Consider the following 395,067-nt stretch of genomic DNA (forward strand, 5'->3'; position numbering starts at 1 on the left):
AGGCTAGTGGCTCGAATTCAGGTCTTGGTCCTGAGATCGCCGGCCTTATAGGCGCGAAGAGGCACCCGAGTCAATCGAAGTGGCCAAGGCCCGGTTTCTGCGCGGACCTGCCTAACCTTGGGTTAACTTCTTCTGGTCCCGTTCATGCTATTGAACAGGCTGCAGTTTTCACTCGAGGCTTCCCGATTGTCTCTCTCCTCGCTCCGCCCACGCGCGCTCGGTGTTCCGGAAGGCTCCGCCCCGGTCGTCGTCCACGGCAGCCTCGCCGAGGCGGAAGCGGATTGGCGTGCCCTCGAAGCGACTGGCATCCTGACGCCCTATCAGCGCTACGACTGGGTCAGGGCCGTGCTCGCTTCCGACCTCGAGCGTGCAGACGGGGTCGCCATCGTCGTGGTGCGCAGCCAGGGCCGTCCGGTCGCGCTGCTGCCGCTGATCATCGAGCGCCGCTCGGGCTTTTCAATCGCTCGCCTCATCGGCTCCGATATTTCCAACAGCGACTGGCTTGCCTTCCTGCCCGGCACCGACATCTCGCCCGAATGGCTGGGCCTGGTCCTCGATGAAGTCCGCGAACTGGTCGGAGCGCTCGATCTCGTCTGCTTCTTCAACCAGCCCCGTCAATGGGCCGGCCACGCCAACCCCGTCCTCGCGGTCGGTGCCGATCCCGGTCCCAACAATCTCTATACCGCCATTATCGGCCCGACGCCGGCGCCTTACATCGAGCACCGCCTCACCCACAAGCGCCGCGGCAACATCAAGCGCGGCGAGCGGCGGCTCGAAGAAATGCTGGGCAGGGTGGAACTGCGCCGCGTCACCACGATCGACGAACTCGACCGCGTCCATGCCGCCTTCCTCGCCCAGCGCGGCGAACGCTTTGACCAGATGGGGGTGGGCAATCTCTTCGCGCAGCAGAGCTTCGTCCGCTTCTTCAGGAACCTCGCCGTCGAGGGTTTCTCGGACCGACACCCTGCCCTTTGCTTCCATGCCCTCTATGCGGGCGAGGAGATCGTCGCCACAACCTGCGGCGCCTTCGCCGGCAAGCATTATTCCCAGTACATCAACTCGACCGCGAGCGGCCCAGCCGCCAAATACAGCCTGATGGGCATCCTGGTCGCGAAGCTCATGGACGAGCTGAACGCCTCGGGAATCGACACCTTCGACATGGGCATCGGCGATTTCGACTACAAACAGGATTGGACGGCGCCCGAGCCGCTGTTCGACACACTTATCCCCCTGACTCCCGCTGGCCACCTCGCCGCTCTGGGCCTCAGGACCAGCCAGGGGGCCAAGCGCGCCATCAAGCAGAACCCCCGGCTCTGGGGTCTCGCCCAGTCTATCCGCAAGACGCTGCACAACCTTCGCAAACGCTAACGAAAAAGGCGGCCAGTTGGCCGCCCGCTGCGTTCTCGATTCACCGCGTGGTTCCCCCCAACCACCGCACTTCCCCTACCCCGAGCGTGGACTTCTCCACTCAGGTGGCGTGATGCAATAGGCCCTGGGTCTTTGTCCGCGAAGGTTGCGGGGGTGAGGGAAACTTTGTGTTCGCCAGTTCGAAGAAGCTGCGCCCCTTAGGAGCGCCCTCACATCCCAGTCTTCTTCTTGTCCTGATAGTAGTAGTTCGCGTCCTTGCCCAGTACCAGCGATCGGATCACCTTGCGCAGGGACTCGCTCTTGCGCAACGGAGCGGCGATCCCCGCCATCACGCGGAACGCGCCGAGCTTGACCGCGTCCCAGCCTGGCGAGGTGCCCGGCGCCTTCTGCGGGAAGCCGCGGTCGCGCAGCATGGAATTGGCCACGTAAAGATCGTTGCGGCGCTTCACCTCCGCGGTCTTCCAGGTGATCGCCACCGAGATCGAATAGGTATCGGACGTGCGCACCCAGTGCGGCCAGATATAGGGCACGAAGACGCCTTCGCCCGGCAGCAGCCGGTTGTGCATGCCGCGCGCCTCGAAGCTCTCCTCGAACTTGAGGTTACGGTGTTTGGTGATCGCGTGCTCGATCTGATCTTCCGAGGCGATCGAACGATCCTCGTTGTCGTAGACGTTGAAGAACTTTTCGCCGTGCACCTGAATGAAGAAGTTGTCTTCGCTGTCGAGGTGGAAGGGTGTAGTCGAGCCTGGCGAGGACACGAAAAGGAAGCCCTGGATATCGGTAAAGCCGGCCTCGGCGAGGCTGCGATGCCCCTGCGCCCGTGCCACCGACATCAGCGCCTCTTCGAGGAGCGCCCTATAGGCGGGGTGCGCTTCGACGCGCTTTAGCACCATCCAGGCGCCCGCCGTCTCGATCTTCTGCACCACATCCTCGGGCGAAAGGTCGACCAGCGGCGTGCTGGAGGGGTCCTGGCTCACCGCGGCCTTGCCCGAATTATATTCGATCCGGTCGCGCGGCAGGTGTTTGACCAGATCGAGGATGGCGGGAAGCGTCAGGCGTGGATCGTCGACGAAGCCGTGGCGGATCCGGAAGGGCTTTAGCGGAAAGAGATTGGCGAACGCGGAGTCGTCCGCGCTCAGGACCTCGGCGGTCATGACCTTGTTCACAGGCGTTTCTCCTTGAAAGACTTAAAGAAATTTCTCAGGCGCTTGGCGCCTTCGCGCAGGGTGCGGCGAAGCCGCAGGATTTCGATCACTGTTGCCGCCACCGGATCGCCGGCCCGCAGAGGAATGACCATGTCCGCCACCCGGATGCGTTCGCGCCACACATGGTCGATCATCGGGTGCCCTGCATCGGCCGTGGAATCGGCAAAGGCGATCGCCGGGTCTTCGCTAAGCCGGCGGGTCAGTTCGACCGTCAGTTGCACCCCCGGCGAATAGCGCGAAAGCGTTTCGTCATAGGCGATCTTGAAGAAGAACGCCGAGCCGCCCTGGCGCAGCACGAGCCCGGAGGCGATCACTCGTCCGTCCAGCGTCAATTCGAGAACTTCGAGGGCGTCGCGCGCCGAAAGGTTGCCGGCCATGGCCTGAACGAAGGCGCGGTCGCCCTCATCCTGGCCCAGCCCGGTTCCGTCGCGACCTTTCCAGCCGGAGGCTTCGAGCAAGAGGAAGCGCTCCAGCGCTGCCGCGACATCTTCGCGGGTCTGCGCCGACGCGAAGTGCACCACGCCTTCCTCGTCCAGCCGATGGCGCTGGCGCCGCAGCTCCTTGAGCTTCTTGGCGCCCATGCCGCCGCGGAGATAGGTTTCGGCATCGACGCCCGCATCGAGCACCGCGCGCTCGTGTATTTCAAGATGAACCGGTGCCACCCCGCGCTTGGCCATCGCGGCCGCCAGGGCCTGCCCCGCCGCGCCATCCAAAGGCATGACCGGGAGCGAGAGCACGCGCGCCCCGCTCGCCGCCGCCCGATCGAGCAGGGCCTCGGCGGCGCCTATGGGGTCATCAGCCGAGAGCAGCGGCGCGGTAAGGGGCGCATAGGGTTGCCGCGCCAACAGTACCGGCAGGGGAAGGCGCAAGGCGCGACGCGCCCGGACCACCGGCAGCAGGGCCAGCAAGCGGCCCTCGGCCCGCACGGCGATCACCTGTGCCCCGCCACCCTTCGCCGCAAATGCGAAGGCCGGCTGGCAATAGTCCGGATCGAAGAAGGGATTGGGCTCGGCAGCATTGTCCGCCAGGTTCCGCCATTCGGCGGCGGACACAGTCTCGAGGCGCGAAAGCGGCGCAGCGCCACCCGCGCCGGCCGACGCCGTCACCACCAGATGCTCGGCGATCCCGGTACTCACGATACCGCCCCTTCGCCGATGCCGGGGAAATTTGCTGGAACCCAAACCATTGGCGCACCTTACCTGTTCGTGGTCCGGTTCGCTCGTTTGCCTCGTGAACTGGTTAAGCTGCGGCTAAGTCCCCGCGCCATCTGCACGCCACCCATGCCGGTGCCAAGACTGGCAATTGCGCGATGTTTCCGCCATATAGAGGCTCAACCCAATTCAATGAGGCCAAAGTGAGCGGCACTCCGTTTTTAAAGATGAACGGGCTGGGCAATGAGATCCTGGTCGTGGACATGCGCGATGGCGCCTCCACCATGACCGGTGAGCTTGCGCGCACCGTCGCCGCCGGCGAACGCACCGCCTTCGAGCAGATGATGGTCGTCTACCCGCCGCGCGCCGACGGCACCGAGGCCTATGTCAAGATTTACAACAATGACGGCTCGGTCGCCGGGGCCTGCGGCAACGGCACGCGCTGCGTCGCCCATTTCCTCAACCGCGCCACCGGCAAGGACCGGATGACCATCGAGACCGATGGCGGCCTGCTCGAGATCTTCAACGCCGGCGAGGAGCTCATCACCGTCGACATGGGCAAGCCCCGCTTCGACTGGAACCAGATCCCCCTGGCCGAGGAATTCGCCGATACTACGGGAATCGAACTCCAGATCGGTCCCATCGACGCCCCGGTGCTGCACACCCCGTCCGTCGTCAATGTCGGCAATCCGCACGCGATCTTCTGGGTGAAGGACGACCCGGACAACTACGACCTCGGCCGCTTCGGCCCGCTGCTCGAGAACCACCCGATCTTCCCCGAGCGCGCCAATATCTCGCTGGCCCAGGTGCTGGCGCCCGATTGCATCAAGGTGCGCGTCTGGGAGCGCGGCGCCGGGCTGACGCTCGCCTGCGGCACCGCCGCCTGCGCGGTCGGCGTCGCGGCCGCCCGCAAGGGCCTCACCGACCGGCGTGTCGGCATCCAGCTGCCCGGCGGTCCGCTCGAGATCGAATGGCGCGCTGACGACCATATTCTCATGACCGGCCCCTGGACGCTCGAATGGGAAGGCACCCTGCCCGCTGATCTCTCCCCGGACCGGGCCGCATGAGCATCGAGACCCTCACCTTCGGCTGCCGCCTCAACGCCTATGAATCCGAGGTCATGAAGGCCGAGGCAGAAAAGGCCGGGCTTTCCGACGCCATCATCATCAATACCTGCGCGGTCACGTCCGAAGCGGTGCGCCAGGCCAAGCAGGCCGTGCGCAAGGCCCGCCGGGACAATCCCGACGCCAAGATCATCGTCACCGGCTGCGCCGCCCAGACCGAGGCGCGTTCCTTCGGCGACATGGCCGAAGTCGACCTCGTCATCGGCAATGCCGACAAGATGAAGGCCGAAAGCTACAAGCCCATGGTCTTCGGGCTCCAGCTCAACGACAAGGTGCAGGTCAACGACATCATGAGTGTCCGCGAGACCGCCGGGCACCTCATCGAGGGCATGGATGGGCGCGCCCGCGCCTTCGTGCAGGTCCAGAACGGGTGCGACCACCGCTGCACCTTCTGCATCATCCCCTTTGGCCGCGGTCCTTCGCGCTCGGTACCGATGGGCCTGGTCGTCGACCAGCTCAAGCGGCTCGTCCAGAACGGCTATGGCGAGATCGTGCTGACCGGGGTCGACATCACCTCCTATGGCCCCGACCTTCCGGGCACGCCCACGCTCGGCAAACTGGTGCAGTCGATCCTGCGCCACGTCCCGGACCTGCCGCGCCTCAGGATTTCCTCGATCGATTCCATCGAGGCGGACGACGCGCTCTATGATGCCATAGCATCGGACCGGCGCCTGATGCCGCACCTCCATCTCTCGCTCCAGTCGGGCGACGACATGATCCTCAAGCGCATGAAGCGCCGCCACCTGCGCGCCGACGCGCTCCATATCGTGGAAAAGCTGCGCTCGCTGCGCCCCGACATGGTCTTCGGCGCCGACATCATCGCCGGCTTCCCCACCGAGACCGACGAGATGTTCGAGAACACCCTGCGCATCGTTTCTGAAGCCGACCTCACCTATCTCCACGTCTTCCCCTATAGCCCGCGCCCGGGCACCCCTGCCGCGCGCATGCCGCAGGTGGACAAGCGCATCGCCCGCGACCGCGCCGCCCTGTTGCGCGCGGAGGGTGACAAGCAGTTCGCCAAACTCGCTGCCTCCCGCGCCGGCAAGCTCGAAAGCGTCCTCGTCGAGCGCGAGGGGTTGGGGCGCACCGAGCAGTTCATGCCCGTCGCCGTGCCCGGCACCGAACCCGGCCAGATTGTCCCGGTCCGGATCACCAGGGTCTCCGCCGATGGCCTCGTCGGGGAAGCCGTGAGGTCCGCAGCATGAGCGAGGGCAAGAAACCCGGCTTCTTCGGCCGTCTTTTCGGACGCGGCAACCAGCAGCAACCGCAGGCCGACGCAGAAACCGAGGAGGCGCTCAAGCGCGCCACCCACGAGGTCGCGACCTCGACCGAGGAGCTCGAGGCATTCAAGGAGCGCCGCGCCGCCGAAGAGACCCAGGCCGAGATCGACCGGATTGCGGCCGAGGCAGTGCCGCCCGAACCTGCGCCCGAGCCGCCGGCCCCGCCTGAAGAGGCTCCGCCTCCGCCCCCCGCCGAGGTCGAGACGCCTGCCCACGAGGCGCCTCCGACTCCCGAAGAGATCGCCGAGGGCGTTCCGCCGGCTCCAGCCGAACCCGAGCCGGAGCACCGGCGTGAACCGGTCGACGACGCCAGCTACCCCCCCGGCCCGCCCGAGACCACCCTCGATTATGTCGAGGACGTCCAGGAAGCGGCCGAGGAATCCGCTGCCACCCCGTCCGCCGAAGCGCCGGCGCCCAAGCAGGGCTGGTTCCAGCGCCTGGCCTCCGGGCTCAAGCGCTCCTCCGACCAGATTACGGGCGGCATCACCTCCGTCTTCACCAAGCGCAAGCTCGATGCCGCGACCCTCGATGAACTCGAGGACGTGCTGCTTCAGGCCGACCTGGGCATGGACACCACCAGTGCCATCGTCGAGACGCTGCGCCGCGACCGCTTCAACCGCGACATTTCCGGCGAGGACGTGCGTGCGGTCCTTTCCGATGAAGTCGGCAAGGCGCTGACCCCGGTGGCACGCCCGCTGGTGATCGACACGGCCCATAAGCCTTTCGTCATCCTCATGGTCGGGGTCAACGGCTCAGGCAAGACCACTACCATCGGCAAGCTCGCCCAGAAATTCGCCGCCGAGGGCCGCACCGTCATGCTGGCCGCAGGCGACACCTTCCGCGCCGCCGCCATCGAGCAGCTCGAGATCTGGGGCCGCCGCACCGGTGCGCCGGTGGTCGCCAAGCCGGCAGGCTCGGATGCCTCGGGCCTCGCCTTCGACGCGGTGACCCGCGCCCGGGCCGAGGGCAAGGACGTTCTCATCATCGATACGGCGGGGCGCCTGCAAAACCGCGACGAGTTGATGAGCGAACTCGAAAAGATCATCCGCGTCATCCGGAAGGTCGACCCGACCGCTCCTCACGCGGTTTTGCTCACGCTCGACGCCACTACCGGCCAGAACGCCCTTAATCAGGTCGAAATCTTCGGCAAACGTGCCGGTGTCACGGGTCTGGTCATGACCAAGCTTGACGGCACCGCACGCGGGGGCATTCTTGTCGCCATTGCGCGGCGCTTTGGCTTGCCCGTGCATTTCATCGGCGTGGGCGAGGGCGTGGACGATCTCCAGCCGTTCCAGGCTTCCGATTTCGCCGCGGCCATCGCCGGCAAGGAACAATAATATGACGAGCGAGAATACCAAGCCCCAGGAAGCCAACTGGGAGGAGCTGCGCCCCCAGTTGATCAAGCTCGCCCTCGAGCTCGGCCCCCTGGTGGTGTTCTTCGTGGCCAACGCGCGCGCCGATATCTTCACGGCAACCGGCTGGTTCATGGGCGCCATGGTGGCGTCGCTCGCGCTCTCCTGGCTCATCCTGCGCAAGGTTGCGATCATGCCGCTGGTGACCGGCGTCGTCGTGGTCATTTTCGGCGGACTGACGCTCTGGCTCAAGGACGACACCTTTATCAAGATGAAGCCGACCATCGTCGACACGCTCTTTGCGGTCGTGCTGCTGGGCGGGCTGCTGTTCAAGCAGTCGCTGCTCAAATACGTCTTTGGCGAAGTCTATAAGCTCAAGCCGGAGGGCTGGACGGTAATGACGCTGCGCTGGGGCCTGTTCTTCCTGGCGCTCGCCATCCTCAACGAGCTGATCTGGCGCAATTTCTCCACCGATCTCTGGGTGGCCTTCAAGGTATGGGCGGTGATGCCGATCACCGTGGTCTTCACCATGTTCCAGCTGCCGCTGCTGCAGAAATACGCCCTCGAGCCGGAAGAAGAGCCCAGCCCGGCCCAGTGACGAAAAAAAGCCCCGGGCGCAGGTACCGGGGCTTTTCTTTTTGCCGGCGAACCAGGGTCAGACGCGCTTGATCAGCTCGTCCTTGCTGTCCACCGTCAGCGTGATCTCGTCATCGCCGACCGAGGCGATCTGCTCGGGCAGGATGTAGCGGTCCGCCGCGAACAGTCCATCCGCATCGAGCCGCACATAGCCTTCGTTGAGCAGCCGCTCGCGGATTTCTTCGGGCAGCTCGTTAGGGTGGAATGCCTCGGCGAGATTGTTGATGATCGAATCCCGGCCCTTCATGTCGCCCGGGTTGATACCGGCCGTTTCCGGCCCGGGACGGCTGGGGTCCTCGTCGCTGTATTTGAAGTCGTCGACCACCCCGATATGGCGGTGGTGATTGTCGAAAACACGCATCCCGACATGAATGCCTTGCGGAAGTCCTTCCATCCGTTCCTCCTGTGGTTGCCGATTGGTCTCGGCGAGGTAACGGACTTGGCGCGGCGATTGTTCCCCTCAGCTCTGGGACGACGCCTTCTCGATGGCCGGGATGATCTCGCGCGTCAGCGTTTCCGGCGACATCGGGCCCACATGCTTGAAAGTGATGACCCCGTTCTTGTCCACGATGAACGTCTCGGGCACGCCATAGACGCCCCAGTCGATCGAAACGCGATTGTCCCGGTCGGCACCGATGCGGTCATAGGGATTGCCCAGGTCCTTGAGGAACGCCGCCGCGTTCTCGGGCGCGTCCTTCTGGTTGATGCCGAACAGGCGCACGCCCGTGGCCGCCTTGAGCTGGGTCAGCACCGGATGCTCGGCGCGGCACGGAATGCACCAGGAGGCGAAAACGTTGACCACCGTCACCTCGCCCTTGAGCGCCTCGGTATCGAAACCGGGGACGCCCACGCCATCGACGGCCGCCAGGGTGAACTGCGGCGCTGGCTTGTTGATGAGGACCGACTGGACAAGGCTCGGGTCGCGGTTGAGGCTGGTCGCGAACACGGCAACCAGCGCCACGAGCGCGATCAGCGGCAGCGCGAGCAGGGCGATACGGGTCAAGTAGTCTTCTCCGCGCGGCGCCGGACGCCCTGCGCCTCAAGCTCTGCGATGCGCTTCTCGACGCGGCGGCCCGAAAGCACGATCCAGGCGATGAGCGCGACGACCGCCGCGGTCACCCCGACATAAGCCCAGATGATGAAGACGGCGTGGGGTCCAAGATCCATTTACTTGGCTCCTTCGGCCGCTGCCGCCCGCTGCCGCTCGAGCGTGGCAAGGCGCCGGCGGCGGATTTCGGTATGCATGGATTTGATCTGGAGCGTGATGAACAGCAGCGTGAACGCGCCCATCATCACCAGCAACGGGGTGAGGATCGAGCCCGGCATGCGCGGCCCGTCGGGCGTGATGACGCTCGAGGGCTGGTGCAGGGTCTGCCACCAGTCGACCGAAAACTTGACGATCGGGATATTGATCGCACCGATGAGGGTGAAGACCGCCACCACGCGCCCGGCGCGCAACTGGTCCTCGAAGGCGCGCCAGAGTGCGATGAGGCCCAGGTAGATGAGCAGCAGCACGAGCGTGGAGGTCATGCGCCCGTCCCACTCCCAAAACGTGCCCCAGGTCGGGCGGCCCCAAAGCGAACCGGTATAGAGCGCCAAGGCCGTAAAAACCGCCCCCAGCGGCGCGGCAGCCTTCATCGAGACGTCGGCCATCGGGTGGCGCCAGATCAGGCTGCCGAGCGCCGAGACCGCCATCACGCCGTAGACGAACTGGCTCAACCACGCATTGGGTACGTGGATGTACATGATCCGCACCGTATTCCCCATCTGGTAGTCGGGCGGGGAATCGAGGAACGCGAAATAAAGGCCGGCGGCGAAGAGGATCGCCGTCAGGATCGTCAGCGGCCACAGCAGCGGACGCGACCAGCCGAGGAACTGGCTGGGATTGGCGATCCGCGCGAACCAATTGGGTTTGGGAGCTACATCCAAGGTCATGGAGAGGTTGTCTATTCCTCGCTCACGCGCAGTGCAAGCGCTCCGGCGAAGGGAGCGATGGCCAGAAGCACGAGGCTTATTGCCGCAAGAAACAGCATCGCGGCGCCGGACTGCTGTCCCGAAATGGCCGAGCTGCCGAAGATCAGGAGTGGTATGGCGAGCGGCAGGATCAGCACGGGCGCTATGAGCCCGCCACGCGGCAAGGACACCGTGACTGCTGCGCCCATGGCGCCGAGCGCCACGAGCCCAGGCGTGCCGAGCAGCAGCGAGAGCACCGTACGGAGCCAGCTCTCCATGTCCATGTTGAGCAGAACCGCCAGGACGGGGGTTGCCGCGATCAGAGGCAGCGCCGTCAGCAGCCAATGCGCAATCACTTTTGCGGCAACGATGGCTTCGAGCGGCGTACGCGAGAAGCGGAAGAGCTGGAGCGAGCCGTCTTCGGCGTCGTTGCGGAAAAGCCGGTCGAGCCCTAGCAGCAACGAGAGAAATGCCGCGATCCAGGTGAGGCCGGGGGCGAGCTTGGCCAGCATCGCCTTGTCCGGCCCGATGGCGAACGGCACGATCGCGCCGACCATGACGAAGAACAGGACGAGCGTGAGCGCGTCGCCCCCGATGCGGGTCGCCAGCTTTAGGTCGCGCCCGATGATGGCCAGGAAACCCTTCACGCGCCCAGCTCCAGGGTCCGTACGCGCGTGCCGTCGGCGATCCTGAGTTCAAGATGGGTGGCGGCAACCGCCAGCCCCCCCGCCGCCAGATGTGCGTCGATCAACTCGCCCACCAGCCGGTCACCGTCCTTGTCGAGTGCAGAAGTCGGCTCGTCCAGCAGCCAGATGGGGCGCGGCGACACCAGCAGCCGCGCCAGCGCCAGCCGTCGCGTCTGCCCGGCCGAAAGATAACCCGCATCGAGACCGGCGATGGATGCCAGCCCGACCCGGCGCAACGCGGCCATGACGTCACCCTCCCCGCCATTGAGCGCGGCCCAGGCCTCGAGATTTTCGGCGACCTTGAGCCGGCCCTTGACCGCCGAGAGGTGCCCCAGGAAATGCACGTCCTCTTCCCAGCGCTCCTCGCCATCCTGTCCGGAAAAAACCACGCTCCCCGCATCGGGACGCAGGAACCCCGCCAGGCACTTCATCAGGCTGGTCTTGCCCGCGCCGTTGGGGCCGCGAAGCAGCAGGATCTCGCCCGGTGCCACGGCAAAACCCACGTCCGCGAACAGCAGCCGCTCCCCGCGCCGCAGGGCAAGGCCGGTTACGCTCAGCGTGCGGGCGGGCAAAGAGTTCGTTAGGGACATGGCTTTCATGTCCTATTGAACTCATAGAGGCACTGGCAAGCTGGAAATGATTTGACTATAAGCCCCTCTAGATTGGACTGGTTCCAATCTCCGAGACGCCCCAACTGGTCCGAGGGACCCCTTCTGGGTCCTATTGTCGCAGGCCTTTTCGGGGTGGAGCGGCCAACCCAAAGCGAAGGCGGTCTCCCGTGACTCAATCCCTCAACAGCTTCAATTCAAAGACGACGCTCACGGTCGGAGGGAAGACCTATACCTACTTCTCGATTCCCGAAGCCGAGAAGAACGGCCTGCCCGGGGTTTCCAAGCTCCCTCATTCGCTCAAGGTCGTCCTTGAAAACCTGCTGCGCTTCGAAGACGGGCGCACGGTCACCAAGGAAGACATCAAGGCCTTTGTGACCTGGCTGACGGAAAAGACTTCCGAGCACGAAATCTCCTACCGCCCCGCGCGCGTGCTGATGCAGGACTTCACCGGCGTCCCCGCCGTGGTCGACCTCGCCGCCATGCGCGACGCCACCGCCAAGCTCGGCGCCGATCCCCAGAAGATCAATCCGCTCGTCCCCGTCGACCTCGTCATCGACCACTCGGTGATGGTCGACAGCTTCGGCACCCCGCTCGCCTTCAACCAGAACGTCGAGCTCGAATATGAGCGTAATGGCGAGCGCTACGAGTTCCTGCGCTGGGGCCAGCAGGCGTTCGACAATTTCCGCGTCGTGCCCCCCGGCACCGGCATCTGCCACCAAGTGAACCTGGAATACCTGGCCCAGACCGTCTGGACCAAGGACGAGAACGGCGAGACCGTCGCCTACCCCGATACGCTCGTGGGCACCGACAGCCACACCACCATGGTCAACGGCCTCTCGGTCCTGGGCTGGGGCGTGGGCGGCATCGAGGCCGAGGCCGCCATGCTCGGCCAGCCCATCACCATGCTGATCCCGGAAGTCATCGGCTTCAAGCTCACCGGCAAGATCAACGAAGGCATCACCGCCACGGACCTCGTGCTCACCGTCACCGAGATGCTCCGCAAGAAGGGCGTCGTCGGCAAGTTCGTCGAGTTCTACGGCCCGGGCCTTGACCACCTCTCCCTCGAGGACCAGGCGACCATCGCCAACATGGCTCCCGAATACGGCGCCACCTGCGGCTTCTTCCCGGTCGATACCGACACCCTTTCCTACCTCACCACCTCCGGCCGCACCGCCGACCGCGTCGCGCTCGTGGAAGCCTATTCGAAGGCCCAGGGCATGTTCCGCGAGACCGCCTCGCCCGATCCGGTCTTCACCGACACGCTCGAGCTCGACCTTTCGACGGTCGTGCCCTCGATCTCCGGCCCCAAGCGCCCGCAGGACCGTCTCGTCCTCGCCGAGGCCAAGGACAAGTTCGCCGCTTCGCTGGTCAAGGATTTCGCCAAGACCGATGATCCCAAGGTCGCCGTGGACGGCGAGGATTTCTCCATCGGTCACGGCGACGTCGTCATCGCCGCCATTACCTCGTGCACCAATACCTCCAACCCTTCGGTGCTGGTCGCCGCCGGCCTCGTCGCCCGCAAAGCGCGCGAGCTCGGCCTCAATTCCAAGCCGTGGGTCAAAACCTCGCTGGCCCCCGGCTCGCAGGTGGTCACCGACTACCTCACCGCCTCGGGCCTGCAGGCCGATCTCGACGCCATCGGCTTCAACCTCGTCGGCTATGGCTGCACCACCTGCATCGGCAATTCCGGCCCGCTGCCGCCGGCCATTTCCAAGGCCGTGCAGGCCGGCGACCTCGTCGCAGCCTCGGTGCTCTCGGGCAACCGTAACTTCGAAGGGCGCGTGAACCCCGACGTCAAGGCGAACTTCCTCGCCTCCCCACCGCTGGTCGTCGCCTATGCGCTGGCCGGCTCGCTCAAGATCGACATCACCAAGGACGCGATCGGCACGGGCAAGGATGGACAGCCCGTCTATCTCAAGGACATCTGGCCGACCAACAAGGAAATTGCCGACATCGTGCGCGCCAACGTCACGCCGCAGATGTTCACCAAGCGCTATTCGGACGTCTTCAAGGGCGACGAGCATTGGCAGGGCATCACCATCGATGGCGGCGAGACCTATGGCTGGAACTCGTCCTCGACCTATGTGCAGAACCCGCCCTATTTCGACGATCTCAAGATGACCCCGGCGCCGGTCACCGACATCAAGGATGCCCGCGTCCTCGGTCTCTTCCTCGATTCGATCACCACCGACCACATTTCCCCGGCCGGTTCGTTCAAGCCCTCGACCCCCGCCGGCATCTACCTCACCGAGCACCAGGTCGCGCCCAAGGACTTCAACTCCTATGGCGCCCGTCGCGGCAACCACGAAGTCATGATGCGCGGCACCTTCGCCAACATTCGCATCAAGAACCAGATGGTGCCGGGCGTGGAAGGCGGCTTCACCCTGGGGCCGAACGGCCAGCAGATGCCGATCTACGACGCCGCCATGGCCTACGAGAAGTCCGAGACGCCGCTGGTGATCTTCGCCGGCAAGGAATACGGCACCGGCTCCTCGCGCGACTGGGCGGCCAAGGGCACCCGCCTGCTGGGCGTTCGCGCCGTCGTGGCGCAGAGCTTCGAGCGCATCCACCGCTCCAACCTCATCGGCATGGGTGTGCTGCCGCTCCAGTTCGCCGATGGCGAAAGCTGGCAGACGCTTGGCCTTAACGGCACCGAAACCGTGACCATCGAGGGCCTCACCACCCTCACGCCGCGTTCGGACGTCGTCGTCAAGATCGTCCACTCGGATGGCCGCATCTCGGAGGTGAAGACCCGCTGCCGCATCGATACCGAGAACGAGCTCGACTACTACAATAACGGCGGCATCCTGCACTACGTGCTGCGCAACCTCGTCGCGGCCTGATTTCGATCCCTCCGAGGGGCGGAAAACCTCCGCCTCTCGGGGACCCCGGCGCGGCCTCCCGGCAACGTGTAGAGGTCGACGTCCTGCCTCTCACCGATTTGACTGGCAGTCAGAAAAATCCGTGCCTAGAACTTTGCCCATGATTTTCAGACCGCTCCTGGGCACATTCCTCGGTTTGCTTCTCGCGCTTCCCGCCGACGCGCTCGAAGTGCGCGTCCAGCCCAAGGCGGTTCTCGAGCTCTTCACCTCCCAGGGCTGCGCCTCTTGTCCGCCGGCGGACGCCCTGCTCACCAAGCTCGCCCAGCGCCCCGATGTCATCGCGCTTTCATACCACGTGGACTATTGGGACTATATCGGCTGGCCCGACACGTTCGGTGCCAAGGCCAATACCGCCCGGCAGAAGGACTACGCGACCCGCTGGGGCAGCAACCGCATCTATACCCCGCAAATGGTCGTCAACGGCGTCAAGGGCGTGGTCGGCTCGCGCCAGCAGGAAATCGACGGCGTCGTACGCTCCACCAAGCTGACCCTGCCCGTCGCGCTCAACACCTCGGACGGCATGCTCGCCATCGACATCGAGGGACAGGCCGGCCTTGCCGATGCAGTGGTCTGGCTCGTGACCTATCTCGATCGCGCCGATGTCGCCATCGAGCGCGGCGAGAACGAAGGCAAGCATGTGACCTACACCAACGTCGTGACCTCCCGGCAGGCGATCGGCATGTGGGAACCGGGCGCCGGCGCCCATCTCAAGCTGCCGCTCTCCGAAGTCATGACCGGCGACAGTAACGGCGCGGTCATCATCGTGCAGGAGGAAGCCGGGGGCCTGCCCGGAAATATTCTGGGCGCTGCGGCATTTCAGCAATAGTGGAGCCCCAATAACAAAACTCCCGCCTGGGCAAGGCGGGAGGAAATCAGTCTGACTGGTCTTTAGGGGCGGCCGGTGTCTGGGCATCGTGGTTTGGGGGCTCGGTCAGCCCGGACACCGGCCACTGGAGGCAATGACGATGTTATGCCGACGCTTTCGGGCGCCAGCGCGGACACATTGTGTTCGAAATTGGGTAATTTCGCGTAGAGCGAGACATAATCCGCTATATCGGACACAGGATGGAAACCGGTGTACAGCAGGCGCTTGCTTCCGCCGGCAAACAACGCGATCATGACGGATCGATGACGTAGCCGACGATGGGAGTATGCAGTTGGCCGAAGGGCAGCAGGGTGCACCCAAGGGATTGAGCCTCGTGCATGTCAACGAGCACCCCTCGCCCCATGCTCCCAACCGTCCGGCGCCCTACGTAGCTTTCGACCGCACCGAATTGAGCCTCATCCTGGCCGTCTACGGCCGCAAGGTCGCCAAGGGCGAGTGGCGCGACTACGCCATGGATTTCCTGCGCGAGCGTGCGGTGTTTTCCGCCTTCGCCCGCAATTCCGAGCGCCCTCTCTATTCCATCGAGAAGCAGCCCAAGCTGCGCAATCGCCAGGGTCAGTACCTTGTAATCAACCAGCAGGGCCGCATCCTCAAGCGCGGCCATGACCTGCGGCTGGTCCTCAACGTGCTCGAACCGCATTTCGCGGTCGTGACGTGACGGCGCCCACCGTAAGGGCGGCAACCGCCGCGGACATCCCCGCGATGAGCGTGGTGCTCACCGCCTCCATCCGCGAGCTCTGCCAGGCCGATCACCAGAACCGGTCCGAGGTTCTGTCCGGCTGGCTGCGCAACAAGTCCGAAGCCGGCGTGCGCGATATGCTGGAAAGCGAGCCAACGACGCTTTACGTGGCCGAGATCGAGGGCCAGATCGCCGGCGTCGGCGCCACCATGAACGACGGCTCGATCCGCCTCAACTACGTCTCGCCCGATTTCCGCTTCCGGGGGGTGAGCCGGGCCTTGATGGCGCATATGGAAGACGCGCTTCGGACGGCCGGCTTCGAATTTGCCACTCTCAACAGCAGCACCACCGCCCACCGCTTCTACCAGGAAGGCGGCTGGGTGGACGTGGGCGAGCCCCAAACCGGGCTCACCCTCGTGGCCTACCCCATGCGCAAGGCGCTCTGAGGACACCGCGTCCTTCTTCTCCAGAGCCGCCTGAATATCTCCGCTCGCGAGGCGCCGTGCATTAGCGCCGGCTCAGGGCGTTGAGGACGCCGAGCGCGCGAAAGAAGCCTAGAGCGCCCTCTGCATGTGGACGATATCGAGCCAGCGGTCGAACTTGTAGCCGAGTTGGGGGAACTCGCCGAGCACCTCGAACCCGAACTTGCGGTGGAGCGCGATCGAGGCCTCCGTCCCGCCGGTGATGATGGCGATCATCTGCTTGAAGCCGAAGGCCTGCGACTGCGCGATGAGCTCAGTCATGAGCTTTGCGCCCAATCCCTTCCCCACCGCATCCGGAGCGAGATAGAGCGTATCCTCGCAGGTGAACCGGTAAGCCGGCCGGGGACGGAAGGTGGACGCATAGGCATATCCGCGGACGCGGCCCTCTTCCTCGGCCACGATGAGGGGGTGCCCCAGATCCACCATATGGCCGAACTTTTCGGCCATGGCCGTTTCGCTGGGCACCTCCAGGTCGAACGTCACCACCGCGTTTTTCACGTAGTGCGCATAGATCGCAGTGATGGGAGCAACGTCCGACCAGTTGAAGGGACGCAGGATGGGTTCGGGCTGGGACACGAGGAAAGCTTCCAAAGCAAAAGGGCCACGGTCGTTTTAGACCGTGGCCCCGATAGCTTCCAACGAGAAATCTTGATCGCTGGAGCGTGTTTTCTTGATGTTAGTTGCGGTTGCCGAACAGGCGCAGCAGCATCAGGAACAGGTTGATGAAGTCCAGGTAGAGCGAGAGAGCGCCCATGATGGCGTTCTTGTGCAGCACGTCGGCGCCATAGGCTTCCGAATAGCTTTCCTTGATCTTCTGCGTGTCATAGGCGGTCAGGCCCACGAAGACCAGCACGCCCACGATCGAGATGCCGAACGAGAGGGCGCCCGAGTTGAAGAAGATGTTCACGATCGAGGCGATCACGATGCCGATCAGGCCCATGAACAGGAACGAGCCCATTCCGGTCAGGTCGCGCTTGGTGGTGTAGCCCCAAAGGCTCATCGCGCCGAACATGGCGGCGGTGATGAAGAACACCTTGGCGATCGAAGCGCCGGTATAGACCAGGAAGATCGAGGACAGCGACAAGCCCATGACGGCCGCGAACGCCCAGAAGGTGATCTGTGCGGCGCCCGTGGAGAGCTTGTTGATCCCGAAGCTGAGCACCAGCACGAAGGCCAGCGGCGCCAGCGCCACCACCCACATCAGCGGGCTGGTGAAGAGCAGGACGCCCCAGTTCGTCAGGTAGGTGCCATCGGCCATCTGGGCGGCGGCGTTTGTGGCATTGGTGGTGATCGCAGCGGCGCTGGCGAAGTAAGCCACCAGGCCGGTCACGACCAGGCCGAGACCCATGTAATTGTAAACGCGCAGCATGTAGCTGCGCAGACCCTCGTCAATGGCGGCGGCGGAGCCGGCCCGCGCAGAGATGGTCGGTCTGTCAAATTGTGCCATTGGTTTCCCTTTCACATAACCAAGTGTGGCTTAGGATCCCAAGGACTTGAGCCACCTGCCGCACAATATGGCGGTGGCGTGTTCCAACTTCAAGGTCAAACCCCTGTGGCACTTGGGCTTTGCGGACTTGTCCGGTCAAACTGATGTGAAGGCAGGCAGCCCCTAACTTGTTGAGTGGCCGCCCCGAGGTCTTTTCCCGCGTCATATTCGTGTTACCGTTCAAGGGCGAGTGTGCCGAATCGGGATGCGTAAACGGGGAGAAAACTCATGCCTCGTCTCTTCACCGGCTTGGAGGTCCCCAAGGAGGTGGCCTTCGCCCTCTCGCTCAAGCGTGGCGGCCTGCATGGCGCTCGCTGGATCGATGCCGACAATTACCACATCACCCTGCGCTTCATCGGCGATGTCGACTACGCGACCGCCAACGAGGTGAGCGCAAGCCTGGAGCGCCTTGCCAACGGGCTGTCTTTCTCCGTCCGGCTTACTCAGCTCGGGGCGTTCGGTGGCAACAAACCCCACGCCCTCTATGCCGGGGTCGAGCTCAACGAGACCCTCAGCCGCCTTCAGGCCGCCCAGGAGCGGGTGCTGCAACGGATCGGGCTCGAGCCCGAGAGCCGCAAGTACACTCCGCACGTGACCCTGGCGCGCCTGCGGGGCACCGCACCCGAGGAACTGGCGCGCTATCTTGCCATGTCCGGCCGGTTCGAGCCGCTGCAATTCCCGGTCGGACGGTTCGTGCTGTTTTCGAGCCGGGACTCGGTAGGGGGCGGTCCCTACGTGGTCGAGCAGAGCTATCCACTGGCTGCCTGACCGGGACGCGCACGCGCGTTCAGAATTCATTCATCCTGAACGCGTTAACACCCAACTGCGTGATCGGCAGCGCCAAATTGCGGTCAAATTTGACCCTCAATGAAAGCGAATTCGTTCAAAAACGCCGCGTTTTGAGACCTTGGTAACCATGTTTACCGCATCCTACGCACTGTCGGTCTCTGTCGGCCCCAAATGAAATCAAGGATGGTTTGGCGATGAAATCCTCGACCCGTGGCATGCTGTTCGGAATTTTGGCAGGCGCCATTGCGGTCAGCGGGCTCACCCCTGCAATGGCCCAGAGCGCCGGCGCCAAGAGCCTCGGTACCTTTAAGGCCTGGACGGCCTGGCAGGGCACCGATGCGAACGGCATGATCTGCTACATTTCGGCCCAGCCCAGTTCCAGCGAGCCCAAGGGCGCCAATCGCGACCCCATTCATTTCCTGGTGATCCACCGCAAGGGCCTGGGAACCAAGAACGAGGTCCAGACCCTGATCGGCTACCCCTATAATGCCCAGTCGCCCAATGCGAGCGCGGCCGTGGATGGCAAGACCTATCCGATGGTCACTGAAGGTTCGGCCGCCTGGCTGGCGAGCGCCGGCGACGAAGGCGGCTTCGTGGGCGCCATGAAGGCGGGCTCGAACCTTGTGGTCAAGGGTACCAGCCAGCGCGGCACCGACACTGTCGACACCTATTCGCTCAGCGGCGTCACCGCCGCCATGGCCGCCATCGACAAGGCCTGCAGCTAAACCCGGCGCAAAGGCTGGAATCGCGACGGGCGGTCCGCTATGGTCCGCCCGCTATCGCACGACCCTGAGGCCCTTATGATCTTCGCTCCCAAGCCCTGCGCCGCCCTCGTTCTTGTTGGGCTCGCCCTGGCGAGCACCGGTGCGCAGGCCCAGAACGTTCGCCTCCTCGGAGACTTCCGCGACTGGTCGTCCTACGCCACCACCGAGGGATCGGGGGCGCTCTGCTTCGCCCTTTCCAAGCCCAAGACCGTCGACCCCACGCCCGATGGTTATTCGCAGGCCTATCTCTACGTGACCCATCGGCCGGCCGAGAACATCACCAACGAGGTGAACCTGGTCGCCGGCTTCACCTTCGCGCCCGATAGCCCCGCGACGCTGAGCGTCGGCAGCCAGGCCTTCCAGCTCTTTACCGAGAACGACGCCGCCTGGCTCCAGGACCCGGGCCAGAGCGACGCCCTCGCGAGCGCCATTCGCGCCGGCTCGACCCTGGTCGTGGAGGCGACGACCGACAAGGGCATCCGCGTGACCGAGACCTTCTCGCTTTCGGGCGCCACCGCCGCCTCCCGGGCCATCGACACCGGATGCTAGATTGGCGCGGGCTCTTGTGCTAAGGGACCGGCCAAACCAGATTGTAAAAGGCGCGCGAGCCTGACGACCCCGGCCAAGTCCGGGGTTAAGTGTTTTGGACGCGCCCTGATGGAACCCTTCGAGTCCGCTGATGAGCATCGCTCTTAATCTCGACCACGCAACTGCGCCGCGTCCGGCGCGCCAGAGCCGCAAGCCCCTGATCGGCCTCGGCCGCGCCGCGCTTGCCCAGACCTTGGTCGAAGGCGGCATCTCCGAGCGCGAAAGCCGCATGCGCGCCAGCCAGCTCTGGAACTGGATGTATGTGAACGGGGTCACCGACTTCGAGCGCATGACCAATATCGGCAAAGGCGTGCGCCAGCAGCTCGCTGACAGCTTCATGCTGGACCGGCCCGAGATCGTCACCGAGCAGGTGTCCTCGGACGGCACCCGCAAGTGGCTGTTCCGCTTCCGCGACCCGGCCAATCCCAACATGCCCCCGGTCGAGGTGGAGACCGTCTATATCCCCGAGGAGGATCGCGGCACGCTCTGCGTTTCCTCCCAGGTCGGTTGCACCCTCACCTGCTCGTTCTGCCACACCGGCACCCAGAAGCTCGTTCGTAACCTCACGGCTGGGGAAATCCTGGGCCAGGTGCTCATGGCCCGCGAACGGCTCGGCGACTTTCCCGGCGGCTCGCGTCCCACCGACGGCCTTGTCCCCTCGGGCGAGACCCGCGCCATCACCAATATCGTGATGATGGGCATGGGCGAGCCCCTCTACAATTACGACAACGTCAAGCAGGCACTGTTGATCGCCTCGGACGAAGCCGGCATCTCCCTTTCCAAGCGCCGCATCACCCTCTCCACCTCCGGCGTCGTTCCCCAGATCGGCCCGACCGGCAGCGAGATCGGCGTGATGCTGGCCATTTCGCTCCATGCCGTGCGCGACGACCTGCGCGACATCCTGGTGCCGATCAACAAGAAGTGGCCACTAAAGGAGCTGCTGCAGGCCTGCCGCGACTATCCGGGCCTTTCCAATGCCCGGCGCATCACCTTCGAATACGTGATGCTGCGCGACATCAACGATTCCGACGCCGATGCGCGCGAACTGGTGCGGTTGCTGGCCGGCATCCCCGCCAAGATCAACCTCATCCCGTTCAATCCCTGGCCCGGCAGCAACTACGAATGCTCGACCTCCTCGCGCATCGAAAAGTTCGCCGATATCGTCAACCGGGCCGGCTACGCCTCCCCGGTGCGCACGCCGCGCGGCCGCGATATCTTCGCGGCCTGCGGCCAGTTGAAGAGCGAAACCGAGCGGCTTTCGAAGAAAGACCGGGAAGCCCTGGCGGGATGACCCACACGCGGAGGCGCCATGGATATCCGGATAGTTCGCCTCGCGGAGGGTGAGGAATACCGGCTCTCCGCAGTAGCGCCCGACGTCTTTGACGAGCCGATCGATCCGACACGCCTCACCGCCTACCTGGCGATACCGAGTCACCTCATGGTACTGGCGTTCGATGGCGACCAGGTCGTCGGCCAATGCGCCGCCGTCGTGCACCGGCACCCGGACAAGGCGAGCGAACTCTACGTCGATGAGGTCGGCACCGCATCGAGCCACCTGCGTCTCGGGATCGCCACGAGGATGGTGCGCGAGATGTTCGCCTGGGGCCGCGAACTCGGCTGCACCGAGGCGTGGCTGGGGACCGAGCACGACAACGTGGCTGCCAATGCGCTTTATCGGGCCCTGGGCGGAAAGGCTGCCTCCATTGCCTATTACGAGTTCAGTCTCTAGGCGCTCCCGGCCCTCTCCCCGCAAAGTTACCTATTCGTAAGCGGTGCGTTTACGCTTCGTTTGCTATGGTGCCGCCGTGATTCGCTCGCGGGAGACGTAATGTCGGTGCCTTCCGGCGCTAGGGTTAAAATCGCGGTCGGCAGCCTGGTGCTCGCCACCGCCCTTGCTCTTGCCCCCTCACTCCATGCCCAGACCCAGGATCCGTCCGCCCCTGCCCAGACAGAGGCGCCGGAGCAGCCGAGCACGCCGGTAACCCCCGACGCGGGCCTTCCCGCCACCGTCGATCCGCTCGATGTCTCGCCGCCCGCCGGCACCCCGGTCAACGCCGCGCCCGACCAGACCCAGCAATCCGGACAGGCCGCTCTCGATGAAATCGAGAAATCCATCACCGTCTCCAAGGATCGCGCCGACGAGCTGCGCCGCGAGATCGAGGAGATGTCGGGCGACCGCACCAAGCAAAACGCCGCGCTCATCGCCGCCGCCCAGCGCGTCAAGATGGCCGAAATCGAGGTTGCCTCGATGGAGGACAAGATCGGCGAGCTGATCGTAAAGGAACTGGAAGTGCGCGGACGGCTGGACGGCGCCGACACCGAGATGGCCAACGTCCTGGCCGCGCTCGAGCGCGTATCGCGCAATCCGCCTCCGGCCCTGTTGGTCGACCCCAACAACGCGCTCAACTCGGCCCGTAGCGCCCTGCTGATGTCGGCGATCTTCCCGCAACTGCACGCCAAGGCCGAGGCAGTCAGCACCGACCTCAAGCGTCTGGGAGAGATCAAGGCCGAAGCCATCGAAGAGGAAAAGCAGCTCAAGGCGAACTATGCCGTGCTCGAGGAAGAGCAATTGCGTATCGCCACCCTCATCGCGGCGCGCAAGAAGGGCATCGACCAGATGACGGCCCAGCTCGCCCAGGAGGAGCAGGAAGCGCTGTCACTGGCCGCGCGCGCCACCGATCTCAAACAACTTGTCGCGAGCTTGCAGGCCAAGGCGACCGGCGTCGCCGGCACCGGCCATCAACCGGAAGCGGCATCCTCCAGCACCTCTTCGCTGACGCCGGAAGCCATAAGGCTGGCCCTGGCCAACACGTCCCGGACCGAGCCAGCATTTCCGTTCGATGCGGCAAAGGGTTACCTGGCCATGCCCTCGACGGGCACCAACGCCGTCGAGTTTGGCGGCAGCGATGGCTTCGGGGGTATCTCGCAGGGCCTCTCGGTCCTCACGCGCCCCGACGCGCAGGTCGTCGCCCCGGCGGACGGATGGGTCATGTATAAGGGCCCCTACCTCAATTATGGCCAAATCGTCATTCTCAATCCGGGCAATGACTATACGATCCTTCTCGCCGGCCTTGCCGCGACCTCAGTCAACATCGGCCAGTTCGTCATGATGGGCGAACCCGTTGGTACGATGGGATCACACACAATTGGCCGGACCGTGACCACCAGCGCTGGCGGATCACGACCGACCCTTTATATTGAACTGAGAAAAGACAACGCGCCCATCGACCCGACGGGATGGTGGGCCCCGAACCCGACGCAAAGTGGATAATTCCTGATGAACCTGTCGCCAGTCCGCGCCGCCGCTATCGCGTTCGCGCTCATGCTGCCAACACTGCCTGCGGCGACTTTCGCGCAGGAAGAGCCCACCCCGCCGACCGAGGTCACCAAGGACGCCGATGCCGCCGCCCAGGCGCGCGATCCGTCCGAACTCTACTCGGACCTTAACCTGTTCGGCGAAGTGCTCGACCGGATCCGCGCCGAATATGTCGACGTGCCCGACGAGAAGGAACTGATCCGCGCCGCCATTCGCGGCATGCTGACCTCGCTCGATCCGCATTCGGACTATCTCGCCCCCAAGGACTACGCCGACACCCAGCAGGACGTTTCCGGCCAGTTCGGCGGCCTGGGCATCGAGGTGACCATGGAGAACGACGTTCTCAAGGTCGTTTCCCCCATCGATGATACGCCGGCCGCCCGCGCCGGCATCCTGCCCAACGACTTCATCATCCAGATCGACGGGACCGACGTCCAGGGCATGGCGCTCGATGACGCGGTGGCCAAGATGCGCGGCACCGTCGGCTCAAAGGTCAAGCTCACCATCATGCGCGAAGGCCAGGACAAGCCGCTCGATTTCGACCTGACCCGCGACATCATCGCCATGCGCGCCGTGCGCATGAGCATGGAAGGCGACGTGGCGGTGCTGCGTCTCTCGCGCTTCTCCGAACAGGCGTTCGTGGGCATCAAGAAGGCGATCGACGACGTCTACAAGGAACGCAACGGCGTTGCGCCCAAGGGCATCATCCTCGACCTGCGCAACAACCCGGGTGGCCTCGTTGACCAGGCCGTCTTCGTTGCCGACGCTTTCCTCAAGCAGGGATCGGTCGTGCTGACGCGCGGCCGCTCCGACCAGGAAAGCGCCCGGTACGACGCCAAGCCCGACGCCCTCGATTCCAAGATCGCCGACGTCCCGCTGATCGTGCTGATCAATGGCGGCTCGGCCTCGGCTGCCGAGATCGTCGCCGGGGCGCTTCAGGACCACAAGCGCGCCACCCTCATCGGCACGCGCTCGTTCGGCAAGGGTTCCGTGCAGTCGATCATCTCGCTGGGCGAAAACGGCGCAATGCGCCTGACCACGGCCCGCTACTACACGCCCAACAACCGCTCCATCCAGGCCGCCGGCATCCAACCGGACATCACCATTACCGAGAACGTGCCCGAAGAGTTCAAGGGCCGCGACGAGATCATCGGCGAAGCGGCGCTTCCCGGCCAGATCGGCGGCGGCACCGAGGAGAAGGCGACCACGGGCTCGTCGGTCTACGTGCCGGCCAAGAAGGAAGACGACACCCAGCTTCAGTACGCCCTCAAGCTGATCAACGGGGAAGAGCACAACGACGCCTACCCGCCCAAGTCCGATCAGCAGACCATCGCAAAGGTTAACTGATTCCGTGTTAGAAACTGCAGGCCGGGGCGGGTGCTGATTCGGCACCCGCCCCGCTTGTTTTTTGACCTATTGGACGGATTGGCATGGCCGACGAGCTGAGCGCTCCCCTCAGTCGCAAGACCGACAGGAACCGCAAGGCGCGCGCCTTGCGCGGCAATCCCCTCCACCTGCCCCTGGCACGGCTGGGTTTCGCGGTTATCCTGGCGATCCTGGGCGCCGTCGCGGTAAGGGTCCTGGTGGTGAACGATCCCCAGGGCGGAAGGCCGCAGACCACCGCCGATATCAATGCCAGCCGCACGGGCAATTCTGTTGCCAGCCAGGTCTCCTCGCCCAGCGTCGTCACCATCACGGCCGATCCCGAAGAGACCCCGGCCGGAGCCGGCGGCGCCAGGATCATCTCCGTCGATCCGGGCCTGCCCGCCTCGGGCTCTTCCGACCCGGCCAACACTCCCAATGAGTTCGGCGTCATTCCCGATCTCGCCGAGGAAACCCAGAACGGACCGATCCCGCGGGTTTCCGCCGACGGCCGCACCCCTTTCGCCGCCTATTCGCGCGCCTCGGTGACCCCCGAAACCGCCGGCGGCAAGCCGCTCGTGGCGCTCATCATCACCGGCCTGGGTCTGAACCAGGCGGGCACGCTCGAAGCCATCGACAAACTGCCCAGCGCGGTGACCATGGCCTTCGCGCCCTATGGCAAGACCCTCGACGTCACGACCGCCGCGGCCCGCAATTCGGGCCATGAGTTGCTGCTTCAGCTGCCCCTCGAACCCTTCGACTATCCCGATAACGACCCCGGTCCGCAGACCCTGCTCACCGGGCAGCAGCCCCGCGCCAATATCGACAAGCTCTATTGGCTGATGGCTCGGCTCGGCGGCTATGTCGGGGTAATGAACTACATGGGCGCCCGCTTCACTTCGACCGGCGCCGACTTCGCCCCCATCATGGAGGAGGTCGGCACGCGCGGTCTGGGCTATCTGGACGACGGTTCGTCCAATCGCTCCCTGGCCAGCCAGCTCGCCAATGCCAACAAGGTTCCCTTCGCCAAGGCGGGCATGGTGCTCGACAACAACCCTGCACGCGAACCGATCATGGCGGCCCTCGATGCCCTCAAGGCGCAGGCCGTCGAAAAGGGCTCGGCGATCGGCATCATTTCGGCTCTTCCCGTTTCCGTCGCAACCGTCGCAGAATGGGCCAAGACTGCCGAGGACAATGGTGTCATTCTGGTGCCCGTTAGCGCCTTGATGAAACGGTAAGACAATGCCCAAGCCCATCCGTGAAGACATGCCCTATCGCGACTGCGTGGGGATCGCCCTTTTCAACGACAAGGGACAGGTCTTCATCGGCCGCCGGCGACCGGAGGACGATCCCGAGGATTCGGCCGAAGCGGGCGCTCCCTGGCAGATGCCGCAGGGCGGCATCGACAAGGGCGAGGCTCCGATCGAGGCGGCGACGCGCGAGCTCTTCGAGGAGACCAGCGTGCGCTCGGCCCGTCTGATCGCCGAAGCTCCTGAATGGATCTACTATGACCTGCCCGACGAGGCCCTGGGCATCGCTCTCAAAGGCAAGTACCGCGGCCAGCGCCAGCGCTGGTTCGCTTTCGCCTTCACCGGCGAGGAAGCCGAGATCAATGTGATCGAGCCCGGCGACGGACACCCGTCCGAGTTCGACGCCTGGCGCTGGGAAGAGCTGACGCGCACGCCCGATCTCATCGTGCCCTTCAAGCATGACGCCTATCTCAAGGTAGTGGCCGCCTTCGCCGACATTCCCCTACCGGTGAGCGATGGCTGACATCCGGCGCCTCACCCAGGACGATCGAGCCGCCTGGTGCGCGCAGCGGCTCCTGCTGTGGCCGGGCCATAGCGAGGCTGAACTCGACGCCGAGGTTGGCCAGATGCTCGCCAGCCCGGATACGCCCGCGTTCGGCGCCTTCGAGGGCAAGGAACTCATCGGCTTCGCCGAGGCCTCCGTCAGGCCCTATGGCGATGGCTGCGAGACCGCGCCCGTCGCCTGGCTCGAAGGCATCTACATCGCCCCGGCCTATCGCCGTCACGGCCTCGGCCGCGCTCTGGTCGAAGCCGTTGCCGACTGGGCCCGCGAGCGCAAGCTCTTCGAACTCGGCTCGGACGCGGCGATCTACAACACCACCTCCCATCTCAGCCATGCCGGCTGGGGTTTCGAGGAGACCGAGCGGATCGTGCTCTTCCGGCGGAAGTTGACGTGAAAACTATCGGCCTGATCGGTGGCATGAGCTGGGAATCGACCGCCCACTATTATGCAGTCCTCAATCGCGAGACCGCCCGGCTGCGCGGCGGCCTGCATTCGGCGCCCGTCCTGCTCCATTCGGTCGATTTCGCCCCGATCGAGGCCATGCAGCGCGCCGACAACTGGGAAGAGGCCGGCGCCAGTCTCGCTGCGGTCGCGGCCGGCCTGGAAGCGCAGGGCGCCGGGTTGATCGGGCTGGCGACCAACACCATGCACATCGTCGCGCCCGCCATTGCGGCCAGCCTGCATATTCCGTTCATCCACATCGCCGACCCCACCGCCGACGCTCTGCTGGCGGATGGCTACGACACCGTTGGACTGCTGGGAACCCGCTTCACCATGGAGATGCCCTTCTACCGCCAGCGGCTGGAAGCACGTGGGCTTAAGGTGCTCGTTCCCGAAGTCGGCAGGACCAATCTCAACGGCATCATCTACGAAGAGCTTTGCCTCGGCATAGTGCGCGAGGAAAGCCGCCTGACCTATGTGAGCGCCATCGAGCAACTGGCTGCGCGAGGAGCCCAGGCGGTGATCCTGGGCTGCACCGAGATCGACATGCTGATCGACGACTCCAATTCGCCGCTGCCGGTATTCGACACCACCGAGTTACACGCCAAGGCCCTGGTGGCCGCCGCGCTCGCCTGACCGCGACGGCCCCGGAGCGCTAGAACTCGGACCAATCCTGGCCGACGGCAACCTTCTCCTTGCCCAGATAGCTCCTGGCAGCCGCCTTGACGCGATCCTGGAGCGCCCGGACCGGCGCCTGCGGCGGCTCCCGTTCCTCAGCATTGAAGACGTCGACGATCTTGTCGAGTTCGCTGGCCTGGGCCTCCGTCTGCTCGATCGCGGCATTGGTCTGTTCGACCAGCGCGGCGTTGTGCTGGGTCATCTCGTCGAGTTGCCGGACAGCCGTCGACACCTCCTCGATGGCGCCCGCCTGCTCCCGGCTGGCCGTGGCGATGCCTTCGATGAGCGCCGAGTTCTCCTTGACCGAATCCAGCATGGCCACGAGCTTGCTGGCCGCATCCGCCACGAGTCGTGAGCCGCCATCGACCTCGGTTGCGCTCTGCTCGATCAGCGCCTTGACCTCGGACGAGGCCCCCGCCGCGCTTTGCGCCAGGCGTCGCACCTCCACCGCCACGACGGCAAAGCCCTTGCCCGCGTCCCCGGCCCGCGCCGCTTCCACCGACGCGTTGAGAGCGAGGAGGTTCGTCTGGAAGGCGATGTCGTCGATCATGCCGATAATGTTGGAAATCTTGGACGAGGAGGCGGTGATCTTCTCCATGGCCTCGTTGGCCCGGCGCATCACCTCCCCTCCCTCGCTTGCCGTGGTGCTGACCGTGCGCGCCTTGGCACTGGCCGACTCGGCCCGCTTGGCGTTCTCGACCACCGTTGAGGCCAATTGTTCCATGGTCGCCGAGGTCTCCTCGATCGTGGCGGCCTGCTTGGTGGTGCGTTCGGAAAGGTCGTTGGCCCCGGAGAGGATTTCGCCGGTCGCGGTCTTGAGCGCCCGCGAGGTCGTCCGCAGGCGGCTCACGATCAGCGTCATCTGCTCGAGCGACTGGTTGAACGCCACGCGCAATTCCTCGTACTGACCGGTGAACTGCGTGTCGATCCGCCCGCTGAGATCCCCCTCGGCCATCCGCGCCAGGCTTGTCTTCAGTCGGTCGATGATGCCTTCGGCCCGTTTGCGTTCGGTAATGTCGGTGGCGAACTTGACCACCTTGACCGGCTTGCCCGCCGCATCGAAGACGGGGTTGTAGGAGGCCTGTATCCAGACTTCGTTGCCTCCTTTTCCGAACCGTTTGAACTCGGCGGCGATGAACTCCCCGGACCGCAGCTTCGCCCAGAAATCCTCGTATTCGCGGCTGGCGCCGTAGGACGGCTCCACGAACATGCGGTGGTGCTTGCCTACGATTTCGTCGAGGCGATAGCCAAGGGTGGAAAGGAAGTTCTCGTTCGCGGTGAGGATCGTTCCGTCCATGCCGAATTCGATCACGGCCTGTGCGCGCGAGATCGCTGCGATCTTGCCCGCCTGGTCGGCCGAGAGATTCTTCTGCTCGGTGATGTCGGTAGCAAACTTGATGACCTTGACCGGTTTGCCATGCCGGTCAAGAAGCGGACTATAGCTCGCCTGCAGCCAGATCTCGCGCCCGCCCTTGGCGACCCGCCGATACTGGGCGGACTGATATTCGCCCCGGGCCAGGCCCTGCCAGAAGGCGGCATAAGTCGGCGAGGCGGCTTCGGTCGGATCAACGAACATGCGGTGGTGCTGGCCTACCACCTCATCGAGCGTATAGCCCACGGTATCGAGGAAGTTCTTGTTGGCCGTCAGAATGACGCCATCGAGCGAGAACTCGATAACCGCTTGCGAACGCATGATCGCGTCCACCTTGCTGCGTTCTTCGTTTTGAATGGAATGACGTGAGATAAACGGAAGCGATGTCAATTTGTCCCCCAGACCAAATGCTGACGTCGGCGCTACTCCTGGCTTCCCCTCAGTATCGAGCCCGAAGCGAACGGCTGCGTTTATGAGCCCATCTGTAGTTCTGCCAATGGGGCGGCATGGCGGGTTCCGCAAATGACAGAGGGCGCCCGCGGGCGCCCTCGATCACTCAGCCAGATTGGACGGCCGCCCTTTCAGAGGCGCCCGCAACTGTCACCAATGCGATCCGCGCAAGATACATTCGCCTGCCCAAAGGCTACTACATAACCGAGCATGCTCTCCGCTCCTTAACGAATGCTTGCACAGGAACTTGCCTGTTGCCGTCAAAAGCTCTCCCACGACGTGTCGAGTGCAGCATTGCCCTCGCTGCGATAGCTCTTGTTCCTCGGCGGAGCCCGCAGGGTAGCGAGATTTTCCGCCTCGCCGGCACCGGATTCCGGCGCGCGGCCGAGCGTAAAGACGTCCACTACCCGATCAAGTTCGCGGGCCTGCGCCTCGGTCTTTTCGATGGCAGCGTTCGTCTCCTCGACCAGCGCGGCATTGTGCTGGGTCATCTCGTCCATCTGGCGAACCGAGGCGTTGACTTCGTCGATCGCAGCAGCCTGCTCGCGGCTTTCGTGGGCGATGCTGTCCATGAGCGCATTACTCGAACGGGCCGAGGCGAGCATGGCCTCGAGCTTGGCGGCGGCCTCCGCCACCAGCCTCGTGCCGTCCTTGACCTCGAGCGCGCTCTGCTCGATGAGCGTCTTGACCTCGGCCGAGGCCTGCGCCGCCGATTGCGCCAGGCGCCGCACTTCGACGGCCACGACCGCAAAGCCCTTGCCTGCCTCGCCGGCCCGCGCCGCTTCCACCGAAGCGTTGAGGGCCAAGAGATTGGTCTGAAAGGCGATGTCGTCGATCATGCCGATGATGTTGGAGATCTTGGAGGACGATGTCTCGATGCGCTCCATGGCATTGTTGGCCGCACCCATGACCTGCCCGCCTTCCTCGGCGGTGCGGGTTACGGTGCCCGCGGTTTGCGAGGCCTCGCGGGCACGATCGGCATTCTGGAGCACGGTGGCCGCCAGCTGCTCCATGGCCGCCGAAGTCTCCTCGATCGTCGCCGCCTGCCGGCTGGTTCGCTCGGAAAGATCGTTGGCGCCCGAGAGAATTTCACCCGTCGCCGTCTTGAGGCTCGAGGAGGTCGACTTGAGCTGCCCGATGACCTCGGTCAGCTTTTCGGCCACGCGGTTGGCGTTCTGCTTGAGGTCGAGGAAAGCCCCCTCGTAGTCCCCCTCCATGCGGATGGAAAGGTTGGCGTCGGCGAGCGCTGCCAGGACGACACCGGTCTCGCTGACGCCCCGGTCCACGGTCGCGACCAGGTTGTTGACGCTGTCGGCGAGAACGTTCAGCTCGGCATCCTCGAACTGTACTTCGATCCGGCGCGAGAAATCGCCGGCCACCGCCGCATCGACCACCTGGCCGAAGGCGCGCTGGAGCGCCTGCATCATCTCGGCGCGATCGCTGCGCCGCTGGAGCGAAGCGGCGCGCTCCTCCTCGGTCATGTCGACCATGCGATGGGCATTCTGGCGGAAGACTTCGAGGGCGCGCGCCATGGCGCCCAGTTCGTCGCCACGCTTGCCACCCTCGATTTCGACCGAAAGGTTGCCCGAGGCAAGCTCGTCCATTGCGCCCGCCATGCCCGTCAGGGGACGCGAGATCGAGCGCGAGAACAGCCACCCGCCCAGCGCCGCCACCGCCAGCAGCGCGCCGCCGATGGCCAGCATCGTATTGCGCATGCCGGCCACGGGCGCGAAGACCTCATCCTGACCCATCGTGGTGACGAAGGCCCAGTTGGTGCCGTTGAAGGCGAGCGGGATCGCCGCCGCCAGCATCGGCATGCCGCGATAGTCGTTGGTCTCGGCAAAGGCCGGATTGCCGGCCAGTGCCGCATCGACGACCGGTTCGCGGTATTCGGTCACCAGGGTGTCGTCCTGGGTGCTGAAGGTGGAATCATTGCGCAGCCGGTAATCGGTGCCGACGATGAAGCTCTCACCCGTTTCTCCCAGCCCGTTGCGCTCGCTCATGACCGCGTTGACGTTCGCCTCCGAAAGCCGCACCGCCATGACCCCGATGGTCTTGCCGCGCAAGTCGAAGACAGGCGACGCCAGAAAGGCCGCCGGCGCGCCGTGGCTGGGCTCATAGGTGGAGAAGTCGGAAAATGCCACCTGCCCCGGTTCGGTCATGGCCATGGCCTGGGCGTAGACCTGCCCGAGCCCGGTCGAGGCCCACTGGCCGCCCGCGGCGAAGTTGGCGGCGAAATCGGGCTGCTTCATCACCGAATAGATGAGGTTGCCCGTCGCATCGAGGAGGAAGAGGTCCGCATAGCCGCGCAGCTCGAGCTGGCGACGATAGGTGGGGTGGATCTTGGAATGGGTGAAGTCGTAATTGGTCTTCGTGGTGCCGGCGGACGTGTCCAGCAACTGCCGCTCGGCCTCCTTGTTCGGATTCTGCGTGATGTAGGCTTCCTGCAGCGCCTCGGTGGGATCGCGTTCGACCGGAGCCTTGGCGAACTGTCCCCAGGCGATGGAGAAGTCGCGCAACGTCGTGCGCGCCACCTCGCTGGAAGCAGTCGCCATCACATCGCTCTGGATGTCGGTAAGATAGGTGCTGAACGCATCGGCCCGTGCCTGGGCGATGGTCTGCATCTGCTGGCGCGCCAACCCGCTCACGGTCTGGGAGCCGATATAGGAACTCACCAGCCCGACGCCACTGGCGACGAGCAATGCCGAGCCAACCATGGCCAGCGGGAGTTTATGCGCAATACGAAGTCGGTCTAACAGTCCCATGATTCCCCTCTCCTGGGTCGTCAGAAGGGAGCATGACCGTCGACCGCACCCGCTCTTCTGCAGGCACTGCGCAACACACGACGGCCCTTTCCTCCCAGTCAGGCCTCAATGGAAACGTTACAGATTGCGATTTAAGAAGTTCTTACGCAGTTTTACGCGCCGCGCCCGTCTCGCCTCGGAAACCCGGAAAAGCAAAATGCCGGCACGAGGGCCGGCATGGTGCATGATGCTTGCGATCGCGGTGTCGCGTCAGGTGAGGGCGCCGATCACGGCCTCGATGCGCTTCTTCATCGTGCCGGCATCGAACGGCTTGATGATGTAGTTGTTGACGCCCGCCGAGATGGCTTCCTTGACCTGCTCCTTGTCGGAACGGCCCGTTGCCATAATGAACGGCATCGCCTGTGTCTTGGGGTGCTTGCGGATCACCTTGAGCAGGGTCAGACCGTCGATGTCATCCATGTTCCAGTCGGAAATGATGAGGTCGACATTGGTCTTTTCCAGCTTGCCCAGGGCATCGCGGCCGCTCTTGGCCTCGTGGATGTCTTTAAAACCGAGCTGGGTCAGGATGTACTTGCAGATACCCCGCATGGACTGCTGGTCATCCACCACCAAAACGCTCACTGCACTTGCTTTTGGCATTTACGCAAATCGCCTTCTGTGCGCCCCAAGAAAGTCCGCTTCTGGACAGGGCTTCGCTTGGAAAACCCTAGGGCAAAAACTGTTACAAATCTCTCAATCCGGCCGCTTGCATTACGCTGCGCTGCGCAGTTTCACCAATGCATTGGCCAGTTTCCCCGCGATGGCCTCGAGGGGAGCCTGTTCGACCACCGCGCCTTCCTCGAAGGCGACCCGGGGCATGCCGTAAACCAGCGCCGAAGCCTGGCTCTGCCCGACCGTGTAGGCCCCGGCATCGCGCATGAGCTTGAGCCCCCGGGCCCCGTCGCGCCCCATGCCCGTCAGGATCGCTGCGACGGCCATGTGGCCCACCGACTTGGCGACCGATTCGAAGAGCACATCGACGCTCGGACGGTGGCCGGAAGCCAGCTCGTCCTGGGAAAGCCGGCACTTGAGCTGGCCCGAGGATCGTTCGACGCGCAGATGGAAATCGCCCTTGGCGACATAGGCATGGCCCGGCAGGAGCGGCATGCGGTCTTCGGCCTCGACAACGGTCAGTTCCGTGACCTCGTCGAGGCGGGCCGCAAAGCGTCCGGTGAAGCCGGGCGGCATGTGCTGGGCGATGACGATGGGCGGGCAATCGGGCGGCAACTGGCTCAGGACCGCGCGGATGGCCTCGACCCCACCGGTCGAGGCGCCGATGGCGATGACCGAACCGGTCGGCGCCGAAGCAGTGCGGATGCCGACCTTGGGTGGGGTGGCGCGCATGGCCCGGCCGCGCACGTCACTATGGGCCGCCGCGCGCACCTTGTCGCGCAGCACCGCCCCGAAAGCATCCAGTCCGCCTGAAAGGTCCGCCCCTGGCTTGGCGGCGAAATCGACGGCGCCCAGCTCGAGCGCCAGGAGCGTCTCGCTTGCGCCCTTCTTGGTGAGGGTCGAAACCATCACCACCGGCAGGGGATGCAGCCGCATGAGCTTTTCGAGGAAAGCCAGCCCGTTCATGTTGGGCATTTCGATATCGAGCGTCAGCACGTCCGGGCTGAGCGTCTTGACCTTCTCGCGCGCCTCGATCGGATCCTGGGCGGTGCCGACCACTACGATGTCGCCGTCCTTGGCCAGGGTGCGCGAGAGCAGTTCGCGGATGAGAGCCGAATCATCGACAATAAGAACCCGGATGCTCATGCCGCTTCTCGCTTCTGTCCTTGCTTGTTCTGGTAGATGGTCTTGCCGACCAGCCGGAAGCCTTCCGAGCCCGAGCCCAGGTTTTCCGAGTGTCCGATATAGAGGAAACCCTCGGGCGCCAGCATCTGGCCCAATCGGCCGAAGAGCCGCCCCTGGGTGGGTTTGTCGAAATAGATGGCCACGTTCCGGCAGAAGATGGCGTCGAACGGCCCGCGCATCGGCCAGTCGCCGATGAGGTTGAGCGGCTTGAACGCCACCAGCGAGCGGGCGGCAGCCGGCACGCGGATGGTTCCGCCCCCGGCCTTCTCGAAAAGCGCGGCGCGCTGGGGCGTCAGCCCGGCCAGCTCGGCCTCCGGGTAGATGCCCGTCGCCGCCTTGGCGATGACGTTGGTGTCGATATCGGTGGCGAGGATCCGGAAATCCCAGCGCTTGAGATCGGGGAACTGGTCGAGCAGGCTCACCGCAATCGTATAGGGCTCCTGCCCCGTCGAGCAGCCGGCCGACCAGATGCGCAGGCGCGGCTTGCCGTCCGGCCCGACGCGCGGGCGGCGCCCGACCAGGTCTCGGACATAGTCGGAAAGGTGCGCAAAGTGATGGTCCTCGCGATAGAACCGCGTGAGGTTCGTCGTCAGCGCATTGACGAATTCCTGGCTGTCCTGCGCCGATCCGGAATGCTCGAGATAATCGACGTAATCGTCAAAGCTCGCCATGCCCATGGCACGCAGGATCTTTGAGAGACGCGACACGACAAGCGTGCGCTTGGCGTCCGAAAGCGATATGCCGGCGACCTGATAGACGCGGGCCTTGATACGCGAAAACTCGCGATCGGAAAGAGGGTACTCGCCCTGTTCCATGTCATCCCCTGGCTTCTGCCCGGCGGAATTAAGCGTGCATCGCCTCGACCCTAGCCACCCCGGTTGCGCGTGGCGCCAAGCGTTCTGCCTGCCGCATCCCCGACCTGGGCAACCTGATCCTCGAGCCGCAGCAATGCGCTGCTTCCTTCGTCCAGTACTCGGGCGATAGTGTCCGTCTCATTGCCAAGATTGCGTAAATGCAGGTCGATCTCGGCGATCATTTTTTGCAGCGCCTCGGTTTCGGCCACGCTCTGGCCCGATTGCGCCTTGCCGCGACCGACGAGGGTACGGATCTCCTTGGCCGAGCGGTTGGCGACCTGGGCCAGGGTGCGCACTTCCTCGGCGACCACCGCAAAACCCGCGCCCTTCTCGCCGGCCCGTGCCGCCTCGACGGCGGCATTGAGCGCCAGGAGATTGGTCCGGAAGCTGACGTCCTCGATCGAGGCGACCATCTTGGCGATCTCGCCGGTCACGGCATCGACCCCGCCAATGGCGGCAAAGGTCCGCCGGGCCGCCTCGTCGGCATTGCCGGCCAGGGCTCGGACATCGTTGCCCCTCGCCTGCGCCCGCTGCGCCGCCTCCCGGCTCGAAGCGACGCTGGCGGTGGCTTTGCCGGCATCCTCGCGAGCCTCGGCCGCGACCCCCGCCAGGCGCTGCGCCTGGCTGTGATAGACCTCGATCAGCTCGCCCACTTTTTGCAGTTTGCGTTCGGCGGCCTCGCGGGCCTGAGCTTCCTCCTCGCGCGCGCCATCGAGCAGGAGGATGGCATCGCGGACCCCGTTCGCCAGGGCATCGAGCCCGCCATTGCCACGCTGCGCGCCGATATCCTCGCCCTCGAGCAGCCGGCCGATGCCGGCCACGCCGCGGTCGATTGCCTCGAGCCCCTCGTTGAGGGCGTTGAGCGCTACCGAGCGGCGGGCAGCCGACGCCTCGAAACGAAAGCCGGTCTGTCCGCCGATGAGTGCCTGACTGAAAGCATCGAGGTCGTCGTCGGCAATGAAGTGGCCGGCCGGCAGCAGCTCGATCACCTGCGCGCGGCCCCCTTCGCCCGTACGCGCTTCGAAGCGCTGGCCGCCGACGGTCACCAGCCCTCGGGCGCCCGCAAGCGCCCCCGCCCGCGTGCCCGGCACCAGCGTCGGCTCGAGCCTGGCAAGCCCACCCGTGACGGCCACGACCAGTCCATCGGGAGAGGCGATCATGAGCGGCTGGCTGATGGCGGCCAACCCGGCCTCGATATCGGCGAGACGTTTCTGGGCGGCCTGGGCCTGGGCCGCGATGAGGGCGTGGCGCGTATCGTCCGCCGCGCCGGCGCGCTGCCAGACCGATCGCACCGCCACGCCAGCAGCCGCGCACAGCACCAGGGCAACACCGGCACCCCAGATCGGACCCAATGCGTAAAGGGCCGCCATCGCCAGGATGACTGCCCCCAACCAGATCGCATTGGCTGCAACCAGCCCCGTGCGCGAAAATCCCTGCAAGGTGAATCGTGAGCCCCAATAACGGGCCCACACTAGGTCGGTTATGGTTAACCAAACCTTTGCTAGAAGAGTTCGATGTCGTCCGCCGGCGGCCGCACCGCGGGACGCCGCTTGACCAGCGCCAGTTCGTCATTGGCGATGCGCGCGTTGTCGGTGCTGTCGAGGCGCTTGACGAAAGCCCGGCCCGAATGCGGCTTGAACAGCACCCGCCGCGCGAACGTGCCGCCCACATCGGCGCCCGAAAGCACGTAGCCTTCGTTCCTGAGGAAATCGTAGACAAACTCGACGTTGCGCGCCCCGACATCGTTGAGGGCAGAATTGATGTTGCCGCCGCCGAACACCTTGATCTCGAGGTTGCTCTTGCGTCCGGTGCCGCGCGTCAGAACCATGTTGATGAGCTGTTCCATGGCAAAGGCGCCATAGCGGGCCGACGCGCCGAATTTCTCGCTCGTCGCATTGGGCTGCTCGGCCAGCAGGAAGTGATTCATGCCGCCGACGCCCGCTTCACGATCGCGGATGCAGGCCGACACGCACGATCCCAGGACCGTCGAATAGGTCAGATCCAGATCCTTGGAAACGTGGCAGTCGCCCTGGTGGACCGTGGTGACCACCCCGCGATCGAATTCCGGGGGCAGTGAATTTGTAGCGACCATTTTGTACCTGACCCCTCCTGGGCTTGAGGCGATCCTTGCGGAAAATCGTTATGGAACCGCTAACCACGCCGGGGACGGGGAGAATGCGCAACGGCATGGAAACGCGTGGTTTAGAAATGCGGGTATATGGTCCAGGTGTCGTATGGGGCCTAGTTATGTCTTTGCTTAAACTTGCTGCCGAGCTGGAAGAAACCGCTCGTCAGACCGCCGAAATGGTCGATGGCGTGTTCCACGCCCTGGCCACACTCTCCGATACCGGCATCACCAGCGAAAAAGCGCGTTCGGAAGCCATCTCGCAGATTGTCCAGGCCCTGCAGGCCCAGGATCGCATCGAGCAGCGTTGCCGCAACATGGCGATCGCCACCCGCCATTTCGCCCAGATGCCGCCTACCGCCTCCGAAGAGGCGCTCGACGCGGTGTGGCACTCCCTGGAAATGGACGAGCTGCGCATCAACTCGCTCTCGGGCGTTGCCAGGCACGTTTCGGGCGGAGACGCCGAGCTGTTCTAGGCAGGACGGGCGCGCCCCAGCGTGCCCGCGTCCGGCCGCTTGCCGTCCAGACATGATCCCCAAAGAAAAAGGGCGCCTTGCGGGCGCCCTTGTCGTTTCTTCGCGCTGGGGACGTCAGCCGTCCAGGCGGGCGCCCGAAACCACCTGGTGCAGGTCGATGAGCCCCACCATGCGGCTTTCGTGGGTAACGATGCCGTTGAGCAGTTCGGTATCGACCGAATGGCCCTCGGGAACCGGATGGATGTCCTCGCGCGAGACGGTGAGGATGTCGCTCACCGCATCCACGAGAATACCGACCCACTTCTCGCCCACCGACATCACCACCACCACGTGGTTCTTGGTGGCGGCGGTCTGGCCATCCCCGAAGCGGGCGCGCAGATCGAAGATCGGCACGATGGTGCCGCGCATGTTGATCACGCCACGCACGAACGGGCGGGTGTTGGGAAGCGGCGTCGCTCCGTTCCAGGCGCGGATCTCGCGCACCGTGGTGATTTCAACGCCATAGGTCTGCTCGCCGATAGAGAAGGCGATGAACTGGATGGTGTTGGCGGCGCCCGATGCGGAATTCCCGGTCAGGTCGTCTCTGAGATCAAATGCTTCCATGGTGTTTTGCCTTCTGGCTCTAAGCTGCGTTCTTGTGGATGGCGGCGGTCTTGAGGCCCTGTACGTCCACGATCAGGGCGACGTTGCCATCACCGAGGATCGTGCCGCCGGCAATACCCTCAATGCGTTCGAAGTTCTCTTCCAGGCTCTTGATGACGACCTGCTGCTGGCCGATGATTTCATCGACGATCAGCGCGACCTTGACCGAACCTTCCGCTTCGCAAAGCACCACGAAGCGGTTCTTCTCGTCGGCCTCGGTCTGCATTTCGAAGCGTGCTGCGAGATCCACGACCTGCACATATTCGCCGCGCACCTGGAGCACGCGGGCCCCGCTGGGCACGCGGCCGAAATCGGCGCGGCTGCACTGCATCGTCTCCACGATCGAGGAGAGCGGAATGACGTAGGGATTGTTAGCCACCTTGACCAGCATGACGTCGAGCACCGCCAGCGTCAGCGGCAGGCGCAGCGTCATGCGCGTGCCCAACCCGGTGCGCGAGCGCACATGGACCGAACCGCCGATCTTCTTGATGTTGGAGAGGACCACGTCCATGCCCACGCCGCGCCCCGAAATGTCGGACACTGCGGAGGCCGTCGAGAACCCGGGAGCGAAGATGAGCTGGTCGATCTGCTCTTCGGTGAGCTGCTGCTCGGGTGCGACCACGCCACGTTCGCGGGCTACGTCGAGCACGCGCTCGCGGTTGATGCCGGCGCCGTCGTCCTCGACGATGATGAGGATGTTGCCGCCCGCCTGCTCGGCCGAGAGCGTGATCGTGCCGTGTTCGGACTTGCCGGCGGCAGCGCGCTTTTCGGGAGTCTCCACGCCATGGTCCGCCGAGTTGCGGATCATGTGGGTCAGCGGATCGGAAAGCTGCTCGATGATGGTCTTGTCGATTTCGGTGTTCTCACCGATCATCTCGAGACGGATCTTCTTGTTGGTCTTGCCGGCCAGTTCGCGCACCAGGCGCGGCATGCGCGAGAACACCGATTTGACCGGCTGCGCGCGGATCGCCATGACGGCGTCCTGGAGACCGCGCGTCGTCTGCGCCAGCACTTCGAGACCGCGCACCAGTTCCTGGTAACGGGCCCGCAGGTTGTCGTCGAGCTGCTGGGTGAGCATGGACTGGGTGATGACCAGTTCGCCCACCATGTTGACGACGCGATCGACCTTGTCGAGGTCGACGCGGATCGACTGCACGCCCGCAGGGCGATGGCCGCCCTCTTCGCCGCCGCCGGATTCGGCCAGCGGCTGGATGACCTTTTCGGGCTGCGCGGCCACGGCCGCGCGTGCCGCCGCCGTCGGCTTGATGGTTTCGGCAAGCTCGGAGAACGAGAGCACCTCGGCCTCCGGTTCCGCCGGCTTGGCGGCCTCGGCCACCATGTCAGCGTCGAAATCGTTCTCGTCCAGATCGGTGATGTGACTTGCGACGACGGGCGCACCGGCCTCATCGAGCACGGCGGTCGGACCGCACTGGGCAATGGTGATGTCGCAATCGCCTTCGACGAACTCGAAGACCTCGCGGATCATGCCCTCGTTGATGCCCTTGGCATTGAGGGTGATTTCCCAGGTGCAATAGACCCCGAACGGCTCGAAATCGGCGAGAGGCGGCACGAAGCCGGGGACGGCCTTGACCGAGATTTCCCCGAGCACGGCCAGTTCGCGGAACAGCAGCAGCGGGTCGTTGGCCCGCGCGTAAAGCGCGCTGTGGGGCGCGAAGTGGATTTCCCAGTGTCCGTCGGCGGGCTCGAACGGAATGGCGTCGAACGTGTCGGTCGCCAGTTCCGGCTCCGGTTCGTCCTGGCCCAGGTTGACCATCACCGGCACGAACTCGATGTCGAACTCTTCCATGGGCTCGCCCGACATGTCGTCGTCCTCGCCGCGGCAGAGCGCGTCGAAGCGGGCCTTTTCCTCGGCGCCGTGATCGGGATCGAGCGGGGTGCCCTCGCGAGCCGCGGCCACGAAATCGGCGACGATGTCATTGGCGCGGATGCATAGCGCCACCACTTCGTCGGTGAGATCGACGCGTCCGTCGCGGACATAGTCGAGCAGGGTCTCGAAGGCGTGGGCGAAGCCCACCAAGCCCGAGAAGCCGAAAGCGCCCGCTCCGCCCTTTATCGAATGGATGGCGCGGAAAACCGCATTGAGCCGGTCCGCACCGCGTTCACCGTCCTCGATTGCCGAGAACTGCTCCTCCAGGTCGTTGAGAAGCTCGGAACATTCGTCGAAATAGGTAGCCTTGAAATCGTCGAGGTCGCTCATAGTCGCTCTGTTGAACCCTTCTGGGTTGGAGCTTTAGTAGGTCGTCAGTCGGGCACGGTTCAGTGCACGACCTTCTGGATTACGCTGATCAGCTTGTCCGGATCGAAGGGTTTGACGATCCAGCCGGTGCCGCCCGCCTGCTTGCCCTGGTCGCGCTTTTCCTGGCTCGTCTCGGTGGTGAGGATCAGGATCGGCAGGCTCTGGTGCTGGCCGGACGCACGCACGTGCTTGATGAACTCGATGCCGTCCATCACCGGCATGTTGATGTCGGTGATCACCACGTCGACATCTTCGGTCTTGAGAACGTCCAGCCCCTGCTTGCCGTCCTCGGCCTGCAGCACCTCAAAGCCGGCATTGACCAGCGTGTGGCGGAGCATCGCCAGGATCGTGCGGCTGTCATCAACAGTCAAAACACGCATCAACTTATCCTTTCAGGAGCCCGGCGAAGGACTCGCCCAGGCCCAGTCTTTCGATAGCCGCCAGCATGCTGGGGCTCGCATCGGTAACGGCAAACTCTGTGCTGTTGCGGCGCGCGCTTTCCGCGGCGCTCATGAGCAGGAACAGCGCATTGGTCGAAATGCGCTCGACATCTGCACCTGACACGGAGGTGACACCCTGCTCGATGGCATCGGCAAGCGTGTCGCGAACGCCTTCCAGGGCGTCCAGATCGAGGATTGCCGGCAACGCGACGTTCTTGGCTTTGGCTGTGGCCATATCCTTTGCCCCCAAGGCTGACCGAGAATTTTCCCCGGCAGTGTCCATGGGAACAGTTTAGGAAGTGCTAAAAGCGGCGCCCCGCGATCACGCGATCTGGCCCGTCACGGCGGGCATCGTTGTCGCAGCGACGAGCTCGCGGATCGCCTCGACGCGCACGCCGCCGAAATCGGCGGGCGACCAGCGCGGGCGCTGGTCCTTGTCGACCAGCACCGCCCGCACGCCCTCGGCGAAATCGGGCTGCCGGACGAGATAGCAGGCCAGGGCGAAATCGATCGCCAGCACCTGCCCCACGTCGCGCGCCCGCCGCGCCGCGCGGTGGCTCTGGAGGATGGCTTCAAGGCTGGTCGGCGAGCGCGCGGCAAGGGTGGCCCCCAGCCGCTCCTCTGTGCCGCTGCCCAGGGCGGCATGCACGACCTGACCGGCCGTAGCCTCCTCGAAGACCAGCGCGAGCGCATCGGCAGCTTCGCAGAATTCCGGCTCGCCCGCCTCGACACCCTCCGACTGCATCAGAGCCACGATGGTGGTCTCGATGTCGCCCGCTTCGCTGGCGGCCACGAGTTCAGTCTTGATCGCTTCCATCGCCTGCGGCTGGACGGTGCAATCGGCCAGGCCCAGCGCCAGCGCGTCGGCCGGCCCGACGGTCTGCCCGCTCATCAGGAATGCCAAAGCCCGGTGTTCGGGCGCCTTGGCGAGAATGGCGTTGACCCCGGTATCGACCACGAAGCCGATTGCCGCCTCGGGCATGGCGAAGCGCGACTGCATGCTGGTGAAGCGGAACCGGGCATGGCCGGCGATGCCGACGCCGCCGCCCATGACCACGCCATGGGTGAGGGCGACGATCGGCTTTTCATAGCCGGCAATGAGAGCATTCATGGCGTATTCGGCGCTGAAATAGGCATCGGCATCCGCCGGGCGACCGGCCAGCACCAGCTCCCGCGCCGCCCGGACGTCGCCGCCCGCGCAGAACCCGCGCTCGCCCCGGCCTTCGAACAGCACCGCGCGCACCGCCTCGTCGCTCCGCCAGCGCTGCAGCGTCTGGGAAATGGCCGCGATCATTTCGCCGGAAAGCGCGTTGATTGCCTCGGGCCGGTTGAGGGTGATCACCCCCAGGCGCCCTTCGGTCGTGGTCTCGATCATGCCGGTCAACTCCGCCTCCGCCGCATCGGGCCTTGCACCCATTTCAAACATGGACATTTGAGCCCGCAACGGCTAGGCCCTCATTCGTGTTCCAGGGCTCCCCCAAGAAGCGCCCGAAACGATAAAATTTTGGGAAATTTCGATGCCCTCAAACGTCGCTCTGACCGGACTTGCCCGCGATCTGAAAGCACGCGCCGACGCTGGAAATCCCATCCGGGTCGGCGTGATCGGCTCGGGCGAGATGGGCACGGACCTGGTGACGCAGGGCATGCTGATGGACGGCATCCAGATTGCCGCCATCTCGACCCGCCGCCCCCACACCGCGCTCGATGCCGCCCGCCTCGCCTATGGGGAGGACGGCCATGCCCGCGAGGCGACCACCCCTTCCGGGGTGACCGAGACCATCGAGGCCGGCAGGATCGCCGTTACCTCCAATGACATGCTGGTCACCAATCCCCTGATCGACGTGGTGATCGACGCCACCGGAAAGCCCGGCGTCGCCGCCGACTTCTGCCTCTCGGCCATGGAGCACGGCAAGCACCTGGTGATGATGAACGTGGAGGCCGACGTCACCATCGGGCCCTACCTCAAGCGCGAGGCCGACCGGCTGGGCGTCGTCTATTCGGTGGGCGCGGGCGACGAGCCGTCATCATGCATGGAGCTGATCGAATTCGCCTCGGCCCTGGGCTACAGGATCGTCTCGGCCGGCAAGGGCAAGAACAACCCGCTCAACCACGACGCGGTGCCCGACGATTACCGCGAGGAAGCGATCCGCCGGAACATGAACCCGCGCATGCTGGTCGAGTTCGTGGATGGCTCGAAAACCATGGTCGAGATGTGCGCCATCGCCAACGCCACGGGCCTGGTGCCGGACGTGCCGGGCATGCACGGGCCCAAGGTCGACCGCGATGACCTTGCCAAGGTGCTGATCCCCGAAAGTGCCGGCGGCATTCTCAAGAAGAAGGGCGTGGTCGACTATACGATCGGCAAGGGCGTGGCGCCCGGCGTGTTCGTCGTGGTCGAAGCCGAGCATCCGCGCATCATCGAGCGCATGGACGACCTCCATATCGGGCACGGGCCCTATTATTCGTTCTTCCGCCCCTATCACCTGACGAGCCTGGAAGTGCCGCTGACCTGCGCGCGCATCATGCTCTACGGCAAGCCGGACATGGTACCCCTGCCCCAGCCGGTTGCCGAGGTCTGCGCCGTCGCCAAGCGCGATCTCGCCGTGGGCGAGACGTTCGATGCCATCGGGGAAACCTGCTACCGCAGCTATACGATGACAGTCGAGGAAGCCCGCGCCGCCCACGCCGTGCCGGTGGGACTGCTCGAAGGCGGCAAGGTGCTGGCGCCGGTGAGGAAAGGCGAGTTGCTCACCACGCACAACGCCACCCCCGATACCTCGACCAATCTCTTCCGCCTGCGTCAGCGCCAGGATCAGATGTTCGGGATCACCAACTAGCCGGGCTGCTTGGCGTCAAGACGCCGGGGATAGGGAATGCGCGGCGGCAGGCGGTGATGAACCACCGCAACCGCCACGAGGCAGGCCGCGCCCGCAAGCACGGCGCCGGCCAGCGTGCCCGGCGCGATGGGACCGGCAACCGCCACCAGCGGCACCGCCCCGGCGGGCGGATGGGTCACCCGAAACACCAGCATCGCCGCGATCACCACCCCGACGCAGATCGTTGCCACCCACCAGTGGTGCTCGGGCCAGAGCAGCACCGCGACAGCCGCAAACGCCACCGCCAGCCCATAGCCGCCAAAGACATTGGCCGGCTGCGCCAGGGGGCTAGCCGGCTGGGCGAAGAGCAATACTGCGGTGGCCCCGAGCGGGGCCATGAGCATGGGATAGCCCGTGAGCGCCGCCACCGCGCCCACCAGCGTCATGGCAACGACCGCGCCCAGCCCCGACTTGGCGTGCATCAGCCGCGAGCCTTTCGGTTCGTGCCGGGCGAAGAAATCGAGGAGGGGGCGCATCGGGAAAGCGGAGTTTGGTAATGGGGCCGATCTGATAGCAAACCGGCCGCCTTCCCGTCAGGACCGTGGCGGAGAATATTTTGGATGCCCCGCCACGATAGCGTGGCAAGACGTTCTAGGGCTTGATGGCGATCTTGCCGGGCCGGCCGGGCACCGCGCTCGCGGCGGCCGCTTCGCCCGCATGCTCGAAGTCGAAAGCCTGGGCGATAGGGAGCTGCAGCCCGCCGCTTGCCGCCAGGGCGATGAGTTCGCCCACCATCTCGACGCGGCGCTCGGGCGTCAGCAGCGGAGCGCGCTTCTGGCCCCAGAAACCGCGCACCGTCGCCTGCTTGAAGAGCAGGTTGGCCGGGCTGATGACCAGCGGCTTGCCCGACATGGCGCCGAACGAGACCAGCACCCCGCCTTCGGCCAGGGTCGACATGATCTGGTCGGCCGCTTCCCCGGCAACCGAATCGACGGCGCGCACGATCGGGGCACCCCCGGTAATGGCCTTGACTCGTTCCTGCCAGCCTTCGCTTTCGGTCGAAACGCCGTTGGCGATGCCGAGGGCTTCGAGTTCGGCCACGCCCGCATCGCGCCGCACGAGGTTGACCACGTTGACGCCGCGCGCCCTGGCGAGCCCGGCCAGGGTCTTGCCCACCGCCCCGTTAGCCGTGTTCTGAATGATCCAGTCGCCCGGCCCGACGTCAAGATCGTCGAGCAGCATAACCGCGCTCATCGGCATGGACAGCAACTGGCAGCCGATCTCGTCCGAAACGCTATCGGGCAGCGGCACGGCCCGCTGTGCGTCGACCACCGCATACTCGGCCCAGAGGCCCAGCCCGTTGAAGGCGACGCGCTGGCCGACCGCAAGATGGCTGACGCCTTCGCCCAGGGCATCCACGACCCCCAGAGCCTCGGTGCCCGGCACCGCAGGCAAGGGGGGCTTGTAGCCATAGGTGCCGGCAATGGTCGAGAGGTCGTGGTTGTGGATGGGAGACAGGATCAGCCGGATGCGGACCTGGCCGGGACCCGGCTCGGGCCTGTCCATTTCGCCCAGGTGCAGAACCTCGGCCGGGTTGCCGAACCGTTCGTAGATGACCGCGCGCATGTCTTGATCCTTGCTCAATTGGAAGAGGCGGCAAGCCAAACGCCTCAATCGTGGAGAAATCGTGAGCCCGTGATAGAGTTTTCCATCCTTACAGGGAGACATGAGAATGGTTGCCTTCGACAGAATGGTTGCATCTCTTCCCGGCAAGGAGCGCGTCGCACGCTCCTTCGGTATTCCTATCAGGATCCATGCGACCGGCGCCGAGACGGGCGGCGCCATCGGTATCTGGGACAGCTATCTGGAACCGGGCGGCGGGCCGCACTGGCACACCCATACCCTCGAGACCGAAGCCTTCCGCGTCATTTCGGGCGATTTCCGCTTCTGGTGCGGCGACCTGGTGCTCGAAGGGGGACCCGGCACGACCGTGACCCTGCCGCCCCACGTCCCGCACCGCTGGGAGAACATCGGGACAACTCCCGGTCAGATGATCGGCATCGTTTCCCCGGGCGGCTTTGAAGCCTTCTTCATCGAGATGGAGCGCACCGGGGCCAATACGCCGGCCGAGGTGCTGGCCATCGAAACCGCGTTCGGAATCATCAACAGCGGCCTGGCCGATGTCGTCGCCGGGCGCGGAGACGGCCGCTCCTAGTCCAGCGTCTGGCGATAGCGCAGCATCGCGGCCGCCGACACCACGACCAGGATGACGATCAGCGCCAGGTATTCCCCGCCGACGTCGGCGACGCCGGCGCCCTTGAGCATGACCTTTCGCACCACGCGCAGGAAATGCGTGGCCGGCACGGCCGTGCCCAGCCATTGCGCCCATTGCGGCATGCCGGCGAACGGGAACATGAAGCCCGAGAGCAGGATCGAGGGCAGGATGGTGAAGAAGGAAAGCTGCATGGCCTGCATCTGGCTGCGCGCCGCCGTCGAGATGAGGAAACCCAGCGCCAGGTTGACGAGGATGAAGAGGTTGAAGCCGAGGAAGAATGCCAGGATGGAGCCGTCGAACGGAACGCGGAAGATGACGGCCGCCGCGCTGACGAAGACGATGGTCTGCACATAGCCCACCACCACATAGGGCAGGATCTTGCCCAGCATGACCTCGAGGGGACGCACCGGGGTGGCGATGAGCATTTCCATGGTGCCGCGCTCGGTCTCCTTGACGATGGCGACGGCGGTGATCATCACCATGGTCATCGAGAGGATGATGGCCAGCAGCCCCGGCACGATATTGGTCGAGGTGCGCCCTTCCGGATTGTATTCGCGGTGAACCACGATCGAGAATGGCGGCGCGCCGCCCGCGAGCCCGCGCAACGCCCCCTGGAAGGTCTCGGCCACCGCCACCTGGACGATGCCGCTGAGCGCTGCGGCCGCCCCGCTCACCGCCGAGGGATCGGAAGCATCGGCCGAAACGAGGATCTGCGGGTTGCGCCCGCGTATGGTGTCGCGCTCGAAATCGGGCGGAATGACCACCACGAAATTGGCTTCGCCCGTACGCAGCGCCGCCTCGCCGGCGGCGGTGCCGCCGACCGGCCCGATGAAATCGAAATAGCCAGAATTCTGCATCCCCGAGAGGATGGCACGGCTCAGCGGCCCCTCGTCGGCGACATCGATGAGCGTGGGCAGGTGCCGCGGATCGGCATTGATGGCGAAGCCGAAGAGAAAGAGCTGGATGATCGGCAGGCCGATCATCATGGCGAAGGTGATGCGGTCGCGCCGCATCTGGATGAATTCCTTGATGAGTACGGCGCCGAACCGGGCGAAGGAAAAGGCCGAGCTCATGCGCTTGCTCCATCCGGCTGGTCGCGGGCGAAATTGTCGCGCGCGCCGGCCATCAGGTAGATGAAGGCCTCCTCGAGACCGGCAACCTGCCGGCTCCAGTGATGGGTACCCTCGGCCTTGAGGCGTTCGACCGTGGCGTCCAGCTTCGGCTTGTCGGTGCCCGAAACGTGGAGCACCGCCCCGAACCGAGCCACCTGCTCGACGCCCGGCTCGTGCTTGAGACGCTCTTCGAGCGCGGCAAGGTCCGGACCGTCCACGCGCCAGGTTTCGAGCCCCACCTGTTCGGGGATCCTGGCGGACGGCCCGTCGATCAGCTTCTTGCCATAGGCGATATAGGCGATGAAATCGCACTGCACCGCTTCGTCCATGTAGTGGGTCGAGACCAGCACGGTGACGCCTGCCGCCGAGAGGCGCCGGATCTCGTCCCAGAAGTCGCGCCGCGCCTTGGGATCGACGCCCGCCGTCGGTTCGTCGAGCAGCAGCAGCTTGGGATCGTGGATGAGACAGGCCGCCAGCGCCAGGCGCTGCTTCCAGCCCCCCGAAAGCGTACCCGCCAGCTGCCCGGCGCGGTCGGCGAGCCCCAGGTCCTTGAGCGACTGGTCCACGCGCCGACGGCGATCGGTGATCTGGTACATGCGGCCGACGAAATCGAGATTCTCGCGGATCGACAGGTCCTCGTAGAGCGAGAACTTCTGGGTCATGTAGCCGACCTGCTCCTTGATGCGCTCGGCCTGCTTTCGGATATCAAAGCCCAGGCACTCCCCTTCCCCGCCATCGGGCGTGAGCAGGCCGCAGAGCATGCGAATGGTCGTGGTCTTGCCCGATCCGTTCGGGCCCAGGAACCCGTAGATGGCGCCGCGCGGCACCGTGATGTCGAAATCGTCCACCACCTTGCGCTCGCCGAAGATCTTGGTGAGACCCTTGACCTCGATGACCGGAACGCCGTTGCCCGGAGCCGTGCTCATTTGAGCCGCCTGACGCTTACCGGCTGCCCCGGCAGCAGGTTCCCCGGCTCGGCCATCTGCGCCTCGGCCAGGAACACCAGGCGCGAGCGCTCGTCGCGCGAATAGATGATGGGCGGGGTGGTCTGGGGGTCCGAAGCGAGGAAGGTGACGCTGGCGCGCAGCCCGGCGGGGCACCCGTCGCAGGACACCTCGACTTCGTCGCCCAGGGCGAAGAGGGCGCGATCGGCCTCCCCGATATAGAACCGGGCCTTGAGCTTGCCGGGCGGTAGGAGCGAGAGCAGCGGCGTGCCGGTAGGCGCGGTTTCCCCTTGCGAGAAGAACAGCCGTTCGATGCGGCCGTCGACCGGCGCCTTGACGGTACGGTCGGCGAGGTCGGCCCGCGCCTTGTCGGCATTGGCCTGCGCCGCCTTGAGATTGGCCTCGGCGGCGACCTGCTGGTCGTCGCGCGCCGGCAGCTTGGCGACCTGGAGCTGGGCCTGCATCTGGTTGACCGCCGCCTGGGCGCTATCCAGGCTCGTGCGATCCTGGTCGACCTGCGCCTGGGCAATGACCCCGCGCTCGAAAAGGCTTCTGGAGCGATCGAAATTGGCCTGCGCCAGGGCGAGATCGGCCTGCGCCTTCTCGAGCGAGGCGCGGGTGACGTCGAGTTCCTGGGCCCGGCTGCCGGTGATGAGGTTACGCCAGGTGGCATCGGCAGCCGAAACCTGAGCCTCGGCGCTACGCAACAGGGCCTGCTGCTGGTCGCTGGCGAGCACCGCCAGCACGTCGCCGGCCTTGACCGTCTGCGCCTCCGAGACCGGCAGCGAAACGATCTGGCCGCCGCTCACCGGCGCGACATAGACATAGTCGGCCTCCAGATACCCCGAATAGACCGGTTCGGCCGGCGCCCCCACGCCCGGGATGAAGGAGAGAAGGCCCAGCAGGAAAGCGAAGAACTCGTTCATTTTGCACGCTCCGGCAGGCTCAGGCCGTCAAAGAGAATGGCGAGGTGGTTGTCCATGAGCCGGTCCATGGCCAGCCCGTCGGCGGGCGTCATGCGGAAGACCTCGGCCAGGATGAGATGCAGGGCGATCGGCCCGACGATCGAACGGACCGTGAGCTCGGGATCGACCGGGCGGAGATAGCCCTCGGCTATGCCGCGATTGATGAGCCCGATGGCCACCGGAATGATCTGCTCGAGCACTTCCTTGCGGTACATCTCGGCCAGCTCGGGGAACTGCACCACTTCGCGCATGATGAGGCGCGGAATGGCGATGAGGCGGGGGTCGGCGAGCTTGCCGGCCACCATGCGCAGCGTCGCCGAAATGGCGAGGCGCGGATCGCCCTCGACGCCCTCCAGCTGATGGAGCGCCAGCGAGGCGATGGGGGCTACCGCGCGGCGCACCAGCCCTTCCATCAGCGCTTCCTTGGATGGGAAATAGAGATAGACCGCGCCCTTGGAAAGACCGGCCTGGCGCGCGATGTCCTCGACGCGCGTGGCCGCGAACCCCTTGGTGATGAAGAGGTCGAGGGCGGCATCGAGCACCTCGTCCGGCCGCGCCTCGGCACGGCGACGGAATTTCGGCCCGCGTTGGTTGTCCTGCTCGCTCATGGCACATTCTCCTTGCGTCACTAATAACTGACTGGTCAGTTAGTTGCAAGGGGGATATCGATATTGCTGCCCGCGGGCGCGCCGGTTAAGCCTTTGAGGGCAAGAGGGAGGATGAGGAAAATGGCACGCAAGGTTCGCTGGGGCATCATTTCGACGGCCAATATCGGGATGCGCAAGGTCATCCCGGGAATACAGAAATCGCCGCATTCGGAGGTCGTCGCCATCGCCTCGCGCGATCCGGCGCGGGCACAGCGAGCCGCCGAGGAGCTCGGAATCCCCAAGGCCTATGGCTCCTATGCCGAGATGCTCGCCGATCCAGAGATCGACGCGGTCTACAATCCCCTGCCCAACCACCTGCACGTACCCTTGACGCTCGAGGCGGCGCGGGCGGGCAAGCACGTGCTGTGCGAAAAGCCCATCGCGCTCGATGCCGCCGACGCCGAGCGGCTGCTTCAGGCCCCGAAAGACCGGCTGATCGCCGAGGCCTTCATGGTACGCTTCCACCCGCAATGGCACCGCGCCCGCGATATCGTGCGCTCGGGCGAACTGGGCGAGATCCGCGCCGTGCGGGCGGTGTTCTCCTATTTCCTCGACGATCCGGGCAATGTCCGCAACATCGCCGATATCGGCGGCGGTGGCCTGCTCGACATCGGCTGCTACCCGATCGTGGGCACGCGCTTCCTCCTGAGCGAGGAACCCCGGCGCGTCGTCGCCCTGGTCGACCGCGACCCCAATTTCGGCACAGACCGCACCGCCAGCGTCATCGCCGATTTCGGCGGCGGGCGGCAATTGAGCTTCATCTGCTCCACCCAGGCGGTGGGGCATCAATCCATCGAGGTCATCGGCAGCAACGCGCGGCTCGAGATCGTCATTCCGTTCAACGCCCCACCCGACCAGGCGACCGCCATCCTTGTCGATCATGGCCATACGTTCGACGGGAGCCTAGCGCGCCGCGAGATCATCGCCCCCTGCGACCAGTACACCGAAGAGGCCGAAGCCTTTGCCCTGGCGGTGCTGGGCGAAACCACGCTGCCCTACGGCATCGACGACGCCATCACCCAGATGCGCATTCTCGACGCCATCTTCGAGAGCGAGCGGCGCGGCACCTGGGTCGACCTCTAGGCTTCAGGCAAGCTCGGGCCGCACCAGCCGCTCGGTCACCAGCCGGATGGCCGGACCGATTTCGGCGACATTGCGCGCCTTGCGCCCCACCCCGTAGGTGGCGGCCAGGACGAGCTGGGCCAGGGGACGCGGACGGGCGACACCCGCCCCCTGGAGCGCCCGCTCCACCTCGGTTTCCACATGCGCCTCGAGCCGCCGGAACTGCTCGGCCGCCAGCCGGCTGTGCTCGTCATAGAGCTCGTCGGCATGCGGTGAGCCCTCGAGCACGCGCACGATGGTCTTGTGCTTGTCGGCGAGGGCGCCGGCCACGCGCTCGACGACATCCCCGGGTTGGGCCAGCGCCGTGTCGAAGGCGGCGCGGAACTGCACGACCAGTTCCTCCATCACCGCTTCGTAGACCGCGGTTTTGTCCGGGAAATAGCCATAGAGCGTCGGCTTGGCCACATGCGCCTCGCGCGCGATCGCCTCCATGGTGACCGCCCGCAGGCCATGCCGAAGCGCCAGGAACCGGGCCGCTTCCAGAATGCTCTGCCGTCGTTCGGGCGCCTGGCGGCGCGCTTTTTCGATCAACACGGATCTCCTATTGAACTAATTGAACGATTATCATACATTTCGTTCAACACAAAGGAGACGATGAATGGCTGATCTGGTTCTGTTGACGGGCATATCCGGCTTCCTGGGCGGCCACGTGGCGCTCGACCTGCTGGAGGCTGGTTACCACGTTCGCGGCAGTGTGCGCGACCTACGCAAGGCCGACAAGGTGCGCCAGACCCTGGCCCGTCACGGCGCCGACGTCACCCGTCTCGAATTCGTCGCCCTCGACCTCCTGTCGGACGGCGGCTGGGCCGAGGCCATGGCGGGCGTGCGCTACCTCCAGCACACCGCTTCGCCCTTCGTCACCACCATGCCGCGCGACCGCATGGAGCTCATCCGCCCGGCCGTGGAGGGCACCGAGCGCGCGCTCGAGGCGGCGCTGGCCGCCAATGTCGAGCGTGTGGTGCTCACCTCCTCGATGGCTGCGATCGCCTATGGCCACCCCACCTCCCAGCGCGACTTTACCGCCAGGGACTGGACCGAACTGGGCGGACGCGACATCACCGCCTATACCGAATCCAAGACCCGCGCCGAGCGGCGCGCCTGGGAGATCGTGGACGCCGCCGGCCGCCACGACCTTCTCGTCACCGTCAATCCGAGCGCCATACTGGGGCCGCTTCTCGATGACGATCCGGGCACTTCGGCAGCGCTGGTCGGCCGCCTGCTCAACGGCTCGGTACCCGCCGCCCCGCGCATCGCCTTCGGCGTCGTCGACGTGCGCGATGTCGCCGCGCTCCATGTGGCGGCCATGACCGATCCGGAAGCCGCCGGCCATCGCCTGCCCATCAGCGTCGATACCCTCACCCTCATGGAAATGTCCCGCACCCTCGCGAAGGCCATTCCCGAGCGGCGCGGCAAGCTGCCGCGTTTCGAGATGCCGAACTGGATGGTGCGGCTCTATGCGATCTTCGATGGCGACGTGCGCTCCAACCTCAACGAACTCGGCGTCTACAAGCGTCTCGACGCCACCGAAGCCAGGACGGTCCTGGGCCGCCCGCTGCTCAGCGCCGACGACGCCGTCATCGCCTCGGCCCGCAGCCTCCTCGCCGAAAACCTCGTGTGACAAAATTCGTGCGAAAGGGGCTAGGACTCGCCTCAGACTTTCGCTAAAAGCATCGCGCAAATCGGAGCGGGGCTGTAGCTCAGTTGGGAGAGCGCATCGTTCGCAATGATGAGGTCAGGGGTTCGATTCCCCTCAGCTCCACCATCTCCGTTTGCCTCCCGGTCAGTTTCGCCAAGTGCTTCCCTTGAGGAGAGCAGTGCCTTTGCGCGCTGCTTCGATCGGCCGGCCGGTCTCCTGAGGAGCTATCCCCCTAACCCGCCAACCACACGAACAGCAGCGCGATGGCGGCAGGGACGGCCTGGACGAAGAGGATCGAGCGCTTGGCGGTGATGGAGCCGTAGATCCCCGCCACGATCACGCAGGCCAGGAAGAAGACCTGAATCTGGAAGCCCACGGCGTGGTCGGGATGGACGAGACCCCAGATGAGGCCGGCGGCGAGGAAGCCGTTGTAGAGCCCCTGGTTCGCGGCAAGGTTCTTCGTGGCTTGCGCAAACTCGGCGGTGGTGCCGAAACGGCGGCGGGTGGAGGGCGCGGTCCACAGCGCCATTTCGAGGACCACGATATAGATATGGACCGCCGCAATGAGCGCGACGAGCAGTTTGGCGACGATATCCATCAATCCCCCCGGGGCTTTGCGGCCGGCTGGCCGCCAATGGCCTTGACCGCCTCCGAACCTGCGAGAATCCCTGCCTCAAGGCAAGCCCGCTCGTCTCCGCCGCGCAGGCGGGTCGCGATGAAGCCAGCGGCGAACGCATCCCCCGCCCCGGTCGAATCGAGCACCTCCACCTGCGGCGCCGGCAGGCTGAGGGCGATCCCCGCGCGATTCCCCGTCGCTGCGCCCAAGGCGCCACGCTTGATCACCACGCGCTCGTAGCGCTGGCCGAGCATGGCCATCTGGGCGGCACATTCGTTGTAGCCGGACAGCGCCAGCGCCTCGGCATCGTTGGCAAAGAGCAGCGACGCCCCCTCGGTCCAGTCGAGGAAATTGCCCACCCCCACTTCCTGGAGGAAGCCGACCGAGGCCGGATCGACGGCAACGGGAATGCCCCTCGAGCGCGCCATGGCGAAAAGCGACTGGACGGCGGCGCGCGGTCCCGGCGCGAAGAAGGAATAGCCCGAGACCACCACGATCCCGACGCCATCGAGCAGGGTTTCGGGGAGATCATCGACTGCCAGCTCGAGATTGGCGCCGCGATCGGTGAGGAAGCTGCGCTCGCCATCCGGATCGACGATGGTGACGAGGACGCCCGAGGGCAGGGCCGGATCGCCCACGAGGAGCGGCTCGATGCCGAACCCTTCGAAATAGGTGCGCAGGCTCGCCACGTCCGCCGCGCCCACCCGGGCGAGGAAACGCACGTCCGCCCCCATCGCCCCCAGCCAGACCGCCTGGTTCGCCCCTGATCCGCCCGGGCGCGAACGGATGGCCGCGCGCCGGTCCGAGCCGCGGTTGAGCGGCCCTTCCGGCTTGACGATGATGTCGGTCATGACGTCGCCGACGACGAGGACCTTGCCCCCGGCGGCTGGCGTCATGCGCGGCGGACCTGGGGAGAGGCCTTGGGCGCCTGGCCGGCGAGCGCCACCGCGATCTGGGCGGCAACGGCGGCGTTGTTCTCGACCAGCGCGATATTGGCGGCCAGGCTCTTGCCTTCGGTCAATTCGAAGATGCGCTTGAGCAGGAACGGCGTCAGGTCCTTGCGCGACACCCCTTCGGCCTCCGCGCCCCTGATGGCCTCGGCAATGCGCGCCTCGATGGCGGAAGCCTCGAGCGCATCCTTGGCGGGAATGGGATTGGCGACCAGCACCCCGCCCATTCCCAGTTCGGCCTGGAGCGCTACCACCCGGGCGATGTCCCTGACGTCATCGAACCGGTGATCGACCTTGTGCCCGCTCTCGCGCGCCCAGAAGGCGGGGAAGGCATCGGTGCCGTAGCCGAGCACCGGCACGCCATTGGTCTCGAGCACTTCGAGCGTCTTGCCGATATCGAGGATCGACTTGGCTCCGGCGCACACCACCGCCACCGGGGTGCGCGACAACTCCTCGAGGTCCGCCGAGATATCGAAGGTTTCCTCGGCCCCGCGATGCACCCCGCCGATGCCGCCGGTGGCAAAGACATGAATGCCGGCGAGCGCGGCGATCTGCATGGTGGTGGCCACCGTCGTGCCGGCCAGCCCGCCGGTGACGAGGAGCGTGGCGACGTCGCGGCGCGAGGCCTTGGCGGCCTTGCCGCCTTCGAGGGCCAGCCGCTCGAGGTGCTCGCTCGTCAGGCCCACCGCGAAACGCCCGTCCATGATGGCGATCGTGGCCGGCACTGCCCCGTTCTGGCGGATCACTGCTTCCACGTTCTGGGCCATGGACAGGTTCTGCGGATAAGGCATCCCGTGGGTGATGATGGTGGATTCAAGCGCCACCACCGGCTTGCCGGCGGCGAGGGCCGCTTTCACTTCGGGGCTGATCGAGAGATAGGACTTGGCGGTCACGTGAAAAATCCTTCGAAATCGGGGGCGGCCCGCCCGCCGGCGGGCCCGGTTTTGCGCTTATAGAGGCCGGGGCGGCACAATGGTCAAGCCCCCCACAAGATTCGCCGCCCCACGCCCTTGTCCCGGGGAAAAATCCGCTCTAACGTGCGCCCGTTCTAGAGAAAAGGTCTACTTCGCTGAACCAGACTTTCATTGATCCAGACGCTCCTTTGGATCGATATGCGCCCGCGAGCGGGTCCATTGCCAGCGAGAGTTTTCACGGCGCGATTCTGCGCCGCTTTTCATTGCATACATTTGCCCAGCGTAGCGCCGCATCGAGCGGGCGCACCGGCAAGGCTTTGACCTTTTGGCAGATCTTGAGCGCGCGCCTCGGGAGGGGCGCAGCGCCAAGAGCCTCGTGATCGCGGGCGCCGACCCCGCGGACTAACCGGGTGTCTCTCAACCCGGCAAGCAACGAGAGAACAAGACCGCAGGGAAAAACCCTGCGCAACGTGCCCCAGACTTAGGAGCTGTCCGAATGAAAAATTCGCTCATTCTGGCTCTCGGCGCCCTCATGGTCGCCGCGCCAGCCCTCAATGCGCCGGTTCTGGCCCAGGAAAACGTGGTCAACGTCTACAACTGGTCCGACTACATTGCCGAAGACACCATCGCCAAGTTCGAGGCGGAGACCGGCATCAAGGTCAATTACGACGTCTACGACAATAACGAGATCGTCGACGCCAAGCTGCTGGCGGGCAATTCGGGCTACGACATCGTGGTCCCCTCGGGCAGCTTCCTGCAGCGCCAGGTCAAGGCCGGCCTGCTGCTGCCGCTGGACAAGTCCAAGCTGCCCAACCTGGTGAACATGGACCCCGCCATCATGCAGGCGGCCACCCAGTTCGACCCGGACAACGCCCATTCCGTGCCCTACATGATCAACACGATCGGCCTGGGCTATAACGTCGCCAAGGCCACCGCCGCCCTGGGTGAAGGCGCTGCGCTCGACAGCTGGGACCTGCTCTTCAAGCCCGAGAACGCCGAAAAGCTCGCCTCGTGCGGCATCGCCGTGCTCGACAGCCCTTCCGAAGTCATGGGCATCGCGCTCCACTATCTGGGCCTCGACCCCAATTCGGAAAACGAGGAGGACCTGGCCAAGGCCGAGGCGCTCATGACCTCGATCAAGCCCTATATCCGCTACTTCCACTCGTCCCAGTACATCGACGACCTGGGCAATGGCGAAATCTGCCTGGCGCTGGGCTACTCCGGTGACGTGTTCATCGCCGCCGATGCCGCCAAGCAGGCCGGCCAGGGCGTCGAGATCAACTACATCATCCCCAAGGAAGGCGCCGCCACGCTCTTTGACTTCCTGGCCGTCCCCGCCGACGCGCCGCATCCGGAAAACGCCATGAAGTTCATCAACTTCATCATGGAGCCGGAAATCGTGGCCGCGATCACCAACTACGTGTTCTACGCCAACCCGAACGTGAAATCGCTGCCGTTCGTGGATGACGAGGTCAAGAACAACCCGGGCATCTATCCCTCGCCCGAAGTTCTGGCCAAGGCTTTCGTGATGACGGCGCACTCGCCCGATTACGAAGAGCTGCTGACCCGTACCTGGACCCGCATCAAGACTGGCCAGTAACAGCCCTAAGAGGGGCGGCCGCCGCGCCGCCCCTTCAGCCTATCCAGAGTTTTCGAGAAATGGCCAAGAAGCCCCAGCTCGCCGTCGACACGCGCCCCTGGCGCGATCCGAATGCCAAGCCGTTCGTGCGCATCAAGAACGTCACCAAGAAGTTCGGTGACGTCGCCGCTGTCGCCGACGTTTCGCTCGACATCTACAAGTCCGAGCTCTTCTGCCTCCTGGGCGGGTCCGGCTCGGGCAAGTCGACGCTGCTGCGCATGCTGGCCGGCTTTGAGGAACCCACCTCGGGCACCATCGAGATCGACGGCCAGGACATGACGGGCGTGCCGCCCTACCAGCGCCCGGTCAACATGATGTTCCAGTCCTATGCGCTCTTCCCGCATATGAGCGTGGAAAAGAACATCGCCTATGGCTTGAAGCGCGAGGGCATGCCCAAGGACGAGATCGCCGCGCGCGTCGAGGAATTGCTGCGCCTGGTCAAGCTCGAGCCCTATGCCCAGCGCCGACCCCACCAGCTGTCCGGCGGCCAGCGCCAGCGCGTGGCGCTCGCCCGCGCCCTCGCCAAGCGCCCCAAGCTGCTGCTGCTCGACGAACCGCTCGGCGCGCTCGACAAGAAGCTGCGCGAGGAAACCCAGTTCGAGCTGGTCAAGATTCAGGAGACGCTGGGCGTCACCTTCATCGTGGTGACCCACGACCAGGAAGAGGCGATGAGCCTGGCCACCCGCATCGGGGTGATGAACCAGGGCGAGATCGCCATGATCGGCGAACCCGCCGACGTCTACGAATTCCCCAACTCGCGCTTCGTTGCCGGCTTCATCGGCTCGGTCAACATGTTCGAGGGCGTCGTCACCGAGGACGAGGCCGACCACGTGCGCATCCGCTCGGCCGAGGCCGGCTGCGACATCTATGTCGACCACGGCGTCGACTGCGCGCCCGACCAGATCCTCTGGTATGCCATCCGCCCCGAAAAGATCACCCTGACGCGCGAACGCCCCGAGGGCGACGCCAACATCGCCAAGGGGATCGTGGAGGACATCGCCTATCTCGGCGACATGAGCGTCTTCCAGGTCAAGCTCGACAGTGGCCAGTACATGCGCGTCACCAAGGCCAATTCCGAGCGCGGCGACCCCAACGCCATCAAATGGGACGAGGAAGTCTACGCCCAGTGGAGCGGAGGCGCGGGCTCCGTGTTGACGGTATGAGCGTCCACGGCTCGCTCCCTGCCGTCCGCCCGTGGAAGAGCATCGAGCGCCGGCTCAAGGAGCACGGCGTCACCGGGCGCTGGGCAGTCATCCTGCCGCCCATGCTGTGGCTGACCATCTTCTTTCTCATCCCGCTCGGGGTGGTCTTCGGCATTTCGCTCTCGACCAAGCAGTTCGGCCGCCCGCCCTATTCGAGCCTGCTCAGCGTCGGCGAGAACGGCACGGTGCAACTGACGCTGCACCTGTCCAACTACCTCAAGCTCTTCCAGGACGGCCTCTACATCGCCGCCTATCTCAACTCGATCAAGATCGCCGCGATCTCGACCGCCATCGCGCTCGTCATCGGCTACCCGATGGCCTATTTCATCGCGCGCTCGCCCGACCGCTGGCGCAATATCCTGCTGATGCTGGTCATCCTGCCGTTCTGGACCTCGTTCCTGCTGCGCGTCTATGCGCTTACCGGCTTCATGCGCGGCAATGGCGTCATCAACAATTTCCTCGGCCTCTTCGGCATCCAGCCCATCGTGATGCTGCAGACCGATTTCGCCGTCTATGTCGGCATCGTCTATTCCTACCTGCCCTTCATGATCCTGCCGCTCTATACGACCCTGGTGAAGCTCGACGGCGCCTTGCTCGAGGCCTCGGCGGACCTGGGTGCCCGGCCCTACCGCACGTTCCTCTCGATCACGCTGCCGCTCTCGCTGCCCGGCATCATCGCGGGTTCGATGCTGGTGTTCATTCCCGCCATCGGCGAGTTCGTCATCCCCTCGCTGCTGGGCGGACCGAGCACGCTCATGATCGGCCGGGTGCTCTGGGACGAGTTCTTCTCCAACACCAACTGGCCCCGCGCCTCGGCCGTCGCCATCGCCATGCTGATCGTGGTGGTGGTGCCGATCATGCTGCTGCAGCGCGCCCAGAACGCCGTCGTGGAGCGCAAGTGATGCGGCGCGGCTGGCTTCTCCCCCTCTTCGCCGTCCTCGGCTTCGCCTTCCTCTACCTGCCGATCATCTCGCTGGTGGTGTTCTCCTTCAACGAGAGCCGGCTGGTGACCGTGTGGTCGCGCTTCTCGCTCAAATGGTATGGCGAACTCTTCGCCGATCCGCAGATGCTGGGCGCCGCGCTGCTGTCGCTGCGCATCGCCGCCATCTCCTCGACCATCGCCCTGGTGCTGGGTACGCTCTGTGCCGTGGCTCTCGTGCGCTTCCGCCGCTTCCGCGGCCGGACGGCCCTCACCGGCATGGTCTCGGCGCCCCTGGTGATGCCCGACGTCATCACCGGTCTCTCCCTGTTGCTGCTCTTTGTGGCCATGGAGACCTTCTTCGGCTGGCCGGCCGGACGTGGCGAACTCACCATCATCCTCGCTCACACCACCTTCTGCATGGCCTATATCACCGTGGTCGTGCAGTCGCGCCTGTCGGACATGGACCTGAGCCTGGAAGAAGCGGCGATGGACCTGGGGGCGACGCCGGCGCGCGTCTTCTTCGACATCACCCTTCCCATCATCGCCCCGGCGCTGATCTCGGGCTGGCTGCTCGGATTCACGCTCTCGCTCGATGACCTGGTCATCGCCAGCTTCGTCTCCGGTCCCGGTTCTTCCACGCTTCCCATGGTTATCTTCTCCAAGATCCGCCTGGGCGTCTCCCCGGACGTCAACGCCCTGGCCACCATCATCATCGGCATCGTCTCGGTCGGCGTCCTGGGCGCGACGATCCTCCAGATGACCCGGCCCAAGGTCAACAGGACCTAGAGGTCGATAAGACCCGCGGTGCCGTAGGTTCGTTCCGTCGGCGCCTTAGGATCGGCCTCGTCCCAGACCGGCTGCAATGCCGCGGGCAAATGCGCCCTGACGATCCCGGCCTCGTGCGGATCGAGACGATGCTTGAGGGTGGCGAAGACGTCGCTGACCGTCGTCGTCGGCCCGATGACATGGGGCGAAAGGCGCTCGGCCACCCTCTCGGCGAAGCTCTGCGCATCGGGTACAGGCCGTGCCAGCTCGAACGGCGCGAAATCCTGGTAATAGATGCCCCTTGGCAGCGCCGGCAGGGCATTGCCGGTCTGCGCGATGGCGTCGAGTTCCTGGCTGTCGCGCAGTTCGAGCAGCACCGCGCGCAGGATGGCAAAGCTCTGGTTGTGCGTGGCCAGCATCGCGCGATCCTTGATCTCGCCCAGCCATTCGGCGATCTGCTCGGTTGCGTATTTGACGTCGCGCGGATTGGTCATCGCTTCACCTCCTCAGGATCGTGTTCGTGAGCATAACGCGCCAGCGAGACAATCGTGAACGCACCCGCTCTTGCGCGACGCGGCGAATGCCGCCATGTTGCTTGCATGTTCAACCAATCGCAAAGGAGGTGATCCAATGTCTAATGAGATGACGGCTCTTGAAGGCTTTGGAGTGATGGTGGTCGTGTCGGGGCAGACCTCGGCCTGATCCTTCCCTCCTTCGGACCGCTCGCGGTCCGGGCCAGATGAGGGCCTGAAAACTCATGGGGGCCGTCCCGCAAAGGGGCGGCCCTTTGCATTCGGGCGTTCGCAAATCCGTTCCCGGTTGTTCAATCAATGCGCAACAAGTCGAACTTGCAGCTTTGCGCCCCTTCCCCTACCTTTAAGGCTGTCGTCAGTTTGAGGCGGCATGAACATAACGTTCTCAGGGCGGGGTGAAATTCCCCACCGGCGGTAATCGGGCGCAAGGCCCGTAGAGCCCGCGAGCGCCGCGCCGCAAGGCACGGGTCAGCAGATTCGGTGAGATTCCGAAGCCGACGGTCACAGTCCGGATGAAAGAGAACGGGTGAGACTTGGGCTATCCGGCCCTCCTGCGCCCATGCGCGGGAGCGCCGTCATCGCTTCGATCCCCCGTAAACCCTGAGGAAACTGGTTTACGAAAGGATCGAAATTGAGCCAGCTTTCCTCCCAGACCAACCAGCCCGTTCAGGGCGCGGTCTACATGCTCGGCGCGGGCCTGACCTTCGCCATCACCAACCTTCTGACCCCCCACATCACCTATACCCTCGGCGTCCCGTCCACGGCCGTGGTGTTCTGGCAATATGTGATCGCGACGATCTTCGCGTTGCCGCTGATCTTCCGCATCGGTTTCGGCGCGCTGCGCACCAAGCACCCCTTCGCCCACGAAATGCGTGCCTTCCTCTCCGCGCTCGGCGTCCAGGTCTTCGCCTTCGGTTTCGCCTCGGGCGTGCCGCTCTGGCAGATGGTGGCGCTTTCCATGACCGGACCCTTCTTCATCATCGGCGGGGCCACCCTGTTCCTGGGCGAAAAGGTGACCATCCAGCGCCTGGGCGCGGCGCTTGTCGGCTTCCTGGGGGCTATCCTGGTTTCGGGCATCGGCACCGAGAGCTTCACCTGGGCGGCGCTCCTACCGGTGATCGCGGCGGCTCTCTGGGGTACCGTCTCGGTCATGACCAAGTACCTGGCCAAGGAAGAGGCGCCCGAGTCGCTGACCCTCTACATGCTGGTGCTCATCACCCCCAATCACCTGCTGATCGGGCTGATCCTGGGCGCCCTGGTCACGCTGTTCCCGGGCTCGCTGCCGGGCAGCCTTGCCAACGGCTTCGACTTCGTGCCGCCGGGCGGCGATGCGCTCTGGCTGATCGTGCTGCTCGGCCTGGTGACAGCCGGCGCGCAATACTTCCTCTCGCTCGCCTACAAGGTCGCCGACGCCACCTATCTCCAGCCGTTCGATGACCTCAAGCTCCCGCTCAACACGCTTCTCGGCTGGATCGTGCTGAGCCAGGTGCCCAGCCCGCTCTTCTGGCCGGGCGCCCTGCTGATCCTGGGCGCCTCGCTCTTCATCCTGCGCCAGGAAAGCGCCCGCCAGCCGCGCCTGCAGGCGGCATAGGGCTCAAGCATATGAAGGCCGGCGCCTTGGCGCGCCGGCCTTCTCATTGCGACGCGACAGTCACCCAGCGCCCTTCATGATGCGAACGGGCCATGGCATGGACGGTGCGCTCGATCTCGAGGCCCGCCTCGAAATCGATGATCCGTGCCGGCTTGCCCTCGATGGCCTTGAGCAGTTCGTGGCATTCGATGATCTTGAGATCGTTGAACCCCAGCCCGTGGCCGGGCGCCGGCACGAAGCGGTCATAGGGCGGGTGCAGCCCGCCGGTGAGGATGGTGCGGAAACCCTGCTCGGCCGGTGCGTCCCCGGTGCTGTAGAGCTGCACCTCGTTGAGCCGCTCCTGATCATAGACGATGGTGCCGCGCGCCCCGAAGATCTGCACCGCGATGCGGCCCTTGCGCCCCCAGGCCGTGCGGCTGAGCGCGATCACGCCCGAGGCGCCACCCGCCAGCTCGATCAGCACCGAAGCGATATCGTAGGTTTCCACCGTCCGGCGGCCGCCGTCGCGCAGCGGGCGGTCTGGATAAGGCTTTGACATATTGGCCATCACCCGCTCCACGGGCCCGAGGAGGGTGGTAATCAGCGAAAGCGGATGCACGCCGAAATCGTCGAGCGCCCCGTAGCCCGAGGAAGCCTCGCTCTTCCAGTAGAAGAGCACATCGGGATCGGCCATGAAATCCTCGTCCATCTCGAGGCGCACATGGTTCACCTCCCCGATGGCGCCCTGCCTGAGCAGCGCTTCGATATGCCGGATGGCCGGGTTCTGGATGTAGTTGTAGCCGAGGACGGCGGTCCTGCCCGAAGCCCGGGCCGCCGCGCGCATGCGTTCGGCATCGGCGAAGGACACCGCCATCGGCTTCTCGCACCAGACATGCTTGCCCGCCTCGAGCGCGGCCACCGCCATCTCGGCATGGAACTGGTTGGGCGTGGTCACCGAGACCACCTCGACCTCCGGGTCGGCAACGACCTCGCGCCAGTCCCCGGTCGCCCGCTCGAAGCCGAACTCCTCGGCCTTCTGCAGCGCCAGCTCGGCGGTGACCTCGCCCAGGTGCACCAGGCGCGGCCTCGGGCCGGAGCCGAAGACTGCCTTGACCGAATTCCAGGCCAGCGCGTGGCACTTGCCCATATAGCCCGTGCCGATAAGGCCGACGCCGATCTGCTGCATGTTCGATGATCTCCAACAATGATGCGCCCGGGCCGGGGTCCGGGCGCTGGGGTGCGGGGAGGGAAAGACGGGACGGCTTACTTGTACTTGTCGGCGTTTTCTTTGGTGACCAGCACCGTGCCGGTATCGATCACCGGCTCGATGGTCTTGCCCGCCTTGAGGTCGACCAGCGCCTGGACGCCGAAGCCGCCGATATTGGCAGGCGCCTGGGCGACCGAGGCGGTCATTTCGCCGGCAAGGATCGATGCGGCCGCATCCGGATTGGCGTCGAACCCGACCACCATCACGTCCTGAAGCTTTGCCGCCGCCTTGAGCGCCTCGACCGCGCCCAGCGCCATGTTGTCATTGGAGGCGAAGACGCCCTTGATATTGGGATTGCCGGTCAGGATGTTCTCCATCACCGACTGCCCCTTGGCGCGGTCCCATTCGGCGGTCTGCTCGGCCACGACCTTGAGCCCGCACGCTTCGAGCCCCTTCTTGGAGCCCTCGGCGCGCGCCTGGCCCGTGGACTGGGAGATGAGGCCCTGCAGGATCGCCACTTCCGAGCCCTGCGGCAGGTTCTTGCACATGAAGTCGGCGGCGAGCGCCGCGCCCACCGCGTTGTCGGTGCCGATGAAGGTCACGCCTTCGTTGACGCCCTTGGTATCCACGAACACCACTGGAATGCCGGCGGCCTTGGCGGCATCGACCACAGGAGCCAGGGCGTTGGGGTCGGTCGGGGCCAGGGCAATGCCCGAGACCTTCTGGGCGATGAGGTCCTCGATCTGGGTGATCTGGGCCTGGACGTCGGATTCGGCCGGGGGGGCGACGACCACGACATCGACGCCCAGCTCGGCGCCCTTGTCCTTGGCTCCCTTCTCGACGGCGGCCCAGAAGGGATTGCCGGCGCCCGGGCCCTTCATGCCGACCACATAGGTATCGGCCGCATATGAAACGGCAGTCATGGCGGCAAGCGCGACGCCTGCCAGCAGAAGCTTCTTCATTTGGTCCTCCCTAAGAACCTTCTGTCTCCGCTCGTCTCCTGCGCCGCCCGTCCGGAGACGGTCACGGACGGCGATCGGTAACTCCCTTAACTGCGCAGCGCCGCGCGGCGCCGCAGCACGTCGATATAGACGGCGATGATGATGACGAGCCCGATCAGGATCATCTGCCAGAAAGCCGAGACATTGTTGATGTTGAGCCCGTTCCTCAGGATCCCCATGATGAGGACGCCGGCCAGCACCCCCAGCACCGTGCCGCGCCCGCCGAAGAAGGAGGCGCCCCCGATGATGACTGCGGCGATCGCATCGAGCTCGATGCCGATGCCGGCATTGGGAAAGCCGCTATCGGTGCGTCCGGCCAGCAGCAAGCCAGCGAGCCCGGCGAAGAAGCCGCAGAGCACATAGACCAGCACCAGCACCGCATCGACGTTGATGCCCGAGACCCGCGCCGCGTGCGGGTTGCCGCCGATGGCGAAGATGTGCCGGCCTGTCGAGGTCTTGGCCAGGAACCACCAGAGCGCGATGGCGCAGACGAGGACGAGGATGAGGCTGGCCGGAATGCCGGCGGGCGGAGCGAAGATCCCCAGGTCGAAATAGGCCTGGCCGAGGAAGCGCACTTCGGGCTGCAGGCCCGAGACCGGCGCGCCATTGGTCACGAGATAGGTGAGCCCGCGCGCGATGTTGAGCGTGCCCAGCGTCATGATGAAAGGATGGGGCAAGCGCAGCAACGTCAGCCCCAGCCCGTTGACGAGGCCCACGATTATGCCGATGCCCGGCCCGATCAGCAGCACCAGCGGCCAGGGCACGCCGGCCTTGGAGGCGATGGCGAGCGTCACCATGGCCAGCGCCATGGTCGAGCCGACCGACAGATCGATGCCGGCAGTGACGATGACCACGAACATGCCCAGGGCCAGGAGCGCCAGCGAAGCGTTCTGCTTGAGGATATTGGTGAGGTTTTCCGCCGACAGGAACACGCCCGGCTTGATGGCGGCCAGGATCGCCATCATCACCACCACCACGATGATGATGCCGTAGGTATCCAGGAACTTGGCGAGGCGCGGGTTGTGGAACATCACGTCAACCTGTCGTGTGCGAGGCCTTCGGTGTGCCCCTTGGTGCCCATGATCCAGCCGATCACTTCGTTGCGGTGCGTCTTGTCAAGCGGCGCGTCGGCGAAGTTGGTGCCCTGGTAGAGCGCCATGACCCGGTCGCAGCAGTAGAAGATGTCGTCCATGCGGTGCGAGATGATGATGACGGCGACGCCGTGATCCTTGAGGCTGCGGATGAGGTCGAGCACCTTGCCGACTTCCTTGATGGCAAGGGCGGCGGTCGGCTCGTCCATGATGACAAGCTTGGCCGAAAACGCCGTGGCGCGCGCGATGGCGACGGCCTGGCGCTGCCCGCCGGAGAGTTCCTCGGTGTTCTGGTCGATGGACTTGACGTGGATCTTGAGGTTGTCGAGATGGTGGCTGGCCATCTCTCGCGCCTGGGCGTGGTTGATCAGCGTGATCGGCCCGAGCTTCCGCCCCGGCTCGCGGCCCAGGTAGATGTTCTCGTAGATCGGCATGTTCCCGGCCAGCGCGAAGTCCTGGTAGACCATCTCGATGCCCAGTTCGCGCGCATGCTTGGGGCTGGAGAACTGCACCGGCTGGCCATCGAAGAAGATCTGGCCCTCGCTGGGCACATAGAGGCCCGAGAGGATCTTCATCAGCGTCGACTTGCCCGCGCCATTGTCCCCGACGACGCCGAGCACCTCGCCATGGGCGACGTGGAAATTGACGTTATGCAGGGCCGTGATCGCGCCGAAATACTTGGAGATGCCCTTGGCCTCCAATAGCGGCGTCGCTGACGTTTCCGCCATCCGCTTCCTCCCGTCCGCTTTCACTGTACCTTATGGAACAAATGATGCTTTTTATCTTGTATTGGAACAAGTATTCCACGTATCGTCGAAAGGTCAAGGGACAATATTGGCCCCCCTTATGACGTTTTCGGGAAATAGCCCGTTTGGCCGCGACCGGGGTTGAGGCGGGCGGACATGCTGTCCTGGAACAGGCATTCCGGGGATAAGTGCGCGGTGCCGTTGACGGGGGATCGCGCCGGAGGGAGGAGTGGGCATGAGCACGCCGTCCAACGACACCCAGACCCCTGAGGAAAGCGCCGCCCCGCGCGATTTCGGAGCGTTGCGCACGCTGATTGCGGCACGCTGGCAGAGCCTGCCCCGGCGCCTGACACAGGTGGCGACCTACGCGCTCGACAACCCCGACGAGATCGCCTTCGGCACGGCGGCGGGGATAGCGGCCAAGGCCGAAGTGCAGCCTTCGACCCTCGTGCGTTTCTCCCAGGCCCTCGGCTACCAGGGATTTTCCGACCTGCAGGACGTTTTCCGCTCGCGCCTGCGCGACAAGGTGCCCAGCTATGACGAAAGGCTGGCCCAATTGCGCGAGCATGGACTGGCGGGCAGCAAGGCCGGGCTGGTCATGGCCGGCTTCCTCGACGCCGCCGAGCGCAGCGTCGCGGACTATCGCGCCAAGCTCGACCCCGAGGCGCTCGATCGCGCCGTGGAGGTGCTGGCCCGGGCCGAAACCATCTACCTCATCGGGCTGCGGCGCTCGTTCCCCATCACGTCCTACATGGCCTATGCCATGGGCAAGCTCGGCATCCGCCACATCCTGGTGGACGGCATTGCCGGGCTCGGCTCGGAACAGGCCAGCTTCATCGGCGCACGCGACGCGGTGCTCGCCATCAGCTTCACCCCCTATGCCAGCGACACGGTGGCGCTCGCCAACGCGGCCCTGGCCCAGGGCGCCAGCATGGTCTCGATCACCGACAGCCCCTTCTCTCCCATCGCCGGCAACGCCCAGGTCTGCCTCGAGATCGTCGAAGCCAATTTCGAGGGCTTTCGCTCGATGACCGCAACCATGGCGCTGGCCATGGCGCTGAGCGTGGCGGTGGCGGGCAGGCGCGGGGAATAGGGTTTACCCGACATTGTGATCACCCCCTCACCGCCCTGCCGGGCACCCTCTCCCCGACGGGGCGAGGGTTTTCGCTGGGGTTGGGCGAGAAGAAATCGAGCGGCATCGGACACTTGGCCTGCCCTTAGGTCCCTCCCTGCAAGGGGGATGGGAGGTTTGGCTGCACCGCCGGCCCATCGGTACACATCGCGCGATGCCCTTGATCTTCCGCGGGCGAAGACCCGGGGCTTATTGCATCGTGCTATCCGAGTGGAGGCGTCCGTGGTCCCCGGCCCTGCGGCCGGGGAAGATCGGTGGTGGGGCGTGGCAGGTGAGGAGGCGCGGGCTCTCAGGTCACCCTACCTCCCCACGAGAAGAGGGAGCCGATGAAGGGGAATCTTGCCGGCAGGTCTCCCTCCCCCTTGTGGGGAGGGAACAAGGGTGGGGGTGGGCCGGATAACGCGGATCGAGGACTTAGCCTCCCCTCTCGCTGCCCTCCCCCGCAAGGGGAAGGCCCCTGCCCTTATTTGACCTTCACGGCCTGGCCGGTCTTGAGCGATTCCGTGGCGGCTTCGGCCAGTTTCTGGGCCATTAGGCCATCGTAGCCCGAAGCGGTCGGCTTCTCGCCTTTTTCGAGGAAGGTGAGGAAGGCGTTGATTTCGATGCGGTAGGCCTGCTCGTAGCGCTCGATGAACGAGAACGGGATCTTGTCCTCGGTCCAGCCGGATTCGTCGGCCTTCTCGACCGTGGTCAGATGCACGTTGCCGGCGCGCAGAAGGCCCTTGGAGCCATGCACCTCGATGCGCTGGTCGTGGCCATAGGTGGCACGGCGCGAATTGGTGATGACGGCGATCTTGCCCGAGGCGGTCTGCATGTGGACGGCGGCGGTGTCGATGTCGCCGGCCTTGCCGATCGCCGGATCGACGAGGTTCCCGCCCAGGGCGTGAACCACGACCGGCTCTTCGCCGAGCAGGAACCGCGCCATATCGAAATCATGGATCATCATGTCGCGATAAAGGCCGCCAGAGCGCTCGATATAGGAGACCGGGGGAGCGGAAGGGTCGCGGCAGGCGATGGTGACGATTTCGACATCGCCGATCTCGCCGTTGCGGATGCGCTTTTCGAGCACGGAATAGTTCGGATCGTAGCGGCGATGGAAGCCGATCATCAGCGGCACGCCGGCCTGTTCGACCACCGGCAGGCACTTTTCGATGCGTTCAACCGAGAGCGACACCGGCTTTTCGCACAGGATCGCCTTGCCGGCGCGCGCCGCCTGCTCGATGAGATCGGCATGCGTGTCGGTCGGCGTGGCGATGAGGATGGCATCGACGTCCCTGGCCGCGATCACCTCCTCGACCGAGGCGACTTTGGCGCCGACGCCGTCGGCCAGCGCGCGTGCCGCCTCGGGCATTGCATCGGCCACATAGGCCACGCTCGCCCGGCCCGAATCCGCCAGCGAATGGGCATGGACCTTCCCGATCCGACCTGCCCCAAGAACACCAAACCGCACCATGTCCATGCCTCCTCAAAGCCGGAAATCTGTATGGATTCCGAGCGAAGATGACCGGCCCTTCCGGCCGCCGCCCTCTCCGCCCCGAAAACAGAACAAACATTCTGAATTGACGTAATTTCAGAATTGATGTTTCATTTCGGCCTAGGCATATAGCGACCGCAAAAGCCTGTCCAATACTTTTATAGGGGGATGCAAGCATGGCCGGTGAGGAACGCACAAGCCTGGGATCGGGCGAGCCCGGGCTCGACGTGATCACCATCGGCCGGTCCTCGGTCGACCTCTACGGCCAGCAGATCGGCACGCGGCTCGAAGACGTGGGCAGCTTCGCCAAATCGGTGGGCGGCTGCCCCACCAATATCGCGGTGGGCACGGCCCGGCTGGGCCTGAAATCCGGGCTGGTCACGCGGGTCGGCAACGAACAGATGGGCCGGTTCATCCGCGAGCAGCTCGAGCGCGAGGGCGTGGACGTCAAGGGCGTGGCGACCGACCCGGCGCGCCTCACCGCCCTGGTGCTGCTCTCGGTCGAGGCCGAGGGCGTTTCGCCCATGATCTTCGTGCGCACCGATTGCGCCGACATGGCGCTCGATGAGGGCGACATCGATGAGGCCCATATCGCCAGTGCCCGCGCCATCGTGGTGACCGGCACGCATTTCTCCAAGCCCAACAGCGAAGCGGCCCAGAAGAAGGCCATCCGCATCGCCAGGGCCAATGGCCGCAAGGTGGTGTTCGACATCGACTACCGGCCGAACCTCTGGGGGCTGGCGGGGCACGAGGCCGGCTTTGAGCGCTACGTCGCCTCCGACGTCGTTTCGCAGAAGTACAAATCCGTGCTGGCCGATTGCGACCTCATCGTGGGGACGGAAGAGGAAGTGCTGATCGCTTCGGGCGAAAGCACCCTCCTGGCGGCGCTCAAGACCATCCGCGCGTTGAGCCAGGCGGTGATCGTGCTCAAGCGCGGGCCGATGGGCTGCATCGTCTATGACGGCGCCATCCCCGACGATCTCGAAAAGGGCATCGTCGGCAAGGGCTTTCCCATCGAGGTCTATAACGTGCTGGGGGCCGGCGACGCCTTCATGTCGGGTTTCCTGCGCGGCTGGCTGCGCGGGGAGCCCCATGCCGTTTCGGCAACCTGGGCCAATGCCTGCGGCGCCTTTGCCGTATCGCGCCTGCTTTGCGCGCCGGAATATCCGAGCTGGGAGGAGCTCTCCTACTTCCTGGCCAATGGGTCCAAGGAAAAAGCGCTGCGTAGGGACGCGGCGCTCAATCACCTGCATTGGGCGACCAACCGGCGGCGGCACTATCCGCGGCTGATGGCGCTGGCCATCGACCACCGCTCCCAGCTCGAGGCGATTGCGGGCGACAAGGCCGATCGCATTCCCGCCTTCAAGGCCCTGGCGGTGGAAGCGGCGGGGAGGGTCGCGGGCGATCGCGAGGGTTTCGGCATGCTGCTCGACGACAAATACGGCCGCGATGCCCTCTTCGCGTCGACCAAGTACCAGAAATTCTGGATTGGCAAGCCGATCGAGCTGCCGGGCAGCCGGCCGCTGCAGTTCGAGTTCTCCCAGGACGTGGGAAGCAGGCTGGTGGAATGGCCGGTGGACCACTGCATCAAGTGCCTGTGCTTCTATCACCCCGATGACGAGCCGGAGCTGAAGCGCGTGCAGACCGAAAAGCTGCGCACCGCGTACGAGGCGGCGCGAAAGATCGGGCGCGACATCCTGGTCGAGATCATTGCCGGCAAGAACGGGGAACTGCGCGAGGACACAATCGCCCGGGCGCTGACCGAGCTTTACGCCGCCGGCATCAAGCCGGACTGGTGGAAGCTCGAGCCGCAAAAGAGCGAAGCGGCCTGGACGGCGCTCGACGCCGTGATTGCGGCCAACGACCCCTGGTGCCGTGGCGTGGTGCTGCTGGGGCTGGACGCGCCCCAGGACGAACTCGAGAAGGGCTTTGAGGCGGCGCAGGCGGCGAAAGCCGTGAAGGGTTTTGCTGTGGGGCGTACGATCTTTGCCGATGCCGCCAAGGCGTGGTTTGCTGGTACGATGAACGACGAGGACGCGGTGGCGGACATGGCCGCGCGGTTCGGGGCGCTCGTGGGAATCTGGGAGCGGGTTGCGGGGCCGGTGAAGGCCTGAGGCCGGGCCGGTGACCGCGGCTCCCCCTCACCCGGCCTTCGGCCGACCTCTCCCCGAGGGGGCGAGGTGAGCTGGGGCGCGATGGGACCACGGGGCCTTCGCCCCGTCGGGGAGAAGGTGCCCGAAGGGCGGATGAGGGGTTTCTGCCCCGAGAAATGAGTTTGGGGCTCCCTCCTCCCGGCCGCCCCCGCAAGGGGAGGTGAAGAGGTGGGTGGGGCTCGATGGAAGAGGATACACCGGCCGGAACACCCTCCCCTGCGGAGGGCCGGGGAAGCGGTGAGCCAGAAGCGCTGGCAGGGAGGAAAACGGCCATGAGCCAGAAAACTGTACGTCTCACCATGGCCCAGGCCCTGGCGCGGTTCATGACGCGGCAGATGACGGTGATCGAAGGCGAGAAGGTGCCGATCTTCGGCGGCGTCTTCGCCATTTTCGGGCACGGCAATGTCGCCGGCGTCGGCGAGGCACTCTATGCGGTGCGCGAGGAACTGCCGACCTATCGCGCCCAGAACGAGCAGGGCATGGCCCACGCCGCCATCGCCTTCGCCAAGGCAAGCTTCCGGCGCCGTTTCATGGCCGCGACCACCTCCATCGGACCGGGCGCGCTCAACATGGTAACAGCCGCCGCCCTCGCCCATGTCAACCGCCTACCTGTTCTCTTGCTGCCGGGCGATGTCTTTGCCAATCGCGGGCCTGACCCGGTGCTCCAGCAGGTCGAGGATTTCGGCGACGGCACGGTCTCGGCCAATGACTGTTTCCGCCCCGTCTCGCGCTATTTCGACCGCATCACCCGGCCCGAGCAGATCATGCCGGCCCTGCGCCGGGCCATGGAAGTGCTTACCGACCCCGCCGAATGCGGACCGGTGACCCTGAGCCTCTGCCAGGACGTCCAGGCCGAGGCCTATGATTATCCCGAGAGCTTCTTTGCCGAACGGGTATGGAAGACGCGCCGTGTCCTGCCGGACGCCGACGAGTTCGCTTCGGCGGCCGTGGCGCTGCAGAAGGCCAGGAAGCCCGTGATCATTGCGGGCGGCGGCGTGCTCTATTCTGAGGCCTCCGAGGCCCTGCGCGCCTTTGCGGAAAACCACGGCCTGCCCGTCATGGAAACCCAGGCCGGCAAGTCCAGCCTGCCGCACGACCACTACCTCAACATGGGCTCGGTCGGCGTGACCGGCACTTCGGCGGCCAATGCGCTGGCCGAGGAGGCCGACCTGGTGCTGGCCGTGGGCACGCGCCTTCAGGATTTCACCACCGGCAGCTGGGCGCTGTTCCGGGATGAGGACGTCCGGCTCGTCGGGCTCAACGTGCAGCCCTTCGACGCCGGCAAACACGGGGCGTTGCCGCTGGTGGGCGATGCGCAGGTGACGCTCGAGGCGCTGGACGCCTCGCTGGGCGCCTGGCAGGTCGACCAGGACTGGACCGAAAAGGCGCTCAAGGGCAAATCCACCTGGCTCGAAGCCGCAGGCACCGCCACCGCCCCCACCAACGAGCTGCCCTCGGACGCGCAGGTCATCGGCGCCGTGCAGCGGGCCCGCGAGAACGCGGTGCTGGTCTGCGCCGCCGGCGGGTTGCCGGGCGAGTTGCACAAGCTCTGGCAGGCGCAAGGGCCGGGGAGCTACCACCTCGAATACGGCTTTTCGACCATGGGCTACGAGATCGCCGGGGGCCTGGGCGTCAAGCTGGCGCGGCCCTATGACGATGTCGTGGTGATGGTCGGCGACGGCTCCTATATGATGCTGAACTCGGAGATCGCCTCCTCGATCATGCTCGGGGCCAAGCTTACCATCGTGCTGCTCGACAATGCCGGCTATGGCTGCATCAACCGCCTGCAGATGGCCACCGGCGGCGCCAACTTCAACAATCTGCTCAAGGACACCTATCACGAGGTGCTGCCCCAGATCGATTTCGCGGCCCATGCCGCCTCGATGGGCGCGGTGGCCAGGAAAGTGGCCTCCATCGCCGAACTCGAAGCGGCGCTCAAGGAAACCGCCCGGGAAACGCGCACCACCGTGCTGGTGATCGATACCGACCCGCTGATCACCACCGAGGCGGGCGGCGCCTGGTGGGACGTGGCGGTGCCCGAAGTCTCGGACCGCAAGCAGGTGAACGCGGCGCGCAAGGACTATGAGCAAGCGCTCAAGGATCAAAGACAGGCTTAGGACCCAAGAAGATGAAAGCCAAACTGGGGATGTCCCCGATCGCCTGGTGGAATGACGACCTGGTGGAGCTGAGCGACGACGTTTCGCTCGAGGAATGCCTGCGCCAATCGCGCTCGGCCGGGTTCACCGGCATGGAGAAGGGCCGCCGCTTCCCGGACGATCCGGAGGTCATGCTGCCGATTCTGCGTGCCGCCGACGTGACGCTCTGCGGCGGCTGGTTCTCGGGCACGCTGGTCGATGAGGACCTGGCCGCCAACAAGGACCGCATCCTCCCCATGATCGAGCTCTTCAAGGCCGTCGACGCGCCCTGCATCGTCTATGGCGAAGTGGGCCGCTCGATCCAGGGGGATCGCTCCAAGCCGCTGGCGACCAAGCCGAAACTCTCGGACGACGAGATGAAGGCCTATGCCAGGAAGGTCACCGCATTCGGGGAATGGTGCGCCGATCAGGGCATGCCACTCTCCTACCACCACCACATGGCGGCCGTGGTCGAGACCGAGGCGGAGCTCGACGCCTTCATGGCGGCGTCGGGGCCCGGCATCCCGCTGCTGCTCGATGCCGGACACCTGGCCTTTGCGGGCGGAGACGTGCTGCGGGCGATCGACAACCACCATGCCCGCATCAACCACGTGCATGTGAAGGACATCCGCCGCGCCGTGGTGGACGGGCTCGATCGGACCAGGCAGAGCTTCCTGGATGCGGTGGCGCTCGGCGCCTTTACCGTGCCCGGCGATGGCTCGCTCGATTTCGGCGCCATCGTCCAGCGCTTCGCCGATTACGGCTATGAGGGCTGGTTCGTGGTCGAGGCCGAGCAGGACCCGAGGAAGAACCCGCCGCTGCGGATGGCCCAGGTCGGTCACGCCGAACTGATGCGCGTGATGAACGCGGCCGGCTATACGGTCGAGACGCAGGGCTTTCCGACCCGTTGAGGGGGCGCTAGAAACGCCCTGCCAACGAAAGGATCGCAACGATGAGCGAAGACAAGAAGCCCGAAAAGCCCGAAAAGCCCGGTTTCATGACCCTGGGCTGGTTCGCCCCGCTCTATCGCCGGGTGATCCTTGTTGCGGCCATCGCCTGCTGGACGCTCTGGGAATGGTTCTACAACCACGACCAGTTCTGGGGCGTCCTGTCGCTGGTAATGCTGGCCTACGGCATCTGGACCTTCTTTATCACATTCGACAAGACGCTGGAGGAGGTCCGCAAGAATGCCAAACCTAAAAGTTAAGCCGCAGGGCACGTCCGGCCGCGTGGTTTCGGTGACGCCACAAAGCGCGGGCTGGACCTATGTCGGGTTCGAGCTTTGGAAGCTCAGGCCCGGCGAAACGGCGGCCGAGAAGACCGGCGAGCGCGAGGTCTGCCTGGTGCTGGTCTCGGGCCGCGCGAAAGTCTTAGGGGGCGGCGAAGATTTTGGCGAGATCGGCGAGCGCATGTCGCCCTTCGAAGGCGCGCCCTATGCGGTCTATATGCCGGCGGGGGCCGAGTGGAGCGTCGAGGCGACGACGGAGCTGGAGCTTGCGGTGTGCTCGGCGCCGGGCACGGGCGGCAAGCTGCCGGCCCGCCTCATCGCACCCGGGACCAATCCGCAGATCACCCGCGGCACCGGCACCAATACCCGCTACGTGACCAACATCCTGCCCGAAACCGATCCGGCGGACTCTTTGCTCGTGGTGGAAGTGATCACGCCGGGCGGGCATACGTCGAGCTATCCGCCGCACAAGCACGACACCGACAACCTGCCGCATGAGAGCCTGCTGGAAGAGACGTACTACCATCGCCTCAACCCGCCGCAGGGATTTGGCTTCCAGCGCGTCTATACCGACGACCGCAGCCTCGACGAGGCCATGGTGGTGGAGGATGGCGACGTGACGCTCGTGCCCAGGGGCTATCACCCGGTGGCGGCCACGCATGGCTACGACCTCTATTACCTCAACGTCATGGCCGGACCGAAGCGCACGTGGAAGTTCTACAACGCACCTGAGCACGAGTGGCTGGTGAAGGCCTAGGCGACGCCGGAACCTGGGGCTCCCCCTCACACGCCGCTGCGCGGCGACCTCTCCCCGAGGGGGCAAGGTGTCGCTGGGGCGCGATCGTGCATCATCGCCTTCGCCCCGCCGGGGAGAAGGTGGCCGAAGGCCGGATGAGGGGTTCTTCTAGAAGTCGGTGGCGTCCACGAAGATCGCCGCGGCCTTCTCCAGTCCGGCTCGATCCTCTTCATCGAAACGGCCCGGACTGGGGCTGTCCAGGTCGAGGACGCCGATGACCTTACCGTCCCGCAGTAGCGGCACCACCAGTTCGGAGCGCGAGGCGGCATCGCAGGCGATGTGGCCGGGGAAGGCGTGGACGTCGGGAACGACGATCGAGCGCGCTTCGGCCACCGACGTCCCGCAGACGCCGCGGCCGACCGCGATGCGCACGCAGGCCGGCTTGCCCTGGAAGGGGCCGACAACCAGTTCGTCGCCCTCCGCGTTGAGGAAATAGACCCCGGCCCAGTTGAGATCAGGCAGCATGCCGAAGATCAGCGCCGACATGTTGGCCGCATTGGCGATCCTGTCGCGCTCGCCGGTGAAGAGGCCGGAAAGCTGCAAGGCGAGTTCGGCGTGCAGCTCGGACTTGCTGGCAAAGGAAGCGGCGGCGGGAGCGGTCTGGAACATTCTTTTGGGACTTGGGGTCGGTGATGGTGGGGAAGATATAGGCCCCGAGCGAGGGGAGTGTAAGGCGGCATGTGGGCGCGGTCAGGGAGCAAGGTCGGCGACTGGGGCTCCCCCTCACCCGCCGCTGCGCGGCGACCTCTCCCCGAGGGGGCGAGGTGAAGATGGGGCGCGATCGTGCATCATCGCCTTCGCCCCGTCGGGGAGAAGGTGGCCGAAGGCCGGATGGGGGCTGGCACCCGCTACCTCTCCCCTGCTTCCCCTTGACTGTTGGCGCGCTTGGCTCGCATATCGCCGCCGACGAAAAACCATCGGGGGATCGCGCACATGCCGGCCAGCAATTTCATCCTCACCCTCTCCTGCGAGGACCGGCCGGGTATCGTGGCGGCGGTGACCACCGAGCTCGCCGCCCTCAATGCCAATATCGCCGAATCCAACCAGTTCTGGGACCGTGAGACCGGGCGCTTTTTCATGCGCCTGGCCTTTACGGCGCCGGAAGGCGTCGAGCGCGACGCGATCGAAAAGGCGCTCAAGCCTGCCATCGAGCGCTTCGGCATGCGCACCGCGCTGATCGACCAGAGCCAGAAGAAAAAGATCCTGGTCATGGTCTCAAAATTCGACCATGCGCTCCTGCACCTGCTCTACCAGATCCGGGTCGGCTGGCTCGATGCCGAGGTGGTGGCGATCGTTTCCAACCACGAGGATTCGCGCAAGACCGCCGAATACGAAGGCATCCCCTACCACGTGCTGCCGGTCAGCAAGGACAACAAGGCCGAGCAGGAAGAGCAGGTTCTAAAACTCTTCAAGGAGACGGGGGCGGACCTGGTGGTGCTGGCGCGCTACATGCAGATCCTCTCCGACAAGCTCTCGACGCGGCTTTACGGGCAGGTGATCAACATCCACCACTCGTTCCTGCCCAGCTTCAAGGGCGCAAAGCCCTATCACCAGGCCCACGAGCGCGGGGTCAAGATCATCGGGGCGACGGCGCACTACGTGACGCCGGACCTCGACGAGGGCCCGATCATCGAGCAGGAAATCGAGCGCGTGAACCACGCCATGAGCCCGGACGACCTGATCGCTACGGGGCGCGACGTGGAAAGCCGCGTCCTGGCGCGGGCGGTGAAGCTGCACCTCGAAAGCCGGGTGATGCTCAACGGGCGCAAGACAGTGGTGTTCGGGTAGGCGCCAGGCTGGGGCGCCTCAAGCCCTTGCTCCCTCCCCACCGGGGAGGGATTGAGGGTGGGGATCCGGAAGATAGATCGGGACCCTGGCCTTCCCCTCATCGGGCGCTTGAGCGCCGCCTTCTCTCAGAGTGGGCGAAGAAAGCGCGGGCGCGGCCCGCGCCCTAATTCCAAAAGACCAAGAGAATCAGGCGACGCCTGTGTGGCGGTAGCCGGCGGGCATGCGGCGGACGGCGCGGTTGATGCCGGTGGCGTAGGCGCCCACCGCTTCCCCGACTGGCGCGCGGCGCTTGTCGCGCTGCTGGGGCAGGCGCTGACGCTCGGCGATCATCTGGCTGAGGAAGCTGACATCGGAGCTGGTGCGCGCCAAGGAGGGGCGCTCCGCGCGGGCCTGGGTGGCCACGGGCAGGTAGCGGGTGAAATCCTGGCTCTTGTCTGTCTCATTATCGGACATTTTCGGCCGTCCCTGTATCGGTTTGGGCCACCTGTCTCTTCCCGGAACACCCGGAACAGGGGCCTACCCGCTACGTTGCAGCCAACGTGCCAAACGTAAAGGTCTTGTTAACGCTTTGCCCCAGCTTTGGAATAGCTTTGCGTATGGTTGCCGAATAGTTAGCGGGTCATGCTCAAACGCATGACGTGGCGGCGCGTTCCGGCCATGCCGGCCGGCGAGAAGCCCGCCGCCTCGAAGGCGGGGACGAAGCCCATGAACCGGTAGCTGGGCGCATCGGGGGCGACGGGATAGGCCTCGACGACATCGGCGCCCTCGGCGCGGGCATGGGCGACAGCGGCGGCGATGAGTTGATGGGCAAGGCCACGCCCGCGCCACTTGCGCAGCACGAACATGCAGGCCAGCGACCAGACGTTTTCGCCCGGCGCCGGTTCGGGGCCCTTGAGGCGCCGATAGGTCGGCTTGGGCGCGATCGAAACCCAGGCCACGGGCTTTTCCCCGTCATAGCCCAGGAGGCCCACCGGCACCCCGCGCGCGATCCGGCCCAGCATCTGGCCGCGCCGCACCTCGCCGGGCGTACCGCGCCCTTCCTCGGCGGTGGCGCGCCAAACCATGCACCAGCAGAATTTCGGCCCGCCGGGCCCGGCGAACAGCGCCTCGAAATCGGCGAGGTTGGCGGCGGTGACGGGTTTGAAGGCGAGCTGGCTCACGGGCAGTTTCTCTCCGGGACGGAGACGAAACTAGCCCCGGGGAGGCGAAGGGACGACCCGGATTTGCCGAAGACTATTCCCCGGCCAGCCACTCGGTGCGATGGCCGCCCCTGCCCTCGTCGGCCAGCAGCGCCGCCAGCGGCGGCAGTAGCACGGCCAGTTCGCCCTCGAGCACATAGGGCGGGTTGATGAGGATCATGCCGGTGCCATGGAGGCGCGGCGGGGTCGAGGCGGGGCGGATGGTGAGCTCGGTCCGCAGCATCCTGCGGATCCCGGTGGCCTTGAGGGCGCCCACGAACCGCTCGACCTCGCGCGGGTCCTTGACCGGATACCAGAGCGCGTAGGTGCCGGTGGGAAAGCGCTTGTGGGCCTTCTCGAGAGCCCTGACCATACGACCGAACTCGTCGTTCTCCTCGAAGGGCGGATCGATGAGCACCAACCCGCGCTTCTCCTTGGGCGGCAGGTGCGTGCCCAGCGCCGCCCAGGCGTCGAGTTCGGTAACGCGCACCTGGATGTCGCCGGCGAAATTCTCCTTGAGCGCCATGACATCGCGCGGATGCAGCTCGAGCGCGAAGAGCCGGTCCTGTTCGCGCAGCAGGTGCCGGGTGACGAAGGGCGACCCCGGATAGTAACGCAGCCCACCCTTGGGGTTGACCGCCGCGACCGCCTCCAGATAGGGCGCGGCCAGCCGGGCCGCCTCGCCGGTGAGGGGCCTGTCGAACAGCCGCCTGATGCCCTCTTCCCACTCCCCGGTCTTGGAGGCCTTTTCCCCGCGCAGGTCATAGAGGCCGACCCCGGCATGGGTATCGAGCACGCGGAAGGCGGCGGGCTTGAGTTTGAAATACTCGATGATGCGGGTGAGGATGAGGTGCTTGACCACATCGGCGAAATTCCCCGCATGGAAGGCGTGGCGGTAGTTCATCAGTGGCGCGCCTGGGCGGAGAGAATGGTGGCGGCGAAGGCCGCGAAGATGCCGGCAAAGCTCCAGTTGAGCGTGCGCTCGACCCATTTGGTGCGCCTGAACGCGGCCGCGAGCCAGTCGGCCGCCATCACCGTGGCCAGCCCCAGGGGAATGGAAAGCAGCACGAACTCGCCGCCCAGGAAGAAGAGCTTGCCGGTGGCCGCCGGATCGTGGGCATCCACGAACTGGGGCAGGAAGGTCACGAAGAACAGCACCACCTTGGGGTTGAGCAGGTTGATGCCCACCCCGGTAAGCTGCCAGACGGTGGGCGGACGCTTGGCCGCCTCTGCGATACGCAGCCCCCCGCCATGGACGATGGCCTGGTAGGCGAGCCAGAGCAGATAGAGAGCGCCGACGATCTTGAGCGCCAGGAAGAGCGGCGGGGCGGCGATGATGAGCACCGAAATACCCAGCGCCACAAGCGTGGTGTGGACCAGCACGCCCGCCATCGCCCCGAGCATGGCCGCCACCCCGTGCCCGCGCCCGTAGTTGAGGGCGCGGCTGAGCTGGAGCGCCATGTCCGGGCCGGGCGTTATGGCAAGGATGACCGAGGCCAGCGCGAAGGCGAGGACCACGGAAAGGTCGGGGAAGAAAAACGGCATATCCTGGCTCCGCCGGACCCTTACCTTACGGCAGGGGCAGCTCGTAGCTGCGCTTGATGGTTTCCATGGGCACGTCGGTCTTGACGCTCTGCACGCTCGGAATGCGGGTCAGATGGTCGGCCTGGAAGCGCCAGTAGGCATGGAGGTCTGCCGTCACCACTCGCATGATTGCGTCGCATTCGCCAGTGGTGAGGTAGCATTCGACCACTTCGGGAAAGTTGCGCACCGTCTCGGCGAACTGCTCGGTGATGGTCGAATCCTGGGTCTTGAACCAGACGCGCACGAAGACGGTGAGCCCGATGCCGACCTTAGGGCCGTTCAGCACGGCGACATAGCGGTCGATCACCCCCGATTCCTCGAGCAGGCGCACCCGGCGCAGGCACGGGGACGGCGACAGGCCCACCTCGTTGGCCAGCTCGACATTGGACATGCGCCCGTTCCGCTGCAATGCTTTGAGGATGCGCCGATCGACGGCGTCGAGCATTTCTGGCACTGTCTGCTCCCGTGCGCATATGTGTTGGCATTTTATGCCGCAACGTGGTGCAAGCGTGAACTTTTCGCAAGAACATTGCTCGCGCGCTGGTCTATCGTGTCAAAATCAGAACCGGGAACAGACCATAGTCATGGCCAAAGACATCAAGAAAGTCGTGCTCGCCTATTCGGGGGGCCTGGATACCTCGATCATCCTCAAGTGGCTGCAGGAGACCTATAATTGCGAGGTGGTGACCTTCACCGCCGATCTCGGCCAGGGCGAGGAACTCGAGCCGGCCCGCAAGAAGGCCGAAATGTTCGGCATCAAGGACATCCGCATCGAGGACCTGCGCGAGGAATTCGTGCGCGACTTCGTCTTCCCGATGTTCCGCGCCAACACGGTCTATGAAGGCCAGTACATGCTCGGCACCTCGATCGCCCGCCCGCTCATCGCCAAGCGCCTGGTCGAGATCGCCCAGGAAACCGGCGCCGACGCCATTTCCCACGGCGCCACCGGCAAGGGCAACGACCAGGTGCGGTTCGAATTGACCGCCAACGCGCTCGATCCCTCCATCCAGGTCATTGCGCCCTGGCGCGAATGGGACCTGCGCAGCCGCACCGCGCTCCTCAGCTATGCCGAGAAGAACCAGATCCCCATCGCCAAGGACAAGCGCGGCGAGGCCCCGTTCTCGGTGGATGCCAACCTGCTCCATACCTCCTCGGAGGGCATGGTGCTCGAGGATCCGGCCGTGCCGGCGCCCGACTACGTGGCCCAGCGCACCGTCGATCCGGAAAAGGCCCCCAACGAGCCCGAGATCATCACCATCGGCTACGAGAAGGGCGACCCGGTCTCGGTCAATGGCGAAAAGCTCTCGCCCGCAGCGCTCCTCACCAGGCTCAACGAACTGGGCGGCAAGCATGGCGTGGGCCGTCTCGACCTCGTCGAGAACCGCTTCGTGGGCATGAAGTCGCGTGGCCTTTACGAAACCCCGGGCGGGACCATCATGCTGGTGGCGCACCGCGGCATCGAATCCATCACGCTCGACCGCGGCGAAGCCCATCTTAAGGATGAGCTGATGCCGAAATATGCCGAGCTCATCTACAACGGCTTCTGGTTCGCCCCCGAGCGCGAAATGCTCCAGGCGGCCATCGACCACACGCAGCGCTATGTGAGCGGCGAAGTGACGGTCAAGCTCTACAAGGGCTCGGCCACCGTCATCGCCCGTACCTCGCCCTATTCGCTCTATTCGATGGACCTGGTGACCTTCGAGGAAGGCGCTGTGGCCTACGACCACAAGGACGCCGCCGGCTTCATCCGCCTCAACGGCTTGCGGCTCAAGACCTACGCCGCCCGCAACAAGAAGGCCGGCAAGTAAAGCCTGTCACAATCGGCTAAAGGCCCGCCCCCTGAGGCGGGCCTTTTTTCCCGACCGATTTAACCGCCCGCATCCGGTTAAGTACCCATTAATCCGAAGAGGATTAGCGTGCTCGGATATTTGGAGAAATTCTTACATCAAGGGTGGACGCATGCAGGCGGGTTTGGGGGACCAGCAGGCAGACGAAGCCGGTGAGCTGCTGCTCAACGCGGCGCTCGAGAGCATTCCTTACGGCTTTTGCGTATGGAGTCCGAAGTTCCGCCTCGTCATGTGGAACCGGCACTATCTGGATATCTACAACTTTCCGTCCAGGAGCATCCGCAAGGGCATGACGCTCGAGGAGGTCGTCGAGCTTTCGTCCCAGATGGGCAACCATCCGGACCAGACGGTTTCCGAATTCTACGAAGCCTATACCCATCAGCTGCTGGCCAATCGCGGCGGGGCGCGCGCCAAGGAGCGCGAGGTGCTGGCCGGCGACCGCACCATCGAGAGCGCCCATGTCTATGCGCCGGGCCTGGGTTGGGTGGTGACCCACGAGGACGTGACCGAGGAAATCGCCGAGAGCGAGATCATCCAGCGCCGCAAGCACGAGCTCGAGCGTCAGAACATTCGCCTGGAAGCTGCGGTCAACAACATCTCCCAGGGCCTTTGCATGTACGACGCCAAGGGGCGCCTGGTCATCTGCAACGAGCCCTATCAGCGCATCTACAACCTGCCCGAGGACTATCTGGCGCCCGGCACCCAGCTCGAGGCCATCCTGGGCTGGCTGTTCGACCAGGGCATGAGCTCGAACGAGAACCGCGAGGACTATATCCGCTGGCGGCGCGAGGTCATCGCCAATGGCGAATACGGCAAGAACACCCACGAGCTCAACGGGCGCACCATCATGATGCAGCACCATCCCATGAAGGATGGCGGCTGGGTGTCGACCCACGAGGACATTACCGAGCAGCGCCAGCACGAGGCCCGCATCCGGCACCTGGCGCGCCATGACGGCCTGACGGACCTGCCCAACCGCATCCAGTTCCTGGAGGAAATGGCCCAGCTCGAAACCGGCCTCAAGCGCGGCGAGCAGGCAGCGGTTCTCTGCATCGACCTCGACCACTTCAAGGCGGTCAACGACACCCTGGGCCACGCCATCGGCGACGAGGTGCTAAAGCAGGTGTCCGCCCGCCTCTGGGGCACGACCCGCGAGACCGATATCCTGGCACGCCTGGGCGGGGACGAGTTCTCGCTCCTGCTCCGGCCCGTCGAGCACCCGGCCGACGCCGCCAAGGTGGCCGAGCGCATCGTCAAGGCCATCGCCGCGCCCTTCCAGATCCAGGGCCATCATATTCTCATCGGCGCCAGCGTCGGCATCGCCATGGCGCCGAGCGACGGCAAGGCCACCGACACGCTCATGAAGAACGCCGACCTCGCCTGCTACAAGGCCAAGAGCGAAGGCCGCTCGGCCTTCCACTTCTTCGAGGCCGGCATGGATGCCGACCTCCAGAAGCGGCGGGTCATCGAGCAGGGACTGCGCCTGGCCATTTCGCGCGACGAGCTGCGTCTGGTCTTCCAGCCCCTGGTTGGCCTCGAGGAGAACCGGGTCACCTGCTTTGAGGCGCTGCTGCGCTGGGACCATGCCGAGATGGGCACGGTCTCGCCTGCCGAGTTCATCCCCATCGCCGAGGAAACCGGGCTCATCGTCCAGATCGGGGAATGGGTGCTGCGCCAGGCCTGCCGCACCGCCGCCACCTGGCCGGCCGATGTGCGCGTGGCCGTCAACCTCTCGCCCATCCAGTTCAAGAACCGCAAGCTGGGCGAACTGGTGCGGGCCGTCCTGGCCGAAACCGGCCTGCCCGCCACCCGGCTCGAGCTCGAGATCACCGAGTCCCTGCTGCTGGCCGACAACGAGCAGACCCTGCAGACCCTGCACAGCCTGCGCGCCCTGGGCGTGCGCATCTCCATGGACGATTTCGGCACCGGCTACTCGTCCCTGAGCTATCTGCGCTCCTTCCCCTTCGACAAGATCAAGATCGACCGCTCCTTCATGGCCGACCTCGACAGCAAGGGCGATAGCCTGGCCATCATCAAGGCGGTGATCGGGCTGGGCCATTCGCTGGGCATGTCGACCACCGCCGAGGGCGTCGAGACCGAGGAACAGCTCCAGGCCGTGCGCGACCAGGGCTGCAACGAGGTCCAGGGGTTCCTGTTCAGCCCGCCCATCGGCGCGGACGCCGTCCACGCCCTGCTCCATCGGGAAGCTGCCCGCGCCAACCAGGTCCGCAAGGCCTCCTAAAAACGCGCGTGCAGGTCTGCCTTGCGCCGAATTGTCTTGTTTCGGACACTTCGGTGCGCTAAGGCCACCAGCGAAAAATGCGCCACTGTGTCCCGAAGGACCTTGGCGCTTTGTTGTTCCAGCACGAGCCGACCGGACGTTCCGCTTCCCGATTGGGAATCGTGCCAAGACTGGTGACCCTTTCGATGTCCCTGCGCAATATCGCCATTATCGCCCACGTCGACCATGGCAAGACCACCCTCATCGACGTGCTGCTCAAGCAGTCCGGCTCGTTCCGCGAAAACCAGCGCGTCGAAGAGCGCGCCATGGACTCCAACGACCTGGAGCGCGAGCGCGGCATTACCATCCTCGCCAAGGTGACCTCCCTCGTCTGGAAGGATACCCGCATCAATATCGTGGACACGCCCGGCCACGCCGACTTCGGCGGTGAAGTCGAGCGCATCCTCTCGATGGTGGACGGCGTGGTGATCCTGGTGGACGCGGCCGAAGGCCCCATGCCCCAGACCAAGTTCGTGCTCGGCAAGGCGCTGGCCCAGGGCCTGCGGCCCATCGTGGCGATCAACAAGATCGACCGCACCGACGAGCGGCACCTGGAAGTCCTCGAAGAAATCTTCGACCTCTTCATTGCCCTGGACGCCACCCCCGAGCAGCTCGACTTCCCGGTGCTTTACGGTTCGGGCCGCAATGGCTGGATGGCCTACGAGCCCGATGGCAAGCGCGAATCCATGGCCCCGCTCCTCGACAAGGTCGTCGAATACGTGCCCGAGCCCAAGGTGGAAGAAGGCCCTTTCCGCATGCTCGTGACCACCATCGAGCGCAACCCGTTCCTGGGCCGCGTCCTGACCGGCCGCATCACCTCGGGCACCGTCAAGGCGGGCGACCCCGTCCACACCCTCGACCGCTCGGGCAAGGAAGTGGAAAAGGGCCGCGTCTCCAAGGTCCTGGCCTTCCGCGGCCTCGAGCGCACCCCGATCGACCTGGGCGAAGCCGGCGACATCGTCGCCATTGCCGGCCTTGAGGATTCCACCGTCGCCAACACCATCTGCGCGCCGGCCGTTTCCGAGCCGCTGGTGACCAAGCCGATCGACCCGCCGACCCTGTCGGTCACCTTCCGCATCAATGACGGCCCGCTGGCCGGCCGCGAAGGCGACAAGGTGCAGTCCCGCGTCATCCGCGAGCGCCTGCTGCGCGAAGCGGAGGGCAACGTGGCCATCCGCGTCACCGAAGGCGACGACAACGATTCCTTCGACGTCGCCGGCCGCGGCGAACTCCAGCTCGCCGTGCTCATCGAGAACATGCGCCGCGAAGGGTTCGAACTCACCATCGGCCGCCCGAAGGTGGTGCTGCGCGAGGAAGACGGCGTCAAGCTCGAGCCCATCGAGGAAGTCATCATCGACGTCGATGACGAGCATTCGGGCGTCGTGGTCCAGAAGCTCACCGAGCGCAAGGGCGAGCTGGTGGACATGCGTCCGTCCGGCGTCAACCGCACGCGCCTGCGCTTCTTCGTGCCGACCCGTTCGCTCATCGGCTACCAGCCCGAACTGCTCTCGGACACCCGCGGCACGGCGATCTTCAACCGCCTCTTCCACGAATACGCCCCCTTCAAGGGCGCGCTGCCGGGCCGCCGCACGGGCGTCCTGATCTCGAACGCCACCGGCGTTTCGGTGACCTATGCGCTCTGGAACCTGGAAGACCGCGGCCCGATGATGATCGAAGGCGGCGTGGACGTCTACGAAGGCATGATCATCGGCGAGCACAACCGGGAAAACGACCTGGAAGTGAACCCGCTCAAGGGCAAGCAGCTCACCAACATCCGCACCACCTCGAAAGACGAGGCGGTCAAACTTACGACACCCAAGAAGCTCACGCTCGAACAGTCGCTCGGCTATATCGCCGACGACGAGTATGTCGAGGTCACGCCCAAGTCGATTCGGCTGCGCAAGATCGCCCTCGACCCCAATGAGCGCAAGAAGCTGATGCGCGCCAAGGCCGCCAGCTAACCAAGGGTATCAGGACGTATGAGCGATTGGATTATCGGGTTCATCACCGAGCAGGGTTATCTCGGCATCTTTCTGCTGATGGTTCTCGAAAATCTCTTCCCGCCCATCCCGTCCGAACTGATCATGCCCTTCGCCGGCTTTGCGGCGGCGGAGGGCAACCTGGGCTTCGCGGGCGTGGTGATCGCCGGCGTGCTGGGCTCGCTGGTGGGCACGCTCCCCTGGTATCTGGTGGCCCGCTGGCTGGGGCTTGAGCGCCTCAAGAAACTGGCCGACCGCTTCGGTCGCATCGCCACCATCTCGGCCGCCGACATCGACGACGCCAACCGCTGGTTCGCCCGGTATGGGCGGCTGACCGTGCTCTTCGGCCGGCTGGTCCCGGCCATTCGCACGCTGATCTCCATTCCCGCCGGCCTCGCCGCCATGCCCTTCGCCCCGTTCGTGGCCTGCACGGCCCTGGGCAGCTTCGTCTGGACCCTGTTCCTGACCGGCGCCGGCTACGTGCTCCACGAGGGCTACCACCTGGTCGAAGCCTGGGTGGATCCGGCCACGAAAGTCATCGTGGTGCTGCTGGTGGCGGTCTACCTCTATCGCTTCGTCACCTGGAAGCGTTCTGACGCCAGCTAGATTGATGCGATGGCAGATAACTACCTGATATTAAAGGGTATTTCAGCTATCGACGCTGGGTGAATCGATAAAATTTGACTCAATTTCGGGGCTTTGAATCGGTGCTGCGCGGTGGAACCGTCTGCGCGCCGCTGGATGCCCCACCCCGATCTTCCCCGGGCGGAGACCCGGGGTCCATTGCGGAAGACCGAGCAGGGGACGGAGCTAGCCCTTGAACTCGTCCTTGGCTTTGCGCAGGGCGGCGAAGACTTGCCAGGGAGCGGCGCCGACCAGGTTCGTGGCTGCCGCGAGAGCCGGCATGTCGGCGCGCAGGAAGGGGTTGGCGGCCTTTTCGTCGCCCAGCCGCGTCGGGACCGTGAAGCGGCCGGCCTGGCGCAGGGTGCGCACCTGCTCGGCCTTGAGCTTGAGATCGAGATTGTCCGGATCGACCGAGAGCGCGAAGCGCGCATTGGCCTCGCTGTATTCATGCCCGCAATAGACCAGGGTATCGTCGGGCAGCACCCGCAGGCGCTCCAGCCCCTCCCACATCGGCTCGGGCGTACCTTCGAACATGCGCCCGCATCCGAGCGAGAACAGCGCGTCCCCGGTGAAAAGATGCAGGCCCGGCCGATCGAAATAGCACACGTGCCCGAGCGTATGGCCGGGCGTGAAGATCACCTCGAACGCGGTCTTGCCCAGCATGACCGTCTCGCCCGGCTGCACCAGCACGTCGAGCCCCTCGATCTTGTCGGCCTCGGCGCGCGGCCCCGTGACGGTGACGCCGAACTCGGCCTTGAGCGCGCCGATGCCTTCCACGTGGTCGCGGTGGTGATGGGTGACCAGGATATCGGACAGCATCCAGCCGCGATGCAGCAGCGCCGTCTTGATCGCTTCGACTTCCGGGGCGTCGATGGCGGCGGTCCTGCCGGACTGGGTATCGTGGGCAAGGTAGCCGTAATTGTCGGTGCGGGCCTGGAAGACGTCGACGATCAAAGTCACGGGATGGACTCTCCGATTGTGGATGACGGGCTGGAAGTTAGGATCAGCCCACCTAGATGACAAGCATCACCGCATCACGCAAACTGGAGCCATGGCCCAGGACGTCCAACGACTCATCGACTTCTACAAGTCCCCCCTCGGGCGCATAGCCCGGGCGCTTGTGCGCGAGCAGATCATGACGCTGGCCGGCAATATCGCCGGCTCGCGCGTGCTCGGCCTCGGCTTCGCCAGCCCCTACCTGCGCTTCGCGCTCGAACCCGCCGAGCGCGTGCTGGCCTTCATGCCGGCCCGGCAGGGCGCCTCCTCCTGGCCGCGCGAGGGCCCCTCGCGCACCGTGCTCTGCGATCCGCTCGAAATGCCGCTGACGGACGCCGCCATCGACCTCACTATCGCCGTCCACGCCTTCGAGCACATTGCCGATGCTGAGGAACTGATGCGCGAGCTCTGGCGCATCTCGGCCCCCAATGCGCGCCTCATCGTGGTGGTGCCGCGCCGGCGCGGCATGTGGGCGCAGCGCGACAACACGCCCTTCGGCACCGGCAATCCGTTCTCGGGCCCGCAGCTCGAAAAGCTGCTGCGCGACCATTCCTTCACCCCCGAGGCCTGGCGCGACGCCCTGTTCCTGCCCCCGTTCCAGTCGGGCATCGTGCTCAAGTCGACCCGGCTCTTCGAGCGCTCGCTGCGTGTCTTCGGCCCGACCTTTGCCGGGGTGACGATCGTGCGGGCCCGCAAGGAAGCCTTTCCCGCCGTGCCGCGCCGCACCCGCATCGAGCGCTATATCCGCGTGCCGGACCTGGCGCCGCAGACCATCATGGAAGCCCCGCCCAGGTTCTAGAGGAAGCGGGCGCCGGGCCCGCGCGACTTTCCACTCGGCGAACCGGCTTTTCTTTGCGTTCGCGCCGACCTTTGAATATGGTCCGCCCGGTCCTGTCCACCTCGTAGATCACCCCATGTCCGCACCCGACCGCCCCGTACCCCGTCCCGGCCTGCTGACCATTGCGCCCTACGTGCCCGGCCGCTCGCAGGCGGCGCCCGGCGTCGAGCCGGTCAAGCTCTCGGCCAACGAGAGCCCCATCGGCACCAGCCCCATGGCGCTTGCCGCCTATAAGGCGGCGGTCGCCGAGGGCCTCGAGATCTATCCGGAGGGCACCTCCAGACACCTGCGCATCGCGCTGGGCGAAGTCTATGGGCTCGATCCCGACCGCATCCTCTGCGGAAACGGTTCGGACGACATCCTGCACCTCCTCGCCCAGGCCTTCCTCGGGGAAGGCGACGAGGCGGTGATGAGCAAATACGGCTTTTCGGTCTACCCCATCATCACCAGGGCCGCCGACGCCACCATCGTGATGGCCGAGGAGGAGGACTACACCGCCAGCGTCGACGCCATGCTGGCGGCGGTGACCGAGCGCACCCGGATGGTGTTCCTGGCCAACCCCAACAACCCGACCGGCACCTACCTGCCGGCGAGCGAGTTGAAGCGCCTCCATGCCGGGCTGCGCCCCGATATCCTTTTCGTGCTCGACAGCGCCTATGCCGACTTCGTCACCGCCGACGACTATACGGTGGGCGTCGACCTGGTCGACAATGCCCGGAACGTGGTGATGGTGCGCACCTTCTCCAAGATCGGGCTCGCCGCCGCCCGCGTCGGCTGGATGTACGGCCCGCGCGAGATCGTCGAGCTGGTCAACCGCATCCGCGGCCCCTTCAACCTCAACCGGCCGGCCATCTTCGCGGCGGCGGCGGCGGCGCGCGACGCCGCGTTCAACCAGCGCCTGCGCGAATACAATGCCGACTGGCGCGACTGGCTCAGCCAGAGCCTCAACTCCAACCAGATGCGCGTGCTGCCCAGCCAGGGCAATTTCATCCTCGTGCTCTTCCCCGATGCCGCCCAGGCGGCGGCGGCCTTCCAGGCGCTCTACCAGCAGGGCCTGATCGTGCGCGAGGTCGGGGAAAGCTACGGCATTCCCAACGGGCTGCGCATCAGTATCGGCCCGGAAGACGCCATGCGCCGCGTCGTGGATATCTTGAAGGAATTCGGGGGACGCCCGTAATCATGTTCGAAAAACTCGCCCTGATCGGCATCGGCCTCATCGGCTCCTCGATCGCCCGCGCCGCCCGCCAGCACAACCTGGCCAGGACCATCGCCATCTCGACCCGCAGCGCCCAGACGCTGGACGAAGCCCGGGCCCTGGGCCTGGGCGACACCTACGAGCTCGACCCCGCCAAGGCGGTGGAGGGCGCGGACCTGGTGATCCTCTGCACGCCCGTGGGCGCCTATGAGGCGGTGACGCGGGCCATCGCCGCCGCGCTCATGCCCGGGGCGATCGTCTCGGACGTCGGTTCGGTCAAGGCGCATGTGGTCAAGGTGATGAAGCCGCTGCTGCCCGCCAGCGTGCATTTCATCCCCGGCCACCCCATTGCCGGCACCGAGCATTCGGGCCCCTCGGCGGGCTTCCCCGAGCTCTTCATCAACCGCTGGTGCGTGCTGACCCCCGAGGCGGGGACCGATCCGGCGGCGATCGAGAAACTGGCCGGCTTCTGGCGCGCCATGGGCTCGAACGTGGAAGTGATGGACCCCGGCCACCACGACATGGTGCTGGCCATCACCAGCCACATTCCCCACCTGATCGCCTATAACATCGTGGGCACGGTCTCGGACCTGGAAGCCTCCACCAAGTCCGAGGTCATCAAGTTCTCCGCCTCCGGCTTCCGCGACTTCACCCGCATCGCCGCCAGCGACCCGGTGATGTGGCGCGACGTGTTCCTGACCAATCGCGATGCTGTGCTCGAAATGCTCGGGCGCTTCAACGAAGACCTCTCCTCGCTCCAGCGCGCCGTGCGCAATGGCGACGGGCCGGCGCTCGAGGCGCTCTTCACCCGCACCCGCGCCATCCGCCGCTCGATCATCAATGCCGGCCAGGAAACCGCCGCCGCCGATTTCGGGCGCCCGCACGGCACCGATACCCCCGCCCCCGCGCCCGCCGAGGCCGTGCAGCGCGACCATGGCGGTGGCGAGGACGCCTAGGCGTCTGCCACCTCTTCCCCGGCAGGACCGTCGCTCGCCCCCGGCCTTCGCCGGGGAGGATGAGATGAGAGGTGCCGTCCCCGAAGGCTCTTCAGGGCTTCCCGGCGCAGGGCGGCTCTGGCCGCGCCTGAGGGTGCCCCCACAGCGGGGCTAGAGCAGTGGCGGGATCATGCCGACGGGGATGAGGCCGACCAGTACGACACCGGCACGGATGGTGATGGTCTGGCCGTATGAGCCGTCGGGCGCCTGCTGGCCGAGCAGGATCGTGCGGATCGTCCCCGGAATGCGGTCGCCCAGGCGCTCGACGATCCCCTTGGACTGGAGCTGGACCTGTCCCTGGGCGCGCATCTGCGCATCGAGCGCCAGGTTGCCCGAAGCCTTGATGAAGGTATCGGCATCGGAAGCCTGGACGCTGACCAGCTTGAGCGTGCCGCCCGCCCCCTGCCAGCGCCGCACGATATCGGGCTCGTTGAGGGCCCGTACGTCGTCGGGCAGGCCGTTGAGCTCGGCCTCCACGCTGATCTTGCCATCGGCGATCTGCAGCCCCGGCATCACCAGGTTCTCGACCGGGGCGTAGATGGCGAGCGCCGCCAGGCCCTTTTCGGGCTCGTGCTGCTCGGGAATGTCGAGCAGGTGGAGTTCGGCCAGGCTCGCCCTGGCGATGAGTTCGTCGCTCGGCAGCGTGTTGAAGAAGGCCGGGTTCTCGACATGGACCGAGATGCGGGCAATGCGCCAGCCATCGAGGCGCGCACTGGCCTCTGCCATGGTGAAATCGAGCCGCTGCTCATTGCCGCTAAAGGCATCCTTGAGCGTGAGGGGAGCGCTGGCGAGGATCAGGGCATGGGTGGGCTGGTAGACGAGGACGCTGGCGCGCACTTCGGCGAGTTCGGCGGTGACGTCCTGCAACTGCACCGTCGCGCCCCGGCAATAGACATCCATGGCGAACGGATACCCGCCCGTCGAAAGCTCGGCGCAGGTGATTTTCGGGTTGGTTACCCCATCGGCCTCTGCGAGGTTCGCCACCTGCTTTTTGACTTCACTGGCAACGAACAGCCACGCCCCCGACCAGGCAAGGACGACCAAGGCGACGACGCAGGCAAGGATGATGATTCGCTTCATGCATTTGTTCTATCCGCCCGCCGCATGGCCGTCACGCTCGCCCGCGTGATTGATCGCAGCCGCAAACAGGTTCAGGTTATCGAGATGGACGCGCCTTACGACACGAGCACGCACTGGGTTTTCGGCTATGGCTCACTGATCTGGAATCCGGGGTTCCGGTTCGCCGGCAGCCAGATCGCGCGCCTGCGCGGCGCGCACAGGAGCCTGTGCATCTATTCCACCCACCATCGCGGCACCCCGGAACGGCCCGGGCTGGTCTTCGGGCTGGTGCATGGCGGCTCGTGCCAGGGCATGGCCTTCGAGGTGACGCACGAGGACTGGCTGGAGGTGCGCGACTACCTGCGCGCCCGCGAGCAGGTGACCAGCGTCTATCGCGAGGCCATCCGCCCCGTGCAGCTCGCCGACGGACGCTCGGTGGCGGCGCTGACCTATCTGGTCGATGAAAGCCACATGCAATATGCCGGGCGCCTTGCCGTCGAGGAACAGCTGCGCCTCGTGCGCGACAGCCACGGCTCGTCGGGCCCCAATACCGAATATGTGGTCAATACCGCCGAGCACCTGGAACGGCTGGGCATACGCGACCGCGGGCTCCTCGAACTGGCGCAGCTGCTCAAGGCCGCTGCCGCCATGGCGTAGGAAAAACCGCTCAGGCGGCCGAGAGGGTGGCCGGCTCGGCCCCCTCCAGATCCCAGATCACCGTCATGCGCGCCACTTCGTCTTCCGGCGCCTTGAGGCGGAAGACGCGATCGGCGCAATCCATGGCGAGCCGGAAGCGGGCGCGGCTCTGCTGGTCGTTGACGACATCCTCGACCGCGCCGACCCAGAGCACGAGCGTGCCGCTGGCCACCACGTAGAGATTGCCCGAGATCAGCGCGAAATTGTCGAATCGTTCGGCCACGAGGTCATAGGCGCGCCCGGACTTGCCCGTCCAATTGGCGCCTCGCGGGAAGCTGGCGACGTTACTGATCTGCTCGAGCCTCGGAACCATGGCTGCCCCCTGCATCGCGAAGAGAACAAAAATAGAACAAACCGAACGTTTGTGTCAAGGCCCGACGCGAATGTGACTACAGGTATGGTCCTGAGTCAATTTGCTGTCAATATCTAGTATCAGGCCTGACGCCCGGTCCGGACCCTCGCCGCCTCGATCCGTTCCCGCAATTGCGGGGTGACGGGGCGGCTGAGGCCCTTGTCTACTGCATCCAACGCAAGCCGGTCCGAATTGGTTTCAATGGTTTGGACGAGTTGGCTCTGAAATTGCTCGAGCGTAAGGCCGGGCTCGATCGCCGGCAGGAACTCGGCGCGGGCCGTGCCCGGCCACAGGATCAGCGAATTGCGTCCCCAGAAGAGGCCGGAATTGAGCGCCACCGGCACCACGGGCACGCCCAGTTCCACATACATGCGGGCCAGGCCCCACTTGTAGTCGGGCTCGGCCAGGGGGGCGCGCCGCGTGCCTTCGGGGAAGATGACGATGCGGCAGCCGCGGGCGATCGCGCCGCGCGCATCCTCCATCATGGCCGGGATGGCCTGCCCGCCGCGCGAGCGATCGATGGTGATGGTGTCGAGCGAGGCGGCGGCCCAGCCGAAGAACGGAATGTTCATCAGCTCCTTCTTGGCGATGAAGGCGGGGCGGACCGTATAGGGCAGGATGGCGAAGATATCCCAGTCGCTCTGGTGCTTGGCCGCAAGGATGCAGCCGCCCGGCGGAATGTTCTCGCTGCCGGCGACCTCGGTGCGGATACCGACGATCCAGCGCAGCAGGGCCTTGTTGGATTCCCCCCAATACTGGCCGATGCGCCAGTTGAGCTCGACCCGGCGGCGCGCGATGATGGCGATGGTGCCCACCACGATCGCCAGGATCACGGTCTGGCCGAGAAACAGCAGGTAGAAAAGCGCCGAACGCAGGGACTGGATGAACAAGCGAGCCTCCCGATACCGGAGCTGTCTTGTAAGGGGTGTTTGGGGCTTTGGCGAGGGATGGAGCCTCCCCCCACCCTTGTTCCCTCCCCACCAGGGGGAGGGAGACCTGCTTGCCCGATATGCCCCAAAGGCTTGGGAAGGATCGTGGGAGGGGCCCTTACGAAATCTCGGTCAGGAAGCGGCGCACGGTCATGCGCGAGGTGATGGCAGTGAGGGCGGCGATGACCGGGACCACGGCGGCGATGCCGATGATGCCGTCGATGCCCAGGGCGAAGGTGCCAAAGAAATAGCCGATCTGGGTGCCGGCGACGTCAGGCGCCACGTTGCCCACGGCCATGGCGACGAGGAAGAAGAAGACGATGGCCGCCACCCCTCCGATCACCCCGCCACGCAGGCCGATCGAGAGGAACCGCCCCTGGAACTCCCCGGCAATGAAGGCGTTCGAGGCGCCGATGAAATGCAGCACGTCCACGATCTCGCGGTTGGAAGCCATGGTGCCGCGCGTGGCGAAGATGATGGCGAGCACGGTCGCCACCACGATCAGCATCAGCACCAGGAGCCCCGAGACCACGATCGTGCCGGCCATGGTGTTGAGCTGCTGGCGCCAGGCGGCATGGGTATCAAGGCTCGCGCCCTTTACCGCCTTGAGGTCCTCGGTGAGCTTGGCGATATCGGCATCTTCGGGATCGGAGAGCTCGACGACGACGAGCCGCGGCACTTCGATGGCCGACAGATCGAGCCCGGCGCCCAGCCAGGGCTCAAGAAGCTTGAGGTTTTCCGCTTCGGTCAGCGCGCGGGCGCTGGCGACGCCGGGGGTGGCTTCGGCCAGGGCCACGGCGGTGCGCAGGTTCGATTCCATCACCTCGCCCTCGACCGGGCGAATCTGGATGGTGACTTCGCGGCCGACTTCCGCTGACCAGCCGATGGCCGATTTCTGCACCAGCACCACCCCGCCCAGCGTCACCGCCGAGAGGAACGTCATGATGGCGATGAGCAGCAGCAGCGTGCGCCCGGCGACCGAGCCTTCCGGCACGATCGAGGTGGGACGGCCGCGCCCGAGGGCGCGCACGATGGCCGGCTGCGCCTTGGGCTTTGGCGGCACGCGCTTGACCGGCGACTTCCTCGACGCGGGAGCGGACTTGACGGCCTTAGCCATGGATATTGACCCCACCGTCACGCAGCACCATGCGCGGATAGCCGAACTTGTCGAGCAGCGGCAATTCGTGGGTGGCCAGGATTATGGTGGTGCCCGAGCGGTTGAGCTCGGCGAAGAGGTGCACCAGGCGCTCCGAAAGCTCGGGATCGACATTGCCGGTCGGCTCGTCCGCCAGGAGCAGTTCGGGACGGGCGATGACGGCGCGCGCGATGGCGGCGCGCTGCTTCTCGCCGCCCGAAAGCAGGGGCGGATGGGCGCTCATGCGCTCGCCCAGCCCCACCCAGCGCAGCAGCTCTTCCACGTTCTCGCGGTAGTCGCTCTCCGGCTGGCCGAGCACGCGCAGCGGCAGGGCCACGTTCTCATAGGTGGTGAGGTGATCGAGCAGGCGGAATTCCTGGAAGACGATGCCGATATGGCGGCGCATCTGCAGCAGGCGATCCTGGTCGAGCTTGGTGACGTCCTGCCCGAACATGGTGATGCGCCCGCGCGAGGGCTTTAGCGACAGCAGCAGCAGGCGCAGGAGGGATGTCTTGCCGGAACCGGACGGTCCGGTGAGGAAGTGGAACGTACCCGGCTCGACCTTGAAGTTGAGGTCCTTCAGGACCTCCGGCCCCTGCCCGTAGCGCAGTCCCACATCGTTAAATTCGATCAATGCGCAACTCTCCGAATCAGCGCTTAGCGGCATCATAGAGCAAAAGCGCGGGAGATGCGGCGGATATGGGGTGGATCGGGGGGTTCGGCCCCCTCATCCGCCCTTCGGGCACCTTCTCCCCGACGGGGAGAAGGCGATGAGGCTCGATCCGGGGGAGCTGGTGTGGAACCGCTGCGTTCCCCACCCAAACGGCCCCGGCTCTGCGGCCGGGGGACGAAGGGGGATTAATCCCCCTTCTTGACCTTGAGCGGCCCGACCATGTTCTCGGGCTTCACTTCCGCATCGAACTCTTCCGCCGTCAGCAGGCCGAGCTCGATCGCCGATTCCTTGAGGGTGGACCCCTTCTTGTGGGCGTTCTTGGCGATCTTGGCGGCGTTGTCGTAGCCGATCTTGCGGTTGAGCGCGGTCACCAGCATCAGCGAATTGTTGAGGTGTTCGTTGATGCGCTTGCGGTCGGGCTCGATGCCGATGGCACAATTGTCGTTGAAGGACACGGCGGCGTCGGCGAGCAGGCGCACGGACTGCAGGAAGTTGTAGGCGATGACGGGCTTGAAGACGTTGAGCTCGAAATTGCCCTGGCTGGCCGCAATGCCGATGGCGGCGTCATTGCCCATGACGTGGACAGCCACCATGGTCATGGCTTCGGACTGGGTCGGGTTGACCTTGCCGGGCATGATCGAGGAGCCGGGTTCGTTCTCGGGAATGGTGAGCTCGCCCAGGCCCGAGCGCGGGCCGGAGGCCAGCCAGCGCACGTCGTTGGCGACCTTCATGAAGGCGACGGCCAGTTGCTTCAAGGCCCCCGAAGCGCCGACAAAGGCGTCGTGGCCGGCCATGATGGCGTATTTGTTGGGCCCGGTGACGAAATCGCGCCCGGTCAGGGTGGCGATCTCTTTGGCGACGGTGACGGCGTAATCCGGGTGGGCGTTAAGGCCCGTGCCGACGGCGGTGCCGCCCAAAGCCAGTTCCTTGAGCTGGGGGAGCGTCGCCTTTATGGCGGCCAGCGCATAGTCGATCTGGGCCACCCAGCCGCTCATTTCCTGGCCGAGCGTCAGGGGCGTCGCATCCTGCAGGTGCGTGCGGCCGATCTTGACGATGCCCATGAACTCTTCGCTCTTCTCGTGGAGCGTGTTCCGCAGCTTTTCGACGCGATGGATGAGGTATCCCTCGATCGCCTCGACCGCCGCGATGTGCATGGCGGTGGGATAGGTGTCGTTGGAGGACTGGCTCATATTGACGTGGTCATTGGGGTGGACGGGCTTCTTGGAGCCCATCACGCCACCGGCCATCTCAATGGCGCGGTTGGAGATCACCTCGTTGACGTTCATGTTGGACTGGGTGCCCGAGCCGGTCTGCCAGACGACGAGCGGGAAATGGTCGGCGAGCTTGCCCCCGATCACCTCGTCGGCGGCGGCGACGATGAGGTCGCGCGTGGTTTCGTCAAGGAGCCCGAGCTTGTGGTTGGCGAGCGCCGCCGCCTTCTTGAGGATACCGAAGGCGTGGATGATCTCCTTGGGCATCTTCTCCCCGCCAATGTCGAAATTGGCGAGGCTCCGGGCGGTCTGGGCGCCGTAATACTTGTCGTTCGGCACGTTGATCGTGCCCATGGAATCGCTTTCTACGCGCGTCGTCATGTTGATTGCTCCCCAGCGAAAAACGAAACGGCCAGCCCCTGGTGGGACTGGCCGTTACAAAAAGATTCAGTCCCGCTTGCGCAAGGAGCTTACTTCTTGGCCTCAAGGATCTGCCGGCCGCGATACATGCCGGTCTTGAGGTCGACGTGATGCGGACGGCGCAGCTCGCCGGAATCCTTGTCCTCGACATAAGCCGTTGCGGACAGGCCGTCGGCCGAGCGGCGGAAGCCACGCTTCATCGGCGAGGTCTTGCGTTTTGGCACTGCCATGGTCGTTACTCCACCAGAAATTGAAAAGGACCCGGCCGGACTGCCGCCCGGGGGCGCAACAGGCTGGTCCTGTATTGGATTGGCCGGTTCTATATAGACTCTTTGTGCCCTTGGCTAGACCCAAAAAGCCCCCGCAAAGCGGCTATTTGAGGCAGTCTGTGCGGCTGCCCGCCAGGCGTGCGCGGCTCTCGACCACCTGGGCGACCTTGAGCAGTTGCGCGGAGGGACTGCCCGGCTTGCGCAGGCGCGGATTGGGCAGCGCCACTGCCATCAGCGAGGCCTCGTGCCAATCCAGGTCCGCCGCGCTCTTGCCGAGCGCCCGCTGCGTTCCGGCCTCGATGCCGAACTCGCCCACCGGCCCCCACTGGGCTATGTTGAGGTAGATCTCCATGATGCGCTTCTTGGGCAGCACCAGGTCGATATAGAGCGCCAGGGGAATTTCGAGCCCCTTGCGAATGAACGAGCGGTTGTTCCAGAGGAAGAGATTGCGCGCCACCTGCATGGTGATGGTGGAGGCCCCGCGCGGCTCGCCCCCTTCCCGCCAGATGCGGAATTCGTCACGCAGCGCCCCCACGTCGATCCCCCAGTGGCGGCAGAACTGGCCGTCCTCGCTCATCATCACCGAAGCCTTGGCGGGGAGCGAGATGGCATCGATCGGCATCCAGATGCGGTCGACCGGGTGGCCGGTGAAGTAGCGCCGGATCATGGGCAGCGACATCGGATCGACCACGCCATAGACCGGCACCATGACCAGCGGCACCAGCACCGGCAGCGCGATCACCAGGCCCAGCACCCAGAGCACGACGCGGCGCCAGCGGCGTCTGGGACGCGCCGGTTCTTCGGGACCAGCCGGAACCTCGGCGGTTTCTTCCATGCCTAACCCTTCGCGTCCGCACTGGACAGGACCGTCCGGGCGGTCCAAACCTTGCCCCGGATAACGCGAACGGCCTGCGACCACAACATGACCGACTTCCAAACCCAGCTTTCCGGCATTGCCAAGGCAATCGAGGAAGAGCTCGATGCCTATCTGGCCGCGGCGCGCCTGGGCGGGCCCGGCACGCCCCCCGACCGGCTGGTGGCGGCCATGCGCCACGGCTCGCTCAACGGCGGCAAGCGCCTGCGCCCGCTGCTCGTGCGCCAGGCCGCGGCGGTCTTCGGCATGGATGGCGCCGCCAGCCTCCAGGCGGCGCTCGCGGTCGAACTCGTCCATTGCTATTCGCTCATCCACGACGACCTGCCCGCCATGGACGATGACGACCTGCGGCGCGGCCAGCCGACCGTCCACAAGGCGTTCGACGAGGCCACGGCGATCCTGGCGGGCGACAGCCTGCTCACCCATGCCTTTGCGCTGCTGGCCGAGGAGAAGTGTCACCCCGACGCCGTCGTGCGTGTTAGGCTGGTGGCCGAACTCGCCGCCGGATCGGGCGCGGGCGGCATGGCCGGAGGGCAGATGCGCGACATCGAAGGGGAAAGCCAGGGCTTTTCGGAGGGCGAGATCGCCCTGATGCAGGCCATGAAGACCGGCGCGCTGATCCGCGCCTCGGTGCGCATGGGCGCGATCCTGGGCGGCGCCGACGAGAAGGCGCTCGCCGCCCTCACCGCCTATGGCGAAGCGGCAGGCCGCGCCTTCCAGCTCGCCGACGACATTCTCGACGTCACCGCCAGCACTGAAGCCATGGGCAAGGCCACCGGCAAGGACGCCGCCGCCGGCAAGCAGACGCTGGTGAGCCGGATCGGCGTCGATGCCGCCACCCGTCACCTGGGTGAGACCGTAACCGAAGCGATCGCCGCCCTTGCCGGCTTCGGCCCCCAGGCCGACGGCCTGCGCGAAACGGCACGCTATTTCGCGGCGCGGGCCCACTGATGGCGGCGGTCTCCATCCATTCGATGGCGGACCGTCCCGACTGGACGCGCGCCGTGGCGCGCTGGTGGCATGCCCAGTGGGGCGAGGCCATGGGCTATACGCCCGAAGGCGGAATAGCCGCCATCGAGAGCCTCAACGCACCCGAAGGCCGGCAGGCCGCGCTCGTCGCCCTGGTCGACGACGTGCCGGCGGGCAGCGTCTTTCTCACCGACCGCGACCTCCAGACCCATCGCCACCTGCGCCCCTGGCTGGCCGGGCTCTACGTGCTGCCCGAGTTCCGCGGCCAGGGCGTGGGCGAGGCGCTCATGGCCGCCGCGCTCGACCGGGCCGCCTATTTCGGCTACGACGCCACCTACCTCTATACCGCCGCGCCCGACTACTACCGCAAGCGCAACTGGCAGACGCTCGAAACCGTCCTCATCGGCGAGGAACCGCACGCGATCATGCAATTCCGCCTCGAGGAGCCGGCCCGATGAAGCTCATCGCCGTCAATATCGGCAAGCCCGAGCCCATTCCCGCCAAATCCGCCCTCACCGGCATCTACAAGCGCCCGCAGGCGGGCCCGGTGGCCATCGACCCGCTCGGGCTCGAGGGCGACGCCGTGCTCGACCGCAAGCACCATGGCGGGGTGGATCAGGCCGTCTATGTCTATTTCCAGGCCGACTACGACTGGTGGGACGCCCAGATGGGCAGCGCCTTCGCACCGGGCACGTTCGGGGAGAACCTGGTCATCTCGGGCATTGACGGACGGACCGTCTCGGTGGGAGACCGCTTCGCCATCGGCCCGGTCGTGCTCGAAGTCACCTGCCACCGTACGCCCTGCTCGGTCTTCGCCGCGCGCATGGGCGACCCCAAATGGCTCAAGACCTTTTACCGCGCCGGACGCCCGGGCGCCTATTGCCGGGTGATCGCGCCCGGCGCGGTCGAAGCCGGCATGGACGTGGGCTACGAGCCGTTTGCGGGCGAGCAGGTCACCATCGGCGAATTGCTGGCGCTCGAGGGTCAGCGCGAGATTGCCCGCGACACGCTCGAGAGGGCACTGCGGGCGCCGGTTCACTACAAGATGCGCGAGGACTTCGAGGCGCGTCTTGCCACCCTTTTCTGACCAAAGAGCAGTTTTTCGATGAGTCTTGAATCCGTAAAGGCCGACCTCGCCGCCCGCGCTCCCGATCTGACGGTCCTCGTCACCGACAATTCCACCGCCACCGTGGACCTCGCCGCCCAGGTGCATGGGGTCGAGCCCGGCCAGATCGCCAAGACCCTGTGCATCCGCGTCAATGGCGAGGTCTTTCTGCTGGTGACGCGGGGCGATGCGCGGCTCGACAACGCCAGGGCCAAGGCGGCATTCGGCGGGCGCCCGCGCATGCTGGGCGCCGAGGAAGTCGAGGAACTGACCAGCCACAAGGTCGGTGGCGTCTGCCCCTTCGGACTGCCGGGGCCGATGACGATCTATCTCGATGAATCGCTCAAAATCTATGACGAGGTGATCCCGGCGGGCGGTTCGACCCATGCCTCGGTGCGGTTGCCGCTGGAGCGGCTGGCGGAGCTGGTGGGCGGCAAGTGGGTGAGTGCGTGCCAGGTGCCGACGGCTGAGGCGGCGCAGTAAGACCCCTCACCCTGTCCCTCTCCCCGACGGGGCGAGGGGACGTTGTTGCGCGTGCAGAATATTGGCAGCAGTAACTCGCCACCGGCACAATCCCCACCTCGCCCCCTCGGGGAGAGGTCGGCCGCAGGCCGGGTGAGGGGTGCCGCAGACGCATCCGGCGCTTTCAGAAACCGGCTTCCCTTCCCCTTGTGGGGAGGGATTGAGGGTGGGGGTGAGCCGCTACTCAGCGTTCGACGCCGACCCCCACCCTTGTTCCCTCCCCACAGGGGGGAGGGAGACGATGGGGCGGGCTCTTGCGCTTACTCGGCGGCTTCCTTTGCCCCGTTGCCGAACTTCTTCTCGATATAGTCGGCCACCATCACCTTGAACTGGTCGGCGACGTCGGCCCCGCGCAGGGTCGCGACCTTTTCGCCGTCGATGAAGACCGGGGCGGCGGGGGTTTCGCCGGTGCCGGGGAGCGAGATGCCGATATTGGCGTGCTTGCTTTCGCCCGGGCCGTTGACGATGCAGCCCATGACGGCGACCGATAGGGTTTCGACGCCCGGATACTTTTCTTTCCAGTCCGGCATGGACGTGGTGAGGTGGTCCTGGATTTCCTTGGCCAGCGTCTGGAAGGTCGTCGACGTCGTGCGCCCGCAGCCGGGGCACGCGGCGACGACGGGCAGGAACTGGCGGAACCCCATGGTCTGCAGCAATTCCTGGGCGACGCGCACTTCCTGGGTGCGGTCGCCGCCCGGCTCGGGCGTGAGGGAAATGCGGATGGTGTCGCCGATCCCCTGCTGCAGGAGAATGCCGAGCGCCGCCGAGGAGGCGACGATGCCCTTCGAGCCCATGCCGGCTTCGGTGAGGCCGAGATGGAGCGCGTAGTCGCAGCGGGCGGCGAGGTCCTGGTAGACGGCGATGAGGCTCTGGACGTCGGAAACCTTGGTCGAGAGGATGATCTTGTCGCGGCCGAGACCGATCTCCTCGGCGCGCCCCGCCGAAAGCAGGGCCGACTGGATGATGGCTTCGCGCTGGACGGCCGCGGCCGAGACCGGCTCGGCGGCATTGGCGTTTTCGTCCATGAGGCGAGTGAGAAGTTCCTCGTCGAGCGAGCCCCAGTTGACCCCGATACGGACCGGCTTGTCGTATTTGAGGGCGAGCTCGATCAGGGTCGAGAACTGCGTGTCGCGCTTGGCCTTGAAGCCGACATTGCCCGGATTGATGCGGTATTTCGCCAGGGCCTCGGCGCAGGCCGGATGGTCGGTGAGCAGCTTGTGGCCGATATAGTGGAAGTCGCCGACCAGCGGCACGGTGATGCCGCGGGCGAGCAGGCGGTCGCGGATATGGGGCACGGCGGCAGCGGATTCGTCGCGATCGACGGTAATGCGCACGATTTCCGAGCCCGCGCGCCAGAGCTGGGCCACCTGGCGGGTGGTCGCCTCGATATCGGCGGTATCGGTATTGGTCATCGATTGAACGACGATGGGGTTGTCGCCACCCACCATCACGCCGCCGACATTGACCCCAACCGAATGCCTGCGGGAAGCCGCGCCTGCCATGGATCACTCCTTGTAACGAGGAGAGGAAATAAGCCTTTGCCGGTAAGCGCGCAATGTTACGTTTGTGTGATGGTCCTGCCGCGCCTTGATCGCGGCGCGCCAGGCACCATCTATCAAGCCATGAGCAAGTTCTCTCCCCTCGCCGCCTTCGGGCAGTTCGCCGCCGGTCGTCTGTTCCTCTTCCGCAAGGAGGTGGGGACGCTGTTCCGTGCCTTCTTCCACCCGGCGACGCCGTTCCCGCTCAAGGCCGCCATGCTCTTCGTGGTCTTCTATCTGGTGAGCCCGTTCGATCTCATCCCCGATTTCATTCCCTTCGCCGGCTGGATGGACGACCTGGTGCTGGTGCCGCTGGCGGTGAGCTTCATCGTCAGCCTGCTGCCGCTCGAAGTGACGGCCAAGAAGGTGCCGGTGACGGTTCCGGCGCGCCGCCGCTAGCCACTGCCGGTTTCTGACAGCGGGGGCTGGTAAGCCTGAGGCATCAGGAGAGCCCCCGAAAATGCCGAAATACTGGATCGCCGTCGCGTCTGCCGACCATGCCCGCAAGGGCAAGGCCGGCTTCATGCAGGTCAACCATGGCAAAGCCGCCCCGCTCCGGCGCATCAGCCCGGGCGACGGGGTGGTCTACTATTCCCCGACGGTGACGCTGGGCGGCAAGGACCGGCTGCAGGCGTTCACCACCATCGGGCTGGTGAAACCGGGCGAGATCTATCCCGGCGAGATGGGAAGCTGGACGGCCTACCGGCGCGATGTCGACTATTTCGACGCGCGCGAGGCGCCGATCGCGCCGCTCTTGCAGGAGCTGGAATTCACGCGTGGGCGGACGAACTGGGGCTACCAGATGCGGTTCGGGCTGTTCGAGATCAGCGCGCATGATTTCGGGTTGATCGCGGCGGCGATGGGAGTGGAGGTCGCAGATATTTCTGCGGATCGAGCTCCACCCACCGCACTTCCGCCGACGTGATCCGGGGCCTAGTGCATCGCGCCACTGGGGTGGAGATATCCGGGAGAAGTGCGGGGTGGGGTCAGCCCTAGGCTCCAAGCGCGCTTCTCCCTCGCCCTTGTTCCCTCCCCACAAGGGGGAGGAGACCTGCTGGCGCGATCGAGCTCACCTGCTTGAAGCGGGATGTGGAGAGCGTCCCAAAAGCAGGGGCGCCGTAGCGCCCCTTTTCGTTCCTATTCGAACCGGACCAGGAGGTCCTTGGCGTCGATCTGGTCGCCGGGCTTGACCAGGACCTCGGCCACCACGCCATCGGTTTCGGCGTGGATGGCGGTTTCCATCTTCATCGCTTCGATCGAGAGCAGCACGTCGCCTGCGACGACCGGCTGGCCGGCCTTGACGGCGAGGGTCGAGATGACGCCCGGCATCGGCGCGCCGATCTGCTTGGCGTCGCCCAGCGCCGCCTTGGGACGCGCGACGATCTCGCCGGCCTTGAGGCGATCGGGCACCGTGATGGTGCGCGGCTGCCCGTTGAGGTCGAAGAAGACGCGGACCATGCCCTTGTCGTTGGTCTCGGCACGGCCGAGATATTGCAGCACCAGCGTCTTGCCCTTTTCGAGATCGATGAAGAGTTCTTCACCATCCTCGAGGCCATAGAAGTAGACCGGGGTCGGCAGCACTTCGGTGGGGCCATACTTGTCCTGCGTCTTGACGAAATCCGAATAGACCTTCGGATACATCAGGTACGAAGCCAGGCGCTTGTCGTCGATCTTGTTGCCGGTGGCCTCTTCGGCCTTCTTGCGCTCGGCCTCGAGGTCGACATCCTTGAGATAGGAGCCGGGGCGCTCGGTCATGGGCGTGCGGCCCTTGAGCACCTTCTTCTGGAGCGCCGACGGGAAGCCGCCCGGGGGCTGGCCGAGATCGCCGGCAAAGAAGCCCACCACCGAATCGGGGAAGGCGACGTCGCGATTGGGATCTTCCACGTCCGCGCGCGTCAGGCCCGAGGACACCATGGCCAGCGCCATGTCGCCCACGACCTTGGAGGACGGGGTGACCTTGACGATATCGCCGAACATCTGGTTGACGTCGGCATAGGTCTGGGCGACCTCGTGCCAGCGGCTTTCGAGGCCCAGCGAGCGCGCCTGTTCCTTGAGGTTGGTGAACTGGCCGCCCGGCATTTCATGCAGGTAGACTTCCGAAGCGCCCGAGCGCAGGTCGCTCTCGAAGGCCCGGTACTGGGTGCGCACGCCTTCCCAGTAGAAGGAAAGCTGGCGGATGGCGCGCGGATCGAGTTCGGGATCGCGCGGCCCTCCTTCGAGGGCGGCGACGAGCGAACCGAAGGTCGGCTGGCTGGTGGTGCCCGAAAGCGCGTCCATGGCCGCATCCACCGCATCGACCCCTGCGTCCACCGCCGCCATGATCGTGGCCGCCGAGGCGCCCGAGGTATCATGGGTATGGAAGTGGATGGGCAGGCCGATTTCCTGCTTGAGGGTGGCAATGAGCGCCCTGGCCGCGGCGGGCTTGAGAAGCCCCGCCATGTCCTTGAGGCCGAGCACATGGGCGCCGGCGGCCTCGAGCTCCTTGGCGAGCGCCACATAGTACTTCAGATCGTACTTGGAGCGGTCAGGATCGAGGAGGTCGCCCGTGTAGCAGATGGCGCCTTCGGCGACCTTGCCCGATTCGATGACCGCGTCGATCGAGACGCGCATGTTCTCGACCCAGTTGAGGCAATCGAAGATGCGGAAGATATCGACCCCGCCGGCCGCCGCTTCGCGCACGAAGAACTTGACGACGTTATCGGGGTAGTTGGTGTAGCCCACGCCATTGGAGCCGCGCAGCAGCATCTGCGTGAGGATGTTCGGCGCGCCCTCGCGCACCTTGGCCAGGCGCTCCCACGGATCCTCGTTGAGGAAGCGCATGGAGACGTCGAACGTCGCCCCGCCCCAGCATTCGAGGCTGAACAGGTTCGGCAGGCCCCGGCTATAGGCCTGGGCGATGCGCGTGATGTCGAACGAGCGCATGCGCGTGGCGAGCAGCGACTGGTGCGCATCGCGCATGGTGGTGTCGGTAAAGAGCACGCGGCTCTGCGCCTTCATCCATTCCGCCAGCCCCTTGGCGCCCTGGCGATCGAGCACCTGGCGGCTGCCATCGACGATGGTGAGCGGCTCGAACTCGGGCACGACGGGCTTTAAGGCATCGGCGGGCGGGCGCGGGCGGTCGCGCACTTCCGGGTGCCCGTTGACGGTGACGTCGGCGATGTAGGTCAGGAGCTTGGTGGCGCGGTCCTGGCGGCGCTTGATGTCGAAAAGCTCAGGCGTCGTGTCGATGAAGCGCGTGGTGTAGTGGTTGTTGACGAAGTCCGGGTGCGTGATGATGTTTTCGAGGAACGCCAGGTTCGTCTGGACGCCGCGAATACGGAATTCGCGCAGGGCGCGATGCATGCGCGCGATCGCCTCTTCGGGCGAAGGCGCCCAGCAGGTGACCTTTTCGAGCAGCGGATCGTAGAACCGGGTGATGACCGCCCCGGCATAGGCGGTGCCGCCGTCGAGGCGCACGCCGAAACCGGTCGCCTCGCGATAGGCGGTGATGCGGCCGTAGTCCGGGATGAAGTTCTCTTCCGGGTCTTCGGTGGTGATGCGGCACTGGATGGCGTGGCCGTTGAGGCTGATGTCCTGCTGGAGCGGGACGCCCGATTCGGGCGTGCCGATGACGGCGCCCTCAAGCAGCTTGATCTGCGCCTTGACGATATCGATGCCGGTGACGACTTCGGTGACCGTGTGCTCGACCTGGATGCGCGGGTTCACCTCGATGAAGTAGAACTTGTCGGTATCGGCATCCATGAGGAATTCGACGGTGCCGGCGCCGCGATAATTGGCGGCATTGCCCAGGCGCAGCGCGGCGGCGGTGAGGTCGTCGCGCACCTTCTGGGAGAGGTAGGGCGCGGGGGCGCGCTCGACCACCTTCTGGTTGCGGCGCTGCACCGAGCAATCGCGCTCGAACAGGTGGACGAGGTTACCGTGATCGTCCCCGACCAGCTGCACCTCGACGTGCCGGGCGCGCTCGATCAGCTTTTCGAGATACATCTCGTCCTTGCCGAACGCGGCCTTGGCCTCGCGCTTGCCCTCAGACACTTCGTGGCGGAGGTCCTTCTCGTTCATGATGCGGCGCATGCCGCGCCCGCCGCCGCCCCAGCTCGCCTTGAGCATGAGCGGGTAGCCGATCTCGCCGGCCATGCGGGCCACTTCATCGAGATCGTCCGGCAGCGCATCGGTGGCCGGCACCACCGGCACGCCCGAGGCGATGGCCATGTTGCGGGCGGCGACCTTGTTGCCGAGGTCGCGCATGGTCTGGGCGCGCGGGCCGATGAAGATGATGCCGGCGTCTTCGCACGCATCGGCGAATTCGGGGCTCTCGGAGAGAAGGCCATAGCCGGGGTGGATGGCGTCGGCGCCTGAAATGCGCGCGATGCGGATATACTCGTCGATCTGCAGATACGCCTCGACCGGGCCCTTGCCCTTGCCGATGAGATAGGCCTCGTCCGCCTTGAAGCGGTGGAGCGCGAGCTTGTCTTCCTCGGCATAGACGGCGACCGTCTTGATATCGAGTTCGTTGGCGGCGCGGAACACGCGGATCGCGATCTCAGAACGGTTCGCGACAAGTATTTTCTTGATCGGCATCGATTTAAACCCGAGCTTGGAGAGGTAAAGGGCCCGCTTTCGCGAGCCCGTCGGGATGGCGCTTTGAACGCCTTATTATTTGGAGAGATGAGCCGCCAGGTGGCTCATGTCGTAGCCGGCTCCCGCTGCTTGCGAGATGATCTCGGCTCCGTCCATCTCGCCCGCCTGGCTCAAGGCCCAGAGCGTGGTGGACCGGGTACCCGAACGGCAGAAGGCAAAGACCGGGCCATCGCTCCCCTCAAGCGCGGCGCGGGTCTTTTCGACCATTTCGGCGGTGACCCCATCCCGGCCAAGCGGAATGGCGACATAGTCGAGCCCGGCGGCCTTGGCGGCAGCTTCTATCTCGGCGCTCGCCGGCTGATCGGGCGATTCGCCATCGGGGCGATTGTTGATGACGGTGGTGAAGCCGGCGGCTTTGAGTGCGGAGACGTCCTCGGGATGGATCTGCCCGGACACGGTTATACGATCGTTGATCCGCTTCAATTCCAAGAAAGACACTCCCTATCGCGCTGCCGACGCTTTTCCCGGCGACCTTTATATCCACGGGGCGGATGCAGAAGCAACTGCGACCAAGGAGCAAGATGTTACGCCGCACGAACCTGGCTTGGAACGCTTTTGCGCGCCAGGGGCGTCGGGCGCCCGAGCAGATAGCCCTGGAAATGCGTGCAGCCGGCGGCCTTGAGCAGGTCGAGCTGCTCGCCCGTCTCGACGCCCTCGGCCACGATTTCGATGCCCGAAACCCGCCCGATCTCGCAGATGGCGGCGATCAGCACGTTGTCCACCGGGCTCTCGGCAAGGTTGGCGACATAGGACCGGTCGATCTTGAGAACGTCGAACGAAAACTTCTTCAGGTATTCGAGGCTGGCATGGCCGGCCCCGAAATCGTCGATCGCCACCCGCACCCCGAGCGTCCGCAGGGCGGAAAGGTTGCGCTCCTCGACGCCACCCGCCTTGAGCGGCACCGTCTCGGTGATTTCCACGGTCAGCCGCTGCGCGTCCACGCCCGTCTCCGCCACGATGGCGGCGAAACGATCGGCGAAATCCCCGCGCCGGAGCTGGGCGGCAGAGACGTTGATCGAAAGCCGCGGCGCCTTGAGGGCATCGATGTCCAGGCATGCCCGGCGCAGCACCCACTCGCCCAGCCGGCTGATCAGATCGCTCTCCTCGGCGATATGGATGAACTCGGAGGGCGGCACGGTGCCGCGCACCTTGTGCTGCCAGCGGACCAGCGCCTCATGGCCCGAGAGCGCGCCGTCCGCGGCAAACACCGGCTGGTAGTGGAGGTCGAGTTCGTCAAGGATAATGGCGGCGCGCAGCTCGCGCTCGATGAGGCGCTTGTGGCGCACGTCGGTGAGCATTTCCGGATCGAAGGCGATGACACGGTTGCGCCCGGTGCGCTTGCCCTCGTAGAGGGCGAGGTCCGCCAGCGAGATCAGCTCGTCCGGAAAGCCGCTGTCCTCGGGCGAGAGCGAGATGCCCAGGGTCGCGCTCAGTCGCACCTGCCGGCCCGAAATGCTGGTGGGGGCGCTCAGCGCCGTCAACAACTGGTGGCCGATGGCCGTCGCCGCCTTCTTGGACCCGCAGCCTTCGAGCAGGATGCCGAATTCGTCCCCGCCCAGCCGGCCGATCAGCGCCGTAGGCGCCACGGCCGAAATGGCCGTGACCAAATGCTTGAGCGCCGCGTCGCCCGCTGCATGCCCGTCCCCGTCATTGAGGGTCTTGAGGTGATCCATGTCGATCTGCAGATACGCCACCGGCCGGGACGCCTGGCCGGTGACGCGCGCCTTGAGCTCGCCGAGGAAGGCCGAGCGCGACAGGGCCCCGGTGAGGCTGTCATAGCGCGCCCGGTCGGCCGCCGCGATGCGATCGGCGGCAAAGGCGTAAAGGTTGCGGCGCAGCGACAGGAGCGAGGCGATGAGCAGCCCGAATATGCCCGCCATGGCCAAGGTCGCCCCGCCCAGCAGCACCGCATGGATCAGTTGCCGGTCGGAGGTGAGCAGCAGCGCCGCCACGATGAGCGCGAAGGGCACCGGGATGGCGCCGATGGCGAAAGCCGCCCAGCGGGTATGGCGGTCGATCAGCGCCGAGGCCCCCGCTCGCCGTTCGAACTTATCCATCCCCAAGCACTCCCGGCTCAAAATCCCGAGGTCTTCTGACCCGGTCCGACTATCGACACGCAAAGCTTAATCCTGCGTGAAGCAGGCCGCGGCGCGTGCCATTCATATCGTTGTAATTATTGATATTTTCAGCACAAATGCGGCAGACAAGAGCGCATGCACATGACAGCAGCATGACGCTCCGGGCCCGGATGGCGGCAGCGTTAACCCAGGGTTACTCGCCGGCGGGCCCCGTCCCCATCCAGGCATGCCAGATATCGCCCTTTTCGGCCACGAAACGGGCGGCGATATCGGCCTCGGTGGCGCCGGGCTCGGAGAGCGCGGCCAGCATGGCGTTCATCTCCCCGATGGGGAGCGTGGCGCGCTGCAGGTAGGAGGCGATGACGGGCGTATCGGTGAACACCCACTCGGCTGCCGCGATCACCACCGAATCGGGGGCATAGGCGGTCGGCTTGGGATCGTCGCACACCCGCCGGGCGAGGCAGGCGAAGGCGTCCCGATCATAGGGTCCCATGTCCAGCGGCTTGAAGGAAAACTGGCTCAGGACCGCATTGGGCTGCCAGTAGTAGAAGACCACCGGCTCCTTGCTCGAAACCGCCTGGGCGATCAGCGTATCCATCTCGAAGCGGTTGCCCGGCTCGACGATGTCGAAAAGCCCATCGAGGCCATTGGCCTTGAGCATATTGCGGTTGATGATCGAGCAGGCCCAGTCCGGCGGGCAGGAAATGAAGCGGGGCCGCGCTCCGTTATGGGAGAAGATCTGGGCGTTCTCCTTAAGGCTCGCCGCCGAGGTGACCTGCGGATTGGCGGCCGCGACATAATCGGGGATGAACCAGCCCTCGAAGAGCCCCGCGTCATAGGTCGGCGCCGCCTGGCGCAGCTTCTGCGCCTTGACCCCGGCATTCCAGGTTTCCGAGATGCGCAGCACCCACATTTCCGGCGCGATGGCCGGCTGCTGGGTCGAGCCCATCGAGGCGGCGGTGGCGGCCAGGTCCCCGGGCACCAGCTTGACGTCGCAATCGTACTGGGCCTTGAGGATGCGGGCATGGATTTCGGCCAGGATCGCCGCCGAGGGCCATTGCATGCGCGCGATCGCCACCGGCTTCGTGCCGCAGGGCGGCTGGGCGATGCCGGGGGTGACTTCCCCGGTATTGGTATCGAGCGAAGTGAACGAATCCTGGGCGCGCGTCGCCCCCGGCAGGGCCAGCAGCAGCAAGGTGACGGCGCAAAGCAGAAGGCGGGTCAAATCGGGCTCCCAGAACCGGCCGGTGAGGGGCGAACTTGGCAAATGCCGCGTCATTAAGCAACAAAGCGCCGGCACCCGCCAAACCGCTGAAATCCCGGTGACACTTGCCTTGGAAATATGCCACAGTCACGCGCAGCGGGGCGAGAAAAGTGGCGCCCCCAGTTTTTGTGCCGTGCTTTGGGAGCCCGAAGACGCTCGTAAAGAGCGCTGGGGCGGCACGGTGCGCAACAGAGGGACAATAATGAACAATTTCAAGAAAACGCTTGGCCTGGCCGTGGCAGCCTCTGTGCTGGCCGCAGCAGCGCCGGCTCTCGCCGATGACGTCAAGATGGGTTTCCTGGCCGACGTGACCGGCCCGATCGCCGGCTTCGCCGGTGGCATGGTTTCGGCCGGTAACCTGGCCGTCGACGAAGTCAACGCGCAGGGCGGCATCCTGGGCGGCTCCAAGCTCGTCTCGGTCACCGCCGACGGCGCCTGCTCGGCCGACACCGCCGGCCCGGCCGCCGACCGCCTGGTCAACTCCGAGAAGGTGACGGCGATCTTCGGCGCCTACTGCACCGGCGCCACCATCGCAGCGGCCAACACCGCCGCCATTCCCGGCAACGTGGTGATGATCTCCCCGTCGGCCACCGCGCCGACCCTGACCACGCTCAAGGACAACGACCTGGTCTTCCGTACCGCCATCTCGGACGCCTTCCAGGGTTCGAAGGCCGCCACGCTCCTGCTCAGCCAGGGCATCAAGGAAGTCGGCGTCACTTATGTGAACAACGACTACGGCAAGGGCCTGGCCGACCAGTTCACCAAGACCTTCACCGATGGTGGCGGCAAGGTGACCGCGAGCGTTGCCCATGAAGACGGCAAGGCCGACTACCGTCCGGAAATCGGCCAGATCGAAGCCACCGGCGTCCAGACGCTGGTCATCTACGGCTACGAGAATGCCGGCGGCGGCGCCATCCTCAACCAGGCCATCGAAGCGGGCTCGTTCACCAAGTTCGTGGGCGGCGACGGCATGGCCGGCGATGCCCTGCTCGCTTCGCGCGACGCGGCTTCCCTCGAAGGCATGATCCTCACCCAGTCCTCGGCCGCCTCGGGCGAGGCCTATGACATCTATGCCAAGCTCGCCACCGATGCCGGCCTGGTGCCCGACACCACCTATGGTCCGCAGTCCTACGACGCCGCCTTCCTTCTCGCCCTGGCCATCGAGAAGAACGGCTCGGCCGACCGCGAAGGCGTCTCCAAGGCCCTGCGCGAGGTCGCCAACTCTCCGGGCGAAGTCATCCATCCGGGCGAATGGCAGAAGGCCGTCGACCTGATCAAGGCCGGCACCGACATCAACTACGAAGGCGCCTCGGGCCCGATCGAGTTCGATGAGAACGGCGACGTCGCCGGCGGCATCGACTACTTCGTCATCGAAGGCGGCAAGATCGTCAACAAGGGCCAGATCCAGTAAGCTGGATCTCGTTCCGCGCTTGTTTGAGGCCCGGGAGCGATCCCGGGCCTTTTCATTGCCGGGAGGACCGATGCAGGACGACGAAACGCTCAAGTTCTATGCCGAAAACGCCCGGGCCTATGCCGGCCGCGGCCGCCGGCCCGCCAAGCGCCTGGGCGCCTTCCTCGCGGCGCTGCCGCCCGGCGCCAGGGTGCTCGAACTCGGGACCGGCGGCGGCCAGGATGCCAGGGCCATGCTCGATGCGGGCCTGGAGGTAACCCCCACCGACGGTTCGGCGGAACTGGCCCGGGAAGCCGAAAAGCTGCTGGGACGTCCGGTGCGGGTCATGCGGTTCGACGAACTGGACGAGGTCGACGCCTATGACGGGATCTGGGCGGCGGCCTCCCTCCTCCACGCGCCGCGCCGGACCCTGACCGGCATCCTGACGCTGGTGCACCGGGCCATGCGGCCGGGCGCGACGTTCGTCGCCAGCTTCAAGGGCGGCCAGGCCGAGGGCCGGGACGGCTTCGGGCGCTACTACAATTATTTCGACGGCCCGACGCTGCTGCGCCATTTCGAGGACGCGGCGGATTGGGAAAACCTCGAGATCAGCCAGGAACTGGGTTCGGGCTATGACGGCAAGGCCACCGACTGGCTCTGGGTCACCGCGCGCCGGCGCTGACGAAAACACCCCCTCCATCGCTGGAGAGGGTGCCCGATTGTCCTGCCGGGATCGCCGCGCCTATTTTTCGCGGCGCATGACCTCGGGCAGCAGGCCCTTGGGCGCATAGCGCAGGGCAATGGTGATGATGACGCCCAGGATGAAGACGCGCATCTGGAGCGCCCGGGAATCGATCTCGGGAATGGCCCCCCAGCCCATGGACTGGGACCAGTTCGAAAGGTTCACGAAGATCACCTGGGCCAGGGGATCTGAGATGATCCACACGATATAGATGAGCAGCGCGCCCAGCAGCGCGCCCCAGTTGTTGCCGGCCCCGCCCACGATAACCATGACCCAGACCACGAAGGTGTGGTTGATCGGCTGGTAGCTGGAAGGATCGAAGATCTGGTTGAAGGTGACCAGGATCGCCCCGCCCATGCCGATCAGCACCGAGCCGAGCACGAAGAGCTCGAGCTGGCGCCCGGTGACGTTCTTGCCCATCGAACCGGCGGCGACGTAGTTGTCGCGGATGGCGCGCATCATGCGGCCCCAGGGCCCGCCATAGGCGCGCTGCACCAGGTAGAAGATGACCGCGAAGATCACCACCAGCAGGGCGAAGAAGCCGAAGCGGGCGTAAATGAAGGAATCGGTGATCGAGACGCCATTGGCCTGGTAGTCCTGCGGCAGCGGCACCGGCCAGGGAATGGGCGAAACGGTCTGGGTGCCGCGCGTGAGCCAATCCATGTTCTTGACCAGGGCGCGCAGGATTTCGGAAATCCCGATGGTGGCGATGGCCAGGTAATCGGTGCGCAGGCCCAGGCAGATGCGCCCGATGATATAGGCGATGACAGCCGCCACCACCCCGCCCAGCGCCCAGCCGAGAATGGGGTTGAGCCCCAGCCCGCCCACAAACCCGGCATTGGCCTCGATATAGGCGGCGGCCGGGTCGATCTGGCTGCGATAGATGACGTAGCCGATGAACCAGGCGAGCACGATGACCGCGGTGCGCCAGCCGCCGCGGATGCCGATGCGGTTGACCTGCCGGGCCGCCATGACCAGCGCCACCCCGACGAGGAAGGCAAGGAACGCCCGGCCGAGCAGCATCGGCCCGTCCCCGGTCCAGAACGTCTCGTTGACCGGCACCGAGACCAGCATCACGGCGGTGCCGCCCACCATCATCAGGCCCATGATGGCGAAGTTGAAAAGCCCGCCATAGCCCCACTGGATGTTGAGCCCGAGCGCGATGAGCGCATAGGCGAGCGCCTGGGACAGCAGCAGGCCGGCATTGGCTCCGCCCTGCACGAACCCCACGGCGAGCACCAGCACGAAGATGCCCACGAACAGGATGACGCCGCGCTTGACCGGATTGTCCAGGTCCAGCCAGCGGCTTTCGGACGCCGCGCTCATGTCGAGGCTCCCTTGAAGATTCCCGTGGGCCGCACGAGCAGGGTGATGACCAGGATCACGAAGGCGACGGTGAGCTTATACTCGGTCGGCACCAGCGCCAGGTTGTCCGGAATGGTGATCCAGCTCGGGATCATGTCCTTGAACGGGCGCAGGATGGTGGCCCAGTTGAAGACCGACATGGTTTCGGCGAAGGCGATGAGGAAGCCGCCGGCGATGGCGCCGTAGACCTGCCCCAGCCCGCCCACGATCGCCGCCGCGAAGATGGGCAGCACGATGTTGAACGCCAGGTCCGGCATCAGCGCCACGTCGAGCGCCAGCATGGTGCCGGCAACGCAAGCCAGGGCACCGGCGATGAGCCAGGTGATGCGCACCACCACCGCCGTGTTGATGCCCGAGATCTGCGCCAGGTCGGCATTGTCGGCCATGGCGCGCATGGCCTTGCCCAGCCGCGAGCGGGTGAGGAAGAAATGCAGCGCCAGCACCAGCAGCACCGTGAGCACGATCATGATCGCCTGCGGCTCGGTGATGGTGATGGGGCGCGTCCCGCCCATCCAGGCGGTATCGATGCGGAAGATGACCTTGGGTCCGTCGCCATAGAGCGTGCGGGTGCCGGCGCCGAACAGCAGGCGGATGAGCCCCTGGATCATCAGCGTCACCCCGATCGAGGCGACCAGCAGCGTCACCGGCTTGACGCCCTGCCGGCGCAGCGGCGCGTAAAAGCCCTTGTCGATCCCGAGCGCGATGAGCGCGGTGGCGACCATGGCCAGCGGCATCACGAGGATCGCGGTGGGGATGGGCGTGACGATGCCCATCATCGAAAACAGGGTGGCCAGCACGAAGGTGATGAAGGCGCCCATCGTCATCATGTCGCCATGGGCGAAATGGGCGAAGCGCAGGATGCCGAAGATGAGGGTGACGCCGATGGCGCCCAAAGCGTAGATCGACCCGAGCACGGTGCCCGAGATCAGGACGCGATTGATCAGGAAAATAAACTCGTCCAACTCAGCCCCCCAGGAAGCTCTTGGCGACTTCGGGGTCGGCGATCAGATCCGCACCCGTGCCGGTGAAGCGGTTCTGCCCGCCTGCCAGCACGAAGCCTTTTGAAGCGAAGGCCAGGGCCTGGCGAGCGTTCTGCTCGACCATGAGAATGCCCACGCCCGATTTGTTGACCTTGACGATCTGGTCGAAGATTTCGATGACGTAGCGCGGCGAGAGCCCCGCCGAAGGTTCGTCCAGCATGAGCAGGCGCGGCTTGCTCATCAGCGCCCGGCCCATGGCCACCATCTGGCGCTGCCCGCCCGAGAGCTCGCCGGCCTTCTGGTGGCGCTTTTCGAGGAGCGGCGGGAACATCTCATAGACCCATTTGAGTGTATCGGAGAAATCGTCCGGCCGCGTGAAGGCGCCCATCTCGAGATTCTCTTCGACGCTCATGGAGGTGAAGACGTTCTTTTCCTGCGGCACGAAGGAAAGCCCGCGCGGCACCAGCCGGTCCGGCTGGGCATTGGTGATGTCTTCCCCATCGAACACCACCGCGCCCGATGTCACCCGCAACAGACCGAAAATGGCCTTGAGGGTGGTGGACTTGCCGGCCCCGTTGGGCCCCACGATCACGCCGATATCGGATTGCTCGATGGCGATGTTGACCCCGTTGAGAATAGGCGCGCCGCCATATCCTCCCACGAGGCTCTTCAGCTCTATCAATGCCATCAGGCTGCCTCCACCGGGGAGCCGAAATAGGCTTCGATGATTTCCGGATTGGCGCGGATCTCTTCCATCGGACCCTGAGCGATGACCTCGCCCTGCGCCATGACGATCACCGGGTCGCACAGGCGCCCGATCAGGTCCATGTCGTGCTCGATCACGAAGAAGGTGTAGCCCAGTTCCTCGTTCATGCGCTCGATATTGGCGGCAAGGTCCTGGAGCAGCGTGCGGTTGACGCCCGCCGCCACTTCGTCGAGCAGCACCACCTTGGCGTCCACCATCATGGTGCGGCCGAGCTCGAGGAGCTTCTTCTGGCCGCCCGACAGGTTCCCCGCCAGCTCGTTCTTGACGTGCCCGAGCTTGAGGAAATCGATGACGTCGAGGGCCTTCTGGCGCACGTGATGCTCAGCCTTGCGCACGAAATCGGGGCGGAACCAGATATTGGCGAGGCGCTCGCCCGGCTGGTCGCCGGGCACCACCATGAGGTTCTCGAGCGCCGTCATATGGGAGAATTCGTGCGCGATCTGGAAGGTGCGCAACAGGCCCCTGGCGAAGAGCTTGTAGGGCGGCACGCCCGTCACGTCTTCGCCATCGAAATAGATCGAGCCGCTATCGGGCACGATATTGCCGGCCACCATGTTGAAAAGCGTAGATTTTCCGGCGCCGTTGGGTCCGATCAATCCAGTGATCGACCCGCGCTCGACCCGAAGCGAACACTTGTTGACGGCCGTCAGGCCGCCAAAGCTCTTTGTGACGTCTTTAACGTCAATGACTGCGTCGAAGGACACTCACCCCGTCCTGGTTTCCTGACCATGTTCTTTCCCGGCATTGGTTCCGGGTTGTTTTGTGGCATCTGCTCACATGCGCTGGCCCCGGTCAATGCCCGGATAAGGCGGCGTTAACCGTCAGAGCGCGGCCAGGACTGCGTCGGCGGTGGCCCGATTGATGGCGAACAAAGTATCATAGAGTGTCGCCAGGCGATTGAGCGCCTTGACGTCGACATCGTGCGGCAGCGCGGTCAGCGGATCCTGGAAGAAGATCAGCACGTCCAGGCGCCCCTCGGCGATCATGGCGCCCAGTTGTGCGTCCCCGCCCAGCGGTCCGCTCTTGAGGCAGGTCACCGAAAGCCCGGTGCCTTCGATGACGCGGCCGCCGGTGGTTCCGGTGCCCCACAATTCGTGGGCGGCAAGCGTTTCGCGATTGGCGAGCACCCAGGCGACCAGCTCATCCTTCTTGTCGTCATGCGCGACCAGCCCGATACGTGCCATGCAAACCCTCCTTGGCTGGCCCTTTTGACCACGCCTCAGGCTTTGAGCGCAATGGCTCGCCGCCGGGAGCATGGCGGTATCGAAAAGGGCGCAGGAAACTCCTGCGCCCTCGATAAGCGGCTTAGAACTCGTCCCAGTCGGCGCTGACCGCGGCATTGCCATGGCTCAGGTAGGCCTTGGCGGCCGTGGCCACGCGCTGCTGGAGCCCCTTGATGCCGGAGGCCGGAGCGGCTGCGAGCTTGGAAGCGGCCTTGGCGGCTGCCTTGGGGGCAGCCAGTTCGCGCCGGGCGTCATCGAGCGTGAAGATGTCGACGATCCGGTCGAGCTCGGAAGCCTGCGCTTCGGTCTGCTCGATGGCGGCATTGGTTTCTTCGACCAGCGCCGCGTTGTGCTGGGTCATCTCGTCCATCTGGCGGACGGCGACATTGACCTCTTCGATGGCCGAGGCCTGCTCGCGGCTTTCGCGGGCGATGCCGTCCATCAACTCGTTCGAGGAACGGGCCGAAGCCAGCATGGTCTCGAGCTTGGAGGCGGCATCGGCAACGAGCTTGGAGCCCGCCTTGACCTCGCCGGCACTCTGCTCGATCAGCACCTTGACCTCGGACGAGGCTTCGGCGGCGGACTGGGCGAGACGACGCACTTCGACAGCGACGACCGCGAAGCCCTTGCCGGCTTCACCGGCACGCGCCGCTTCCACAGAGGCGTTCAAGGCAAGCAGATTGGTCTGGAAGGCGATGTCATCGATCATGCCGATGATGTTGGAGATCTTGGACGAGGAGGTCTCGATACGGCCCATGGCATCGTTGGCCTGACCCATGACCTGACCACCTTCTTCGGCGGTCCGAGTCACCGTACCGGCCACGACCGAGGCTTCCTTGGCGCGCTCGGCGTTCTGAAGCACGGTGGAAGCCAGCTGTTCCATGGCCGCCGACGTCTCTTCAATGGTCGCGGCCTGCTTGGTGGTGCGTTCGGAGAGGTCGTTGGCGCCCGAGAGGATCTCGCCGGTGGCGGTCTTCAAGGCCCGCGACGTCTGGCGCAACTGCCCGACGATTTCCGCCAGCTTGTCGGCCACGGCGTTGGTGTCGTCCTTGAGCTGGCCGAAGGCGCCCGAATAGGAACCGGTGACCTTTTCGGTGAGGTCGGCCTTGGCCAGGGAAGCGAGCACGCGAGACGTCTCGGAGAGACCGCCATCGACGGTTTCGACCAGGTTGTTGACCGAGGAAGCGAGCTGGTTGAGCTCGGCATCGGGGAACTCGACCTCGACGCGCTTGGAGAAGTCGCCAGCCACGGCGGCATCCACCACGTTGCCGAACGCGGTCTGCAACTCGGACATCATCTGCGTGCGGGCGCGCTGATCCGAAACGATGCGGGCCGCCTCGGCCTCCGTCATCTCGTTGACCTTGAGGCCGTTCTCGCGGAAGACTTCCACGGCGCGGGCCATGGCCCCGATCTCGTCGGAGCGCGTGGCGCCCTCGACCTTGGTGGCGAAGTCGCCGGCCGCGATCGAATCCATGGTCTCGGTGAGCCGCGAAATCGGCCGGGTGATGGTGCGCGCGATCACATAGGCGACCGCCACCATGATGACCAGGATCACGCCGCCGATGATGAGCTGCTGCACCAGCGTCCCGGCGTTTTCGGCATTGAGATCATCGACATAGATGCCGGTGCCGATGACCCAGCCCCAGGGCTTGAAGCCGGCGACATAGGAGAATTTCGGCACTTCGACGTCCGAGCCCGGCTTGGTCCACATATAGCTGACCAGCCCCGAGCCCTTGGTCTTGGCGACCTCGACCATCTCGGCCACGAAGCGCTTGCCGCTCGCATCCTCCATGGTCATCTGGTCCATCCCGACCATTTCCGGCTTGATCGGATGCATGACCATGAAGCCGTTCATGTCGTTGATGAACAGGTATTCGTTGCCGCGATAGCGCATGTCGCCCAGGGTCTGCATGACCTGGGCCTTGGCGGTCTCTTCATCGATCTGGCCGGCCTGGACGCGGTCATAGGCGGCCTGGGCGATATGGGTGGCCGTATCGACGATCGAGCCGAGTTCGTCCGAGCGCAGCTCGGTACGCGTGGACGTGATCGAGCTGATGGCCAGGGTCATCGACACCGCCAGGGCCACCAGGAACAGCGCCACCAGCAGGTAGATGCGCGTTGAAATCTTGAGTTTGAACAATTCTGTCACCGATACGCCTCGTTCTGAGGCCCCTAGAGAAAGAAGGCCGGCGCGCCGCGCGCCGGCTGGTCGATATGTGAGGAGCGGGCCGGTCAGAACTCGTCCCAGTCGGCGCTGACCGCGGCATTGCCATGGCTCAGGTAAGCCTTGGCGGCCGTGGCCACGCGCTGCTGGAGCCCCTTGATGCCGGAGGCCGGAGCGGCTGCGGGCTTGGAAGCTGCCTTGGGAGCGGCCAGTTCGCGCCGGGCGTCATCGAGCGTGAAGATGTCGACGATCCGGTCGAGTTCGGAAGCCTGGGCTTCGGTCTGCTCGATGGCCGCATTGGTTTCTTCCACCAGCGCCGCGTTGTGCTGGGTCATCTCGTCCATCTGGCGGACCGCGACATTGACCTCTTCGATGGCCGAGGCCTGCTCGCGGCTCTCGCGGGCGATGCCGTCCATCAACTCGTTCGAGGAGCGGGCCGAAGCCAGCATGGTCTCGAGCTTGGAGGCGGCATCGGCAACGAGCTTGGAGCCCGCCTTGACCTCGCCGGCGCTCTGCTCGATCAGCACCTTGACCTCGGACGAGGCTTCGGCGGCGGACTGGGCGAGGCGACGCACCTCGACGGCCACCACGGCAAAGCCCTTGCCGGCTTCACCGGCACGCGCCGCTTCGACCGAGGCGTTCAAGGCAAGCAGATTGGTCTGGAAGGCGATGTCGTCGATCATGCCGATGATGTTGGAGATCTTGGACGAGGAGGTCTCGATACGGCCCATGGCATCGTTGGCCTGGCCCATGACCTGACCACCTTCTTCGGCCGTGCGCGTGACGGTGCCGGCCACGACCGAAGCTTCCTTGGCGCGCTCGGCGTTCTGGAGGACGGTGGAAGCCAGCTGTTCCATGGCCGCCGAGGTCTCTTCGATGGTCGCCGCCTGCTTGGTGGTGCGTTCGGAGAGATCGTTGGCGCCCGAGAGGATTTCCCCGGTGGCGGTCTTCAAGGCCCGCGACGTCTGGCGCAGCTGCCCGACGATCTCGGCGAGCTTGTCGGCCACGGCGTTGGTGTCGTCCTTGAGCTGGCCGAAGGCGCCCGAATAGGAACCGGTGACCTTTTCGGTGAGGTCGGCCTTGGCCAGGGAAGCGAGCACGCGAGACGTCTCGGAGAGACCGCCATCGACGGTTTCGACCAGGTTGTTGACCGAGGAAGCGAGCTGGTTGAGCTCGGCATCGGGGAACTCGACCTCGACGCGCTTGGAGAAGTCGCCAGCCACGGCGGCATCCACCACGTTGCCGAACGCCGTCTGCAACTCGGACATCATGCGGGTGCGGGCCTTCTGGTCCGAGACGATGCGCGCGGCTTCCGCCTCGGTCATCTGGGCCACCTTGAGGCCGTTCTCGCGGAAGACTTCGACGGCACGGGCCATGGCGCCCACTTCGTCCTGGCGCTCGCCGCCGCGGACTTCCACGGAGAGATCGCCCTGCGCCATCGCGTCCATGCTGTTGGTCAGGCGATTGATCGGACGGGCGATCGAGGTGCCCACGAACCAGAAGGCGAGGAGGCCCAGGCCGAGCAGCACGATGCCGCCACCGATCATCATGTTGCGCTGCTGGATGGACTGGGCGAGGAGCGTCGCCTCGGGCACCGCCACCATCACGGTCCACGAGATTCCGAATTCGGGCAGGTCGAGCTTTTCGGCCGTGACGCGCCAGGCATCGTTTCCGGCGCCCGAGACGCCGTGATACTGGCCGGACTTGGCGCCCGCCACCGCATCGAGCGTGGTCTTGTCATCGACCGGCTTACCCAGGAGCTTGGGATCGGAATGCACGACCCAGTTGCCCTCGGCGTTGATCACGCCGATCCAGCCGGTGCCCATGGGCTTCTGCTCGCCGATGAGCTTGGCGAACATGCCGCCGTTGAAATCGACACCAGCCAGGCCCACGCCCTTGCCGGCGGGATCGCGGATGATGGCGGTGACGGAGGTGAAGAGCCGCCCGTCATAGAGATAGGGACCGATGAGCGAGGGCGCGTCCTTGGCCAGGGGCTCGAGGAACCAGCCGGAAAAACCGTTCTCTTCGGAAAGGTCGAGCGAGGACCAGCCGATCGCGCCATCATCGAGGCTGCGGGTAATCGACGGGCCGAAATAGCCATCGGGCAGCGCCATGTCGGACGCCATCAGCGCCGGATTGGAAGCGGCCGGACCGTTCTTGTTGGTCAGGGCCCAGATGCCGATGGAATTGGGAAGCTGCGCGATCTCTTTTTCAAAGACGCTCTTGTAGGTGGCAGGACCGACCGCGGGGTCCGCCATGAGCGAGGAGAGCGTGCCGGCCATGGCCAGGGCGGCGGTCTCGTGTTCCTTGAGGATGACGCGGATCGACTGCGCCTGGGTCTGCGCCACGCTCGACATCAACTCGTCGGCGCTGGCGATATCATTCTGCTGGGTGGACTGGACGACATAGATGAGGCCGGAGCCGAGGGCGACCGTGAATACGACGGCCGCTGCAGCCACGATCGTGCCGCGCAGCTTCAGCGTTGGTAGTCTCAACAATTTCGGGAGAGGCATCTGGCATACTATCCTGGTAAAGCGAAGAAGACCGCTTCTGGTCCGCATCCGAACCCTACAGGTGTGTCGTTAACACCCGGTCACCAGGGATTTCCGGCGTCGGGACGCCGGTTGGCGCGGGAGAATCCCCCGCGCCGCCTCTCTTTTGTGATGCCTAGAACTCGTCCCAGTCGGCGCTGACGGCGGCATTGCCGTGGCTCAGGTAAGCCTTGGCGGCCGTGGCCACGCGCTGCTGGAGCCCCTTGATGCCGGAGGCCGGAGCCGCTGCGGACTTGGAACCCGCCGGCTTGGCGGCTGCCTTGGGGGCGGCCAGTTCGCGCCGGGCGTCATCGAGCGTGAAGATGTCGACGATCCGGTCGAGCTCGGAAGCCTGGGCTTCGGTCTGCTCGATGGCCGCGTTGGTCTCTTCGACCAGCGCCGCGTTGTGCTGGGTCATCTCGTCCATCTGCCGGACGGCGACATTGACCTCTTCGATGGCCGAGGCCTGCTCGCGGCTTTCGCGGGCGATGCCGTCCATCAACTCGTTCGAGGAACGGGCCGAAGCCAGCATAGTCTCGAGCTTGGAGGCGGCATCGGCAACGAGCTTGGAGCCCGCCTTGACCTCGCCGGCGCTCTGCTCGATCAGCACCTTGACCTCGGACGAGGCTTCGGCGGCGGACTGGGCGAGGCGACGCACTTCGACGGCCACCACGGCAAAGCCCTTGCCGGCTTCACCGGCACGCGCTGCTTCGACCGAGGCGTTGAGCGCCAGAAGGTTGGTCTGGAAGGCGATGTCGTCGATCATGCCGATGATGTTGGAGATCTTGGACGAGGAGGTCTCGATCCGGCCCATGGCATCGTTGGCCTGGCCCATGACCTGGCCACCTTCTTCGGCCGTGCGCGTGACGGTGCCGGCCACGACCGAAGCTTCCTTGGCGCGCTCGGCGTTCTGAAGCACGGTCGTCGCTAGCTGCTCCATCGCGGCGGAGGTCTCTTCAATGGTCGCGGCCTGCTTGGTGGTGCGTTCGGAGAGATCGTTGGTGCCCGAGAGGATCTCGCCGGTGGCGGTCTTGAGGGCCCGCGACGTCTGGCGCAGCTGCCCGACGATCTCGGTCAGCTTGTCGCCCACGGCGTTGGTGTCGTTCATGAGCTTGCGGAACGAGCCGGAATAGTCCCCGCTCATGCGCTTGGTGAGATCGGTATTGGCAAGCGCCGCCAGCACGTCACCGGTTTCACCGATCCCACGATCGACGGTTTCGACGAGGTTGTTGACCGAGGAGGCGAGCTGGTTGAGCTCGGCATCGGGGAATTCGACCTCGACGCGCTTGGAGAAGTCGCCGGCCACGGCGGCATCCACCACGTTGCCGAAGGCGACCTGCAATTCCGACATCATGCGGGTGCGGGCCTTCTGGTCCGAGACGATGCGCGCGGCCTCGGCCTCGGTCATCTGGGCGACCTTGAGCCCGTTGGCGCGGAACACCTCCACGGCCTCGGCCATGGCGCCGATTTCGTCGCGACGGTCGGCATAGGGCACTTCGAGGTCATACTCGTTGTCGGCGATGCGGCGCATCACGGCGGTCATGCGGGTCACCGGCCGGGCGATATAGGTGCCCACGCCGGCAAAGGCGGCCAGGCCGAGGATGAGCACGATGGCGCCACCGATGAGCAGGTTGCGGATCTGCGCGTCGGACTCGGCCAGGAGCGTCGACTGCGGCACGGCCATCACCACGATCCAGTTGTCGGCGGCGCCGGCCACGTCGATCTGCTGGGCGATGACTTCCCAGGGGGCGCCTTCGACCTGGTCTTCGTACTGGTAGTCCTGGCGGGTCTTGAGTTCCTCGCGCACCTTGAGGGCCCAGGGCTCGTTGGCGGTGGTGCCGATCATGGACTGGTCGGCATGGACCAGCCACACCCCGTTCTGGTTCATGACCCCGGCGAAGCCGGCTCCAAGCGGCGGCTCGGCGCCGACCTTGGAGGCGAGCGTCGAGGCATCGAACGCCACCCCGCTCATGCCGATCGGGTTGCCATTGGTGTCGCGGATGATGTCGTTGAACGACGTATAGAGCTTGCCGCCGCTCTCGGTGGGCCCGACGATATCGGCCACGCCCCGCTTCATGGGCTTGAGGAACCAGTCGTCATAGCTTCCGGCCGCGCCTTCGAGCGAACCGAACGCGACCTTGCCGGTCGCCGGGTCGCGGGTGGCGTAGGGCGCGAAATGCCCCTCGCTCACCAGGTACGGGCTGCCCACGAAATTCATGCGCGAACCCAGGCCCGCTTCCGAGCTGATGATCATGTAGACGCCCAGCGCGTCGAGGTTCTTGGCCTCGCCCATCACCAGATCGCCATAGATGCTCGAGCCGTAATTCGGATTGGCCAGCAGCGCCGTGCCCACATGAGCCATGGAGGCCGCGGCGGACGAATAGGGCTGCATGTACTGGTTGATCTCGCCGGCCTTGGTGTCGGCCAGGCTTTTGACGATGGCGCTGCCCTGGGCGATGGCCGAGCTGCGCAGGCTCGTGGCGACGTAGTAGAGAATGCCACCCAGAGCGAGGGTGAAGACCACCGCGGCGGTCAATACGATGGTGCCGCGCAGCTTAAGGGCCGGCAGTTTGGGGAGTCTCAGGCGGGGCATGGGTTACTGTCCTGGTAGCTACTGGCCGTTCTCGACCTGCAGCCACGCTCCCATGACGGACGTTAACAGCGCGAAAAACCCGGGCCGCGTCCACCTGCGACAAAAGCGCACGAGGCGCGGGGAAGCGGCAAGCCGCCCCGCGCCTCGTTCGGCAAGGATCAGAACTCGGACCAGTCCGTATCGACGGCCGCGTTCCCCTGCGTGAGATAGGCCTTGGCGGCCGACGCTACGCGCTTCTGGAGGCCCTTGATGCCCGTGGCGGGCGCCGCGGCCTTGGCCGGAGCCGCCGCCTTGGCCGCAACTGCCGCCGGGCGGCGGACCGCCGCGCCGGGCTCGACGGTAAACACATCCACGACGCGGTCGAGTTCGCGCGCCTGGGATTCGGTCTGCTCGATGGCCGCGTTGATCTCTTCGACCAGCGCGGCATTGTGCTGGGTCATCTCGTCCATCTGGCGGACGGCGGTGTTGACCTCTTCGATGGCCGACGCCTGCTCGCGGCTTTCGCGGGCAATGCCATCCATGAGGCTGTTATTGGCGCGCGCCGCCTCGAGCATGGACGACAGGCGCTGCGCGGCATCGGAAACCAGCTTGGAGCCGGCAAACACCTCGCTCGAGCTTTGCTCGATGAGCACCTTGACCTCGGACGAGGCTTCGGCGGCGGACTGCGCCAGACGACGCACTTCCACGGCCACCACGGCAAAGCCCTTGCCCGCCTCGCCCGCCCGCGCCGCTTCGACCGAGGCGTTGAGGGCGAGCAGATTGGTCTGGAAGGCGATGTCGTCGATGAGCCCGATGATGTTGGAGATCTTGGACGAAGAGGCGGTGATCTTGCCCATGGCGTCGGTCGCCCTGGCCATCACCTCCCCGCCTTCCTCTGCGGTGCGCGTCACTTCCCCGGCATTGACGCTGGCATTGCGGGCGCGCTCGGCATTCTGGAGCACGGTGGTCGCCAGCTGCTCCATGGCCGCCGAGGTTTCCTCGATGGTTGCGGCCTGGCGCGTGGTACGCTCGGAAAGGTCATTGGCGCCCGAAAGGATTTCCCCGGTCGCGGTCTTGAGGGTACCCGAGGTGGAACGCAGCTGGCCCACGATCTCGGTCAGCTTGTCGGCGACGGCATTGGTGTCGTCCTTGAGCTTTTTGAGCGAGCCCGAATAGTCGCCGCGCATGCGCTGGGTGAGGTTGGTATTGGCGAGCGCCGAAAGCACCTCGCCCGTCTCCCCGATACCGCGATCGACGGTGCCGACGAGATTGTTGACGGAGTCGGCGAGATTGTTGAGCTCGGCATCGGGGAACTCGACCTCGACGCGCTTGGAGAAATCGCCGGCGACGGCGGCATCCACGACGTTGCCGAAGGCCTCCTGGAGCTGGCGCATCATCTCGGCGCGGTCGCGCTGGTTGGCGACGATGCGCTGCGCCTCCGCCTCGGTCATCTGCGCGACCTTCTGGCCGTTCTCGCGGAAGACCTCGACGGCGCGCGCCATCTCGCCGATCTCGTCACGGCGCACGGTGCCCTCGATGGTGACGTCGTAATTGCCCTCGGCGACGGTGAGAATGCCCGAGTTGAGCTTGCCGAGCGGACGGGTGATCGAGCGCACCATGAAGAAGCCGAGCACCAGCAGGCCGCCGGTGATGACCAGCGTGATGCCGCCCGAGACGATCGCCGCCTCGTTGAAGATCTGCTGCACGGTGGTCATGAGCACGCCCGAGGCGATCACCCAGCCCCAGGGCTTGAAGGCCTGGGCATAGGTGGTCTTGTCCAGATAGGTGCCTTCCGGGCTCTTCCAGGCATAATCGACATAGGTCGAGCCATTGGCCTTGGCCTCGTCGATCATCTGCTTCATGTAGAGCTTGCCGTTCCCGTCCGTGGTCTTCTCGCGGTTGGTGCCGATCTTCTCGGGCTGGATGGGATGGAGCTGGTTGATGTAGTCGAAGCTATCAACGAACACATATTCGCCGCCCTGGTAGCGCAGGGCCATCAACGCTTGCTTGGCGTAGGTCTTGGCCTCTTCCTCGGTCATCTCGCCGCGCTGGGAGCGGTCGTAATAGTCCTGCACCAGGCTGGCCGCGGTCTGCACCACGCTCTGGATCTCGGTGTGCTTGAAGCTGGTCAGGTTGGATTTGAGGTCGCCGAGCTGGTAGACGACGATGCCGAGCAGACCGATGGTGAAGATGGCTAAGAGGGTATAGAGCCTGCGGGCGATGCTGGCCGTGAAGAACGCGAACACTTGTGTCTCCTCCTGGAGATGTTGCGGGACGGATTGGGGTTGCGTGTCAAAAGGTTCGAAAGAAAGTCGTGACAGCGAAGCCCTGCGCGGAAGAACTGCGCGGCTTTTCCCTGGTCGCAAACATCACAGGTGAACGTGGACAATAGTCGCGTCCGAAAACAATTGCGTTGCGGTACGAAAAATGTACCGCGACCCGGCGGATAATTGCCGGGCTGAATTCACAAATGCACGCATGCGATTAAGACTTGGTGAAGGATAGTCCCTGCAACCGCTTTGGATAAGGCGGTCAAACAAAAAGGGCGCCGCACGGGCGCCCTTTCGTTCCTGATGAAGAGATCGTCAGGCCGCGCGTCGCACCGCCGACTGGCCCGGCCGCATCTGGCCGGCATTTTCGCCGAGGCTGAAGACGTCCACCACCCGATCGAGCTCAGAGGCCTGGGCCTCGGTCTGCTCGATGGCGGCATTGGTCTGTTCGACGAGCGCCGCGTTGTGCTGGGTCATCTCGTCCATCTGGCGGATGGCCGTGGTCACCTCATCGATCGCCGAAGCCTGCTCGCGGCTGGCCCGGGCGATGGAATCGAGCGCGGCATTGTTGTCGCGCACACCCGCCAGCATCTGCTGGAGCTTCTCGGCGGCCTCGGCCACGAGCTTGGAGCCGCCCTTGACCTCGTCGGCGCTCTGCTCGATGAGGTCCTTGACCTCGGCGGAGGCCTGCGCCGCCGACTGGGCCAGGCGCCGCACTTCCACGGCCACGACGGCAAAGCCCTTACCCGCATCCCCTGCCCGCGCCGCCTCGACCGAGGCGTTGAGAGCCAGCAGGTTCGTCTGGAACGCGATGTCGTCGATCATGCCGATGATATTGGAGATCTTGGACGAGGAGGCGCTGATGCGCTCCATGGCGTCGTTGGCCTGGCCCATGACCTGGCCGCCTTCCTCGGCGCTGCGGGCGACGCTCGAAGCCTTGCGGCTGGCTTCGCCGGCATCCTCGGCATTGCGGGCCACGGTCGAGGCCAGCTGCTCGATAGCCGCCGAAGTCTCTTCGATGGTTGCCGCCTGCTTGGTGGTGCGCTCGGAAAGATCGTTGGCGCCCGAGAGGATTTCGCCCGTTGCGGTCTTGAGCGCCTGCGAGGTCACCTTGAGCTGCCCGACGATCTCGGTGAGCTTGTCTGCCACCGCGTTGGTGTCGTCGCGCAGCCGCGCGAAGGCGCCGTTGTAATGGCCTTCGACGCGATGGGTGAGATCGGTCTGCGCCAGGGCGCCGAGCACGTCGCCGGTTTCCGACAGGCCCCGGTCGACCGTCGAGACCAGGTTGTTGATCGAGGACGCGATGGCGTTGAGTTCGGCGTCGGGGAAGCTGGTATCCACCCGCCGGGTGAAGTCGCCCTCGACAGCGGCATCCACGACATTGCCGAAGGCATCACGCAGTTCGCCCATCATGCGGGTGCGCGCTTCCTTGTCGGCGATGATGCGCACCGCTTCCGCCTCGGTCATCTGCGCGACCTTGAGCCCGTTCTCGCGGAAGACTTCCACAGCGCGGGCCATGGCGCCCAGTTCGTTGCGCGAGTGCAGATAGGGGATCTCGGTCTCGAAATCGCCTTCCGCCACCTTGGCCATCGACTTGGCGAGGCGCGGGATCGGCCGGGTGATGAGGAGCGAGGCGAAGTAGCCCAGAATGCCCAGGGCCACGACCACGATGCCGCCCACGCCCAGCAGAAGCATGACGATGCCGTTGATGGTGTCCTGGATCAGCGCCACGCGCTTGCCCACGAAGAGCACGCCGGCGAGGTCGCCGTTCTCCTTGACCACCGGCTGATAGGCGGTGAAGTAGGCTTCGCCCTGGATGGTCTGTTGCTCGACCACCGGCGTGCCGGCGGCGAGCGCCGCATAGAGCGGGCCGGCCGGGTCCATGGTCTGCTCGAGCGCGGGCGTACCGTCGGCGTTCTTCATGGACGTGGTCTTGACCGCCAGCGCCTTGGTGTCGCGATCGAAGATATAGAGGCTGGCCTCGCCGCCTGTGACGCGCGCGATGCCTTCCATAAGGATATTGTCGAAGAACGGCATGATGGCCCAGACCTGCACCTTGGTCAGCGCGCCGTCATCGGCCCATTCGAGCTTGGAGCCGGAAATGGCTCCCGAAAATACCGTGGCGGCCGTCTTCATGGCGGTCACCTGATCGCTCTTGCCCTGCGCCGTCAGGCTTGCCGAAATGCTGGCATAGAGCCCGATCGACACCGCGGTGATCGAAATGAGAATACCGGAAATGACGAGTGCCGAGATCATCAGCCGCAGGCTGATATTGCCGAAAAAGGCGGAAACTCTTTTCATTATGTCCCCCAGCGCTTTGATGGGCTCCTGCCCAGCGTGGAGGCGAACGGTAAAGCTGGAGTCTTAAACTGGCGTTACGGTAAAGCCCTGATCGGCTTTACACTTTTTGGCCTGAAAACGAAAAAGGCGCCGTTGCGGGCGCCTTGCTCGGGACCGGTTTCGATAGTCGAAACTAGTGGATGTGCGCCTCGTCGATCTGACCGGCTTCCATCATCAGGTTCATCCAGCCCGAAACCAGTTCCTGGGCGAAGGACTTGTCCTCGAAGGACTCGGCGCGGGCGAGCTGCTCCTGGGCATCGGCCAGGGCCTTCTCGATCGCGGCACGGTCGAAATCGGCAAAGCTCGACGCTTCCTCGGCGAGGATCGTCAGGCCCTCGGGCGAGACGTCGGCGAAGCCGCCGCGGACGTAGAAGGTTCGGTTGGTGCCGTCAGCGCGCACCACGGTGATGAAACCGGGCTTGAGCGTGGTCATGAGCGGCGCGTGGTCGCCCAGCACCGTGAAATAGCCATCGGCGCCCGGAACGGCGACGGAGCGCGCATCCTCGGCCAGGATCAGCTTTTCGGGCGAGACGATTTCGATGTGGATGCCTTCGGCCATAACCTTTTTCCCCAAAGCGGCGGGCGGTCGAAGGAAGGCCCGGCGATGCCGGACCCTCCGAAGTTGAGTGCGAAGCGCGAAGCTTAGGCGGCCTGGGCAGCCAGCTTCTGGGCCTTCTTGACGGCGTCCTCGATGGTGCCGACCATGTAGAAGGCAGCTTCGGGCAGGTGGTCGTACTCGCCGTTCACCAGGCCCTTGAAGCCCTTGATGGTGTCTTCGAGCTGGACGAACACGCCGGGCGAGCCGGTGAAGACTTCGGCCACGTCGAACGGCTGGCTCATGAAGCGCTCGATCTTGCGGGCGCGCGCCACGGTGAGCTTGTCCTCTTCGGAGAGTTCATCCATGCCAAGGATGGCGATGATGTCCTGGAGGGCCTTGTACTTCTGAAGGATTTCCTGAACCTGGCGGGCAACCTGGTAGTGCTCCTCGCCAACCACCTGCGGATCGAGAATACGCGAGGTCGATCCAAGCGGATCCACGGCCGGGTAGATGCCCTTTTCCGAGATCGAGCGGTCGAGAACCGTGGTGGCGTCAAGGTGCGCGAACGAAGTCGCCGGCGCCGGGTCGGTCAGATCGTCGGCCGGCACGTACACGGCCTGCACCGAGGTGATCGAGCCCTTGGACGTGGTGGTGATGCGCTCCTGGAGAGCACCCATGTCCGTGGCCAGGGTCGGCTGGTAGCCCACGGCCGAAGGAATACGGCCGAGCAGAGCCGACATCTCGGCGCCTGCCTGGGTGAAGCGGAAGATGTTGTCCACGAAGAACAGCACGTCCTGGCCCTGGTCGCGGAAGTGCTCGGCGACGGTCAGGCCCGTCAGAGCAACGCGGGCACGGGCTCCCGGGGGCTCGTTCATCTGGCCGAACACGAGGGCGCACTTGGAGCCAGCGGCAGAGCCGTTGTTCTCGTGCGGGTCCTTGTTCACGCCCGATTCGATCATTTCGTGGTAGAGGTCGTTCCCCTCGCGGGTACGCTCACCGACGCCGGCGAACACGGAGTAACCACCGTGGGCCTTGGCGATGTTGTTGATGAGCTCCTGGATGAGCACGGTCTTGCCCACGCCGGCGCCGCCGAAGAGGCCAATCTTGCCACCGCGCGAATAGGGAGCGATGAGGTCCACGACCTTGATGCCGGTGACCAGAACCTGGGCTTCCGGGTTCTGCTCGACGAAGGACGGGGCGTCCTGGTGGATACCGCGCTTGGCATCGGCATTGACCGGGCCGGCTTCGTCGATCGGCTCGCCGATCACGTTCATGATGCGGCCCAGGGTGGCATCGCCGACCGGAACCGAGATCGCTTCACCGGTGTCCGTCACTTCGGCGCCGCGGACCAGACCTTCGGTGGTGTCCATGGCGATGGTGCGAACGGTGTTCTCGCCCAGGTGCTGGGCGACTTCGAGCACCAGGCGCGAGCCGTTGTTGGTGGTTTCAAGCGCGTTGAGAATCGCGGGCAGGTGGTCGTCGAACGTAACGTCGACGACGGCGCCGATGACCTGGGAAACGCGACCGGCCTTTTTCTCTGCCATCTGTTGGTCCTCGCTAAGCTGTTAGAGCGCTTCCGCGCCCGAAATGATTTCGATGAGTTCTTTGGTGATCTGCGCCTGGCGCTGACGATTGTAGGAAAGCTGAAGCTTCCGGATCATCTCGCCGGCGTTGCGGGTCGCGTTGTCCATGGCGCTCATCTGGGCGCCGTAGAAGGAAGCCCCGTTCTCGAGCAGCGCGCGATAGATCTGCATGGAGATATTGCGCGGCAGGAGATCGTTGAGGATCGCTTCTTCGCTCGGCTCGTATTCGTACGAGAGCGCGGAGGCATCGGCCTCGGTCTCCTCGAACTTGGCCGGGATGAGCTGCTGGGCGGTCGGGACCTGCGCGATCACCGACACGAACTTGGAAAAGAACAGGGTCGCCACGTCGAACTCGCCGGCGGCGAACATGGAGAGCACCTTCTCCCCGATCGCCTGGGCGTTCGAGAAGCCGACCTTCTTGACGTCGCGCAGCGTGATGTACTCGACGATGTTGCCGGCGAACTGGCGCTTGAGGATATCCTGCCCCTTGCGGCCGACAGTCAGGATCTTGACCGTCTTGCCCTGGGCGAGCAGCTGCTGGGCGTGATCGCGGGCAAGGCGCGCGATGGCCGAGTTGAAAGCGCCGGCCAGGCCGCGCTCGCCGGTGGCAACCACCAGCAGGTGCACCTGGTCCTTGCCGGTACCGGCCAGCAGGATCGGGGCGCCGGCGCGGCCTTCATAGGCAGCGCCGAGGCCGGCCAGAACCTTGCTCATGCGCTCGGCATAGGGACGCGCAGCCTCTGCAGCTTCCTGGGCGCGACGGAGCTTGGCCGCCGCGACCATCTGCATGGCCTTGGTGATCTTCTGGGTCGACTTGACCGAGGTGATCCGGTTCTTAAGGTCCTTTAGCGAAGGCATAAGCCAAGGCTCTCCTTATTGGGCCGCTGTCGGTCTTAGGCGACGTAGGTCTTCTTGATCGCGTCGAGCGCGGCCTTGAGCTGGGCGCGCAGGTCGTCGCTCAGCGCCTTTTCCTTGGCGATCGTGGCCAGGAGGTCGGCATACTTGGAGCGCAGGGTCGACAGGACCGTCTTTTCGAAATCACCCACCTTGTTGACCGGAAGGTCGTCGAGGTAGCCGTTCACGCCCGCGAAGATGACCGCGACTTCTTCTTCGGTCTTGAGCGGGGAGAACTGCGGCTGCTTGAGGAGCTCGGTGAGGCGCGCACCACGGTTCAGCAGGCGCTGCGTGGCAGCGTCGAGGTCCGAACCGAACTGGGCGAAGGCGGCCATTTCGCGATATTGCGAAAGCTCGCCCTTGATCGAGCCGGCAACCTGCTTCATCGCCTTGACCTGGGCCGCCGAGCCCACGCGGGACACCGAGATACCGACGTTCACGGCCGGACGGATACCCTGGAAGAAGAGGTTGGTCTCAAGGAAGATCTGGCCGTCGGTGATCGAGATCACGTTGGTCGGAATATAGGCCGACACGTCGTTGGCCTGGGTTTCGATAACCGGCAGAGCCGTGAGCGAACCCGAACCATGGTCCTCGTTGAGCTTTGCAGCGCGCTCGAGCAGGCGGGAGTGCAGGTAGAACACGTCGCCCGGGTAAGCTTCGCGGCCCGGCGGACGGCGCAGCAGCAGCGAGAGCTGACGGTAGGCCACGGCCTGCTTGGTCAGGTCGTCATAGGCGATAACGGCATGCATGCCATTGTCACGGAACCACTCGCCGATGGCGCAGCCGGTGAAGGGCGCGATGTACTGGAGCGGAGCAGCTTCCGAGGCGGTCGCGGCCACGACCACGGAATATTCCATGGCGCCCGATTCTTCGAGCTGACGCACGAACTGGGCGACGGTCGAACGCTTCTGGCCGACGGCGACATAGATGCAGTAGAGCTTTTCCGTCTCGGAAGCATTGGCGGCGTGGGCCGGCTTCTGGTTGAGGAAGGTGTCCAGGATCACGGCGGTCTTGCCGGTCTGGCGGTCGCCGATGATGAGCTCGCGCTGGCCGCGACCGATCGGGATCAGGGCGTCGATGGCCTTCAGGCCCGTCGACATCGGCTCGTGCACGGACTTGCGCGGCAGGATGCCCGGGGCCTTGACGTCGACGCGGCGACGCTCGGTGTGGACGATCGGACCCTTGCCATCGATCGGGTTGCCCAGACCGTCGACAACGCGGCCGAGCAGGCCCTTGCCGACCGGGGTATCCACGATCGAGCCGGTCCGCTTGACGGTGTCGCCTTCCTTGATGGCCCGGTCATTGCCGAAGATCACGACGCCGACATTGTCGGTTTCGAGGTTGAGCGCCATGCCCTTGATGCCGCCCGGGAACTCGACGAGCTCACCGGCCTGCACGTTGTCGAGGCCATAGACGCGGGCAATGCCGTCGCCGACCGACAGAACCTGACCGACTTCGGAGACTTCAGCTTCCTGGCCGAAATTCTTGATCTGGTCCTTGAGGATGGCGGAAACTTCCGCGGCCTTGATATCCATTACCCGACCTCTTTCATGGCGATCTTCATCGCAGTCAATTTGGTTTTGAGAGAAGAATCGATCATCTGCGAGCCGACCTTGACCACAAGGCCGCCGATCAGAGACGGATCGACAAATTCGGTGAGCATGACGGTCTTGCCGAGCTTGCCCTTGAGCGTCTCGGCCAGGCTTGCCAGCTGGTCCTTCGTGAGGGCCGAAGCGGAAGTCACTTCAGCGGAAACTTCGCCGCGCGACTTGGCGGCCAGCGCCTTGAACTCGGCGATGATCGCCGGCACCGCGAAGAGGCGCCCGTTGCGGGCCACCACGCGCAGCGCATTGGCGACGGTCTTGTCGAGCGAGGCCTTGTTGAGCAGCTCGTCGAGCGCCGTGGCCTTTTCGTCGGTGGTGATGACGGGGGAGCGGAGGAACCGCTGGAAATCCTGGCTCTCGCCGATCAGCTTGGAGACCGCATCGAGCCCCGCTTCTACGGCAGGAACAGTGCCTTCGCTGCTGGCGAGATCAAAAAGCGCGGAGGCGTAAGGCCTCGCAATGTGCACAAGTACCGAATTCTGCGCGCTCAAACTCGCATCACCCTCTTGTTTTCGCCCCAACCTGTCCACGCGCGAACGACGCGGAGTTCAGTACATCGAACCGGGCGGTCGTTGACGCTTGGACGTGTCGAATGGACAGGGCTACCCGCGAGCCCCTTGAAATTCGCGCCCCCTCTAACACAAGGTTTGAGCCCCGCGCAAGGCTCGCAGACCGGATTCCGACGCCGTCAATTGTCGCAGTACACAAGGCTTTCGCCAACGTGTGGACAATGCTCGGGGATTCCCGGATTTGCCGGCCTGGCGATCAGAAAAAACTCTGCGGGTCGATATCGACCTGGACCCTCAGATTCCCGGTGGGCCGCTCGGCATTGCCGAGCCAGAACCGCACATAGCCGGAAAGGTCGAAATCCTTGGCGCTCTGGGCCAGGAGCCGGACGCGGTGGCGTCCGCGCACCATGGCCACCGGCGCATCGGCCGGGCCGAAGAGGCGCAGGTCCTCGGCCATGGGCGCCGCGGCCAGCAGGCGCCTGGCGAAATTGAAGGCGTCGTCATGCTCGTTGGCCGAGACGATCAGCGCCGCCAGCCGCCCGAACGGGGGCAATTGCCCGTCGCGGCGAACCTTGAGCTCATGCTGGTAGAAGGCCTCCCGGTCCGACCTGACCATGGCCTCCATCACCGGGTGGGTGGGATGATAGGTCTGCAGGAACGCCTTGCCCGCCCGCGCGGCGCGCCCGGCCCGGCCGGTGACCTGGGTCAGGATCTGGAAGGTCTTTTCGGCGGCGCGCGGATCGCCATGGGCGAGCCCGAGATCGGCGTCGAGCACGCCGACAAGCGTCAACTTTTCGAAATGATGGCCCTTGGCCACGAGCTGGGTGCCGATGACCAGATCGTATTCGCCCTTCTCGATCTCGGTGAAGCGGTCGCGCAATTGCGCATTGGACCCCATGTCCGAGGAGAGGATCACCCGCCGCGCATCGGGAAAGCGCGCCGCCGCCTCTTCGGCCACGCGCTCGATGCCCGGCCCGATCGGCACGAGCGAATCCACCGACCCGCATTCCCCGCAGGCCTTGGGCACCTTCTGCTCATGCCCGCAATGATGGCACATGAGCACGCCGCGGAAGCGGTGTTCCACCAGCCACGCCGAGCAGTCGGGACACTGATACTGATGCCCGCAGGCGCGGCAGAGGGTGAGCGGGGCATAGCCGCGCCGGTTGAGGAAGAGCAGCGCCTGCTCGCCCCTGTCGAGCGTGGCGAAGATCTCGCGGGCGAGGCGCGGGGCGATCCACGAACCCTTTTCGGGCCCCTCCTCGCGCATGTCGAGCGCGGTGATGTCCGGGAGCTGCGCGGCGGCGAACCGGCTCTCGAGCTTCACATGCAGGTATTTGCCGGTATCGGCATTGTTGCGCGATTCGACCGAGGGCGTCGCCGAGGAGAGGATGACGCGGGCCTGCGAGAGCGAGCCGCGCACCACCGCCATGTCGCGGGCGTGGTAATTGACCCCGTCCGACTGCTTGAAGGCCCCGTCATGCTCTTCGTCGAGCACGATCATGCCCAGCTCGTGGAACGGCAGGAACAGCGCCGAGCGCGCCCCGACCACCGCGCGCACCTGCCCTGTGAGCACGCCGCGCCAGGTGCGGGCGCGCTGCACCGGGGTCATGTCCGAATGCCACTCGGCCGGCCGGGTGCCGAAGCGCCGGGTGAAGCGTTCGAGGAAGGTGTGGGTCAGCGCGATTTCGGGCAAGAGGATCAGCGCCTGCCGCCCGGCCTCGAGCGTATCGGCCACCGCCTCGAAGAAGACCTCGGTCTTGCCGCCGCCGGTGACGCCGTCGAGCAGGGCCACGCCGAATTTATGGGGATCGAGGCTGCGGATCTGGTCCATCGCCGCCTGCTGCTCGGTGCTGAGCCTTGGCCGCGCCGCATCCGGATCTGGCGGCAGGGCAATGGGCGGGGGCGGAATTTCGATGCGCTCGAGCGCCCCGGCCTTTTCGAGCCCTTCCACCACCGAGGGCGAAACGCCCGAGGCGCCGACAATGGCGGCCTTGGCCCAGGCGAGGCCATCGGCCACGACATCCATGACGCGCAGCCGCGCATCGGTCATGCGCTCGGGCTCGTGCCCGGTCTTGCGGAAGGCGGTGATCGGCCGCTCGGCCTCGAGCGCCTCGGTCGAGCGCAGCACGGCCCGCAGCACGGCGCCGGGCGCGGCCAGGGTATAGCGGGAGACCCATTCCACGAGGCGCAGCAGCTCTTCGGAGAGCGGCGGGACGTCGTAGACGCGGGCGATATCCTTGAGGCGATTATGGGCAAAATTGTCCTTGGGCTGCCCCCAGACCACCCCGAGCGTCAGCCGCCCGATCAGCGGCACCGCCACGATCGAGCCACGCGTCACCGTCATCCCCGCCGGCACCCGGTAGGAATAGGGGCCCTCGACGGAGACCGAGACCATGACGGCGACGATGTCGGGAGAATCTTCCAATTGCCTGTCCACGCGATGAGGCTAGAGCCTAGAGCACAAAGAGGGAACAGGAGCCAAGGGGTTTGTGCACACGAGAAGGGGAGCGGATGGAGGGGGGTGAGAGGGAGAGAGCACCCCAAGTGTCTCCTTCCCGGCGAAGGTGGGGCAGACACCCGGGCCAGGAACCGGGAACCGGGCAAGGGAGAAGCGTGGCGCCGGTCAGCACTTTGCTAAGCACTGCCCGCTAGGCTTGCCCCATGCCCAACACCGCCTTCACCGTCGACGCTTTCCTCAACGATCAGCTCGCGCGCTGGCAGCGCGACCTTGTGGCGGTGCGGCGCCTGGCGCCCAAGACGCTCGAGGCCTATCAGCGCGACCTTGGCCAGTTCCTCGATTTTCTTTCCGGCCATGCCGGCGGCGAGGTGACGCTGACCACGCTCAGAGAGCTGCGCGCCGCCGATATCCGCGCTTTCATGGCCAGCCGGCGCGGCGAGGAGGTGAGCTCGCGCTCGCTGGCCCGCGCGCTCTCGGCGATGAAATCGTTCTTCGCCTTTCTCGAGCGCGAAGGAGTGATGGCGACCGAAGCCTTCAACGCCATCAGGACGCCCAAGATCGGCAGGTCGCTGCCCAAGGCCCTCACCGTCATCGAGGCCAAGCGCACCATCTCGACCACCGCCGAACTCGAGGAGCGCCCCTGGATCGCGGCGCGCGACATGGCGGTGCTCTCGCTATGCTACGGCACGGGCCTGCGTATTTCCGAAGCCCTGGCGCTCACGCCCGCCGACCTCGATTCGGATACGCTGCGCGTCACCGGCAAGGGCGGCAGGACGCGGATGGTGCCGCTGATCGCCCCGGTGCGGCGCGCCATCGACGCTTATCTGGAAATCTGCCCCTTCGGGCTCGACCCGGGCGAGCCGCTGTTTCGCGGCGCCAAGGGCGGCGTGCTGTCGCCGCGCCTCGTCCAGATGCGGGTGGCGCAATTGCGCGGCGCGCTGGGCCTGCCGCCCTCGGCGACGCCCCATGCCCTGCGCCATTCCTTCGCCACGCACCTGCTGGGCAAGGGCGGCGACCTGCGCGCCATCCAGGAACTGCTGGGCCACGCCTCGCTTTCGACCACCCAGATCTATACCGCCGTCGATACCGACCGGCTGCTCGAGAGCTACCACAAGGCCCATCCGCGCGCGTGAATCGCATGCTTTTCCGGGGTGCGTTTCTGGCGGGTCTTCAGTCGCCAATTTCGTTATAACATATTGATATTACTATATATTATGCCCGCATGCGTACGGCCAATCGATAAAATTTGACGAAAGTCCGGGCCCTTTTCCGGGCCTTTCGCGCCGGTGCGGCGCCGGCACCTGTGACGAACGCGCGGCAAAACGCCTTGCCGCACGCGGCGGGCGGGTGTAAGCGCTCATCGCATGCACCAGCGCGCCATTACCATTCTTGGCCTCCTCCTTCTTGGTTCCTTCCGGGAGCCGGGCCGAGCGCGCGTGTAGATAATTCGAGCGTTTCGTTTCACCGGTCCCGCCATCAGGCGCTCCGGTGACAGATGGCAGGACCACCCAACAAGCCAAGGTCTTTCATGCCATCGACAGCCTCCTCCCCGACCGCGCCATCCGCACCCGGTATCGACTATGTCGGCTATGCCCTCGCCATCGGCGGGGCGGTGCTCTTTTCCACCAAGGGCATCTTCATCAAGCTTGCCTACCAGCACGGCGTGCCCACCGAGACGGTGCTCGCCCTGCGCATGCTGGTGGCCCTGCCCGTCTACGCGGTGATCCTGGTGACGCTGCTGCGGCGCAATCCGACCCTGCGCCAGAAGCTCACCCCGTCCCTCGTGATCTCGAGCATGGCCGTGGGCATGTTGGGCTATTACGTGTCGAGCTATCTCGATTTCGCCGGGCTCAATTTCCTTTCGGCCCAGTTCGAGCGGCTGGTGCTGTTCACCTATCCCTTCTTCACCCTCATGTTCGGCGTCTGGTTCTTCGGGGATCGCATGAACTGGGGCGTGGTGCCGGGCATGGCCCTCTCCTACCTGGGCCTGCTGGTGATTTTCGGCTGGAACCTCTCCACCAATCCGGATGGCCTTTGGGTCGGCACCGGCCTGGTCCTGGCTTCCGCGCTGACCTTCGCCTTCTACCAGCACCTGGCCAAGCGGCAGATGAACCATATCGGCACCGGGCTTTTCACCTGCATCGCCATGGGCACGGCCGCCATCGCCGCCATCACCCAGAACACCCTCTGGCACGGGGTGGCGAGTTATGGCGCGCTCTCGGCCCCGGTCTGGGGTTATGGGCTGGCGCTGGGGGTCCTGGGCACGGTGGTGCCCTCGTTCCTGATGAACGGCGGCATCGCGCGCATCGGGGCCCGGGCGACCTCCTCGACCGGCGCCTTCGGCCCGCTTTTCACCATCGCCATCGCCGTAGTCGTTCTCAACGAGCCTTTTACCCTCTACCATGCCGTCGGCACGGCCTGCGTCATCCTGGGTTCGGTCTGGTTCGGCCGCGCCGATAACCGGGCCAAGGCAAAGGCCAGGACGACCCAGGCGGCGGCCGCTGCCTGATCGAGGAACCCCGGCCGAAACCGGCCGGGGCTTCTTAACGCTTGGCCAACCACATGGTTAGACAAAATACGTTTGGTGCAATCGGCCATTAACGCGTTCACGGCATGATCGCCAGGTTTCGGAACCTCATCATGTTCTACTCGGCAAGACGCAAACTACCGGCCGTGGATTACGTGTCGATCGTCCGGTCGCTCTACGCCGACCCGCGTTCGATGGCCTACGGGATGATCTGCTCGGCAATCGCTGCCGGGGTTTCAGCCTATGGCGCTTCCTCGCCCCTGCTCTACGCGATGGCCGCGATGTTCTTCATCGTGTGCGTCCTGCGCGTGCTCGACATGCAGGCTTTCGCGCGCACCACCCTGGCCTCCGACGATGCCGACGCCGCCGCCGTCTGGGAAGTGCGCATGACCATCGGCGCGGTGGTGACCGCCGCGCTCCATGGCCTTTGGTGTTTCGTTTCCCTCTGGGTCAATGACGGCGGCTTTGCCGCCTTCGCCGCCGCGGTGGTGACCATGGCCGGCGTTACCGGCATCGCCAACCGCAACTTCGCCATGGACCGGCTGATCACCCTGCAGCTGCTCTCGATCACCGTGCCGTTCGGCGCGGGCCTGCTGCTCAAGGGCGACATCTACCACGCCACCATCGCGGTGCTGCTGATCCTGTTCATGGCCGGCATCCGCCGCATGGCCAGCAATCTGCGCGAAATCCTGCTCGGGGCCGTGCACGGGCGCATGGAGGCCAACCGGCTGGCGCTCGAGCTCGACACCGCCTTGACCACCATGCCGCACGGCCTGTGCATGCTCGACGACGCCGGGCGCGTCGCCGTGGTCAACCGCCGGGCCCGCGAGCTCTTTCCCGGCCTCTCGCCCGAGCGCAGCGTCGGGCGCTATCTCTCCCAGGTCATTTCCCAGTCGCGCCGCGACGGGCTCATCTCCCCGGCCCTCGGCCGCCAGCTCATGCGCGCCGTCGCCGCCGGCATGGGGCATCGAAAAATGGTGGTAACGCTACCACCTCAATTGCGCTGCGAAATCACCATTACCTCGGGCCAGGGCCACACGGTGATCATGTTCGAGGACATCACCGAGCGCGTGCGCGCCAACGAGCGCATCAACTACATGGCGCGCTTCGATGGCCTGACGAGCCTGCCCAACCGCCATTACTTCTCCGAGGAAGTCGAGGCGAGCCTGATCCGCAAGCGCCGCGGGCGCTCGCGCGAAAACGTCATGCTCATGATGATCGACCTCGACGACTTCAAGCACGTCAACGACACCTTCGGCCATCCCGTGGGCGATGCCCTGCTGGTCGAGGCCGCCCGCCGCATCCGCTCGGTGCTCGACACCAGCGCCGTGGCCGCCCGCTTCGGCGGCGATGAATTCATCGTCTACCGCCCCACGGGGGTCACGCGCCGCTCGGTCGAGCGCGACGCCACCGCCGTCCTCGAAGTACTCAGCCAGCCCTTCTTCATCATGGACCAAGTGCTCAAGGCCCATGCCTCGATCGGCATCGTGGTGGCCAAGCCCATCGAGGACCTGGCGACCCTGCTCACCCGCGCCGACCTGGCCCTCTATGGCGCCAAGGGGAGCGGCAAGGCGCAATGGGCCCTGTTCCACGACGTGATGGACATCGACTACCGCCAGCGCCAGCGCCTCAAGAGCGACCTGCGCGAGGCCCTCGACAAGAACGAGCTCTTCCTCGTCTACCAGCCCATCGTTGACATCCGCGACCACCGCATCATCGGCTGCGAGGCCCTGGCGCGCTGGAACCACCCCGAACTCGGCCGCATCCCGCCATCGGTCTTCGTGCCCATCGCCGAGGAGATCGGCGCCATCTCGGACCTGACCCGGTTCGTGCTGACGACGGCCGCGCGCGAATGCGCCCTCTGGCCGAGCCCGCTCAAGGTGGCGGTGAACCTGTCGGCCACCGATTTCCGCACCACCGACGTCGCCGAAATGGTGCGCCAGAGCCTGGTCAAGACCGGGCTGCCGGCCAACCGGCTCGAAGTGGAAATCACCGAATCCACCCTCATCGAGGAAAAGCAGGCCGTCTCCAAGGCGCTCACGCTCCTGCGCGAACAGGGCGTCGGCGTGGCGCTCGACGATTTCGGCACCGGCTACTCGAGCCTTTCCTACCTGCACGCCCTGCCCTTCACCAAGCTCAAGATCGATCGCTCGTTCGTGGCCGACATCACCACCAGCGACCGCTCGCTCAAGCTGCTCTCCAACATCGCCAAGCTGAGCAAGGATCTCGACCTGACGGTGACCGTGGAGGGCATCGAGACCGAAGCCCAGCTCGCCGCCATCTCGCGCGCCGGCGATATCGACCAGGTCCAGGGGTTCCTCTTCGGCGTGCCGCTGCCGCGGCGCGAGATCGCCGAACTGGTCGAACGCGTCGCCTATGCCCCCGGCGATGCCTTCAAGATGCGCGCCGGAAAAGCCCTGCGCCACTAACGGCTTCCCGCCGACATTAACCATAAATTAAGAAAACCCCGCCAAGCGACTGTCGCATAGTTAAAATTTAACTCAAATTGCGACTATCACTTAGTGGGTGTGATCATGAGTTCCAACGACGCAGTGCCGCCGGTGGAGCCGCAATCGCGGTTCGCCGGAACGCTCCTGGACGTCCTCGATAAGGTCGAGTACGCCCGCATTCAACCCGAGGACGTGAACGACCCGGTCTACAAGTTGCGCTACGAGGCGTACCGGCGCGAGAACTTCCTGCCCTACAATTCCGAGGAGGTCTACACCGACCCCCTCGACCTTTCGCCCAACGCCTATACGTTCGGCGTCTTCATCGAAGGCCGCCTGGTTTCCTCGATCCGCATCCACCACATCACGCCCGATTGCCGGATCTCGCCGAGCCTGGGCGTCTACGAGGATATCCTGGGGCCCATGCTCGACCAGGGCATGACCTTTACCGACCCCACGCGCTTCACCGCCGACCACGAGGCCTCGCTCGCCTACCCGGCCCTGCCCTACCTGACGCTGCGCCTGGGCCTGATGGCCTCCGAGCATTTTTCGGTCGACTATTGCCTGCAGTCGGTGCGGCCCGAGCATGCGCCCTTCTACCGGCGCATCTTCCTGTCCCAGCCCATGGGGCCGGAGCGGACCTATGGCCAGCTGAGCTTTCCGATCGTGATGGTGGGCAGCCACGTGCCCGAGACGCTGCCGCGCATCCTGCGGCGCTTCCCGTTCTTCCTCTCGACGCGCGAGGAGCGCGAGGCGCTGTTCGCCGGGCCCGGCCGCGTCAGCTTCGGCCACAAGGTGGCGGCGACCGCCAAGCTCGAGCAGAAATTGCGGCGAGAGCAGGCCCTCGCCGCCGAATAGGCCCGGTCAGGCCTCGGGAACCCAGACCACCATCGAGTGGGTGCCCCGGTTGGCCCAGAGGTAATAGGGCAAGGCGGTGAGCGTCGCCCGCTCCTCGCGCGGCGGATCGGTGCGGTAGAGCGTCTCGTTCCAGCCGTGATTGTCGATGGCCACGGCATCGGCCGAAATGGTCACCACCGGCAGGCCCGAGAAGAGATCGGAGCGCGTCTGCGCCTTGAGCTCGGATTGCCGCGGCAGCTTGAAGCGCTGCACCGGCCCGCCCGGATTGTCGGCCCCCTCCAGGCAATAGACCAGCGGCCCGCGCTTGAGGCTGACGCGGCCGATATCCATCTTGACCGCCGGATTGGCATAGAGCCGCTCGGCGACCATCGGCAGGTCGAGTTCGATGACGTCGCCCCTGGTCCAGGTGCGGTTGATGGTGACGTAGCCGTTGACCGGCGTGAGCGTCAGCGCCTCGCCATTGACCTTGAGCGAGAACGAGCTGGCCCAGCCCGGAATGTGCAGCTTGACGTCGAACGCCCTGGGGCTCTCGGGGGAGACCTCGATTCGGACGTCGCCCGACCACGGATAGTTCGAGATTTCCCTCAGCGCCACCTCGGTGCCCGCCACCCCGACGCTGGTCGAGATGCCGCCATAGAGGTGGAAGGCCACCCCATCCTCGGCCGCCGAGACGAAATAGCCCCCCACCGAAGCCACCAGGCGCGACACGTTCATCGTGCAGCACGGGCACGTGTGCCATTCCCAGCGCGTGTCGCGCCCGTCGCTTTCGAGCGGATTGGCATAGAAATAATGGGTGCCGTCGCGCGACAGCCCCGAGAGCGCGCCGTTAAAGAGCGCGAGTTCGAGCACGTCGGCATACTTGCCGTCCAGGTCGAGATGGAGCATGCGCTGCGCCCAGAAGATCAGCGCCACCGAGGCGCAGGTCTCGGCATAGGCGGTCTCGTTGGGCAGGTCGTAGTCCCAGGTGAACCCCTCGTTATGCGCCGAGGGGCCCAGACCCGCCGTCACATACATCTTGGTGTCCATCACGTCCTTCCAGAGCACTTCGCACGCCGACTTGAGCGCGCCATCGCCCAGCTCGGCGGCGAGATCGGCCATGGCGGTATAAAGGTACATGGCGCGCACCGCGTGCCCGACGACCTTGTCCTGCTCGCGCACCGGCTTGTGCGACTGGGAATACTCGTAATTGGGGAAGACGTAGCGCTGCGTGTCGATGCCCCTGGCTTCGCGCTCCTGCCGCTCGACGTCGAAGAAGTGCGGCGGCTGCTTTCCGCGCTCGTTGATGAGGTAGGTGGCGAAATCGAGGTGCTTCCTGTCCTTGGTCAGGTGGTAGAGCTTGATCAGCGCCAGCTCGATCTCCTCGTGCCCGTCATAGCCGTGCTTCTTGCCCGGCTCGGCCCCGAACACCGAATAGATGTGGTCGAGATAGCGCTCCATGATATCGAGCCAGCGCCGCCGCCCGGTGGCCTGGAAATAGGCGACCGCGCCCTCGAGCATGTGGCCGGCATTGTAGAATTCGTGATTGTCGCGCAGGTTCGTCCAGCGCTTTTCGGGCTCGCGGCCCAGATACCAGCAATTGAGATAGCCGTCGGGCGCCTGGGCCTTCTCGAAATCGTCGACAATGGCTTCGATGCGCGCCTCGATATCGGCATCGCGCCGATGCGCCAGCGCGTAGGACGCCGCCTCGATCCACTTGCCCACGTCCGAATCCCAGAACACCTGGACGGTAAAGCCGTTGGCATGGCGCGGGAAGCGCAGCGGCGGGGGCGGCTGGGGCAGCTTGAGGGATTGGAGGATGCCGTATTCGGCCAGTTTCTTGTGCTGGCTCGGGATGGTCCTGGCCAGGACCGTATCCAGGCGCTCGCGCCAGAAATCCCCCTCCAGGCGCACATCGGGAAAATTGACCGGTGCGTATTTTCTCATTTTGCCTTCGTCTCCAAACGCGAATTCTCGGAGCGGTCCGGATCGCTCGATTGCCGGACCACCAATGTGCAGGGCAGGCGCTTGACGCCGGTGACGCGCTCGCCGGCGATCATGGCCAGCAGGCGCTCCCCCGCCTCCCGCCCGAGGGCGGGCAGGTTCATGTCGATGCTGGTGAGGGGCGGACGCGCCGCCTCGGCCATCACCAGCCAGTTGTCGAAACCCACGATCGCCACGTCCTTGGGCACGGCGATGCCGCGGTCGCGCAGCGCCTCGGCTGCTCCGCGCGCAATCTGGTCGTTGCCGCAGAACAGGGCATCGGGCGTCTCGCCCTTGCCGCTGAAGAGCTGCGCGACCGCTTCGCGCCCCCATTGCTCGGACCAGTCTCCCGTCAGGAAGTGCCCGCCCCCCAGGCCGGCCCGCTCCAGAGCGCGTTGGTAACCACGATGGCGCAGCCTTACCGCCTCGAACCGCTCGGGCCCGGTGACATGGGCGATGCGCCGCCGGCCAAGGCCGATGAGATGCTCGACCGCCAGCACCGCCCCGCCCTCGTCGTCCGGCAGCAGGCAGAGGGCGTCGGGGTCGTCGGCCTGCGAGAAGACGTAGATGACCGGGATGCCGCCCACCAGGATGGCCGGCCGCTCGTCCGAGCGCCGCGCCGTCACCACAAGGCCGTCGATGCGCTTGCCCAGGAGCTGGTCGATATGCTGCCGCTCGCGCGCCGGATCGTCAGTGGCGTTGCACATGAAGACCGCGATGCCGTGATCGGCCAGCCGCTCCTCGAGCGCCTGGATGATGGGAAAGCTGAAGCGCCCGAAACTGTCATTGGTGAGGATGCCGACCGTGCGCGAGCGCGAGCGGTGGAGGCTCTGCGCCAGATCGTTCGGCCGGTAGCCGATCTCCTTGGCCACCCGCATGACCTTCTCGCGCGTTTCCTGGCGCAGCCGGCCGCCGGCATTCATGGCCTTGGAGGCCGTGCCGATCGAGACTTCGGCGAGCCGGGCCACATCGCGGATGGTCACGCGCCGGTTGCGGCTCTGCGGATTGGGTTCGTCGGTCACGATGCTGGGCTCTCTCTACTTCACGGCGCCGTTGAGAAAGCCGGAGACGTAATACTTCTGCAAGAGCACGTAGATGAGGACGCAAGGGATGATCGAGAGCATCACCCCGGCCTGCAGCGCGCCCCAGTCGATGGCCCCCAGGCGCCCGGTGCGCACCGAGACCAGCATGATGGGGACGGTGAAGGCCGTCTCCTTGTTCATGAAGATCAGCGCCGCCAGGAACTCGTTCCAGGAAGTGATGAAGGCAAAGAGCGCCACCGTCACCATGCCCGGCACCACCAGCGGCCCGAAGATGTTGCGCAGCACCTGGAACGAGGAGGAGCCATCCATCACCGCCGCCTCCTCGAGCTCGCGCGGAATGCCCTCGAAGGAATTGCGCATGAGATAGATCGAGAAGGGCAGCTGCAGCACGGCATGGATGATGGCCAGCCCCAGATGCGAATTGGCCAGCCCCGCCTTGGCGAACATCATGTAGAGCGGCGTGAGGAGGGCCTGGTAGGGGATCATCAGCGGCGCCAGCAGCACCAGGAACAGCACTTCCTTGCCGCGGAAATTGAAGCGCGCCAGCCCGTATCCCGCCGGCACCGCCAGCACCAGGCAGAGCAGGATGGTGATGGCCGCCACCGCCAGCGAATTGCCGGCATAGGTCCACAGGCCCGCCTGGAAATCGAAGATCTTGGCGTAGTTCTCCAGGCTGATCTGGCTGGGGAGATAGACCGGCGGGGACTGGGAGGCTTCGGCCGGGGTCTTGATCGAAGCGAGAAAGGAGAGCGCGAGCGGCGCCAGCATCACCGCGATCACCGCGACGCACAGCGCCCCCACGAGATAGCGGACCTGCCGGACTTCACCGGCGACGCGGCCCGCCGCATGCTCGGCCGGCGCGATTTCGGCGGCATTGGCGATGGCGTCAGTCATTGTTGGGGCTCCGGTTGGTCAGGAACACCTGAAGGGCCGAAAAACAGAGGATGATGGCCGTCAGGATCAGCGAGAGCGCCGCCCCGTAGCCGAGCTTGAAGGAGATGAAGGAGGACTGGTAGATCCAGTAGACCGCCGTGAACGTCTGCCCGCGCGGCCCCCCTCCCGACATGATGTAGAACTGATCGAAAGCCAGCATCGAGCCGATGGCCGAGATGAGCGTGGCCAGCAGGATGGTGCGCGCCGTCAGCGGCACGAGGATCGACCACACCCGCTGCCAGGGCCCGGCGCCATCGATCATGGCGGCCTCGGTGATCTCGGTATTGATCGACTGGATGGCGGCGACGAACAGGATCATCCCGAACCCCACGACCTTCCAGGTCACCGAGATGATCACCGCCCACATCACGAGATCGGCCTTGGTGAACCAGACCATGGGCTGGCCGAGCAGGTGGACGTCAACGAGGATCTTGTTGAGCAGGCCGACCTGCTGGTCGAAGAGCCAGAACCAGAGGAGGCTGGACGATCCCAGCCCGATGACCACGGGCAGGAAGACGATGCCGCGCGTCAGTTGCGTCAGCGGCCGGTTGGGCGCCGTCAGCAGCGCCAGCGCGAAGCCCAGCCCCATCAGGATCGGCGTGATGATGATGGTGTAGCGCGCCGTGAACCAGAGCGCGCGCATGAAGGTGGGGTCGGAAAACGCCCGGGCGTAATTGGCCAGCCCCACGAATTCGCTGCCGCCCAGAAGCGAGGCGTCGGTAAGCGAAGTCTGGACGAGCTGGACGAGCGGCACGATGACGAAGGCGATCACGAAGATCAGGGCCGGGGCCATGTAGAGCAGCCCGACGCCGCCCTTGCGCGTAGCGATCATTTTGGGTCCTCCGTCAGATGCGGGGTACTGGCTCCCCTCCCGACCTCCCCCACGTGGGAGGAGGTGGAAGGGGTAGCAGCGGCCCGGTTACCCTTGGGATCGCGAACGTCTAGCCGACGCCGCGATCCCAAGGTCCGGGACACGACGTGTCAGTTGGCGGCGATCTGCTTCATGGCGTCCTTGGCGGTGGCGATGGCGCCATCGACGTCGCCGTCAAAGATTGCCGTCTGCAGCATCTGGATCCAGGGGCTGGAGTCCGAGTTCACCATGTCGTTGAAGTGGAACACCCACGGCACGTAGCCGATGCCCAGCGCCTTGGCGGTGGTGACCACGCGCGGCTCCTCGGCAAAGTACTTGTTGTCGGCCAGCGAGGGACGCGAGGGCAGGATGTTGTTCTTGGCCAGGCCCTCGAGCTGGGCCTCGTCGCTCAGTTCCCACTTGATGAACGCCTTGGCGATATCGGCATGCTTGGAGCCCTTGGGCACGGCGATCACGTCCCCGCCCACGAAGGCGGAAGCCTGGCCGTCCGCGACGCCGGGGAGGAAGCCGACGCCGAAATCGACATCGGGGGCATTGGCCTTGAGGTCCGAGATGAGGAAGCCGCCGGCGCCCTGCATGCCGATCTTGCCGGTCGAGAAATTGGCCACGAAATTGGTGCCGGTATCGGCCTCGGCGCTCTCGGGCACCAGGCCCTCGTCCCACATGGCCTTGAACTCGGTGAGCACGGTCTTGATGGCATCGCCCGTCAGGGGCTCGTCATCGGCGCTGGCCGGCAGGATCTTGGCGCCGCCCGCCACCATCATGGGCGAGGTGGTGAAGATGTTGCAGCCCGGGCAGGCGCCCGAGAAGTAGAAGCCGTAGATGTCATCGCCCAGCGCATGGATCTTGGTGGCGTATTCGTGCAGCTGCTGGATGGAGGTCGGTCCCTTTTCCGGATCGAGCCCGGCCTGGCGGAAGAGATCCTTGTTCCACACCAGGATCGAGACGTCCGGGGTGAAGCCGGCGCCGTAGATTTTGTCCTCGTAGGTGGCGATGTCCTTGTAGGCCTGGGCGACCCCGGCATAGTTCGGGTCGTCCTTGAGGTCGGCGGTGAGGTCTTCGAGGAAGCCGGCCTTCATGAAGTCGGGCATGTAGATGAGGTCGAACGAGATGAGGTCGGGCACTTCGCCCGCCTGCACGCCCGTGGCCAGCTTGGTGACCATCTGGTTGTCGGGAATGACGGTAAGCTCGAGCTTGTCCTCATGGCCCGAGTTCCACAGGTCCACCAGATGCTGGGCGGCATTGGCGCCAGAGGCGCGCACCCAGATCGAGAGCGTTTCCGCCGAGAGCGCGGGCAGGGTCGCGATGACCGAGGTGCCCAGCGCGAGCGCGAACAGTCCTAAGGCTTTTGGCAACTTCATTGGTTTCCTCCCTGGTGCCAATCGTCTTTCGCCGGGCTCCTCTTCCCGGCGGCAGCAAGCATTGAGGAAAAGCTTTTCCTGCTATTAGGTGCCGAACCGCCGCAGCAAAGGTCCGGTCATTTGGGAAAAGCTTTTCTCAGCGGGAGGATTTGTGCCGCAGTTTTCCGGCGAGCGCAAGGGGGCGGCCAGGAGTTTTTCGGGCACGGGACCGCAGCGGGTGCCCCTCGGGGCGCCATCTCCCCCGGCGCGCAGCCGGGGAAGATCGGAGGCGAGAAGGGCCCGGTCAGGCGAACGAGGCCAGCACACGCACCCAGGAGCGGATGCCGCGATGGAAGCTTTCGAGATTGTATTTCTCATTGGGGCTGTGGATGCGATCATCGATCAGCGCGAAGCCAATCATGAGCGAATCCATGTCCAGGCGCCGCCGGAATTCGCCGACCACGGGGATGGAGCCGCCCGAGCCGGTGAGCGCGGTCTCTTTGCCCCATTCCTCGCTCAGCGCCTGTTTGGCCTGGTTGAGGAACCGGCCATCGAGCGGCAGGGCGATGGCGGGGCTGCCGCCATGTTCCTTGAAGCTCACCTCGCAATCGGCCGGCACCAGCGCCTTGACGTGGGCGCGGAAGGCCTCGCGGATCTTCTTGGGATCCTGCCCGGCCACCAGCCGGAAGGAAATCTTGGCGCTGGCCCTGGCCGGGATCACGGTCTTGAAGCCTTCCCCGGTATAGCCCCCGATCATGCCGTTGATCTCGCAGGTGGGGCGGGCCCAGATCTGCTCGAGCACCGAGCGGCCCTTCTCGCCGGCCGGGATCGAGAGCCCGACATCGCCCAGGAAGGCCTTTTCGTCGAACCCGAGCGCATCCCACTGCGCCCGCAGGGAATCGGGAATGTCTTCGACCCCGTCGTAGAAACCCGGCACCGTGACGCTGCCGTCGCGCGCCCGCAGGCTCGAAATGATATCGGCCAGCACCTGGTTGGGATTGCGCGCCGCATTGCCGAACATGCCCGAATGCAGGTCCTGGCTGGCGCAGGTGATCTCGACCTCCTCGCCCACCAGCCCGCGCAGCATGGTGGTGATGGAGGGCGTCTGGGGGTCCCACATGTCTGTGTCGCAGACCAGGGCGATATCGGCCTTGAGCTCGGCCTTGGCCTCGTCGAGGAAGCCCGGCAGGCTGTGCGAACCCGATTCCTCCTCGCCCTCGAGCAGCACCGAGACCTTGACCGGCAGCTTGCCGGTGACCGCCTTCCAGGCGCGGCAGGCCTCGATGAAGGTCATGAGCTGGCCCTTGTCGTCCGAGGCGCCGCGCGCCACGATCTTGCCGTCCACCAGCTGGGGATCGAAGGGATCGCTGTTCCACAGCTCGATCGGATCGACCGGCTGCACGTCGTAGTGCCCGTAGAACAGCACGTGCGGCCCCTCGCCCTCGGCATGGCCCACGACCATCGGATAGCCCGGCGTCGGGCGCACGCCCGCGTCGAAATCGAGCTCGTGCAACTGCCCCTTGAGCCAGTCGGCCGCCTTGCGCATGTGATCGGCATAGGCCGGGTCGGTCGAGATGGAGGGAATGCGGATCAGCTCGAACAGGCGCGACAGGCTTGCATCGATATCCTTGTCCACCTGTGCCAGAACGGCATCGAGTTGGGCTTTGTCAGCCATGGCTTTGATCCTCGCTTTGTTCGTTTGGGCGTGAGATTACACATCGCCCGCACCAAAACCACCCCGCTCGGGAAGGGACGTCCGCCAATGCAAAAGCTCCTGGTCATGCAATCGCTCTGGACCATGCAGAACCTGCGCCAGCCGCCCTGCCCCGACACCCTGCCCGACCAGCTCGCGCTGATCGCCGCCCACGGCTTCGACGGGGTCGGCTCGCTCTGGATCGACCGCGAGGGCGCCCGCGAAGTGGCGCGGCGCGCCGGCGAGCACGGCCTGCTCGTCGAGGGCCTGGCGCTGCCCAACGATATCGATTCGCTCAGGCCCGCGCTCGAATGGGGCGCCGAATTCGGGCTGCACCACCTCAACGTGCAGCCCAATGTCCGCCCGCGCGGCCTCGCCGACGCCGTCCGCATCCTCGAGGGATGGCAGCGCCTGGCCGAGACGGTGGATTTTCCGGTCCATATCGAGACCCATCGCGGCCGCATGACCAATGACCTGCTGTTCACGCTCGACCTGCTGGACGCCTTTCCCTCCCTCAAGCTCACCGCCGATCTCTCCCACTATGTCGTGGGCCGCGAGATCGAGCTGCCGGTGGCGGCCGAAACCGAGGCGCAGATGGCGCGGATCCTGGAGGCCACGCACGCCTTTCACGGCCGCGTCGCCACCTGCGAACAGGTGCAGGCCGAACTCTCCTGGCCGGTCAACAAGCCCTGGCTCGACCAGTTCTCGGCCTGGTGGAAGCAGGGCATGGCCAGCTGGCGCCGCCGCGCCCCCGAAACTGGCGAGCTGAGCTTTCTCTGCGAGCTGGGGCCGCAGCCCTATGCGCTGGCCGGTCCGGACGGCGTCGACCTGGGCGATCGCTGGGCCGATTCCCTCAGGCTGCGGGACATCGCCCGGGAACTCTGGTCCGCGCTTCACTGAGTGCGGCGCGAGACGGTGCCCAGATTGTCCACCACCGTATTGGCGTCGACCATGCGCGAGGTGGTGCCGTAGCATTGCTGGCTGCGGCTCTGGTCGGTGGTGATGGTCATGATGGTATAGGCGCCCCGGCCCATGGGGAACGCCGCCCAGGAGCCGCCTCCGCCATAGTCGTTGCAGCCCGTCGCCGAGCAGATGCGCTGCTGATACTGGTAGCGCCCGTCGGGCGCATAGGTGACATAGGTTTCAGCCGTCTGCCCGGTGGCGGGCGACTGCGTCTGGGAATACCAGGTGCCGGCCAGCTGCTCCATGAAGGCGCCGTCGGCCCGCTCCTGCATCTGCGCCCAGGCCTGGGTGGCATTGGCATCGACATTGCCGTTGGCATCGGCGCAGTATTCGCCCTGCGCCAGGGCCGGACCGCATAAGAGGAGCACCGCCAGCGGCGCCCGAAAAGCCGATGAACTCGACATGGCAGACTGTCCTCCACCCAGAGCGCGCCAGACATCAAGCCACGAGCGGGCCGACCGGTAAATTCGCCAATTCGGGGTAGGGAGAAGTGGTGCCGCTTGCGTGACTCGAACACGCGACCCCATCATTACGAATGATGTGCTCTACCAACTGAGCTAAAGCGGCCGACCGCGACGGCCGCTGGGCCGATAGGTCGCCGGTCTTTTACTGAGACGCGTGTTGGCGCGCAAGGGCGAATTTGCGGGTTTTTCCCCCGGGCCGGTTTTCGGCCCTCCCGGTCAGGGAGCGGGAAGTTCTCCCGCCGATTCGGCCTGGCTCGCCGGCGCGGTCTCGACGGCCCGGCTGGCCACCGCGCTCACCGGCACCTTCCACTCGAAGGCATCGAGCTTGCCGGTGATGGGGGAAACCGGCTCCCATTCGTCGCTGGTGACGCCATCGGCGGTCCACACCGGATCGCGCGGGGCCCGCACGGCCCGGGCCAGCCACTCGCGCGCCATGCCCTGGTCCCCGTTCTGGCCTTCCTCGATCTCGGCCATCAGCAGGCATACCGCCTGGCTCGGCTCGCTGGCCGAGTAATTGGCCAGCGCATTGCGCGCCAGGCTCCAGTCGAAGGCATCGATGGCGGCGCGCGCCAGCACCAGCGCCGCCGCCCGGCTGGGCGGGGGCACCTCGATAAGCTCGCGCGCCCGCTTGAGCCGATCCACCGCCGACGCCCCGTGGGCGGCATTGGCGTAAAGGCTGGCGACGTCAGGATGTCCGGTCGCCCGGTAGACGCGCCGCAGGAGGCTCATGGCCTTGCGGCCCTCGCCGCGATTGGCCTCGATCCGGGCCGCGATCAGCGCCGCCGGCACGAAATCGGGAAGCAGCTTGAGCGCCGCCAGCGCATGGCTGAGTGCCCCCGAGGGATCGCTGATCTCGTTCTGGCGGGCCCGCGCCGTTTCGAGCACCGCCTGGCGGCGGCGCACATGGGCGCGCTCCTCGCGGCTGCGGGCCGGCTGGCTGGCGACCATGGCCAGCGCCTCGTCCCACTGCCCGCGCGCCGTGAGGTCATCGAACACCGCCGCGCTGGCCCAGCCCGGCGCCGGCGCGATCGCCACCGCCTTGCGCGCGAAGGTCAGGGCCGCATCCTTGCGCCCCTGCGCCAAAGCCTGGTCGTAAAGGCCCGAAAGCGCCGCCGCGGCCGTGCGCTGGTTGGCGATGAGGGCCCGATAATGCTCGCGGGCCGCCGGCATGTCGCCCAGCGCCAGGTCCGCCCGCGCCTCGAGCAGCCTTGCCGCCTGGTTGTCGGGCAGCCGCGCCTGCGCGTCCCGCGCCAGGCTGCGCGCCCGCACCGGGTCTCCGGCCTGGAGCGCGATGAACCCCTCCGAGAGCGCTTCCACGCCCTGGTCCTTGCGCCGCTGCCGGCTGGCGCGCGAAAAACTCGACGGCGCCCCGATGATGCGGCGGATGATGGCCCAGGCCGCGATGATGAGCACCACCAGCACCACGAGGACGAAGATGGCGGTGCCCAGCCGCGGTTGCATGCGATAGCCGCCCGCCTCGAGCGAGAGCGTTCCGGGCAGGCTCACCATCCAGGCGATGGCCGCCGCGATCAGCAGGCTGGCGATGATCCAGCTGGCGAGACGGATCATGGCGTCGTCCCCGCGGGCGCCAGCGCCTGGGCGCGCAGGGACTGGAGAAGGGCATCGGCATCGGCATGGGCCGCGATCTCGACCGATACGGCCGCCGCCGGGGCCCGCATGGGCTCGGGCAGTGCCGAGAGGAGCGCCGTGGCGGCCCCATAATCGCGCCGCGCCACCGCCGCTTCGAGCTGGGAGGCGATGGCCTCGGGCGTCGTGCCCGAGATCTCGCCGGCCGGCCGGAAGGCCAGCATGGACTTGAGCCAGTCCAGGCCCGCCTCGGTCCAGTCGGCATCGGGCTTGCCGGGCGTCGCCGCCAGCATGTCGGGCAACACCGCCTCGAACTGGCGCGTGACCTCGTCCGGACGGGTGAGCCCCTGCGCCGCCCGTTCGCTCAGCGACGTCGGCACCACCGCCCCGGGCACGATCGCCTTGAGGCCCTCGAGCTCGGTGGCGAAGGGGCGACCGCTGTCAAAGGCACTCTCAAGGCTCGAAAGCAGCAACGGCAATTGCACCGCCGGCAGTTCGGGCGCCTTCTGCGCTTCGGCGGAAAGTTCGGCGATCTTGCTGTCGGCCGTGCCCACCTTGTCCTCGAGCGTGCCCAGCTTGCCCGAAAGATCGGCCAGGCCCTGCCGCATGGCCTCGACATCGCCCGAGAGCGCAGTATCGGCCGCCTCGCCCGCTCCGCTCCCCAGGCTTTCGACCCGTGCGTTGAGCGCGTCGAGCTGGGCCTTGAAATCGGTGAGGTCGGGCACCGTCGCCGGCGCCTGGGCCTTGAGCGCCGCCACCGCCTCGTTGGCCGCCTCGAGCCTGGCATTGAAATCGTTCTGCAGGGTCGAGAAGCGCTGCGTGAGCGTATTGATGGTCGCCTGGCTGCTCTCGGAGGCATCGGCCAGGCGCTTTTCGAGCGCGGCGATGCGCGGATCGGTCTGCGGCGTCGGCTGCGGCACGACGCCCCAGGCGAGAAGCCCATAGGTAATGGCGGTGCCCAGTATCGCCCCGCCGATGATCCCGGTCAGGGCCGGCGCCCAGTGAAAACCTGATTCGGCTGCCGGGGCGCCCGGCTTGCTCCCCGCTTCGGGTTTGCTCGCCGGCCTGGCCTCGGGCTTGGCCTCGGATTTGGTATCGGGCTTCGTTTCAGGCTTGGGCGCCTCCTCCGGGCGCTGCGTGGTATCGCGCGCCGAAAGATCCAGAACGGGCGGCTTCACAGGCCCGGTATTACGCTCAGCCATGGCAAGAATCCTGTTGCGGCAAAGAATTATGACGCGTTTTGCGCGCGGGCAAAAGCCAGGGCCAGCGTCATCATGGCCTCTTCGTCCGGATGACCGGCGACCAGCACCCGCTTGAACCCGGCGGCAACCAGCGGTTCGGCGGCTTTCTGGCTGATGCAGAGCACCGCGAAATCCTCAAGGCCGCGCGCCCCGATCCGGCGCGCCGTCAGTTCGGCGAAGAGGGTCGCCGTCCGGCGTGAATAGAAGAGCCCCGCTTCGATCCGGCCCTCTTCGATCTGGGTCACGATCGCATCGGGAATCCCGGCGGCGTCCCGCATCTCGTAGACCGGCACGGTGCGCACCGCGATGCCATGCCGCCCCAGCGCCGCATCGAGGTCCCCGCTCAGGCGCGTGCCCGAGGGATAGAGGATGGGCAAGGACGGGGCGGCATCGGCGATGAGGGCCACCAGGTCCTCAAAACTGCCATTGGCGCTGCGCACGTCGGAGAAGCCGAGGAACTGGGCCTCGCGCGCCGAGCCGTCGCCCACCGCGAAGACCGGCAGGTCCTGGTAGGGGCGAACGGCGCCGCGCTCGTCGAGCGAGCGCAGCGCATTGGCGCTCGAAATGGCGATGCCGCCGAACCCGTCGGGCGGCGGCAGGTCGGTCGAGAGCGTGATGCGCTGCATCAGCGGCAGCTTGACCGCATCGAGGTTGAGGGCCCGCAGGCGGACCGTGGAATGGCCGAGATCAGGTTCAGGACGGGTGACCAGGATCGTGGTCATCGCCCGCGATCCTCGAACTGGGCGAGGAAATCCGGACCGGCAAGGTCCCGCAGCTCCTGGCCCAGATCGTGCCCGATGCGCATGGCCTCGGCGGCCGCGCCCGATCGCTCCAGTTCGTAAACGGTCTGCCCGTCCGGACTCAGGATCTGCCCGAGCAGGGTGAGCTTGTCGCCATCCCGGCTGGTCAGCGCCGCGATGGGGGTGCGGCACGAGCCGTCGAGCACGTCGAGCAGGGCACGCTCGGCGCGCAGCGCATCGTGGGTCTCGGCATGGTCGAGCACGGCCACCAGTTCGCGCGTGCGGGCGTCCTCGGAGCGGATTTCGATGCCGATGGCGCCCTGCGCCGGGGCCGGCGGGAACCGGCGCGGATCGAGCAGGCTCGCCGCCTCCCCGCTCCGGCCCAGCCGGTTGAGGCCGGCAGCGGCCAGCAGCGTGCCGTCGGCGACGCCATCGGTGAGCTTGCGGATGCGGGTATCGACATTGCCGCGGAAGGGCACGATCTCGAGATCGGGCCGGAAGCGGAGGATCTGGGCGGCCCGGCGAATCGAGGACGTGCCGAAGCGCGCGCCGCGCGGCAGCCCGTCGACGTCCCTGGCCACGAAAGAGAGAAAGGCGTCGCGCACGTCCTCGCGCTCGAGGAAGACGCTCAGTTCGAGCCCGTCCGGCAGGCGCGTCGCCATGTCCTTGGACGAATGGACGGCCAGGTCGATCTCCCCGGCCAGCAGCGCCGCCTCGATCTCCTTGGTGAAAAGGCCCTTGCCCCCCACTTCACTGAGCGGGCGGTCGGTGATCCTGTCGCCGCTGGTCGAGATCGCCTGGATGGCAATGCTGTCCTCCTCCACGCCATGGGCCTGCGCCAGCAGGCGCCGGACGAGATTGGCCTGTGCCAGCGCCAGCTGGGAACCACGGGTACCGATGCGGAGGAAGGGGGAGTGAGATTGCAATTGAGCGCTGTCCTATTGTAGGCCAAGGCGGCAGGAAGGCCATAGACCAGATCGACGTGAACGGGCAAGCGACAGAGACCATTTTGGGCATCGAGACAAGCTGCGACGAAACAGCCGCGGCTATCGTCGTGCGCGACGCGCAGGGCGCCGGCCGCATCGTTTCGAACGTGGTGCGCTCCCAGCTCGACGAGCACGCCGCCTTTGGCGGGGTAGTGCCCGAACTGGCGGCGCGCGCCCATGTCGCCTGGCTCGACCATATCATTGCCCAGGCGGTTTCCGAGGCCGGAATCGAACTCAGGGATGTCGACGCCATCGCCGCCACCGCCGGACCGGGCCTGATCGGGGGCGTCCTTGTCGGGCTCACCACCGCCAAGGCCCTGGCTGCCGCGCTCGGCAAGCCGCTGGTCGCGGTCAATCACCTCGAGGGACACGCCCTCACCGCGCGGCTGACCAACGCCGTCCCCTTCCCCTACCTGATGCTGCTGGTCTCGGGCGGGCACAGCCAGTTCGTGCTGGTGCGCGGGGTGGGCCAGTACGAGCGCTGGGGCACCACGATCGACGATGCGCTGGGCGAAGCCTTCGACAAGGTGGCCAAGCTGCTCGACCTCGGCCATCCGGGCGGACCGCAGGTCGAGATCGCCGCCCGTTCGGGCGATCCGTCCCGCTTCAAGTTTCCCCGGCCACTTTTGCGTGAAGAGCGCCTCGACTTCTCCTTTTCCGGCCTCAAGACCGCCGTGCGCCTCGCCGCCGAATCGATTGCGCCGCTGACAGACCAGGACGTCTACGACATCGCCGCCGGCTTCCAGCTGGCCGTCACCGATATCGTCGCCACCCGGACGAGGCAGGCCCTGGTCCGGTTCAAGGCCGAGTTCGCCGGCGAGCCGATCCGCATGGTGGTGGCGGGCGGGGTCGCCGCCAACCGCGCCATCGGCGCCGCCCTGCGCGCCGTCACCGAAGAGGCCGGCGCCGAGCTCGTCATCCCGCCGCCCGCCCTGTGCACCGACAATGGCGCCATGGTGGCCTGGGCCGGGGCCGAGCGCCTGGCGCTGGGCGACACCGACCGGCTCGATTTCGTAGCCCGGCCGCGCTGGCCGCTCGATTCGGAAGACATGGGGCTCCATCATGGCGCTTGAAACCGTCTCGGTCATCGGCGCGGGCGCCTGGGGCACCGCGCTCGCCCAGGCCGCCGCCATGGCGGGGCGCAGGGTACGCCTCCACGGCCGCTCGGGCGACCTCGCCAGCGAAGTCAACCAGTTCCACACCAACGAGCGGCACCTGCCCGGCCAGACGCTGCACCCGGCCATAACCGGCTTTGCCGATTGCGAGCGGGTCGCCGAGGCCGATTTCATCATCCTGGCCGTCCCGGCGCAGGCCAGCCGGGAGGCCATCATCCAGGCCGGGGCCGACGCCTTCGCCGGGCGGCCGGTGATTCTGTCGGCCAAGGGCCTCGAGCACGAGACGCTGCTGCGCCAGAGCGAAGTGCTCGGTCAATTGGCCCCGCAGGCCCAGCCCTATGTGCTCTCGGGTCCCAGCTTTGCCGCCGACGTGGCGGCGGGCCGCCCCACCGCCGTGACCCTGGCAGGACGCGACGCCGAGCCGCTGGCCGCCGCGCTCGCCGGCCCGAGTTTCCGGCCCTATGCCGCCGACGACATCGTCGGGGTGGAGCTGGCCGGCAGCCTCAAGAACGTCTACGCCCTGGGATGCGGCGCTGTCGAAGGCGCGGACCTGGGCGCCTCGGCCCGCGCCGCCTTCCTGGCCCGCGCCTATGCGGAAATGGCCCGGCTGGTCGAGGCCCTGGGCGGTTCGCCCGCGACCCTGACGGGCCTGGCGGGCCTGGGCGACCTCACCCTTTCGTGCACCTCGACCCAGTCGCGCAATTACCGCACGGGCCTGGCGCTCGGCCGCGGCCTGCCGCTCGAGGGGATCGGCCTGGCCGAAGGCGTGGCCACCGCGCCCGTCGCCCGGGATCTCGCCCGGCGGCTCCATATCGACGCCCCGCTCATCGAGGCGGTCAACCTGCTGCTCACGGGCACCACCAGCATTTCGTCAATCGTTGCCGGGCTCATGGCGCGCCCGCTCAAGAGGGAGACCTGACCCATGCCGCTTTATTCGTTCATCGCCAAGGACAAGGCCGGCGCACTCGACCAGCGCATGGCCGTGCGTCCCCGGCACCTCGAACATCTGGACAGCCTCGGCGACACCCTGGTGCTGGCCGGCCCCTTCCAGACCGAGGACGGCAAGTCCACCGGCAGCCTGATGGTGATCGAGGCCGACGACCTGGATGCGGCCAAGACCCTTTTCGCCAAGGACCCGTTCGTGGCCGAAGGCATCTTCGAATCCTACGAGGTCAGCCGCTGGTCGCTGACCATCAACAAGGCGGCGGGGCGCTGACGATGGCCTATTGGCTGATGAAATCGGAGCCGGACGTCTTCTCGTTCACGGACCTGACCAACAAGCCCCTCGAGGAGTGGCACAGCGTGCGCAACTATGCGGCGCGCAACAACATGAAGGCCATGAAGAAGGGCGACAAGGCCTTCTTCTACCACTCCAATATCGGCAAGGAGATCGTGGGCATCATGACCATCGTCAACGAAGCCCACCCCGATTCCACCGCCGAGATCGTGGACGGCAAGATCGTCTGGGAATGCGTGGACGTGGAAGCCGACAAGCCCCTGCCCACCCCGGTGACGCTGGCCCAGATCAAGGCCGACCCGTTCCTCCAGGACATGGCCCTGATCAAGCTCTCGCGCCTTTCGGTTTCGCCCGTCACCGCGGCGGAATGGGACTATATCTGCAAGCTCGGCGGGCTCTGACGCCTCGCGCGTTTACGCTTCGCTAGCCATGATCGTTCATGCTTCCCCCAAGCGCCGCGCTCGGCGCCGTGGAGGGGAAAATGGATCATCTTGCCGTCAACTGGCTGGCTATCGTGCTGGCCACCGTCGCCAGCATGGCGCTCGGTTTCGTCTGGTACATGGCGCTCTCGCGCCAATGGCTCGCTGCCCTCGGCAAGAAGCGCGAGGACCTCAATTCGAGCGATCCCTCGCCCTATGTCTGGTCGGTCATCGTCCAGTTCGTCATGGCCTATTTCATCGCCCTGCTGACCCCCAAGCTCTTCGGGTCCACCGACGTCGCCAACGGCATCTGGTGCGCCATCCACATGTGGGTCGGCTTCGTGATCACCGCCATGATCCTCAACCACCGCTACCAGGGCCAGAAATGGTCGCTGACCGTGATCGACGGCGGCTACCTGCTCGGCGTGCTCCTCGTCCAGGGCGTGGTGATCGGGCTTTTCGGCTAGAAATCGCTGGTGAGGCCCTTGATCTCCCAGTCCCCGTAGCGATTGGGTTCGAGCCCGCCCCGGCCACCCTCCTCGCGCGGCGCTTCGGTTGTGCGCGCGTCGATGGCGGCGCGCCGGGCTTCCGCTTCGGCCAGGGCCCGGCGGGCAGCGTCCGATAGCGGCTTGCGGGGTGCGGGTTCGGAGGTGTCGGTCATTGCTGGGCGGCCCGGATCTTGCGGCTGGAACAGCCCGCTCTTGTATGCAGGGCAGGCAACGACCATCATAATTGGGGAGTTTTCTCCAAGTCGAGGTCAAATGCTCAACGCAGTTCGCACCGGTGTCCTTCTCGCCGCCCTCACCGCCCTCTTCATGGGGGTGGGTTACCTCATCGGGGGCTCGAGCGGCATGATGATCGCCCTGGGGGTGGCCGTGGTCACCAACCTGTTCGGCTACTGGAACGCCGACAAGATGGTGCTGCGCATGCAGAACGCCCAGCCCGTCGACCCTCGTTCGGCGCCCGACCTCTACAACATGGTCGAGGGGCTGGCCCGCAACGCGGGCCTGCCCACGCCCGCCATCTACCTCATCCACACCGACCAGCCCAACGCCTTCGCCACCGGCCGCAACCCGCAGAACGCCGCCGTGGCCGTCTCGACCGGGCTGCTCCAGCGGCTCGAACCGCGCGAAGTGGCGGGGGTCATCGCCCACGAACTGGCCCATATCCGCAATCGCGACACGCTCACCATGGTCATCACCGCGACCGTGGCCGGCGCCATCTCGATGCTGGCCCAGTTCGGCCTCTTCTTCGGTGGCGGCAACAACAACCGCGACAATCCGCTCGGCGGCATCGGCACGCTGCTGGCGGTGCTGGTGGCCCCGCTCGCCGCCATGCTGGTGCAGATGGCCATCAGCCGCACCCGCGAATACGAAGCCGACCGGGACGGCGCCCGCATCTCGGGCGATCCGCTGGCCCTGGCCTCGGCGCTCTCCAAGATCGCCACCGCCGCCCCGCGCACCGTCAATGTCGGCGCCGAGCGCAACCCGGCCATGGCCCATCTCTACATCATCAACCCGCTCTCGGGGGCCCGCATGGACAACCTGTTCTCGACCCACCCCGATACCGGCAACCGCATCGATGCCCTGCGCAAACTTGCCGAATCGATGCAGGTGGACGACAAGGGCCGCCGGCCCCAGCCGCACGAGCGCTCGTCCGATCCGGTGCGCGGCGGCTGGCGCGTACCGCCCACCGGGCGGCTCGATGACACGGGCAGCCGCAACGGGCCGCCTCGCGGACCCTGGGGTTAACCGATTTTGCCCAAAGAAAAGAACCCGCCGGGGCTCAAGCTCCGCCTCCTTGCCGCCGAGCGGCTGGCGCTCGTTTTGGGCGGCAACAATTTTTCGCCCTTCGGCGCCGGCGAGATCGCCGACAGCCGCGACCGGGCCCTGGCCAATCGCCTCGTCACCACGGCGCTGCGCCGTCACGGCCAGATCGACATGGCGCTGAGCGAACTGCTCGATCGCGGCATGCCCAAGAAGTCGGGCAGCTTCGAAGCCGTGCTGCGCCTCTCGCTGGCCCAGTTGCTGTTCCTGCCGGACCTGGGCGCCCACAGCGCCCTGTTCCTCGCGGTCGAAGCGGTCAAGGCCGACCCCAGGGCGCGCCATCTCTCGGGCCTGATGAACGCGGTGCTGCGCCGGGCCCAGGCCAATTCCGCCCGCCTTTCGGCCATGAGCGACGACCTGCTGTTCCCGCCCGCCATCCGCGAGTTCTGGAGCCGGGCCTATGGCGAGGACAATCTCGACCGCTTCGCCCAGGCCCTGCTCGAGGGCGCTCCGCTCGACCTGACGCTCAAGGACAACGATCCCGAGCTCATCGAGGCCCTGGGCGCCACCCCGCTTGGCTTCGACACCGTGCGCATCGCCAGCCGCGACAAGCCGGTCGAGGGCCTTTTCGGCTATGACGAGGGCCGCTGGTGGGTGCAGGACGCCGCCGCCGCCGTGCCTGCCCGCCTGATCACGCTCGCCCCGGGCGCCAGCGTCGCCGATTTCTGCGCCGCCCCGGGCGGCAAGACCGCCCAACTGGTCAAGGCCGGCTATGACGTGACCGCGCTCGACGCCGACCCGGCGCGGGTCGAACGGCTCAACGCCAATCTTTCGCGCCTGGGCTATGCCGCCCGGATCGCCATCGGCGACGCCGCCGACTTCCGCCCGCCTGCGCCGTTCGACGCCATCCTGCTCGACGCCCCCTGCACCGCCACCGGCACCTTCCGGCGCCATCCCGAGGTCATCTGGCACCGCACCGACAAGGACGTCGAGAGCCGCGTGGCGCTGCAGCGCCAGCTCCTCGCCAACGCCGCCCGCTGCCTCAATCCGGGCGGAGTTCTTGTCTATTGCGTGTGTTCGCTCGAGCCGCAGGAGGGCGAGGACCAGGTGCGTTGGGTCGCAGGGCACCTCAAGGACCTCGAACTCCTACCCGTCACGCCCGAAGAACTGGGCTGGCTCGGGCCGGCCGCGCTGGCCGACGGCACGGTGCGCCTGCATCCCGGATTGCCGATGCCCGAAGGCGTCGAAGGCGCCCTGGACGGGTTTTTTGTCGCACGTTTCCGCCGGACCGGCGGATAGGGGTTGGAAAGTCTTTACCGGTTCTCTACGCCTGAGCGCTAGATTCGCCGGTCGGGCTCTGAGAGGGCGCGTATTTGTTAAGTGTGATTCGGTTCCTCGCATGGCGCTGGACCTTCGGGGCCATCGACTATGCGGTGACCATGCCGCTATTGCGCTGGACCTGGCAGGGGCTATCCGAGGACGCCTTCGCCGGTTCATTGCCAGAATTCCGGCCAGCCGATGCCGAAACCGTCATCGACATGATGCAGGGGCGCTATCTGCTGGCTTCCAAGCTGGTGGACACGCAAGGCACGTCTCCCTTTTCCATCGAGGTCGATAGCGAGGACTGGCTGCAGGTGCTGCACGGCTTCGCCTGGCTGCGCCATTTCCGCGAGATCCGCGATGACGGCTCCAAGCGCTTCGCGCGCACCCTCGTGCTCGACTGGATCGGGCGCGAAGGCCAGTTCGACGCCGAAACCTGGGCCCCCGGCCTCACCGCCCAGCGCGTGCTCAACTGGCTGCGCCACTATCCGCTGCTGACCGAAGGCGCCACGCCCGAACAGGCCGCCAGCATCGCCCGCGCCCTGGGCACGCAGGTGCAGTCGCTCCGGGTGCGCGCCCGCTTCGTCACCGAGCCGCACGAGCGCGCCCTGGTGGCCGCCGCCCTTGTCGGCGCCGCCCTCTGCGACAAGGAAGGCCGCGGCGAGATCGAAAAATACGCTACGCGCCTCATCCAGGTGCTCGACAGCCAGATCGACGCCGACGGCATCCACCTTTCGCGCAGCGCCCGCATCCAGCTCGCCCTGCTGGTGGAACTGGCCACCATCCGCGCCGCGCTGGTGCGCGACCACGCCGATATCGCCCGCGAGCTCGGCACGCGCGTGGACGCCATGCATGGCGGCCTCGACGCCCTGACCCTGGGCTCGGGGGAGCCGGCCTATTTCCATGGTACCGGGCAGATCGCCCATGACCTCCTGGTCTCGGTGCAGGCCCAGAGCCCCGAGCGGCAGCGCGCCATCGGCAGCCGCCTGTTCTCGGGCTACGGGCGGCTGGAAGCCGGCCCCGCCACCGTCATCGCCGATGCGGGCCTGGTGCCCGACCTGCCCTTTGCGGGCGAAGCGGCCTCGAGCCCGCTGGCCTTCGAATTCTCCTACGGCACCGAACTCATCGTCGGCAATTGCGGCCCGGCCCCGGCCGAACTGCCCGACAGCAAGCCGCTCTTCCGCCGCGGCATCGCCCATACCGGCCCGACCATCAACGCCGAGTCGGCCGACGACTTGCCCGAAAAAGGCGCCCTTTCCGGTCGCCTGCGGGCACGGGCCGAGCCGATTGCGGCCACCCTCGAAACGGACGAACCCGCCCTCACCCTCGCCACCGCCGGCTACGAGGCGCCATTCGGCGTGGTGCTCGAGCGGCGCATGACCCTCCTCAACGAGGGCAAGACCCTCGTCGGCCAGGACAAGGCCGTGGCTTCGGGAGAAACCGTCTCGGGCGTGGTGACGCTGCGCTTCCACCTCGCGCCCGGCGCCGAGGTCTGGCACGGCACCAGCGAGAACATCGCCCGCGTCTATCTCGCCAACGGCACAACTTGGACCTTCCTCTGGGAAGGGGCCGAAATGCGCGAGGAGGAAAGCGTGCGCCAGTCGGCCTATTTCGGCCTCCACCGCACCCAGCAGATCGTTCTGGAGGCCCAGGTCGAGGCCGGACACGAGATCGCCTGGATTTTCACCCTCGAGGAAGACTGATCCCGGTTCACATTGCCGCCCCGACGTGGTAGCGAGCCCGCAGAATTTCCCAGAAAAATTTCGGCGGTGGTGACGATGGACGACGTGGTCAAAATCGGAAGGGCTTTGCTTTCGGTTTCCGACAAGGCGGGGATGGCCGAATTCGCCAGGGACCTGGCCTCCCTCGGGGTCGAGCTGGTTTCGACCGGCGGCACCCACAAGCTGATCGCCGATGCCGGCGTCAAGGTGCGCGAGATCTCCGACCTTACCGGCTTCCCCGAGATGATGGACGGCCGCGTCAAGACGCTGCACCCCAAGGTCCATGGCGGCCTGCTGGCGGTGCGCGACAACCCCGAGCACAAGGCGGCCATGGAGGCCCACGCCATCGCCCCGATCGACCTGGTGGTGGTCAACCTCTACCCCTTCGAAGCCACCGTCGCCAAAGGCGCCGACTACGATACGACGATCGAAAACATCGATATCGGGGGGCCGGCCATGATCCGCTCGGCCGCCAAGAACCACGCCTTCGTGACCGTCATCGTCGATCCGGCCGACTATGGCGCGGTGATCGCCGCCATCCGCGCCGAGGGCGGGGTGCCCTATGCGCTGCGCCAGCGCCTCGCCGCCAAGGCCTATGCCCGCACCGCCGCCTATGACACGGCGATCTCGACCTGGTTCGCCCGGGAAATCGACTACCAGGACATCCCCTATCGCAGCTTTGCCGGCACGTTGCGCGAAGTCATGCGCTATGGCGAAAATCCGCACCAATGGGCGGGCTTCTACACCACCGGCGAGCCGCGCCCCGGCGTTTCGACCGCCACCCAGGTGCAGGGCAAGACCCTCTCCTACAACAACATCAACGACACCGATGCCGCCTTCGAGCTGGTCTCCGAATTCGACCCCAGCGAGAGCGCGGCCGTCGCCATCATCAAGCACGCCAATCCCTGCGGCGTGGCGGTGGCGGACAATGTGGTCGATGCCTATAAGCTCGCCCTGCGCACCGATCCGGTCAGCGCCTTCGGCGGCATCGTCGCCATCAACCGCGAGATCGACGCCAGGGCGGCCGAGGAGATCGTCAAGGTCTTCACCGAGGTGATCGTGGCTCCTGCCGCCACCCAGGAGGCCATCGACATCATCGCGGCCAAGAAGAACCTGCGCCTGCTGCTCACCGGTGGCCTCGCCGACCCCAAGGCGGCGGGCCTGACCGTGCGCACGGTCGCCGGCGGGCTCCTCGTCCAGACGCGCGACAACAAGAATGTCGACGACACCGAGTTCAGGGTCGTGACGAAAAAGCAGCCGACGACCCAGGAACTGGTGGATCTCAAGCTGGCCGCCAAGGTGGCCAAGCATGTCAAGTCCAACGCCATCGTCTATGTCCGCGAGGGTGCCACGGTCGGCATCGGCGCCGGGCAGATGAGCCGGGTCGATTCGAGCCGCATTGCCTCGCGAAAGGCCCAGGATGCCGCCGAAGCCGCCGGGATCACCGAGAGCCTGACCAAGGGCTCCGCCGTGGCCTCGGACGCCTTCTTCCCCTTCGCCGACGGCCTCCTGGCCGCGGTCGAGGCCGGCGCCACCGCCGTGATCCAGCCGGGCGGCTCGATCCGCGACGAGGACGTCATCAAGGCCGCCGACGATGCCGGCATCGCCATGGTCTTCACCGGCATGCGCCATTTCCGGCACTAGGCCGCTTTTCGAGCCAACATCGATCGCCGCGCGTCCCCAGGGTCGCGCGGCTTTTTTGTTTTCAGGCATGGGGGTTGGGGCTCACTGGGGCGGAGAAATCTGCTGGCCGGGTGGCGGCTACAGCCGCAATCCTCACCACGGCCTCGATCTTGCCGGCCGCAGAGCGGGGGCGCACGGATGGCGCTACTCGGGTGGAGCGGGCAACGGGCCCGGTCTTCGCCCGGGGAAGTTCCGTGGTGGGGAAAGAGCGGGAAGGTGCAGCACCGCCTCCCTACCCCTTGTGGGGAGGGATTGAGGGCGGGGGTGAGCCAGGGGCACCGAGTCCGCGGTTTCCCCCACCCTTGTTCCCTCCCCACAAGGGGGAGGGAGACCTGCTGGCTAAATCTCTGCCTCACCGTTCCGGGGCTGGCTATACCCAGAAAGGGTGCGGCGAGCCGCTTACGTGCCGCTGGCGAGGTCGGAGAGGAGGCCGGCGGCGACCGAGAGGCGGGAGACCGTGAGGTCGCCCTGGGTGATGTCGGCCACGGCCTTGGCGGTGCGCCCGACGGCGTCGGCGCGGCGCTGGCGGTAGGCCTCGATGCCGCGGCTGTCCGAGAGCACGTCGGCCGAAAGGTCGCGCAGGGCGCGCCAGAGATTGGCGTTGGCCCGGTCGAGCGCCATGCGGTCGAACCGGTCGGCCAGCACGAGGTCGCGGGTGCGCAGCAGCACGTCGCCCAGGTCGAAGAGCTCGAGCACCCCGAAGAAGGCCCGTGCCGCCTCGACCGGAGCCACCCCGTTCCGTTCCGCCGTAAAGATGATGTCGGTCGAGAACGAGAGCGTGGAAAGCGCCGCGATGCGCTCGGCGAGGCCCTTGGGCGCTCCGCCGGCGCGGAACGCCTCGGCCTTGGCCGCCACCTTGGCCTTGAGGACCGGCGGCAGCAGGGCCGGCAGCGCCAGGCGCAGCTCGTCCACGCCCGCCCGGTAGCGCTCGACCAGCGGCGCCAGTCCACCCGCAAAGCTCGCATTGCGCAGGAACCACAGGCTTTCCCGGCGCAGCAGCGCCTCGACCTCGGCATAGAGCGCCAGTTGCGTCGCCCCCTCGATACGCCCGTCCTGCCCGTCGATCTCGGCATTCAGATCGGGCAGCCCATAGGCATCGCGCGCCGCCGCATAGGCGAAGGCAACCTCGGCCGCCGTGGCGCTCGAGGCATCCATCATCTGGCGCACATAGGCCGGCCCGCCACGGTTGATCATGGCATTGGCCAGCACCGTGGCGATGACCTCGCGCCGCAGCCGGTGGCCGAGCACCGCCTCCGGATAGGTGACGTTGAGCGTTTCCGGGAAGTAGCGGTAGAGCTCCTTGCCGAGATAGGCATCGTCGGGCACGGCGGAAGCCAGCAGATCCTCGTAGAGCGTGATCTTGGCATAGGCCAGCAGCACCGCCAGCTCCGGCCGGGTCAACGGCCGGTTGGCCAGCTCGCGTTCGGCCAGCACCGCGTTGGACGGCAGGAACTCGACGGCCCGGTTGAGGTGGCCCTCGCGCTCGAGCGAGAGCATCAGCTCGCGGTGGTCGGGGAACTCGGCCATGCCCCGCCGCTCGGTGAGCGAGAGGGCCAGGGTCTGCAGGTAATTGTTGCGCAGGCACAACTCGGCTACTTCGGGCGTCATCTGCACCAGGAACGCGTTGCGGCCCTCGGTATCGAACACGCCCGAGCGCACCAGCGTGCCCAGCGCGATCTTGATGTTGACCTCGAGGTCCGAGGAATTGACGCCGGCCGAATTGTCGATGGCGTCGGTATTGAGCCGCCCGCCATTGAGCGCATATTCGATGCGCCCGCGCTGCGTCATGGCCAGGTTGGCCCCCTCACCCGCCACCTTGGCGCGGATATCGCGCCCGGTAATGCGGATGGCGTCATTGGCGCGGTCGCCCGCCTCGGCATCGCTTTCGCCCGAGGCGCGCACATAGGTGCCGATGCCGCCGAACCAGAGCAGGTCCACATCCGCCTTGAGGATGGCCGTCATCACTTCGGCCGGGGTGAGCGCGGAAGCCGTCACCCCCAGCGCCTTGCGCGCCTCGGGCGACAGCGGGATCGACTTGGCCGAACGCGAATAGACCCCGCCACCGGCCGAGATCCTGGCCTTATCGTAATCCTGCCAGCTCGAACGCGGCAGGCCGAAGAGCCGCTTGCGCTCGGCATAGCTCGCCGCCGCGTCGGGCTGGGGATCGATGAAGATGTCGCGATGGTCGAACGCGGCGACCAGCCGCGTCTGGCGCGACAGCAGCATGCCGTTGCCGAAGACGTCGCCCGACATGTCGCCCACGCCCACGACCGTGAACGGTTCCTTCTGGATGTCGCGATCCATCTCGCGGAAGTGGCGCTTGACCGCTTCCCAGGCGCCGCGCGCCGTGATGGCCATCTTCTTGTGGTCATAGCCCGCCGAGCCGCCCGAGGCGAAGGCGTCGCCCAGCCAGAAATGGCGTTCGATGGCGATGGCGTTGGCGGTATCGGAAAAACTCGCCGTGCCCTTGTCGGCCGCCACCACGAGATAGGGGTCGTCGCCGTCGCGCCGGATGACGCCCTGGGGCGCGATGACCGCATCGCCCTCGAGATTGTCGGTGATGTCGAGGAGCGAGCCGATGAAGACCTTGTAGCACGCCGTGCCCTCGGCCTGGACGACCTCGCGCGCCGCGCCCTTGGCGAGGCGCTTGGGCACGAACCCGCCCTTGGCCCCCACCGGCACGATGACCGCGTTCTTGACCTGCTGCGCCTTGACCAGACCCAGCACCTCGGTGCGGAAATCCTCGGGACGGTCCGACCAGCGGATGCCGCCGCGCGCGATGGCGCCGAACCGCAGGTGCACGCCTTCCACGCGCGGCGAATAGACGAAGATCTCGCGATAGGGGCGCGGGGCGGGCATGCCCTCGACCGCCGCGCAATCGAACTTGATCGCCAGCGCCGGCCGGCGCGCCCCCTGCCCGTCGCGCTGATAGGCATTGGTGCGCAGGCTCGCCTCGACCAGGTTGGCGAAGCGCTCGATGATGCGTTCCTCATCGAGCGAGGTGGTGGCATCGAGCGCCTCGGCAATGCCGGCGCGCGCCGCCGCGGCCAGTTTCTCGCGGCTTTTGCTGGCCGGGTCGTGCAGGGCATGGAAGAGCCCCACCAGGTGCTGCGCCGCGCCCGGCTGGGCCGCCAGCACCTCGGCGAGATAGGCGTGGGAATAGGTGATGTTGAGCTGGCGCAGGTAGCGCGCCAGGGCCCGCAGGATGGCAACGTCCGGCCAGGCAAGCCCGGCGCTCAGCGTCAGGGCGTTGAACCGGTCGCTCTCGGCTGCTCCGTCCCAGACGGCAAGGAGCCCGGCCTCGAGTTCCCGGCCCAGCCGGGAAAGGTCCACCGTGCCGCCATCGGCGGGCGCCAGCACCATGTCGTGGATGAACCGGCCCACCCCGTCGGTGGCCTTGACCGTATAGGTGCGCTCGTCGATGACCTTGAAGCCGAAATTCTCCAGCATCGGCACGCGGTCCGAGAGCGGGATGGGGCTGCCCCGGTGATAGAGCTTGAGCCCGAGCGCGCCATCGGCGAGCTGGGCCGCCGAGAACGCCACCGCCAGGGCGCTGTCATCGCCCAGGGTCTGGAACACCCCGATATCGGCGAGCGCCTGGGCCGGCGAGCTGTGCGACTGATAGGCCGGCGAAAAGGCTTCGCGATAGGGCGCGGCAATGGCCGGATCGGCCGCCTCGGCCATCAGACGGTCGCCGAAATCGCGCGAGAGCGCGGTGATGTCGGCCTCGAGCTTGTGCCGGTCGGGACGCGGGGTCTTGCCGGCCTCGCGCCCGATGATGAAGTGCACGCGCACCAGGTCGCCATCGAGGAAGCGCGGATACCAGGCCGAGACGCGCCCGCCATAGGCGCCGGCCAGATATTCCCCGATGCGGGCGCGATTGTCCGAATCGTAGCGCTCGCGCGGCATGTAGAGGAGAATGGAGACGAAATTGTCGAACGGGTCGATGCGCGGCAGCACCCGCACGCGCGGACGGTCGCCGAGCGCGGCGATATCGGTGGCGAATTCGGTGAGCTCGTCCACCCCGACCTGGAACAGCTCGTCGCGCGGATAGCTCTCGAGCGAATGCAGCAGCGTCTTGCCGGCATGACCCTGCGGATCGAGCCCGGCGCGGCGCACCACGTCCTCGATCTTGCGCCGGATGAGCGGCACGCTGGCATGGGCCTGGCTGAGCGCATGGGAGGTGAATAGCCCCAGGATTCGCAGCTCGCCCGCGACCCGCCCGTCGGCGCCGAAGAGCTTGACCCCGATATAGTCCATGTGGCTGCGCCGATGGACGCGCGAACGCACATTGGCCTTGGTCACCATGAGCGGCCCGGAAGCCTTGAGGAAGGCCTTGTGCTGGGGCGTCATCTCGACGAATTCGGCGCCCGAGCGCAGGAACCGGTAGGCCGGATCGCGCAGGATACCCAGCCCGGTCGGCGGCAGCGGCACCAGCACGCCGTCCTCGAGCGCGTAGTCGCGCATGCCCAGGAGGGTGAAATTGTTGTCCTTGAGCCAATCGAGGAAGGCCAGCGCCTCCTCGCGCTCGGCCGACGCCTTGGCGGCGCCGAGCCCGGCAATGGCCTCGTCGAGCCGGGCGAGCATGGCCGGCCAGTCGGCCACCGCATGGGCGACCTCGCCCATGGCCGTTTCGATTTCCCCGGCCAGCGCGCCCCGCTCGGCCTCGCCCATCGGTTCGACAAGCACGGTGAGGACGCTCGTGGCGCCCTTGCCCTTGCCGATGATCGGATGGCTGACCAGCCGCACCTGCCCGCCCCGGGCGCGGATCGCGGCCAGCACGGAATCGACGATGAAGGGCTTGTCGCTCGAAATCACCACGACCGGGGTGACGACGCGCCGGCCCAGCTCGACCGGTTCGCCCACCGCCACCAGCGGATCGGGATTGCCCGCCTGGGCCAGCAGGCGATGGGTATCGGCCAGCACCGTCTCCAGGTCCGGCTGCGAGAACGCCGCCAGATCGTCAGGATCGGTGGCGCCCAGCGCCGCTTTGAGGAAAGTTTGGAAGGCCGGCGCGCCCTGGCCCGCCTTCAATTCGGTGACCGGGCCCTTCGACCCGGACTTGTCTGCACCCAGCATAGACCGCTCCCACGACTCGCCTGCGCACAGTGCTAGGACGGCCATCAAAAGTCGAGGACCGGGCTACCCTTCTTTGGTCGCAGCGAAACTGCGCCCGACTGGACGCCCGGGGCCCGGGGCGCCCTTGCATTAACGTGAAGCCACCATATTCTTGATTCTACGTGGGCAGCGGCATAGAACCTCCCGCGCAAGCCAAATCGAAAGGCCTTAGGTATCTCGCCGATGAGCAAGAGCAGGACGCTATACGACAAGATCTGGGACGACCACCTGGTCGGCACCAACGAGGACGGCACCGGCCTCCTCTATATCGACCGTCACCTGGTGCATGAAGTCACCAGCCCGCAAGCGTTCGAGGGCCTTCGCATTAATGGCCGCAAGGTCCGCGCTCCCGAGCGTACCCTTGCGGTTGTCGACCACAACGTGCCCACCACCGACCGCCGCAACGGTATCGACGATCCCGAAAGCGCGCTGCAGGTGGCGACCCTGGCCCAGAACGCCAAGGATTTCGGCGTCGAGTATTATGACGAACTCGACAAGCGTCAGGGCATCGTCCACATCGTCGGCCCCGAGCAGGGCTTCACCCTGCCCGGCATGACCATCGTGTGCGGCGACAGCCATACCTCCACGCACGGCGCGTTCGGCGCCCTGGCCCACGGCATCGGCACCTCGGAAGTCGAGCACGTGCTCGCCACCCAGACGCTGATCCAGCAGAAGGCCAAGAACATGCTGGTGCGCGTGGACGGGCAACTGCCCCCCGGCGTCACCGCCAAGGACATCATCCTGGCCATCATCGGCGAGATCGGCACGGCGGGCGGCAACGGCCACGTCATCGAATTCGCCGGCGAAGCCATCCGCTCGCTCTCGATGGAAGGCCGCATGACGGTCTGCAACATGACCATCGAAGGCGGCGCCCGCGCCGGCCTCATCGCCCCGGACGAAAAAACCTTCGAATACGTGAGGGGCCGCCCGCGCGCCCCCCAGGGCGCCGCCTACGACCAGGCCGTCGCCTATTGGAAGACGCTGTTCTCCGATGAAGGCGCCCATTTCGACCGCACGGTGGTGCTCGACGCCGCCAAGCTGCCCCCGATCGTCTCCTGGGGCTCCTCGCCCGAGGACGTGATCTCGGTCAATGGCGTGGTGCCCAACCCCGACGAGATCGAGGACGCCAACAAGCGCGCCTCCAAGTGGCGGGCGCTCGAATACATGGGCCTCAAGCCCGGTACCAGGATCACCGATATCGAAATCGAGCGCGTGTTCCTGGGCTCGTGCACCAATGGCCGCATCGAAGACCTGCGCGCCGCCGCCGCGGTCCTCAAGGGCCACAAGGTGCGCGAGGGCGTCAACGCCATGGTGGTGCCGGGCTCGGGCCTGGTCAAGGAACAGGCGGAAGCCGAGGGCCTGGACAAGATCTTCAAGGAAGCCGGTTTCGACTGGCGCGAGCCGGGCTGCTCGATGTGCCTGGCCATGAATGCCGACAAGCTCAAGCCCCAGGAACGCTGCGCTTCGACCTCGAACCGCAATTTCGAGGGCCGCCAGGGCTTCAAGGGCCGCACCCACCTGGTGTCGCCGGCCATGGCCGCCGCCGCCGCCGTGGCGGGCCGGTTCGTCGACATCCGCCAGTGGCCGCAATACTGAGCCCGGCCAGACGCCAGACCCATCAATGCGAAACGGCCCCGCTCGGGGCCGTTTTCTTTCAGTCCATCGGGTTGTCCGCCAGCGAGACGAACTCGTAGGTATTGTCCAGGCTCCCCGGCACGTCGTCCGGAACGCGCAGGCCCAGCCCCTGCTTTTCGAGCTCGGCGATCCACTCGTCCCAGGACACCAGGTCCAGCCCGCCGGGACGATCCTGCTCCTGCGCCTCGCCTGAATTGAGCAGGTACTGGTCGAAAACGATCTGCAAAATGATCTTGGTCCGGCTCCCGGAGGGCAGTTCGGCCAGGGCCGGCTGGCCCGAGCGGGCCTCGGCCCAGGTGCGAATTTCGGCAGGGTCGGTCAGTATCAGGGACAAGACGAGCTCCATCACGCTGGATTACATGGCGACAAGCTTACACCCGTTGGCCGCCCCGGCGAGAGAAATCGTCACCGCTACCGCTCGCGCTTGACGAACTCGAAGTCGCTCCCCACCCCGGCATCGTCGAGCACGTTGAGCGCCAGGTTCTGCCGGTCCAGTTCGTTGAGCCATTCCTCCCAGTCGTGCGCGCTCTTGGCGGGCCGGCCGTCGAAGGTGATCTGGAGCTGGCGCTGCGGGCGTCCGCTGGCATCCATCCCGGCGCTGAAGCGCGGCCGGCCCGCATGGGCGATCGCCCAGCGGCGGATATCGCTGTGTCTGGAAAGAATATGACCCACTGCCGCCTCCGATTGCCTGCGCAAATCATGGTGGCAGCAGCGGGCGCGACGGTCGAGTTGGCCAAAGCCCGGAGAAACGCGCTAACTGCCCGTTAACCCTGGCCCGGCCCCTAGTGCAGGTCCTTGCGGTCGACCAGCTCGTAATTGCTGGCATTGGTCGAAACCCGCAGCGCCAGGTGCTGGCGGTCGAGTTCGGCCAGCCAGGCCGACCAGGAGCACGGGCTCATCCCGTCGTCCAGGCTCGGCGTGGTGACCGGGGTCCGGCGCGGACGGCTGAACCGCAGGTGCAGCTGGGATTGTTCCATTCCGAGGTGGTTGCGAACCTTGGCGATCGCCGGCAAACCGTTGCGGGCACTCACCCAGTTCTGGATATCGCTGTGCCGCGTGAGCACGTGAGTATCTTTCATGACGGCTCCCCTCCTTCATCAGATACTGAACGTGAGGTTAAGCTGATTTGTTCCGCAATAATATGACAGGCCCCTTGCCCTGCCGTTTCGGGGGAAAACCGGTGCGAAACTCCCGGCCGACGGGGTAAAATCCGCATGCGCCGCGCCCGCTTGGCGACCCCGCGATAACGGCATGTTGAGAACCGGGCGAACCGCGAAACGCCTCGCATTTTGCAAGCGCCCGCTTGCATTCCGCAACGCGCGGCAGGCGGTGCCGGGCCGCCGCCCCAGGCTTTCCCGCCTTCCGGCGACTTGGCACGCTTCGTGCAATTCCGGGGTCGATCCGGCTTCATGTCTTGCGTACCGGATGTCAGTCACACGGAACCCGCTGGTGCGACCCGGCGGGTTTCGCTGTTTTTTGCGGGAGCCGCGCCCGCCTCGCCTTGCCCCAAACGCCTCCAGCCACTAGATATCGTTCGCTTTTGGAGGAATTTTGAATGCGCGCGCTTCTGGATGTGATCCTGGTCGTCCTGCAGCTCTACTGGTGGATCGTCATCGCGATGATCATCATGAGCTGGCTGATCAGCTTCAACGTCATCAACACCCGCAACGAATTCGTCGCCACCGTCTGGCGCGTGCTCAACGCCCTGACCGAACCGGTGCTCGGGCCGATCCGCCGGGTGATGCCGAATTTTTCGGGGCTCGACATCTCCCCGATCATTCTGTTCCTCATCATCATCTTCATCCAGCAGATCATCGCCCACTACATCTATCCCTACGTGTTCTGATGCCGTTCTGGCGTGAGGCGAAGGGCGGCCTGCTCGTCTCCCTGCGCGTCACGCCAAATGCCGGAACCGATGCGATAGAGGGCGGGGAGAGCCGCGACGACGGCACCCAGGTGCTGCGCGTAAGGGTCAAGGCCGTGCCCGACAAGGGCAAGGCCAATGCCGCCGTGATCGCGCTCCTGGCGCGGGCGCTGGGCCTCTCCAGGAGTTCGGTGACGCTCGAGAGCGGGGAAACGGCCCGGCTCAAGACCGTGCTGGTCAAGGGCGAGGCGACGGCCCTGACCGCACGCCTCGAGGCGCTCGCGCACAGGTAAACCCGCGCCCGCACCCCTTTGCGCGCAAAATCAATTGCCTAGTTCGAAAAAACCCGCTTACCCTCTCCCTGTTCTGTTTCGGGGTCGTTGAGGGCCGCGCTTTTCGGAACGACATTGGAGGAATTTCGTCCGAAAATCTCGGAACGGCCCCTTTCACCATTCCTGGGAGGGGATTTTATGAGCCTGGTACTCTGGCTGACCGTCGTTTGCGGCGGCCTTTCTATTCTGTACGGTATTGTGACGACGCGAGGTCTGTTGGCTGCCGATGCGGGTTCCGCCCGCATGCAGGAGATTTCGGCTGCCGTCCGTGAGGGTGCTCAGGCGTATCTCAAGCGCCAGTATACGACCATCGGCATTGTCGGCGTCGTCATCTTCATTCTCGCCTGGCTGCTTTTGGGCGTCTATTCGGCCATCGGTTTCCTGATCGGCGCGGTGCTTTCGGGCGCGGCCGGCTTCATCGGCATGAACGTTTCCGTGCGCGCCAATGTGCGCGTGGCCCAGGCCGCGACCAAGTCGCTGGCCGGCGGGCTCGACCTCGCCTTCAAGTCCGGCGCCGTCACCGGCATGCTGGTGGCGGGCCTCGGGCTTCTGGGCGTCACGGTCTATTTCATGATTCTGACCGGAGCGTTCGGCTTCGAACCGACGAGCCGCACGGTGATCGATTCCCTGGTGGCGCTCTCGTTCGGCGCCTCGCTCATCTCGATCTTCGCTCGTCTGGGCGGCGGCATCTTCACCAAGGGTGCCGATGTCGGCGGCGACATGGTGGGCAAGGTCGAGGCCGGCATTCCCGAGGACGACCCGCGCAACCCGGCGACCATCGCCGACAACGTGGGCGACAATGTCGGGGACTGCGCCGGCATGGCCGCCGACCTTTTCGAGACCTATGTGGTGACCATCGTCGCCACCATGGTGCTGGCGGCCATCGTGTTGCCGGATGCCTATAAGCTCATGGGCATGGTGCTGCCGCTCGCCATCGGCGGCGCGTGCGTGGTGACCTCGATCATCGGCACCTATTTCGTGCGGCTGGGCGCCTCCAACAACATCATGGGCGCGCTCTACAAGGGCGTTCTCGCCACCGGCGTGCTCTCGCTGATCGTGCTGCTGCCGGTGCTGATGCTGGTCTTCGGCGGGCTCGACGTGGCGCTGGGCAACGAGGCCAAGGCCTTTACGCCCTGGAGCCTCTTCTGGTGCGGGGTGACCGGCCTCGTCATCACCGGGCTCATCATCGTCATCACCGAATACTATACCGGCACGGGCCGGCGCCCGGTGAATTCGATCGCCAATGCCTCGGTCACCGGCCACGGCACCAACGTCATCCAGGGCCTGGCGGTCAGCCTCGAATCCACCGCGCTTCCGGCGCTAGTCATCATCGCCGGCATCATCGTGACCTATAACCTGGCCGGCCTTTTCGGCATCGCCTTCGCGGTGGCGACCATGCTGGCGCTGGCCGGCATGATCGTGGCGCTCGACGCCTTCGGCCCCGTCACCGACAATGCCGGCGGCATTGCCGAAATGGCGGGCCTCGACAAGGAAGTGCGCCATAATACCGACGCGCTCGACGCGGTGGGCAACACCACCAAGGCCGTGACCAAGGGCTATGCCATCGGTTCGGCCGGCCTGGGCGCCCTGGTGCTCTTCGCCGCCTATACCCAGGACCTGCAGTTCTTCGTCGCCACGGCGGTGGAGGGCACGTTCTTCTACGGTATGCAGGCGGTCAACTTCTCGCTGGCCAACCCCTATGTGGTGGTGGGCCTGCTCTTCGGGGGGCTCCTGCCCTTCCTCTTCGGCGGCATGGCCATGACGGCCGTCGGACGCGCCGCCCAGTCGGTGGTGGTCGAAGTGCGCCGCCAGTTCAAGGAAAAGCCGGGGATCATGGCCGGCACCGACAAGCCCGACTACGGCAAGGCGGTGGACATGCTGACCCGCGCCGCGATCAAGGAAATGATCGTCCCGTCGCTGCTCCCGGTGCTCTCGCCCATCGTCGTCTTCGTGGTGATCTTCTGGATCGCCGGGCGCGACGAAGGCTTTGCGGCCCTGGGGGCCATGCTGATGGGCGTCATCGTCACCGGGCTGTTCGTGGCCGTCTCCATGACCGCCGGCGGCGGCGCCTGGGACAATGCCAAGAAGAGCTTCGAGGACGGCTTCACCGACAGCGCCGGGGTCACCCACTACAAGGGCTCGGACGCCCACAAGGCCTCGGTCACCGGCGACACCGTCGGCGATCCCTACAAGGATACCGCCGGCCCGGCAGTGAACCCGATGATCAAGATTACCAACATCGTCGCCCTGCTGCTGCTGGCCGTGCTGGCCCACATGGGCTGACAAGGCATTCGCCTTGACTGGACTTTTGGGGCCCGGGGAAACCCGGGCTCTTTCGTTTCTCAGCGCGACGGGCGCTGCCCGAGGAGGAACAGGTGTCGCAGATAGAAAAGCCCGGCACCGAGCCCTATCGCACAAAGACCAACGGAAACGCCCACGGCGACCCGCTCGACAACCGGCAGCACAAAAGAGTCGCGCGCCCCATCGGGAAGGGCGGGCAATTGCGTTGACCATCCATAGAGCTTTGCGGTGAGGTAGAGGGTGAGCACGCCCGCCAATATCAGCAACCACTGGACCGCGATGAGAATGATGTTGGCTAGCGTCTTCATGTTGCCCCCGGATGAAAACGCAGCCTAGACGCCCGGACACCTTGGCGCCACACCACAGCCAGGTCAGGGTGAATCGGTAAAATTTGAAAGCTTTTCGGCCCGACGAAATATGCGTTTTGCGCGCGAGTGTTGCCGGGCGGCGGTTGCCAGCGGTCGCAAACGCGGCGAGGGTCGCGGCTCCGTTTTGGGGAGCCCGGATTCAAAACATGTCCGATAAATTTCCGGTCGATACCGCTCTGGTCGAGCGGCTCGTGCGGACGCAGTTTCCGCAATGGGCCGATCTCGCGATCAGGCCCGTCGCCTCGAGCGGCTGGGACAATTTCACTTTTCACCTTGGCGACACCATGAAGGTGCGGCTGCCGAGCGCTTCGGGCTATGCCGAGCAGACCGACAAGGAATTTTCCTGGCTGCCGCGCCTGGCCCCGCAATTGCCGCTGCCCGTCCCGGTGCCGCTGGCGGTGGGCGAGCCGGCGCAGGACTATCCGTGGCGCTGGGCCGTTTATGAATGGATCGAGGGTGAAACCGCCATGCAGCGCCAACCCGCCGACAGGGTGGCGCTGGCCAGGGGCGTCGGCGCTTTTCTCAGGGCGCTGCAGGCGATCGGTACGGCCGGCGGACCGCCGCCGGGAACGCATAATTTCTGGCGGGGCGGGCCGTTGGAGATCTATGCGGACGAGGCGCGTGCGGCGCTGGCGGCCCTCGAAGGACGGATCGATACCGCAACGGCGAAAGCGATACTCGATGAGGCCCTGGCATCGACTTTCGCCGGCAAGCCGGTCTGGGTGCATGGTGATATCGCGCCGGGCAATTTGCTGCTCGATGCGGAGGGAAACCTCAAGGCCGTGCTCGATTTCGGCTGCTGCGCCGTCGGCGATCCTGCCTGCGACCTGGTGCTGGCCTGGACGCTGCTGGACGGCGAGAGCCGCAGGGCCTTCGAGGACGAAGTGGGCGCCGATGAGGCCATGTGGGCACGGGCGCGCGGCTGGGGCATCTGGAAGGCGATGATCGTGCTGGCTGGAGACAATGAAGCGACCAAGCCCGAACAGCGGCGGGTGCTGGAGGCGCTGCTGGCCGAACGCCGGTAGCGCTTGAGAGGGGCCACTCCTCAGCTGTTCGTGCCGAGCAAACCCTGGACCCGGCCTGCGCCGCCAGACATCTTTCTCGCTCGCCCTGTCGAAATCGCGGCCCCTCGCGCGACATTGGTGCAAGACGGTTTTGCGAGAAGGAGCGGGGAATGGCCCGGGGCGTCAGACTGCTTGCCGATGGTCTTTATCTGGGGGAATCGCCGCGCTGGCACGAGGGGCGGCTCTGGGTCGCCGACTGGGTTGCCGAACGGCTCTTTACGCTCGAGGAGGGCGGCGAGAAGCAGATGGTGGCCGAGATTGCCTCCCTGCCCTTCTCCATCGACTGGCTGCCCGACGGACGGCTGCTGGTGGTCAATGCCCGGCACAACCGCTTACAGGTGCGCGGGGCGGATGGCGGCTTCGCCACGCTTGCCGACCTGTCCACGCTCTCGCCCCATGGCTGCAACGAGATCGTGGTGGCCCCGGGCGGGGACATTTATATCAACAACGTCAACTTCGATTTTCCCGGCGGCGAATTCCAGCCCGGCTTCATCGCCCTGGTGCAGGGCAGCACGGTGCGGCGCGTCGCCGAAGGCCTGGCTTTTCCCAACGGCATGGCCATCACGCCGGACGGCCGGACGCTGATCTGCGCGGAATCCTTTTCGAGGCGCCTCACCGCCTTCGACATCGCCCCCGACGGCTCGCTCGGCCAGGCCCGGCTCTGGGCGCAGTTCGAGGATGGCGGACCGGACGGCATATGCCTTGATGAAGAAGGCGCGGTCTGGACCTCGCTGGGCCCGCGAGCCGTGCGGGTGGAGGAAGGCGGCAGGATCCTCGAGCGGATCGAACTCGACCGTTTCTGTTTTGCCACCATGCTGGGCGGGGCGGACGGGCGCACGCTCTTCATGGTCGCGGCCGACTGGACAGGGGTGGTGGCCAGGCGCGACGAGCCGCCGACCGGCAGGATCTATGCGGCGCGCGTCGAGGCGCCCCATGCCGGCTATCCCTGAGCGGCGAGGCGGGTGAAGGCGGGATTGGCCGGCTTTTCGCGCAAGGCTGCCGCGATGCGCTGCGCGCAGGCCTCGGCCGTCAGCTCGCCCGTATCCAGCTCGAGATCGTAGATACCCGGATCGTGGACGGCCTTTTCCCAGCGGGCGATGATGTCCGGATCGGTCGAATAGATCTGCTGGCCGGCGCTGTCGAACCGGCGGGCCAGGTTGACCTCGAGCGGGCAGCGGATGCCCACGAACAGCACCTCGAACCCGGCCAGCCGCCGCGCCATGGCCGGCAGGATGCCGAGCGGGCGCGAATAGGAATCGTGGTGCCCCAGGTCCGCCACCACGTTAAAGCCTGCCCGCGAATGGGCGGCGATGGCTTCGTAAAGCGCGCCGTAAAGGCCGGGAAGATGCGGCTCGAGATCGGGGCGTTCCCCGCCCGGCCGCAGGCCGATGCCGGGCAGCAGCCTTTCGGGCGTCTGGCGCATGGCGCCATCGACCCCGATATTCATCCAGATGCCGGTAAATCCGGCCTGCATGGCCCGGGCGATGGAAGATTTGCCCGAGCGCGGGGCGCCGTTGAGGATTACGATCTGCCCCGGCCCGGTCATGGCAGCAGGGCGCTACTTGGCGGCCTTGGCGCGTTCGATGGAATCGAGCACGACCTTGCGCGCTTCCTCGACATCGCCGACGCCGCGGATCTTGGCCCACTTGCCGGGCTCGAGATCCTTGTAGTGGGTGAAGAAGTGCTTGACGCGCTCGACCTCGATGGCCGGCATGTCAGCAATGGTCTTGACGTCGTCATAGACCTTGGTGAGCTTGGAGACTGGCACCGCCAGGATCTTTTCGTCCTGCCCGCCATCGTCTTCCATCAGCAGCACGCCGATCGGACGGCAGCGCACGACGCCCCCCGGGATGATCGGGCGCGAATTCATGATCAGCACGTCGAGCGGATCGCCATCGCCGCAGAGCGTATGGGGCACGAACCCGTAATTGCCCGGGTAGCGCATGGGCGTATAGAGGAAGCGATCGACGAACAGCGCCCCCGAATCCTTGTCCATCTCGTACTTGATCGGCTCGCCGCCGATCGGGACTTCGATGATCACGTTCAGGTCGTCGGGCGGGTTCTTGCCGATGGCAATGGCATCGATATTCATGGCGGGCTCGTCTTAGGGAGGAGGTGCGGGCTTTTTGCCTATGTGAGGTCACGAATGCAAGCCATATTGCCCGGCCAACAGCCCCGCGAGAGGAACGCCGCGATGACCTTTACGACGCCCCCTGCCCTGCTGCCCCTGGCTTTCGCCTTCGCCGTGCTGGCCGCCCCGGCCGGCGCCGCCCAATATGATTCGGCCTATACCGAACTCGACCTCGACCAGTGCACCGTGCTCGATGCCGACGATTTCGGAGCCCAGTATGCCTGCCCCGGCTACAAGGGCATCCCCATGTTCGTCGCCGAGGGCGACCTGCGCTTCATGGTGAGCTACGGGTTCGGCGCCCCCGAGGCCAAGGCCGCCTCCCAGACGCTGCCGCCTTTCAATACCCTCGCCCCCACCATCGAGTGGCGCGTCTCCAACGTCACCGGCGGCTGGAAGCCTTTCGCCACCATCGTGCGCTACCTGCTCGATGACGACGAGAACGAGGCCCAGAAGAAGCGCCAGGTGCTGGTGGTGACGAGGATTTCCGAAGAGGGCACCTGCCAGATCGCCTGGGTGGACGCCAAGGCCAATGCCGATGCCAACGAACTCGCCCGCAAGGCCGCCGACGACAAGGCCGGCGACTTCGATTGCGACAAGGACCCCGAGATCGTGGGCAAGTTCGAGGCCTGGAAGCGCTAGGCGCGCTGCTCCTCCCCGCCATTGGGCCGGTAGGCGATGACCCCGGCCGTGCGCGCCCGCTGCCCGGGCGAACCCAGGCACGAGGCGACGCCCTCGTAACCCGGTGCACCCGGATAGGGCGTGACCAGCATCGGCGGATTGTGGTTGGCCGGGCAGAAAAGCACCGCCTCGGCCGGCGTGACGGCCGCCAGGTCCAGAATGGCGCTGGAGCGCGTGAGGCAGAAGACCGGCTTGGCCTGCGGCCCGCGCCGGCGCAGATGCGCCACCAGCGCCGCCTGCGTGCCCGGATCGAGCCCGTCCTCGATCATGTCGATGACGAGAATGGCCGGGTCCGGCGCTTCGAGCGCGACGAGGAGCGCCAGGAGCGCGTCCGAGGCGGCGCCGCCGTCCTCGACGATCCACTCCTGCGCCCGGGCGACCCTTGCGGCCAGCGCCACATCGCCCGCGAGCCCTGCCCTGAAGTCGGCGCCATCCCCGGCGAGACGCTCGAGCCCGAGGAAGGCCGCGCCGGCCAAGGTTTCGGAAAGCCGGCGCGCCAGCCGGGTCTTGCCGCTGAAGAGGGGCCCGACGATGAAGGTGAGCGAGGCGACGCGCTCAAGCGCGAAGCGCTCGCCATCCCAGGGCCAGGGCAGGTCGAACGCCACGGCCGGCGCGGCGGCGGGCACGGCAAGCGCGGCCAGCTCGCTCACGGCGGGCGCCTTGCCGGCCCCAAGGGCCGAGCGCATCGCCCCCACCTGCGCCAGCGCCGAGGTGAGCTGGGCGATTCGCCCTTCGAGCGCGGCCTGGTGCCCAGCGAGCACGCGCGTCATTTCCGCTTCGTCCCGGGCGAGAACGCGCCCGATCTGGGCAAGGCTGAGGCCGAGGGCGCGCAGGGCGACGATGTCGCGGGCCCTTGCCATGTCCTCGGGCCCATAGGCGCGCCAGCCCGTGGCGCTGCGCAGCGGCGCCAGAAATCCCTTTTCCTCGTAGAGGCGCAGGGCCTTCACCGAGACGCCGAGCAGGTCGGCGGCCTCCGAGGGGCTGTAGTGGCGATCTTTGAACGTCATGGAATCACCCTTCCGGTTCGATGATTCTCGCGTTTATGGGAGCGGCCCCAGGGGGCGGGTCAAGAGATCGGATCGGGTCAGGGCGCCGGGCTGCCGGTGGCGGTCTTCTCATTGAGGATGCGCAGGGCGCGCTCCATCTGGGCGAAGAGCTCTGGACCGAGGATGTCTTTGTATTCGTTTTCGATTTCGCGCTTGATGGCATTGCGCTCGACCAGGTCGAACAGCCCCAGCCCCGTCAGTTCCACCCGCCGCAGGCGCTTGTCGGCCGGGTCGGTGACGCGGGTCACCACGCCATCGGCCTCGAGCTGGTCGAGCAATTGCTGCACGGCCTGCTTGGAAAGCCCCATGCGCTCGGGCAGGGCTGCCTGCGACACCCCGTTCGGTCCCACATGCCCCAGCACCTCCCCGCGCGCCTCCAGATGCCAGGGAAAGCCGCGCGCCGCCATTTCCCGGCGCATGCGATCGCGCCAATGCTGCGCCGCGCGCCAGAGATGCAGGCCGATATGATCAATGCTGCGGGCATCGTCAAGCTTCTTGACCAATTTCGAGTTCCGCTCTATTAGCTCGTCAAGTTACTTGACTATTATCGCAAAACCCCAGGAAACACGAGGCTTTCCAATGATTGTTCACGACAATTCGATTCTCGAGGCGCTGCTGCGCGGCTCCACCCATTATCTCGATCTCGGCAATGGCGTCGAAGCGGCGGTGCATTACGGCGCCGACGGCGCGGCCGCCATGCTGGCCCCCAACGGGGGACGCCGCACCGGCCGTTGGGCGGTGACCCCGACCGGCTACCATGTCGATTGGGAGGGTGGCCCAAGCGCCGACTGGCAGATCGATATCGAGCCCGGCCGCATCGGCTATCGCGACGGCGAGGGCGTCGAAAAGGGCACCGTCACCAAGATCGTGCCGGGCAACGCCATCGCAGCATAAGGGCTGGCGTCAGGCGGGGAGCCGCGGTCACCGGGCGTGACCCTGGCCCCCCGGCCTTCGCCGGGGAAGAGTCTGCCTCGGGAAGGCCCGGGACGCATATCGAGGACCTCTGGAAGCCCGCACGAGCCGATCGGCTTCATGAGAAAACGCCCCCGATCGCCGTCACCAGCGCGAGAGCCGGGGTCGCGGGACTTTTTTCCCAGGCACGGAAAAGATGGGGGCCGAACGGCCCCTATTCGGCCTTGCGGGCCATCTGGTTGCGCAGGATGTTGCGGTCGCGGGTGGAGACCCCGATGAGCTCGGCGATGCGCCAGACCATATTGTCCTCGAGCTCGTGGTTCTTGTTGTCCGCGAACACCACCTGCCACATCATGCGCACGATCTCGATGCGCTCGTCGTCCTCGAGCGAGGAGAGCCCTGAGGTGAACTGGTAGAAATCCACCGCGTCGGCATCCCGGCGCAGGGCCTCGGCAATGAGCTTTTCGACCTCGCTCTCGTCCAGGTCGTAGTAATCCTGCAACGCCGCCTTGATGGCCTGGCGCTCCTCATCCTTGAACGAGCCGTCGATCGCCGCCAGGTGGACGAGCAGCGCCGCCACCGACAGACGCGGGTCATGAAGATCGTGGCCTGTTTCGCTTTTGGAAAACAGGCGGTTGAGAGCCTCGAACATGTTGGGGCAGCTCCGGATACCAAGTATCCCAAGACATAGTGGGAGGAGCCGCGGGGCTCAATGACCGCAAGGCCACACTCGCGAAAGCTTTATCGCGCGTGTTGTCCCCAAACCGGCGCCGCCACCCCAGCCCTTCACGACTCGGCTTGACTCTTTTGAGCGCAAGTTGTTCTCTTTTTGTTCTAGCGAGTTCGGAACGGAAAGAGGATGTGTTCCATGGGCAGCCCAGCCAAGCAGGAGGCACTTGAGGCATTGCGTGCGCGCATTGCCGCGATCGAGAATCGCCCGCCGCTGGGTGAGAGCGGGGCGGACCTGCGGCGCAAGCAGGTGGAAGGCTTTCTCGCTTCCGCCCCCGGCCTGCTCCATGAGGTCTTCACCCCCGAGGAACGCAATGCCGGCGCCACGCTCGGCTTCTCGCTCGGCCAGGCCCGCGCCCTCATCAAGCCCGACCGGCCGGCGGTTTTCTATATGGGACTGGCCCATGAGAGCCAGGAACGCGGGCTGCCCTATGGCCCTGGCCTGCAGAATTTCGGCTTCGCCCCCGAGCACCTGACGCTGGTGCGCACCCAGACCATGCCCGAGCTGCTCTGGGCGATCGAGGAAGCGCTCTCCTGCCGGGCCGTCGCCGCCGTCATCGCCGATATCGGCGGCCACCCCAAGATCCTCGATTTCACCGTGAGCCGGCGCCTGAGCCTGCGGGCCGTCAGCGGCGGCGCCTCGGTCTTCCTCAACCGCTACGGCACCGGACGCGAAGCCAGCGCCGCGCAACTGCGCTGGCGGGTGGAGCCGGCGGTGAGCGAGGGACAGCGTTTCGATCCGCGTGCACCCGGAAATGCCCGCTGGCAGATCATTCTCGAGAAGGGACTTTTGAGCGGGGACATCAACAGGCAGGGCGACTGGAAATTGAGCTGGAATCATGGGTTTGAACTGGACGCAGACAAGAGTATCGCACGGCAGCAAGCGGCAGCCTGAACGGCGCTATCTGGTCCTGCATGTGCCGTACTGGGCGACCGACTGCTTCAAACGCCACGATCGCACCCTGGCTGAATCAACCCAACCCCTGGTGCTTTACGAAAAGCAGAAGAGCGCACTCAATATCGTTGCTGTCGATGCCTTGGCCGAAAAGGCCGGGCTTTCGAGCGACCTCAACCTGGCGCAGGCGCGTGCCGCCGTCCCGGGGCTGCAGGCTCGGGAAATCGACAGGCCCTTTCTTGAAGCTGCCTTCGCCGACTTTGCCGATTGGCTGTCTTTTGCCTCTCCTGTCGTTGCAGTCCTTCCCGACGTTACGGCCTTTGGCGATCTGGGTTTTGACGTCACTGGCGTTACGCACCTCTTTGGCGGGGAGCAGGCCATGCTCGCCGAGGTGCTCAAGCGGCTTGGCCATATCGGCATCCTGGCTCAAGGCGCCATTTCATCGAGCATCGGTGCAAGCTGGGCTCTAGCCCGATATGCGCCCAGCACCATCGCCACTCATGAGCAAACCCTTGAGGGCAGTGTCCTTGCCGATCTGCCCATCGGTGCGCTCCGGCTCGAGCGGGAACAGATATCGAGTCTCAGCCAGCTAGGCCTGCGCAGGATCGGCCAAGTCCTCGATTATGAGCGCCTCCACCTCCAGGCCCGGCTCGGTGAGAGTTTCATCCGTCGGCTCGATCAGGCCCGGGGGCGGGTTTCCGAGCAGATCCGCCCCAGAATCCCGGTGGCCGAACATTTCGTCGAACGCAGGTTCGCGGAGCCGCTTGGATTGCTCGACGATGTGCTGCTCGTGACCACCGACCTGGCCTTGCGCCTCGCCAGCGAACTGGAGATGGCAGGCCTAGGGGCCCGCAGCTTCCACCTCATGATCTATCGGGTGGATTACAAGCTGATGTGCCTCTCGGTGAACGCGGCTCGCGCCACGCGCGAGGCGAGCCATATCGATCGTCTCTTCCGCAATCGCGCCGAACGTCTGTCGGGGGAATTCGACGCCGGTTTCGGCATCGAGATGGTCCGGCTGGCTGCAACAGAACTGTCTCCTCTCCAATCCTCGCAAACGAGCGTCTTTGCCGAGGATGACGGGACCGGCGATCTGCACCGGCTTTATGACCGCATGAGCAGCAGGCTGGGAAGCCAGGCCGTGTTGCGCACGGTTTGGGTGAACACGCACATTCCCGAAAAAGCCGCCGGTCTGGCGCCTGTTGTTACGGCCCCCGAGACGCTCTCCTTCCCAGGAGAGGAGGAGCCTCGTCCTATCCGCCTCCTGCCGGCCCCAGAGCCCATTAAGGTCACTGCGGAAGTCCCGGACGGTCCGCCCGCCAGCATGGTCTGGCGACGCATTCTTTACCGGTTCGTCAAGGCTTCCGGCCCCGAGCGCATTGGCGAGGAATGGTGGCTGGACGAATTCGAGCTTTCGGAACGACGCTTGTTGCCGCCACGCCCCGAGGATCGCAGGAAACCGGCGAGCGAGAAGCCGCGGATCGAGATCCTTCGCCACATTATTCCGAGCCGGGACTATTACGTTGCCGAAGATGATGGCGGCCGGCGTTTCTGGCTCTTCCGCCAGGGACTTTACGGAGAAGAACCCAACCCGCAGTGGTTCATGCATGGATTTTTGCCATGAGCGAAAATCGCTTCACGGCCAGGCGTGCCACTGAAAAGCCTGACATCCCGGCCTATGCCGAGCTGATGACCACCAGCAATTTTTCCTTCCTGCGCGGAGCGGCGCATCCGGAGGAATTGCTGACGCGCGCCGTAAGCCTGGGCATGACGGGCCTGGGCCTTTGTGACCGCAATTCCTTTGCCGGCGTCGTCCGGGCTTTTACCGCGCTGCGCGACCTGCGCGACAAGCCCGATCTGGCCGCTGCGGCCCAGCGCTTCCGCTACGTGGTGGGGGTGAGGCTGGTCTTTGCCGACGGCACGCCCGACATTCTGGCCTACCCTACGGACAGGCAGGCCTATGGGCGGCTCTGCAAACTGCTGACGACCGGCAATTTGCGTGCCGAAAAAGGCGCCTGCACGCTTCATTTTGAGGATCTCGAAGCCTTTGCCGAAGGGCAGCTTTTCATCTTCCAGGTCGACGAAGGACGTTGGGAGGAAAGCGAAGCGGCTTTGTCCACCCTCAAGGCTTTTGCCGATGGCCGGGTATGGCTGGCTGCCGGCTGCACCTATCGCGGTCAGGACCGGATGCGGCTCAACCGCCTGGCCGACCTTGCCGCCAGGAACGGCATTCCGATGCTTGCCGTCAACGACGTGCTCTACCACGAGCCCGGCCGGCGCGTGCTCCAGGATGTGGTGACCTGCATCCGCGAGCACATGACGATTTTCGAGGCCGGCCGCACCTTGCAGAAGAACGCCGAGCGTTACCTCAAGCATCCCTTCGAGATGGCGCGCCTTTTCAGGGAGCATCCGCAAGCCATCCGCGAGACGCAGAACTTCATCGGGCGCCTCCGCTTTCGCCTGACGGACCTGGCCTACAATTATCCCGAGGAAACCGTAGGCAATGGCGAGACGGCACAGGAAACGCTCGAACGCCTGACCTGGGAAGGTGCGCATTGGCGCTATCCCAAGGGCATTCCCGAGAAGGTCAAAAGGGGGATATGGAGCGAGCTCTGTCTCATCGCCTATAAGCGCTATGCCGCTTACTTTCTGACCGTCCACGACCTCGTGCGCTTTGCCCGGCAGGAGAGGAATATCCTCTGCCAGGGGCGCGGATCGGCGGCTAATTCCATGGTCTGCTTCTGTCTGGGGGTCACCTCGGTCGACCCCGAGGTCGGCAATCTGGTCTTCGGGCGCTTCATCTCGACCGAGCGGGACGAGCCGCCCGATATCGACGTCGACTTCGAACACGAGCGGCGCGAAGAGGTCATGCAATATCTCTACGAGAAATACGGGCGCGACCGTACCGGGCTGACGGCAACGGTGGTGACCTATCGCTCGCGCGGTTCCATCCGCGAGGTTGCAAAAGTCTTCGGGCTGTCCTCGGACATGATCGCCGCTCTCAACGGCCTGAGCTGGGGCTGGCACTCGGGCCGCCTGCATCCGGATCGGGTCCAGTCCCTGGGCTACGATCCTGACGATCCGGCCTTGAGCAAGGTCCTCGATATTGCCGGGGAGTTGACCGGCTTCCCGCGTCACCTGTCCCAGCACGTGGGCGGCTTCGTCATCACACGCGACTATCTCGACCACATCGTCCCCATCAGCAATGCCGCCATGGAGAAGAGAACCGTGGTCGAGTGGGACAAGGACGACCTCGATGCCCTGGGCATCCTCAAGGTCGATGTGCTGGCCCTGGGCATGCTGACCTGTATCCGTCGCGCCTTCGATCTCATGCGCGAGCATTACGGACTCGACCTGGTGCTGGAAGGCGTGTTGAACGAGGAAAAGGAAGATGTGGACCGGCGCAGACGAGGCCAGCCCGCCCTGAGCGATCGCGTTTATGCCATGACGCATCGAGCCGATACGGTCGGCGTGTTCCAGATCGAAAGCCGGGCGCAGATGTCGATGCTGCCCCGTCTCAAACCGGAAAAGTTCTACGATCTGGTCATTGAGGTGGCAATCGTACGGCCCGGCCCGATCCAGGGCGGCATGGTGCATCCCTACCTCAAGCGGCGGCAGGGCATCGAGAAGCCGGAAATCAACCCCAGGCTCCACGAAGTCCTCGAACGGACAAAAGGTATCCCGCTCTTCCAGGAGCAGGCCATGCAGATCGCCATTGTCGGAGCCGGCTTCAGTCCGGGCGAGGCCGACCAGCTTCGGCGGGCCATGGCCACGTTCCGCCGCAACGGCACCATCCACAAGTATAAGGAGCGTTTCCTGCAGGGGATGGCCAGGAACGGCTACGAAGCCGAGTTCGCCGAACGCTGCTTCAAGCAGATCGAGGGCTTTGCCGATTATGGCTTTCCGGAAAGCCATGCAGCGTCCTTCGCCCTGCTCGTCTATGTTTCGTGCTGGCTCAAATGCCATTATCCCGATGTCTTCGCCTGCGCCCTGCTCAACAGCCAGCCCATGGGGTTCTATGCACCGGCCCAGCTCGTCCGCGATGCCCGCGAGCATGGCGTCCAGATACTCGATGTCGACGTGAACCGCTCATCTGCCGACAACACCCTCGAGGACGGGCGCTGGGAGGCGGAAAATCTCAACCGGCGTCACCAGGACATGATCAACGACATCCGGACCACCCGCGCCTTGCGGCTGGGCCTGTGCAATATCAGCGGTCTCAAGACGGACCATCGCGATCTGATCGTTGCCCGGCGTGGGGACGGATATACATCGATCCGGGATTTCTGGTTGCGGACCGGCCTGCCGGTTTCGGTCCTGCAGAAGCTGGCGGAAGCCGATGCCTTCCGGTCCATTGGCCTGAGCCGCCGGCAGGCGCTCTGGACGGTCAAGGGCTTGATGGGAACGGCAGGTGCCGAAACCTTGCCGCTCTTTGCCGTCTCGGGCCTGCCCACCGCGCCGGCACAGGAAGGAGAGGAGAGATTGCCGCTCATGAGCGAAGGGGAATCGGTCATCCATGATTACCGGACACTCTCGCTCTCGCTCAAGAGCCACCCGGTGACATTCATGCGCTCGATGCTGGAGGAGCGCGCCACCCGACCTACCGAATTCCTCGCTGAGGCCGTCCCGGGCAGGATTGTCGAGGTCGCCGGGCTGGTGCTGGTGCGTCAGCGGCCCGGCACGGCCAGCGGCGTGATTTTCATGACCCTGGAAGATGAGACGGGCATCGCCAATGTCGTGGTCTGGGACAAGGTGTTTCAGGCCAATCGACGCCTGGTGCTGACCGCGCGCATGCTGGCAGTGAAAGGCGTGGTGCAGCGCGAAGGGCTAGTGGTGCACCTTGTTGCGCGATCCTTCCACGATCTCACCCCGCAATTGCTGGCGATTGCCAGTGGGCACGACCTTGGTGACGCGATACTCGCCCGTGCCGATGAGGGCAAACGTGACCCTACTCTCGACCCCAGGTTGGCGGCAGAACGCAAGATCCAGGACTCTATCCTCCGCCAGGCCCATGCCGCCCTGCCGTCTGGGCGGAATTTTCATTAGGGGCTATTCGATCAGCGCGTCGATCCTGCGGGCCAGTTCGATGTCGTTGCGCGTCACCCCGCCCGCGTCGTGGGTGGAAAGCGAGATGGCGACCACATTGTAGGAATTGGACCAGTCCGGATGGTGGCCCGCCTTTTCGGCCAGCAACGCCACCCGGGTCATGAAGGCGAAGGCCTCCGAGAAATCGCGGAAGCCAAAGCTGCGGAAGATGGACTTGCGCTCCTCGTCATAGTCCCAGGGCATTTCGGCAAGCGCGGCGTTGCGTTCGGCTTCGGCGATGAGATCGGCCATGTCGAGGATCCTCCGGGGATAAAGGGGCACGATAAGCAAAACCCCCGTCCTGGGCTCGGGGTCCCGGCTAACGAGCCGGGCCAATCCGTGGGCGGGGGCTTGCGACAAATGTCGCAAAGCCACAACGACGGGGCACCCCGAGGGGTTCCAGCGCGTAGCCGCCGACAATGCTTCAGAGCCAGGGTCGGGGCCGACGGCTGCTCAACGCGGGTGGCGAGGGGACTTCTGTGTAGCAGTGATGAGGGGGGCGCGAAAATTCAGCGGATGGTTCGTCTCCCTCCCCTTGTGAGGAGGGATTGCGGGTGGGGTGAGCCCCAGACTTCGAGACTCGCATCTCCCCCACCCTTGTTCCCTCCCCACAAGGGGGAGGGAGACCTGCCGGCGCGATACGGCATGAATACAGGGCCGGCTGCGCACGGGAAGATCGGTGAGAGTGGCGAGTTGGTCGCAAAGTGTGCTCGGCTACGCGGGGGGCCAGCGCTCGAAGCAAAAGGGGGCCGCAGCCCCCTTTCAATCCACTGCCATCAGATGTGGATGGCGCCGTCGCCCAGCATGAGGGCGGCCTCGCGGATGGCCTCCGAGAGCGTGGGATGGGCATGGGTGGTGCGGGCCAGGTCTTCCCCGGCGCCCGAGAACTCCATGAGCACGGTCAGTTCGTGGATCATCTCGCCGGCATTGGCGCCCACGATATGGGCGCCCAGGACGCGATCGGTGGCAACATCGGCCAGGATCTTCACGAACCCCTGCGTGGCCAGCATGGCCTTGGCGCGGCCATTGGCGGTGAAGGGGAACTTGCCGACCTTGTAGTCGATGCCTTCGGCCTTGAGCTCGTCCTCGGTCTTGCCGACCGAGGCCACTTCCGGGCTGGTATAGACCACCGAGGGAATGGCGCCGTAATTGACGTGCCCGGCCTGACCGGCGACGATCTCGGCCACCGCTATGCCCTCGTCCTCGGCCTTGTGGGCCAGCATGGGGCCGGCGATGACGTCCCCGATCGCGTAGATGCCGTCCACGCTGGTCTTGTAATGGGCATCGGTGCGCACGCGCCCGCGCTCATCGAGCGCCACGCCCACGATCTCGAGGCCCAGTCCGTCCGTATAGGGCTTGCGGCCGATGGCCACGAGCGCCACATCGACATCGAGGAACTCCACATCGCCGCCCTTGGCCGGCTCGACCCGCACCTTGAGCGAGCCGTCTTCCTGCTTTTCGACGCCCGAGACCTTGCTGCCCAGCTTGAACTCGAAGCCCTGCTTCTGGAGCATGCGCTGGAACTGGCGGGCCACTTCGCTGTCCATGCCGGGGAGGATGCGGTCGAGATATTCGACCACCGTGACCTTGGAGCCCAGCCGGTTCCACACCGAGCCCAGCTCGAGCCCGATGACGCCGGCGCCGATGACCAGGAGCCGCTCGGGCACCTTGTCGAGCGCGATGGCCCCGGTCGAGGTCACGATCTGCTTCTCGTCGATCTCGATGCCCGGCAGGTTGGCCGAGACCGAGCCGGAAGCGATGACGATGTTCTTGGTTTCCACCGTAATGGTCGGCCCGCTCTGGGGCGTGACCAGGACCTTGCCCGGCGCGGCGATCGAGCCGATGCCGCGGAAGGTGGTGATCTTGTTCTTCTTGAAGAGATACTCCACGCCGTTGACGTTGGAGGCGACAGTCTCGTCCTTGTGGTTGAGCATCTGCGGCAGGTTGAGCACCGGCGCCGGGATGTCGATGCCGAGCTGGGAGAACATGTGCCCGGCTTCTTCGAACCGCTCGCTGGCGAACAGCAGCGCCTTGGAGGGGATGCAGCCGATATTGAGGCAGGTGCCCCCGAACGTGGCCCACTTTTCGATCACGGCGACCTTCATGCCGAGCTGTGCCGCCCGGATTGCCGCCACATAGCCGCCAGGGCCGCTACCGATGACCGTGAAGTCGAATTGCTCCGCCATTTCCCCAAACCTTAGTGTTGCCGCGCGATCGCCACGCGGATCGCCAACAGGATGAATGTAAGGCCGGTGACGCGATTAAACCACCGTCCGAGTTTGAAAAAGCCGTTCCGCACCCGCGGCACGGTGAAGAACACCGAGACCAGCGCGAACCAGGAAAACAGCACTAGGCTCATCGAGCCGACATAGAACACCTTGACCGGCCCGCTCGTGGTGGCGCTGACCAGGGTGGTGAACAGGGCCAGGAAGAACAGCACCGCCTTGGGATTGAGCAGGTTCGTGAGGAAACCCAGCGCAAAAGCGCCCCAGGGCGTGGCCGAACGCGGGCTGTCCTCGCCCAGGTCCTTGGGCGGCTGCGGGGCAGGCCCGCGCAGCGCCGAGATGCCCAGATAGAGAAGGTAGGCCGCGCCCAGATATTTGAGGGTATCAAAGAGCAGGATCGATTGCCCGACGATGACCCCGACGCCCAGCAGCGTATAGCTGCCATGGACGAGGATCGAGGTGGCGATGCCCGCCGAGGTGAACAGGGCCGCCTTGCGGTCATGGGCGATCGACTGGCGCAGCACCATGGCGAAATCGGCGCCGGGAATGACGGCGTTGATGCCGAAGGCCAGCATCAACCCCAGATATTCGAGCCAGTGTCCCTGCATGGCTTACCCGCTATGCCCCGTAAAGGAGCGCGCCGCCGCCCCGATGATCTGGCCCACTGTTTCGCTGATCACCGTGCGCATGCCCATATTGGCCACATCGCCCACGGCCTGGCTGAGCCGGTCCGAGAACTTCTCCTGCAGGCCTTCGGGGACCGAATTGAGGATGGTCAGCGTTTCCCGGGTCAATTGATAGTCCTTGGCGCCGGCCTTGTAGATGAAGCCCTCGTGCTCGAGCCAATCGAGGACCTGCTCGACATAGATGCGCGGCGGGATGTTGGAGCCTTCGATATAGCGCTCCCCGACCTGCTGGCGCAGGTTGGGCTTCTGCCGCTGCGTCTCCTCGCTCGCCACGATCACCAGCTTCTCGAAGGGTTCGCCCAGGACATCCGGGCGGATGTCCTGGGTGATCGGGAAATTGGAGATCAGGTAGTCGAAGATCAGCCCAACGGTGATGTTGAAATACTCGAGGTGCTTGTCGCCCCGAGCCATTTCACTAGAGGTCCAGCACCAGGCGCTCGGGCGCCTCGAGGCTTTCCTTGACCCGCACCAGGAACGTCACCGCTTCCTTGCCGTCCACGATCCGGTGATCGTAGGAAAGGGCGAGATACATCATCGGACGGATGACGATCTGGCCGTTCTCGACGACCGGGCGCTCCTGGATCTTGTGCATGCCCAGGATGCCCGACTGCGGGGCGTTGAGGATCGGCGTCGACATCAGCGAGCCGTAGACGCCGCCGTTGGAGATGGTGAAGGTGCCGCCCTGCATGTCGGCCATCGAGAGCTGGCCGTCACGGGCGAGCTTGCCCAGGCGCGAGATTTCCTTCTCGACGCCGGCGATCGACATCTGGTCGGCATTGCGCACCACCGGAACCACCAGGCCCTTCTCGGTGCCCACGGCCACCCCGATATGGGCGTAGTTCTTGTAGATGAGCTCGTCGCCGTCGATCTCGGCATTGACCGCCGGGATCTCCTTGAGGGCATGGACGACGGCCATGGTGAAGAAGCCCATGAAGCCGAGCTTGACCCCGTGCTTCTTCTCGAAAATGTCCTTGTAGCGGGCGCGCAGGTCCATGACCGGCTTCATGTCCACCTCGTTGAAGGTGGTGAGCATGGCCGCCGTGTTCTGGGCGTCCTTGAGGCGGCGCGCGATGGTCTGGCGCAGGCGCGTCATCTTCACGCGCTCCTCGCGCGCGCCATCTTCGGCGAGCGAAGGGGCACGCGGAGCCGGGGCGGGAGTCGGCGCAGGCGCTTCGGCCCGGGCCGCCGGCGCGGCGACCGGGGCGGGCGCGGCTGCGGCCAGCGCATCTTCCTTGAGCACCTGGCCATGCTTGCCCGAACCGGCAAGCCCATCGGGCGAGAGGCCCTTTTCGGCCAGAATCTTGGCTGCCGACGGGCTGGGCGGAATGGCCGCAGAACCCGAGGCCGTCGAAGCGGCCGGGGCAGCGGCAGGCGCCGCGGCGGGAGCGGCCTTGGGGGCCTCGGCCGGCTTGGCGGCGGGAGCGGCGGCAGGCTTGCCGTCACCACCGCCGATGGCGCCGATCAGCGCCCCGACATTGACCGTATCGCCCGGATTGGCTGCGATGGCTTCGAGTACGCCTGCAGCCGGGGCCGGGACCTCGATCGTCACCTTGTCCGTTTCCAGCTCGACCACCGGCTCATCGGCGGCGACCGCTTCGCCTACCTTCTTGAACCATTGGCCGATCGTGGCTTCGGTGACGCTTTCGCCCAGAGCGGGCACCCGGATATCTACCGACACTTTATTGTCCTCTTACTTGGCGAAAGCTTCTTCGAGGAAGCTGTGCAATTGTTCCAGATGCAGGCGCATGAGGCCCGTTGCCGTGGACGCGGAAGCCGGGCGCCCGACATAGCGCGGACGCTGGCCGGCGCGGCCCATCTGTTCCATGACCCAGTCGATATAGGGCTGCACGAACGCCCAGGCGCCCATGTTGCGCGGCTCTTCCTGGCACCAGACGATCTCCGCGTTCTGGAAGCGCGAGAGTTCGTCGAGCAGGGCCTTGGCCGGGAACGGATAGAGCTGCTCGAGGCGCAGCAGGTAGACATCGTCGATGCCGCGCTTCTCGCGGTCCTCGAGCAGGTCGTAATAGACCTTGCCCGAGCACAGCACCACGCGGCGGATCTTGTCGTCGGCCGCCAGCTTGATGGTGGTCTTGGGCACGCCCGGCGCCTCGGCATCGTCCCAGAGCAGGCGATGGAAGCAGCTGTCCGGACCCAGTTCGGCCAGGCCCGAGACGGCCCGCTTGTGGCGCAGCAGCGACTTGGGCGTCATCAGGATCAGCGGCTTGCGGAAGTCGCGGGTGATCTGGCGGCGCAGGATGTGGAAGTAATTGGCCGGCGTCGTGCAGTTGGCGACCTGCATGTTGTCTTCGGCGCAGAGCTGGAGATAGCGCTCGAGGCGCGCCGAGGAGTGCTCGGGTCCCTGGCCCTCATAGCCGTGCGGCAGGAGCATGACCAGGCCCGACATGCGGAACCACTTGCGCTCGCCCGAGGAGATGAACTGGTCCACCACCACCTGGGCGCCGTTGGCGAAATCGCCGAACTGGGCTTCCCACAGGGTCAGCGCCTTGGGCTCGGCCAGCGAGTAGCCGTATTCGAAGCCCAGCACCGCCTCTTCGGAAAGCATCGAGTTGATGACTTCGTAGCGCGACTGGTTGGGATCGAGCGCGTTGAGCGGGGTATAGGAAGCGTCGGTCTCCTGATCGTAGAGCACCGAGTGACGCTGGGTGAAGGTGCCGCGCTCGACGTCCTGGCCCGAAAGGCGCACCGGGTGGCCCTCGGTGACCAGCGTGCCGAACGCCAGAGCTTCGGCGGTGGCCCAGTCCAGGCCCTGCCCGCTCTCGATGGCCTGCAGGCGATTGTCCATGAACCGCTTGATGGTGCGGTGGACGTTAAAGCCCTCCGGAACCTTGGCCAGCTTGGTGCCGATCTCGGTCAGACGGGCGATCTCGACGCCCGAATCCCCGCGACGCGGCCCGTCGACCTCGGCGGTCTTGAAGTTCTTCCACTGCCCGTCGAGCCAGTCGGCCTTGTTGGGGCGGTAGTTCTGCCCGGCCTCGAACTCGCCTTCCAGGTGCGCGCGCCAGCCGGCCTTGAGGTTCTCGATGTCCTCGGCGCTCACCAGCCCTTCGGCCACCAGCTTTTCCGAGTAGATCTCGAGCGTGGTCTTGTGGCTGCGGATGCGCGAATACATCAGCGGCTGGGTGAAGCTGGGCTCGTCACCTTCGTTATGGCCGAAGCGGCGATAGCAGAACATGTCGATGACCACCGGGCGCCCGAAGCGCTGGCGGTATTCGATGGCGATCTTGGCCACATAGACCACCGCCTCCGGATCGTCCCCGTTCACGTGGAACACCGGGGCCTCGATCATCTTGGCGACGTCGGTCGGATAGGGCGAGGAGCGCGAATAGATCGGGGAGGTGGTAAAGCCGATCTGGTTGTTGATGACGAAATGGATCGAGCCGCCCGTGCGGTGACCCTTGAGGCCCGAAAGCCCCAGGCACTCGGCGACCACGCCTTGGCCGGCAAAGGCCGCATCCCCGTGCAGCAGCAGCGGCAGGACCATCGACCGGTCGATGACGCGGGTCTGGTCGTACGAGAGCAGCTTGCCGTCCGGCGAATTGTGCAGGTCCTGCTTGGCGCGGGCCTTGCCCAGCACCACCGGATCGACGATTTCCAGGTGCGACGGGTTGGCCGTCAGCGACAGGTGCACCTTGTTGTGATCGAACTCGCGGTCCGAGGAGGCGCCCAGGTGATACTTGACGTCGCCCGAACCCTCGACGTCGTCGGGATAGAAGGCGCCGCCCTTGAACTCATGGAAAAGCGCGCGGTGCGGCTTCTGCATGACCTGGGTGAGAACGTTGAGGCGCCCGCGATGGGCCATGCCCAGCACGATGTCCTTAACGCCCAGCGCCCCGCCGCGCTTGATGATCTGCTCGAGGGCGGGAATCAGCGATTCCGAGCCGTCCAGGCCAAAGCGCTTGGTGCCGGTATACTTGACGTCGAGGAACTTCTCGAAGCCTTCAGCCTCGATGAGCTTGTTGAGAATGGCCTTCTTGCCCTCGGGCGTGAAGGTGATCTCCTTGTCCGGCCCCTCGATGCGCTCCTGGATCCACTGCTTGGCCTCGGGATCGGAGATGTGCATGAACTCCACGCCGACCGTGGAGCAATAGGTGCGCTGCAGGATCGCCAGCATTTCCGGGACCGTCGCGAACTCGAGGCCCAGATAGTTGTCGATGAAGATCTTGCGGTCGTAATCGGACGGCTGGAACCCGTAGGTGGCCGGATCGAGCTCCGGCGCCGGCTCGGGCGCCTTGAGTTTAAGGGGATCGAGGTCCGCCTGCAGGTGACCGCGCATCCGGTAGGCGCGGATCATCATGATGGCGTGGATGGAATCGCGCGTGGCCTGCATGACCTGGGCAGGCGTGGGCACCGGCGCGCCGGCCGATTCGGCCTTCGCGGTCACCGCCTTGGCGGTCTTCATGGCGATCTGGGAGGGGCTTATGCCCCAATTGCCGTCGAGCGCGGCCACCAGCTCGCCATTGGGCGCCTGCGGCCAGTCGGTCCGGGCCCAGCTCGGGCCCTCCGCATTCCTGGAGACCTGGGCGGCATCGTCGCCGAGCTTACCGAAGTAGCTTGCCCAGGTGGGATCGACACTTGAGGGATCGGTTTTGAACCTCGCGTACAGCTCCTCGATATAGTCGGCATTGCCGCCATAGAGGAAGGAGGTCAACAAGAACGCTTCGTTCTTTTCCTGTCGTGTCATTTTTCTAGCGCGGGGTTCTCGCCCGCCATCCTTTTCATCATGCCGGGCGCCCCCGGCCGGGCGCGGTCCTCAATCTGACCGCTTTGGCTTGCAATCATCTTAACGGGCGGGGCGTGCGTGGCGTCCCGCCGGCTATTTTTCGTGCCGGTCTCAGCCCTTGAGGACTTCGGCCAGCGTCACCCCGATTCGCGCCGGGGACTTGGAAACCCGGATCCCGGCCCGTTCCATGGCCGCGATCTTGTCTTCAGCGCCGCCCTTACCGCCCGAAATTACGGCGCCAGCATGACCCATCGTGCGACCCGCCGGAGCGGTGAGGCCCGCGATGAACCCGGCCATCGGCTTCTTGCGGCCGCGCTTGGCTTCATCGATCAGGAACTGGGCCGCATCTTCCTCGGCCGAACCGCCGATCTCCCCGATCATGATGATCGACTTGGTCGCTTCGTCGGCCAGGAACATCTCGAGCACGTCGATGAATTCGGTGCCCTTGACCGGATCGCCGCCGATACCGACGGCCGTGGTCTGGCCGAGGCCGGCATTGGTGGTCTGGAACACTGCTTCATAGGTAAGCGTGCCCGAGCGCGAAACAATGCCGACCGAGCCCTTCGAGAAAATCGAGCCCGGCATGATGCCGATCTTGCATTCTTCTGGCGTGAGCACTCCTGGGCAGTTGGGTCCGATCAGGCGCGACTTGCTCTTTTCGAGCCTGGCCTTGACCTTAACCATGTCCAGAACCGGAACACCTTCGGTAATTGCCACGATCAGCGGAATTTCTGCGTCAATCGCCTCGATAATCGCATCTGCTGCGCCGGCGGGCGGCACGTAGATGACCGAAGCATTGGCACCTGTGCGCTCGCGCGCTTCGGCGACGGTGGCGAAGATGGGCAGGTTGGTGCCGTCCACGCCGCTCGTCCAGGTCTCGCCGCCCTTCTTGGGATTGATGCCGCCCACCATCTTGGTGCCGTAATAGGCCAGCGCCTGCTCGGTGTGGAACGTTCCGGTCTTGCCGGTCAGCCCCTGGACGAGAACCTTGGTGTCTTTGTTGACGAGAATGGACATGAAACTTCCTACAGCCGATCCAGTTCGGTGACGGTCAGATCGCTCTTGGCGTTACCGGTATTGAGGGTTGTGGCGGGCTCGAACATCAGCACCACCGGCTCGTGGGTCAAGGATCTGGGGCGGTGCTCCACGCCCCGGGGTACGACGAGGAAATCGCCCTCGCCCAGTTCCACCGCGCCGTCGCGGAAATCGATGGCGATCTGCCCGCGCAGGACGAGAAACCCTTCGTCCTCGTGCTCATGGGCGTGCCAGTCGAAGACGGCGCCGAACTTGGCGACCTTGACCTGGGATTGGTTGACGTCGCCCGCAATGGCCGGCTTGAAGACGGCACTGATCTTCTCGTCGGCCGCCTTGAGCAGGTTGATCTTGCGGGGCGCCATCTCTATTGCCCCTTGATCGCCTTGACGATCTTCTGGGCGGCATCGTCGAGATCGTCCGCCGGGATGACGTTGAGCCCGGAATCGCGCAGGATGGCCTTGCCTTCCTTGACGTTGGTGCCTTCGAGCCGCACCACCAGCGGCACCTTGAGCCCCACTTCCTTGACGGCCGCCACCACGCCCTCGGCGATGATGTCGCAGCGCATGATGCCGCCGAAGATGTTGACCAGGATGCCTTTGACGTTGGGATCGGCGGTGATGATCTTGAAGGCCGCGGTGACCTTCTCCTTGGAGGCGCCGCCCCCGACATCGAGGAAGTTCGCCGGCTCTTCGCCGTAGAGCTTGATGATGTCCATCGTGGCCATGGCCAGGCCCGCGCCATTGACCATGCAGCCGATATTGCCGTCGAGCGCCACATAGGCGAGGTCGAACTTGGACGCCTCGATCTCCTTGGCGTCTTCCTCGCTGGTATCGCGCAGCGCCACCACGTCCGGATGCCGGAAGAGGGCGTTGTTGTCGAACGACACCTTGGCATCGAGCACGCGCAGGTGCCCGTCGGCCATCACGATCAGCGGATTGACCTCGAGCAGGCTCATGTCCTTGTCGCAGAACGCCTTGTAGAGCGCCGGGAAGAGCTGCTGGCTGTCGGCCTTGGCATCGCCCTCGAGCTTGAGGGCCGCGGCGAGCTTGTCGATATCGGCGGCGGTGACGCCGGTATCGGGATCGATGGCGAGGGTCACGATCTTTTCGGGGCTGTGCTCGGCGACCGCCTCGATATCCATGCCGCCTTCGGTGGAGACCACGAAGGCGACGCGCCCGACGGTGCGGTCGACCAGGATCGAGAGATAGAGCTCGCGAGCAATGTCGGCGCCATCCTCGATATAGAGGCGGTTGACCTGCTTGCCGGCGGGACCGGTCTGCTTGGTGACCAGCGTGTTGCCCAGCATCTCGCGGGCATTGGCCACCACGTCGGCGACCGACTTGGCCAGGCGCACGCCGCCCTTGGCGTCGGCGGACAGTTCCTTGAACTTGCCCTTGCCGCGCCCGCCGGCATGGATCTGGCTCTTGACCACATAGAGCGGCCCGGGAAGCGAATTGGCGGCCGCCTCGGCTTCATCGGCCGAGAAAATGGCAACGCCGCCGGCGACAGGCACGCCATATTCCTTGAGCAGCGCCTTGGCCTGGTGTTCGTGGATATTCATGAAGACCTCGTCGGGAGAGGTGAGGGAAGGCCCGCGAGCTGAAGCCGCGGGCCGTTTCGCTTTGGCTTACGCCAGCTTGGGGGCGATCTTCTTGCAGGCTTCGATGAGGCCCTCGACCGAAGCCACGGACTTGTCGAACGCCTTCTGCTCGGCCGAATTGAGCGCGATCTCGACGACCTTCTCGGCCCCGCCCGCGCCGATCACGGCCGGCACGCCCACATAGGTGCCCTTCACGCCATACTGGCCCGAAAGCTGGGCGGCCACCGGCAGCACGCGCTTCTTGTCCTTGAGGTAGCTCTCGGCCATGGCGATGGCCGAGGCGGCCGGCGCATAGAAGGCCGAACCGGTCTTGAGCAGGCCCACGATCTCGGCGCCGCCGTCGCGGGTGCGCTGGATGATCTGGTCGAGCTTTTCCTTGCTCATCCAGCCCATCTTGACGATGTCGGTGAGCGGGATGCCGGCGACGGTCGAATAGCGGGCCAGCGGCACCATGGAGTCGCCGTGCCCGCCGAGGACGAAGGCGGTGACGTCTTCGACCGACACGTTGAGCTCATCGGCGATGAAGTGACGGAAGCGGGCCGAATCGAGCACGCCCGCCATGCCCACCACGCGGTTGGCCGGCAGCCCCGAGAACTTCTGGAGCGCCCACACCATGGCGTCGAGCGGGTTGGTGATGCAGATGACGAAGGCGTCCTTGGCATACTTGGCGATGCCCGCGCCCACCTGCTCCATCACCTTCAGGTTGATTTCGAGCAGGTCGTCGCGGCTCATGCCCGGCTTGCGCGGCACGCCGGCGGTGACGATGATGACGTCGGCGCCGTCCAGGTCCTTGTATTCGGACGTGCCCTTGAGCTTGGCATCGAACCCTTCGACCGGGCCTGACTGGGCCAGGTCCAGGGCCTTGCCCTGCGGAACGCCGTCAACGATATCGAACAGGACTATGTCGCCAAGATCTTTGAGAGCTGCCAGATGTGCGAGAGTTCCGCCAATCTGTCCCGCCCCGATGAGAGCGATCTTCTTGCGCGCCATAGTGCTGTCCTTGCTGTCAATGAATGTTGTGCATTGGTTCGACGGCGCCCCTCTTAATCCTCTCCCATGACGCGCGCAAGTCAGCCCTTGGTCTGAATGGCAATGCGGTAAGACAACGCAGTGTTCATTATTCCTCGGGCTTTCGCGGCGCGTTGAGATAGTCGGTGGACTGCATCTCGATCAGGCGGGAAACGGTGCGGGCGAATTCGAAGCGGGTCTTGTCGTCCTGACCCAGGTCCTCGAGCGGGGCGGCAAAACTCGCGGCGAGCTTTACACCCCGATCATAGAGCGTGTCGATCAAAAGGATCAGGCGCTTGGAGGCATCGGACCGCGTGCGGTCCAGTTGCGGGACGTGGTCGATGAAGAGGGTGTCGAAGGCGTGGGCGAGCTTGAGGTAGTCGAAGGCGCCCAGCGGCTTTTCGCACAGATCGGCGAAATCGAACCGGGCCGCGCCCATGGCGGCACGAGGCACCTTGAGCCGACGGGTGCCCAGCCGCACTTCGGCCGGCGTGCCCCCCTGCCCGCCCGTCACCCGCTCCCAGAGCCGGTCCATGCCCGCGTCGGCCTCGGGACCGAAGAAATAGACTTCCTGCCCCTCGAACTTGAGCCGGCGGTAATCGGTCGGTCCATCGAGCTCGACCAGCTCGGTATTGGCCTTGAGGAGCGTGATGAAGGGCAGAAAGAGCTGGCGGTTGAGCCCGTTCTCGTAGAGCCGGTCGGGCACGACATTGGAGGTGGCCACCAGCGTCACCCCGCCCTCGAAGAGCTTTTCGAAGAGCCGCTGGAGCAGCATGGCGTTGGTGATGTCGTGGACGTGGAACTCGTCGAGGCACAGGAGCCGCAGCGACTTGACGAGGGGCTTGGTGACCGCCGCGATGGGATCGGCGCTTTCGGACTTGCCCTTGGCCTTGGCGCGGAAGGCGATGATGCCCTCGTGCACCTCGCTCATAAATTCGTGAAAGTGCACCCGCCGCTTCTCGGCGATGGGGACGGCGCCGAAGAAGAGATCCATGAGCATGGTCTTGCCGCGCCCGACATCGCCCACCAGGTAGGCCCCCTTGATGGTCTCGCGCCGCGCGAAAAGAGCCACCAGCCCCTTGCGCTGCCCACCGACCGCACCGAGCCCGGAGGCGATGCGATCGAGCACGCGCAGCGCGTCGCGCTGGAGGGGATCGTCGCTGACCGCGCCGCGCCCGACCAGATCGTCATAGGCGCTGCTGACCGGCCCCGTGACGCCGGACTTGCTGGCGGGCGAAATCTTAGGAGACCATGGTCAGGGCGATGCCGCCTGCTGCCGTGCCGATGAACTGGTTTCCGGTCTGGGTGAGAATGGCCACGATCGAGCCGGCCTCATCGAAGAGCTGCACCTGGCTGCCCGCCACCGACCAGGACGAAACATTGGCGAGCCCGCCGATCATGCAGCCGGGCACCGATGCGCGATAGCGCGCCGTGCCTGTCTTGATGGTCTGGGTGAGGTTGACGCGGCACTGCGAATTGCCCGCCGTGATGGTCCAGCCGCCGATGAGGCGATCAACCGAAAGGCCGCCCGAAAGGTCGCGGGCGCCAGCCGTCGTCTGGCCCGGAATGGCCAGCGGATCGAGCGAGGGGCCGCCATTGCCCGAAATGTCGCCCGTGGTCATGGTCGCGGGCTGGGCGCCGCCCAGCACCGGCGTGCCGGTGAGCGAGGGCGCGATCGGCCCCTGCACGGTCGAGCCGGCGATCGGCGGCAGCGAGGTCGAGGCGACAGAGGAACTCTGCACCGGCGGCAGGGCCGAGGGAGACGCCTTGCCCACGATATTGGGCATGTTCGACGTGGTGGCGCCACAGGCGGCCAGGGTGAGGGCGAGACAGGCGCCCGCGGCGGTAGCGGGAATTCCGCGCATCCAATGCATCAATGTGGTTTCCGTGGCTCGAACGGCAAATATTAACGGCAGCTTAAAGGGCCATATATCCAAAGACACGTTAGGCCGCAACGATCTGCCTTGACCAGAGGCTCCGGGCAATATGTGGCCGTTTTGCGGTTACCGGGAGGAAACCTAGACATCCATCTCGCGCAAAAGGTCCTCGGCGAGGATCTTGGCGTCGCGCGCTTCCTCCTCGGGCACCAGGATGGGGATGCCGCGCGGGCCGACGACGCCGGGCAGGCCCGGCAGCCCGTCCTCCCCGCTTTCGAGCGGGTGGAAACCATGCGCCTTGAGCGCCGTGACCAGGACCCGCGCCATGGACGGATCCTGCACTTCCGCGATTGTCTCGAACACGCCTGCGCTCTCCTGCCGCTGCGGCGGCGAGCTTAGGCGCTAACCCTGCGTTCGACCATCATCTTCTTGATCTCGGCGATGGCCTTGGCCGGGTTGAGACCCTTGGGGCAGGTCTTGGAGCAATTCATGATGGTGTGGCAGCGGTAGAGCTTGAAGGGATCCTCGAGATCGTCGAGCCGCTCCTGGGTGGCTTCGTCGCGGCTGTCGATAAGCCAGCGATAGGCCTGGAGCAGGATGGCCGGGCCCAGGTACTTCTCCCCGTTCCACCAATAGCTGGGGCACGAGGTCGAGCAGCAGGCGCACAGGATGCATTCGTAAAGCCCGTCGAGCTTGGCGCGCTCGGGCTTGGACTGCAGCCACTCGGTCCTGGGCGTGGGCGTGGTGGTCTTGAGCCAGGGCTCGATCGAGCGGTGCTGGGCGTAGAACGTGGTGAGGTCCGGAACCAGATCCTTGACTACCGGCATGTGCGGCAGCGGGTAGACCTTGATGGGCCCGGAAATGTCATCCATGCCCTTGGTGCAGGCCAGGGTATTGAACCCGTCGATATTCATCGCGCACGAGCCGCAGATGCCTTCGCGGCACGAGCGCCGCAGCGTCAGGGTGGGATCGACCTTGTTCTTGATCCAGAGCAGGCCGTCCAGGATCATCGGTCCGCAATCCTTGGTATCGACCCAATAGGTATCGATGCGCGGATTGGCTTCGGTGTCCGGATCGTAGCGATAGATCCGGAATTCCCGCAGGGCCGCGCTGTCGGGCTTCGGCCAGGTCTTGCCGACCTTGATCTGGGAGTTCTTGGGAAGCGTGAGCTGGACCATTCGTCCTGTCCTCGAAAGATACTAGTAGTTCGGCTTGCAGATCTGGTTGGACCGGGCGACGTACTCGTTCCATTCCTTCTGCACGTCCTGGGGCGCGTTTCCGGCCCCCTTCATCCCGGCGATGACGTAACCCATCATGCGCTCGTCGATGAGCTTCATGGCGGCATCGGCCTTGCAGGTGCACAGCGTCTCATCGCCACTGATGCCGAGGCAAACGCTCTTGAACTCGGACTTCTGGGCCGCCGTGGGCGCCCCGGCGAACGCCGGCCCGGCCGTCAGGGCCAGGGCAAGCACCCCAAGTGTCAGAAAAGACTTCACCGCAATTCCTTCCGGATGACCAGTTTGAGCCCCGACCAGACGGCATCGACCGCCGCCACCTTCACGTCCACCAGCCCCACCGGCAGCAGGACCTCGCGGATCACGTCCTCGGTGATGTCCGTGGGCACCTTGCTGGCCTTCTTGGGCCAGGAAACCCAGACCATCCCATCGCGCCTGATGGCGCCAAGAAAGGGCTTGGCGGCATCTTCAAGCACCGCACGCGAGGCGGTGAAGCCGTGGACGAAATCGAAACCCTCGGCCCCGGCGAGACCATCCCATCCGGCGCGGCGGGTTTCGGCAAAATCACGCGCCTCGGCCAACTCGGCGAGTTCAGCGGGAAGATCGAGAAACAGCACCCGCTGTCCGTCCTTGAGGCCCAGTTTCTGGGCCAGGGGCGTACCGGAATAGCCAGCGGGTGCGAGCGACATTGCCGACTTCCCTTAGTAGACGCGCGCCTTGGGCGCGATCTTCTTGAGCGGAATGCCGCCCTCGTTTTCCGGGGTCAGCGGATCGACATGCACCGGGCGGTAGTCGAGGCTGACGACGCCCGTATCGGTATCGATCGAGGACAGCGTATGCTTGCGCCACTCGACGTCGTCGCGGTTGGGAAAATCCTCGCGGGCATGCGCCCCGCGGCTTTCCTTGCGCGCTTCGGCCGAAACCACCGTCACCATGGCATTGGCCATGAGGTTTTCGAGCTCGAGCGTTTCCACCAGGTCGGAGTTCCAGATCATCGAGCGGTCGGTGACCTTGATGTCCTTGAGCTGCCCGTAAACCTCGGTCATGCGCTTGACGCCCTGCTGGAGCGTTTCGCCGGTGCGGAAGACGGCAGCGTCCTCCTGCATGGTGCGCTGCATCTTTTCGCGCAGCACGGCGGTCGGGGCGTTGCCGTTGGCGTAGCGGAGCTTGTCGAAGCGGGCGAGGATTTTCTCGTCCTGGGCGCGGTTGATGCCGGGGATCGGGGCGGCGCGGTCGATGACTTTTCCCGCGCGCAGGGCCGCGGCACGGCCGAAGACCACGAGATCGGTCAGCGAATTGGAGCCCAGGCGATTGGCGCCGTGCACCGAGGCGCAGGCGGCTTCGCCGGCGGCCATGAGGCCGGGGACCACGCGGTCAAAGGCGCCCGGAGCCGGGTTCAGCACTTCGCCGTGATAGTTCGTCGGGATACCGCCCATGTTGTAGTGGACGGTCGGCAGCACGGGAATCGGATCGCGGGTGAGGTCGACGCCGGCAAAGATCTTGGCGCTCTCGGTGATGCCCGGCAGGCGCTCGTGCAGCACGGCCGGATCGAGGTGGTCGAGGTGGAGGAAGATGTGGTCCTTCTTGGGGCCGACGCCGCGCCCTTCGCGGATTTCGAGCGTCATGCAGCGGGAGACCACGTCGCGCGAGGCCAGATCCTTGGCGTTGGGGGCGTAGCGCTCCATGAAGCGCTCGCCTTCCGAATTGACCAGATACCCGCCCTCGCCGCGCGCGCCCTCGGTGATGAGCACGCCCGCGCCATAGATGCCGGTGGGATGGAACTGCACGAATTCCATGTCCTGGAGCGGCAGGCCGGCGCGCGCCACCATGCCGTTGCCGTCGCCGGTGCAGGTATGGGCCGAGGTCGCCGAGAAATACGAGCGCCCGTAGCCGCCGGTGGCCAGCACCACCATCTTGGCGCGGAAGCGGTGCAGGGTGCCGTCGTCGAGCTTCCAGGCGATGATGCCCTGGCAGACGCCGTCATCGCTCATGATGAGGTCGAGCGCGAAATACTCGATGAAGAACTGCGCGTTGTGGCGCAGCGACTGGCCGTAGAGCGTGTGGAGGATGGCGTGGCCGGTGCGGTCGGCGGCGGCGCAGGTACGCTGCACCGGGGGACCGTCGCCGAATTCGGTCATGTGGCCGCCGAACGGGCGCTGGTAGATCTTGCCGTCTTCGGTACGCGAGAAGGGCACGCCATAGTGCTCGAGCTCGTAAACCGCCGCCGGAGCCTCGCGGGCGAGATACTCCATGGCGTCGTTGTCGCCGAGCCAGTCCGAGCCCTTGACGGTATCGTACATGTGCCACTGCCAGCTGTCGGGCCCCATGTTCTGGAGCGAGGCGGCAATGCCGCCCTGGGCGGCCACGGTGTGGGAGCGGGTCGGGAAAACCTTGGTGACGCAGGCAGTGTTGAGGCCCTGTTCGGCCATGCCCAGCGTGGCGCGCAGTCCCGCGCCGCCGGCGCCGACAACCACGACATCGAATTCGTGGTCGATGATTTCATAAGCCGTCATCAGGCACTAACCCCAGAGAGCGATCTTGGCGATGGCGAGGACGCCGATCACGGCGATCGCCAGGCAGAAGAAATTGTTGAGCAGCATGGTGAGCGAGTGCAGGCGCGGATCATCGATATAGTCCTCGATGACCTCCTGCATGCCGATGCGCATGTGGACGCAGACATTGATCACCAGCAGCGCCGTGACGATGGCCACGAACGGGTTGCCGATGACGGCCAGCATCTCTGCACGGTCAGCCCCGGCCAGGCGGACCACCAGCCAGATGAAGAAGATGGTGAAGGCAATGCCGAGCGCCCCGGTGAGGCGCTGGGTGATGAAGTGCCGGGTGGCGAGCTTGCCCGAGCCGTAATGGCTCTTGGGATTGGAAATGACGCTCTTGTCCATTGGCTTACCCCCTGAACCAGACGAAGACGGCCCAGACCACCAGGGTCAGGATCACCGAGCCGATGAGATTGGCCCAGGCGATGGCCTCGCGCTGACCGGGCTCGAGCCCGTGGATTGAGTCCCAGATGAAGTGCCGGATGCCGCCCAAGAGGTGCTGGAACAGCGCCCAGGTGGCCAGGAACAGCACGAGCTGGCCGAACCAGCTGCCATAGATGAAGGTCACCACGCCGAGCGGCCCCTCGCCCCAGGCGCCGGCGACGAGCCAGGCCACGAGCAGGATGGTACCGGCATAAAGCGCCATGCCGGTGCCGCGCTGGACGATCGACATCGCCATCGTAATGGTGAAGCGGTAGATTTGAAGGTGCGGAGAAAGAGGGCGCGGACGCGTAGTCATGAAGCCTCGCTCGGAGGTCGGCCGGGGATATGGCCGACGCAGTCTGGAACGGTTCGAGACTTCTAGTACCCTCAAGGGCGTTCGTCAAAGCCTCCTATGTCCGTCTTAGGTCTAACCTATGAAGGAAATGCAAGCGGCGGCCGCCAATCGGGGCGGACCGCCATCGAAAACGCGCCTTACTTGCTCTTGAGCGGCAGGTTGGGATTCTGGAAGCCGCCGCCGCCCTTCTTCTTGACCGGGCCGCCATTGCCGTTTCCGGCCAGCGCCTCGGCATCGGGCAGGCCCAGCAGGCGATCGACGACGAGGAGCCGGCGGCCATCCCAGCGGCAGTCGGCGCGGATCGATTCGAAGCTGCAGGCGACCGAAACGCCGGCCGCGTGGCAGACCGCGCCCTCATCGATCAATTCGAGCAGACCGCCATTGCGATCGCAGCGGTTCTCGAAATTGCCCGACGAGAGGAGGGTCGACTGAGTTCCCGCCAGGGCGGCGGTGGAAAGACCGGCCGACAGCACGCCGGCGAGAGCGACAAGAGAGAGGATACGCATTCAGGTGTTCTCCATTTTCCTCGGCGATCCGCCTGGACCGCCTGCAATGGAGCGCCCTGATAAGGACCGCCCGCCCAATCCGCCCTGAACCGGTCGTTTAACCGTGGTTCAGCTTGCCCTGTTGTATCGGCGCGCTTTTGGGACTACCTCGCGCGGGAGTTCAAGCTGGAGCCGGCCGTGTCCGAAAACGTCAAGATCCTCTCCCGATCCATGCTGGCCAAGGGCTGGGGAACGCTGAGCGAAACGCATCTGGAAATGCGGCGCCGCGACGGCACCTGGCAGGCGATGACGCGCGAAACCTACGACCACGGCAACGCCGCCGCGGTGCTTCTGTGCAACCCGCAGGCCGGCAATGTCGTCCTCACCCGCCAGTTCCGCTACCCGGTGCTGCACAATGGCGACCCGGCCTGGTTGCTCGAAGTCTGCGCGGGCCTGCTCGACGGGGACACTCCCGAAACCTGCGCCCGGCGCGAATCGGAAGAAGAGACCGGCTATCGCCCCACCGCCCTCATCCACGCCTTCGTTGCCTATGCCAGCCCCGGCTCGGTGACCGAAAAGCTCGACTGCTTCATCGGGCTCTACGACGAAGGCTCACGCGTCAATGACGGGGGCGGCCTCCATCACGAGGGCGAGGACATCGAGGTGATCGAGATGGCCTTCGAGGAAGCGTTCGGCCTGATCGCGAGCGGGGAGATCATCGACGCCAAGACCATCATGCTGCTCCAGCACGCCGCGCTCTCCAAGATCTTCGGCTAGACGTAGTCGACCAGCTTCTTGTCCGGATCGTAGGGCTGCTCGCTCACCTGCTTGGTGACGGCCTGCCCGCAGCGCATCTTCATGGTGGCGCCGTCGAACGCGTAGGAGGGCGATCCGTGGAGGGTCCAGCCCTCCGAAAGCGCCTTGGTTACCTTGTGGCAGAAGGCCGAATCGTCTTCCCCGGTCAAGAAACGATAAATCTGCATCGCTATCCCTTGCATTTCGCCTATGTGGCGATTGCTGTTGATCCGGCGGTTACTTACCGCTAATTCAACCGTCATGCATCGTTTTCCCGCGTTTCTGCTCAACGGCTATTCCAACTTCATGTCGGGCCGCTATGCCCGCGAGGAAGAGCGCTATCGTGACCTGGCCAAGGAAGGCCAGAGCCCCACGGCCATGATCATCGCCTGCTGCGACAGCCGCGCAGCCCCCGAGACGATCTTCGACAGCGGGCCGGGCGAATTGTTCGTCCTGCGCAACATCGCCAACCTGGTGCCGACCTACCAGCCGGACGCCAACCTGCACGGCACCTCGGCGGCCATCGAGTTCGCGGTCAAGCAGCTCGAGATCAAGGACCTGATCGTGATGGGCCATGGCCGGTGCGGCGGTATCCATGCCGCGCTGAACCTGGATAGCGCCGCCATCAAGCAGTTCGACTTCGTGGGCAATTGGGTGAGCCTGCTCAACCCCGTGGCCGACCAGGTCAACAAGAACTCCTGGATGACCGAAGGAGAGCGCCGCACCGCGCTCGAGCGCATCTCGATCCGCCATTCGATCGGAAACCTGCGCACCTTCCCCTTCATCAAGGCCCTCGAGGACGAGGGGCGCCTGGCTCTGCACGGCGCCTGGTTCGACATTTCGACCGGCGAATTGTGGCTCATGGACCCCGATACCGGCGATTTCGACCGGCCCGAAATTTAACGGCGCCGCTAAGGTTCCAGCACTTTTTGTTGATTTGCATAGGGCAACTCCCCTGCAATGGGGACGTTCATCGGCTGTGGTCGAAAACGACCGCCCCGCAGGCCGGATCCTCCCCCTGGCCGGCGGCTTCAAATGCAAAAACAAAAGGTTAGAGCCATGAACAAGATCATGCTGACGACAGCGGCAGCCCTCGTGCTCAGTGCTGGTGCCGCCCTTGCTCAGACTACGCCCGATTTCGCTACCACCGACGGCGACAAGAGCGGTGAGGTCTCCTGGGAAGAGCTGCACGTGCAGTACCCGCAGGTGACCGAGGAAGAATTCAAGAACGCCGACGCCGACAACAGCGGCGGCCTGAACGAAGAAGAATTCGTCAAGGTTGCCACCCCGGGCACCGGCTCGCTGACCTCGGACACCCCCAAGGATGGCGAGAGCCAGAACGAGGCGACCACCCCGCCGGCCCAGTAACGCCGGTCAAAGGCCTTTCATTTCGGAAGCCGCGCCCACCGCGCGCGGCTTCTTTTCGTTGTCGCGCCCCCGCGCTCCAGTCACGCCTCGCAGCGCTTTCAGGCTCACGCTGCCGTGATTGCCTTGTTACTGCCGCTTCTTGGAAAGGCCAGCGCCACACCCTCTCTCAACGCGCGCGATTTGTGCTGCACAAAAGGCGTTATCAGCCGAATTATTTGGCATAACTATCTGGAATAACTGATTATTCTAGTTCGAGCGCCAGCCACGAAAACATCCGAATCTTTTCCCGATTCCGCCGCGATTTCTGCCTTTGGCAGTCACAATCCCCGATCACGATTTCAATCACGGTTCGCAGGGAGCGACCGTCAGCTGCGTCGATGGACGGGGCTGCTTATAACCAAAAACACAGGGACTATTCCCATGAAGAAGATCCTCATCTCGGTTGCTGCTCTGGCTCTCGCTACCTCGGGTGCCTTCGCTCAGAACACCGTCGACATCACGACCGTCGATACCGATGGCAATGGCACGGTTTCCCTCGCCGAAGCCCAGGCTGTCTGGAAGGATCTGACCGAAGACGCATTCAAGGCCGCCGACGCCGATGGCTCGGGCGAGCTCTCCGCTGAAGAGCTGGCCAGCCTGCCGGCCCCGGCTGCTCAGTAAGCTTGTCAGCCGACTAGCAATGAGGCCGCTCCTCCGGGGCGGCTTCTTTTATTGGGCGGGTGCGAGCCGGCGCAGCATCCTGGGCCCGAAGACGTTGAGCAGCAGCCCGGCAAAGACCAGCCCGCTCCCCAGCACCTCGATGAGGCTGAGCGGCTCGCCCAGGATCGCCACCGCGCTCGCCATCCCCACGATCGGCACCAGCAGCGAGAACGGCGCCACCACGCTCGCCGGATAGCGTCCGAGCAGGTAGCTCCAGAGCCCATAGCCCATGAGCGTGGCGCAGTAGCCCAGGAACGCGATGGAGCCGACGGTGCGCAGGCTCATATGGGTGAGCCCTGCCATCATGGCGTCCGGTCCTTCGAGAAGGAGGGAGAGCGCCAGGAGCGGCAATGGCGGCACCAGGCTCCCCCAGACCACGAAGGCGAACATGTCGACCTTGCCGGCCTTTTTGGTGGCGATATTTGAAACGCCCCAGAAAAAGGCGGCGCCCACCGTCATCAGCAGCGGCACCAGCGCCGCCCCTTCGAGCCGCTCGAGCGCGATGACCCCGATGCCGGCAAAGGCAATGACAGCGCCGGCCAGCTGCGGCACGCCCGGACGCTCGCCCAGGAACAGCACCGCCAGCGCAATGGTGAAGAAGGCCTGGACCTGCATGACCAGCGAGGAGAGCCCCGCGGGCATGCCGAGGTGGACGGCCGAGAACAGCAGCCCGAACTGCAGCACGCCCACCGCCAGGCCATAGACCAGCAGCACCGGCAGCGCCACCTTGGGCGGCTTGACCAGCAACACCGCCGGAAAGGCAGCCGCGAGGTAACGCAGCGCCGTCAGCAGCAGCGGCGGCATCTCCTCCACGCCCCATTTGATCGCCACGAAATTGAGCCCCCAGATGACGACGACGAAGAGGGCGAGCAGGATGTCGCGCGCAGACATGGCGGCAGGTACCTTCACGGATGGACCGAAAAACAACGGGGCCCGAAGGCCCCGTCCTAGCTTTGCATCTGGCGGCGATCAGGCCGCGGCCCTGGCGGCCAGCCCCCGCTCGATGAGGGTTTCGGCGATCTGGATGGCATTGAGCGCGGCGCCCTTGCGCAGGTTGTCCGAAACCACCCAGAGCACGAGCCCGTTCTCAACCGTCACGTCCTCGCGGATGCGCGAGACATAGGTGTCGTATTCGCCGACCGATTCGATGGGGGTGGCGTAGCCGCCCGCCTCGCGCTTGTCGATGACCGAGATCCCCGGCGCCTCGCGCAGGATTTCGCGGGCCTCGTCGGCCGAGATCGGGTTCTCGAATTCGAGGTTGATGGCTTCGGAGTGACCGACGAAGACCGGCACGCGCACGCAGGTGGCGGTGACCTTGATCTTGGGATCGACGATCTTCTTGGTCTCGGCCGTCATCTTCCACTCTTCCTTCGTGTAGCCGTCTTCCATGAACACATCGATGTGCGGAATGACGTTGAAGGCGATCTGCTTAGAGAACTTGGCCGGGGTCGGCGTGTCGTTGACGAAGATGCCCTTGGTCTGGGCCCAGAGCTCGTCCATGCCTTCCTTGCCGGCGCCGGACACCGACTGGTAGGTCGAGACCACCACGCGCTTGATCTTGGCGGCATCGTGCAGCGGCTTGAGCGCCAGCACCATCTGCGCGGTCGAGCAATTGGGATTGGCGATGATGTTGTTGCGCTTGGGATTGGCGAGGAACGCGTCGAGCGCCTGCGGGTTCACTTCCGGAACCACCAGCGGCACGTCAGAGTGATAGCGCCAGTAGCTGGAGTTATCGATGACGATGGCTCCGGCCGCCCCGATCCGCGGCGCCCATTCCTTGGCGACGCTCGAGCCGGCCGACATGAAGACGAAATCGACCCCGCTGAAGTCGAAATTCTCCAGGTCCTTGCACTTGAGCACACCGTCCCCATAGGAGACTTCGCGCCCGATCGAGCGCGAGGAGGCGAGCGCCACCACTTCGTCGGCCGGGAACTTGCGTTCGGCCAAGATATTGAGCATCTCGCGGCCCACATTGCCTGTGGCTCCGACGACTGCAACACGATAACCCATGGGACTTCCGGTCCTTTTGCCTTGTCTTACCCCCCGCGCGGCACCGCCGCGGCCCATTAGGCTCTGCCTCTCCCCGGCGGGAGACGGCCCGGGGACAGGTCTAGGCGGTTTTGGTGGTTTTGGTAGTTTTCGGACGGGCGCGCAGGAAATCGCCGCGGCTTGCGCCTGCGATCGCGTTCTCCAGCATGTCGAAATTGCCGCACATCAAAGCGAGCGTCCGTCTGATCCGTCGGGTGCTACATACGCTCAAATGACAAAGAGTCAATGAACTCGCGTAGCGCCGCACCTTCTAGCACGCTTGCGCTTTGTCCGCAAAACCCGCAATGAGGCGCCATGAGCCACTACGACATCGTCATTCTGGGCGCCGGCGCTGCCGGCATGATGGCCGCCATCGAGGCGGGCAAGCGCGGCCGCAAGGTGCTGATCGTCGATCACGCCGCCGATCCGGGCGAGAAGATCCGCATCTCGGGCGGCGGGCGCTGCAACTTCACCAATGTCAACGCCACCACCGCCACCGGCCGCGAGCGCTTCCTCTCGCAGAACCCCCGCTTCGCCCTCTCCGCCCTTGCCCGCTATACGCCCGAGCACTTCATCGCCCTGGTGCGCAGCTACGGCATCGCCTTCCATGAAAAGACCCTGGGCCAGCTCTTCTGCGATGGTCCCTCGACCCAGATCATCAACCTGCTGGTCCAGGAGATGGCCGGCGCCGGGGTCACGCTCAAACTGCGCTCGAGCCTCGAGCGCGCCGAAAAGACCGAAGCCGGCTTTGCCCTGGTGCTCTCGGACCAGGCGGTGAGCTGCGAAAAGCTCATCGTCGCCACGGGCGGCAAATCCATCCCCAAGATGGGCGCCACCAGCCTGGGCTACCAGCTCGCCGCCCAGTTCGGCCTGCGCGTCACCGAGACCCGCCCGGCCCTCGTGCCGCTGACCTTCGCCGAACAGGTGCTCGAGCCCCTGCGCGAACTCTCGGGCGTTTCGACCAACGCCGTGGTCTCGCACGGCAAGACCCGCTTCGAGGAAGCGCTGCTCTTTACCCATCGCGGCCTCTCCGGCCCCGCGATCCTGCAGGTTTCGAGCTATTGGCGCGAGGGCGACGCCATCGCCATCGACCTCGTGCCCGGCCTGGACATGCTCGCCGCGCTCCGGCAGGCCCGCAAGGCGACGCCCAAGCTCGCCATCCAGACCGTGCTCGCCAGCCACCTGCCCAAGCGCCTCGCCCAGCTCATCGGCGAAGAACTCGACCTGCCCGGCATGATCGGGGATTTTTCGGACGCCAAGTTCGAAAAGGTGGTCGCTGCGGTCAAGGCCTGGACGCTCAAGCCCGTCGGCTCGGAAGGCTATCGCACCGCCGAAGTCACCCTGGGCGGCATCGACACCCGCGACCTCGATTCCAAGACCATGGAAGCGCGCCAGGTGCCCGGCCTCCATTTCATCGGCGAAGTGGTGGACGTGACCGGCTGGCTGGGCGGCTACAACTTCCAGTGGGCCTGGGCCTCCGGCTTCGCGGCCGGCCAGGCGGCCTGACCCCTAGAACTTGAAGCCCAGCCGCAGCCCGATATTGCTCAGCCCGTCATTGTACTCGCAGTACCCGTTGTTGGACGTGTGCTCATAGGTGAGGGTCATGGTGGTATTGGCGCTGAGATTGGCCCCTAGCCCGAACGATTCATAAAAGCCCACGCGGCACCCGAACCGGCGGTGCGGCAGGCTGGTTTCGCCCAGCGAACCGGTATTGATGGCCGCGCCGAACCCGGCTTCGAGATAGAAGGTATCGCCCAGCGGCAATTGCCAGAGCAGGCCGGCATGGGCAATCGAATCGAGCCCCTGCATGCTCACCGTCGCCCCGATGCGCGGACGCGGCGAGCCGATCCAGCGGAAGGCATCGACTTCGGGCGAGCGGAAGATGACGTCAAAGCTGAGGTCGGTGATGCCGTTGAAGCGGTAATTCTCGGAAGTGAAGGGCAGGAAGCCGTTATAGGCGTCGTGCGACTGCACGCCCACGCGCACCTCGGACAGCCCGAAATCCTGCGCCTGCGCGGAAACGCAGCACAGGCACAGTCCCGCAAGACCGAGCCATACTCTCTTCATACGCCACCCTCATCGCCGACCGCATTCGGCAGGGGATAGAAGAAATCCGGCTTTTTCGCGCCGGCCGCGATCTAGAACTTGAAGCCGAGCCTGACGCCGAGATTGGTCAGCCCGCGATTGTCGTCTCCACAGAGCCCCGCATGGGAGGCATGTTCGGCCGTCACCATGATCGAAGCGTTGGTGGTGAGGTTGGCGCCGACACTGACCGCTTCGTGGAACAGCACCGGGCAACCCAGGCTTCGCGCCGGGGCGACGGCATCGTGGAGCGCCCCGTTATGGACCGCGGCGCCGAACGCACCTTCCACGAAGAAGGTTTCGCCCAGGGGCACCGTCCAGGAAAGGCCGGCATAGGCCATCGATTCGCCGCCGTTGAGATTGACCGTCGCGCCGACATGGGGCCGCACCTGGCCCAGCCAGATGAAGCTGTCGAGCTGAGGCATGGTGAACAACGCCTCGAAATTGACGTCCTCGATGCGATTGAGATGGAAGCCGTCGCTGCCATCCACGCTATGGCCGAAAATGCCGCCACGCACCTCGACACCGCCCAGCGCCTGGGCGCTGGCGGGCGTCGCCACGGCAAGAGTGCTCAACAACAAGAACGCTACTGAAATCGGTCGAAGCATCTTCTGCCCCAGTCATGTTGGCGTAATGAACGCATGGGTGGCCGGCCCTGTCAAACCCGACCTCCGGCCAAGCGCCTGATTTCACTCAGGGTGAGGCTTTCAGGTTGCTCTTCATCGGTTAATGCCGATATATGAACGTAGTTAGTTCAACAATCATTGAACCGTCATGGCCCCCATCATCCCGCTGTCCCTGCTCGACCTCGCTCCCATCGCGGAAGGCACGAACACGGCCCAAGCCTTTGCCGAGACCGTCCGCTTTGCCACGACCGGGGAAGCGCTCGGCTATACGCGCCTCTGGTATGCCGAGCATCACGGCATGCCCTCGATCGCCTCGTCCTCGCCAGATATTCTCATCGCCAGCGCCGGCGCCCATACCAGCGCCATCCGCGTCGGCTCGGGCGGGGTGATGCTGCCCAACCACGTGCCGCTGCGCGTCGCCGAGGATTTCCGCACGCTCGAAGGGCTCTATCCGGGGCGCGTCGACCTGGGGATCGGCCGCGCCGGGGGCAGTGACGGGCGCACGCTCCAGGCGCTGCGTTCCTTCGGCGGCGAGCATTTTTCCGAGCAGCTCGCCGAGCTCCTGGCCTTCGATACCGAGAGTTTTCCGCAGGGCCACCCATTCGGGGCCGTGCGCGTCGTTCCGGACAACATCGCCCTGCCCCCGATCTGGCTGCTGGGATCGAGCGGCGCCAGCGCCAATGCGGCCGGACAGATGGGCATGGGCTACGCCTTTGCCGCCCATTTCTCGGCCACCCCGCCCAAGCCGGCTTTCGATGCCTATCGCGAAGGGTTTGTACCCTCGGCGCAATTTCCCGAGCCGCACACCATCGTCTGCCTGTCGGTGGTCTGCGCCCCGACCGATGAGGAAGCGCAGTTCCTCTCCGGTTCCCAGGAGCTGAGCTGGGCGCTGTTCCACTCGGGCCAGGCCCGCAAGCTCATCGCTCCCGAAGAGGCAGCGGCCCACGCCTATACCCCCCATGAACGCGCCATCATCGAGAACCAGCGCCCGCTCTGGATCGTCGGCTCGCCCGAGACGGTCAAGCGCAAGATCCTCGAAAAGATCGAGGGCACCGGCGCCAGCGAAGTGATGATCGCCACCACCATCCACAGCTACGACCTGCGCCTGCGCTCGATTGCGCTCTTGGCCGAAGCCTTCGGGCTCGAAAAGCGCGGCTAGAAACGCGAAGCGCGGGACACCCACCAGGCATCCCGCGCTCCCCAATCGATAAAATTCTGACGAAATCAGGCCGCGAGCTTGGCCAGGATGGCCGCGCCCATCTCCTCGGTGCCCACGGTCTTCTTGCCGTCCTGAGCGATGTCGCCGGTGCGCAGGCCATCGGCCAGGACGCCGGCGATGGCGGCTTCGAGCTTGTCGGCCAGCTCGATCATGTTGAACGAATAGCGCAGCGCCATGGCGAAGCTGGCGATCATGGCGATCGGGTTGGCAATGCCCTTGCCGGCGATGTCGGGAGCCGAGCCGTGGACGGGTTCGTAAAGCGCCTTGCGCTTGCCGGTCGCGGCATCGGGCGCCCCCAGCGACGCCGACGGCAGCATGCCGAGCGAACCGGTGAGCATGGCCGCCGCGTCCGAAAGGATGTCGCCGAAGAGGTTATCGGTGACCATGACGTCGAACTGCTTGGGATTGCGCACCAGCTGCATGGCGGCGTTGTCGGCCAGGATGTGCTCGTACTTGATGGCCGGGAAATCCTTGGCGACGCTGGCGACCACTTCGCTCCAGAGCACGCCCGACTTCATGACGTTCTTCTTGTCGGCCATGTGCACCTTCTTGGAACGGGTGCCGGCGAGGTCAAAGGCGACGCGGGCGATGCGGTCGATCTCGTAGGTCTCGTAGACCTGGGTATCGACGGCGCGCTTCTGGCCGTTGCCGAGATCGGTGATCTCCTTGGGCTCGCCGAAATAGACGCCTCCGGTGAGTTCGCGCACGATGAGGATATCGAGTCCTTCCACCAGCTCGCGCTTGAGCGAGGAGGCGTCGGCCAGCGCCGGGTAGCAGATGGCCGGGCGCAGGTTGGCGAAGAGACCCAGATCCTTGCGCAGGCGCAGCAGGCCCGCTTCCGGGCGCACTTCATAGGGAACATTGTCCCACTTGGGGCCGCCCACCGCGCCGAAGATCACCGCGTCGGCCTTGAGGGCCTTGGCCATGTCCTCTTCGGAAATCGCCGCACCGTGCTTGTCATAGGCGCAACCGCCCACCAGCCCCGTGTCGGTGGCGAAGTCGGTCTTGCCGTTGGCATTGAGCCAGTCGATGAGCTTTTGCACCTCGGCCATGATTTCAGTGCCGATGCCGTCGCCGGGCAAAAGGAAGAGGTTCTGGGTGGCCATAGGCAAGCGTCCTTGGGAATTTGAGTAGGGCTAGTTACAGCGATGGGGGCCTCCCGGGCAAGACCGGGAGACCCCCATCGCGTTCGGTCGGGGACTTTTTTCGCCTGCCGGTCAGCTGGCGAAGAACGGCTGGGTGCCGTGCGCCTCGATGGCGGTCGAGAGCCGACCGAGGGCGTGCACATAGGCCGCGGTCCGCGCCGTGACCTGGCGCTCGCGCGCAATCGTCCAGATCGCCCGCCCCTCGCGCTCCATGATCTTCCTGAGCCGCGCATGGATCTCCTCGAGATCCCAGTAATAGCCCTGCCGGTTCTGCACCCACTCGAAATAGGAGACGGTGACGCCCCCGGCATTGGCGAGAATGTCGGGAAGGACCACGATCCCGCGTTCCTCCAGGATCTTGTCGGCATCGGGCGTGACCGGGCCGTTGGCGAGCTCGAGCACCACCTTCGCCTTGATGGAAGCGGCGTTGCCGACCGTGATCATGTCCTCGAGCGCCGCCGGAACCAGCAATTCGCAATCGACCCCGACGAGGTCTTCGGCCGGAATGACCCGGGCGCCCAGCACGCCGGCAAGCGCGGCGACCGACTGGCCTTCGGCCTTGCCCGCGATGAGCTTTTCGACATCGAGGCCAGCATCGGAATGGATGGCGCCCGAGGAATCGGAAACCGCCACGATCCTGTGGCCGTCTCCTGCGGCAAGTCTGGCGTAGAACTGGCCGGCGTTGCCGAACCCCTGGATGGCCACGCGCATGTTTTCGCCCAGGCCCAGCTCGCCTGCGAGATGGCGCACGAGGTAGTAGCCGCCGCGCGCCGTGGCGTCGTTGCGGCCGAGCGAACCGCCCAGCGCGATAGGCTTGCCGGTGATGACGGCCGGGGAGACCTCGCCCACGATCTGGCTATATTCGTCGGCCATCCAGCCCATGATCATGGCATTGGTATAGACGTCGGGCGCCGGAATATCCCGGTTGGGGCCCACGACCTTGGCAAAGGCCTGCATATAGGCGCGCGACAGGCGTTCGAGCTCGCTCTTGGAGAGCGTGCGCGGATCGACGCGCACCGCGCCCTTGCCCCCGCCATAGGGCAGGTCCATCACCGCGCATTTGAAGGTCATCCAGAAGGCGAGCGTCTCGACCTCCTCTACGGTCGAGTCGGGATGGAAGCGGATGCCGCCCTTGGTCGGCCCGCGCGTATCGTCATAGCGGCAGCGCCAGGCCAGGAAGGACTTTCGCGAGCCGTCGTCCATGCGGATCATCAGCCGCATCTTGGTGGTTTCGCGCGGATATTTGAGTTTCTCGATGACGTCCGGATCGATCTGCAAATGGCTCGCCGCCGCCTCCAGGCGGACAAGAGCACGGTCTAGCAAGCTGTCATCGGACATTTCGGCACCCTCATTTGATGATACATTAGGCATCATGCGCAATAATAAGGCGTGATACGTGCCACAGCATTTTGACTAGGGCAACAAGGCTGACGCAATTTGGCGCACATTTGTGCAACCGGCCTATTGACGGTGCAGCTTTCCGGCCTAGAGTGAAGAGCGCTGATCGCTTTCGAGACGTGCCTTGCTCACCTCCGCCCCGCTGCCCGACATCCTCATCAATTCGGACGACTACAACCGCGTCATGCTCCTGGCCGAGCGGGTCAGCGGCCACATGCCGTATGTGTCGTCCTACCTGGTGCGCGAGCTCAGCCGGGCCGATGTGTGCCAGCCCTGGGATCCGGCAGGCGTCTCCATGGGCCACCGCGTGCGTTTCCGGCTCGACGACGAGCCGATCCAGCGCCTCGGGCGCCTGACCTATCCGCGCGGCGTGGTGCCGGCCAAGGGCGACGTGCCGATCCTGGGCGCGGTGGGCGCCGCGCTCATCGGCATGCACCGCAACGCCACCATCGAGTGGATGGACAATGGCCGCCTGCGCACGCTCACGGTGCTCGATTACGGGTGGTAGGGCTGGAGCCGGGCGGAACCCGAGCCCTCGCCGTCATCAGGATCTGCCGGCCCCGATCCGGGCGGTGACCTCGATCTCGACCTTCATCGCCTCTTCGATCATCTGGGCGATGACCATGGTGGCGGCAGGGCGAATGTCCTTGAAGACCGGGCCCACCGCGGCGACCACCGCGCTCACATAGGAGCGGTCGCCGACATAATAGGTGACGCGCACGACGTCCGAAATGTCCGAACCGAGCTCGCCGAGCGCCTTGCCTATGGTCGCCAGCGCATTGGACGCCTGGGCGCCCACGTCCTCGGGCATGGTCATGGTCGCGTAGTCGTATCCCGTGGTGCCCGAGACATAGACCGTGTCCTCGTGCCGAACGGCCCGGCAATAGCCGAAAGTGGCTTCAAAGGGCGAGCCGGTCGAAACGCGCTGCACCATGGCCCGCCCCGGTGTAAGCGGCTCAGATCCAGGGGCGCTCGGCCGCCATCTTGGTCTCGAAGCCACCGATCTGGGTGTCGTGCTTGAGCGTCGAGGCGATGTCGTCCAGCCCTTCGAGCAGGATGTGCTTGCGGGCCGGGTCGATGTCGAAATGCAGCGTGCCGCCGTCCGGTCCCTTGATGGTCTGGCTTTCCAGGTCGATCGTGAGCGTAGCGTTCGAGCCGCGCTCGGCATCGTCGAGCAGCAGCGCCAGTTCCTCGGGCTTCACCACCAGCGGCAGGATGCCGTTCTTGAAGCAGTTATTGTAGAAGATGTCGGCAAAGCTGGTCGAGATGACGCAGCGGATGCCGAAATCGAGCAGCGCCCAGGGGGCATGCTCGCGGCTCGAGCCGCAGCCGAAATTGTCGCCCGCGATGATGATCTGGGCGCCGCGATAGGCCGGCTTGTTGAGGATGAAATCCGGGTTCTCGGTGCCGTCCTCGTTATAGCGCATCTCCGAGAACAGCGCCGTGCCCAGACCCGTCCGCTTGATGGTCTTCAGGTACTGCTTGGGGATGATCATATCGGTGTCGATATTGATGATCGGCAGCGGCGCGGCGACGCCGGTCAGCGAGGTGAACTTGTCCATTCGCCAAAACTCCTAAGCAGCAAGGCTGGTGGCCGCGTCGACCCCCAGCATGAGATTGAGATTCTGCACGGCCGCGCCCGAGGCGCCCTTGCCGAGATTGTCGTAGACCGCCACCAGGATCGCCTGGGCCTTCTCGTCACTGGAGAAGACGTGCAGGCGCATGCGGTTGGTGTTGTTGTAGCTCTCCGGGTCGAGCTCGGCGGTGCGTTCGACAGCGGCCAGCGGGGCCACTTCCACGAAGCTCGAAGGGAGGCCGGCATAATAGTCGGCAATGGCCGCGTGGAGCTGGGCGCCCGTCGGCACCTTGTCGAGGATGCCGAGCTGGAGCGGCACCGCCACCAGCATGCCCTGGGAGAAGTTGCCCACCGACGGCATGAACAGCGGCACGCGCGTCAGCTCGGCGTATTTCTGCATCTCGGGCAGGTGCTTGTGCTTGAGAGTGAGGCCATAGGGCATGAACTCGGGCGCTTCGTCGCCCTTGCTTTGGTAATCCTCGATCATGGCCCGGCCGCCGCCCGAATAGCCGGTGACGCCGTTGACGGTGACCGGGAAATCGGCCGGCACCAGCCCCGCCTCGACCAACGGGCGCAGCATGGCGATCGGCCCCTGCGGCCAGCAGCCCGGATTGCACACGCGCCGCGCCGAGGCGATGACGCCGGCCTGCTCCCGGCTCAGCTCGGCAAAGCCATAGGCCCAGCCCTCGGCCACGCGATGGGCGGTCGAGGCATCGATGACCTTGGTGGTGTCGTTGGTGATCAGGCTCACGCTCTCCCGGGCCGCATCGTCCGGCAGGCACAGGATTGCCACGTCGGCAGCGTTGAGCAGCTCGGCGCGGGCCGCAACGTCCTTGCGGCGCTCGCTGGGAATGGAGAGCAGTTCGAGGTCGCGGCGACCGACCAGGCGCTCGCGGATCTGCAGACCCGTCGTACCCGCTTCGCCGTCGATGAAAACCTTTGCGACCATCATATGTCTCCGCATTCCCAAGAGCCAAAGAACGGAAATACCGGCGCAGCCCGAAAAGATGCGCCGGTTTCAATGAACCACCCTGAAAGCGAGGTCAAGAACCGCTTTGTTCAAGCCATTGCGCCAGGGCCGCCAGCATGCGCTCCCAACCGCGCTCGGTGCGGGCGCGATAAGGCTCCCAGACGGCATCCATCTCGTGAAAGAGCGTGGCCACGCACCCCGTTCCGGCCGGCTCGAGGATCAGCGTCACCAGCGAGGTATCGGCCTCTTCCTCCTCGGGCGAGGTCCACCAGGTGAAAGCGAGCTTGCTGGGCATGTCGAGGGTCCGGTATTCGCCCCAGGACACCGCCTCGCGATCGGCCCGAAAATCGGAAAAGGCGAAGCGCCCGCCGACCCGCGCATCGATCTCGACCCGCCCCATTTCCCCGCTGAGACCGGCGCTGCGCAACGACGCCGCCATCCACTCGCGCACGCTGACCGGGTCGAGCCAGGCCTCCATCACCCTCTCGGGCGGCACGGCGAACCTTTGCGTGACCTTCGCTTCGATGGTTCCGGACATGGGATCGGGCCTCCGCCTCGGCCAAATCGGCCGCCCCAAGCGAACCGCAATTGACGCGGCAAAGTCAATCCGGGCAGTGTCTGGCTCGACCTGAACGAGAGGCTCTGCCAATGACCCCGCACAACAGTGCCAAGGCCGGCGACTACGCCCCGGCCGTCCTGCTGCCCGGCGACCCGCTGCGCGCCAAATGGATCGCCGACAATTTCTTCGAGGACGCGCGCGAGGTGAATGCGGTGCGCAACTGCCTGGGCTTCACCGGCACCTGGAAAGGCAAGCCCGTCTCGGTGCAGGCCACCGGCATGGGCCAGCCCTCGCTCTCGATCTATGTGCACGAGCTCATCAACTTCTATGGGGTCAGGAACCTCATCCGCGTGGGCACCTGCGGCGGCCTGGCCGAAAAGGTCAAGGTGCGCGACCTCATCATCGCCCAGGGCGCCACCACCGACTCCACCCTCGTCAAGGATGCCTTCGGACCCTACAATTTCGCGCCCATCGCCGATTTCGACCTGCTGCGCGCCTGCGTGGCGCGGGCGGAGGAGGCGGGGTTGCCCTATCACGTGGGCAACATGGTCTCCTCGGACATCTTCTATCACGACGATGGCCTCAAGTCGTACGAGGCGGTGATCCGGCACGGAGCGCTCGGCGTCGAGATGGAGGCCGCCGCCCTCTATACGCTGGCCGCCCGCTTCGGCGTCCGCGCCCTGGCCGTATGCACCATGACCGATAGCCTGGTGACCGGGGAAGCCCTCTCGGCGGCCGACCGCCAGTCCTCGCTCACCGACATGGTGACCCTGGCGCTCGACGTCGCCATCGCCGCCTGAACCACCCTGCAAAGGGGCGGCACGCCGCCCCTAACCCCTCCCGGCGCCTTCATTATTCATTTGACGCCCGCTCTTTCCCACGCATACGCTTCCCCATCAGTGGGATCGTTACTCGAGGGGAAAGAGTAGATGACCACCCGCCCGCCGCTCCTGGAGCTGGTCGACATCACCAAGAATTACGGGGCCATAGAGGCCCTGCGCGGCATCAGCTTTTCGGTGGGCCGCGGCGAGGTGGTGGCGCTGCTCGGCGACAACGGCGCGGGCAAATCCACCCTCGTCAAGATCATCGCCGGCGGCCTGCAGCCGAGCTCTGGCCACATGGTCTTCGAGGGCCGGCCCTATAGCGCCAACTCTCCGGCCGAAGCCAAGGCCCATGGCATCGAGACGGTCTACCAGGACCTCTCGCTATGCACCAATGTCGACGTGGTCGCCAATTTCTTCATGGGGCGCGAGCTCACCAGGAAGGTCCTGGGCATCCCGGTGCTCCAGGAGCGCGAGATGGAGGCCGCCGTCGCCAAGGCCATGGCCAGCGCCGGCACCAGGATCCCCTCGCTGCGCACCAAGGTCGAGCATCTCTCGGGCGGCCAGCGCCAGGCCATCGAACTCAACCGGTTCGTGCACTGGGGCGGCAAGCTCGTGCTGCTCGACGAGCCCTTCGCGGCCCTCGGCGTCGAGCAGACGCGGCGCGGGCTCGAAATGATCAAGAACGTCGCCGCCCAGGGCATCGGGGTGATCATCATCACTCATATCATGCCCCAGGCCTTCCAGGTGGCGGACCGCATCGTGGTGATCCGCCAGGGCCTGGTGGCCGGCGACGTCGCCACTGCCCAGACAAGCCCCGACGCCGTGGTCAGGATGATCACCGGCGAATCCTTTGCCGGTGCCGGGCCGGCCGTGGAGCGATCGGCTTAAGCCAATCCCGGCAACAAGCAGTCAGGAGCGCTACTCATGAAGAAGTTCATTCTAGCAGTCTTGGCGTCACTGGCGGTGCTCGCCGCCACGTTCTCGCCGGCCTTCGCCCAGGATGCTCAAGCCAAGGGCAAGATCTACTACCTCGTGCCCACCCTCCTCGATGAATTCCAGACCGCCTCGGTCGATGCCATCACCATGTTCCTCAAGCAGGTCGGCTACGAGACGGTGACGCTCAACGCCGACAACAAGACCGACGTGCAGCAGGGCCAGATGAACGACGTCATCGCCCTCAAGCCCGCCGCGATCGTGCTCGCCGCCGTCGATTTCAATGCGCTCAAGCCCTCGATCGAGAAGGCGCGGGCCGCCGGCATCCCGGTGATGGAATTCGACCGCCAGATCACCGACACCCCGTCCGACTTCACCTCCGTCGCCGGCACCGTCGAGATCGGCCATATCGCGGCCGACGAGGCCCAGCGCCTGCTCAAGGAAAAGAACGGGGAGGTCAAGGGCAAGGTCCTGCAGGTCCTCGGCGACCCCTCCGATCCCTATACGCTCGATATCCAGAAGGGTTTCGAGGAGAAGATGAAGGACTTCCCCGCCGTCCAGATCATCTCGCTGCCCGCCATGCAGTGGGAAGCCTCCAATGCCGGCACGATCGTGTCGGACCAGCTGCTGGCCAATCCGGACATCGACCTGATCTTCGTGCACGCCGCGCACCTGGCCGTCGCCGCGGTGGCCTCGCTCGAGGCCAAGGGCAAGAAGCCGGGCGACGTGCTGCTGATGTCCTCGAACGGCGCCCCGGTGGGCCTCGACCTCATCCGCAAGGGTTGGGAACAGGTGGAAGTGGAGCAACCCCTCTTCGCCCAGGCCGCCGCCATCGCCATGTTCGCCGACCTCGTCGTCAACAAGAAGCCCATCAAGCCGGGCGAATACGACGTGCTCGGCCTCAAGGGCGTGGTGACCGAGGAGGCCTGGGGCCCCAACATCAAGATCCCCGGCGCCGCCATCACCAAGGACAATGTCGACGACCCGAAGTTCTGGGGCAACATGAAGGTGCCCGCGACCCCGGTGACATCGGTCACCGACTAGCCTTTCCCAAAGCCGGGACGGACCTCCGTCCGCCCCGGTCCTTCCATCGTGCCTAGGGGGCAAACGTGACGCCGCACAACCGCGCCGCGCTCGAATTCCTGCTCGACAACCTGGTCTGGGTGCTGCTGATCGTGGTGCTGGCGGCCTTTTCGCTGTTCGTGCCGCATTTCTTCCAGATCGGCATCTTCGCCAATATCGTGGAGCAATCCACCTTCGTGGGCGTCATGGCCATCGGGCTGGCCCTCGTGGTCATTGCGGGCCACATGGACCTTTCGGTCGAATCGGTGGCGGCGCTTTCGGCCATGGTCACCGGCATCCTCTTCTGTTCGGGCGGCATCGGCTGGGGCTGGACGGTTTCGCCCGACTGGCTGCTGATCCCGATCTCCCTCTTCCTCGCCCTGGCGGTCGGCGCGGTGATCGGCACTGTCAACGGCCTGCTGGTGGTCAAGGTCAGGATGAACGCCTTCATCGTTACCCTGGCCTCCTACATCTGGGTGCGCGGGCTCGTGGTGGCCATTTCGGGCGGGCGGTCCGCCCAGGACCTGGCGCCGGCCATCCGCATCATCGGCATCCAGACCATTCTCTACATCCCGCTCATCGCCTGGATCGCCATCGCCTGCTTTGCGGTTTTCACCTTCATCCTGGCCAAGACCCCGTTCGGGCGGCACCTGACCATGATCGGGGGCAACGAGGCGGCGGTCTACCGCGCCGGCATCAAGGTCGACCGGGTGCTCATGATCGCCTTCGTGCTGGCGGGGGCGATTTCCGGCCTGGCCGGCTGGCTCCTGGCCATCCGCACGTCGGGCGCCACGGCCAACCTGGGCACGGGCATGCTGTTCAACGCCTTCGCCGCCGTGGTCATCGGCGGAGTGAGCCTGAAGGGCGGCGTCGGCCAGTTGCCGGGCGTCTATGCCGGCGTGCTGCTGCTCTCCTCGATCCACACCGCCATCAACCTGATGGGCCTGCCGGCCAACTACACCCAGGTGATCCTGGGCGTGCTGGTGCTGGCCGCGGTACTGCTCGATACGGTCAAGATCGCGATACGCCAGCGCCTGGCCTAGCGGCCACACACGCTCGCGTTCGTCCGCCGGGACTAGGCCCGCTCCAGCGCCTCGGCGGCGCGCTTTTCGAGCAGCGCTTTTTCGCGCGCATTGCGGGTCATCGTGGCGGCGCGCTCGAATTCTTCGCGCGCTTCGTCCATGCGGCCGAGCTTGAAGAGAAAATCGGCGCGCACCGCGTGAAGCAGGTGGTAGCCCTTGAGCGCCGGCTCATCGCGCAGGCCCTCGAGAATGGTGAGGGCGCTCTGCGGCCCGAAGGCGAAGCCATAGGCGACCGCCCGGTTGAGATCGACCACGGGAGAAGGCGAGATCTCGCCCAGCCGGGTATAGAGCGCGGCGATGCGCCCCCAGTTGGTGGCCTCGGCCGTGCGCGCCTCGGCGTGGCACGCCGCGATTGCCGCCTGGAGCGCATAGGGTCCGCCCCCGCCCAGCGCCCGCACGCGCTCGAGCGCCACCAGGCCGCGCCGGATCAGCATCTGGTCCCAGAGCGAGCGGTCCTGCTCGAGCAGCAGCACCGGTTCGCCCGCGCCATTGGTGCGGGCGCGCGAGCGCGAGGCCTGGATTTCCATCAGCGCCACCAGCCCATGCACCTCGGCCTCCCCGGGGGCGAGCCCGGCCAGCACGCGGCCAAGCCGCAACGCCTCCTCGCACAGGTCCTGGCGCAGCCAGTCCTCACCCGCGGTGGCCGAGTAGCCCTCGTTGAAGATGAGGTAGAGGACCTCGAGCACCGAGGCGAGCCGCTCCGCCCTCTCCGGACCCTGCGGCACCTCGAACGGGACGCCGGCCTCGGCAATGGTCTTCTTGGCGCGCACGATGCGCTGGGCGATGGTGGGCTCGCTCGCCAGGAACGCCCGCGCGATCTCCTCGGTGGTGAGCCCGCCCAGGAGCCGCAGCGTCAGCGCGGCGCGGCTGTCCGCCGACAGGATGGGATGGCAGGCCGTGAAGATGAGGCGGAGCTGGTCGTCCCCCACATCATCGTCCAGGCTCTCGGCCAGGGCATCCTCGCCCCCCTGTTCGCCATCGGTTTCCATGTCGTAGCCCAGCTCATCCAGCTTGCGGGCCAAAACCTTGTTGCGGCGGAAATAGTCGATCGCCCGCCTCTTGGCGGTAGCCATCAGCCACGCCCCGGCATTGCGCGGGATGCCGCTTTCCGGCCACGTCTTGAGGGCGATCACCAGCGCGTCCTGCGCCAATTCCTCGGCGAGGCTTATGTCCCGGACGATCCGGGTCAGTCCTGCGATGAGTTTTGGCGCCTCGATCCGCCATACGGCTTCGATGGCGCGCCTGGTTTCCGCTTCGCTCACGGGCGCGGATCAGACCATGTCCGTTCCGCGTCCGCAAGGTTCCGGACCATCCCTATTGGGCGATCGGCTTCTGGTTGGAATCGCGCCACGCCTTCTCCTTGGCGCGGTGTTCCTCCGAAACAACTTCTTCGGGAAGATCCCCGAACTCGGCGACCTGCCGCAGTTCGACCTCGCCATCGGTGAACGGAATGCGGCCGGCCCAGGCCAGCGCCTCGGCCTTGTCCTTGACCTGGATCAGCCAGAACCCGGCGATCAGTTCCTTGCTTTCGGTGAACGGGCCATCCTTGATCGAATGCCTGCCATCCTTGTGGAACTGGACGCGGGCGCCCTCGCGACTGGCGGTGAGCCCTTCGGCGGCCAGGAGAACGCCGGCCTTGATCAGCTCATCGTTGTACTTGCCCATGTCGGCGAATTCCTGGGCCGTGGGCATTTGCCCCTCTTCGCTTTCGGGCGACGCCTTGACGATCATCATGAAACGCATTTCTTCGCTCCTTTCCGCACGGGCTCAGCCGTGCCGGGCTTCCGTTTCGGCGCGCAGGCGGTTTTCACGCTCGCGCTGCTCGGCAGTGAAGGCCTCCCCGAAATCGTCCTCGGTGAGGATCGGGAAGATGTCGATCTCGACATTGCCGTGGCCGTCTTCCTTGGGCCACTTCTTGACCCACTCGACCGCGTCTTCCATGGACGGCACCTCGATGATCGAATAGCCGCCGACCAGTTCCTTGGCTTCGGCGAAGGGCCCGTCGATGATCTTGGGCCGGCCCGCGTCGAACTTGACGCGCCGCGCCTTCGCACTCGGATGCAAGCCGTCCCCGCTGACCATGATTCCGGCCTTGACCGCCTCCTCCATGTACTTGCCCATCGCCTCGATGAGCTCGGTGGTGGGCAGCACGCCCGCCTCGGTTTCCTCGTCCGCCTTGCGGATGACCATGAAACGCATCGACTTTCTCCTCTGTCTGGCTCGGCGCCGGTGACCGTTTGTCCCGGCTCTCGTCAACACGACGAACGCTGCAACGGCGGATCGACATGCCGCCGAATCTTTTTTCGATTGTTTTCGCCTTTGGACAAAAGTCCAAGGCGCGCCGGACCGTTCCCATTCGGCTCACCGGAAAAATCGGCGCTTGACTCGGCGGCGTCCCGGCAGTATTCAACCAATCAGTTATCAACTACTTGGTTGAATACAAATGGCCACCGACCAGCTCAGCCTCACGCTCTCCGCCCTTGCCGACCCGACCCGTCGCGGCATCCTTGCCCGGCTGTCACGCGGTGAGGCTACCGTCACCGAACTGGCCGAGCCCTATGACATGAGCCTGGCCGCCGTCTCCAAGCACCTCAAGGTGCTCGAGGGCGCCGGCCTCATCTCGCGCGGCAAGGAAGCCCAATGGCGCCCCTGCCGCATCGAGCCGGCCCCGCTCAAGGACGTTTCGGCCTGGCTCGAGGATTATCGCAAGCTCTGGGAAGAAAGCATGGATCGGCTCGACGTCTACCTGGCCAAGCTCCAGCGCCCCGACCCCGACAGCACGCCCAACTGATCCGGGCGGCGGGAGACGGGCGATGTCCAAGGGCAAGATCGTTTCCCTCGCTGCCTATGCCGAACGCCGGCGCCGCCGGCAGAACCGCCTGCCTCCCCCGCCCCGCCATGGCCTGGCGGGTTGGACGGACGTCTATCGGCGCCTGATCGAGGACAGCCTCGATCGGCTCGGCGCCTACCTGCAACATCTCAAGAAGGAACGAAAAATGGACGACCTGAGCGTAGCCACTCCCGCCGACCAGCCGGTCATCGTCATGACCCGCACGTTCGACGCACCCCGCATCCTGGTCTGGAAGGTGATGACCGAAGCCGAGCACGTCCCCCATTGGTGGGGCTGGTCGAAGGCCGTCACCACCGTCGAAAAGCTCGACCTGCGGCCCGGCGGCACCTGGCGCTTCGCCCAGACCATGCCCGACGGCAACCGCCTGGTCTTTTTGGGCACCTATCTGGAAGTCGTGCGCCCCGAAAAGCTGGTCAACACCTTCGGCATGGAAGGCCTCTACGAGGACAAGCTGATCGTGGAGGAACATCGCTTCGAGGAAAGCGGCGGGCGCACCATCCTCACCAGCACCAGCCGCCTCGACAGCATCGCCGATCGCGACGCGTTCGTCGCCACCGGCATGGAAGGCGGCGCCCGCGAAAGCTACAGCCGCATAGACGCCTACCTGGCGACCCTGGCGGTCGAGAGCTGAGGCCACCCTTCCCCCTCTAAGTCATCTTCGTATCGGCCAGAGGGGCGCTGCCCGCGCTGCGGCCACGCGGCGGGCCCGCCTCCTGCCCGCCGCTCACCCTCTCATGCACGGAGTAACCAACCATGTCTTCCACCATCACCCTGCCCGCCGACGAACCCCTCATCCTCATCGACCGCGTCTTCGAGGCGCCGCGCGACCTGGTGTTCAAATGCTTCACCGACCCGGTGCACGTGGTGCACTTCTGGGGACCGCACGGCGCGACCACCCCGGTCTGCAAGATCGACCTGCGCCCGGGCGGGCGCTGGCACTACGTCATGCAGTTCCCGGGTGGCAACCAGTATCCGGTGACCTGCGCCTATCTCGAAGTGGATGCGCCCGAGCGCCTGGTCTATCGCGACGCCCCGGGTGACTATGACGGCGACCTCGCCGCTCTGCCCCCGGCCTTCATGGTGACCACGGTCGAGTTCACCGAGGCGGACGGGCGGACCCGCGTCCTCTCGACCGTCAGACTCAACAGCATCGCAGACCGCGACCTGCAGGTGCAGCGCGGCTTCGCCGAGACCGTCTCGCAGGGCCTCGACCGCCTGGTCGAATACCTCAAGACGCTCTGAGCGCGCCGCGCCGCCGACAGGTGATTCACGTGAAACGCGCCGGGGGCCTAGGCTCCCGGCCGCTCGAAAAGCTGCCGGATCTCGCCCGAGCCGCGATAGGCCGGCCCCAGCACCGCAGCATGGATTTCCATCCAGCGGCGCGCGATCCCCACCGCTTCGTCCTTGTCGGCCACATCGATGATGGCAAAGCCCCCGATGAGCTCCTTGGCTTCGGCGAAAGGACCATCGCGCACCACCAGGGCCCCGTCGCCCACATCGACCCGCGCCCCGAAGGGGCTCGGCATCAGGCCCTCGCTCGACACCAGCTTGCCGGCCGCCATCATCTCGCCGATGAGCTGGCCCAGCGCGCTCATGAGCGCGGGCGGTGGCGGGCCCATGGATTCGGTATTGGCATCGGCCTTGTGGATCAGCATGAAACGCATTCAGGCCTCCCGCGCTTGGAGTTCGGCCAGCACCTTCTCGATGCGGCGCTGCCGCGTCTCGGGGGCCTTGGCCTGGCTCACCGATCCGGCGAGACGGCTGCGATTTGAGGCCGAGAGCCTGCCGAACTTTTCGGCGGCGCCGGGCGCCCGCGCCAGCGCCGTCGCCAGATCGACCGGCACCTCCACCTCGCGCGGCGTCGTATCGAGCGCCAGCTCGACCTCGATGGCGTCCCCGGCGCTCGTGCCCGACTGGGCGCGACGTTCCGCGCTCACCGGGATGAGCGTGCGCCCGTTCATCGAACCTACGGTCGTGCGGTAGGAAAATCCGTTGATGGTGACCTGGACGGCCGGGCGCTTGCCCCCGCCCAGCGCGGCGAGCACATCGGAGGGCACCTCGATACCCGCCGTATTGCCGCCCGTACCCAGTAGCGTCGTCGAAAACTTCATCCGTCTTCTCCCAAACTGGCCCGAGACATCCTCGCCGGCCATTGCTGCCGAGGCCGGCTGGAAAATCAATCCCTTCCACCGTCCCATGCCTTGACGACGAACGAGGCGGCGCGGAATCGACAGGGGGCTGCATTTTTCCGCCCATTGCTATCGTGCGGCGCCAAACCGGAGCCCCTGCTCGGCGACACGGAGCGACTAGCCCAGCTGGCGGCAAGGGTCTAGAAATTCGCCAGGGCGGGAGGAACGGATGACGGGCACCGGCGGCATCGAGTTGACCTTTGCGCTTGGGCAACCCGCCGATCTCTTCGCGGCGCCCGATACCGACCCCTTCTCGCCGGACTATGATCCCGAGCCGGTGGTCGAAAAGCTCATCGGCGATGTCGGCGCCATAACCCTGGCGCAGCGGCGGCGCTGCCGCCTGGTTTTTCATGCTGCCTGCGGACGGCGGCCATCCAGATGGCGAAAGCACCATCCCGGCGGCTCTGGCGCGCCATTGCCGGGCGCGAATCGCCCAGTTGCACAACGAACGCGAACTGATGCGCCATATCGGCTGGCGCGAATTGTGGATGGGGCTGAGCCTGCTCGCGCTCTGCCTGATGCTTTCGAGCGCCATTTCCGGCTCGCCCCTGCCGCCTTTCGCCGAAAGGCTGTTCGGGGAGGGCCTGGTGATCGCCGGCTGGGTGGTGCTCTGGCGTCCCGTCGAGACGCTGATCTTCGATACCGGCCGGCTCAATCGCGAAATCGACCTGCTCGAGGCGATCGCCGTCATGCCCGCGAGCGTGAAGCGTTCGGCAGCGCCGGCCCGGAAAAGCAAAAAGGGCCCGTGAAGGACCCTTTTGCGTGCCTCGATCCCTGCGAAGGACCGGGAAATTGGAGCGGGCGATGGGATTCGAACCCACGACCCTAACCTTGGCAAGGTTATGCTCTACCCCTGAGCTACACCCGCGCTCCAGTCGCTGCGGCTTGGCACCGCGTCGACGGGCGCCTATATGCCCAAAGACAAACACGATTGCAACCCAAAAACGCGATCCTTGTTGCGCGATGTGGATAGGGCTTGTCACAAGCCCCGCCCAGCGCCAGAAACAGAAGACTTTTGAGCCAAGCGGCAAAGGAAAATCATGACCCTTGATGGCGCCACTTCCACCCCCGCCGCCCCTCCCGCGGGCGCGCTCGTCGCCGAATCGTCCGATCGCGCCTTCAAGGCCGACGTGATCGACGCTTCCCTGCAGACCCCGATTCTCGTCGATTTCTGGGCGCCCTGGTGCGGCCCGTGCCGCCAGCTCACCCCGGCGCTCGAAAAGGTCGTCACTGAAAAGAACGGCGCCATTCGTCTGATCAAGATCAATATCGACGAGAATCCCTCGATCGCCGGCCAGCTCGGCATCCAGTCGATTCCCGCCGTTTTCGCCTTTGCCGGCGGACGCCCCGTCGATGCCTTCATGGGCGCCATTCCCGAAAGCGAAGTGCGGCGCTTTGCCGATCGCGTCATCTCCCAGGCTCCGGCCGCCGCGCCGCAGCCCGGCTCGGTCGACGAACAGATCGCCAACGCCCTGGCGGCGGCGGGCGAGGCCTTCGGCGCCGGCGATTTCGCCCAGGCCGCCGAGATCTATACCCTCGTCCTCCAGCACGCCCCCGATAACGCCAAGGCGATCCTGGGCCTGGCCCAGGTCTACGCCAAGACCGGCGACCTCGAGCAGGCGCGCGCCGTCCTGGCCGAACTGCCCGAGGATGCCCGCAAGGGCGAGGACTACCTGGCCCTGAGCCAGGCCCTCAAGCTGGCCGCCGAGGCCGAGGGCCTGTCCGGCGCCGCCGCGCTCGAGGCGGAAGTGGCGCGCGACCCGGACAACCACCAGGCCCGGTTCGACCTTGCCGTGGTCCTCAATTCCCAGGGCCAGAAGGTGGAGGCGGCCGAGGCCCTCATCGCCATCATGCGCCGCGACCGTGCCTGGAACGAGGACGGCGCCCGCAAAAAACTCCTCGAATTCTTCGAGGCCTGGGGTCCCAAGGACCCGGCAACCCTCAAGGGGCGGCGAATGCTTTCCTCGCTCCTGTTTTCCTGACGAGCCCGACCATGCACAAGCGCCCCACCTCTCCAGCAGATCTGCCCCGCAGCGTGCCGATCTTCCCGTTGTCGGGGGCGCTTCTGCTGCCGTTTGCCCACCGCCCCCTCAACATTTTCGAGCCGCGCTATGTGCGCATGGTCGATGACGCCCTGGCCGGCGACCGCCTGGTCGGCCTCATCCAGCCGGTGGATACGAGCGAGGAATCGCCGCGCGGCCGGGCCCAGCTCCAGAACATCGGCTGCCTGGGCCGGCTCACCCACTGGGAAGAGAACGGGGAAGGCCGCTACTTCATCATCCTCGAAGGGGTGACGCGCTTCGAGCTGGTCTCCGAGCTCACCGTCATGACCCCCTACCGCCAGGCCCAGATCTCGGCGACCGGTTTCGCCAGCGACTTCGACCGCAAGTTCGGCGAGGACGAGGTGGACCGCCCGCGCTTCCTCAAGATGATGCGCGACTATGCCGAGTTCGGCGATTTCGACCTCAACTGGGACGAGATCGAAAAGACCGGCACCGCCGACCTCGTCAATTTCTGCTGCATGGTCAGCCCCTATGGCGCGCGCGAAAAGCAGGTGCTGCTCGAGGCCAAGTCGCTGTCGGATCGCGCCGAGACCCTGATCGCGCTGGCGGAGATCGAGATGGCCAAGGGCGACGGCGACGCGCCCCTGCTGCAATGACCGACCAGCGCCACGTCCTCGACCGCCACACGCTCGAAATGCTGGTCTGCCCGCTGACCAAGACGCGCCTGCTGCTCTCGCCCGAGGGCAACGAGCTGATTTCGGTGGCCGCGCACCTGGCCTTTCCCATCCGCCAGGGCGTGCCGATGTTGGCGCTCGACGAAGCGCGCCAGATCGACCTTTCCGAACTGCGCCGCCTGCCCGACCTGGGCGGAAGCCCCGAGCGCTAGAGCGGCTGCCCGCGCAACAGCCTCGGACCATCCCGTTCGAGCCCGGCTGCCCGCGAGATGAGGAAGTCCTTGACCGGCGGCAGCCTGTCGACGACGCCCAGCCCGAAATCGCGCACCGCGCGCACCGGGGCCAGGTCATTTGAGAACAGCCGGTTCATCCCGTCGGTGACCATGGCCATGAGCGCCGTATCGAACCGGCGCCAGCGCTCATAGGCCACCAGCACGTCGTCCGCGCCGTGGTCGAGCCCGAGCCGCATGGCCTGGACCACGACCTCGGCCAGCGCCGCCACGTCCTTGAGGCCGAGGTTGAGACCCTGCCCGGCGATGGGATGGACCACATGGGCGGCGTCCCCGATCAGCGCCAGGCGCGGTGCCGCGAAATCGCGCGCGATCTGCATGCGCAGCGGAAACACCTGCAGCCGGTCCTCGAGCGTGACCGCGCCCAGCGTCGAGCCCATGACCTCCTCGATCTTGAGCGCTACCTCTTCGGGTGGCAACGCAAGGTAGCGCGCCGCGTCTTCCGGACGCTCCGTCCAGACCAGCGAGGAGCGCCGGCCGGGCAGCGGCAGGCTGGCAAAGGGACCGGCGGGGCGGAAATGCTCATAGGCCACGCCCTCGTGGTCGAGCTCGTGCCCGATGGTGGTGACGATCCCCGATTGCCCATAGTCGTGGTTGATGGTGGTGATGCCGGCCATGGCGCGCAGGGCCGAGTTCGCCCCGTCGGCGGCAACCACGAGAGGTGCCTTGAGCACGCGGCCATCGCCGAGCGTCAGCGTCCCTCCGCCCGCCTGGGCGGCAAAAGCCTTGACCTCGACCGGCGCCAGGAATGTCGCCTTCTCCCCCAAAGCCTCGAGCATGGCTCGCGTCATGGCGGTATTGGGGACGAGATGGGCGAAAGGCTCGCCCGGCGCCACTTCGCCCTGGAAATCGAGAAACAGCGGGCGGGCGATGTCGCCCGAGCCCGAATCGGTGATTCGCATCTCGCGCACCGGCTGTGCCTCGCCCGCCAGCGCGTCCCATACGCCCAGCGTCTCGAGCACCCGGCGCACGCCCGCCGCGATCGAGGAGGCGCGCTTGTCGTTGGGCACGCTCACCGGGCGGCGGTCGAGAATGCCGATCTTCACCCCGCCGACGAACCGGCTCAGGCTCAGGGCCAGCGCCAGGCCCACCGGCCCTGCGCCCACGATCAGCACGTCGTATTGGTCTTCCTGCATGGCTCTCCCGCCTCCTGGGCCGCGGCGCCTCTTTTCCACCCTTTGGCCATTTCCGGCAACCACCGGTCTCCGCCTAATTTTGCGGCAACTTTCCGGAATCTGCCCAATCGATAATCACGGCTATGGCTCTGCCGATCCGACCTGGGCTTCATAATCGCTTAACCAAAGACGATTTCGCTTCAAAATCAATGACATGAGAAATGTGGCCGGAGTCTGGCACGGCATTTGAGTCTGAAGGGGGCATCGAAGACTCAAGCGAGGCTCATGAAAGGAGCTCCCATGAAACTGGTGGTTGCAATCATAAAACCGTCGCGGCTCGAAGAGGTTCGTCAGGCGCTCAACTCGCTCGATGTACATGGAATGACCGTGACCGAAGTCAAGGGTTACGGCCGCCAGAAGGGACATTCGGAAATCTACCGCGGCACCGAATACGCCGTGCATTTCCTGCCCAAGCTCAAGATCGAGATCGCGGTTGACGACGCCCAGGCCGACGCCGTCAGCACGGCCATCCGGGAATCGGCACAGACCGGCCGGATCGGCGACGGCAAGATTTTCGTGCTCGACCTCGAACAAGTCACCCGCATTCGCACCGGCGAGACCGGCGCGGCCGCTCTCTAACGCCGCTTTTGGAGGCTCAACAATGACAACTATCAAGACGTCAAAGATACTGGGGGCGGCGGCGCTCGCATCCCTTGCCATGGCCCTGCCGGCTTTCGCGCAGGACGCCACGCCCACCATCGACACCGGCGACACGTCCTGGATGATCGTGTCCACCGTGCTGGTGCTGCTCATGATCATCCCGGGCCTGGCCCTGTTCTACGGCGGCCTCGTACGCGCCAAGAACGTGCTCTCGATCCTGATGCAGGTGCTGGCCGGCTTCTGCATGATCTCCCTGCTCTGGGTGGCCTATGGCTATTCGCTGGCTTTCGGCGGCCCCACCGAAGGCGGACTCTCCGGCTTCGTCGGTGACCTCTCCAAGTTCTTCCTCAACGGCGTGCCGCCCGATGCGCTTTCGGGCACCATTCCCGAGCTGGTCTTCGTGGTCTTCCAGCTGACCTTCGCGGCCATCACCTGCACCCTCATCGTCGGCGGCATCGCCGAGCGCATGAAGTTCGGCGCAGTGATGCTGTTCCTGGCCATCTGGTTCACCTTCTCCTACGTGCCGATCGCCCACATGGTCTGGTTCTCGGGCGGCCTGCTCTTCCAGATGGGCGCTCTCGACTTCGCCGGCGGCACCGTCGTTCACATCAACTCCGGTGTTGCCGCCCTCGTCGCCGCCATCGTGCTTGGCCCGCGCATGGGCTTCCTCAAGGAACCGATCGCCCCGCACAACCTGGTCTTCACCTTCGTGGGCGCCAGCCTGCTGTGGGTCGGCTGGTTCGGCTTCAACGCCGGTTCGGCCCTGGCTGCCAACGGCACTGCCGCCCAGGCCTTCCTCAACACCATCACCGCTCCCGCCGCCGCGGCTCTCGCCTGGGCGCTCGGTGAAAAGTTCACCCGTGGCCATGCTTCTCTCCTCGGCGCCGCTTCGGGCGCCGTGGCCGGCCTCGTCGCCATCACCCCGGCCGCCGGCTTTGCCGGCACCTTCGGCTCGATCGTGCTCGGCGCCGTCGCCAGCCTCATCTGCCTGTGGGCCGTCGTGACCCTCAAGCCGCTCCTCAAGTACGACGACAGCCTGGACGTCTTCGGCATCCATGGCATCGGCGGCATCGTGGGCGCCATCGGCACGGCCATCGTAGCCGCTCCCTCGCTCGGCGGGTTCGGTGCCGAGGGCTATTCGATCGGTGGCCAGCTCGTCACCCAGATCACCGCCGTGGTCATCGCCGTGGTCTGGTCGGCAGTGGTTGCCTTCGTCGCCCTGATGATCGTCAAGGCGGTCATGGGCCTGCGCGTCACCGAATCGGCCGAGACCGATGGCCTCGACCTCACCTCGCACGGCGAGCGCGCCTACAACTGACGGTCTTGCGGCGGCGATCCTCCTCCCCGCCGCCGCACGACCAACCCGGATGGCCCGGTACGCCGGACCATCCACCCCGCCAGAACCTGCCCATGCGGTTGGTCGCGGCGTGCAGCCCATGTCCTCTTGGCCCGCCACAGAGGCTTCCCACTCGCAAACCACATGGGCTGCACCCCGGGACCAACAACAGTCCAGAACGACCCGTCCGGCTGTCCTCGCCGGAGGGGTTTTTCTTTGCCCGCCCCGACGCTTCTGCGCGGCCGGGCAGGGTTAGCGTGGGATTAACCATGGAACGCTAGCATCGCGGCAGTTTGGGCGACCCCTCTCCGGGACCAATCGCTCGCGTCATCAGTAAAGACCCCGCTCATGCCGACACGCCCCACCCCGATGCTCGAAAACTTCTCGACCGCCCAGCCGGCACCGGTCCTGGCGATTCGCATCCCGGTGCGGCTCGCCGGTTTCGTGCTCCTGGGGCTGGTGGCGGTGATCATGATCGCCATGGCCTCCTGGTCGGTGGACGATCCGAGCCTCTCCTATGCCACTGCAAAGCCGGCCTCGAACTGGCTGGGCTTCCCAGGGGCGGTGATCGCCGACCTGGTCATCCAGCTCTTCGGCCTCGCCGTCATTCCCGCCCTGGTGCCGCTGGCCCTGTGGGGCTGGAATTTCGTGCGCCGGCGCGCCCCCACCCGCATGGGGCTGCGCGTCCTCGCCTGGGCCGGCGCCACCCTGCTGGTGACCGGCGTCTTCTCCTTCATCGCCGTTCCCGAGACCTGGCCGCTGCCCACCGGGCTCGGCGGCCTCATCGGCGCGAGCTTCTTCAACCTCGCCACCATGGTGAGCGGCGGCACCCCGACCGGCATCACCCCGACGCTCTTTTCGATCATTCTCGTTTCCCCCGCCCTCGCCCTGCTCTGGATCGCGCTGGGCCTCAAGGCGCTGCCCGTGGGCAAGGGCGCCGAGGCCGCTGCCGCCAAGCCGGCCCAGCGCAAGAGCGCCGAGCGCGACCGCGCCACCGCGCAGGACGACCAGGAGGTCGATGACGAGTACGGCGAGAGCGAACGCAACCCCATTCTCGACGTCACCCTGGGCGCCCTGGTCCACATGGGCTATTCGGTCCAGACTGCCTTCCGGCGCGCCCGCAGCCAGGCGCGCGAAAAGCGCGCCGCCGAGGACGCCCAGTGGCGCGGCCACGATGTCGAGCCGCAGGTCGATGTCGGCGCCGCACCTGCCGTCGCTCCCCCGGAGACCTTCCGGGAAGCCGCGCCGGCGCCCGAACGCCGCGTCGTCCAGGTCCATTCCGGCTACAATCCGCGCGCCAACGCCGCTGCCCAGCCGGCTACTGACCGTTCCGAGGACGCCGAGCTCGACTATCCCGATGACGCCGACGACTATGTCGAGGACGATTTTCCCTTCGAGCCCGACGCGGACGACGTCTATGCGCCGGTGCCCGAGGTTCGCCCGGTCGCCCAGAGCCCGACGCGCCCTGCTCCCCAGCCGGCGCCGGTCGTCTCCCCGCGCATCACCGCTCCCGCTGCCCGTCCCGTACAGGGCGCCCGCGTCGCCCGCGAAGCCCAGGGCTCGCTCCTCGACGACGATCCGTTCGGGTTCGAACTGCCCGCGCTCTCGCTGCTGGCCGAACCCAAGCACAAGGGCCCCAGCCCCGAGCATGCCCCAGAGCGGCTCGAGGAAATGGCGCGCCAGCTCGAAGGCGTGCTCGAGGACTTCGGCGTCAAGGGCGACATCATCAACGTGCGCCCCGGTCCGGTGGTCACGCTCTATGAGCTCGAGCCGGCCCCCGGCATCAAGTCGAGCCGCGTCATCTCACTGGCCGACGATATCGCCCGCTCCATGAGCGCCATTTCGGCGCGCGTCGCCGTCGTGCCCGGCCGCAACGCCATCGGCATCGAACTGCCCAACCAGAACCGGGAAACCGTCTATCTGCGCGAGATGCTCGGCTCCGCCGACTTCGAGAAGATGAAGGGCAAGCTGCCCATCTGCCTGGGCAAGACCATCGGCGGCGAGCCGGTGATCGCCGACCTCGCCCGCATGCCGCACCTGCTCATCGCCGGCACCACCGGCTCGGGCAAGTCGGTGGGCATCAACACCATGATCCTCTCGCTGCTCTATCAGATGACGCCCGAGCAGTGCCGCCTGATCATGATCGACCCCAAGATGCTCGAGCTGTCGATCTATGACGGCATCCCGCATCTGCTCACGCCCGTCGTCACCGACCCCTCCAAGGCCGTGGTCGCCCTCAAATGGGCCGTCCGCGAGATGGAGGACCGCTATCGCAAGATGTCGAAGATCGGCGTGCGCAACATCGACGGCTTCAACCAGCGCGTCGGGGAAGCCCACAAGAAGGGCGAGGTCATCACCCGCACCGTTCAGACCGGCTTTGACCGCGAAACCGGCGAAGCCATCTTCGAAAGCGAGCAGTTCGACCTCGAGCCGCTGCCCTATATCGTCATTATCGTGGACGAAATGGCCGACCTGATGATGGTGGCCGGCAAGGACATCGAAGGCGCCATCCAGCGCCTCGCCCAGATGGCCCGCGCCGCCGGCATCCACATGATCACAGCCACCCAGCGCCCCTCGGTGGACGTCATCACCGGCACCATCAAGGCCAACTTCCCGACCCGCGTCTCCTTCCAGGTGACCTCCAAGATCGACAGCCGCACCATCCTGGGCGAACAGGGCGCCGAAACCCTGCTCGGCAACGGCGACATGCTCTATATGGCCGGCGGCGGCCGCATCAAGCGCCTCCACGGCCCCTTCGTCTCGGACGGGGAAGTGGAATCGATCGTCAACCACCTCAAGGCCCAGGGCCAGCCCGACTACCTCGATTCCATCACCGAGGAAGAGGACGAGGAAGGCGGCGGCGCCATGGTCGAGGACGAATATGGCGGCTCGGGCGACGAGCTCTACGACAAGGCCGTCAACATCGTGCTGCAGGACAAGAAGGCCTCAACCTCCTACATCCAGCGGCGCCTCGCCATCGGCTACAACAAGGCGGCGACCCTGATCGAGCGCATGGAACGCGAAGGCGTCATCAGCCAGGCCAACCATGCCGGCAAGCGCGAGATCCTCGTCGGCAGCGACTAGGCGTCAGGACGAAAAGACCTGCTCCGGCTTGTATTTCATGTTTCACTTATATAAGTGGAATATGACGCAAGAAGGAGGATGTTGTATGGATTTCGACCTTGCCACCCATCTGGGCTCCATGAGCCGGCGCGTGGAGACCCTGCAATACCAGGGCATTGCCGCCAAGGCGGTGGTGCTCTGGCGGGTCTACCCCACCGATGCCGATGACCTCTGGGAAGCGCTGACGACGCCCGATCGCCTCAGGCGCTGGTTCCTGCCGGTTAGCGGCGACCTTAAACTCAACGGACGCTATCAGTTCGAAGGCAATGCCGGCGGCATCATCACCGCCTGCGATCCCCCGCGCCGGCTGGAGGCGACGTGGGAATTCGCCGGCGGCAAGAGCTGGGTCATCGCGACGCTGGCGCCTGAAGGCCAGGGCACGCGTTTCGAGCTGCGCCACATCGCGCCGGTCGACGATCACTGGAAGACGTTCGGCCCGGGTGCGGTCGGGGTCGGCTGGGATCTCGGTTTCCTAGGGCTCGCCCGCCATGTCGACGCCCCCGAGGCGGCCAGGCCGCCCGAGGCGAACCCCGACTGGATGGCTTCGCCCGAAGCTCTGGCGCTTTACCGCTCGACCAGCACCGCCTGGGCCGAAGCGGCCATTGCCGATGGCGAGGATGAGGCAACCGCCCGCCAGTCGGCCGAGCGGACGCGGAAGTTCTATTCGGGCGAACCAACCACAGGGGATTGAGCTTGCATGCCTTTGACGTCCTCGGCGACCCGGTGCGCCGGCGCATACTGGAACTGCTCGCCGAGGGCGAACTGACCTCGGGGGCGGTGGTGGAGATCATCGGCCGGGAATTCGGCATCTCCCAGGCCGGCGTCTCCCAGCATCTCAAGGTGCTGCGCGAGAGCGGCTTCGCCACCGTCAGACCCGAGGCGCAGAAGCGCATCTATGCGATCGACCCCGCCCCGCTCCAGGAGATCGACGGCTGGCTCGAGCACTTCCGCAGGTTCTGGACGCACAAGCTCGATGCCCTGGGCACAGAGGTGGCACGGGGCCGCAAGGCGCGCGGGGACCCACCGGCGCGATGAACGCCACGTGAACGGAACCAACCACCTGTTGCCGCAATTGGTTTCTAGGTAAGCTTTCACCTTGAACCCTAAAGGGACGAGATACTTCATGATTCGCCGCGATGCCCTTCTGCTTGGTCTCACCGCACTTCTCGCCTCGGCCGTTCCCGCTCTCGCGCTCGACCGGCAGCTGACCCCCGAGGAAACCGCGCTCATCCAGCAGATCGGCGAACACAACTCGGCCATCCGCTCCATGGCCGGCCGCTTCCTGCAGGTGGACAGCCAGGGCGGGCGCACCGAGGGCACGTTCTTCCTCGAACGCCCCAACAAGGTGCGCTTCCGCTACAACCCGCCCTCGCGCGAAGAGATCATCTCGGTCGGCCGCGGCTTTTACGTCATCAACCGCAAGGACCAGACCCAGTACGCCTATCCCCAGGACCGCATCCCGCTGCGCAACTTCCTGGGCGACAAGATCGACCTGCTCAGCGCCAATGTCGTGGATGTGACCAGTTCGGACGCCTATATGGCGGTGACGGTCTCGGACGACACCCCGATCGGGGTGGTGCAGGTGGGCCTGATCTTCGACAAGCAGACCCTGGACCTGGCCCAGTGGACGCTGACCGAGCCGAGCGGGGCCGAACTCACCTTCTCGCTCTACGACATCCAGAAGGACGTCCAGATTCCAAAATCCTATTTCTACATCGACCCGACCTATAAGGCGGTCGAGCCCAAATAGGCCGCTAACCCTTTGCCGGAGGGCGGACTTTGCGCCATAAAGGCGCCGGCCCACCCTCGAGAGTTTCAATGTCCGTTTCCGTCGCCACCTGGAACATCAATTCCGTTCGCCTGCGTCTGCCCATCGTCCTGGATTTCCTCAGGCAGTATCAGCCCGACGTGCTCATGCTCCAGGAAATCAAGTGCACAAACGACCAGTTCCCGGCCAACGCCTTCACCGAGGCGGGCTATCCCTACCAGGCCGTCCACGGCCAGAAGGGCTACCACGGCGTCGCCATCGTCTCGAAGTTTCCGCTGACCGACATTTCGAGCAAGGTCTTCTGCGAGATTCCCGATAGCCGGCATGTCTCTGCGCTCCTCGATTTCGGCCAGGGCGCCGTCAAGTTCCACAATTTCTACATCCCGGCCGGCGGGGACGAGCCCGATCCCGCGATCAACCCCAAGTTCAAGCACAAGCTGGGGTTCCTGGACGAGCTCAAGCATTGGTTCGCCACCCCCGATTTCGAGCGCGGCCACCTGATCGCGGGCGACTTCAACATCGCCCCGCACGAAAACGACGTCTGGAGCCACAAGCAGCTCCTCAAGGTCGTCAGCCACACGCCGGTCGAAACAGAGGCGTTGACCGCCCTGCTCGAGGGAGGCCACGGCTGGGTGGACCTGGTGCGCAAGCACATCCCCTATGACCAGAAGCTCTATTCGTGGTGGAGCTATCGCGCCCGCGACTGGAACGCGGCCGACAAGGGCCGCCGGCTCGACCATATCTGGGCCACCGCCGACATCGCCGCCCACACCACCGGCGCCGAGATCCTGCGCCCCGCCCGCGGCTGGAGCGACAAGCCCTCCGACCACGTGCCCGTCATCACCCGCTTCGCCTGAGAAGCCGGCAGGGCGCGCGTACGGGCGCGCACCTCGTGATTCACGTGAAGCAAAAAAGGCAGGGACCTAGATCTGGTCCTTGCGGATGCGCCCCTTGAGCGGGGCCAGCGCGCCCAGGTACCCGGTGAGTTCGCGCCGGATGTGATCGGCGGCGCGCGCGGCGAGATCAGGGTACTGCGTTGCCAGCTTGAGGAAAGCGTGGCGCGGCACGAAAAGGGTTTCGGAGGCGAAGACCGCCGTCACCGTCACCGGGCGCGGCCTGGCGATGACCAGCGCCACCGCGCTCACCAGCGTGCCTTCTCCGGAAAGATCGTGGAACCTGCCGCCGCCCTCGGGCGTGGTGCGCAACCGCCCCGAAATCAGCACATGGGCGCCGTCGGGGATGTCGCCGGCCTTGTAGACGACCTCGCCGGCCTCGAAACGGCGACGCTCGCTGGCAAAGGCGAGAAGACGCCTTTGCTCGTTGTCGCAGATCTCGAAGAATTCGGCGTGCGCCAGAATGGTCGCCGCGTCGTCCAGTTGCATTGTGCCCCAGTCCTTGCCAGAGCACATCGGCCGCGGTGCTGCAAATGACCGGATTGCGCTCTTAACGCTTTATAGAGAGCCAAATTCTGTTCGCAAACTCTCTAGATAGCGGTTTTCCGCCGCGTAAGGACCCGCGGCGGTAGGCTTTTTACGGCACGAGACGATAACCGCCCTCTTCGGTGACCAGCAGGCGGGCATTGGAGGGGTCGCGCTCGATCTTCTGGCGCAGCCGGTAGATGTGGGTTTCCAGCGTATGGGTGGTGACCCGGTTGTTGTAGCCCCACACCTCCTTGAGCAGCACATCGCGCGTAATGGTCTTGGGACCCTGGCGATAGAGGTACTTGAGGATGGAGGTTTCCTTGTCGGTCAGGCGCACCTTGCCGCCATCGGAGGATTCAAGCAGTTTCGCCGCCGGCTGGAAGCTGTATTGGCCGATGGTGAACACCACGTCCTCGCTCTGGTCGTGCTGGCGCAGCGCGGCGCGGATACGCGCCAGCAGCACCGAGAACCGGAACGGCTTGGTGATGTAGTCATTGGCGCCCGATTCGAGCCCCAGGATCTCGTCGGCATCGCTGTCATGGCCGGTGAGCATGAGGATCGGGCCCTTAAAGCCTTCGCGGCGCAGAATCTTGACGGCCTCGCGGCCATCCATGTCCGGCAGGCCGACATCGAGGACCATCAGGTCCACGTGAGCCTCGCGCACGGCCTTGAGCGCTTCGTTGGCCGAGCCGGCCTCGGCAATGTCGAACTCACGATACTGCATGAGCTGCTCGACCAGTGTCGTGCGCAGATCAGCATCGTCGTCGACCAGAAGAATTCGGCGCTTGTTCATTCTCGGCAATTCCCTCGAAGGCAGGCCCCCCGGCTCGCCCATCAAATGTAGGTGCGATAGGGGCTTGTGCCAATCACAAGCCTGTTATGGAGATAGGAACGACGCTTCCCCCCGCAAAGTTGCAGGGACGCGTTAATTCCTTGAAGGCGCTTAAAGACTTGCGGCCCGCCGCCCGAAAAGCGCCGAGCCGACACGCACATGGGTGGCGCCCATGGCGATGGCGGTTTCGAAGTCCGCGCTCATGCCCATCGAGAGCCAGGGAAGCTGCGCCTGGCGCCCGAGCGTGGCCAGATGCGCAAAGAAGGGTCCCGCCGGCTCGCCCTCGGGCGGGATGCACATGAGGCCCCTGATATCGAGCCGGTACTCGCCCTGGCAATGGCGCACGAAATCGAGCGCCTCCCCGGGCGCAATGCCGGCCTTTTGCGGTTCGCCCCCGATATTGACCTGGACGAGGCAGGGCAGTTCGCGCCCGGCCCGATCCATCTCCTCGCGCAGCACCCGGGCCAGCTTGTCGCGATCGAGCGTCTCGATGACGTCGAAGAGCGCCACCGCCTCGCGCGCCTTGTTGGTCTGGAGCGGGCCGATGAGATGGAGCTGCACATCCCGATAGGCGGCCTTGAGCGCCGGCCACTTGCCCTGCGCCTCCTGCACGCGGTTTTCCCCGAAAACCCGCTGGCCGGCCTTGAGGAAAGGCTCGACCGCATCGGCCTCGAAAGTCTTGGACACGGCGACCAGCGTCACCGCCTCGGGAGGGGCGCCGAACCGCTCATGGGCGCGCGCGATGCGCCCGTTGATTTCGGCCAGCCTTGTTTCCGCCGTCTCCATAATTCGAAACTACCTTGTTTTGGTTGACCGCGCCGGGCTTTTCTGGTGATGGTCCGGTAGCCAAAAACCCCCGATAACGCAACATAATCGGCAGATATCTGCCCTTCTTCCAGGACGACTTACAGTGAGCGTCGAACGCTATAACCCGCGCGAAAAAGAGCCCCATTGGCAAAAGGTCTGGCAGGACCGCAAATCCTTCGAGGTCGCCAACGACGACCCGCGCGAGCGCTACTACGTCCTCGAAATGTTCCCCTACCCCTCCGGCCGCATCCATATGGGCCATGTGCGCAACTATTCGATGGGCGACGTCGTGGCCCGTTACCAGCGCGCCAAGGGCAAGAACGTGCTGCACCCCATGGGTTGGGACGCCTTCGGCCTGCCGGCGGAAAACGCCGCCATCGAGCGCAAGGTGGCGCCCGGAGCCTGGACCTACCAGAACATCGCCACCATGCGCGACCAGCTCAAATCCATGGGCCTCTCGCTCGACTGGAGCCGCGAGATCGCCACGTGCGATCCCTCCTACTACCAGCACCAGCAGGCCATGTTCATCGATTTCCTCGAGGCCGGCCTGGTCTCGCGCAAGAAATCCAAGGTCAACTGGGATCCCGTGGACCACACCGTGCTCGCCAACGAGCAGGTGATCGACGGTCGCGGCTGGCGCTCGGGCGCCCTGGTCGAGCAGCGCGAGCTGACCCAGTGGTTCCTCAAGATCTCGGACTTCTCCGAGGACCTGCTGGCCGCCATCGATGGCCTGGACGAATGGCCCGAGAAGGTGCGCACCATGCAGCGCAACTGGATCGGCAAGTCCGAGGGCCTGCGCCTGCTGTTCGAAGTGGCCGAGGGCGCCAACTACGCCACGAGCGTTGAAGTCTTCACCACCCGGCCCGACACGATTTTCGGCGCTTCCTTCGTCGCGCTTTCGGCCGACCATCCGCTGACCACCGCGCTCGCGGCGGGCAATGACGAACTGACGGCCTTCGTCGAGGAATGCCACCGCCTGGGCACCGCCACCGAAGCCATCGAGAAGGCCGAAAAGAAGGGCTATTTCACCGGCTTGCGGGTCAAGCATCCGGTGCTCGAGGGCGAGACCCTGCCCGTCTATGTCGCCAATTTCGTGCTAATGGACTACGGCACCGGCGCCATTTTCGGCTGCCCGGCCCATGACCAGCGCGACCTCGATTTCGCCCGCAAGTACGACCTGCCGGTCATTCCCGTCGTGCTGCCGCCCGATGCCGACCCCGAGGCGTTCGCTGTAGGCGAAGAGGCCTATACCGGCCCGGGCAGCATCTATCACAGCCAGTTCCTAGACGGGCTGGCGGTCGATGCCGCCAAAAAGGAAATCGCCGCCTATTTCGGCGCGCGGACCGTGGACGGCCGCCCCCAGGGCGTAGTCGAGACCAATTATCGCCTGCGAGACTGGGGCATTTCGCGCCAGCGCTACTGGGGCTGCCCGATTCCGGTGATCCATTGCGAGGTCTGCGGCACCCTGCCGGTGCCCAAGAAGGACCTGCCGGTGCGCCTCCCCGAAGACGTGAGCTTCGACAAGCCCGGCAATCCGCTCGACCACCATCCGAGCTGGAAGCACGTCAACTGCCCACAATGCGGCGGCGCGGCGCGGCGCGAAACCGACACCATGGATACGTTCGTGGATTCGTCCTGGTATTACGCCCGCTTCACCTCGCCCCAGGCGGCGACGCCGACCGAACCGGCCGTGGCCAGCGCCTGGCTGCCGGTCGACCAGTATATCGGCGGCATCGAGCATGCCATCCTGCACCTGCTCTATTCGCGCTTCTTCATGCGCGCCATGAAGGCGACCGGGCACGTGGTGGGGATCGACGAGCCCTTCAAGGGTCTCTTCACCCAGGGCATGGTGACGCACGAGACCTATAAGACCACGACGGGCGAATGGGTGCTGCCGTCCGAGGTGATCCTCGAGGCGAGCGGCGATATCCGTTCGGCCAAGCGCGTCGGCTCGGGCGAGGACCTGGTCATCGGCTCGATCGAGAAGATGAGCAAGTCCAAGAAGAATGTCATCGACCCCGACGAGATCGTGGCGACCTATGGCGCCGATACCGCCCGCTGGTTCATGCTTTCCGACTCCCCGCCCGAGCGCGACGTGCAGTGGACCGAGGCCGGCATCGAAGGCGCCAGCCGCTTCCAGCAGCGCGTCTGGAAGCTGGTGGCCGATACGGTCGCTATTCTCGAACACTCCAAGGACGCTGTTGCGCAGGGCGATGACGGTGTGCTGGCGCTGCGCAAGGCCACGCACCGCGCCGTCAAGGAGATCGGCGAGGCCATCGAGGGCCTGCGCTTCAACCGCGCCGTCGCCCAGATCTACGAGTTGACCAATGCCCTGGCCAAGTTCGTGCAATCCTATGGCGACAAGCCCACGGCCGGCCAGGTGGCCGCGCTTTCCGAGGGCGTCGAGCGGCTGGTGCAAATGATCGCCCCCATGATGCCGCACCTTTCCGAAACCTGCTGGGCCGAACTGGGCAAGCACGGCCTTGTCGCCGACGCGCCCTGGCCGGCGGTCGAGCCGGCGCTGCTGGTCGACGACGAGGTAGTGATCGCCATCCAGGTCAACGGCAAGCGCCGCGCCGAGCTGACGATCGCCAAGGGGGCTTCCCGTGAAACAGTGGAAGCGGCCGTCTTGTCTCTCGAGCCGATTGCCCGCATGCTGGAGGGCAATGCGCCCAAAAAGCTCATCATCGTGCCCGATCGGATCGTCAATGTGGTCATCTAAGCGCGCTGCCCGCAACGCATTGGTTTCATTGGCGCTTTTGGCGCCGGTGCTCGCGGTTGCGGGCTGCACGACCCTGACCCCGGTCTATTCGGATGCGGCCATGGCGGAGGCGAAATACGCCTTCAACTTCGCCCAGCCCAGATCCCGGCTCGACCAGATCGCCTATCAGGAACTGGCCCTGCGCTTCCAGGCCGGCAAGCCCGATTCGCCTCTGCTGACGGTTTCGGTTTCGAGCGGTGGGCGCACGCTGACGCGCTCGGCCACCGTCAATCCCGTGACCAACAGGGAGGCCATTGCCTATGGCACGGTGGTCATCACCGACGGTTTCGGCAAGCGGCTGTTCGCCGCGTCGCGCAATGCCAGTGCCAGCTACCAGACCAATGGCCAGGTCGTCGCCGACACGGAAGCCTATCGCTCGGCCAGCGAACAGGCGGCGCGCGCCGTGACCGAAAGCCTGCGCCTGGCGATCCTGGCCGGTTATCCCGGCCCCATCGGCCTGCCCGCCGCCCAATGACCGCCCTCAAGGCGCATGAAGTCGCCCGTTTTCTGACGCGTCCCGACCTGAGCGAGGGCATTTTCCTCGCTTACGGGCCCGACACGGGCCTCGTGCGCGAGACCGCCCAGACCCTCGTACGCCAGCTGTCCGGCGAAAAGGGTCAGGGCACGGAAGTCGTCACCTTCGAAGGCGCCGAACTCGACGCCGATCCCTCGCGCCTGGCTGTCGAGGCGCGCACCCCGTCGCTTTTCGGCGACAAGCGCATCATCCGCGTGCGTGGCGCCACCAAGTCGCTGGTGATGACGCTGACCGAGATCCGCGACGATCCCCAGGGCGCCGTGATCATCCTCGAAGCGGGCAACCTCACGCCCAAGGACGCACTGCGGGCCCTGGTCGACGCGGCCAGGTTCGGCCGGTCGCTCCCCTGCTACGCCGATAGCGATGAAACCATCGCGGCGCTCATTCGCGACACTTTTTCCAAGAATGGCATCCGCGCCGATGGCGACGTGGTAACGACGCTACGCGAAACCCTGGGCAATGACCGCGAGATCACCCGCCGCGAGCTCGAAAAGCTCGTGCTCTATGCCGCGCAAAGCAAGGTCTTGACGGTCGAGGACGTGGTGACGCTCTGCGCCGACAATGCGGCGCTGGTCATCGACCAGATCGCCGACGCCGCCGGGACCGGGCACGCCCACAAACTCGACGACGCCATCAACCGCGCCATCGGCAATGCCGTAGACCCGCAGCGCCTGCTGGCAACCTCGCTGATCCACTTCAACATGCTGCGACGCCTGCGCGCCGAGGTCGATGCCGGCCGCTCGGCCCGCGACGTCCTCGACAATGCGCGGCCACGGCCGCATTTTTCCCGCCGCAACGCCCTTGAGCAGCAATTGCGCCTCTGGACCGACCCGGCCCTCGCCAATGCCTGCGAGCGCCTGCAGACCGCGACCGGAGAGAGCCGGCGCAAGCCGGCGCTGGCCGAAACGCTGTTCCGCCGCACCATGCTGGCACTCTGCATGGCCGCCGCCGAGCGCTAAAGGTCGTTCGACCTTTCGCCCGGCGGGTGCTGCCCACCAACTAGCCCCACCACCGGGCTTCCCAGGAGTTGATCCGGAGCCCATCGCACCCTTCGATGGGCGTGGAGTGAGTCCGTGGCCCCGGCTGGGGGGCCTTCGACGCACGAGCGGAGTTAGAAAGACCCGTCCCAAAAAAGCAAACGCGGGCTCGAAAGCCCGCGTTTCACGTGAAACCTGCGGCTAAGCCGCTGAAATCAGAACGATTCTCGCGAGGAGAGCCGTGAGCAGATGGCGTCGAGCTGCTCGACCGTGCGATAGCGGATCTCGAGCTTGCCGCCGGTCGGCGAGTGATTGATGGTCACCGCCAGGCCCAGGAAATCGGACAGCTGCTTCTCGATGGCGCGGGTATCGGCGTCCTTCTCGACCGGCGGAGAGGCCGGGCGCTTGCGCGGCTGAACGGCTTCGCGCTGGCTGAGCGCTTCCGCTTCGCGCACCGACAGGCCTCCGCCCACGATCTGGCGCGCCAGGGCCGCCGGATCCTCGGCCGTGATGAGCGTGCGGGCGTGACCGGCGGTCAGCTCGCCGCGGGCGAGCATATCGCGGACATCGTCCGGCAGGCGCAGCAGCCGCAGCGTATTGGCGACGTGCGAGCGGCTCTTGCCGATCACCTGCGCCAGGTCCTGCTGGGTATAGCCGAACTGATCCATCAGCTGCCCATAGCCCATGGCTTCTTCGAGCGGGCTCAGATCGGCGCGCTGCACGTTCTCGATAATGGCGAGTTCGAGCGCTTCCTTGTCATCGACATCGCGGATGATGACCGGGACATCGTGCAAACCCGCCTTCTGCGAAGCACGCCAGCGGCGCTCGCCGGCGATGATCTCAAAAATGTTCGGATCGTTGGTCGGACGCACCAGCAGCGGCTGCATCACGCCCTTCTCGCGGATCGAATTCGTCAGGTCTTCGAGCTGGTCCGGATCGAAATCGCGGCGCGGATTGGCGCGGTTGGCGACGAGGAATTCCACCGGCAGGCGCTTGCTGCCGCTGGAGGACTCAGCGACCCGGGCACCTTCCATGGTCGCCATGTCGCCGATAAGGGCGGCAAGGCCGCGGCCGAGACGGGAGGGTTTGTCGTTCATGGTCCCAAAAGACTCCTGTCGTTAGGCGGCCGCGAGACGCCGTTCCCGGCGGATCACTTCGGTGGCGAGGCGCAGATAGGCCTGGCTGCCGGCGCATTTGAGATCGTAAAGAAGCGCCGGCTTGCCGTAGGACGGCGCCTCCGACAGCCGCACATTGCGCGGAATGACCGTATCGTAGACGAGTTCGCCCATTTCCTGGCGGACGTCGGCCAGCACCTGCTCAGAGAGATTGTTGCGGCGGTCGAACATGGTCATGACCACGCCCTGGATCGAAAGGCGCGGATTGAGGGTGGAGCGGATCTGCTCGATGGTCTGCAGCAGCTGGCTCAGGCCCTCGAGGGCGAAGAACTCGCACTGCAGCGGCACCAGCACCGCATCGGCCGCCACCAGCGCATTAATGGTGAGCAGGTTGAGCGACGGCGGGCAATCGATCAGCACGTAACTCACCGGCTTGCCGTCGATGGTCAGCTCGTTGATGGCCTTGAAGGCGTCCCGCAGCCGGAAGGCGCGGTCGGCATTGGCGGCAATGGTCAATTCGACGCCGAGCAGGTCGAGGGTCGAGGGCACAATGGCGACGTTGGGAACGCTGGTCATCACCGAGGCCTCGGCGATCCGCGCTTCGCCAACGAGCAGGTCGTAGCTCGAAATCTCGCGATTGGCGCGATCGATGCCCAGGCCCGTCGAAGCGTTGCCCTGCGGATCAAGATCGATGATCAGCACGCGCTCACCGACGGCGGCCAGCGCGGTAGCCAGGTTGATTGCGGTGGTGGTTTTGCCGACGCCACCCTTTTGGTTGGCGAGTGTCAAAATGCGGGGAGCCAAGGCGCCCTCCAGGATAATTGCCGCTAACTATCTGTCTTTTCGGCTCAAATTGCTGAGCTCAAGCAAGACACCGTTCGGATCGGTATCGCTCCTGGTTACTAACACGTTAAAGGCGAACCGGGTACTGGCTTGTTCGATCTCTTCAACATGTTCCCTGCCCTTGTGCAGGATGGCGCGCGTATTCGGGCCAAAGAAGGGCAACATCATACCGCACAGGGTCTCGAGATTGGCCAGGGCGCGGGACGTGATGACGTCGGGGACGAATGTTTCACGTGGATCAATTTGCTCGATCCGGCGCGAATCGACCTTGGCATCCAGCCCAAGCTCGCGCGCTACGGTCCTGAGAAAGCTCACTTTTCTCTGTGTCGGCTCGACCAGAAGATAGTGCGCCCTCCCCTTGAGCGCGGTTGCCAGCGGTATCGCCGGAAAGCCGCCACCACTGCCCAAATCGATAAAATTTGAATCCTTTTCGGTGATTCTCGAGAGCGTTTGCAGGCTGTCCGCCATGTGGCGGGTCCAAAGCTCGGTCAATGTTTCACGTGAAACAAGATTCTGTATCCTCTGCCATTTCCTCAGGAGATCAGCATAGGATTCCAGATCGCGAGCAACGGATTCTACATCACGCGTCAGCGAGCTGGCGTAAGGCGCGACCGCTGCTAGAGCCTCGGAAGACGCCATCAGCTCGCCTTGGCCATGCCGCCGCGCCGAATCACCGACAGCAACAGCGTGATAGCGGCAGGTGTCACCCCATCGATGGACTGCGCCTGCGCAATGGTTGATGGCCGGTGCACCGCGAACTTCTGGCGCAGCTCCATGGAAAGACCGGGGATGGCGGCGTAGTCGACCCAATCGGGAATGGCCCGGCTCTCGTCCCGCTTGACCGCCTCGATGTCGGCACGCTGCCGATCGAGATAGACGGCATACTGCGCGTCGATGGAGAGCTGCTCGAGAATCGGCAACGGCAGCGAGGCAATCTCGGGCCAAGTACGGGCGATATCGCTGATCTCGACATCGGGGTAGGACAACAGGTCGAAGGCCGAGCGGGCCTTGCCATCGGCATTGACCGCAAAGCCGGCCTTGCGGGCTTCTGTCGGCGTAACGGAAAGGGTTTTCAGAAGGTCAAGACCCTTGACGAGCTGATTTTTCTTATCGTGATAAGCACTTGCGCGCTCTTCACCGACGAGACCGATATCTATGCCGAGCTGCGTCAGTCGCTGATCGGCATTGTCCGAACGCAGATGCAGGCGGAACTCGGCGCGCGAGGTGAACATGCGATAAGGCTCGCTGACGCCGCGCGTCACCAGGTCATCGACCATGACCCCGAGATAGCTCTCCGTGCGCGACAGGATGATCTGGTCGCGACCGAGCGCCCCGAGCCCAGCATTGGCGCCGGCCAGGAGACCCTGCGCACCGGCTTCCTCGTAGCCGGTGGTGCCATTGATCTGGCCGGCGAGATAGAGGCCCGGAAGGCGCTTGAGTTCGAGACTGGCCTTGAGTTCGCGCGGATCGACGTGATCGTACTCGATAGCGTAGCCCGGGCGGATGATGACCACATTTTCGAGCCCAGGCATGGAGCGCAGGAACGCCTCCTGCACATCGGCGGGCAGAGACGTTGAAAGGCCATTCGGATAGATCGTCGGATCGTCCAGCCCTTCCGGCTCGAGGAAGATCTGGTGGCTGTCGCGGTCGGCGAAGCGCACGATCTTGTCCTCGATCGAAGGACAATAGCGCGGGCCGCGGCTCTGGATACGTCCAGAATACATGGCCGAGCGATGGATATTGTCGGCGATGATGCGGTGGGTCTCCTCGGTCGTGCGCGTGATGAAGCACGAGACCTGCGGCGTCGTGATCGCGCGCGTCAACGCCGAGAAGGCTTCGGGGGGATCGTCGCCCTGCTGTTCTTCGAGAATGGCGAAGTTGATCGAGCGGCCGTCGAGTCGTGCGGGCGTGCCGGTCTTGAGGCGGCCCAGTTGCAGGCCCAAGGCCTCCAGACGCGTCGATAGCCCCAGCACCGGCTTCTCGCCAAGGCGGCCCGCCGGCGTGGTTTCCTCCCCGCGGTGGATGAGGCCGCGCAGGAAGGTACCGGTGGTCAGAACCGCGGATTTCGTGGAGAAAGATCGTCCGTCAAGAAGCTTGACGCCGGTCACGGCGCCGTCGGTGACAATGAGATCGTCGACTTCGCCTTCGATGACATCGAGATTGGCCTGGGCGGTGATCGCCGCCTGCATAGCCTCGCGATAGAGCCTGCGATCTGCCTGCGCGCGCGGTCCGCGCACGGCGGGGCCCTTGCGGCGATTGAGGACGCGGAACTGGATGCCGGCAAGATCCGCGACACGGCCCATGAGACCATCGAGCGCATCGATCTCGCGCACGAGATGGCCCTTGCCCAACCCGCCGATGGCAGGATTGCAGCTCATTTCGCCGATGGTCGCGAACTTGTGGGTAATGAGAGCGGTGGGAACACCCAGGCGCGCCGACGCGGCCGCAGCCTCGCAGCCCGCATGTCCGCCCCCCACAACGATGACGCCGTAGTCAGTCATGATCTTCTCCGGAAGTCCGGGGGTTTAGGCCATTGTTTCACGTGAATCAATGCCGGCGGCGCCGGGGCGGCACGCCCGCGATTGTTTCACGTGAATCATTTGCCGATGCAGAAGGCGGAAAACAGCCGGTCCAGCACCATTTCAGTGTCTATGCGGCCCAGAAGTCGCTCAAGCGCCACACCGGCTAGCCGCAGGTGCTCAGCCGTGAATTCGGAGACCTCCAACCCGGCGATCGCAGCGTCAACTTCGAACAGGGCAGCCTCCAACCCCTGTCGGTCCCGTTCGCGGCTGACGAGGGCGGGTTCCCCCTGCCCGGCGAGTTCCTGAGCAAAGCTTGTGAGCCTTGCCGTCAGCGCATCGAGGCCATCGCCGGTGCGGGTGGAAATGGCAAGATCTCCGGCCGCGACGCCGAGATCGGACTTCGTCGCTACCCGCCAGATCGGCGCCTCGGTCGCCGGTATCGTCGCCGGTTCGCCGTCCGGGGCTTCCAGCCAGAGCACCAGGTCGGCGATTTCGAGTTCGGCCCTGGCGCGGCGAACGCCTTCAGCCTCGGCCTTGCTGTCGGTTTCGCGCAAGCCGGCCATGTCGACCATGACCACGAGCTGTCCGGAGAGATCGATGGCGACGTCACGGACGTCGCGAGTGGTGCCGGGCTCGTCGGTCACGATGGCCAGTTCGGACTTGGCCAACGCGTTGAGGAGGCTCGACTTGCCGGCATTGGGCGCCCCGGCGAGGGCTACCCGCACGCCTTCGCGCACGATGCGTCCCCGGGTAACGCTTTCGATCGCCGCGGCGAGTTCGCCCCGGAGCGTGGCAAGAGCCATCGCGAAGTCGGCGGGCAGGTCGTCGGTTACATCGCCTTCATCGGAGAAGTCGAGACGGGCCTCGATTTCGGCACGAAGGTCGAGCAGGGTTTCGCGCCAGCCGCCCAGCTTGGTCGAAAGTCCGCCGGCGGCGCGGGCCACGGCCTGACGGCGCTGGCTTTCCGTTTCGGCCTCGAGGAGGTCGCCCAAGCCTTCGACCTCCGTGAGATCGAGCTTGCCGTTCTCGAAGGCACGACGGGTGAACTCGCCCGCCTCGGCAAGGCGAACGCCGGGTTCGTCGGTCAAGGCGCGCAAGATTGCGCGGACGACGGCGGGGGAGCCGTGCACCTGGAGTTCGGCGCAGTCTTCGCCGGTGAAGCTATTGGGAGCGGGGAAGAAGACCAGAAGACCGGAATCAAGGACTTCGTCCTTGAACCTGAACCTGGTGAGGTGGAGGGTGCGCGGCTTTGGCAGGACACCGCGCAGCTCCCGGATAATGCCGGGCGTTGCGGGACCCGAAAGGCGGATCACCGCAACGCCGGATGGCAGGCTGCCCGTCGAGAGGGCGACAATGGTATCGCCTTCACGCATGGGCGAGAGAACCTTTTAGGTGTTCATCGACTCGAAGAATTCGCCGTTGGTCTTGGTCTGGCGGACCTTGTCCATCAGGAATTCCATGGCGTCGATCGTGCCCATGGGCGAGAGGATGCGACGGAGCACATACATCTTCTTCAAGATATCGGGCTCGACCAGCAGCTCTTCCTTGCGGGTACCCGACTTGGTGATGTCGAGCGCCGGGAAGATGCGCTTGTCGGCGACCTTGCGGTCGAGGATGATTTCCGAGTTACCGGTGCCCTTGAACTCTTCGAAGATGACTTCGTCCATGCGGCTGCCGGTATCGATGAGGGCCGTCGAGATGATGGTGAGCGAGCCGCCATCCTCGATATTGCGCGCCGCGCCGAAGAAGCGCTTGGGGCGCTGCAGGGCGTTGGCATCCACACCACCGGTCAGCACCTTGCCCGAGCTTGGCACCACGGTGTTGTAGGCGCGGCCGAGGCGAGTGATCGAATCGAGCAGGATCACCACGTCGCGCTTGTGTTCGACCAGGCGCTTGGCCTTCTCGATCACCATCTCGGCGACCTGGACGTGGCGGCTGGCCGGCTCGTCGAAGGTCGAGGAAATCACCTCGCCCTTCACCGACCGCTGCATGTCCGTCACTTCTTCGGGACGCTCGTCGATGAGGAGCACGATGAGATAGCACTCGGGGTGATTGGTCGCGATCGACTGTGCGATATTCTGCAACAGTACGGTCTTACCAGTACGCGGCGGCGCAACGATGAGGGCGCGCTGCCCCTTGCCGAGCGGAGCAACCAGGTCGAGCACGCGGGCCGAACGATCCTTGATGGTGGGATCGGGCAGTTCCATGCGCAGCCGCTCGTCGGGATAGAGCGGGGTCAGGTTGTCGAAGTTGATCTTGTGACGGACCTTTTCGGGGTCCTCGAAATTGATGGTGTTGACCTTGAGCAGCGCGAAATAGCGCTCGCCTTCCTTGGGGGACCGGATCTGGCCCTCGACCGTGTCGCCGGTACGCAGCGAGAAGCGCCGGATCTGGGAGGGGCTTACATAGATGTCGTCGGGACCGGGAAGGTAGTTGGCATCGGGGGAACGAAGGAAACCGAAACCGTCCGGAAGGACTTCGACCACGCCCTCGCCCGTGATGTCGACTTCCTTGGCCGCCAGTTCCTTGAGGATGGCGAACATCAGTTCCTGCTTGCGCATGGTCGAGGCGTTTTCGACCTCGTGCTCCTCGGCGAATGCAAGCAATTCTGCCGGGGATTTGGCCTTAAGCTCGCTGAGCTTGAGATTCTGCATACGGGATGACCCTATGGGACAGTCGGTGGGAATTTCGAAAGGAGGGGGAACACCGCGGCGGCGGCCAGGCTCGGGCCGGACTCAGTGGGTGGGTGGGCTTTAGTTAGCGAAAAGCCTTGTCAGATTCAAGGCTTTTGCGCGCGCCGCCGGGATTCACGTGAAACAGGACGCGGAAAAGCCCTTCGCTCAGAAGGGCTTCACGATGACCATGATGACGATAACGATCATGAGGAGTGTCGGTACCTCGTTGATCATGCGGAAGAATTTCTGCGGCTTGACGTTCCGGTCTTCCTTGAAGGCCCTGAGGAACCCGCCCATCCAGCCGTGGTAGCCGGAAAGCGCGATCACGAACACCGCCTTGACCCAGGGCCAGCCCGAAGACCAGTCCACCATGCCGTTGAAGACCATGATGAGCCCGAAGATCCAGCTGGCGATCATGGCCGGGGTCATGATGCCGCGATAGAGCCGGCGTTCCATGACCTTGAAGGTCTCGGACTGCACCGAACCCTTTTCGGCCACCGAATGGTAGACGAAGAGCCTGGGCAGGTAGAGCGAACCGGCCATCCAGGCGATGACCGAGATCACGTGCAGCGCCTTGACCCATTCCATGGCTTAGCGACCTTTCACGATATCGATGAGGCGGGCGACATGCTCGATCGGCGTTTCCGGCACGATGCCATGGCCCAGGTTGAAGATATGGGGACGACCCGCAAAGCCGGCGATGATCTCGCGGGCGCGGGTTTCCATCTGCTCGCCACCGGCAACGAGCCGGAGCGGATCGAGATTACCCTGGACGCCGAGCGTCTTGGGCAATGCCTTGTCGGCAAAGGCGGTGGGCATGGAATAGTCGAGCCCCAGCGCGTTGACCCCGGTCGCCTCCGCATAGGCGGCGATCATGCCGGCCGCCCCGCGCGGAAACCCGATGATGGGCGCATCGGGAACCTGGGCGCGCACACCCGCCACGATCCGCGCATTGGGTTCGATGACCTGCGCGCGAAACGCGGTTTCGTCCAGATTGAGCGCCCAGCTCTCAAAGAGCTGTACCACGTCGGCGCCGGCGCGGAACTGCGCCACCAGATAGGCGATCGAGGCTTGGACCAGCACATCCATCAGCGCCGCGAAGGCCTGCGGATGGCGCAGGGCGAAAAGCCGGGCGGGCGCCTGGTCGGTCGTGCCGCGGCCCCCGATCATGTAGGTCGCCACGGTCCAGGGAGACCCGCAGAACCCGATAAGGGTCTTTTCGGGCGCCAGCGCTGCCTTGACGCGCGAAACCGTCTCCAGCACCGGCGCCAGGGCCCCGACCACGCCTTCCGGCCTCAAGGCACTGATCCCTTCAACGCCCAGGGGATCGAGCCGCGGACCCTCGCCCGTCTCGAAGCCCACTTTCTGGCCAAGCGCATCGGGAATGACCAGGATGTCCGAAAACAGGATCGCTGCATCCAGATCGAAGCGGCGCAGCGGCTGGAGCGTTACTTCCGTCGCCAGTTCCGGATTGTAGCAAAGGTCGAGGAACGTTGCGGCCTTGGCCCGCGTTTCCCGATACTCGGGAAGATAGCGGCCGGCCTGGCGCATGATCCAGACGGGTGGACGGTCCTGGCGCTCGCCGAGCACTGTCTTCAGGAGCGGCTTGCCATGGGGCGCTGAACTCACCGGGGGGCACCCCTTCCCTTCAAAGAAGAGAATCTTCTCTTTTGTATCTTTATTATCATGGCGGTGTTTAACCCCAATTCATGGCCGTCCACAACCGCAAGTCCGGTGACGAAAGCGCGCAGGAAAACTCGTAAACGAAGTGTTAACAGCGTCCTGGGACAAGGTGCAAAGTCCGCGCGAACCGGGCGGGTTAACGAAGTGTTAACGGGCCTTTTGATCCAAACGGCCGAATCCGGGCCTGGGGAAAACCGGTGAATCCAGCCCGCCTCGCCCCGATCGCTTTTCCACACTGTTACCGGTCTTGAGCCCGCGGGCGCCCCACTTGCGTCATCTGGGGACGGATTTGGGGGCAAAGTGGACAAAAACCGGCCTTGGCCGAAATGATGAGTCATTTTCACTGCTTGGCGCTTGTGGCAGTGGGAACAGTGTGGAAAACCTCTTTCCATGCTGATCCTCGCCTCCCAGTCTCCGGCCCGGAAAGCCTTGCTTTCCGGCGCTCGCGTCGCCTACGACGCCCGACCCGCCCATATCGATGAACGCCGCATAGAAGCCGAGGCGGTGGCCCGCGGCGCGGATGCCCGCGACATCGCCCTCCTCCTGGCGCGGGCGAAAGCCCTGGCGGTGGCCGCGCTCTCGCCAACCGCCATCGTCATCGGCGCCGACCAGACCCTGGCCCTGGGCGATGAACTGTTGCACAAGCCCGAGACCATGGAGGAGGCCGCCCGGCAATTGTCCTACCTCAAGGGCAAGACCCATCGTCTCCATGCCGGGGTGGTGCTGGTGCAGGGCGACAAGGTCCTCTGGGAACATGTCGAGACCGCCGAGCTTACCATGCGCGAATTCTCGGACGCCGAACGCGACGAGATCCTGGCGCTCGAGGGCGAGGATGCCCTCTCCTCGGTCGGCGGCTATCGCCTCGAAGGCGCCTCGGTGCGGCTCTTCGAAACCATAACCGGGGACTATTTCACCATTCTGGGCCTGCCGCTCCTGCCCCTGCTCTCGGCGTTGCGCGAGTTCGCGCCGCAATATCTCAAGGGGGCCGAGCTGTGAGCGCTCCGGTCAAGGCGTTCGTGATCGGCCACCCGATCGCCCATTCGCGCTCGCCCCTCATCCATGGCACCTGGCTCGAGACCTACGGCATCGCCGGGAGCTACGAGGCCATCGACGTGGCGCCCGGGGCGCTGCCCGATTTCATCGTCGCCTTGCGCGCCGGGGCGTTCGCCGGCGGCAATGTCACCATTCCCCACAAGGAAACGGTGTTCGCGCTCTGCGACGAGGTCGATCCGCTGGCCCGCCGCATCGGGGCGGTCAACACGCTGGTGTCCCGCCAGGGCAAGGTCCGGGGCACCAATACCGACTATCTCGGGTTTCTCGGCAATCTCGACCAGGAGGCACCCGGCTGGGACGGAGCGCGCGAACTGGCCATCGTGCTCGGGGCCGGCGGGGCGGCGCGCGCCATCCTGGTGGCGCTGGCCGAACGCGGCTTTTCGCGCATCGCCATCCTCAACCGCACGGCGGACAAGGCGCGGGCGCTGGCGGACGAAATGGGCCCGCAGTTTTCGGGCCACGCCCTCTCCGGGTTCGCCGACCTGGCGCCCCGGGCGAGTCTTCTCGTCAACACTTCCTCCATCGGCATGCATGGCAGCCGGTTCGAGGACCTGCCCCTCGACGCCCTGCCTGACACGGCGCTGGTGACCGATATCGTTTATACCCCGCTCCAAACCCCGCTGCTGGCCGAGGCGCGCGCAAGGAAATTGCGCACCGTCGACGGGCTTGGCATGCTGTTGCACCAGGCTGTCCCCGGATTCGAGGCCTGGTTCGGAACGCGCCCCGAGGTCACCGCCCAATTGCGGGAGAGGATCGAAGCGACGCTGGAGCATTGACGTGCTGCGCCTGGGACTGACCGGCTCGATCGCCACGGGAAAATCGACGACCCTGAGGGCCTTCGCGGACCTCGGCGTGCCGGTGTTTTCCTCCGACGAAGCGGTTCACGAGCTCTATCGCGGCGAAGCGGTGCCCCCGGTCGAGCGCCTGTTTCCCGGCGTCGCCCGCGATGGCATCATCGACCGGACGGAATTGAGTCGCCGCCTCCTCGCCGAACCCGCGCGCCTGGCGGAGCTCGAAGCGGTCGTTCACCCGCTTGTGCGCGCCAGGATGAGCCAGTTCCTTGATCTGGCGGAGCGAAACGGTGCAAAGCTGGCGGTGGTCGATATTCCGCTGCTCTACGAGACCGGGTTCGACTATGGCCTCGACAAGGTCGCGGTCACCTGGTGCGATCCGGCCATCCAGCGCGAACGGGCGCTGCGGCGGCCGGCAATGACCGTGGATAAGCTCGATGCCATCCTTGCCCGGCAGATGCCCCAGGACGAAAAGAAGAAGCGCGCCGACTACCTCTTCGACACCGGTCGCCCGGTCGAGGCGGTACGGGCGGAAGTCAGAACTCTGGTTGAAAAGCTGAACGCGGGTCAATGAAGCGCGAGATCGTCCTCGATACCGAAACCACGGGCCTCGATCCCCTCAACGGCGACCGGATCGTCGAAATCGGCTGTGTCGAGCTCATCAACCACCTGCCGACCGGCAAGCACCTGCACCTCTACATCAACCCGCAGCGCTCGATGCCAGAAGAGGCTTTTCGCGTGCACGGCCTCTCCGAGGAGTTCCTCTCGGACAAGCCGCTATTCGCCCAGGTGGCGCAGGAATTCTCCGATTTCATCGGCGATGCGACCCTGGTCATCCACAACGCCGCCTTCGATATCGGCTTCCTCAATGCCGAGCTGCAGCGCGCCGGCCGGGCGGCGCTGACCAATCAGGTCATCGACACGGTGATGGTGGCGCGCAACGTCTTCCCGGGCGCGCGCGTGAGCCTGGATGCCCTCTGCAAGACCTTCGGCATCGACAATTCCAAGCGCGTGCTGCACGGGGCGTTGCTCGACAGCGAGATCCTGGCCGAGGTCTATCTCGAACTCATCGGTGGTCGCCAGGTCGGGTTCGAGCTGGTGGCCGAAAGCCGCGTCGAGATTTCGGCCACCAGCGCCGGCCCGGTGGCCGCCGCCCAGCGCCCGACGCCCCTGCCCTCGCGCATCAGCGAGGCCGAGCGTCTGGCCCACGAGGCTTTCATCGCCGCCATGGGCCCCGATTCGCTCTGGGCGAAATATGCCGAAAAGGACAGCCCGGAAGCGGCCGTGGCGTGAGGACGGGTCAGAACCGTCGCGCGTGATTTCGCCACCCTTGTGCCCTCCCCGCGAACGGGGGAGGGACTGAGGGAGGTGGGCCCCAGGCGCGGGCAAGGCTTTGCCCCTAGAGCACGAACTTGGAGAGGTCGGTGTCCTGGGCGAGGGAGCCGATCTTGCCGGCCACATAGGCCTTGTCGATCGTGATGGTCTCCCCGTCCTTGTCGGGCGCGTCGAACGAGATTTCCTCGACCAGACGTTCCATCACCGTCTGCAGGCGCCGCGCCCCGATATTCTCGACCGTGGCGTTGACGTGGACGGCGGCCTCCGCGATGGCGTCGATCGCATCGGCCGTGAAGTCGAGCTTGACCCCTTCGGTGCCGAGCAGGGCCACATACTGCTTGATGAGGCTGGCTTCGGTATCGCTCAGGATGCGCACGAAATCGTCATGGGTCAGCGCCTTGAGCTCCACCCGGATCGGCAGGCGGCCCTGGAGTTCGGGCAGGAGGTCCGAGGGCTTGGCCACATGGAAGGCGCCCGAGGCGATGAAGAGGATATGGTCGGTCTGCACCGGGCCATACTTGGTCGAAACGGTCGTCCCTTCGATAAGCGGCAGCAGGTCCCGCTGCACGCCTTCGCGCGAGACGTCCGCGCCGCCGCGCGCGCCCGAGGAGGCGATCTTGTCGATCTCGTCGATGAAGACGATGCCGTGGTTCTCGACCAGGTCGATGGCTTCGGTCTTGAGCTGGTCCTGGTCGAGAAGCTTGTCGGCTTCCTCGGCCATGAGCACGTCATAGCTCTCCTTGACCTTGAGCTTGCGCTTGACCGAGCGCTGCCCGAGCTTACCGAGCATGTCCGAAAGGTTGATCATGCCGACATTGCCGTTCGGCATGCCGGGGATCTCGAACATGCCCCCGCCCTGGGGCGCGGCCACCTCGATCTCGATTTCCTTGTCGTCCAGCTCGTTGTCGCGCAGCTTCTTGCGGAAGCTCTCGCGGGTCGAGTGCGAGGCGGACGAGCCCACCAGCGCATCGAGCACGCGCTCCTCCGCATTCTGGTGCGCCTGGGCCTGCACTTCCCCGCGCCGCTTGTCGCGCAGCAGCGTGATGCCGGCCTCGACCAGGTCGCGCACGATCTGCTCGACGTCGCGGCCGACATAGCCGACCTCGGTGAACTTGGTGGCTTCCACCTTGACGAACGGCGCCTGGGCGAGTCGGGCGAGGCGGCGCGAGATCTCGGTCTTGCCGACGCCGGTCGGCCCGATCATCAGGATGTTCTTGGGCGTCACCTCGCGCCGCAGCTCGGGGGAGAGCTGCTGGCGGCGCCAGCGGTTGCGCAGGGCAACGGCCACGGCGCGCTTGGCGTCGGCCTGGCCCACGATATTGCGGTCGAGCTCGGAAACGATCTCGCGCGGGGAAAAATTGGTTGCACTCATTGTACTTCTCCAGGTGCCTTATCAAGGAAGCGCACCATCAGGTGTTCGTCGACATAGCGACCGTTCACGTTGAGGGACCGGGGTTCGGTGCCATAGATTTCGAACCCTGCCCTTTCATAGAGCCGGATGGCCGGCCGGTTGTGGGCGCCTACGCCCAGATGCACTTGCAGCACCTCGCCGCGGGCCTCGTCGAGCGCCGCTTCGAGCAGGCCCATGGCACAACCCGTGCCCCTCAGGGCCGGTTGCACATAGACCTGGTAGATCCAGCCGCGATGCCGCTCGCGCTCGCCATCGGCACGGGCATAGGCAAGGATGCCGCCCAGCCCGGCTTCGGCGAAGGCGCCGTAAAAGCTCATCCGGCCCAGGAGCGCGGCAAGTTCGCCGTCGCTCCTCTGGGCAAAGCTTTCGGGCGAGGAGGCATAGGCCTCCGGGTGCCTGCTCAGGGCCTCGAAGCGGATCTTGCGGTAGGCCGCGACATCCGCGTCCCCGAGCCGGCGGATCGCATAGCTCACTGCTCGATGCTTTCGAGCGTGACGTTCTCGTTGGTATAGACGCACACTTCGGCGGCGATCTTCATCGCCTTGCGGGCGATGGTCTCGGCATCGAGCTCGCTGTTCTCGAGGAGGGCGAGCGCGGCCGAATAGGCGTAATTGCCGCCCGAGCCGATGGCGACGACGCCGTGGTCGGGGGTGAGCACGTCGCCCGTGCCGGTCAGCACCAGCGTGTCATTGGCATCGGCCACGATCATCATGGCTTCCAGGCGCCGCAGGTAGCGGTCGGTGCGCCAGTCCTTGGCCAGTTCCACGGCGGCGCGCATCAACTGGTTGGGATATTGCTCGAGCTTGGCCTCGAGGCGTTCGAAAAGCGTGAAGGCATCGGCCGTGGCCCCGGCGAAGCCGCCGATGACCTTGCCGCCGGCCAGGCGCCGGACCTTCTTTGCAGTATGCTTCATGACGGTGGCACCCGCCGTCACCTGCCCGTCGCCCGCCACCACCACCCTGCCGTCCTTGCGGACCGCAACGATCGTCGTGCCGTGCCAGCCGGGGAAATCGTCGTTATTACTCATCTACAACTCCAAAAGGATTTGACCAAAATATTGGGTGCATGAACGGAAATGCAACGGCAGGGCGGCCATGCCCTTTTCGACGGGTCGGCAAGCTGTTAGAGAACGCCGAACCCATCCAGAGCGATCCCCCAGCAAGAGCGGTCCGATGCGCAAGGCAGAACTCACCCGCAAGACCAACGAGACGGACATCCAGGTGTCGGTCAATCTCGATGGTACGGGCCGCCATGCCATCAATACCGGCATTGGGTTCCTCGACCATATGCTCGACCAGCTCTCGCGCCATAGCCTGATCGATATCGATGTCACCGCCAAGGGCGACCTGCATATCGACATGCACCACACCGCCGAGGACGTGGGCATCGCGCTCGGCCAGGCCATCGCCAGGGCTCTGGGCGACAAGAAGGGCATCCGCCGCTACGCCAGTTGCGATTTGCCCATGGACGGCACGCTCACCCGCGTGGCGCTGGACGTTTCCGGCCGCCCGTTCCTGGTCTGGAAAGTGGAATTCACCCGCGACAAGGTGGGCGAGATGGATACCGAGCTCTTCCGGGAATGGTTCCAGGCCTTCGCCATGAATGCCGGCATCACGCTCCATGTCGAGACGTTCTACGCCGACAACAACCATCATATCGCCGAAAGCGCCTACAAGGCTCTCGCCCGGGCGCTGCGCGATGCGGTCGAGATCGACCCGCGTGCGGCAGATCGCATTCCATCGACCAAGGGAACGCTCTAGGCCTCTCTCCTAGGCATTTACCGGTCGGGCTCATAAATAGGAGCCTAGCATGACCCTCTATTCGCTTTTCACCCGCAACGGGGCCGAAGGCCCGTCCGAGGCGCCCGAAGCCGTGGGCGAACGCTTTTCCTGGTTCGCCTTCCTGCTGCCGCCCGTCTATGCGCTGGTCCACGGCCTCTGGCTCGCCTTCCTGGGGCTGGTCCTCGCCATCCTGGTGCTCGGCTTTGCCGGGCGCTGGCTGGGCGATGACGCCACCTTCTGGCTCTATTGGCTGGCGGCGCTCTGGTTCGGCCTCGAGGCCCCCGCCTTCCGGGCGCGAAAACTCCATCGCAAGGGCTATCACCATGCCGGCGACAGCATCGCCGCTGCCGAAGACATCGCCCGCCTCGACTATCTCAAGAACCGCTAAGCCATGACACAGACCGTCACCATCATCGATTACGGCTCGGGTAACCTCAAGTCGGCCGCCAAGGCATTCGAGCGCGCCGCGCGCGGTACCCAGACCAATATCGTGGTCACCGCCGATGCCGATGCCGTGCGTCGCGCCGACCGCATCGTGCTGCCGGGCGTGGGCGCCTTCGCCGACTGCAAGGCCGGGCTCGAAGCCGTGCCCGGCATGGTCGAGGTGCTCGAGGAGCGCGTCATCCGCGGCGGCGCCCCGTTCCTGGGCATCTGCGTGGGCATGCAGCTCATGGCCGAGGAAGGCCGCGAGAAGGGCGTCCACAAGGGGCTGGGCTGGATCGAGGGCGCCATCGTCAAGCTTGAGCCTTCCGATCCGGGCCTCAAGGTCCCGCACATGGGCTGGAACACGCTCTCCTTCCGGCAGACGCACCCGCTGCTTGCCGGCATCGAGGATGGCGAGAACGGGCTGCACGCCTATTTCGTCCACTCCTACCACCTGGCCGCCACCAACCCGGCGTCCCTCATCGCCACTGCCGACTACGGCCAGGCGGTGACGGCGATCGTCGGGCGCGACAACATGTTCGGCACCCAGTTCCACCCCGAAAAGAGCCAGAGGCTCGGCCTTACGCTCATCGGCAACTTCCTGGGATGGAGCCCGAAATGATCCTGTTTCCCGCAATCGACCTCAAGGACGGCCAGTGCGTGCGCCTCAAGCTCGGCGACATGGCGCAGGCCACGGTCTTTAACGATTCGCCGGCCGCCCAGGCCAAGAGCTTCGAGGACCAGGGGTTCCAGTATCTCCACGTCGTCGACCTGAACGGCGCCTTTGCCGGCGAGAGCGTCAACGGCGCGGCGGTGGAAGCCATCCTCGGGACGGTGAAATTTCCCGTCCAGCTCGGCGGCGGCATCCGCACCATCGCCCATGTCGAGAGCTGGCTGGCCAAGGGCCTCGCCCGCGTCATCCTCGGCACCGTGGCGGTGCGCGATCCGGCGCTGGTCAGGGAAGCGGCCCGGAAGTTCCCCGGCCAGGTCGCGGTGGGCATCGATGCCCGCGGCGGCAAGGTGGCGGTGGAAGGCTGGGCCGAGACTTCCGAACTCGACGTCGTCGAACTCGCAAAGCGCTTCGAGGGCGCCGGGGTGGCGGCGATCATCTATACCGATATCGACCGCGACGGCATCCTGACCGGCATCAACTGGGACTCGACCCTCCATCTGGCGCGCGCGGTCTCGATCCCCGTCATCGCCTCGGGCGGGCTCGCCTCCATGGACGATATCCGCCGCATGACCCAGCCCGACGCCCGGGTGCTCGAAGGCGCCATCTCGGGCCGTGCGCTCTATGACGGCCGCATTGATTCACGTGAAGCATTGGCGCTTCTGCGAGGCGAGCGTGTATGAGCGAGGAGCAGCCCAGGCCGAAGAAATTTCCCTGGGCGATCTATTGGCTCATCCTGGCCGCCATCGTGCTCTTGGCGCTCCTGCCGGTCCTTTCGGTACTGTTCGCCGCCTTCGTGGCCAATGCCAATGGCTGCCGGCTCGACGAGGGGAGCGTCCATTCCTGCATGGTCATGGGCTCGGACTGGGGCGAAACGCTCTACACCTTTGGGGTGATGGGCTGGCTGATGCTCGCCACCCTGCCGCTGGGGCTCTTCGCCTTCGGCGGCTGGCTCGTCGCCCTCATCGCCCATCGCATCGCCTGGCGGCACACCTCGCGCCGGCAAAGTCCCTAGACCTTTCAACCAAGGAGTCTGCTCCATGACTCTCAAGACCCGCCTCATCCCCTGCCTCGACGTCAAGGACGGCCGCGTGGTCAAGGGCGTGCAGTTCGTCGACCTGATCGATGCCGGCGACCCGGTGGAAGCGGCCATCGCCTATGACGCCGCCGGCGCGGACGAACTGACCTTCCTCGACATCACCGCCTCGGCCGATGGCCGCGAGACGATTTTCGACGTGGTGGCGCGCACCGCCGAGCACTGCTTCATGCCGGTGACCGTCGGCGGCGGCGTGCGCAGCATCGAGGACATTCGCAAGCTCCTGCTCTCGGGCGCCGACAAGGTCTCGATCAATACCGCGGCGGTGAAGGATCCCGATTTCATCGCCCGCGCCGCCGACAAGTTCGGCGACCAGTGTATCGTGGTTTCGGTCGATGCCCGCCGGCGCCTGACCCAGGCTCCGGGGCAGGACAATTCCAACGAGTGGGAAATCTTCACCCATGGCGGACGCAACCCGACCGGGCTCGACGCCATCGAATTCGCCGCCCGCATGGTCGAGCTCGGCGCGGGTGAGTTGCTTGTGACCTCCATGGATCGCGACGGCACCAAGTCCGGCTTCGATCTCGAGCTGACCCGCGCCATCGCCGATGCCGTGCACGTGCCGGTGGTGGCCTCGGGCGGCGTGGGCACGCTCGATCACCTCGTGGACGGGGTCAAGATCGGGCATGCCAATGCCGTCCTCGCCGCCTCGATCTTTCACTTCGGCACCTTCACCATCCCCGAAGCCAAGGCGCACCTGGCGCGCAACGGCATCGCGGTGCGGGCCGACCGCGTCTCGGGAGAAGGCAAGTGACGCTCGAAGAACTCGACCAGCGCATCGCCGCCCGCGCCTCGGCCTCGCCCGAGGAAAGCTACACGGCCAAGCTCATCTCGCGCGGCATCCAGAAATGCGCTCAGAAGGTGGGCGAGGAGGGCGTGGAAGCGGCCATCGCCGCCGTGGCCGGGGACCACAAGGGCCTCGTCGGCGAAGCCAGCGACCTGCTCTATCACCTATTGGTCCTATTGCGCGCGGCGGGCGTTTCGCTCGATGAGGTCATGGCCGAACTCGACGGCCGCACCGCCCAATCGGGCCTCGCCGAAAAAGCCTCCCGCCCCAAGGAGTGAAATGACCTTGAGCAAGTCCACAGAGACGGTCGACCTCGCCCCCTATCATCGCTTCACCAAGCGGGAATGGTCCAAGTTCCGCGCCGACGAGCCGATGACGCTCAACGGCGAGGACATCGAGCGGCTGCGCGCCCTCAACGATCCGATCTCGCTGGAGGAGGCCGAGGAGATCTACCTGCCCATCACGCGCCTGCTCTCGCTCTATGTCGAGGCGATCCAGGGCCTGCACCGGGCCTCCAATATGTTCCTGGGCACCACCGATTCCAAGGTGCCGTTCGTGATCGGGGTCGCCGGCTCGGTGGCGGTGGGCAAGTCGACTACCGCCCGCATCCTGCGGGCCCTGCTCCAGCGCTGGAAGACCTCGCCCAAGGTCGACCTCGTCACCACCGACGGCTTCCTCTTCCCCAATTCCGTCCTCGAGGCGCGTGGCCTGATGGACCGCAAGGGCTTCCCGGAGAGCTACGACCGCTCCCGGCTCGTGCGCTTCCTTTCCGAGATCAAGTCGGGCAAGGGCAATGTCAGGGTGCCGGTCTATTCGCACCTGGTCTATGACGTGGTGCCCGGCGACGAGATCGTGGTGGACCGTCCCGACATCCTCATCGTGGAGGGGCTCAACATCCTCCAGCCGGGGGAATTGCCCAGGTCGGGCAGACCCATCCTCTTCGCCTCCGATTTCCTCGACTTCTCGGTCTATATCGATGCGGACGAGGACGACCTCACCGCCTGGTTCCTGCAGCGCTTCCTCAAGCTGCGCGAAACCGCCTTCGCCGACCAGAAGAGCTTCTTCCACAAATTCGCGCTCATGAGCGAGGACGAGGCCAAGGACTTCGGCCAGTGGGTCTGGGAGAACATCAACCGGCCGAACCTGGTGGAAAACATCGTGCCCACGCGCAGCCGCGCCGACCTGGTGCTCAAGAAGGGCCGCAGCCACGCCATCGAGGAAGTGTTCCTGCGCCGGATCTGAGCGGGCGTTTCCCCGCTCTATCCGCCGCCGCATCGACCCGCTAGTCTCCCCGGACCAAATCGGTGTTTTGTGGGGCTCGATCCGGACAGATGAAGACGGCACTTACCCTTTGCGGCTCGACCCGCAACGGTTCCTACAATGAGATTCTGCGCCGCTATGTGAGCGGCAAGCTGCGCGAGGTGGAGGATCTGGAGGTCATCGACCTTGATCTCAAGGACTTTCCGATGCCGATCTTTTCGGAAGACCTCGAGGAGGCCGGGGAAACACCCGAGGCCGCCGGCAGGCTGGCCGAGATGTTCGGCAAGGCCGACATCGTGCTCATCATCTCGCCCGAATACAATTCCGGCACCACCCCGCTGATCACCAACATGGTCGCCTGGCTCTCGCGCCAGAAGCACGGCCAGTGGCGCCACGCCGTCTTCGGGCTGGGCGCGGTGTCCTCCGGCAAATATGGCGGCGTGGTCGGCATCGCGCATCTGCGCGATTCGCTCTCCAAGCTCGGGGCGCTCCTGGTCCCCACGCTCCTGGGCGTCGGCCCCGCCTCCCAGGCCTTCGACGAAAACGGCGTACCCCTCGAGGACGGCATCCGCAGAAAGGTCGAACAGATGGTCAAGGAGTTGACGCACTTTTCCCGGGGCGGCATCTGATGACGCTCACGCTCTATGTCACGCACCCCGAAGTGGTGATCGACCCGGCCGTGCCCACGCCGCGCTGGGGTCTTAACGACCTCGGCCGCTGGCGCGCCGAGGATTTCGCCGCCCGCGGCCTCATCCCCGCCGGCACCCGCTTCTTTTCGAGCACCGAGCGCAAGGCGATGGACCTGGCCCATATCCTGGCCGAGCCGCTGGGCGCCGAAATCTCCTCGGCCGAGGCCTTCGGCGAGAACGACCGCTCCTCGACCGGGTTCCTTGGCGGGGATGCCTTCACCTACGCGGTGGCCGCACTTTTCGGCTATCCCGACAAGAGCTATCGCGGCTGGGAAACGGCGGTGCATGCGCAGGCGCGCATCGTGGCCGCCGTGCGCGAGGCGCTGGCGGGCACGCCCGCCGACGTTCCGGTGGTCTTTTGCGGCCATGGCTGCGTCGGCACGCTCCTCAAGTGCCACCTGGCCGGCCGCCCCATTCGACTCGAGGAAGACCAGCGCTTCATGGGCGCGGCGGGCGGCGGCAACGTCATTTCCATCGACCGCGAGCGCTTCGCGCTGCTTTCGGACTGGAAGTCGATGGAGGATTTCGGGCGCTAGGTCCTGGAGGGCGCGCGCTCGGCGCCCCGCGACGGCGCCCAGGGCTCGAGGCCGAAAAGCCCCATCGCGTCTTCGAGCGCCACGGTGAGGCGGTCGAGCCGCTCGGGCTCGTGGTCGACCTGGCGCAGGCGCACCGGGCCGGCAAGCGGCGCCTTTTCGAGGAGCGCCAGGCCCTCCGCCGTGATTGAAACCAGACGCGCCCGCTTGTCCTTGGCATCGCGCCGCACCGTGCACAGGCCCTTGAGACGCAACTCGTCGATCGACTGGCCCAGGGTCGCCGGATGCATGACCAGGGTCTTGCGCAGCGCCGCCAAGGGCAATTGCGGACGCTCGGCCAGGATGCGCAGCACCGCCAGTTGCAGGCCGGTGAGCCCCAATTGCTTCTTGAGCTCGAGATGGAACTTTTCCATCGCCCGCTCGAGGCGTATCCAGGCGACGATGGCGGAAAGGGCTTGTTGCTGCATGGCGGTCTTATGGCGCCATACTATCCTGTTCGCAAGGGGCTTCTGTGGCCCAGGGACACGACGGTTGCGGCAGGATTCTGATTCGCCGGACTTGTCGCGGCCGGCCGGATGTGCCACTGAGCCGAAAATACCCCACATGGAGAATCCCGATGACCGGAACGTTGATCGTTGCCCTTGACCTCGACACGCGCGCCCAGGCCGAGCAGGTGATCGCCGACATCGGGGAGGCCGTCGACTTCTACAAGATCGGCTACCAGCTCTTCTATGGCGGGGACGGACTGAACCTGGGCAAGGCGCTGATCGCGGCCGGCAAGCGGGTCTTCTTCGACCTCAAGCTCCTCGATATCGACAACACCGTCGAAAAGGGTGCCGCCGCCATTGCCGAGACGGGGGCGCAGATGCTCACCGTCCATGCCTACCCCAAGGCCATCCGCGCCGCCCTCAAGGGCACGCGCGGCTCGAGCCTTTCCATCCTCGGGGTGACCGTGCTGACCTCGATGGACGACCAGGACGTGCACGACGCCGGTTACGCGCGCGACGCGGCGGGCCTCGTCGCCCTGCGCGCCGAGGACGCCAGGGCCGCCGGGATCGGCGGGCTCGTCTGTTCGCCCCGCGAAGCCGGACTGGTGCGCAACATTGTCGGCCCCGGCATGTCGATCGTCACCCCGGGCATTCGCCCCACCTGGGCCGAGCACGGCGACCAGAAGCGCGTCACCGGGCCGCGCGAAGCGCTCGATGCCGGCGCCAGCCACCTCGTCGTCGGCCGCCCGATCACCGCCGCTCCCGACCCGGCCGAGGCCGCGCGACGCGTTCTTGCCGAAATGGCGGGCGGAACGCGCCTGGCCTGATTGGCCAAGCCCCCTCGCGCCTGCTAGAAGCACGGGCCGTATTCGTTTTCGGAGTTCTTAGGGCATGGCCGACATCAAGGTAGCAGTCGCGGGAGCCGGCGGGCGCATGGGCGCCGCCAACATTCGCGCCATCGCATCGACGCCCGGCCTCAAACTCGCCGCCGCCTTCGAGCGCGCCGGTTCGGCCGCGATCGGCAAGGATGCGGGCGTGCTGGCCGGCATCGAGGAGACGCGTGTCCTCGTCACCGACGATATCGAGGCCGCCCTCGCCGCGGCCGACGCCGTCATCGACTTCACGGCCCCCGCCGCTTCGGTGGCGCTGGCCGAGAACACCGCCGCGCGCGGCCTCATCCACATCATCGGCACGACCGGCTGTTCGGCTGCGGACGATGCCGCCATCCGCGCTGCGGGCGGCAAGGGCGGCCGGATCGTCAAGGCCGGCAATTTCTCGCTCGGGCTCAATATCCTCGCCAGCCTCGTCAAGCAGGCTGCGGCCAAGCTCGCCGAATACGACATCGAAATCGTCGAGATGCACCACAACCGCAAGGTCGATGCCCCCTCGGGCACCGCACTCATGCTGGGCGAAGCCGCCGCGGCCGGCCGCGAGATCTCGCTGGCCGACCATTCGGTGCGCGTGCGCGACGGCATCACCGGCCCGCGCGTCGCCGGCACCATCGGCTTCGCGACCCTGCGCGGCGGCACCGTGATCGGCGACCACACGGTCATCCTCGCCGGCCCGTCCGAGCGGCTCGAACTGAGCCATGTCGCCCAGGATCGCAGCCTCTTCGCCAATGGCGCCATGAAGGCCCTGCTCTGGGTCGCCAGCCAGCCCGCCGGCTTTTACACCATGAACGACGTTCTCGGCCTCAACTAAGGAAAGCACTGCCTCATGACCGGTACCCTCATCCTCGTGCGCCACGGCGAAAGCGAGTGGAACCTCAAGAACCTCTTCACCGGCTGGCGCAATCCGGACCTGACGGAAAAGGGCATCGGGGAGGCGCGTGCCGCCGGCCAGGCACTCAAGGCCAAGGGCTTTTCCTTCGACACCACCTTCACCTCTGCCCTCAAGCGCGCCCAGCACACGCTCGACCTCATCCTGGAGGAAATGGGCATCGAGAACGTCACCATCGTCCGCAACCAGGCGCTCAACGAGCGTGACTATGGGGACCTCTCGGGTCTCAACAAGGACGACGCCCGCAAGAAGTGGGGCGAGGAACAGGTGCTGATCTGGCGCCGCTCCTATGACGTACCGCCGCCGGGCGGGGAAAGCCTCAAGGACACCGCCGAGCGCACGCTGCCCTATTACAAGGCCCAGATCGAGCCGCGCGTCGCCGCCGGCGAGACCATCCTCGTGGCCGCCCACGGCAATTCGCTGCGGGCGCTGGTCATGGCCATCGAGGGGCTGACCCCCGAGGAAATCCTCAAGCGCGAGATCGCCACGGGCGAACCCACCGTCTACGAGCTCAAGTCGGACGGCTCGCTCAAAGAGCGCATCAAGCTCTGAAAATCGAAAGGCCCTCCCGATCGGAGGGCCTTTTTTCTAGGCGCGGCTGGAGATGACCCCGGCTTCCCAGCCCAGGATCGCCCGCTTGCGCGGCACACCCCAGTGATAGCCGGTCAGCGCCCCCGTCGAGCCCACGACGCGATGGCAGGGCACGACGAACGAGATGGGATTGGCCCCCACCGCCGCCCCCACCGCCCGCGCCGCCGTGGGCCGGCCGAGATGATTGGCGATGGTGCCATAGGTCGTGGCCTTGCCGCAGGGGATCGAGAGCAGCGTCTCCCACACCTTGACCTCGAAATCGGTGCCGATGAGGACGACGCGCACCGGCTGGTCCGGCGACCAGCGCGCCGGATCGAAGACCTGGCGCACCAGGGGCGCGATGCGCGCATCGTCGCGCACGAACCTGGCCGCCGGCCAGCGATTGGCGAGATCCTCGAAGGCGGAGTCCACGCTCATGTTCTCGTCGGCGAAGCCGAGCCCGGATATGCCGTATTCGGTGGCGGTGACGACCGCCGTGCCGAAGGGCGATGGCGCCGCGCCCCAGTACATGGTGAGCCCCTGCCCGCGCGCCCGGAAGGCCCCGGGCGGCATGGCCTCGTAGGTGACGAAGAGATCGTGGAGGCGCGAGGTCGAGGACAACCCGACCTCGTAGGTGGTGTCGAGGACCGAGCCGTTCTGGGCGAGGAGCGATTTGGCGTGATCGAGCGCCACGGCCTGGGCGAAGGATTTGGGCGAGAGCCCGCACCAGCGCCGGAAAAGCTCGGTGAGCTGGCGTTCGGTCAGCCCGAGCGCCCGCGAGAACCGGGCCAGGTCGATTTCGTCGGGTCCCGTTTCGCTCAGGTAGGCAATCGCGGCGCGAACGGTCTCGTAGTCCGATTGGGGCGAGAGAGTCTGATGCTGTGTCATGATGGCGCCAGTCTAGCGTGGCGCGAGCGCCCGCGGCGACCCGGTTTTGACCGCCCCGCTCAGTGCCGCGCCTTGCGCAGGGCCGTGCCGAAGACGCGTGCGAAACTGGCCTTTTCCGAGGCGGCGAGGAAGGAGCCCAGTTCATGGTCCCCCGCAGTGTCGCGCAGGTAGATGGCGGTGGTCTTCTCGTCGTAGTCCCGATCGACGATGAGGCGGGTGGCGTGAGGATCGAAGGCCGTCACCTGCTGCTTGCCGCCCGCGCTCACCGCGCGCACTTCCAGGCGATGCGGCCAGAGCGTGACTTCCTCGAAACGCTTGGTTTCGCGCGTCGACCAGCGCAGGGCGAACCACATGGCCGCCACGTCCAGCCCCATGAACCCGACGATGGGCCAGGCGCCCAGCGAATAGAAGACGAGGCCGGGAATTGCAGCCATGGCCGCGACCGAACCGATAAGGATGACGCGCCCCCGCCGGCCCAGCGAGCGATGCGGCGTCAGCTTGGCGGCGAATAGCGGGTCGGCTTGCGTTTTGGTGATCATGTTTGCATCACTACGGCGACTCATCAGGTAACGCTCATGCCCCCCAAAAAGATCAAACGACTCCCGGCGGCCGATGTCGAGGCTATTTTTGCCGCGTTCGAACACGCCAACCCGGAGCCCAAGGGAGAGCTCGACTATACCAATTCGTTTACCCTGCTGGTAGCGGTGGTGCTCTCGGCCCAGGCGACCGACGCGGGCGTCAACAAGGCGACCCCGAAACTCTTCGCGCTCGCGCCCACGCCCGAAAAGATGGTCGAGCTGGGCGTGGCGGGTATCGAGGAATGCATCAAGACCATCGGGCTCTACCGCACCAAGGCCAAGAACGTCTTCGCGCTAAGCCAGGCGCTGATCGCCAAGCACGATTCGCAGGTGCCCCAGACCCGTGAAGAGCTCGAGGAGCTGCCGGGCGTCGGCCGCAAGACCGCCAATGTCGTGCTCAATATCGCTTTCAGGCAGCCCACCATCGCGGTGGATACCCACCTCTTCCGCGTCGGCAACCGCACGGGCCTGGCCTCCGGCAAGACCCCGCTCGAGGTCGAGCAGTCCCTGCTCAAGGTCGTGCCGGACAAATACCTGCTGCACGCCCACCACTGGCTCATCCTGCACGGGCGCTATGTGTGCAAGGCGCGAAAGCCCGAATGCTGGCGCTGCATCATAAGGGAATGGTGCCGGTTCGAGCCCAAGACCCCTGCGCCCAACAAGCCTCTTCCCAAGGCCGTTTCGCCCAGCCGCCCCTGATCAACTGCCATAGCCGCGCGCCATGGCGGCTGCGAAGGCGGGAATGAAGGCGAAGAGCACGGCCTCGACGGCCAGGAATTTCCGCGCCCGGGCAATGGCGGCGGGGCCGGGCGAGAACTGCGGATCGGCCTTGGCGGACTTGATCCAGGCCATGATGTCGCGCGTCGGCCAGACCGAGAGGATGCCGACCACCACGAATGTCGTCATCTTGGCCCAGAACATCTGGTTGCCCAGATAGTACCACGGGCCGGCCGCCCCGAACGTGACCCGCACCACCCCGACCACGATCACGAGCATGGCGAGCAGCCCATAGAGCCGGTCGATGCCGCCCAGCTGGGCGAGCCGGGGGCCCGTGACGCCTTCGCGCAGCAGGAAGAATTCGGCGGCGAACACGCCGACCAGCGAGAAAACGGCCAGATGATGGGCGATGGCCAGAACCAGATCGAGCATTGGAAGTCTCCTTGCGCTGGTCTTGCGTGCGCGTTGATGTTAACACTGTTCTCGCTGAGATAAGGCCATATGTAAACAATGTCAACATCGCAACCCAATCCCTATCATCACGGCGACCTGCGCCGCGCACTGATCGAGGCCGGGCTCGCCCTCCTGGCAACGGGCGGCGCCGAAAGCCTGGGGCTGCGCGAGGTGGCCCGCGCCGTCGGCGTTTCGGCTTCCGCCCCCTATCGCCATTTCGAGAACCGCCAGGCGCTGCTGGCGGCGGTGGCGCGCGAAGGCTTCATCCAGTTCGACGCGCACCTGCGCGCCGCCGGCAAGGACTGGCCGGCCGACCAGCAGCTCGAAGTCATGGGGCGGGCCTATATCGGCTTCGCGCTCGACCACCCCCAGCTGTTCCGGCTGATGTTTTCCCCGCTGGTGAGCAAGGATGCCAACCCGGCGCTCATGGAGGCAGCCCGCGCCGCCTATGAGTCGCTGGCCGCCCTCGCCGCCCCGCAGAACCCCGAGGCGCGGCGCGAGGCGACGGTCTCGACATGGGCGCTGGTGCACGGGCTTTCGGTCCTGCTGCTCGACGACCAGATCCGCATCGAGGGAGAGGCGGACCGCGACATGCTGGTCGAGGCGGTGCTGGCGCGATTCGTCGCGGGATTGCGGGCCATGGCCGCCGCCTAGTTGCGCGGGCGGGGGAAGTCCTTTATGTCCGGCGAGGCTCTATTGCACCTCTCGGAGACCTAAATGGCCGATACCCGGTACGACGTCCTCACCATCGGCAACGCCATCGTCGATGTGATCGCCAGGATCGAGCCCGGGTTTCTGGAAAGGGAAGGCCTCTCCGAAGGCATCATGCACCTGGTCGATACCGACCGCTCCGCCTATCTCTATGAGCGCATGCCCGCCGACAAGCGCCAGATTTCGGGCGGCAGCGCTGCCAATACCGCCGCGGGCGTCGCCTCGCTGGGCGGGCGCGCGCGTTTCGTGGGCAAGGTCGCCGACGACCAGCTCGGGGACGTCTTTGCCGACGACCTCAACGCCATCGGCGTTCATTACGACACCAGCCGCCTCATCAACGGCGCGGCGACGGCCCGCTCCATGATCCTGCTTTCGGACGATGGCGAGCGGACCATGAACACCTATCTCGGCGCCTGCCACGAGTTGACCGAGGCCGATATCCGCGAGGACGAGATCGGCTCCGCCGCCATCACCTATATGGAAGGCTATCTCTGGGACCCGGTCGAGGCCAAGAAGGCCTTCGTGCGCGCCGCCCACTATGCGCACAAGCACGAGCGCCCCACCGCTTTCACGCTTTCCGATCCCTTCTGCGTGCACCGCTACCGCGAGGAATTCCTCGACCTCATGCGCTCGCGCACCATCGACTACGTCTTTGCCAATATCGAAGAGGCCAAGGCGCTCTACCAGACCGACAACCTGCAGGACGCGGTGCGCGAGATCGCCAAGGATGCCGAAGTCGCCGCCATCACCATGGGCGCGGCGGGCGCCATGGCGATCTGCAACGGCGAAGTGGTGACGGTGCCGGCTTTCCCGGTCGATGTGGTCGATGCCACGGGCGCCGGCGATCTTTTCGCCTCGGGCTTTCTGCTGGCCGTGGCGCGCGGGCAGAATTTCGACATGGCGCTGCGCGCCGGATGCCTTGCCGCTTCGGAAGTCATCTCCCACATCGGCGCCCGCCCGGTGGTGGACCTGCAGGCCCTGGCCGCCGAAAAGGGCCTTGCCGTCTAGCATCTGAAGACCCGGGGGCCGGTTGGCCTGGCCGATCGAAGCAAAAACGCCCGCCCCACGGTGGTGAGGCGGGCGCGATAGGCGATGAATGCTCGCCCGTGGGCGCGCGCCTAGGCTTCAAAAATATGCTTGAGCTTGGAGAAGAACCCTTCCGAGGTCGGGCTGTTCGTATCCGTCGAGGCCTTGGCGAATTCCTCGAGCAGCTCGCGTTGCTTGCGGTTGAGGTTCTGCGGCGTTTCGACTTCGAGCTGGACATAGAGGTCGCCCACGTCCTTGGAGCGCAGCACCGGCATGCCCTTGCCCTTGAGCCGCACGCGCTGGCCCGGCTGGGTGCCGCCGGCCACCTTGACCTTGGCCCGACTGCCGTCGAGCGTGGGCACTTCGAACTCCCCGCCCAGCGCCGCCGTGGTCATGGCGATGGGAATGCGCGCGTAAAGATCGGCGCCGTCGCGCTGGAAGAGATCGTGTGGCTTGAGGGAGACGAAGATGTAGAGGTCGCCCGGCGGTCCGCCGCGCAGGCCCGCCTCGCCCTCGTTGGCGAGCCGGATGCGGGTGCCGTCCTCGATGCCCTTGGGAATATCGACCGAAAGCTTGCGGTTTTCCTGCCGCCGGCCCTGGCCGCCGCAGTCGGTGCACGGATTGTCCATGGTCTGCCCGCGGCCCTGGCAGGCGGGGCAGGTGCGCTCGATGGTGAAAAAGCCCTGGGCGGCGCGGATCTTGCCGTGCCCGTTACAGGTCCGGCAGGTCGAGGCGCCGGTGCCTGGCTTGGCGCCCGAGCCGTCGCAGGTGGCGCAGCTGACCAGGGTCGGCACGTCGATCTCGACCGTGCGCCCGGCAAAGGCTTCCTCGAGCGTGATGTCCAGATTGTAGCGCAGGTCCGAGCCGCGCAGGCGCGAGGCGCCGCCGCGGCGCCCGCCACCCATGAAGTCCCCGAAAATATCCTCGAACATGTCCGACATCGAGGAGGCGAAATCGGGACCGAAGCCATGGGCACCCTGGCGCGCGCCACCGCCATTCTCGAAGGCGGCGTGCCCGAACCGGTCATAGGCCGCGCGCTTCTGCGGGTCCTTGAGGGTGTCGTAGGCCTCGTTGATTTCCTTGAACCGATGCTCGGCCTCATGGTCGCCCGGATTGCGGTCCGGGTGGAACTGCATCGCCAGTTTGCGATAGGCGCTTTTGAGCCCAGCTTCGTCAGAGCCCCGCTCTACGCCGAGCACGTCATAAAAATCTCGTTTGGCCAAGAAAGCAGTTCCCCGAGCGGCCCCCATGGGAGCCTGCGCGTTTTTTGTTTCGTCCGGTCGCTTTGACGCGTTTGTCCAGCAAATGCGGGGCTTACGCCTCGCGTCTTAACAATGGTAAGGCGCCCCGCTCTTATCAAGAGGGGCGCGCGCTATCAACACTTGGCTGGAGGGGAGTGCGACTTCAAATCTTGCGGCGGCGCAGGGCGAAGGCCTCGACCAGGTTATTGGCCGCCTGGCTCTGGGCGAACATGGCCTTGTTGACCAGGGTTCCCAGCCCGAAAAATCCCTGGGTAACGCCATCATAGACGCGCAGGTCCACCGAGACGCCCTGGGCGTGGAGCACCTCGGCGAGCTCCTCGCCCTCGCTGCGCAGGGGATCGATCTCGGCCAGGATCAGCGTCACCGGCGGCAGGCCCTTGAAATCCTTGCGGCCGACCAGGTCGATGCGGGGATCGGCCGCATCGGCGCGCGTCTGGAACGCGTGCCGGAAGCACCATTGCATGGTCGGCGTGCCCACCGGTCGTGCCCGCATGTTTTCGATATAGGAGGCATTGGCCATGTCTTTGCCCGCCACCGGATGTACCAGCACCTGATGGACAGGCATGGCGATGCGCTCGCCATGGGCCTGAAGGGAAATGTTGAGGGCCATGTTGGCGCCCACGCCCTCTCCGACCACGGCCGCCTTGCCCGGATCCGCGCCCAGGCTCGCGCCATGCTCGAGAAGCCAGAGCCAGGCCGCGTAGCAATCCTCGTGGGCGGCGGGAAACTTGTGTTCGGGTGCCAGCCGATAGCGCGGGGCTACGACCACCGCGCCGGTCTTGCGCGCCAGCGCCCGCGGGGTGGCCGCGCTCTCCTCGCCGGGGCCGACGACCCAGCCCCCGTCATGGCAGTAAAGGATCATCGGCGGGGTGACCGTGGCATCGGTAAGGCGCGAGCGGTAGACGCGGGCCGGGATATCGCCCTCGGGGCCGGCGATGACGATGTCGTCGACCTCCACCCCGCTTTCGTCTTCCTCGCGCCCGGCCCGGGCCAGCACCATCCTGGCGGCGTCTTCCAGGCTCGCCTGGCGCCGCGCCTCGGCAGGCAGGCAGGCTTCGAGCGGCCTGGCGCCGAGATCGCCCAGCGCCTCGATCACGTGTGCCATGTCGGCATCGGCGCGCACCATGGGATTGCCGGTGATGAACTCGCCGGCCTGCCCCAGCGCCTCGCCGGTGGATCGATCGTGAAAGGAAGTCATGTTCGCCGCCCCGGGACCCGAAGTCCTCGCCTGATGGAGATCGGAGCTTTTCTTCCCAGTTGGGCCGAGTTTGGGCAGGGAAATGGCGGGATCAGGGTAAGAAGATGACCCTGATTCACGTGAAACGCTGTCGGGATCGCCCGGGTCGACTTGTCGCGAGCAATCGCACGGGGCTAGGGTTGGCTATTGATTCCGGCCGTCGATCCAGGGCGGCCCTGCATTTCAGCCCGGAAAGGTCATCCGTTGCGGCCGCAGCTTTTCTCCATTGCCCTTCTGCCCCTCTCCCTGCTCGTGCCGGGCTTGGCGCAGGCTCAGACCCTTCCGGCAATGGACTGGTCCGGCGCCTATCTCGGCGCCGGTCTGGGCGGCGTCGTCGACATCGCCAACACATCCGGCCAGGGCTCCGACAACGGACAACCCGCCTATTTCAACGCCACCGACCTTGCCCAATTGCGGTCGGCGCTCGCTGCACAGAACTCGACCACGCGTCTTGCCGGCCAGGTGTTCGCCGGTTTCGGGCAGCAAACCGGCCAGCTCTATTACGGCCTGGAAGCCAGCATGGGCACGGCCAGCCTGGAGGGATCGCGCACCACCAGCCAGGATTATGACTCCCTGCCGGGAACCAGCTTCACCAACACCCTTGCCTATTCGGCGCATTGGCAGGCCGCCCTGCGGGCGCGGCTCGGCATCGCGCGGGATAACTGGCTGGCCTATGTCAGCGGCGGGCTGGCGGCTACCCAGTTTCACCTTGATGCCACCTTTTCGGACACCAATGGCGCCACGCCCGGCCGTGGCTCGAGCAGCAGCGATCCGCTGGTTCTGGGCGTAACGCTCGGACTCGGCGCCGAATATGCGCTCGACGAGCACTGGTCGGTGCGCGCGGACTACGCCTTTACCCATTTCGGCGAGGCATCGACCACGATGGCTATCGTCTATCCCGGCTTCAGCAGCGATCTGCGGAACGGCGTGCAGTTGAGCAGCCACACCGTAACGGCCGGCCTCTCCTACCGGTTCTGACCGCAGCGGCCCCAGGCTTGGCGTCCAAGGCGCGCAAAACAAAAGCCCCGGTGTTTCCACCGGGGCTTTCGCATTCCTATGGTCCGACTTAGGCGGACTTCTGGTCGTCGTCCTTGACTTCGGTGAAGTCGGCATCGACGACGTCGTCGTCCTGCTGGCCTTCGCCCGAGGCCGAGGCTTCCGCTTCCGCCTGGCTGGCCTTGTACATGGCCTCGCCCAGCTTCATGGACGCTTCGGCGAGCGCGGCGGTCTTTTCCTTGATCGCCTCGGCGTCGTCGCCCTCGATCACGCCCTTGAGGTTGGCAATGGCGGTCTCGATGGCGCTCTTGTCGTCAGCGGAAACCTTGTCGCCATAGTCCTTGAGGGACTTCTCGGTCGAGTGGATGAGGCTCTCGGCCTGGTTCTTGGCCTCGACCGCCTCACGCTTCTTCTTGTCGGCGTCAGCGTTCTGCTCGGCTTCCTTGACCATGCGCTCGATATCGGCGTCCGAAAGACCACCGGAGGCCTGGATGCGGATCTGCTGCTCCTTGCCGGTGCCCTTGTCCTTGGCCGAGACCTGCACGATGCCGTTGGCATCGATGTCGAAGGTCACCTCGATCTGGGGCACGCCACGCGGTGCGGGCGGAATGCCGGTCAGGTCGAAATTGCCGAGCAGCTTGTTGTTGGCGGCCATTTCGCGTTCACCCTGGAACACGCGGATGGTCACGGCCGACTGGCTGTCCTCGGCAGTCGAGAACGTCTGGCTCTTTTTGGTCGGGATCGTGGTGTTGCGATCGATCAGGCGCGTGAACACGCCGCCGAGCGTTTCGATGCCCAGCGAGAGCGGGGTCACGTCGAGCAGCAGCACGTCCTTGACGTCGCCCTGCAGCACGCCGGCCTGGATGGCGGCACCCATGGCGACCACTTCGTCCGGGTTGACGCCCTTGTGGGGTTCCTTGCCGAAGAAGTTCTTGACCGTCTCGATGACCTTGGGCATGCGCGTCATGCCGCCCACCAGCACCACTTCATCGATCTGCGCGGCGGTGACGCCGGCATCCTTGAGGGCCTGGCGGCACGGCTCGATGGTCTTGGCGATGAGGTCATCGACAATGGCTTCGAGCTTGGCGCGGGTCAGCTTGAGCGTCAGGTGCTTGGGACCGGAAGCATCGGCCGTGATGAACGGCAGGTTGATTTCGGTCTGCGTGGAGCTCGACAGTTCGATCTTGGCCTTTTCGGCAGCTTCCTTGAGGCGCTGCAGGGCGAGCTTGTCCGAACGCAGGTCGATGCCCTGCTCCTTCTTGAACTCGTCGGCCAGGTAGTCGACCAGGCGCATGTCGAAGTCTTCGCCGCCCAGGAACGTGTCGCCGTTCGTCGACTTCACTTCGAAGACGCCGTCGCCGATCTCGAGCACCGAGATATCGAAGGTACCGCCGCCAAGGTCATAGACCGCGATGGTGCCGGTGTTCTTCTTGTCGAGCCCGTAGGCGAGCGCTGCCGCCGTGGGTTCGTTGATGATGCGCAGGACTTCAAGGCCGGCGATCTTGCCGGCGTCCTTGGTGGCCTGACGCTGCGAATCGTTGAAATAGGCCGGAACCGTGATCACGGCCTGGGTAACGGTCTCGCCGAGGTAGCTTTCGGCGGTTTCCTTCATCTTCTGAAGGATCATGGCCGAGACCTGGCTGGGCGAATACTTGTCGCCGTGCACTTCCACCCAGGCGTCGCCATTGTCGGCCTTGATGATCTTGTAGGGGACCAGGTGCTTGTCCTTTTCCACCATCGGATCGTCGTAGCGGCGCCCGATCAGGCGCTTGACGGCAAACAGCGTGCCTTCCGGATTGGTAACGGCCTGGCGCTTGGCCGGCTGGCCAACCAGGCGTTCGCCGTCATTGCTGAAGGCGACCATCGAAGGCGTGGTACGCGCGCCTTCGGCATTTTCGATAACTTTGGGATTCTTGCCATCCATCACTGCAACGCAGCTATTGGTGGTCCCCAAGTCGATACCGATTACTTTTCCCATTTCCTTAGCCTCTCTCTCAGCAGACCCGATCTGGAACCCCGTTAAAGGCAGTTCCGTGACCGCTAGTCGGGCCGGGTCCCTATAGATTGCAAAGTGCCCGTTTTGCGGGCCTGGCGCTGATATAGGGGCAAGGCCAAACGCCTTCAAGCGTGACCGGCCATGAAATGCAAACCAGCGCCGCCCAGGTCTCGAACGGCGCCGGCCTTGGTCAGTTGTCCGAGAGCGTATACTCGCCCAGCGAGCACAGGTCGATCTCTTCGCGAACGAATTCGCTGCCGTCCTCGAAAACGAACTTCATGTCGTACACACACTGGTCCGAACCATCAGCGATGGTGACGTTGACCTGGCTGCCCGACGGCATCACGTCCTCACCCAGCACGTCTTCTTCCCATTCCCCGACATTGGCGGGGGAGGTGTAGAAATTGGTGATGTTGTAGGACGAGGCGTTGGTGAGCACGAACGTGAGGTCTTCGGCCTGCGCCGCGGCGGGCATGGCGAAGAGCGCGAGGGCGGCGAGGCCGCCCAGGATGATGTGCTTGGACATCTTTGGATATTCCCTGAAAAGTCCGGGACGAAAAGCCGTCCCGGGCGCCGAGCTTGTTGCCTCAGATTTGCGGTTTGCGCCAGAAGCCGCCATCGGCATTCCTCAGGATTGGTGAACGGCGACCGGATCGTCCCTCGCGAAGCGCGCTTTTTGTCGCCCGGCACCTTGCGCAAATCAGCGCCGCCCGATTTGGTGCGCGCCATGCCTAGCCCCGGAACCCTGCTGCTCGACGACATGCGTCCCCGCCCCGTGGGCGGCGCGCTGCTATTCGAGGCGCCGCGCGAGATCATCCGCGCCCATGACGCCGCCGGGGCGATGGCAGCGCTGGCGCGGCTCGAGGCGGCGCGCGCCGAAGGTCTCTGGGCCGCCGGCTATCTCGCCTATGAACTGGGTTATGTCTTGGAGGAGCGGCTGGCGGCACTGCTGCCCGAGCGCTCCGAAACGCCCCTCGTCTGGTTCGGTCTCTACGATGCGCCCCGTCCGGTCGATGCCGCAAGCTGGCTGGAGGAAGCGGCGGGCGCCGAGGCGGCGAGGATCGGGGAGATCGCGCCCACGCGCACCCTTGCCGACTACGTCCCCGCGTTCGAGGCGATCAAGGATCACATCGCGGCGGGCGACACCTACCAGGTCAACCTGACCCTGAAGGCGCGCTTCGGCTACGAGGGCAGCCCCGCCGCCCTTTATCGCGCCCTGCGCCGCCGCCAGCCGGTGGCGTTTGGCGCCCTGATCGACTGCGGCGACCACGCCGTGCTCTCGCTCTCTCCCGAACTCTTCGTCGAAAACCGCGGCGGCCTGCTGCGGGCGCGCCCGATGAAGGGCACCATGGCACGTGGCCGCACCCTGGCCGAGGACGAGGTGCAGCGCCGGGCGCTCGCCGCCGACGTCAAGAACCGCGCCGAAAACCTGATGATCGTCGACCTGCTGCGCAACGACCTGGGGCGCGTCGCGGAAATGGGGAGCGTCAAGGTCACCGACCTTTTCACCGTCGAGACCTATCCGAGCCTCCACCAGCTCACCTCGGGGATTACGGCGCGCCTGCGCGAAGGGCTCGGTCTTTCCGAAGTGCTGGCGGCGCTTTTCCCCTGCGGCTCGATCACCGGGGCGCCCAAGATCGCGGCCATGGAAATCATCGCCGCCCAGGAGACGGGACCGCGCGGCGTCTATACAGGGGCCATCGGCTATTTCGCCCCGGACGGGGATTTCTCGCTTTCGGTCGCCATCCGCACCCTCACGCTCGCGCCTTCAGGCACGGGGGAGATCGGCATCGGCGGCGGCATCGTCGCCGACAGCGCCGCCGGGGCGGAGTACGAAGAGGCCTTGCTCAAGCTCAAGTTCCTGCGGCCAAGCGAGCCGGTGGCCCTCATCGAGACCCTGCTGTGGTGTCCGGACGAAGGTTTCGTGCTGCTCGGGCGGCACCTCGAGCGCCTGGCGCAATCGGCGGCCTATTTCGGCATAGCACTCGCCGAGGGCGCCGCCCAGGAGATGCTTTCGGCGCACGCCGCCGGCTACACCAAGGACATGCGCGTGCGTCTGCTGCTTGCCGAGGACGGCACGCTCTCGATCACCGACCAGCCCCTGCCGCCGCCGGCCGAGGCGCCCCGGACTTTCCGCTTCATGCTGGCCGAAGAGCGCATGGACCGCGCCAATCCGCTGCTCTTCCACAAGACCACCGCGCGCGGCTTCTACGACCAGCCGCGCCAGGCCGCCGCGGCCGCCCATGGCGTGGATGAAGTGGTGTTTTCCAACCGGGAGGGCGAATTGACCGAGGGTTCGATCACCTCGCTCTTCCTGGAGCGCGATGGCATGCTCCTCACCCCGGCACTCGATTGCGGCCTCCTGCCCGGCACGCTGCGGGCCGAGCTCCTGGCGACGGGCAAGGCGCGCGAAGCCGTGCTGACGCCGGCCGACCTCAAGGGGGCCGACCGCATCTTTCTGGGCAATTCGGTCCGCGGCCTCATGCTGGCGCAATGGATCGAAAATCCACTCGACCCATCGAATTGACATAAAGACCCGGCTTGCTCCCGCGATGAATCGGGGCACCCATGCACCCACAGCAAAGGACTTCATAATGCGTATTCTCACCGGCCTGACCCTCGCAGCCCTTCTCGCGACGGCCGTTCCGGCCTTCGCCCAGGCCGCGACGGAAACCCCGGCCGCTCCCGCCGCAGAAGCACCGGCGGCCGCACCCAAGGCGCCCGCGCCGGCGCCCGAAGGGGTGAGCGATGAAGCCGACAAGTTCCTCTGGTGCGGCCACGCCCTCAACTTCGCCTCCAACTTCGCCAAGGAAGGCGGAGACGAGGACGCTGCCAAGGCCATGCTCGAAAATGGCGGCAAGCTCATCGAGAAGGGCGCGGCCATGCTGCCCGACCTGGCGCCCGAAAAGCTCGAGGCAGCCAAGGCCGCCTATGTCGAGCAGATCAAGGTCGAGCTTGAAGGCTCTGGCGAAAATGCCAAGTTCACCTACGATGAATGCATGACGCTGGTGCAGTAACACCGGCAGGCAACGGGACGCTCTGATGGGATTTGACTTGCGGGCCGATGACGCCCTGATCGTTGTGGACCTGCAGGTCGATTTCCTCCCCGGCGGCAGCCTCGCCGTCAACGGGGGCGCCGAGATCGTCGCTCCCATCGAGGCCCTGGCCCAGCGCTTCGCCAATGTCCTTCTGACCCAGGACTGGCATACGCCCGGCCACATCTCCTTTGCCAGCGCCCACCAGGGGCGAAAGGTATTCGAACGCATCGAGCTCGACTACGGCCCCCAGGTGCTCTGGCCCGACCATTGCGTGATGGGTACGCCCGGCGCCCGCATCGTCTCCGAACCGCTGCTCGAGCGGGCGCAGCTCGTGCTGCGCAAGGGCTACCATCACGAGGTCGACAGCTATTCCGGATTTCGCGAAGCCGATCGCAAGACCCATACGGGCCTGGCCGGCTATCTGAGGGAGCGCGGGCTGCAGCGCCTCTTCGTCGTCGGCCTCGCCACCGATTTCTGCGTCAACTGGACCGCACTCGACGCGGCGTCCAATGGCTTTGAAACGCTGGTAGTGGAAGACCTGACCCGCGCCATCGATACCGATGGCTCGCTGGCCCAGGCCTATGCCGAGATGGATAGCGCCGGCGTGCGACGCATCGGGGCAAGCGACATCTAGCCGCCTGCCGGACGGGGCGAATTCCATCGCCCCGGCCAGCTTTCACGACAGGATCAGGCGCTCTTGTCGACGCCGCCTTCGGGGGCCTCGCCGGCATTGACCGGCTTGGCGCCGCCCTTGGCAACGCCCACCATGGCCGGACGCAGCACGCGATCGCCGATGGCGAAGCCCGCCTGCACCACCTGCACCACCGTGCCTTCCGGGCGCGTCGGGTCGGGAACCTCGAACATGGCCTGGTGCTTGTGGGGATCGAACTTCTGGCCTTCCGCCTCGATCGGCTTGACGCCGTGCTTGGCCAGGAGCCGTTGCATCTCGCGCTCGGTCATCTCGATGCCCTCGATGAGGGTCTTGAGCGTGGCGTCGCCCGTCTCGCGCGCTTCGGCCGGCAGGCTCGAGAGCGCGCGGCTGAGCGAATCGGTGGCCGTCAGCATGTCGCGGGCAAAGCCGGCAATGGCATAGGTCCGCGTATCGGCGATCTCGCGTTCGGTGCGTTTGCGCAGGTTTTCCATGTCGGCAACCGTGCGCAGCAGCTTGTCCTTGAGGTCGGCGACTTCCGCCTGCAGCGCCTCGGAGACATCGACTTCAGGCGTCGTGGCCCCAGCGCTCTCGGTCTTGGCCTGTTCGTCCGGCGCGCCGGACGCCGTGTTTTCGTCACTGGTCATTACGATATCCGCATCTGGGTTGATTGGTTGACCCGCATATCGGCCAAGCCCGGGATTTTTTCAACCCTGGCGAGCCTTTCGCGCCATCATGGTGGAGATGACGTTGGCCGTATAGTCCACAACGGGCACGATGCGCGCATAGTTCAATCGCGTCGGCCCGATGACGCCCAGCACGCCCACCACCTTGTCGTTGGCGTCCTTGTAGGGCGAGAGGATCACCGAGGAGCCCGAGAGCGAGAACAGCTTGTTCTCCGAGCCGATGAAGATGCGAACCCCTTGCGCCGTCTCGGCATCTCCGAGCAGCTCGATGAGCCCGTCCTTGCTTTCCAGCTCATCGAAGAGCTGGCGCATGCGCGTCAGGTCGTCCGATTCCATGGTGGCGTTGATGAGGTTGGCGCGCCCGCGCACGATGACGGTGGGCAGCACGGAATCGGAATTGGTCGAGAGCGTCGCCAGGCCTTCCTCGACCAGCTTGCGTGTCAATTCGTCCAGTTCCGACATCTGCTCGGCCCGCTGCTGCTTGAGTGCGGCGCGTGCTTCGCGCAGGGTCCGGCCGACCACGAGGTTGGCGAGGTAATTGCCCGCCTGCGTCAGCGCCGAGGCGGTGAGCCCGGGCGGCAGCGGCACGATGCGGTTCTCGACCTGCCCGTCCTGCCCCACCAGCACCGCCATCGCCCGGAAGGAATCGAGCCGAACGAACTCGATATGCTTGAGCACCATGTCCGACTTGGTGGCGATCACCACCCCTGCCCCATGGCTGAGCCCGGAGAGCAGCTGGCTGGCTTCGGTCAGCAGGTCTTCCAGTCCCCCCGCCTGGGCGCTTCCCTCGATATGCTTGGAGATCTCCTTGCGCTCGCGCTCGTCCACCGCGCCCACTTCGAGCATGGCATCCACGAAGAACCGCAGCCCGAGCTGGGTGGGGGCGCGGCCCGCCGAGGTGTGGGGCGCCGCGATGAGGCCGAGCTCCTCGAGGTCCGCCATCACGTTGCGGACCGAGGCAGGCGAAAGCGACAGGTCCAGCATGCGCGAAAGATTGCGCGACCCCACCGGCTCGCCCGTTTCCAGGTACCGTTCGACCAGTTTCTTGAAGATGTCCTGGCTGCGCGCATTGAGCGCGGTGAGGAATTCTTCGGGGGGCTTGGGCATGCGCGACGACAAAGGGACGTTCCCGCGTTAACGATCTCTCCTCATTTAAGGGCAAAGCCGCGGCCCGCCAAGCCGCTCAACCTTGTGGTTAGGGCCCATGAAGGTTAAGAGGCGGTTAACGATCCAGTTTCCAGGTGATTTGCCATGCGCCCCTCCGGACGCGACTCCAGCGAAATGCGCGCCGTGACCCTCGAGCGCAACGTGGCGCCCAAGGCGGAAGGTTCCTGCCTCGTCGCATTCGGCTCGACCCGCGTACTGGTCACCGCCTCGGTCGAAACCTCCCTGCCTTCCTGGCGGCGTGGCCAGGGCCTGGGCTGGGTCACGGCCGAATACGGCATGCTGCCGCGTGCCACCGGCACCCGTACCCGGCGCGAAGCCACTGCCGGCAAGCAGTCCGGCCGCACCCAGGAAATCCAACGCCTCATCGGGCGCTCGCTGCGCGCCGTGGTCGACATGGCCGCGCTTGGCGAAAACCAGATCACCATCGACTGCGACGTGCTCGAGGCCGATGGCGGCACCCGCACCGCCTCGATCACCGGCGCCTATGTGGCGCTGGCCGATGCCATCGCCTGGATGAGCGAGCGCAAGCTGGTCAAGGCCAACCCGCTGCGCGACACCGTCGCCGCGGTCTCCTGCGGCATCTACCGGGGCACCCCGGTGCTCGACCTCGACTATCTCGAGGACGTGGAAGCCGAGACCGACGCCAATTTCGTCCTCACCGGCTCGGGCAAGTTCGTCGAGATCCAGGGCACGGCCGAGCAGACCCCGTTCAGCCGCCAGGAACTCGACATGCTCATGGGCCTGGCCGAGAAGGGCATTTCCGAACTGACCGTGCTGCAGAAGACGGCGCTGGAGATCTGATGGCTCCCAATATCACCCTCAAGGCCGGCGATCGCCTGGTTGTGGCGACCCACAACGCCGGCAAGCTCGTCGAATTCCGCCAGCTTTTCGAGGGTCTGGGCGTCGATCTGGACCTGGTCTCGGCCGGCGAGCTCGACCTGCCCGAACCGGATGAAACCGGCACCACCTTCGCCGAGAATGCCCGCATCAAGGCCCATGCCGCCGCGCGGAGCTCGGGGTTCATCGCCCTTTCCGACGATTCGGGGCTCTGCGTCGATGCGATCGGGGGCAAGCCGGGCGTCTACACCGCCAACTGGGCGGGCGTGCGTCCCGATGGCGGCCGCGACTTTTCGGTCGGCATGCGCCGGGTCGAAGACGCGCTCCAGGCCGCGGGCGCCTCGACCCCGGCCCAGCGCCATGGCTCGTTCAACGCCACCCTCTGCCTCGCCGCTCCCGACGGGCGCGACGACCTTTATGTCGGAACCGTCGAGGGCACCCTGGTCTGGCCGCCGCGCGGCGATCTCGGCTTCGGGTTCGATCCGGTCTTCATGCCGGAGGGCTACGACATCACGTTCGGCGAGATGCCGAGCGAGGACAAGCATTCATGGTCGCACGGCAAGGCCGGCCTCTCGCACCGCGCCAAGGCGTTCGCCAAGCTCGTGGAGAGCGCCATTGAGCGTGGATAGGTTCAACAACCTCTTCGGGGTCTACATCCACTGGCCGTTCTGCGCGGCCAAGTGCCCCTATTGCGACTTCAACAGCCACGTCCATCGCGGGCCGTTCGACGAGGCCGAATACCTCAAGGCCTATCAGCGCGAGATCGCCGCCACCGCCGCCCGCATTCCCGGGCGCAAGGTGCAGTCGGTGTTCTTCGGCGGCGGCACACCGTCCCTGATGGCCCCGAAAACCGTGGCCGGCATCCTCGACGCCATCGCCGAGCACTGGACGGTAGACGACAAGGTCGAGATCACGCTCGAGGCCAATCCGACGAGCGTCGAGGCCGACCGCTTCCGTGGCTATAAGGCTGCCGGGGTCAATCGCGTTTCCCTGGGCGTCCAGTCGCTGCGCGAAAAGCCGCTGGCCGAACTGGGCCGGCTGCATTCGGTGGACGAGGCCATCGCCGCCGTGCGGCTGGCGCAGTCGATCTTTTCGCGCTCGAGCTTCGATCTCATCTACGCCCGTCCCGGCCAGACCCTCGAGGACTGGGAGGACGAGCTCAAGGAAGCGCTCTGGCTGGCCCAGGGCCATATCTCGCTCTACCAGCTCACCATCGAGCAGGGCACGCGCTATTTCGACCTGCATCGCGCCGGCAAGCTCAAGATGCCGAGCGAAGACCTGTCGGCCGATTTCTACGAACTGACCCAGGACCTGGCGCGCTCGGCCGGCATGCCGGCCTACGAGATCTCCAACCACGCCCGGCCCGGCCAGGAGAGCAAGCACAACCTCACCTATTGGCGCTACGGCGAATATGCCGGCATCGGGCCGGGGGCCCATGGACGCCTCGTCATCAACAACGAGCGCCACGCCACCGCCGCCGAACGCATGCCCTTCGAATGGCAGAAGCTCGTCACCGCCCGCGGCCAGGGCCTGGTGACCGACGATACCCTTACCTGGGAAGAACAGGGCGACGAGTTCCTGGTCATGGGACTGCGCCTGCGCGAGGGGATCGATCCGGACCGCTATTCGGCCCTCTGCGGCCGGCGCATTTCCGAACGCCAGATCGCCACGCTCAAGGGCTACGGGTTCGTCGAAACACTGGCCAACGGCAATATCAGGGTGACGGACAAAGGCTGGCCGGTGCTCGACGCCGTGGTCGCGGACCTGGCAGCTTAGGAGGTATCGTCATTTAGCTGGGAGGGGGACCCATGTCGAAGATGGACGAATATGCCCGGGGAAAGCGGGACGGCGTGCGGGCAGCCGTGGAATGGCTTCACCTGAGAGCCAAGGGGATGAACGATCCCCATGCGCGCCGAATTCTCGACAGCGCAGCCCTGCACCTGGGCGAAGCACGCAAGGCCGACGTCACCGGCTGGCTGCGCGGCAAGGCAGAATCCTCTCCGGCCGAATAACGTCTGCCGCCCTGGCGGCCTGGTGGCCGTGCCGCGCTAGAGTTTCGGCCCGTCGACCAGCGTGGCGGCGCCATTGCCGACCCGTTTCATCACCAGCGCATATTGGCTGCGCCCGTCGGCCAGGAAACGGAAGACGCCGTCCCGGCCGGTAAAGCCCGATTGGCTGGTCAGCACCGCCCGGTCGAATTTCGGGTTGCTCATCGAAAGATGCGAATTGTTGACCAGGATCACCGCCGTATAGGCGATGGTGGTCAAAGGATGCGGCTGGCTGGCGAACCGGGCGGCGTATTGCGGGGCGATGGCGCGCAGCCCCGCGTCGTCGACGGCTGGAAACACCGCGCCGGCAAAGGCCGGGTTGCCGAAAATCTCGCCGGCATTGTCCCACTGGGACGAACCGACCACCAGCCCGGGCCGCACTCCCGCCGCCGCCAGGGCCGCCGCCACCTTGCCCGCGCTCTGCCGGTCCGGCACGAAGAGAGCATCGAACCCGCCCTTGTTCTGGGCGAGGCGCTGGGCGGCGCTGCGCAGTTCGGCGTCGGACCCGAAAGCCAGGCTCGGCCCGATGGTGAGCCCGAGCTCGAACACCCCCTGCTCGAACGCCGCCTTCTGCACCGCTCCATAACTGGTGTTGGGGAAGAGCCCTGCGACCCGGCGTTTCCCCTGTGCCTTGGCATAGGCGAGGCTGCGCCGCACCTCGACCTCGGGCAGGACGCTGAGAAGATAGACGCCGGGACCCGCCGCCGCGCCATTGTTGGAAAAGGCGATCATCGGGATGCCGGCGCCGCGCGCCACTTGCGCTGCCGGGACCGTCTGGTCGCCCAGGAGCGGCCCGAGAATCAGGCTGGCGCCCTCGGCGACCGCCGCCTGCGCCTGGCGCGCCGCTCCGTCCGGCGCCGTGCCGGTGTCGCGCAGCGAGATGGAAATGTTCTCGGCGATCTTGGGATTGGCCTCGATGAAGCTCATGGCGAGGCGCGCGCCATTGGCCATCGAGCGGCCGGCCGCGGAGATGCCCTGGTCCCCCGAGAGCGGCAGCAGCAGCGCCACCCGCACCGGCCCGCGCCCGATGATCTCGGCATTGCCGGCCACGGGCGATTGCCCCGGCATGGCCATATTGCCTGGCGCCGGGCCCACCGGTTGCGCCATGGGCTGGCCCGGGAGGGGTTGGCCCGGAATGGTGCGCAGGCTATCGAGGTCCAACCCGCCGATGGTGCAGCCGCCAAGGATCGCCGCGCCGCAGAGCGCGATGGCTAGGAGCTTGCAAAGGCGTGCGCTTCCGGCGATCACTGGGCTCGGGCCTTTTGCGGGGAATGGGTTTTCGCCCGCAAGGATGGAAGAGCCCCCTTAACACCGCCCTAACCGAAGGACCGCCCTTGCCCGACGCCCCCGACCAGAAAAAAGGCTATTTCATCGGCGGGGCGAGCTTCGAGGCGCCGCGTCCGGCGCCGGGCCTCTACGTGGTCTCCACCCCCATCGGCAACCTGCGCGACATCACCATCCGCGCCCTCGAGACGCTGGCGGGCGCCGACCAGGTGCTGTGCGAGGATACCCGCATGTCCGCCCGACTCCTCGACCATTACGGCATCCGCACGCCCAGGAAGGCCCTCCACGAGCACAACGAGCGGGCCAGGGCCGAAGGCATCGCCGATGAGATCGCCGCAGGCCGGGTCATTGCCCTCATTTCCGATGCCGGCACCCCGCTGCTTTCCGATCCGGGTTTTCCGCTGGTGCGCACCCTTGCCGAGCGCAACCTGCCGGTCTTTGCCATTCCCGGCCCCTCCGCCCTGCTCTCGGCGCTGGCGGTGGCGGGACTGCCGACGGACGCCTTTTCCTTCATCGGTTTCCTCCCCGCCAAGGCGGTCGCGCGCGGCAAGGCGATCGCGGCGCTGAGGGGCCGGACGGAAACCCTCGTCTTTTACGAATCGCCGCGCCGGCTCGATGACGCCCTCGCCGCTCTTGCCGAGCATCTGGGCCCCGACCGGCCGGCCGCCGTCGCCCTGGAACTCACCAAGCGCTTCGAGCGCGTCGAGCGCGGCACGCTTGGCGAACTCGCCAGCTTCTTTGCCGCCGACGAAACGCGCGGCGAGGCCGTGATCGTGGTTGCCGGCGCCAGCGAGCCCGAAACGCCGGACGCCGCCGACTGGCAGGCGGAGCTCGCCACGGCCCTCGACGGGCAGCCGCTGCGTTCGGCGGTCGATGCGGTGGCGGAAAAATACGGGCTCAAGCGAAAGGACGTCTACGATGCCGCCCTCGCTCTCAAGGCAGCGCGCTGAGCGCGCCGGCCGCCGCGCCGAGTTCTGGGCCGCCTGGTTCCTGCGGCTAAAACTCTATTCCATCCGGGCGCAGCGCTACAGAACCCCGGTGGGCGAGATCGACCTCGTCGCCTCCCGATTCGGGGTCACCGTCTTCGTCGAGGTCAAGGCGCGCGCCCGGCGCGGCCATGAACTCGAGGCGCTCGAAGCCGTCGACCAGCGCCGCATCTCGCGCGCCGCCGACTATTTCCTCACCCGGCACCCGGCTCTTGCCGATTCACCGCTCCGGTTCGACGTGGTATTCCTTGCGCCCTTCATGTGGCCGCGCCACCTCGTCAACGCCTTCGATGCCCTCTAGAGAGTTCCCATGACCCTAAAAGTCGCCGTGCAGATGGACCCCATCGCCTCGATCAATCCGCTGGGTGATTCGACCTTTGCGCTGATGCTGGAGGCGCAGGCGCGCGGGCACGAACTGGTCTATTACACCCCAGACAGCCTCGGGCTGCGCGACAACAAGGTCTCGGCCAACGTCGCGCCGGTAGAGGTTTTCGACCGGCCCAGGGGCGAGCATTTCGCGCTGGGCGCCTTCGCGCGCCGCGACCTGGCCGACTATGACGTGGTCCTCATGCGCCAGGATCCGCCTTTCGACATGAACTACATCACGCTCACCCACGTTCTCGAGCGCATCCATCCCGGGACACTGGTCGTCAATCCGCCGGCAGCGGTGCGCAACGCGCCCGAAAAGATCCTCGTCACCGAGTTTCCCGAGCTCATGCCGCCCACCCTCGTCACCCGGGACCGGGACCTCATCTACGCCTTCCGCAAGGAGCACGGGAACATCATCGTCAAGCCGCTCTACGGCAATGGCGGGGCCGGCGTCTTCTTCATCCAGGAAGGCGACCATAACCTGGCTTCGCTCCTCGAGCTCTTCGACCAGAACTATCGCGAGCCCTACATGATCCAGCGCTACCTGCCGGACGTGCGCAAGGGCGACAAGCGCATCATTCTGGTCGACGGCGAGCCGGTGGCCGGGCTCAACCGCATCCCCGCCGAAGGCGAGGCCCGCTCCAACATGCATGTGGGCGGCCGCCCCGAGCTTTCCCCGCTTAGCGAGCGCGAGCTCGAGATCTGCCGCGCCATCGGCCCGGCGCTCAAGGAGCGCGGCATGATCTTCGTGGGCATCGACGTCATCGGCGGCTACCTCACCGAGATCAACGTCACCTCCCCCACCGGCATCCGCGAGATCAAGCGCTTCGGCGGTCCGGACATCGCCGTTCTCATCTGGGATGCCATCGAAAGGAAGCGGGCGGCCTGACGGCCGCTCCGGACCAGCCATGCCGACCCAAACGCTGCTCGTCGCCTTCACGACCTTCTTCGCCACGATCGGGCCGGCCGACCTGGCGCTGGTGTTCCTGGCGCTCACCCGCGATTCGACGCCCGCCGAGCGGCGGCGCTTCGCGCTGCGCGGCGTGCTCATCGGCGGGGCGATCCTGCTGTTCTTCGCCGTGTTCGGGGAGGCGGTGCTCTCGCTCTTCGGCATCACCATTCCGGCGCTGCGCACCGCCGGTGGCGTGCTGCTGCTGCTGATCTCGATCGACATGGTCTTCGCCCGTCATTCGGGCGGCACCTCGACCACGACCGAAGAGGATGTGGAGGCGCGCACGCGCGAGGACATCTCGGTCTTTCCCCTCGCCACCCCGCTCATCGCCGGACCCGGCGCCATCTCGGCGATGATCCTGCTCATCACCAGTGCCGAGGGCGACTACGCCAAGGACGCCATGGTGATCCTGGCGCTGTTCCTCATCCTGGCTTTGACCTACGCCGCCCTGCGCCTCGCCATTCCCATCCAGCGATTGCTCGGGGTCACGGGCCTGCAGGTGGTTTCGCGCATCATCGGCGTGCTGCTTTCGGCGCTCGCGGTGCAGTTCATCTTCGATGGCGTGGGCTCGAGCGGGCTCATCCCCGGGCTGCAATGATTCACGTGAAGCAAAAGCAAGCGGCGGGTCCCCAGGACCCGCCGCTCAATCCGTTTCGCCGATAGTCGCCTTTCGCGCCCGCAGGCCCCTCACTTGGACTTGCTGCCGGGGATCGGCTTGCCTGCCGCAGCGGCCTTGGCGATGGCCTCCTTGCTCGGCTTCTTGGCTTCCTTGGTTTTGCGCTGCTGACCTTTTGCCATTTGGCTTTCCCTTCGCTCCAGGGCCGGCGCGGCCCGGAAAACCTAGGAACGCTAGACCCTTGGCCGGAAGCTGACAACTACTTCATTGAGGTGCATCGCCCCTGGGGTCCCAGCACCGAAAGTCCGCGCGGATCGCACCCGGTGAGCAGGAACATCGTCCACTCGTCCTCCCCGCCGTAAAAGACGTTGCGGTCCACCTCGCCGCGAACGCCCGGCATGGTTCCGGTCTGCGTCCACTGCCAGAAGGTCCAGCCGCGGCTGCTGTAGCGCATATGGGGCTCGGCAGCGGTCGAGCGCAGCCAGAACGGGTTGTCGAAGCTCTCCCCTTCCAGGATGTCGCGATGGAAGGTCATGTCGGTATAGATGATCGGCACCTTGCCGGTATGGGCTTCCATGGCCGTGACCATTACCCGGATCTTCTCGAGCGCGTCCTGCTTGGAGGGGCGGTTCTTGCAGCTCGAAAGGTGGTTCCACTCGAGGTCTAGCACCGGCGGCAACGCGGTCGGATCGACCGGTACCTTCTCGATGAACCAGGCCGCCTGCTCGGCCGCGGTGCGGCACCAGGTCATGAAATGATAGGCGCCATGCGCCATGCCGGCCGCCTTGGCCCGGTTCCAGTTGTCGTAGAACATCGGGTCGACATAGTCCCCGCCCTCGGTCGCCTTCATGTAGACGAAGCGGGTGCCCCCGGCGCGGGCGGCATTGAAATCGATGATGCCCTGGTAGCGCGCGATGTCGATGCCCTGGATCGGCATGTTGCGCGCCCGGTCGACGCCCGGATGGGGCTTGTTGTCGCCCTTGATCGGCCCCGAATAGCGGGCGCAGGCCGCGAGAACGGCCAGCAGCGCGATAAGTGCGACGGTCTTGGCGATCTGTCCGGGACGGGCAAAGGGCATTGGCAACACGCGGGAATGGGTACTGAAACGATAAAATTTGAATCAACATAGAGCGGTTAACGAATGCTTCCGCGCGCTCCCTCGGCCACCGCTTAACTCTCCGGCATGGTTAACGGCGGGGCGGCGACGGGCTTGGCGGGATCGTAAGAAGTCCCAATGGCGCGCCGGGCGGGGTGGGCGCAGTCTGGCTCTTCACGCAAGGCTGGGAGGCGCGGCGGGAGCAATGGTTTCGCGGGTGACCACGGTGGCGTTCCAGGGCATCGAGGCGGTGCCCGTCGACGTCCAAGCCCAGATCTCGCCGGGGATGCCCAGGTTCAATATCGTCGGATTGGCCGACAAGGCGGTCAAGGAGGCCAGCGAGCGCGTGCGCGCCGCCCTCTTCGCCTCCGGGCTCGGCCTGCCGCCCAAGCGCATCACCGTCAATCTCGCCCCGGCCGACCTGCCCAAGGAGGGCACGCATTTCGACCTGCCCATCGCCATGGCGCTGATGGCGGCCATCGGGGCGATTCCCCAGGATGCGCTCCAGGGCATCCTGGCGGTGGGTGAACTGGGCCTCGACGGACGCCTCACCGCCACCGCCGGCACGCTGCCCGCCGCCATCGCCGCCCAGGCGCGCGACATGCGCCTCGTCTGCCCCGAGGCGGCAGGACCGGAAGCCGCCTGGGCCGGCGAGGAGATCGACATCATCGCCACCGAAAGCCTGCTGGCGCTGGTCAACCACCTCTCAGGCCACCAGCTGGCCGCGCGCCCTGTCCCGCAGCGGCGGAGCGAGCCGGCCGGCCTGCCGGACCTGCGCGAGGTGCGCGGCCAGGAGGTGGCGCGCCGCGCCCTCGAAGTGGCGGCGGCCGGCGGCCACAACCTGCTCATGATCGGCCCGCCCGGGGCGGGCAAGTCCATGCTGGCCTCGCGTCTGCCCTCGATCCTGCCGCCGCTCAATCCGCGCGAGCTGCTCGACCTTTCCATGATCCAGTCGATTGCGGGCGAATTGGCCGACGGGGCGCTGTCCGACCGCCGCCCGTTCCGGGCGCCCCATCATTCGGCCTCGATGGCGGCGCTGGTCGGCGGCGGCATCAAGGTCCGGCCGGGCGAAGCGAGCCTGGCCCATAACGGCGTGCTCTTCCTCGACGAATTGCCCGAATTCTCCCCCCAGGTGCTCGACAGCCTGCGCCAGCCGCTCGAGGCGGGCGAAAGCGTCATTGCCCGCGCCAACGGGCGCGTCGCCTACCCGGCGCGCTTCCAGCTGGTGGCGGCGATGAACCCCTGCAAATGCGGGTTGGCCGGAACGCCCGGCCACAGCTGCCGGCGTGGCCCGGCCTGCGCCGCCGACTACCAGTCGCGCGTCTCAGGGCCCTTCCTCGACCGCATCGACCTGCGCATCGACGTGCCGGCGGTGACCGCCGCCGACATGATCGGCCCGCACGAGGCCGAGCCATCCGCCGCCGTGGCCGCGCGCGTGGCGCGGGCCCGGGATCGCCAACGCGAACGCTATCTGCGCCACGGCGCCCCCGACATCCACACCAATGCGGCCGCCGGGCCCACCCTCATCGAGACCGTGGTCGAGCCCGATCGCGAGAGCCAGGAACTGCTGCTCAAGGCCGCCGAGCGCTTCTCGCTGTCGGCGCGCGCCTATCACCGCGTGCTCAAGGTGGCCCGCACCCTCGCCGATCTCGCCGGCAGTGAGAAGGTCAAGCGTCCCCATATCGCCGAGGCCCTGGGCTACCGGGTGAACCTGCAGGCGGGCTGAAACGAAAAGGGCCCCGGCGAACCGGAGCCCCTGTTTCAAGATGCGGCCAGGAGGCGTCAGGCCAGGCCCTTGACCCGCAACCGGCGCTGCACGCGATAGCTGAAGGCGAAAAGCGCCAGCACCGTCACCACGAACGGGATCATGTGGATGAGTTCGGCCGGGATCCAGTTGAAAAGGTTGGGCATTACGATCGAGAGCGCCTCGAAGACGCCGAAGAGCAGCGCCGCCCACATGGCGCCCACCGGATGGCGCGCCCCGAGCAGCACCGCGCCCAGGGCGATGAAGCCGCGTCCGGCGGTCATCTCGCGGGTGAACCCGATATAGTTGAACATGGCCAGCTGCGCCCCGCCGAGGCCCGCCAGCGCGCCCGAGACCACGAGGCTCCAGGCCCGGACCTTGTTGACCGCGATGCCGGCCGCTTCGGGCGCCGCCGGATATTCGCCCACCCCGCGCAGCCACAGGCCCCAGGGCGTGCGGTAGAGGAAATACCAGATGAGAAAGACCGTCAGCGCCACGAGCCAGGAGAGGATCGAATGGCCCGAGAGGAACGCGGTGAGCGTCGGCCCGATCCCCGGAATGGCCGAGAGGAAGGACAGATCGACCGCCGGCACCGCCTTGGAGGGCAGGTTGATGGAGGTACCCTTGTCCCCGCCCGTGGCGAGCGTGAGCGCATAGACCGTGGCGCCGACCGCGAAGATGTTGACGGCAAAGCCGACCAGGATGATGTCGGCCTTGAGCTTGAGGTGGAAGAAGGCCATGAGGGCCCCGAGCAGGCCGCCGGCCACCAGCGCGGCGAAGACCGCCACGTACCAGGGGGCATAGACCGAAACCACCACGGCCGTCAGGCACGCCACCAGCATCATGCCCTCGAGCGCCACGTTGAGGGCGCCCGAAAGATCGGAGATCAGCCCGCCCAGGGCCGCGAACAGCAGCGGGGTGGTGGTGCGGATGACGGTGACGAAGAACGTCGCCGAGAAGACGGTGAGCAGAAGTTCGGTCACGGCTGCGTCTCCTGGACCTTATGGGGCACGGGCGGCTCGCCTGCCGGCCTGGTGATGCGGGCGAGCAGCTTCTTGCCTGGAACGGTGAAGGACGAGGCGACCAGCAGGATGATCACCGCCTGGACGACGCCGATCACCTCGGCCGGCACGTCGGTGCGGATCCCCATCAGGGTCGCGCCCTGGCGCAGGTAGCCATAGAACAGCGCCACCACCGGCACGGCCAGCGGGCGGCTGCGCGCCACGATGGCGATGAGGATGCCCTCGAAGGCAAGCCCGCCTTCGAACAGGATCGTGAGCTTGCCGAAGGCCTGCCCGTTGACGAACATCGAGCCGAGCAGCCCGCCCAGGCCGCCGGCCACCGTCATGGCCGAGACCATGATGAAGGTCGAACGGATGCCCGAATACTCGGCGAACTTGGGGTTGTGCCCGACGAGGCGCAGCTTGAGCCCCCAGCTGGTGCGGTAGAGCGCGAACCACACCGCCAGCACGCAGACGATGGCGATGATCAGGCCCAGGTCGATGCGGGTATTGGCCACGAGCGCCGGGAACACCGCGGTCTTGGGGAAGGGATCGGTCATCAGCAGCCCCTTGCCCGGAGGCGAGAGCTGGGCGCGGATGAGATAGTTGACGATGTCGATGGCGATGTAGTTGAGCATCAGCGAGGAGACGATCTCGTTGGCGCCCAGCTTGGCCTTGGCATAGCCGGGAATGAAGCCGTAGACGGCGCCCGCCAGGGTCGCGGCCACCATGCAGAGCGGAATGGCCGCCCAGGTGGTGCCGAGCGGGGACATGGCCACATAGGTCGCCGCCAGCGCCCCCATATAGACCTGGCCCTGTACGCCCATCGAGAACTGCCGCGCCTGGAAGACGAGGCTGAAGGCAAGGCCGGTGACCGTGAGCTTGGCCACGTCGTCGATCCACAGGCCAATGGTGCGCTGCTTCTGGAGCGGGGCGACCAGCAGCTGGTACATCGCCTCGAACGGGGCCTTGGAGGTGAAGAGCACCACCACGAACGCCACGATCAGCGCAATGACGAGCGCGGAGATGCCGCGGAAAGCCTCGCGGCGGAAGACGGCCCAGCGCGAATGCGGGTTGGGGACGGAGGTGGTCGCGCTCATTTGAGGGCCGCTCGCATTTCGTCGGGCGTCTGCGTGGAAAGCCCGAGCATGTAGGTGCCCAGGGTTTCGGGAGCCAGATCGCCCCTGTTGAGGAAGGCCGCCACGATCCTGCCGCGGTAAAAGACCAGCAGCCGGTCGGAAAGCGCCAGGAGTTCGGAAAGGTCGGCCGACGAGAGCAGCACCGCCGCTCCCGCATCGCGCGCATCGGTGATCGAGCGCCAGATGAACTGGGTGGCGCCCAGGTCGACGCCGCGCGTCGGCTGGCTGACGAGCAGCAGCTGGGGCTGCTCGGAAAGCTCGCGCGCCACCACCACCTTCTGCATGTTGCCGCCCGAGAGCGTGCCGACGGCGGCGTTGGGGCCCGAGACGCGGATCGAGAAACGCTCGATGAGCTTGCGGGCATTGGCGCCGATCGCCTTGAGGTCGAGCAGGCCATTGCGCACGTAGCGGCGGTCGTTGAGCTTGGTGGCAACGAGGTTCTCGGCCACCGAGGCGCCGGTGGCGAGCCCGGAGGCAATGCGATCCTCCGGAATCGAGGCGAGCCCGATGCCGCGCCGCTCGAGTACCGAAAGCGGCACCACGTTCGAGCCGTCCAGGTCAATGGCGCCGGCCGCCACCGGCCGCAGCCCGGCCACCGCTTCGAGGAGTTCGGCCTGCCCGTTCCCCTCCACGCCCACGAGCCCGACGATCTCGCCGGCATGGACGTTGAGCGAAAGGTCGGCGCAGACCTCGTTGCCGCGCTCGTTGAGGATGGTGACGTTCTGGACGGCGCAGACGCGCCGGCTCTGGTCGGTATCGGCGCGGTCGACCTTGAGGGCGACTTCGCGCCCGACCATGAGCGTAGCCAGGCTCTGCTCGGTGACTTCCCTGGCCTTGACCTGCCCCACCGTCTTGCCCGCCCGCATCACGGTGATGCTGTCGGAAATCTCGAGCACTTCGGGGAGCTTGTGGGCGATGAAGATGACCGTGCGGCCCTGGGCCACCAGCGAGCGGATGGCGACGAAGAGCTCGGCGACTTCCTGGGGCGCCAGCACGGCGGTGGGTTCGTCCAGGATCAGGATCCGGGCGTTGCGATAAAGGGCCTTGAGGATCTCCACGCGCTGCTGTTGCCCGACGGGGAGCGAACCCACGGGCGGCAGGGGGTCGACCTGGAGGCGGAATTTTTCCGAGAGCGCGCGCACTTCGGCAATGGCCTTGGCGCGGTCGAACTTGATGCCGGCATGGGGCTCGGACCCCAGGACGACGTTTTCATAGACCGAGAAGGACGGCACCAGCGAGAAGTGCTGGAACACCATGCCGATGCCGGCGTCGATGGCTTCGCGCGGATTGGCGAAACTGACCGGCTTGCCGTCGAGCCGCAGCTCGCCGCGATCGGGGTGCTCGATACCGAAAAGGATCTTCATAAGCGTCGATTTGCCGGCGCCGTTCTCGCCGACCACGGCGTGGACCTCTCCGGCGTTGACCGAAAGGTTCACCCCATCGTTGGCCACGGTTCCACCGGGATAGGTCTTGCCGATCCCGATTGCCTCAAGGAGTGGAGCCATGCTGCTTCGTTCCTGCCCTTTGTGAAACGCCCGGCGCTGAACCCCGAGCGTTGCAGAAATAACCCCGCCGGACCAGAGCCGCGGCGGGGTTATCAGACTTACTTCATGACGGTGTCGACGACGATCTCGCCCGACTTGATCTTGGCTTCCTGCGCGTCGACCTCGGCGCGCACGTCGGCCGGCACGATTTTCTCGTACTGGGCGTTCTTGGAGATGCCCACCGCGCCGTCGGCGAGGCCGAGCAGCAGCTTGTTGCCATAGGGGGCAGTGCCGTCGATCGTCTGCTTGAGAGCGGTCTCGAGGGACTGGCCGACCTTCTTTTCCACCGAGGTGAAGATCACGTCGGCCTGGGCCGGATCGGTGGGCGCGAAGATGGCGGCCTGGTCGCTGTCCACGCCGACGGCCAGCTTGCCCGAGTCACGGACGGCCTGCAGCGCGCCGATGCCGGTGCCGCCGGCGATCGGGAAGACGATGTCCACGCCCTGGGCGATCTGGGCGAGAGCCAGTTCCTTGCCCTTGGCCGGGTCGACGAACGAGCCGGCGACGGCGCGGGTGACGCTCACGTCGGGATTGGCGGCCTTGGCGCCCTGCTCGAAGCCGACGGCGAAGTCGACCACGGTCGGACCTTCAGCGCCCAGGATTTCGCCGAGCTTGCCGGTCTGGGAGATCTTGGCGGCGGCATAACCGGCCAGGTACCCGGCGGTCGAGGTCTGATAGGTGATGGCCAGTACGTTGCCGAAATTGCCGGTCGAGAAATCCGGGGCGTCATCGAAAATGATGAACTTCTTGTCCGGATACTGGGGCGCCAGCTCGGAGAGGAACCCGGTCATATCGAAGGTGCCCACGATGATGACGTCATAGTCGCTGTCGGCGGCGTCGGCGAAGGCAGGCTGCCACTTGCCGCGATCGGCGCCCGCTTCGATGACCTTGAGGGTCACGGGCAGGTCCTTGGTGGCCTGCTCGAGACCGGCCGCGGCGGAATCGAAGAAGCTCTTGTCGCCGAGGGTGCCATGGACAACCAGGGCAACCTTGAGCGGATTGTCCTTGTTGTATTCCTGGGCGGAGACGGCCGGCACGGCGGCCGTGGCGAGGCCTGCCGCGACGAGCAGCCCGGCCGAGGCGTTTCGAAGGGATTTGAGGAAGGACATACGCACTCCTTGGGTGTGCTTGTTAGGATGGATAGGCGGCGGAAACAGCATAGAGGCTGGCGAGCCGTTCGGCATCGACTTCCTCGATGATGGTAACTTTGGGAGAGCCGAGGCGCCCCGAGGGATCGATCACGGTCATGCCACGGGTGAGCCCCGGCGCCAGCGACACCCCGATCGAAGCCGAAAGGCTCCGCGTGACGATCCCCGGCTCGAGGAGCACGGCGGCCGCCAGCGGATCGACGAGATCGAGGCAATCGGCCCCGCCCCGGGCCATGGTGCCCTGCCGGATATGGCGAGCCAGCGCCTGGGAGAAATCGCGCACGGGCGAAGCCGGCAGGCTGGCGAAAAGCGCGTCGACGGCCTCCCCGGAAATCGGGTGTTTGAGGCACGGCTCCCAGGGCACGACCACCATGTCGATGGCAGACGAAAACACGATCTCGGCCGCTTCCGGATCGGCGAAGATGTTGAACTCGGCTGCCGGGGTGACATTGCCGCGGCCATAAACGGTGGCGCCCATGATGGTGAGCCGGCCGATGCCGGCGGCGATGGCCGGCTCGGTGCGCAGGGCCAGCGCCAGGTTGGTCAGCGGCCCGATCATCAGCATGTCGACCTTGAGACCGCTCCGGGCCGCCTCGCGAAAGCTCGCGCGCAGGAAGGCGACCGCATCGTCCGATGCCGGCGCATCGACCCGAGCGGGACGCGGCGCGCCGCCCAGGCCGTCTTCGCCATGGATGTCGGTGGCGTCGATGGTTTTCTGCACCAGCGGACGATCGGCGCCCTTGTGCACGGGCACCGAGACGCCGGCGGTGGCAAGGGTTGCCAGGATATTGTCGGTGGCGGCGTCGAGGCCGACATTGCCGAAGACGGTGGTCACCGCCACCGGCGTGCGCCCGTGGGCGATGAGCAACAGCAGCGCCTGGGCATCGTCGACACCGCCATCGGTGTCCAGGATCAGCTTGTTCGCGCTCAACTCAGGCAACTTTCCTGGCCTTGGCCACACGGTCCCAGAACGCCTCGTAGGTGCTGGAATACTGCGCCCGGATCTCGGCGTAGTCCTGCCGCAAGAGCTTGCGGTCGGCAACTAGCCTTTCGCCCGATACCCACACATGTCGCACGTCCCGCCCGCTGCCCGAATAGACGAGCACGGTCTCGATATCGGGGGTTTCCGAGTAGCCCGGGCCCGAAAGGTCGATGGCGATGATGTCGGCGGCCTTGCCGGCCTCGAGGCTGCCGATCTCGTGGTCGAGGCCAAGGGCCCTGGCCCCCTCGATCGTGGCCATGCGCACCAGCTCGCGGCTCGAAATCGGCTGCGCCACGCCCTCGCGATGCGAGGCGACCAGTCCAGCCACCCGCATCTCGGCGACCATGTCATAGGAATTGTTGGCCGCCACATTGTCCGTGCCCAGCCCGACCACGACCCCGGCTTCGCGCAGCTTGACCGCCGGGCAGATGCCTTCGCGGCCCGAGCGCAGGCCGGCCGTGGCGCAATAGGCGACCGAGGCGGCGGGCGACTTGGCGAAGATGGCGATGTCCTCGTCCGAAAGGTCGAGGCAATGGGCGGCGTGGACGCGCCCGTTGAAGAACCCGTCGCGATCGAGCGCCTGGGTCGCGGTGAGCCCATAGCGCTTGAGCGTTTCCTCGTTGTCCTCCGGGCCTGCCGCCATATGCAGGTGCATGCCCACCCCGTATTTCATCGCCACGGCGACTTCGGCGCGCAGGAGGTTTTCGGAGTTGTCGACATAGGGAGCGTGCGGGCCGAACCAGGGCACGATGCGCCCGTCGGCCGAGCGCTGCTGCTCGATGAAGGCCGACGCCTTGGCCAGCTCCTCGGCGCCGCGTTCCTCGTCGCCCAGCTGCACGATGCCATAGGCGATGACGGCGCGAATGCCGGCCTGCGACACCGCCTCGGCGATCTCCTCGGCGAAGAAATACTGGTCGCAGAACGTGGTCGTGCCCGAGAGCACCATCTCGGCGCAGGAGAGTTTTACCGCCGGGCCGATATCGGAGGCGATCAAGGACAGCTCGGGCTCGCGGATGGAGTTGTACCAGCCTTCCATGGTGAGCAGGCTCTGCCCTTCCGAGCGTCCGCGGAACAGCACCATGGCCGAGTGGGTGTGAGCGTTGACGAGCCCGGGCATCACCAGGTGCCCGGCAAGGTCGACGACTTCGTCGAAAAGCGCTGCTTCCGGGATCGCCGCCTTCGGGCCGACGCCGCTGATGCGCCCATCGCGGATGGCCACCCAGCCGTCCTCGATGACACGGTTTTCAGCATCCACGGTGAGCAGAGTGGCGCCGTGGAGAAGCGTCGATACCATTTGACCCCCAACTGGTAAACCGGTTTACATGTCGATCTAATGACAGTCCGGCGGGTGTTGTCAAATGCTATTGCGGCGGCACTACGGATCAATGCACAAATTGTTGGCTGCTTTGTGATCTGCCCAAGAAGGCAGCAAAGGCAGCTCCTTTCCAGGCCATGGAGCGCGTGAGCGGTGAGCCTTAATCCCTTTGTCGCGGACACGTCCTTCCGCTCCCGGATCGAAACCGTTGCCGCCGAGATCGGCCCTGCCCTCAATGCCGCGGTCGCCGAGCGGCTGGCGGCGCGGCGGCGCGAGGCATCGCTCAACCTTGGCGGTGTCCTGCTGGCCGGGGAGGCCGCCCGGATCGTGGCCGATTTCGGCCTCGCTGGGGTCGAGGACCTGATGGTGCTGGTCCTGCCCACCGCCCAGGCCATCGCCAGCCCGCCCATCTCGAACTTCTTCGTCGGCTCGGTCGGGCTCGAGGCCCAAAGCGGCAACCTGGTCTTCGGCGGCAATGTCGAGTTTCCCCGGACCCATCTCGGCTTCACCCTTCATGGGGAAGGGTTCGTGTTCACCCGCGCCTTTTCGCGCGGCACCTCGATCGCCAAGATCGCCATCGGCGAGGCGCACCCTTGCGCCCATTGCCGCCAGTACCTCTCCGAGTTCGCCACCACCCGGGACCTGCGGCTCATCGATCCGCTCGGCCACGACCTCACAATGGCCCAGCTCTATCCCTGGCCATTCGACCCGGCCTATCTGGGCGAGCCGGGCGCCATGCCGCAGGCGGTGCCCTGGCCCGACCTGGCGCTGGCGGACGAGCATCCGCTGGGCGAAAAGCTGCTCGCCGTCGGCCGGCGCGCGCACACGCCCTATGGCAAATCGCCCTCGGCAATCGTATTGACGCTCACGGACGGCGCGACCGTCAGCGGCGCCTCGATCGAAAGCGTGGCCTTCAACCCCACGATCGGCCCGCTGCAGGCGGCAATCGTCGATCTGCTCGCCCATGGCTATCGCTATGGCGACATAGAATCGGCGGTTCTCGGCACTGTCCGCGACGGCGCGGTGGATTATTCCCGCAGCGTCACCGAATTGCTGGGCGCCATTGCGCCCGACGCCAAACTCGAAATCCTGGGATGGACGATCTGATGCTCGATGTTGCCAAGGCCAGTTGGGTGCAAGTCAAAGACGCCGCCGACAGGGGCGTGCTGGCGGTGCTTGCCGTCGGCGCGGTCGAGCAGCACGGCGCCCACCTGCCGCTCCTGACCGACACCGTGCTCGCCGCTGGAGTGGCGCGGCGGGTCGCCCAGGGCCTCGACGCCCTGCTGCTGCCGCCCGTCGCCTATGGCGATGCCTGGAACAATGAAGGCTTTGCCGGCACGATCTCGCTTTCCCCCACGACCCTGCGCGCCGTGGTGGAAGACATCGGGCGGGGCCTCCACCGCATCGGGGTCAAGGGGCTCCTGACCGTCAACGGCCATTTCGGCAACCGCGAACCGATCGCGCTGGCGGCCCGCACCCTGGCCGAGCTCGGACTCCCCGTCCTCCACCTCGACTACCCAAAGCTGGAAGTGTTCGCCGGTGAGGTCTGCGACAGCGCGCCGGCCGGCAACCATTTCTATCACGCCGATGAGGTGGAAACCTCCATGATGCTGGCCCTGGCCGCCGAGACCGTGGCCATGGACAAGGCCGCGCCCGAATACCCGGCCTTTCCCGAGACCTTCGGGCTCGAGCCGATGCAGCTCTCGACCTTCAACCGTTCGGGCGTCTTCGGCGACCCGCGCCCGGCCACCGCCGAAAAGGGCGAGGCCCTTATCCGGAAAATCGTGGAGGAGAGCCTGCGGCTCGCCGCCATCTGGAAAACCCGGCACTCTATTGGACTTTGACCATGGCTGACCTTCCCGACGATCTTCTCATCAACGGCGCCGACGAAGTCGCCATCCGCCAGGACCTGGCGCTGGTGGCGCTGGGCAAGCGTCCCGCCGACAAATCCCTGCGTGTCGGACGTCTGCTCGACGTCCACGGGCGCCGCTGGCACGAGGACCAGGAAATCGTCATCCGCGGCCGCCGCGTCGCCTGGGTCGGCCCGGCCGGCGCCTATAAGGGCGAGATCACCGGCGAGCGCGTCCACGAACCCGACCTCGCCGCCGTTCCCGGGTTCGGCGAGATCCACAAGCATATCGAAAGCTCGCACCTGACGCCCGAATATGAGGCGGCGCTGGTCCTGCCCTTCGGCTCCACCTGGACCTGCGAAGCCTCCCACGAATTCTCCAATGTCGACGGGCCGCACAATCTCGAGTTCTGGCTCAAGGCCCGCCTCGCCGGCAGCCCCAACAAGATCTTCCCGCTTCCCGGCTCGGCCGTGCCGCCCACCGCCTACGAATGGGGCGGCGGCCATTTCGGCTATGACGAGCAACAGAAGTTCCTGATGCAATCGCTGATGGTGGCGGGCCTGGACGAGGTTATGGACTGGCCCGCCGTCTGGAACCCGGAAAATCCCTCCTATGAGCGCCTCTGGGGCATGATCCGCGCTACCTTCGAGCAGCGCGGCGTGGTGGAAGGCCATGCGGCGGGGCTCAGGGAACTCCCCGAGATCAACGCCTTTGCCGGCGCCGGCCTCTCCTCGGACCATGAAGCCTGGACCCCCGAGGAGGTGCGCGAAAAGCTGCGCCGCGGCCTCTTCATGGAATTGCGGCCCCATTCCCTGCCCGATATCGTCAAGGGCCTGCTTGCCGAGGGACAGCAGGATTGGTCCCAATTCGCGCTCTGCACCGATGACCGCTCCTGCTCGGACACCATGAAGCTGGGCGCCACCGACCACAATGTACGCGTTGCCATCGAGAACGGCCTCGCCCCCGAAATCGCCATTCAGCTCGTCACCATCAATCCGGCGCGTCACATGCGCCTCACCCCCTGGGTGGGCTCGATCGCGCCGGGACGCTATGCCGACATAGTTCTGCTTTCCGACGTCGAGAAGCTCGAAATCGCCAAGGTCTGGGCCGATGGCGGGCCGGTGTCGGAAGGCCGGCGGTACACGGCGCCGATCCCCAGGATCGACTGGCCGGAATGGGCGACCCGAACCGTCAACATCGCGCGCGACCTGAGCGCGGACGACTTCGCCATCCCCGCCGAGCCGGGCCGGCAGACCATGCAGGCCGCGCTCCTGCGGCCCTTCCACTGGTCGGACGAATTTATCACAATGGACTTGCCCGTCGCGGCAGGCCAAGTGCAGCGCGATGAAACGCGCAATGTCACCAAATTCGCCATCGTCGATCGCTTCTCGGGCGAGGGCAAGGTCGCCAGGATGTTCTGGTTGGGCACGGGACCGAAGACGCCCGACACCGCCCTCGCCTGCTCGATGGGCCATGACAAGCACAATATCTGGGTCGTCGGCTCGTCCGATGCCGCCATGGCCATGGCCGTCAACGCACTGCGCCAGAGCCAGGGCGGCTGGGCCCTGGTGCGCGAGGGCGAGCTCGTGGCCACGGTCGGCTACGAGGTGGGTGGCCTCATGACCGCTCGCCCGCCCGAAGCGCTCGACGCCGAGATGAAGCACCTCTATGCCGAGGGCGAAAAGGTCGAGTGGATGTACGAACCCACCTTCTCGCCGCGCTGGTGGCCGGGTTTCCCGGAGCGCCTGGCCTTTGCCACCCTCACCTGCGCGCCCTGGCGCTGGGTGCTGGTGGCGCCCTCTCCGCTGGCGCCCGAAGGGTTCGTCAACGTGCAGACGGGAGCGACCCATCCGATCGTTTGGTGATATCGGGGCCGGAAAACGACTTACTAAACCGCTTTACTAAAGCGTTTCTGTGATCTATCGCTTATATGGCTGAGGGGAGCCTTATGGCCACGATTCACGACGTAGCTGAAGATGCCGGTGTGTCGCCGACCACTGTCTCGCGCTATCTCAACAACCGCATCGAATTGCCGGCGGCGACGGCCGCCCGCATCGACGCCTCGATCGCCAAGCTCGACTACCGGCCGAACCTGCTGGCCAAGCGTCTCTCGACCGGCAAGACCGAGGCCATCGGCCTCGTCGCCCCCGAGATCGGCAACCCGTTCTTCGCCGAACTTGCCTCCGCCGTGGAGGACGAGGCGGAAAACCACGGCTACGCCGTCTTCATGTCCTCCACGCACGGCCGGCGCGAGCGCGAGATCGCCTGCCTCAACCGCCTCTCGGACCGCCATGTGGACGGCCTGATCATGATGACCAACGCGCCCGACGACGGCTCGCTCGCCCGGCTCATCGCCGGCCACGAGAACGTGGTCATGATCGACGAGGAAATCCCGGGCGTGAACGCCCCGCGCGTCTATGCCGACAATATTTCGGGCGGCTATCTCGCCGGCCGGCACCTGATCGAGATGGGCCACACCCGCATCGGCATGATCGGCGGCCCCGAGGGCCTGTTTTCGGTGGGCGAGCGCCGCGCCGGCTTCGAAAGGGCCCTGGCCGAGGCCGGCCTGGCCTTGGCGCCACAAGACGTGTTCCTGGGTGAATATACCCGCGACTTCGGCCGGGCCGCCGCGCTCGACCTGCTCGCCCGCGCCGATCGGCCCACCGCCGTCTTCGCCCAGAGCGACTACAACGCCATCGGCATTCTCGGGGCGCTGCGCGAACTGGGATTGGCGGCGCCCAAGGACCTTTCCATCGTCGGCTTCGACGACATGCCCTTTGCCGAGCTCACCAGCCCGGCGCTGACGACGATCCGCCAGCCGATCGCCGCCATCGGGCGCTTGGGGTTCCAGACCCTGCTGGCGCTTCTCAACAAGCAGGACGTGGCGGACGTGACGCAATTGCCGGTGGAACTGGTGATCCGCGACTCGGTCGCCCGCCCACCCAAGGACTAGACCTTTTCATGACCAAACGCGTTCTGATCGCCGGGGAATCCTGGACGGTTCACTCCATCCACCAGAAGGGTTTTGACAGCTTCACCACCACCGAATACTCGGAGGGCGTGAAGTGGCTCAAGGCCGCGCTCGAGGCGGGCGGCTGGACCGTTGATTTCCAGCCCTCGCACGTCGCCGCGCGCGACTTCCCCTATACCGCCGAGGACCTGGCAGCCTATGACTGCGTCATCCTCTCCGATATCGGCGCCAATACGCTCCTGCTGCACCCGGAAACGTTCACCAAATCCAAGGTGCTGCCCAATCGCCTCCATTCCATCCGGGACTATGTCGCGCGTGGCGGCGGTTTCGTGATGGTGGGCGGCTACCTCACCTTCCAGGGCATCGATGCCAAGGGCCAGTATGCCGGCACCGCCATCGAGGACATCCTGCCCGTGACCCTGAGCCGGTTCGACGATCGCGTCGAGAGCCCGCAGGGTATCACCCCAAAGGTTGCCTTGAGCCACGATACCGTTGCCTCGGTCAACGGAGACTGGCCCGACATGCTCGGCTACAACCGCGTGACGCCCAAGGAAGGCGGCAATGTCGTGGTCACGGTCGGGGACGATCCGCTGTTGGTCACCGGCACCTATGGGCAGGGTCGCACCGTCGCCTTCACCAGCGATTGCGGCCCCCACTGGGCCCCGCCGCCGTTCGTGGAATGGCCAGGCTATGCCCCGCTCTGGCAGGGCATCGTCGACTGGGCCGCCGGCAAGTAGGGGGAACCGGAGCGGCGTCGCGCAGCTCCTTTCGAAACCCAGCGGGGAAGCGAAAACCTGGCGAAGCGCGGCCTAGCGGTCCCCGCCATAGGCCTCGCGCATCGCGGCAATCTCGGCGAGCGTCGCTTCGAGCCGTCCCCAATCGTCGGCCTCCGCGATCGGCGCCCAGATCGCTTCGACCTCATCGATGATGAGCGTGCGCGGCTTTTCCCGGGCGAAATAGGGATGGTCGAGATTGACGCTCTCGCTCGGCTCGAACGCTTCGAGCAGGTTGGCGATGGGCCGAAACGCCTCGCTGGCATAGAGCTCGGCCGAGGGACTGCGCGCCGCCCGCTCCATGCTGCGGGCGCCGCCGCGCCAATCGAAGAAGAATTGCTCGTAGGGCGCCCGGCTCTCGGCAAGATAGGGAAAGAGCGCGCCGGCGAAATTGCTGTCGGCGTCTTCGCCCGCCGAGCGCAGCCCCAGCCTGCGCAGCAGCGCCGCCGACAATTGCAGGCGGAACTCGGGCCAGAAGGTGTTGAGCGCCGGCTCGAGCAACGCGATGCTCGAGAGCGGCACCAGGCACTCGGCGAGGCGCGTCGCGTTCCAGGCCACCGCGTCCGGCTGGTTGCCGAAGGCATAAAGCCCGGTCTCATCGAAATAGGCGGCGGTGAAGTGCGGATCGTAGGCGGGCAGGAACCGCCAGGGACCGTAGTCGAAGCTCTCCCCCGTGATGTTGATGTTGTCCGAGTTGAGCACGCCGTGCACGAACCCGGCCGCCGTCCACTGCGCCGCCAGCCGCGCCCCGTTGCGGGCCACCCGCTCGAGCAGGTTGCGCGCCCGCGTCTCCATCGCCGGGGCCGCGAGCTCGGGCATGTAGGCGGTGATGCAATAGTCGATGAGGCGCCCCAGGCTCTCGAAATCCTCGAGATAGGCCAGCCGCTGGAAGGTGCCGATGCGGATATGAGAATGGCTCAGCCGCACCAGCACCGAGGAGCGCGTGGGCGAGGGCTCGTCCCCGCGCTGCAGTTCCTCCCCGGTCTCGATCAGCGAAAAGCTCTTGGAGGTATAGACGCCCTGGGCCTCAAGCATCTGGGTTGCCAGCACCTCGCGCACCCCGCCCTTGAGCGTGAGCCTGCCGTCCCCGCCCCGTGACCACGGCGTGCGCCCGCTTCCCTTGGTTCCGAGGTCGAGGAGCCGGCCATCCTCGAGGTCGTGCATCTGCGCGAAGAGGAAACCCCGCCCGTCCCCGAGGTCCGGGTTGTAGGAGCGGAACTGGTGGCCGTGGTAGCGCAGCGCCAGCGGTTCCTCGAAGCTCCCGCTCAGCGTCTTGAACCGTCCGAAATGGTCGAGCCAGGCGTCTTCGTCGAGGTGCCCGAGGCCGACCCGTTCGGCCCAGGCCTGGTTGCGGAAGCGCAGGATCGTCTGCGGAAAGACCGCGGCGGCCACCGGATCGTAGAACTCGGCGCCGAGGCGGGCATGGCTCTTGCTGGGTCTGAAGCGTTCCATGCCGGTCTCAACGCGCGTTCGGGGTCAGGCGATCCGTCCGTCCACGAGCGAGGCGCCGATCGGAGCCGGTCGCTCGAGGGGAGTGGTGATCTCCACAACCTGCCCGCTCCGCGATGATTTGTCGAAGGCTTCCATGACTTCGAGCACGTGCAGCGCCAGATCGCCGCTCGCCCGGTGCGGGCGGTTGGCGAGAATGGCATGGGCCATGTCCGCCACCCCCAGCGAACGATAATTGCCGTCCGCATAGGGCAGCGTCACGGCTTCATCGACCCAGTCCCCACCGGGCCGCCGAACCTTCACCTCCCCGCCGAAATTGTTGGGATCGGGCACGAGCAGGCTGGCCTCGGTGCCGTAGATCTCGAGCGGGGAATGGTTGTGCCCGGCCACATCGAAGCTCATGGCGATCTGCACGATCGCCCCGTTGGCAAAGCGCAGCGTGCCCGCGACATGGGTCGGCACCTTGACCGGCATCACCTGCCCCTTCTTGAGGGCGCTGGTGATGACGCGCTCGCGCCGCGCCATCGAGGTCATGCCCGAGACCTGGGCCACCGGACCGAGGAGGTTGACGAGGTCGGTGATATAGTATGGTCCCATATCAAGCATCGGCCCGCCGCCGAAATCATAGTAGAAGGCGGGGTCCGGGTGCCAGCTCTCGTGGCCCGGGCACATGAAGAAGGCCGTGCCCCCGATCGGCTGGCCGATGGTGCCGGCATCCACGAGCTGCCGGGCCGTCTGGTGCGCTCCGCCCAGAAAGGTGTCGGGCGCCGAGCCGACGCGCAGGCCGGCGGCGCGCGCCGCCTCGAGCAGGCGCCTGCCTTCGGCGAATTCGACCCCCAGCGGCTTTTCCGAATAGACATGCTTGCCCGCCGCCAGCACGCGCAGCCCCACATCCACATGCGCCCGCGGGATGGTGAGGTTGATGACCAGCCCGATCTCCCGATCGGCCAGCAGCGCCCCGATGGATTTGGCCACCAGCCCATGTTCGGCCGCCCGCGCCGCGGCCACTTCCGGCCGCAGGTCGGCCACCGCCCGGATGTCGAGCACCGGAAAGCTCCTGGCCGCCTTGAGATAGGCGCCCGAAATATTGCCGCATCCAATGATGCCAATGCCCATGCGTCTTGCTTCAGCCACCGGTCGCGAGCCTCCCCACTCGTTGATGCGGTACGTGCCTCATTGGTAGCCGGGCGCGGGCGGCTTGAACAGGGCCGCCGTTGCGGCGCAGCCGGGGCTCCGCTAACAACTAGGGGCGGTTTCAAAGAGGAGTTGAAATGGACGCGCCCAACCTCAAGCTGAGTTCCACCTATACCCCCGGCCCCGATGGCGAAGCGGGCCGCTATGAGCTGCGCCTCATGAACGCCTCGCCCACGCCCCTCAAGGGCTTCAAGCTCGGCTATTCCGGCCCCGGCCGCATGGGCCGCAGCGCCACGCTCGAGGGCGGCATGTTCGTGGACCAGAGCGGCAGCTGGCAGGAAATCGCCGCGCCCAGGGATTTGACGCTCGCTCCGGGAGCCGAATGGGTGGTGAGCGCCACCGGGCTCGATTTCGCCCTGCGCCATTGGACCGACGGGGCCGTGGGCGCCATGGTCACCCTGGCGGACGGCTCGGTGCACCGGGTTTCGGTCGCCCCCACCACCCTTGCCGGAGACTCCTCCGCGCTGCGCCGGGGCGTTATTTCGATGCCCGTTGTGGGATCGGTCCCAGAATCGCTTTCCATCATCCCCTGGCCCAACCGGGTAGCGGTTTCGGGCAATCGCACCGCGCCGATGGGGCTGGCGATTTCGGGCGACGCAGAGGTCGCCGAGACCTTCAGGGAGCTCACCGATCATCTCTTTCCCGGCTTCGGCATGGTGCGCCCGCCCGAGGAGGACGGCTATCCGGTCGCGCTCGAAGCCAGGGAGAGGCTGGGCGAGGAAGCCTACGAGATCGTCTTCGGGCCGGCGGGCGCCACTGTCCTGGCTTCCCGGCCCCAGGGCCATCTCTATGGCCTCATAACATTGGGCCAGATGGCTCGCGGCGCGCGCCTCCACCCCGAAAATTTCGCCTTCCCGACCGACGGCACCATCGTCGATGCGCCCGCCCATGGCTGGCGCGGCAGCCATTTCGACGTCGCCCGCCAGTTCTACGGCACCGCCGAGGTAGCCCAGTTCCTGCGCATCCTCGCCTGGAACAAGATGAACCGCCTCCACTGGCACCTGTCGGACGACGAGGCCTGGCGCATCGAGATCGAGGCCTATCCCGAACTCACCGACAAGGCCGCCTGGCGCGGCCACGGCATGGCCATCACCCCGCAACTGGGTTCGGGCCCCGAGCGCAACGGCGGCTTTTACACCAAGGCCGCGGCGCGGCAGATCATCGCCCTGGGCGAAAGGCTGGGTATCGAGGTGCTGCCCGAGATCGACGTGCCCGGCCACTGCTACGCCCTGCTCCAGGCGATTCCGAGCCTGCGCGATCCGGGCGAGAACGGGCTCTACCACTCCATCCAGGATTTTCCCAACAACTGCCTCAACCCGGCGGTCGAGACGGTCTATGGCGTGCTCGAAACCATCTTCGCCGAATTGTGCGCGCTCTTTCCCTCGAAATACTTCCATGTCGGCGCCGATGAAGTGCCGGCCGACGCCTGGACGTCCTCGCCCCAGGCCCGCGCGCTGCTCCAGAGCATGGGCGGGGGCGGCACCCACGAACTCCAGGCCCACTTCCTGCGCCGCGTGCAGGCGTTCCTGCGCTCGCGCGGCAAGATCACGGGAGCCTGGGAAGAAGCCTGCGAGGGCGGTGGCATCGACAAGGCGGACTGCTATCTGGTGGGCTGGCGGAACGTGGCCGCCAACCAGCGCCTGGCGGCCCAAGGCTATGACGTCGTCGTGGCCCCAGGCCAGCACTACTATCTCGACATGGCCTTCACCGCCGACTGGTGCGAGCCGGGCGCCAACTGGGCGGGCAACTCGACGCCCGAACAAACCTATCGGTTCGACCCCGGCGCCGGCTGGAGCGCGGACGAGAAGGCCCGGCTCCTGGGCGTCCAGGCCTGCATCTGGTCCGAACCCATGACCGACCGCGCCGTCTTCGAGCACCTGGTGTTCCCGCGCCTTTCGGCCATCGCCGAGACCGGCTGGACCGCTCCGGGCGCCAAGGATTTTTCGCGCTTCATCGGCATCGCCGCGCTGATGCCCAGTCTCTACAACATTGCGGAGGCCGGAAATGCCTGACCTGCTCATCAAGCTCTATACCCTGCCCGAGATCGACACCGAGGCGCGGGTTGCCGCCAAGGGCATCGTCGTGCGCCGGGCCATGGCGCCGGAAGGCGAGATCATCCGCGAGTGGATCGGCCGGCACTTCTCCCACCACTGGGTGGCCGAAGCCATGGTGGCGCTCAGCCACCAGGCGGTGGGGCTCTATATCGCCGTCCGCGACGGGCAATTGCTCGGCTTTGCCTGCTACGACGCCACCGCGCGCGGCTTTTTCGGCCCGACGGGGGTCGATGAGAGCCAGCGTGGCCAGGGGATCGGGGAAGCACTGCTCATCGCCACGCTCAAGGGCATGCGCGAGGCTGGCTATCAATATGCCATCATAGGAGGGGCGGGGCCGGTGGCCTTCTACCGCAAGAAGCTCGATGCCTTCGAGGTGCCCGATTCGGTGCCCGGCATCTATGGCGGCATGCTGCGAAAGCCTGATTGAGGGTGCAACGCTCCCTGCCCCTGGCGGGTTATTCCCCTTGGCGTAACGCAATGGAGAAGACCATGAACAAGGACAAGGCCCAGCCCGATCCCAAGGGCGCCGCCGCCTTTCGCGACGGCAAGAAGCCGGGCCCGGTGACCTCGAAGGTCCAGATCCGTCCGGCCGGTCCCAATTCCCAGGCCGAAAAGCCGGGGAAGTGGGACAAGGTGGATGAGGCGGCCGACGAGAGCTTTCCGGCGAGCGACCCCCCGGCCTACTGAAGATTCTCCACCAACGAAAAGAGGCGGAGCCCTGGGCTCCGCCTCTTTGATTTTGCCCCGCTCCTAGCGATGGATGAAGAGCAGGATGATGATGATCAGCCAGATCGGCACGCCCAGGAGCCACAGGCCCAAAGCTCGAAACATCGCGGTTCTCCTTTTCGCTCAGTAGCGCCGGAAGACATCGGCGAACACCGTGCCTTCGTCGCGGTGACGTCCGCCCATCGAGGCGGCCCAATAGGCCCCGGCCGCGGCGACCAGGAACGAGGCGGCCGTGAGGAACGCGGCAAGGACCGAAGTCTTGCGCGCCGTCTCGGCGGCCGCCGCCGCCTTGTCCTTGGCGGCCTGGGCGTCGGCCAGAACCTGGTCGACCCGGGCCTGCGCATCGGCCTGGCTCAGGCCGGTATTGCCGGCCACGATCTGGGCCAGGTAGGCCTTGTCCGCGTCACTGACCGCGCCATTGGCGGCCGACTGGGTGAGAATGCGGGCCGCTTCCCCGCGGGCGTCGGAGATATTGACGGCCGTGCCCACCGCAGCGGGCGGAGTGGGCGTAGCTGCTGCCCCAGCGGCCGGCGCTGCAGGGCGGAAGAGCGCATCGGTGAAATAGGCCGTGGCATTGTCGATGCCGCCTTCGGCAACGTTCGACGCCGCCTGCGTCACGGTCGCTGCGGCCGACCCGGCGGTATTGACCGCCGCGCCGAGCCCCGTCAGCGCCACCATGACCGCCACGATCGTGGCGCCGGCCCAGACCAGCAGGCCATGGGCGCCGTCGCGCACGTCCGATTCATGCTCGGTGGCGTCATGCATGCGCCGGCGCATGCGACCGGTGAGGTAGCCGCCGGCCATGGCGCACGAGACCTCCACCCAGAGCAGCCAGGTGCCCGCCGCGATCGCCACCCAGACCGGGGAGACATCGGGGGCGGCCGAGAAATTGACCATGGAAAGCCCGATCGCCGACCCGAAGGTCAGCATGACCAGGCCCAGCGCCACGGCGAGCACGATACCGGCGAAAATCGCCGGCCAATCCACATAGGAGTCGCTCGCGCCCGTTGGCGCGGCGACGGCGACGATATCTGTTTCCACTGCCATGTAACCCTCCTCTTGCAGAGCCATTTCAGTGCAGGCCCAGGAAGGAAAGGATGGCCATGATGACCACGACGAGCCCGACCAGGTAGATGATGCCGTTCATTTGTTTCTGCCTTTTTCTGACGCAGTTATGCCTGCATCAACCAAGCGAGACGGCATTGGTTCCGGCGCAAAAAGCAGAGGCGGGGTTTCCCCCGCCTCTGTCCTAGTGTCCCGAAAGCCCCCCTCAGAGCTTGTCGGTGATCTCGCTCGTGTAGGCGCCCTGCGGCTTGTTGGCGATGATCTTCTGGTCGAGCAGGGCCTTCTCGGTGCGATCGTAGGCGGCCATGTCGAGCTTGAAGTCATGCGGGTCGACGAGCTTGGCGACTTCGCTCATCATGTACTTCTGATGGTCGAGCGTCTGGGCACCCGATTCATCGTTGTCGATGACGATCTGGGCGGCCTCGTCGGGATTGTCGATGGCATATTGCCAGCCCTTCTGGGAGGCGCGCACGAACCGCACCATCTTGTCGGCGAAGGCCGGGTCGGCCAGCTTGTCGCCCATGGCGTAGAGCCCGTCCTCGAGCAGGTCGTTGCCGAGATCGGTGTAGTTGAAGATCACCAGCTTGTCCTTGGTGAAGCCGGCATCGATCGCCTGGCCGAGCTCGTTATAGGTCATCACCGAGATGCAGTCGGCCTGCTTCTGGATGAGCGGCTGCACGTCGAACGATTGCTTGAGCACGTTGACGCCATCGGCCCCGCCATCGGTCGGGATGCCCAGCTTGTTCATCCAGGCGTAGAACGGATATTCGTTGCCGAAGAACCAGACGCCCAGGGTGTGGCCCTTGAAGTCGGCTTCGGTCTGCACCGGGCCGTCCTTGGGGCAGATCATGAGCAGGCCGGACTTCTTGAATGGCTGGGCGATATTGACCAGCGGCACGCCCTTTTCGCGCGCGGCCAGGGCCCCGCCCATCCAGTCCACGATCACATCGGCGCCGCCGCCGGCGATCACCTGCTCGGGGGCGATATCCGGGCCGCCCGGCTTGATGGTGATGTCGATGCCTTCGTCGGTGTAAAAGCCCTTGTCCTTGGCCACGTAATAGCCGGCGAACTGCGCCTGGGTCACCCACTTGAGCTGGAGCGTGACCGGATCGGCCGCCTGCGCCATGCCGGCCGCGGCGAGCGACATGACGCCCGCCAGAAGGCCTCCTATAAGCTTATGCATTGACGTTTCCCCTTTCCCTTGATTACCCGCCTCATCCACCACGGACGGACGGGTGCCAGAAGGTGACGGCCCTCTCGATGAGGGTGATCACCCCATAGAAGACGGAGCCCGCGACCGCCGCCACCGCGATCTCCGCCCAAACCATGTCGACATTCATCCGGCCGACTTCGGTCGATATCCGGAAGCCCATTCCCACAATGGGCGTCCCGAAGAATTCCGCCACGATCGCCCCGATCAGCGCCAGGGTCGAGTTGATCTTCAAGGCATTGAAGATGAAGGGCGCCGCGGCGGGCAAGCGCAACTTGAAGAGGGTCTGCCAGTACCCCGAAGCATAGGTGCGCATGAGGTCGCGCTCCATGTTCGAGGAAGCCGAGAGGCCCGCGATGGTGTTCACCAGCATCGGAAAGAACGTCATCACGACGACGACCGCGGCCTTGGAGGGCCAGTCGAAGCCGAACCACATCACCATGATCGGGGCGACCCCGATGATGGGCAGGGCCGAAACGAAATTGCCCAGCGGCAGGAGGCCCCGTTTGAAGAACGGCGAGCGGTCGATGAGGATGGCGACGAGGAACCCCGATCCGCACCCGAGCACGTAGCCGATGAGCACCGCCTTGAGGAAGGTCTGCTGGAAATCGGCGATGAGCGTGGGCACGCTCGAGATCAGCTTCTGCCAGATCATCGATGGCGGCGGCATGATGACCGTCGGCACCGCCGCGCCCACCGTGATGGCCTCCCAGATAACGAGCAGCGCCGCCCCGAAGACGATCGGAATGATGATGCCGATGCGCTGGTCGACCCGCTTGTCGGAAATGGCCTTGGAGAGCCGTTCGACGAACAGCCAGCCGAAAAGCCAGAAGGCGATCAGCGCCGCCCAGAACCAGGTCGGCGCCGGCACGATGCCCGGCAGCGCCAGCATCAGGAGGATGGCGCCCACCAGTGCTATGGCGCCGTCCATCCAGAGCGACCAGCCCAGCCAGAAGCGCCCGAGCGAAACGATGCCCAGCGCCAGCACCAGCGCAATGGCGAACTGGCCGGAAAAACCCCAGGCGACGAGCAGCGCGAAGGCGAGGGCGCAGACGCCACCGGCGACGATGGCGAGATAATGCTGGAGCTGGCTCATGCCGGACGCGCTCCCATGCGGGCATTGACGAGTTTTTCGACCACGCCCACGGCGATGACCAGAACCGCCGCCAGCGCCGAGGCGGCGAAGAGCGCCGACCAGATCTGGACGGTCTGCCCGTAATAGGAGCCGGCCAGCAGCCGCGCGCCCAGGCCGGCCACGGCCCCCGTCGGCATTTCGCCCACGATGGCCCCGACGAGGCTGGCGGCCACGCCCACTTTCATCGAGGTGAAGAGATAGGGCAGCGCCGAGGGCCAGCGCAGCTTCCAGAACACCTGGGCGGCCGAGGCATTATAGGTGTGCATGAGGTCCATCTGGATGAATTCGGGGCTGCGCAGCCCCTTCACCATGCCCACCGTCACCGGAAAGAACGCCAGATAGGCCGAGATGATGGCCTTGGAGATGAAGCGCGCCGTATCGGCCGGCAGGCCGAGCGGGGGCGCGGTGAAGAGGTTGAAGCCGATGACGACGAAAAGCGGCGCCAGCGCCAGGATCGGAATGGTCTGGCTGGCAATGACCCAGGGCATGAGCGAGCGGTTCATCGCCCCGTTATGGACGATCAGCACCGCCAGCAGGATGCCCAGCGCCGTGCCGAGCACGAACCCCGCCAACGTCGCCGAGAGTGTAATCCAGGCGTGGTAGAAGAGGCTCTTCTTGGAGGTGACCGCCAACTCGGCGGTGGTCTTCCAGATCTCGCCCGCTACCTGGTGCGGCGAGGGCAGCACCGGCCGGTCCTGCGCCCAGGCATCGAAGACGAATTGCTGCGCCGTCCAGTCGGTGACGCCCTTGTTGGCGTAGACCTGGTATTGCCAGGGCGTATTGAGCCAGAGCGAGGCGGCGTACCAGATGACGACGAGCGCCAGGAGCACGATGATGACGGGGATGGCGTTCTTGCCGTGGTTCATCGCCGCCCTATTCCTCGTACGAATGGCCGGCGCGCAGGCCGTCGCGGACGCGGGCGGCGATGGCCAGGAATTCCGGGGTCTCGCGGATATCGAGCGGCCGCTCGGCGGGAAGCGTGGAGTCGATGACGTCGGTCACCCGGCCCGGACGCGGTGACATCACCACGATCTTGGTCGAGAGATAGACCGCCTCGGGAATCGAGTGCGTCACGAAGCAGATGGTTTTTTGCGTCCGCGCCCAAAGCTTCAAAAGCTCGGAATTGAGGTGATCCCGCACGATCTCGTCGAGCGCGCCAAAAGGCTCGTCCATGAGCAGGAGGTCGGCGTCGAAGGCCAGGGCGCGGGCAATGGAGGCGCGTTGCTGCATGCCGCCCGAAAGCTGCCAGGGGAATTTTTTTTCGAAGCCCGTCAGGTTCACCAGCTCGAGCGTGCGGCGGATGCGTTCGGCCTTGTCGGCCTCGGCATAGCCCATGACTTCGAGCGGCAGCGCCACGTTCTTCTCGATGGTGCGCCACGGGAAAAGCGCCGGCGCCTGGAAGACATAGCCATAGGCCCGGCTCTCGCGCGCAGCCTGCGGGCTCATGCCGTTGACGGTGAGCGTGCCGGCGGTCGGCTGTTCGAGATCGGCGATGGTGCGCAGGAACGTGGTCTTGCCGCACCCGGAGGGGCCGATGAAGGAAACGAATTCGCCCTTGTTTATGTCGAGGTTGACGTCCGAAAGCGCATGGACGGGCCCGTCATTGGTCGAAAAGGTCAGGCCCAGTCCACGAGCGGAAACCACGGCTGCCGGCGCGCCGGCCGATTGGGACGGCGCGGCGCGGGCGGTATCGAGAGTAAGGTCGGCCGTCATCAAACACCCGTCGCCGGAATGCCGGAGCGCTGCACTTTTCGCGGCGCGGTGATCTCTTTCCAGGTCGAGAGCGCGCGGTTGACCGCCCCCCTGGGCTCGCGGCCCACGAACTGGCCATGGCCGGGCCTGGCGTCCACCTTGTCCTCGACGATGGCGACCTCGCCGCGCGTCAGCACGTAGCGCGGCAGGCCCTCGACCTCGAACCCTTCAAAGACGTTGTAGTCGATGATCGACTGCTGGCTCGCGGCCGAAATGGTCTTCTTGCGCTTGGGGTCCCAGACGACGATGTCGGCGTCCGCGCCCACGAGGATCGCTCCCTTCTTGGGGTAGCAGTTGAGGATCTTGGCGATGTTGGTGGAGGTGACGGCCACGAATTCGTTGGGGGTCAGCCGGCCGGTATTGACGCCCTTGGTCCAGAGCAGCGGCATGCGGTCTTCCAGGCCCCCCGTGCCATTGGGGATCTTGGCGAAATTGCCGATGCCGTTTCGCTTCTGCTCGGTGGTGAAGGCACAATGGTCGGTGGCCACCACCTGGAGCGAACCCGAGGCCAGGCCCGACCACAGCGAATCCTGGTGCTGCTTGTTGCGGAAGGGCGGGCTCATCACCCGGCGCGCCGCATAGTCCCAGTCCTGGTTGAAATATTCGCTCTCGTCGAGCACCAGGTGCTGGATCAGCGGTTCGCCGAAGACGCGCATCCCCTTGGCGCGGGCGCGGCGGATGGCTTCGTGGCTCTGTTCGCACGAAACGTGCACCACATAGAGCGGCACGCCCGCCATGTCGGCGATCATGATGGCGCGATTGGTGGCCTCGCCTTCAACTTCGGGCGGACGCGAATAGGCATGGCCTTCCGGCCCGTTATTGCCTTCGGCGAGGAGCTTCGCCGTCATCTGCGCCACGACGTCGCCGTTCTCGGCATGGACGAGCGGCAGTGCGCCCAGGTCCGCGCAGCGCTGGAAGGACGAGAACATCTCGTCGTCATCCACCATCAGCGAGCCCTTGTAGGCCATGAAATGCTTGAACGTGGTGATGCCGCGATCCACGACCTCGGCCATTTCGTTGAAAACCTGTTCGCCCCACCAGGTAATGGCCATGTGGAACGAATAGTCGGCGGAAGCCTTGGCCGTCTTGTTGTCCCACATCTGCAGCGCTTCGAGCAGCGACTGGTTGGGGTTGGGCAGGCAGAAATCCACGACCATCGTGGTGCCGCCGGCGAGCCCGGCGCGCGTGCCGCTTTCGAAATCGTCGGTGGAATAGGTGCCCATGAAGGGCATTTCGAGATGCGTATGCGGATCGATCCCGCCCGGCATGACATAGCAGCCGGTGGCGTCCAGCACCTCGTCGCCGGTAAGGTTCTTGCCGATCTCGACGATCACGCCGTCTTCGATTTTGACGTCAGCCGGATAGGAAAGATCGGCGGTGACCACTGTCCCGCCCTTGATAACCTTGCTGCTCATAATCCCTGCCCTTGTAGTCCTGTGTTCGGATCTATCCGCGCCCCTCAGCGGCGGATGGATCGGTTGGCTAAGACCCCTCACCTAACCTCTCCCCGACGGGGAGAGGAACCGATTGGAGGTGTTGTTTGCTTCGTGCCACAAAAGCGGCGCTGGCCGCACGGGCACCTCTTGTTCCTCTCCCCGTCGGGGAGAGGGTGGCCGGAGCGAAGCGGAGGTCGGGTGAGGGGTTCCCCTCCAAGACCGCAAGCAACATCTCCAGGATGCCATCCGTGTTCGCCAGAACCTCGTTGTTCCAGAACCGGACGACCGAATATCCCTGGCCATTCAGCCACTCGGTGCGTCGGGCATCGGTCGTGGACCAGTCATGCTGGCCCCCATCGAGCTCGACGACGAGGTTGCGCTCCCGGCAGACGAAGTCAGCGACATAGGGGCCGATCGGCAACTGCCGCGCGAACTTGAAACCGCCCAGGGCGCGGTTGCGCAGATGATACCAGAGGCGATTCTCCGCATCGCTGGCCCGGATGCGCAACTGGCGGGCCCGCAGGACCTTGGCACCCCTCACCCGACGCTGCGCGTCGACCTCTCCCCGGAGGGGCGAGGTGGGCGTAGAGCCTCTGTCGGGGAGCCGGGCCATGATCAATCCACGATCTCCGCCGTATCGAGCACCGCGTGGAACAGCACGTCCGTTCCCGCCGCCGCCCATTCCTTGGAAATGCTCTCCGCCTCGTTGTGCGAGAGCCCGTCCACGCACGGACAGAAGATCATCGCCGCCGGCGCGACGCGGTTGATCCAGCAGGCGTCGTGCCCGGCGCCCGAGACGATGTCGCGATGCGTATAGCCGGCGCGATCCGCCGCGGCGCGGACGGTGTCCACGAGTTTCGGATCGAACGCGACGGGATCGAAATGGCCGACCTGCTCCACTTCGCACTCGATATCGAGCGCTTCGGCGATGGTCTCGATGCCGAGGCGTATGCGCGTATCCATCTCGTCGAGCACGTCCTTGTCGGGCGAGCGGATATCGATGGTGAAGACCGCCTTGCCGACAATGATGTTGCGCGAGTTCGGATAGACGTCGATATGGCCGACAGCGCCCACGGCGTCGGGCTGGTAATCCATCGCCACTTCATGGACGAGCTCGATCACCCGCGCCATCCCCAGGCTCGCATTGCGGCGCTTGGGCATCGGCGTCGAGCCGGTATGGGCTTCCTTGCCGGTCAGCGTCACCTGCAGCCACTTGAGGCCCTGGCCGTGGGTGACGACGCCAATGTCGATGTTTTCGTCCTCTAGGATCGGACCCTGCTCGATATGGAGTTCGTAATAGGCGTGGATCTTGCGATCCCCGGTCTTTTCCGTGCCCTTCCAGCCGATCCGCTCCAGCTCCTCGCCGAAAGTCTTGCCGTCGTGATCCTTGCGGGCATAGGCCCAGTCCTGATCATGCATGCCGGCAAAGACGCCCGAGGCCAGCATGGCCGGGGCAAAGCGCGTGCCTTCCTCGTTGGTCCAGTTGGTGACCACGATCGGATGCTTGGTCCTGATTCCGAGGTCGTTCATGGTGCGCACGACTTCGAGCCCACCCAGAACGCCGAGCACGCCGTCATACTTGCCACCCGTCGGCTGGGTATCGAGGTGGCTGCCCACATAGACCGGCAGCGCTTCCGGGTCCGTGCCCTCGCGGCGGGCGAACATGGTGCCCATTTCGTCCACGCCCATCGTGAGCCCGGCCGCGTCGCACCACGACTTGAAGAGTTTTCGACCCTCGCCATCGGCGTCGGTCAGGGTCTGGCGGTTGTTGCCGCCCGCCACACCCGGCCCGATCTTGGCCATGTCCATCAGACTATCCCAGAGCCGATCGCCGTTGATTTTGAGGTTTTCGCCCGGGGCTGACATGCTTGGTCTCTCTTCTGGTGGTTATTTCATCGACGGGAAGGTGAATTCGGCACCTTCCTTGATGCCCGCCGGCCAGCGGGTGGTGACGGTCTTGAGGCGCGTGTAGAAGTGCACGCCTTCCGGTCCATAGATCGAGTGGTCGCCGAAGAGCGAGCGCTTCCAGCCGCCGAAGGAGTGATAGGCCACCGGCACCGGGATCGGCACGTTGATGCCCACCATGCCCACTTCGATCTTGTCGGCGAACTCGCGCGCGGCGTCGCCGTCGCGGGTGAAGATGGCCGTGCCGTTGGCATATTCGTGGCCGTGGATGAGGTCGACCGCGTCCTGGTAGGAATTGGCGCGCACCACCGAGAGCACCGGCCCGAAGATCTCCTCGCGGTAAATCTTCATGTCGGGCTTGACGTGATCGAAGAGCGTGCCGCCGACGAAAAAGCCGTTCTCGTAGCCCTGCAGCTTGAAGCCGCGGCCGTCGACCACCAGCTCGGCGCCCTGCTCGACGCCCGAGTCGATATAGCCCACGATCTTGTCGCGCTGCATCTTGGAGACGATCGGGCCCATCTGGGCGTCCTTGTCGGTCGCCGGACCGATCTTGAGCGCTTCCACGCGCGGCTTGAGCTTTGCCACCAGCGCATCGGCGGTCTTCTCGCCCACCGGCACGGCAACGGAAATGGCCATGCAGCGCTCGCCGGCCGAGCCGTAGCCGGCGCCCATCAGCGCATCGGCGGCCTGGTCCATGTCGGCGTCGGGCAGGATGATCATGTGGTTCTTGGCGCCGCCGAGCGCCTGCACGCGCTTACCGGCCTTGGTGCCGCGCTGGTAGACATATTCGGCGATCGGGGTCGAGCCGACGAAGGACACCGCCTTGATGTCGGGATGGTCGAGAATGTGGTCGACCGCTTCCTTGTCGCCGTGGACGACGTTGAAGACGCCCTCGGGAAGCCCGGCTTCCATGAAGAGCTTCCAGGCCAGCATGGGCGCTGAAGGATCGCGCTCGGAGGGCTTGAGGACGAAGGTGTTCCCGCAGGCGATGGCGATGGGGTACATCCACATCGGCACCATGGCGGGGAAATTGAACGGCGTGATACCGGCGACGACGCCGAGCGCCTGACGATCCGAATAGGAATCGATGTTCGGCCCGACATTGCGCGAGAATTCGCCCTTGAGGAGCTGCGGGATGCCGCAGGCGAAATCGACAACGTCGATGCCGCGCGCCACTTCGCCCAACGCATCGTCATGCACCTTGCCGTGCTCGCGCGAGATTTCGCGCGCCAGATCGTCCGCATGCTCGTCCAGGAGCTGCTTGAACTTGAACATGATGCGCGCGCGCTTCATCGGCGGCGTGTTGGACCACGCCGGGAAGGCGGCCTTGGCCGCCGCCACCGCCGCATCGATCTCGGCATTGGTCGAGAGCGGGAGCGTGGCAATCTCCTCGCCGGTCGCCGGATTGAACACCGGGCTGGTCCGTGTGGAGCTCGACATCACCAGCTTGCCGCCGATGGCATTTGAAATCTTGGTCATCTTAATCGTCCCGCCTCGCAAAATGGAACATTCGTTCTAGAGCACACAAAATAGAACATTCATTCCATTCTACTCAAGCGTTTTCAGGATGCCCCTGATGGTTTCGACGATGGTGTCGATGTGGCTCTTCTCCACGATCAGCGGCGGGGAGAGCGCGATGATGTCCCCTGTTGTGCGGATGAGGACGCCCTTTTCATAGGCCTGCACGAAAGCCGAGAAGGCGCGCTTGGTCGGGGACCCGGCGATCGGCTCGAGCTCGATGGCGCCGACGAGGCCGATATTGCGGATGTCGATGACATGGCGCTCGCCCTTGAGCGAGTGCAGCGCCTCTTCCCAATAGGGCGCCAGCTCGGCGCCGCGGGTGAGCAGGCCCTCCTCCTTGTAGGTCTCGAGCGTGGCGATGCCGGCCGCCGAGGCGATGGGGTTACCCGAATAGGTATAGCCGTGGAAGAACTCGATGACGTGCTCGGGCCCCTGCATGAAGGCGTCGTGGATTTCGCTCGAAACCATGACCGCGCCCATCGGGATCACGCCATTGGTGAGGCCCTTGGCCGTGACCATGATATCCGGGGTGACGCCGAAATAATCGGCACCGAACGGCGTGCCCAGGCGGCCATAGCCGGTGATCACCTCGTCAAAGATCAGGAGGATGCCGTGCTTCTTGGTGATCTCGCGCAGGCGCTTGAGGTAGTTCGGGGGCGGAATGAGCACGCCGGTCGAGCCGGCCACCGGCTCGACGATCACGGCGGCGATGGTCGAGGCGTCATGGAGCGTGATGATGCGCTCGAGCTCGTCGGCCAGTTCCACCCCGTGCTGAGGCAGGCCCTTGGAGAAGGCGTTCTTGGAGAGGTTATGCGTGTGCGGCATGTGGTCGACGCCGGTCAGGAGCGTGCCGAACATCTTGCGGTTGGTGACGATGCCGCCCACCGAGATGCCGCCGAAATTGACGCCGTGATAGGCGCGTTCGCGCCCGATGAGGCGGGTGCGCGCGCCCTCGCCCTTCACGCGCTGATAGGCCAGCGCCACCTTGAGCGCGGTTTCCACCGATTCCGAACCCGAATTGGTGAAGAGCACATGGTTGAGCCCTTCGGGCGCGATGTCGACCAGCCGGTTGGCCAGCTCGAACGCCTTGGGATGTCCCATCTGGAAGGCCGGCGCGTAGTCGAGCTCGGCCGCCTGGCTCTGGATGGCCTCGGTGATCCTGGGCCGGCAATGGCCGGCATTGACGCACCACAGGCCCGCCGTCCCGTCCAGCACCTGCCGCCCGTCGGCGGTGGTGTAATACATGTCCTTGGCCGCAACGAACATGCGCGGCGCCTTCTTGAACTGGCGGTTGGCCGTGAACGGCATCCAGAAGGCGGAAAGATCGTTTGGTACGGTGCGATTGGACACGATTGCTCCCTTGGGACCGGTCAAGATTAAATACTGATTTTCTTAGTCAAGTTTAATTGCCACTTGACCGATCGGCGTGGTAATTGGAATTTTGACCAGTTGGAAAAATGTTAGCATCCCCATGCCGCCGATCAAGGTCAAAAATGCTGGCAAGTCCGTGCCTGCCAGACGCAAGAGCGCCGCGCCCGCCAAGGCGCAGACGCGCATCCAGCGCGAGAAGCAGGACGTGATCCTGGAGGCGGCGCTGGACGTGTTTTCGTTGCACGGTTTCCGCGGCGCCACCATCGACCAGATTGCCGAACAGGCGGGCATGAGCAAGCCGAACCTGCTCTACTATTTTCCCCGCAAGGAAGAAATCCACAAGCGCCTGATGAAGACCATGCTCGACACATGGCTCCAGCCGCTGCGCGAATTCGACGCGGAGGGCGACCCCATCCCCGAGATCCGCTCCTACATCCGGCGCAAGCTCGAGATGGCGCGCGATTTCCCCCGCGAATCGCGGCTCTTCGCCAACGAGATGCTGCAGGGCGCCCCGCGCCTCATCGATATCCTGGAAGGCGAGCTCAAGGACCTCGTCGACGAAAAGGCCGCCGTGCTCCTCGCCTGGATGGACGAGGGCAAGATCGCCCGGACCGACCCCTATCACCTGATCTTCTCGATTTGGGCCACCACCCAGCACTATGCCGATTTCGACGTACAGGTGCGTGCGGTCCTGGGCAAGGAACGGGGCGGCGAAGGCCGCTTCGAAGACGCCGCACGGTTCCTCGAAAACCTCTTCATGAACGGCATCGTCCCCAAAAAGCAGACGGTCGGCTAGGGCCGGACCACCCTCACTCCTGCCCTGGCGCCAGCTTTCGGGCTCGGTCGAGCCAGCAGGTCTCCCTCTCTTGTGGGGAGGGAACAGGGGTGGGGGTGAGCAGCGAACTCGGTGTGGCCTTGCTCACCACCCGGCGCCCCGGCGGGCGCCATTGCTACAATTGCGCCGATCCCGGCGACGGCCCTTTCAGGATTGGCTGGCATGATTGGCGTCATGGGAGCACGTCGCCTATGAGCCTCGCCGTCCTTGTCGATGCCGAGAACATGCCGGCCAGCCGTTTCGAGTTCATCCGCAACCGCGTCGATGAACTCGGTCGGCCCGCCATCTTTCGCCTCTTTGCCGACTTCACCAATCCGTCCCATGCCGCCTGGCTCGACATCGCCAGGCGCCAGGGCCTGGAAACGGTATTCCAGCCGTCGTCGGGCACCGGCAAGAATTCGGCCGATATCGCCATGGTCATCCATGCCATGGATATTCTTCATTCCGGCCGTTTTACGCGGCTCTGCCTGGTGTCCACCGACCGGGATTTCGTGTTCCTCGCCCAGCGCCTTCGTGCCGCCGGCCTTGCCGTCTACGGCATAGGCCGGCAAAGCGATAACGGCCTGGCTGCGTCCTGCACGGCGTTCTATCCGGTGCCCGAAACAGCGCGACCGGCCGTTGCGCCTCCCAAGACGCCCAGTCCGGCACAAAAACCAAGCACCCAAGCGCCGACGCCCCCAGATCCGGCACCCCCGGAACTGCCAGCACTGATCGCGCGCATCGCCGCGGACCGCGGGACCGATGGTTGGGTGCCGCTCTCGACGGCGGCCCATGCCCTCCGGGAGCTGGCGCCCCACCTGGCCGACCGGTATCTGGGCAAGGGCAGGTTCCTCAAGAACCTGCGTGCCATGGGCCTGGTGACCGAGCGCAAGGCGCAGGCCGGCCTCGAAATACGCCCCCGCGCCGGAAACAGGCCCGTGGCCCGCCCCGCCTAGCTCAGCGCTTGTCTGGAGTGAGCGCCAGCACCACCAGCCCTGCCACGATCACCAGCGCCCCGGCGGCGACCGAAAGGCTTGCCCAGCCGTGGCCGAGCAGGCCCTCGTAGAAGATGACGAAGACCGGGGTGAGATAGCCATAGGCCAGCACCTTCGAGGCCGGCAGGCGCAGCGAGGCGTATTGCAGGCAGAAAAAGCTCACCGCCGTCGGGAAGATCGCCAGATAGGCCAGCACCCACCAGACGACGGCAGGCAGCGCCAGCCAGTCGGTGGCGAAGATTTCGCGCAGGCCGAAAAGCGCGATGCAGACCGTCGCCGCCGCCAGCGTCCAGAAACTCGAGACCAGGGCGCTTTCGCCGCGATTGAACCGGCGTACCAGGGGTGCATAGAGCGCGTAGCAGAAGCAGCCCACAAGGTAGACCAGTTCGCCCTGCCCGATGTCGAAGGCGGCGATGGCGCTCACTTCGCCCCGGAAGATCACCCAGATCGAGCCGAGCCCGGCCAGCACCAGGCTGATCAGCACCAGTGCGCCCACGCGCTGGCCCAGCAGGAAGAACCCCAGTCCTGCCGTCATCAGCGGAATGAGTGTGAACACCGCGCTCGTCGCCACCGGCGCCGTCATGGTGAGCGCGATGAACATCGAGACGAAATAGACCGCGTTGAGGGCGCCCAGCACCAGCATGCGCCAGGGCGCCGGCGGCACCTTCGGGCTTTCGCGCACGAGGCCGAAGGCCACCACGCCCATCACGATCGTGGCCAGCAGGAACCGCAGTGCGTTGAGCGGCACCGGCGCGATATAGGGCACGGCCAGCGCCCCGGTGGTGAAGGCTCCCGCGATCATGGCCGAGAAAGCCAGCATGGCCAGGTGCGCGGCGATCTTGTCGCGCCCGGCATGGCGATTGGCAACGGAGATGGTGTCGGTCAAGGCGGCCTCCCTGGGTCGCCTTGACTAACCTATGGGCGCGGGGTCGGAAACCCTCAAAACCCACAGGCTGCCGCGATCAGCAATCCGCCGATCAGCATGACGTTGGAGAGGAAGGAGTTGACCTTCTGTCCCCGCTCGGGTCCGGGCGGCAGGGTCCAGAAATTATGGAACAGCGCCGTCGCCAGCGCCACGAAGACGATGAGCGCCGCCGCCGCCAGCGGCACCCATATGCCCGCCGCCAAAAGGCCCCCGCCCGCCACCAGCAGCACGATGCCCACGATCAGCGCCACGTCCGGCATGGGCAGCTTGCCGGCGAGGAGGCCGCGAAGCACGGCAAAGCCCATCGCGTTGCGGATGCCGGCGACGAACATGCCGCCGCCGAGCAGCAGGCGGCCAAGGATCAACAGGGTCGAAGGCAGGTCGGTGGGCATCAGGCTCTCCTTTGGCGATTCCCGGAACGTTTCTATGCTGTTACGACGCACGGGCCAGCCGGTTTTCGACAGCGCGGGAGCATTTTTCCCCTATTGGGCCGCAAGCGGCTCGATCGGATGCTGGGTCCGAAAGCCCACGGCCACCCGGTTCCACACGTTGATGAGGCCGATGGCGACGGTGAGCTTGGTCAGCTCTTCTTCCGAAAAGAACACCCGCGCCGCCTCGTAGGCCGCGTCCGGTGCCCGGGTGTCGGCCAGGAGCGTCAGCGCCTCCGTCCACTCTAGCAGCGCGCGCTCGCGCGCATCAAAGAGCGGCGATTCCTGCCAGACCGGCAGCATGTTGATCCACTGCTGGGACAGGCCGTCGGCCAGTGCGTGCCGGATGTGCATGTCCACGCAATAGGCGCAGCCGTTGATCTGGGAGGCGCGGATCTTGATCAGGTGGATGAGGCGTGGCTCGAGGCCGGAATCGCGCACCACATAGCGGTCGAGCGCCACGACGGCCTGGTAGGCGTCCGGCGCGGCCTTGCGGAAATCGAGACGGGCTTGCATGGGTCAGGTCCTTTCGGTCTGGGCGCGTTCGTGAAGGTCGAGGAACGCGCAATTGCGCTGGTTGATGGCCTGGTTGAGCGGGGTCGTCTGGTCGCCACGGAGTTCGGCGATGGTGATGGTAGCCAGTTCGGCCCGATAGGCGCGCTCGGCCCGCAGCATGGCGCTGGCCACCCCGCAGGGCAGGCGGTGGAATTCGGCCGGCAGCGGATTGGGCCCGCGCTGGCGGATTTCGGCGCAGCGGAACGCCGGAGCGGGCCCCTCGACGGCGAGGACGATATCGAGCAGGGAAATGTCTTCGGGGCGGCGCGCCAGCCGATAGCCGCCGCGCGGCCCGGGGATCGAGGCCAGGAGGCCGGCGCCGGCCATCGCCTGCAGATGCTTGAGCAGGTAGCTCGTCTTGACCCCGTGGAACGCCGCCAGAGCCGCCGCCGGCAGGGCGCCGTCCGGCTGGAGATTGGACAGCATCAGCACGCAGTGGATCGCCTGCTCCACCCCTTCGCCGATCTTCATGGTTCTGCTCGTTTAATCATGGATAAATATTATCCATGATTCGACCGAAACACAATACGGGCGCCACGAGGGCGCCCGCATCGTTATCCGGCCAGGAGGAAAGGGAGCCGGAAAGGAGCTCGAATTACTCGGCCGGTTCGACCGTTTCCTTGCGCATGGGATTGTTCGGATGCGTCGTCCAGTTGGCGTATTTCTCGGTGACGATCCGGCCGGTGCGCTCGTCGATCGAGCCGGGCTCGAGCGCCACCATGGTGATGCAGTCTTCCACGGGGCAGACGTTGACGCACAGGTTACAACCCACGCATTCGTTGTCCATCACCTCGAAATGCCGCTTGCCGTCCTTCTCCTTGGAGATGGCCTGGTGCGACGTGTCCTCGCAGGCGATGTGGCAGCGCCCGCACTTGATGCACAGGTCCTGGTCGATATGGGCCTTGGTGATGTAGTTGAGGTTGAGGAACTGCCAGTCCGTGACGTTGCGCACGGCGCGGCCCGAAAAGTCCTCGATGGTCGCGTGGCCCTTCTCGTCCATCCAGTTGGCGAGGCCCGAAATCATCTCTTCCACGATCTTGAAGCCATAGGTCATGGCCGCGGTGCACACCTGCACGTTCCCCGCGCCCAGCGCCAGGAACTCGGCGGCGTCGCGCCAGGTGGTGACCCCGCCGATGCCCGAGATGGCCAGGCCATGGGTTTCCGGATCGCGCGCGATTTCCGACACCATCGAGAGCGCGATGGGTTTCACTGCCGGCCCGCAATAGCCGCCATGGGTGCCGCGCCCGTCGATCGAGGGCTCGGGCGAGAACGTGTCGAGATTGACCGAGGTGATCGAATTGATGGTGTTGATGAGCGAGACCGCGTCCGTCCCGCCGTTCTTGGCGGCGCGCGCGGGTTTCCGCACGTCGGTGATATTGGGCGTGAGCTTGGTGATCACCGGCATGCGCGAATACTGCTTGCACCAGCGCACGACCATTTCGACATATTCGGGCACCTGGCCGACCGCCGCGCCCATGCCGCGTTCGCTCATGCCGTGCGGGCAGCCGAAATTGAGCTCGATCCCGTCCGCCTCGGTCTCTTCCACCAGCGGCAGGATGGCCTTCCAGGCGTCCTCCTCGCACGGCACCATGATCGAGACGACCAGCGCCCGGTCGGGCCAGTTCTTCTTGACCATCTTGATTTCCTGCAGGTTGCGCTGCAGGTCGCGGTCGGTGATGAGCTCGATGTTGTTGAGGCCCAGTAGGCGCCTGTCGGCGCCCCAGATGGCGCCGTAGCGCGGGCCGTTGACATTGACGACCGGCGGGCCTTCCTCGCCCAGCGTCTTCCAGACCACCCCGCCCCAGCCCGCCTTGAAGGCGCGCTCGACGTTATAGGCTTTGTCGGTCGGCGGGGCCGAAGCCAGCCAGAACGGGTTGGGCGACTTGATGCCGACGAAATTGCTTCTCAGATCTGCCATTTCACCCTCCCTCAGGCGCTCAGCGCACGGTGGATAGATTCGGCGGCGTCGCGGCCTTCCGCCACGGCGGTCACCGTCAGGTCGTCCCCGCCCGTGGCGCAGTCGCCACCGGCCCAGACCTTGGTCATGGAGGTATGCCCCTCGCCATCGACCGCGATCTTGCCGCCTTCGAGCGCCAGCCCTTCCGAGCCGATCTCGAGCGTCTGGCCGATGGCCTTGAATACCTGGTCGCAGGCGAGCGTGGTGGTGCGCCCGGTCAGCACGAGCTTGTCGTCCTTGAGCTCGGTATATTCGAGCTCGATGCCGCAGACCTTTCCGTTCTCGGTGAGCACGCGCCTGGGCGAGAGCCAGTGGCGAATGGTGACGCCCTTGGCGGCCGCCAGGTCCTGCTCGAACTCGGAGGCGTTCATCTGTTCCTTGCCGCGCCGGTAGACCATGGTCACTTCCTCGGCGCCCAGCAGCTTGGACTGGACGGCCGCGTCCACGGCGGTCATGCCGCCGCCGATGACCACGACGCGTCGCCCGATGGGGAGGCTCGAAAGGTCCGAGGCCTGGCGCAGCTCGGCGATGAAATCGACCGCGGCGCGCACGCCATCGGCAGTTTCGCCCTCGGCGCGCAGGGCGTTGACCCCGCCCAGGCCCATGCCCAGGAACACCGCGTCATAATCCCCGCTCAGGTTCTCGAGCGTGAAGTCGCGCCCCAGCGCCTTGCCGTTCTCGATAGTGATGCCGCCGATGGCGGTCACGTAATCCACCTCGTCCTGGGCGAAGCCGTTGGTGGTCTTGTAGGAGGCGATGCCGTATTCGTTGAGCCCGCCCGCCTTGGGCTTGGCGTCGAAAATGGTGACGGCGTGCCCGTGGAGCGCCAGGCGATGGGCCGCAGCGAGCCCCGCGGGGCCGGCCCCGACCACCGCGACGCGCTTGCCGGTCTCGGCCGCCCGGGCGAAGAACTGCACGTCCTCCTCCATCGCGATATCGGTGGCGTAGCGCTGCAGCATGCCGATCTTGACCGGCTTGCCTTCGGCCTCCTCGCGCACGCAGGCCTCTTCGCAAAGCTGCTCGGTGGGGCAGACGCGGGCGCACATGCCGCCCAGGATGTTCTGCTCGAAAATCGTCTCGGCCGCGCCCAGCGGATTATCCGTCGCGATCTGCCGGATGAACATGGGGATGTCGATCGAGGTCGGACAGGCGTTCTGGCACGGCGCGTCGTAGCAGAAATAGCACCGGTCGGCCTCCACGAACGCCTCGTGGCGATCGAGCGGCGGATGAAGATCGGAAAAGTTGGTCTTGTATTGGCCGGGCTCCAGACGCCCCGGCACAATGCCCTCTACGAGAACACCTTGTGCCATCGTAATTCCCTTGCTGCAGTTCTCCCGATAGAGACGCTAGCGCAGTCCGAATTTTTTATCAATTGGTCAAATTCTGGGTCGAGGGCCCGGCAGGCCGGGGCTTTGCGCGCCTCACGCGGGCGTGATCGTCCAAGAGGCGTTTTTTCTGCACCGGTTTCGATTTGCCGTCTCCAAAACAAAACCGTGCGCGCAGGAGTCCTGGCAAACCCTTCGACTGCAAAAGTGAATCCGGCCTTAGGAGAAAATTAACCACGCTCTGAAGTCGACGAGTCTAGTGGTGCGATCGTGCAACAGTTCCTTAAGAACTCACGATTGTGGCAGGTATCGCGACAATTGTGGCGATCGAGCCCTCATTGCAGCCACGAGTCTAAAGCAAGCGGAGGATCTCTACCAACTACTGCGAGACTCCAGCTTGACTCGGAAGACCATCGTCACCTCCCTCGTCCTACTCGGCGCGATGACCTGTTTTACTGCGCCGGCCTTCGCCGCAGCCCAATGCGGCGTTGCCTCATGGTATGGACCCGGCTTCCACGGCAAGAAGGCCGCCTCCGGCGAGCGCTTCAACCAGAATGCCCTGACTGCCGCCCACAAGTCCCTGCCCTTCGGTACCGAACTCAAGGTTACCGACCAGCGTACGGGCAAGTCCGTCCAGGTGCGCATCAACGATCGCGGTCCCTATGTGAAGGGACGCATCATCGATCTGTCCAAAGCCGCTGCCACACAACTCGGGATTCGCAACCGCGGCTCGAGCAAGGTCTGCATCGAGCAGATCTGATCGGCTTTCGAGCGTTCGATGAAAAACCGCCCGCTGGTCCCCCAGCGGGCGGTTTTGCTTTTGGGACTATTTTTCGAAGGTGACCGCTTCGGTGCTGGCGCCAAGGCTTTCGAGGGTTTCGCGCAGGTCTTTGACCATCGGATCCGGCCCGCAGACGTAGAAGCGCCCGGAAAAATCCCCCACGTGCCGCTTGAGAAAATCGGCGTCGATCCGCTCGTTGAGGAGGCCGGGCACCTTCTCCTCGGTAAGGGTAAAGAGCCTTTCGAGCCCCGCCATGGCCTCGAACTCCTGGCGCAGGATGATGTCGCGTTCGGTCCGGTTGGAAAAGATCAGGCGGTTGCCCGCGAGCTTGCCGTCGGCATGGAGCCGGCGAAGGATGGCGATGAACGGGGTCACGCCCGCGCCGCCCGCGATGAACGTCCCCGGCCCCTTGTAGGTGATGGTGCCCCAGACGTCGCGCAGCAGCAGCCGGTCTCCCGGCACCAGCTCGGAAAGCCGGTCGGTGACGCCCGGATGGTCGTGATAGCTCTTGATGGTGAATTCGAGATAGGGCCATTCGGCCAGCGAGGTGAAGGTGAACGGCCGCTTCCTGTCGCGCCACCCTTCCGCGTCGATGGAGACTTCCGTGGCCTGCCCGGGCTGGAAGACGAAGCCCTCCGGCTTTTCCAGCCGGTAATGGCGGACATTGTGGGTCACGTCCTCGATGCCGAGGATTTCTACGCTCTCTGTCATCACTGCCTCGTGGTTCTCTGGAACCTAAGACAATTCAAACACCTGAATGGTTCCCGCCGCCAGAGGCCGGGTGGCGCCGTTTCGAACGAATCCGCGCCATCGCGCGCCGCCACCTCCGCACTTCCCCGGCCTTCGTCGCTGCGAAGCCAAAAGGATCAGTCGCGCCGCTCGAAGGTCAGGTAGAACGACTTGAGCCGTCCTTCGCGTCGCGCCTTCTGCTCGTAGCGGGTCGGCTCCCAGCCAGGATAGGGCTCGTGCCAGCTCCCCGGCTTGCCCGGTTCGAACACGAAGCCCGGCGCGCGCAGGATGTGCGCCAGCGTCCAGTCGGCGTAATCCTCGATATCGGTGGCGAAGTTGAATTTTCCGCCCGGCCTGATGGTGCGCGCCAGCTCGGCCAGCGTCAGCGGGGAGACGAAGCGGCGCTTGTGGTGGCGCGTCTTGGGCCAGGGGTCGGGGTAGAGCAGGTAGACCTCGTCGAGCGAGGCGTCCGGCAGCTTCTGCAGCAGCTTGAGCGCATCGTCGGTGAAGAGGCGCACATTGCCGATCTCCTCTTCGTCGATCGCCTGCAGCAGCTTGGCGATGCCGCCGGTAAACACCTCGCAGCCGATATAGGCGTCCTCGGGGTGCGTGCGCGCCTGCCGCGCCAGGTGTTCACCCCCGCCATATCCGATCTCGAGCGTCAGTCTTTTGGGATTCTCGAACAGCGCCCTCGGGTCCAGAACGCCTTCCGGCAGCGAAATGGCCAGCTCCGGCAGCAATTCGCGGAACAGCACGTCGTGCCCGCGATGCAGGCGCTTGCCCGAGCGGCGTCCGAAGAAGGCGCGCGGCTCGCCGGCGGCGTTGAGGGGGTTCTGTCTTGGGGTCACGTCACAATTCTAAAAGCAGTTCGGCCGTCACCGCCCACTACGGGCAATGACGGCCGAATGTAAAGGGAAAGCGAGTTTCCGCTTAGCGCACAGCGGCCTTGAGCTTGGGCACTAGGTCCACCCGCTCCCAGGAGAAGCTCCCGTCGCGACCGGCCTTGCGCCCGAAATGGCCATAGGCGGCGGTCTTGGCGTAGATCGGCTTGTTGAGGTCGAGATGGGTCCGGATGCCGCGCGGCGTCAGGTTCACGATATCGCCCTCGAGGAAGATCTTTTCGAGCGTCGCTTCCTCGACCTTGCCGGTGCCGTGCAGGTCCACATAGACCGAGAGCGGCTTGGCCACGCCGATGGCGTAGGAGAGCTGGATCGTGGCGCGATCGGCCAGGCCCGCCGCCACCACGTTCTTGGCGAGGTAGCGCGCCGCATAGGCGGCCGAACGGTCGACCTTGGTCGGATCCTTGCCCGAGAAGGCGCCGCCGCCATGCGGGGCCGCGCCGCCATAGGTATCCACGATGATCTTGCGGCCGGTCAGGCCCGCATCGCCATCGGGCCCGCCCACCACGAACTTGCCGGTCGGGTTGACGTGCCAGACCGTTGCGTCGCTGATCCAGCCTTCGGGCAGGGCCGAGCGGATATAGGGCTCGACGATCTTGCGCACGTCGGCCGAGGACAGCTTGGCATCCAGGTGCTGGGTCGAGAGCACGATCTGGGTGACCCCGACGGGCTTGCCGTCCTCGTACTTGACCGTGACCTGGCTCTTGGCATCGGGGCCGAGCTTGACCGCTTCGCCATCGCCATTCTTGCGGGCCGTGGCCAGGGTCTCGAGGATTTTGTGGGCGTAGTAGATCGGGGCAGGGAGAAGTTCGGGCGTTTCGCGGGTGGCGTAGCCGAACATGATGCCCTGGTCACCCGCGCCTTCGTCCTTGTTGCCCGCCGCATCCACGCCCACAGCGATATCGGCCGACTGGCCGTGCAGCAGCACGTCGATCTTGGCGGTCTTCCAGTGGAAGCCGGACTGCTCGTAGCCGATGGCCTTGATGGCCTTGCGGGCGACGGAGCGGAATTTGGAGGGGTTGACCACCGGGGCGCCCGACGCGTCATGGAGGAGATTGCCCTCCTTGTCCTTCTTGAGCAGCGTATCGGGCACGCGGACCTCACCGGCAATCACGACGCGGTTGGTCGTGGCCAGGGTCTCGCAGGCGATGCGCACGGCGGAGGGGTCCATGCCGGCCTTCTTGGCCTCGCGGAACACCAGGTCGACGATCTCGTCCGAGATGCGGTCGCAAACCTTGTCCGGGTGGCCTTCGGAAACGGATTCGGAGGTGAACAGGTAGTTGGAACGTGACACGGTCAAAGCCTTTGTTAAGCGCCCGAAGTTCCCACGGGCTGGCTGGTTGTAGGCGTCCTTGCCGCCTCTTGCAAGGCGGACATAAGGAAATCTTTATATGCCTATATGGCGCTGCCCGGAAGGCTATGCCCTGCCGCGACGCGAGGAGAGCCAGGCGATGGCGAGCCCGGCCAGCAGCGCAATGAGGAAGGGCCCGTAGCGCACCTGCGAAAACGGCGTTCCGGCAAGCCGTTGGCTCGGCACGACGTCGAGCAGCCCCACCTGCTGGGGCGCCAGGCTGGCCGTCACGCGACCGAGCGGATCGGTGAGGAAGGTGAGCCCCGAATTGGCCGCGCGCACCAGCGGCAGGCCTTCTTCGACTGCCCGCACGCGCGCATGGTGGGCATGCTGGGCCGGTCCGATCGAGCCGTCGAACCAGGCATCGTTGGTGATGTTGAAGATGAACTGGGCCTTTCCGATATCGGCGCCCAGGTCTCCCGAGAAGATGGCCTCGTAGCAGATGACGGCGAGGAAGTCCGGCGTGCCGGGCAGGCTCATCAGCCGGCGGCCGTCACCCGCCGCCCAGCCATTGGCGCCGGGCACGAACTGGCGGATGCCGAACTGCGAGAAGAAATCGGCATAGGGCAGGTATTCGCCGAAGGGCACCAGGTGCGACTTGTCGTAGGAGGCTACGATCTCGCCGTCCGAATTGATGGCGAGGATGGAATTATAGCCGGGCCCGCCATTCTCGTAGTCCTCGCGCGGCGCCCCGGTCAGCAGCGTCACGTCGGGCGGCAGCGCCCGCGCGATGCGCGCCAGGGCCTCTGGATATTGCGACATGAAGAAGGGCAGGGACGATTCCGGCCAGACCAGGTGCGTCACCCCTTCGAGGCCGGGATCGGACGGGCTGGTACGGGTCGCCGAGAGGTCGAGCAGGCGCGTGATGACGTCGGCCGGCACCGCCCGGCTCCAGTCCGAGTGCTCGTAGACCACCGGCTGGATGAGGCGCAGCTTGATATCGGTGCGTTCGGCGACCTGGGTGCTGTTGAGCCGGTAATTGCCCCACCCGATCTGGGCGGCGATGACCAGCACGGCGAGAAAGAAGGGCGCCAGGCGCCGCGACCAGCTCCGACCGTCCGCCGGCCAGATGAGGGCAGGGGTCGAGGCGAGAAGGATGGCGAGGAAGGTGAGGCCATAGACCCCGACCAGCGAGGCCGCCTGCATCATCTCGTCATTGCCGGTGAGCGCATAGCCCAGGAGGTCGAAAGGAAACCCCGAAAAGAAATGCCCGCGCGCCCATTCTGCCGCCGAGAGGAAGGTCGTGAGCGTCAGGATGCGCCAGCCGCTGTGGGACCAGAAGAGATGGGCCAGCGCCGTTCCCAGGCCCCAGAAGAGCGCGATGAGGGCAGCCAGCGCCACGATGGCGAAGGGCATGATGGCGATCATGATGCCGCCATCGACGAAGAACGCCGCCCCCAGCCAGTGGAAGGCGACGATGAAATAGCCCAGCCCGAAGGCGAACCCGATGCGGAAGGCGGGCCCGAAGAGCCGCCCGAGGAAACTCGTCCGGCGTTCGGCGCCGTCGAGCGCCCATACCAGCACCGGAAACCCCACGAAGAGGGCCGGCACCACAAAGAGCGGCGCGATGCTCAGTGCGGCGATGGCGCCTGCCACCAGCAGCATGAGCAGGCGTCGCCAGCCGTGGGCGAGCATGGCGGTTTCGGCCAGCCAGGTCACGGATGGTTTTTCGAATCAGGGTGCATGTCGGCAAGGTTGCCGGGGGCGGGTTGGGCGTCAAGGTCGCCGCTGCGAATTGCCCCTGACGCCTTGGTGAGGCGGCGTTACTCCGCCGCCTCCGAATTGGGTTCGCCCGCGCGGGGCGGAATGGCTCCGGGTTCTTCGATCCGGGCCGGCAGGTTGCGCCGGTGCCGCTTGATCTTGAGCCGCTTGATGCGCCGGCTGTCGGCGGCCAGCACCTCGAAATCGAAGCCGGGGAAGACGCTGACGACCTCGCCCTTCTGGGGCACGCGGTCGATGAGGTCGAAAACCAGACCCCCCAGCGTTTCGACCTCATTGGCATATTCGCCCGGATCGAAATCGGGGCCGATGAGTTCCTGGACGTCCTCGAGCTCGACGCGGGCGTCGGCCAGGTAGGTATCGGGCCCGACCTTGCGGATGAGCGAAACGCCCTCCTCGTCGTGCTCGTCCTCGATCTCGCCCACCACGGCCTCGAGCAGGTCCTCGATGGTCACCAGCCCGTCGGTGCCGCCATATTCGTCCACCACCACCGCCATGTGCACGTGGCTGGCGCGCATCTGCTGGAGCAGGTCGCCCACGGGCATCGAGGGCGGCACGAACATGGCGTCGCGCACGATGTCGAGCTTGTTGAGCTTCTGGCGGAGCGTCGTGGAGACGAGCTTGACCGGCTGGGTCGCGGCCGCGTCCACCACCAGTTCGGTGATGCGTTGCAGCGCGTCCTTGACGTGGATGAAGCCGACGATGTTGTCGAGGTCTTCGTCATAGACCGGCAGGCGCGAATGGCCGACGACGCGGAAACGGGCGACGAGGGCGCCCAGCGTTTCGTGGGTTTCCACCGCCTGGATGTCCGAGCGCGGGATCATCACGTCGTCCACGCGCATGTCCCCAAGCTTGAGGACGTTCTGGAGAATGGTGCGCTCGCTCTCGGAGAAATCGGCCGTGTCCGAGGAGGCTTCGGCATCGAGCGCCTCCTGGAGGTCGTCGCGCAGCGAGCCCGGACGCATCAGGGACTTGAGGCGTCCCCAGATCGTTTGCCCCCGCTCTTTGGCGGAGGCGGTACTAGAGCCAGGTTCGGGATTGGGTTCAGGCGATTTCGGCCTGGGACTGGTATCGGTATCGTTCATCTGTCCATGCCGCATGCAAGCGGCAGTCCTTTTCAATTAGGCAGTCGATCAGTCTTCTGCGTAGGGATCGGGGATTCCCAGGGACGCCAATATCTGGGTCTCGAGGCCTTCCATCTCAAGGGCCTCGTCATCCTCGATGTGATCATAACCCAGGATGTGCAGGAAACCATGCACGATCAAGTGGGTGAAATGATGCTCGAAGCTGGTGCCTTGTTCAACCGCTTCGCGCTCGAGCGTCTCGCGGGCGAGAATGATGTCGCCCAGGATGCCCACCACCGGATCGAAGGGCTCGATCTGGGGGAAGGAGAGCACGTTGGTCGGCGCATCCTTGCCGCGCCACTCGCGGTTGAGCACCTGCTGCTCGGCGTCGTCGGTGAGCAGGATCGAGATTTCGGCCGCGCCCCTGACCTTGGCCCCGGACTGTTTCAGCGCCTCGCGCACGGCCGTCTCGGCCACGGCATCGAGTTCGTCCGGCCAGCCTTCGGCATTGCGGGAGATGGCGATTTCTAGCGGATAGTCGGTCAGTTGCTGTTGCTTTCGCTCTTCTTGGCGCCAGCCGCCTCGTAGGCGCGCACGATGCGGGCCACCAGGGCATGGCGCACCACGTCGCGGTCGCCGAACCGGGAAATATGCACCCCTTCCACGCCATCGAGCAGGTTGAGCGCCTCGACCAGGCCCGAGCGTTCGCCGCGCGGCAGGTCGACCTGGGTCGGATCGCCCGTGACGATCATCTTGGAGTTTTCGCCCAGGCGCGTGAGGAACATCTTCATCTGCATGGAGGTGGTGTTCTGCGCTTCGTCCAGGATCACCACGGCATTGGCCAGCGTGCGCCCGCGCATGAAGGCGAGCGGGGCCACTTCGATGACGCCCGAGGTGATGCAGCGCTCCACATGCTCGGGGCGCATCATGTCGTAGAGCGCGTCATAGAGCGGGCGCAGGTAGGGATCGACCTTTTCCTTCATGTCGCCCGGCAGGAACCCCAGCCGCTCGCCCGCCTCGACGGCAGGACGCGAGAGGATAATGCGGTTGATGTCGCCGCGCTCGAGCAGGCTCGCCGCATGCGCGACGGCGAGATAAGTCTTGCCGGTACCGGCCGGGCCGACGCCGAACACCAGTTCGGACCGGTCCATGGCGCGGATATAGGCGTCCTGGGCCGGGGTGCGGGCGACGATGGTGGCCTTGCGCGTGGCGATCTGGGCCATGCGCACCTTGCCCTTCTTCTCCATGGTGGGAAGCGTGAGCTGGCTGTCCTCGGTCTCGATCATGCGGATGACGCCATCGACATCGGCGATCTCGATGGCGCGGCCCTCTTCGAGCGTTGCATAGAGCGATTCGAGCACCCGCCGCGCCTGGTCGACGGCAGAGGCCGGACCCTTGAGCATCACGTGATTGCCGCGCGGGGTAGCCTGCACGGCGAGGCGCTGTTCGATCAGCGCAAGATTCTGATCGAAATCCCCGTAAAGCTGGGAAACGAGCCGGTTGTCTTCAAAAGCCAGTTCGAGTTGGGACAAGGTTGCGTTGTCGGTCGGCAAATGCCTGCTCAAACTTAGTTGCTCCGGGCGAAAGATCGAGACTCAACAAGGCTAGCAGAATTGCGTTCCATTCCCATGACAATCTTGCCACTCAGGGAATTATTTCCAACGTCGATGATTTCGACCGGCTGGATGGTGCCGATGAGGTGCTCGGGCGCATCCAGGTGCACCGCCTGCAGGTAGGGCGAGCGTCCGCCGAGCTGTCCGGGCATGCGGCCCTTGCGCTCGAGCAGCACGTCGAGCGTGCGCCCCACGCAGGAGCGGTTGAACGCGCGCTGCTGCTCGATGACGAGGGCCTGCAGCCGCGCCAGACGCTCGACCTTGACCTCTTCGGGCACCTGTTCGTTCATGGTCGCGCCCGGCGTGCCGGGGCGGGTCGAATATTTGAACGAGAAGGCCGAGGCATATTGCGCCTCGCGGATGATGGCGAGCGTCGCCTCGAAATCTTCCTCGGTTTCGCCCGGGAAGCCGACGATGAAGTCGCCCGAAAGCGCCATGTCCGGGCGCGCCGCCTTGATGCGCTCGATGAGCCGCAAATATTCGTCGCGGTCGTGCCGACGGTTCATGGCCTTGAGGATGCGGTCCGAGCCCGACTGTACCGGCAGGTGCAGGTAGGGCATGAGCTTGTCGAGGTCGCGATGCGCCTCGATCAGCGCATGGTCCATGTCGCGCGGATGGCTGGTTGTGTAGCGCAGGCGTTCAAGCCCGGGGATTTCGGCGAGCCTGTGCAGCAACTCGCCCAGGCCCATGGCCCGTCCGGATTCGGTCAGCCCATGATAGGCATTCACGTTCTGGCCGAGGAGCGTGAGTTCCCGGACGCCGGCCTCCACAAGGTTCCGGGCCTCGGCCAGCACCTGGTTTACCGGGCGCGAAACTTCGGCGCCGCGCGTATAGGGCACCACGCAGAACGAACAGAACTTGTCGCACCCTTCCTGGACGGTGAGGAAGGCGGTAAGCCCGCGCGAAATCGTGACTTCCTTCCTGGGCGCCGGCAGGTGCTCGAACTTGTCCTCGGGCGGAAACTCGGTATCGACCACCTGCCCGCCGAGCGCCTTGGCCACCAGGTCCGGCAGGCGATGGTAGGATTGCGGTCCGAACACGAGATCCACGGCCGGCGAGCGGCGGATGATTTCCTCGCCCTCCGCCTGCGCCACGCATCCGGCGACCCCGATCATCATGTCCTCGCCCGCGGCCCGGCGCTCGTCGCGCAGCTCCTTGAGGCGTCCGAGCTCGGAAAACACCTTCTCGGAAGCCTTTTCGCGGATATGGCAGGTGTTGAGCACCACCAGGTCCGCCGACTCCAGCTCCGTGGTCGGCACATAGCCGTGCGGCGCCAGCGCGTCCGCCATGCGGTCGCTGTCGTAGACGTTCATCTGGCAACCATAGGTCTTGATGAAGAGCTTTTTGGGCGCTGGGTCTGTCATGGGGCGGCGTCTTAGCAGGAAATGACCGACCGCGCCAATGGGAAGGGGCGCCCGCCGGACGCGGGAAGTCTACTCGGTCGCCACCGGCAGCGGCAGGCCGCGGTTGAGTGCCACCAGCATGCGGCGCACATCGATTTCGGCGGCCTTGGCGATGACCTTGCGATCGTCGGTGGCCGACACCTGCCGGGCCACCCCGAAGGCCAGCGTCACGTCCTTGGTGGGACCCGAGAGGATCTCGCGGATGTTCTGCTTGACCGACTTGGACTTGATCCAGGCGATGAACGAGCGCTCGTTGCGCGATACCGGCAGGCCCTGGAGGCGCGTATAGGCGATGGTCAGCGGCTGCACGTAGACGTCCGCCGCCCCGGCCTCGGCCATGGCGTGCTGGGCCGCCCCGATCAGCGCCGAGCGGAACGGCAGCACATGCGTGCCGATGTCGGACTGGCCTTCGGCGAACAGCAGCACCGCCGAGCCCTTGGCCAGGTGCGCGCCCATCTCGCGGCTGGCGCGCCCGGCGTCCGAGCGCTTCTTGCGGTCCACGAACAGCGTGCGCTGGAGCGAGGCCATGAAGCCGACGAACGGCCAGTCGCGGATTTCGCTCTTGGCCACGAAGGTCACGTCCGCCACCGAGCCGATGGCGATGATGTCGGTCCAGGAGATGTGGTTGGAGACGAGGAGCGTCGGCTTGCCGGTCTCGGGCTTGCCCACCACCGTGACCTTCAGCCCCAGGAACATGCAGCCGGCCTTGTGGAAGAGGCGCGGCCAGAAGTTCCAGTCCAGCCCCAGCTTGGTGATCACCCACTGGGAGGGAATGCCCACCAGCATGATGGGGATGTAGACGAAGATGAAGAAGAGGCTGCGGAAGATCACTTCTTGGAGCCCTTTTCGAGCGGCACGGCGTAGAGTTCGAGACGGTGGTCGACGAGCCTGTAGCCCAGCCGCTTGGCGATGACTTCCTGGATGGCCTCGATTTCCTCGTTGCGGAATTCGATGACCTTTCCCGAGCGGATATCGATCAGGTGGTCGTGATGCTCGTCCGGGATCAGCTCGAACCGGGCGCGCCCGTCCTTGAAGTCGTGCTTGGTGACGAGCCCGGCTTCCTCGAAGAGGTTCACGGTGCGGTAGACCGTCGAGAGCGAGATCTTGGGGTCGATGCGCGAGGCACGGTTATAGAGCTCCTCGACATCGGGATGGTCGTCGCTCTGCTCGATGACCTGCGCGATCACGCGCCGCTGGTCGGTCATGCGCATGCCGCGTGCGGCGCACTGATCTTCCAGCGTTGCTGTAGCTTGAGAATTCATCGTCGGCCCCTTTCCCCCGGGGTTATCCAAGATCGCGCGCCATGACAAGGGCGGTGGCGGCGCTCCCGTCGGGCCGTGGATAATAGCCTTTTCTGCTGCCGATTTCGCCAAAACCGTGCCGGCGGTAAAGCTTGATGGCCGGCTGGTTCTCGGCATCGACTTCGAGGAACATCTTGCGCACCGGCGACATCATCAGGTCATCGAACGTGGCGCGCAGCAGTGCCGCCCCCACGCCCCTGGCGCGCCACTTCCTGTCGACGACGATGGTGAGCAGTTCCGCCTCGTCCCCGGCCAGCCGCAGCATGGCGAACCCGGCCACTTTCTTGTGGCCGGCGTCGCACGCCACATAGGCGGGCGTATTGGCCTCCATCAGGTAGGCCGAAAAATCCTCGCGCGGCCAGCCGCGGTAGAACCCGCCCGCATGCAGCTTCGCCAGCGTTTCGGCGTCTTCCATCCGGCCCGGTTCGATATGCAGCCCCCCGGGGGCCATCCAGAGCTTCATCATGGCGTCAGTTTCACGTGAATCATGGGCGTCCGACCCGGGCGACCCGCGCCTTTTCCTGCGGCTTGGCGTCGGCATCGCGGATATAGGCGGCCTCGGGCGGATAGGCCGCAGGCTCGAGCGTGGCGGCAAGGCGCGCCAGCGCCCCGATATCGACGAAGGGGCTTTCGATGACCTCGGCGCCCGCCGGAATGCGCCCGCGCGCCTCGTCCATCGGCAGGATGGCCGCTTCGCTCGCCGGAATGGCCGGGCCCGAAAACAGCTGGAAATACGCCTCGCCGCGCCGCGCATCGAGCAGTACGGCCGATGGCCTGCACTGCGTGCCCAGCGAAATCGCCATGAGGCTGGGAACCCCGACCACCGGGATGGAAAGCGCCAGGCCCAGCCCGCGTGCCGCCGAAAGCCCGATTCGCAGGCCCGTGAACGAGCCCGGCCCGGTGGTGACGGCAATGCGCGTCAGCGCGCCATAGGCCAGCCCGTTGCGCGCCAGGAGGGCATCGATGCGATCAAAGAGGATTTCGGCATGGCCCTGCGCGATCTCGTCGACCGAAACGTCGAGTTTTTCGCCTGCGAGCAGCGCCAGTTGCAGGCGCGGCGCGGCGGTATCGATGGCAAGAATGGCGGGGGCTGAAACGCTCATGGGGGAGAGATAGTCTCCCCCATGGTCAAAGTCGAGATCGGGCGGCGTTGGCCCCGGTCCTGGTCCTAGACCTGGGCGACCTGTTCGACGCCCGGCACGAAGTGGCGGAGCAGGTTCTCGATGCCGTTGCGCAGCGTCGCCGTCGAGGACGGGCAACCCGAGCAGGCGCCCTGCATGTGCAGGAACACCGTGCCGTCGCGAAAACCCTTGAAGGTGATGTCGCCGCCATCCATGGCCACTGCCGGGCGCACGCGCGTCGCCAGCAGTTCCTTGATGACTTCCACCGTCTCGCTGTCGGCCTCGTCGAAGAATTCCTCGCCGCCCGAAACGGCGCTCTCGGCGGTCTCGTTGTCGGCGATCACCGGCTTGCCCGAGAGGAAATGCTCCATGATCACGCCCAGGATCGCCGGCTTGATATGGGCCCAGTTGGTGTCGTCCTTGGAGACGGCCACGAAATCGGAGCCGAGGAACACCCCGGTCACGCCCGAAACTTCAAAGAGCGCCGCCGCCAGCGGGGAGATCGCCGCGCTGTCCAGGCTCCGGAAGTCGCGCGGTTCGCCCACCAGCACCTCGCGTCCGGGCAGGAACTTGAGAGTCGCCGGATTGGGTGTGGCTTCGGTCTGGATGAACATGGCGGAGGTCCCTGGGTTTTGGCAGCGCACTGCCTTTAGAACGCTTCTAAAATAGTTTCTCGATCGGCGCGGCGCAAGGTATTTTGAAACCCCGGGCTTGTCCAATGCGCTCCACGCATGGCAGCGACCAAGCGCCGCGCTGACGTCCGGGCCGCGCCGGCCTAGAACCCCATCATGATCAGGTTCTTCCGCGCCATCGGGCTTATCGAGGGCATCACCACCCTCGTGCTCTTCCTCATCGCCATGCCGCTCAAGTATCTTGCCGGCGATCCGAGCTGGGTGCCCCATGCCGGGGCCATCCACGGCCTGGCCTTCCTCGCCTATATCGCCGCATTGCTCGTGTGCCTGCGCGGCTATGGGCTTTCGGCCTGGGACTGGGCGCGCACGACGCTTGCCGCCTTCATCCCCTTCGGGACCTTCCTCAACGATCCCTTTCTCAAGCGCAAGCAGCGCGAAACCGAGGCGGCCTAGCACACCGCCACGATTTCCTCATCGCTCATCGACCCTGGCACCACCGTCACCAGCACATGGATGCGGCTGTTGCCGGCAAAGTGGGCGATCAGCGGATTGGGGCCTTCCGAATTGTTGGCGGCGGCCAGCACCAGGATGGCGATGCCCGGGTCCTGGTTGATCACGGCCTCGATCTGGTCGGCCGGCCGGCCTTCGCGGATCACCGTCTCGGTCTTGATCGAGCCGATCTCGGCGATGCGGCGCAGGCGCTTGTTGAGGTTCTGTTCGGCCCCTTCGAGCGCCTCGGCGCGCAGCACGTCCTCCACGCCCAGGCCCTGGAAGCCCGGCGGCTCGATCACCGACATCAGCACCACCGTGCCGCCGGTGCGCCTGGTGCGGTAGGCGGCAAAGGTCAGCGCCCGGTCGCACTCCTCGCTGTCGTCGATGAACACGAGAAACTTGCGCCGGTATTCGCTTTCGATTTCAGCCAAGACGCTGCCCCCGTCGCTTCCTGTCGGAGCGCCCATCATCCCACTGCCCGATGCGTCCGGCAAGATCAGCGGATGAAACCGACGATCTTGCGGACTTCCGCCATGGTGGTTTCGGCCAGCGCCCGCGCCCGGTCGGCGCCGTCGCGCAGGATGCCGTCGATGGTCGCCGGATCGCTCACCAGGCGCTTCATTTCGCTCGAGACCGGCCCCAGCGTCGCCACGGCGAGGTCGGCCAGCGCCGGCTTGAACACGCCCCAGCCCTGGCCGCCGAATTCCTTGAGCACCTCGGCCTTGGTCTTGTCCGAGAGCGCCGCGTAGATGCCAACCAGGTTATCGGCCTCGGCGCGCCCCTTGAGGCCCTCGACCTCGCTCGGCAGCGCCTCGGGGTCGGTGGTGGCGCGCTTGATCTTCTTGGCGATGCCGTCCGCGTCGTCGAGCAGCGAGATGCGCGACTGGTCGGAAGGATCGGACTTGCTCATCTTCTTGGTGCCGTCGCGCAGCGACATGATGCGCGTGGCCGGCCCGGCGATCATCGGCTCGGTGATGGGGAAATATTCCGCATCCAGCCCCTGTTCGGCGATCGAGGCGGCATAGTCGTTGTTGAACTTCTGGGCGATGTCGCGCGTGAGCTCGAGATGCTGCTTCTGGTCGTCGCCCACGGGCACGTGGGTGGCCTTGTAGAGCAGGATGTCGGCCGCCATCAGCGAGGGATAGGCGAGCAGGCCCAGCGAGACGTTTTCCGAGTTCTTGCCGGCTTTGTCCTTGAACTGGGTCATCCGGTACATCCACCCGATGCGGGCGATGCAGTTGAACACCCAGGCGAGCTCGGCATGCTCGATCACCTGGCTCTGGTTGAAGACGATGGCCTTGTTGGGGTCGACCCCGGCCGCGATATAGGCGGCGGCGACTTCGCGCGTGGCGCGGCGCAGGTCGTTCGGCTCCTGCCAGACCGTGATGGCATGCATGTCGACCACGCAATAGAGGCAGTCGTACTGGTCCTGCAGCGGCACGAAGCGGCGGATGGCGCCGAGATAATTGCCGAGATGCAGGTCGCCCGAAGGCTGGATGCCGGAGAACACGCGCTGGGTGAAGGCCATGGCTGGAACAGTCTCGTTATGGAAGCGGACGAGGGGGCTTATCGCAAGAAGCGGGCGCAAAGCGCAAGGGCATCAGGCGGTTCGCCGGCGCAGGCGCTTGAGCAGCATGCCCAGCGGCTGCACCCGCGTCACATGGACGAGGGCGAAGTAGAAGGCCATGCCGAACGCGACGAGGAACCCCAGCGCCACGAGCTGGACGAGGATGTTGGCGGCAAAGAGCGGCGCCATCGCCGTCGAGAGGCCCCAGAGCACCGCCGCCATGGCCACCGAAATGGCCACGATCACCGCGTGCCGGCGCCATTCGGCCGCCCCGAGCGCGAAATGGCGGCGCCGGTAGAGGAAGAAGGCGAGCAGCACCGTATTGACCCAGGCCGCCGCCGAAGTGGCGATGGCGATGCCCACATGCTGCAGGCTCGGGAACAGCGCCAGCGACACGGCGATGTTGACCGCCACCGAGATGGCCGCGAAGATCGTCGGGGTCACCGTGTCCTCGCGCGCGAAAAAGCCCGGCTGCAGTACGCGGATGAGCACATAGGCCGGCAGGCCCGCCGCGAACCAGACCAGCACCTTGGCGGTCTCGACCGTATCGTAGGCGGTGAACTCGCCGCGCTCGAAGAGCACGTGCACGATCGGCTGCGCCAGGGCGATGAGCGCGGTGGCGGCCGGCATCGAGAGCAGCATCGAGATCAGCAGCGCCTGCGTCTGGGAGGCCTCGGCCTCCTTGAAGCGCTGGCCGGCCAGGTGCCGGGAGAGCTCGGGCAGCAGCACCGTGCCTATGGCGATGCCGATGATCCCGAGCGGGAGCTGGTAGAGCCGGTCGGCGTAATAGATCAGCGCCATGGCGCTGGGCGCGCCCGAGGCGATGATCGTGCCCACGAACAGGTTCACCTGCGTGATGCCACCCGCGATGATGGCCGGCACCGCCCGGATCCAGAAGCGCTTGACCTCGCTATCGAATTTCGGCCAGACGAACTTGGGCACGAAGCGGGCCCGCCGGATGGCGACATAGACGAAGGCGAGCTGTGCCACCCCGCCCGCCAGCGTGCCGATCGCCACCCAGATCGCCGTCTCGACATCGGTCTTGGGCGCCCCGATCACCAGCGGCGCCATGAAGGCGATCATCACGATATTGAGCAGCACCGGCGCGAAGGCCGCCGCCGTGAAGCGGTTGAGCGCATTGAGGATCGCCGCATAGGCCGCCATCAGCGACATGCACATGAGGTAGGGGAAGCAGATCCGCGTCAGCAGCACCGTGAGCTCGAACTTTTGCGGATCGTCGGTGAAGCCGGGCACGAACGGCACCAGCACCCAGGGCATGAAGATCTCGACCAGAACGGTGACCACGGCCACCACCAGCACCAGCCAGGAGATGATGCGCGAGGCCCAGGCCCGCGCCGGGTCCTCGCCTTCCTGCTCCAGGGACTTGGAGAACATCGGAATGAAGGCGGTATTGAACGCTCCTTCCGCAAAGAGGCGCCGGAAGAGGTTGGGGAAGCGGAAGGCGGCGACATAGGCGTCGGCCGCAAAGCCGGTGCCGAGCACGGCCGCCACCAGCGCGTCGCGCACGAAGCCCAGCACGCGGCTGCCGACCGTCCAACCGCCGACGCTCAGGAAATTGCGGTAAAGGCTCACGCGTCAGCCGTTCGCCATGAGCTGCTGGCGCCGCTCATCGACCGGTTTGGGATGGAACACCGTCAGCAGCCGGTCGCGGATGCGGTTCTGGCGGGCTTTCGAATCGATCTTATGGCCGGTGAGGTCCGTGACGTAGAAGACGTCCACGGCCTTTTCGCCATAGGTGCCGATATGGGCCGAGCCGATGGTGAGGTTGAGGTCCGAGATTTCGCGCGTGAGGTCGTGCAGCAGGCCGGTGCGATCGAGACCGGAAAGCTCGATCACCGTGAACTTTTCCGATAGCGCGTTGGAGACCAGCACCTCGGCGGGCAGCGAGAAGGGCTTGAGGCGCCGGTTGTGGCGGCTTTCCTTGCCCAGATCGATCAGGATCTGCCGCTTGCCCTGCAGCAATTGCTTGGTGGTCTCGATGATGCGGGTGGCGCGCACCTTTTCGTCCTCGTCCGAGGTGAAGGCGCGGCGCAGCCGGAAGGTGTCGATGGCGCGCCCGTCCCGGGTCGAGAAGATCTGCGCCCCGATGATGGAGGCCTCGCTCATCGTGCAGGCGCCGGCAATGAGCGAAAGCAGGCGCGGGTGATCGGGCGTGTAGAACGAGACTTCGGTGATGCCCTCGAAGGCCTGGACGCGGATCGAGCCGGCGAAGGGCTGCCCGGCGGCGTCGGCGGCGCGGATCATCTTGGCATGCTCGACCTGCAGCTCGGGCTCGGCGCGCAGCCAGTAATGGTTGTAGTGCCGGGCCGTATAGGCTTCCACCTCCTCGGGCGGCCAGGCGGTGAGCGCGGCGGCCAGCGCCCGCTTGGCCTCGGTGACCCGATGCTCCTGGGAAACCTGGGAATGCCCGCCCGACAGCAGCGGCTCGGTGGCGTAGTAAAGGGCGCGCAGGAGCGAACCCTTCCAGCCCGTCCATACGCCCGGGCCAACCGCGCGGATATCGCAGGCGGTCAGGATCATCAGCAGCGCCAGGCGCTGGGGCGACTGCACCACCTCGGCAAAGGCCTTGGCGGTCTCGGGGTCCTGGATGTCGCGCGACTGGGCCACTTCGCTCATGAGCAGGTGGTGCTGGACCAGCCAGGCCACCGTCTCCGTCTCGGCCGGCGAGAGCGCCAGGCGCTGGCAGAATTTCCGCGCGATGCGCGCACCGGCCGTCGAATGGTCCTCCGGCCGCCCCTTGGCGATGTCGTGGAGGAAAAGCGCCACATAGAGCAGGCGCGTGTCGTTGAGATGGGGCAGCAGCTCGTGGGTCAGCGGCAGCTCGTCGCGCAGCCCTCCGTTGGCGATCTGGGCCATCACGCCCACCGCCCGGATCAGGTGCTCGTCCACCGTATAGTGGTGGTACATGTTGAACTGCATCAGGGCGACGATCTTGCCGAAATCGGGCACGAACTTGCCCAGCACCCCGCTCTCGTTCATCTGGCGCAGGATGCGCTCGACCGATTGCGGCGAGGTCAGGATGTCGAGGAAATTGGCATTGGCCTTGGGGTTGGCCCGCAGGTCGGCGTCGATGAGGCGCAGCGAGCGGCGGATTTCCTTGATCGCATCGGGATGGAACAGCAATTCGTGCCGCCCGGCGACCAGGAACATGCGGATGAGGTTGACCGGATCCTTGCGGAAGACGTCGGGCGTCGCGATGTTGAGCCGGCCCGTATCGATGATGAAATCGGGCTCGCCCTTGATCTTCTGCTTGCCCGAGCGGAACGGGGCCAGCACCCGCCCCACCAGGTCCATGTCCTTGACGTGGTTGAACTCGAGGCTGGCGCAGAAGATGCGCGTCAGGTCGCCTACGTCCTTGGCCACGAGGAAATAGCGCTTCATGAAGCGCTCGACGCCCAGCATGCCGACGCGGTCGGCATAGCCCAGGCGCTCGGCCAGTTCCGGCTGTACGTCGAAGGTCAGCTTCTCGTCGGCCCGGCCGGTGAGGAAATGCAGGTTGCACCGCACAGCCCAGAGGAAATCCTCGGCGCGTTGGAACTGGCGATATTCCTCGGCCGAGAACACGCCCTTCTCGACCAGTTCCTCGGCGGTCTTGACCTGGTAGAAATACTTGCCGATCCAGAAGAGCGTATTGAGGTCGCGCAGGCCCCCCTTGCCGTCCTTGATATTGGGCTCGACCACATAGCGCGTATTGCCCATCTGGCGGTGGCGTTCGTCGCGCTCGGCCATCTTGGCGGCGATGAACTCGGCCCCGGTCTTGGGCATGATCTCGGTCTCGAAGCGCTTGACCAGCGTATCGAAGAGCGGCCGGTCGCCGGTGAGGTAGCGCGCCTCGAGAGTGGCCGTGCGCACGGTCATGTCCGAGCGCGCCATGCGGATGCATTCGTCCACGGACCGGACGGCATGGCCGACTTTCTGGCCCAGGTCCCAGAGCATGTAGAGGATGTATTCGGTGACCTGCTCGCCCCAGGGGGTCTGCTTATAGGGCAGGATGAAGAGCAGATCGATGTCCGAGCCCGGCGCCAGCGTCCCGCGGCCATAGCCGCCGACCGCCGCCAGCGCGATGTTCTCGGCACCGGACGGATTGTCGACCGGATAGACCCGGGTAATGGCATAGGCGTGGATGGCGCAGATGATCTCGTCTTCGGCCGTGGCCAGGTTCTGGGCGCATTTGAGCCCCTTGCCGGTGGCCTTGAGTTCGGCTTCCGCCTGCTGGCGCGCCTCGGCCAGGGTCTTGCGCAGATGCGCCAGCACGATGGCCCGCGCCTCGCGCGACCGGGGCGAAAGCTCGCCCACTTCCCGGTCGAGTTCGGCGACGAGGGCGCTTGCCGGGGTGACGGCGAAGATCGGTTTTCGCGGGCGAGTTTCAGCTTCGGCGAGCGGCATCGCGGATTTTCTTGAGCTCGTAGATGATGTCGATCGCCTGGCGCGGCGTCAGTTCGTCGGGTCGGAGCTGGTCGAGCATGTCGTTGAGGGGGTCGGCGCTGACCGCACGTGTCTCTTGGGGCGGCTGGTGAGCAAACAGTGGCAGATCGTCCAGTACTTGTGTCGGGGCGCCGGAAGAACGTGCCTCAAGCAGAGTAAGCACTTGCCGGGCGCGACGCAACACCGGCTCGGGCAGACCCGCCAGCTTGGCCACCTGGATGCCGTAGGAGCGATCGGCGGCGCCTTCGGCGACTTCGTGCAGGAACACGACATCCCCCTCCCATTCCCGAACCTTCATGGTGTGGTTGGAAACTCTAGAGAGTGTCTTTGAAAGCGCGGTTAATTCGTGGAAGTGCGTAGCAAAGAGCGCCCGGCAGCCGGTCGTCTCGTGCAGGGCCTCCACTGTCGCCCAAGCGATTGAAAGACCGTCGAAAGTCGCCGTTCCCCGGCCGATTTCGTCCAGGATCACCAGCGAGCGCCGCGTGGCCCGGTTGAGGATGGCCGCGGTCTCGACCATCTCGACCATGAAGGTGGAGCGGCCGTGGGCGATGTCGTCCGACGCCCCGACGCGCGAGAACACCCGGTCGACGATCCCCATATGGGCGCGCGCCGCCGGCACGTAGCTGCCGGTCTGGGCCAGGATGGCGATCAGGGCATTTTGTCGCAGGAAGGTCGACTTGCCGCCCATATTGGGTCCGGTGACCAGCCAGAGCTTGCCTCCGCCCTGCGCATCGCTGCCCGAAAGGTCCGCCTCGTTGGCGACGAAGCTCTGGCCTTCGCCCGCCACCATCGCCTCGACCACCGGATGGCGTCCGGCCTCGATCTCGAAGGCCAGCGAATTGTCGATCATCGGCCGGGAGAAATTGCGCGTCGCCGCCAGGTGCGCCAGTCCGGCATGCACATCGAGCTCCGCCAGCGCGTCGGCGGTGGCCCGCAGGAGCTCGGTCCGCCCCAGCACCGCTTCGCGCAGGCGCGCAAAGGTGCGCGTCTCGATCTCGAGGGAAGCTTCGTGCGCCCGCGCGATCCGCCCCTCGAGATCGGCGAGTTCCCCGGTGGTGAAGCGCATGGCATTGGCCAAGGTCTGGCGGTGGATGAACTGGGCGCGATGGGGGTCTTCGAGCAGCCGCCCGCCATGGGCCGCCGGCACTTCGACGAAATAGCCCAGGACGCCGTTGTGGCGGATCTTGAGGCTCTTGACGTCGGTTTCCTCGATGAGCCGCGCCTGAAGGGCGGCCACCACTTCGCGGGTTTCCGAGGCCAGCGCCCGTTCGGCATCGAGCCCGTTGTCGTAGCCGCGCCGCACGAACCCGCCGTCGCGCGCCAGCAGCGGCGGCTCGTCCTCGATGGCCGAGCGCAGGTCCGCCGCCAGGCCCTGCGGCGCGTCCTCGAGGGCTTTGGCAATGGCGAGAAGACCGGCCGGCGCTTCGTCGAGCGCGGCGAGGCGCACCGCCAGGTCCCCGGCCTGCCCGATGGCCGCGCCGATGGCATTGAGATCACGCGGCCCGCCACGATCGAGGGCCAGGCGCGTGAGCGCGCGTGTCAGGTCCGGCACCGACTTGAGCCCGGTCCGCAGCCGTTCGTTGAGCACGGGCTCCTCGAGCAGCGCCGTCACGCAATCGAGCCGCGCATTGATCGCCTGCGGCTCGCACAGCGGGGCGGCCAGTCGCCGCGCCAGCAGGCGCGAGCCCGGCGGGGTGACGCAAAGGTCGATCTCGCCCAGCAGCGAGCCCTTGCGCCCGCCGCGCTGCGTTTCGAGCAGTTCGAGCGAGGCGCGCGTCGCCTGGTCGATGGCCATATGCGCCGAGACGCGCTCGGCCGCGGGCGGGCGCAGCGCCAGCGCCTGGCCCTTCTGGCTTTCGAGCACATAGGCGAGAAGCGCCCCCAGCGCCGCGCGGGACGGGCGCGAATAGGCGCTCGGATCGACCGCGCCCGCCTCGAACGAGGACGTGATCCGCTCGGCCGCCTTTTCGCTGTCGAAGAGATCGGGATCGACCTTGACCAGCGCCCCCGCCGGCAAAGTGACATGGGCCTGCCCCAGGGCCAGGATGGTGGCCTCGCTGGCGAGCAGCTCCACCGGATCGATGCGCGCCAGCTCGTCGGCGACGACGCCGGCCGGCAGGTCGATGACGGCGGTTTCGCCCGTCGACACGTCGGTCCAGGCCAGCGCGTAGTCGGCCTCCCCGTGCCGGATCATCGCGAGCGCCGCCAGGTAGTTGGAGGCGCGCGCCGGCAGCAGGTCGTCCTCGGTGAGCGTCCCCGCCGTCACGAGGCGCACCACGTCGCGCTTGACCACCGATTTCGAGCCGCGCTTCTTGGCCTCGGCCGGGTCTTCCACCTGCTCGCACACCGCGACGCGATGGCCCAGCGCGATCAGCTTCTTGAGATAGTCCTGCGCCGCGTGGACCGGCACGCCGCACATCTGGATGTCCTCGCCCAAATGCTTGCCGCGTTTGGTGAGCACGATGCCCAGCGCCTGGCTGGCGATCTCGGCATCCTCGAAGAACAGCTCGTAGAAATCGCCCATCCGGTAGAACAGCAGGTATCCCGGATTGATCGCCTTGATCTCGAAATACTGCGCCATCATCGGCGTCAGCGCCACGGGTGCGGCAGGGGCGGGGCTGGAATCGTAGGGCGCCTGATCCATGAGACTGCAATTTGACCGGAGGAAGCGGCCAAGCTAGGGCAGTCAGCCCCCAAAGTGAACCGCTTGCGCTCCGGTTTTGCCCGAAAATCTCTGGCTCGCGATGCCGGCGGGATCGCCCCCGCCGGCTCGCCTCTCAGACGTACCGGTCGCTCGGATCGTGCATCGGCCGGTAGACGAAATAGTCGAAGTCGGCCGGGCTGGCGGTGCCATTGAGGTCGTGCGCCGCCATGCCGACGAACGCTCCGGTAAAGCTGCCGTGCTCGGCATGCCCGCCGCACTCGTCGGAAAGGATCGAGGCATCCAGGACCGGTCCGATCGGCTGCAGGTCCTCGCCATCGAGGGCGTAGAAGAACTGCAGCGCCGCCCCGCGGATGGTGAGTGCCAGCCGCACCTTCCCATCATTGGGGATGGTCACCGGCGCCGCCGGGAAGCGCAGCTTCCCATCCGGGAAACTGGCTTCCGAGGACATGATCAGCAATTCGCGCTGCCCGTCCGAATGCGCCGTCACCGCCAGGTAGAAGAAGTTGTAGCGCCCGTAATAGGCCACGAGCCCGGCCATGGTGCGCTCGTCGGTCGCCGCGAAATCGACCACCGTCTCGGCATCATAGGAAAAATGCGTCTGGCGCCGGGCGACGAGCGCCTGCTCGAACCACGAGCCGATCGATTCCCGCCCGAACAAGCGCAGCTTGCCGTTCTCGAGCCGGAAGATGCGGTCGGTTTCCGGTGTGCGCAGCCACTGGAAATCCTTGTGCAATTCGCCATCGAAAGCGTAGCGCTGCTCGGCCCAGTACCTTGCCTCGTCGCGCGTGCCGGGCACCTCGACTTCGAGCGCCGGCACGTTGGTGCCGTGTTTGAGCCAGAGCCAGTCGTCGTCCCGCCACTCCGCTTCCTGGATCGCCGTCTCGCGACCCAGGACGCACCGGCGCTTCTGGGTGGTCGGCCGGCCGGTGAGGTGGACGATATAGGTCTTGCCGTCGGGCGTCTCGACCCAGTCGCCATGCCCGGCCCGCTGCAGCTTGTTGAGCGGGCTGTCCTTGGCGGTGACGACATATTTTTCCGGGTGCGTCTCGTATGGCCCGTCGATCGAGCGCGAACGGGCGAAAGTCACCGCGTGGTCGTAGCCCGTGCCGCCCTCGGCGGTCATCAGGTAATACCAGGGCCGCCCGTCCTTGCCGTTGCGCTTATAGAGATGCGGCCCCTCGACGAGCTTGAGGTCGGTGCCCTTGTAGATGTTCTTGACCGGGCCAACGAGCTTTTGCGCCTTGGGGTCGTATTCCTGCAGCGCGATGCCGGCAAAGAGCAGCGGGCGCACCCGGTGGTCCCAAAGCATGTTGACGAACCACTTCCGGCCGTCCTCGTCATGGAAGAGCGAGGGATCGAAGCCCGAGGAATTCATGTAGATCGGGTCCGACCACGGCCCTTCGATCGAGGGCGCGGTGACCAGGTAGTTGTGCGCGTCCTTGAACGAGCCGTCCTTGCGCTTGACGTCGGTATAGATGAGCCAGAACAGCCCATCCGCGTAGGAAAGGCACGGGGCCCAGATGCCGCAGCTGTCGGGATCCCCGCGCATGTCGAGCTGGCTCTTGCGGTTGAGCGGGCGCGTTACCAGCTCCCAGTTCGCCAGGTCGCGCGAATGGTGGATCTGCACGCCCGGGTACCATTCGAAGGTCGAGGTGGCGATGTAATAGTCCTCCCCGACGCGCAGGATGGACGGGTCCGGGTTGAACCCGGGCAGGATGGGGTTTGTGATCTTGGGCATGGGCCTGTTTTCCGAAGGGAAAACCCTCCCCGCGCCGGGCGCCGGGAGGGTTGTCTGGGTCAGACGAACCGGTTGATGAGGTTCTCGAGATATTCCTGCTGCCCCGAGTGCGGCTGGGGATTGAGGTTCTCCTTCTCGACCCGCGCGGCCAGGTCGTCCAGCGAGCGCTCGCCCTTGAGGATCGCCTGGCCCTCGGGGGTCTGCCAGCCGGCATAGCGGGCATCGACCGCCTTGTCGTAGGTGCCGTCCTCGATAAGGGCCGCCGCCGCCTTGAGCGAACGGGCCAGCACGTCGAGCCCGCCGACATGGCCGTGCAGCAGGTCGGCCGGGTCGAGCGACTGGCGGCGCACCTTGGCGTCGAAGTTGAAGCCGCCCTTGCCCAGTCCGCCATTCTTGAGGATCTGGTAGAAGGCCAGCGTCGTCTCGGGCACCGAATTGGGGAACTGGTCGGTATCCCAGCCCGATTGCAGGTCGTTGCGGTTGGCGTCGACCGAACCCAGGATGCCGAGCGAGGCGGCCACGGCCAGTTCGTGCTCGAACGAGTGGTTGGCCAGGAACGCGTGGCCGACCTCGATATTGCACTTTACCTCGTTCTCGAAGCCGTACTTCTTGAGGAACCCGTAGACCGTCGAGACATCGAAGTCGTACTGGTGCTTGGACGGCTCCTGCGGCTTGGGTTCGATCAGGATCTGGCCGTCGAACCCGATCTTCTTGGCGTGGTTGATGACGAGGTCGATGAACCGCGCCATCTGGTCCATTTCCTGGCCGATCTTGGTATTGAGCAGCGTCTCGTAGCCCTCGCGCCCGCCCCAGAGCACATAGTTCGAGCCCCCCAGGTCCTTGGTGATCTCGAGCACGTTCTTCACCTGCGCGGCGGCGTACACGAAGACATCGGGATCCGGATTGGTGGCGGCGCCCGACATGTAGCGGCGGTTGGAGAAAAGATTGGCCGTGCCCCAGAGCAGGCGCGTCCGGCTCGTCTCCATCTTGCGCGCAAAGATCTCGGCGATGGCGCGCACGTTCCTGTTGCTCTCGGCCAGCGAAGCGCCTTCAGGGGCGATGTCGCGGTCGTGGAAGCAGAAGAAGGGAATGTCGAGAAGATCGAAGAGCTCGAAGGCCACGTCGGCCTTGAGCCGGGCATGGTCCATCGAATCCCCGAACCACGGCCGGTCGAACGTGCGCCCGCCGAACGGGTCCCCGCCTTCCCAGGCGAAGGTGTGCCAATAGGCGACGGCGGGGCGGATATGGTCCTCCATCCGCTTGCCCATCACCATCTCGTCCTTGTTGTAGAAACGATAGGCGAGGGGGTTGGCGCTCTGCGGCCCCTCGAACTTTACCGGGCTGATGCCCTTGAAAAAATCGGTCACGAACGTGCCTCCTCGATAGGTTCGTAAAGGGCGCGATAGCGCCCATATTTGTTGGCATAGGCCTCGGCGAGTCCCGCCTCGGGCTCGACGACGGATTTGATGGCCGGGCGGGTCATGACGGTGGCGGGGTCCGCGCCCTCGGCGGCGCACAGCCCCAGCCGCGCCGCGCCGAACGCGCCGCCATAGTCCCCGTCATGGGGCAGGGCGATGGGCATGTTGAGATTGGTCGCCAGCATCCTGAGCCAGAGGTTCGATCGCGATCCCCCGCCCACGGCCAAGAGATAGTCGATGCTGGTGCCGGCATCGCTCAGCACCCGCTGGCAGTCGCGGAAGGCGAAGGTCACGCCCTCCATCACCGCCTGCGCCAGCCGCGCCGGGTCGGAAAGGTGCGACAGCCCCACGAAGGCGCCGCGCGCATTGGCATTGTTGTGCGGCGTGCGCTCGCCGGAAAGATAAGGCAGAAAGATCTCTTCGCCCGGCCCGGTGAAGCGGGCCTCGGCCTCGCCCGCGAGCCGCGCCGCATCCTGTCCGGTCAGCTTGGAGAGCCAGTTGAGGCTGTCGGTGGCCGAAAGGATCACCCCCATCTGGTGCCAGGTGTCGGGAATGGCGTGGCAGAAGGCGTGCACGGCCCCCGCCGTATTGGGCCGGAAGCGGTCATTGGAAACGAAGAGCACGCCGGACGTACCGAGCGAAACGAAGCCCTCGCCCGGCCGGATCGCCCCGATGCCGCAGGCAGAGGCGGCGTTGTCCCCGCCGCCGCCCGCCACCACCACCGGCCCGGCAATGCCCCAGCGCTTGATGAGTTCGGCCTTGAGGTCGCCCGAAGGCGCGCTGCCCTCGACGAGGCGCGGCATGTGCGAGCGCTCGAGCCCCGTGGCCCGGAGCAGGGCGTCGGACCAGTCGCGCTTGCCCACATCGAGCCAGAGGGTGCCCGAGGCATCCGACATTTCCGATACGAATTCGCCCGTCAGCAGGAACCGCACATAATCCTTGGGCAGCAGCACCTTGGCGGTGCGTGCAAAGATTTTCGGCTCGTGCTTGCGTACCCAGAGGAGCTTCGGTGCCGTGAAGCCGGGCATGGCGATATTGCCGGCGATCTCGCGCAGGCGCGGTTCCGCCGCCTCCATCTCGGCGCATTCGGCAAACGCGCGCCCGTCGTTCCAGAGAATGGCGGGACGCAGCACCTTGTCGTCCTTGTCGAGAAGCGTGGCGCCATGCATCTGGCCGGAAAGGCCGAGCCCGCGCAGTGCCGACATCTCGGCCGGATGGTCGGCCGCCAGCCTGTCGACCGCCGCCAGCAGTGCCGTCCACCAGTCCTCGGCCCGCTGCTCGGACCAGCCCGACTGCGGCCGGAACACGTCCAGCCCGCTCGTCGCCTCGCCCAGCAGCCGGCCCTTTTCGTCCATCAGGATCGCCTTGACCCCGGACGTGCCGATATCGATGCCCAGATAGGTCATGAGGCACGTACCTCAGACCTGGCAAAATACGTCATCCCGCTCCTCCCGTCCCGTTCAATCGGGCCTGTTGATGACTGGAAAACCATTGCGTCCGGCACCTCCCGACGCCGGACAGCGTCTTCTTATCGCAGATTGTCGCGCAGGAAAATCCCGATTGCAATCGGACTGCGCTGGCCCTCGCCCTCGCCGCCGCGCGCCGAGCCGGCCGCCAATGCGCGGGCGGCGGCGATGGCGGCGCGGATCTCGCCTTCCGGGTTCTGGTCCAGCACCACGTCGATCACACCCTCGCGCAGGCCCCGGCTGGTCGAGGGCGTGAGCTCGTGCGCCACGACCCGCATCGTGCCCGCGCGCCCCGCCGCCGCCAGCGCGTCGATGAGGCCGGCATTGCCCGCGCCCAGGTTATAGAGCCCTGCAAGGTCGGGATGGGCCGCCAACAGCCGCGTCACCGCCTCCCCGGTCTGGCTGGCCTCGTCATGGCCCTCCATCGGCCCCACGGCCACGAGGTCCGCAAACTCCTGCGCCAGCACCTGGGAAAAGCCCTCGAGGCGCTCGCGATGGTCGCGCAGGTCGAGCGAGCCGGCCACCAGCCCTACCTTGCCGCCCTGCGGCAGGAACCGGCCGAGCAGCGAGGCCGCGGTGCGCCCGGCCGCCACGTTGTCGATGCCGATGAAGGCACGCCGCCGCGAGCCGGGCAGGTCCGAGACCAGCGTCATCACCACGATGCCACGGCGCGAGGCGTCCTCGACCGCCTGGCGCACCATGTCGTCCTCGGTGGCCACGATCACCGCGCAGTCGCACGAGCGTGCTTCCAGCCCGTCGAGCGTTGCCTTGAGGTCCGACGGGTCGAGCGCCCGCACGGGGCCGGCCGAAATCTCGACGCGCTGCCCACGCGCCTCGCGCGCCTGCCGCTCGATGGCGGCGTTGAGATTGCCCATGAATTCGTTCGAGCCGGAGGGGATGAGGAAGCGGATGCGCAGGTCCTTGGCGCGCGCCAGCAGCGAGGCGGAAAGATCGCGCCGGAAGTCGAGCGCCTTGATGGCGTCCTCGACCTTCTGGGCGGTTTCCGGCCGCACGCCGGGCCGTCCGTTCAGCACCCGATCGACCGTTGCCAGCGAAACCCCGGCTTCGCGCGCCACGTCGTGCACGGTCGCCCGCCTGCCCTCCAGTCCGGTATCCACGCCTTCGCTCAACCCGCTCCCCCCTTTTTGAAACGACACTCGACCCTTGAGGCACGCCCGTCAACTCCGGCGTGTTTCCCGAAAACTTTCCCGGGCCCCCGTACTTTTCCCTCGGCCAAAACCCCTGTATCACCTCGGACCCTAGAGGGGAGGGCTCCATCCATGGCCATCGCGGTTTCCAGCTTCGGCGAGTACGAGGGCAAGCGCGTCGATCAATTCCGCCTGAAGAGCGATACGGGCGTAGAGGTCGACATCATCGGCTTCGGCGTTGCGGTGCGCGATTGGCGCGTCCCGGTCAAGGGTGCGCCGCGCTCGGTCGTGCTCGGATTTGAGGATTTTCCCGCCTATCCCGCCCACAGCCCGCATTTCGGCGCCGTCGCCGGACGCGTCGCCAACCGCATCGCCGGCTCCAGCTTCGTCATCGATGGCAAGACCTATAGCGTCCCCGCCAATGAAGGCCCCAATAGTCTCCACGGCGGCCCGGAGGGCCTCGGTCGCCAGGTCTGGGACGGGGAGGCCGACAGCGCCGCCAACAGCGTCCGGTTCCGCTTCTTCTCTCCCGATGGCGCCGCCGGCTATCCCGGCAATGTCGATTTTTCGGCCACCTATAGCTTGACCGGCAATCACCTGCGGCTCGAGTTTGCCGCCACCACCGACCGCAAGACCCCGATCAGCCTGGTCCAGCACCAGTATTTCAATCTCTCGGGCGCCCAGACCGTGCTCGACCACAGCTATCGCTTCGCCGCCAGCGCCTTCACAGAAAACGGCGAAGACCTGCTGCCGACCGGCGTCATCCGCCCGGTCGATGCCACCAAATGGGATTTCCGCACCGCTCGCGCCCTGCGCGACGCCTCCGGCCAGCCTGTGGCCTTCGATGGCAATCTCGTGCTCGACAACGGGCGCGACCTCGGCGAGCCCGTCGCCGTCGTCACCGGCGATGACGGGGCGCTCACCCTCAAGCTCCGGACCGACCGCCCCGGCCTCCAGTTCTATAACGGGGTCTATACCGATATGCCCGTGCCGGGCCTGGGCGGGCGCACCTACAAGCACTTCTCGGGCTTCTGCCTCGAGGACCAGGCGTTCCCCGACGCCGTGCACCGGCCCTATTTCCCCAACGTGATCTATTCGCCCGATCGCCCCTATTCGCACTGGTGCGAATTCGAGATCGCGTAACGAAAAAGGGCGGCCCGCAAGCCGCCCTTCCCATTTTTCCCTGATCCCGTTCAGAACCGCTGCGGACCGGCCGGCTTGTTGCCCACGATCTCGTCGATCCGCGCCATGACCTCGGCCGTCACCTTGTCCTTGTGGGCGAGCGCGGCGAGGTTGTCCTCCAGCTGGGAAAGGCGCGAGGCGCCCAGGATCACCGTGGAGACATGCGGGTTGTAGAGGCACCAGAGCAGCGACAGGTGCGTCAGCGAAATGCCGATTTCCCCGGCCAGCTCCGCCAGTTCCTTGACCTGCGCCTGCTTCTCGCGCCCGTCCGGGGTCGACCAGCGCTCCTTGAGCCATTCGTAGCCGGGCAGGTTGAGCCGGCTGTCATTGGGAATGCCTTCCAGGTACTTGCCCGTCAGGATCCCCGAGGCCAGCGGCGACCAGATCGTCGTGCCCAGTCCGAAGAGCTCGTAGAGCGGCAGGAAGTCGCCCTCGACCTTGCGGCGCTCGAGGATGTTGTATTGCGGCTGTTCCATGGTCGGTGGCGTCAGCCCATAGGCCCGCGCCACGCCCCAGGCTTCGGTGAGCTGCTGGGCCGTCCATTCCGAGGTTCCCCAGTAGAGGATCTTGCCCTGGGTGATGAGCGCATCCATGGCGCGCACCGTTTCCTCGATCGGAGTGTCGACGTCCGGCCGGTGGCAGAAATAGAGGTCGAGATAGTCCACCTGCAGGCGCTTGAGCGCGGCGTTGCAGGCATCGGTCACGTGCTTGCGCGAAAGGCCCTTCTGGGTCGGCTTGCTGCCGCCCCAGAACACCTTGGAGGAGACGATATAGCTGTCCCGCCCCCAGCCCAGGTCCTTCAGGGCATCGCCCATGAGCTTTTCGGAATTGCCCTGTTCGTATCCCTCGGCATTGTCGAAGAAGTTGATGCCCGCGTCATAGGCCGCGGTCATCAGCGATTTGGCGTCGCCCCCGTCCACCTGCTTGCCGAACGTCACCCACGATCCGAAGGAGAATTCGCTGACCTTGAGGCCCGATTTGCCAAGGCGCCGGTATTCCATGGTCTTTCCATTCATGTGCTTGAAGTATGGTAGCCGCCTTCTAGCAGACCGGGCGAGTCGGCTCAAACCGCGGGGCAGGGGGCTTCATCTTGCGTTGGGGCGGGCGAAGCGCTATACAGGCGCCAACATCAATGGCTCTCTTAAGGGAGTGGGTGCCAACCGGCCCCGCTCTTTTTTATTACCTGCAAAGACCCTATGGCTTTCGATCTCAACGAGAAACGCTACATCAAGGAAACCGGGCTCGAGGCGCGCATCGCCGCCATCGTCGAGCCCGTCGCCAACGACCTGGGCTTTTCGCTGGTGCGCGTGAAGGTCACGCAGGAAAACGGCTGCACGCTCCAGATCATGGCCGAGGACGAGAACGGCCGCTTCACCATCCAGGATTGCGAGGCGCTCTCGAAAGACCTCAATCCGATTCTGGATGTCGAGGACCCGATCGACCGCGAATATCACCTGGAAGTGTCCTCGCCCGGCATCGACCGTCCGCTGGTGCGCGCCCGCGATTTCCGGACCTATATCGGCCACGAGGCCCGCATCGAGCTCACCGACCCGGTCGAGGGCGACCGCAAGCGCTATCGCGGGCTCATCGCCGCGGTCGATGACGAGAGCTTCACCATCACGCTGCCCGATGCCCCGGCCGGGACCGATCCCGACCACCGCCTGCCACTTTCGGCCCTTGCCGAGGCCAAGCTGATCATGACCGACAAGCTCATGGACATGGCCCGCATCGACCAGGAAGAGGCCCCGATCGACGACGACGAGGAAATCGAGACCGTCGAAGTCGATCCCGAAGACGAATCCACGACGAACTGACGCCGCCCGCTGCGGATCATAGAGGAGCAAACACAAATGGCCGTTAGCGCGAACAGACTCGAGCTGCTGCAGATCGCAGACGCCGTCGCCCGCGAAAAGTCGATCGACCGCATGGTCGTGATCGAAGCCATGCAGGATGCCATCGAGAAGGCCGCCAAGGCCCGTTACGGCGCCGAGACCGAAATCAAGGCCGAGATCAACCCGCGTTCGGGCGAACTGCGCCTGTGGCGCCTGCTCGAGATCGTCGAGCATGTCGAGGAGCCTGGCCGCCAGGTCGATCTCAAGACCGCCAAGTCCAAGTCGCCCGACGCCAAGATCGGCGATTTCCTCACCGAGCCGCTGCCGCCCATCGAATTCGGCCGCATCGCTGCCCAGTCGGCCAAGCAGGTCATCGTCCAGAAGGTGCGCGACGCCGAGCGCGAGCGCATGTATGACGAATATTCCAGCCGCATCGGCGAGATCGTCAACGGCACCGTCAAGCGCGTCGAATACGGCAACGTCATCGTCGATCTGGGCCGTGGCGAAGCCATCATCCGCCGCGACGAGCTAATCCCGCGCGAAATGTTCCGCTACGGCGACCGCGTGCGCGCCTATGTCTACGACGTGCGCCGCGAGCAGCGCGGTCCGCAGATCTTCCTTTCGCGCACCCATCCCCAGTTCATGGCCAAGCTCTTCATGCAGGAAGTGCCGGAAATCTATGACGGGATCATCACGATTCGTTCGATCGCCCGTGATCCGGGTTCGCGCGCCAAGATCGCCGTGACCTCCTCGGATTCCTCGATCGACCCGGTCGGGGCGTGCGTGGGTATGCGCGGCTCGCGCGTCCAGGCGGTCGTGGCCGAGCTCCAGGGCGAGAAGATCGACATCATTCCCTGGACCGAGAACATCGCCGACCTCGTGGTTTCGGCCCTGCAGCCGGCCGATGTGGCCAAGGTCGTGCTCGACGAGCAGGCCGAGCGCATCGAGGTGGTGGTGCCCGACGAGCAGCTCTCGCTCGCCATCGGTCGCCGCGGCCAGAACGTGCGCCTGGCCAGCCAGCTCATCGGCTGGGATATCGACATCCTCACCGAGCAGGAAGAGTCCGAGCGCCGCCAGAAGGAATTCACCGAGCGTTCGGAATTGTTCATGAACGCCCTTGATGTTGACGAGATGGTTGCCCAACTATTGGCTTCCGAAGGCTTCTCGTCGGTCGAGGAACTGGCCTATATCGATGTGAGCGAAATCGCTTCGATCGAAGGCTTCGACGAGGAAACCGCGGCCGAAATCCAGAACCGTGCCGCCGAATACCTCGCCGCCATCGACCGCGCGTTCGACGAAGAGCGCATCAAGCTTGGCGTTGCCGACGAGCTCTACGAGATCCCCGGCCTCACCGCCGGCATGCTCGTGGCCCTGGGCAAGGATGGCATCAAGACCATCGAGGACTTTGCCGGTTGCGCCTCTGACGACCTGATCGGCTGGACCGAGCGCGTCAATGGCGAGGTCAAGCGCTACGAAGGCACGCTCAAGGATTTCCCGGTCTCTCGCGAAGAGGCCGAGGACATGATCCTGCAGGCGCGCATCAAGGCGGGCTGGATCACGGCCGACGAAGTCGTCGAGGACGAGGCGGCCCTGGAAGGCGACGTCGAGGGCGAGGAGCAGGCCTGATCGGTCGGTCGGGACGAAGGGCACCTTTCCGATGCCGCGTCGCCAAGAGACCATCAGGCAATGCGCCCTGACCCGTGAGGAAAAGCCGGTCGCGGACCTTATCCGGTTCGTGGTCGGCCCCGATGAGGTCCTGGTGCCCGATACGGATGCCAAGGCCGAGGGGCGGGGCGTGTGGATCACGCTCTCGCAGGCCTCGGTCGCCGAAGCGGTTAGGAAGAAGGCCTTCACCAAAAGCCTCAAAGCTCAGGTGATCGTGCCGGACGACCTTGCCGAGCTGACCAGAACGAGGCTAGAACAGCGCCTTCTTGGCGCACTGGGTCTGGCCCGCAAGGCTGGCCAGTTGCTGACGGGAGCCGCCAAGGTGCGCGGTGCGATCGACAAGGGCGATATCCTCGCCCTTCTGACCGCCACCGACGCCGCCGAGGACGGCAGGGCCAAGCTCCTGGGCGCATTGCGCGCCCGTGAGCGGCAGGCAGAAGAGGCTGGATTCGGGGCGCCGCCGGTACCCCATTTCGAGTTGCTCGATTCCGAGCAATTGGGTTTGGCACTCGGCCTCGAAAATGTGATACATGCTGCGCTCACGAAAGGGGCGGCAGCCCAATCGGCGCTTGCGCGGGCTCAAAGACTCGCCCGCTACGTCGCCGGAAACTGAAGCGACCGGACGTCCCTCCAAGAGAGTTCTTCGCTTCGCAAGACGAGATAGAGACGCGAGTACATGGCTGATAGTGACGACACCAATACGGGCGCAGGCGGTAAGAAGACCCTGACATTGAAGGGTGGTCCCTCTTCGGGATCGCGCCCCGGCATGTCGCGGCCCTCGCGCACTGTCGTCGTCGAAAAGCGCACGCGGCGCTTCGGCGCGCCTGGAGCGCCCGGTTCATCCAATCCGTCCCAGGCAGGCTCTCCCCGTCCCCAGGGCGGTCCGGGCTCGCCCGGCGGTCAGCGTCCCGGCCAGCCCGGCGGGCGTCCGCAGCAGCGTTCGTCCCAGTCGAACCGTCCGGCACCCGGCCTGACCTCGAACGAGGCCGAGGCGCGCAATCGCGTCCTGCGTGAAGCGGCGGCCCGTGCCGCCGACGAGCAGGCCCGTTTCGCCGCCGAGGAGGCGCGCCGCATCGAGGACGATGCCCGCCGTCGCCAGGTTCGCGAAGACGCCGCCCGCCAGGAAGAAGAGCGCGCCCGCGCTGCCGAGGAGGCTGCCAAGGCCGCCGCCGCCCAGGCTCAGGCGCCCGCCGTCGAGGAAGCCAAGGCCCCGGCCGAAAAGCCGGCTCCCGCTCAGACTCAGCGTCCGGGTGGCCCGCAGAGCGTGCGTTTTGCCGCCGGTCGTCCGGGTCGTCCCGATCAGCCGCGTCGCGCCACGCCCAAGCCGGCCATGGCCCCGGTCGCCAACGTGCCGCCGGCTCCGCCCAGCGAAGCCGATGGGCGCAAGACCCGTTCGGCCCCGTCGGCCGCGCCGCGCGCCCTGGTCAATCCCGATGAGATCGAGAATGCCCGCCGCGCCAACCGCGCCGCGCCCGAGCGTCCCTCCCGCCGCAGCGGGGAAGATGCCAATGCCCGCGGCCGCCTGACGCTCACCACCGCCCTTTCGGACAACGACCGCGATCGCGGCCCGTCCCTGGCGGCCATGAAGCGTCGCCGCGACAAGAAGATGGGCCGCAACGTCCAGGCCGCGCCCAAGCTTTCCCGTGAAGTGACGATTCCCGAGGCGATCACCGTCCAGGAACTGGCCAACCGCATGGCGGAACGCTCGGTCGACGTGATCAAGCTGCTCATGCAGCAGGGCCAGATGGCCAAGATCAACGACATCCTGGATGCCGATACCGCCGAACTGATCGCCACCGAGCTGGGCCACACCGTCAAGCGCGTGTCGGAAGCCGACGTCGAAGAAGGTCTCTTCGATGACGTCCGCGACGACAAGGCCGAGGACATGACCCCGCGTCCGCCCGTCGTGACCATCATGGGCCACGTCGACCACGGCAAGACTTCGCTGCTCGACGCGATCCGCGAGGCCAATGTGGTTTCGGGCGAAGCCGGCGGCATCACCCAGCACATCGGCGCCTATCAGGTCGAAAAGAACGGCCAGAAGATCACGTTCCTGGATACCCCGGGCCACGAGGCGTTCACCGCCATGCGTGCCCGCGGCGCCCAGGCCACCGACATCGCCATCCTCGTGGTGGCGGCGGACGACGGCGTGATGCCGCAGACGATCGAATCCATCAAGCACGCCAAGGCGGCCGGTGTTCCGATCATCGTGGCCATCAACAAGATCGACAAGCACGAGGCCGATCCCAACCGCGTTCGTACCGAACTGCTTCAGCACGAAGTGTTCGTCGAATCGATGGGCGGTGAAGTGCTGGACGTGGAAGTGTCGGCCAAGACCCACCAGGGTCTGGACAAGCTCCTCGAAACCATCCTGCTGCAGGCCGAAGTGCTCGAGCTCAAGGCCAATGTCGATGGTCGCGCCGAAGGCCTGGTCATCGAAGCCAAGCTCGATCGCGGTCGCGGCGCCGTGGCCACCGTTCTCGTCCAGCGCGGTACGCTCCATGTGGGCGACATCGTGGTGGCCGGCACCGAATGGGCCCGCGTGCGTGCGCTCATCAACGACAAGGGCGAGCAGGTGAAGTCCGCCTTGCCCTCGAGCCCGGTGGAAGTGCTCGGTTTCTCGGGCGTGCCCAATGCCGGCGACCGCTTCTCGGTGGTCGAGACGGAAGCGCGTGCCCGCGAGGTCACCGAATACCGTCAGCGCGCCATCCGCGAGAAGACCGCCGGTGGCGGCGCCACCAGCCTCGAGCAGATGATGAATCAGCTCAAGATCGCCGGGATCTCCAAGTTCCCGCTGATCATCAAGGGCGACGTGCAGGGTTCCGTCGAAGCCATCGTCGCTTCGCTCAACAAGCTCTCGACCGACGAAGTGTCGGCGCAGATCCTGATGAGCGGGGTGGGCGGCATTACCGAATCCGACGTGACGCTGGCCTCCGCCTCGGGCGCCATCATCATCGGCTTCAACGTCCGTGCCAACAAGCAGGCCGCCGATCTGGCCCAGCGCGACGGCATCGAGATCCGCTACTACAACATCATCTACGACCTCGTGGATGACGTGAAGTCGGCCATGTCGGGCCTGCTCGCTCCGGAGCGCCGCGAAACCTTCATCGGCTACGCCGAGATCCTCGAAGTCTTCCAGATCACCAAGGTCGGCAAGGTCGCCGGCTGCCGTGTCACCGAAGGCATCGTCGAGCGTGGCGCCGGCGTGCGCCTGCTGCGCGACAACGTCGTTATCCACGAAGGCAAGCTCAAGACGCTCAAGCGCTTCAAGGACGAGGTCAAGGACGTCCAGGTCGGCCAGGAATGCGGCATGGCCTTCGAGAACTACGAGGACATCCGCCAGGGCGATGTCATCGAATGCTTCCGCGTCGAGACCGTGCAGCGCACGCTCTGACCTCGGGCAGATTGAACATGGAGAAGGGCGCGGAGCGATCCGCGCCCTTTTTCTTTGCCCGGGTCCTGGCGCCCGGCAAAGGCCCGGGTCCAGGGAGCGCTCAAAACAAAACCGGCGCCCAGAGGACGCCGGCTCGAACTCTCCACGATGCCGCGCTGACCTAGCTCATCACCACCACGCGCGTGCCCACCGGCACGCGGTTGTATAGGTCGATGATATCCTGGTTGATCAGCCGGATGCAGCCCGAGGAGACGTTGGTGCCGATGAACCACGGCTCGACCGTCCCGTGCAGGCGGAAATGCGTGTCCACCCCGTTGCGGTAGAGATAGAGCGCGCGCGCCCCGAGCGGATTGGTCGGCCCGCCTTCCATGCCGCCGGCCACCGGGCCGTAGCGGTCCGGCTGGGTGCGGATCATGTTGGCCGTTGGCGTCCAGCGCGGCCAGGCGGCCTTGCGCCCGATCACCGCGTTGCCGCGGAAATTGAGGCCTTCCTCGCGTCCCACGCCGACCCCGTAGCGGGTGGCGCTGCCGCCCGGATGGACGAGGTAGAGGAACTTGTCGGTGGTGTTGATCACGATCGTGCCCGGCGCATAGTCGCCGTCGAACGGCACTTCCTGGCGCCAGAACTGCTGCGGGATGCGCCGCAGGTCCACGCCGTCGATGGGGAAGGGCTCGGTATAGACCGCCGAGTAATAGGTGGCCCAGGGCTCATCGACCTGGATCACGTTGGGCCGGGGGCCCCTGGTGGTGGAGCAGGCGCTCAGGGTCATGGCGGAGACCCCGGCGAGGAAGAGGCGGCGGCTGATCACGTTCTGGCTCTCGTCAATTCGCAGTGGCATCGAATCTGAGGTCAGCTAGAGGGTATCGACCGCCAAAAGTCGAGTGCAGCGCGGTAACACTCGAGACGGGAAACGTTAACCACTTCCGCGCGCTGGCCGGGATGCCTAGCCGGCCGGGTTGGGTGCCAGGGGCAGGCCGAGGTCCTCGCGATTGGTGTAGACATGGTCGATCAGCCCCCATTCGCAGGCCTGCTCGGGCGTCATGTAGCGGTCGCGCTCGAGCGCGGCTTCCACTTCCTCGTAGCTGCGTCCGCAATGGCGCATATAGGCCTCGTACATCCGCCGCTTCACCCGCCGGCTCTCCTCGGCATGGATAAGCACATCCGTCACCTGTCCCTGGTAGCCGCCGGAAGGCTGATGGACGAGGATCGAGGCATTGGGCAGCGCCACGCGTCGCCCCGGTTCGCCCGCCATCAGCAGGAACGAGCCCATCGAATAGGCCGACCCCATGCACAGCGTCGCCACCGGGCTCTTGATGAACTGCATGGTGTCGTAGATCGAGAGTCCCGCCGTCACCACTCCGCCCGGCGAGTTGATGTAGAGCGCGATTTCCTTGGCCGGGTTTTCCGATTCGAGAAACAGCAGCTGCGCGCAGATCAGCGCCGCCATCTGGTCCTCGACCTGGCCGTTCACGAAAATGATCCGCTCACGCAGGAGCCGTGAATAGATATCGAACGAACGCTCGCCGCGGCTGGATTGTTCGATGACCATAGGGACGAGCTGCATCATGTCGCGCATTGGCGATCTCCCTGCAAAAAGCTTTCAAATTTTATCGATTGGCGGGCCGAAAACGGCCTATGCGGCGGCGCGCATCACCGGCGTATTGCCGTTTGCCGCCACCAGCACGATGGCCGCCTCGTGGGTGAGGCGCAGCCAGGTCCCCCCGGTAATCGGGGTCAACTCGAACGTCACCACGCTCTCCCGCTCTCCCTCCGCCCGCCAGCGATAGCGCAGCAGGTTGGGCGCATCCGCCTCGATCACCTGGCAATCGACCTGAGGCAGGCCCTCGGGGCTGCCGTCGAGCTTGAGGCCGCCATCGTTCCGCGCCGCCGGCAGCAGCCAGGCGCTCACGATCTCGGGGACCGTCAGCGCCCTCCAGACCTTCTCGGGCGCCGCATCGAGGGCGCCTTCGAACATGACATCCTTGTCGTCCGAAACTTCCAGGGTCATTGGTCCATCTCCTTGAGGAGGTCCTTGAGTTTTTCGATGCGGCCGGGCCAGAAGGCGCGGTAGCGCTCCATCCAGTCGGCCAGCGGCGCCAGCCCTTCCGGGCGCACGCTGTAGTTGACGTGCCGGCCCACGCGTTGCTCGGCCACCAGGCCCGCCTCCCGCAGCACCGCCAGGTGCTGGGACATGGCTGGCTGGGAGATGGCGAAACCCTCGCGCAACTGCGTCGCGTTCTGCTCGCCGCTTGCCAGCCGCTCGAACACGGCCCGGCGCGTCGGGTCCGCCAGCGCCCGGAAAACTTCTGCTTCGTTCATGACAAACAAATAAGCACGGACTTATGAGTCGTGCAAGCCCGTCGCGCCCTCGTGCGACAAACACATTGACAGCCGGCCTGCGAGGGCCCAATTCAGCGCCATGAACCGCGGACCCAAACCCACCGGACCCACCCAGCGCATGCTGCGCGTCGGCGAACTCGTGCGCCACGCCCTGGCGAGCTTTTTCGCGCGCGATGAAATCGAGGACGAGACGCTGACCGGCGCCGTCATCACCGTGCCCGAAGTGCGCATGACGCCGGACCTCAAGATCGCCAACGCCTATGTCATGCCGCTCGGCGGCGACCGGGCCGAGGAAATCGTGGCGGCGCTCAACCGGCACCACCGCTTCATCCGCGGCCGGATTGCGCCGAGCCTGGACCTCAAATTCGCGCCCGATCTCAAGTTCTTCGTCGACGACACCTTCGAGGAAGCCAGCCGCATCGATGCGCTGCTGCGTTCCGAACGCGTGCAGCGTGACCTGCACGAAGACGACGACCAAGAACCCGATAGCGACTGATATCCATGAACCAGATCAAGCGGGTGAAGCGGGACGTCTCGGGTTGGGTCGTTCTCGACAAGCCCTACGACATGACCTCCACCGAGGCCGTCGGCAAGGTGCGCTGGCTCTTTGCCGCCAGGAAGGGCGGCCATGCCGGCACGCTCGATCCCCTCGCCACCGGCATCCTGCCCATCGCGCTCGGCGAGGCCACCAAGACCGTTCCGCAGGTCCAGGACGGCCGCAAGGTCTACCGGTTCACCGTCAAATGGGGTGAAGCCACCGCCACCGACGACGCCGAGGGCGCGGTGACCGAAACCTCGCCCGTCCGCCCCGATGCGGCCGCCGTCGAGGCAGTGCTAGCGCGCTTCACCGGCACCATCGAGCAGGTCCCGCCCGCCTTTTCGGCCATCAAGGTCGATGGCGAGCGCGCCTATGACCTCGCAAGGGCAGGCGAGACGGTGGAACTGGCGGCCCGCCAGATCACCATCGAGGAACTGCGCCTCATCGAGCACGGGGCCGACCAGTCGAGCTTCGAGGTCGCCTGCCAGAAGGGCACCTATGTCCGGGCCCTGGCACGCGACATCGCCCGCAGTCTGGGCACCGTGGCCCATGTGATAAAGCTCCACCGCGCCGCGGTCGGCCCCTTTTCCGATGCCGACGCGGTGACCATCGAGGCCCTTGAGGCCGCTGCCGAAGGCGAGGCGCGCGATGCGCTGCTGCGCCCGGTCTGGGCCGGGCTGGCGGGCATTCCCGAGATCAGGCTCGATCCCCACCAGGCCAATGCCGTCCGCCACGGCAATCCGGTGCTGCTCACCGGCGCCACGGCGCCCGTGGCGCTCGATGAGGCTTGGGCGAGCTTCAAGGGTGTCGCCGTGGCTACCGGTCACGTCGAGGCGGGGCAGTTCCACCCGCGGCGGGTCATTCTCTAGCCAGCAGCCCCAGGATGGCGCCATAGGGCGCCGCCGCGTCCGCTTCCTTGAGTGCGTCCTCGCCATTCCAGGTGAAGGCCACGCAATAGAGGTCCCCGTCCTTGGCGAGGGCCGCCGTGGTCATGTTGAGGACGCCCACCTCGCTGCCGCCCTTGTAGCTGACCTGCGCCCAGTCACGCTTGTTGGCGAGGCCCGGGTTGGCCCGCATGGCGTCCAGCCCCTTGACCGTGCTGGCCAGCGCGCAGAGCCGCTCGAGCGGCACGTACCATTCGATGCCCTGGTCGTGGGGGTTCATTTCGACGTCGGCCATCCGCACCGTCTGCCCATCCATCTCATCGGCCAGCGCGCGCTTGCCGGCGAGATCGGCGCCGAGGAACCGCTCGCGCAGGGCCTTGTTCCCCTTGAGCAGGAACACTTCGCGCGTCTTGAGCACGAATTCGGTGCCCAGCTTCGCCGCCACCGCCTCGCGTCCCACATAGTCGAGCAGCACGTCGGTCGCGGTATTGTCGCTGATCGAGATCATCAGGGTCGCCAGCGTCGAAAGCGTGAGCGGGGAGCCTACCGCAAAGGTCTGGAGGATGCCGCTGGGCAGCGAGACCTGGCGCGCCTCCAGTTCGACCGTGTCCGACCAGTGGGCCTTTCCGGCCGCGATCCTGTCGTTGAGCGCGGCGAGGATCCCGAGCTTGAAGGCCGAGCCCACCGCCAGCGGCTTGTCCGCATCCCGGCTGGCAAGGACTTCCCCGTTTCGCGTCACCAGATAGGCCACTTCGCCCGGCAGCGCCCCCAGTTCGTCCGCCAGTTCGGCCAGGCTCTTGTTGAGCGCCACCGGCGGGTGCAGCAGCAGGCCAGAAATGCGCCCCTTGGCGTCGCGCGTCAGCAGCACGTCCATCTCGTGGGTCGCCGTCGTGACGCGATAGACCTCGTCCAGCGCCTTGATGGACACCACCGGCCCGATCTGCTCGCTGGCGGCCTTGAGCACCTCGCGCACCTTTTCGAGAGGCACCGCCTCGAGGAAGCCCGGCGTGAAACTCTCTGCCGTTACAGGCGTTTCACCGAGCAACATCTCGATCACCGCCTTGTCTTCATCAACATTGCGAGCCACCGCTGCACCCCCGCCAATCAAAATCGTCATCGCGGCGAATGCCGCCAGGATCAGGTTCTTCATCCTTGCATACTCCTAAAGCGCGCCCGCGCGCGGACAGACGGCTGCCCCGCATCCTTCCCACGCCACCTTACGGTGGAATGACGTCCGGAGTGTCACTGTTGCGCCACCGGTGGCCTGGTTTAATGTCGGCAGGCAATCAGAGGCGCACATGACCCAAAAACGACCGGTTCTGCCGGCCCTGCGGAAAAAGGGCGATCCCAAGCCGCTACCCATCGCCGCTTACCTTTTCATACTTGCCTTCATAACCCTGGCGCCGGCCTTCATCTTTTCGGCCATCCTCCTCCAGCGCAACAACGACGCGCAGGGCGAGGTGGTGCGCGCTCTGACCCTGGCCACCAGCCAGGCCGTGGCGCAGGCGATCGACCGGCAGGTCGAATCGATGACCACCACCCTCAAGGTTCTCGCCACCAACCCGGCGCTGGCCAATGGCGACTATGCCGGGGTGCATGCGCGCGCGGTCGAGGCCCTGGCCGGCACCGGCTCCTACCTGGTGGTGCTCGATCCGAGCTTCCAGCAATTGCTCAATACCCGCCAGCCGTTCGGGACGCCCTTGCCCAAGACCGCCAATCCGCGCGCCGCCGCCGAAGCGCTCGCCACCGATGCGCCGGTCGTCTCCAACGTCTTCGTGGGCGCCAATTCGCGCGACTGGGTCTTCAACGTCCTGCTGCGCTACCAGCTGCGCGATGGCAGTTACCTCGCCCTGGCGCTCAACGAAGTCTCCCAGAACCTCGCTTCCGCCCTCCAGTCCCGGCAATTGCCCGATGGCTGGAACATCGCCGTGGTCGATGAGGACAACCGCGTCCTTGCCGCCTCGGACGCTTCCGAACTTTCCCCAGGCGACCCGTTCCTCCAGGCCGAGGACGGCCAGTTCGGCCAGAACGGGCGCTGGACCGACGAGGTCGTGGCGGGCCAGCAATTCGTGACCGTCGCCGCCGAACCCACGGCTGCCTCCTGGCGCGTTGTCGCCTGGGCCCCGCGCCAGGTCATCGAGAAGCCGCTCAACGAGGCCGTGCTCTCCCTGGTGCTGGGCGGGCTGATGCTGGCCGCGCTCATCGTTGCGCTGGTGGTCTGGATTTCCCAGCAGATCAACCGGTCCGTCCGGGGCCTCGCCGACGATGCCAAGCGGCTCGGTGCCGGCCAGGACGTGGCGGCGCGCAACTACCCGGTCGCCGAGATCGCCCAGGTCTCCGATGCCATTGGCGATGCCTCGCGCCGCCGCCGCAAGGCCGAGAGCGAGGTGCGCTTCCTCATGCGCGAGTTGGCCCACCGCTCCAAGAACCAGATGACGGTGATCGCCGCCATGGCCAAGCAGACGGCGCGCAACGCCACCTCGGTCAGCCAGTTCGTGACCAGCTTCGAGCGCCGTATCTTCGGTCTCGCCCGCTCCACGGACCTGCTGCTTGCCTCGGGCATGACCGGCGTCGATCTCAAGGACATCCTGACCGGCCAGATCGAGCCCTTCCGGCCCCAGGACCCGGCCCGCGTCTCCATCGAAGGCCCGCCCCTCATGCTCAACACCCAGGCCTCCCAGATCGTGGGCATGGCCGCCCACGAGCTGGCCACCAACGCCGTCAAGTACGGGGCCTTCGCTGAGGAGACCGGCAGGCTCGAGGTCAGCTGGCGCATCCTGGGCGACGCGGTGGACCTGGTCTGGCGCGAGCACGTGACCACCAAGCGCCGCCGCTCGGCGCGCACCGGCTTCGGCACCACCGTGCTCAACTCCATGGTCGGCGGTTCCCTGGGCGCCGACGTCACCCGCACGCTCCATCGCGACGGCATCGAATGGCGCTTCGTCATTCCGCTCGAGGCCCTCAACCCCAACCGGCGCCCCGACGAGCCTCTGGCCCCCAAGCGCGAAGAGGCCGAGCCGGCCGAGGCGCTCGAGCCGCCCGGCGACTGAGCTTCAAAGAGATTTGGCTGGTATTGGGGCCCCTTTTCCCCTATATGGCCGGCAAGCGGCAGAGTGCCTGAGGGCACCCTGTCCGTCCTGTAGCGGCTCCTCCTGGACGACATCCCGGAAGCGAGCGTCCCAAATCCTCTTAACTTTGAAGGGATAACCCGATGTCGATCACTGCCGAGCGCAAGGCCGCTCTGATCAAGGAATATGCGACCAAGAAGGACGACACCGGTTCGCCCGAAGTCCAGGTCGCCATCCTCTCCGAGCGCATTGCCAACCTCACCGAACACTTCAAGACCCACGGCAAGGACAACCATTCCCGCCGCGGTCTGCTCAAGCTTGTTTCGCTCCGTCGCCGTCTGCTCGACTACGTCAAGAACGTCGATGAAGCCCGTTACAAGAGCCTGATCGAACGGCTCGGTCTGCGCCGCTAAGCTGCGGTGCGCTAAACTTTGGCATGGGGGTCCGCTCCCATGCCGTTCCCGCCCCACGTTTCGGGCGGGCCATGCGTAGTCCGGTATTTGACGGAGCATGGCAGGATTATCGGCCGCTTACACGTCACCGCAGGTGAGCTGCTCATTGTCTTGTCCATGTTCCGCCAGGACAAAGCGGAAGCGTCAGGGCCCATATGGGCGGCGCCTTCCGGCCGGAGCGGAAACGAGTGCCTGGGGCCGGCTCTGCACATGGGGTGCGTCCGGCAAGGCACACCGGATATGTCCCTCGCGGTCCTACGCACCGCGCCTAACGGGAATCCGGCACAAGGAAAGACAACACATGTTCTTCAATACCCACAAAGTGGAACTCAACTGGGGTGGTCAGCCGCTGACGCTCGAGACGGGCAAGGTTGCCCGCCAGGCCGATGGCGCGGTGGTCGCAACCCTGGGTGAGACCGTGGTGCTGGCCACCGTCGTGTCGGCCAAGTCGGCCAAGCCGGGCCAGGACTTCTTCCCGCTGACGGTCAACTACCAGGAAAAATACTTCGCCGCCGGCAAGATCCCGGGTGGCTATTTCAAGCGCGAAGGTCGCCCGACCGAAGCCGAGACGCTGACCTCGCGCCTCATCGACCGTCCGATCCGCCCGCTCTTCCCCGATGGCTACAAGAACGAGACCCAGGTCATCGTCACCGTTCTCCAGCATGACATGGAGAACGCACCGGACGTGCTGGCCATGGTCGCCGCCTCGGCCGCCCTCACCATTTCCGGCGTGCCCTTCATGGGCCCGATCGGCGCCGCCCGCGTCGGCTATATCGATGGCGAGTACGTGCTCAACACCCCCATCGACAAGCGCGTCGATTCCAAGCTCGACCTCGTCATGGCCGGCACTGCCGACGCCGTGCTGATGGTTGAATCGGAAGCCCAGGAACTCTCCGAAGAGGTGATGCTCGGCGCCGTCATGTTCGGCCATGAAGCGTCCCGCAAGGTCATCGAAGCCATCATCAAGCTGGCCGAGCAGGCTGCCAAGGATCCGCGCGACTTCGTGGCTCCCGATTACTCGGCGCTCGAAAAGGACGTCCTCGCCGTTGCCGAGTCCGACCTGCGTGCCGCCTACCAGATCACCAAGAAGGAAGATCGCTACGCCGCGGTCGACGCCGCCAAGGCCAAGGTCAAGGAACACTTTGCCCAGGCCATCGAGGACGGCACCGTTTCGGCCGAGGCTCTCGGCGAGGTCATCCACAACCTCCAGGCCAAGATCGTCCGCTGGAACATCCTGGATACCGGCAAGCGCATCGACGGTCGTGACCTCGTCACCGTCCGCCCGATCGTGGCCGAAGTCGGCATCCTGCCGCGCACGCACGGCTCGGCCCTCTTCACCCGTGGTGAAACCCAGGCCCTGGTCGTTGCGACCCTGGGCACGGGCGATGACGAGCAGTTCGTGGACAGCCTCGAAGGCACCGACAAGGTGAACTTCATGCTGCACTACAACTTCCCGCCCTATTCGGTCGGCGAGACCGGCCGCATGGGTTCGCCCGGCCGCCGCGAAATCGGCCACGGCAAGCTTGCCTGGCGCGCGATCAACCCGATCCGCCCGAAGGCCGAAGAGTTCCCGTACACGATCCGCGTTGTCTCCGAGATCACCGAGTCCAACGGCTCCTCTTCGATGGCCACCGTCTGCGGCACCTCGCTGGCGCTGATGGATGCGGGCGTTCCCATGAAGAAGCCGGTCGCCGGTATCGCCATGGGGCTCATCCTCGAGGGCGAGCGCTATGCAGTGCTCTCGGACATCCTGGGTGACGAAGATCACCTGGGCGACATGGACTTCAAGGTTGCCGGGACCGCCGACGGCGTCACCTCGCTCCAGATGGACATCAAGATCGCCGGCATCACCGAGGAGATCATGAAGGTCGCCCTCGGTCAGGCCAAGGGCGGTCGCGAGCACATCCTGGGCGAGATGGCCAAGGCCATCACCTCCAGCCGCGACAGCGTGGGCGAATTCGCCCCGCGCATCGAGTCGATCACCATCCCGACCGACAAGATCCGTGAAGTCATCGGTTCGGGCGGCAAGGTCATCCGCGAGATCGTCGAGAAGACCGGCGCCAAGGTCGACATCAACGACGACGGCACCGTCAAGGTCTCGTCCTCGGACGGCAAGGCGATCGACGCGGCGATCAAGTGGATCCGCTCGATCACCGACGAGCCCGAAGTCGGCCACATCTACCAGGGCACCGTGGTCAAGACCGCCGATTTCGGCGCGTTCGTGAACTTCTTCGGCGCCAAGGACGGCCTCGTGCACATCTCCCAGCTTGCCGACCAGCGCGTTGCCAAGACCACCGACGTGGTCAAGGAAGGCGACAAGGTCTGGGTCAAGCTCCTCGGCTTTGACGAGCGCGGCAAGGTTCGCCTTTCCATGAAGGTCGTCGACCAGGCGACCGGCAAGGAAATCGCCAAGGAAGAGACCCCGGCCGCCGAATAAGGCTGAGCCAGTCAACAAGATGGGGCCCGGATCGGCAGCGATCCGGGCCCTTTGCTTTGTCCGCTTGACTCTTCGCCATGCCGGACGATACTTAAGTGCATGCTTAACCAAGATCCATCCCTCGACCTCATGTTCCAGGCGCTCGCCGATCCGACCCGGCGCAGCATGGTCGAGCGGCTGAGCCGCGGCCCGGCCTCGGTGAGCGAACTGGCCAAGCCGCTGCCGATCTCGCTGCCCGCCGTCGTCCAGCACCTCCAGGTGCTCGAGCAGAGCGGGTTGGTCAGAAGCGAAAAGGTCGGGCGCGTGCGCACCTGCACCCTCGATTCAGGCGCACTGAGCCTCGCCGAGCAATGGATCAACGACCGGCGCACGCAATGGGTGCGACGCCTCGACCGGCTGGGCGATTTCCTTGCCGCCAATCCCGAAGATGACGGAGAGCGATCATGACGACCCGTTCGGTCACCCACGCGACCTTCACCCTGCGCCGCACCTATCCGGTTCCCGCCCGCCGCGTCTTTGCCGCCTTCGCCGATCCAAAGCGCAAGGCCGCCTGGTTCAACGGGCCGGAGGAATGGGGCCCGGACGAGCACAGCTTCGATTTCCGCGTCGGAGGCCGCGAGACGAGCCGGGGCGGCCCGCCGGGCGGGGTGGTCCACACCTTCAACGCCATCTACCACGACATCGTCGAGAACGAGCGCATCATCTACAGCTACGACATGCACTTGGACGATACGCGCATCTCGGTCTCCGTCGCAACGCTCGAGCTGCGCCCCAAGGATGGCGGCACCGAACTCGTCCTCACCGAGCAGGGCGCGTTCCTCGATGGCTTCGATGACGCCGGCGGCCGCGAACAGGGTACCCGCGATCTTCTCGACACGCTGGGCGATTTCCTAGCCCGCGAAGCCGCCGACGCCTGAACCGGGGTGGGGACGGCCATGCTCCCCACTCTGCCCCATCACGCCCCTGACCGGCCGCGACCGTCCCTCACCCGGTCGAGCTTCCTCCTCGAACGCGACTTCCCGGCCCCCGCCGCAATAGTCTTCGCCGCCTGGTCCTCCCCCGCATGCAAGGCTCGCTGGTTCTCGATCGAGAGCCAGCATCGCTGCCTCGATTTCCGCGTCGGCGGGCGTGAGTTCCTCTATGGCCGCTCCTCGTGCGGACGGCGCTTCACCTACGAGGCCGTCTATCGCGAGATCGTGCCCGACACGCGCATCGTCTTCAGTTACGACATCCGCATAGAAGGCCGCCACGGCTCCTCTTCCCTCGCCAGTCTTGAGATCTCCCCTCGTGGCGAGGCTTGCGCCATCCGCTATTGCGAGCAAGGCATCTTTCTCGATGGCCTCGACAGTCCGCGCGGCCGCTTCAATGGTGCCACGCTGCGCCTCGCCCGTCTCGATGGCCTGTTCCGCGAGAAAATCACTTAAGCACAAACTTAAGCATTGACTCTTTCCGCTTCGCGTAGATACTTAAGTTATCGCTTAACAATGAGGACGGCCAAATGACCGAACGCTCCATCGCCTACGGCACTTTCGTGATCGAACGCACCCTGCCGGTGCCGCCCGCACGGGTCTTCGCGGCCTGGGCCGACGTCCAGCAGAAGACCAAGTGGTTCGGCGCGCCGGGGGGCGACAACATGCCCAAACAATTCGAGTTCCGGGTTGGCGGGCGCGAGTTCAGCGAAGGCCAGGTGGGCGATACCACCTTCACCTTCGACGTCCTCTATCAGGACATCGTCGAGAACGAGCGCATCATCTATACCTACGACATGACCATGAACGGAGCCCGCATTTCGGTCTCGCTCGCTTCGGTCGAACTGCGGGCCCAAGGCAACGGCACGCGCCTCCTGGTCACCGAACACGGCGCCTATCTCGACGGCCTCGACAACAACGAGCAGCGCAAGGAGGGGACCATCGCCCTCATCGGCCAGCTCGAAGATTTCCTCAAGTCGGCCTGAGGAGCGCGCCGATGCCGACCATTACCTCCAAAGACGGCACAAGGATCGCCTATCAACGCGAGGGCAGTGGTCCGGCCCTGATCCATGTGGCCGGTGCCATCCAGCACCGCGCCATTGATCCGACCCTGGCCCAGCTCTCGGCGCTCCTTGCCGATAGCTTCACGGTCATCCTCTATGATCGTCGCGGCCGTGGAGAAAGCGCCGATGCCCCGCGATATGCGGTCGAGCGCGAACTCGAGGATATCGCAGCCCTCATCGACGTTGTCGGCGGCAGGGCCGCGCTTCTCGGCTATTCCTCCGGCGCGGTGCTCGCTGCCGAGGCGGCGCTGGCCGGCCTGCCGGTCGAAAGCCTGATGCTCTACGAGCCACCCTTCGCCCTGCCGCCCGCCCGCCAGCCCATGCCTGCCGACTACCTGCCAAAGCTCGATGGCTACATCGCCCGTGGCGATCGCGACGGCGCGGCGCGCCACTTCTTCATCGCCGGCGCGGGCGTTCCGCCCGATATGGTCGAGGGCATGGCCGCCAGTCCCTTCTGGTCGGTGGTCACCGCCATCGCCCCCACCTTGGCCTACGATACCCGCATCCTGGAGCGCGCCTACGCCGACGGCGCCCTTGCGCAGCGTTGGGCGGGCATCACGACACCCACCCTCGTGCTCGATGGCGAAGCGACCCCTACCGAGCTGCCCTATATCCGCCACGCCGTCGAAACAGTCGCCGCAGCCATCCCCAATGCCCGGCGCCGCACCCTGCCGGGTCAGGGCCACGGTCCTGCCGCCGAGGCCATAGCCCCGGCCCTGCGCGAGTTCCTGGGCGCCTGAAGGAGTCCAGGGCGGCTCATCCGCTTTTTTGTCACCGTCTGTCGATTTCTCCAGCCCTCCTTCGTCGCGAAGGCGGAACGAGGATGCTTTTTGCCAATCGAGGAGAACGCCAATGACCGTCGCAATCCCCCGTCTCGCCGATCAACCCGCCTTCGCCCTGGGCCGCGCACTCGGCCTCGGCCTTGCCGCCTGGCGGCACAGGCGGGCCCGGCGGCTGGCTTTCGCCAGCCTTCTCGACATGAACCCGCACCGGCTCGCCGACCTGGGCCTTTCCGCCGACGCCATCGAGGCCGCCCTGGCGGCCCGTCGCAACCCTCACTCCAAGGAAATCCGCAAATGATCGCCGCCTCAACCAGCACCGGGCCCGCCCGTGCCGCCGCCCGGGAATGGACGGGCCTGGCCGTCCTCGCTCTTCCCAGCCTTCTGGTCTCCATCGACGTTTCGGTCATGGTCCTCGCGCTCCCTCACATGAGCGCCGCGCTCGGTGCCGACAGCGCCCAGCAGCTCTGGATCATGGACATCTACAGCTTCATGCTCGCCGGCTTCATGATCACCATGGGCACGCTCGGCGATCGCATCGGCCGGCGCAGGCTGCTGATGTTCGGGGGCGCCGGCTTCGGCCTGGCTTCGATCCTCGCTGCCTTCGCCCCCAGCGCTGGCACGCTCATCGCTGCCCGCGCCGTTCTGGGTCTCGCCGGCGCCACCATGTCGCCCTCGATCCTCGCGCTCATCACCAACATGTTCCGCGATCCCGCCCAGCGCGGCTTTGCCATTTCCATCTGGATGGTGTGCTTCATGGCCGGCATGACCGTTGGTCCCCTGGTGGGCGGCTTCATGCTCGAGCACTTCTGGTGGGGCTCGGTCTTCCTGCTCGGCGTGCCGGTCATGGTGCTGCTGCTGGTCGCCGCTCCTTTCCTCCTGCCCGAATACCGTGATCCGGCCGGCGGACGACTCGATCTCCTCAGTGTGGTGCTGTCGCTGCTCTCCATCCTGCCCGTGGTCTATGGGCTCAAGGAAATGGCGCGCCTCGGCATCGAACCGGTCTCGCTCGGCGCTATCGCGGTGGGGCTGGGCTTTTCTTTGGCCTTCATCGCGCGCCAGCGCCGGCTAGCCGATCCGCTCTTCGATCTCGGCCTCTTCTCCAATCGCGCTTTTACCACGGCCGTGGGCGGCATGTTCGGCATCACCTCCACCGGCGCCATCATGCTCTATACCAGCCAGTACTTTCAGCTCGTCCTCGGCCTCTCCCCGCTCCATGCCGGCCTCTGGGGCCTGCCCGGTGTTCTCGCCATGACCGTGATGCTCATGGTGTCCCCGATCCTGGCGCAGCGCGTCCGTCCCGCTCCGCTGATCGCGACGAGCCTCGTCGTGGGCGCCCTGGGTGCCTTCCTCATCACCCGCGCCGATCTGGCGTCGGGTGTCTGGCCTGTGGTCGTCGGCTTCATGCTCTTCAACGGTGGCTGCGCTCCGATGGTGACGTTGGCCAACGGCATCGTCATGAGCTCGGTCCGTCCGGAAAAGGCCGGGTCGGCAGCGGGCCTTTCCGAGACCTGCGCCGAATTCGGTTTCGCCCTCGGCATCGCCATTCTGGGCAGCATCGGCACCGCCATCTATCGCAGCCAGATCGCCGCGACCGCCCCTGCCGGGCTGCCGCACGACCTTGCCGCAGCGATAGAAGACACCTTCGCCAACGCCTCGGTCGCGGCGAGCCAGCTCCCCGCCGATCTCGGCAACGCCCTCATGGGAGCGGCCAGCGCTGCCTTCGTCAGCGGCATGCATGTGGTGGCCACGATTTGCGCCATCACCCTCCTCGCCGTCGCCATGCTCGTCATGATGCGGTTGCGCCACCTGCCGCCCATCGGCGCCACGGCATCAGAGCCTGCCGGAGAAGGCAGCGCCGAGACGATCGCCGTCTGAGTAGTTAGTGGTGGCGCGGGCTTAGCCTCGCGCCATGCGCGCCTGGCCGTGCGCCTCGGGCAGGACCCGATGAGGCGGCTGGTGTCCGTCGATAAAGGCCCGGATGTTGACGATGACCGTTTCGCCCATCTCCACCCGCGCCTCGAGGGTCGCCGACGCCATATGGGCGGTCAGCACCACCTTGTTGGCCTCGGCCAGGGCCAGCAGGCGTGGATTGATACCCGAGCGGTATTCGAAGACGTCGAGTGCGGCCCCGCTCAGGTGCCCGTTCTCGATCTCGGCGACCAGTGCCTCCTCGTCGAGCAGTTCGGGCCGCGAGACATTGACCACCATCGCGTCCTGCTTCATGCGCGCCAGGCGCTCCGCGCCCAGGATCTGGTAGGTATCGCGGGTATAGGGGGTATGGAGCGAGACGATATCGACTTCGCTCACCATGGCGTCGAGGTCAGGCCAATAGGTGGCGCCGAGCCGCTCCTCTATCGCCGGGGGGCGGCGGTTGCGGGAGAAATAATGGATGTTGAGGCCGAAGGCGCGCGCGCGCTGCGCCACCGCCGTGCCGATGCGCCCCATGCCCACGATGCCCAGTGCCTTGCCGCGCAGCCGGCGCCCCAGCATCCAGGTGGGCGACCAGCCCTCCCAGCCACGGTCGCGAATGAGCAACTGCGTGCCCTCGACCAGCCGGCGCGGCAGCGCCAGCATGAGCACCATGGCCATGTCGGCCGTATCCTCGGTGAGGACGCTGGGCGTATTGGTGACGGTGAGCCCGGCCGCGTAGGCGGCCTCTATATCGATGTTGTCGACCCCGTTGCCGAACTGAGCTACCAGCCGCAGCGACTTCGGCACGCGCGCGAAAAAATCGGCGTCGAGCCGGTCGGTAATGGAAGAGACCAGCACTTCGGTGTCCGCCAGCGCGGCGATCACCTCGTCCTGGCTGAGCGGATTGTCGGCCAGGTTGAATCGGGTATCGAACAGGGTCTCCATCCGCGCTTCGACCGAAGCGGGGAGGCGACGGGTAACCAAGACCTTGGGTTTGTGCGCGGTCATTGCGCCGATACGGCTGCGGCCCGGGCGGGGGCGAACGGGCTTGTTTCAGGGTTGGCGGTGTGGTTCGAGTTCATTTCGCGCCCCTTTCAGCGACCATTAAGGTCTTTTGACTAGTGATAGGGAAATTCCAGAAGTCTGCAAAGTCATGTTTCACGCGCCCGGCGGGTCCAAGAGCCTTCCCTTTCTATCGGCCCTCGCCAAAGCCCTCTTCGTCGTGCTGATTCTGGTGCTGCCGCCAGCGGCAGCGCTTGGGCAATCGACCAGCAATCCCAGCGGATTGCCGCTGCCGCGCTTCGTGACCACCCGCTCCACGCCCATCAATGTCCGCGTCGGCCCGGGCACGAAATACGACGTCGCCTGGGTCTATGTGAAAGCCGGCCTGCCGGTGGAAATCGTTCAGGAATTCGATACCTGGCGCAAGATTCGCGACCTCGACGGTTCGGAAGGCTGGGTGCACCAGAACCTGCTCTCGGGCGGCCGGGCTGGCTATGTCGCGCCCTGGTCGAGCGGCCAGCAGGTACCCCTGCGCGCCAAGGCCGCCGAGGAGGCGGGCGTGCGCGCCTATCTCACCTCGGGCTTTCGCGTCGAGATCTCCCGCTGTGACGGTACCTGGTGCGAAGTGTCGGCCACCGACCACCCGGCCAACGGGCGGCCCACGACCTATACGGGCTTCCTGCCCCAGACCGATCTCTGGGGAGTCTATCAGGGTGAAAAGTTCGATTGAGGCCTAGAGCGCCTGCTTCTTGACACGGACGACGACGTCCACATGCGTCACCACCATCCCGTCCGGCGGCTCGGGCAGCCCCTGAATCTGGATGGATGCGGAGGGGATGTCGACCACGCGCTGCTCATCTTCGATATAGAAGTGGTGATGGTCGGACGTATCCGTGTCGAAATAGGAGCGCGACGCGTCCACCGCCACTTCGCGCAGCAGCCCGGCTTCCTGGAACTGGTGGAGCGTGTTGTAGATGGTGGCGAGCGAAACGTTGACGCGCGCATTGCTGGCTTCGGCGTGAAGCTGCTCGGCGCTCACGTGGCGGTGCGAACCAGCGAAAAGCAATTCGGCCAGGGCCACGCGCTGCCGCGTCGGACGCAGCCCCGCCATGCGCAGAACCGCAGTCAGGCACGGTCGCCGCGAGGGGATGGTTCGATGGGGCGATGTACGGTCGTGCATCGAGTCCTGGACGCTGTCACAATAGTGTTGCGGGAACTTATAGCCATCGGCGCACCCATGTACAAGCGCAGCGTCCCGGCATCGGGAGCGGCAAAAGCGCCCAAAGCCTGGTGATCGGCATCGGGGAACCGGTTGACCCGCCTGCGCGCGCCCTCTACAGGGAAGTGCAGTCAACTCAGAGAGCATATATGGCGGACCGCCCGAACGCATACGGATACGAAGAACTGCTGGCCTGCGGGCGCGGAGAGCTTTTCGGACCGGGCAATGCGCAATTGCCGCTCCCGCCCATGCTCATGTTCGATCGCATTACCCATATCGACGAGACCGAAGGCGCCCATCATCGCGGACAGGTGCGCGCCGAACTCGACGTCAATCCCGACCTCTGGTTCTTTGCCTGCCATTTCCAGGGCGATCCGGTCATGCCCGGTTGCCTTGGCCTGGATGCGCTCTGGCAGATGACGGGTTTCTTTCTGGGCTGGGGCGGGTCCCCTGGGCGCGGTCGCGCCCTGGGCGGCGAGATCAAGTTCACCGGCCAGGTGACCAACGACGTTAAGCTGGTTGAGTATGGTATCGATATCAAGCGCGTGATGCGCTCCAAGCTGGCGCTTGGCATTGCCGATGGCTGGGTCAAGGCCGACGGCAAGGTGATCTATGAGGCCAAGGACCTGCGCGTCGGCCTTTTCACCGACATTTGATGGTGCCCCGCGGGCCCCTGTCGTGTTTTTTGCAATCCGCTAGACTAGCCGTGGCGCACCGCCCGGCCTTTGCGCTACAAGAGGCGCCGCCCCGTAAGCGGGTCGGGCGCAGGAGATGAGGACGATATGAGACGAGTTGTCGTTACCGGGATGGGCATCGTGTCCTCCATCGGCAACAACACCCGCGAAGTGCTGGACAGCCTCTATCACGCCAGGCCCGGCATCACATTCGCCCAGGATTACGCCGATCTCGGCTTCCGCTGCCAGGTTCAGGGCGCCCCGAACCTCGACCCGTTCGAGGTTCTGGACCGCCGCACCACCCGCTTCATGGGCAAGGGTGCTGCCTGGAACTACATCGCCATGCAGCAGGCCATCGAAGACGCCGGGCTTGAAGAGAGCGACGTCAAGAACCCGCGCACCGGTATCGTGATGGGTTCGGGCGGTCCCTCCACCAAGGCGATCGTCGAAGCCGCCGACATCACCCGCGAAAAGGGCCCCAAGCGCATCGGGCCGCTGGCCGTGCCCAAGGCCATGAGCTCGACCGGCTCGGCCACGCTCGCCACCGCCTTCGGCATTCTGGGCGTCAACTATTCCATCTCCTCGGCCTGCGCCACTTCCAAGCACTGCATCGGCAATGGCTACGAGCAGATCCAGATGGGCAAGCAGGACATCGTCTTCGCTGGTGGCCACGAGGACCTGGAATGGTCCATGTCGAACCTCTTCGACGCCATGGGCGCCATGTCCTCCGATTTCAACGACACCCCGGCCCGCGCGTCGCGCGCCTATGACCGGGACCGTGACGGTTTCGTCATCGCCGGCGGCGCCGGTGTGCTGGTGCTCGAGGAACTCGAGCACGCCAAGGCCCGCGGCGCCAGGATTCTGGCCGAGATCATCGGCTATGGCGCCACTTCGGACGGCTACGACATGGTCGCCCCCTCGGGCGAAGGCGCCGAGCGCTGCATGCGCATGGCGCTCGATGGCGTCAAGCTGCCGGTCGACTACATCAACCCGCACGCGACCTCGACCCCTGTAGGCGACCGTAAGGAGATCGAGGCCATCCGCGCCGTCTTCGGTTCGGGCGACAAGTCCCCGCCCATCTCCGCCACCAAGTCGCTGACCGGCCATTCGCTGGGCGCCACGGGCGTTCAGGAATCGATATATTGCATTCTGATGATGCAGAATGGCTTCATCTGCGAGAGCGCCAATATCGAGAACCTCGATCCCGAATTCGAGGACATGCCGATCCTGCGCCAGCGCCGCGACAATGCCCGCATCGGGGTGGCGCTTTCGAACTCGTTCGGGTTCGGCGGCACCAACGCCACGCTCGTCTTCAAGCACCCGGATGCCTAATAGGCGATCTCGGCGAAGCGGGCGGCGCGCCCGTCATAGAGCTGCATGCGGCCGAGCAGCGGCTCGCCCAGCCCCACGATCAGCTTGATGGCCTCCATGGCCATCAGCGTACCGATAACCCCGGTGACAGCGCCCAGCACGCCCATCGCTTCGCACGAGGGCAGGTCTCCCTCAGCCGGATCGTCCGGGTAGAGGTCGCGGAAACGCGGATAATGCCGCCCTTCCGGGTCGCTGAGATGGGGTGCGAAAACCGTGACCTGCCCATCCATCATCGAAACCGCACCGGAGACCACCGGCACGCCCAGCGCCTCGCCTGCGGAGGTTACCGCCACCCGCGTATCGAACCGGTCGCTGCCTTCCACGATGACGTCATAGCCGGCAAGGCGCTCGGTCGCGTTGGCGGCGGTCAACCGCTCGTTGCGGGCCAGCACCGTCACGTGCGGATTGAGCTTGGTCGCGAATTCGCCGGCGCTCTCGGTCTTGGGCCGGCCGATGCCGGCACTTGCGTGAACGATCTGGCGCTGGAGATTGGAGACGGACACCGTGTCGTCGTCGAATATGCCCAGCGTGCCAACCCCGGCAGCCGCCAGATAGGCGATGACCGGGCTTCCCAGGCCGCCGGCACCTACGATGGCGACCCTGGCCGCCTTGAGCTTGTGCTGACCTTCTCCCCCCACACCCCGCAGCACGATATGCCGGGCGTAGCGGCGCGTTTCCTCGCTCGATAGAGATGCCATCTCGTCAGTCGCCAAGTGGTACAGCCAGGAACCTGCGGCTCGGGCCTTCGAAGCCGAACGGGAAGGTGGAAACGATGGCCACCCGATGCGCGCTCTGGTTGAAGGGCTGCAGCACGGCGAACAGCCGGTAACCCATCGGGCACCCGCGCGACATGGGCAGCTTCTGCCCGTCGCGATGGAGTTCGCTTACCGTCCCGTCCTTGTCGAGCGCCAGGGCGTATCCGAGCGGCTTGTCGCCGGTCAGCGCCACGCAGTCAAATCCCGCCTCGGCCACAGGAAAGTTCTCGAGCCGCAGCGTCTGGGTCGCCTCGCTCACCGTGGCAATGCCGCAGCAGGCAGGCTCAGCGAAGGCGAGCGTCGTGCCGTCCTCCTCAACCGCCCCGTCCCCGATCAGGGCAAGAATCTGGGCAGGATTGTCGATGTGAAGGCTCTCAAGGTCGGCCTGGGCGCGCTGGCGGGCCTCCGCGCGCACCTGGGCGAGCGGCATGTCGGGTTTGTCCTCGGGCGCCTGCACCCGGTAGGGCGTGCCCTTGACCCAGCTGTCGCTCGAAAGCTGGACGATATAGATGATCGAATAGGCGAAACCCGAGCCATCCTGGATGCCGTATTCCTCGAAGGCGAAATGGTCGCCATCCGCCGAATAGCCCAGGAAGTCTATGAGGGCGCGATCGCCGGCTGTCGTGGGCGTCACCACCAGCAACGCCGCCAGCAATGCGCCGATCCAGCTAAGCAGAATGGCCGGTCGAACCGAACCCTTTCGCGCCCCGTGCCGTCTCATCGAGTTTCTCCTCCAGCCTGAAATCGACCGCCGTGACCGGCGCGATGACCATCTGGGCGATCCGGTCGCCGCGCCGCACCGGGAAAGGCCGGTCGCCGTGATTGATCAGGATCACCTGCACTTCGCCACGATAATCGGAGTCGATTGTGCCCGGCGCGTTGAGGACTGTCACGCCGAACTTGGCGGCCAGCCCCGAACGCGGCCGCACCTGGGCCTCGAACCCTTCGGGCAGCGCCAGCGAGAAACCGCAGGGCACCAGGGCCCTTTGCCCGGGCGCCAGCGCCACGTCGTCATCGATGCCGAGCGCGGCGAGAAGATCCACTCCCGCCGCGCCCGCCGATTGTTGCCTGGGGACCGAAAGGCCCTTGCCGTGCTCGAGCCAGCAAAAGCCGACGCTGACCCTGTCCGTCATGGCCCTTCTCCCCCTGCTTACTTGCGCACCACGGCGTAGAGCTCTTCGGGGAGCTCGACCGTGCCGTTGATGATATCGAGGAACGGAATGACCGTCTCGGCCGACTGCTTGTCGGCGGCGAGGGTCATGTTGGTGTCCGTCACTTCGCCACCGCCGATCTTGAGCGTGAAGGCATGGCCCTCGAACATCTGCTGCATCATCGCCTTGGTCTGGGCGTCCATCTCTTCCTCCTGGCCGAGATCCTTGGTGATCTCGTTGGTGGGGAAGGCGACGCGAACCAGGCCCGGGCCGGCGGACGTGAAGGTCATGCCCTGTTCCTCGCCTTCCTCGTCGAAGACGAGATCGGCAAAGGCACCTTCCTTGGTGATCGTGCAGGTGGCCCCACCGTCGGCGTTCTCGGTGAGCGTGCCGTCCGAGCAGAAGTCGTCGGCCGCTGCGGCCTCGGCATCGTCCGAAGCCTTGCTCTCGGCCTGGCTGGCCTTGATCATCGGGTAGATCTCGGCGCTCATCGTCTGCGTGATGGTCGCCTTGGCGGTGGTGTCGCTGGTGACGTCGACCTCGATCTTGGCGTCGATGCAACCGGCCAGTGCCACGGTCAGGGCAAGCGCGCCAGCGAGCTTGCCGCAAAAACGTACAGTCATTGAATCCCTCTTGCGATTTTGTCGCCCTGCCGGACGGCAGTGGCGCGCCCCGTCGATCCCTCTAGCATGACTTGGCCGGGTCGCAAGCCGGATTCAGGCGATCATCCGCCAGATGGCGATGAGACAGGTCAGCACCAGCAGCCAGAATCCGAAGAGCAGCATGCCCCTGGAGAGCCACGGTTTTCTCTGGCTCTTCTCGGCCTGCCACTCGCTGAGTGCCGCTTCGGTCTGGCGGACGATTCCGGGCAGGCGCTGGACGGTATCGGTCAGTACGCCCAGTCCGTCGCGCAGGTCCTCGACGCGTCCGATCGGCCCCGCCTCGCGGCGGACCCAGTCGCCCACCACCGGCTCGGCAACCGTCCAGATGTCCAGCTCAGGATCGAGCGCGCGGGCCACGCCCTCCACGAGCACCATGTTCTTCTGAAGCAGGATCAGCTCGGGCCGGGTCTGCATCTCGAACAGTTCGGTGACCGTGAAGAGCTGGCCGAGCACGCGGGCCATCGAGATGTCATTGGCCTTGCGCCCGAACAGGGGTTCCCCGATCGAGCGCAACGCCAGGGTGAAGTCGTCCACCGACTGGGTGCGCGGCACATAGCCGATATCGAAGTGCCGTTGGGCGATGAGGCGGTAGTTGCGGGTGATGAACCCGTAGAGGATATCGGCAAGGAACCGGCGCTCTCGCTTGGAGATACGGCCCATGATGCCGAAATCGACCGCGATGACGTCCCCACTCGCCCGGTCGGCAAAGAGATTTCCCGGATGCATGTCGGCGTGGAAGAAGCCATCGCGAATGGCGTGCCGCAGGAAACCCTGGAGCAGCTTCTTGGCAAGTTCTTTGCGGTCGAGCCCGGCGGCGTCGAGCGCCTCGAGGTCGCGGATCGGCACGCCCTCCACCCAGCCGGTGGTCAAGACGTTCTGGGCCGTGAAATCCCAATAAACCTGCGGAACGATGAAGCCCTTGTCGTCCTTGATGTTCTCGGCGAATTCGGAGATCGCCGCCGCTTCCAGCCTGAGGTCCAGCTCGATCTGGGCGGAGTGGTCGAGCGTCTTGACCACCTCCACCGGCCGCAGCCGCTTGGTAGAGGCCACCCAGCGCTCGGCCAGCCGCGCGCCCGCGTAGTAGCTCTCGATGTCGGCGTTGAAGCGCTGCGCCACGCCCGGGCGCAGCACCTTGACCGCCACGACGCGCGCGATCCCGTCTTCGCCGACCAGCGTGGCCTTGTGCACCTGGGCGATCGATGCTGCGGCGACCGGTTCCGAAAGATCCTTGAGTTCGCGCGCCTTCTCGCCCAGTGCCGTGCCGAGGATGGCGGGCACCAGGGCAGGATTGAAGGGCTCCATCGAGTCCTGCAGACCCGAGAGTTCCTTGGCAATGTCCACGCCCACAATGTCAGGGCGTGTCGCCAGCGTCTGGCCGAACTTCACATAGGTCGGCCCCAGCAGGTTGAGCGCCCGCGTCAGCCGCTCGACGCTGCCGGTCTTCTTGACCGAGGGACGCTCGATGAGCCGCGCCAGTCCCACGCCCACTCGGAACGAGGGCGGCAGCGCCACCGGATCGATGATCGAGAACGCGCCTTCACGCGCCAGAACGAAGCCCGCCCGGGCGAGGCGAAAATAGGCTCCAAGCCCCATGGATAACCGCCTAGATCTTCCAGGCGCCGAACAGCGCCGCGATATTGCCGGAATAAGGAGTGTGCGTGACGCGCTTGAACCCGGCCGCCGCGATCATGGCCGTGAAGGCCGATGGGCTCGGGAACTTGCGGATCGATTCCACCAGGTACTGGTAAGGCTGGGCATCGCCCGTCACCACCCCGCCCATCGGCGGGATCACCCGGTCCGAAAACAGATCGTAGACGCGGTCGAGCCCCGGCACGTCCACCTGCGAAAATTCGAGCACGAGCAAGCGCCCGCCGCGCTTGAGCACCCGGTAGGCCTCAGCGAGGGCCTTGTCGATGCGCGGCACATTGCGGATGCCGAAGGCGATCGTATAGGCGTCAAAGCTCTCGCTTTCGAACGGCAGATCCTCGGCATTGGCTTCCACGAACGTCGCCTGGCTGCCGAAGCGCCAGTTCTTCGCCCGCTCGGCGCCTACCCTCAGCATGTCCGAGTTGATGTCGGAGACCGTGACCTGCGCGTAGCCCAGCGAAGCATTGATGATGCGCTCGGCGATGTCGCCGGTGCCGCCCGCCATGTCGAGGACGCGATAGGGCCGGGTACCCTTCTTGGGCGGCGCCAAGTTGGCGACCATCGCATCCTTCCAGACCCGATGAATGCCACCGCTCATCAGGTCGTTCATCAGGTCGTAGCGGTCGGCCACGCCGTGGAACACCGCGTTGACGAGGCCCTGTTTCTCCTCTAGCGCTACCTGCCGATTGCCGAAATGCGTGGTTTCGCGGGCTTCACTCATAACCTTCGCGGCCCGGTGGCCGCCTCCGCGTTCGTGATTTTGCGGCACCATAGCGGAGTGGGTCCGGCTTTGCCATGCCGCATCGGCTCCATGTTTAAGAGCGCCAGCAATGCCCGAATTGCCTGAAGTCGAAACCGTCCGCGCCGGGCTTGCGCCCTATGTCGAGGGTGCGCAGATTCTCAAGGTGACGCTCAATCGCAAGGACCTGCGCTTCCCGTTTCCCGATGGCTTTGCCGCAGCTCTCCAAGGCCAGACCATCCTGCGGGCCGCGCGCCGCGCCAAGTACCTGCTCTTTCCCCTTTCGGGCGGCAGCACGCTCCTCAGCCACCTGGGCATGACCGGCAGCTACCGGTTCGTCGAGTTCTCCTACAAGGACCCGAGCCGCTATTACGAGCCGCCTCCGGGCGAGAAGCACGATCACGTCGCCTTCCACTTGCGTCACCCAAGTCAGGGCGAGTTGCACCTTATATATGCCGACGCGCGCCGCTTCGGCTTCATGGAGCTCTTCGAGCGCGAGGAGGACAGTCCCTACCTCAAGGATCTCGGGCCCGAGCCGCTCTCCAATGCCTTCAACGCCGGCCAGCTTGCCACCCGCCTTGCCGGGCGCAAGGCGCCGATCAAGGCGTCCCTCCTCGATCAGCGCGTCGTGGCGGGTATCGGCAATATCTATGCCTCCGAGGCCCTGCACCGCGCCCACATCCGCCCAGACTGCCCGTCGGGCGCCCTCGTGGACGGCTCCAGCCGGCTCGACGATCTCGTCTTCGGCGTGCGCACCGTGCTGACAGAGGCGGTCGAGGCGGGCGGCTCGACGCTTAAGGATTTCCGCAACGCCGAGGGCGGTTCGGGTTATTTCCAGCACCGGTTCTCCGTCTACGACCGGGAGGGCGAACCCTGTCCCACCCCGCTTTGCAGCGGCACGATTGCGCGCATCGTGCAGTCCGGACGCTCGAGCTTTTTCTGCCCGGTCTGCCAGAAGGGCGCCTAGGCGCGGAATCCAGTTGACGCGGCCCCCTCGCTCTGCCTATAAACCCCGCGACTTGGCGGCCTCATGCCGCCGCTTTCATTTCAGACTCCGGGATTTGACAGCGCCGAGGGCGTGGTTCGGTTCGGGAGACAAGCGCCAAGAGGACATTCATGGCCAATACCCCGTCGGCTAAGAAGGCCACCCGCAAGATCGAAGCCCGCACGGCCATCAACAAGTCGCGCCGTTCGCGCATGCGGACCTTCCTGCGCAAGGTCGAGGAAGCCATCGCTTCGGGCAACAAGACTGCCGCCAACGAAGCTCTCAAGGCTGCGCAGCCGGAACTGCAGCGCGCCGCGACCAACGGCATCGTTCACAAGAACCTGGCCGACCGCAAGGTGTCGCGCCTGAACAACCGCATCAAGGCCCTGGCCTGATCCTGCCGAGCCGGCTTGGCCGGCTCGCATGACCCAAGTGACGAGGCCCCCGGAGACGGGGGCTTTTTGCATTTGGGGCAGGCGTCGCGATCCGTCTCAACGCTGCGACAATTCGACCCCATAAATCGCCAGAAGTTTCAGCAGTTTAGGCTGTCATGTTGCGCGGGTCCGGAAAGGGAAATTCCGCCTGTTTCTCCCGCTTTTTCGCACAGCATCGGGAATAAAATTCTTTGCGTCAGGAAGCTATTGCGCCCCGATTCTGCCTTGAGTCACAGGGCCTTGCCCGCCCCCCCTTGGGGGTGGGCTGGAAACCTTTTTTCGCTCTTGAGAGTCAACCCCCTTTTTCGATGAATCGCGTGTTGCGAGCCAAAAATTGGCTGTCTAAGATGCCTCGGTCAGTTCAAGAAACGCGGCGACAAGAGACGCGGTCTGGACTGCACTTCAGACTTGGGGCTAGTCAAAAAATCAGTCTCTTGCGACGCATGTCGATCGTCGGAGCAATGTTGGGGTACTGCAGTTCGTTTATGAGTTCTTTGCGGCAAACTGTCTAAACTTGCGTTGGCGTATCACTGACTAAACATCGGTCGGCGAAGACCGGTTCCACAACAGTATAAAAAGCGTAGTGCTGCGACGAAGTCGCGGCAGAAGTATTACTATGCCTGCGTCCCACAGCGGAGCGGGTGGTCCACGGCGTCCCAGGATGGGATG

General features: G+C 65.7%; 392 protein-coding genes, 3 tRNA genes and 1 riboswitch. Of the genes, 174 read left to right on the forward strand and 221 right to left on the reverse strand.

Going from position 1 to position 395,067, the window contains the following annotated elements; translation table 11 throughout:
• Positions 1-186: 186 nt before the first annotated feature.
• Positions 187-1,368 (forward strand): GNAT family N-acetyltransferase, encoded by a 1,182-nt coding sequence (locus FNA67_RS19795; protein ID WP_170267375.1) that lies wholly within the window; start codon positions 187-189, stop codon positions 1,366-1,368.
• Between the two features lie 209 nt (positions 1,369-1,577).
• Here FNA67_RS19795 and FNA67_RS19800 read toward each other — a convergent pair whose 3' ends face one another.
• A complete protein-coding gene (locus tag FNA67_RS19800) occupies positions 1,578-2,522 on the reverse strand; it encodes a cupin-like domain-containing protein (RefSeq protein ID WP_147658262.1) in 945 nt (314 codons plus the stop codon).
• A gap of 8 nt (positions 2,523-2,530) precedes the next feature.
• Complete coding sequence (locus FNA67_RS19805; protein ID WP_147657826.1) at positions 2,531-3,709, reverse strand: GNAT family N-acetyltransferase; 1,179 nt, start codon at positions 3,707-3,709, stop codon at positions 2,531-2,533.
• Between the two features lie 242 nt (positions 3,710-3,951).
• On the opposite strand from FNA67_RS19805, the gene dapF reads away from it, so the two are divergent.
• The 4 genes from dapF to FNA67_RS19825 are packed head-to-tail and all read left to right on the forward strand — an operon-like array spanning position 3,952 to position 8,078.
• A complete protein-coding gene (dapF, locus tag FNA67_RS19810) occupies positions 3,952-4,791 on the forward strand; it encodes a diaminopimelate epimerase (protein WP_049706802.1) in 840 nt (279 codons plus the stop codon).
• Positions 4,788-6,053 carry a tRNA (N(6)-L-threonylcarbamoyladenosine(37)-C(2))-methylthiotransferase MtaB gene (gene mtaB, locus FNA67_RS19815; RefSeq protein ID WP_147657829.1) on the forward strand — a complete coding sequence of 422 codons (1,266 nt, stop codon included), beginning with the start codon at positions 4,788-4,790 and terminating at the stop codon, positions 6,051-6,053. The genes dapF and mtaB overlap by 4 nt, the downstream gene beginning before the upstream one ends.
• Positions 6,050-7,465, forward strand: coding sequence for a signal recognition particle-docking protein FtsY (gene ftsY / locus FNA67_RS19820; protein WP_147657832.1), 1,416 nt, complete (start codon positions 6,050-6,052; stop codon positions 7,463-7,465). Before mtaB ends, ftsY begins: the two co-directional genes overlap by 4 nt.
• Position 7,466: 1 nt before the next feature.
• The gene (locus FNA67_RS19825; protein ID WP_049706805.1) at positions 7,467-8,078 is read left to right on the forward strand and encodes a septation protein A; all 612 of its coding nucleotides are present in this window, start codon (positions 7,467-7,469) and stop codon (positions 8,076-8,078) included.
• Between the two features lie 57 nt (positions 8,079-8,135).
• Here FNA67_RS19825 and FNA67_RS19830 read toward each other — a convergent pair whose 3' ends face one another.
• The 6 genes from FNA67_RS19830 to ccmA all read right to left on the reverse strand — a co-directional run bounded on the left by FNA67_RS19830 (position 8,136) and on the right by ccmA (position 11,345).
• Positions 8,136-8,510: a hypothetical protein gene (locus FNA67_RS19830; RefSeq protein WP_147657834.1), complete on the reverse strand. Its 375-nt coding sequence runs from the start codon at positions 8,508-8,510 to the stop codon at positions 8,136-8,138.
• A 66-nt stretch (positions 8,511-8,576) separates the two neighbouring features.
• Positions 8,577-9,119: a DsbE family thiol:disulfide interchange protein gene (locus FNA67_RS19835; protein ID WP_147657836.1), complete on the reverse strand. Its 543-nt coding sequence runs from the start codon at positions 9,117-9,119 to the stop codon at positions 8,577-8,579.
• On the reverse strand, positions 9,116-9,283 hold the full coding sequence (ccmD, locus tag FNA67_RS19840) for a heme exporter protein CcmD (protein ID WP_082202288.1): 168 nt from the start codon (positions 9,281-9,283) through the stop codon (positions 9,116-9,118). Before ccmD ends, FNA67_RS19835 begins: the two co-directional genes overlap by 4 nt.
• Positions 9,284-10,051 (reverse strand): heme ABC transporter permease CcmC, encoded by a 768-nt coding sequence (ccmC, locus tag FNA67_RS19845; protein ID WP_147657838.1) that lies wholly within the window; start codon positions 10,049-10,051, stop codon positions 9,284-9,286.
• An 11-nt stretch (positions 10,052-10,062) separates the two neighbouring features.
• Entirely contained in the window at positions 10,063-10,716 is a 654-nt protein-coding gene (ccmB, locus tag FNA67_RS19850; protein WP_147657840.1) for a heme exporter protein CcmB, read from the reverse strand.
• Entirely contained in the window at positions 10,713-11,345 is a 633-nt protein-coding gene (gene ccmA, locus FNA67_RS19855) for a heme ABC exporter ATP-binding protein CcmA (RefSeq protein WP_147657843.1), read from the reverse strand. Before ccmA ends, ccmB begins: the two co-directional genes overlap by 4 nt.
• A 188-nt stretch (positions 11,346-11,533) precedes the next feature.
• Here ccmA and acnA point away from each other — a divergent pair, with 188 nt between their 5' ends.
• From acnA to FNA67_RS19875, 4 genes are all read left to right on the forward strand, one after another.
• Positions 11,534-14,209: an aconitate hydratase AcnA gene (gene acnA / locus FNA67_RS19860; RefSeq protein ID WP_147657845.1), complete on the forward strand. Its 2,676-nt coding sequence runs from the start codon at positions 11,534-11,536 to the stop codon at positions 14,207-14,209.
• Positions 14,210-14,348: 139 nt separating this feature from the next.
• Positions 14,349-15,074, forward strand: coding sequence for a DUF1223 domain-containing protein (locus FNA67_RS19865; RefSeq protein WP_147657847.1), 726 nt, complete (start codon positions 14,349-14,351; stop codon positions 15,072-15,074).
• Between the two features lie 325 nt (positions 15,075-15,399).
• Positions 15,400-15,792 carry a DUF2794 domain-containing protein gene (locus tag FNA67_RS19870; RefSeq protein ID WP_082202290.1) on the forward strand — a complete coding sequence of 131 codons (393 nt, stop codon included), beginning with the start codon at positions 15,400-15,402 and terminating at the stop codon, positions 15,790-15,792.
• A gap of 44 nt (positions 15,793-15,836) precedes the next feature.
• Positions 15,837-16,259, forward strand: coding sequence for a GNAT family N-acetyltransferase (locus tag FNA67_RS19875; protein ID WP_147657849.1), 423 nt, complete (start codon positions 15,837-15,839; stop codon positions 16,257-16,259).
• A 108-nt stretch (positions 16,260-16,367) separates the two neighbouring features.
• Here FNA67_RS19875 and FNA67_RS19880 read toward each other — a convergent pair whose 3' ends face one another.
• Both FNA67_RS19880 and FNA67_RS19885 read right to left on the reverse strand, forming a co-directional pair.
• Positions 16,368-16,871 (reverse strand): GNAT family N-acetyltransferase, encoded by a 504-nt coding sequence (locus FNA67_RS19880; protein ID WP_082202291.1) that lies wholly within the window; start codon positions 16,869-16,871, stop codon positions 16,368-16,370.
• A gap of 100 nt (positions 16,872-16,971) precedes the next feature.
• Complete coding sequence (locus tag FNA67_RS19885) at positions 16,972-17,742, reverse strand: Bax inhibitor-1/YccA family protein (protein WP_049706813.1); 771 nt, start codon at positions 17,740-17,742, stop codon at positions 16,972-16,974.
• 267 nt (positions 17,743-18,009) lie between these two features.
• On the opposite strand from FNA67_RS19885, the gene thpR reads away from it, so the two are divergent.
• From thpR to FNA67_RS19940, 11 genes are all read left to right on the forward strand, one after another.
• A complete protein-coding gene (thpR, locus tag FNA67_RS19890) occupies positions 18,010-18,549 on the forward strand; it encodes an RNA 2',3'-cyclic phosphodiesterase (protein WP_049706814.1) in 540 nt (179 codons plus the stop codon).
• A 215-nt stretch (positions 18,550-18,764) separates the two neighbouring features.
• Positions 18,765-19,295 carry an invasion associated locus B family protein gene (locus FNA67_RS19895; protein ID WP_049706815.1) on the forward strand — a complete coding sequence of 177 codons (531 nt, stop codon included), beginning with the start codon at positions 18,765-18,767 and terminating at the stop codon, positions 19,293-19,295.
• 75 nt (positions 19,296-19,370) lie between these two features.
• Positions 19,371-19,883, forward strand: coding sequence for an invasion associated locus B family protein (locus tag FNA67_RS19900; RefSeq protein WP_049706816.1), 513 nt, complete (start codon positions 19,371-19,373; stop codon positions 19,881-19,883).
• Positions 19,884-20,013: 130 nt separating this feature from the next.
• Positions 20,014-21,213, forward strand: coding sequence for a dual-specificity RNA methyltransferase RlmN (gene rlmN / locus FNA67_RS19905; protein ID WP_147657851.1), 1,200 nt, complete (start codon positions 20,014-20,016; stop codon positions 21,211-21,213).
• Positions 21,214-21,231: 18 nt separating this feature from the next.
• Positions 21,232-21,651: a GNAT family N-acetyltransferase gene (locus tag FNA67_RS19910; RefSeq protein ID WP_147657853.1), complete on the forward strand. Its 420-nt coding sequence runs from the start codon at positions 21,232-21,234 to the stop codon at positions 21,649-21,651.
• A 99-nt stretch (positions 21,652-21,750) separates the two neighbouring features.
• Complete coding sequence (locus FNA67_RS19915; RefSeq protein WP_147657855.1) at positions 21,751-23,193, forward strand: murein hydrolase activator EnvC family protein; 1,443 nt, start codon at positions 21,751-21,753, stop codon at positions 23,191-23,193.
• A 6-nt stretch (positions 23,194-23,199) separates the two neighbouring features.
• The gene (locus FNA67_RS19920) at positions 23,200-24,585 is read left to right on the forward strand and encodes a S41 family peptidase (RefSeq protein ID WP_244616408.1); all 1,386 of its coding nucleotides are present in this window, start codon (positions 23,200-23,202) and stop codon (positions 24,583-24,585) included.
• A gap of 83 nt (positions 24,586-24,668) precedes the next feature.
• Positions 24,669-25,838, forward strand: a complete 1,170-nt coding sequence (locus FNA67_RS19925; RefSeq protein ID WP_147657857.1) for a divergent polysaccharide deacetylase family protein — start codon at positions 24,669-24,671, stop codon at positions 25,836-25,838.
• A gap of 4 nt (positions 25,839-25,842) precedes the next feature.
• Entirely contained in the window at positions 25,843-26,373 is a 531-nt protein-coding gene (locus tag FNA67_RS19930) for an RNA pyrophosphohydrolase (protein ID WP_147657859.1), read from the forward strand.
• Positions 26,366-26,806: a GNAT family N-acetyltransferase gene (locus tag FNA67_RS19935; protein WP_147657861.1), complete on the forward strand. Its 441-nt coding sequence runs from the start codon at positions 26,366-26,368 to the stop codon at positions 26,804-26,806. The genes FNA67_RS19930 and FNA67_RS19935 overlap by 8 nt, the downstream gene beginning before the upstream one ends.
• Positions 26,803-27,489 carry an aspartate/glutamate racemase family protein gene (locus tag FNA67_RS19940; RefSeq protein WP_147657863.1) on the forward strand — a complete coding sequence of 229 codons (687 nt, stop codon included), beginning with the start codon at positions 26,803-26,805 and terminating at the stop codon, positions 27,487-27,489. Before FNA67_RS19935 ends, FNA67_RS19940 begins: the two co-directional genes overlap by 4 nt.
• Before the next feature lie 19 nt (positions 27,490-27,508).
• On the opposite strand, the gene FNA67_RS19945 is transcribed toward FNA67_RS19940, so the two are convergent.
• The 7 genes from FNA67_RS19945 to FNA67_RS19975 form a co-directional block, all read right to left on the reverse strand.
• Positions 27,509-29,224 (reverse strand): methyl-accepting chemotaxis protein, encoded by a 1,716-nt coding sequence (locus FNA67_RS19945; RefSeq protein ID WP_147657865.1) that lies wholly within the window; start codon positions 29,222-29,224, stop codon positions 27,509-27,511.
• A gap of 389 nt (positions 29,225-29,613) precedes the next feature.
• A complete protein-coding gene (locus FNA67_RS22360) occupies positions 29,614-32,118 on the reverse strand; it encodes a methyl-accepting chemotaxis protein (RefSeq protein ID WP_082202292.1) in 2,505 nt (834 codons plus the stop codon).
• Positions 32,119-32,367: 249 nt separating this feature from the next.
• The gene (locus FNA67_RS19955) at positions 32,368-32,757 is read right to left on the reverse strand and encodes a response regulator (protein ID WP_145976815.1); all 390 of its coding nucleotides are present in this window, start codon (positions 32,755-32,757) and stop codon (positions 32,368-32,370) included.
• A gap of 111 nt (positions 32,758-32,868) precedes the next feature.
• Positions 32,869-33,915: a protein-glutamate methylesterase/protein-glutamine glutaminase gene (locus FNA67_RS19960; RefSeq protein ID WP_147657866.1), complete on the reverse strand. Its 1,047-nt coding sequence runs from the start codon at positions 33,913-33,915 to the stop codon at positions 32,869-32,871.
• Positions 33,912-34,769 carry a CheR family methyltransferase gene (locus FNA67_RS19965; RefSeq protein ID WP_147657868.1) on the reverse strand — a complete coding sequence of 286 codons (858 nt, stop codon included), beginning with the start codon at positions 34,767-34,769 and terminating at the stop codon, positions 33,912-33,914. The genes FNA67_RS19960 and FNA67_RS19965 overlap by 4 nt, the downstream gene beginning before the upstream one ends.
• Before the next feature lie 50 nt (positions 34,770-34,819).
• Positions 34,820-36,247: a methyl-accepting chemotaxis protein gene (locus tag FNA67_RS19970; RefSeq protein ID WP_147657870.1), complete on the reverse strand. Its 1,428-nt coding sequence runs from the start codon at positions 36,245-36,247 to the stop codon at positions 34,820-34,822.
• 62 nt (positions 36,248-36,309) lie between these two features.
• A complete protein-coding gene (locus tag FNA67_RS19975) occupies positions 36,310-36,900 on the reverse strand; it encodes a chemotaxis protein CheD (protein WP_049706827.1) in 591 nt (196 codons plus the stop codon).
• A gap of 155 nt (positions 36,901-37,055) precedes the next feature.
• Here FNA67_RS19975 and FNA67_RS19980 point away from each other — a divergent pair, with 155 nt between their 5' ends.
• Positions 37,056-37,409, forward strand: a complete 354-nt coding sequence (locus FNA67_RS19980) for a hypothetical protein (RefSeq protein ID WP_145976816.1) — start codon at positions 37,056-37,058, stop codon at positions 37,407-37,409.
• A gap of 114 nt (positions 37,410-37,523) precedes the next feature.
• On the opposite strand, the gene FNA67_RS19985 is transcribed toward FNA67_RS19980, so the two are convergent.
• The 5 genes from FNA67_RS19985 to FNA67_RS20005 form a co-directional block, all read right to left on the reverse strand.
• Positions 37,524-38,012 (reverse strand): chemotaxis protein CheW, encoded by a 489-nt coding sequence (locus FNA67_RS19985; protein WP_049706829.1) that lies wholly within the window; start codon positions 38,010-38,012, stop codon positions 37,524-37,526.
• Positions 38,013-38,031: 19 nt separating this feature from the next.
• Positions 38,032-40,269 (reverse strand): chemotaxis protein CheA, encoded by a 2,238-nt coding sequence (locus FNA67_RS19990; protein WP_147657872.1) that lies wholly within the window; start codon positions 40,267-40,269, stop codon positions 38,032-38,034.
• A 59-nt stretch (positions 40,270-40,328) separates the two neighbouring features.
• Complete coding sequence (locus tag FNA67_RS19995; RefSeq protein ID WP_049706831.1) at positions 40,329-40,688, reverse strand: response regulator; 360 nt, start codon at positions 40,686-40,688, stop codon at positions 40,329-40,331.
• A gap of 4 nt (positions 40,689-40,692) precedes the next feature.
• A complete protein-coding gene (locus FNA67_RS20000; RefSeq protein WP_049706832.1) occupies positions 40,693-40,983 on the reverse strand; it encodes an STAS domain-containing protein in 291 nt (96 codons plus the stop codon).
• A gap of 87 nt (positions 40,984-41,070) precedes the next feature.
• Positions 41,071-42,180: an enoyl-CoA hydratase/isomerase family protein gene (locus tag FNA67_RS20005; RefSeq protein ID WP_147657874.1), complete on the reverse strand. Its 1,110-nt coding sequence runs from the start codon at positions 42,178-42,180 to the stop codon at positions 41,071-41,073.
• Positions 42,181-42,265: 85 nt separating this feature from the next.
• Here FNA67_RS20005 and FNA67_RS20010 point away from each other — a divergent pair, with 85 nt between their 5' ends.
• Entirely contained in the window at positions 42,266-43,585 is a 1,320-nt protein-coding gene (locus FNA67_RS20010; RefSeq protein WP_147657876.1) for an NAD(P)H-dependent oxidoreductase, read from the forward strand.
• Here FNA67_RS20010 and FNA67_RS20015 read toward each other — a convergent pair.
• Positions 43,582-44,100: an HPP family protein gene (locus FNA67_RS20015; RefSeq protein WP_147657878.1), complete on the reverse strand. Its 519-nt coding sequence runs from the start codon at positions 44,098-44,100 to the stop codon at positions 43,582-43,584. The genes FNA67_RS20010 and FNA67_RS20015 overlap by 4 nt on opposite strands.
• Positions 44,101-44,215: 115 nt before the next feature.
• A complete protein-coding gene (locus FNA67_RS20020) occupies positions 44,216-45,190 on the reverse strand; it encodes a zinc-binding dehydrogenase (protein ID WP_147657880.1) in 975 nt (324 codons plus the stop codon).
• A 106-nt stretch (positions 45,191-45,296) separates the two neighbouring features.
• Here FNA67_RS20020 and FNA67_RS20025 point away from each other — a divergent pair, with 106 nt between their 5' ends.
• The gene (locus tag FNA67_RS20025) at positions 45,297-45,779 is read left to right on the forward strand and encodes a cupin domain-containing protein (RefSeq protein ID WP_174851691.1); all 483 of its coding nucleotides are present in this window, start codon (positions 45,297-45,299) and stop codon (positions 45,777-45,779) included.
• On the opposite strand, the gene FNA67_RS20030 is transcribed toward FNA67_RS20025, so the two are convergent.
• From FNA67_RS20030 to FNA67_RS20045, 4 genes are read right to left on the reverse strand one after another with little or no spacing between them, the layout of a single operon-like run.
• Positions 45,776-46,912: an ABC transporter permease gene (locus tag FNA67_RS20030; protein WP_049706837.1), complete on the reverse strand. Its 1,137-nt coding sequence runs from the start codon at positions 46,910-46,912 to the stop codon at positions 45,776-45,778. The two genes, FNA67_RS20025 and FNA67_RS20030, sit on opposite strands and share 4 nt — an antisense overlap.
• The gene (locus FNA67_RS20035) at positions 46,909-47,877 is read right to left on the reverse strand and encodes an ABC transporter ATP-binding protein (protein WP_049706838.1); all 969 of its coding nucleotides are present in this window, start codon (positions 47,875-47,877) and stop codon (positions 46,909-46,911) included. The genes FNA67_RS20030 and FNA67_RS20035 overlap by 4 nt, the downstream gene beginning before the upstream one ends.
• Positions 47,874-48,821 carry an HlyD family secretion protein gene (locus FNA67_RS20040; RefSeq protein ID WP_147657885.1) on the reverse strand — a complete coding sequence of 316 codons (948 nt, stop codon included), beginning with the start codon at positions 48,819-48,821 and terminating at the stop codon, positions 47,874-47,876. The genes FNA67_RS20035 and FNA67_RS20040 overlap by 4 nt, the downstream gene beginning before the upstream one ends.
• Positions 48,818-49,468 carry a TetR/AcrR family transcriptional regulator gene (locus tag FNA67_RS20045; protein ID WP_147657887.1) on the reverse strand — a complete coding sequence of 217 codons (651 nt, stop codon included), beginning with the start codon at positions 49,466-49,468 and terminating at the stop codon, positions 48,818-48,820. Before FNA67_RS20045 ends, FNA67_RS20040 begins: the two co-directional genes overlap by 4 nt.
• Before the next feature lie 120 nt (positions 49,469-49,588).
• Between FNA67_RS20045 and FNA67_RS20050 the strand changes: the two genes are divergently transcribed.
• Complete coding sequence (locus FNA67_RS20050; protein WP_210246405.1) at positions 49,589-50,590, forward strand: Gfo/Idh/MocA family protein; 1,002 nt, start codon at positions 49,589-49,591, stop codon at positions 50,588-50,590.
• A 3-nt stretch (positions 50,591-50,593) separates the two neighbouring features.
• On the opposite strand, the gene FNA67_RS20055 is transcribed toward FNA67_RS20050, so the two are convergent.
• Positions 50,594-51,160: a TetR/AcrR family transcriptional regulator gene (locus FNA67_RS20055; RefSeq protein ID WP_170267376.1), complete on the reverse strand. Its 567-nt coding sequence runs from the start codon at positions 51,158-51,160 to the stop codon at positions 50,594-50,596.
• Between the two features lie 67 nt (positions 51,161-51,227).
• Between FNA67_RS20055 and FNA67_RS20060 the strand changes: the two genes are divergently transcribed.
• Positions 51,228-52,247 (forward strand): NAD-dependent epimerase/dehydratase family protein, encoded by a 1,020-nt coding sequence (locus tag FNA67_RS20060; RefSeq protein WP_147657893.1) that lies wholly within the window; start codon positions 51,228-51,230, stop codon positions 52,245-52,247.
• A gap of 68 nt (positions 52,248-52,315) precedes the next feature.
• Positions 52,316-52,391 (forward strand) — tRNA-Ala (locus tag FNA67_RS20065).
• Between the two features lie 106 nt (positions 52,392-52,497).
• Here FNA67_RS20065 and FNA67_RS20070 read toward each other — a convergent pair.
• The 3 genes from FNA67_RS20070 to FNA67_RS20080 are packed head-to-tail and all read right to left on the reverse strand — an operon-like array spanning position 52,498 to position 54,724.
• The gene (locus FNA67_RS20070) at positions 52,498-52,863 is read right to left on the reverse strand and encodes a DUF1304 domain-containing protein (protein ID WP_049706844.1); all 366 of its coding nucleotides are present in this window, start codon (positions 52,861-52,863) and stop codon (positions 52,498-52,500) included.
• Positions 52,863-53,777: a carbohydrate kinase family protein gene (locus tag FNA67_RS20075; RefSeq protein WP_147657896.1), complete on the reverse strand. Its 915-nt coding sequence runs from the start codon at positions 53,775-53,777 to the stop codon at positions 52,863-52,865. Before FNA67_RS20075 ends, FNA67_RS20070 begins: the two co-directional genes overlap by 1 nt.
• Positions 53,774-54,724, reverse strand: a complete 951-nt coding sequence (locus FNA67_RS20080) for a pseudouridine-5'-phosphate glycosidase (protein ID WP_147657898.1) — start codon at positions 54,722-54,724, stop codon at positions 53,774-53,776. Before FNA67_RS20080 ends, FNA67_RS20075 begins: the two co-directional genes overlap by 4 nt.
• A gap of 517 nt (positions 54,725-55,241) precedes the next feature.
• On the opposite strand from FNA67_RS20080, the gene FNA67_RS20085 reads away from it, so the two are divergent.
• From FNA67_RS20085 to FNA67_RS20100, 4 genes are read left to right on the forward strand one after another with little or no spacing between them, the layout of a single operon-like run.
• Positions 55,242-56,345 carry a polyamine ABC transporter substrate-binding protein gene (locus tag FNA67_RS20085; protein WP_049706847.1) on the forward strand — a complete coding sequence of 368 codons (1,104 nt, stop codon included), beginning with the start codon at positions 55,242-55,244 and terminating at the stop codon, positions 56,343-56,345.
• A gap of 59 nt (positions 56,346-56,404) precedes the next feature.
• Entirely contained in the window at positions 56,405-57,547 is a 1,143-nt protein-coding gene (locus FNA67_RS20090) for an ABC transporter ATP-binding protein (protein WP_049706848.1), read from the forward strand.
• Entirely contained in the window at positions 57,544-58,488 is a 945-nt protein-coding gene (locus FNA67_RS20095) for an ABC transporter permease subunit (protein WP_049706849.1), read from the forward strand. The genes FNA67_RS20090 and FNA67_RS20095 overlap by 4 nt, the downstream gene beginning before the upstream one ends.
• On the forward strand, positions 58,488-59,294 hold the full coding sequence (locus FNA67_RS20100) for an ABC transporter permease subunit (RefSeq protein WP_049706850.1): 807 nt from the start codon (positions 58,488-58,490) through the stop codon (positions 59,292-59,294). The genes FNA67_RS20095 and FNA67_RS20100 overlap by 1 nt, the downstream gene beginning before the upstream one ends.
• Here the strand turns inward: FNA67_RS20100 and FNA67_RS20105 are convergent.
• On the reverse strand, positions 59,291-59,767 hold the full coding sequence (locus tag FNA67_RS20105; RefSeq protein WP_147657900.1) for a DUF2267 domain-containing protein: 477 nt from the start codon (positions 59,765-59,767) through the stop codon (positions 59,291-59,293). The genes FNA67_RS20100 and FNA67_RS20105 overlap by 4 nt on opposite strands.
• 416 nt (positions 59,768-60,183) lie before the next feature.
• A riboswitch (FMN riboswitch) is annotated at positions 60,184-60,334 on the forward strand.
• Positions 60,335-60,437: 103 nt separating this feature from the next.
• Between FNA67_RS20105 and FNA67_RS20110 the strand changes: the two genes are divergently transcribed.
• On the forward strand, positions 60,438-61,397 hold the full coding sequence (locus tag FNA67_RS20110) for a DMT family transporter (protein ID WP_147657902.1): 960 nt from the start codon (positions 60,438-60,440) through the stop codon (positions 61,395-61,397).
• A gap of 43 nt (positions 61,398-61,440) precedes the next feature.
• Here the strand turns inward: FNA67_RS20110 and FNA67_RS20115 are convergent, their stop codons facing one another.
• The 4 genes from FNA67_RS20115 to FNA67_RS20130 form a co-directional block, all read right to left on the reverse strand.
• Entirely contained in the window at positions 61,441-62,562 is a 1,122-nt protein-coding gene (locus FNA67_RS20115; protein WP_147657904.1) for a Gfo/Idh/MocA family protein, read from the reverse strand.
• 77 nt (positions 62,563-62,639) lie between these two features.
• Positions 62,640-63,545: a sugar ABC transporter substrate-binding protein gene (locus tag FNA67_RS20120; protein ID WP_049706854.1), complete on the reverse strand. Its 906-nt coding sequence runs from the start codon at positions 63,543-63,545 to the stop codon at positions 62,640-62,642.
• An 86-nt stretch (positions 63,546-63,631) separates the two neighbouring features.
• Complete coding sequence (locus FNA67_RS20125) at positions 63,632-64,615, reverse strand: ABC transporter permease (protein ID WP_049706855.1); 984 nt, start codon at positions 64,613-64,615, stop codon at positions 63,632-63,634.
• Positions 64,615-65,403, reverse strand: coding sequence for an ATP-binding cassette domain-containing protein (locus FNA67_RS20130; RefSeq protein ID WP_147657906.1), 789 nt, complete (start codon positions 65,401-65,403; stop codon positions 64,615-64,617). Before FNA67_RS20130 ends, FNA67_RS20125 begins: the two co-directional genes overlap by 1 nt.
• A 253-nt stretch (positions 65,404-65,656) precedes the next feature.
• Here FNA67_RS20130 and FNA67_RS20135 point away from each other — a divergent pair, with 253 nt between their 5' ends.
• A complete protein-coding gene (locus tag FNA67_RS20135) occupies positions 65,657-66,514 on the forward strand; it encodes a MurR/RpiR family transcriptional regulator (RefSeq protein WP_049706857.1) in 858 nt (285 codons plus the stop codon).
• A gap of 502 nt (positions 66,515-67,016) precedes the next feature.
• On the opposite strand, the gene iolG is transcribed toward FNA67_RS20135, so the two are convergent.
• Positions 67,017-68,006, reverse strand: a complete 990-nt coding sequence (iolG, locus tag FNA67_RS20140; protein WP_049708191.1) for an inositol 2-dehydrogenase — start codon at positions 68,004-68,006, stop codon at positions 67,017-67,019.
• 197 nt (positions 68,007-68,203) lie between these two features.
• Between iolG and FNA67_RS20145 the strand changes: the two genes are divergently transcribed.
• From FNA67_RS20145 to iolB, 5 genes are all read left to right on the forward strand, one after another.
• Positions 68,204-70,141 carry a bifunctional 5-dehydro-2-deoxygluconokinase/5-dehydro-2-deoxyphosphogluconate aldolase gene (locus FNA67_RS20145; RefSeq protein ID WP_147657908.1) on the forward strand — a complete coding sequence of 646 codons (1,938 nt, stop codon included), beginning with the start codon at positions 68,204-68,206 and terminating at the stop codon, positions 70,139-70,141.
• 311 nt (positions 70,142-70,452) lie between these two features.
• Complete coding sequence (iolD, locus tag FNA67_RS20150) at positions 70,453-72,297, forward strand: 3D-(3,5/4)-trihydroxycyclohexane-1,2-dione acylhydrolase (decyclizing) (RefSeq protein ID WP_147657910.1); 1,845 nt, start codon at positions 70,453-70,455, stop codon at positions 72,295-72,297.
• An 11-nt stretch (positions 72,298-72,308) separates the two neighbouring features.
• Positions 72,309-73,226: a myo-inosose-2 dehydratase gene (gene iolE, locus FNA67_RS20155; RefSeq protein WP_147657912.1), complete on the forward strand. Its 918-nt coding sequence runs from the start codon at positions 72,309-72,311 to the stop codon at positions 73,224-73,226.
• A 41-nt stretch (positions 73,227-73,267) separates the two neighbouring features.
• Entirely contained in the window at positions 73,268-73,522 is a 255-nt protein-coding gene (locus tag FNA67_RS20160; RefSeq protein WP_147657914.1) for a DUF3329 domain-containing protein, read from the forward strand.
• Positions 73,503-74,300, forward strand: coding sequence for a 5-deoxy-glucuronate isomerase (gene iolB, locus FNA67_RS20165; protein ID WP_147657916.1), 798 nt, complete (start codon positions 73,503-73,505; stop codon positions 74,298-74,300). Before FNA67_RS20160 ends, iolB begins: the two co-directional genes overlap by 20 nt.
• Before the next feature lie 147 nt (positions 74,301-74,447).
• Here iolB and FNA67_RS20170 read toward each other — a convergent pair whose 3' ends face one another.
• A complete protein-coding gene (locus FNA67_RS20170; protein WP_147657918.1) occupies positions 74,448-74,948 on the reverse strand; it encodes a GAF domain-containing protein in 501 nt (166 codons plus the stop codon).
• A gap of 324 nt (positions 74,949-75,272) precedes the next feature.
• Between FNA67_RS20170 and purU the strand changes: the two genes are divergently transcribed.
• Positions 75,273-76,127: a formyltetrahydrofolate deformylase gene (gene purU / locus FNA67_RS20175; RefSeq protein WP_147657919.1), complete on the forward strand. Its 855-nt coding sequence runs from the start codon at positions 75,273-75,275 to the stop codon at positions 76,125-76,127.
• Between the two features lie 186 nt (positions 76,128-76,313).
• On the opposite strand, the gene FNA67_RS20180 is transcribed toward purU, so the two are convergent.
• The 5 genes from FNA67_RS20180 to FNA67_RS20200 form a co-directional block, all read right to left on the reverse strand.
• On the reverse strand, positions 76,314-76,580 hold the full coding sequence (locus tag FNA67_RS20180; RefSeq protein ID WP_049706864.1) for a hypothetical protein: 267 nt from the start codon (positions 76,578-76,580) through the stop codon (positions 76,314-76,316).
• Positions 76,581-76,738: 158 nt separating this feature from the next.
• The gene (locus tag FNA67_RS20185; RefSeq protein WP_147657920.1) at positions 76,739-77,287 is read right to left on the reverse strand and encodes a GNAT family N-acetyltransferase; all 549 of its coding nucleotides are present in this window, start codon (positions 77,285-77,287) and stop codon (positions 76,739-76,741) included.
• Between the two features lie 73 nt (positions 77,288-77,360).
• Positions 77,361-78,209, reverse strand: a complete 849-nt coding sequence (locus tag FNA67_RS20190; protein WP_147657921.1) for a 23S rRNA (adenine(2030)-N(6))-methyltransferase RlmJ — start codon at positions 78,207-78,209, stop codon at positions 77,361-77,363.
• Entirely contained in the window at positions 78,209-78,850 is a 642-nt protein-coding gene (locus FNA67_RS20195) for a LysE family translocator (protein WP_147657922.1), read from the reverse strand. Before FNA67_RS20195 ends, FNA67_RS20190 begins: the two co-directional genes overlap by 1 nt.
• A gap of 25 nt (positions 78,851-78,875) precedes the next feature.
• Positions 78,876-79,343 carry an Lrp/AsnC family transcriptional regulator gene (locus FNA67_RS20200; RefSeq protein ID WP_049706868.1) on the reverse strand — a complete coding sequence of 156 codons (468 nt, stop codon included), beginning with the start codon at positions 79,341-79,343 and terminating at the stop codon, positions 78,876-78,878.
• Positions 79,344-79,473: 130 nt separating this feature from the next.
• Between FNA67_RS20200 and FNA67_RS20205 the strand changes: the two genes are divergently transcribed.
• The 4 genes from FNA67_RS20205 (at position 79,474) to FNA67_RS20220 (ending at position 85,602) form a co-directional block, all read left to right on the forward strand.
• Positions 79,474-80,697: an argininosuccinate synthase gene (locus FNA67_RS20205; protein ID WP_147657923.1), complete on the forward strand. Its 1,224-nt coding sequence runs from the start codon at positions 79,474-79,476 to the stop codon at positions 80,695-80,697.
• A 151-nt stretch (positions 80,698-80,848) separates the two neighbouring features.
• Positions 80,849-82,978: an EAL domain-containing protein gene (locus FNA67_RS20210; RefSeq protein ID WP_053168083.1), complete on the forward strand. Its 2,130-nt coding sequence runs from the start codon at positions 80,849-80,851 to the stop codon at positions 82,976-82,978.
• 185 nt (positions 82,979-83,163) lie between these two features.
• Positions 83,164-84,978: a translational GTPase TypA gene (typA, locus tag FNA67_RS20215; RefSeq protein ID WP_049706870.1), complete on the forward strand. Its 1,815-nt coding sequence runs from the start codon at positions 83,164-83,166 to the stop codon at positions 84,976-84,978.
• An 18-nt stretch (positions 84,979-84,996) separates the two neighbouring features.
• Positions 84,997-85,602, forward strand: a complete 606-nt coding sequence (locus FNA67_RS20220; protein WP_147657924.1) for a DedA family protein — start codon at positions 84,997-84,999, stop codon at positions 85,600-85,602.
• 204 nt (positions 85,603-85,806) lie between these two features.
• On the opposite strand, the gene gloB is transcribed toward FNA67_RS20220, so the two are convergent.
• Positions 85,807-86,580: a hydroxyacylglutathione hydrolase gene (gene gloB, locus FNA67_RS20225; RefSeq protein ID WP_147657926.1), complete on the reverse strand. Its 774-nt coding sequence runs from the start codon at positions 86,578-86,580 to the stop codon at positions 85,807-85,809.
• A 91-nt stretch (positions 86,581-86,671) separates the two neighbouring features.
• Here gloB and FNA67_RS20230 point away from each other — a divergent pair, with 91 nt between their 5' ends.
• From FNA67_RS20230 to FNA67_RS20240, 3 genes are all read left to right on the forward strand, one after another.
• Positions 86,672-87,415, forward strand: coding sequence for a class I SAM-dependent methyltransferase (locus tag FNA67_RS20230; protein ID WP_049706873.1), 744 nt, complete (start codon positions 86,672-86,674; stop codon positions 87,413-87,415).
• A 115-nt stretch (positions 87,416-87,530) separates the two neighbouring features.
• Positions 87,531-88,631: a histidinol-phosphate transaminase gene (gene hisC / locus FNA67_RS20235; protein ID WP_147657928.1), complete on the forward strand. Its 1,101-nt coding sequence runs from the start codon at positions 87,531-87,533 to the stop codon at positions 88,629-88,631.
• Between the two features lie 2 nt (positions 88,632-88,633).
• A complete protein-coding gene (locus FNA67_RS20240; protein WP_147657931.1) occupies positions 88,634-89,605 on the forward strand; it encodes a prephenate/arogenate dehydrogenase family protein in 972 nt (323 codons plus the stop codon).
• A gap of 150 nt (positions 89,606-89,755) precedes the next feature.
• On the opposite strand, the gene FNA67_RS20245 is transcribed toward FNA67_RS20240, so the two are convergent.
• Positions 89,756-90,724, reverse strand: a complete 969-nt coding sequence (locus tag FNA67_RS20245) for a DUF2125 domain-containing protein (protein WP_049706876.1) — start codon at positions 90,722-90,724, stop codon at positions 89,756-89,758.
• Positions 90,725-90,808: 84 nt separating this feature from the next.
• Between FNA67_RS20245 and FNA67_RS20250 the strand changes: the two genes are divergently transcribed.
• Positions 90,809-91,360, forward strand: a complete 552-nt coding sequence (locus tag FNA67_RS20250; protein ID WP_147658264.1) for a gamma-glutamylcyclotransferase — start codon at positions 90,809-90,811, stop codon at positions 91,358-91,360.
• A gap of 10 nt (positions 91,361-91,370) precedes the next feature.
• Here the strand turns inward: FNA67_RS20250 and FNA67_RS20255 are convergent, their stop codons facing one another.
• The 7 genes from FNA67_RS20255 to FNA67_RS20285 all read right to left on the reverse strand — a co-directional run bounded on the left by FNA67_RS20255 (position 91,371) and on the right by FNA67_RS20285 (position 97,223).
• Positions 91,371-91,712 (reverse strand): hypothetical protein, encoded by a 342-nt coding sequence (locus FNA67_RS20255; RefSeq protein ID WP_049706877.1) that lies wholly within the window; start codon positions 91,710-91,712, stop codon positions 91,371-91,373.
• 119 nt (positions 91,713-91,831) lie between these two features.
• Positions 91,832-92,641 carry a lysophospholipid acyltransferase family protein gene (locus FNA67_RS20260; protein ID WP_147657933.1) on the reverse strand — a complete coding sequence of 270 codons (810 nt, stop codon included), beginning with the start codon at positions 92,639-92,641 and terminating at the stop codon, positions 91,832-91,834.
• A gap of 157 nt (positions 92,642-92,798) precedes the next feature.
• Positions 92,799-93,797: a cell division protein FtsX gene (locus FNA67_RS20265; RefSeq protein WP_244616409.1), complete on the reverse strand. Its 999-nt coding sequence runs from the start codon at positions 93,795-93,797 to the stop codon at positions 92,799-92,801.
• Positions 93,790-94,449 (reverse strand): cell division ATP-binding protein FtsE, encoded by a 660-nt coding sequence (gene ftsE, locus FNA67_RS20270; protein WP_049706879.1) that lies wholly within the window; start codon positions 94,447-94,449, stop codon positions 93,790-93,792. Before ftsE ends, FNA67_RS20265 begins: the two co-directional genes overlap by 8 nt.
• Before the next feature lie 224 nt (positions 94,450-94,673).
• On the reverse strand, positions 94,674-96,080 hold the full coding sequence (gene fumC, locus FNA67_RS20275) for a class II fumarate hydratase (RefSeq protein ID WP_147657935.1): 1,407 nt from the start codon (positions 96,078-96,080) through the stop codon (positions 94,674-94,676).
• 89 nt (positions 96,081-96,169) lie between these two features.
• Entirely contained in the window at positions 96,170-96,349 is a 180-nt protein-coding gene (gene rpmF / locus FNA67_RS20280; RefSeq protein WP_049706881.1) for a 50S ribosomal protein L32, read from the reverse strand.
• Between the two features lie 142 nt (positions 96,350-96,491).
• Positions 96,492-97,223 carry a biosynthetic peptidoglycan transglycosylase gene (locus FNA67_RS20285; protein ID WP_147657937.1) on the reverse strand — a complete coding sequence of 244 codons (732 nt, stop codon included), beginning with the start codon at positions 97,221-97,223 and terminating at the stop codon, positions 96,492-96,494.
• 87 nt (positions 97,224-97,310) lie between these two features.
• On the opposite strand from FNA67_RS20285, the gene FNA67_RS20290 reads away from it, so the two are divergent.
• From FNA67_RS20290 to FNA67_RS20305, 4 genes are read left to right on the forward strand one after another with little or no spacing between them, the layout of a single operon-like run.
• Entirely contained in the window at positions 97,311-98,213 is a 903-nt protein-coding gene (locus FNA67_RS20290) for a polyprenyl synthetase family protein (RefSeq protein ID WP_147657939.1), read from the forward strand.
• Positions 98,213-98,689, forward strand: coding sequence for a GNAT family N-acetyltransferase (locus tag FNA67_RS20295; RefSeq protein WP_049706882.1), 477 nt, complete (start codon positions 98,213-98,215; stop codon positions 98,687-98,689). The genes FNA67_RS20290 and FNA67_RS20295 overlap by 1 nt, the downstream gene beginning before the upstream one ends.
• Positions 98,686-99,318 carry an MOSC domain-containing protein gene (locus FNA67_RS20300; RefSeq protein ID WP_147657941.1) on the forward strand — a complete coding sequence of 211 codons (633 nt, stop codon included), beginning with the start codon at positions 98,686-98,688 and terminating at the stop codon, positions 99,316-99,318. Before FNA67_RS20295 ends, FNA67_RS20300 begins: the two co-directional genes overlap by 4 nt.
• 18 nt (positions 99,319-99,336) lie before the next feature.
• Entirely contained in the window at positions 99,337-99,819 is a 483-nt protein-coding gene (locus FNA67_RS20305) for a YbaK/EbsC family protein (protein WP_049706884.1), read from the forward strand.
• 299 nt (positions 99,820-100,118) lie between these two features.
• On the opposite strand, the gene ispG is transcribed toward FNA67_RS20305, so the two are convergent.
• Positions 100,119-101,360 (reverse strand): flavodoxin-dependent (E)-4-hydroxy-3-methylbut-2-enyl-diphosphate synthase, encoded by a 1,242-nt coding sequence (ispG, locus tag FNA67_RS20310; protein WP_147657943.1) that lies wholly within the window; start codon positions 101,358-101,360, stop codon positions 100,119-100,121.
• Positions 101,361-101,429: 69 nt separating this feature from the next.
• On the opposite strand from ispG, the gene FNA67_RS20315 reads away from it, so the two are divergent.
• Positions 101,430-101,795, forward strand: a complete 366-nt coding sequence (locus FNA67_RS20315) for a YkvA family protein (RefSeq protein WP_210246406.1) — start codon at positions 101,430-101,432, stop codon at positions 101,793-101,795.
• A 61-nt stretch (positions 101,796-101,856) separates the two neighbouring features.
• Complete coding sequence (locus tag FNA67_RS20320; protein WP_147657945.1) at positions 101,857-102,321, forward strand: EVE domain-containing protein; 465 nt, start codon at positions 101,857-101,859, stop codon at positions 102,319-102,321.
• 212 nt (positions 102,322-102,533) lie between these two features.
• Here FNA67_RS20320 and pyc read toward each other — a convergent pair whose 3' ends face one another.
• From pyc to FNA67_RS20340, 4 genes are all read right to left on the reverse strand, one after another.
• Positions 102,534-105,974, reverse strand: coding sequence for a pyruvate carboxylase (gene pyc / locus FNA67_RS20325; protein ID WP_147657947.1), 3,441 nt, complete (start codon positions 105,972-105,974; stop codon positions 102,534-102,536).
• Between the two features lie 75 nt (positions 105,975-106,049).
• Complete coding sequence (locus FNA67_RS20330; protein WP_280176974.1) at positions 106,050-106,472, reverse strand: protein tyrosine phosphatase family protein; 423 nt, start codon at positions 106,470-106,472, stop codon at positions 106,050-106,052.
• A gap of 86 nt (positions 106,473-106,558) precedes the next feature.
• Positions 106,559-108,091 carry a putative bifunctional diguanylate cyclase/phosphodiesterase gene (locus tag FNA67_RS20335; RefSeq protein WP_147657950.1) on the reverse strand — a complete coding sequence of 511 codons (1,533 nt, stop codon included), beginning with the start codon at positions 108,089-108,091 and terminating at the stop codon, positions 106,559-106,561.
• A gap of 214 nt (positions 108,092-108,305) precedes the next feature.
• The gene (locus FNA67_RS20340) at positions 108,306-109,337 is read right to left on the reverse strand and encodes a glycine betaine ABC transporter substrate-binding protein (RefSeq protein ID WP_170267377.1); all 1,032 of its coding nucleotides are present in this window, start codon (positions 109,335-109,337) and stop codon (positions 108,306-108,308) included.
• A 241-nt stretch (positions 109,338-109,578) separates the two neighbouring features.
• On the opposite strand from FNA67_RS20340, the gene FNA67_RS20345 reads away from it, so the two are divergent.
• The gene (locus FNA67_RS20345; protein ID WP_049706891.1) at positions 109,579-110,787 is read left to right on the forward strand and encodes an ABC transporter substrate-binding protein; all 1,209 of its coding nucleotides are present in this window, start codon (positions 109,579-109,581) and stop codon (positions 110,785-110,787) included.
• Between the two features lie 70 nt (positions 110,788-110,857).
• Positions 110,858-111,448 (forward strand): class I SAM-dependent DNA methyltransferase, encoded by a 591-nt coding sequence (locus FNA67_RS20350; RefSeq protein ID WP_147657954.1) that lies wholly within the window; start codon positions 110,858-110,860, stop codon positions 111,446-111,448.
• 60 nt (positions 111,449-111,508) lie between these two features.
• On the opposite strand, the gene FNA67_RS20355 is transcribed toward FNA67_RS20350, so the two are convergent.
• The 16 genes from FNA67_RS20355 to FNA67_RS20430 all read right to left on the reverse strand — a co-directional run bounded on the left by FNA67_RS20355 (position 111,509) and on the right by FNA67_RS20430 (position 135,272).
• The gene (locus FNA67_RS20355) at positions 111,509-112,834 is read right to left on the reverse strand and encodes a branched-chain amino acid ABC transporter permease (RefSeq protein WP_147657956.1); all 1,326 of its coding nucleotides are present in this window, start codon (positions 112,832-112,834) and stop codon (positions 111,509-111,511) included.
• A complete protein-coding gene (locus tag FNA67_RS20360; RefSeq protein ID WP_147657958.1) occupies positions 112,831-113,835 on the reverse strand; it encodes a branched-chain amino acid ABC transporter permease in 1,005 nt (334 codons plus the stop codon). The genes FNA67_RS20355 and FNA67_RS20360 overlap by 4 nt, the downstream gene beginning before the upstream one ends.
• A 1-nt stretch (position 113,836) precedes the next feature.
• On the reverse strand, positions 113,837-114,541 hold the full coding sequence (locus FNA67_RS20365) for an ABC transporter ATP-binding protein (RefSeq protein WP_049706895.1): 705 nt from the start codon (positions 114,539-114,541) through the stop codon (positions 113,837-113,839).
• A complete protein-coding gene (locus FNA67_RS20370) occupies positions 114,541-115,323 on the reverse strand; it encodes an ABC transporter ATP-binding protein (RefSeq protein ID WP_049706896.1) in 783 nt (260 codons plus the stop codon). Before FNA67_RS20370 ends, FNA67_RS20365 begins: the two co-directional genes overlap by 1 nt.
• A 117-nt stretch (positions 115,324-115,440) precedes the next feature.
• Positions 115,441-115,803, reverse strand: a complete 363-nt coding sequence (locus tag FNA67_RS20375) for a methylglyoxal synthase (protein WP_049706897.1) — start codon at positions 115,801-115,803, stop codon at positions 115,441-115,443.
• Between the two features lie 121 nt (positions 115,804-115,924).
• Positions 115,925-117,991, reverse strand: a complete 2,067-nt coding sequence (locus FNA67_RS20380; protein ID WP_147657960.1) for a methyl-accepting chemotaxis protein — start codon at positions 117,989-117,991, stop codon at positions 115,925-115,927.
• 83 nt (positions 117,992-118,074) lie between these two features.
• Positions 118,075-120,504, reverse strand: a complete 2,430-nt coding sequence (locus FNA67_RS20385; RefSeq protein ID WP_170267378.1) for a methyl-accepting chemotaxis protein — start codon at positions 120,502-120,504, stop codon at positions 118,075-118,077.
• 169 nt (positions 120,505-120,673) lie between these two features.
• A complete protein-coding gene (locus FNA67_RS20390) occupies positions 120,674-123,130 on the reverse strand; it encodes a methyl-accepting chemotaxis protein (protein ID WP_244616411.1) in 2,457 nt (818 codons plus the stop codon).
• A 158-nt stretch (positions 123,131-123,288) separates the two neighbouring features.
• Positions 123,289-125,355, reverse strand: a complete 2,067-nt coding sequence (locus FNA67_RS20395; RefSeq protein WP_170267379.1) for a methyl-accepting chemotaxis protein — start codon at positions 125,353-125,355, stop codon at positions 123,289-123,291.
• A gap of 339 nt (positions 125,356-125,694) precedes the next feature.
• The gene (locus tag FNA67_RS20400) at positions 125,695-127,680 is read right to left on the reverse strand and encodes a methyl-accepting chemotaxis protein (RefSeq protein ID WP_147657967.1); all 1,986 of its coding nucleotides are present in this window, start codon (positions 127,678-127,680) and stop codon (positions 125,695-125,697) included.
• A 172-nt stretch (positions 127,681-127,852) separates the two neighbouring features.
• A complete protein-coding gene (locus tag FNA67_RS20405) occupies positions 127,853-128,278 on the reverse strand; it encodes a F0F1 ATP synthase subunit epsilon (RefSeq protein ID WP_049706902.1) in 426 nt (141 codons plus the stop codon).
• A gap of 83 nt (positions 128,279-128,361) precedes the next feature.
• Positions 128,362-129,801 carry a F0F1 ATP synthase subunit beta gene (gene atpD / locus FNA67_RS20410; protein WP_049706903.1) on the reverse strand — a complete coding sequence of 480 codons (1,440 nt, stop codon included), beginning with the start codon at positions 129,799-129,801 and terminating at the stop codon, positions 128,362-128,364.
• Between the two features lie 21 nt (positions 129,802-129,822).
• Positions 129,823-130,698 carry a F0F1 ATP synthase subunit gamma gene (locus FNA67_RS20415; protein WP_049706904.1) on the reverse strand — a complete coding sequence of 292 codons (876 nt, stop codon included), beginning with the start codon at positions 130,696-130,698 and terminating at the stop codon, positions 129,823-129,825.
• Positions 130,699-130,733: 35 nt separating this feature from the next.
• On the reverse strand, positions 130,734-132,269 hold the full coding sequence (atpA, locus tag FNA67_RS20420) for a F0F1 ATP synthase subunit alpha (protein WP_049706905.1): 1,536 nt from the start codon (positions 132,267-132,269) through the stop codon (positions 130,734-130,736).
• A complete protein-coding gene (locus FNA67_RS20425) occupies positions 132,269-132,829 on the reverse strand; it encodes a F0F1 ATP synthase subunit delta (protein WP_049706906.1) in 561 nt (186 codons plus the stop codon). The genes atpA and FNA67_RS20425 overlap by 1 nt, the downstream gene beginning before the upstream one ends.
• Positions 132,830-133,103: 274 nt before the next feature.
• Entirely contained in the window at positions 133,104-135,272 is a 2,169-nt protein-coding gene (locus tag FNA67_RS20430) for a primosomal protein N' (protein ID WP_147657969.1), read from the reverse strand.
• A 236-nt stretch (positions 135,273-135,508) separates the two neighbouring features.
• Here FNA67_RS20430 and FNA67_RS20435 point away from each other — a divergent pair, with 236 nt between their 5' ends.
• From FNA67_RS20435 to FNA67_RS20450, 4 genes are all read left to right on the forward strand, one after another.
• Positions 135,509-136,438 (forward strand): tyrosine recombinase XerC, encoded by a 930-nt coding sequence (locus FNA67_RS20435; protein WP_147657970.1) that lies wholly within the window; start codon positions 135,509-135,511, stop codon positions 136,436-136,438.
• A 395-nt stretch (positions 136,439-136,833) separates the two neighbouring features.
• Positions 136,834-137,814 carry a DMT family transporter gene (locus tag FNA67_RS20440; RefSeq protein WP_170267380.1) on the forward strand — a complete coding sequence of 327 codons (981 nt, stop codon included), beginning with the start codon at positions 136,834-136,836 and terminating at the stop codon, positions 137,812-137,814.
• A gap of 104 nt (positions 137,815-137,918) precedes the next feature.
• On the forward strand, positions 137,919-140,261 hold the full coding sequence (locus FNA67_RS20445; RefSeq protein ID WP_049706910.1) for a putative bifunctional diguanylate cyclase/phosphodiesterase: 2,343 nt from the start codon (positions 137,919-137,921) through the stop codon (positions 140,259-140,261).
• Between the two features lie 105 nt (positions 140,262-140,366).
• Positions 140,367-141,137, forward strand: coding sequence for an N-acyl amino acid synthase FeeM domain-containing protein (locus FNA67_RS20450; protein ID WP_145976822.1), 771 nt, complete (start codon positions 140,367-140,369; stop codon positions 141,135-141,137).
• Positions 141,138-141,143: 6 nt separating this feature from the next.
• On the opposite strand, the gene FNA67_RS20455 is transcribed toward FNA67_RS20450, so the two are convergent.
• From FNA67_RS20455 to FNA67_RS20480, 6 genes are all read right to left on the reverse strand, one after another.
• Positions 141,144-143,060, reverse strand: coding sequence for a glycoside hydrolase family 127 protein (locus tag FNA67_RS20455; RefSeq protein ID WP_147657972.1), 1,917 nt, complete (start codon positions 143,058-143,060; stop codon positions 141,144-141,146).
• Entirely contained in the window at positions 143,057-144,118 is a 1,062-nt protein-coding gene (locus FNA67_RS20460; RefSeq protein WP_244616412.1) for a LacI family DNA-binding transcriptional regulator, read from the reverse strand. The genes FNA67_RS20455 and FNA67_RS20460 overlap by 4 nt, the downstream gene beginning before the upstream one ends.
• Before the next feature lie 15 nt (positions 144,119-144,133).
• Positions 144,134-145,033, reverse strand: a complete 900-nt coding sequence (locus FNA67_RS20465; protein WP_049706914.1) for a carbohydrate ABC transporter permease — start codon at positions 145,031-145,033, stop codon at positions 144,134-144,136.
• On the reverse strand, positions 145,026-145,904 hold the full coding sequence (locus FNA67_RS20470; RefSeq protein WP_049706915.1) for a carbohydrate ABC transporter permease: 879 nt from the start codon (positions 145,902-145,904) through the stop codon (positions 145,026-145,028). The genes FNA67_RS20465 and FNA67_RS20470 overlap by 8 nt, the downstream gene beginning before the upstream one ends.
• Positions 145,905-146,053: 149 nt before the next feature.
• Positions 146,054-147,304 (reverse strand): ABC transporter substrate-binding protein, encoded by a 1,251-nt coding sequence (locus FNA67_RS20475; protein ID WP_147657973.1) that lies wholly within the window; start codon positions 147,302-147,304, stop codon positions 146,054-146,056.
• Positions 147,305-147,587: 283 nt separating this feature from the next.
• Positions 147,588-148,958 (reverse strand): dipeptidase, encoded by a 1,371-nt coding sequence (locus tag FNA67_RS20480; RefSeq protein ID WP_147657974.1) that lies wholly within the window; start codon positions 148,956-148,958, stop codon positions 147,588-147,590.
• 87 nt (positions 148,959-149,045) lie between these two features.
• Between FNA67_RS20480 and FNA67_RS20485 the strand changes: the two genes are divergently transcribed.
• The gene (locus FNA67_RS20485; RefSeq protein ID WP_147657975.1) at positions 149,046-149,876 is read left to right on the forward strand and encodes a sugar phosphate isomerase/epimerase family protein; all 831 of its coding nucleotides are present in this window, start codon (positions 149,046-149,048) and stop codon (positions 149,874-149,876) included.
• On the opposite strand, the gene FNA67_RS20490 is transcribed toward FNA67_RS20485, so the two are convergent.
• The 6 genes from FNA67_RS20490 to hemC form a co-directional block, all read right to left on the reverse strand.
• Positions 149,870-150,343, reverse strand: coding sequence for a hypothetical protein (locus tag FNA67_RS20490; protein WP_147657976.1), 474 nt, complete (start codon positions 150,341-150,343; stop codon positions 149,870-149,872). The two genes, FNA67_RS20485 and FNA67_RS20490, sit on opposite strands and share 7 nt — an antisense overlap.
• Before the next feature lie 87 nt (positions 150,344-150,430).
• Positions 150,431-150,506, reverse strand: a tRNA-Thr gene (locus FNA67_RS20495).
• Between the two features lie 113 nt (positions 150,507-150,619).
• A complete protein-coding gene (locus tag FNA67_RS20500) occupies positions 150,620-151,972 on the reverse strand; it encodes a heme biosynthesis protein HemY (protein WP_147657977.1) in 1,353 nt (450 codons plus the stop codon).
• Entirely contained in the window at positions 151,969-153,192 is a 1,224-nt protein-coding gene (locus tag FNA67_RS20505; protein WP_147657978.1) for a COG4223 family protein, read from the reverse strand. The genes FNA67_RS20500 and FNA67_RS20505 overlap by 4 nt, the downstream gene beginning before the upstream one ends.
• Positions 153,193-153,218: 26 nt before the next feature.
• Positions 153,219-153,953, reverse strand: coding sequence for a uroporphyrinogen-III synthase (locus FNA67_RS20510; protein WP_049706922.1), 735 nt, complete (start codon positions 153,951-153,953; stop codon positions 153,219-153,221).
• Positions 153,950-154,897: a hydroxymethylbilane synthase gene (gene hemC / locus FNA67_RS20515; protein ID WP_049706923.1), complete on the reverse strand. Its 948-nt coding sequence runs from the start codon at positions 154,895-154,897 to the stop codon at positions 153,950-153,952. Before hemC ends, FNA67_RS20510 begins: the two co-directional genes overlap by 4 nt.
• Positions 154,898-154,977: 80 nt before the next feature.
• Between hemC and tsaD the strand changes: the two genes are divergently transcribed.
• The 5 genes from tsaD to FNA67_RS20540 all read left to right on the forward strand — a co-directional run bounded on the left by tsaD (position 154,978) and on the right by FNA67_RS20540 (position 158,195).
• The gene (tsaD, locus tag FNA67_RS20520) at positions 154,978-156,030 is read left to right on the forward strand and encodes a tRNA (adenosine(37)-N6)-threonylcarbamoyltransferase complex transferase subunit TsaD (protein ID WP_147658267.1); all 1,053 of its coding nucleotides are present in this window, start codon (positions 154,978-154,980) and stop codon (positions 156,028-156,030) included.
• A complete protein-coding gene (locus tag FNA67_RS20525) occupies positions 156,020-156,991 on the forward strand; it encodes an NAD(P)H-dependent glycerol-3-phosphate dehydrogenase (RefSeq protein ID WP_147657979.1) in 972 nt (323 codons plus the stop codon). Before tsaD ends, FNA67_RS20525 begins: the two co-directional genes overlap by 11 nt.
• A gap of 3 nt (positions 156,992-156,994) precedes the next feature.
• Positions 156,995-157,288, forward strand: a complete 294-nt coding sequence (locus FNA67_RS20530) for a YciI family protein (RefSeq protein ID WP_049706925.1) — start codon at positions 156,995-156,997, stop codon at positions 157,286-157,288.
• Positions 157,289-157,290: 2 nt separating this feature from the next.
• Positions 157,291-157,710, forward strand: coding sequence for an EVE domain-containing protein (locus tag FNA67_RS20535; protein ID WP_049706926.1), 420 nt, complete (start codon positions 157,291-157,293; stop codon positions 157,708-157,710).
• Between the two features lie 80 nt (positions 157,711-157,790).
• Positions 157,791-158,195, forward strand: a complete 405-nt coding sequence (locus FNA67_RS20540) for a DUF1761 domain-containing protein (RefSeq protein ID WP_170267381.1) — start codon at positions 157,791-157,793, stop codon at positions 158,193-158,195.
• Here FNA67_RS20540 and FNA67_RS20545 read toward each other — a convergent pair.
• Positions 158,192-158,389 carry a DUF1674 domain-containing protein gene (locus FNA67_RS20545; protein WP_049708200.1) on the reverse strand — a complete coding sequence of 66 codons (198 nt, stop codon included), beginning with the start codon at positions 158,387-158,389 and terminating at the stop codon, positions 158,192-158,194. The two genes, FNA67_RS20540 and FNA67_RS20545, sit on opposite strands and share 4 nt — an antisense overlap.
• A gap of 100 nt (positions 158,390-158,489) precedes the next feature.
• Between FNA67_RS20545 and htpX the strand changes: the two genes are divergently transcribed.
• The 4 genes from htpX (at position 158,490) to purH (ending at position 164,179) form a co-directional block, all read left to right on the forward strand.
• The gene (gene htpX, locus FNA67_RS20550; protein WP_147657981.1) at positions 158,490-159,479 is read left to right on the forward strand and encodes a zinc metalloprotease HtpX; all 990 of its coding nucleotides are present in this window, start codon (positions 158,490-158,492) and stop codon (positions 159,477-159,479) included.
• A gap of 6 nt (positions 159,480-159,485) precedes the next feature.
• Positions 159,486-160,793 carry an RsmB/NOP family class I SAM-dependent RNA methyltransferase gene (locus tag FNA67_RS20555; protein ID WP_147657982.1) on the forward strand — a complete coding sequence of 436 codons (1,308 nt, stop codon included), beginning with the start codon at positions 159,486-159,488 and terminating at the stop codon, positions 160,791-160,793.
• An 83-nt stretch (positions 160,794-160,876) separates the two neighbouring features.
• The gene (locus tag FNA67_RS20560; protein WP_244616717.1) at positions 160,877-162,517 is read left to right on the forward strand and encodes a heparinase II/III family protein; all 1,641 of its coding nucleotides are present in this window, start codon (positions 160,877-160,879) and stop codon (positions 162,515-162,517) included.
• A gap of 75 nt (positions 162,518-162,592) precedes the next feature.
• On the forward strand, positions 162,593-164,179 hold the full coding sequence (gene purH, locus FNA67_RS20565) for a bifunctional phosphoribosylaminoimidazolecarboxamide formyltransferase/IMP cyclohydrolase (protein WP_147657984.1): 1,587 nt from the start codon (positions 162,593-162,595) through the stop codon (positions 164,177-164,179).
• Between the two features lie 438 nt (positions 164,180-164,617).
• Here purH and FNA67_RS20570 read toward each other — a convergent pair whose 3' ends face one another.
• Entirely contained in the window at positions 164,618-169,297 is a 4,680-nt protein-coding gene (locus tag FNA67_RS20570; RefSeq protein ID WP_147657985.1) for an NAD-glutamate dehydrogenase, read from the reverse strand.
• Between the two features lie 222 nt (positions 169,298-169,519).
• Between FNA67_RS20570 and leuC the strand changes: the two genes are divergently transcribed.
• Entirely contained in the window at positions 169,520-170,932 is a 1,413-nt protein-coding gene (gene leuC / locus FNA67_RS20575; protein ID WP_049706932.1) for a 3-isopropylmalate dehydratase large subunit, read from the forward strand.
• Positions 170,933-170,990: 58 nt separating this feature from the next.
• Here the strand turns inward: leuC and FNA67_RS20580 are convergent, their stop codons facing one another.
• The 3 genes from FNA67_RS20580 to FNA67_RS20590 all read right to left on the reverse strand — a co-directional run bounded on the left by FNA67_RS20580 (position 170,991) and on the right by FNA67_RS20590 (position 172,050).
• On the reverse strand, positions 170,991-171,305 hold the full coding sequence (locus tag FNA67_RS20580) for a hypothetical protein (protein ID WP_049706933.1): 315 nt from the start codon (positions 171,303-171,305) through the stop codon (positions 170,991-170,993).
• Positions 171,306-171,382: 77 nt separating this feature from the next.
• Positions 171,383-171,643, reverse strand: a complete 261-nt coding sequence (locus tag FNA67_RS20585; protein ID WP_049706934.1) for a hypothetical protein — start codon at positions 171,641-171,643, stop codon at positions 171,383-171,385.
• A 110-nt stretch (positions 171,644-171,753) separates the two neighbouring features.
• Positions 171,754-172,050, reverse strand: coding sequence for a hypothetical protein (locus tag FNA67_RS20590; RefSeq protein WP_049706935.1), 297 nt, complete (start codon positions 172,048-172,050; stop codon positions 171,754-171,756).
• Between the two features lie 476 nt (positions 172,051-172,526).
• Between FNA67_RS20590 and FNA67_RS20595 the strand changes: the two genes are divergently transcribed.
• From FNA67_RS20595 to FNA67_RS20605, 3 genes are all read left to right on the forward strand, one after another.
• The gene (locus FNA67_RS20595; RefSeq protein WP_035037256.1) at positions 172,527-172,817 is read left to right on the forward strand and encodes a YggT family protein; all 291 of its coding nucleotides are present in this window, start codon (positions 172,527-172,529) and stop codon (positions 172,815-172,817) included.
• The gene (locus FNA67_RS20600; RefSeq protein WP_147657986.1) at positions 172,817-173,128 is read left to right on the forward strand and encodes a DUF167 family protein; all 312 of its coding nucleotides are present in this window, start codon (positions 172,817-172,819) and stop codon (positions 173,126-173,128) included. The genes FNA67_RS20595 and FNA67_RS20600 overlap by 1 nt, the downstream gene beginning before the upstream one ends.
• A gap of 177 nt (positions 173,129-173,305) precedes the next feature.
• Positions 173,306-175,450, forward strand: a complete 2,145-nt coding sequence (locus FNA67_RS20605; RefSeq protein ID WP_147657987.1) for a sodium-translocating pyrophosphatase — start codon at positions 173,306-173,308, stop codon at positions 175,448-175,450.
• 59 nt (positions 175,451-175,509) lie between these two features.
• Here the strand turns inward: FNA67_RS20605 and FNA67_RS20610 are convergent, their stop codons facing one another.
• On the reverse strand, positions 175,510-175,776 hold the full coding sequence (locus tag FNA67_RS20610) for a hypothetical protein (RefSeq protein WP_147657988.1): 267 nt from the start codon (positions 175,774-175,776) through the stop codon (positions 175,510-175,512).
• Between the two features lie 206 nt (positions 175,777-175,982).
• On the opposite strand from FNA67_RS20610, the gene FNA67_RS20615 reads away from it, so the two are divergent.
• Entirely contained in the window at positions 175,983-176,861 is an 879-nt protein-coding gene (locus FNA67_RS20615; protein WP_147657989.1) for an aminoglycoside phosphotransferase family protein, read from the forward strand.
• Positions 176,862-177,010: 149 nt separating this feature from the next.
• The gene (locus FNA67_RS20620; protein ID WP_147657990.1) at positions 177,011-177,850 is read left to right on the forward strand and encodes an SMP-30/gluconolactonase/LRE family protein; all 840 of its coding nucleotides are present in this window, start codon (positions 177,011-177,013) and stop codon (positions 177,848-177,850) included.
• On the opposite strand, the gene FNA67_RS20625 is transcribed toward FNA67_RS20620, so the two are convergent.
• Entirely contained in the window at positions 177,841-178,446 is a 606-nt protein-coding gene (locus tag FNA67_RS20625; protein ID WP_147657991.1) for a chloramphenicol phosphotransferase CPT family protein, read from the reverse strand. The genes FNA67_RS20620 and FNA67_RS20625 overlap by 10 nt on opposite strands.
• A gap of 12 nt (positions 178,447-178,458) precedes the next feature.
• A complete protein-coding gene (ppa, locus tag FNA67_RS20630) occupies positions 178,459-178,992 on the reverse strand; it encodes an inorganic diphosphatase (protein ID WP_049706941.1) in 534 nt (177 codons plus the stop codon).
• Positions 178,993-179,094: 102 nt separating this feature from the next.
• Here ppa and FNA67_RS20635 point away from each other — a divergent pair, with 102 nt between their 5' ends.
• Positions 179,095-179,670, forward strand: coding sequence for a hypothetical protein (locus FNA67_RS20635; RefSeq protein ID WP_049706942.1), 576 nt, complete (start codon positions 179,095-179,097; stop codon positions 179,668-179,670).
• Here the strand turns inward: FNA67_RS20635 and FNA67_RS20640 are convergent.
• Together FNA67_RS20640 and FNA67_RS20645 are read right to left on the reverse strand one after the other, a co-directional pair.
• Positions 179,667-180,716 carry a MerR family transcriptional regulator gene (locus FNA67_RS20640; RefSeq protein ID WP_147657992.1) on the reverse strand — a complete coding sequence of 350 codons (1,050 nt, stop codon included), beginning with the start codon at positions 180,714-180,716 and terminating at the stop codon, positions 179,667-179,669. The genes FNA67_RS20635 and FNA67_RS20640 overlap by 4 nt on opposite strands.
• 77 nt (positions 180,717-180,793) lie before the next feature.
• Entirely contained in the window at positions 180,794-181,258 is a 465-nt protein-coding gene (locus tag FNA67_RS20645; RefSeq protein WP_049706944.1) for a MarR family winged helix-turn-helix transcriptional regulator, read from the reverse strand.
• Positions 181,259-181,334: 76 nt separating this feature from the next.
• Here FNA67_RS20645 and FNA67_RS20650 point away from each other — a divergent pair, with 76 nt between their 5' ends.
• Entirely contained in the window at positions 181,335-181,649 is a 315-nt protein-coding gene (locus FNA67_RS20650) for a hypothetical protein (RefSeq protein ID WP_049706945.1), read from the forward strand.
• A 232-nt stretch (positions 181,650-181,881) separates the two neighbouring features.
• Here the strand turns inward: FNA67_RS20650 and FNA67_RS20655 are convergent, their stop codons facing one another.
• On the reverse strand, positions 181,882-182,319 hold the full coding sequence (locus tag FNA67_RS20655; RefSeq protein ID WP_049706946.1) for a tellurite resistance TerB family protein: 438 nt from the start codon (positions 182,317-182,319) through the stop codon (positions 181,882-181,884).
• Positions 182,320-182,535: 216 nt separating this feature from the next.
• Here FNA67_RS20655 and FNA67_RS20660 point away from each other — a divergent pair, with 216 nt between their 5' ends.
• Genes FNA67_RS20660 through FNA67_RS20670 form a run of 3 tightly spaced genes read left to right on the forward strand, consistent with a single transcriptional unit; the run spans position 182,536 to position 188,337 of the window.
• Positions 182,536-183,291 (forward strand): ImuA family protein, encoded by a 756-nt coding sequence (locus FNA67_RS20660; RefSeq protein WP_147657993.1) that lies wholly within the window; start codon positions 182,536-182,538, stop codon positions 183,289-183,291.
• The gene (locus tag FNA67_RS20665; protein ID WP_170267382.1) at positions 183,242-184,915 is read left to right on the forward strand and encodes a Y-family DNA polymerase; all 1,674 of its coding nucleotides are present in this window, start codon (positions 183,242-183,244) and stop codon (positions 184,913-184,915) included. The genes FNA67_RS20660 and FNA67_RS20665 overlap by 50 nt, the downstream gene beginning before the upstream one ends.
• Positions 184,912-188,337 (forward strand): error-prone DNA polymerase, encoded by a 3,426-nt coding sequence (locus tag FNA67_RS20670; protein WP_147657995.1) that lies wholly within the window; start codon positions 184,912-184,914, stop codon positions 188,335-188,337. The genes FNA67_RS20665 and FNA67_RS20670 overlap by 4 nt, the downstream gene beginning before the upstream one ends.
• Before the next feature lie 3 nt (positions 188,338-188,340).
• On the opposite strand, the gene FNA67_RS20675 is transcribed toward FNA67_RS20670, so the two are convergent.
• The 20 genes from FNA67_RS20675 to FNA67_RS20770 all read right to left on the reverse strand — a co-directional run bounded on the left by FNA67_RS20675 (position 188,341) and on the right by FNA67_RS20770 (position 206,622).
• A complete protein-coding gene (locus tag FNA67_RS20675; protein WP_049706950.1) occupies positions 188,341-188,628 on the reverse strand; it encodes a 4a-hydroxytetrahydrobiopterin dehydratase in 288 nt (95 codons plus the stop codon).
• A gap of 524 nt (positions 188,629-189,152) precedes the next feature.
• The gene (gene lpdA / locus FNA67_RS20680) at positions 189,153-190,562 is read right to left on the reverse strand and encodes a dihydrolipoyl dehydrogenase (protein ID WP_049706951.1); all 1,410 of its coding nucleotides are present in this window, start codon (positions 190,560-190,562) and stop codon (positions 189,153-189,155) included.
• An 11-nt stretch (positions 190,563-190,573) separates the two neighbouring features.
• Entirely contained in the window at positions 190,574-191,209 is a 636-nt protein-coding gene (locus FNA67_RS20685; RefSeq protein WP_147657996.1) for a LysE family transporter, read from the reverse strand.
• Between the two features lie 3 nt (positions 191,210-191,212).
• A complete protein-coding gene (locus FNA67_RS20690) occupies positions 191,213-191,698 on the reverse strand; it encodes a hypothetical protein (protein WP_147657997.1) in 486 nt (161 codons plus the stop codon).
• Positions 191,699-191,702: 4 nt separating this feature from the next.
• On the reverse strand, positions 191,703-192,965 hold the full coding sequence (odhB, locus tag FNA67_RS20695; RefSeq protein ID WP_147657998.1) for a 2-oxoglutarate dehydrogenase complex dihydrolipoyllysine-residue succinyltransferase: 1,263 nt from the start codon (positions 192,963-192,965) through the stop codon (positions 191,703-191,705).
• A gap of 12 nt (positions 192,966-192,977) precedes the next feature.
• A complete protein-coding gene (locus tag FNA67_RS20700) occupies positions 192,978-195,989 on the reverse strand; it encodes a 2-oxoglutarate dehydrogenase E1 component (protein WP_049706955.1) in 3,012 nt (1,003 codons plus the stop codon).
• A gap of 150 nt (positions 195,990-196,139) precedes the next feature.
• Positions 196,140-197,045 carry a succinate--CoA ligase subunit alpha gene (gene sucD, locus FNA67_RS20705; protein ID WP_049706956.1) on the reverse strand — a complete coding sequence of 302 codons (906 nt, stop codon included), beginning with the start codon at positions 197,043-197,045 and terminating at the stop codon, positions 196,140-196,142.
• A gap of 8 nt (positions 197,046-197,053) precedes the next feature.
• Positions 197,054-197,425 carry a cupin domain-containing protein gene (locus tag FNA67_RS20710; RefSeq protein ID WP_049706957.1) on the reverse strand — a complete coding sequence of 124 codons (372 nt, stop codon included), beginning with the start codon at positions 197,423-197,425 and terminating at the stop codon, positions 197,054-197,056.
• A 2-nt stretch (positions 197,426-197,427) separates the two neighbouring features.
• Positions 197,428-198,624: an ADP-forming succinate--CoA ligase subunit beta gene (gene sucC / locus FNA67_RS20715; RefSeq protein ID WP_049706958.1), complete on the reverse strand. Its 1,197-nt coding sequence runs from the start codon at positions 198,622-198,624 to the stop codon at positions 197,428-197,430.
• Positions 198,625-198,690: 66 nt separating this feature from the next.
• Positions 198,691-199,653 (reverse strand): malate dehydrogenase, encoded by a 963-nt coding sequence (gene mdh / locus FNA67_RS20720; RefSeq protein WP_049706959.1) that lies wholly within the window; start codon positions 199,651-199,653, stop codon positions 198,691-198,693.
• A 127-nt stretch (positions 199,654-199,780) separates the two neighbouring features.
• A complete protein-coding gene (gene zapE / locus FNA67_RS20725) occupies positions 199,781-200,911 on the reverse strand; it encodes a cell division protein ZapE (RefSeq protein ID WP_147657999.1) in 1,131 nt (376 codons plus the stop codon).
• A gap of 1 nt (position 200,912) precedes the next feature.
• Complete coding sequence (locus FNA67_RS20730; protein ID WP_170267383.1) at positions 200,913-201,536, reverse strand: AprI/Inh family metalloprotease inhibitor; 624 nt, start codon at positions 201,534-201,536, stop codon at positions 200,913-200,915.
• 153 nt (positions 201,537-201,689) lie between these two features.
• Entirely contained in the window at positions 201,690-201,911 is a 222-nt protein-coding gene (locus FNA67_RS20735) for a hypothetical protein (protein WP_049706962.1), read from the reverse strand.
• A gap of 32 nt (positions 201,912-201,943) precedes the next feature.
• On the reverse strand, positions 201,944-202,726 hold the full coding sequence (locus FNA67_RS20740) for a succinate dehydrogenase iron-sulfur subunit (protein WP_147658000.1): 783 nt from the start codon (positions 202,724-202,726) through the stop codon (positions 201,944-201,946).
• Positions 202,727-202,747: 21 nt separating this feature from the next.
• A complete protein-coding gene (locus tag FNA67_RS20745) occupies positions 202,748-203,044 on the reverse strand; it encodes a hypothetical protein (RefSeq protein WP_049706964.1) in 297 nt (98 codons plus the stop codon).
• Positions 203,041-203,472, reverse strand: a complete 432-nt coding sequence (locus FNA67_RS20750; protein WP_147658001.1) for a DUF3052 domain-containing protein — start codon at positions 203,470-203,472, stop codon at positions 203,041-203,043. The genes FNA67_RS20745 and FNA67_RS20750 overlap by 4 nt, the downstream gene beginning before the upstream one ends.
• A gap of 12 nt (positions 203,473-203,484) precedes the next feature.
• Positions 203,485-205,296, reverse strand: a complete 1,812-nt coding sequence (gene sdhA, locus FNA67_RS20755) for a succinate dehydrogenase flavoprotein subunit (RefSeq protein ID WP_147658002.1) — start codon at positions 205,294-205,296, stop codon at positions 203,485-203,487.
• 6 nt (positions 205,297-205,302) lie between these two features.
• A complete protein-coding gene (gene sdhD / locus FNA67_RS20760) occupies positions 205,303-205,683 on the reverse strand; it encodes a succinate dehydrogenase, hydrophobic membrane anchor protein (RefSeq protein WP_049706967.1) in 381 nt (126 codons plus the stop codon).
• A gap of 4 nt (positions 205,684-205,687) precedes the next feature.
• Entirely contained in the window at positions 205,688-206,077 is a 390-nt protein-coding gene (sdhC, locus tag FNA67_RS20765; protein ID WP_049706968.1) for a succinate dehydrogenase, cytochrome b556 subunit, read from the reverse strand.
• Positions 206,078-206,253: 176 nt separating this feature from the next.
• Entirely contained in the window at positions 206,254-206,622 is a 369-nt protein-coding gene (locus tag FNA67_RS20770) for a hypothetical protein (protein ID WP_147658003.1), read from the reverse strand.
• 177 nt (positions 206,623-206,799) lie between these two features.
• Between FNA67_RS20770 and FNA67_RS20775 the strand changes: the two genes are divergently transcribed.
• Positions 206,800-207,378, forward strand: coding sequence for an NUDIX domain-containing protein (locus FNA67_RS20775; protein WP_210246407.1), 579 nt, complete (start codon positions 206,800-206,802; stop codon positions 207,376-207,378).
• On the opposite strand, the gene FNA67_RS20780 is transcribed toward FNA67_RS20775, so the two are convergent.
• Complete coding sequence (locus tag FNA67_RS20780) at positions 207,375-207,584, reverse strand: DUF1737 domain-containing protein (protein ID WP_049706970.1); 210 nt, start codon at positions 207,582-207,584, stop codon at positions 207,375-207,377. The two genes, FNA67_RS20775 and FNA67_RS20780, sit on opposite strands and share 4 nt — an antisense overlap.
• A gap of 73 nt (positions 207,585-207,657) precedes the next feature.
• Here FNA67_RS20780 and FNA67_RS20785 point away from each other — a divergent pair, with 73 nt between their 5' ends.
• The 3 genes from FNA67_RS20785 (at position 207,658) to FNA67_RS20795 (ending at position 209,424) form a co-directional block, all read left to right on the forward strand.
• A complete protein-coding gene (locus FNA67_RS20785) occupies positions 207,658-208,299 on the forward strand; it encodes a carbonic anhydrase (RefSeq protein ID WP_049706971.1) in 642 nt (213 codons plus the stop codon).
• 156 nt (positions 208,300-208,455) lie between these two features.
• Positions 208,456-208,764: an EF-hand domain-containing protein gene (locus tag FNA67_RS20790; RefSeq protein ID WP_049706972.1), complete on the forward strand. Its 309-nt coding sequence runs from the start codon at positions 208,456-208,458 to the stop codon at positions 208,762-208,764.
• Positions 208,765-209,184: 420 nt separating this feature from the next.
• On the forward strand, positions 209,185-209,424 hold the full coding sequence (locus FNA67_RS20795; RefSeq protein WP_049706973.1) for an EF-hand domain-containing protein: 240 nt from the start codon (positions 209,185-209,187) through the stop codon (positions 209,422-209,424).
• Positions 209,425-209,472: 48 nt separating this feature from the next.
• On the opposite strand, the gene FNA67_RS20800 is transcribed toward FNA67_RS20795, so the two are convergent.
• Together FNA67_RS20800 and FNA67_RS20805 are read right to left on the reverse strand one after the other, a co-directional pair.
• Positions 209,473-210,354 (reverse strand): EamA family transporter, encoded by an 882-nt coding sequence (locus FNA67_RS20800; RefSeq protein ID WP_147658004.1) that lies wholly within the window; start codon positions 210,352-210,354, stop codon positions 209,473-209,475.
• 78 nt (positions 210,355-210,432) lie between these two features.
• Positions 210,433-211,473 carry an aspartate-semialdehyde dehydrogenase gene (locus FNA67_RS20805; RefSeq protein WP_049706975.1) on the reverse strand — a complete coding sequence of 347 codons (1,041 nt, stop codon included), beginning with the start codon at positions 211,471-211,473 and terminating at the stop codon, positions 210,433-210,435.
• Positions 211,474-211,806: 333 nt separating this feature from the next.
• Between FNA67_RS20805 and FNA67_RS20810 the strand changes: the two genes are divergently transcribed.
• Positions 211,807-212,997, forward strand: coding sequence for a BaiN/RdsA family NAD(P)/FAD-dependent oxidoreductase (locus tag FNA67_RS20810; RefSeq protein ID WP_147658005.1), 1,191 nt, complete (start codon positions 211,807-211,809; stop codon positions 212,995-212,997).
• 3 nt (positions 212,998-213,000) lie between these two features.
• On the opposite strand, the gene FNA67_RS20815 is transcribed toward FNA67_RS20810, so the two are convergent.
• Together FNA67_RS20815 and FNA67_RS20820 are read right to left on the reverse strand one after the other, a co-directional pair.
• Positions 213,001-213,558 carry an acyloxyacyl hydrolase gene (locus FNA67_RS20815; RefSeq protein ID WP_049706977.1) on the reverse strand — a complete coding sequence of 186 codons (558 nt, stop codon included), beginning with the start codon at positions 213,556-213,558 and terminating at the stop codon, positions 213,001-213,003.
• 71 nt (positions 213,559-213,629) lie between these two features.
• The gene (locus tag FNA67_RS20820) at positions 213,630-214,148 is read right to left on the reverse strand and encodes an acyloxyacyl hydrolase (RefSeq protein ID WP_170267384.1); all 519 of its coding nucleotides are present in this window, start codon (positions 214,146-214,148) and stop codon (positions 213,630-213,632) included.
• A gap of 199 nt (positions 214,149-214,347) precedes the next feature.
• Between FNA67_RS20820 and FNA67_RS20825 the strand changes: the two genes are divergently transcribed.
• Positions 214,348-215,358 (forward strand): LLM class flavin-dependent oxidoreductase, encoded by a 1,011-nt coding sequence (locus FNA67_RS20825; RefSeq protein WP_147658006.1) that lies wholly within the window; start codon positions 214,348-214,350, stop codon positions 215,356-215,358.
• A gap of 65 nt (positions 215,359-215,423) precedes the next feature.
• On the opposite strand, the gene leuB is transcribed toward FNA67_RS20825, so the two are convergent.
• Positions 215,424-216,524, reverse strand: a complete 1,101-nt coding sequence (gene leuB / locus FNA67_RS20830; RefSeq protein WP_147658007.1) for a 3-isopropylmalate dehydrogenase — start codon at positions 216,522-216,524, stop codon at positions 215,424-215,426.
• A gap of 111 nt (positions 216,525-216,635) precedes the next feature.
• Positions 216,636-217,901 carry a Glu/Leu/Phe/Val family dehydrogenase gene (locus tag FNA67_RS20835; protein ID WP_147658008.1) on the reverse strand — a complete coding sequence of 422 codons (1,266 nt, stop codon included), beginning with the start codon at positions 217,899-217,901 and terminating at the stop codon, positions 216,636-216,638.
• Between the two features lie 184 nt (positions 217,902-218,085).
• On the opposite strand from FNA67_RS20835, the gene FNA67_RS20840 reads away from it, so the two are divergent.
• Positions 218,086-218,469: a hypothetical protein gene (locus FNA67_RS20840; RefSeq protein ID WP_049706981.1), complete on the forward strand. Its 384-nt coding sequence runs from the start codon at positions 218,086-218,088 to the stop codon at positions 218,467-218,469.
• A gap of 36 nt (positions 218,470-218,505) precedes the next feature.
• Here the strand turns inward: FNA67_RS20840 and FNA67_RS20845 are convergent, their stop codons facing one another.
• From FNA67_RS20845 to FNA67_RS20860, 4 genes are read right to left on the reverse strand one after another with little or no spacing between them, the layout of a single operon-like run.
• Complete coding sequence (locus FNA67_RS20845; protein WP_147658009.1) at positions 218,506-218,895, reverse strand: RidA family protein; 390 nt, start codon at positions 218,893-218,895, stop codon at positions 218,506-218,508.
• 22 nt (positions 218,896-218,917) lie between these two features.
• Entirely contained in the window at positions 218,918-219,523 is a 606-nt protein-coding gene (leuD, locus tag FNA67_RS20850) for a 3-isopropylmalate dehydratase small subunit (protein ID WP_049706982.1), read from the reverse strand.
• Positions 219,524-219,535: 12 nt separating this feature from the next.
• Positions 219,536-220,546: an N-acetyl-gamma-glutamyl-phosphate reductase gene (argC, locus tag FNA67_RS20855; protein ID WP_280176988.1), complete on the reverse strand. Its 1,011-nt coding sequence runs from the start codon at positions 220,544-220,546 to the stop codon at positions 219,536-219,538.
• 34 nt (positions 220,547-220,580) lie between these two features.
• Positions 220,581-221,045 (reverse strand): SRPBCC family protein, encoded by a 465-nt coding sequence (locus FNA67_RS20860; protein ID WP_049706983.1) that lies wholly within the window; start codon positions 221,043-221,045, stop codon positions 220,581-220,583.
• Between the two features lie 110 nt (positions 221,046-221,155).
• Here FNA67_RS20860 and deoD point away from each other — a divergent pair, with 110 nt between their 5' ends.
• The 4 genes from deoD (at position 221,156) to FNA67_RS20880 (ending at position 224,928) form a co-directional block, all read left to right on the forward strand.
• Entirely contained in the window at positions 221,156-221,866 is a 711-nt protein-coding gene (gene deoD / locus FNA67_RS20865; protein ID WP_049706984.1) for a purine-nucleoside phosphorylase, read from the forward strand.
• 129 nt (positions 221,867-221,995) lie between these two features.
• A complete protein-coding gene (locus FNA67_RS20870) occupies positions 221,996-222,778 on the forward strand; it encodes an ATP-binding cassette domain-containing protein (protein ID WP_147658011.1) in 783 nt (260 codons plus the stop codon).
• Between the two features lie 36 nt (positions 222,779-222,814).
• Positions 222,815-223,867, forward strand: a complete 1,053-nt coding sequence (locus FNA67_RS20875; protein ID WP_147658012.1) for a sugar ABC transporter substrate-binding protein — start codon at positions 222,815-222,817, stop codon at positions 223,865-223,867.
• 65 nt (positions 223,868-223,932) lie between these two features.
• Positions 223,933-224,928 carry an ABC transporter permease gene (locus FNA67_RS20880; protein WP_049706987.1) on the forward strand — a complete coding sequence of 332 codons (996 nt, stop codon included), beginning with the start codon at positions 223,933-223,935 and terminating at the stop codon, positions 224,926-224,928.
• Positions 224,929-224,960: 32 nt separating this feature from the next.
• On the opposite strand, the gene FNA67_RS20885 is transcribed toward FNA67_RS20880, so the two are convergent.
• The 3 genes from FNA67_RS20885 to FNA67_RS20895 are packed head-to-tail and all read right to left on the reverse strand — an operon-like array spanning position 224,961 to position 227,166.
• On the reverse strand, positions 224,961-226,229 hold the full coding sequence (locus FNA67_RS20885) for an RNA polymerase sigma factor (protein ID WP_147658013.1): 1,269 nt from the start codon (positions 226,227-226,229) through the stop codon (positions 224,961-224,963).
• A 52-nt stretch (positions 226,230-226,281) separates the two neighbouring features.
• Positions 226,282-226,710 carry a YciI family protein gene (locus FNA67_RS20890; RefSeq protein WP_049706989.1) on the reverse strand — a complete coding sequence of 143 codons (429 nt, stop codon included), beginning with the start codon at positions 226,708-226,710 and terminating at the stop codon, positions 226,282-226,284.
• A gap of 24 nt (positions 226,711-226,734) precedes the next feature.
• Positions 226,735-227,166 (reverse strand): YciI family protein, encoded by a 432-nt coding sequence (locus FNA67_RS20895; protein WP_049706990.1) that lies wholly within the window; start codon positions 227,164-227,166, stop codon positions 226,735-226,737.
• 244 nt (positions 227,167-227,410) lie between these two features.
• Between FNA67_RS20895 and FNA67_RS20900 the strand changes: the two genes are divergently transcribed.
• The 3 genes from FNA67_RS20900 (at position 227,411) to FNA67_RS20910 (ending at position 229,060) form a co-directional block, all read left to right on the forward strand.
• Positions 227,411-227,758, forward strand: coding sequence for an ArsR/SmtB family transcription factor (locus FNA67_RS20900; RefSeq protein ID WP_049706991.1), 348 nt, complete (start codon positions 227,411-227,413; stop codon positions 227,756-227,758).
• 22 nt (positions 227,759-227,780) lie between these two features.
• The gene (locus FNA67_RS20905; RefSeq protein WP_147658014.1) at positions 227,781-228,449 is read left to right on the forward strand and encodes an SRPBCC family protein; all 669 of its coding nucleotides are present in this window, start codon (positions 227,781-227,783) and stop codon (positions 228,447-228,449) included.
• A 122-nt stretch (positions 228,450-228,571) separates the two neighbouring features.
• Entirely contained in the window at positions 228,572-229,060 is a 489-nt protein-coding gene (locus FNA67_RS20910) for an SRPBCC domain-containing protein (RefSeq protein WP_147658015.1), read from the forward strand.
• Positions 229,061-229,107: 47 nt separating this feature from the next.
• Here the strand turns inward: FNA67_RS20910 and FNA67_RS20915 are convergent, their stop codons facing one another.
• Both FNA67_RS20915 and FNA67_RS20920 read right to left on the reverse strand, forming a co-directional pair.
• Positions 229,108-229,482 carry a YciI family protein gene (locus tag FNA67_RS20915; RefSeq protein ID WP_147658016.1) on the reverse strand — a complete coding sequence of 125 codons (375 nt, stop codon included), beginning with the start codon at positions 229,480-229,482 and terminating at the stop codon, positions 229,108-229,110.
• Positions 229,483-229,929, reverse strand: a complete 447-nt coding sequence (locus tag FNA67_RS20920) for a DUF1905 domain-containing protein (RefSeq protein ID WP_049706995.1) — start codon at positions 229,927-229,929, stop codon at positions 229,483-229,485.
• A gap of 428 nt (positions 229,930-230,357) precedes the next feature.
• Here FNA67_RS20920 and FNA67_RS20925 point away from each other — a divergent pair, with 428 nt between their 5' ends.
• On the forward strand, positions 230,358-230,756 hold the full coding sequence (locus FNA67_RS20925; RefSeq protein ID WP_147658017.1) for a hypothetical protein: 399 nt from the start codon (positions 230,358-230,360) through the stop codon (positions 230,754-230,756).
• A gap of 44 nt (positions 230,757-230,800) precedes the next feature.
• Here FNA67_RS20925 and FNA67_RS20930 read toward each other — a convergent pair.
• A tRNA-Gly gene (locus tag FNA67_RS20930) sits at positions 230,801-230,875 on the reverse strand.
• Between the two features lie 172 nt (positions 230,876-231,047).
• Between FNA67_RS20930 and FNA67_RS20935 the strand changes: the two genes are divergently transcribed.
• From FNA67_RS20935 to FNA67_RS20945, 3 genes are read left to right on the forward strand one after another with little or no spacing between them, the layout of a single operon-like run.
• Complete coding sequence (locus tag FNA67_RS20935) at positions 231,048-231,989, forward strand: thioredoxin family protein (RefSeq protein ID WP_147658018.1); 942 nt, start codon at positions 231,048-231,050, stop codon at positions 231,987-231,989.
• 11 nt (positions 231,990-232,000) lie between these two features.
• Positions 232,001-232,666: an LON peptidase substrate-binding domain-containing protein gene (locus FNA67_RS20940; protein ID WP_049706998.1), complete on the forward strand. Its 666-nt coding sequence runs from the start codon at positions 232,001-232,003 to the stop codon at positions 232,664-232,666.
• The gene (locus FNA67_RS20945; RefSeq protein WP_049706999.1) at positions 232,663-232,896 is read left to right on the forward strand and encodes a Trm112 family protein; all 234 of its coding nucleotides are present in this window, start codon (positions 232,663-232,665) and stop codon (positions 232,894-232,896) included. The genes FNA67_RS20940 and FNA67_RS20945 overlap by 4 nt, the downstream gene beginning before the upstream one ends.
• Here the strand turns inward: FNA67_RS20945 and FNA67_RS20950 are convergent.
• A complete protein-coding gene (locus FNA67_RS20950; RefSeq protein ID WP_147658019.1) occupies positions 232,893-234,110 on the reverse strand; it encodes an FAD-dependent monooxygenase in 1,218 nt (405 codons plus the stop codon). The two genes, FNA67_RS20945 and FNA67_RS20950, sit on opposite strands and share 4 nt — an antisense overlap.
• Before the next feature lie 279 nt (positions 234,111-234,389).
• Between FNA67_RS20950 and FNA67_RS20955 the strand changes: the two genes are divergently transcribed.
• The 7 genes from FNA67_RS20955 to FNA67_RS20985 all read left to right on the forward strand — a co-directional run bounded on the left by FNA67_RS20955 (position 234,390) and on the right by FNA67_RS20985 (position 241,833).
• The gene (locus tag FNA67_RS20955; RefSeq protein WP_049707001.1) at positions 234,390-234,728 is read left to right on the forward strand and encodes a P-II family nitrogen regulator; all 339 of its coding nucleotides are present in this window, start codon (positions 234,390-234,392) and stop codon (positions 234,726-234,728) included.
• 22 nt (positions 234,729-234,750) lie between these two features.
• A complete protein-coding gene (locus FNA67_RS20960; protein WP_049707002.1) occupies positions 234,751-236,067 on the forward strand; it encodes an ammonium transporter in 1,317 nt (438 codons plus the stop codon).
• A 366-nt stretch (positions 236,068-236,433) separates the two neighbouring features.
• The gene (locus FNA67_RS20965; protein WP_188569627.1) at positions 236,434-239,169 is read left to right on the forward strand and encodes a DNA translocase FtsK; all 2,736 of its coding nucleotides are present in this window, start codon (positions 236,434-236,436) and stop codon (positions 239,167-239,169) included.
• An 85-nt stretch (positions 239,170-239,254) separates the two neighbouring features.
• Positions 239,255-239,899 (forward strand): SRPBCC family protein, encoded by a 645-nt coding sequence (locus FNA67_RS20970; protein WP_210246408.1) that lies wholly within the window; start codon positions 239,255-239,257, stop codon positions 239,897-239,899.
• 2 nt (positions 239,900-239,901) lie between these two features.
• Positions 239,902-240,243: an ArsR/SmtB family transcription factor gene (locus tag FNA67_RS20975; RefSeq protein ID WP_147658020.1), complete on the forward strand. Its 342-nt coding sequence runs from the start codon at positions 239,902-239,904 to the stop codon at positions 240,241-240,243.
• A gap of 88 nt (positions 240,244-240,331) precedes the next feature.
• Positions 240,332-240,958 carry a LolA family protein gene (locus FNA67_RS20980; protein ID WP_049707005.1) on the forward strand — a complete coding sequence of 209 codons (627 nt, stop codon included), beginning with the start codon at positions 240,332-240,334 and terminating at the stop codon, positions 240,956-240,958.
• Between the two features lie 68 nt (positions 240,959-241,026).
• Entirely contained in the window at positions 241,027-241,833 is an 807-nt protein-coding gene (locus FNA67_RS20985) for an exodeoxyribonuclease III (RefSeq protein ID WP_049707006.1), read from the forward strand.
• Between the two features lie 66 nt (positions 241,834-241,899).
• Here the strand turns inward: FNA67_RS20985 and FNA67_RS20990 are convergent, their stop codons facing one another.
• From FNA67_RS20990 to FNA67_RS21000, 3 genes are all read right to left on the reverse strand, one after another.
• Positions 241,900-242,358 (reverse strand): cyclic nucleotide-binding domain-containing protein, encoded by a 459-nt coding sequence (locus tag FNA67_RS20990; RefSeq protein ID WP_049707007.1) that lies wholly within the window; start codon positions 242,356-242,358, stop codon positions 241,900-241,902.
• A 148-nt stretch (positions 242,359-242,506) separates the two neighbouring features.
• Positions 242,507-243,190 carry a response regulator transcription factor gene (locus tag FNA67_RS20995; RefSeq protein WP_049707008.1) on the reverse strand — a complete coding sequence of 228 codons (684 nt, stop codon included), beginning with the start codon at positions 243,188-243,190 and terminating at the stop codon, positions 242,507-242,509.
• 150 nt (positions 243,191-243,340) lie between these two features.
• Positions 243,341-244,015 carry a YggS family pyridoxal phosphate-dependent enzyme gene (locus FNA67_RS21000; RefSeq protein WP_147658021.1) on the reverse strand — a complete coding sequence of 225 codons (675 nt, stop codon included), beginning with the start codon at positions 244,013-244,015 and terminating at the stop codon, positions 243,341-243,343.
• Positions 244,016-244,139: 124 nt separating this feature from the next.
• On the opposite strand from FNA67_RS21000, the gene leuS reads away from it, so the two are divergent.
• Genes leuS through holA form a run of 3 tightly spaced genes read left to right on the forward strand, consistent with a single transcriptional unit; the run spans position 244,140 to position 248,291 of the window.
• Positions 244,140-246,758: a leucine--tRNA ligase gene (gene leuS / locus FNA67_RS21005; protein ID WP_147658022.1), complete on the forward strand. Its 2,619-nt coding sequence runs from the start codon at positions 244,140-244,142 to the stop codon at positions 246,756-246,758.
• The gene (locus tag FNA67_RS21010) at positions 246,745-247,272 is read left to right on the forward strand and encodes a hypothetical protein (RefSeq protein WP_147658023.1); all 528 of its coding nucleotides are present in this window, start codon (positions 246,745-246,747) and stop codon (positions 247,270-247,272) included. The genes leuS and FNA67_RS21010 overlap by 14 nt, the downstream gene beginning before the upstream one ends.
• Entirely contained in the window at positions 247,269-248,291 is a 1,023-nt protein-coding gene (holA, locus tag FNA67_RS21015; RefSeq protein ID WP_147658024.1) for a DNA polymerase III subunit delta, read from the forward strand. The genes FNA67_RS21010 and holA overlap by 4 nt, the downstream gene beginning before the upstream one ends.
• Positions 248,292-248,524: 233 nt before the next feature.
• Here the strand turns inward: holA and FNA67_RS21020 are convergent, their stop codons facing one another.
• The 8 genes from FNA67_RS21020 to hemE form a co-directional block, all read right to left on the reverse strand.
• The gene (locus FNA67_RS21020; RefSeq protein ID WP_049707013.1) at positions 248,525-249,406 is read right to left on the reverse strand and encodes a ParB/RepB/Spo0J family partition protein; all 882 of its coding nucleotides are present in this window, start codon (positions 249,404-249,406) and stop codon (positions 248,525-248,527) included.
• Positions 249,407-249,427: 21 nt separating this feature from the next.
• Positions 249,428-250,228, reverse strand: a complete 801-nt coding sequence (locus tag FNA67_RS21025) for a ParA family protein (RefSeq protein ID WP_145976828.1) — start codon at positions 250,226-250,228, stop codon at positions 249,428-249,430.
• 27 nt (positions 250,229-250,255) lie between these two features.
• Positions 250,256-250,906, reverse strand: coding sequence for a 16S rRNA (guanine(527)-N(7))-methyltransferase RsmG (gene rsmG, locus FNA67_RS21030; protein ID WP_147658025.1), 651 nt, complete (start codon positions 250,904-250,906; stop codon positions 250,256-250,258).
• Positions 250,906-252,768 (reverse strand): tRNA uridine-5-carboxymethylaminomethyl(34) synthesis enzyme MnmG, encoded by a 1,863-nt coding sequence (gene mnmG, locus FNA67_RS21035; protein WP_147658026.1) that lies wholly within the window; start codon positions 252,766-252,768, stop codon positions 250,906-250,908. The genes rsmG and mnmG overlap by 1 nt, the downstream gene beginning before the upstream one ends.
• A gap of 95 nt (positions 252,769-252,863) precedes the next feature.
• Positions 252,864-254,162, reverse strand: coding sequence for a tRNA uridine-5-carboxymethylaminomethyl(34) synthesis GTPase MnmE (mnmE, locus tag FNA67_RS21040; RefSeq protein WP_147658027.1), 1,299 nt, complete (start codon positions 254,160-254,162; stop codon positions 252,864-252,866).
• A 15-nt stretch (positions 254,163-254,177) separates the two neighbouring features.
• Positions 254,178-255,443 (reverse strand): transcription termination factor Rho, encoded by a 1,266-nt coding sequence (gene rho, locus FNA67_RS21045; protein WP_049707018.1) that lies wholly within the window; start codon positions 255,441-255,443, stop codon positions 254,178-254,180.
• Positions 255,444-255,629: 186 nt separating this feature from the next.
• Complete coding sequence (gene hemJ / locus FNA67_RS21050; protein ID WP_049707019.1) at positions 255,630-256,052, reverse strand: protoporphyrinogen oxidase HemJ; 423 nt, start codon at positions 256,050-256,052, stop codon at positions 255,630-255,632.
• Between the two features lie 3 nt (positions 256,053-256,055).
• The gene (hemE, locus tag FNA67_RS21055) at positions 256,056-257,093 is read right to left on the reverse strand and encodes a uroporphyrinogen decarboxylase (RefSeq protein WP_147658028.1); all 1,038 of its coding nucleotides are present in this window, start codon (positions 257,091-257,093) and stop codon (positions 256,056-256,058) included.
• Positions 257,094-257,537: 444 nt separating this feature from the next.
• Here hemE and FNA67_RS21060 point away from each other — a divergent pair, with 444 nt between their 5' ends.
• The 4 genes from FNA67_RS21060 to dnaQ are packed head-to-tail and all read left to right on the forward strand — an operon-like array spanning position 257,538 to position 260,284.
• Positions 257,538-258,143 carry a Maf family protein gene (locus FNA67_RS21060; protein ID WP_049707021.1) on the forward strand — a complete coding sequence of 202 codons (606 nt, stop codon included), beginning with the start codon at positions 257,538-257,540 and terminating at the stop codon, positions 258,141-258,143.
• A complete protein-coding gene (locus tag FNA67_RS21065; RefSeq protein ID WP_147658029.1) occupies positions 258,140-258,976 on the forward strand; it encodes a shikimate dehydrogenase in 837 nt (278 codons plus the stop codon). The genes FNA67_RS21060 and FNA67_RS21065 overlap by 4 nt, the downstream gene beginning before the upstream one ends.
• Before the next feature lies 1 nt (position 258,977).
• Complete coding sequence (gene coaE, locus FNA67_RS21070) at positions 258,978-259,565, forward strand: dephospho-CoA kinase (RefSeq protein ID WP_049707023.1); 588 nt, start codon at positions 258,978-258,980, stop codon at positions 259,563-259,565.
• Entirely contained in the window at positions 259,562-260,284 is a 723-nt protein-coding gene (gene dnaQ / locus FNA67_RS21075) for a DNA polymerase III subunit epsilon (protein WP_147658030.1), read from the forward strand. The genes coaE and dnaQ overlap by 4 nt, the downstream gene beginning before the upstream one ends.
• A gap of 106 nt (positions 260,285-260,390) precedes the next feature.
• On the opposite strand, the gene hslU is transcribed toward dnaQ, so the two are convergent.
• Genes hslU through hslV form a run of 3 tightly spaced genes read right to left on the reverse strand, consistent with a single transcriptional unit; the run spans position 260,391 to position 262,764 of the window.
• A complete protein-coding gene (gene hslU, locus FNA67_RS21080; RefSeq protein WP_049707025.1) occupies positions 260,391-261,698 on the reverse strand; it encodes an ATP-dependent protease ATPase subunit HslU in 1,308 nt (435 codons plus the stop codon).
• Positions 261,695-262,210, reverse strand: a complete 516-nt coding sequence (locus FNA67_RS21085; RefSeq protein ID WP_170267385.1) for a GNAT family N-acetyltransferase — start codon at positions 262,208-262,210, stop codon at positions 261,695-261,697. Before FNA67_RS21085 ends, hslU begins: the two co-directional genes overlap by 4 nt.
• A complete protein-coding gene (gene hslV / locus FNA67_RS21090; RefSeq protein ID WP_147658032.1) occupies positions 262,207-262,764 on the reverse strand; it encodes an ATP-dependent protease subunit HslV in 558 nt (185 codons plus the stop codon). The genes FNA67_RS21085 and hslV overlap by 4 nt, the downstream gene beginning before the upstream one ends.
• Before the next feature lie 145 nt (positions 262,765-262,909).
• Between hslV and hisB the strand changes: the two genes are divergently transcribed.
• The 10 genes from hisB (at position 262,910) to FNA67_RS21140 (ending at position 268,979) form a co-directional block, all read left to right on the forward strand.
• A complete protein-coding gene (gene hisB, locus FNA67_RS21095) occupies positions 262,910-263,497 on the forward strand; it encodes an imidazoleglycerol-phosphate dehydratase HisB (RefSeq protein WP_049707028.1) in 588 nt (195 codons plus the stop codon).
• A 49-nt stretch (positions 263,498-263,546) separates the two neighbouring features.
• On the forward strand, positions 263,547-263,906 hold the full coding sequence (locus tag FNA67_RS21100) for a DUF2628 domain-containing protein (protein ID WP_049707029.1): 360 nt from the start codon (positions 263,547-263,549) through the stop codon (positions 263,904-263,906).
• Positions 263,907-263,909: 3 nt separating this feature from the next.
• On the forward strand, positions 263,910-264,563 hold the full coding sequence (gene hisH / locus FNA67_RS21105) for an imidazole glycerol phosphate synthase subunit HisH (protein ID WP_147658033.1): 654 nt from the start codon (positions 263,910-263,912) through the stop codon (positions 264,561-264,563).
• On the forward strand, positions 264,560-265,294 hold the full coding sequence (hisA, locus tag FNA67_RS21110; protein ID WP_147658034.1) for a 1-(5-phosphoribosyl)-5-[(5-phosphoribosylamino)methylideneamino]imidazole-4-carboxamide isomerase: 735 nt from the start codon (positions 264,560-264,562) through the stop codon (positions 265,292-265,294). Before hisH ends, hisA begins: the two co-directional genes overlap by 4 nt.
• Positions 265,291-265,626, forward strand: a complete 336-nt coding sequence (locus tag FNA67_RS21115; protein ID WP_147658035.1) for a hypothetical protein — start codon at positions 265,291-265,293, stop codon at positions 265,624-265,626. The genes hisA and FNA67_RS21115 overlap by 4 nt, the downstream gene beginning before the upstream one ends.
• A gap of 25 nt (positions 265,627-265,651) precedes the next feature.
• Positions 265,652-266,461 (forward strand): imidazole glycerol phosphate synthase subunit HisF, encoded by an 810-nt coding sequence (hisF, locus tag FNA67_RS21120; RefSeq protein ID WP_049707033.1) that lies wholly within the window; start codon positions 265,652-265,654, stop codon positions 266,459-266,461.
• Positions 266,458-266,772: a phosphoribosyl-ATP diphosphatase gene (locus FNA67_RS21125; protein WP_049707034.1), complete on the forward strand. Its 315-nt coding sequence runs from the start codon at positions 266,458-266,460 to the stop codon at positions 266,770-266,772. Before hisF ends, FNA67_RS21125 begins: the two co-directional genes overlap by 4 nt.
• A gap of 1 nt (position 266,773) precedes the next feature.
• Positions 266,774-267,736, forward strand: a complete 963-nt coding sequence (gene coaA / locus FNA67_RS21130; RefSeq protein ID WP_049707035.1) for a type I pantothenate kinase — start codon at positions 266,774-266,776, stop codon at positions 267,734-267,736.
• Positions 267,737-267,825: 89 nt separating this feature from the next.
• Positions 267,826-268,383: an NADPH-dependent FMN reductase gene (locus tag FNA67_RS21135; protein ID WP_049707036.1), complete on the forward strand. Its 558-nt coding sequence runs from the start codon at positions 267,826-267,828 to the stop codon at positions 268,381-268,383.
• Entirely contained in the window at positions 268,383-268,979 is a 597-nt protein-coding gene (locus FNA67_RS21140; protein WP_147658036.1) for a histidine phosphatase family protein, read from the forward strand. The genes FNA67_RS21135 and FNA67_RS21140 overlap by 1 nt, the downstream gene beginning before the upstream one ends.
• Here the strand turns inward: FNA67_RS21140 and FNA67_RS21145 are convergent.
• A complete protein-coding gene (locus FNA67_RS21145; protein WP_049707037.1) occupies positions 268,976-269,443 on the reverse strand; it encodes a MarR family winged helix-turn-helix transcriptional regulator in 468 nt (155 codons plus the stop codon). The genes FNA67_RS21140 and FNA67_RS21145 overlap by 4 nt on opposite strands.
• A gap of 149 nt (positions 269,444-269,592) precedes the next feature.
• On the opposite strand from FNA67_RS21145, the gene pyrF reads away from it, so the two are divergent.
• From pyrF to FNA67_RS21160, 3 genes are all read left to right on the forward strand, one after another.
• The gene (pyrF, locus tag FNA67_RS21150; protein WP_147658038.1) at positions 269,593-270,291 is read left to right on the forward strand and encodes an orotidine-5'-phosphate decarboxylase; all 699 of its coding nucleotides are present in this window, start codon (positions 269,593-269,595) and stop codon (positions 270,289-270,291) included.
• Between the two features lie 64 nt (positions 270,292-270,355).
• Positions 270,356-271,165 (forward strand): 4-hydroxy-tetrahydrodipicolinate reductase, encoded by an 810-nt coding sequence (dapB, locus tag FNA67_RS21155; protein ID WP_147658039.1) that lies wholly within the window; start codon positions 270,356-270,358, stop codon positions 271,163-271,165.
• A gap of 15 nt (positions 271,166-271,180) precedes the next feature.
• The gene (locus tag FNA67_RS21160) at positions 271,181-271,795 is read left to right on the forward strand and encodes a 2,3-bisphosphoglycerate-dependent phosphoglycerate mutase (protein WP_049707040.1); all 615 of its coding nucleotides are present in this window, start codon (positions 271,181-271,183) and stop codon (positions 271,793-271,795) included.
• Positions 271,796-271,831: 36 nt separating this feature from the next.
• Here FNA67_RS21160 and FNA67_RS21165 read toward each other — a convergent pair whose 3' ends face one another.
• Together FNA67_RS21165 and FNA67_RS21170 are read right to left on the reverse strand one after the other, a co-directional pair.
• Positions 271,832-272,701, reverse strand: coding sequence for a methylated-DNA--[protein]-cysteine S-methyltransferase (locus tag FNA67_RS21165; RefSeq protein WP_147658040.1), 870 nt, complete (start codon positions 272,699-272,701; stop codon positions 271,832-271,834).
• A 59-nt stretch (positions 272,702-272,760) separates the two neighbouring features.
• Entirely contained in the window at positions 272,761-273,240 is a 480-nt protein-coding gene (locus FNA67_RS21170; protein ID WP_170267386.1) for a DUF2244 domain-containing protein, read from the reverse strand.
• A gap of 36 nt (positions 273,241-273,276) precedes the next feature.
• Here FNA67_RS21170 and nth point away from each other — a divergent pair, with 36 nt between their 5' ends.
• Positions 273,277-273,978, forward strand: coding sequence for an endonuclease III (nth, locus tag FNA67_RS21175; RefSeq protein WP_147658041.1), 702 nt, complete (start codon positions 273,277-273,279; stop codon positions 273,976-273,978).
• On the opposite strand, the gene FNA67_RS21180 is transcribed toward nth, so the two are convergent.
• Positions 273,979-274,428, reverse strand: a complete 450-nt coding sequence (locus FNA67_RS21180; RefSeq protein ID WP_147658042.1) for a DUF2214 family protein — start codon at positions 274,426-274,428, stop codon at positions 273,979-273,981.
• A gap of 78 nt (positions 274,429-274,506) precedes the next feature.
• On the opposite strand from FNA67_RS21180, the gene FNA67_RS21185 reads away from it, so the two are divergent.
• Both FNA67_RS21185 and FNA67_RS21190 read left to right on the forward strand, forming a co-directional pair.
• Positions 274,507-275,103: a TetR/AcrR family transcriptional regulator gene (locus tag FNA67_RS21185; RefSeq protein WP_147658043.1), complete on the forward strand. Its 597-nt coding sequence runs from the start codon at positions 274,507-274,509 to the stop codon at positions 275,101-275,103.
• 63 nt (positions 275,104-275,166) lie between these two features.
• Positions 275,167-276,168 (forward strand): adenosine kinase, encoded by a 1,002-nt coding sequence (locus FNA67_RS21190; protein ID WP_049707044.1) that lies wholly within the window; start codon positions 275,167-275,169, stop codon positions 276,166-276,168.
• A gap of 110 nt (positions 276,169-276,278) precedes the next feature.
• Here FNA67_RS21190 and dnaJ read toward each other — a convergent pair whose 3' ends face one another.
• Both dnaJ and FNA67_RS21200 read right to left on the reverse strand, forming a co-directional pair.
• Entirely contained in the window at positions 276,279-277,409 is a 1,131-nt protein-coding gene (dnaJ, locus tag FNA67_RS21195) for a molecular chaperone DnaJ (RefSeq protein ID WP_244616414.1), read from the reverse strand.
• A 181-nt stretch (positions 277,410-277,590) separates the two neighbouring features.
• The gene (locus FNA67_RS21200; protein ID WP_049707046.1) at positions 277,591-278,646 is read right to left on the reverse strand and encodes an alpha/beta hydrolase; all 1,056 of its coding nucleotides are present in this window, start codon (positions 278,644-278,646) and stop codon (positions 277,591-277,593) included.
• 243 nt (positions 278,647-278,889) lie between these two features.
• Between FNA67_RS21200 and FNA67_RS21205 the strand changes: the two genes are divergently transcribed.
• Entirely contained in the window at positions 278,890-279,663 is a 774-nt protein-coding gene (locus FNA67_RS21205) for an outer membrane protein (RefSeq protein ID WP_147658044.1), read from the forward strand.
• Between the two features lie 88 nt (positions 279,664-279,751).
• Here FNA67_RS21205 and dnaK read toward each other — a convergent pair whose 3' ends face one another.
• A complete protein-coding gene (gene dnaK, locus FNA67_RS21210) occupies positions 279,752-281,659 on the reverse strand; it encodes a molecular chaperone DnaK (RefSeq protein ID WP_049707048.1) in 1,908 nt (635 codons plus the stop codon).
• 208 nt (positions 281,660-281,867) lie between these two features.
• Positions 281,868-282,203, reverse strand: a complete 336-nt coding sequence (locus FNA67_RS21215) for a hypothetical protein (RefSeq protein ID WP_049707049.1) — start codon at positions 282,201-282,203, stop codon at positions 281,868-281,870.
• 201 nt (positions 282,204-282,404) lie between these two features.
• On the opposite strand from FNA67_RS21215, the gene FNA67_RS21220 reads away from it, so the two are divergent.
• The 3 genes from FNA67_RS21220 (at position 282,405) to FNA67_RS21230 (ending at position 285,349) form a co-directional block, all read left to right on the forward strand.
• The gene (locus tag FNA67_RS21220) at positions 282,405-284,204 is read left to right on the forward strand and encodes an aminodeoxychorismate synthase component I (protein WP_210246409.1); all 1,800 of its coding nucleotides are present in this window, start codon (positions 282,405-282,407) and stop codon (positions 284,202-284,204) included.
• 67 nt (positions 284,205-284,271) lie between these two features.
• Entirely contained in the window at positions 284,272-284,694 is a 423-nt protein-coding gene (locus FNA67_RS21225) for a hypothetical protein (RefSeq protein ID WP_049707050.1), read from the forward strand.
• A 25-nt stretch (positions 284,695-284,719) separates the two neighbouring features.
• A complete protein-coding gene (locus tag FNA67_RS21230) occupies positions 284,720-285,349 on the forward strand; it encodes a nicotinamidase (RefSeq protein WP_147658045.1) in 630 nt (209 codons plus the stop codon).
• 53 nt (positions 285,350-285,402) lie between these two features.
• Here FNA67_RS21230 and grpE read toward each other — a convergent pair whose 3' ends face one another.
• Both grpE and hrcA read right to left on the reverse strand, forming a co-directional pair.
• Complete coding sequence (gene grpE / locus FNA67_RS21235) at positions 285,403-286,011, reverse strand: nucleotide exchange factor GrpE (RefSeq protein ID WP_049707052.1); 609 nt, start codon at positions 286,009-286,011, stop codon at positions 285,403-285,405.
• 60 nt (positions 286,012-286,071) lie between these two features.
• Positions 286,072-287,157: a heat-inducible transcriptional repressor HrcA gene (hrcA, locus tag FNA67_RS21240; RefSeq protein ID WP_147658046.1), complete on the reverse strand. Its 1,086-nt coding sequence runs from the start codon at positions 287,155-287,157 to the stop codon at positions 286,072-286,074.
• Positions 287,158-287,301: 144 nt separating this feature from the next.
• Between hrcA and rph the strand changes: the two genes are divergently transcribed.
• Genes rph through FNA67_RS21260 form a run of 4 tightly spaced genes read left to right on the forward strand, consistent with a single transcriptional unit; the run spans position 287,302 to position 290,066 of the window.
• Complete coding sequence (gene rph / locus FNA67_RS21245; RefSeq protein ID WP_049707053.1) at positions 287,302-288,018, forward strand: ribonuclease PH; 717 nt, start codon at positions 287,302-287,304, stop codon at positions 288,016-288,018.
• Positions 288,018-288,683, forward strand: coding sequence for a non-canonical purine NTP pyrophosphatase (locus FNA67_RS22080; RefSeq protein ID WP_049707054.1), 666 nt, complete (start codon positions 288,018-288,020; stop codon positions 288,681-288,683). Before rph ends, FNA67_RS22080 begins: the two co-directional genes overlap by 1 nt.
• Positions 288,670-289,830 (forward strand): radical SAM family heme chaperone HemW, encoded by a 1,161-nt coding sequence (gene hemW, locus FNA67_RS21255; RefSeq protein WP_244616415.1) that lies wholly within the window; start codon positions 288,670-288,672, stop codon positions 289,828-289,830. The genes FNA67_RS22080 and hemW overlap by 14 nt, the downstream gene beginning before the upstream one ends.
• A 32-nt stretch (positions 289,831-289,862) precedes the next feature.
• Positions 289,863-290,066, forward strand: a complete 204-nt coding sequence (locus FNA67_RS21260; RefSeq protein ID WP_049707056.1) for a hypothetical protein — start codon at positions 289,863-289,865, stop codon at positions 290,064-290,066.
• A 36-nt stretch (positions 290,067-290,102) separates the two neighbouring features.
• Here FNA67_RS21260 and FNA67_RS21265 read toward each other — a convergent pair whose 3' ends face one another.
• Positions 290,103-291,350, reverse strand: a complete 1,248-nt coding sequence (locus FNA67_RS21265) for a penicillin-binding protein activator (RefSeq protein WP_147658047.1) — start codon at positions 291,348-291,350, stop codon at positions 290,103-290,105.
• An 86-nt stretch (positions 291,351-291,436) separates the two neighbouring features.
• Between FNA67_RS21265 and rsmI the strand changes: the two genes are divergently transcribed.
• From rsmI to FNA67_RS21285, 4 genes are read left to right on the forward strand one after another with little or no spacing between them, the layout of a single operon-like run.
• Entirely contained in the window at positions 291,437-292,336 is a 900-nt protein-coding gene (rsmI, locus tag FNA67_RS21270) for a 16S rRNA (cytidine(1402)-2'-O)-methyltransferase (protein WP_244616416.1), read from the forward strand.
• The gene (locus tag FNA67_RS21275; protein WP_049707058.1) at positions 292,305-292,673 is read left to right on the forward strand and encodes a YraN family protein; all 369 of its coding nucleotides are present in this window, start codon (positions 292,305-292,307) and stop codon (positions 292,671-292,673) included. The genes rsmI and FNA67_RS21275 overlap by 32 nt, the downstream gene beginning before the upstream one ends.
• Before the next feature lie 9 nt (positions 292,674-292,682).
• Positions 292,683-293,630, forward strand: coding sequence for a glutathione synthase (gene gshB / locus FNA67_RS21280; protein WP_147658048.1), 948 nt, complete (start codon positions 292,683-292,685; stop codon positions 293,628-293,630).
• Positions 293,631-293,649: 19 nt separating this feature from the next.
• Positions 293,650-294,291, forward strand: a complete 642-nt coding sequence (locus FNA67_RS21285; protein WP_147658049.1) for a MarC family protein — start codon at positions 293,650-293,652, stop codon at positions 294,289-294,291.
• Positions 294,292-294,568: 277 nt separating this feature from the next.
• Here FNA67_RS21285 and FNA67_RS21290 read toward each other — a convergent pair whose 3' ends face one another.
• Positions 294,569-295,387, reverse strand: a complete 819-nt coding sequence (locus FNA67_RS21290; protein WP_049707061.1) for a glycoside hydrolase family 25 protein — start codon at positions 295,385-295,387, stop codon at positions 294,569-294,571.
• 223 nt (positions 295,388-295,610) lie between these two features.
• Here FNA67_RS21290 and FNA67_RS21295 point away from each other — a divergent pair, with 223 nt between their 5' ends.
• Positions 295,611-297,131: a YifB family Mg chelatase-like AAA ATPase gene (locus FNA67_RS21295; protein ID WP_147658050.1), complete on the forward strand. Its 1,521-nt coding sequence runs from the start codon at positions 295,611-295,613 to the stop codon at positions 297,129-297,131.
• A gap of 56 nt (positions 297,132-297,187) precedes the next feature.
• On the opposite strand, the gene FNA67_RS21300 is transcribed toward FNA67_RS21295, so the two are convergent.
• From FNA67_RS21300 to FNA67_RS21325, 6 genes are all read right to left on the reverse strand, one after another.
• The gene (locus tag FNA67_RS21300) at positions 297,188-298,132 is read right to left on the reverse strand and encodes an ABC transporter permease (protein ID WP_049707063.1); all 945 of its coding nucleotides are present in this window, start codon (positions 298,130-298,132) and stop codon (positions 297,188-297,190) included.
• The gene (locus FNA67_RS21305; protein ID WP_082202310.1) at positions 298,129-299,250 is read right to left on the reverse strand and encodes an ABC transporter permease; all 1,122 of its coding nucleotides are present in this window, start codon (positions 299,248-299,250) and stop codon (positions 298,129-298,131) included. Before FNA67_RS21305 ends, FNA67_RS21300 begins: the two co-directional genes overlap by 4 nt.
• Entirely contained in the window at positions 299,247-300,794 is a 1,548-nt protein-coding gene (locus tag FNA67_RS21310) for an ABC transporter ATP-binding protein (RefSeq protein WP_049707064.1), read from the reverse strand. The genes FNA67_RS21305 and FNA67_RS21310 overlap by 4 nt, the downstream gene beginning before the upstream one ends.
• Before the next feature lie 98 nt (positions 300,795-300,892).
• A complete protein-coding gene (locus FNA67_RS21315; RefSeq protein ID WP_147658051.1) occupies positions 300,893-301,942 on the reverse strand; it encodes a BMP family lipoprotein in 1,050 nt (349 codons plus the stop codon).
• 22 nt (positions 301,943-301,964) lie between these two features.
• Positions 301,965-302,912: a nucleoside hydrolase gene (locus FNA67_RS21320; RefSeq protein ID WP_147658052.1), complete on the reverse strand. Its 948-nt coding sequence runs from the start codon at positions 302,910-302,912 to the stop codon at positions 301,965-301,967.
• A 1-nt stretch (position 302,913) separates the two neighbouring features.
• On the reverse strand, positions 302,914-304,257 hold the full coding sequence (locus FNA67_RS21325) for an amidohydrolase family protein (RefSeq protein WP_147658053.1): 1,344 nt from the start codon (positions 304,255-304,257) through the stop codon (positions 302,914-302,916).
• Positions 304,258-304,431: 174 nt separating this feature from the next.
• Between FNA67_RS21325 and cdd the strand changes: the two genes are divergently transcribed.
• From cdd to FNA67_RS21350, 5 genes are all read left to right on the forward strand, one after another.
• Complete coding sequence (gene cdd, locus FNA67_RS21330) at positions 304,432-305,385, forward strand: cytidine deaminase (RefSeq protein ID WP_147658054.1); 954 nt, start codon at positions 304,432-304,434, stop codon at positions 305,383-305,385.
• Complete coding sequence (locus tag FNA67_RS21335; protein ID WP_210246410.1) at positions 305,373-306,122, forward strand: creatininase family protein; 750 nt, start codon at positions 305,373-305,375, stop codon at positions 306,120-306,122. Before cdd ends, FNA67_RS21335 begins: the two co-directional genes overlap by 13 nt.
• A 2-nt stretch (positions 306,123-306,124) precedes the next feature.
• Positions 306,125-307,993 (forward strand): adenine deaminase, encoded by a 1,869-nt coding sequence (locus FNA67_RS21340; protein WP_147658055.1) that lies wholly within the window; start codon positions 306,125-306,127, stop codon positions 307,991-307,993.
• 83 nt (positions 307,994-308,076) lie between these two features.
• Positions 308,077-309,081: a LacI family DNA-binding transcriptional regulator gene (locus tag FNA67_RS21345; RefSeq protein WP_210246411.1), complete on the forward strand. Its 1,005-nt coding sequence runs from the start codon at positions 308,077-308,079 to the stop codon at positions 309,079-309,081.
• 8 nt (positions 309,082-309,089) lie between these two features.
• Entirely contained in the window at positions 309,090-309,836 is a 747-nt protein-coding gene (locus FNA67_RS21350; RefSeq protein ID WP_049707070.1) for a glutamine amidotransferase, read from the forward strand.
• A gap of 72 nt (positions 309,837-309,908) precedes the next feature.
• Here the strand turns inward: FNA67_RS21350 and FNA67_RS21355 are convergent, their stop codons facing one another.
• Both FNA67_RS21355 and FNA67_RS21360 read right to left on the reverse strand, forming a co-directional pair.
• Positions 309,909-311,324, reverse strand: a complete 1,416-nt coding sequence (locus tag FNA67_RS21355; protein WP_147658056.1) for a protein adenylyltransferase SelO — start codon at positions 311,322-311,324, stop codon at positions 309,909-309,911.
• Positions 311,325-311,348: 24 nt separating this feature from the next.
• Positions 311,349-312,437: a Gfo/Idh/MocA family protein gene (locus FNA67_RS21360; protein WP_147658273.1), complete on the reverse strand. Its 1,089-nt coding sequence runs from the start codon at positions 312,435-312,437 to the stop codon at positions 311,349-311,351.
• 155 nt (positions 312,438-312,592) lie between these two features.
• Here FNA67_RS21360 and FNA67_RS21365 point away from each other — a divergent pair, with 155 nt between their 5' ends.
• The 3 genes from FNA67_RS21365 (at position 312,593) to FNA67_RS21375 (ending at position 315,256) form a co-directional block, all read left to right on the forward strand.
• On the forward strand, positions 312,593-314,527 hold the full coding sequence (locus FNA67_RS21365) for a beta-N-acetylhexosaminidase (RefSeq protein ID WP_147658057.1): 1,935 nt from the start codon (positions 312,593-312,595) through the stop codon (positions 314,525-314,527).
• Entirely contained in the window at positions 314,520-314,996 is a 477-nt protein-coding gene (locus FNA67_RS21370; RefSeq protein ID WP_147658058.1) for a GNAT family N-acetyltransferase, read from the forward strand. The genes FNA67_RS21365 and FNA67_RS21370 overlap by 8 nt, the downstream gene beginning before the upstream one ends.
• A gap of 62 nt (positions 314,997-315,058) precedes the next feature.
• Entirely contained in the window at positions 315,059-315,256 is a 198-nt protein-coding gene (locus FNA67_RS21375) for a hypothetical protein (protein WP_053168251.1), read from the forward strand.
• 162 nt (positions 315,257-315,418) lie between these two features.
• Here the strand turns inward: FNA67_RS21375 and FNA67_RS21380 are convergent, their stop codons facing one another.
• From FNA67_RS21380 to aptA, 10 genes are all read right to left on the reverse strand, one after another.
• Positions 315,419-316,342, reverse strand: coding sequence for a hypothetical protein (locus FNA67_RS21380; protein ID WP_147658059.1), 924 nt, complete (start codon positions 316,340-316,342; stop codon positions 315,419-315,421).
• 223 nt (positions 316,343-316,565) lie between these two features.
• Positions 316,566-317,543: an ABC transporter substrate-binding protein gene (locus FNA67_RS21385; RefSeq protein WP_049707077.1), complete on the reverse strand. Its 978-nt coding sequence runs from the start codon at positions 317,541-317,543 to the stop codon at positions 316,566-316,568.
• Between the two features lie 31 nt (positions 317,544-317,574).
• Positions 317,575-318,501, reverse strand: a complete 927-nt coding sequence (locus FNA67_RS21390) for an ABC transporter permease (RefSeq protein ID WP_174851709.1) — start codon at positions 318,499-318,501, stop codon at positions 317,575-317,577.
• A gap of 161 nt (positions 318,502-318,662) precedes the next feature.
• Positions 318,663-319,571: an ABC transporter permease gene (locus FNA67_RS21395; RefSeq protein ID WP_049707078.1), complete on the reverse strand. Its 909-nt coding sequence runs from the start codon at positions 319,569-319,571 to the stop codon at positions 318,663-318,665.
• Positions 319,572-319,578: 7 nt separating this feature from the next.
• A complete protein-coding gene (locus FNA67_RS21400; RefSeq protein WP_147658060.1) occupies positions 319,579-320,418 on the reverse strand; it encodes an ABC transporter ATP-binding protein in 840 nt (279 codons plus the stop codon).
• Complete coding sequence (hydA, locus tag FNA67_RS21405) at positions 320,418-321,872, reverse strand: dihydropyrimidinase (RefSeq protein ID WP_147658061.1); 1,455 nt, start codon at positions 321,870-321,872, stop codon at positions 320,418-320,420. The genes FNA67_RS21400 and hydA overlap by 1 nt, the downstream gene beginning before the upstream one ends.
• A gap of 67 nt (positions 321,873-321,939) precedes the next feature.
• Positions 321,940-322,506, reverse strand: coding sequence for an endonuclease domain-containing protein (locus FNA67_RS21410; RefSeq protein ID WP_147658275.1), 567 nt, complete (start codon positions 322,504-322,506; stop codon positions 321,940-321,942).
• A gap of 2 nt (positions 322,507-322,508) precedes the next feature.
• Complete coding sequence (locus FNA67_RS21415; protein WP_147658062.1) at positions 322,509-323,759, reverse strand: Zn-dependent hydrolase; 1,251 nt, start codon at positions 323,757-323,759, stop codon at positions 322,509-322,511.
• A 21-nt stretch (positions 323,760-323,780) separates the two neighbouring features.
• Positions 323,781-325,277 (reverse strand): CoA-acylating methylmalonate-semialdehyde dehydrogenase, encoded by a 1,497-nt coding sequence (locus FNA67_RS21420; protein WP_147658063.1) that lies wholly within the window; start codon positions 325,275-325,277, stop codon positions 323,781-323,783.
• Between the two features lie 69 nt (positions 325,278-325,346).
• Positions 325,347-326,669: an omega-aminotransferase AptA gene (gene aptA / locus FNA67_RS21425; RefSeq protein WP_147658064.1), complete on the reverse strand. Its 1,323-nt coding sequence runs from the start codon at positions 326,667-326,669 to the stop codon at positions 325,347-325,349.
• A gap of 121 nt (positions 326,670-326,790) precedes the next feature.
• Between aptA and FNA67_RS21430 the strand changes: the two genes are divergently transcribed.
• Both FNA67_RS21430 and FNA67_RS21435 read left to right on the forward strand, forming a co-directional pair.
• Positions 326,791-327,486, forward strand: coding sequence for a TetR family transcriptional regulator C-terminal domain-containing protein (locus tag FNA67_RS21430; RefSeq protein ID WP_049707083.1), 696 nt, complete (start codon positions 326,791-326,793; stop codon positions 327,484-327,486).
• 230 nt (positions 327,487-327,716) lie between these two features.
• The gene (locus FNA67_RS21435; RefSeq protein WP_147658065.1) at positions 327,717-328,460 is read left to right on the forward strand and encodes an NYN domain-containing protein; all 744 of its coding nucleotides are present in this window, start codon (positions 327,717-327,719) and stop codon (positions 328,458-328,460) included.
• 1 nt (position 328,461) lies between these two features.
• Here FNA67_RS21435 and FNA67_RS21440 read toward each other — a convergent pair whose 3' ends face one another.
• The 6 genes from FNA67_RS21440 to FNA67_RS21465 form a co-directional block, all read right to left on the reverse strand.
• On the reverse strand, positions 328,462-329,385 hold the full coding sequence (locus FNA67_RS21440) for a DMT family transporter (RefSeq protein WP_244616417.1): 924 nt from the start codon (positions 329,383-329,385) through the stop codon (positions 328,462-328,464).
• Between the two features lie 53 nt (positions 329,386-329,438).
• Positions 329,439-329,816 carry a DoxX family protein gene (locus FNA67_RS21445; RefSeq protein WP_049707085.1) on the reverse strand — a complete coding sequence of 126 codons (378 nt, stop codon included), beginning with the start codon at positions 329,814-329,816 and terminating at the stop codon, positions 329,439-329,441.
• 90 nt (positions 329,817-329,906) lie between these two features.
• A complete protein-coding gene (locus FNA67_RS21450) occupies positions 329,907-330,368 on the reverse strand; it encodes a carboxymuconolactone decarboxylase family protein (RefSeq protein WP_049707086.1) in 462 nt (153 codons plus the stop codon).
• A gap of 3 nt (positions 330,369-330,371) precedes the next feature.
• On the reverse strand, positions 330,372-330,878 hold the full coding sequence (locus FNA67_RS21455; RefSeq protein ID WP_147658066.1) for an Rrf2 family transcriptional regulator: 507 nt from the start codon (positions 330,876-330,878) through the stop codon (positions 330,372-330,374).
• Between the two features lie 124 nt (positions 330,879-331,002).
• Positions 331,003-332,325, reverse strand: a complete 1,323-nt coding sequence (gene preA / locus FNA67_RS21460; RefSeq protein WP_147658067.1) for an NAD-dependent dihydropyrimidine dehydrogenase subunit PreA — start codon at positions 332,323-332,325, stop codon at positions 331,003-331,005.
• An 11-nt stretch (positions 332,326-332,336) separates the two neighbouring features.
• A complete protein-coding gene (locus FNA67_RS21465; RefSeq protein ID WP_147658068.1) occupies positions 332,337-333,674 on the reverse strand; it encodes an NAD(P)-dependent oxidoreductase in 1,338 nt (445 codons plus the stop codon).
• Between the two features lie 457 nt (positions 333,675-334,131).
• Here FNA67_RS21465 and FNA67_RS21470 point away from each other — a divergent pair, with 457 nt between their 5' ends.
• Positions 334,132-334,449, forward strand: coding sequence for a septal ring lytic transglycosylase RlpA family protein (locus FNA67_RS21470; protein ID WP_049707090.1), 318 nt, complete (start codon positions 334,132-334,134; stop codon positions 334,447-334,449).
• Positions 334,450-334,515: 66 nt separating this feature from the next.
• On the opposite strand, the gene FNA67_RS21475 is transcribed toward FNA67_RS21470, so the two are convergent.
• From FNA67_RS21475 to FNA67_RS21535, 13 genes are all read right to left on the reverse strand, one after another.
• Positions 334,516-335,181, reverse strand: a complete 666-nt coding sequence (locus FNA67_RS21475) for a ferredoxin reductase domain-containing protein (protein WP_049707091.1) — start codon at positions 335,179-335,181, stop codon at positions 334,516-334,518.
• A gap of 155 nt (positions 335,182-335,336) precedes the next feature.
• Positions 335,337-336,047, reverse strand: coding sequence for a tRNA (guanosine(46)-N7)-methyltransferase TrmB (gene trmB, locus FNA67_RS21480; RefSeq protein ID WP_147658069.1), 711 nt, complete (start codon positions 336,045-336,047; stop codon positions 335,337-335,339).
• A gap of 82 nt (positions 336,048-336,129) precedes the next feature.
• On the reverse strand, positions 336,130-337,392 hold the full coding sequence (gene metK, locus FNA67_RS21485) for a methionine adenosyltransferase (RefSeq protein WP_049708220.1): 1,263 nt from the start codon (positions 337,390-337,392) through the stop codon (positions 336,130-336,132).
• Positions 337,393-337,515: 123 nt separating this feature from the next.
• A complete protein-coding gene (gene lnt, locus FNA67_RS21490; protein WP_147658070.1) occupies positions 337,516-339,108 on the reverse strand; it encodes an apolipoprotein N-acyltransferase in 1,593 nt (530 codons plus the stop codon).
• Between the two features lie 104 nt (positions 339,109-339,212).
• Positions 339,213-340,133 (reverse strand): hemolysin family protein, encoded by a 921-nt coding sequence (locus tag FNA67_RS21495; protein ID WP_244616418.1) that lies wholly within the window; start codon positions 340,131-340,133, stop codon positions 339,213-339,215.
• A gap of 168 nt (positions 340,134-340,301) precedes the next feature.
• The gene (ybeY, locus tag FNA67_RS21500; RefSeq protein ID WP_147658071.1) at positions 340,302-340,778 is read right to left on the reverse strand and encodes an rRNA maturation RNase YbeY; all 477 of its coding nucleotides are present in this window, start codon (positions 340,776-340,778) and stop codon (positions 340,302-340,304) included.
• The gene (locus FNA67_RS21505; protein ID WP_082202314.1) at positions 340,775-341,821 is read right to left on the reverse strand and encodes a PhoH family protein; all 1,047 of its coding nucleotides are present in this window, start codon (positions 341,819-341,821) and stop codon (positions 340,775-340,777) included. Before FNA67_RS21505 ends, ybeY begins: the two co-directional genes overlap by 4 nt.
• Positions 341,800-343,209: a tRNA (N6-isopentenyl adenosine(37)-C2)-methylthiotransferase MiaB gene (gene miaB, locus FNA67_RS21510; protein WP_147658072.1), complete on the reverse strand. Its 1,410-nt coding sequence runs from the start codon at positions 343,207-343,209 to the stop codon at positions 341,800-341,802. Before miaB ends, FNA67_RS21505 begins: the two co-directional genes overlap by 22 nt.
• A 69-nt stretch (positions 343,210-343,278) precedes the next feature.
• Entirely contained in the window at positions 343,279-344,079 is an 801-nt protein-coding gene (locus FNA67_RS21515; RefSeq protein WP_147658073.1) for a lysophospholipid acyltransferase family protein, read from the reverse strand.
• The gene (locus FNA67_RS21520; protein WP_049707096.1) at positions 344,076-344,510 is read right to left on the reverse strand and encodes a Fur family transcriptional regulator; all 435 of its coding nucleotides are present in this window, start codon (positions 344,508-344,510) and stop codon (positions 344,076-344,078) included. The genes FNA67_RS21515 and FNA67_RS21520 overlap by 4 nt, the downstream gene beginning before the upstream one ends.
• 22 nt (positions 344,511-344,532) lie before the next feature.
• Positions 344,533-345,015: a ribosomal protein S18-alanine N-acetyltransferase gene (rimI, locus tag FNA67_RS21525; protein WP_049707097.1), complete on the reverse strand. Its 483-nt coding sequence runs from the start codon at positions 345,013-345,015 to the stop codon at positions 344,533-344,535.
• Between the two features lie 19 nt (positions 345,016-345,034).
• Positions 345,035-345,652, reverse strand: coding sequence for a tRNA (adenosine(37)-N6)-threonylcarbamoyltransferase complex dimerization subunit type 1 TsaB (gene tsaB, locus FNA67_RS21530; protein ID WP_049707098.1), 618 nt, complete (start codon positions 345,650-345,652; stop codon positions 345,035-345,037).
• A gap of 65 nt (positions 345,653-345,717) precedes the next feature.
• The gene (locus FNA67_RS21535) at positions 345,718-346,284 is read right to left on the reverse strand and encodes a NifU family protein (RefSeq protein ID WP_049707099.1); all 567 of its coding nucleotides are present in this window, start codon (positions 346,282-346,284) and stop codon (positions 345,718-345,720) included.
• 174 nt (positions 346,285-346,458) lie between these two features.
• Between FNA67_RS21535 and FNA67_RS21540 the strand changes: the two genes are divergently transcribed.
• Positions 346,459-346,755, forward strand: a complete 297-nt coding sequence (locus FNA67_RS21540; RefSeq protein ID WP_049707100.1) for a DUF3817 domain-containing protein — start codon at positions 346,459-346,461, stop codon at positions 346,753-346,755.
• Here the strand turns inward: FNA67_RS21540 and FNA67_RS21545 are convergent.
• The 9 genes from FNA67_RS21545 to FNA67_RS21585 form a co-directional block, all read right to left on the reverse strand.
• Positions 346,752-347,225: a universal stress protein gene (locus FNA67_RS21545; protein WP_244616420.1), complete on the reverse strand. Its 474-nt coding sequence runs from the start codon at positions 347,223-347,225 to the stop codon at positions 346,752-346,754. The two genes, FNA67_RS21540 and FNA67_RS21545, sit on opposite strands and share 4 nt — an antisense overlap.
• A gap of 65 nt (positions 347,226-347,290) precedes the next feature.
• Positions 347,291-348,322 (reverse strand): tryptophan--tRNA ligase, encoded by a 1,032-nt coding sequence (trpS, locus tag FNA67_RS21550; protein WP_147658074.1) that lies wholly within the window; start codon positions 348,320-348,322, stop codon positions 347,291-347,293.
• 72 nt (positions 348,323-348,394) lie between these two features.
• Positions 348,395-349,954 carry a murein biosynthesis integral membrane protein MurJ gene (gene murJ / locus FNA67_RS21555; protein WP_049707102.1) on the reverse strand — a complete coding sequence of 520 codons (1,560 nt, stop codon included), beginning with the start codon at positions 349,952-349,954 and terminating at the stop codon, positions 348,395-348,397.
• A 3-nt stretch (positions 349,955-349,957) separates the two neighbouring features.
• Complete coding sequence (locus tag FNA67_RS21560; protein WP_147658075.1) at positions 349,958-352,768, reverse strand: [protein-PII] uridylyltransferase; 2,811 nt, start codon at positions 352,766-352,768, stop codon at positions 349,958-349,960.
• Positions 352,749-355,451, reverse strand: a complete 2,703-nt coding sequence (gene mutS / locus FNA67_RS21565) for a DNA mismatch repair protein MutS (protein ID WP_210246412.1) — start codon at positions 355,449-355,451, stop codon at positions 352,749-352,751. Before mutS ends, FNA67_RS21560 begins: the two co-directional genes overlap by 20 nt.
• A gap of 133 nt (positions 355,452-355,584) precedes the next feature.
• Positions 355,585-357,210, reverse strand: a complete 1,626-nt coding sequence (locus FNA67_RS21570; protein WP_147658076.1) for a glycoside hydrolase family 43 protein — start codon at positions 357,208-357,210, stop codon at positions 355,585-355,587.
• A 59-nt stretch (positions 357,211-357,269) separates the two neighbouring features.
• The gene (gene xylA / locus FNA67_RS21575) at positions 357,270-358,577 is read right to left on the reverse strand and encodes a xylose isomerase (protein WP_147658077.1); all 1,308 of its coding nucleotides are present in this window, start codon (positions 358,575-358,577) and stop codon (positions 357,270-357,272) included.
• Positions 358,574-360,034, reverse strand: a complete 1,461-nt coding sequence (gene xylB / locus FNA67_RS21580; RefSeq protein WP_147658078.1) for a xylulokinase — start codon at positions 360,032-360,034, stop codon at positions 358,574-358,576. The genes xylA and xylB overlap by 4 nt, the downstream gene beginning before the upstream one ends.
• 122 nt (positions 360,035-360,156) lie before the next feature.
• On the reverse strand, positions 360,157-361,224 hold the full coding sequence (locus FNA67_RS21585) for a LacI family DNA-binding transcriptional regulator (RefSeq protein WP_188569626.1): 1,068 nt from the start codon (positions 361,222-361,224) through the stop codon (positions 360,157-360,159).
• Between the two features lie 150 nt (positions 361,225-361,374).
• Here FNA67_RS21585 and FNA67_RS21590 point away from each other — a divergent pair, with 150 nt between their 5' ends.
• A complete protein-coding gene (locus FNA67_RS21590; protein WP_147658079.1) occupies positions 361,375-362,385 on the forward strand; it encodes an aldose epimerase family protein in 1,011 nt (336 codons plus the stop codon).
• Between the two features lie 50 nt (positions 362,386-362,435).
• On the opposite strand, the gene FNA67_RS21595 is transcribed toward FNA67_RS21590, so the two are convergent.
• Positions 362,436-363,425 (reverse strand): potassium channel beta subunit family protein, encoded by a 990-nt coding sequence (locus tag FNA67_RS21595; protein WP_049707109.1) that lies wholly within the window; start codon positions 363,423-363,425, stop codon positions 362,436-362,438.
• 195 nt (positions 363,426-363,620) lie between these two features.
• Between FNA67_RS21595 and rimP the strand changes: the two genes are divergently transcribed.
• The 4 genes from rimP to infB all read left to right on the forward strand — a co-directional run bounded on the left by rimP (position 363,621) and on the right by infB (position 369,315).
• Positions 363,621-364,238 (forward strand): ribosome maturation factor RimP, encoded by a 618-nt coding sequence (gene rimP / locus FNA67_RS21600; RefSeq protein ID WP_147658080.1) that lies wholly within the window; start codon positions 363,621-363,623, stop codon positions 364,236-364,238.
• Positions 364,239-364,274: 36 nt separating this feature from the next.
• Entirely contained in the window at positions 364,275-365,882 is a 1,608-nt protein-coding gene (gene nusA, locus FNA67_RS21605) for a transcription termination factor NusA (RefSeq protein ID WP_049707111.1), read from the forward strand.
• A gap of 31 nt (positions 365,883-365,913) precedes the next feature.
• Complete coding sequence (locus FNA67_RS21610) at positions 365,914-366,534, forward strand: RNA-binding protein (RefSeq protein ID WP_049707112.1); 621 nt, start codon at positions 365,914-365,916, stop codon at positions 366,532-366,534.
• 63 nt (positions 366,535-366,597) lie between these two features.
• Positions 366,598-369,315, forward strand: a complete 2,718-nt coding sequence (gene infB / locus FNA67_RS21615; protein ID WP_049707113.1) for a translation initiation factor IF-2 — start codon at positions 366,598-366,600, stop codon at positions 369,313-369,315.
• Between the two features lie 160 nt (positions 369,316-369,475).
• Here the strand turns inward: infB and FNA67_RS21620 are convergent, their stop codons facing one another.
• From FNA67_RS21620 to FNA67_RS21635, 4 genes are all read right to left on the reverse strand, one after another.
• Entirely contained in the window at positions 369,476-370,153 is a 678-nt protein-coding gene (locus FNA67_RS21620; RefSeq protein WP_147658081.1) for a L,D-transpeptidase, read from the reverse strand.
• A 105-nt stretch (positions 370,154-370,258) separates the two neighbouring features.
• On the reverse strand, positions 370,259-370,891 hold the full coding sequence (locus FNA67_RS21625) for an ATP-dependent Clp protease proteolytic subunit (protein ID WP_147658082.1): 633 nt from the start codon (positions 370,889-370,891) through the stop codon (positions 370,259-370,261).
• 57 nt (positions 370,892-370,948) lie between these two features.
• Positions 370,949-371,323 carry an SRPBCC family protein gene (locus tag FNA67_RS21630; RefSeq protein ID WP_147658083.1) on the reverse strand — a complete coding sequence of 125 codons (375 nt, stop codon included), beginning with the start codon at positions 371,321-371,323 and terminating at the stop codon, positions 370,949-370,951.
• A complete protein-coding gene (locus FNA67_RS21635) occupies positions 371,320-371,634 on the reverse strand; it encodes an ArsR/SmtB family transcription factor (protein WP_049707117.1) in 315 nt (104 codons plus the stop codon). The genes FNA67_RS21630 and FNA67_RS21635 overlap by 4 nt, the downstream gene beginning before the upstream one ends.
• A gap of 100 nt (positions 371,635-371,734) precedes the next feature.
• Between FNA67_RS21635 and rbfA the strand changes: the two genes are divergently transcribed.
• Positions 371,735-372,151: a 30S ribosome-binding factor RbfA gene (rbfA, locus tag FNA67_RS21640; protein WP_147658084.1), complete on the forward strand. Its 417-nt coding sequence runs from the start codon at positions 371,735-371,737 to the stop codon at positions 372,149-372,151.
• A 5-nt stretch (positions 372,152-372,156) separates the two neighbouring features.
• Entirely contained in the window at positions 372,157-373,062 is a 906-nt protein-coding gene (gene truB / locus FNA67_RS21645) for a tRNA pseudouridine(55) synthase TruB (RefSeq protein WP_049707119.1), read from the forward strand.
• On the opposite strand, the gene FNA67_RS21650 is transcribed toward truB, so the two are convergent.
• Positions 373,052-374,227, reverse strand: coding sequence for a serine hydrolase (locus FNA67_RS21650; RefSeq protein ID WP_147658085.1), 1,176 nt, complete (start codon positions 374,225-374,227; stop codon positions 373,052-373,054). The genes truB and FNA67_RS21650 overlap by 11 nt on opposite strands.
• Before the next feature lie 148 nt (positions 374,228-374,375).
• Here FNA67_RS21650 and FNA67_RS21655 point away from each other — a divergent pair, with 148 nt between their 5' ends.
• The 10 genes from FNA67_RS21655 (at position 374,376) to FNA67_RS21700 (ending at position 383,723) form a co-directional block, all read left to right on the forward strand.
• Positions 374,376-376,127, forward strand: a complete 1,752-nt coding sequence (locus tag FNA67_RS21655) for a sensor histidine kinase (protein ID WP_049707121.1) — start codon at positions 374,376-374,378, stop codon at positions 376,125-376,127.
• A gap of 161 nt (positions 376,128-376,288) precedes the next feature.
• Positions 376,289-376,558 (forward strand): 30S ribosomal protein S15, encoded by a 270-nt coding sequence (gene rpsO, locus FNA67_RS21660; RefSeq protein WP_035033742.1) that lies wholly within the window; start codon positions 376,289-376,291, stop codon positions 376,556-376,558.
• A 340-nt stretch (positions 376,559-376,898) separates the two neighbouring features.
• A complete protein-coding gene (gene pnp, locus FNA67_RS21665; protein WP_049707122.1) occupies positions 376,899-379,034 on the forward strand; it encodes a polyribonucleotide nucleotidyltransferase in 2,136 nt (711 codons plus the stop codon).
• Between the two features lie 99 nt (positions 379,035-379,133).
• Complete coding sequence (locus FNA67_RS21670) at positions 379,134-379,481, forward strand: ArsR/SmtB family transcription factor (RefSeq protein ID WP_049707123.1); 348 nt, start codon at positions 379,134-379,136, stop codon at positions 379,479-379,481.
• Entirely contained in the window at positions 379,478-379,951 is a 474-nt protein-coding gene (locus tag FNA67_RS21675) for an SRPBCC family protein (protein ID WP_147658086.1), read from the forward strand. The genes FNA67_RS21670 and FNA67_RS21675 overlap by 4 nt, the downstream gene beginning before the upstream one ends.
• A gap of 18 nt (positions 379,952-379,969) precedes the next feature.
• On the forward strand, positions 379,970-380,458 hold the full coding sequence (locus tag FNA67_RS21680; protein WP_147658087.1) for an SRPBCC domain-containing protein: 489 nt from the start codon (positions 379,970-379,972) through the stop codon (positions 380,456-380,458).
• Positions 380,459-380,532: 74 nt separating this feature from the next.
• Positions 380,533-380,988 (forward strand): SRPBCC family protein, encoded by a 456-nt coding sequence (locus FNA67_RS21685; protein WP_049707126.1) that lies wholly within the window; start codon positions 380,533-380,535, stop codon positions 380,986-380,988.
• Between the two features lie 11 nt (positions 380,989-380,999).
• Positions 381,000-381,806, forward strand: coding sequence for an alpha/beta fold hydrolase (locus FNA67_RS21690; protein ID WP_147658088.1), 807 nt, complete (start codon positions 381,000-381,002; stop codon positions 381,804-381,806).
• 112 nt (positions 381,807-381,918) lie between these two features.
• Entirely contained in the window at positions 381,919-382,146 is a 228-nt protein-coding gene (locus tag FNA67_RS21695) for a DUF1127 domain-containing protein (protein ID WP_147658089.1), read from the forward strand.
• A complete protein-coding gene (locus FNA67_RS21700; protein WP_147658090.1) occupies positions 382,143-383,723 on the forward strand; it encodes an MFS transporter in 1,581 nt (526 codons plus the stop codon). Before FNA67_RS21695 ends, FNA67_RS21700 begins: the two co-directional genes overlap by 4 nt.
• A 21-nt stretch (positions 383,724-383,744) precedes the next feature.
• On the opposite strand, the gene FNA67_RS21705 is transcribed toward FNA67_RS21700, so the two are convergent.
• Positions 383,745-384,767 (reverse strand): 2-hydroxyacid dehydrogenase, encoded by a 1,023-nt coding sequence (locus FNA67_RS21705; protein ID WP_147658091.1) that lies wholly within the window; start codon positions 384,765-384,767, stop codon positions 383,745-383,747.
• A 145-nt stretch (positions 384,768-384,912) separates the two neighbouring features.
• On the opposite strand from FNA67_RS21705, the gene FNA67_RS21710 reads away from it, so the two are divergent.
• Positions 384,913-385,491, forward strand: a complete 579-nt coding sequence (locus tag FNA67_RS21710) for an SH3 domain-containing protein (protein ID WP_053168108.1) — start codon at positions 384,913-384,915, stop codon at positions 385,489-385,491.
• A 3-nt stretch (positions 385,492-385,494) separates the two neighbouring features.
• Here FNA67_RS21710 and irrA read toward each other — a convergent pair whose 3' ends face one another.
• Entirely contained in the window at positions 385,495-385,941 is a 447-nt protein-coding gene (gene irrA / locus FNA67_RS21715) for an iron response transcriptional regulator IrrA (RefSeq protein WP_082202319.1), read from the reverse strand.
• Positions 385,942-386,129: 188 nt separating this feature from the next.
• Here irrA and fabA point away from each other — a divergent pair, with 188 nt between their 5' ends.
• Complete coding sequence (fabA, locus tag FNA67_RS21720; RefSeq protein WP_049707132.1) at positions 386,130-386,636, forward strand: 3-hydroxyacyl-[acyl-carrier-protein] dehydratase FabA; 507 nt, start codon at positions 386,130-386,132, stop codon at positions 386,634-386,636.
• Positions 386,637-386,762: 126 nt separating this feature from the next.
• Complete coding sequence (fabB, locus tag FNA67_RS21725) at positions 386,763-387,986, forward strand: beta-ketoacyl-ACP synthase I (protein ID WP_049707133.1); 1,224 nt, start codon at positions 386,763-386,765, stop codon at positions 387,984-387,986.
• Here fabB and FNA67_RS21730 read toward each other — a convergent pair.
• From FNA67_RS21730 to ubiE, 6 genes are all read right to left on the reverse strand, one after another.
• Positions 387,983-388,723 carry a HesA/MoeB/ThiF family protein gene (locus FNA67_RS21730; protein ID WP_147658092.1) on the reverse strand — a complete coding sequence of 247 codons (741 nt, stop codon included), beginning with the start codon at positions 388,721-388,723 and terminating at the stop codon, positions 387,983-387,985. The genes fabB and FNA67_RS21730 overlap by 4 nt on opposite strands.
• A gap of 4 nt (positions 388,724-388,727) precedes the next feature.
• Positions 388,728-389,501 (reverse strand): DUF2259 domain-containing protein, encoded by a 774-nt coding sequence (locus tag FNA67_RS21735; protein ID WP_147658093.1) that lies wholly within the window; start codon positions 389,499-389,501, stop codon positions 388,728-388,730.
• A complete protein-coding gene (dut, locus tag FNA67_RS21740) occupies positions 389,449-389,913 on the reverse strand; it encodes a dUTP diphosphatase (RefSeq protein WP_049707136.1) in 465 nt (154 codons plus the stop codon). Before dut ends, FNA67_RS21735 begins: the two co-directional genes overlap by 53 nt.
• Positions 389,914-389,930: 17 nt before the next feature.
• Positions 389,931-390,554: a hypothetical protein gene (locus tag FNA67_RS21745; protein ID WP_049707137.1), complete on the reverse strand. Its 624-nt coding sequence runs from the start codon at positions 390,552-390,554 to the stop codon at positions 389,931-389,933.
• A gap of 93 nt (positions 390,555-390,647) precedes the next feature.
• Complete coding sequence (gene ubiB, locus FNA67_RS21750) at positions 390,648-392,186, reverse strand: 2-polyprenylphenol 6-hydroxylase (RefSeq protein WP_049707138.1); 1,539 nt, start codon at positions 392,184-392,186, stop codon at positions 390,648-390,650.
• A gap of 10 nt (positions 392,187-392,196) precedes the next feature.
• Complete coding sequence (gene ubiE, locus FNA67_RS21755) at positions 392,197-392,961, reverse strand: bifunctional demethylmenaquinone methyltransferase/2-methoxy-6-polyprenyl-1,4-benzoquinol methylase UbiE (protein WP_147658094.1); 765 nt, start codon at positions 392,959-392,961, stop codon at positions 392,197-392,199.
• Between the two features lie 109 nt (positions 392,962-393,070).
• Between ubiE and mutM the strand changes: the two genes are divergently transcribed.
• Both mutM and rpsT read left to right on the forward strand, forming a co-directional pair.
• Positions 393,071-393,946, forward strand: coding sequence for a bifunctional DNA-formamidopyrimidine glycosylase/DNA-(apurinic or apyrimidinic site) lyase (gene mutM / locus FNA67_RS21760; protein ID WP_147658095.1), 876 nt, complete (start codon positions 393,071-393,073; stop codon positions 393,944-393,946).
• Between the two features lie 149 nt (positions 393,947-394,095).
• A complete protein-coding gene (gene rpsT / locus FNA67_RS21765; RefSeq protein WP_147658096.1) occupies positions 394,096-394,359 on the forward strand; it encodes a 30S ribosomal protein S20 in 264 nt (87 codons plus the stop codon).
• Positions 394,360-395,067: the final 708 nt, after the last annotated feature.

Origin of the sequence: Youhaiella tibetensis, from assembly GCF_008000755.1 — a bacterium.
Lineage (GTDB): Bacteria > Pseudomonadota > Alphaproteobacteria > Rhizobiales > Devosiaceae > Paradevosia > Paradevosia tibetensis.

Excerpts from the sequence above, each read along its gene's own strand:
- FNA67_RS19800 (WP_147658262.1), bottom strand. The coding sequence starts at position 2,522 with ATGACCGCCGAGGTCCTGAGCGCGGACGACTCCGCGTTCGCCAATCTC.
- dapF (WP_049706802.1), top strand. The coding sequence starts at position 3,952 with ATGAACGGGCTGGGCAATGAGATCCTGGTCGTGGACATGCGCGATGGC.
- mtaB (WP_147657829.1), top strand. The coding sequence starts at position 4,788 with ATGAGCATCGAGACCCTCACCTTCGGCTGCCGCCTCAACGCCTATGAA.
- ftsY (WP_147657832.1), top strand. The coding sequence starts at position 6,050 with ATGAGCGAGGGCAAGAAACCCGGCTTCTTCGGCCGTCTTTTCGGACGC.
- FNA67_RS19825 (WP_049706805.1), top strand. The coding sequence starts at position 7,467 with ATGACGAGCGAGAATACCAAGCCCCAGGAAGCCAACTGGGAGGAGCTG.
- FNA67_RS19830 (WP_147657834.1), bottom strand. The coding sequence starts at position 8,510 with ATGGAAGGACTTCCGCAAGGCATTCATGTCGGGATGCGTGTTTTCGAC.
- ccmD (WP_082202288.1), bottom strand. The coding sequence starts at position 9,283 with ATGGATCTTGGACCCCACGCCGTCTTCATCATCTGGGCTTATGTCGGG.
- ccmC (WP_147657838.1), bottom strand. The coding sequence starts at position 10,051 with ATGACCTTGGATGTAGCTCCCAAACCCAATTGGTTCGCGCGGATCGCC.
- ccmA (WP_147657843.1), bottom strand. The coding sequence starts at position 11,345 with ATGTCCCTAACGAACTCTTTGCCCGCCCGCACGCTGAGCGTAACCGGC.
- FNA67_RS19865 (WP_147657847.1), top strand. The coding sequence starts at position 14,349 with ATGATTTTCAGACCGCTCCTGGGCACATTCCTCGGTTTGCTTCTCGCG.
- FNA67_RS19870 (WP_082202290.1), top strand. The coding sequence starts at position 15,400 with ATGCAGTTGGCCGAAGGGCAGCAGGGTGCACCCAAGGGATTGAGCCTC.
- FNA67_RS19875 (WP_147657849.1), top strand. The coding sequence starts at position 15,837 with ATGAGCGTGGTGCTCACCGCCTCCATCCGCGAGCTCTGCCAGGCCGAT.
- FNA67_RS19885 (WP_049706813.1), bottom strand. The coding sequence starts at position 17,742 with ATGGCACAATTTGACAGACCGACCATCTCTGCGCGGGCCGGCTCCGCC.
- thpR (WP_049706814.1), top strand. The coding sequence starts at position 18,010 with ATGCCTCGTCTCTTCACCGGCTTGGAGGTCCCCAAGGAGGTGGCCTTC.
- FNA67_RS19895 (WP_049706815.1), top strand. The coding sequence starts at position 18,765 with ATGAAATCCTCGACCCGTGGCATGCTGTTCGGAATTTTGGCAGGCGCC.
- FNA67_RS19900 (WP_049706816.1), top strand. The coding sequence starts at position 19,371 with ATGATCTTCGCTCCCAAGCCCTGCGCCGCCCTCGTTCTTGTTGGGCTC.
- rlmN (WP_147657851.1), top strand. The coding sequence starts at position 20,014 with ATGAGCATCGCTCTTAATCTCGACCACGCAACTGCGCCGCGTCCGGCG.
- FNA67_RS19910 (WP_147657853.1), top strand. The coding sequence starts at position 21,232 with ATGGATATCCGGATAGTTCGCCTCGCGGAGGGTGAGGAATACCGGCTC.
- FNA67_RS19915 (WP_147657855.1), top strand. The coding sequence starts at position 21,751 with ATGTCGGTGCCTTCCGGCGCTAGGGTTAAAATCGCGGTCGGCAGCCTG.
- FNA67_RS19920 (WP_244616408.1), top strand. The coding sequence starts at position 23,200 with ATGAACCTGTCGCCAGTCCGCGCCGCCGCTATCGCGTTCGCGCTCATG.
- FNA67_RS19925 (WP_147657857.1), top strand. The coding sequence starts at position 24,669 with ATGGCCGACGAGCTGAGCGCTCCCCTCAGTCGCAAGACCGACAGGAAC.
- FNA67_RS19930 (WP_147657859.1), top strand. The coding sequence starts at position 25,843 with ATGCCCAAGCCCATCCGTGAAGACATGCCCTATCGCGACTGCGTGGGG.
- FNA67_RS19935 (WP_147657861.1), top strand. The coding sequence starts at position 26,366 with ATGGCTGACATCCGGCGCCTCACCCAGGACGATCGAGCCGCCTGGTGC.
- FNA67_RS19945 (WP_147657865.1), bottom strand. The coding sequence starts at position 29,224 with ATGCGTTCGCAAGCGGTTATCGAGTTCTCGCTCGATGGCGTCATTCTG.
- FNA67_RS22360 (WP_082202292.1), bottom strand. The coding sequence starts at position 32,118 with ATGGGACTGTTAGACCGACTTCGTATTGCGCATAAACTCCCGCTGGCC.
- FNA67_RS19955 (WP_145976815.1), bottom strand. The coding sequence starts at position 32,757 with ATGCCAAAAGCAAGTGCAGTGAGCGTTTTGGTGGTGGATGACCAGCAG.
- FNA67_RS19960 (WP_147657866.1), bottom strand. The coding sequence starts at position 33,915 with ATGAGCATCCGGGTTCTTATTGTCGATGATTCGGCTCTCATCCGCGAA.
- FNA67_RS19965 (WP_147657868.1), bottom strand. The coding sequence starts at position 34,769 with ATGGAACAGGGCGAGTACCCTCTTTCCGATCGCGAGTTTTCGCGTATC.
- FNA67_RS19975 (WP_049706827.1), bottom strand. The coding sequence starts at position 36,900 with ATGGTCGCTACAAATTCACTGCCCCCGGAATTCGATCGCGGGGTGGTC.
- FNA67_RS19980 (WP_145976816.1), top strand. The coding sequence starts at position 37,056 with ATGTCTTTGCTTAAACTTGCTGCCGAGCTGGAAGAAACCGCTCGTCAG.
- FNA67_RS19985 (WP_049706829.1), bottom strand. The coding sequence starts at position 38,012 with ATGGAAGCATTTGATCTCAGAGACGACCTGACCGGGAATTCCGCATCG.
- FNA67_RS19990 (WP_147657872.1), bottom strand. The coding sequence starts at position 40,269 with ATGAGCGACCTCGACGATTTCAAGGCTACCTATTTCGACGAATGTTCC.
- FNA67_RS19995 (WP_049706831.1), bottom strand. The coding sequence starts at position 40,688 with ATGCGTGTTTTGACTGTTGATGACAGCCGCACGATCCTGGCGATGCTC.
- FNA67_RS20000 (WP_049706832.1), bottom strand. The coding sequence starts at position 40,983 with ATGGCCACAGCCAAAGCCAAGAACGTCGCGTTGCCGGCAATCCTCGAT.
- FNA67_RS20005 (WP_147657874.1), bottom strand. The coding sequence starts at position 42,180 with ATGTCCATGTTTGAAATGGGTGCAAGGCCCGATGCGGCGGAGGCGGAG.
- FNA67_RS20010 (WP_147657876.1), top strand. The coding sequence starts at position 42,266 with ATGCCCTCAAACGTCGCTCTGACCGGACTTGCCCGCGATCTGAAAGCA.
- FNA67_RS20015 (WP_147657878.1), bottom strand. The coding sequence starts at position 44,100 with ATGCGCCCCCTCCTCGATTTCTTCGCCCGGCACGAACCGAAAGGCTCG.
- FNA67_RS20020 (WP_147657880.1), bottom strand. The coding sequence starts at position 45,190 with ATGCGCGCGGTCATCTACGAACGGTTCGGCAACCCGGCCGAGGTTCTG.
- FNA67_RS20025 (WP_174851691.1), top strand. The coding sequence starts at position 45,297 with ATGGTTGCCTTCGACAGAATGGTTGCATCTCTTCCCGGCAAGGAGCGC.
- FNA67_RS20030 (WP_049706837.1), bottom strand. The coding sequence starts at position 46,912 with ATGAGCTCGGCCTTTTCCTTCGCCCGGTTCGGCGCCGTACTCATCAAG.
- FNA67_RS20035 (WP_049706838.1), bottom strand. The coding sequence starts at position 47,877 with ATGAGCACGGCTCCGGGCAACGGCGTTCCGGTCATCGAGGTCAAGGGT.
- FNA67_RS20040 (WP_147657885.1), bottom strand. The coding sequence starts at position 48,821 with ATGAACGAGTTCTTCGCTTTCCTGCTGGGCCTTCTCTCCTTCATCCCG.
- FNA67_RS20045 (WP_147657887.1), bottom strand. The coding sequence starts at position 49,468 with ATGAGCGAGCAGGACAACCAACGCGGGCCGAAATTCCGTCGCCGTGCC.
- FNA67_RS20050 (WP_210246405.1), top strand. The coding sequence starts at position 49,589 with ATGGCACGCAAGGTTCGCTGGGGCATCATTTCGACGGCCAATATCGGG.
- FNA67_RS20060 (WP_147657893.1), top strand. The coding sequence starts at position 51,228 with ATGGCTGATCTGGTTCTGTTGACGGGCATATCCGGCTTCCTGGGCGGC.
- FNA67_RS20070 (WP_049706844.1), bottom strand. The coding sequence starts at position 52,863 with ATGGATATCGTCGCCAAACTGCTCGTCGCGCTCATTGCGGCGGTCCAT.
- FNA67_RS20075 (WP_147657896.1), bottom strand. The coding sequence starts at position 53,777 with ATGACGCCAGCCGCCGGGGGCAAGGTCCTCGTCGTCGGCGACGTCATG.
- FNA67_RS20085 (WP_049706847.1), top strand. The coding sequence starts at position 55,242 with ATGAAAAATTCGCTCATTCTGGCTCTCGGCGCCCTCATGGTCGCCGCG.
- FNA67_RS20090 (WP_049706848.1), top strand. The coding sequence starts at position 56,405 with ATGGCCAAGAAGCCCCAGCTCGCCGTCGACACGCGCCCCTGGCGCGAT.
- FNA67_RS20095 (WP_049706849.1), top strand. The coding sequence starts at position 57,544 with ATGAGCGTCCACGGCTCGCTCCCTGCCGTCCGCCCGTGGAAGAGCATC.
- FNA67_RS20100 (WP_049706850.1), top strand. The coding sequence starts at position 58,488 with ATGCGGCGCGGCTGGCTTCTCCCCCTCTTCGCCGTCCTCGGCTTCGCC.
- FNA67_RS20105 (WP_147657900.1), bottom strand. The coding sequence starts at position 59,767 with ATGACCAATCCGCGCGACGTCAAATACGCAACCGAGCAGATCGCCGAA.
- FNA67_RS20115 (WP_147657904.1), bottom strand. The coding sequence starts at position 62,562 with ATGCAGCAGATCGGCGTCGGCCTTATCGGCACGGGCTATATGGGCAAG.
- FNA67_RS20120 (WP_049706854.1), bottom strand. The coding sequence starts at position 63,545 with ATGAAGAAGCTTCTGCTGGCAGGCGTCGCGCTTGCCGCCATGACTGCC.
- FNA67_RS20125 (WP_049706855.1), bottom strand. The coding sequence starts at position 64,615 with ATGTTCCACAACCCGCGCCTCGCCAAGTTCCTGGATACCTACGGCATC.
- FNA67_RS20130 (WP_147657906.1), bottom strand. The coding sequence starts at position 65,403 with ATGGCGGAAACGTCAGCGACGCCGCTATTGGAGGCCAAGGGCATCTCC.
- FNA67_RS20135 (WP_049706857.1), top strand. The coding sequence starts at position 65,657 with ATGAGCACGCCGTCCAACGACACCCAGACCCCTGAGGAAAGCGCCGCC.
- iolG (WP_049708191.1), bottom strand. The coding sequence starts at position 68,006 with ATGGTGCGGTTTGGTGTTCTTGGGGCAGGTCGGATCGGGAAGGTCCAT.
- FNA67_RS20145 (WP_147657908.1), top strand. The coding sequence starts at position 68,204 with ATGGCCGGTGAGGAACGCACAAGCCTGGGATCGGGCGAGCCCGGGCTC.
- iolD (WP_147657910.1), top strand. The coding sequence starts at position 70,453 with ATGAGCCAGAAAACTGTACGTCTCACCATGGCCCAGGCCCTGGCGCGG.
- iolE (WP_147657912.1), top strand. The coding sequence starts at position 72,309 with ATGAAAGCCAAACTGGGGATGTCCCCGATCGCCTGGTGGAATGACGAC.
- FNA67_RS20160 (WP_147657914.1), top strand. The coding sequence starts at position 73,268 with ATGAGCGAAGACAAGAAGCCCGAAAAGCCCGAAAAGCCCGGTTTCATG.
- iolB (WP_147657916.1), top strand. The coding sequence starts at position 73,503 with ATGCCAAACCTAAAAGTTAAGCCGCAGGGCACGTCCGGCCGCGTGGTT.
- FNA67_RS20170 (WP_147657918.1), bottom strand. The coding sequence starts at position 74,948 with ATGTTCCAGACCGCTCCCGCCGCCGCTTCCTTTGCCAGCAAGTCCGAG.
- purU (WP_147657919.1), top strand. The coding sequence starts at position 75,273 with ATGCCGGCCAGCAATTTCATCCTCACCCTCTCCTGCGAGGACCGGCCG.
- FNA67_RS20180 (WP_049706864.1), bottom strand. The coding sequence starts at position 76,580 with ATGTCCGATAATGAGACAGACAAGAGCCAGGATTTCACCCGCTACCTG.
- FNA67_RS20190 (WP_147657921.1), bottom strand. The coding sequence starts at position 78,209 with ATGAACTACCGCCACGCCTTCCATGCGGGGAATTTCGCCGATGTGGTC.
- FNA67_RS20195 (WP_147657922.1), bottom strand. The coding sequence starts at position 78,850 with ATGCCGTTTTTCTTCCCCGACCTTTCCGTGGTCCTCGCCTTCGCGCTG.
- FNA67_RS20205 (WP_147657923.1), top strand. The coding sequence starts at position 79,474 with ATGGCCAAAGACATCAAGAAAGTCGTGCTCGCCTATTCGGGGGGCCTG.
- FNA67_RS20210 (WP_053168083.1), top strand. The coding sequence starts at position 80,849 with ATGCAGGCGGGTTTGGGGGACCAGCAGGCAGACGAAGCCGGTGAGCTG.
- typA (WP_049706870.1), top strand. The coding sequence starts at position 83,164 with ATGTCCCTGCGCAATATCGCCATTATCGCCCACGTCGACCATGGCAAG.
- FNA67_RS20220 (WP_147657924.1), top strand. The coding sequence starts at position 84,997 with ATGAGCGATTGGATTATCGGGTTCATCACCGAGCAGGGTTATCTCGGC.
- FNA67_RS20230 (WP_049706873.1), top strand. The coding sequence starts at position 86,672 with ATGGCCCAGGACGTCCAACGACTCATCGACTTCTACAAGTCCCCCCTC.
- hisC (WP_147657928.1), top strand. The coding sequence starts at position 87,531 with ATGTCCGCACCCGACCGCCCCGTACCCCGTCCCGGCCTGCTGACCATT.
- FNA67_RS20240 (WP_147657931.1), top strand. The coding sequence starts at position 88,634 with ATGTTCGAAAAACTCGCCCTGATCGGCATCGGCCTCATCGGCTCCTCG.
- FNA67_RS20245 (WP_049706876.1), bottom strand. The coding sequence starts at position 90,724 with ATGAAGCGAATCATCATCCTTGCCTGCGTCGTCGCCTTGGTCGTCCTT.
- FNA67_RS20250 (WP_147658264.1), top strand. The coding sequence starts at position 90,809 with ATGGACGCGCCTTACGACACGAGCACGCACTGGGTTTTCGGCTATGGC.
- FNA67_RS20255 (WP_049706877.1), bottom strand. The coding sequence starts at position 91,712 with ATGGTTCCGAGGCTCGAGCAGATCAGTAACGTCGCCAGCTTCCCGCGA.
- FNA67_RS20265 (WP_244616409.1), bottom strand. The coding sequence starts at position 93,797 with ATGGCTAAGGCCGTCAAGTCCGCTCCCGCGTCGAGGAAGTCGCCGGTC.
- fumC (WP_147657935.1), bottom strand. The coding sequence starts at position 96,080 with ATGACGACGCGCGTAGAAAGCGATTCCATGGGCACGATCAACGTGCCG.
- rpmF (WP_049706881.1), bottom strand. The coding sequence starts at position 96,349 with ATGGCAGTGCCAAAACGCAAGACCTCGCCGATGAAGCGTGGCTTCCGC.
- FNA67_RS20285 (WP_147657937.1), bottom strand. The coding sequence starts at position 97,223 with ATGGAAGAAACCGCCGAGGTTCCGGCTGGTCCCGAAGAACCGGCGCGT.
- FNA67_RS20290 (WP_147657939.1), top strand. The coding sequence starts at position 97,311 with ATGACCGACTTCCAAACCCAGCTTTCCGGCATTGCCAAGGCAATCGAG.
- FNA67_RS20295 (WP_049706882.1), top strand. The coding sequence starts at position 98,213 with ATGGCGGCGGTCTCCATCCATTCGATGGCGGACCGTCCCGACTGGACG.
- FNA67_RS20300 (WP_147657941.1), top strand. The coding sequence starts at position 98,686 with ATGAAGCTCATCGCCGTCAATATCGGCAAGCCCGAGCCCATTCCCGCC.
- FNA67_RS20305 (WP_049706884.1), top strand. The coding sequence starts at position 99,337 with ATGAGTCTTGAATCCGTAAAGGCCGACCTCGCCGCCCGCGCTCCCGAT.
- ispG (WP_147657943.1), bottom strand. The coding sequence starts at position 101,360 with ATGGCAGGCGCGGCTTCCCGCAGGCATTCGGTTGGGGTCAATGTCGGC.
- FNA67_RS20315 (WP_210246406.1), top strand. The coding sequence starts at position 101,430 with ATGGTCCTGCCGCGCCTTGATCGCGGCGCGCCAGGCACCATCTATCAA.
- FNA67_RS20320 (WP_147657945.1), top strand. The coding sequence starts at position 101,857 with ATGCCGAAATACTGGATCGCCGTCGCGTCTGCCGACCATGCCCGCAAG.
- pyc (WP_147657947.1), bottom strand. The coding sequence starts at position 105,974 with ATGCCGATCAAGAAAATACTTGTCGCGAACCGTTCTGAGATCGCGATC.
- FNA67_RS20335 (WP_147657950.1), bottom strand. The coding sequence starts at position 108,091 with ATGGATAAGTTCGAACGGCGAGCGGGGGCCTCGGCGCTGATCGACCGC.
- FNA67_RS20345 (WP_049706891.1), top strand. The coding sequence starts at position 109,579 with ATGAACAATTTCAAGAAAACGCTTGGCCTGGCCGTGGCAGCCTCTGTG.
- FNA67_RS20350 (WP_147657954.1), top strand. The coding sequence starts at position 110,858 with ATGCAGGACGACGAAACGCTCAAGTTCTATGCCGAAAACGCCCGGGCC.
- FNA67_RS20355 (WP_147657956.1), bottom strand. The coding sequence starts at position 112,834 with ATGAGCGCGGCGTCCGAAAGCCGCTGGCTGGACCTGGACAATCCGGTC.
- FNA67_RS20365 (WP_049706895.1), bottom strand. The coding sequence starts at position 114,541 with ATGGCATTGATAGAGCTGAAGAGCCTCGTGGGAGGATATGGCGGCGCG.
- FNA67_RS20375 (WP_049706897.1), bottom strand. The coding sequence starts at position 115,803 with ATGGCACGTATCGGGCTGGTCGCGCATGACGACAAGAAGGATGAGCTG.
- FNA67_RS20390 (WP_244616411.1), bottom strand. The coding sequence starts at position 123,130 with ATGCCCCGCCTGAGACTCCCCAAACTGCCGGCCCTTAAGCTGCGCGGC.
- FNA67_RS20400 (WP_147657967.1), bottom strand. The coding sequence starts at position 127,680 with ATGAAAAGAGTTTCCGCCTTTTTCGGCAATATCAGCCTGCGGCTGATG.
- FNA67_RS20405 (WP_049706902.1), bottom strand. The coding sequence starts at position 128,278 with ATGGCCGAAGGCATCCACATCGAAATCGTCTCGCCCGAAAAGCTGATC.
- atpD (WP_049706903.1), bottom strand. The coding sequence starts at position 129,801 with ATGGCAGAGAAAAAGGCCGGTCGCGTTTCCCAGGTCATCGGCGCCGTC.
- FNA67_RS20415 (WP_049706904.1), bottom strand. The coding sequence starts at position 130,698 with ATGCCTTCGCTAAAGGACCTTAAGAACCGGATCACCTCGGTCAAGTCG.
- atpA (WP_049706905.1), bottom strand. The coding sequence starts at position 132,269 with ATGGATATCAAGGCCGCGGAAGTTTCCGCCATCCTCAAGGACCAGATC.
- FNA67_RS20435 (WP_147657970.1), top strand. The coding sequence starts at position 135,509 with ATGCCCAACACCGCCTTCACCGTCGACGCTTTCCTCAACGATCAGCTC.
- FNA67_RS20440 (WP_170267380.1), top strand. The coding sequence starts at position 136,834 with ATGCCATCGACAGCCTCCTCCCCGACCGCGCCATCCGCACCCGGTATC.
- FNA67_RS20445 (WP_049706910.1), top strand. The coding sequence starts at position 137,919 with ATGATCGCCAGGTTTCGGAACCTCATCATGTTCTACTCGGCAAGACGC.
- FNA67_RS20450 (WP_145976822.1), top strand. The coding sequence starts at position 140,367 with ATGAGTTCCAACGACGCAGTGCCGCCGGTGGAGCCGCAATCGCGGTTC.
- FNA67_RS20455 (WP_147657972.1), bottom strand. The coding sequence starts at position 143,060 with ATGAGAAAATACGCACCGGTCAATTTTCCCGATGTGCGCCTGGAGGGG.
- FNA67_RS20465 (WP_049706914.1), bottom strand. The coding sequence starts at position 145,033 with ATGACTGACGCCATCGCCAATGCCGCCGAAATCGCGCCGGCCGAGCAT.
- FNA67_RS20470 (WP_049706915.1), bottom strand. The coding sequence starts at position 145,904 with ATGATCGCTACGCGCAAGGGCGGCGTCGGGCTGCTCTACATGGCCCCG.
- FNA67_RS20475 (WP_147657973.1), bottom strand. The coding sequence starts at position 147,304 with ATGAAGTTGCCAAAAGCCTTAGGACTGTTCGCGCTCGCGCTGGGCACC.
- FNA67_RS20480 (WP_147657974.1), bottom strand. The coding sequence starts at position 148,958 with ATGGCTGACAAAGCCCAACTCGATGCCGTTCTGGCACAGGTGGACAAG.
- FNA67_RS20485 (WP_147657975.1), top strand. The coding sequence starts at position 149,046 with ATGCAAAAGCTCCTGGTCATGCAATCGCTCTGGACCATGCAGAACCTG.
- FNA67_RS20490 (WP_147657976.1), bottom strand. The coding sequence starts at position 150,343 with ATGTCGAGTTCATCGGCTTTTCGGGCGCCGCTGGCGGTGCTCCTCTTA.
- FNA67_RS20500 (WP_147657977.1), bottom strand. The coding sequence starts at position 151,972 with ATGATCCGTCTCGCCAGCTGGATCATCGCCAGCCTGCTGATCGCGGCG.
- FNA67_RS20505 (WP_147657978.1), bottom strand. The coding sequence starts at position 153,192 with ATGGCTGAGCGTAATACCGGGCCTGTGAAGCCGCCCGTTCTGGATCTT.
- FNA67_RS20510 (WP_049706922.1), bottom strand. The coding sequence starts at position 153,953 with ATGACCACGATCCTGGTCACCCGTCCTGAACCTGATCTCGGCCATTCC.
- FNA67_RS20525 (WP_147657979.1), top strand. The coding sequence starts at position 156,020 with ATGGCGCTTGAAACCGTCTCGGTCATCGGCGCGGGCGCCTGGGGCACC.
- FNA67_RS20530 (WP_049706925.1), top strand. The coding sequence starts at position 156,995 with ATGCCGCTTTATTCGTTCATCGCCAAGGACAAGGCCGGCGCACTCGAC.
- FNA67_RS20535 (WP_049706926.1), top strand. The coding sequence starts at position 157,291 with ATGGCCTATTGGCTGATGAAATCGGAGCCGGACGTCTTCTCGTTCACG.
- FNA67_RS20540 (WP_170267381.1), top strand. The coding sequence starts at position 157,791 with ATGGATCATCTTGCCGTCAACTGGCTGGCTATCGTGCTGGCCACCGTC.
- FNA67_RS20545 (WP_049708200.1), bottom strand. The coding sequence starts at position 158,389 with ATGACCGACACCTCCGAACCCGCACCCCGCAAGCCGCTATCGGACGCT.
- htpX (WP_147657981.1), top strand. The coding sequence starts at position 158,490 with ATGCTCAACGCAGTTCGCACCGGTGTCCTTCTCGCCGCCCTCACCGCC.
- purH (WP_147657984.1), top strand. The coding sequence starts at position 162,593 with ATGGACGACGTGGTCAAAATCGGAAGGGCTTTGCTTTCGGTTTCCGAC.
- FNA67_RS20570 (WP_147657985.1), bottom strand. The coding sequence starts at position 169,297 with ATGCTGGGTGCAGACAAGTCCGGGTCGAAGGGCCCGGTCACCGAATTG.
- leuC (WP_049706932.1), top strand. The coding sequence starts at position 169,520 with ATGAGCAAGAGCAGGACGCTATACGACAAGATCTGGGACGACCACCTG.
- FNA67_RS20590 (WP_049706935.1), bottom strand. The coding sequence starts at position 172,050 with ATGAAAGATACTCACGTGCTCACGCGGCACAGCGATATCCAGAACTGG.
- FNA67_RS20595 (WP_035037256.1), top strand. The coding sequence starts at position 172,527 with ATGCGCGCGCTTCTGGATGTGATCCTGGTCGTCCTGCAGCTCTACTGG.
- FNA67_RS20600 (WP_147657986.1), top strand. The coding sequence starts at position 172,817 with ATGCCGTTCTGGCGTGAGGCGAAGGGCGGCCTGCTCGTCTCCCTGCGC.
- FNA67_RS20605 (WP_147657987.1), top strand. The coding sequence starts at position 173,306 with ATGAGCCTGGTACTCTGGCTGACCGTCGTTTGCGGCGGCCTTTCTATT.
- FNA67_RS20610 (WP_147657988.1), bottom strand. The coding sequence starts at position 175,776 with ATGAAGACGCTAGCCAACATCATTCTCATCGCGGTCCAGTGGTTGCTG.
- FNA67_RS20615 (WP_147657989.1), top strand. The coding sequence starts at position 175,983 with ATGTCCGATAAATTTCCGGTCGATACCGCTCTGGTCGAGCGGCTCGTG.
- FNA67_RS20620 (WP_147657990.1), top strand. The coding sequence starts at position 177,011 with ATGGCCCGGGGCGTCAGACTGCTTGCCGATGGTCTTTATCTGGGGGAA.
- FNA67_RS20625 (WP_147657991.1), bottom strand. The coding sequence starts at position 178,446 with ATGACCGGGCCGGGGCAGATCGTAATCCTCAACGGCGCCCCGCGCTCG.
- ppa (WP_049706941.1), bottom strand. The coding sequence starts at position 178,992 with ATGAATATCGATGCCATTGCCATCGGCAAGAACCCGCCCGACGACCTG.
- FNA67_RS20635 (WP_049706942.1), top strand. The coding sequence starts at position 179,095 with ATGACCTTTACGACGCCCCCTGCCCTGCTGCCCCTGGCTTTCGCCTTC.
- FNA67_RS20640 (WP_147657992.1), bottom strand. The coding sequence starts at position 180,716 with ATGACGTTCAAAGATCGCCACTACAGCCCCTCGGAGGCCGCCGACCTG.
- FNA67_RS20650 (WP_049706945.1), top strand. The coding sequence starts at position 181,335 with ATGATTGTTCACGACAATTCGATTCTCGAGGCGCTGCTGCGCGGCTCC.
- FNA67_RS20655 (WP_049706946.1), bottom strand. The coding sequence starts at position 182,319 with ATGTTCGAGGCTCTCAACCGCCTGTTTTCCAAAAGCGAAACAGGCCAC.
- FNA67_RS20660 (WP_147657993.1), top strand. The coding sequence starts at position 182,536 with ATGGGCAGCCCAGCCAAGCAGGAGGCACTTGAGGCATTGCGTGCGCGC.
- FNA67_RS20670 (WP_147657995.1), top strand. The coding sequence starts at position 184,912 with ATGAGCGAAAATCGCTTCACGGCCAGGCGTGCCACTGAAAAGCCTGAC.
- FNA67_RS20675 (WP_049706950.1), bottom strand. The coding sequence starts at position 188,628 with ATGGCCGATCTCATCGCCGAAGCCGAACGCAACGCCGCGCTTGCCGAA.
- lpdA (WP_049706951.1), bottom strand. The coding sequence starts at position 190,562 with ATGGCGGAGCAATTCGACTTCACGGTCATCGGTAGCGGCCCTGGCGGC.
- FNA67_RS20685 (WP_147657996.1), bottom strand. The coding sequence starts at position 191,209 with ATGCAGGGACACTGGCTCGAATATCTGGGGTTGATGCTGGCCTTCGGC.
- FNA67_RS20690 (WP_147657997.1), bottom strand. The coding sequence starts at position 191,698 with ATGGCTCGGGGCGACAAGCACCTCGAGTATTTCAACATCACCGTTGGG.
- FNA67_RS20700 (WP_049706955.1), bottom strand. The coding sequence starts at position 195,989 with ATGACACGACAGGAAAAGAACGAAGCGTTCTTGTTGACCTCCTTCCTC.
- sucD (WP_049706956.1), bottom strand. The coding sequence starts at position 197,045 with ATGTCCATTCTCGTCAACAAAGACACCAAGGTTCTCGTCCAGGGGCTG.
- FNA67_RS20710 (WP_049706957.1), bottom strand. The coding sequence starts at position 197,425 with ATGGCGCCCCGCAAGATCAACCTGCTCAAGGCGGCCGACGAGAAGATC.
- sucC (WP_049706958.1), bottom strand. The coding sequence starts at position 198,624 with ATGAATATCCACGAACACCAGGCCAAGGCGCTGCTCAAGGAATATGGC.
- mdh (WP_049706959.1), bottom strand. The coding sequence starts at position 199,653 with ATGGCGCGCAAGAAGATCGCTCTCATCGGGGCGGGACAGATTGGCGGA.
- FNA67_RS20730 (WP_170267383.1), bottom strand. The coding sequence starts at position 201,536 with ATGCGCGGAATTCCCGCTACCGCCGCGGGCGCCTGTCTCGCCCTCACC.
- FNA67_RS20740 (WP_147658000.1), bottom strand. The coding sequence starts at position 202,726 with ATGGTCCAGCTCACGCTTCCCAAGAACTCCCAGATCAAGGTCGGCAAG.
- FNA67_RS20750 (WP_147658001.1), bottom strand. The coding sequence starts at position 203,472 with ATGTCGCTCGCACCCGCTGGCTATTCCGGTACGCCCCTGGCCCAGAAA.
- sdhA (WP_147658002.1), bottom strand. The coding sequence starts at position 205,296 with ATGACGGCTTATGAAATCATCGACCACGAATTCGATGTCGTGGTTGTC.
- sdhD (WP_049706967.1), bottom strand. The coding sequence starts at position 205,683 with ATGGACAAGAGCGTCATTTCCAATCCCAAGAGCCATTACGGCTCGGGC.
- sdhC (WP_049706968.1), bottom strand. The coding sequence starts at position 206,077 with ATGACTACGCGTCCGCGCCCTCTTTCTCCGCACCTTCAAATCTACCGC.
- FNA67_RS20770 (WP_147658003.1), bottom strand. The coding sequence starts at position 206,622 with ATGCGTATCCTCTCTCTTGTCGCTCTCGCCGGCGTGCTGTCGGCCGGT.
- FNA67_RS20780 (WP_049706970.1), bottom strand. The coding sequence starts at position 207,584 with ATGCAGATTTATCGTTTCTTGACCGGGGAAGACGATTCGGCCTTCTGC.
- FNA67_RS20785 (WP_049706971.1), top strand. The coding sequence starts at position 207,658 with ATGCATCGTTTTCCCGCGTTTCTGCTCAACGGCTATTCCAACTTCATG.
- FNA67_RS20790 (WP_049706972.1), top strand. The coding sequence starts at position 208,456 with ATGAACAAGATCATGCTGACGACAGCGGCAGCCCTCGTGCTCAGTGCT.
- FNA67_RS20795 (WP_049706973.1), top strand. The coding sequence starts at position 209,185 with ATGAAGAAGATCCTCATCTCGGTTGCTGCTCTGGCTCTCGCTACCTCG.
- FNA67_RS20800 (WP_147658004.1), bottom strand. The coding sequence starts at position 210,354 with ATGTCTGCGCGCGACATCCTGCTCGCCCTCTTCGTCGTCGTCATCTGG.
- FNA67_RS20805 (WP_049706975.1), bottom strand. The coding sequence starts at position 211,473 with ATGGGTTATCGTGTTGCAGTCGTCGGAGCCACAGGCAATGTGGGCCGC.
- FNA67_RS20810 (WP_147658005.1), top strand. The coding sequence starts at position 211,807 with ATGAGCCACTACGACATCGTCATTCTGGGCGCCGGCGCTGCCGGCATG.
- FNA67_RS20815 (WP_049706977.1), bottom strand. The coding sequence starts at position 213,558 with ATGAAGAGAGTATGGCTCGGTCTTGCGGGACTGTGCCTGTGCTGCGTT.
- FNA67_RS20825 (WP_147658006.1), top strand. The coding sequence starts at position 214,348 with ATGGCCCCCATCATCCCGCTGTCCCTGCTCGACCTCGCTCCCATCGCG.
- leuB (WP_147658007.1), bottom strand. The coding sequence starts at position 216,524 with ATGGCCACCCAGAACCTCTTCCTTTTGCCCGGCGACGGCATCGGCACT.
- FNA67_RS20835 (WP_147658008.1), bottom strand. The coding sequence starts at position 217,901 with ATGTCCGATGACAGCTTGCTAGACCGTGCTCTTGTCCGCCTGGAGGCG.
- FNA67_RS20845 (WP_147658009.1), bottom strand. The coding sequence starts at position 218,895 with ATGGTGCAGCGCGTTTCGACCGGCTCGCCCTTTGAAGCCACTTTCGGC.
- leuD (WP_049706982.1), bottom strand. The coding sequence starts at position 219,523 with ATGGACAAGTTCACCTCGCTGACCGGCGTCGCCGCGCCGCTGCCGATC.
- FNA67_RS20860 (WP_049706983.1), bottom strand. The coding sequence starts at position 221,045 with ATGTCCGGAACCATCGAAGCGAAGGTCACGCAAAGGTTCGCCGTGCCG.
- deoD (WP_049706984.1), top strand. The coding sequence starts at position 221,156 with ATGACCCCGCACAACAGTGCCAAGGCCGGCGACTACGCCCCGGCCGTC.
- FNA67_RS20870 (WP_147658011.1), top strand. The coding sequence starts at position 221,996 with ATGACCACCCGCCCGCCGCTCCTGGAGCTGGTCGACATCACCAAGAAT.
- FNA67_RS20875 (WP_147658012.1), top strand. The coding sequence starts at position 222,815 with ATGAAGAAGTTCATTCTAGCAGTCTTGGCGTCACTGGCGGTGCTCGCC.
- FNA67_RS20890 (WP_049706989.1), bottom strand. The coding sequence starts at position 226,710 with ATGCGTTTCATGATGATCGTCAAGGCGTCGCCCGAAAGCGAAGAGGGG.
- FNA67_RS20895 (WP_049706990.1), bottom strand. The coding sequence starts at position 227,166 with ATGCGTTTCATGGTCATCCGCAAGGCGGACGAGGAAACCGAGGCGGGC.
- FNA67_RS20900 (WP_049706991.1), top strand. The coding sequence starts at position 227,411 with ATGGCCACCGACCAGCTCAGCCTCACGCTCTCCGCCCTTGCCGACCCG.
- FNA67_RS20905 (WP_147658014.1), top strand. The coding sequence starts at position 227,781 with ATGTCCAAGGGCAAGATCGTTTCCCTCGCTGCCTATGCCGAACGCCGG.
- FNA67_RS20910 (WP_147658015.1), top strand. The coding sequence starts at position 228,572 with ATGTCTTCCACCATCACCCTGCCCGCCGACGAACCCCTCATCCTCATC.
- FNA67_RS20915 (WP_147658016.1), bottom strand. The coding sequence starts at position 229,482 with ATGCGTTTCATGCTGATCCACAAGGCCGATGCCAATACCGAATCCATG.
- FNA67_RS20920 (WP_049706995.1), bottom strand. The coding sequence starts at position 229,929 with ATGAAGTTTTCGACGACGCTACTGGGTACGGGCGGCAATACGGCGGGT.
- FNA67_RS20925 (WP_147658017.1), top strand. The coding sequence starts at position 230,358 with ATGCTGCCTGCGGACGGCGGCCATCCAGATGGCGAAAGCACCATCCCG.
- FNA67_RS20935 (WP_147658018.1), top strand. The coding sequence starts at position 231,048 with ATGACCCTTGATGGCGCCACTTCCACCCCCGCCGCCCCTCCCGCGGGC.
- FNA67_RS20940 (WP_049706998.1), top strand. The coding sequence starts at position 232,001 with ATGCACAAGCGCCCCACCTCTCCAGCAGATCTGCCCCGCAGCGTGCCG.
- FNA67_RS20945 (WP_049706999.1), top strand. The coding sequence starts at position 232,663 with ATGACCGACCAGCGCCACGTCCTCGACCGCCACACGCTCGAAATGCTG.
- FNA67_RS20950 (WP_147658019.1), bottom strand. The coding sequence starts at position 234,110 with ATGCAGGAAGACCAATACGACGTGCTGATCGTGGGCGCAGGGCCGGTG.
- FNA67_RS20955 (WP_049707001.1), top strand. The coding sequence starts at position 234,390 with ATGAAACTGGTGGTTGCAATCATAAAACCGTCGCGGCTCGAAGAGGTT.
- FNA67_RS20960 (WP_049707002.1), top strand. The coding sequence starts at position 234,751 with ATGACAACTATCAAGACGTCAAAGATACTGGGGGCGGCGGCGCTCGCA.
- FNA67_RS20965 (WP_188569627.1), top strand. The coding sequence starts at position 236,434 with ATGCCGACACGCCCCACCCCGATGCTCGAAAACTTCTCGACCGCCCAG.
- FNA67_RS20970 (WP_210246408.1), top strand. The coding sequence starts at position 239,255 with ATGGATTTCGACCTTGCCACCCATCTGGGCTCCATGAGCCGGCGCGTG.
- FNA67_RS20980 (WP_049707005.1), top strand. The coding sequence starts at position 240,332 with ATGATTCGCCGCGATGCCCTTCTGCTTGGTCTCACCGCACTTCTCGCC.
- FNA67_RS20985 (WP_049707006.1), top strand. The coding sequence starts at position 241,027 with ATGTCCGTTTCCGTCGCCACCTGGAACATCAATTCCGTTCGCCTGCGT.
- FNA67_RS20990 (WP_049707007.1), bottom strand. The coding sequence starts at position 242,358 with ATGCAACTGGACGACGCGGCGACCATTCTGGCGCACGCCGAATTCTTC.
- FNA67_RS20995 (WP_049707008.1), bottom strand. The coding sequence starts at position 243,190 with ATGAACAAGCGCCGAATTCTTCTGGTCGACGACGATGCTGATCTGCGC.
- FNA67_RS21000 (WP_147658021.1), bottom strand. The coding sequence starts at position 244,015 with ATGGAGACGGCGGAAACAAGGCTGGCCGAAATCAACGGGCGCATCGCG.
- FNA67_RS21010 (WP_147658023.1), top strand. The coding sequence starts at position 246,745 with ATGTGGTCATCTAAGCGCGCTGCCCGCAACGCATTGGTTTCATTGGCG.
- holA (WP_147658024.1), top strand. The coding sequence starts at position 247,269 with ATGACCGCCCTCAAGGCGCATGAAGTCGCCCGTTTTCTGACGCGTCCC.
- FNA67_RS21020 (WP_049707013.1), bottom strand. The coding sequence starts at position 249,406 with ATGAACGACAAACCCTCCCGTCTCGGCCGCGGCCTTGCCGCCCTTATC.
- rsmG (WP_147658025.1), bottom strand. The coding sequence starts at position 250,906 with ATGGCGTCTTCCGAGGCTCTAGCAGCGGTCGCGCCTTACGCCAGCTCG.
- mnmG (WP_147658026.1), bottom strand. The coding sequence starts at position 252,768 with ATGACTGACTACGGCGTCATCGTTGTGGGGGGCGGACATGCGGGCTGC.
- mnmE (WP_147658027.1), bottom strand. The coding sequence starts at position 254,162 with ATGCGTGAAGGCGATACCATTGTCGCCCTCTCGACGGGCAGCCTGCCA.
- rho (WP_049707018.1), bottom strand. The coding sequence starts at position 255,443 with ATGCAGAATCTCAAGCTCAGCGAGCTTAAGGCCAAATCCCCGGCAGAA.
- hemJ (WP_049707019.1), bottom strand. The coding sequence starts at position 256,052 with ATGGAATGGGTCAAGGCGCTGCACGTGATCTCGGTCATCGCCTGGATG.
- FNA67_RS21060 (WP_049707021.1), top strand. The coding sequence starts at position 257,538 with ATGCTGATCCTCGCCTCCCAGTCTCCGGCCCGGAAAGCCTTGCTTTCC.
- dnaQ (WP_147658030.1), top strand. The coding sequence starts at position 259,562 with ATGAAGCGCGAGATCGTCCTCGATACCGAAACCACGGGCCTCGATCCC.
- hslU (WP_049707025.1), bottom strand. The coding sequence starts at position 261,698 with ATGAGTGCAACCAATTTTTCCCCGCGCGAGATCGTTTCCGAGCTCGAC.
- hslV (WP_147658032.1), bottom strand. The coding sequence starts at position 262,764 with ATGAGTAATAACGACGATTTCCCCGGCTGGCACGGCACGACGATCGTT.
- hisB (WP_049707028.1), top strand. The coding sequence starts at position 262,910 with ATGCGCAAGGCAGAACTCACCCGCAAGACCAACGAGACGGACATCCAG.
- FNA67_RS21100 (WP_049707029.1), top strand. The coding sequence starts at position 263,547 with ATGACCCTCTATTCGCTTTTCACCCGCAACGGGGCCGAAGGCCCGTCC.
- hisH (WP_147658033.1), top strand. The coding sequence starts at position 263,910 with ATGACACAGACCGTCACCATCATCGATTACGGCTCGGGTAACCTCAAG.
- hisA (WP_147658034.1), top strand. The coding sequence starts at position 264,560 with ATGATCCTGTTTCCCGCAATCGACCTCAAGGACGGCCAGTGCGTGCGC.
- FNA67_RS21115 (WP_147658035.1), top strand. The coding sequence starts at position 265,291 with ATGAGCGAGGAGCAGCCCAGGCCGAAGAAATTTCCCTGGGCGATCTAT.
- hisF (WP_049707033.1), top strand. The coding sequence starts at position 265,652 with ATGACTCTCAAGACCCGCCTCATCCCCTGCCTCGACGTCAAGGACGGC.
- coaA (WP_049707035.1), top strand. The coding sequence starts at position 266,774 with ATGACCTTGAGCAAGTCCACAGAGACGGTCGACCTCGCCCCCTATCAT.
- FNA67_RS21135 (WP_049707036.1), top strand. The coding sequence starts at position 267,826 with ATGAAGACGGCACTTACCCTTTGCGGCTCGACCCGCAACGGTTCCTAC.
- FNA67_RS21140 (WP_147658036.1), top strand. The coding sequence starts at position 268,383 with ATGACGCTCACGCTCTATGTCACGCACCCCGAAGTGGTGATCGACCCG.
- FNA67_RS21145 (WP_049707037.1), bottom strand. The coding sequence starts at position 269,443 with ATGCAGCAACAAGCCCTTTCCGCCATCGTCGCCTGGATACGCCTCGAG.
- pyrF (WP_147658038.1), top strand. The coding sequence starts at position 269,593 with ATGACCGGAACGTTGATCGTTGCCCTTGACCTCGACACGCGCGCCCAG.
- dapB (WP_147658039.1), top strand. The coding sequence starts at position 270,356 with ATGGCCGACATCAAGGTAGCAGTCGCGGGAGCCGGCGGGCGCATGGGC.
- FNA67_RS21160 (WP_049707040.1), top strand. The coding sequence starts at position 271,181 with ATGACCGGTACCCTCATCCTCGTGCGCCACGGCGAAAGCGAGTGGAAC.
- FNA67_RS21165 (WP_147658040.1), bottom strand. The coding sequence starts at position 272,701 with ATGACACAGCATCAGACTCTCTCGCCCCAATCGGACTACGAGACCGTT.
- FNA67_RS21170 (WP_170267386.1), bottom strand. The coding sequence starts at position 273,240 with ATGATCACCAAAACGCAAGCCGACCCGCTATTCGCCGCCAAGCTGACG.
- nth (WP_147658041.1), top strand. The coding sequence starts at position 273,277 with ATGCCCCCCAAAAAGATCAAACGACTCCCGGCGGCCGATGTCGAGGCT.
- FNA67_RS21180 (WP_147658042.1), bottom strand. The coding sequence starts at position 274,428 with ATGCTCGATCTGGTTCTGGCCATCGCCCATCATCTGGCCGTTTTCTCG.
- FNA67_RS21185 (WP_147658043.1), top strand. The coding sequence starts at position 274,507 with ATGTCAACATCGCAACCCAATCCCTATCATCACGGCGACCTGCGCCGC.
- FNA67_RS21190 (WP_049707044.1), top strand. The coding sequence starts at position 275,167 with ATGGCCGATACCCGGTACGACGTCCTCACCATCGGCAACGCCATCGTC.
- FNA67_RS21200 (WP_049707046.1), bottom strand. The coding sequence starts at position 278,646 with ATGACTTCCTTTCACGATCGATCCACCGGCGAGGCGCTGGGGCAGGCC.
- dnaK (WP_049707048.1), bottom strand. The coding sequence starts at position 281,659 with ATGGGAAAAGTAATCGGTATCGACTTGGGGACCACCAATAGCTGCGTT.
- FNA67_RS21215 (WP_049707049.1), bottom strand. The coding sequence starts at position 282,203 with ATGTCCAAGCACATCATCCTGGGCGGCCTCGCCGCCCTCGCGCTCTTC.
- FNA67_RS21220 (WP_210246409.1), top strand. The coding sequence starts at position 282,405 with ATGCCTAGCCCCGGAACCCTGCTGCTCGACGACATGCGTCCCCGCCCC.
- FNA67_RS21225 (WP_049707050.1), top strand. The coding sequence starts at position 284,272 with ATGCGTATTCTCACCGGCCTGACCCTCGCAGCCCTTCTCGCGACGGCC.
- FNA67_RS21230 (WP_147658045.1), top strand. The coding sequence starts at position 284,720 with ATGGGATTTGACTTGCGGGCCGATGACGCCCTGATCGTTGTGGACCTG.
- grpE (WP_049707052.1), bottom strand. The coding sequence starts at position 286,011 with ATGACCAGTGACGAAAACACGGCGTCCGGCGCGCCGGACGAACAGGCC.
- hrcA (WP_147658046.1), bottom strand. The coding sequence starts at position 287,157 with ATGCCCAAGCCCCCCGAAGAATTCCTCACCGCGCTCAATGCGCGCAGC.
- rph (WP_049707053.1), top strand. The coding sequence starts at position 287,302 with ATGCGCCCCTCCGGACGCGACTCCAGCGAAATGCGCGCCGTGACCCTC.
- FNA67_RS22080 (WP_049707054.1), top strand. The coding sequence starts at position 288,018 with ATGGCTCCCAATATCACCCTCAAGGCCGGCGATCGCCTGGTTGTGGCG.
- FNA67_RS21260 (WP_049707056.1), top strand. The coding sequence starts at position 289,863 with ATGTCGAAGATGGACGAATATGCCCGGGGAAAGCGGGACGGCGTGCGG.
- FNA67_RS21275 (WP_049707058.1), top strand. The coding sequence starts at position 292,305 with ATGCCGCCCTCGCTCTCAAGGCAGCGCGCTGAGCGCGCCGGCCGCCGC.
- gshB (WP_147658048.1), top strand. The coding sequence starts at position 292,683 with ATGACCCTAAAAGTCGCCGTGCAGATGGACCCCATCGCCTCGATCAAT.
- FNA67_RS21285 (WP_147658049.1), top strand. The coding sequence starts at position 293,650 with ATGCCGACCCAAACGCTGCTCGTCGCCTTCACGACCTTCTTCGCCACG.
- FNA67_RS21290 (WP_049707061.1), bottom strand. The coding sequence starts at position 295,387 with ATGCCCTTTGCCCGTCCCGGACAGATCGCCAAGACCGTCGCACTTATC.
- FNA67_RS21295 (WP_147658050.1), top strand. The coding sequence starts at position 295,611 with ATGGTTTCGCGGGTGACCACGGTGGCGTTCCAGGGCATCGAGGCGGTG.
- FNA67_RS21305 (WP_082202310.1), bottom strand. The coding sequence starts at position 299,250 with ATGAGCGCGACCACCTCCGTCCCCAACCCGCATTCGCGCTGGGCCGTC.
- FNA67_RS21310 (WP_049707064.1), bottom strand. The coding sequence starts at position 300,794 with ATGGCTCCACTCCTTGAGGCAATCGGGATCGGCAAGACCTATCCCGGT.
- FNA67_RS21315 (WP_147658051.1), bottom strand. The coding sequence starts at position 301,942 with ATGTCCTTCCTCAAATCCCTTCGAAACGCCTCGGCCGGGCTGCTCGTC.
- FNA67_RS21325 (WP_147658053.1), bottom strand. The coding sequence starts at position 304,257 with ATGGTATCGACGCTTCTCCACGGCGCCACTCTGCTCACCGTGGATGCT.
- FNA67_RS21335 (WP_210246410.1), top strand. The coding sequence starts at position 305,373 with ATGGACGATCTGATGCTCGATGTTGCCAAGGCCAGTTGGGTGCAAGTC.
- FNA67_RS21340 (WP_147658055.1), top strand. The coding sequence starts at position 306,125 with ATGGCTGACCTTCCCGACGATCTTCTCATCAACGGCGCCGACGAAGTC.
- FNA67_RS21345 (WP_210246411.1), top strand. The coding sequence starts at position 308,077 with ATGGCCACGATTCACGACGTAGCTGAAGATGCCGGTGTGTCGCCGACC.
- FNA67_RS21350 (WP_049707070.1), top strand. The coding sequence starts at position 309,090 with ATGACCAAACGCGTTCTGATCGCCGGGGAATCCTGGACGGTTCACTCC.
- FNA67_RS21355 (WP_147658056.1), bottom strand. The coding sequence starts at position 311,324 with ATGGAACGCTTCAGACCCAGCAAGAGCCATGCCCGCCTCGGCGCCGAG.
- FNA67_RS21360 (WP_147658273.1), bottom strand. The coding sequence starts at position 312,437 with ATGGGCATTGGCATCATTGGATGCGGCAATATTTCGGGCGCCTATCTC.
- FNA67_RS21365 (WP_147658057.1), top strand. The coding sequence starts at position 312,593 with ATGGACGCGCCCAACCTCAAGCTGAGTTCCACCTATACCCCCGGCCCC.
- FNA67_RS21370 (WP_147658058.1), top strand. The coding sequence starts at position 314,520 with ATGCCTGACCTGCTCATCAAGCTCTATACCCTGCCCGAGATCGACACC.
- FNA67_RS21375 (WP_053168251.1), top strand. The coding sequence starts at position 315,059 with ATGAACAAGGACAAGGCCCAGCCCGATCCCAAGGGCGCCGCCGCCTTT.
- FNA67_RS21380 (WP_147658059.1), bottom strand. The coding sequence starts at position 316,342 with ATGGCAGTGGAAACAGATATCGTCGCCGTCGCCGCGCCAACGGGCGCG.
- FNA67_RS21385 (WP_049707077.1), bottom strand. The coding sequence starts at position 317,543 with ATGCATAAGCTTATAGGAGGCCTTCTGGCGGGCGTCATGTCGCTCGCC.
- FNA67_RS21390 (WP_174851709.1), bottom strand. The coding sequence starts at position 318,501 with ATGGACGGCGCCATAGCACTGGTGGGCGCCATCCTCCTGATGCTGGCG.
- FNA67_RS21395 (WP_049707078.1), bottom strand. The coding sequence starts at position 319,571 with ATGAACCACGGCAAGAACGCCATCCCCGTCATCATCGTGCTCCTGGCG.
- FNA67_RS21400 (WP_147658060.1), bottom strand. The coding sequence starts at position 320,418 with ATGACGGCCGACCTTACTCTCGATACCGCCCGCGCCGCGCCGTCCCAA.
- hydA (WP_147658061.1), bottom strand. The coding sequence starts at position 321,872 with ATGAGCAGCAAGGTTATCAAGGGCGGGACAGTGGTCACCGCCGATCTT.
- FNA67_RS21410 (WP_147658275.1), bottom strand. The coding sequence starts at position 322,506 with ATGGCCCGGCTCCCCGACAGAGGCTCTACGCCCACCTCGCCCCTCCGG.
- FNA67_RS21415 (WP_147658062.1), bottom strand. The coding sequence starts at position 323,759 with ATGTCAGCCCCGGGCGAAAACCTCAAAATCAACGGCGATCGGCTCTGG.
- FNA67_RS21420 (WP_147658063.1), bottom strand. The coding sequence starts at position 325,277 with ATGACCAAGATTTCAAATGCCATCGGCGGCAAGCTGGTGATGTCGAGC.
- FNA67_RS21430 (WP_049707083.1), top strand. The coding sequence starts at position 326,791 with ATGCCGCCGATCAAGGTCAAAAATGCTGGCAAGTCCGTGCCTGCCAGA.
- FNA67_RS21435 (WP_147658065.1), top strand. The coding sequence starts at position 327,717 with ATGAGCCTCGCCGTCCTTGTCGATGCCGAGAACATGCCGGCCAGCCGT.
- FNA67_RS21445 (WP_049707085.1), bottom strand. The coding sequence starts at position 329,816 with ATGCCCACCGACCTGCCTTCGACCCTGTTGATCCTTGGCCGCCTGCTG.
- FNA67_RS21450 (WP_049707086.1), bottom strand. The coding sequence starts at position 330,368 with ATGCAAGCCCGTCTCGATTTCCGCAAGGCCGCGCCGGACGCCTACCAG.
- FNA67_RS21455 (WP_147658066.1), bottom strand. The coding sequence starts at position 330,878 with ATGAAGATCGGCGAAGGGGTGGAGCAGGCGATCCACTGCGTGCTGATG.
- preA (WP_147658067.1), bottom strand. The coding sequence starts at position 332,325 with ATGGCAGATCTGAGAAGCAATTTCGTCGGCATCAAGTCGCCCAACCCG.
- FNA67_RS21465 (WP_147658068.1), bottom strand. The coding sequence starts at position 333,674 with ATGGCACAAGGTGTTCTCGTAGAGGGCATTGTGCCGGGGCGTCTGGAG.
- FNA67_RS21470 (WP_049707090.1), top strand. The coding sequence starts at position 334,132 with ATGACCTGTTTTACTGCGCCGGCCTTCGCCGCAGCCCAATGCGGCGTT.
- FNA67_RS21475 (WP_049707091.1), bottom strand. The coding sequence starts at position 335,181 with ATGACAGAGAGCGTAGAAATCCTCGGCATCGAGGACGTGACCCACAAT.
- FNA67_RS21495 (WP_244616418.1), bottom strand. The coding sequence starts at position 340,133 with ATGCGTCCGGGCTCGCTGCGCGACGACCTCCAGGAGGCGCTCGATGCC.
- miaB (WP_147658072.1), bottom strand. The coding sequence starts at position 343,209 with ATGACAGACCCAGCGCCCAAAAAGCTCTTCATCAAGACCTATGGTTGC.
- FNA67_RS21520 (WP_049707096.1), bottom strand. The coding sequence starts at position 344,510 with ATGAATTCTCAAGCTACAGCAACGCTGGAAGATCAGTGCGCCGCACGC.
- rimI (WP_049707097.1), bottom strand. The coding sequence starts at position 345,015 with ATGATGAAGCTCTGGATGGCCCCCGGGGGGCTGCATATCGAACCGGGC.
- tsaB (WP_049707098.1), bottom strand. The coding sequence starts at position 345,652 with ATGAGCGTTTCAGCCCCCGCCATTCTTGCCATCGATACCGCCGCGCCG.
- FNA67_RS21535 (WP_049707099.1), bottom strand. The coding sequence starts at position 346,284 with ATGTTCATCCAGACCGAAGCCACACCCAATCCGGCGACTCTCAAGTTC.
- FNA67_RS21540 (WP_049707100.1), top strand. The coding sequence starts at position 346,459 with ATGATCAGGTTCTTCCGCGCCATCGGGCTTATCGAGGGCATCACCACC.
- trpS (WP_147658074.1), bottom strand. The coding sequence starts at position 348,322 with ATGGCCTTCACCCAGCGCGTGTTCTCCGGCATCCAGCCTTCGGGCGAC.
- FNA67_RS21560 (WP_147658075.1), bottom strand. The coding sequence starts at position 352,768 with ATGCCGCTCGCCGAAGCTGAAACTCGCCCGCGAAAACCGATCTTCGCC.
- mutS (WP_210246412.1), bottom strand. The coding sequence starts at position 355,451 with ATGGATCAGGCGCCCTACGATTCCAGCCCCGCCCCTGCCGCACCCGTG.
- FNA67_RS21570 (WP_147658076.1), bottom strand. The coding sequence starts at position 357,210 with ATGCCCAAGATCACAAACCCCATCCTGCCCGGGTTCAACCCGGACCCG.
- xylB (WP_147658078.1), bottom strand. The coding sequence starts at position 360,034 with ATGACCTATCTGGGCATCGATATCGGCACGTCCGGGGTCAAGGCGATC.
- FNA67_RS21590 (WP_147658079.1), top strand. The coding sequence starts at position 361,375 with ATGGCCATCGCGGTTTCCAGCTTCGGCGAGTACGAGGGCAAGCGCGTC.
- FNA67_RS21595 (WP_049707109.1), bottom strand. The coding sequence starts at position 363,425 with ATGGAATACCGGCGCCTTGGCAAATCGGGCCTCAAGGTCAGCGAATTC.
- rimP (WP_147658080.1), top strand. The coding sequence starts at position 363,621 with ATGGCTTTCGATCTCAACGAGAAACGCTACATCAAGGAAACCGGGCTC.
- nusA (WP_049707111.1), top strand. The coding sequence starts at position 364,275 with ATGGCCGTTAGCGCGAACAGACTCGAGCTGCTGCAGATCGCAGACGCC.
- FNA67_RS21610 (WP_049707112.1), top strand. The coding sequence starts at position 365,914 with ATGCCGCGTCGCCAAGAGACCATCAGGCAATGCGCCCTGACCCGTGAG.
- infB (WP_049707113.1), top strand. The coding sequence starts at position 366,598 with ATGGCTGATAGTGACGACACCAATACGGGCGCAGGCGGTAAGAAGACC.
- FNA67_RS21620 (WP_147658081.1), bottom strand. The coding sequence starts at position 370,153 with ATGCCACTGCGAATTGACGAGAGCCAGAACGTGATCAGCCGCCGCCTC.
- FNA67_RS21625 (WP_147658082.1), bottom strand. The coding sequence starts at position 370,891 with ATGCGCGACATGATGCAGCTCGTCCCTATGGTCATCGAACAATCCAGC.
- FNA67_RS21630 (WP_147658083.1), bottom strand. The coding sequence starts at position 371,323 with ATGACCCTGGAAGTTTCGGACGACAAGGATGTCATGTTCGAAGGCGCC.
- FNA67_RS21635 (WP_049707117.1), bottom strand. The coding sequence starts at position 371,634 with ATGAACGAAGCAGAAGTTTTCCGGGCGCTGGCGGACCCGACGCGCCGG.
- rbfA (WP_147658084.1), top strand. The coding sequence starts at position 371,735 with ATGAACCGCGGACCCAAACCCACCGGACCCACCCAGCGCATGCTGCGC.
- truB (WP_049707119.1), top strand. The coding sequence starts at position 372,157 with ATGAACCAGATCAAGCGGGTGAAGCGGGACGTCTCGGGTTGGGTCGTT.
- FNA67_RS21650 (WP_147658085.1), bottom strand. The coding sequence starts at position 374,227 with ATGAAGAACCTGATCCTGGCGGCATTCGCCGCGATGACGATTTTGATT.
- FNA67_RS21655 (WP_049707121.1), top strand. The coding sequence starts at position 374,376 with ATGACCCAAAAACGACCGGTTCTGCCGGCCCTGCGGAAAAAGGGCGAT.
- rpsO (WP_035033742.1), top strand. The coding sequence starts at position 376,289 with ATGTCGATCACTGCCGAGCGCAAGGCCGCTCTGATCAAGGAATATGCG.
- pnp (WP_049707122.1), top strand. The coding sequence starts at position 376,899 with ATGTTCTTCAATACCCACAAAGTGGAACTCAACTGGGGTGGTCAGCCG.
- FNA67_RS21670 (WP_049707123.1), top strand. The coding sequence starts at position 379,134 with ATGCTTAACCAAGATCCATCCCTCGACCTCATGTTCCAGGCGCTCGCC.
- FNA67_RS21675 (WP_147658086.1), top strand. The coding sequence starts at position 379,478 with ATGACGACCCGTTCGGTCACCCACGCGACCTTCACCCTGCGCCGCACC.
- FNA67_RS21680 (WP_147658087.1), top strand. The coding sequence starts at position 379,970 with ATGCTCCCCACTCTGCCCCATCACGCCCCTGACCGGCCGCGACCGTCC.
- FNA67_RS21685 (WP_049707126.1), top strand. The coding sequence starts at position 380,533 with ATGACCGAACGCTCCATCGCCTACGGCACTTTCGTGATCGAACGCACC.
- FNA67_RS21690 (WP_147658088.1), top strand. The coding sequence starts at position 381,000 with ATGCCGACCATTACCTCCAAAGACGGCACAAGGATCGCCTATCAACGC.
- FNA67_RS21695 (WP_147658089.1), top strand. The coding sequence starts at position 381,919 with ATGACCGTCGCAATCCCCCGTCTCGCCGATCAACCCGCCTTCGCCCTG.
- FNA67_RS21700 (WP_147658090.1), top strand. The coding sequence starts at position 382,143 with ATGATCGCCGCCTCAACCAGCACCGGGCCCGCCCGTGCCGCCGCCCGG.
- FNA67_RS21705 (WP_147658091.1), bottom strand. The coding sequence starts at position 384,767 with ATGACCGCGCACAAACCCAAGGTCTTGGTTACCCGTCGCCTCCCCGCT.
- FNA67_RS21710 (WP_053168108.1), top strand. The coding sequence starts at position 384,913 with ATGTTTCACGCGCCCGGCGGGTCCAAGAGCCTTCCCTTTCTATCGGCC.
- irrA (WP_082202319.1), bottom strand. The coding sequence starts at position 385,941 with ATGCACGACCGTACATCGCCCCATCGAACCATCCCCTCGCGGCGACCG.
- fabA (WP_049707132.1), top strand. The coding sequence starts at position 386,130 with ATGGCGGACCGCCCGAACGCATACGGATACGAAGAACTGCTGGCCTGC.
- fabB (WP_049707133.1), top strand. The coding sequence starts at position 386,763 with ATGAGACGAGTTGTCGTTACCGGGATGGGCATCGTGTCCTCCATCGGC.
- FNA67_RS21730 (WP_147658092.1), bottom strand. The coding sequence starts at position 388,723 with ATGGCATCTCTATCGAGCGAGGAAACGCGCCGCTACGCCCGGCATATC.
- FNA67_RS21735 (WP_147658093.1), bottom strand. The coding sequence starts at position 389,501 with ATGAGACGGCACGGGGCGCGAAAGGGTTCGGTTCGACCGGCCATTCTG.
- dut (WP_049707136.1), bottom strand. The coding sequence starts at position 389,913 with ATGACGGACAGGGTCAGCGTCGGCTTTTGCTGGCTCGAGCACGGCAAG.
- FNA67_RS21745 (WP_049707137.1), bottom strand. The coding sequence starts at position 390,554 with ATGACTGTACGTTTTTGCGGCAAGCTCGCTGGCGCGCTTGCCCTGACC.
- ubiB (WP_049707138.1), bottom strand. The coding sequence starts at position 392,186 with ATGGGGCTTGGAGCCTATTTTCGCCTCGCCCGGGCGGGCTTCGTTCTG.
- ubiE (WP_147658094.1), bottom strand. The coding sequence starts at position 392,961 with ATGAGTGAAGCCCGCGAAACCACGCATTTCGGCAATCGGCAGGTAGCG.
- mutM (WP_147658095.1), top strand. The coding sequence starts at position 393,071 with ATGCCCGAATTGCCTGAAGTCGAAACCGTCCGCGCCGGGCTTGCGCCC.
- rpsT (WP_147658096.1), top strand. The coding sequence starts at position 394,096 with ATGGCCAATACCCCGTCGGCTAAGAAGGCCACCCGCAAGATCGAAGCC.